Source organism: Terrabacter sp. P2_E3 (assembly GCF_056403915.1).
In genome coordinates this window covers 1-454,857 of the sequence record NZ_JBFUEN010000003.1, presented here as the reverse complement: position 1 = coordinate 454,857, position 454,857 = coordinate 1, and the positions used below count along the sequence as shown (strand labels likewise).

General features: G+C 71.8%; 421 protein-coding genes, 2 rRNA genes, 3 pseudogenes and 3 riboswitches (1 of these 429 only partly in view). Of the genes and pseudogenes, 194 read left to right on the top strand and 232 right to left on the bottom strand.

Annotation, left to right across the window (positions count from 1 at the left end; genetic code table 11):
• A protein-coding gene (locus tag AC1DW8_RS05375; RefSeq protein WP_478092438.1) for a hypothetical protein crosses the window boundary here: on the bottom strand, positions 1–699 show its 5' portion. Its footprint begins 180 nt before the window's first position; 699 of the gene's 879 nt are visible here — the first part of the coding sequence; it begins with the start codon at positions 697–699; its stop codon lies beyond the left edge, outside the window.
• Between the two features lie 56 nt (positions 700–755).
• On the bottom strand, positions 756–2,621 hold the full coding sequence (locus AC1DW8_RS05370; RefSeq protein WP_478092436.1) for an NHL domain-containing thioredoxin family protein: 1,866 nt from the start codon (positions 2,619–2,621) through the stop codon (positions 756–758).
• 153 nt (positions 2,622–2,774) lie between these two features.
• Between AC1DW8_RS05370 and AC1DW8_RS05365 the strand changes: the two genes are divergently transcribed.
• The 4 genes from AC1DW8_RS05365 to AC1DW8_RS05350 all read left to right on the top strand — a co-directional run bounded on the left by AC1DW8_RS05365 (position 2,775) and on the right by AC1DW8_RS05350 (position 4,853).
• Entirely contained in the window at positions 2,775–3,590 is an 816-nt protein-coding gene (locus AC1DW8_RS05365; protein WP_478092434.1) for a hypothetical protein, read from the top strand.
• Between the two features lie 61 nt (positions 3,591–3,651).
• A complete protein-coding gene (locus AC1DW8_RS05360) occupies positions 3,652–4,122 on the top strand; it encodes a type II toxin-antitoxin system VapC family toxin (RefSeq protein WP_478092432.1) in 471 nt (156 codons plus the stop codon).
• Between the two features lie 75 nt (positions 4,123–4,197).
• Complete coding sequence (locus tag AC1DW8_RS05355; protein ID WP_478092430.1) at positions 4,198–4,440, top strand: hypothetical protein; 243 nt, start codon at positions 4,198–4,200, stop codon at positions 4,438–4,440.
• A gap of 41 nt (positions 4,441–4,481) precedes the next feature.
• Positions 4,482–4,853 (top strand): hypothetical protein, encoded by a 372-nt coding sequence (locus AC1DW8_RS05350; protein ID WP_478092428.1) that lies wholly within the window; start codon positions 4,482–4,484, stop codon positions 4,851–4,853.
• A gap of 599 nt (positions 4,854–5,452) precedes the next feature.
• On the opposite strand, the gene AC1DW8_RS05345 is transcribed toward AC1DW8_RS05350, so the two are convergent.
• The 14 genes from AC1DW8_RS05345 to AC1DW8_RS05280 form a co-directional block, all read right to left on the bottom strand.
• Positions 5,453–5,764, bottom strand: a complete 312-nt coding sequence (locus AC1DW8_RS05345; protein WP_478092426.1) for a hypothetical protein — start codon at positions 5,762–5,764, stop codon at positions 5,453–5,455.
• Positions 5,764–6,159, bottom strand: coding sequence for a hypothetical protein (locus tag AC1DW8_RS05340; protein ID WP_478092425.1), 396 nt, complete (start codon positions 6,157–6,159; stop codon positions 5,764–5,766). The genes AC1DW8_RS05345 and AC1DW8_RS05340 overlap by 1 nt, the downstream gene beginning before the upstream one ends.
• A 376-nt stretch (positions 6,160–6,535) precedes the next feature.
• Complete coding sequence (locus tag AC1DW8_RS05335) at positions 6,536–7,360, bottom strand: hypothetical protein (protein ID WP_478092423.1); 825 nt, start codon at positions 7,358–7,360, stop codon at positions 6,536–6,538.
• A 17-nt stretch (positions 7,361–7,377) separates the two neighbouring features.
• Positions 7,378–7,725: a hypothetical protein gene (locus tag AC1DW8_RS05330; protein ID WP_478092422.1), complete on the bottom strand. Its 348-nt coding sequence runs from the start codon at positions 7,723–7,725 to the stop codon at positions 7,378–7,380.
• Positions 7,722–8,051 carry a hypothetical protein gene (locus AC1DW8_RS05325; RefSeq protein WP_478092420.1) on the bottom strand — a complete coding sequence of 110 codons (330 nt, stop codon included), beginning with the start codon at positions 8,049–8,051 and terminating at the stop codon, positions 7,722–7,724. The genes AC1DW8_RS05330 and AC1DW8_RS05325 overlap by 4 nt, the downstream gene beginning before the upstream one ends.
• Before the next feature lie 88 nt (positions 8,052–8,139).
• Positions 8,140–8,316 carry a hypothetical protein gene (locus tag AC1DW8_RS05320; protein ID WP_478092418.1) on the bottom strand — a complete coding sequence of 59 codons (177 nt, stop codon included), beginning with the start codon at positions 8,314–8,316 and terminating at the stop codon, positions 8,140–8,142.
• Positions 8,317–8,638: 322 nt separating this feature from the next.
• Positions 8,639–8,845 carry a hypothetical protein gene (locus AC1DW8_RS05315; protein ID WP_478092416.1) on the bottom strand — a complete coding sequence of 69 codons (207 nt, stop codon included), beginning with the start codon at positions 8,843–8,845 and terminating at the stop codon, positions 8,639–8,641.
• A gap of 87 nt (positions 8,846–8,932) precedes the next feature.
• On the bottom strand, positions 8,933–9,856 hold the full coding sequence (locus AC1DW8_RS05310) for a hypothetical protein (RefSeq protein WP_478092414.1): 924 nt from the start codon (positions 9,854–9,856) through the stop codon (positions 8,933–8,935).
• A 494-nt stretch (positions 9,857–10,350) separates the two neighbouring features.
• Positions 10,351–10,539: a hypothetical protein gene (locus AC1DW8_RS05305; protein WP_478092412.1), complete on the bottom strand. Its 189-nt coding sequence runs from the start codon at positions 10,537–10,539 to the stop codon at positions 10,351–10,353.
• Positions 10,540–11,062: 523 nt separating this feature from the next.
• Positions 11,063–12,673: a recombinase family protein gene (locus tag AC1DW8_RS05300; RefSeq protein ID WP_478092410.1), complete on the bottom strand. Its 1,611-nt coding sequence runs from the start codon at positions 12,671–12,673 to the stop codon at positions 11,063–11,065.
• Positions 12,674–12,699: 26 nt separating this feature from the next.
• Positions 12,700–12,867 (bottom strand): hypothetical protein, encoded by a 168-nt coding sequence (locus AC1DW8_RS05295; RefSeq protein ID WP_478092592.1) that lies wholly within the window; start codon positions 12,865–12,867, stop codon positions 12,700–12,702.
• A complete protein-coding gene (locus AC1DW8_RS05290) occupies positions 12,864–13,670 on the bottom strand; it encodes a carbon-nitrogen family hydrolase (RefSeq protein ID WP_478092408.1) in 807 nt (268 codons plus the stop codon). Before AC1DW8_RS05290 ends, AC1DW8_RS05295 begins: the two co-directional genes overlap by 4 nt.
• A 211-nt stretch (positions 13,671–13,881) precedes the next feature.
• The gene (locus AC1DW8_RS05285) at positions 13,882–14,085 is read right to left on the bottom strand and encodes a DUF6767 domain-containing protein (protein WP_478092407.1); all 204 of its coding nucleotides are present in this window, start codon (positions 14,083–14,085) and stop codon (positions 13,882–13,884) included.
• A 56-nt stretch (positions 14,086–14,141) separates the two neighbouring features.
• On the bottom strand, positions 14,142–16,247 hold the full coding sequence (locus AC1DW8_RS05280) for a cytochrome c oxidase assembly protein (RefSeq protein WP_478092405.1): 2,106 nt from the start codon (positions 16,245–16,247) through the stop codon (positions 14,142–14,144).
• Between the two features lie 26 nt (positions 16,248–16,273).
• On the opposite strand from AC1DW8_RS05280, the gene AC1DW8_RS05275 reads away from it, so the two are divergent.
• Together AC1DW8_RS05275 and AC1DW8_RS05270 are read left to right on the top strand one after the other, a co-directional pair.
• Positions 16,274–17,137, top strand: coding sequence for a maleylpyruvate isomerase family mycothiol-dependent enzyme (locus tag AC1DW8_RS05275; RefSeq protein WP_235508686.1), 864 nt, complete (start codon positions 16,274–16,276; stop codon positions 17,135–17,137).
• 192 nt (positions 17,138–17,329) lie between these two features.
• On the top strand, positions 17,330–18,118 hold the full coding sequence (locus AC1DW8_RS05270) for a sigma-70 family RNA polymerase sigma factor (protein ID WP_200959116.1): 789 nt from the start codon (positions 17,330–17,332) through the stop codon (positions 18,116–18,118).
• A gap of 138 nt (positions 18,119–18,256) precedes the next feature.
• Here AC1DW8_RS05270 and AC1DW8_RS05265 read toward each other — a convergent pair whose 3' ends face one another.
• Complete coding sequence (locus AC1DW8_RS05265; protein WP_056774344.1) at positions 18,257–19,012, bottom strand: GAF and ANTAR domain-containing protein; 756 nt, start codon at positions 19,010–19,012, stop codon at positions 18,257–18,259.
• Positions 19,013–19,244: 232 nt separating this feature from the next.
• On the opposite strand from AC1DW8_RS05265, the gene AC1DW8_RS05260 reads away from it, so the two are divergent.
• Complete coding sequence (locus AC1DW8_RS05260) at positions 19,245–19,757, top strand: MarR family winged helix-turn-helix transcriptional regulator (RefSeq protein ID WP_478092402.1); 513 nt, start codon at positions 19,245–19,247, stop codon at positions 19,755–19,757.
• 1 nt (position 19,758) lies between these two features.
• Positions 19,759–21,504 carry an MDR family MFS transporter gene (locus tag AC1DW8_RS05255; protein WP_056826134.1) on the top strand — a complete coding sequence of 582 codons (1,746 nt, stop codon included), beginning with the start codon at positions 19,759–19,761 and terminating at the stop codon, positions 21,502–21,504.
• A 161-nt stretch (positions 21,505–21,665) separates the two neighbouring features.
• Here the strand turns inward: AC1DW8_RS05255 and AC1DW8_RS05250 are convergent, their stop codons facing one another.
• The 7 genes from AC1DW8_RS05250 to AC1DW8_RS05220 all read right to left on the bottom strand — a co-directional run bounded on the left by AC1DW8_RS05250 (position 21,666) and on the right by AC1DW8_RS05220 (position 29,860).
• The gene (locus AC1DW8_RS05250; protein WP_056774354.1) at positions 21,666–22,865 is read right to left on the bottom strand and encodes an MFS transporter; all 1,200 of its coding nucleotides are present in this window, start codon (positions 22,863–22,865) and stop codon (positions 21,666–21,668) included.
• 94 nt (positions 22,866–22,959) lie between these two features.
• Positions 22,960–23,697 (bottom strand): enoyl-CoA hydratase-related protein, encoded by a 738-nt coding sequence (locus AC1DW8_RS05245; RefSeq protein ID WP_478092399.1) that lies wholly within the window; start codon positions 23,695–23,697, stop codon positions 22,960–22,962.
• An 85-nt stretch (positions 23,698–23,782) separates the two neighbouring features.
• Positions 23,783–24,859 (bottom strand): acyl-CoA dehydrogenase family protein, encoded by a 1,077-nt coding sequence (locus AC1DW8_RS05240; RefSeq protein WP_056774358.1) that lies wholly within the window; start codon positions 24,857–24,859, stop codon positions 23,783–23,785.
• Entirely contained in the window at positions 24,859–26,004 is a 1,146-nt protein-coding gene (locus AC1DW8_RS05235; protein WP_478092397.1) for an acyl-CoA dehydrogenase family protein, read from the bottom strand. The genes AC1DW8_RS05240 and AC1DW8_RS05235 overlap by 1 nt, the downstream gene beginning before the upstream one ends.
• Before the next feature lie 309 nt (positions 26,005–26,313).
• Entirely contained in the window at positions 26,314–27,570 is a 1,257-nt protein-coding gene (locus AC1DW8_RS05230; protein ID WP_235508685.1) for an Nramp family divalent metal transporter, read from the bottom strand.
• Between the two features lie 93 nt (positions 27,571–27,663).
• Complete coding sequence (locus AC1DW8_RS05225; RefSeq protein WP_478092394.1) at positions 27,664–29,127, bottom strand: hypothetical protein; 1,464 nt, start codon at positions 29,125–29,127, stop codon at positions 27,664–27,666.
• 100 nt (positions 29,128–29,227) lie between these two features.
• Positions 29,228–29,860 carry a hypothetical protein gene (locus AC1DW8_RS05220; protein ID WP_478092392.1) on the bottom strand — a complete coding sequence of 211 codons (633 nt, stop codon included), beginning with the start codon at positions 29,858–29,860 and terminating at the stop codon, positions 29,228–29,230.
• Positions 29,861–30,119: 259 nt separating this feature from the next.
• Between AC1DW8_RS05220 and AC1DW8_RS05215 the strand changes: the two genes are divergently transcribed.
• Complete coding sequence (locus tag AC1DW8_RS05215) at positions 30,120–30,479, top strand: TraR/DksA C4-type zinc finger protein (RefSeq protein WP_056774367.1); 360 nt, start codon at positions 30,120–30,122, stop codon at positions 30,477–30,479.
• Between the two features lie 77 nt (positions 30,480–30,556).
• Here the strand turns inward: AC1DW8_RS05215 and AC1DW8_RS05210 are convergent, their stop codons facing one another.
• Complete coding sequence (locus AC1DW8_RS05210; RefSeq protein WP_478092390.1) at positions 30,557–35,224, bottom strand: multicopper oxidase domain-containing protein; 4,668 nt, start codon at positions 35,222–35,224, stop codon at positions 30,557–30,559.
• Between the two features lie 338 nt (positions 35,225–35,562).
• On the opposite strand from AC1DW8_RS05210, the gene AC1DW8_RS05205 reads away from it, so the two are divergent.
• On the top strand, positions 35,563–35,913 hold the full coding sequence (locus tag AC1DW8_RS05205; protein ID WP_478092388.1) for an AsnC family transcriptional regulator: 351 nt from the start codon (positions 35,563–35,565) through the stop codon (positions 35,911–35,913).
• A 24-nt stretch (positions 35,914–35,937) separates the two neighbouring features.
• On the opposite strand, the gene AC1DW8_RS05200 is transcribed toward AC1DW8_RS05205, so the two are convergent.
• Positions 35,938–36,615 (bottom strand): NADPH-dependent F420 reductase, encoded by a 678-nt coding sequence (locus tag AC1DW8_RS05200; RefSeq protein ID WP_478092387.1) that lies wholly within the window; start codon positions 36,613–36,615, stop codon positions 35,938–35,940.
• A gap of 96 nt (positions 36,616–36,711) precedes the next feature.
• On the opposite strand from AC1DW8_RS05200, the gene AC1DW8_RS05195 reads away from it, so the two are divergent.
• Positions 36,712–37,287, top strand: coding sequence for a TetR/AcrR family transcriptional regulator (locus tag AC1DW8_RS05195; protein WP_056774373.1), 576 nt, complete (start codon positions 36,712–36,714; stop codon positions 37,285–37,287).
• Between the two features lie 69 nt (positions 37,288–37,356).
• Here the strand turns inward: AC1DW8_RS05195 and AC1DW8_RS05190 are convergent, their stop codons facing one another.
• Positions 37,357–37,965, bottom strand: coding sequence for a TetR/AcrR family transcriptional regulator (locus AC1DW8_RS05190; protein WP_056774375.1), 609 nt, complete (start codon positions 37,963–37,965; stop codon positions 37,357–37,359).
• 65 nt (positions 37,966–38,030) lie between these two features.
• On the opposite strand from AC1DW8_RS05190, the gene AC1DW8_RS05185 reads away from it, so the two are divergent.
• Entirely contained in the window at positions 38,031–40,172 is a 2,142-nt protein-coding gene (locus tag AC1DW8_RS05185; RefSeq protein ID WP_478092384.1) for an MDR family MFS transporter, read from the top strand.
• Between the two features lie 224 nt (positions 40,173–40,396).
• Positions 40,397–41,218 carry an oxidoreductase gene (locus tag AC1DW8_RS05180; protein WP_478092382.1) on the top strand — a complete coding sequence of 274 codons (822 nt, stop codon included), beginning with the start codon at positions 40,397–40,399 and terminating at the stop codon, positions 41,216–41,218.
• A 71-nt stretch (positions 41,219–41,289) separates the two neighbouring features.
• Here AC1DW8_RS05180 and AC1DW8_RS05175 read toward each other — a convergent pair whose 3' ends face one another.
• From AC1DW8_RS05175 to AC1DW8_RS05165, 3 genes are all read right to left on the bottom strand, one after another.
• Complete coding sequence (locus AC1DW8_RS05175) at positions 41,290–42,276, bottom strand: AfsR/SARP family transcriptional regulator (RefSeq protein WP_478092380.1); 987 nt, start codon at positions 42,274–42,276, stop codon at positions 41,290–41,292.
• Positions 42,277–42,491: 215 nt separating this feature from the next.
• Positions 42,492–43,622: a hypothetical protein gene (locus AC1DW8_RS05170; protein WP_478092378.1), complete on the bottom strand. Its 1,131-nt coding sequence runs from the start codon at positions 43,620–43,622 to the stop codon at positions 42,492–42,494.
• A gap of 87 nt (positions 43,623–43,709) precedes the next feature.
• Positions 43,710–45,932 (bottom strand): multicopper oxidase family protein, encoded by a 2,223-nt coding sequence (locus AC1DW8_RS05165; RefSeq protein WP_478092376.1) that lies wholly within the window; start codon positions 45,930–45,932, stop codon positions 43,710–43,712.
• A gap of 328 nt (positions 45,933–46,260) precedes the next feature.
• Here AC1DW8_RS05165 and AC1DW8_RS05160 point away from each other — a divergent pair, with 328 nt between their 5' ends.
• On the top strand, positions 46,261–46,887 hold the full coding sequence (locus AC1DW8_RS05160) for a response regulator (protein ID WP_478092374.1): 627 nt from the start codon (positions 46,261–46,263) through the stop codon (positions 46,885–46,887).
• Positions 46,880–48,238: a sensor histidine kinase gene (locus AC1DW8_RS05155; protein ID WP_478092372.1), complete on the top strand. Its 1,359-nt coding sequence runs from the start codon at positions 46,880–46,882 to the stop codon at positions 48,236–48,238. The genes AC1DW8_RS05160 and AC1DW8_RS05155 overlap by 8 nt, the downstream gene beginning before the upstream one ends.
• Before the next feature lie 27 nt (positions 48,239–48,265).
• On the opposite strand, the gene AC1DW8_RS05150 is transcribed toward AC1DW8_RS05155, so the two are convergent.
• The 11 genes from AC1DW8_RS05150 to hisC all read right to left on the bottom strand — a co-directional run bounded on the left by AC1DW8_RS05150 (position 48,266) and on the right by hisC (position 58,834).
• Positions 48,266–48,694 (bottom strand): response regulator, encoded by a 429-nt coding sequence (locus AC1DW8_RS05150; RefSeq protein ID WP_056826113.1) that lies wholly within the window; start codon positions 48,692–48,694, stop codon positions 48,266–48,268.
• Positions 48,695–48,980: 286 nt separating this feature from the next.
• Positions 48,981–50,438 (bottom strand): dihydrolipoamide acetyltransferase family protein, encoded by a 1,458-nt coding sequence (locus tag AC1DW8_RS05145; protein WP_478092369.1) that lies wholly within the window; start codon positions 50,436–50,438, stop codon positions 48,981–48,983.
• Positions 50,439–50,453: 15 nt separating this feature from the next.
• Positions 50,454–51,446, bottom strand: a complete 993-nt coding sequence (locus tag AC1DW8_RS05140; RefSeq protein ID WP_056774399.1) for an alpha-ketoacid dehydrogenase subunit beta — start codon at positions 51,444–51,446, stop codon at positions 50,454–50,456.
• Positions 51,446–52,600, bottom strand: a complete 1,155-nt coding sequence (gene pdhA, locus AC1DW8_RS05135; protein WP_056755923.1) for a pyruvate dehydrogenase (acetyl-transferring) E1 component subunit alpha — start codon at positions 52,598–52,600, stop codon at positions 51,446–51,448. The genes AC1DW8_RS05140 and pdhA overlap by 1 nt, the downstream gene beginning before the upstream one ends.
• A 281-nt stretch (positions 52,601–52,881) precedes the next feature.
• Positions 52,882–54,261, bottom strand: a complete 1,380-nt coding sequence (locus AC1DW8_RS05130) for an AAA family ATPase (protein WP_478092366.1) — start codon at positions 54,259–54,261, stop codon at positions 52,882–52,884.
• A 60-nt stretch (positions 54,262–54,321) separates the two neighbouring features.
• Positions 54,322–54,819 (bottom strand): hypothetical protein, encoded by a 498-nt coding sequence (locus AC1DW8_RS05125; protein WP_478092365.1) that lies wholly within the window; start codon positions 54,817–54,819, stop codon positions 54,322–54,324.
• Between the two features lie 27 nt (positions 54,820–54,846).
• On the bottom strand, positions 54,847–55,254 hold the full coding sequence (locus tag AC1DW8_RS05120) for a glyoxalase superfamily protein (protein ID WP_478092363.1): 408 nt from the start codon (positions 55,252–55,254) through the stop codon (positions 54,847–54,849).
• Between the two features lie 77 nt (positions 55,255–55,331).
• Positions 55,332–56,096 carry a hypothetical protein gene (locus AC1DW8_RS05115; RefSeq protein ID WP_056774410.1) on the bottom strand — a complete coding sequence of 255 codons (765 nt, stop codon included), beginning with the start codon at positions 56,094–56,096 and terminating at the stop codon, positions 55,332–55,334.
• The gene (locus tag AC1DW8_RS05110; RefSeq protein WP_056774412.1) at positions 56,093–56,860 is read right to left on the bottom strand and encodes a hypothetical protein; all 768 of its coding nucleotides are present in this window, start codon (positions 56,858–56,860) and stop codon (positions 56,093–56,095) included. Before AC1DW8_RS05110 ends, AC1DW8_RS05115 begins: the two co-directional genes overlap by 4 nt.
• On the bottom strand, positions 56,857–57,594 hold the full coding sequence (locus AC1DW8_RS05105; protein WP_478092360.1) for a hypothetical protein: 738 nt from the start codon (positions 57,592–57,594) through the stop codon (positions 56,857–56,859). The genes AC1DW8_RS05110 and AC1DW8_RS05105 overlap by 4 nt, the downstream gene beginning before the upstream one ends.
• Positions 57,595–57,676: 82 nt before the next feature.
• Positions 57,677–58,834, bottom strand: coding sequence for a histidinol-phosphate transaminase (gene hisC, locus AC1DW8_RS05100; RefSeq protein ID WP_082619622.1), 1,158 nt, complete (start codon positions 58,832–58,834; stop codon positions 57,677–57,679).
• A 146-nt stretch (positions 58,835–58,980) separates the two neighbouring features.
• Here hisC and AC1DW8_RS05095 point away from each other — a divergent pair, with 146 nt between their 5' ends.
• The 4 genes from AC1DW8_RS05095 to AC1DW8_RS05080 all read left to right on the top strand — a co-directional run bounded on the left by AC1DW8_RS05095 (position 58,981) and on the right by AC1DW8_RS05080 (position 62,446).
• The gene (locus AC1DW8_RS05095) at positions 58,981–60,069 is read left to right on the top strand and encodes a 6-phosphofructokinase (RefSeq protein ID WP_056774416.1); all 1,089 of its coding nucleotides are present in this window, start codon (positions 58,981–58,983) and stop codon (positions 60,067–60,069) included.
• Positions 60,070–60,073: 4 nt separating this feature from the next.
• Entirely contained in the window at positions 60,074–60,451 is a 378-nt protein-coding gene (locus tag AC1DW8_RS05090) for a phage holin family protein (protein ID WP_056775276.1), read from the top strand.
• 186 nt (positions 60,452–60,637) lie between these two features.
• Positions 60,638–61,549 carry a mechanosensitive ion channel family protein gene (locus tag AC1DW8_RS05085; RefSeq protein WP_200959113.1) on the top strand — a complete coding sequence of 304 codons (912 nt, stop codon included), beginning with the start codon at positions 60,638–60,640 and terminating at the stop codon, positions 61,547–61,549.
• A gap of 150 nt (positions 61,550–61,699) precedes the next feature.
• Positions 61,700–62,446, top strand: a complete 747-nt coding sequence (locus AC1DW8_RS05080) for a TetR/AcrR family transcriptional regulator (RefSeq protein WP_235509582.1) — start codon at positions 61,700–61,702, stop codon at positions 62,444–62,446.
• Here the strand turns inward: AC1DW8_RS05080 and AC1DW8_RS05075 are convergent.
• On the bottom strand, positions 62,436–63,170 hold the full coding sequence (locus AC1DW8_RS05075; protein WP_478092356.1) for a RibD family protein: 735 nt from the start codon (positions 63,168–63,170) through the stop codon (positions 62,436–62,438). The two genes, AC1DW8_RS05080 and AC1DW8_RS05075, sit on opposite strands and share 11 nt — an antisense overlap.
• Before the next feature lie 124 nt (positions 63,171–63,294).
• Between AC1DW8_RS05075 and AC1DW8_RS05070 the strand changes: the two genes are divergently transcribed.
• The 3 genes from AC1DW8_RS05070 to AC1DW8_RS05060 all read left to right on the top strand — a co-directional run bounded on the left by AC1DW8_RS05070 (position 63,295) and on the right by AC1DW8_RS05060 (position 67,966).
• Positions 63,295–64,491: an exonuclease SbcCD subunit D gene (locus tag AC1DW8_RS05070; protein ID WP_478092354.1), complete on the top strand. Its 1,197-nt coding sequence runs from the start codon at positions 63,295–63,297 to the stop codon at positions 64,489–64,491.
• A 1-nt stretch (position 64,492) separates the two neighbouring features.
• A complete protein-coding gene (locus AC1DW8_RS05065) occupies positions 64,493–67,486 on the top strand; it encodes an AAA family ATPase (protein ID WP_478092352.1) in 2,994 nt (997 codons plus the stop codon).
• 99 nt (positions 67,487–67,585) lie between these two features.
• Positions 67,586–67,966: a DUF1304 domain-containing protein gene (locus AC1DW8_RS05060; protein WP_056826098.1), complete on the top strand. Its 381-nt coding sequence runs from the start codon at positions 67,586–67,588 to the stop codon at positions 67,964–67,966.
• Here the strand turns inward: AC1DW8_RS05060 and AC1DW8_RS05055 are convergent.
• Together AC1DW8_RS05055 and paaN are read right to left on the bottom strand one after the other, a co-directional pair.
• Positions 67,959–69,284, bottom strand: a complete 1,326-nt coding sequence (locus tag AC1DW8_RS05055; protein ID WP_442274309.1) for an MFS transporter — start codon at positions 69,282–69,284, stop codon at positions 67,959–67,961. The two genes, AC1DW8_RS05060 and AC1DW8_RS05055, sit on opposite strands and share 8 nt — an antisense overlap.
• 7 nt (positions 69,285–69,291) lie before the next feature.
• A complete protein-coding gene (paaN, locus tag AC1DW8_RS05050) occupies positions 69,292–71,016 on the bottom strand; it encodes a phenylacetic acid degradation protein PaaN (protein ID WP_478092349.1) in 1,725 nt (574 codons plus the stop codon).
• Between the two features lie 104 nt (positions 71,017–71,120).
• Between paaN and AC1DW8_RS05045 the strand changes: the two genes are divergently transcribed.
• Together AC1DW8_RS05045 and paaI are read left to right on the top strand one after the other, a co-directional pair.
• A complete protein-coding gene (locus tag AC1DW8_RS05045) occupies positions 71,121–72,341 on the top strand; it encodes a 3-hydroxyacyl-CoA dehydrogenase NAD-binding domain-containing protein (protein ID WP_478092348.1) in 1,221 nt (406 codons plus the stop codon).
• Positions 72,338–72,790 (top strand): hydroxyphenylacetyl-CoA thioesterase PaaI, encoded by a 453-nt coding sequence (gene paaI / locus AC1DW8_RS05040; RefSeq protein WP_200959111.1) that lies wholly within the window; start codon positions 72,338–72,340, stop codon positions 72,788–72,790. The genes AC1DW8_RS05045 and paaI overlap by 4 nt, the downstream gene beginning before the upstream one ends.
• A gap of 161 nt (positions 72,791–72,951) precedes the next feature.
• Here paaI and AC1DW8_RS05035 read toward each other — a convergent pair whose 3' ends face one another.
• The gene (locus tag AC1DW8_RS05035) at positions 72,952–74,508 is read right to left on the bottom strand and encodes a DEAD/DEAH box helicase (RefSeq protein ID WP_056774440.1); all 1,557 of its coding nucleotides are present in this window, start codon (positions 74,506–74,508) and stop codon (positions 72,952–72,954) included.
• 366 nt (positions 74,509–74,874) lie between these two features.
• Here AC1DW8_RS05035 and AC1DW8_RS05030 point away from each other — a divergent pair, with 366 nt between their 5' ends.
• The 5 genes from AC1DW8_RS05030 (at position 74,875) to AC1DW8_RS05010 (ending at position 79,828) form a co-directional block, all read left to right on the top strand.
• Positions 74,875–75,777, top strand: coding sequence for an ABC transporter substrate-binding protein (locus tag AC1DW8_RS05030; RefSeq protein ID WP_056774443.1), 903 nt, complete (start codon positions 74,875–74,877; stop codon positions 75,775–75,777).
• Positions 75,778–75,785: 8 nt separating this feature from the next.
• Positions 75,786–76,733 carry an amino acid ABC transporter permease gene (locus tag AC1DW8_RS05025; protein WP_056774447.1) on the top strand — a complete coding sequence of 316 codons (948 nt, stop codon included), beginning with the start codon at positions 75,786–75,788 and terminating at the stop codon, positions 76,731–76,733.
• Positions 76,733–77,635: an amino acid ABC transporter ATP-binding protein gene (locus tag AC1DW8_RS05020; protein ID WP_478092345.1), complete on the top strand. Its 903-nt coding sequence runs from the start codon at positions 76,733–76,735 to the stop codon at positions 77,633–77,635. The genes AC1DW8_RS05025 and AC1DW8_RS05020 overlap by 1 nt, the downstream gene beginning before the upstream one ends.
• 103 nt (positions 77,636–77,738) lie before the next feature.
• Positions 77,739–79,058, top strand: coding sequence for a phenylacetate--CoA ligase PaaK (paaK, locus tag AC1DW8_RS05015; RefSeq protein WP_056774452.1), 1,320 nt, complete (start codon positions 77,739–77,741; stop codon positions 79,056–79,058).
• The gene (locus AC1DW8_RS05010) at positions 79,055–79,828 is read left to right on the top strand and encodes a ribonuclease FAU-1 family protein (protein WP_478092342.1); all 774 of its coding nucleotides are present in this window, start codon (positions 79,055–79,057) and stop codon (positions 79,826–79,828) included. The genes paaK and AC1DW8_RS05010 overlap by 4 nt, the downstream gene beginning before the upstream one ends.
• Positions 79,829–79,855: 27 nt before the next feature.
• Here the strand turns inward: AC1DW8_RS05010 and AC1DW8_RS05005 are convergent, their stop codons facing one another.
• Both AC1DW8_RS05005 and AC1DW8_RS05000 read right to left on the bottom strand, forming a co-directional pair.
• Positions 79,856–81,913 carry a galactose-binding domain-containing protein gene (locus AC1DW8_RS05005; RefSeq protein WP_478092341.1) on the bottom strand — a complete coding sequence of 686 codons (2,058 nt, stop codon included), beginning with the start codon at positions 81,911–81,913 and terminating at the stop codon, positions 79,856–79,858.
• A gap of 142 nt (positions 81,914–82,055) precedes the next feature.
• Positions 82,056–82,214 carry a hypothetical protein gene (locus AC1DW8_RS05000; RefSeq protein ID WP_478092339.1) on the bottom strand — a complete coding sequence of 53 codons (159 nt, stop codon included), beginning with the start codon at positions 82,212–82,214 and terminating at the stop codon, positions 82,056–82,058.
• 570 nt (positions 82,215–82,784) lie between these two features.
• Here AC1DW8_RS05000 and AC1DW8_RS04995 point away from each other — a divergent pair.
• Positions 82,785–83,006, top strand: a complete 222-nt coding sequence (locus AC1DW8_RS04995; protein WP_478092337.1) for a hypothetical protein — start codon at positions 82,785–82,787, stop codon at positions 83,004–83,006.
• Positions 83,007–83,030: 24 nt separating this feature from the next.
• Here AC1DW8_RS04995 and AC1DW8_RS04990 read toward each other — a convergent pair whose 3' ends face one another.
• A complete protein-coding gene (locus AC1DW8_RS04990) occupies positions 83,031–83,408 on the bottom strand; it encodes a GntR family transcriptional regulator (RefSeq protein WP_442274299.1) in 378 nt (125 codons plus the stop codon).
• A complete protein-coding gene (locus AC1DW8_RS04985; RefSeq protein WP_478092335.1) occupies positions 83,405–84,364 on the bottom strand; it encodes a hypothetical protein in 960 nt (319 codons plus the stop codon). Before AC1DW8_RS04985 ends, AC1DW8_RS04990 begins: the two co-directional genes overlap by 4 nt.
• 184 nt (positions 84,365–84,548) lie before the next feature.
• On the opposite strand from AC1DW8_RS04985, the gene AC1DW8_RS04980 reads away from it, so the two are divergent.
• Genes AC1DW8_RS04980 through galE form a run of 7 tightly spaced genes read left to right on the top strand, consistent with a single transcriptional unit; the run spans position 84,549 to position 93,177 of the window.
• Positions 84,549–86,027, top strand: a complete 1,479-nt coding sequence (locus AC1DW8_RS04980) for a cytochrome ubiquinol oxidase subunit I (RefSeq protein WP_056826086.1) — start codon at positions 84,549–84,551, stop codon at positions 86,025–86,027.
• A gap of 16 nt (positions 86,028–86,043) precedes the next feature.
• The gene (gene cydB / locus AC1DW8_RS04975) at positions 86,044–87,093 is read left to right on the top strand and encodes a cytochrome d ubiquinol oxidase subunit II (RefSeq protein ID WP_442274296.1); all 1,050 of its coding nucleotides are present in this window, start codon (positions 86,044–86,046) and stop codon (positions 87,091–87,093) included.
• 54 nt (positions 87,094–87,147) lie between these two features.
• A complete protein-coding gene (gene cydD, locus AC1DW8_RS04970) occupies positions 87,148–88,890 on the top strand; it encodes a thiol reductant ABC exporter subunit CydD (RefSeq protein WP_478092333.1) in 1,743 nt (580 codons plus the stop codon).
• Entirely contained in the window at positions 88,887–90,755 is a 1,869-nt protein-coding gene (gene cydC / locus AC1DW8_RS04965; protein WP_478092330.1) for a thiol reductant ABC exporter subunit CydC, read from the top strand. The genes cydD and cydC overlap by 4 nt, the downstream gene beginning before the upstream one ends.
• Before the next feature lie 11 nt (positions 90,756–90,766).
• Positions 90,767–91,180, top strand: a complete 414-nt coding sequence (locus tag AC1DW8_RS04960; protein ID WP_056774481.1) for a BlaI/MecI/CopY family transcriptional regulator — start codon at positions 90,767–90,769, stop codon at positions 91,178–91,180.
• Between the two features lie 42 nt (positions 91,181–91,222).
• Positions 91,223–92,119 (top strand): M56 family metallopeptidase, encoded by an 897-nt coding sequence (locus tag AC1DW8_RS04955; RefSeq protein WP_478092328.1) that lies wholly within the window; start codon positions 91,223–91,225, stop codon positions 92,117–92,119.
• Between the two features lie 41 nt (positions 92,120–92,160).
• Positions 92,161–93,177 carry a UDP-glucose 4-epimerase GalE gene (gene galE, locus AC1DW8_RS04950; RefSeq protein WP_478092325.1) on the top strand — a complete coding sequence of 339 codons (1,017 nt, stop codon included), beginning with the start codon at positions 92,161–92,163 and terminating at the stop codon, positions 93,175–93,177.
• Between the two features lie 142 nt (positions 93,178–93,319).
• On the opposite strand, the gene AC1DW8_RS04945 is transcribed toward galE, so the two are convergent.
• The gene (locus AC1DW8_RS04945; protein ID WP_478092323.1) at positions 93,320–94,663 is read right to left on the bottom strand and encodes an MFS transporter; all 1,344 of its coding nucleotides are present in this window, start codon (positions 94,661–94,663) and stop codon (positions 93,320–93,322) included.
• Between the two features lie 9 nt (positions 94,664–94,672).
• Positions 94,673–95,101, bottom strand: a complete 429-nt coding sequence (locus tag AC1DW8_RS04940; RefSeq protein ID WP_157623432.1) for a YybH family protein — start codon at positions 95,099–95,101, stop codon at positions 94,673–94,675.
• Positions 95,102–95,260: 159 nt separating this feature from the next.
• Here AC1DW8_RS04940 and AC1DW8_RS04935 point away from each other — a divergent pair, with 159 nt between their 5' ends.
• The 5 genes and pseudogenes from AC1DW8_RS04935 to purB all read left to right on the top strand — a co-directional run bounded on the left by AC1DW8_RS04935 (position 95,261) and on the right by purB (position 98,946).
• Positions 95,261–95,806 (top strand): low molecular weight protein-tyrosine-phosphatase, encoded by a 546-nt coding sequence (locus tag AC1DW8_RS04935; RefSeq protein WP_478092321.1) that lies wholly within the window; start codon positions 95,261–95,263, stop codon positions 95,804–95,806.
• A 25-nt stretch (positions 95,807–95,831) separates the two neighbouring features.
• Positions 95,832–96,602, top strand: a complete 771-nt coding sequence (locus tag AC1DW8_RS04930) for a VOC family protein (RefSeq protein WP_082619625.1) — start codon at positions 95,832–95,834, stop codon at positions 96,600–96,602.
• A gap of 83 nt (positions 96,603–96,685) precedes the next feature.
• Positions 96,686–96,769 (top strand): annotated as a pseudogene (locus tag AC1DW8_RS04925) (VOC family protein); the annotation flags it as partial.
• A gap of 44 nt (positions 96,770–96,813) precedes the next feature.
• Positions 96,814–97,425, top strand: coding sequence for a VOC family protein (locus tag AC1DW8_RS04920; protein ID WP_478092319.1), 612 nt, complete (start codon positions 96,814–96,816; stop codon positions 97,423–97,425).
• A gap of 108 nt (positions 97,426–97,533) precedes the next feature.
• Entirely contained in the window at positions 97,534–98,946 is a 1,413-nt protein-coding gene (gene purB, locus AC1DW8_RS04915) for an adenylosuccinate lyase (RefSeq protein ID WP_478092317.1), read from the top strand.
• Positions 98,947–99,052: 106 nt separating this feature from the next.
• On the opposite strand, the gene AC1DW8_RS04910 is transcribed toward purB, so the two are convergent.
• The 20 genes from AC1DW8_RS04910 to AC1DW8_RS04815 form a co-directional block, all read right to left on the bottom strand.
• Positions 99,053–99,370 (bottom strand): hypothetical protein, encoded by a 318-nt coding sequence (locus AC1DW8_RS04910; protein WP_056826074.1) that lies wholly within the window; start codon positions 99,368–99,370, stop codon positions 99,053–99,055.
• On the bottom strand, positions 99,367–104,481 hold the full coding sequence (locus AC1DW8_RS04905; RefSeq protein WP_478092315.1) for a phage tail protein: 5,115 nt from the start codon (positions 104,479–104,481) through the stop codon (positions 99,367–99,369). Before AC1DW8_RS04905 ends, AC1DW8_RS04910 begins: the two co-directional genes overlap by 4 nt.
• Positions 104,478–105,827: an ATP-binding protein gene (locus tag AC1DW8_RS04900; RefSeq protein WP_478092313.1), complete on the bottom strand. Its 1,350-nt coding sequence runs from the start codon at positions 105,825–105,827 to the stop codon at positions 104,478–104,480. Before AC1DW8_RS04900 ends, AC1DW8_RS04905 begins: the two co-directional genes overlap by 4 nt.
• Positions 105,824–107,035 carry a contractile injection system tape measure protein gene (locus AC1DW8_RS04895; protein WP_478092311.1) on the bottom strand — a complete coding sequence of 404 codons (1,212 nt, stop codon included), beginning with the start codon at positions 107,033–107,035 and terminating at the stop codon, positions 105,824–105,826. Before AC1DW8_RS04895 ends, AC1DW8_RS04900 begins: the two co-directional genes overlap by 4 nt.
• Positions 107,032–109,245, bottom strand: coding sequence for a hypothetical protein (locus tag AC1DW8_RS04890; RefSeq protein ID WP_478092310.1), 2,214 nt, complete (start codon positions 109,243–109,245; stop codon positions 107,032–107,034). Before AC1DW8_RS04890 ends, AC1DW8_RS04895 begins: the two co-directional genes overlap by 4 nt.
• Positions 109,246–109,265: 20 nt before the next feature.
• Positions 109,266–110,192, bottom strand: a complete 927-nt coding sequence (locus AC1DW8_RS04885; RefSeq protein ID WP_478092308.1) for a hypothetical protein — start codon at positions 110,190–110,192, stop codon at positions 109,266–109,268.
• Positions 110,185–111,939 (bottom strand): thioesterase domain-containing protein, encoded by a 1,755-nt coding sequence (locus AC1DW8_RS04880; RefSeq protein WP_478092307.1) that lies wholly within the window; start codon positions 111,937–111,939, stop codon positions 110,185–110,187. Before AC1DW8_RS04880 ends, AC1DW8_RS04885 begins: the two co-directional genes overlap by 8 nt.
• A complete protein-coding gene (locus AC1DW8_RS04875; RefSeq protein WP_478092305.1) occupies positions 111,936–114,653 on the bottom strand; it encodes a hypothetical protein in 2,718 nt (905 codons plus the stop codon). Before AC1DW8_RS04875 ends, AC1DW8_RS04880 begins: the two co-directional genes overlap by 4 nt.
• Entirely contained in the window at positions 114,650–115,084 is a 435-nt protein-coding gene (locus tag AC1DW8_RS04870) for a GPW/gp25 family protein (protein ID WP_056774535.1), read from the bottom strand. Before AC1DW8_RS04870 ends, AC1DW8_RS04875 begins: the two co-directional genes overlap by 4 nt.
• Positions 115,081–115,356 carry a PAAR domain-containing protein gene (locus AC1DW8_RS04865; RefSeq protein WP_056774539.1) on the bottom strand — a complete coding sequence of 92 codons (276 nt, stop codon included), beginning with the start codon at positions 115,354–115,356 and terminating at the stop codon, positions 115,081–115,083. Before AC1DW8_RS04865 ends, AC1DW8_RS04870 begins: the two co-directional genes overlap by 4 nt.
• Before the next feature lie 60 nt (positions 115,357–115,416).
• Positions 115,417–117,168, bottom strand: coding sequence for a phage baseplate assembly protein V (locus tag AC1DW8_RS04860; RefSeq protein ID WP_478092302.1), 1,752 nt, complete (start codon positions 117,166–117,168; stop codon positions 115,417–115,419).
• Positions 117,165–117,839, bottom strand: a complete 675-nt coding sequence (locus AC1DW8_RS04855; RefSeq protein ID WP_478092300.1) for a CIS tube protein — start codon at positions 117,837–117,839, stop codon at positions 117,165–117,167. Before AC1DW8_RS04855 ends, AC1DW8_RS04860 begins: the two co-directional genes overlap by 4 nt.
• On the bottom strand, positions 117,836–118,003 hold the full coding sequence (locus AC1DW8_RS04850; RefSeq protein ID WP_156415510.1) for a DUF5908 family protein: 168 nt from the start codon (positions 118,001–118,003) through the stop codon (positions 117,836–117,838). The genes AC1DW8_RS04855 and AC1DW8_RS04850 overlap by 4 nt, the downstream gene beginning before the upstream one ends.
• A complete protein-coding gene (locus tag AC1DW8_RS04845) occupies positions 118,004–118,465 on the bottom strand; it encodes a phage tail protein (protein WP_056755764.1) in 462 nt (153 codons plus the stop codon).
• A gap of 3 nt (positions 118,466–118,468) precedes the next feature.
• The gene (locus AC1DW8_RS04840) at positions 118,469–118,906 is read right to left on the bottom strand and encodes a phage tail protein (protein WP_056774549.1); all 438 of its coding nucleotides are present in this window, start codon (positions 118,904–118,906) and stop codon (positions 118,469–118,471) included.
• Between the two features lie 73 nt (positions 118,907–118,979).
• Entirely contained in the window at positions 118,980–121,595 is a 2,616-nt protein-coding gene (locus AC1DW8_RS04835; protein ID WP_056774552.1) for a phage tail sheath subtilisin-like domain-containing protein, read from the bottom strand.
• Between the two features lie 117 nt (positions 121,596–121,712).
• On the bottom strand, positions 121,713–122,324 hold the full coding sequence (locus tag AC1DW8_RS04830; protein ID WP_478092296.1) for a hypothetical protein: 612 nt from the start codon (positions 122,322–122,324) through the stop codon (positions 121,713–121,715).
• Positions 122,321–122,863, bottom strand: a complete 543-nt coding sequence (locus AC1DW8_RS04825) for a Pvc16 family protein (RefSeq protein ID WP_478092294.1) — start codon at positions 122,861–122,863, stop codon at positions 122,321–122,323. The genes AC1DW8_RS04830 and AC1DW8_RS04825 overlap by 4 nt, the downstream gene beginning before the upstream one ends.
• Positions 122,860–123,096: a hypothetical protein gene (locus AC1DW8_RS04820; RefSeq protein WP_056774562.1), complete on the bottom strand. Its 237-nt coding sequence runs from the start codon at positions 123,094–123,096 to the stop codon at positions 122,860–122,862. Before AC1DW8_RS04820 ends, AC1DW8_RS04825 begins: the two co-directional genes overlap by 4 nt.
• Positions 123,097–123,285: 189 nt before the next feature.
• Complete coding sequence (locus AC1DW8_RS04815) at positions 123,286–124,092, bottom strand: AfsR/SARP family transcriptional regulator (RefSeq protein WP_478092291.1); 807 nt, start codon at positions 124,090–124,092, stop codon at positions 123,286–123,288.
• Positions 124,093–124,359: 267 nt separating this feature from the next.
• Between AC1DW8_RS04815 and AC1DW8_RS04810 the strand changes: the two genes are divergently transcribed.
• The 5 genes from AC1DW8_RS04810 (at position 124,360) to AC1DW8_RS04790 (ending at position 128,265) form a co-directional block, all read left to right on the top strand.
• Positions 124,360–124,767, top strand: a complete 408-nt coding sequence (locus tag AC1DW8_RS04810) for an MmcQ/YjbR family DNA-binding protein (protein WP_056826051.1) — start codon at positions 124,360–124,362, stop codon at positions 124,765–124,767.
• 52 nt (positions 124,768–124,819) lie between these two features.
• Entirely contained in the window at positions 124,820–125,101 is a 282-nt protein-coding gene (locus AC1DW8_RS04805) for a metal-sensitive transcriptional regulator (protein WP_020143728.1), read from the top strand.
• A gap of 34 nt (positions 125,102–125,135) precedes the next feature.
• Positions 125,136–125,357 carry a heavy-metal-associated domain-containing protein gene (locus tag AC1DW8_RS04800; RefSeq protein ID WP_020143727.1) on the top strand — a complete coding sequence of 74 codons (222 nt, stop codon included), beginning with the start codon at positions 125,136–125,138 and terminating at the stop codon, positions 125,355–125,357.
• Positions 125,354–127,822, top strand: coding sequence for a heavy metal translocating P-type ATPase (locus AC1DW8_RS04795; RefSeq protein WP_478092288.1), 2,469 nt, complete (start codon positions 125,354–125,356; stop codon positions 127,820–127,822). Before AC1DW8_RS04800 ends, AC1DW8_RS04795 begins: the two co-directional genes overlap by 4 nt.
• A gap of 104 nt (positions 127,823–127,926) precedes the next feature.
• A complete protein-coding gene (locus tag AC1DW8_RS04790; RefSeq protein ID WP_478092284.1) occupies positions 127,927–128,265 on the top strand; it encodes a VOC family protein in 339 nt (112 codons plus the stop codon).
• Between the two features lie 66 nt (positions 128,266–128,331).
• On the opposite strand, the gene AC1DW8_RS04785 is transcribed toward AC1DW8_RS04790, so the two are convergent.
• The 3 genes from AC1DW8_RS04785 to AC1DW8_RS04775 form a co-directional block, all read right to left on the bottom strand.
• Entirely contained in the window at positions 128,332–129,024 is a 693-nt protein-coding gene (locus AC1DW8_RS04785; RefSeq protein ID WP_478092281.1) for a response regulator, read from the bottom strand.
• A 122-nt stretch (positions 129,025–129,146) separates the two neighbouring features.
• Positions 129,147–129,782, bottom strand: coding sequence for a VOC family protein (locus tag AC1DW8_RS04780; protein ID WP_020143723.1), 636 nt, complete (start codon positions 129,780–129,782; stop codon positions 129,147–129,149).
• A 139-nt stretch (positions 129,783–129,921) separates the two neighbouring features.
• Entirely contained in the window at positions 129,922–130,779 is an 858-nt protein-coding gene (locus tag AC1DW8_RS04775; protein WP_478092278.1) for a TrmH family RNA methyltransferase, read from the bottom strand.
• 420 nt (positions 130,780–131,199) lie between these two features.
• Here AC1DW8_RS04775 and AC1DW8_RS04770 point away from each other — a divergent pair, with 420 nt between their 5' ends.
• The 7 genes from AC1DW8_RS04770 (at position 131,200) to AC1DW8_RS04740 (ending at position 137,147) form a co-directional block, all read left to right on the top strand.
• On the top strand, positions 131,200–131,628 hold the full coding sequence (locus AC1DW8_RS04770; RefSeq protein ID WP_082619627.1) for a VOC family protein: 429 nt from the start codon (positions 131,200–131,202) through the stop codon (positions 131,626–131,628).
• Positions 131,629–131,705: 77 nt separating this feature from the next.
• Positions 131,706–132,266 (top strand): cysteine hydrolase family protein, encoded by a 561-nt coding sequence (locus AC1DW8_RS04765; protein WP_478092275.1) that lies wholly within the window; start codon positions 131,706–131,708, stop codon positions 132,264–132,266.
• Positions 132,267–132,319: 53 nt separating this feature from the next.
• On the top strand, positions 132,320–132,820 hold the full coding sequence (locus AC1DW8_RS04760; RefSeq protein WP_478092273.1) for a DedA family protein: 501 nt from the start codon (positions 132,320–132,322) through the stop codon (positions 132,818–132,820).
• A 56-nt stretch (positions 132,821–132,876) separates the two neighbouring features.
• Entirely contained in the window at positions 132,877–133,653 is a 777-nt protein-coding gene (locus tag AC1DW8_RS04755) for a response regulator transcription factor (protein ID WP_478092271.1), read from the top strand.
• Entirely contained in the window at positions 133,650–135,038 is a 1,389-nt protein-coding gene (locus tag AC1DW8_RS04750) for a sensor histidine kinase (protein WP_478092269.1), read from the top strand. The genes AC1DW8_RS04755 and AC1DW8_RS04750 overlap by 4 nt, the downstream gene beginning before the upstream one ends.
• A gap of 183 nt (positions 135,039–135,221) precedes the next feature.
• On the top strand, positions 135,222–135,914 hold the full coding sequence (locus tag AC1DW8_RS04745; protein WP_478092267.1) for an NADPH-dependent F420 reductase: 693 nt from the start codon (positions 135,222–135,224) through the stop codon (positions 135,912–135,914).
• A gap of 174 nt (positions 135,915–136,088) precedes the next feature.
• Positions 136,089–137,147 (top strand): TerC/Alx family metal homeostasis membrane protein, encoded by a 1,059-nt coding sequence (locus tag AC1DW8_RS04740; RefSeq protein ID WP_056774593.1) that lies wholly within the window; start codon positions 136,089–136,091, stop codon positions 137,145–137,147.
• Positions 137,148–137,294: 147 nt separating this feature from the next.
• Here the strand turns inward: AC1DW8_RS04740 and AC1DW8_RS04735 are convergent, their stop codons facing one another.
• The 10 genes from AC1DW8_RS04735 to AC1DW8_RS04690 form a co-directional block, all read right to left on the bottom strand.
• The gene (locus AC1DW8_RS04735) at positions 137,295–137,915 is read right to left on the bottom strand and encodes a hypothetical protein (RefSeq protein WP_478092265.1); all 621 of its coding nucleotides are present in this window, start codon (positions 137,913–137,915) and stop codon (positions 137,295–137,297) included.
• Positions 137,916–138,102: 187 nt separating this feature from the next.
• A complete protein-coding gene (locus tag AC1DW8_RS04730) occupies positions 138,103–139,545 on the bottom strand; it encodes an amidohydrolase family protein (protein ID WP_478092263.1) in 1,443 nt (480 codons plus the stop codon).
• Positions 139,530–140,363: a uracil-DNA glycosylase family protein gene (locus tag AC1DW8_RS04725; RefSeq protein WP_478092261.1), complete on the bottom strand. Its 834-nt coding sequence runs from the start codon at positions 140,361–140,363 to the stop codon at positions 139,530–139,532. Before AC1DW8_RS04725 ends, AC1DW8_RS04730 begins: the two co-directional genes overlap by 16 nt.
• A 98-nt stretch (positions 140,364–140,461) precedes the next feature.
• Positions 140,462–141,784 carry an RNA polymerase sigma factor gene (locus AC1DW8_RS04720; protein ID WP_478092259.1) on the bottom strand — a complete coding sequence of 441 codons (1,323 nt, stop codon included), beginning with the start codon at positions 141,782–141,784 and terminating at the stop codon, positions 140,462–140,464.
• A gap of 30 nt (positions 141,785–141,814) precedes the next feature.
• Positions 141,815–142,282, bottom strand: coding sequence for a YciI family protein (locus AC1DW8_RS04715; RefSeq protein ID WP_082619629.1), 468 nt, complete (start codon positions 142,280–142,282; stop codon positions 141,815–141,817).
• A gap of 82 nt (positions 142,283–142,364) precedes the next feature.
• On the bottom strand, positions 142,365–143,291 hold the full coding sequence (locus AC1DW8_RS04710; RefSeq protein ID WP_478092257.1) for a hypothetical protein: 927 nt from the start codon (positions 143,289–143,291) through the stop codon (positions 142,365–142,367).
• A 21-nt stretch (positions 143,292–143,312) separates the two neighbouring features.
• Entirely contained in the window at positions 143,313–144,170 is an 858-nt protein-coding gene (locus AC1DW8_RS04705) for an HAD family hydrolase (protein ID WP_056826032.1), read from the bottom strand.
• A 167-nt stretch (positions 144,171–144,337) separates the two neighbouring features.
• Positions 144,338–145,705 carry a dihydrolipoyl dehydrogenase family protein gene (locus tag AC1DW8_RS04700; protein ID WP_478092254.1) on the bottom strand — a complete coding sequence of 456 codons (1,368 nt, stop codon included), beginning with the start codon at positions 145,703–145,705 and terminating at the stop codon, positions 144,338–144,340.
• 91 nt (positions 145,706–145,796) lie between these two features.
• Positions 145,797–148,031, bottom strand: a complete 2,235-nt coding sequence (locus AC1DW8_RS04695) for a M15 family metallopeptidase (protein WP_478092252.1) — start codon at positions 148,029–148,031, stop codon at positions 145,797–145,799.
• A gap of 74 nt (positions 148,032–148,105) precedes the next feature.
• A complete protein-coding gene (locus AC1DW8_RS04690) occupies positions 148,106–149,161 on the bottom strand; it encodes a DMT family transporter (protein ID WP_478092250.1) in 1,056 nt (351 codons plus the stop codon).
• A 39-nt stretch (positions 149,162–149,200) separates the two neighbouring features.
• Here AC1DW8_RS04690 and AC1DW8_RS04685 point away from each other — a divergent pair, with 39 nt between their 5' ends.
• The 3 genes from AC1DW8_RS04685 (at position 149,201) to AC1DW8_RS04675 (ending at position 151,404) form a co-directional block, all read left to right on the top strand.
• Positions 149,201–149,698 carry a MarR family winged helix-turn-helix transcriptional regulator gene (locus AC1DW8_RS04685; RefSeq protein WP_056826028.1) on the top strand — a complete coding sequence of 166 codons (498 nt, stop codon included), beginning with the start codon at positions 149,201–149,203 and terminating at the stop codon, positions 149,696–149,698.
• Between the two features lie 75 nt (positions 149,699–149,773).
• A complete protein-coding gene (locus tag AC1DW8_RS04680; protein ID WP_056774618.1) occupies positions 149,774–150,508 on the top strand; it encodes a sulfite exporter TauE/SafE family protein in 735 nt (244 codons plus the stop codon).
• Between the two features lie 44 nt (positions 150,509–150,552).
• Positions 150,553–151,404 (top strand): SCO6745 family protein, encoded by an 852-nt coding sequence (locus AC1DW8_RS04675; RefSeq protein WP_478092248.1) that lies wholly within the window; start codon positions 150,553–150,555, stop codon positions 151,402–151,404.
• A 94-nt stretch (positions 151,405–151,498) separates the two neighbouring features.
• On the opposite strand, the gene AC1DW8_RS04670 is transcribed toward AC1DW8_RS04675, so the two are convergent.
• Together AC1DW8_RS04670 and AC1DW8_RS04665 are read right to left on the bottom strand one after the other, a co-directional pair.
• A complete protein-coding gene (locus AC1DW8_RS04670) occupies positions 151,499–152,290 on the bottom strand; it encodes a TIM barrel protein (RefSeq protein WP_478092246.1) in 792 nt (263 codons plus the stop codon).
• Complete coding sequence (locus AC1DW8_RS04665) at positions 152,290–153,330, bottom strand: Gfo/Idh/MocA family oxidoreductase (protein WP_478092244.1); 1,041 nt, start codon at positions 153,328–153,330, stop codon at positions 152,290–152,292. The genes AC1DW8_RS04670 and AC1DW8_RS04665 overlap by 1 nt, the downstream gene beginning before the upstream one ends.
• A 117-nt stretch (positions 153,331–153,447) precedes the next feature.
• On the opposite strand from AC1DW8_RS04665, the gene AC1DW8_RS04660 reads away from it, so the two are divergent.
• From AC1DW8_RS04660 to AC1DW8_RS04650, 3 genes are read left to right on the top strand one after another with little or no spacing between them, the layout of a single operon-like run.
• Complete coding sequence (locus AC1DW8_RS04660; protein ID WP_082619630.1) at positions 153,448–154,488, top strand: LacI family DNA-binding transcriptional regulator; 1,041 nt, start codon at positions 153,448–153,450, stop codon at positions 154,486–154,488.
• On the top strand, positions 154,485–155,297 hold the full coding sequence (locus tag AC1DW8_RS04655; RefSeq protein WP_056774634.1) for an alpha/beta fold hydrolase: 813 nt from the start codon (positions 154,485–154,487) through the stop codon (positions 155,295–155,297). Before AC1DW8_RS04660 ends, AC1DW8_RS04655 begins: the two co-directional genes overlap by 4 nt.
• A 26-nt stretch (positions 155,298–155,323) precedes the next feature.
• On the top strand, positions 155,324–156,160 hold the full coding sequence (locus tag AC1DW8_RS04650) for an alpha/beta fold hydrolase (RefSeq protein ID WP_056774636.1): 837 nt from the start codon (positions 155,324–155,326) through the stop codon (positions 156,158–156,160).
• Between the two features lie 6 nt (positions 156,161–156,166).
• On the opposite strand, the gene AC1DW8_RS04645 is transcribed toward AC1DW8_RS04650, so the two are convergent.
• Complete coding sequence (locus AC1DW8_RS04645; RefSeq protein WP_082619662.1) at positions 156,167–156,823, bottom strand: VOC family protein; 657 nt, start codon at positions 156,821–156,823, stop codon at positions 156,167–156,169.
• A 37-nt stretch (positions 156,824–156,860) separates the two neighbouring features.
• On the bottom strand, positions 156,861–157,964 hold the full coding sequence (locus AC1DW8_RS04640; protein WP_478092239.1) for a LacI family DNA-binding transcriptional regulator: 1,104 nt from the start codon (positions 157,962–157,964) through the stop codon (positions 156,861–156,863).
• Positions 157,965–158,154: 190 nt separating this feature from the next.
• Here AC1DW8_RS04640 and AC1DW8_RS04635 point away from each other — a divergent pair, with 190 nt between their 5' ends.
• Together AC1DW8_RS04635 and AC1DW8_RS04630 are read left to right on the top strand one after the other, a co-directional pair.
• Positions 158,155–159,333 (top strand): Gfo/Idh/MocA family protein, encoded by a 1,179-nt coding sequence (locus AC1DW8_RS04635; RefSeq protein WP_056774644.1) that lies wholly within the window; start codon positions 158,155–158,157, stop codon positions 159,331–159,333.
• 49 nt (positions 159,334–159,382) lie between these two features.
• Positions 159,383–160,369, top strand: a complete 987-nt coding sequence (locus tag AC1DW8_RS04630) for a sugar phosphate isomerase/epimerase family protein (protein WP_056774647.1) — start codon at positions 159,383–159,385, stop codon at positions 160,367–160,369.
• An 84-nt stretch (positions 160,370–160,453) separates the two neighbouring features.
• On the opposite strand, the gene AC1DW8_RS04625 is transcribed toward AC1DW8_RS04630, so the two are convergent.
• On the bottom strand, positions 160,454–162,049 hold the full coding sequence (locus AC1DW8_RS04625; RefSeq protein WP_478092236.1) for an alkaline phosphatase PhoX: 1,596 nt from the start codon (positions 162,047–162,049) through the stop codon (positions 160,454–160,456).
• A 247-nt stretch (positions 162,050–162,296) separates the two neighbouring features.
• Between AC1DW8_RS04625 and AC1DW8_RS04620 the strand changes: the two genes are divergently transcribed.
• From AC1DW8_RS04620 to AC1DW8_RS04610, 3 genes and pseudogenes are all read left to right on the top strand, one after another.
• Complete coding sequence (locus AC1DW8_RS04620; protein ID WP_478092234.1) at positions 162,297–164,195, top strand: ferric reductase-like transmembrane domain-containing protein; 1,899 nt, start codon at positions 162,297–162,299, stop codon at positions 164,193–164,195.
• Positions 164,107–164,790, top strand: a pseudogene (locus tag AC1DW8_RS04615) (aldo/keto reductase); the annotation flags it as partial. The gene AC1DW8_RS04620 and the pseudogene AC1DW8_RS04615, both read left to right, overlap by 89 nt.
• Before the next feature lie 31 nt (positions 164,791–164,821).
• Positions 164,822–165,076: an aldo/keto reductase gene (locus AC1DW8_RS04610; RefSeq protein ID WP_478092232.1), complete on the top strand. Its 255-nt coding sequence runs from the start codon at positions 164,822–164,824 to the stop codon at positions 165,074–165,076.
• Positions 165,077–165,144: 68 nt separating this feature from the next.
• Here AC1DW8_RS04610 and AC1DW8_RS04605 read toward each other — a convergent pair whose 3' ends face one another.
• A complete protein-coding gene (locus tag AC1DW8_RS04605; protein ID WP_478092230.1) occupies positions 165,145–165,561 on the bottom strand; it encodes a nitroreductase/quinone reductase family protein in 417 nt (138 codons plus the stop codon).
• Between the two features lie 106 nt (positions 165,562–165,667).
• The gene (locus AC1DW8_RS04600; protein WP_478092226.1) at positions 165,668–168,391 is read right to left on the bottom strand and encodes a GAF domain-containing protein; all 2,724 of its coding nucleotides are present in this window, start codon (positions 168,389–168,391) and stop codon (positions 165,668–165,670) included.
• 266 nt (positions 168,392–168,657) lie between these two features.
• On the opposite strand from AC1DW8_RS04600, the gene AC1DW8_RS04595 reads away from it, so the two are divergent.
• On the top strand, positions 168,658–169,335 hold the full coding sequence (locus AC1DW8_RS04595; protein ID WP_056774664.1) for a Type 1 glutamine amidotransferase-like domain-containing protein: 678 nt from the start codon (positions 168,658–168,660) through the stop codon (positions 169,333–169,335).
• Positions 169,336–169,375: 40 nt separating this feature from the next.
• Here the strand turns inward: AC1DW8_RS04595 and AC1DW8_RS04590 are convergent, their stop codons facing one another.
• Entirely contained in the window at positions 169,376–169,969 is a 594-nt protein-coding gene (locus tag AC1DW8_RS04590; RefSeq protein WP_478092224.1) for a GNAT family N-acetyltransferase, read from the bottom strand.
• 78 nt (positions 169,970–170,047) lie between these two features.
• Between AC1DW8_RS04590 and AC1DW8_RS04585 the strand changes: the two genes are divergently transcribed.
• On the top strand, positions 170,048–170,458 hold the full coding sequence (locus AC1DW8_RS04585) for an MmcQ/YjbR family DNA-binding protein (RefSeq protein WP_056775310.1): 411 nt from the start codon (positions 170,048–170,050) through the stop codon (positions 170,456–170,458).
• 15 nt (positions 170,459–170,473) lie between these two features.
• Here AC1DW8_RS04585 and AC1DW8_RS04580 read toward each other — a convergent pair whose 3' ends face one another.
• From AC1DW8_RS04580 to AC1DW8_RS04560, 5 genes are all read right to left on the bottom strand, one after another.
• Positions 170,474–171,034, bottom strand: coding sequence for an NYN domain-containing protein (locus AC1DW8_RS04580; RefSeq protein WP_442274231.1), 561 nt, complete (start codon positions 171,032–171,034; stop codon positions 170,474–170,476).
• A gap of 60 nt (positions 171,035–171,094) precedes the next feature.
• Positions 171,095–171,295, bottom strand: coding sequence for a hypothetical protein (locus AC1DW8_RS04575; protein WP_478092222.1), 201 nt, complete (start codon positions 171,293–171,295; stop codon positions 171,095–171,097).
• A 49-nt stretch (positions 171,296–171,344) separates the two neighbouring features.
• Positions 171,345–172,754 carry an alkaline phosphatase family protein gene (locus tag AC1DW8_RS04570; protein WP_478092219.1) on the bottom strand — a complete coding sequence of 470 codons (1,410 nt, stop codon included), beginning with the start codon at positions 172,752–172,754 and terminating at the stop codon, positions 171,345–171,347.
• 290 nt (positions 172,755–173,044) lie between these two features.
• The gene (locus AC1DW8_RS04565; protein ID WP_478092217.1) at positions 173,045–173,734 is read right to left on the bottom strand and encodes a GOLPH3/VPS74 family protein; all 690 of its coding nucleotides are present in this window, start codon (positions 173,732–173,734) and stop codon (positions 173,045–173,047) included.
• Positions 173,735–173,837: 103 nt separating this feature from the next.
• Entirely contained in the window at positions 173,838–174,203 is a 366-nt protein-coding gene (locus AC1DW8_RS04560; protein ID WP_056774680.1) for a nitroreductase/quinone reductase family protein, read from the bottom strand.
• A 227-nt stretch (positions 174,204–174,430) separates the two neighbouring features.
• Between AC1DW8_RS04560 and AC1DW8_RS04555 the strand changes: the two genes are divergently transcribed.
• From AC1DW8_RS04555 to AC1DW8_RS04535, 5 genes are all read left to right on the top strand, one after another.
• On the top strand, positions 174,431–175,405 hold the full coding sequence (locus tag AC1DW8_RS04555; RefSeq protein WP_478092214.1) for a patatin-like phospholipase family protein: 975 nt from the start codon (positions 174,431–174,433) through the stop codon (positions 175,403–175,405).
• Between the two features lie 121 nt (positions 175,406–175,526).
• Positions 175,527–176,132 carry a dihydrofolate reductase family protein gene (locus AC1DW8_RS04550; protein ID WP_056774687.1) on the top strand — a complete coding sequence of 202 codons (606 nt, stop codon included), beginning with the start codon at positions 175,527–175,529 and terminating at the stop codon, positions 176,130–176,132.
• A gap of 162 nt (positions 176,133–176,294) precedes the next feature.
• Positions 176,295–176,699 carry a DUF1294 domain-containing protein gene (locus tag AC1DW8_RS04545; protein ID WP_478092212.1) on the top strand — a complete coding sequence of 135 codons (405 nt, stop codon included), beginning with the start codon at positions 176,295–176,297 and terminating at the stop codon, positions 176,697–176,699.
• Positions 176,700–176,808: 109 nt separating this feature from the next.
• Complete coding sequence (locus tag AC1DW8_RS04540; protein WP_478092210.1) at positions 176,809–177,600, top strand: Ltp family lipoprotein; 792 nt, start codon at positions 176,809–176,811, stop codon at positions 177,598–177,600.
• A gap of 154 nt (positions 177,601–177,754) precedes the next feature.
• On the top strand, positions 177,755–178,342 hold the full coding sequence (locus AC1DW8_RS04535; RefSeq protein ID WP_056774693.1) for a DUF6529 family protein: 588 nt from the start codon (positions 177,755–177,757) through the stop codon (positions 178,340–178,342).
• A 42-nt stretch (positions 178,343–178,384) separates the two neighbouring features.
• Here AC1DW8_RS04535 and AC1DW8_RS04530 read toward each other — a convergent pair whose 3' ends face one another.
• On the bottom strand, positions 178,385–179,503 hold the full coding sequence (locus AC1DW8_RS04530; protein WP_478092207.1) for an ANTAR domain-containing protein: 1,119 nt from the start codon (positions 179,501–179,503) through the stop codon (positions 178,385–178,387).
• A gap of 203 nt (positions 179,504–179,706) precedes the next feature.
• Between AC1DW8_RS04530 and AC1DW8_RS04525 the strand changes: the two genes are divergently transcribed.
• The 3 genes from AC1DW8_RS04525 to uvrA all read left to right on the top strand — a co-directional run bounded on the left by AC1DW8_RS04525 (position 179,707) and on the right by uvrA (position 183,268).
• Entirely contained in the window at positions 179,707–180,150 is a 444-nt protein-coding gene (locus AC1DW8_RS04525) for a ferritin-like domain-containing protein (protein WP_056774699.1), read from the top strand.
• Between the two features lie 110 nt (positions 180,151–180,260).
• Positions 180,261–180,725: a hypothetical protein gene (locus tag AC1DW8_RS04520; protein ID WP_056774702.1), complete on the top strand. Its 465-nt coding sequence runs from the start codon at positions 180,261–180,263 to the stop codon at positions 180,723–180,725.
• Between the two features lie 56 nt (positions 180,726–180,781).
• Positions 180,782–183,268 carry an excinuclease ABC subunit UvrA gene (gene uvrA / locus AC1DW8_RS04515; RefSeq protein ID WP_478092204.1) on the top strand — a complete coding sequence of 829 codons (2,487 nt, stop codon included), beginning with the start codon at positions 180,782–180,784 and terminating at the stop codon, positions 183,266–183,268.
• Between the two features lie 30 nt (positions 183,269–183,298).
• On the opposite strand, the gene AC1DW8_RS04510 is transcribed toward uvrA, so the two are convergent.
• From AC1DW8_RS04510 to AC1DW8_RS04460, 11 genes are all read right to left on the bottom strand, one after another.
• The gene (locus AC1DW8_RS04510) at positions 183,299–184,195 is read right to left on the bottom strand and encodes a universal stress protein (protein ID WP_056825979.1); all 897 of its coding nucleotides are present in this window, start codon (positions 184,193–184,195) and stop codon (positions 183,299–183,301) included.
• A gap of 3 nt (positions 184,196–184,198) precedes the next feature.
• On the bottom strand, positions 184,199–186,016 hold the full coding sequence (locus AC1DW8_RS04505) for an amino acid permease (RefSeq protein ID WP_082622863.1): 1,818 nt from the start codon (positions 186,014–186,016) through the stop codon (positions 184,199–184,201).
• A gap of 264 nt (positions 186,017–186,280) precedes the next feature.
• Positions 186,281–187,285 (bottom strand): Gfo/Idh/MocA family protein, encoded by a 1,005-nt coding sequence (locus AC1DW8_RS04500; RefSeq protein ID WP_478092201.1) that lies wholly within the window; start codon positions 187,283–187,285, stop codon positions 186,281–186,283.
• A 33-nt stretch (positions 187,286–187,318) separates the two neighbouring features.
• Positions 187,319–188,251: a TIM barrel protein gene (locus AC1DW8_RS04495; protein WP_056774709.1), complete on the bottom strand. Its 933-nt coding sequence runs from the start codon at positions 188,249–188,251 to the stop codon at positions 187,319–187,321.
• 32 nt (positions 188,252–188,283) lie between these two features.
• Entirely contained in the window at positions 188,284–189,783 is a 1,500-nt protein-coding gene (locus AC1DW8_RS04490; protein ID WP_056774711.1) for a CoA-acylating methylmalonate-semialdehyde dehydrogenase, read from the bottom strand.
• A gap of 97 nt (positions 189,784–189,880) precedes the next feature.
• On the bottom strand, positions 189,881–190,762 hold the full coding sequence (locus AC1DW8_RS04485) for a sugar phosphate isomerase/epimerase family protein (protein ID WP_478092198.1): 882 nt from the start codon (positions 190,760–190,762) through the stop codon (positions 189,881–189,883).
• A complete protein-coding gene (iolD, locus tag AC1DW8_RS04480; protein ID WP_478092196.1) occupies positions 190,759–192,729 on the bottom strand; it encodes a 3D-(3,5/4)-trihydroxycyclohexane-1,2-dione acylhydrolase (decyclizing) in 1,971 nt (656 codons plus the stop codon). The genes AC1DW8_RS04485 and iolD overlap by 4 nt, the downstream gene beginning before the upstream one ends.
• A complete protein-coding gene (gene iolB, locus AC1DW8_RS04475) occupies positions 192,726–193,646 on the bottom strand; it encodes a 5-deoxy-glucuronate isomerase (protein ID WP_478092194.1) in 921 nt (306 codons plus the stop codon). The genes iolD and iolB overlap by 4 nt, the downstream gene beginning before the upstream one ends.
• Complete coding sequence (locus tag AC1DW8_RS04470; RefSeq protein ID WP_478092192.1) at positions 193,643–194,566, bottom strand: Cgl0159 family (beta/alpha)8-fold protein; 924 nt, start codon at positions 194,564–194,566, stop codon at positions 193,643–193,645. The genes iolB and AC1DW8_RS04470 overlap by 4 nt, the downstream gene beginning before the upstream one ends.
• A complete protein-coding gene (gene iolC, locus AC1DW8_RS04465; RefSeq protein WP_056826260.1) occupies positions 194,563–195,576 on the bottom strand; it encodes a 5-dehydro-2-deoxygluconokinase in 1,014 nt (337 codons plus the stop codon). The genes AC1DW8_RS04470 and iolC overlap by 4 nt, the downstream gene beginning before the upstream one ends.
• A 14-nt stretch (positions 195,577–195,590) precedes the next feature.
• Entirely contained in the window at positions 195,591–196,595 is a 1,005-nt protein-coding gene (locus AC1DW8_RS04460; RefSeq protein WP_056775316.1) for a Gfo/Idh/MocA family protein, read from the bottom strand.
• Between the two features lie 566 nt (positions 196,596–197,161).
• Here AC1DW8_RS04460 and AC1DW8_RS04455 point away from each other — a divergent pair.
• The 6 genes from AC1DW8_RS04455 to AC1DW8_RS04430 all read left to right on the top strand — a co-directional run bounded on the left by AC1DW8_RS04455 (position 197,162) and on the right by AC1DW8_RS04430 (position 202,457).
• A complete protein-coding gene (locus AC1DW8_RS04455; RefSeq protein WP_056825970.1) occupies positions 197,162–198,163 on the top strand; it encodes a substrate-binding domain-containing protein in 1,002 nt (333 codons plus the stop codon).
• Positions 198,164–198,251: 88 nt separating this feature from the next.
• The gene (locus AC1DW8_RS04450; RefSeq protein ID WP_020143648.1) at positions 198,252–199,313 is read left to right on the top strand and encodes an ABC transporter permease; all 1,062 of its coding nucleotides are present in this window, start codon (positions 198,252–198,254) and stop codon (positions 199,311–199,313) included.
• A gap of 1 nt (position 199,314) precedes the next feature.
• Positions 199,315–200,130 carry an ATP-binding cassette domain-containing protein gene (locus AC1DW8_RS04445; RefSeq protein ID WP_020143647.1) on the top strand — a complete coding sequence of 272 codons (816 nt, stop codon included), beginning with the start codon at positions 199,315–199,317 and terminating at the stop codon, positions 200,128–200,130.
• 13 nt (positions 200,131–200,143) lie between these two features.
• Positions 200,144–200,557 carry a universal stress protein gene (locus AC1DW8_RS04440; RefSeq protein ID WP_056774731.1) on the top strand — a complete coding sequence of 138 codons (414 nt, stop codon included), beginning with the start codon at positions 200,144–200,146 and terminating at the stop codon, positions 200,555–200,557.
• A 66-nt stretch (positions 200,558–200,623) separates the two neighbouring features.
• Positions 200,624–201,364, top strand: a complete 741-nt coding sequence (locus tag AC1DW8_RS04435; RefSeq protein WP_056774733.1) for a GntR family transcriptional regulator — start codon at positions 200,624–200,626, stop codon at positions 201,362–201,364.
• A gap of 106 nt (positions 201,365–201,470) precedes the next feature.
• Entirely contained in the window at positions 201,471–202,457 is a 987-nt protein-coding gene (locus AC1DW8_RS04430) for a Gfo/Idh/MocA family protein (RefSeq protein ID WP_082619663.1), read from the top strand.
• Between the two features lie 47 nt (positions 202,458–202,504).
• Here the strand turns inward: AC1DW8_RS04430 and serS are convergent, their stop codons facing one another.
• Together serS and AC1DW8_RS04420 are read right to left on the bottom strand one after the other, a co-directional pair.
• A complete protein-coding gene (gene serS, locus AC1DW8_RS04425) occupies positions 202,505–203,830 on the bottom strand; it encodes a serine--tRNA ligase (protein ID WP_056774736.1) in 1,326 nt (441 codons plus the stop codon).
• A gap of 194 nt (positions 203,831–204,024) precedes the next feature.
• Positions 204,025–204,558, bottom strand: coding sequence for a hypothetical protein (locus AC1DW8_RS04420; RefSeq protein WP_056774739.1), 534 nt, complete (start codon positions 204,556–204,558; stop codon positions 204,025–204,027).
• A gap of 66 nt (positions 204,559–204,624) precedes the next feature.
• On the opposite strand from AC1DW8_RS04420, the gene AC1DW8_RS04415 reads away from it, so the two are divergent.
• Positions 204,625–206,211 (top strand): catalase, encoded by a 1,587-nt coding sequence (locus AC1DW8_RS04415; RefSeq protein WP_056774742.1) that lies wholly within the window; start codon positions 204,625–204,627, stop codon positions 206,209–206,211.
• 85 nt (positions 206,212–206,296) lie between these two features.
• Here the strand turns inward: AC1DW8_RS04415 and AC1DW8_RS04410 are convergent, their stop codons facing one another.
• A complete protein-coding gene (locus tag AC1DW8_RS04410) occupies positions 206,297–207,142 on the bottom strand; it encodes an ABC transporter permease (RefSeq protein ID WP_478092187.1) in 846 nt (281 codons plus the stop codon).
• Positions 207,139–208,038, bottom strand: coding sequence for an ABC transporter ATP-binding protein (locus AC1DW8_RS04405; RefSeq protein WP_056774748.1), 900 nt, complete (start codon positions 208,036–208,038; stop codon positions 207,139–207,141). The genes AC1DW8_RS04410 and AC1DW8_RS04405 overlap by 4 nt, the downstream gene beginning before the upstream one ends.
• Before the next feature lie 185 nt (positions 208,039–208,223).
• Here AC1DW8_RS04405 and AC1DW8_RS04400 point away from each other — a divergent pair, with 185 nt between their 5' ends.
• From AC1DW8_RS04400 to AC1DW8_RS04390, 3 genes are all read left to right on the top strand, one after another.
• Positions 208,224–209,459, top strand: a complete 1,236-nt coding sequence (locus tag AC1DW8_RS04400) for a sensor histidine kinase (RefSeq protein ID WP_478092184.1) — start codon at positions 208,224–208,226, stop codon at positions 209,457–209,459.
• Positions 209,456–210,169 (top strand): response regulator, encoded by a 714-nt coding sequence (locus AC1DW8_RS04395; RefSeq protein ID WP_478092182.1) that lies wholly within the window; start codon positions 209,456–209,458, stop codon positions 210,167–210,169. Before AC1DW8_RS04400 ends, AC1DW8_RS04395 begins: the two co-directional genes overlap by 4 nt.
• Positions 210,170–210,465: 296 nt before the next feature.
• Positions 210,466–212,124, top strand: coding sequence for an ABC-F family ATP-binding cassette domain-containing protein (locus AC1DW8_RS04390; RefSeq protein ID WP_478092179.1), 1,659 nt, complete (start codon positions 210,466–210,468; stop codon positions 212,122–212,124).
• Positions 212,125–212,147: 23 nt separating this feature from the next.
• Here AC1DW8_RS04390 and AC1DW8_RS04385 read toward each other — a convergent pair whose 3' ends face one another.
• A complete protein-coding gene (locus tag AC1DW8_RS04385; protein ID WP_056774754.1) occupies positions 212,148–212,411 on the bottom strand; it encodes a GlsB/YeaQ/YmgE family stress response membrane protein in 264 nt (87 codons plus the stop codon).
• A gap of 27 nt (positions 212,412–212,438) precedes the next feature.
• Entirely contained in the window at positions 212,439–213,371 is a 933-nt protein-coding gene (locus tag AC1DW8_RS04380) for a YhjD/YihY/BrkB family envelope integrity protein (protein WP_478092175.1), read from the bottom strand.
• A gap of 228 nt (positions 213,372–213,599) precedes the next feature.
• On the opposite strand from AC1DW8_RS04380, the gene zwf reads away from it, so the two are divergent.
• Positions 213,600–215,033 (top strand): glucose-6-phosphate dehydrogenase, encoded by a 1,434-nt coding sequence (zwf, locus tag AC1DW8_RS04375; protein ID WP_056774761.1) that lies wholly within the window; start codon positions 213,600–213,602, stop codon positions 215,031–215,033.
• Between the two features lie 83 nt (positions 215,034–215,116).
• Entirely contained in the window at positions 215,117–216,136 is a 1,020-nt protein-coding gene (locus AC1DW8_RS04370; RefSeq protein WP_478092171.1) for a hypothetical protein, read from the top strand.
• 20 nt (positions 216,137–216,156) lie between these two features.
• Here AC1DW8_RS04370 and AC1DW8_RS04365 read toward each other — a convergent pair whose 3' ends face one another.
• The 4 genes from AC1DW8_RS04365 to AC1DW8_RS04350 form a co-directional block, all read right to left on the bottom strand.
• Complete coding sequence (locus AC1DW8_RS04365; RefSeq protein ID WP_478092169.1) at positions 216,157–216,639, bottom strand: DUF2500 domain-containing protein; 483 nt, start codon at positions 216,637–216,639, stop codon at positions 216,157–216,159.
• 51 nt (positions 216,640–216,690) lie between these two features.
• Positions 216,691–217,185, bottom strand: a complete 495-nt coding sequence (locus tag AC1DW8_RS04360) for a hypothetical protein (protein ID WP_478092165.1) — start codon at positions 217,183–217,185, stop codon at positions 216,691–216,693.
• Between the two features lie 66 nt (positions 217,186–217,251).
• Positions 217,252–218,307, bottom strand: coding sequence for a Gfo/Idh/MocA family protein (locus tag AC1DW8_RS04355; protein ID WP_478092161.1), 1,056 nt, complete (start codon positions 218,305–218,307; stop codon positions 217,252–217,254).
• Complete coding sequence (locus AC1DW8_RS04350) at positions 218,304–218,852, bottom strand: DinB family protein (RefSeq protein ID WP_478092159.1); 549 nt, start codon at positions 218,850–218,852, stop codon at positions 218,304–218,306. Before AC1DW8_RS04350 ends, AC1DW8_RS04355 begins: the two co-directional genes overlap by 4 nt.
• An 81-nt stretch (positions 218,853–218,933) precedes the next feature.
• Between AC1DW8_RS04350 and AC1DW8_RS04345 the strand changes: the two genes are divergently transcribed.
• Positions 218,934–220,043: a diacylglycerol/lipid kinase family protein gene (locus AC1DW8_RS04345; RefSeq protein ID WP_478092157.1), complete on the top strand. Its 1,110-nt coding sequence runs from the start codon at positions 218,934–218,936 to the stop codon at positions 220,041–220,043.
• A 122-nt stretch (positions 220,044–220,165) separates the two neighbouring features.
• Here the strand turns inward: AC1DW8_RS04345 and efeB are convergent, their stop codons facing one another.
• The 3 genes from efeB to efeU all read right to left on the bottom strand — a co-directional run bounded on the left by efeB (position 220,166) and on the right by efeU (position 223,661).
• A complete protein-coding gene (efeB, locus tag AC1DW8_RS04340) occupies positions 220,166–221,524 on the bottom strand; it encodes an iron uptake transporter deferrochelatase/peroxidase subunit (RefSeq protein WP_478092155.1) in 1,359 nt (452 codons plus the stop codon).
• Complete coding sequence (gene efeO, locus AC1DW8_RS04335) at positions 221,521–222,702, bottom strand: iron uptake system protein EfeO (RefSeq protein WP_478092153.1); 1,182 nt, start codon at positions 222,700–222,702, stop codon at positions 221,521–221,523. Before efeO ends, efeB begins: the two co-directional genes overlap by 4 nt.
• A gap of 68 nt (positions 222,703–222,770) precedes the next feature.
• Positions 222,771–223,661 carry an iron uptake transporter permease EfeU gene (gene efeU, locus AC1DW8_RS04330; RefSeq protein ID WP_056825952.1) on the bottom strand — a complete coding sequence of 297 codons (891 nt, stop codon included), beginning with the start codon at positions 223,659–223,661 and terminating at the stop codon, positions 222,771–222,773.
• Positions 223,662–223,774: 113 nt separating this feature from the next.
• On the opposite strand from efeU, the gene AC1DW8_RS04325 reads away from it, so the two are divergent.
• Positions 223,775–224,452, top strand: coding sequence for a DUF2461 domain-containing protein (locus AC1DW8_RS04325; RefSeq protein WP_478092150.1), 678 nt, complete (start codon positions 223,775–223,777; stop codon positions 224,450–224,452).
• A 25-nt stretch (positions 224,453–224,477) separates the two neighbouring features.
• On the opposite strand, the gene AC1DW8_RS04320 is transcribed toward AC1DW8_RS04325, so the two are convergent.
• Entirely contained in the window at positions 224,478–225,341 is an 864-nt protein-coding gene (locus AC1DW8_RS04320) for a methyltransferase domain-containing protein (protein WP_478092148.1), read from the bottom strand.
• Positions 225,342–225,421: 80 nt separating this feature from the next.
• On the opposite strand from AC1DW8_RS04320, the gene AC1DW8_RS04315 reads away from it, so the two are divergent.
• A complete protein-coding gene (locus AC1DW8_RS04315) occupies positions 225,422–226,603 on the top strand; it encodes a flavin-containing monooxygenase (RefSeq protein ID WP_442296918.1) in 1,182 nt (393 codons plus the stop codon).
• A 124-nt stretch (positions 226,604–226,727) separates the two neighbouring features.
• Here AC1DW8_RS04315 and AC1DW8_RS04310 read toward each other — a convergent pair whose 3' ends face one another.
• From AC1DW8_RS04310 to AC1DW8_RS04295, 4 genes are all read right to left on the bottom strand, one after another.
• Positions 226,728–229,301, bottom strand: coding sequence for a CHAT domain-containing protein (locus AC1DW8_RS04310; protein ID WP_478092145.1), 2,574 nt, complete (start codon positions 229,299–229,301; stop codon positions 226,728–226,730).
• A 106-nt stretch (positions 229,302–229,407) separates the two neighbouring features.
• Positions 229,408–229,914 (bottom strand): carboxypeptidase-like regulatory domain-containing protein, encoded by a 507-nt coding sequence (locus tag AC1DW8_RS04305; RefSeq protein WP_478092143.1) that lies wholly within the window; start codon positions 229,912–229,914, stop codon positions 229,408–229,410.
• A 1-nt stretch (position 229,915) separates the two neighbouring features.
• A complete protein-coding gene (locus AC1DW8_RS04300; protein WP_056774801.1) occupies positions 229,916–230,497 on the bottom strand; it encodes an RNA polymerase sigma factor in 582 nt (193 codons plus the stop codon).
• Positions 230,494–232,068: a S8/S53 family peptidase gene (locus AC1DW8_RS04295; protein WP_478092141.1), complete on the bottom strand. Its 1,575-nt coding sequence runs from the start codon at positions 232,066–232,068 to the stop codon at positions 230,494–230,496. Before AC1DW8_RS04295 ends, AC1DW8_RS04300 begins: the two co-directional genes overlap by 4 nt.
• 440 nt (positions 232,069–232,508) lie before the next feature.
• Here AC1DW8_RS04295 and AC1DW8_RS04290 point away from each other — a divergent pair, with 440 nt between their 5' ends.
• A complete protein-coding gene (locus AC1DW8_RS04290; RefSeq protein WP_478092139.1) occupies positions 232,509–233,273 on the top strand; it encodes a peptidoglycan-binding domain-containing protein in 765 nt (254 codons plus the stop codon).
• 34 nt (positions 233,274–233,307) lie between these two features.
• Here the strand turns inward: AC1DW8_RS04290 and pheA are convergent, their stop codons facing one another.
• Together pheA and AC1DW8_RS04280 are read right to left on the bottom strand one after the other, a co-directional pair.
• Positions 233,308–234,255: a prephenate dehydratase gene (gene pheA, locus AC1DW8_RS04285; protein WP_478092137.1), complete on the bottom strand. Its 948-nt coding sequence runs from the start codon at positions 234,253–234,255 to the stop codon at positions 233,308–233,310.
• Positions 234,252–234,752, bottom strand: coding sequence for a DUF4446 family protein (locus AC1DW8_RS04280; protein WP_056774809.1), 501 nt, complete (start codon positions 234,750–234,752; stop codon positions 234,252–234,254). Before AC1DW8_RS04280 ends, pheA begins: the two co-directional genes overlap by 4 nt.
• A gap of 97 nt (positions 234,753–234,849) precedes the next feature.
• Here AC1DW8_RS04280 and AC1DW8_RS04275 point away from each other — a divergent pair, with 97 nt between their 5' ends.
• Positions 234,850–237,042 carry a hypothetical protein gene (locus AC1DW8_RS04275; RefSeq protein ID WP_478092134.1) on the top strand — a complete coding sequence of 731 codons (2,193 nt, stop codon included), beginning with the start codon at positions 234,850–234,852 and terminating at the stop codon, positions 237,040–237,042.
• Positions 237,043–237,053: 11 nt separating this feature from the next.
• Positions 237,054–237,626 carry an orotate phosphoribosyltransferase gene (locus AC1DW8_RS04270; RefSeq protein ID WP_056774813.1) on the top strand — a complete coding sequence of 191 codons (573 nt, stop codon included), beginning with the start codon at positions 237,054–237,056 and terminating at the stop codon, positions 237,624–237,626.
• 10 nt (positions 237,627–237,636) lie between these two features.
• On the opposite strand, the gene AC1DW8_RS04265 is transcribed toward AC1DW8_RS04270, so the two are convergent.
• Genes AC1DW8_RS04265 through AC1DW8_RS04250 form a run of 4 tightly spaced genes read right to left on the bottom strand, consistent with a single transcriptional unit; the run spans position 237,637 to position 241,207 of the window.
• On the bottom strand, positions 237,637–238,368 hold the full coding sequence (locus tag AC1DW8_RS04265; protein ID WP_056825933.1) for a glycosyltransferase family 2 protein: 732 nt from the start codon (positions 238,366–238,368) through the stop codon (positions 237,637–237,639).
• Positions 238,369–238,382: 14 nt separating this feature from the next.
• Positions 238,383–239,270 (bottom strand): DUF5926 family protein, encoded by an 888-nt coding sequence (locus AC1DW8_RS04260; RefSeq protein ID WP_056774819.1) that lies wholly within the window; start codon positions 239,268–239,270, stop codon positions 238,383–238,385.
• Between the two features lie 28 nt (positions 239,271–239,298).
• A complete protein-coding gene (locus AC1DW8_RS04255; protein WP_478092131.1) occupies positions 239,299–240,753 on the bottom strand; it encodes an LLM class flavin-dependent oxidoreductase in 1,455 nt (484 codons plus the stop codon).
• Between the two features lie 19 nt (positions 240,754–240,772).
• Positions 240,773–241,207, bottom strand: a complete 435-nt coding sequence (locus AC1DW8_RS04250; RefSeq protein ID WP_478092129.1) for an ATP-binding protein — start codon at positions 241,205–241,207, stop codon at positions 240,773–240,775.
• A gap of 395 nt (positions 241,208–241,602) precedes the next feature.
• On the opposite strand from AC1DW8_RS04250, the gene AC1DW8_RS04245 reads away from it, so the two are divergent.
• Positions 241,603–242,313 (top strand): PadR family transcriptional regulator, encoded by a 711-nt coding sequence (locus AC1DW8_RS04245; RefSeq protein WP_056774827.1) that lies wholly within the window; start codon positions 241,603–241,605, stop codon positions 242,311–242,313.
• Positions 242,314–242,352: 39 nt separating this feature from the next.
• Here the strand turns inward: AC1DW8_RS04245 and AC1DW8_RS04240 are convergent, their stop codons facing one another.
• Positions 242,353–242,859, bottom strand: coding sequence for a nitroreductase family deazaflavin-dependent oxidoreductase (locus AC1DW8_RS04240; RefSeq protein ID WP_056774830.1), 507 nt, complete (start codon positions 242,857–242,859; stop codon positions 242,353–242,355).
• A gap of 56 nt (positions 242,860–242,915) precedes the next feature.
• Here AC1DW8_RS04240 and AC1DW8_RS04235 point away from each other — a divergent pair, with 56 nt between their 5' ends.
• Complete coding sequence (locus AC1DW8_RS04235) at positions 242,916–244,433, top strand: cobyric acid synthase (protein WP_478092125.1); 1,518 nt, start codon at positions 242,916–242,918, stop codon at positions 244,431–244,433.
• Positions 244,430–245,806 (top strand): precorrin-6A synthase (deacetylating), encoded by a 1,377-nt coding sequence (gene cobF, locus AC1DW8_RS04230; RefSeq protein WP_082622862.1) that lies wholly within the window; start codon positions 244,430–244,432, stop codon positions 245,804–245,806. Before AC1DW8_RS04235 ends, cobF begins: the two co-directional genes overlap by 4 nt.
• A gap of 4 nt (positions 245,807–245,810) precedes the next feature.
• On the opposite strand, the gene AC1DW8_RS04225 is transcribed toward cobF, so the two are convergent.
• Positions 245,811–246,386 carry a dienelactone hydrolase family protein gene (locus AC1DW8_RS04225; RefSeq protein WP_056774835.1) on the bottom strand — a complete coding sequence of 192 codons (576 nt, stop codon included), beginning with the start codon at positions 246,384–246,386 and terminating at the stop codon, positions 245,811–245,813.
• A 61-nt stretch (positions 246,387–246,447) separates the two neighbouring features.
• On the opposite strand from AC1DW8_RS04225, the gene AC1DW8_RS04220 reads away from it, so the two are divergent.
• From AC1DW8_RS04220 to AC1DW8_RS04205, 4 genes are all read left to right on the top strand, one after another.
• Positions 246,448–247,041: a helix-turn-helix domain-containing protein gene (locus AC1DW8_RS04220; RefSeq protein ID WP_056825925.1), complete on the top strand. Its 594-nt coding sequence runs from the start codon at positions 246,448–246,450 to the stop codon at positions 247,039–247,041.
• Positions 247,038–247,409, top strand: a complete 372-nt coding sequence (locus AC1DW8_RS04215; protein ID WP_056774842.1) for a VOC family protein — start codon at positions 247,038–247,040, stop codon at positions 247,407–247,409. The genes AC1DW8_RS04220 and AC1DW8_RS04215 overlap by 4 nt, the downstream gene beginning before the upstream one ends.
• 88 nt (positions 247,410–247,497) lie before the next feature.
• Positions 247,498–247,980, top strand: a complete 483-nt coding sequence (locus AC1DW8_RS04210; RefSeq protein ID WP_478092121.1) for a DUF2510 domain-containing protein — start codon at positions 247,498–247,500, stop codon at positions 247,978–247,980.
• 49 nt (positions 247,981–248,029) lie between these two features.
• The gene (locus AC1DW8_RS04205; RefSeq protein ID WP_156415514.1) at positions 248,030–248,170 is read left to right on the top strand and encodes a hypothetical protein; all 141 of its coding nucleotides are present in this window, start codon (positions 248,030–248,032) and stop codon (positions 248,168–248,170) included.
• Between the two features lie 563 nt (positions 248,171–248,733).
• Here AC1DW8_RS04205 and cobN read toward each other — a convergent pair.
• Positions 248,734–252,387 (bottom strand): cobaltochelatase subunit CobN, encoded by a 3,654-nt coding sequence (gene cobN, locus AC1DW8_RS04200; RefSeq protein WP_478092119.1) that lies wholly within the window; start codon positions 252,385–252,387, stop codon positions 248,734–248,736.
• Between the two features lie 43 nt (positions 252,388–252,430).
• Positions 252,431–252,573, bottom strand: a riboswitch (cobalamin riboswitch).
• Positions 252,574–252,609: 36 nt separating this feature from the next.
• Here cobN and AC1DW8_RS04195 point away from each other — a divergent pair.
• From AC1DW8_RS04195 to AC1DW8_RS04180, 4 genes are read left to right on the top strand one after another with little or no spacing between them, the layout of a single operon-like run.
• On the top strand, positions 252,610–253,389 hold the full coding sequence (locus tag AC1DW8_RS04195) for a GNAT family N-acetyltransferase (protein ID WP_478092117.1): 780 nt from the start codon (positions 252,610–252,612) through the stop codon (positions 253,387–253,389).
• Positions 253,390–253,443: 54 nt separating this feature from the next.
• Positions 253,444–254,586 carry a precorrin-3B synthase gene (locus tag AC1DW8_RS04190; RefSeq protein ID WP_478092115.1) on the top strand — a complete coding sequence of 381 codons (1,143 nt, stop codon included), beginning with the start codon at positions 253,444–253,446 and terminating at the stop codon, positions 254,584–254,586.
• Positions 254,577–255,245 carry a precorrin-8X methylmutase gene (locus AC1DW8_RS04185; protein WP_478092113.1) on the top strand — a complete coding sequence of 223 codons (669 nt, stop codon included), beginning with the start codon at positions 254,577–254,579 and terminating at the stop codon, positions 255,243–255,245. Before AC1DW8_RS04190 ends, AC1DW8_RS04185 begins: the two co-directional genes overlap by 10 nt.
• Entirely contained in the window at positions 255,242–256,771 is a 1,530-nt protein-coding gene (locus AC1DW8_RS04180) for a precorrin-2 C(20)-methyltransferase (RefSeq protein ID WP_056825915.1), read from the top strand. Before AC1DW8_RS04185 ends, AC1DW8_RS04180 begins: the two co-directional genes overlap by 4 nt.
• Before the next feature lie 63 nt (positions 256,772–256,834).
• Here the strand turns inward: AC1DW8_RS04180 and AC1DW8_RS04175 are convergent, their stop codons facing one another.
• Complete coding sequence (locus AC1DW8_RS04175) at positions 256,835–257,839, bottom strand: DUF4037 domain-containing protein (protein ID WP_478092587.1); 1,005 nt, start codon at positions 257,837–257,839, stop codon at positions 256,835–256,837.
• 60 nt (positions 257,840–257,899) lie between these two features.
• On the bottom strand, positions 257,900–258,355 hold the full coding sequence (locus AC1DW8_RS04170) for a DUF1801 domain-containing protein (protein ID WP_478092111.1): 456 nt from the start codon (positions 258,353–258,355) through the stop codon (positions 257,900–257,902).
• 76 nt (positions 258,356–258,431) lie between these two features.
• Here AC1DW8_RS04170 and AC1DW8_RS04165 point away from each other — a divergent pair, with 76 nt between their 5' ends.
• A complete protein-coding gene (locus AC1DW8_RS04165) occupies positions 258,432–258,722 on the top strand; it encodes a DUF1905 domain-containing protein (RefSeq protein ID WP_478092109.1) in 291 nt (96 codons plus the stop codon).
• Positions 258,723–258,731: 9 nt separating this feature from the next.
• Here AC1DW8_RS04165 and AC1DW8_RS04160 read toward each other — a convergent pair whose 3' ends face one another.
• The 5 genes from AC1DW8_RS04160 to cbiE all read right to left on the bottom strand — a co-directional run bounded on the left by AC1DW8_RS04160 (position 258,732) and on the right by cbiE (position 262,355).
• Positions 258,732–259,139: a hypothetical protein gene (locus AC1DW8_RS04160; protein WP_235508675.1), complete on the bottom strand. Its 408-nt coding sequence runs from the start codon at positions 259,137–259,139 to the stop codon at positions 258,732–258,734.
• A complete protein-coding gene (locus AC1DW8_RS04155) occupies positions 259,136–259,909 on the bottom strand; it encodes a CbtA family protein (RefSeq protein ID WP_056825913.1) in 774 nt (257 codons plus the stop codon). Before AC1DW8_RS04155 ends, AC1DW8_RS04160 begins: the two co-directional genes overlap by 4 nt.
• Before the next feature lies 1 nt (position 259,910).
• Positions 259,911–260,117 (bottom strand): CbtB domain-containing protein, encoded by a 207-nt coding sequence (locus tag AC1DW8_RS04150; protein WP_020143588.1) that lies wholly within the window; start codon positions 260,115–260,117, stop codon positions 259,911–259,913.
• A 30-nt stretch (positions 260,118–260,147) separates the two neighbouring features.
• Positions 260,148–260,334: riboswitch (cobalamin riboswitch) on the bottom strand.
• Between the two features lie 30 nt (positions 260,335–260,364).
• Positions 260,365–261,129 (bottom strand): precorrin-4 C(11)-methyltransferase, encoded by a 765-nt coding sequence (gene cobM / locus AC1DW8_RS04145; RefSeq protein ID WP_056774868.1) that lies wholly within the window; start codon positions 261,127–261,129, stop codon positions 260,365–260,367.
• Complete coding sequence (cbiE, locus tag AC1DW8_RS04140) at positions 261,126–262,355, bottom strand: precorrin-6y C5,15-methyltransferase (decarboxylating) subunit CbiE (RefSeq protein WP_478092104.1); 1,230 nt, start codon at positions 262,353–262,355, stop codon at positions 261,126–261,128. Before cbiE ends, cobM begins: the two co-directional genes overlap by 4 nt.
• A gap of 144 nt (positions 262,356–262,499) precedes the next feature.
• Between cbiE and AC1DW8_RS04135 the strand changes: the two genes are divergently transcribed.
• From AC1DW8_RS04135 to AC1DW8_RS04100, 8 genes are all read left to right on the top strand, one after another.
• On the top strand, positions 262,500–263,009 hold the full coding sequence (locus AC1DW8_RS04135; protein ID WP_056774872.1) for a hypothetical protein: 510 nt from the start codon (positions 262,500–262,502) through the stop codon (positions 263,007–263,009).
• Complete coding sequence (locus tag AC1DW8_RS04130) at positions 263,006–263,758, top strand: hypothetical protein (RefSeq protein ID WP_156415517.1); 753 nt, start codon at positions 263,006–263,008, stop codon at positions 263,756–263,758. The genes AC1DW8_RS04135 and AC1DW8_RS04130 overlap by 4 nt, the downstream gene beginning before the upstream one ends.
• A gap of 30 nt (positions 263,759–263,788) precedes the next feature.
• Positions 263,789–263,909, top strand: a riboswitch (cobalamin riboswitch).
• A gap of 58 nt (positions 263,910–263,967) precedes the next feature.
• The gene (locus AC1DW8_RS04125; RefSeq protein ID WP_478092101.1) at positions 263,968–266,109 is read left to right on the top strand and encodes a VWA domain-containing protein; all 2,142 of its coding nucleotides are present in this window, start codon (positions 263,968–263,970) and stop codon (positions 266,107–266,109) included.
• Positions 266,109–266,720 carry a cob(I)yrinic acid a,c-diamide adenosyltransferase gene (gene cobO, locus AC1DW8_RS04120; protein WP_235509587.1) on the top strand — a complete coding sequence of 204 codons (612 nt, stop codon included), beginning with the start codon at positions 266,109–266,111 and terminating at the stop codon, positions 266,718–266,720. Before AC1DW8_RS04125 ends, cobO begins: the two co-directional genes overlap by 1 nt.
• Complete coding sequence (locus AC1DW8_RS04115) at positions 266,717–268,243, top strand: cobyrinate a,c-diamide synthase (protein WP_478092099.1); 1,527 nt, start codon at positions 266,717–266,719, stop codon at positions 268,241–268,243. The genes cobO and AC1DW8_RS04115 overlap by 4 nt, the downstream gene beginning before the upstream one ends.
• A complete protein-coding gene (gene cobC / locus AC1DW8_RS04110; RefSeq protein WP_478092097.1) occupies positions 268,240–269,301 on the top strand; it encodes an Rv2231c family pyridoxal phosphate-dependent protein CobC in 1,062 nt (353 codons plus the stop codon). The genes AC1DW8_RS04115 and cobC overlap by 4 nt, the downstream gene beginning before the upstream one ends.
• Complete coding sequence (gene cobA / locus AC1DW8_RS04105; RefSeq protein WP_478092095.1) at positions 269,291–270,301, top strand: uroporphyrinogen-III C-methyltransferase; 1,011 nt, start codon at positions 269,291–269,293, stop codon at positions 270,299–270,301. Before cobC ends, cobA begins: the two co-directional genes overlap by 11 nt.
• Complete coding sequence (locus AC1DW8_RS04100) at positions 270,298–271,254, top strand: cobalamin biosynthesis protein (RefSeq protein ID WP_478092093.1); 957 nt, start codon at positions 270,298–270,300, stop codon at positions 271,252–271,254. The genes cobA and AC1DW8_RS04100 overlap by 4 nt, the downstream gene beginning before the upstream one ends.
• Here the strand turns inward: AC1DW8_RS04100 and AC1DW8_RS04095 are convergent.
• Genes AC1DW8_RS04095 through AC1DW8_RS04075 form a run of 5 tightly spaced genes read right to left on the bottom strand, consistent with a single transcriptional unit; the run spans position 271,220 to position 275,640 of the window.
• The gene (locus AC1DW8_RS04095; protein WP_478092091.1) at positions 271,220–271,678 is read right to left on the bottom strand and encodes an MOSC domain-containing protein; all 459 of its coding nucleotides are present in this window, start codon (positions 271,676–271,678) and stop codon (positions 271,220–271,222) included. The genes AC1DW8_RS04100 and AC1DW8_RS04095 overlap by 35 nt on opposite strands.
• 10 nt (positions 271,679–271,688) lie before the next feature.
• Positions 271,689–273,473: a SulP family inorganic anion transporter gene (locus tag AC1DW8_RS04090; RefSeq protein WP_478092089.1), complete on the bottom strand. Its 1,785-nt coding sequence runs from the start codon at positions 273,471–273,473 to the stop codon at positions 271,689–271,691.
• 29 nt (positions 273,474–273,502) lie between these two features.
• Positions 273,503–274,243, bottom strand: a complete 741-nt coding sequence (locus AC1DW8_RS04085) for a cobalt-precorrin-6A reductase (RefSeq protein WP_056825902.1) — start codon at positions 274,241–274,243, stop codon at positions 273,503–273,505.
• Positions 274,244–274,245: 2 nt separating this feature from the next.
• On the bottom strand, positions 274,246–275,181 hold the full coding sequence (locus tag AC1DW8_RS04080) for a MerR family transcriptional regulator (protein ID WP_056774896.1): 936 nt from the start codon (positions 275,179–275,181) through the stop codon (positions 274,246–274,248).
• 3 nt (positions 275,182–275,184) lie between these two features.
• Positions 275,185–275,640, bottom strand: coding sequence for an SRPBCC family protein (locus tag AC1DW8_RS04075; RefSeq protein ID WP_056774899.1), 456 nt, complete (start codon positions 275,638–275,640; stop codon positions 275,185–275,187).
• Positions 275,641–275,797: 157 nt separating this feature from the next.
• Here AC1DW8_RS04075 and AC1DW8_RS04070 point away from each other — a divergent pair, with 157 nt between their 5' ends.
• From AC1DW8_RS04070 to AC1DW8_RS04045, 6 genes are read left to right on the top strand one after another with little or no spacing between them, the layout of a single operon-like run.
• Positions 275,798–277,081 (top strand): NAD(P)/FAD-dependent oxidoreductase, encoded by a 1,284-nt coding sequence (locus tag AC1DW8_RS04070; protein ID WP_056825901.1) that lies wholly within the window; start codon positions 275,798–275,800, stop codon positions 277,079–277,081.
• Complete coding sequence (locus tag AC1DW8_RS04065) at positions 277,078–277,833, top strand: DUF1365 domain-containing protein (RefSeq protein ID WP_056774906.1); 756 nt, start codon at positions 277,078–277,080, stop codon at positions 277,831–277,833. The genes AC1DW8_RS04070 and AC1DW8_RS04065 overlap by 4 nt, the downstream gene beginning before the upstream one ends.
• Positions 277,830–279,107, top strand: coding sequence for an SAM-dependent methyltransferase (locus AC1DW8_RS04060; protein WP_056825900.1), 1,278 nt, complete (start codon positions 277,830–277,832; stop codon positions 279,105–279,107). The genes AC1DW8_RS04065 and AC1DW8_RS04060 overlap by 4 nt, the downstream gene beginning before the upstream one ends.
• Complete coding sequence (locus tag AC1DW8_RS04055; RefSeq protein ID WP_478092084.1) at positions 279,107–280,474, top strand: cryptochrome/photolyase family protein; 1,368 nt, start codon at positions 279,107–279,109, stop codon at positions 280,472–280,474. Before AC1DW8_RS04060 ends, AC1DW8_RS04055 begins: the two co-directional genes overlap by 1 nt.
• A gap of 8 nt (positions 280,475–280,482) precedes the next feature.
• Entirely contained in the window at positions 280,483–281,202 is a 720-nt protein-coding gene (locus tag AC1DW8_RS04050) for a CPBP family intramembrane glutamic endopeptidase (protein ID WP_056774914.1), read from the top strand.
• Positions 281,203–281,206: 4 nt separating this feature from the next.
• The gene (locus AC1DW8_RS04045) at positions 281,207–282,634 is read left to right on the top strand and encodes a tryptophan-rich sensory protein (protein WP_478092081.1); all 1,428 of its coding nucleotides are present in this window, start codon (positions 281,207–281,209) and stop codon (positions 282,632–282,634) included.
• Positions 282,635–282,654: 20 nt separating this feature from the next.
• On the opposite strand, the gene AC1DW8_RS04040 is transcribed toward AC1DW8_RS04045, so the two are convergent.
• Complete coding sequence (locus tag AC1DW8_RS04040; RefSeq protein ID WP_478092079.1) at positions 282,655–283,896, bottom strand: lipase family protein; 1,242 nt, start codon at positions 283,894–283,896, stop codon at positions 282,655–282,657.
• A gap of 101 nt (positions 283,897–283,997) precedes the next feature.
• Positions 283,998–284,960: a GlxA family transcriptional regulator gene (locus AC1DW8_RS04035; protein ID WP_478092077.1), complete on the bottom strand. Its 963-nt coding sequence runs from the start codon at positions 284,958–284,960 to the stop codon at positions 283,998–284,000.
• 91 nt (positions 284,961–285,051) lie between these two features.
• Between AC1DW8_RS04035 and AC1DW8_RS04030 the strand changes: the two genes are divergently transcribed.
• Positions 285,052–285,213 (top strand): hypothetical protein, encoded by a 162-nt coding sequence (locus AC1DW8_RS04030; RefSeq protein ID WP_156415519.1) that lies wholly within the window; start codon positions 285,052–285,054, stop codon positions 285,211–285,213.
• A 29-nt stretch (positions 285,214–285,242) separates the two neighbouring features.
• Here AC1DW8_RS04030 and AC1DW8_RS04025 read toward each other — a convergent pair whose 3' ends face one another.
• The 3 genes from AC1DW8_RS04025 to AC1DW8_RS04015 all read right to left on the bottom strand — a co-directional run bounded on the left by AC1DW8_RS04025 (position 285,243) and on the right by AC1DW8_RS04015 (position 288,696).
• Positions 285,243–286,088 (bottom strand): PHP domain-containing protein, encoded by an 846-nt coding sequence (locus AC1DW8_RS04025; RefSeq protein ID WP_478092075.1) that lies wholly within the window; start codon positions 286,086–286,088, stop codon positions 285,243–285,245.
• Positions 286,089–286,154: 66 nt separating this feature from the next.
• A complete protein-coding gene (locus AC1DW8_RS04020) occupies positions 286,155–287,639 on the bottom strand; it encodes an HNH endonuclease signature motif containing protein (RefSeq protein ID WP_478092073.1) in 1,485 nt (494 codons plus the stop codon).
• 124 nt (positions 287,640–287,763) lie between these two features.
• Positions 287,764–288,696 (bottom strand): DMT family transporter, encoded by a 933-nt coding sequence (locus AC1DW8_RS04015; protein ID WP_478092071.1) that lies wholly within the window; start codon positions 288,694–288,696, stop codon positions 287,764–287,766.
• Between the two features lie 192 nt (positions 288,697–288,888).
• Between AC1DW8_RS04015 and AC1DW8_RS04010 the strand changes: the two genes are divergently transcribed.
• Positions 288,889–289,269: a rhodanese-like domain-containing protein gene (locus tag AC1DW8_RS04010; protein ID WP_478092069.1), complete on the top strand. Its 381-nt coding sequence runs from the start codon at positions 288,889–288,891 to the stop codon at positions 289,267–289,269.
• Between the two features lie 36 nt (positions 289,270–289,305).
• Here AC1DW8_RS04010 and gad read toward each other — a convergent pair whose 3' ends face one another.
• Genes gad through AC1DW8_RS03995 form a run of 3 tightly spaced genes read right to left on the bottom strand, consistent with a single transcriptional unit; the run spans position 289,306 to position 292,385 of the window.
• A complete protein-coding gene (gene gad, locus AC1DW8_RS04005; protein WP_478092067.1) occupies positions 289,306–290,682 on the bottom strand; it encodes a glutamate decarboxylase in 1,377 nt (458 codons plus the stop codon).
• A gap of 34 nt (positions 290,683–290,716) precedes the next feature.
• Positions 290,717–291,415 (bottom strand): hypothetical protein, encoded by a 699-nt coding sequence (locus AC1DW8_RS04000; protein ID WP_056774940.1) that lies wholly within the window; start codon positions 291,413–291,415, stop codon positions 290,717–290,719.
• A gap of 28 nt (positions 291,416–291,443) precedes the next feature.
• The gene (locus tag AC1DW8_RS03995) at positions 291,444–292,385 is read right to left on the bottom strand and encodes a LysR family transcriptional regulator ArgP (protein ID WP_056774942.1); all 942 of its coding nucleotides are present in this window, start codon (positions 292,383–292,385) and stop codon (positions 291,444–291,446) included.
• A 70-nt stretch (positions 292,386–292,455) separates the two neighbouring features.
• Between AC1DW8_RS03995 and AC1DW8_RS03990 the strand changes: the two genes are divergently transcribed.
• The 4 genes from AC1DW8_RS03990 to mgtA all read left to right on the top strand — a co-directional run bounded on the left by AC1DW8_RS03990 (position 292,456) and on the right by mgtA (position 299,116).
• Entirely contained in the window at positions 292,456–293,052 is a 597-nt protein-coding gene (locus AC1DW8_RS03990) for a LysE/ArgO family amino acid transporter (RefSeq protein ID WP_478092064.1), read from the top strand.
• A 146-nt stretch (positions 293,053–293,198) separates the two neighbouring features.
• Entirely contained in the window at positions 293,199–293,357 is a 159-nt protein-coding gene (locus AC1DW8_RS03985; RefSeq protein ID WP_020143554.1) for a hypothetical protein, read from the top strand.
• Between the two features lie 68 nt (positions 293,358–293,425).
• On the top strand, positions 293,426–296,365 hold the full coding sequence (locus tag AC1DW8_RS03980) for a helix-turn-helix transcriptional regulator (RefSeq protein WP_478092061.1): 2,940 nt from the start codon (positions 293,426–293,428) through the stop codon (positions 296,363–296,365).
• Positions 296,366–296,440: 75 nt separating this feature from the next.
• Complete coding sequence (mgtA, locus tag AC1DW8_RS03975) at positions 296,441–299,116, top strand: magnesium-translocating P-type ATPase (RefSeq protein WP_478092059.1); 2,676 nt, start codon at positions 296,441–296,443, stop codon at positions 299,114–299,116.
• On the opposite strand, the gene AC1DW8_RS03970 is transcribed toward mgtA, so the two are convergent.
• Complete coding sequence (locus AC1DW8_RS03970; protein ID WP_478092057.1) at positions 299,055–300,263, bottom strand: MFS transporter; 1,209 nt, start codon at positions 300,261–300,263, stop codon at positions 299,055–299,057. The two genes, mgtA and AC1DW8_RS03970, sit on opposite strands and share 62 nt — an antisense overlap.
• Positions 300,264–300,321: 58 nt before the next feature.
• Between AC1DW8_RS03970 and AC1DW8_RS03965 the strand changes: the two genes are divergently transcribed.
• From AC1DW8_RS03965 to AC1DW8_RS03935, 7 genes are all read left to right on the top strand, one after another.
• A complete protein-coding gene (locus AC1DW8_RS03965) occupies positions 300,322–301,317 on the top strand; it encodes an ArsR/SmtB family transcription factor (protein WP_478092055.1) in 996 nt (331 codons plus the stop codon).
• A 56-nt stretch (positions 301,318–301,373) separates the two neighbouring features.
• Entirely contained in the window at positions 301,374–302,372 is a 999-nt protein-coding gene (locus tag AC1DW8_RS03960) for a peptidoglycan-binding protein (protein ID WP_478092053.1), read from the top strand.
• Positions 302,373–302,481: 109 nt separating this feature from the next.
• Positions 302,482–302,802: a DUF2853 family protein gene (locus AC1DW8_RS03955; RefSeq protein WP_442274106.1), complete on the top strand. Its 321-nt coding sequence runs from the start codon at positions 302,482–302,484 to the stop codon at positions 302,800–302,802.
• A 172-nt stretch (positions 302,803–302,974) separates the two neighbouring features.
• On the top strand, positions 302,975–303,967 hold the full coding sequence (locus AC1DW8_RS03950; protein WP_478092051.1) for an SMP-30/gluconolactonase/LRE family protein: 993 nt from the start codon (positions 302,975–302,977) through the stop codon (positions 303,965–303,967).
• A gap of 62 nt (positions 303,968–304,029) precedes the next feature.
• Positions 304,030–304,272: a hypothetical protein gene (locus tag AC1DW8_RS03945; protein ID WP_478092049.1), complete on the top strand. Its 243-nt coding sequence runs from the start codon at positions 304,030–304,032 to the stop codon at positions 304,270–304,272.
• A gap of 153 nt (positions 304,273–304,425) precedes the next feature.
• Positions 304,426–305,094 (top strand): cobalamin B12-binding domain-containing protein, encoded by a 669-nt coding sequence (locus tag AC1DW8_RS03940; RefSeq protein ID WP_056774961.1) that lies wholly within the window; start codon positions 304,426–304,428, stop codon positions 305,092–305,094.
• Between the two features lie 102 nt (positions 305,095–305,196).
• A complete protein-coding gene (locus AC1DW8_RS03935) occupies positions 305,197–305,373 on the top strand; it encodes a hypothetical protein (RefSeq protein ID WP_156415520.1) in 177 nt (58 codons plus the stop codon).
• Here AC1DW8_RS03935 and AC1DW8_RS03930 read toward each other — a convergent pair.
• Entirely contained in the window at positions 305,357–306,286 is a 930-nt protein-coding gene (locus AC1DW8_RS03930; protein WP_478092046.1) for a LysR family transcriptional regulator, read from the bottom strand. The genes AC1DW8_RS03935 and AC1DW8_RS03930 overlap by 17 nt on opposite strands.
• A gap of 71 nt (positions 306,287–306,357) precedes the next feature.
• On the opposite strand from AC1DW8_RS03930, the gene AC1DW8_RS03925 reads away from it, so the two are divergent.
• Together AC1DW8_RS03925 and AC1DW8_RS03920 are read left to right on the top strand one after the other, a co-directional pair.
• Positions 306,358–307,635, top strand: a complete 1,278-nt coding sequence (locus AC1DW8_RS03925; RefSeq protein WP_478092044.1) for an MFS transporter — start codon at positions 306,358–306,360, stop codon at positions 307,633–307,635.
• Positions 307,604–309,793, top strand: coding sequence for an acyltransferase family protein (locus AC1DW8_RS03920; protein ID WP_478092042.1), 2,190 nt, complete (start codon positions 307,604–307,606; stop codon positions 309,791–309,793). The genes AC1DW8_RS03925 and AC1DW8_RS03920 overlap by 32 nt, the downstream gene beginning before the upstream one ends.
• Here the strand turns inward: AC1DW8_RS03920 and AC1DW8_RS03915 are convergent.
• The gene (locus AC1DW8_RS03915; protein ID WP_478092039.1) at positions 309,783–310,475 is read right to left on the bottom strand and encodes an SDR family NAD(P)-dependent oxidoreductase; all 693 of its coding nucleotides are present in this window, start codon (positions 310,473–310,475) and stop codon (positions 309,783–309,785) included. The two genes, AC1DW8_RS03920 and AC1DW8_RS03915, sit on opposite strands and share 11 nt — an antisense overlap.
• A gap of 144 nt (positions 310,476–310,619) precedes the next feature.
• On the opposite strand from AC1DW8_RS03915, the gene AC1DW8_RS03910 reads away from it, so the two are divergent.
• From AC1DW8_RS03910 to AC1DW8_RS03885, 6 genes are all read left to right on the top strand, one after another.
• A complete protein-coding gene (locus AC1DW8_RS03910) occupies positions 310,620–310,874 on the top strand; it encodes a MerR family DNA-binding transcriptional regulator (protein ID WP_056774975.1) in 255 nt (84 codons plus the stop codon).
• 71 nt (positions 310,875–310,945) lie between these two features.
• Positions 310,946–312,253, top strand: coding sequence for an SWIM zinc finger family protein (locus AC1DW8_RS03905; RefSeq protein WP_478092035.1), 1,308 nt, complete (start codon positions 310,946–310,948; stop codon positions 312,251–312,253).
• Positions 312,250–313,770: a DUF5691 domain-containing protein gene (locus tag AC1DW8_RS03900; protein ID WP_478092033.1), complete on the top strand. Its 1,521-nt coding sequence runs from the start codon at positions 312,250–312,252 to the stop codon at positions 313,768–313,770. Before AC1DW8_RS03905 ends, AC1DW8_RS03900 begins: the two co-directional genes overlap by 4 nt.
• The gene (locus tag AC1DW8_RS03895; protein WP_478092031.1) at positions 313,767–314,864 is read left to right on the top strand and encodes an ATP-binding protein; all 1,098 of its coding nucleotides are present in this window, start codon (positions 313,767–313,769) and stop codon (positions 314,862–314,864) included. Before AC1DW8_RS03900 ends, AC1DW8_RS03895 begins: the two co-directional genes overlap by 4 nt.
• A gap of 19 nt (positions 314,865–314,883) precedes the next feature.
• Entirely contained in the window at positions 314,884–317,094 is a 2,211-nt protein-coding gene (locus tag AC1DW8_RS03890) for a DUF5682 family protein (RefSeq protein WP_478092028.1), read from the top strand.
• Positions 317,091–318,257, top strand: coding sequence for a VWA domain-containing protein (locus AC1DW8_RS03885; RefSeq protein ID WP_478092026.1), 1,167 nt, complete (start codon positions 317,091–317,093; stop codon positions 318,255–318,257). Before AC1DW8_RS03890 ends, AC1DW8_RS03885 begins: the two co-directional genes overlap by 4 nt.
• Here AC1DW8_RS03885 and AC1DW8_RS03880 read toward each other — a convergent pair.
• Positions 318,250–318,663, bottom strand: a complete 414-nt coding sequence (locus tag AC1DW8_RS03880) for a RidA family protein (RefSeq protein WP_478092024.1) — start codon at positions 318,661–318,663, stop codon at positions 318,250–318,252. The genes AC1DW8_RS03885 and AC1DW8_RS03880 overlap by 8 nt on opposite strands.
• Positions 318,664–318,729: 66 nt before the next feature.
• On the opposite strand from AC1DW8_RS03880, the gene AC1DW8_RS03875 reads away from it, so the two are divergent.
• Positions 318,730–319,362, top strand: a complete 633-nt coding sequence (locus tag AC1DW8_RS03875; RefSeq protein ID WP_478092020.1) for a uridine kinase family protein — start codon at positions 318,730–318,732, stop codon at positions 319,360–319,362.
• Here the strand turns inward: AC1DW8_RS03875 and AC1DW8_RS03870 are convergent.
• The 3 genes from AC1DW8_RS03870 to AC1DW8_RS03860 all read right to left on the bottom strand — a co-directional run bounded on the left by AC1DW8_RS03870 (position 319,357) and on the right by AC1DW8_RS03860 (position 321,495).
• Entirely contained in the window at positions 319,357–320,310 is a 954-nt protein-coding gene (locus AC1DW8_RS03870; RefSeq protein WP_478092018.1) for an alpha/beta fold hydrolase, read from the bottom strand. The genes AC1DW8_RS03875 and AC1DW8_RS03870 overlap by 6 nt on opposite strands.
• A gap of 118 nt (positions 320,311–320,428) precedes the next feature.
• Positions 320,429–321,037, bottom strand: a complete 609-nt coding sequence (locus AC1DW8_RS03865; RefSeq protein ID WP_478092016.1) for a thymidine kinase — start codon at positions 321,035–321,037, stop codon at positions 320,429–320,431.
• Positions 321,038–321,093: 56 nt separating this feature from the next.
• The gene (locus AC1DW8_RS03860; protein WP_478092013.1) at positions 321,094–321,495 is read right to left on the bottom strand and encodes a hypothetical protein; all 402 of its coding nucleotides are present in this window, start codon (positions 321,493–321,495) and stop codon (positions 321,094–321,096) included.
• Between the two features lie 120 nt (positions 321,496–321,615).
• Between AC1DW8_RS03860 and AC1DW8_RS03855 the strand changes: the two genes are divergently transcribed.
• From AC1DW8_RS03855 to AC1DW8_RS03845, 3 genes are all read left to right on the top strand, one after another.
• A complete protein-coding gene (locus tag AC1DW8_RS03855; RefSeq protein WP_478092011.1) occupies positions 321,616–322,518 on the top strand; it encodes an aminoglycoside phosphotransferase family protein in 903 nt (300 codons plus the stop codon).
• Positions 322,519–322,629: 111 nt separating this feature from the next.
• Positions 322,630–328,167, top strand: coding sequence for an ATP-binding protein (locus AC1DW8_RS03850; protein WP_478092009.1), 5,538 nt, complete (start codon positions 322,630–322,632; stop codon positions 328,165–328,167).
• Between the two features lie 53 nt (positions 328,168–328,220).
• The gene (locus AC1DW8_RS03845; protein ID WP_478092007.1) at positions 328,221–328,748 is read left to right on the top strand and encodes a hypothetical protein; all 528 of its coding nucleotides are present in this window, start codon (positions 328,221–328,223) and stop codon (positions 328,746–328,748) included.
• 111 nt (positions 328,749–328,859) lie between these two features.
• Here AC1DW8_RS03845 and AC1DW8_RS03840 read toward each other — a convergent pair whose 3' ends face one another.
• From AC1DW8_RS03840 to AC1DW8_RS03830, 3 genes are read right to left on the bottom strand one after another with little or no spacing between them, the layout of a single operon-like run.
• On the bottom strand, positions 328,860–329,150 hold the full coding sequence (locus tag AC1DW8_RS03840; RefSeq protein WP_056775007.1) for a DUF6510 family protein: 291 nt from the start codon (positions 329,148–329,150) through the stop codon (positions 328,860–328,862).
• 13 nt (positions 329,151–329,163) lie between these two features.
• A complete protein-coding gene (locus AC1DW8_RS03835) occupies positions 329,164–329,919 on the bottom strand; it encodes a ferredoxin reductase (RefSeq protein WP_478092004.1) in 756 nt (251 codons plus the stop codon).
• A complete protein-coding gene (locus AC1DW8_RS03830) occupies positions 329,889–330,488 on the bottom strand; it encodes a sulfite oxidase-like oxidoreductase (RefSeq protein ID WP_478092002.1) in 600 nt (199 codons plus the stop codon). The genes AC1DW8_RS03835 and AC1DW8_RS03830 overlap by 31 nt, the downstream gene beginning before the upstream one ends.
• 107 nt (positions 330,489–330,595) lie before the next feature.
• On the opposite strand from AC1DW8_RS03830, the gene AC1DW8_RS03825 reads away from it, so the two are divergent.
• Both AC1DW8_RS03825 and AC1DW8_RS03820 read left to right on the top strand, forming a co-directional pair.
• A complete protein-coding gene (locus AC1DW8_RS03825) occupies positions 330,596–331,411 on the top strand; it encodes an enoyl-CoA hydratase/isomerase family protein (RefSeq protein WP_478092000.1) in 816 nt (271 codons plus the stop codon).
• Positions 331,408–332,958, top strand: a complete 1,551-nt coding sequence (locus tag AC1DW8_RS03820) for a fatty acyl-CoA synthetase (RefSeq protein WP_478091998.1) — start codon at positions 331,408–331,410, stop codon at positions 332,956–332,958. The genes AC1DW8_RS03825 and AC1DW8_RS03820 overlap by 4 nt, the downstream gene beginning before the upstream one ends.
• A gap of 15 nt (positions 332,959–332,973) precedes the next feature.
• Here the strand turns inward: AC1DW8_RS03820 and AC1DW8_RS03815 are convergent, their stop codons facing one another.
• The 3 genes from AC1DW8_RS03815 to AC1DW8_RS03805 all read right to left on the bottom strand — a co-directional run bounded on the left by AC1DW8_RS03815 (position 332,974) and on the right by AC1DW8_RS03805 (position 337,169).
• Positions 332,974–333,978, bottom strand: coding sequence for a YdcF family protein (locus AC1DW8_RS03815; protein WP_478091996.1), 1,005 nt, complete (start codon positions 333,976–333,978; stop codon positions 332,974–332,976).
• A gap of 66 nt (positions 333,979–334,044) precedes the next feature.
• Positions 334,045–336,057: an acyltransferase family protein gene (locus tag AC1DW8_RS03810; protein WP_478091994.1), complete on the bottom strand. Its 2,013-nt coding sequence runs from the start codon at positions 336,055–336,057 to the stop codon at positions 334,045–334,047.
• Positions 336,058–336,389: 332 nt separating this feature from the next.
• Entirely contained in the window at positions 336,390–337,169 is a 780-nt protein-coding gene (locus tag AC1DW8_RS03805) for an HNH endonuclease family protein (protein WP_478091992.1), read from the bottom strand.
• Between the two features lie 124 nt (positions 337,170–337,293).
• Here AC1DW8_RS03805 and AC1DW8_RS03800 point away from each other — a divergent pair, with 124 nt between their 5' ends.
• Positions 337,294–338,031 (top strand): metal-dependent hydrolase, encoded by a 738-nt coding sequence (locus tag AC1DW8_RS03800; protein ID WP_478091990.1) that lies wholly within the window; start codon positions 337,294–337,296, stop codon positions 338,029–338,031.
• Between the two features lie 60 nt (positions 338,032–338,091).
• Here AC1DW8_RS03800 and AC1DW8_RS03795 read toward each other — a convergent pair whose 3' ends face one another.
• Complete coding sequence (locus AC1DW8_RS03795) at positions 338,092–338,961, bottom strand: peptidase inhibitor family I36 protein (protein WP_478091988.1); 870 nt, start codon at positions 338,959–338,961, stop codon at positions 338,092–338,094.
• A gap of 154 nt (positions 338,962–339,115) precedes the next feature.
• A complete protein-coding gene (locus tag AC1DW8_RS03790) occupies positions 339,116–340,027 on the bottom strand; it encodes a class I SAM-dependent methyltransferase (RefSeq protein ID WP_478091986.1) in 912 nt (303 codons plus the stop codon).
• A 48-nt stretch (positions 340,028–340,075) separates the two neighbouring features.
• On the opposite strand from AC1DW8_RS03790, the gene AC1DW8_RS03785 reads away from it, so the two are divergent.
• On the top strand, positions 340,076–340,660 hold the full coding sequence (locus AC1DW8_RS03785; protein ID WP_056775029.1) for a helix-turn-helix domain-containing protein: 585 nt from the start codon (positions 340,076–340,078) through the stop codon (positions 340,658–340,660).
• A 3-nt stretch (positions 340,661–340,663) separates the two neighbouring features.
• Here the strand turns inward: AC1DW8_RS03785 and AC1DW8_RS03780 are convergent, their stop codons facing one another.
• Both AC1DW8_RS03780 and pdxY read right to left on the bottom strand, forming a co-directional pair.
• The gene (locus AC1DW8_RS03780) at positions 340,664–341,932 is read right to left on the bottom strand and encodes an ATP-binding protein (protein WP_478091983.1); all 1,269 of its coding nucleotides are present in this window, start codon (positions 341,930–341,932) and stop codon (positions 340,664–340,666) included.
• 234 nt (positions 341,933–342,166) lie between these two features.
• Positions 342,167–343,015 (bottom strand): pyridoxal kinase PdxY, encoded by an 849-nt coding sequence (gene pdxY, locus AC1DW8_RS03775; protein ID WP_056775383.1) that lies wholly within the window; start codon positions 343,013–343,015, stop codon positions 342,167–342,169.
• A gap of 54 nt (positions 343,016–343,069) precedes the next feature.
• Here pdxY and AC1DW8_RS03770 point away from each other — a divergent pair, with 54 nt between their 5' ends.
• From AC1DW8_RS03770 to AC1DW8_RS03755, 4 genes are all read left to right on the top strand, one after another.
• Positions 343,070–343,426 carry a GntR family transcriptional regulator gene (locus AC1DW8_RS03770; protein WP_056775036.1) on the top strand — a complete coding sequence of 119 codons (357 nt, stop codon included), beginning with the start codon at positions 343,070–343,072 and terminating at the stop codon, positions 343,424–343,426.
• Complete coding sequence (locus AC1DW8_RS03765; RefSeq protein WP_056775040.1) at positions 343,423–344,382, top strand: DUF1648 domain-containing protein; 960 nt, start codon at positions 343,423–343,425, stop codon at positions 344,380–344,382. Before AC1DW8_RS03770 ends, AC1DW8_RS03765 begins: the two co-directional genes overlap by 4 nt.
• A 17-nt stretch (positions 344,383–344,399) precedes the next feature.
• Entirely contained in the window at positions 344,400–344,729 is a 330-nt protein-coding gene (locus AC1DW8_RS03760; RefSeq protein ID WP_056775043.1) for a rhodanese-like domain-containing protein, read from the top strand.
• Between the two features lie 110 nt (positions 344,730–344,839).
• On the top strand, positions 344,840–345,322 hold the full coding sequence (locus AC1DW8_RS03755) for a CD225/dispanin family protein (RefSeq protein WP_478091979.1): 483 nt from the start codon (positions 344,840–344,842) through the stop codon (positions 345,320–345,322).
• Between the two features lie 4 nt (positions 345,323–345,326).
• On the opposite strand, the gene AC1DW8_RS03750 is transcribed toward AC1DW8_RS03755, so the two are convergent.
• From AC1DW8_RS03750 to AC1DW8_RS03740, 3 genes are all read right to left on the bottom strand, one after another.
• Positions 345,327–346,127 (bottom strand): hypothetical protein, encoded by an 801-nt coding sequence (locus AC1DW8_RS03750; RefSeq protein WP_478091977.1) that lies wholly within the window; start codon positions 346,125–346,127, stop codon positions 345,327–345,329.
• A gap of 63 nt (positions 346,128–346,190) precedes the next feature.
• Positions 346,191–347,051, bottom strand: a complete 861-nt coding sequence (locus AC1DW8_RS03745) for an Fpg/Nei family DNA glycosylase (protein ID WP_056775050.1) — start codon at positions 347,049–347,051, stop codon at positions 346,191–346,193.
• Between the two features lie 12 nt (positions 347,052–347,063).
• Entirely contained in the window at positions 347,064–348,176 is a 1,113-nt protein-coding gene (locus AC1DW8_RS03740; RefSeq protein ID WP_478091975.1) for an App1 family protein, read from the bottom strand.
• A gap of 146 nt (positions 348,177–348,322) precedes the next feature.
• Here AC1DW8_RS03740 and AC1DW8_RS03735 point away from each other — a divergent pair, with 146 nt between their 5' ends.
• The 3 genes from AC1DW8_RS03735 (at position 348,323) to AC1DW8_RS03725 (ending at position 352,028) form a co-directional block, all read left to right on the top strand.
• On the top strand, positions 348,323–348,955 hold the full coding sequence (locus AC1DW8_RS03735; RefSeq protein WP_156415522.1) for an N-acetyltransferase: 633 nt from the start codon (positions 348,323–348,325) through the stop codon (positions 348,953–348,955).
• 77 nt (positions 348,956–349,032) lie between these two features.
• The gene (locus tag AC1DW8_RS03730) at positions 349,033–350,067 is read left to right on the top strand and encodes a hypothetical protein (protein WP_156415523.1); all 1,035 of its coding nucleotides are present in this window, start codon (positions 349,033–349,035) and stop codon (positions 350,065–350,067) included.
• Between the two features lie 35 nt (positions 350,068–350,102).
• Positions 350,103–352,028 (top strand): penicillin-binding transpeptidase domain-containing protein, encoded by a 1,926-nt coding sequence (locus AC1DW8_RS03725; RefSeq protein ID WP_478091972.1) that lies wholly within the window; start codon positions 350,103–350,105, stop codon positions 352,026–352,028.
• 141 nt (positions 352,029–352,169) lie between these two features.
• Here AC1DW8_RS03725 and AC1DW8_RS03720 read toward each other — a convergent pair whose 3' ends face one another.
• A complete protein-coding gene (locus tag AC1DW8_RS03720) occupies positions 352,170–354,134 on the bottom strand; it encodes an N-acetylmuramoyl-L-alanine amidase (protein ID WP_478091970.1) in 1,965 nt (654 codons plus the stop codon).
• A gap of 234 nt (positions 354,135–354,368) precedes the next feature.
• Here AC1DW8_RS03720 and AC1DW8_RS03715 point away from each other — a divergent pair, with 234 nt between their 5' ends.
• Positions 354,369–354,995: a hypothetical protein gene (locus AC1DW8_RS03715; protein ID WP_478091968.1), complete on the top strand. Its 627-nt coding sequence runs from the start codon at positions 354,369–354,371 to the stop codon at positions 354,993–354,995.
• A gap of 130 nt (positions 354,996–355,125) precedes the next feature.
• On the opposite strand, the gene AC1DW8_RS03710 is transcribed toward AC1DW8_RS03715, so the two are convergent.
• Positions 355,126–357,183 (bottom strand): M4 family metallopeptidase, encoded by a 2,058-nt coding sequence (locus AC1DW8_RS03710; RefSeq protein WP_478091966.1) that lies wholly within the window; start codon positions 357,181–357,183, stop codon positions 355,126–355,128.
• Between the two features lie 246 nt (positions 357,184–357,429).
• Complete coding sequence (gene mobA / locus AC1DW8_RS03705) at positions 357,430–358,065, bottom strand: molybdenum cofactor guanylyltransferase (RefSeq protein WP_478091964.1); 636 nt, start codon at positions 358,063–358,065, stop codon at positions 357,430–357,432.
• A 38-nt stretch (positions 358,066–358,103) separates the two neighbouring features.
• Between mobA and fdhD the strand changes: the two genes are divergently transcribed.
• Positions 358,104–358,952 carry a formate dehydrogenase accessory sulfurtransferase FdhD gene (fdhD, locus tag AC1DW8_RS03700; RefSeq protein WP_056775390.1) on the top strand — a complete coding sequence of 283 codons (849 nt, stop codon included), beginning with the start codon at positions 358,104–358,106 and terminating at the stop codon, positions 358,950–358,952.
• 43 nt (positions 358,953–358,995) lie between these two features.
• Complete coding sequence (locus AC1DW8_RS03695; RefSeq protein ID WP_478091962.1) at positions 358,996–359,334, top strand: YciI family protein; 339 nt, start codon at positions 358,996–358,998, stop codon at positions 359,332–359,334.
• Between the two features lie 109 nt (positions 359,335–359,443).
• Here the strand turns inward: AC1DW8_RS03695 and AC1DW8_RS03690 are convergent, their stop codons facing one another.
• The 3 genes from AC1DW8_RS03690 to AC1DW8_RS03680 all read right to left on the bottom strand — a co-directional run bounded on the left by AC1DW8_RS03690 (position 359,444) and on the right by AC1DW8_RS03680 (position 362,761).
• Positions 359,444–359,794: a VOC family protein gene (locus AC1DW8_RS03690; RefSeq protein ID WP_478091960.1), complete on the bottom strand. Its 351-nt coding sequence runs from the start codon at positions 359,792–359,794 to the stop codon at positions 359,444–359,446.
• Positions 359,795–359,893: 99 nt separating this feature from the next.
• On the bottom strand, positions 359,894–361,531 hold the full coding sequence (locus AC1DW8_RS03685) for an ABC-F family ATP-binding cassette domain-containing protein (RefSeq protein WP_478091958.1): 1,638 nt from the start codon (positions 361,529–361,531) through the stop codon (positions 359,894–359,896).
• 36 nt (positions 361,532–361,567) lie between these two features.
• The gene (locus AC1DW8_RS03680; protein ID WP_478091956.1) at positions 361,568–362,761 is read right to left on the bottom strand and encodes a molybdopterin molybdotransferase MoeA; all 1,194 of its coding nucleotides are present in this window, start codon (positions 362,759–362,761) and stop codon (positions 361,568–361,570) included.
• A 42-nt stretch (positions 362,762–362,803) separates the two neighbouring features.
• On the opposite strand from AC1DW8_RS03680, the gene AC1DW8_RS03675 reads away from it, so the two are divergent.
• Both AC1DW8_RS03675 and AC1DW8_RS03670 read left to right on the top strand, forming a co-directional pair.
• The gene (locus tag AC1DW8_RS03675) at positions 362,804–364,123 is read left to right on the top strand and encodes a glycoside hydrolase family 1 protein (protein WP_478091954.1); all 1,320 of its coding nucleotides are present in this window, start codon (positions 362,804–362,806) and stop codon (positions 364,121–364,123) included.
• Positions 364,124–364,203: 80 nt separating this feature from the next.
• Positions 364,204–364,629, top strand: coding sequence for a hypothetical protein (locus tag AC1DW8_RS03670; protein WP_478091952.1), 426 nt, complete (start codon positions 364,204–364,206; stop codon positions 364,627–364,629).
• A gap of 70 nt (positions 364,630–364,699) precedes the next feature.
• Here AC1DW8_RS03670 and AC1DW8_RS03665 read toward each other — a convergent pair whose 3' ends face one another.
• Both AC1DW8_RS03665 and AC1DW8_RS03660 read right to left on the bottom strand, forming a co-directional pair.
• Positions 364,700–365,188 (bottom strand): hypothetical protein, encoded by a 489-nt coding sequence (locus tag AC1DW8_RS03665; protein ID WP_478091950.1) that lies wholly within the window; start codon positions 365,186–365,188, stop codon positions 364,700–364,702.
• Between the two features lie 238 nt (positions 365,189–365,426).
• Positions 365,427–366,800 carry an L-serine ammonia-lyase gene (locus AC1DW8_RS03660; protein ID WP_056775085.1) on the bottom strand — a complete coding sequence of 458 codons (1,374 nt, stop codon included), beginning with the start codon at positions 366,798–366,800 and terminating at the stop codon, positions 365,427–365,429.
• A 161-nt stretch (positions 366,801–366,961) separates the two neighbouring features.
• Between AC1DW8_RS03660 and AC1DW8_RS03655 the strand changes: the two genes are divergently transcribed.
• Complete coding sequence (locus AC1DW8_RS03655) at positions 366,962–367,291, top strand: hypothetical protein (protein ID WP_478091947.1); 330 nt, start codon at positions 366,962–366,964, stop codon at positions 367,289–367,291.
• A 1-nt stretch (position 367,292) separates the two neighbouring features.
• A complete protein-coding gene (locus AC1DW8_RS03650; protein WP_056825814.1) occupies positions 367,293–368,246 on the top strand; it encodes an ornithine cyclodeaminase family protein in 954 nt (317 codons plus the stop codon).
• 140 nt (positions 368,247–368,386) lie between these two features.
• On the opposite strand, the gene AC1DW8_RS03645 is transcribed toward AC1DW8_RS03650, so the two are convergent.
• The 5 genes from AC1DW8_RS03645 to AC1DW8_RS03625 all read right to left on the bottom strand — a co-directional run bounded on the left by AC1DW8_RS03645 (position 368,387) and on the right by AC1DW8_RS03625 (position 373,820).
• Positions 368,387–369,040, bottom strand: coding sequence for an NAD(P)-binding oxidoreductase (locus AC1DW8_RS03645; protein WP_478091945.1), 654 nt, complete (start codon positions 369,038–369,040; stop codon positions 368,387–368,389).
• A 113-nt stretch (positions 369,041–369,153) separates the two neighbouring features.
• The gene (locus AC1DW8_RS03640) at positions 369,154–369,939 is read right to left on the bottom strand and encodes an SRPBCC family protein (RefSeq protein WP_478091942.1); all 786 of its coding nucleotides are present in this window, start codon (positions 369,937–369,939) and stop codon (positions 369,154–369,156) included.
• 7 nt (positions 369,940–369,946) lie between these two features.
• Entirely contained in the window at positions 369,947–370,804 is an 858-nt protein-coding gene (locus tag AC1DW8_RS03635; protein ID WP_478091940.1) for an FAD binding domain-containing protein, read from the bottom strand.
• The gene (locus AC1DW8_RS03630) at positions 370,801–373,287 is read right to left on the bottom strand and encodes a xanthine dehydrogenase family protein molybdopterin-binding subunit (protein WP_478091938.1); all 2,487 of its coding nucleotides are present in this window, start codon (positions 373,285–373,287) and stop codon (positions 370,801–370,803) included. Before AC1DW8_RS03630 ends, AC1DW8_RS03635 begins: the two co-directional genes overlap by 4 nt.
• The gene (locus AC1DW8_RS03625; RefSeq protein WP_478091937.1) at positions 373,284–373,820 is read right to left on the bottom strand and encodes a (2Fe-2S)-binding protein; all 537 of its coding nucleotides are present in this window, start codon (positions 373,818–373,820) and stop codon (positions 373,284–373,286) included. The genes AC1DW8_RS03630 and AC1DW8_RS03625 overlap by 4 nt, the downstream gene beginning before the upstream one ends.
• Before the next feature lie 206 nt (positions 373,821–374,026).
• Between AC1DW8_RS03625 and mgrA the strand changes: the two genes are divergently transcribed.
• Entirely contained in the window at positions 374,027–375,070 is a 1,044-nt protein-coding gene (gene mgrA / locus AC1DW8_RS03620) for an L-glyceraldehyde 3-phosphate reductase (protein ID WP_478091935.1), read from the top strand.
• A gap of 167 nt (positions 375,071–375,237) precedes the next feature.
• Here the strand turns inward: mgrA and AC1DW8_RS03615 are convergent, their stop codons facing one another.
• From AC1DW8_RS03615 to AC1DW8_RS03600, 4 genes are all read right to left on the bottom strand, one after another.
• A complete protein-coding gene (locus tag AC1DW8_RS03615; protein ID WP_056825803.1) occupies positions 375,238–376,032 on the bottom strand; it encodes a trypsin-like serine protease in 795 nt (264 codons plus the stop codon).
• Between the two features lie 136 nt (positions 376,033–376,168).
• On the bottom strand, positions 376,169–376,738 hold the full coding sequence (locus AC1DW8_RS03610; RefSeq protein ID WP_056775113.1) for an NADPH-dependent FMN reductase: 570 nt from the start codon (positions 376,736–376,738) through the stop codon (positions 376,169–376,171).
• Positions 376,739–376,823: 85 nt separating this feature from the next.
• Entirely contained in the window at positions 376,824–377,651 is an 828-nt protein-coding gene (locus tag AC1DW8_RS03605; protein WP_478091932.1) for a sterol desaturase family protein, read from the bottom strand.
• The gene (locus AC1DW8_RS03600) at positions 377,651–378,388 is read right to left on the bottom strand and encodes a FadR/GntR family transcriptional regulator (protein WP_478091930.1); all 738 of its coding nucleotides are present in this window, start codon (positions 378,386–378,388) and stop codon (positions 377,651–377,653) included. The genes AC1DW8_RS03605 and AC1DW8_RS03600 overlap by 1 nt, the downstream gene beginning before the upstream one ends.
• An 84-nt stretch (positions 378,389–378,472) precedes the next feature.
• Here AC1DW8_RS03600 and AC1DW8_RS03595 point away from each other — a divergent pair, with 84 nt between their 5' ends.
• Positions 378,473–378,988 carry a PaaI family thioesterase gene (locus AC1DW8_RS03595; RefSeq protein ID WP_478091928.1) on the top strand — a complete coding sequence of 172 codons (516 nt, stop codon included), beginning with the start codon at positions 378,473–378,475 and terminating at the stop codon, positions 378,986–378,988.
• A 5-nt stretch (positions 378,989–378,993) separates the two neighbouring features.
• Here the strand turns inward: AC1DW8_RS03595 and AC1DW8_RS03590 are convergent, their stop codons facing one another.
• Complete coding sequence (locus tag AC1DW8_RS03590) at positions 378,994–379,605, bottom strand: TetR/AcrR family transcriptional regulator (RefSeq protein WP_056775394.1); 612 nt, start codon at positions 379,603–379,605, stop codon at positions 378,994–378,996.
• 73 nt (positions 379,606–379,678) lie between these two features.
• Between AC1DW8_RS03590 and AC1DW8_RS03585 the strand changes: the two genes are divergently transcribed.
• Entirely contained in the window at positions 379,679–380,179 is a 501-nt protein-coding gene (locus AC1DW8_RS03585) for a cupin domain-containing protein (RefSeq protein WP_056825794.1), read from the top strand.
• 76 nt (positions 380,180–380,255) lie between these two features.
• On the top strand, positions 380,256–380,690 hold the full coding sequence (locus AC1DW8_RS03580; protein ID WP_478091925.1) for a DUF309 domain-containing protein: 435 nt from the start codon (positions 380,256–380,258) through the stop codon (positions 380,688–380,690).
• 34 nt (positions 380,691–380,724) lie between these two features.
• Here the strand turns inward: AC1DW8_RS03580 and AC1DW8_RS03575 are convergent, their stop codons facing one another.
• From AC1DW8_RS03575 to AC1DW8_RS03550, 6 genes are all read right to left on the bottom strand, one after another.
• Positions 380,725–381,894 (bottom strand): XdhC family protein, encoded by a 1,170-nt coding sequence (locus AC1DW8_RS03575; protein ID WP_478091923.1) that lies wholly within the window; start codon positions 381,892–381,894, stop codon positions 380,725–380,727.
• A complete protein-coding gene (locus AC1DW8_RS03570; protein WP_478091921.1) occupies positions 381,887–383,038 on the bottom strand; it encodes a vWA domain-containing protein in 1,152 nt (383 codons plus the stop codon). Before AC1DW8_RS03570 ends, AC1DW8_RS03575 begins: the two co-directional genes overlap by 8 nt.
• Positions 383,035–383,922: an AAA family ATPase gene (locus AC1DW8_RS03565; RefSeq protein WP_056825789.1), complete on the bottom strand. Its 888-nt coding sequence runs from the start codon at positions 383,920–383,922 to the stop codon at positions 383,035–383,037. Before AC1DW8_RS03565 ends, AC1DW8_RS03570 begins: the two co-directional genes overlap by 4 nt.
• Positions 383,923–383,970: 48 nt before the next feature.
• On the bottom strand, positions 383,971–384,714 hold the full coding sequence (locus AC1DW8_RS03560) for a nucleotidyltransferase family protein (RefSeq protein ID WP_478091919.1): 744 nt from the start codon (positions 384,712–384,714) through the stop codon (positions 383,971–383,973).
• 49 nt (positions 384,715–384,763) lie between these two features.
• Positions 384,764–384,961: a hypothetical protein gene (locus tag AC1DW8_RS03555; protein WP_478091917.1), complete on the bottom strand. Its 198-nt coding sequence runs from the start codon at positions 384,959–384,961 to the stop codon at positions 384,764–384,766.
• A gap of 307 nt (positions 384,962–385,268) precedes the next feature.
• Positions 385,269–385,550: an ASCH domain-containing protein gene (locus tag AC1DW8_RS03550; RefSeq protein WP_478091915.1), complete on the bottom strand. Its 282-nt coding sequence runs from the start codon at positions 385,548–385,550 to the stop codon at positions 385,269–385,271.
• Positions 385,551–386,345: 795 nt separating this feature from the next.
• Here AC1DW8_RS03550 and AC1DW8_RS03545 point away from each other — a divergent pair.
• Positions 386,346–389,204, top strand: coding sequence for a helix-turn-helix transcriptional regulator (locus tag AC1DW8_RS03545; RefSeq protein WP_478091913.1), 2,859 nt, complete (start codon positions 386,346–386,348; stop codon positions 389,202–389,204).
• A 458-nt stretch (positions 389,205–389,662) separates the two neighbouring features.
• On the opposite strand, the pseudogene istB reads toward AC1DW8_RS03545, so the two are convergent.
• Positions 389,663–390,458 (bottom strand): annotated as a pseudogene (gene istB / locus AC1DW8_RS03540) (IS21-like element helper ATPase IstB).
• The gene (istA, locus tag AC1DW8_RS03535) at positions 390,458–391,717 is read right to left on the bottom strand and encodes an IS21 family transposase (RefSeq protein ID WP_478091911.1); all 1,260 of its coding nucleotides are present in this window, start codon (positions 391,715–391,717) and stop codon (positions 390,458–390,460) included. Before istA ends, istB begins: the two are co-directional and overlap by 1 nt.
• A 548-nt stretch (positions 391,718–392,265) precedes the next feature.
• On the opposite strand from istA, the gene AC1DW8_RS03530 reads away from it, so the two are divergent.
• Entirely contained in the window at positions 392,266–393,519 is a 1,254-nt protein-coding gene (locus AC1DW8_RS03530; RefSeq protein WP_478091909.1) for a Vps62-related protein, read from the top strand.
• A gap of 376 nt (positions 393,520–393,895) precedes the next feature.
• Here the strand turns inward: AC1DW8_RS03530 and AC1DW8_RS03525 are convergent, their stop codons facing one another.
• Complete coding sequence (locus tag AC1DW8_RS03525) at positions 393,896–394,804, bottom strand: NAD(P)-dependent alcohol dehydrogenase (protein ID WP_478091906.1); 909 nt, start codon at positions 394,802–394,804, stop codon at positions 393,896–393,898.
• A 353-nt stretch (positions 394,805–395,157) separates the two neighbouring features.
• Between AC1DW8_RS03525 and AC1DW8_RS03520 the strand changes: the two genes are divergently transcribed.
• Together AC1DW8_RS03520 and AC1DW8_RS03515 are read left to right on the top strand one after the other, a co-directional pair.
• On the top strand, positions 395,158–395,862 hold the full coding sequence (locus AC1DW8_RS03520) for a class I SAM-dependent methyltransferase (RefSeq protein WP_478091904.1): 705 nt from the start codon (positions 395,158–395,160) through the stop codon (positions 395,860–395,862).
• Positions 395,855–397,018, top strand: a complete 1,164-nt coding sequence (locus AC1DW8_RS03515) for a glycosyltransferase (RefSeq protein WP_478091902.1) — start codon at positions 395,855–395,857, stop codon at positions 397,016–397,018. Before AC1DW8_RS03520 ends, AC1DW8_RS03515 begins: the two co-directional genes overlap by 8 nt.
• A 514-nt stretch (positions 397,019–397,532) precedes the next feature.
• Here AC1DW8_RS03515 and AC1DW8_RS03510 read toward each other — a convergent pair.
• From AC1DW8_RS03510 to AC1DW8_RS03485, 6 genes are all read right to left on the bottom strand, one after another.
• A complete protein-coding gene (locus AC1DW8_RS03510) occupies positions 397,533–398,738 on the bottom strand; it encodes a hypothetical protein (RefSeq protein ID WP_478091900.1) in 1,206 nt (401 codons plus the stop codon).
• A gap of 336 nt (positions 398,739–399,074) precedes the next feature.
• Entirely contained in the window at positions 399,075–400,142 is a 1,068-nt protein-coding gene (locus tag AC1DW8_RS03505) for an IS110 family RNA-guided transposase (protein WP_478091898.1), read from the bottom strand.
• Between the two features lie 319 nt (positions 400,143–400,461).
• Entirely contained in the window at positions 400,462–401,121 is a 660-nt protein-coding gene (locus AC1DW8_RS03500; RefSeq protein ID WP_478091896.1) for a LuxR C-terminal-related transcriptional regulator, read from the bottom strand.
• A complete protein-coding gene (locus AC1DW8_RS03495; RefSeq protein ID WP_478091894.1) occupies positions 401,106–402,761 on the bottom strand; it encodes a histidine kinase in 1,656 nt (551 codons plus the stop codon). Before AC1DW8_RS03495 ends, AC1DW8_RS03500 begins: the two co-directional genes overlap by 16 nt.
• Positions 402,758–404,125 (bottom strand): sensor histidine kinase, encoded by a 1,368-nt coding sequence (locus AC1DW8_RS03490; protein WP_478091893.1) that lies wholly within the window; start codon positions 404,123–404,125, stop codon positions 402,758–402,760. Before AC1DW8_RS03490 ends, AC1DW8_RS03495 begins: the two co-directional genes overlap by 4 nt.
• Positions 404,122–404,493 carry a response regulator gene (locus AC1DW8_RS03485; RefSeq protein ID WP_478091890.1) on the bottom strand — a complete coding sequence of 124 codons (372 nt, stop codon included), beginning with the start codon at positions 404,491–404,493 and terminating at the stop codon, positions 404,122–404,124. The genes AC1DW8_RS03490 and AC1DW8_RS03485 overlap by 4 nt, the downstream gene beginning before the upstream one ends.
• Before the next feature lie 139 nt (positions 404,494–404,632).
• Between AC1DW8_RS03485 and AC1DW8_RS03480 the strand changes: the two genes are divergently transcribed.
• Positions 404,633–405,091, top strand: a complete 459-nt coding sequence (locus AC1DW8_RS03480; protein WP_478091888.1) for a hypothetical protein — start codon at positions 404,633–404,635, stop codon at positions 405,089–405,091.
• Positions 405,073–406,131: a TRAP transporter substrate-binding protein gene (locus AC1DW8_RS03475; RefSeq protein WP_478091886.1), complete on the top strand. Its 1,059-nt coding sequence runs from the start codon at positions 405,073–405,075 to the stop codon at positions 406,129–406,131. The genes AC1DW8_RS03480 and AC1DW8_RS03475 overlap by 19 nt, the downstream gene beginning before the upstream one ends.
• A gap of 658 nt (positions 406,132–406,789) precedes the next feature.
• On the opposite strand, the gene AC1DW8_RS03470 is transcribed toward AC1DW8_RS03475, so the two are convergent.
• The 3 genes from AC1DW8_RS03470 to AC1DW8_RS03460 form a co-directional block, all read right to left on the bottom strand.
• The gene (locus tag AC1DW8_RS03470; RefSeq protein WP_478091884.1) at positions 406,790–407,137 is read right to left on the bottom strand and encodes a hypothetical protein; all 348 of its coding nucleotides are present in this window, start codon (positions 407,135–407,137) and stop codon (positions 406,790–406,792) included.
• A gap of 276 nt (positions 407,138–407,413) precedes the next feature.
• Complete coding sequence (locus AC1DW8_RS03465) at positions 407,414–408,424, bottom strand: DUF4037 domain-containing protein (protein WP_478091882.1); 1,011 nt, start codon at positions 408,422–408,424, stop codon at positions 407,414–407,416.
• A 561-nt stretch (positions 408,425–408,985) separates the two neighbouring features.
• A complete protein-coding gene (locus AC1DW8_RS03460; protein ID WP_478091880.1) occupies positions 408,986–409,957 on the bottom strand; it encodes a TolB family protein in 972 nt (323 codons plus the stop codon).
• Between the two features lie 537 nt (positions 409,958–410,494).
• On the opposite strand from AC1DW8_RS03460, the gene AC1DW8_RS03455 reads away from it, so the two are divergent.
• The 3 genes from AC1DW8_RS03455 (at position 410,495) to AC1DW8_RS03445 (ending at position 412,814) form a co-directional block, all read left to right on the top strand.
• Entirely contained in the window at positions 410,495–411,205 is a 711-nt protein-coding gene (locus tag AC1DW8_RS03455; protein WP_478091878.1) for a uracil-DNA glycosylase, read from the top strand.
• A 285-nt stretch (positions 411,206–411,490) separates the two neighbouring features.
• Complete coding sequence (locus AC1DW8_RS03450) at positions 411,491–411,889, top strand: methyltransferase family protein (protein ID WP_478091876.1); 399 nt, start codon at positions 411,491–411,493, stop codon at positions 411,887–411,889.
• 571 nt (positions 411,890–412,460) lie between these two features.
• The gene (locus AC1DW8_RS03445) at positions 412,461–412,814 is read left to right on the top strand and encodes an N-acetyltransferase family protein (protein ID WP_478092585.1); all 354 of its coding nucleotides are present in this window, start codon (positions 412,461–412,463) and stop codon (positions 412,812–412,814) included.
• Between the two features lie 1,011 nt (positions 412,815–413,825).
• Here AC1DW8_RS03445 and AC1DW8_RS03440 read toward each other — a convergent pair.
• A complete protein-coding gene (locus AC1DW8_RS03440) occupies positions 413,826–414,479 on the bottom strand; it encodes a nucleotidyltransferase domain-containing protein (RefSeq protein ID WP_478091874.1) in 654 nt (217 codons plus the stop codon).
• A 263-nt stretch (positions 414,480–414,742) separates the two neighbouring features.
• Between AC1DW8_RS03440 and AC1DW8_RS03435 the strand changes: the two genes are divergently transcribed.
• The 4 genes from AC1DW8_RS03435 (at position 414,743) to AC1DW8_RS03420 (ending at position 418,907) form a co-directional block, all read left to right on the top strand.
• Positions 414,743–415,045, top strand: a complete 303-nt coding sequence (locus tag AC1DW8_RS03435) for a putative quinol monooxygenase (RefSeq protein WP_478091872.1) — start codon at positions 414,743–414,745, stop codon at positions 415,043–415,045.
• A gap of 41 nt (positions 415,046–415,086) precedes the next feature.
• Positions 415,087–415,839 (top strand): AraC family transcriptional regulator, encoded by a 753-nt coding sequence (locus AC1DW8_RS03430; RefSeq protein ID WP_478091870.1) that lies wholly within the window; start codon positions 415,087–415,089, stop codon positions 415,837–415,839.
• A 147-nt stretch (positions 415,840–415,986) separates the two neighbouring features.
• Positions 415,987–417,357, top strand: coding sequence for a geranylgeranyl reductase family protein (locus AC1DW8_RS03425; RefSeq protein WP_478091868.1), 1,371 nt, complete (start codon positions 415,987–415,989; stop codon positions 417,355–417,357).
• Positions 417,358–417,641: 284 nt separating this feature from the next.
• Positions 417,642–418,907 (top strand): hypothetical protein, encoded by a 1,266-nt coding sequence (locus AC1DW8_RS03420; RefSeq protein ID WP_478091866.1) that lies wholly within the window; start codon positions 417,642–417,644, stop codon positions 418,905–418,907.
• Positions 418,908–419,174: 267 nt separating this feature from the next.
• On the opposite strand, the gene AC1DW8_RS03415 is transcribed toward AC1DW8_RS03420, so the two are convergent.
• A protein-coding gene (locus AC1DW8_RS03415; protein ID WP_478092583.1) for an IS3 family transposase occupies positions 419,175–420,352 on the bottom strand; the annotation gives its coding sequence in 2 pieces (ribosomal slippage) (positions 419,175–420,065 and positions 420,068–420,352; 1,176 coding nt in all).
• A 511-nt stretch (positions 420,353–420,863) separates the two neighbouring features.
• On the opposite strand from AC1DW8_RS03415, the gene AC1DW8_RS03410 reads away from it, so the two are divergent.
• From AC1DW8_RS03410 to AC1DW8_RS03400, 3 genes are all read left to right on the top strand, one after another.
• A complete protein-coding gene (locus tag AC1DW8_RS03410) occupies positions 420,864–421,571 on the top strand; it encodes a lysostaphin resistance A-like protein (RefSeq protein ID WP_478091862.1) in 708 nt (235 codons plus the stop codon).
• 162 nt (positions 421,572–421,733) lie between these two features.
• Positions 421,734–422,432, top strand: a complete 699-nt coding sequence (locus tag AC1DW8_RS03405; RefSeq protein ID WP_056773411.1) for a hypothetical protein — start codon at positions 421,734–421,736, stop codon at positions 422,430–422,432.
• A 526-nt stretch (positions 422,433–422,958) separates the two neighbouring features.
• Entirely contained in the window at positions 422,959–423,351 is a 393-nt protein-coding gene (locus AC1DW8_RS03400; protein WP_478091860.1) for a nuclear transport factor 2 family protein, read from the top strand.
• Positions 423,352–423,480: 129 nt separating this feature from the next.
• On the opposite strand, the gene AC1DW8_RS03395 is transcribed toward AC1DW8_RS03400, so the two are convergent.
• Positions 423,481–424,068 carry a matrixin family metalloprotease gene (locus AC1DW8_RS03395; protein WP_478091858.1) on the bottom strand — a complete coding sequence of 196 codons (588 nt, stop codon included), beginning with the start codon at positions 424,066–424,068 and terminating at the stop codon, positions 423,481–423,483.
• A 970-nt stretch (positions 424,069–425,038) separates the two neighbouring features.
• On the bottom strand, positions 425,039–425,452 hold the full coding sequence (locus AC1DW8_RS03390) for a hypothetical protein (RefSeq protein ID WP_478091855.1): 414 nt from the start codon (positions 425,450–425,452) through the stop codon (positions 425,039–425,041).
• Between the two features lie 420 nt (positions 425,453–425,872).
• Between AC1DW8_RS03390 and AC1DW8_RS03385 the strand changes: the two genes are divergently transcribed.
• The 3 genes from AC1DW8_RS03385 to AC1DW8_RS03375 all read left to right on the top strand — a co-directional run bounded on the left by AC1DW8_RS03385 (position 425,873) and on the right by AC1DW8_RS03375 (position 432,046).
• Positions 425,873–428,749: an ATP-binding protein gene (locus AC1DW8_RS03385; RefSeq protein WP_478091853.1), complete on the top strand. Its 2,877-nt coding sequence runs from the start codon at positions 425,873–425,875 to the stop codon at positions 428,747–428,749.
• 519 nt (positions 428,750–429,268) lie between these two features.
• Positions 429,269–430,993 carry a ribonuclease J gene (locus tag AC1DW8_RS03380; RefSeq protein WP_478091851.1) on the top strand — a complete coding sequence of 575 codons (1,725 nt, stop codon included), beginning with the start codon at positions 429,269–429,271 and terminating at the stop codon, positions 430,991–430,993.
• 726 nt (positions 430,994–431,719) lie between these two features.
• Positions 431,720–432,046 (top strand): hypothetical protein, encoded by a 327-nt coding sequence (locus AC1DW8_RS03375; RefSeq protein ID WP_056773404.1) that lies wholly within the window; start codon positions 431,720–431,722, stop codon positions 432,044–432,046.
• A gap of 274 nt (positions 432,047–432,320) precedes the next feature.
• Here the strand turns inward: AC1DW8_RS03375 and AC1DW8_RS03370 are convergent, their stop codons facing one another.
• Positions 432,321–434,303 (bottom strand): potassium transporter Kup, encoded by a 1,983-nt coding sequence (locus tag AC1DW8_RS03370; RefSeq protein ID WP_478091847.1) that lies wholly within the window; start codon positions 434,301–434,303, stop codon positions 432,321–432,323.
• Between the two features lie 221 nt (positions 434,304–434,524).
• Here AC1DW8_RS03370 and AC1DW8_RS03365 point away from each other — a divergent pair, with 221 nt between their 5' ends.
• Positions 434,525–434,728: a hypothetical protein gene (locus tag AC1DW8_RS03365; RefSeq protein ID WP_478091845.1), complete on the top strand. Its 204-nt coding sequence runs from the start codon at positions 434,525–434,527 to the stop codon at positions 434,726–434,728.
• A gap of 158 nt (positions 434,729–434,886) precedes the next feature.
• Here the strand turns inward: AC1DW8_RS03365 and AC1DW8_RS03360 are convergent, their stop codons facing one another.
• From AC1DW8_RS03360 to AC1DW8_RS03335, 6 genes are all read right to left on the bottom strand, one after another.
• Complete coding sequence (locus AC1DW8_RS03360) at positions 434,887–435,300, bottom strand: VOC family protein (RefSeq protein WP_478091842.1); 414 nt, start codon at positions 435,298–435,300, stop codon at positions 434,887–434,889.
• 335 nt (positions 435,301–435,635) lie between these two features.
• On the bottom strand, positions 435,636–437,216 hold the full coding sequence (locus tag AC1DW8_RS03355) for a CYTH and CHAD domain-containing protein (RefSeq protein ID WP_478091840.1): 1,581 nt from the start codon (positions 437,214–437,216) through the stop codon (positions 435,636–435,638).
• A gap of 200 nt (positions 437,217–437,416) precedes the next feature.
• The gene (locus AC1DW8_RS03350; protein ID WP_478091838.1) at positions 437,417–438,139 is read right to left on the bottom strand and encodes a DUF72 domain-containing protein; all 723 of its coding nucleotides are present in this window, start codon (positions 438,137–438,139) and stop codon (positions 437,417–437,419) included.
• 4 nt (positions 438,140–438,143) lie between these two features.
• On the bottom strand, positions 438,144–439,202 hold the full coding sequence (locus tag AC1DW8_RS03345) for a zinc-dependent alcohol dehydrogenase family protein (RefSeq protein ID WP_478091834.1): 1,059 nt from the start codon (positions 439,200–439,202) through the stop codon (positions 438,144–438,146).
• On the bottom strand, positions 439,199–440,098 hold the full coding sequence (locus tag AC1DW8_RS03340; RefSeq protein ID WP_478091832.1) for an NAD-dependent epimerase/dehydratase family protein: 900 nt from the start codon (positions 440,096–440,098) through the stop codon (positions 439,199–439,201). The genes AC1DW8_RS03345 and AC1DW8_RS03340 overlap by 4 nt, the downstream gene beginning before the upstream one ends.
• Positions 440,099–440,144: 46 nt before the next feature.
• On the bottom strand, positions 440,145–440,750 hold the full coding sequence (locus AC1DW8_RS03335) for a TetR/AcrR family transcriptional regulator (protein ID WP_478091830.1): 606 nt from the start codon (positions 440,748–440,750) through the stop codon (positions 440,145–440,147).
• A 68-nt stretch (positions 440,751–440,818) separates the two neighbouring features.
• Between AC1DW8_RS03335 and AC1DW8_RS03330 the strand changes: the two genes are divergently transcribed.
• Positions 440,819–441,667, top strand: a complete 849-nt coding sequence (locus AC1DW8_RS03330; RefSeq protein WP_478091828.1) for an alpha/beta fold hydrolase — start codon at positions 440,819–440,821, stop codon at positions 441,665–441,667.
• Positions 441,668–441,745: 78 nt separating this feature from the next.
• Here AC1DW8_RS03330 and AC1DW8_RS03325 read toward each other — a convergent pair whose 3' ends face one another.
• A complete protein-coding gene (locus AC1DW8_RS03325; protein ID WP_056773374.1) occupies positions 441,746–441,961 on the bottom strand; it encodes a hypothetical protein in 216 nt (71 codons plus the stop codon).
• A gap of 127 nt (positions 441,962–442,088) precedes the next feature.
• Here AC1DW8_RS03325 and AC1DW8_RS03320 point away from each other — a divergent pair, with 127 nt between their 5' ends.
• Together AC1DW8_RS03320 and AC1DW8_RS03315 are read left to right on the top strand one after the other, a co-directional pair.
• Positions 442,089–443,339 (top strand): threonine/serine exporter family protein, encoded by a 1,251-nt coding sequence (locus tag AC1DW8_RS03320; RefSeq protein WP_478091825.1) that lies wholly within the window; start codon positions 442,089–442,091, stop codon positions 443,337–443,339.
• A 194-nt stretch (positions 443,340–443,533) separates the two neighbouring features.
• Entirely contained in the window at positions 443,534–444,340 is an 807-nt protein-coding gene (locus AC1DW8_RS03315) for a GTPase (protein WP_478091823.1), read from the top strand.
• A 48-nt stretch (positions 444,341–444,388) separates the two neighbouring features.
• Here AC1DW8_RS03315 and AC1DW8_RS03310 read toward each other — a convergent pair whose 3' ends face one another.
• From AC1DW8_RS03310 to AC1DW8_RS03300, 3 genes are all read right to left on the bottom strand, one after another.
• Positions 444,389–445,966, bottom strand: a complete 1,578-nt coding sequence (locus AC1DW8_RS03310; protein ID WP_478091821.1) for a phospholipase D family protein — start codon at positions 445,964–445,966, stop codon at positions 444,389–444,391.
• An 84-nt stretch (positions 445,967–446,050) separates the two neighbouring features.
• Positions 446,051–446,929: an RNA polymerase sigma-70 factor gene (locus AC1DW8_RS03305; RefSeq protein ID WP_478091819.1), complete on the bottom strand. Its 879-nt coding sequence runs from the start codon at positions 446,927–446,929 to the stop codon at positions 446,051–446,053.
• Complete coding sequence (locus AC1DW8_RS03300; protein WP_478091817.1) at positions 446,926–447,510, bottom strand: carboxymuconolactone decarboxylase family protein; 585 nt, start codon at positions 447,508–447,510, stop codon at positions 446,926–446,928. The genes AC1DW8_RS03305 and AC1DW8_RS03300 overlap by 4 nt, the downstream gene beginning before the upstream one ends.
• Before the next feature lie 143 nt (positions 447,511–447,653).
• Here AC1DW8_RS03300 and arr point away from each other — a divergent pair, with 143 nt between their 5' ends.
• Both arr and AC1DW8_RS03290 read left to right on the top strand, forming a co-directional pair.
• Entirely contained in the window at positions 447,654–448,601 is a 948-nt protein-coding gene (gene arr / locus AC1DW8_RS03295; protein ID WP_478091815.1) for an NAD(+)--rifampin ADP-ribosyltransferase, read from the top strand.
• Between the two features lie 21 nt (positions 448,602–448,622).
• On the top strand, positions 448,623–449,186 hold the full coding sequence (locus AC1DW8_RS03290) for a hypothetical protein (protein ID WP_056824050.1): 564 nt from the start codon (positions 448,623–448,625) through the stop codon (positions 449,184–449,186).
• Here AC1DW8_RS03290 and AC1DW8_RS03285 read toward each other — a convergent pair.
• Positions 449,164–450,216, bottom strand: coding sequence for an NAD(P)-dependent alcohol dehydrogenase (locus AC1DW8_RS03285; protein WP_478091812.1), 1,053 nt, complete (start codon positions 450,214–450,216; stop codon positions 449,164–449,166). The genes AC1DW8_RS03290 and AC1DW8_RS03285 overlap by 23 nt on opposite strands.
• 115 nt (positions 450,217–450,331) lie before the next feature.
• Here AC1DW8_RS03285 and AC1DW8_RS03280 point away from each other — a divergent pair, with 115 nt between their 5' ends.
• Positions 450,332–451,021: a TetR/AcrR family transcriptional regulator gene (locus tag AC1DW8_RS03280; protein ID WP_478091810.1), complete on the top strand. Its 690-nt coding sequence runs from the start codon at positions 450,332–450,334 to the stop codon at positions 451,019–451,021.
• Between the two features lie 30 nt (positions 451,022–451,051).
• Here the strand turns inward: AC1DW8_RS03280 and AC1DW8_RS03275 are convergent, their stop codons facing one another.
• Positions 451,052–451,396: a DUF2200 domain-containing protein gene (locus tag AC1DW8_RS03275; RefSeq protein WP_056824053.1), complete on the bottom strand. Its 345-nt coding sequence runs from the start codon at positions 451,394–451,396 to the stop codon at positions 451,052–451,054.
• 107 nt (positions 451,397–451,503) lie between these two features.
• Between AC1DW8_RS03275 and AC1DW8_RS03270 the strand changes: the two genes are divergently transcribed.
• Positions 451,504–451,863 (top strand): VOC family protein, encoded by a 360-nt coding sequence (locus tag AC1DW8_RS03270; RefSeq protein ID WP_056824056.1) that lies wholly within the window; start codon positions 451,504–451,506, stop codon positions 451,861–451,863.
• A gap of 69 nt (positions 451,864–451,932) precedes the next feature.
• On the opposite strand, the gene xylA is transcribed toward AC1DW8_RS03270, so the two are convergent.
• Positions 451,933–453,111, bottom strand: coding sequence for a xylose isomerase (gene xylA / locus AC1DW8_RS03265; RefSeq protein ID WP_056824060.1), 1,179 nt, complete (start codon positions 453,109–453,111; stop codon positions 451,933–451,935).
• A 65-nt stretch (positions 453,112–453,176) separates the two neighbouring features.
• On the opposite strand from xylA, the gene AC1DW8_RS03260 reads away from it, so the two are divergent.
• Entirely contained in the window at positions 453,177–454,367 is a 1,191-nt protein-coding gene (locus tag AC1DW8_RS03260; RefSeq protein ID WP_478091807.1) for an ROK family protein, read from the top strand.
• Positions 454,368–454,468: 101 nt separating this feature from the next.
• Here the strand turns inward: AC1DW8_RS03260 and rrf are convergent.
• Positions 454,469–454,585 (bottom strand): 5S ribosomal RNA (gene rrf / locus AC1DW8_RS03255).
• Between the two features lie 80 nt (positions 454,586–454,665).
• Positions 454,666–454,857, bottom strand: a 23S ribosomal RNA gene (locus AC1DW8_RS03250); the annotation flags it as partial.

The following is a 454,857-nucleotide window of genomic DNA, read 5'->3' as shown; positions in this document are numbered from 1 at the left end:
GACCATGACGGCGAGGGCGAGCGCGAGGGCCGTGACGATCCAGCCAATGGCGACGAGCGTGGTCGCCGTGCGCCAGCGCCGCGCGAGCGCGATCGACAGCAGCGCCAGGGCGCCCACGACGAGCGGTCCCCACGGGCCCCACGCGTCGGCGATGCGGTATGCCGCCTGGGCTTTCTGCAGGTCGGTGGCCTTGACGAGGGGGATCGTCACGACCGGCGCGATCGACCCGGCGTCGGGGACCCCGGCCTGCTCGAGCGTCGACGTCAGGGCCGGGACCGGGATCGTCAGGCGCACCGAGACGCGCCCCTGGTCGTCGAGCTTCGTGTCGGCCCGGCCCTCCATGACGGCGATGAACTGGGTGTGCAGCGCCCAGACGCCGGTGGCCCAGGCCGTCGTGACCTGGGGGCTCGCGACGAGGGCGGCAGCCTGGGTCCGGATCGGCGCCTCGAGCGCCTTCTCGATCGCCGGCTGGAGCTGGACCGCACCGAGGACGCCCTCGACGACGCCGTCGGTGAGGGCCTCCTGGACCAGCGGTTTCGTGACGACCGGCCGCAGCTCCTCCACGAAGACATCGGTGCGCGTCAGCATGACCGACGCCCAGAAGCCGACGAGCGACACGGGCAGCAGGACGATGGCCAGCAGCCCGCACACCGCCGAGAGGACGGAGCGTCCGCTGCCACCAGATGCCTGTCGTGCCACGTGTGCCGCCTTGTCGTCCGCTGGTCTCGTCACGACCTGCTGGGGGGTCGAACCGGCTAGCTTGCGGCCTGGACCCCGCGAAGGTCGAGAGTCAGTGTGGCATCGGCGGTCGGGTCGAGGGTGACCGGGATCCCCCAGTCCTGCTGGAAGAGGTGGCACGCGGCGTGCTCGGGCACCTCCCCCGTCTCGGGGTCGCCGTCGCAGGCGGCAGCCTGCACGGAGATGTGCAGCGTGCCCGACCCGATGCCGTCACGGAGGACGAGCGTCCGGGTCAGGCCCTCGGCCCGCCCGGCCCCGGAGACGAGGAGCGCGTCGGGCGTCGCGGACACGTCGAGGCGTGTCGGGTCGCCCCAGCGCAGGTCGAGCTTCTGCCCGGTCGGCGGCACGAAGGTCACCTCGAGGGCGACCTCACCGGCGGGCAGCGGAGTCGGCGGCCGCTGGGTGCGGTGGGCGGGGCCGTCGACGCGCTGGGCGGCCTCGGGCAGGCTCACGCGGGTGAGGCGGTGGGCAGCGGACTCGACGACGACGAGGCGCACCTCGCCGGTCTCGGGGTCGTGCTCGACGACGGCGTCGCTCGGCTCGGCCAGTCCCTGGGCCAAGGTCGACACCTGGCCCGTCACGGGGTCGAAGCGTCGGACGGCACCGTTGTAGGTGTCGCTGACGGCGACCGAGCCGTCGGGCAGCTCGGTCACGCCGAGCGGGTGCTGGAGCAGCGCGTCGGCGGCGTCGCCGTCACGGTGACCGAAGTCGAACAGGCCGGTGCCGACGTGGGTCTCGACGACGAGGCCGCCGTCCGCACCGGTCGTCACCGACCGCAGGGCGGAGGTCTCGGAGTCGGCGACCCAGACCCGGTCGCCGGAGGCGGAGGCGGCGAGGCCGGACGGCTGGGCGAACCACGCCTCAGGTGCCGGTCCGTCCACGAGCCCCTCGTTGGACGTGCCACCGACGACCTCGACGCGGCCGTCCTCGAAGGTGTTGCCCGGCGTCCACGCCCACAGCTGGTGCGTGCCGGCCATCGCGACGAGGAGCCGGTCGCCGAGCCACGCGAGGTCCCACGGCGTCGACAGCGGCTGCTCGAGGGCGGGACCGCCCCCGGTGCGCTCGCGGAGCTGCGACCCGGTGCCGGCCACGACGTGGACCGAGCCGTCGGAGAAGCGGATTCCCTTGACCTGGTGGTTGACCGAGTCGGCGACGAGCAGGTCGATGCCGAGCCGCTCGGCCACGTCGGGGGTCGCGAGGACGACGCCTTGCGGCTCGTTGAGCAGACCGTCGCCACCCCACCGGGCCCGCTCGGTCTCGAGGTCGTCCTCGAGGTGCACGACCTCGTGGTCGGCCGTGTCACTGACGACGAACGACCCGTCCGGCAGGGCGACCGCCTTGCCGGGGAAGCGAAGGGCGGTGTCGGGGGCCGGCGGCGGGACGTAGGGGTCGTCGCCCGGCTGGAGGGTGCCCTTGGCCCGGTGCTCCTCGACGAGCTCCGTGACGAGGGAGGCGAGACCCGGGCCGTGGCCCTCCCCCGACATCGACGCGACGACGTAGCCCTCCGGATCCAGCACGACGAGCGTGGGCCAGGCGCGGGCGGCATACGCCTTCCACGTCACGAGCTCGGGGTCGTCGAGCACGGGGTGGTGGACGGCATACCGCTCGACGGCGGCGGCCAGCGCGTCGGCGTCGGCCTCGTGCTCGAACTTCGGCGAGTGGACGCCGATGATGGTCAGCGCGTCGGGGAACTGCGCCTCGACTGGCCGCAGCTCGTCGAGCACGTGGAGGCAGTTGACGCAGCAGAAGGTCCAGAAATCCAATACCAAAAGACGACCTCGGAAGTCCGCGATGGAGTAGGACTTGCCGCCGGTGTTGAGCCAGCCGCGCCCCGTGAGTTCCGGGGCGCGGACACGGACGCGGGCGCGGGGTGAAGCAGTCACACAACAACGCTACGTCAGGTGCCTTGAAGCTAGTTGCCGCGCCCGTCCGGTGGGCACCGGCGAGATATCGCCCCCCACCGTGGACGTTAGTCAGTGGCAAGGGCCGTGTCCGTATTCGCCCCATCGTTGGCGCTCGCGTCTACTGTGTTCCGCATGGGGACGACGGGGCTCGAAGTTCGGTTGCGCGAGGGACGCCAGCGCGCCGAGGTGTCTCAGTTCACCAAGACCCTCGACGAGATCGTGCTCTCGCTTCGTGAGATCGACAAGGTGTACCTGCGCCGTGGGACGCGCGCGACATGGGTGCTAGCGGACCTCTCTCACGACGACGAAGACCTTGTGGTGCGCCTAGAAGCCCGCCCGTCGCCGCGCTCCCGCCCCACGGAGGACATGCTCGTCCCGGTGTCAGCGTTCGTCTCCGGTGCAGAGCACTTGGCGGAGGTCGCCGAGGTGCCGCGACTCTTCATGCCGAGCACCGTCGAGCGCGTGTTGCGGATCGCTCGTCCAGACAGCGGCGTCGAGCGGGTGAGCGTTGCGACCTACAACGGCCAGCGCGGCAGGCTCGTGGAACTCGGTGACGACGTGGTGGCACATGCCAAGGAGGCAGTCCGTCCGCACGAGACGTCCTATGGGACGGTCACGGGTGTCCTCGACGCCGTGGCGGTCGCGCATCGCCGGAGCGACGTGAAGGTGACGATCTTTAGCGAGACAGACCACCAAGCCGTAGAGGGCTACGCGCCAGAGGGATTCGCGGAGGAACTGCGCATGCTCTGGCGCCACCGCGTCGTGATCGGGGGACGAGTGAAACGGAACCAGAGGGGCCAGGTGCTCCGCATCGAAGTGAATCGCATCGAGCGCATGCCCGAGGACAACGCCGGAAGGCCGCGCATCGAGCGGCTCATCGGCGCTGCGCCGCGGTGGCTCGGCGGTCAGTCTGTGGACGAGTACCTGCGGGGCGTGCGTGGTGCCTAGGCGTGCCGGGCGCGTCGAGGCGCCCCTCATCTATCTCGACTCGTGCGTCTACCTCGACGTTGTGGTGAAGAACAAGGAGCCAGACAAGGATTCAGGCGAGCCGCGCTGGGAGGTGGCCGCGGAGGTGTTTCGCGCCATCAGCGCGGACCGCGCGAGGCTGGCCGCGTCGGCCCTCATCGAGGCCGAAGTCTGCTGCAACGGGCAGGCCCGACAGGGTGACGAGGATGTACGGAAACTCCTGCGCGGCTGGTTCACGGCCCCGGCGACGCTCTGGACGGATGTGGACCGCTTCCTAGCGCGCGAGGCGGCGAAGCTCTCAGCAGAGCACTCCGACAAGCGGGCGAACCGCAAGCGGACTTTCGGCGGCGCCGACGCGACGCACCTCGCTGCGGCGATTCGCCTCGGCTGCGACTACCTCTTCACACACGACGAGGGCTTCCCGCTCGGGCACACGATCGAAGGTGTGACCGTGATGCGTCCGGCGCCGGTCTGGCCCGCGAACCTCCTCGACCACGTTGAAGAGGCCGGGTAGTCCCGGAGCATCGCGACTGCCACCCCTTGGGCGTGCCGAGTAGCGGTCGCGACCACGGTCGGCGATGGTGAGCGCATGGACTCCAAGGTTGTGATGGCAGTAGCGAACAACGGCGACGACGCCGAGGCGGTGCAGTGCAACCACACGTCGCCGCGTGAGGCTCCCGAACCGAACCGCACAGTGCGCGTCGTCCGGGACCGAAACACGCTCTACGCAGTCATGCACGAGTGGTCTGTGCGTGATGTCGTCTACCCGCTTGGATTCGAGCCTCCGGAGTGGTGGCCGACTTCCGACGAGTTGGCAAGCAACGCGCGGTAGTTCGCGCAAGACAGGGGAGACCGATGCGGTACGAGGTGCCGATGACGCGCATCACGTGGGAGGTGCTCTGCAACTTCGCCGAGACGACGCGGGGCGACCCGCGCACCGACTCGCTCACCCGGTCAGCACTGCGTCAGGTCCAAGCCGGGGCCAAGGTCCACGTCCCCGCCGACAATGACTTCGCGGTCTTCGTGAAACTCGACACGGGCGAGGCGCTCACCCTGAAGGCCGTCGCCTCAACCTTGCTTACCGACTGGATGGCGACGTTGCCCGAAGACCGCGCGCTGTGGACCGAGCAGGATCGCGTGAGCGCGCAGTGTCTGGAGGTGGACATGGCCGAGATGGTCGTGCACGCGACCGGTGTTCAGGCGAAGGCGAAGCCGAGCCGGGGCTGGTTCCGAGGACGGTCGTAGGCAGAACGCGGAAAGGCCCAGCTCGCGAGCAGGCGGGCCTGTCCGTTTCGGCGTGTCGAGCCCCAATTGCCGTCGTAACCGCTCCGTACCATCAAGGCGACCGCGGCACGACGTCGCGGAGAACAGGGAGGCACGACATGGCAGACGAGGAACAGGACGCGCAGACGCGGGTGTGTCCCGCGTGCGGCGCCGTCATTGGCGGTAGCACAAGAGACGTTGAGCACCACAACGGGTTCCACACCCAGATCCACCGACTGGAGGTACTCGTGAAGGCGTTGCCGTCCGCTGCGCAGATCGACCAAGCGATGGGCCGTCGCTAGCGGTGTCGCAACCCATAGAACCCAGGAAGGCCCCGCCTCGCGATGAGGTGGGGCCTTCGTGCCGCGTCAGCCCGCCTCGACGCCCGAACCATTGGCGGGTGTCGCGCGGCAGGGACACGAGGACAGACCGCGAGACATCGCCGCGAGGGAGCGACGGACCGGCGCCGAGAGCGACAGCAGCCGAGACAGCAGGGAGCGTCTCGGCGGACAGCGTGAGCGGCGCGGCGTCGAGGCCGACGAGGTGCGCGACGAGGAGCGTCCGGCGCGACAGGCTCGGCGTCAGTCGTCGTCATCCGGCACGGTCACAAGGTCGTCAGGGTGGACAGACACGACGGCGCCGAGGTCGTCCAGTGTCCGCGAGACAGCCAGCGCCCACGAGAACGCGCGCGGCGAGGTGATGACGGGCTCGCCCGCCTCCAGAGCGGCGAGGCGCTCGTGCGGGAGGCAGGAGCGCTTCTCGGCGTCAGGGTCGAGGGGCGGGAGGTCGCAGACACAGAAGCCCGCCATCTTGCGGGCGTTGGCGAGGAGGACGGCGTACGCGCCCGGGACGAGCACGCCGACGCGGCGCCGGGAAGAGGAGCGGCGTCCCATCAGCGGCCCGTCCCAGCCCAGCGCGCGGCGGCGGCGCGACGGGCCTTGGTCGAGCGGGCCTCGGGGGTCGAGAGCACGGCAGGCGCGTCCTCCTCGGGCTCGGAGAGGTCGAGGCGACGGAGCGTGAGGGCCAGGAGCGCTCGCGTCTGGCGGAGTTCCGGGATGAGCGGGTGGACGACAGTGCCGCCGTGAGAGCCGCGAGCGACGAGCGGCGCCTCGCGGAGAGCAGCCTCCAGGCGTTCGATGTGGTCGGCGAGGCGGGCGGCGTCCTCCAGCCAACGGAGGTCGCGAGCGTCCGGCGTCACGTCGATCTCTTCGAGGTCATCTAGCATCCCGTTCCAGAGGCGCAGCCCCGGGGCGCCGAGGCCCTCGGGAGGAGTGAGGTTGTGAGCCATGAGGCCACCTTTCGAGAGGTCAGGACGAGGGGCCCAGGCGGGCCCTCGGAGGGGCGGGGCGAGGCCCCTTGGAGAGTTCTGGAGGTCGAGCACGCTCGGCGAGGTGCTATAGGAACCGCGCCAGTGGGAGCCCCCGGGGAAGGGGCCCTCCCCCTAGGGGTCGAGCGGTCGAGCCGAGCGCCGCGGTCGCGAGCGCGACGACGAGCGAGAGTCGAAGCGGCGAGCGCGGCGAGCGTTCAGCGCGACGACGACGAGAGCGACGAGCGTCGAGCAGGGCGAGCGAAGCGACGAGCGACGACGCGACGAGGGCCCGCCCATCGCCGGGAAAGGCGAGAGAGGCGAGCCCCCGTCGTCAGAGCGTCAAGCGCTCACGTCGTCAGTCGCTCGCGCTCTTGCGAGGCGAACGCTTGGCAGGGGCAGGGGCAGGGGCAGGGGCAGGGGCAGGGGCAGGGGCGGGGGCCTCCTCCGTCCACTCGGGAACCTCCAGCACGGGCAGGCCCGTCACGGGCGGGAGTCCGTACGTCACGGTCGAGGCAGCCACGTCCCGGAAGTACGCCGGGACCGAGCGCACCCGGGCGACGCGGGCCTCTGCAGAGCGGAGGGCAGCGCGGGCAGCCTCCACCTCGGGCATGAGGGCAGCCTCGGCGTCGGCGGCGGTGCGGGCGATGTCGGCGCCGTGCTCTCCGGCGAGGTGCACGAGGTCGAGGAACAGATCGCGGAGCGGCTTCGCGTACGTCGCGGCACGGGCACGGGCAGCCGCGGCGTAGGTCTCCGCCTCGGCGAGTGCCTCGCGGTGCTCGGAGGCGATGCGCTCGGTCGTGGCACGGGAGAGCGAGCCGAGGCGCGCGTGCTCCGCCGAGAGGCGACCGTCCAGTGAGGGAAGGACGAGCAGCGCGTCGGCGGCGAGTTCGGCGTCCATCGCCGCAGCTCTGTATGCCTCGGCGGTCGTGGCGTACTCCGTCGCGACCTCGGCGAGGTCGTCGTCCGCGGGCACGAGGCCCTCGGCCATCAGGGCGGGCACGTCCACGACGCCGCCCGCGTACGGGAGAGCGAGCGTGTCCGGGATCGGCGAGCGCCGGACGGATTCGCCAGCGAAGGCGGCGTCACGCCTGCGAGCGGTCTCGGTGATCTTGAAGATGTGCGCGGCCATCTCCTCGGCGGTCGCGGTGTCGTAGTCGATGGCGGGGGCGATGTCGGTCATGGTGAGTTCCTTCGGGGTCAGGCGGTCAGGGCGGAGATACGGGAGAGGCGAGCCTCGTGACGGGCGGCGTTGCGACGGTTGTCCGACGGCGAACGGAGGCGCTTGGTGTGGGCGTTCTTCGGGCGGATGGGCGTGTTCGTCATCGCCCACGACGAGGCAGGCAGCCCGCAGAGTGCCCTCGCCTCGGTCAGGTCCATGAGAGTCGCGGCGCCGCCGTTCTCCGCGAGCGAGACCGCGAAGATGCGTCCGGCGCGCTCGCCCGCGACCTCGCCGGAGAGGGACGGGGCGATGTCCTCGCGGGTCAGGTGACCGGAGGCGACGAGGGAGAGCAGGGCGTTCCCGTGGTCCGCGGAGAGGGCGCTCACTTCGCGGCCTTCGCGCGAGCAGCACGCCGAGCGAGGCGAGCAGCTCGGCGCGCTTCGTACTCGTCGGCGCGGGCGTCGGCGAGTGTGGCGAAGGTGAGCGATTCGACGCGGCCCTCGCGGTTCTCGCGGATGAGTGAGAGCACGAGCCCTTCGTGCGGGTTCACGATGGCGCCCTCGGTCTTCGTCAGGTCGAGGAGGAACGAGCGCGGGTCGCCGCCGAAGGGAACGACAGTCACGGTCACGGGCTCGCGCGGCACGTCAGCCGGGAGGAAGTGAACGACCTGCGAGGCGGCCGGCGCCTCGTCGGCGCCGCGGCGAGTGGTCATGGTGAATCGGGACAGGGACATGAGTTCTCCAGAGGTCAGGAGCGGGTGCGGAAGCCGTCCGCGGCGGTCGAGCAGGAGGGGCGGTCGTTTACACGACCGCGGGAGGCGCCGGGGCGGGCACGAGGTCGAGGCCGACGAAGCGGCCCGCCTCGTCCACGAGGCGCACGACGCGCAGGCCCGAGGAGGTCGAGCCGTAGGAGGCCACGGGCGCCGCGAGAGCGACGACGACGCGAGCAGGGGCAGGGGGCAGAGCGGCGGGAGCCATTCGATGTCCGATCGACAGAGACCCGGGCCCGCCGTCACGGATCGGACGACGAGCCGACGGGCCCGGGGAGCCCGCGGGGATCAGCCGCGGGAGCAGGAGGGGCGCCGGGATGGCGCCGAGGCCCGCGCGAGGCGGGCGGGCAGGGCAGCGGCGGGGCGTGTGTACGGAACGCGACCGAAAGCGGCGTTCTACACGCCTCGTCTATTTCCTCTATAGGTGTCGTCGTCTAAAGAGGAAATGACGAAGGGATGTAGAAACGAGGTTTCGGTCGCGTTCCGTACACAAGGGCGTAGGAGCGGCCCGCCCCGGCGCCGCCCCGGCGTCAGGCAGAGCGCCGACGACGCGCCGGGAGGCTCGTCACGTTCGGCGAGCCCTCCGCCGCGCGAGTGCGAGCCTTCGCCGCCTCCTCGCGCTGGAGCATCACGGGCCGAATCTCGGCCCACATGAGCGACGCCACGCGGTCGAGGACGGCGGAGAGCATCTCCTCGGGCACGTCGCCGAGGTTCAGGGTCACGGGCAGGTCAGACATGTTCGGTTCCTCTCTCAGGGTGATTCAGGTCAGGGCGCCAAGGGCCCCGACGCCGCCCGCCGAGGGGCAGCGCCGGAGTCCAGGCGGTCAGGCGGTGCGCCGGAGCGGCATCTCCGCGGCGGCCTCGGCGCCGTGTCGAGCGAGCGCGTCGGCGAGGGTGTCGAGGCCCAGAGCGGCGCGACGCGCGGCCTCGGTCGAGTAGCGCCACGAGCGTCCGCCCGGGGCGCGGTGCTTGGCGCCGAGGACATCCGTCGCGACGGCGTAGAAGCCACGCGAGCCGCCGACACGCGGCAGGCAGGCGGGTCCGCCGTAGTCCTCGTGCTCCCATTCGAGCCACTCGTCCGGCGCCTCCTCGGCGGCCTCCAGCCACTCGGCCACGAGCGGCGATGAGACGTACGCGGATAGAAGCTTCGTCGTCGCGATGGTCGCCGGGGGCGGCGTGTCCTCGTCGGCGACCCAGACGCCGAGCCACGCTCGGGCGGTCTCGGTCTCGCGATGCTTCACGCTCGCCCTAGAGCGGCGCCGGAGTTCGGCAGCGGGCACGGGCTCGCGCTTGGCGCGCGGAGGCTCCCAGCGGCGCACACGAGCCCGAGCGGCGTCGACCACTTCGCAGAGGTAGCCGAGGGCCTCGGGCTCGCGCACACGGGCACCCAGCGTCCACAGAGAGACGTAGGTCTCGGAGTCGCCCGGAGTCGGCGCCGGAAGCGCCCGCAGGCGCGCGAGGAGAGCGCCCGCGAGGGCGGTAGCAGCCACGCGCACGGGCGCGGCGTCGCCGGACCGGAGGAACATCGCTCCGGGCGCTCTGTAGAGGCGCGAGCCTCCGTCGGCGAGTGTCGGCACGAGCCATCGATCGGCGAGGCGGCGCGGGCCCGGGAGGTCGAGCGTCTGGGGGTGCTCGTCGTGGGCGTCGGCGTAGACCTTGCGGGAGGTCGCGCGGTCTCCGGCGTGTGTGGCGCCGGGTGCGTGCAACGGCACGCGCTGGAGGCGTGCGCCCCAGTCTGTTTCTGTCATCAGGGAATCCGTTCGGTTAGGTGGTCGCGGCGTGGCGGTCGCCGCAGGGTGTGTAGGGCTCAGGGTCGATGCGCGGGCTCGTGATGGCGACGCCGCCGCCTCTCCCGTCGGAGAGGCAGCGACGCCGCGAGCCCGCCAAGGCTTCGACCACCGTTCCCGCCGCGGGTCGAGCCCGCGGAGGCTTGTCGTCCGGCGCCCGTCGGCGCCGGGAGTGAGGGCGCCCGCCCGCCCCGGGGCTCAGACCTCGGCGCATGACCAGACCGAGGGAGCCGCGCAGGGCGGGCGAGCATGTGAGCGCACCGTCACCCGACAAGGGCGGCGCGCTCGGTCCTCCTCGGCGACGTTCAGCGCCGAGGAGGAGCAACAGGCCCGGAGAGCGCGTGTGCGGCGTTCTCCCTGCCTCGGTAGGGCCCGGGCCCTACCGAGGCAGGGACGGGGCGAGTTCGCCTCTCGGAGAGGCGTATAGGCGGTGCGAGACCGCGCGAAGCGCCGCCCTACGGGAGCAGGGCGGCGAGGTCTTCGACGGTCACGCCGGGGCGCTCCAGCGCGCGCCGGATGGCACGGACAGCGGCGACGGCGGCGTGCCGCTCGGCGTTGCTCGCGCGCGTGCGGCAGAGCCCCGAGCAGAACCGAGCATCGGCACGGACAGCGGCGAGCGAGGCGCCGCAGTGCGAACAGGTCACGAGGTGGTCCTCCTCTCGGCGACGAGGTGTGTAGGCGGTGCGAGACCGAAGAGAGGCCCCCTCGGCGACGATGCCGGGGCGCGACGGAGAGCGAGGCTCTCGGAGGAGTACAGGGCCGGTTCTGGCCCGTGTGCTCACGGCGCGGCGACGATGCCGGGGCGCGGGGCGCAACTTGCCCCTCTGGATAAAGACTCCGCCGGGAAAGTGGCAGACGCTCACGCGGCAGACATCGCCGCAGGTCAGCCCTGCAACGCACTCGGGCGTATCGAGGCGGTCCGGCGCGAGGGACGCGGGCGGGCGCGAGCCGCGCGCCGGAGGTGTTCCCTGCCTCTGAAGAGGGCCACCAGTACGACGTACGCTCACGCGCCGGACATCGCCGCAGGTCAGCCCTGCAACGCACTCGGGCGTGTCGAGGCGCCCGCAGGCGACTCCAGGGCGGGACGTTTACACGAAGCTCTCACGCCGGGAACGCGAAAGCCCTCGCCCCGTGGAGGAAGGGCGAGGGCCTCGGAGGCGCGACCGGTTAGGCGCGGCTCTTGCCTGCGGGAGACGTGCCTCCGGGAGGGTTGACCCAGTGGATGAGCACGCGCTCGCCCGGGTAGAAACGTACGCCACGACCGGAGGCCCGGCTGACCGTCACGCGCTCGATGGCGAGGGCCAGGAGCGAGCGGCGCTCGTCCAGGGGCAGGGCGTCCCACGCCTCGCGGCTCTGCGTCATGTCGAGGAGCGGAGTCATGTCGCCCTGCGGGTCCGGGAGCGAAGCGAGAGCGGCCCGGGCCTCGGCCACACGAGAGCGGAGCCCCGGGAGCCTCTGCGCCGCCTCGTCCTTCGTCATGAGGCCGGACGCCATGAGGTCGAGGACGCGAGCGAGGTCGGCGTCGAACTTCGCGACCACCTCGGCGAGGCGGTTGCGCTCCGTGACCGCCTCTGGGTCCACACGCGCCGCCCATCGACGGGCCACCTCGGCGAGGAGCTCGACGCGATGCGGGTCTTCGGCCTCGTCCTCCGGGTCGATGGCGAGGCGGCGGAGGAAGGCGTCCACTACCGCCTCGTCGGTCCGAGCCTCGGGAGCCGTGAAGCCCGGGCACGTCGTCCCGGCGTTCGCCGAGGCGCAGTTGTAGGAGCGGTGGCCCGCGCGGTTGCCGGTCACGCGGGCGAGCCGCTCGCAGGACGCGCACCTCACGAGGCCACGGAGGAGCGTCGGGCGCCCGCCGTCCACTGGCCCGCGCGACCCGTGCCCGTGCTCGCCCCGCCGCCCGTCATGGAGGGCCAGGACGAGAGCGCGCTCGGTCTCCGTGATGACGCCCTCGCCGACGGAGACCGGGAGCCCGTCGGCGTTCAGGTAGACATCGGCGACGTTCGCCCATCCGCCCGAGGGCGTCTTGCGTCGGAGCGACTGGAGGCCCGCGAAGCCCGGAGACTTCAGGAGTTCGCGGATGGACGAGGAGCGCCACTCGCCGCCGCGGGTCGCCGGGATGCCCTCGACGTTGAGCCCCTTCGCGATGAGGTACGGCGAGCGACCGGCGAGGGCCTCGTCCGCGATGCGGCGGGCGAGGGCGTACGTCTCCGGGTCATGCTCCAGCGTGCCGTCCTCCGCGCGCCGAAGCCCTAGGGGCGGCTTCCCGCTCTGCCACTGGCCGTTCTCCCGGGCGAAGCGGCGGGCCCGGGAGACGCGCTCCGAGAGTTTCTCGGCCTCCTCCCGGGCGACCTCGGCCCGGACGATGAGCGACAGGCGGGCGCGCTCGTCGCCCGTGTCCGTGCCGTCCACGCCGAGGACTCGCCGCCCCTTGCCCGCGTGCCGCTCGGCGAGCTCGCCCGCGGCCACGGCGCCCTTGCGCGTCGCGCGGTCGAGGCTCCAGACGATGAGCGTGCGGAACTCCTCGCCGCCGTCGAGGTCGCGGAGCGCCTCCTCCCACACGGGGCGGGCCTTCGTGCCGAAGCGGCTCGCGCCCGTGCCCTCGCGCTCCGCGTAGACGCGGACGACCTCCAGCCCGACGCGCGCCGAGAGAGTTCGGCAGTCGGCCTCCTGCTCGCGCATCGAGCGCCCGAGGCGGGCGGTGTCCTTCGAGTTCTTGTGGGAGCGGCGGACGTAGATGGCCGCGGATGCGTTGGGGGTGGAGTGGCGCGTCGTCATGCAGGCACCGTAACGGCGAGTTGCTCCTAGGAGTGGAGTTTCCAGAAGTCGAGGACGACGACCCGACCGCGCAGATCGGCGAGCGACAGCGACCGTCCGCCGGTGTTGAGCCAGCCACGGCCGACGAGCTCGGGGGCCCGGACCTTGACGCGGGAGCGCAGCGAGGCGGTCTCGACCCCGGCACCGGGCGTCACGAGAGCCTCCGGTCGGTCAGCACGGGGAACGTGCGGCGCCACTCCGGCGTCGCCGCGGTGTCGATGTCGATGCTCAGCACCTCCTCGTCAAGGCCGGCGGCGGCCAGAACCTTCCCGGTCGCGTCGACGACCTGCGAGTGGCCACCCATCTCGTGGCGGGCGTGCGTGCCCGCGGTGTTGCACTGGAGCACGACGCACTGGTCCTCGACGGCACGCGCCTGGCCGAGCAGGGTCCAGTGCGCGACCCGCTTGCGCGGCCAGGCCGCCGGGATGACGAAGACCTCGGCGCCGTGCTCGAGAAGGCGCCGGTAGAGCTCGGGGAAGCGCAGGTCGTAACACGTGGAGAGCCCGACCGGCACCGTGCCGCCGTCCGCGACGGGCACATCGACGACGACGAGGTCCTCCCCCGCGTCCATGAGGCTCGGCTCGCCCTCGCCGAAGCCGAAACGGTGGATCTTGCGGTACGTCGCGACGAGCTCGCCGTCGGGCGAGAAGACGAGGCTGGTGTTCCAGAGCCCTCGGCCACCGGGCTCGGGGGGCTCGGCCCGTTCGACGATCGAGCCGCCGTGCAGCGTGACCCGGGCGTCGCGGGCGGCAGCGGCGAGCGCCTGCGCGACGGGCCCGTCGACGGCCTCGGCCCGCTCGTCCCACGCGGTGTAGTCGAAGCCGCCGGCCGACCACAGCTCGGGGAGCACGACGAGGTCGTGACCGGCCTGGGCCCGCACGAGATCGACGACGCGGGCGGTGCGGTCGGCGACCGACTCGTCGTCGCCATAGGCCAGCTGGATGAGCGCAACCTTCATGGTCCAACTCTCACACGGTCGAGCCGGTGCCGGGCCCGCGGTTCCGTCCCGCGGGCGCCCTAGGGACCCGAGGCGGCCGACCGCGGTCGCCTGCAGGCCATCAAGGCGAGACTCGCACTCGCGACGCAGGTCGACGCGACGGAGCTCACGGCATACGGCCCCTGTCGGGAGGTCTACCTCGAGTCGCCGACAGGCGACGCCGACGCGGGGGTCACGGAACTGCGGCAGCCGGTGCGCTGAGCTGCGCCGCGTGGCGCTCGCGGCGTCGTGCCGCGAGCTCCTCGCGGAGCTCCGGGTCGCTCCGGACGAGGTAGACGAGGCCACAGTCCTGCGGTCCGCTCGCCCCCGGGAAGCAGAGGGTGCACGGCTCACCGAGCCGGATGGGGCACCTCGGGTCGGACGGTCGCTGCGGCATGTCGCCTCCTCGACGCCAATACTACATCGAGTAGTAGTGACGCTCCGACCGCCCGGTCAGCGCCGCGAGCCCTCGTCGCGGCGGGCGAGCGCGGCCAGACGCTCGTTGTATGCCGTGAGCTCGGCATCGCCGTCACGGTCGGCCCGGCGGTCCTGCCGCACCGACTCCGCGCTGTCGGTGCGGAACCACTGCAGGGCGACGGTGAGCGAGAGCACGAGGCTCGGCAGCTCACCGATGGCCCACGCCACACCCCCGCCGTAGCGCTGGTCCGCGAGCGGGTCGGTGACCCACGGGATGGCGACCGTCGGGAAGAAGTCTCCGCCGAGGAGCGTCGTGCCGCTGATCATCGCAACACCGAAGAAGGCGTGGAAGGAGATCGTCGCGAAGAGCACGACGAGGCGCAGCGCCGGGCTCCAGCGCTTGGGGCCCGGGTCGACCCCGACGAGCACCCACGCGAAGAGGTAGCCCGTGAGGACGAAGTGCGCGGTCATGAGCAGGTGCCCCGTGTGAGTCTGCAGGGCCAGCTGGAACAGACCGGTCCAGTAGAAGACGACGAGGCTCATGAAGAAGAAGACCGCCGCGAAGACCGGGTTGCCGACGACGGCGAGGAACCGCGAGTGGATGAGCGCGAGAAGCATCTCGCGCGGGCCGAGCGTGCCGTCGCGGCGTGACCGGACGGTGCGCAGCGCGAGCGTCACGGGCGCACCGAGCACGAGGAAGATCGGGACGACCATCGCCTCGAGCATGTGCAGCGTCATGTGCCACGAGAAGGCGACCCGCCCGTAGATGCCGAGCACGCCGTTGGTGGCGTAGACGAAGAGCAGCCAGCCCACGACCCAGCTGACGGTCCGCATCACCGGCCAGGCGTCGCCACGACGGCGCAGGCGCACGACACCGGCCAGGTAGAGCCCGACCGCCAGCAGGCCGGTGGCGAGGAAGAGCCACTCGACCCGCCAGGCCGTGAGCCACGACATCGCCGTGGGGGCGGGTGGCGCGGGGTAGCCGGTCAGCGAGAGCGCGGCGCTCGGGTCTGCCACCGTCTCGGGCACCGGGGGCTCGCTCCGCGCGAGCGCGGTCGCGACGCCGAACGCGAGCGCCATGACGAGGGTCTCAGCGACGGCGAGGCGCACGAAGAGCCGGCTCCGCAGCCTCCGGGCACCCTCAGGGACGCCGGTGCCGGCGGCGCCGGCACCCGAGGTGCCGGTCTCGTCGATGCGATCGAGCGTGACGCGCCGGTGCCAGACGCCCGCGACCCCGAGGACCGCGAAGGCCAGGACCTTGACGAGGACGAGGACGCCGTAGGGCGTCGCGAGGTCGGACCACGAGCCGAGCCGCGTCGTGGCCGACATGACGCCGGAGGCGCCGAGGGTGACATAGCACCAGAGGGCGACGGTCGAGTAGCGGCGGGCGACGACGCCGAGCGCGTCACCCAGGGGACGACGGAGCACGATCAGTGCGAGGAGTCCACCGACCCAGACGGCAGCACTGAGCAGGTGGGCGGCGATCGCGTTGACGGCGGTCTCGTGGTCGGCCGACCCGCCCGCGTGGCCGGCGAGGCCGAGGACGAGCAGGCCGAACGCCGAGACGACGGTGAGCGCGAGCGCGACGGCACGAGAGCGGGCCACGGCGGCGACCGAGGCGACGACGAACGCGGCGACCGCGCTGATGAGCCCGACCCGGAGCGGCTCGATCGACCACACCGACCCGGTGAAGTTGCGTCCGAAGAGAGGGTCGCTGAGCGGCATACCTGCTGCATCGGCGAAGGTGAATACGACGCCGACGGCCCCCGCGAGCGCCCAGACGAACGCCGCGGCGGTCGCGACCCGGAGGGCGGCGGCGCGGCGCGGCTCGTCGAGCGCGGCGCTCTCGGCGCGCGTGCGGCCGGGGATCATCGTGGCGGCGAGGAGCAGCGAGCCGATGGTGAGCGAGGCGGCGACGTCGTGGACGACCCGGACGAGCGGAAGGGCCCAGCGGACGACCGGGCCCGCGTCGGTCAAGCCGCCGGGCAACGGGGCGGCCGCGCCGGTGTAGCGCGCGGCGACCACGCTCGCCAGCAGACCGACCGCCACGACGGCGGCGAGCACGAGCGGGACGAGCCCGGAGGCCGGGGTGGTGGGGCCTGTCCGCGGGCCGGCGAGACCGTCTCGCTGCAGGGTTGGCATGCCTCAAGGGTAAGTAGTCTGATGACATGCCCATGCATCCGGCCGCCCCAGACGACCGCAACGGACTGATCGACGCGTTCGACCACTCCGTGCAGTCGATCATCGACCTCGGGCACTCCTGCCGAGACGAGGACTTCGAGATCCAGACCGAGTGCCCCGGCTGGACCGTCAAGGACCAGATCGCCCACGTCGTCGGGGCCGAGAAGTCCTTCGCCGGCATGCCCCGGCCCCAGGTCGAGGTTCCCGACTACCCGCACGTCCACAGCGACTTCGCCCGCTTCGTCGAGGTCGACGTCGAGGCGCGGCGCGGCCTCTCCGGCCGCGAGGTCGTGGCCGAGCTGGCCGAGTTCCACCCGCAGCGCGTCGCCGACCTGCGCGCGTCGGACGCCGACATCGACACCGTGATCGGCGGTTTCTTCGGGCCCGAGACGACCTTCGGCGACCACCTGCATCGTCGGATCGTCGACGCCTGGGTGCACGAGCAGGACCTCCGCGCCGCCCTCGACCGGCCCGGCAACCTCGACTCCGCGAGCGCCGCGGTCTTCACCGCCGACATCCTCGCCGCCCTCCCGCGCATCGCCTCGAGGGTCGCCGGCATCGGGGCCGGCCACGCCGTGGTGCTCGACGTGAGCGGTCCCGTCGTCGCGCGCGGCGGGGTGCGCATCATCACCGGTGACGACGGGCGCCCTTACGGCGAAGCACTTTTCAGCGGCAACGACCGGCCCGAGGGTGAGGAGCAGCTCGACGTCACGTCGATCCACCTCACGACGGACGCCCTGACGCGTCGAGCCGCCGGACGCCGCGGCGTCGACGAGATCCACTACACCGTCACCGGCGACGAGGACATCGCCCGGCGCGTCCTCGAGGCGCTCGTCGTCGTCACGCACTGAGGCCCCTGAGCCGGCTGGTCCCACGCACCTCGGGAACACCGCCAGGGCCGTCGCTGCTCGCGCCCGCGTATACACCTCGGGACCCCTGGACGGGGCCGAAGTCCACCTTGTGTATATAGGGGCAACGGCCTAGCGTCACTAGTAGTCGGTCAAGCCAGCGCCGCATCGGGGATCCGATCCATCGGAGTTGAAATGACCGACCCATCCGTGGGTCCGCGCAAGGATGCGCGAACCAGAGAGCTCATCAGTACCCTGCGCACCTCGGACTCGTCGTCCGAGCGCGCCACCGCCCTCGAGACCGTGACCGTGCTGCACATGCCGCTGGCCCGCTCTCTCGCCCACCGCTACTCGGGCAAGGGCCTCGACCGAGAGGACCTCGAGCAGGTCGCGTTCCTCGCACTGCTCAAGGCGCTCCAGCGGTTCGACCTGTCCAAGCCCACCGAGTTCGGCGCCTACGCCACACCCACCATCACCGGTGAGCTGCGCCGCCACTTCCGCGACCACGGCTGGCTCGTCCGCCCGCCGCGCGAGCTGCAGGAGCGACGCCAGCTCGTCACCGACACGAGGTCACGGCTCGAGCAGCGGCTCGGCCACGACCCGGACGCCGGCGAGCTCGCCCACGAGCTCGACATCACACTCGATGCCGTCAAGGAGGCCCAGGTCGCGGCGACCAACCTGCGCCCCGCCTCCCTCGACGCGACGACCGCAGACGGTGGCCGTCCGGTCCTCGACCTGCTCGACGCCCGCGGCGACTCGGGGTCCGACCCCGCCCTCGACGAGGGCATCGTCGTGCGCACCGCTCTCGGGCGGCTCCCCGCCCGGGACCAGAAGCTCGTCGAGCTCCGGTTCGGCGGCGACATGACGCAGGCCGAGATCGCCGAGTCCATGGGGCTCAGCGCGATGCAGGTGAGCCGCCTGCTCCGGCGCACGCTCGACGAGCTGCGCCGCCAGCTGTCCGCGGAGGGCATGGCCTCGGCCTGATCCCCCGCCGCTCCGACCGTGGTCCCGACGCCCGTGAGGCGCGTCGGGGCCACTCGTCATCCAACACAGGGTCGTGCCCGCGTGCGCGCCCGCGTCGGGCGCGTCGGGCGCGTCGGGCGCGTCGGGCGCGGCGTCGGGTCAGACCGTCGAGTCCGCCGTGGCACCGCCGGCCGGGCCGGCATGACCGAACTGCGACTCCTGCCCCTCGATGACCTGCGAAGCCACCTGGGCCAGCTTCATGTTGAGCTCCTGCGAGGTGCTGCGCAGCAGCTCGAACGCCTCCTGGCCGCTGATGTGGTGCGCCGCCATGAGCAGACCGACGGCCTTGCCGATCTCGCGGTTGCTCGTCAGCCCCTGTCGGAGGGTCGCCGCCTCCTCGCGCGCCCGGATCGCCATGAGCGCGACCGAGGCGAACGAGGCGATGACCGCGCCGACGTCGGCCGACTTCGAGGTGAGGCCGCCGGGGGTGTCCGAGAAGAGGTTGAGGGCACCGACCTTGTCGCCCTCCAGCAGGAGCCGGTAGCCGATGGCCGACCGGACCGGCGTCTCGGCGACGATGCGCTCGGTGAAGCGCGGCCACGGGGTCTTCGCGTCGGTGAGGTCGGCGTCGTGCTGGTAGGCCTCGGAGACGATGGCGTCGACACAGGGGCCCTCGCCGACCTCGAGCTCGATCTGGTCGATGCGTCGGGCGATGTCGTCGGTGCTCGCCGCCGTGACGTAGCGGTCGCGCGTGCGCACGAGGAGCGACGCCCGGTCACAGCCCTCGACGAGGCGTAGCGCGGAGTCGACGAGCGACTGGTGGATCGAGCCGGCGTCGGCGCCGGCATAGATCAGGGCCGACATCTGTCGGAAGGCGTCGTTGATCGTCGGATCGACGGGAACGTCGCTCGTCATGGCACTCCCTGCACATCTGGCCCGGCTGCTCCGCACACTGCTGGACGGTTCGGGCACGTGAGTCATCCTCGCACCTCCCCGATGGCGCGAGACCACAGACAACCACATGAGCCCCGCACGTGGCGAGACGATCCGATGGCTGGACAAACCTTCGACAGGTGAGTTGACAGCCGAGACGGTTCGGGCAAATACTTGCATGCTGCAAGCAAGTAGTTGACCCAAGGAGCATGTGATGGCCGTGAGCAGGGACGAGGCGAACGACGTCTTCCTCGGGCTCCTCCGCGTCCAGAAGCTGCTCGTCGCGGCCAAGCACACCGCCCCTCGGCTCGAGGACGGCGTGGACGTCACGGCATACCCCGTGCTCTTCGTCGTGGCGGGCCAGGGCACCGTCCGCATCTCCGAGCTCGCGACGACGCTGCACAACGACGTCTCCACCGTGAGCCGCCAGGTCAGCGCACTCGTGGCGAGCGGACTGCTCGAGAAGAGCGCCGACCCCAGCGACGGGCGGGCGTGGGTCGTCTCCCTCACCGAGCACGGCCGCGCGGCCCTCGAGCGCATCCAGTCGAGCCGCGCCAGGTGGTTCCAGGGGCTGCTCTCCGAGTGGGACGGCCCTGCCGCCGAGGAGTTCGTCGACCGGCTCCGCGAGCTCGGCGACGCGCTCGACAGCAACCTCCGGGCCCGGGGTGCAGCGCCGCCCCCCATGCCCTTCGACTCCACCAGAGCCCAGAAGCAGAAAGAGGACTGACATGTCCGACACCACCGCCGAGCCGCCTCGCGTCGACGCGACCGCGGACGCACCAGCCGGTGCAGGCCCCGACGCGCGACCGGTGCTCTCCCACAAGGAGATCCTGACCATCCTCGTCGGGCTCATGATGGGGATGTTCCTCGCCGCGCTCGACCAGACCATCGTCGCGAGCGCCATGCGCGTCATCGCCGACGACCTCAACGACCTTGCCGGCCAGGCATGGGTCACGACGGCATACCTCATCACCGCGACGATCACGACGCCGCTCTACGGCAAGCTCGGCGACATCTACGGGCGCAAGAAGCTCTTCATCTTCGCGATCACGATCTTCACGATCGGCTCGATGCTCTGCACGCTGTCGTGGTCGATCCCGTCGCTCGCGGCCTTCCGAGCCGTCCAGGGCATCGGCGCCGGCGGCCTCTTCTCGCTCGCCCTCGCCATCATCGGCGACATCGTGCCGCCGCGTGAGCGCGCGAAGTACCAGGGCTACTTCCTCGCCGTCTTCGGCACCTCGAGCGTCCTCGGCCCGGTCATCGGCGGCTTCTTCGCCGGCCAGGAGACGCTCCTCGGCGTCACCGGCTGGCGTTGGGTCTTCCTCGTCAACGTGCCGATCGCCGTCGCCGCGCTCATCGTCGTGACACGCACGCTGCACCTCCGGCACACGCGTCTCGACCACCGCATCGACTACTGGGGCGCCCTCAGCCTCTCGGTCGCCCTCGTGCCGCTGCTCATCGTGGCCGAGCAGGGACGTGCGTGGGGCTGGGGTTCACCGACCTCCATCACCTGCTACGCCATCGGCCTCGCCGGTCTCGTCGCCTTCTTCCTCTTCGAGCGGTCCATGGGTGAGGAGGCGCTCATCCCGCTGCGCCTCTTCACGAACCGCACCGTGGCGTCGTCGTCGGTCGCCTCGGTCTTCATCGGCATGGGCATGTTTGGCGGCCTCGCCGCGATCCCGCTCTACCTGCAGATCGTCAAGGGCTCGTCGCCGACCCAGGCCGGCCTCCAGCTGCTCCCGATGACCCTCGGGATCATGGCCGGCTCGATCGTCTCCGGTCAGCTCATCTCCCGGACCGGGCGCTACCGCCACTTCCCGATCATGGGCGCGGCGATCCTCGTCCTGTCGCTCTTCGCCTTCCACTTCGTCGGCGCGGACACCCCGCTCTGGAAGACGATGATCGTGATGTTCTTCTTCGGTATCGGCCTCGGCTTCAACTTCCAGCCGCTGACCCTCGCCGTGCAGAACGCCGTCGACCGCCGCGACATGGGCGTCGCCACGTCGTCCGCGACCTTCACCCGCCAGATCGGCGGCACGCTCGGCACCGCGGTCTTCCTGTCGATCCTCTTCTCGCAGGCCGGCACGAAGATCTCCGAGGCGTTCGCGGCGATCGCCCCGACCCCGGAGTTCCAGGCGGCCCTGCGCAACCCGACCGGTGGCGACCCGGCTGCCAACAAGGCGTTCATCGAGCAGCTCCAGGCCGCGCAGCAGTCCGGCGGCTCGGGGGCGGGCGTCGGCGGCGCGGCCCTGTCGGACAGCTCGTTCATCAACCAGCTCGACCCGGCACTCGCCAAGCCGTTCCTCGTCGGCTTCTCCGACGCGATGTCGGTCGTCTTCGTCGTCGCGGCCGGCGTGCTCGTCCTCGCGTTCATCGCCACGCTCTTCCTGCCGAACATCGACCTGGGCCCCAAGCCCGGTCAGGCCGCGCCGGCGAAGGACGAGGACGTCGTGGTGGCCCCCGCCGGCCACTGACCCTCCGGACACACCCCGCCCCACCGTCGAGAGGCCACGATCTGTGGCCTCGGAGCAGTCGAAAGGCCACTTCTCGTCGGAGAAGTGGCCTTTCGACGTGGTGGCACCCGCGAAACGTGGCCTTTCGACGGTTCAGTCGGGGCGTATGCCGTGGGCTCGGGTCAGCGGAGGTTGTGCAGCTCGCGGCGGGTGAGGAACGCGCGCGTGCCCAGGGCCATGACGAAGGCGAAGGCGCCCGCGATGATCGCGACCCAGTAGCCGTGCTGCGGTCCGACGTGGTCGACGACGATGCCCGACACGGCCGAGCCGGCCGCGATGCCGATGATGAGTCCCGTGAGCACGATCGTCATGCCCTCGTTGAGCTGGGCCTTGGGGACGATCCGCTCGATGAGGTTCATCGTCGTGATGAGGGTCGGAGCGGTGGCCATGCCCGCGACGAGCATGAGACCGGCGAGGACCCAGAGGTTGCCGGCGAAGAGCACCGGGATCTCGAGGACCGCCATCCCGAACGTCCCGGCGATGAGGAGCTTGACGAGGCTGCGGCCGTGCGAGACGTGCCCGAAGACGAGGCCCGCGGAGGCCGACCCCACGGCATACAACGCGAGGATGGCGCCGGCGGCGCTCGGCGCGCCCAGCTCCTGCGAGACGGCGAGCGTCACGACCTCGTTGACGCCGAAGATCGCCCCCGTCATCACCATGATGAAGGCGAGCGGGATGAGGCCCGGCACCGTGTAGGCGTGCTCGGTGGGTCGCTCGTGGTGCGGCACGACCGGCGGCTCCGTGGACCGTGCCGAGATGAAGATCAGCACGCCCACGGTGTAGGCGACGGTGGCGAAGGCGAAGCCCGCCTCGGGGAAGAGCGTCGTCGACAGCCAGATCGCGAGGACCGGTCCGATGACGAAGGTGACCTCCTCCATGACCTGCTCGAACGACATCGCCGCGTGGAGGTTGCGTGGGTCGTCGGCGAAGATGTGCGACCACCGCGCGCGGGCCATCGTGCCGAGGTTGGGGATCGCGCCGCAGAGCGGGAACGTGATGAAGAGCAGCCACGAGGGCAGCCCCCGCATCGAGACGAGGAGGGTCATGACGGCCCAGAACCCCGACCAGAGGAAGAAGGGGATGGCGATGCGGCGCTGGCCGTAGCGGTCGACGAGCCGCCCGAGGAAGGGGGCGAAGAGCGCCAGGGAGACCATCCCGACCGCCACCACGGCCCCGGCGAGCGCGTAGGAGCCGGTGCGTGCCGAGACCATCGCGACCACGGACACGGCGAACATCGAGCCTGCCGAGCGGGCGATCAGCCCGCCGGTGATGAAGACGCGTGCCCCCGGTACCTCGAAGAGAGGTCGGTAGGACGCCAGCACAGGTGCTCCTTCGCGGTGGGGGACGGCCAACTTCCCCATCCTTGCACCACGACCCCCGAGGATCCGAAATGCCGGATTCGTGGTGAGCCGTGCCTCACACCCCGTGCTTGCGGCGCAGCGACCACATCTGCGGCGAGCGCTCGAGCTCGACGGCGACGTCCCACGGCATGCCCCCGGGCGCCGTCTCCCGGCGGAAGCTCGCGACCATCCGTCGGGCGAGGGCGGGGTCCCGGGCGACCCGAACGGCTACCGCCATCGCCGCGTCCTGCACGTCGCCGTCGTCGTAGGCCGCCCAGGCGAGTCCCAGCGCGACGGCGCGCTCGCCGTCGACCTCGTCGCCGAAGAGCCCGAGGGCCGCGGCGGCCTCGCGCCCGGCGACCCGGTTGATGAGCGTGAAGTGGCCGCCGCCGGGGTGGATGCCGATCTGGGCGAAGCCGGGGAGCAGCCGGGCCGTGCGCGAGACGATGCGCAGGTCGGTGGCAAGGGCGAGGTTGAGGCCGGCCCCCACTGCCGCCCCGCGCACGGCCGCGACGGTCGGGACCGCGACCCCGCCGATCGTCGTGAACGCGGCGTAGACGGTCTCGAGGTTGCGGTAGGCCTCGTCCTCGACGGGGTCACGGCCCGTGTCGGCGAGGACGCTGCGGACCGCCCCCGCGCAGAAGTGGGCTCCGCCCGTGACGACGACGGCACCGACCTCGTCGTCGGCCTCGGCCGTGCGGGCGGCGTCGATGAGCTCGCGCGACATCTCGACGGAGAGGGCGTTGCGGCGGTCGGGCGCGTCGAGGGTGATGAGCGCGACGCCGTCGGTCACGTCGTAGCGGATCTCGGTCATGCGGCGAATCTCCTTGGCTACCAGCGAGCTCGGTGGTTCAGGGGGTCCAGAGGGGTCCAGAGCGGTCCCGGTGGTTCAGGGTCGTTCAGGGGGCGTGCTGCGTCTTGGCACGGCCGGTCGTGATGAGGGTCCAGAGTCGGTCGTGACCAGCGGACGAGGCGAGCGCCGTGAGGGTCTCGTCCCAGTCCTGGAGGGAGCCGTACTCGCTGCGCCGGGCGAGGATCGGGCGCGTCAGGGTGTGCAGCTCGTGCTCGAGGGTCGTGCCGATGGCCCCGAGCGCCTGGTGCGACCCGCGGACGACGACCGAGGCGGCGTGCCCGACGCACGACTTGGCGACCCCGACCGCGAAGAGCATGCCGGGGTCGGTCCAGTCGGACGCGGCGGCCCGGGCGACGGCGGCGTCGGTGGCGGCACGGGCCAGGGCCGTCTCGCAGGCGATGTCGGACACGAGGTGCTGCACCGCCTGGAAGCGCCCGATCGGCCGCCCGAACTGCTCGCGCTCGCGCACGTGCGCGAGGACGACGTCGACGACGCGTTCCATGGCGCCGACGACCTGGGCCGAGCGGGCCAGCGCCCCACGCAGGTGGAACTGCTCGCCGATCGCGTGGTCGACGACGATGCCCGCCTCGAGGTCGTCGAGGTCGAACTCGACGGTGTCGCTGGGCTCCCCGGCGAGGTTGCGGCGCTCCTCCACGCCGACGCGGTCGATCGGCACGTCGGCGACCCGCCACTGGTCGCGGTCCTCCCAGAGGGCCACGACGCTGCTCGCGTCGCGCGCCCACGTGACGTTGAGGGCGACCCCGGACGGGTCGGGACGGCATACGGTCCGGAGGCCTCCGTCGTTGGGCAGCCCGGCCGCCTCGAGCAGCCAGCCACCGAGCACGTCGTGCTCTGCGAGCGGCACGGGCGCGGCCGCCGCGGCGGCGAGCCCGAGCAGCGCTGCGGCGTCGACCCAGCCTCCCCCGCTGCCGCCGGCGGACTCCGAGCCGGTGAGCCGCGTCAGTCCGAGGTCCTCGAGGCGCTGCCACAGGCCGCGGTCGAGGTCGACGACGGCGGTGGGCGTGGCGCGGGTGGCGCGGTAGTCGGCGAAGAGGTCGGTGAGGACCGCGACGAGGTCGGGGTCCGGCGTCGTGGGCGCGGCGAGGTCGCGGGGGTCGGCCATCAGCGCATCCCGAGGCCGCGGGCGATGACGCCACGGAGGATCTCGTTGGTGCCGCCACGCAGCGTGAAGCCTGGACGCTGGAGGATCGCGGCGTGCAGGAGGGTGTCGAGCTCCTCGTCGAGGGCCCACCCGGTGGCGGTCAGCGTGTCGACGTAGTCGGCGATGTCGCCCTCGCCCGTCGTCCCGAGCACCTTGACGACCGCCGCGGCCGTGTCGGCGTCCACGGCGTTCTCGAGCGCCGTCGAGACGGCGAACGACATGTGGTGCAGGGCGGCGACCCGGGCGACGTGGCGACCGAGGCCCGGGTCGGTGGGCAGGCGTCCGTCGTCCATGGCCTGCGCGGCGGCGGCGAGGAGCTGGAAGGTGGACAGGACCCGCTCGGGCCCGCTGCGCTCGTGGGCGAGCTCGGACGTCACCTGCGACCAGCCCTCCCCCACCTCGCCGAGCACGCGGTCGTCGGGGATGAGGACGCCGTCGAGGTGCACCTCGTTGAAGTGGTGGTCGCCGCCCATCGAGATGATCGGGCGGATCGTGACACCGGGCGCCCGGAGGTCGACGATGAACTGGCTCAGCCCCTCGTGGCGGTGCGCCGGGTCGAGCGGCGCGGACCGGGCGAGCGCGAAGAAGGCGTCGGCCTCGTGGGCGCCGGAGGTCCACACCTTGGTGCCGGTGAGCCGCCAGCCGCCGTCGACCCGCTCGGCGCGGGTGCGGACACTGGCGAGGTCGGAGCCCGAGTCCGGCTCGCTCATCCCGATGCCGAAGACGACCTCGCCGCGGCTGATCCCGGGCAGGTACGCCTCCTTCTGCTCCTCGGTGCCGTAGCGCAGCAGCGACGGTCCGATCTGCCGCTCGGCGATCCAGTGCGCCGCGACGGGAGCCCCGACGACGAGCAGCTCCTCGGTGACGACGAAGCGCTCGAGAAAGGTGCGGCCCTGCCCGCCGTACTGCTGCGGGATGACCATCCCCAGCCAGCCGCGCCGGCCGAGCTCGCGGGTGAAGTCACGGTCCCAGCGGGTGAGCCACGTGTCGACGTGGGGCACGAACGCGCCGGCCGCGACCTGCTCGGCGAGGAAGGCGCGCACCTCGAGACGCAGCTCGGTCAGGGCGGGCAGCTCCCGCGCACCCGGAGGGACGAGACGGGCCATGCTCACCTTCCTCACGCGACGTCGCAGCGGTTCGTGCGCCACTCTCCCACACGGTCCCTCGCGAGACCCGAGGCCGTATGCCGTCCCGCCGGGTGCCGTCCGCCACACCCGGTCCGCATGGTGCCGAGCGCTCCCTCGACTGAGCGCGCAACCCCACCCCAATGGCCGCCCAACCAAACTCGAGTGAGCGCCCAACCACACTCGAGTGAGCGCTCAACCCACCCTGGCGGCGCAGGGCGTTGACTCGACTGTGACGGGGCGTTCACTCGACTGTGACGGGGCGCTCACTCGACGGGGCGTGGGCGTGGGTCAGAAGGCGGTGGCGACGAGGTAGGCGCAGAGACCGACGATGACGGCGGTGATGACCACGGCGACGGCCGTGGTCAAGCGGTGGTTGACGAGCACGCCCATGATCCTGCGGTCGCGGGTGAAGAGCAGGAGCGGCACGAGGGTGCCGGGCAGGGCGAACGACAGGACGACCTGGCTCCACACGAGCGCGTTGGTCGGCTCGACACCCAGGCCGAGGATGACGAGCGTGGGCACGACGGCGAGCATCCGGCGCAGCAGCGGCGCGATGGGCCGGCGGCCGAAGCCCTGCATGACGACGTCACCCGTCTGGACGCCGACGAGGGTCGAGGCGAGCCCCGACGCGAGGAGGGCGACCGCCAGCATCGTCGCGGCGATCTGCCCCGCGTTGGCGGACAGGGCGGCATACGCCGTCTCGATGCTCGCGCCGGCCGTGGAGGGCAGGGCTGCTGCGAACACGACGAGGCTGATGTTGGCGGCACCGGCGATCGTCATGGCGATGACGACGCTGCGCACCGTGCGACGGCCGCTGCGCAAACGCTCGGCGTGGCTCGCCTCGCTGCCGTCGTCATGACCCCGCGACGCGGCCGAGTGGAAGTGCAGGGCGTGCGGCATCACCGTCGCGCCGACGATGCCGACCGCGAGCAGCGCCGCCGACGAGTCGAGCGGTCCGGGCACGACCGAGCGCAGCAGCGCGACCCGGTCGACGTCGGCGACGAGCACCTGCCACAGCAGCGAGCCGATGATGACGACGAGCAGGACGAGCACGACCGAGTCGAAGTGGCTGCGCCCCCGGACCTTGAGGGCGAGGACGACGAGGCTGAAGAGGGCCACGCAGACGGCCCCGGCCATGAGGGGCATGCCGAAGAGGAGCTTGAGCGCGATGGCCCCGCCGACGACCTCGGCGAGGTCGGTCATGATGACGACGAGCTCGGCCTGGGCCCAGAGGAGCAGCCGGCCGACGCCCGGGAAGCGTTCGGAGCTGTGCTCGGCGAGGCTCTTGCCGGACGCCATGCCGAGCTTGGCCGCGAGGTACTGGATGACCATGGCCGAGCAGCTCGCGAAGACGACGACCCACACGAGCGTGTAGCCGTGCTCGGCCCCGGACGTGATGTTGACGCCGAAGTTGCCGGGGTCGACATAGGCGATGGCGGCCAGCAGCGCCGGGACGAGGGTGCGGGGCGCGCCGATGGTGCCGCCGAGCCCACGCTCGGGCGACCGGTCGTCCACGCGTGGCTGCTGCGCCACTCGCTCACCCATGGGACACAGCATCGAGCCTCCGGGGCGCGTGCGCCAACTCCCCCGGCGTCGGTGCGACGAAGGCCTCACCCCGACCGGCCCCCCTCCAGGAGCTCAGCGGGCCGACGCGACCCCCAGGAGGGCGGCGATCCCGAGGGCGCTGCGCGGGTCGTAGGCGGCCGTCCACAGGCCTCCGTGCGCGGCGGCATACGCCTCGTCCTGCCAGGCCGTCGGCTGCGCGGGCGAGCCGGTGCGCAGGTCGTGGACGAGGAGCGCGGCCATGAGCGTGTTGGCCGTGCCGGGCTCGAACACCTCGATGCCGAAGCGGTGCGCGCCGGCGTAGGCGGCGGCGAGCGCCCGGTTCTTGACGACCGAGCGGGTGCGCGTGGGCGGGGCCACCTTGAACGACACGAGACCGCCGTCGGCGCGGTATGCCGTCGCCCGCCACCGCTGGAGGCGCTTGGCGAGCAGGTAGTTGGGTCCCTGCTGGAGTACGACGCTGTCGTTGATGCCGGGGTCCTGGCCGGGCACGTAGTTGCGGCGCAGGAGCCGGCCGCCACTCACGGTGCGCAGCGGCACCCGCAGGACCTTGGAGGTGCGCCGGTGGGCGTAGCTGTCGACGGAGCGCTCGACCGCGGCCCCGGGGACGGCGAAGACGTCTGTCGGTGTCGCGAGGAAGGCGAGGGCGACGTCGTCGCGGCCCTTGGCCTCGACGACCGCGCGGGTCAGGGCGTCGACGGCCATCGAGACGCGGACGTTGGTCTCGCCGTCGGCATAGACGTAGTTGCCGATGGCGATCGGTCCGTCGATGGCCGCGACCCATCGGGTGACGGCGCCGAGGTCGTGGACGAGATCGCCGCCGGCGCGTGCTGCCAGTGGCTCGCCCCCGGGGCGGACCGGCACGGTGATGGATCCAGCGAGTCGGCGCGTGTCGCCGATCAGCTTGTCCCACAGGTCCTTTCGCGGCAGATCGACGGCGGCGACGTCGGCGCCCCAGCGCAGCAGCGAGCGCAGTGGGCCCATCTCGGCGGCGGCACCGAGCACCACGACCGTGCGGTCGGAGAGGTCGAGCCAGTCGGGGTTGTCGATGACGAGGCCGACGGCCTCGGCGCACGTGGGCTCGACGGTCCCCGCCTTGACCCACAGCTCGAGCCGTCGACGCAGGGCGTCCCCCGAGAGTCGCTCACCGGCATACGGCACCGAGAGCGTGCGGTCGGGCGCGCCCTCGCCACGCACGGTCTCGGAGCCGAGCGCGGGCACGCTCTCGTCGGCGGCGACGGCCACCTCGAGCGGTCGGTCGCCGTCGTCGGTCGCCCAGCGCATGCGGGCGTGCAGGGAGTCGAGCCCGCTCGTGGCGATGGCCTGCGCCGCGCCCGGGACCGCGACCCCGGCCTCGACGAGGCGCCGGAAGTGCGGGAGGTAGCCCTGGCGCCAGTTCGTCTCGCGTTCGGCGGAGGCGGCGCCGACCGGGTCGACCCCCCGCAGGGCGTCGGCGACCACGGCACGTCCGGTGGCAGTCGTGCTGCGGCGTCCGGACGTCGGGTCGAGTGGGAAGACCACTCCTCTGGGGTCGCTCATGGCTCCATCCTGCCGGGTGGGCAGCTCGATCCGTCGCGGCCGGCTGGTCGGCGGGCGCTCGGTCGGCCTGCCCGGCCGCCCGGCCGTCCTCCGCGGTCGCTCAGCCCTGGCGGAGCCGTCGGTCGACGACGAGGTAGGACACGCTGGCCGTGGCCAGGTTGCCGGCGCGGTCCCGCACGAAGCACGTGACGGTGTGGCGTCCGAGCCGACGGGTGTTCGGCGCGCGGCCACCGTTGCAGCTCTGGCGGGCGACGCCCGAGAGTGCGTCGGTCGCCCGTGGCACGGCGACGACGACCCCGTGCCGGGGCACGACCGCTGGGATGGCGACCGGGTCGAGCGTCGGCGGCGTGCCGTCGTAGCGGTAGGAGAAGCCGACGTAGGGCGCCGCCCGGCCCGCACCGTCGACACACGTGCCGTAGACGGTACGAGGCACTCCCGAGTCGACGGCGACGACGGATCCGCCCTGGCACGATGCGATCCCGCCGCCGAGGTCCTGCGTCACCCAGTGGTAGCGAGCCGGGGCGGCATACCAGCCGTCAGCGTTCGGGCCACCCTCGATACGGATCCCGCTCGGCGGCGTCGTGATCACGACCGACGATGCCGCGACGGCGCCGTGGCCGCTGCGCGGCGCGCCCTGCACCCCGGTGAGACCGAGTCCTCCCCACGCGAGAGCCGCCAGCCCGGCGACCCAGGCGATGCCGTGGACCGCGTCGCGCACTCGTCCGTCCGTCACGACCGGCTCCCTCGCCCGGGGTGCCCCGTCGACACCCGTCACAGGTCGGAAGGCCGTGAGCCACCGCTGATACGACGCACAGCAGATCGGTGCCCACGTCGCGGGACGGGTCGCCCACGCCGTGACATCGGGGACACGGGCTCGCGGCGTCGTAGTCGTCCGGGCGAGGCGCCCGGATCGACGGTCGGTCCGGCGCCGGGGATGGTGCCGTGGACCACTCGATCAGGCCGGCTCGGCCGAACGGGAGGACGATGGGGACATGAGCACCAAGACGGCCGCACACGCGGCGGAGCTGACGGCGGACCGGGCCACCGAGGTCGAGCGCATCACCGGGCTGCGCCGGGAGTTCACCGAGGTCGTCGAGGCGTCGGCGGCCAACATCGCCGACGACGAGCACGACCCCGAGGGCTCGACCATCGCCTACGAGCGCACCCAGATCGGCGCCCTCATCGAGCAGGCGGAGCGGCACCTCGTCGAGATCGACGCCGCGCTGCAGCGGATCACCGACGGCGGCTACGGCCGGTGCGAGGTCTGCGGCGAGGCGATCCCCGACGAGCGGCTGCGAGCCCGACCCACGGCCCGGACCTGCATGAGCCACGCGGGGACCGCCCTGCGCTGACCGACCGTGCGGCAGCGGGCAGCAGTGAGGGCCCGTCGCCACGAGCCCCCACTGCTGGTCGAGCGTCTAGAGCCGCGTCACGGTGCTGCTGCCACCGGCCGCACCGCCGAGTCGACGACTCCGACGACGTTCACTGCGCGGACCCGGAAGGACCAGGCCTGCCGGGCGATGTTGCCCGTCGTGAAGGTCGTCGAGCCCGCCGCCAGCGCTCCGGACTGCCCGGAGACCGTCGCGAAGCTGTTCGCGCTCCACTGGACGACGTAGCTCGTCTCGTTGGCGACGTCACCCCACGTCAGCGTCACCCGCTCGTTGTTGCCGGACCGGACCGCGGTCGCCGTGGCGATCGTGGGCTGTCCCGGGAGCAGCACCGCCGCCGTGGCAGTGTTGCTCGGCGTCGACTGCCCGGCGACGTTGACCGCGCTGACCCGGTAGGCGTACGTGCTGCCGACCGAGACGGCGCCGTCGACGTAGGTCGCCGTTCCGGTGTTGGCACGCGCAGGCGGGGTCGCGAGCCGGGCGAACGTGCCGCCGTTGACGGAGCGCTCGACGAGGAAGCCGGACTCGTTCGTGGCGTTGTCACGCCACGAGAGGCTGACCTGCGGACCTGCCGCCAGGGTCGCGGTGAGGATCGTCGGAGCCGCCGGCGCATTGACACCCAGGGTGGCCGAGGTCGAGCTCGCCGTCATCGTCGGGATTCCCTTCCCGTAGCCGACCGTGTTCTGGGCGACCACCCGGTAGAGGTAGGCCGTGCTCGGGTTCGACGTGGAGTCGGTGAGCGTCCGCGACTGGTGGACGTTGGTGTCCGTGAGCGGCACGTTCACCGTTCCCACATCCACCCACGTCGTCCCGTCGGTGGACCGCTGGACCACGAACGCCGTCTCGGTGATCGAGTTGTCGCCCCACGTCAGGGTGATGTGGCGGTTGTTGCCGTTGCCCGTCACCACTGCTCCCCCGGTAGCCGGCCAGGTCGCCGTGTTCGGCGGCAGGGCCAGGGACTCGGGACGCATCATGTCCATCTCCTCGTGACTGAGGATGTGGCAGTGGATGACGTACTCCCAGCCCATGTTGACGAGTGAGTTGACGATGGCACCCGTCGGGTTCCCTTGCGGGTCGATGTTGTTGAACCCGGACTGTGATCCGAGGGGCATCATCGGGTTGAGGGCGCGGATCGCGTTCGGCACCTCGAAGGGCACCTGGGGGACCACAGGCCGCAGGGCGACGATGGTGTCCTCGAGCGGGCTCATCCGCACGGTGTCCTTCCAGCCGAGCTCGTTCGCGTCCGGTGGGATGACGATGTTGTCCCACGTGACCCGGTTGAGCACCTGGACGTCGTAGAGGTGGAAGTGGATCGGGTGCGTGTCCACGCCGTTGTGGGTGAAGCGCCAGATCTGCGTCCCGTCCTTGGCGTCCGTGATCGGGGTGACCGCGACGTCCGCTGCCGGCAGGTTGGTGCCGTCGATGAGCTCGGTCGCCGGGTTGATGTACGGGTACAGCGTGACGTTCTGCGCTCCCGGTGCCGGAGGTTGCGCCTCCACACCGAGGTTGGCCTGCATGCGCCCGTAGTCGTCGAACGTCGAGGAGTTCATCTCGTCGTGGATCGCCTTCGGTTCGAGCCCCATCGTCATCTTCGCGGTGGGAGCCGCAAGGGTGTTGAAGCCGAAGGCGCCGGTGTCGTTGACGCGCACGAGGCCGTCGCACCTGGTGACGTTTCCCGTCTTGACGTTGCAGTTGCTGCTGGCAGCAAAGCTCGTCCCATAGGCCGAGTTGTAGGCGGCTTGGCCGACGATCGCCGGGTGCTGGCCGGACTCGAAGACCCCGGATCCGTTCGGCTGGTGCTTGAAGGCGGCGGCGAGCGCCGTCACGTTGAAGGCCGGCGCCGGGGTGGCGGCCGCGATCTTCACCTGCATCACGGTGCGGGTGTTGGGCCCGTATCCCGGCATGACGGTCGGAGCCCCGGTCGGGCTGAGGTCCGGGCCGCCCGTGTAGTAGTCGTACGACGGCACACGTGCCGGGAAGGCAGCGGGTGCGTCGTTGTAGAGGATCAGCGTCTTGCCCGCGAACTTCGAGAAGTCGACGACGACGTCGGCACGCTCCGCCGGAGCGAGCAGCATCGAGTGCTTGTCGACGTTGCCGAAGTCGAAGCGGGTCGGGTCCGTGATCCAGGTCGTCGGCTGCTGGCCGTCGATCACCGCGGGCGCAGGCAGGAAGCCGCCCTCGCTCGCGATCTGCACCCAGTCTGGGCCGGCAGCGTCGTTGTGGGCGTCGGCCGGTGTCGGTGACACCGTCGGGTCGGTCTGCGCGGCAGCCAGCTCGGTCGGGTTCAGCTTGACCTCGCTCTGGCCGTTGCCGTTCGCCCGGGCGGGGTCGGCCGTGTACCACTGGAAGTTGAAGAACCGGTCGTTCGCGGCGTTGAGCAGCCGCATCCGGTACGTCTTCGGCTGCAGGGTCATGGTCGGGTAGGCGACACCGTTGACGATCGGGGTGTCGTTGAACTGCTCCATGCCGGCCGACACGTTGGGCGTCCCGGGGATCTGCTCCGGCTCGCAGAACGGGTCGGTCTGGTACTGCCACGTCGACGGGTCGTCGAGGTTGCAGCTCGGGTCGTAGTACGGGTTCGCGATCGGTCCGTACGTCGTGCCCGTGGCCGGTGGCCAGAACCACGGTCCGTACATCCACCGTCCGTAGGCGCTCAGCCCACCGGGGTCACCCGGGTTCTGCGCCGGCATGTAGACGTGGTGGTACCAGAAGCTGCCCTTGGTGCCCCATCGCTTCGCGTCCCACGTCGGATCCTGGCCGTATGCCGTGACCTTGCCGTTGGCGTCGACGGTGTCCTTGAGCTGGGCGTCGCCGGGCACGAAGGTCCGGTCCTGGACGATGAGCGGCAAGGTGTCGGCGGCGGTCGGGATCAGGCCCGCGTTCACGAGCGCCTTCTCGGTGTTGTCGGTGATGGTGTAGCCGGCGGCCTCACCGGCATACACGTTGAGACGCGTGATGCCCCACGAGTGGTCGTGGTAGAACATCAGCCGCGCGCTCTGCTGGTTGGTGTAGTAGAACGTCGAGCAGCCATCGTCCTTCGCGGCACAGACTGCGGGAGAGCCGGAGTTGGCCGGGTCCGACAGCATGTCGGGGACGTTCTGCACGCTGACGCCCTGCGGCCACGAGGTGCTCTCCCCGGCGGGCGTGATCCACTGGTGCGGCGTGCCGTCGCTGATCCACGGGGTCGTGCCGCCGTGCAGGTGCAGGGTGGCTCGGTTGTCCTTGAAGCAGTCGACGGCCTTCGGCTCCTGGGTGCACGCGGGGTTGCGCACGGCGTCGGTCACGGCGCCGCTGTCGACGGGTGCGGGCATGGCCATCGGGCCCATGCCGGAGCCCATCATCGTGCTGTCGGTGGGCAGGAAGAGATCACCGTCGGCGCCCTTGGGCAGCAGGTTGCGGAAGACGATGCGCACCGGACGGTCCTTCGTCGCCGCGATGATCGGGCCGAGCCACTGCGGGGCGGTCACCCCGGTGTAGCCGGAGATGGCCTGCTGGTCACCGTTCTGCAGCTCGTTGAAGAGGGTGACGTGCCGGCCCGGGACTGCGGTCGTCGAGAGCTGGACGTAGCCGCGGACGAGGGTTGCCGGAAGGTCGGACGAGAACTTCGTACGGTACTGCACGAGACCGATGACGTACTCGTCGGCGACCTTGCCGTTGTACGTCTTCGCCTCGGGGACCGCCAACGGGATGAACTTGTTGTCGGGCCCCATGGCTGCGTCCGTCCCCTGCACCTGGGCGATGGCGGGACAGCCGGATCCGTCAGCCTTGGGGTCGCACGTGACCGGCAGAGCGTCCTGGAACTTCTTCATGCCCGCCGTGAGGTAGCCGCTGCCGGCATTCGTGACGGTGACCGAGTCGAGCGATCCGACGTCAGTCGTCACGGCGCCGGTGGCACCCGTTCCGCCTCCGGTCGGGTCCGTGACAGCCACCGTGGCCGCGGTGTATCCCGAGCCCGGGACGTCGACAGCGAGTCCGACGAGCTTGAGCGTCGCGGTCGCCGCGGCTGGGGTCGACCCGCTGATGGGGTCGGAGAGCGTCCCGTCGAGGATCCTGACGGCCGGTGCGGTCGTGTAGCCCGAGCCGGGGTCCTCCACCGTGACCTTCTGGACCACGCCGCCCACGAGGTCGGCCTGCTCGACGTGACCGGTGGCACGCGTGCCGTTCGGGTCGTCCGGGAGGTCGATGAGGACGGTGGGCATGGTGTAGCCCGCGCCGCCGTCCGTCAGGGCCACGGCGTCGACGCCACCGGAAGGCGTCACGCTGGCGCCCGTCCCGTCGCCTGCCACGGTGGCGACGAAGCCGGAGTAGCCCGCGCCCGCGGCGGTGACCGACGCGGAGACGACCGCGCCGGTCGCCTTGACCGTCGCGGTCGCTGTCGCCTGCGCCCCGCCGGCGACGGTCGGCGCGTTGATGGTGACGGTGGGCGAGGTGTAGTCGTGCCCCGGAGCTGTCAGGTTGATCGCACCGATGCTGCCGTCGGGTCCCACCTGTGCCACGGCGGTCGCGCCTGCTCCGGTGCCGGCGTCAGTGATGCTGACCGTCGCCGTCGGCAACGTCAGGGGGCTGTTGGCCCAGTTCGGCCAGGGCCCGAAGTAGTGGGGAACCTTCGACGCGTCCGTGGGTCCCGTCGGTGGCGACGCTGCCGCGACCGTGGCCGGCACCACCCCCGCCTGCAGGCCCAACGCGAGCACCGTCGCGGCACTGGCCACGATCGCCGACAACCATCTTCTCGGACTGCTACCTGGCATCTTCCCCACCTGCCCCGTGACCTACTTCGCATGTCCAGCGAATTCACAAAGGTTAGACAGGAATGGGGGTCTGAACGTCCACTTTCTCTTGGATTGAAAATGCGAAACCTTTTGCGCCACAAGCGATTCCGGAAATGGATTTCGCGTGTCCGCATTCATGCACAATCGTGCTCAGGTTCGGCAAAACGGGACACTTGCCAAGCCCAGAGAGGGACGAAGCTCGCATACGACGAGGACGTGTGACGAAGCCCTCTTCGCCTTTTGCCGCGGCCGCCCACACAGCGATCTACCGTCGAGTCATGAGAAGGAAAGGATGGACCTTCCTCTCGAACCACGGACACGTTCTGGTCTGCCTGGCGGACGACCCGGACATGTTGCTCAAGGACGTTGCCTCCAACATCGGGATCACCGAGCGGGCAGTCCAACAGATCGTGGCCGACCTCGAGGGGGGCCGCGTGATCACTCGGCACCGCGAGGGGCGGCGCAACCGCTACGTGGTCCGTCGCGAGGTGCGCTTCCGCCACCCCCTGGAGGCAGGACTGCGCGTCGGCGACTTCATCGACCTCGCCCGGCGCCGCCCCCGACTGCGGATGACGGACGCACCCCCGCACCTCACCCCCGCGCGGGAGCGCGAGCGCGACGTGCAGTGACGCCGTCGTGGGCGTCCACCTCCGTCAGCGGACGATCCGGACGTTGAACATCGGCGTGCCGAGGGCGCCCATCAGACGCAGCCAGACCGGCAGCAGCATCTCCGTGCCGCGGGCCGTCGTGATGTCGCCGAGGTCGATGACGTCCTCGTGACCGAACTCGGTGAGCAGGGCCGTGACGGCGGCCTTGGCCTTGGCGTCGTCGCCGGACACGAAGACGCTGCTGCTCTCGGGCAGGCCGGCCGGGCGCACCATGAGCTCTGCAGTCAGCGTGTTGAGCGCCTTGACGACCCTGGCGTCGGGGAAGGCACGCTGGATCTGCTCGCCGAGCGAGTCGGAGTCCTTGACGAAGAGGGTGGGCGGCATCCCTGCCGAGAAGTCGAGCGGGTTGGCGATGTCGAGCAGCACCTTGCCGGCGAGAGCGTCGGCACCGGCGAGGCCGAGCACCGCGAGCGAGGCGTCGCCGCTCGTCGCGTTGACGACGACCTCGGCCGAGGCTGCGGCCTCCGCGAAGGTCGCGAGCGAGATGCCCGGGTATGCCGTCGCCCACGTCGCGAAGGCGGCGTTGCCCATCTGGTCGGGCTCGGTGCGCGCGAGCGTGCTCGCCGGGTCACGCGTGCCGATGGTGACCGCGTGGCCGAGCTCGTCGAGACGGGACGCGATGGTGCGACCGACGGAGCCGGTGCCGAGAACTGCGTAACGCATGGGAGGTCCTTGGGTGTCGAAACAGAATAGACAGATCTGTCTACTTACCGGGACGCTAGCAGACAGATCTGTCTACTCGCAAGGTATGATGGCCCCATGGCACGGACAGCGAGCGCGGCTCGGCAGCGCATTCTCGACACGGCCTTCGCGCTCTTCTACGCCCACGGCATCCGCGCGGTCGGGGTCGACCGGATCATCGCCGAGTCCGGGGTCGCCAAACAGACCTTCTACAACCACTTCCCGGCCAAGGACGACCTCGTCCTCGCCTACCTCGACGTCGTCGACACGACCTGGTCGGGCCAGCTGCACGCTGCTGCCGAGGCGGCCGGCCCGGCGCCCGCCGACCAGCTCGTCGGGCTCTTCGACGCTCTCGACACGGCCTGCCGTCGCGACGGCTACCGCGGGTGCGCCTTCATCAACGCCGCGGCCGAGAACGAACCGGGCACGGCGATCCACGCCCGGACGCTCGCCCACAAGGACTCGGTGCGCGGCTGGGTGCGTGGGCTCGCGGTCGACGCGGGAGCACCCGATCCCGACGGCCTGGCGCGCACCCTCACCCTGCTCCTCGACGGCGGACTCGCGAGCGGCTCGCTCGATGCCCTGCCGGACGCACCCCGCGCCGCCAAGGCCGCGGCCGAGGCGCTCGTCAGCGGGGCGACCGCCTCGCACTGAGCGACCTCGAACCGGTCCGCCTCAGCGACGCCGGTCCGCCTCAGCGCCCCGGCAGCTCTGCGGCGCTCCTCAGCGCAGGCCGGCCGCGATGCGGTCGAAGGCCTGGTCGATGTTGCGCTCGAGACGACCCGAGCCGCCGTTCTGCTGGTGCTCGATGCAGGCGCGCACGGCCGCGATGGCCACGGCCACCGTCAGGCGCGCCTCGAGCGACGCGCCCGGCTGCACGCCGAGACGACGCTCGAGCGCGGCCGTCAGGGCGTTCTCGATGCGGATGTTGTTGCCCACGAGCGCCGGGGCGAGCGACGGCTCGCCGAGCAGGATGCGACGACGCCGGGCCCGCAGCTCGCGGTCGATCGACGCGGGCGCGAGCATGCCTGCGAGGATCCGACGGAGGGACTCGAGCGGCGTCTCGCCCTCGACGTCCTGCTCCAGCGCGGCGGCATACGACTCGAGCTCCTCGGCCGTCGTGCCGATGACGGCGGCCTCCTTGGACGGGAAGTAGTTGAAGAACGTGCGGGCGCTGACGCCGGCCCGGGCCGCGATCTCCTCGGTCGTGACGGCCGCGAAGCCCTTCTCCTCGACGAGGTCGAGGGCGGCGAGGTTGAGCGCGCGGCGGGTCTCGCGCTTCTTGCGCTCCCGCAGGCCGCACGACTCGTCGGTCAGCAGGTCCGTGCTCATGCCCCCATCGTGACACGTTCACTGCATGGACTGCAATTTTGCAGTGACTGCACTTTCGGCGTACCGTGGCGGACATGCCACAGAAGACCCAGGGGGTAGCCACGGACACCGCGACCACATCAGCCAGCGAGGCGACTGTCACCAAGGCGCCCGGACTCGACCGCCCGACCCGCAACATCTTCATCGCACTCATGCTCGGCATGCTCGTGGCGTCGATCAGCCAGACGATCGTCGGTCCGGCGATGCCACGCATCGTCGCCGAGCTCGGCGGCATCGACCACTACTCGTGGCTCGCCACGGCCGCCATGCTCGTCAGCGCGATCACCGTCCCCATCGTCGGCAAGATGAGCGACCTCTACGGTCGCCGCGGCTTCTACCTCGGCGGGCTCGTCGTCTTCATGGCCGGCTCGATCCTCTCCGGCTTCGCCCAGAACTTCTGGTGGCTCATCGCGGCCCGCGCCATCCAGGGCGCCGGCATGGGCACGCTGATGCCGCTGTCGCAGACGATCATCGGCGACATCATCCCGCCGCGTCAGCGCGGCAAGTACCAGGGCCTCATGGGCGGCGTCTTCGGCCTCGCCTCGATCCTCGGCCCGCTCGTCGGCGGCTTCGTCACCGACAACTGGGGCTGGCGCTACCTCTTCTTCATCACGCTGCCGGTCGGCGTCTTCGCCTTCTTCGGCATCAGCCGCTTCCTCCACCTCGAGCACACGCCGCGCGAGACCGTCGTCGACAAGGCCGGCATCGCCGCGCTCTCGATGACCCTCATCCTGCTGCTCGTGCCCACCTCGCTCGGCGGCACGACGCTCGCGTGGGGCTCCCCCGCCATCATCGGCATGTACGCCGCCGGCATCGTCATGCTCGGCGTCTTCATCGCCATCGAGCGCAGGGCCGTCGAACCGGTGCTGCCGCTGCGCCTCTTCAAGAGCCCGCTCTTCACGCTCTCCAACATCGCGGCCTTCATGGTCTCCGTCATGATGTTCGGCGCGATGATCTACCTCCCGGTCTACGCCCAGGGCGTGCTCGGCGCGTCGGCCACCAACTCGGGTCTCATCCTCATGCCGATGTCGGTCGCCATGATCGGCCTGTCGATCATCTCGGGCCTCGTCATCACCAAGACCGGCCGCTACAAGCTCCAGACCATCGTGGGCATCCTCATCATGGGCGTCGGCTTCTGGCTGCTGACCCAGCTGCACTACGGCTCGAGCCAGACCGAGCTGACGCTCTCGATGATCGTCTTCGGCATCGGCCTCGGCATGGCGCTGCAGGTCTTCACCCTCATCATCCAGAACTCCTCGCAGCGCAAGGACCTCGGCGTCGCGACGGCGTCGACGCAGTTCTTCCGCAACGTCGGCTCGACCGTCGGCACGGCCGTCTTCGGCACGATCATGACGAGCGGCCTGGCCGGCAACATCGCCTCGCACCTGCCCGCCTCCGTGGTGCAGCAGATGCAGGCGTCCGGACAGCAGGTCAGCGCCGGTTCGGTGCTCGACCCGTCGGCCCTCGCCAAGCTGCCGCCGCAGATCGCCACGGGTGTCCAGCAGGGCCTCGCCGACTCCCTGCACACGGTGTTCGTCTGGGGTCTCGTGCCTTTCGCGCTCGCCCTGCTCGCCGCGCTCTTCATCAAGGAGGTGCCGCTGCGCGACACCGTGCACACGCCCGACGAGGCCGGCATCGAGCTGCTCGACACGATGTCGCAGTCTGCCCCTGACGACGAGCTCAAGGTGCCGCTGGGCCGCGAGGCCGGCAACACGCGTACGCACGAGCGGCTGCTCGGGCTGCGCCTCGGCCTGCTCGCCGACTCGGCGCTGCGCGGCGACCGTCCCCTGCTGACCCAGGCCGTCAGCCGACTCGGCGAGGGCGACCTCGACGCCGGCGCGGCGCTGCTGCACCGCACGTCGCGGATGCTGACGACCGAGGACGCCACGCTCGCCGCCGAGACCGAGCGGTTCGCGGTCGAGGTCGCGGCCCGGGCCAAGGTGCCCGGCGGCATCCTCGACGAGGCGCTCAAGCGCGAGCTCGCCACGGCCGTGGCCGAGCGCGACGCCCGCACCGTCATGACGACGGTCGAGCCGACCGTCGCCGAGCGCCACGAGGCCGTCGACATCCGCCTCCTCTCCGCCGTCGGTGACGACCTCACCGCCGCCTACCTCGTCGACCGGCAGAACGCCAGGGTCGCCGAGCAGGCCGAGGCGTTGGTGCGCTGACCGCGCCCCACTCCCCGACCTGACCCGTCGAGAGGCCACCTGTGGGCTCCTCCGACACATCGAGAGGCCAGTTCTCCCCACCGAGAGCTGGCCTCTCGACTGCGTCCAGGCGGCCCGACGTGGCCTCTCGAACGGTGTGAGGGAGGGGCGTATGCCGTCCGGCCGGCCCACGCTGGGAGATGGGCGCGCGCTCGGGTACGAGCGGGGCCGCATACGGTGTCGGGATGAGCAAGGTAGCCCTCGTCACCGGCGCGTCCTCCGGCATCGGCGAGTCCATCGCCATCCACCTCGTCGAGTCCGGATGGACGGTGTATGCCGTCGCCCGCCGCATCGAGCGCATGGCCGCGCTCGAGTCGCGCGGCATCATCCCCTTCGCCATGGACGTCACCGACGACACGTCGATGGTCGCGGGGGTCGACCGCATCATCACCGAGCAGGGGCAGATCGACGCCCTCGTCAACAACGCCGGCTACGGCTCGTACGGACCGGTCGAGCACGTGCCGATCGACGAGGCGCGACGACAGTTCGAGGTCAACGTCTTCGGGCTCGCCCGCCTCACCCAGCTCGTCACGCCGCACATGCGCACGCGGCGTCGCGGCCGGATCGTCAACATCTCCAGCATCGGCGGCAAGATCTACGAGCCCCTCGGCGCGTGGTACCACGCCACGAAGTTCGCGGTCGAGGGCTTCAGCGACAGCCTGCGCATCGAGCTCGCCCCCTTCGGCATCGACGTCGTCATCGTCGAGCCGGGCCCGATCATCTCGGAGTGGAACACCATCGCCCGCGAGAGCATGGTCGAGCAGTCGATCGGCACCGTCTACGAGGACCTCGCCCGCCGGATGGCCGTGATGTTCGAGCGCGTCGACACCCCGCGGATGAGCTCCGGGCCCGAGGCGGTCGCCGAGAAGGTGCTCAAGGCGCTGGAGGCCGCGAACCCCGCGGCGCGCTACCCCGCCGGACGCGGCGCGCGCGCCATCGTCACCGCGCGCCGGCTGCTGCCGGACCGCGCCATGGACGCCGTCATGAGGCGCGCCCTCTCCGGCTGACCCGTCCACCGTCCCGACGTCGAAGGGCCACGAACCGGTACCGGTAAGTGGCCCTTCGACGGTCGGGTGGGTCAGGCGGTGGCCCGAGCCGTGGGGTGCCAACCGCTGCGCGCCATCGACAGCAGACGCTCGAGCAGCCGCCAGTCCTCCTCGACCGGCGGGGGGCCGCCCCGCTGCCCCGCCGGGCCGGGGCGCCCCGGCCCCGTGGTCCCCTCGGGGTCCGCACCGGCCGGCCCGGCCGGGAGCGACACCGCGACGTGGAGGCGGACGACGGCGTCGACCAATGCCGACAGCGGGTCGTCGTCGGCCTGCCTCGCGCCGTCCAGGAGGCGGCCGAAGACCTCGCGGACCCCGGGTCCGGGCGTGCAGCCGAGCTCGTCCGCGAGCAGCCGCCGGCACTCGTCGTAGGCGCGCAGGCCCTCCGCGTAGCGGCCGCGCTGCTCACAGCACTCGAGGACGACGCGCCAGGCGGCCTCGTCGTAGGGGTCGGCGGCGAGCGCCTCTCTCGCCCAGCGGTGGGCACGGTCGAGGTCTCCCGCGTCGAGGGCCACCCCCGCCGCCTCGGCGAGGGCCCGCAGCACCTCGGCGTCGAGCTCCTCACGCGCCTGCTCGATCCAGTCGAGGTGCTCGTCCGGCAGGAGCAGGCCACCGGGGCCGCCGGCTCCCCCGAGGGCATCGAGCACGTCGAGGACGTCGAAGGCAGCGACCCAGCCGCGCACGGCGGCCGGCCCCGAGCAGGCGCGCGCCCGGGCGGCCAGGCGCCGGAAGCGGTGGACGTCGACGTCGACGAACGCCGAGTCGAGCAGGTAGCCGCCCGGCTCCGTGCGCACGGCGCTGCCGAGCCCCGGCGCCAGGGCGTCGAGCCGCTTGCGGACCAGGCTGACGTAGCCCTCGAGGGTGCTCAGGGCGCCCGCCGGTGGGGCGTCGTCCCACAGCAGCCGCACGAGACTTGCCTTGCAGACGGCCTGGTCGGGCCGCAGCAGCAGCGCGACGAGGATCTGGCGCGGTTTCGCCCCGCCGAGCTGGCGCGGTCCGATCGACCGGTCGCCGACCGACACGCGCAGGCTCCGACACAGTGTGAGCTCGGCTCGCACGGGTCCCTCAACCCGTGCTCGCGCCCCCAGGCTCGAGTTCGTCATGTCAACCCCTCCCTTGACTCCTCCATGGTCGGGCGAGGAGGCGGCCTGCGGGCTCCACCACGTGCGGGGAGGTCGGACCCGAAGATTGGGGGTGAGCAGTCGGCTCACTTCACGAACACGGCGCCGTTCATCTGCTAGCCCATGCCCGAGCTCGTGGGGCTCTCCGAACGAACGACGTCGAACCACCCCGCCTGGCTCGACGCCACTCCGACCACGGTGACGGCCAGCACGGCGGCCACCGCGAGTCGGCCCAGGTGCTCGGGCCGGAGGCGGCGGACGGCGCCGACCGGGACGCCGCGCAGCAGGACGACGACGAGGACGAGGGCCACGAGCTCCAGGAGGCCGGCAGCGATGTCGGGGAGCCCGACGGCCTCGGGGACGCCGGGGTCGGGACCGACCGGCAGACCCCAGGTGCGCGACCACGCCCACACGACGAGTGGACCGGCCGAGAGCGCGGCCACGACGAGCAGGAGGCCGCGAGCGGGCGCGGGCCACCGGAGCACGAGGAACGCCGCCACGGCCTGGGCGACCGCCAGCGCGACGAAGAACCAGGCCGCGGCGACCCACTCCTCGAAGTGCTCCGGCACGACCGCCAGGTGGATGAGCGCACCACCGACGAGGGCCAGGGCCAGGAGCCGCCGCCGCTCACCGCAGGCGTCCAGCGACCGACTCCGGGCGCGCGCCGACCGGACGGAGTCCAGTCGGCCGCCGTGGAACATCGTCACCCACGCGACGGCTCCGAGGTTGGTGACGAGCAGGAGCACGGCTCCGAGCCCGGTGGCGCGCAGCTGCAGCCACCACGTGTCCTGCCGCAGCCGCTCGATGCAGTCCGCTCGGCAGTCGCCCCGCATCGAGGCCATCGTCTCGAGCTGGCCCGACTGGAGGTGGAAGTCGTACGCGGCCCCGACCGCCATCTCGACGGCGCCGACGAGCGTGGCAGCCACGACGACGAGCCCCGCGGTCAGCAGCAGCGGCGCCCGTCCCCGGTCGCCGTGTCGTCGGTCCGACACGTGCACGGCGAGCGCCAGCGCGGCGAGGACGGCGCACACGTAGACGGGCACGAGGACGGTGGACTCGTGCCACCAGGTCGTGAACGGGCCCTGCCCGCGACCGACGGCGCCGACCGCACCGCGCATCGAGGTCACCCAGAAGCCGTCCGCGTAGGCCAGCACCACCGCGAGGGGCAGCACCGTCGCCCAGGGGACGGCGCGTCGGCGCCCCGGGACGGTGGGTGGGGCCGCGACGACGGTCGAGGAGGTGGTCATGGCAGTGCCTTTCCTTCCCAGTGGTGGACCACGGCGTAGGCCGTGTCGTGGGCGTCCACGCGGAGGCCACGACACGGCATACGCTCCCTACGGCGTGATCTCCCAGCCGAACATCATCGCGTGGTCCTCGTGCGCGAGGTTGTGGCAGTGCGCGACGTAGGGACCCACGAAGTCCCGGAATCCCCGGTAGACGATGACGGACTCGCCCGGGTCGAGGGCCGTCAGGTCCTCGCGCGAGACGTCGTCGGGGTGACCCGCGCTGCCCTTTGTCGCGTCCTTGCCGTTGCGCATGACGACGCGGTGCTCCTCCATGTGCAGGTGGAACGGGTGCACCCAGCCGCCGCCGCCGTTGCGGATCTCCCAGAGGTTGAAGCTGCCGCGCTTCTGCTGCGCGAGCGGGGTCTTGCCGGCGGGGTTCTTGAGGCTCGTGCCGACGTGCGTCGGGTCGAACGGCTGGCCGTTGATGAGCCACTCGACGTCGGCGGACGAGCTCCCGCGCTCGACCTCGAAGACCAGGCGGTTGTCGAGCATGCTCTGCCAGTTGCCCGGCAGCGGCGGCAGCGACCGCAGCAGCTGACCCGGCTGCGGGATGAGGCTGTCGTCCGGGGCGTCGTCGCCGATGACGAACTTCAGCACCGGCACCTTGTAGTTCGGGTCCGGCGAGAACCGGGACGAGTTGGACCACATGCGACCGTTCGGCATCTTCATGACGTTCGTGAGGTAGACGACGTCGCCCTTCGTCGTCGGCGTCCCGTCCTGGTAGCGGGTGAAGTCGACGATGACCTCGCGGCGCTTGGCCGGCCACAGCTCGAACGAGTCGCGCTTGATCGCGAACGGCAGCAGGCCGCCGTCCGAGGCGATCTGGGTGAACTGCATGCACTGCTGGCCGTCAGGGATGCGGTACTGCCCCTCGAGCTCGTCACCGCCGTAGCCCAGGGACGCGGATGACTTCGGGCCCGTCGTCGACGCCATCAGCTTGAACTCGTAGATGCGGGCGATCGAGGCATCGAGGAAGCGGAAGCGGTACTTCCGGCGTCGCACGACCATCGTCGGGTAGGCGGTGCCGTTGACGGTGAAGATGTCGCCGACGAAGCCGTGGTTGGGGAAGTGCTTGTAGAACGTCTTGCCCCACCACTCCGGGTGCGTCGCAGGGTTCTTCGCTGCCGGGAACTCCCCCATCCCGTCGTGGACGTCCTGGTGCGTGGTCACCCCGTCGTCGAGGCGGCAGTCGTAGAACGCGAGCGGGACGTCGTAGTCGACGTCGAAGGAGCCGTCCGGGTTGTCCCGGCGGACGCCGGGCAGCCTGAGCCCCTGGCGCTCGTCTCCCATGTCCGTGCCGTTCTTGGGGTCGTAGATCGGGTAGAGGCCGACCATGCCCTTGTAGACGTTCGACCCGGTGTGGTCCATGCGGTGGTCGTGGAACCAGAAGAAGCTCTGCTTCTCGCGGTCGTCCCCTCCCGCCGGCCAGTTGAGGTAGAGGTTGTCGCAGAAGGTCTGGGGTCCGTAGCCGGTCGACTTGGGGCCGTAGGTCATGCAGTAGTGCGGGTTGCCGTCGCTCTCGGGCGCCGTGTGGCCGTTGTGCAGGTGGGTGAGGAACGACCAGTCCGGGGACCCGAAGTCCTGCCGGTCGAGGCCGAGCGGGTTCTCGTCGAGGTGGTTCTCGAAGCGGACGAGGACGGGCTTGCCGTACTCCGCGTTGATCCTCGGGCCGGGGAAGGTGCCGTTGAAGCCGTAGATCGTGCTCATCGGCAGCCAGCGCTTCGTGCCGGCGGCATACGTCGCGCCGTAGGCGTCGAACGACGCCGTCGGCCTGCCGTTCGAGTCGATCGGCAGCACCTGGGAGGTCGTGAACGAGTGGGTGCGCAGGAGCAGGTCGATCTTGTAGACGATCGGGTCGGGGTAGCCGAGCGCGGACGGCCAGATCTGGTGCCGCTCGCTCCCGAACGAGTTCTGCTGTCCCACACCGGGACCGGGAGGCTTTGCCCAACCGCTGAAGGTCGACACGGGCACGGGCGCCAGGGCCTTCGGTATCGGGAGCGGGTCGGAGAAGGGCGAGAGGATCAGCGGGCTCGTCGGGAAGGCCTCGACGTAGAAGAGCAGGTCGCCGAGTGTCGTCGACGAGGCTGCGAAGGCGCCGTCGGGCGACAGCAGACCCTGCTGCGCCAGGACGGGACCGCCGAATCCGCGGGCGGCGACGAGGGCGGCTCCGAGTCCTCCGGCGGCCCCGAGCCGGAGGACGGTGCGTCGGTAGACCCCGCCGGGCTCGAGCTCACGCGGGTCTTGGGGTTCCGAAGGTGTGGAGGTGTTCATGCCTGCTCCTCAGGTGGTGGACGGCGAGCCCCGTGGTGCGTGCTGCTCCCGGTGCCCGACGTCCCGGTCGAACTGTGCTGCTGCAGTGGGCCCCCCGACCAGCGGGGGATGTCCACGCCCATGGTGGGCGGACCTGCTCGGGAGAACCTCGGGGTCCGTCGGGAGTACCGGTCGGGACGCAGTCGGCGCTCGCGGGACGAACCGGACCCTTCGGATTCGTGGGACGGCGCCCGCCGACGTGGCCGATACTGAAAGCCGACATGCTCCCGGGGGGGTGCCCATGAAGGCTTCACCGTGCGTTGACAGCACACAGACATCAGTCCTGGTCGTGGACGACCACCGCGTCCTTGCCGACGCCATCGGCTTGGTGATCAACGGCGAGCCCGACCTGCGCTGTGTCGCAACGGCGCTCAACGCTGCCCAGGCTCGCGCGCTGGCGGCGTACTGGCAGCCCGACGTCATCCTCATGGACGTCCGGCTCGGTCAGGACGACGGCATCGACCTCGCCACGGACCTCATCAGTGCCGTCCCGAACGTGCGCATCATCGTGCTCAGCGCCTTCATCGACCAGGCCCTGCTCACGAGGTCGCTCAACGCCGGAGCGTGTGCCCTCCTGCCCAAGGACGGCTCCCTCGACGAGATCCTCGGCGCCGTCCGGTCGTCGACCCGGAAGGCCTTCGCCATCGACCCCGGCCTGCTGCGCACGATCGTGCGGGCCGGCGCCGACCGCCACGGGGCTCCCGTCCCGCGCCTGACGCCGCGCGAGGCCGACGTCCTGCGCCGGCTGGCGGACGGAGCCGATGCCGTCATGATCGCCAGGGAGCTCGGGATCTCGGTGCTGACGTGTCGCGGCTACGTCAAGACCCTGCTGCGCAAGCTGCACGCACACTCCCAGCTCGAGGCCGTCGTGACCGCGAGCCGGCTCGGCCTCATCGCACCGACCAGGCGTGGCTAGCGCACCGGGCTCGCAAGGGTCCGGTGGGACACACGGCCGGCCCCCGTCGATCGTGCGCGAGGCCATCACCCGTTTCGGGCTGTGGACGCTCGTGGCCTTCCTCATCGTCGCGGTCGGGGCGGTCCTGGTGGCACGCGCGCTGGCGGCGGACCTCGCGCTGCGCGAGGCGAGCCTGCGAGGCAGGACCTTCGCGACCAACGTCGCAGCGCCCTTTGTCGACACCGCGGTGCGCTCCCGGCGCCCGAACTCCTCCCAGAGCCTGGTCACGGTCGTCGAGTCGCGGCTGCGGGACGGGTCCCTCGTCCATGTCAAGCTCTGGTCGATGGAGGGCAACGTCATCTGGTCGGACGAGCGAGACCTCATCGGCCGCACGTACGTCATGGACGAGGACGTCGCCGCACTCTTCGGCACCCAGGACGTCGTCGCCGACGTGTCGGACCTCAGCAAGGTGGAGAACGTCGAGGAGCGCACCGCGGGTCAGCTGCTCGAGGTGTACGTCGGTGCGTTCGACGCCGACAGCAAGCCGGTCGTCATCGAGTCCTACTGGTCGACCGAGCGGCTCGAGAGCGACCAGCGGCTGCTGCTCTACGCGCTGACGGCCCTCGCCGTCGGCGCCATGCTCATCCTGACGCTCTTCCTCCTGCCGTTGGCCCTGTCGCTGGCCCGTCGGGTGGACCACGCGCGCACCGAACGCGGGGCGATGCTGCGCCATGCCCTCGCCGCCTCCGACATGGAGCGGCGCCGCATCGCCGAGGAGCTGCACGACGGCCTGATCCAGAACCTCGCGGCCCTCGGCTACGCCCTCCCGATGGTCGCCCGCCAGCTGCCCGACAGCTCGGTCGAGGCGCGCGAGCTGCTCGACTCGGCAGGTCAGAGCCTCCGCGGTGACATCTCGTCCCTGCGGGGCCTGGTCACCGACCTCTACCCGGCCGACCCGTCCCTGCCCGGGCTCACGGCGGCCCTCGACATCCTCGCGGCGCGGGCCCGCGAGTCGGGCGTCGCCGTCGACGTCGAGGTCTCTCCCGGCTACGCCCACCTGTCCAGGGAGGCGATCCAGCTGACCTACCGCATCCTGCGCGAGGGGCTGCGCAACGTCGTCAAGCACGCCAACGCCTCCCGCGCGACCCTCGTCGCCGCCGTCGAGGGCGACGAGGCCACGGTGACGGTGCTCGACGACGGCAGCGGGCCACCTCCGGGCCCGATCGCCACCGGCCACCTCGGCCTGCGCCTGCTCGAGGACACCCTGACCGACGTCGGTGGGTCGCTGCGACTGGCCCGCCGCGCCGAGGGCGGGACCGAGCTCGTGGCGCGTTTCCCGACCTCCTTCGCGAGCGAGCTTCAGCTCCCCTGAGCGTCGCCGGCCGCGGCGTCCGGAGGGTCAGCGCGGCATCCCGGGCTGGCGCCCCCTGCCCACGCCACGGACCGCGTCGAGGACCGTCGACGGCACCGCGTCCTTGACGATGTATGCCGCCGCGCCGGCCTCCAGCGCCGCGCGCCGTCCCTGCACCGACGGCTCTCCCGTCAGCACGACGACCTGGGTCGTCGGCAGGTCCTCCAGGATCCTCCGGGTGGCCTCGACCCCGCCGATGCCGGGCATCCGGATGTCCATGAGCACGACGTCGGGGTGAGTGCGCCGGGCCACCTCGACCGCCTGCTCGCCACTCTCGGCGGCGCCGCAGAGCTCGAGGTCACCCTCGAGGGAGAAGAGCGAGGCGAGCCCGATCCGGAGGATGTGCACGTCGTCGACGACGAGCACGCGGACGACGTCCGGTCCCTGCGGGGTCGGGTCCGAGCGGAGAGCAGTCACCGGCGGGGCCCCCGTCCTGCCCGGGCACACCACGGATCAGGCCCGTGCACGCGCTGCCCACCCATGACGGACCTCCACTGCTCAGGGGCGATCGCCCGATCGGGAACTCCACCATCGTGGCGCGGTGCGCGGCGTGGCGCACGCGCCACGGGTGGGGTCGGCATACCCCCAATCGTGGGGGTGTGTCCCGATCCGATCGCGGTCCTCCTGAGGCGTCGCCGGCAGGACGGAACGTCGAAGGGCCACAAACCGGTACTGGTTGTGGCCCTCCGACGGTTGGAGTGGGTCAGCCCCAGACGAGGGCCTGGGCCGGGTCGGCGAGGATCGCTGCCAGGTCGGACAGGAAGCGGCTGCCGAGCTCACCGTCGATGAGACGGTGGTCGAAGCTCACCGCGAGCTGCGTGACGTGGCGGATGGCGATCTCGTCGTTGCCGTCGGCATCGGTGACGACCCACGGCTGCTTGCGGATCGCACCGAAGCACACGATGGCCGACTCCCCCGGGTTGATGATCGGGGTGCCGCTGTCGACGCCGAACACGCCGACGTTGGTGATCGTCATGGTGCCGCCCGACATCTCGGCCGGCTGGGTGCGGCCCTCGCGTGCCGTGGCGGTGAGCTGCCCGATGGCCTGCGCCAGCTCGAGCATCGTCATGGCGTGGGCGTCCTTGATGTTCGGGACGATGAGGCCACGCGGGGTCGCGGCGGCGATGCCGAGGTTGACGTAGTTCTTCTGGACGATCTCCTGGTTGGCCTCGTCCCACGTCGCGTTCATGCCGGGGTTGCGCTTGACCGCGAGGACGAGCGCCTTGGCGAGCACGAGCAGCGGCGTGACCTTGACGTCCTTGAACTCGCGGCTGCCCTTGAGGCGGTCGACGAGCTCCATCGTCTTCGTGACGTCGATGGTGATCCACTCGGTGACGTGCGGTGCGGTGAAGGCCGATCCGACCATCGCCTGCGCCGTCATCTTGCGGACGCCCTTGATCGGCGTGCGCTCCTCGCGCTCACCCGCGCCGAACGGCATACGCGAGATGGCCGGCGCGGCACCGCCGACGGCGGAGTCGGCTTGTGCTGCAACGTCGTTCACGACGGCGCCGCTCGCATGGTTCGTCACGTCGTCGCGCGTGATGATGCCGTCGGCCCCGGTCGGGGTGACGGACGCGAGGTCGATGCCGAGGTCCTTGGCGAGCTTGCGGACGGGCGGCTTCGCCTTGGGACGGCCACCGGCAGCGGACGCGACCGGGACGGCAGGAGCCGGCGACTCAACACGCGGAGCCGGGGCTGCGTGCTCGGCGACGGGTGCGGCAGCCGCGACCTGCTCGGTCTCGGTCGGTGCGGCGGCGACGGGGTCGGCGGCCATGCCCTTGCGGGCACGACGGGCCGTGGCGCCGGCCTTGGCGCCGTAGCCGACGAGGATCGCCTCGGAGCCGCCACCCGCGCCCTCGGCCGGAGCGGCCTTCTCGCCCGGGATCGACGGTGCGGCGGCGGGAGCGTCGTCGCCGCCCTTGCCGTCGTCGATCGAGATGATCGGCGTGCCGACGTCGATCGTCTGGCCGACCTCGACGAGCAGCTCCTTGACGGTGCCGGCCCACGGGATGGGCAGCTCGACGAGCGACTTGGCGGTCTCGATCTCGAGGACCATGTCGTTGACCTTGACGGTGTCGCCGGGCGACACCTTCCACTCCACGATCTCGGCCTCGACGAGCCCCTCACCGGGGTCGGGCAGGTTGAACGTCTTGATTGCCATGTGTCGCAGCCCTTCTCAGTACGCGAGCGCGCGGTCGACGCCGTCGAGGATGCGGTCGAGGTCGGGGAGGAACTCCTCCTCCATCCGGCTCGGCGGGTAGGGGATGTTCGCGCCGGCGACCCGGATGACGGGTGCCTCGAGCTCGTAGAAGCACTGCTCGGTGACCTGCGCCGAGATCTCCGACGCCATGCCGAGGAAGCTGCTCGCCTCCTGGACGACGACGAGGCGACCCGTCTTGCGCACCGACTCGACGATGGTGTCGATCGGCAGCGGCGAGAGCGAGCGCAGGTCGATGACCTCGATGCTCGTGCCCTCGGCCTCCGCCGCGGCGGCCGACTCGAGCATCGTCTTGACGACAGGGCCGTAGCCGAGCAGCGTCACGTCGGTGCCCTCACGGAGCACGTTGGCCTCGAAGAGGCCGCGCGGCGCGGTGGTCGCGGTCGTGTCGTACTCCGCACGGTCGTGGTAGCGGCGCTTCGGCTCGAAGAAGATCACCGGGTCGTCGCACGCGACGGCCTGCTGGATCATCCAGTGGGCGTCCTCGGGGTTGCTGCACGCGACGACCCGCAGGCCCGCGGTGTGGGCGAAGTAAGCCTCGGGGCTCTCGGAGTGGTGCTCCGGGCTGCCGATGCCGCCCCCGAACGGGATGCGGATGACCATCGGGATCTTGACCGCGCCGAGGGCGCGGGCGTGCATCTTGGCGACCTGGCTGACGATCTGGTCGAAGGCCGGGTAGACGAAGCCGTCGAACTGGATCTCGCAGACGGGACGGTAGCCGCGCAGCGCCATGCCGACCGCGGTGCCGACGATGCCGGACTCGGCGAGCGGGCTGTCGATGACGCGGTCCTCGCCGAAGTCCTTCTGCAGACCCTCGGTGATGCGGAAGACGCCACCGAGCTTGCCGATGTCCTCACCGATGAGCACGACCTTGGGGTCGGCCTCCATGGCCTTGCGCAGGCCGTTGGTGATGCTCTTGCCGAGCGTGACCTTCTCGAGCTGGCCGGCCATCAGTTCGCCTCCTCGAAGCTCGCCTTGTAGGCGAGGTAGGCGGCACGCTCCGCCTCCATGACCGGGTGGTCCTCGGCATAGACGTGGTCCCACATCGTCTCGCCGGCCATCGTCTCCATCGTCACGCAGCCCTCGCGCAGCTCGGCCGCGAACTGGTCGGCCTCCTCGTCGATGCGGACGAAGAAGGCCTCGTCGGCCATCCCCTCGTGCGCGAGGAGCGTCTTGAGGCGCAGGATCGGGTCGCGGAACTTCCACTCCTCGACCTCGGCCGAGACGCGGTACTTCGTCGGGTCGTCGGCCGTCGTGTGCGCACCCATGCGGTACGTGTAGGCCTCGATGAGGAGCGGGCCGTTGCCGTTGCGGGCCTCGTCGAGGCAGTGCTGCGTCACGGCATACGTCGCGAGGATGTCGTTGCCGTCGACGCGGACACCCGGGAAGCCGAAGCCGCGGGCGCGCTGGAAGAGCGGGATCCGGGTCTGCTTCTCGACGGGCTCCGAGATGGCCCACTGGTTGTTCTGGCAGAAGAAGACGACTGGCGCGTCGAAGCTCGCCGCGTAGACGAAGGCCTCGTTGACGTCACCCTGCGAGGAGGCGCCGTCGCCGAAGTAGCAGATGACCGCGGTGTCGCGGTCGGGGTCGCCGGTGCCGACGTTGCCGTCCATCCGCACACCCATCGCGTAGCCCGTGGCGTGCAGTGCCTGGGCCCCGATGACGATCGTGTAGAGGTGGAAGTTGTTCTCCTGCGGGTCCCAGCCGCCCTGGCTGACGCCGCGGAAGAGCTGCAGCGAGCTCTGCGGGTCCATGCCACGCACGAAGCCGACGCCGTGCTCGCGGTAGGTCGGGAAGACGAAGTCGTGGGGCCGCAGCGCACGACCGGAGCCGACCTGGGCCGCCTCCTGGCCGAGCAGGCTGGGCCACAGGCCGAGCTCGCCCTGGCGCTGCAGGGCGTAGCCCTCGGCGTCGAGCCGGCGGATGAGGACGAGGTCGCGGTAGAAGCTCCGCAGGTCCTCGGGCGTCAGGTCCGCGACGTACTTGTCGTAGTCGGGATGGGACACGCGCTGACCTTCGGGGGTCAGCAGCTGGATCATGTCCGGGCCACCGTCGCCGACCGCGGGGGTCGGCTCCTGCAGCTCGGCGACAACCTTGTCGCTCACTGGGGCTCCTTCGCCGGTGAGACCGGCCTACTCGTTCGGCCCGCAAACGGGGGTCACCCGCTCGTCGGCTTCTGGGGGGCGCAGGGCCGCCGTTCGTGACGACGGACACGTGCTTGGTCCTCGACCCGGAACTTACCGGAGAGCCCTGCGAATCTCACAATGCGGGACGACGTCGCGCTCCACCGAGAGGCTGACCTGCGCGGACGCCGCCGGGTCCGAGGAGGGCACCACCCGGGCGGGAGGGCGTATGCCGTGTGCTCGGGGCGCGCTCGCCGGCGCGGTCAGCGCCGGGTGCCCCAGGTCCAGGCCGGGGTGGTGAGCAGGCCCTGACCCTGCACGAAGGTCTCGCCGAGGTCCTTGACGAGGGTGATGCCTCGGGCCGGTGAGCCGAGCCCGACCGGTGCCTCGTCGTCGTCCGGATCGACCACACCGAGCTCGCGGATGAGCGCCACGGAGTGGGAGACGACCATGACCTGGCTGCGTTCGGCCGCGGACCGGACGAGCCGTCCGAGCGGTGGGAGCAGGTCGGGGTGCAGCGACGTCTCGGGCTCGTTGAGGACCATGAGCGACGGCGGGTCGGGCGTCAGCAGCGCGGCGACGAGGAGCAGGTAGCGCAGCGTGCCGTCGGACAGCTCGGCCCCGGCGAGCGGCCGCAGCATCCCGGGCTGGTGCAGCTCCACGTCGAAGCGGCCGCTGTCGACGGTGACCTCGAGGATCGCCCCGTCGAAGGCGTCGGCGACGGCTCGGTCGAGCTCGGACCGGCCGTTCTCGCGGATCGTCTGGAGCGCGGCGGCGAGGTCGCGTCCGTCGTCGGCGAGCACCGGGGTGCGGGTGCCGACCTGGGGCGTCCGGGCCGGGGCCTCGGCGTCGGCGCGGAACCCGTCGTAGAACCGCCAGCCGCGGATCATCCGGCGCACCCGGAGCAGCTCGGGCGCCCGCTCGGGGTCGGCGAGCTCGGTCAGCATGCTCTCCCACGGGCGCAGCGAGCGGGTCAGTTCGACCCACCCGGGGCGTGCACCGCGACTCGGGCCCGACGCCGTGCCGGCGCCCGACTCCCTGTAGGCCGCTCGCGAGCCGGTGCGTGATCCCGGGGCCTCGACGGGGTCGGACTCCCACTCCGCGGCGTCGCCGTCGTCGGGTCCCCAGTCGGAGGCCCAGCCGTCGTCGCTCCCGCCCACGGCGCGGGTCTCGACGACACCCCACCGGCGGCGCACGAGCACCGAGCCGGGCCGCATGACGGGGCCGGCCCAGACCACCTCGCGCTTGATCTCGGGGTCGCGCAGGAACGCCGACGGCGTCCCTGCCTCGCTGCCGGTCGACTGCTGCGGCAGGCCGAGGTCGACGAGGTAGCCGAAGTCGTCGGAGGCGAAGCCGAGCTGGAGACTGATCGGGCCCTTGCGACGGGTGCCCTGCACGGCGTGACCACGGTCGCGGGCGCCGCCGAGGGTCGCCGGGCCGGCCCACAGCGCGGACTGGAGGCCACCCTCGCGGGCGAGGGTGGCGATGACGTCGCCCCGGCCGCAGCCGGCGAGGAGCCGGAGCGACCGGTAGAGGCTCGACTTGCCGCTGCCGTTCGCGCCCGTCACGACGTCGAGCCCGTGCAGGGGCACGACGACGTCGCGCAGCGAGCGGTAGCCGGACACGGCGACGGCGGTGAGCATGCCGTGAACGTACGCCGGAGGACCGACACGGGCCGCCCGGCCGTTCAGGTCGGCAGGTCGTCAGGTCGCCACGCGACGCCGAGCCACCGTCGTCAGCATCGCGACGATCGCCAGCGCCCCGAGCACACCCACGGCCGGGAGGAAGAGCGCCACCGGCGTCATCGCCGTGTCGAGCTGCCCCACCTCCGCACTCCCTACCCACCCGAAGGAGAAGGGTTCGCTGCGGACCAGGACCAGGACGGACACCGCGACAGCGAGAGCAGCGAGCGTCGCAGCCGTCACCGCGACAGCCGGCACGACCGGGGTTCTCCGAGCGGCCGCCACCCAGAGCCCGCCGGCGGCGAGGAGCAGGACGATGGCCGCGACGACGAGCAGGACCGCGGTGAGCGAGCTCTCTCGCTGCACCTCGATCGCTTGGCTCACGGCCCGCACGCGTCCGTCGAACCAGATGTCGACGAGAGTCTCGCTCCCCCCGGCCGTGCGTGAGACGAGGTGGTGAGTGGGCCAGACGAGGACCGCGGCGAGCAGGACGGCCCCCGTCACGAGGAGCAGCGGCACGGCCCTACGGAGCCCGGACACGACGCGTCAGGCCTCGGGGTCGACGCCGTCGCCGCCGGCACCGGCGGACCAGGCTGGCAGCTCCTGCAGCGACCACCGGTTGCCGTCGGGGTCACTGAAGTGGACGAAACGGCCCCACGGCTGCTCGTCGACCTCGGACGCCTCGACGCCGCGACCGACGAGCTCGGCCCGGATGGCGTCGGCGTCGGCGACGACCATCTGGAGGTTGTCGAGGCCGCCGGGGACGATCTCGGTCAGACCCTTGCCGATCGCGATCGAGCAGGCCGACCCGGGTGGGGTCAGCTGCACGAAACGGATCTCGTCACTGACCGTGTGGTCGTGGTCGAGGACGAATCCGACCCTGTCGACGTAGAACTCCTTGGCCCGGTCGACGTCGGTCACGGGCACGGCCACCAGCTCGAGCTTCATGTCCATGCCCCGACGGTAGGGCCGCCCACCCACACTGCGGACGTCCGGCACACGACCAGTTTCCACGAGGCCCCATCCAGCCCTCACCTGTCGGTGTCGGTCGGCGGCACTCCCCCGTCCGCACCCGACGGGAAGGGCGTGTCTCTGAAGCCGACCTCGGGCGCCCGCCCCGTGCCGACCGGACCGGGGTCCATCAGGGTGGCGACGAGCGGTGGGGTGGCCTCCACCAGGGCGCGACGCTGCCGAAGTAGCGCCGCGACGCCGGACACCGTGCCGGTGACCGAGTCCGCCACGCGCGGCAGCAACACCGGGACGACGAGACCGGCGACTGCTGCCGTGAGCAGGACGACCGACACGACCTCGAGCCAGCCGACCGTCGTCGTCACGACGACGAGCCCGGGCTGCAGGCCGATCGTCCGGTCGTCGACCGACAGCCGCTGCACCACGGATGCCGCGACCGTCGCGAGAGCCAGCGCCAGGCCGACCCCCGACGCGAGCTCACCGGGCCGCCCGCCACGGACGAGCCGGGCGACCAGCCCGGCCGCGGCGAGCAGCAGGACGACGACGAGGAGCACCGCTCGCGGCACCGGGTCGGGACCGGAGAACGCGTCGAGGAGCACACCGTCCGAGGTGTAGACGACCTCACGTCCCCACGACCAGATCAGCTGCTCGTAGCCCTTGGTGAAGTCGCCGACCTCCGGGACGCGGACCGCGACGACCTTCGTCGGCCACACCACCGTGGACGCCGCCAGCACCACGCCGACGCCGCCGAGCGCCACCCCCGCCACACGCGTACGCCATCCCGGCCCGGCTTCCGGGTCGGCGTCGTGGACGGGACCGTCGGTCATCTCGGCGGCCGGAACCGGTCGGGGTCGACGGTCGGGTCGTCGGAGAAGCCGACGCCCGTGCCGGCGTGCTCGCGCCGCGCAGGGGACCGATGGTCGGGGCCCGCGGGCACGTCACGGATCGTCGCGATCCCGACGCGCGGCGCTGCCGTCTCCGTGGTGCCTGCCGCATCGGACACCTCGTCGTGCGTGGCCGCACGGCGGGCGAGCGCCCGCGCGCGGACGACGGCCGACCGCGCCAGCGCGGCCACGGGTCGCAGCACGAGGAGACCGAGCGACACGACGAGCAGCGCGGCGGAGGCCACCTCGAGGTAGCCGGTGGGGAAGGTCTCGACGACGAGCTGGTCACCGTCGCCGAAGATGCCCGAGATCGTGTCACCGACCCGTCGTCCCAGCCCACCGACGACCTGGGATGCAGCCCAGGCGAGTCCCGCCACACCGAGGATCCGGCCATCGGTGCCGGCCCGGAACGCGTACGCGAGGACGCCGGCGAGGCCTGCGGCAAGGGCCACGACGAGGATCACCAGGCCGGTCGTGTTGCCGACGTCGATCTGGCCGTCCGTGTTGGCGGTCGTGTCTGCGACGTGCCCCCAGCTCCAGACGGACAGCCGGAACGGGGACGCGTCGGGCTCGGCCGACTCCGGCGGCTTCTGGAAGATGGCGTGGGTCGGGAGCACGAGCGTGGGCAGTGCGAGCAGCACCCCGAGAAGCCCGACGAGCGCGGCTGTCAGCCGGCCGGCGACCATGTGCTTCCGGATGTCCGTCACGGCGTCCTCCCGGGCTTTCCTGCCGTCGCCGGCGTGTCAGCCCCTCCGCCCCCACCGCCCGCACCTGCGTCGCCGAACGACACGGGCGCGGTCGTCAGGTGCTCACCGACAGGGCGCAGCCCGGCCGGCCCCGCCCGACCTGCTGGAGGGCCGGCAGCCGCAGTGCCGGTAGCCGGCGTCCCGGGGAGCACCGCCGGCAGGGTGCTCCGGCCCGTCGACCGGGCCGCGGCCACACCCATGAGCACGAGCGCGACGACGAGCACGCAGGCAGCGACCGTCTCGAGCGACCCCGCCTGCGTCATCTCGGTCCGGACCGTGAGGCCGGCAGCCCCCTGGTCGACCTCGCCGAGCGAGCGGCCGAGCCGCTCGGCCACCGTCGTCAGGACGCGACCGGTCAGCAGCCCTACCGTGACGAGCCCGAGCACGTGACCCCACGTGACCCGGCGGGCCAGCCAGACGCCGACGCCTGCGAGGCCCGAGACGAGGAGCACCACGAGGACGGCGAGGCCGAACGGGTTCCACTGGTCGCGCAGCTCGACCCCCTCGAGACCGGCCACCCGGACGCGCCCCCAGCTCCACTCCCACTGGTGCGACAGGAGCGAGCCGTGCTCGCGGTCGGCGACCGCCATCTCCCGGGTCGGCGAGTACAGCGACGGCACGACGAGCAGGACACCGAGCAGCGCGAGGCTGCCGCTGAGCGCGCGACCGGCGAGCCGCCTCCGCACCGTGCCCATCCGCGACCTCCTGCGCCACGACCTGCAACGACGGCCGCGCGACACCACGCGGCTCAGCCCATTGTCGCCCCGATCGGCTCGGTCAGCGGGCCCCGAAGCGTTCGGCGACCTCGATGAGCCGCGAGTTCGCGTCCACCTCGCCGATCGTGACGCGCACGCCGTCGTCGCCGTACTGCCGCACCGTGAGGCCGGCCTCGGCACACGCCTGCGAGAAGGCCGTCGAGTCGGCGCCGAGCGGGAACCACACGAAGTTCGCATCGGACTGCGGGAGCTTCCAGCCCTGGTCGCCGAGGGCCCGGACGACCCGGTCGCGCTCGGCGACGAGCGACTCGACGCGCGCGTTGAGCTCGTCGAACGCGTCGAGCGAGGCGATGGCGGCCACCTGCGCGACCGAGTTGACGCCGAAGGGCGTGGCCGTCTTGCGGAGGGCGGCGGCGACAGGCGGGTGCGCGACGGCATACCCCACGCGGAGGCCGGCGAGGCCGTACGCCTTGGAGAAGGTCCGCAGGACGACGACGTTGGGGCGGTGCCGCCACGTCTCGAGCCCGCGCACGGCGTCGGGGTCGCGGACGAACTCGACGTACGCCTCGTCGACGACGACGATGACGTCGCTCGGGACCTTGTCGAGGAAGGCCTCGAGCTCCGCCTGGTGGACGCACGGTCCGGTGGGGTTATTGGGGGTGCAGACGAGGACGACGCGGGTGCGGTCGGTGATCGCCGAGAACATCGCGTCGAGGCGGTGGCGGGCCCGCTCGTCGAGGCCGACCATGACGGGCTTCGCGCCGGCCAGCTGCGTGACGATCGGGTAGGCCTCGAACGAGCGCCACGCGAAGACGACCTCGTCACCGGCGTCGCACGCGGCGTTGACGATCTGGGCGAGGACCGCGACCGAGCCGGTGCCCGTCGCAATGCACTCGGCCGGGACGTCGAGCGCCTTCGCGAGCCGCTCGGTCAGCGCCGTGACGGCCATGTCGGGGTAGCGGTTCACCGTCGCCGCCGCGTCGTCGATCGCCGCGAGCACCGACGGGAGCGGACCGTAGGGGTTCTCGTTGGACGACAGCTTGTATGCCGTCACGCCGGCGGGTGCCGACGCGGGCTTCCCGGGCTTGTAGTCGGGCATCTGGGCCAGCACGTCGCGGAGCCGCACGGTGGCGCCCGACGCCTGCGGGGCGGCATACGCCTCGTCCGGGGTGGCGCTCTCGGTCACGCTCTCGCTGACGGTCTCAGGGCTGTCGCTCATACCCGAACTGTAGAGCCAGTGTCCACGCGGGCGACCGGCCCATGGACGCTCTCCTGACGGCGACGCCGGTCTGTGGCTAGGCTCACATCGTCGCGCCACCGCCGCCTCGACATCTTCTTCATGCCCAGCCTCACGAAAGTCAGATCATGCGCATCGGCATCCTCACCGGGGGCGGGGACTGTCCCGGCCTCAACGCCGTCATCCGGGGCGCGACCCGCGCCGCCGAGGTCACGTACGACAGCACCGTCATCGGCTTCCGCAATGCCTGGCGCGGGGTCATGGACAACGACTACGAGATCCTCGACGTCGACCGGTGCCGCGGCATCCTGCCCCTCGGTGGCACGATCCTCGGCACGAGCCGCGACCAGCCGTTCGCCCACGAGGACGGCCTCAAGCGCGTGCGCAAGGCCTACGACCGGCACGGGCTCGACGCCATCATCGGCATCGGTGGCGAGGGCTCGATGGGTGTCGTCAACCGCTTGCACGAGAACGGTTTTCCCGTCATCGGCGTGCCCAAGACGATCGACAACGACATCTCCCTGACGGAGATGACATTCGGCTTCCAGACCGCCGTGCAGATCTGCACCGACGCCATCGACCGGCTGCACACGACGGCCGAGAGCCACCACCGCGTCCTCGTCGTCGAGGTCATGGGCCGCCACGTCGGCCACATCGCGATCTGGTCGGGCCTCGCCGGCGGCGCCGCGATCACCCTCGTGCCCGAGGAGCCCTTCGACGTCGACGAGGTCTGCGAGCGAATCGTCCACCGGCACAAGAAGGGTCGCTTCGCGACGATCGTCGTCGTCGCCGAGGGCGCGCTGCCCAAGGCCGGCACGATGGACATCCCGGCGCCCGAGGTCGACAAGTACGGCCACCAGATCCTCGGCGGCATCGGCTCGATCCTCGCCCGCGAGATCCAGGGCCGGACCGGCATCGAGAGCCGGATGACCGCGCTCGGCCACATCCAGCGCGGCGGCTCGCCCGTCGCCTTCGACCGAGTCCTCGGCACCCGCTTCGGCGTGGCTGCGGTCGAGGCCGCCCTCGACGGGGCGTGGGGCCAGATGGTCGCTCTGCAGAAGGGCCGCATCGAGCGCGTGCCCGTCGCCGAGGCCATCGGCTCGCTCAAGATGGTCGAGCCGGACCTGTTGCGTCTCAACGCGATGTTCCAGCCGCGGATCCCCGGCGACGAGCACCCCGGTCTTCCCGCCGATGCGCCTGCGCCCGTGGAACACTGAGCGCATGCTCCTCAACTTCGCGCTTCGGACGGTGGTCAACGCCGTCGCCCTGGGGGTGGCCGCGTGGGCCATCCCCGGCATCACGTTCGGTGGTGGCTCGACGGGTCAGGTCATCTGGACGGTCGTCCTCGTGGCCCTGATCTTCGGCATCCTCAACGCCTTCATCAAGCCGATCATCAAGCTCATCTCACTGCCGCTCATCATCCTGACGCTGGGCCTGTTCGTCTTCATCGTCAACGCCCTGATGCTCGAGCTCACGTCGTGGCTGGCCGGCAAGCTCGACCTCCCCTTCCACGTCGAGCACTTCTTCTGGGACGCCGTCTTCGGCGGCCTCATCATCACGTTCGTGTCGATGCTGCTCAGCTTCATCAAGACCGACTGAGGTCCCTGCGCCCAGTGCGCGTATGCCCTGAGCCCGCCTTCCATGTGGAGGGCGGGCTCTTGGCATGTCGGGACGCCGGCGTCCCCTACGCCCAGCGGTCGTCGAGGTTTCCCTCCGGGGTAGGCGGGGTAGGTACCACCCCGACTGGCGTTTACAACGTAAACCATCGACTCCCTGGAGACTCTCGTGGACAACATCAGCACAGCACTGACGGACCTGTGGAGGTCCGTGGCGCTCTTCGTACCCAAGTTCTTGGCCTTCCTGGTCATCCTCGTGATCGGCTGGCTCGTCGCCAAGGCCATCGGGAAGGTCGTCGACAAGGTCCTCGAGCGGGTCGGTTTCGACCGCGCAGTCGAGCGCGGAGGCATCAAGCGCGCGCTGGCCAGGAGCGAGTACGACGCGTCGACCATCGTCGGCAAGATCGTCTACTACGCCCTGCTCCTCTTCGTGCTCCAGCTCGCCTTCGGCATCTGGGGCCCCAACCCGATCAGTGACCTGCTCAGCGGTGTCATCGCATTCCTGCCCAAGGCCGTCGTGGCCATCGTCATCGTCGTCGTGGCCGCTGCGATCGCCGCTGCCGTGCGCGAGCTCATCACCAACACCCTGGGCGGCCTGTCCTACGGCAAGCTGCTCGCCAACATCGCCAGCATCTTCATCCTGGGGCTCGGCATCATCGCCGCCCTGGGGCAGGTCGGTATCGCCACCACCGTGACGATGCCGGTGCTCATCGCCGTGCTGGCGACCGTGGCCGGCGTGATCGTCGTCGGCGTCGGAGGCGGCCTCGTCAAGCCGATGCAGGCTCGCTGGGAGGGCTACCTCGACACCCTGGCCGAGGAGACCGGCCGGGTCCGCGAGCAGGTACGACAGGCCCCGGGCGTCGGCGAGCAGGCACGACAGGCGAAGGCGCGTCACGACGGGGGCGACACCACCACCCCGGCCCCCCAGGAGGCCGCTTCGGCTGACGACTTCTACCACGGGCGGCCCGAGACGGGTCAGCCCACGGCGTCCTTCGACCCGACCCGGACCACGGCGTTCGAGGCCGACGACCAGCCCGACAGCCACTACCGTCCGACCAACGGCGGTCAGAGCACGTACTGACGTCCACTCCGGTCGAACCGGCTCTCGAACGGGCGGAATCCCCATGGGGTTCCGCCCGTTCCGCCCGTTCGCGTCCGACCGGGGAGTGGGCGGTGCCAGCCGGGCATGATGGACTCGAGGGAACCACCGCCGAGCGTCCGAGGAGCAGCCATGACGACCCCGGGAGCCCCGCCCGAGATGGAGGAGGCGGCCGGAGCAGGCCGCGCCGACGGAGGGCACCGCCTCACCCGAGACCGCATCGTCGACGAAGCCATCGCGCTCGTCGACGCCGAGGGTGTCAACGCACTGACCATGCGCCGTCTCGGCGCACGTCTCGGCGTCGAGGCCATGGCCCTCTACCGCTACGTCAACGGGCGCGAGGACCTCCTCGAGGGAGTCGTCGACCGCCTCGTGTCCTCGCTCGAGATCGACCCCGGCACGCGCATGGAGCCCTCCGACGGCTGGCAGGCGTTCCTGCAGTGGATGGCGCACAACGTGCGACGGCTCGCCCTCGACCACCCGCTGGCCTTCCCCCTGATCGCCACGCGACACCCGGCGGCGCCGTGGCTGCGGCCTCCCCTGCGCAGCCTCGCGGTGGTCGAGGAGTTCCTCAACGGGTTGATGCAGCGCGGCTTCACCGAGGACCAGGCCGTGTGGGCCTACCGCACCTACACGAGCTTCCTGCTCGGCCACCTGCTGCTCGAGTCGGCCACCCGGGGGGCGCAGTTCTCGGGGCCGGAGACGCCTCTCGACGAGGGCGGGGCCCACCAGCCCAACGACGACGGGACGTTGCCCCTGGACGCCTTCCCCACCGTGCAGCGGCTGGCTCCGAAGCTCGAGGAGGACCGGGTCGAGGTGGACTTCGAGGAGGCCCTCGAGGCCCTCCTCGAACGGATGGATCTCCAGCTCAGCCAGTAGGAGCCCGGTCGGTGGCCGTCGCGTAGCGCAGGAGGAGCGCGCCGTCGTCGAAGCGCTCGACGTCGTCGAGCCGCAGGCGTATGCCGCCGGGTGGCCCCGCGTGGGGCAGCGTGACCAGCCGCTGGCCGTCCGGGTCGCTCGACACCACCGGGTCGAGCAGGACGACGATCTCGTCGACGAGCCCGGCGGCGAGCAGGGCGCCGGTGAGCGCGCCGCCACCGTCGGTGCGGACGTCGCGCACGCCGTGCGAACCCGCGAGGTGCGCGAGCCCTGCGGCGAGGTCGACGCGACCGGACGCCGGTCCGGTCGCGTCGACGTGCTCGATGCCGCGGCGGTCGAGGTAGCGCAGGTAGTCGGTCGGGGTGTGGCGCGTGACGAGGACGACGACGTCGCGGTACCACGGCTGGGACAGGGCGTGGGTCCAGCACCGCACGGCGCCGCGGCTGTCGGGGACGACGAGGAGCGGGCGCGGCTCGGTGACGAGCGACTCGAAGCCGGGCACGACGGGCAGGCGCTCGGGCCGCAGCAGGATGCGCTGCTGGTCGGTATCGGACTCGGGCGGCCCGAAGGCGAGGGCGGTCGTGCTGCCCATGAGGATCGCGTCGCTGCGCCAGCGGAAGCCCAGCCGGTAGTAGCGGGACGGGTCGGTGTCGAAGCCGACGACCCTCCCGTCGATGCTGGCCTCGTTGTAGACGACGACGTGGGGACGGTCGGGGCGCTCCATCCGACCACGGTAGGGGTCCGCACCGACGGTCGCGGGCGCTCTCGCACCACCGCTCGGCGACGGGCGCAGGGGCCGTCGGGGTGTCGGTGTCGAGGGTGTGGGCGCAGGGTCCTACCGTCGTGGCATGCGGTTGCTCCACACCTCCGACTGGCACCTCGGGCGCACGCTCCACGGCGTGAACCTCCACGAGGCGCAGTCGGCCGTGCTCGAGCGCATCTGCGAGCTCGTCGAGGACCCACCCGACGGCATCCCGATCGACGCCGTGCTCGTCGCGGGCGACGTCTACGACCGCGGGGTGCCGCCCGTCGAGTCGGTCCAGCTCTTCGAGTGGACGCTGTCCCGGCTCTCGGCCGTCACGACCGTCGTCGTCACGTCGGGCAACCACGACTCGGCGATCCGGCTCGGCTACGGCGCCGGCCTCTTCCGGGACAGCATCCGGATGGTCACCGACCTCGGCCAGCTCGACCTGCCCCTGCTCCTCGAGGGCAGCGACGGCGTGCGGGCCGCGGTCTACGGCATCCCCTACCTCGACCCCGACCACGCGCGCGTTGCGCTGGCAGGAGGTGGCGAGCCGCTGCCCCGGTCGCACCAGGCCGTCGTGGGTGCGGCGTGCGACCGCATCCGCGCCGACCTCGCCGACCGGCCCGGGGTGCGGTCGGTCGTGCTGGCCCACGCGTTCGTGGCGGGCGCCGAGCCGAGCGACTCCGAGCGCTCGATCATGGTCGGCGGCGTCGACCGGGTGGCCGGCACGGTCTTCCACGGACTCGACTACGCCGCGCTCGGGCACCTCCACGGGCCGCAGGCGCCGGAGGCCGCAGACGGCTCGGTCGTGCGTTACTCGGGGTCGCCGCTGCGCTACTCGTTCTCCGAGCAGGACCACGAGAAGGTCGTGCTCCTCGTCGACCTCGACGCGTCCGGCCCGGCCCGGGTGACCCCGGTCGAGATCGTGCAGCCGCGCGCCATGGCGACGCTGCGCGGTCGCCTCGACGAGCTGCTCGAGTCGCCGTCGTTCGCGAGCACCGAGGCCGCGTGGGTGCGCGTCACGGTCACCGACCGGGTGCGCCCCGACTCGCTCATGGACCGCCTCAAGTCCCGCTTCCCGCACGCCCTGCAGGTCTTCCACGAGCCCGAGGGCGCGATCGACCGCGGGCGAGGCGGCACGACCGTCGTCAGCGAGCGCGACCCCCGCGAGCTCGGCTCCGACTTCATCGCCTACGTCACCAAGACCGAGGCGAGCGGCGGCGAGGTCGACGTCTTCGAGGCCGGCTTCGAGGCCGCCGTCCGGGCCCAGCACCGGGCCGAGGCGCAGGAGGTGGCGTGACGTGCAGCTGCACCACCTGTCCATGACGGCCATCGGGCCGTATGCGGGCACCGAGGTCATCGACTTCACCACCGTCGGGCGCGCCGGCCTCTTCCTGCTCGAGGGGCCCACCGGGTCGGGCAAGTCGACGATCATCGACGCCATCACGTTCGCGCTCTACGGCAAGGTCGCGCAGGCCTCGGCCGACGTCGAGCGCATCCACTCCCACCACGCCGACCCGCGCACCGTGCCGGTCGTCGTGCTCGTCTTCGAGACGCAGTCGGGGCTCTACCGCGTCCAGCGCACGCCTCGCTTCGAGCGCCCCAAGTCGCGCGGCGACGGCACGACGGTGCAGCAGCCGACGATCAAGCTGTGGCGCCTCCAGACGCCCGACGACCTCGAGGGCGGCGAGCTGCTCTCGACCAACATCGGGGACTGCGACGACGAGATCACCCGCGCCGTCGGGCTCACCCGCGACCAGTTCGTGCAGACCGTGATCCTGCCGCAGGGCGAGTTCGCGACGTTCCTGCGCGCCCGGTCCGAGGACAAGGGCAAGCTCCTCGAGAAGGTCTTCGGCACGGCGTTCTTCCGCCGGGTCCAGGACGAGATCGTCGAGGCCGGGCGGGCCGCGCAGGCCCGACGCCAGTCAGCGGTCGACGAGATCCGGCTCGCGGTGCACGCCCTGGCGGTGTCGGCCGGGCTCGAGACCGAGCGGCGCGACGAGCTCGAGGACCTGAGCCGCACGACGCCGGAGTCCCTCGACGCCGAGCTGGCCCAGGTCGTCGACGAGCTGACGACGCGCGAGCGCCACGCGGGCAAGGCGAGCCGCGAGGCCATCGAGACGCACAAGCAGATGGCCGACATGGTCAGCGACGCCCGGCTGCGCATGCAGCGCCGCGAGCGGCTCATCCAGCTCCAGCAGCAGGAGCACGACCTCGGCAAGCAGGCGGTGGCCTTCCAGCAGCTCGGCGAGGAGGTGGCCCGAGCGCGCCAGGCTCGCCCGGTGGCCGGCGCCGTGCGCACCCTCGCCCAGTCCGAGGCGACGCTCAAGCGCGCAGAGGCAGCCCTGACGCAGGCCCGCGCCCGCGTCGACCCGGCGCTGCGCGACCGCGGACCGGCTGCCCTGCGCGAGGCCGCCGCCCAGGCCCGTGAGGTCGTCGGCTCCCTCACCGGTGCCATCGCGCTCGAGGGCGCGCTCGCCGGCCGCATCGCGGACCTGGCGCGGCTGCGCGACGGGCTCGACGGCGCACGTCGGTCGGTGGCGTCGGTGACGAGCGAGCTCGAGGCCCTCCCCGGCACCATCGCCACGCACGAGGCGGCGCTCACCGAGGCGCGCCGTCTGGCGGCACTGCTCGACGGGCGCGCCGCCGAGGGCGATCGGGCGAGGGCCCGGCTCGAGGCGTCGGTGGCCCGCGCGGCTGCGGTAGCTCGGGTGCCGCGGGCCGAGTCGGCCGCGACCGAGGCGCTGGGCACGGTGGCGGCGGCCGAGTCGTTGCTCGCGAGGCTGCGCCGGGCTCGCATCGACGGCATCGCCGGCGAGCTCGGGCTCTCGCTCGTCGGCGGCGACCCGTGCCCGGTGTGCGGGTCCGTCGAGCACCCCTCCCCTGCCCGCCCGACCCTCGACGCCGTCACCCCCGAGCAGATCGACGCCGAGGAGTCCCGCGTCGTCCGGCTGCGCGAGCAGGCCGTCACCACCGCGGAGGCCCTCGGGGCCCTCCGGTCAGAGGTGCGCGAGCTCACGGCCCGGTGCGAGGGGCTCGACGTGACCGAGGCCCGCGCCCGGGCCGAGGCGACGGCGCACGAGTTCGCGGCCTCGGTGCAGGCCCGGGCCGACGTCGAGGCCGGGGCGGCGCGTGTGACCGAGCTGCGCGACCGCGTCGACACGCTCAGCGCCGAGGCCGCCCGGCTCGGTGCCGATCTCGCGCGCGGCGAGCAGTCGGTCGTCGACCTCGACGGCCGCATCGCCGAGGAGACGGTCGTCGTCGAGCAGGCCCGTGACGGCCACCCCAGCGTCACCGCGCGACGCGAGGCCCTCGTCGCCGGCGCCAGCCGCATCGACTCCCTCGTCGACGCTCTCGGCCAGCGTGACGTCGCCGCGTCGTCGGTCGCCGAGGACACCGCGGCGCGCGACGCCGACCTCGCGCAGTTCGGCTTCGCCGACGTCGCCGAGTGGATGGCGGCCGACCGCGGCGCCGAGTGGATCAATGCCAAGACCCAGGAGATCGCGGAGTTCGAGCGGGCCTGCACCCAGGTGCGCGCCGGGCTGACCGGGCCAGAGCTCGCCGACGTCCAGCTCGACGCCCTCTTCGACGACATCGAGCAGCTCGAGGCCCTCGCGGCCGCAGCGAAGAGGGACATGGAGGCCGCGAGCAACGAGCACGGGAGCCTCCGTGACCAGGTGACGCGCACCAAGCGACGGGTCACCGACATCCGCGAGGCCATGGCCCGCAACGCCGCCGTCATCACCTCGACCGCCGACGCCGTGCGGGTCGGCCAGCTCGTCGCGGGCAACGGCGACAACCAGCTGAACCTCGACCTCGCGAAGTACGTCCTCATCCGCCGCTTCACCGAGGTGCTGTCGGCGGCCAACACCGAGCTCGGCCGTTTCTCCGGCGGCCGCTACACGCTCGAGCACACCGACGCCAAGAAGGGCAACGCCAAGTCCGGGCTCGGCGTGCGCGTCCACGACATGCACACCAACCAGGTCCGCGAGGTCGGCACCCTCTCCGGCGGTGAGACCTTCTACGTCTCCCTGTCGCTCGCCCTCGCCCTCGCCGAGGTCGTGCGCGCCGAGTCCGGCGGCGTCGACCTCGGCACGCTCTTCGTCGATGAAGGCTTCGGCACCCTCGACCCCGACGTGCTCGACGACGTCATGCACACCCTCGAGGGGTTGCGCGAGGGGGGCCGCACCGTCGGCATCGTCAGCCACGTCACCGAGCTGAAGTCGCGGGTCGCCGACCGCATCGAGGTGCTCGTCAAGCCCGACCGCACGAGCACCCTGCGCATCACCGCCTGACCGCCCGGGCCTCCTCCACACGCCGAGAGGCCACGATCTGCGGGTCTCCACACGTCAAGAGGCCACATCCTGCGGGTCCCGGACCCCTACGATCCGATCATGAAGATCGCCGCGAGCGTGTTCGTCGGGCTGGCCGCACTGCTGCACTTCTTCATCTTCTGGATGGAGAGCGTCGGCTGGACCCGCCCCGAGGTGTGGAAGCGCTTCGGCGTCGCTGACCAGGCGGCTGCCGACGTGACCCGGCCGATGGCCTACAACCAGGGCTTCTACAACCTCTTCCTCGGCATCGGCGCCGCGCTCGGCCTCGTGCTCTGGTGGACCGGCCACGACACGGCCGGGCGCACCCTCGCCCTCTTCTGCACGGGCTCGATGGTGGCCGCGGCCGCGGTGCTCGTCACGACCGGCCGCAGCTACGTGCGAGCCGCCCTGACCCAGGGCACGCTGCCGCTCATCGGCTTCGTGCTGGCCCTGCTCAGCTGACGTCGGCGGCGGTGCGCCTCACCCGGGCCGCGCCGACGACGAGGATGACGACGCCGACCGCGGCCGACCCCGACGCGAGCGCCGAGTAGCCGAGCGACCCGACGACGATGCCGGCCGCCACGCCTCCCCCGGCACCCGCGAGACCCATGAGCACGTCGGCGAGTCCCTGGGTGGCGGGACGCTCGTCGGTCGTGACGACCGACGTGAGCAGGGTCGAGCCCGACACGAGGGTGCACGACCACCCCACCCCGAGCAGGAAGAGGGCGACGAGCAGCAGGCCGGACCAGCCGGCCTGGGAGCGCGACGCGAGCAGCGATGCGACCGTGAGCACGACGCCGCCCGTCATGGCGACCGGCGGCGCGCCCCACCGGTCGACGGCCGCCCCCACGAGCGGCGACAGGGCGAACATCCCGAGGATGTGCACCGAGATGACGAAGCCGATGACCTCGAGCTCCGCGTGACCGTGCTTCATGTGGATCGGCGTCATGACCATGACGCTGACCATGACGAGGTGGCCGAGCGCCATGACGAGGATCGCCTGGAGCGCCCGCGGGTTCGACCGCACCACGGCGAGGCCGCGGCGCATCGAGCCGTCGTGGTTCGGCACGTCGGCGACGCCGCCGGATGCCGGGTCGGCCACGACGTCAGGCGCCGCAGCCCGGCGACCCTCCTCGCGGTGGGCGGCGTCGAGGGCACGCGCCGTGAGCAGCGGGTCGGGCCGCAGCAGCCGGTCGACGACGAGCCAGGCGGCCACGAAGCCGACGAGGGAGAAGACGAACGTCCCGGCCAGCTCGGGCAACCCGAGACGGTGCGCCAGCGCCTTGCCCGGTCCGACGAGGTTCGGCCCGACCACCGAGCCGATCGTCGTGGCCCACACGACGATCGACAGGTCGCGCCCGCGGCGCGCCGGGTCCGCGAGGTCGGCGGCGGCATACCGCGTCTGGTTGTTGGCGGTCGTGCCGCCACCGAAGAGGAACATGCCGACGACGAAGAGGGGGAACGAGCGCAGCACGGCCGCCACGAGCACGAGCGACGCCCCGACGAAGGCCACGGCCAGACCCCAGCGCAGCCCGACGCGGCGGCCCCGGGCGGCCGTCGCCCGGGCGACGGGGATCGTCAGCAGCGCCGTGCCGAGCACCTGGGCTGTCGTGCCGACACCGGCGAGCGCCTCGGTGCCGCTGAGGTCCTCGGCGATCAGCGCGCCGACGGCGATGCCGCAGGCCATGCCGACCCCGCTGAGGATCTGCGACCCGACGAGAGTGCGGACCACCTTGCGTTGCAAGGTCGCCCGGTCGAGCTGAGCTGGAGCGAGGACCATCAGCAGCTCAGACGTGACGGCGCGACGTGATGACGCGGAAGCGGTTCGCGACGAAGGCGGCGTCGGTGTAGGCGGAGTTCGCGGCCGGGTTGGCCCCGGTGCCGTGGAAGTCGGAGAAGGCAGCCGTCTGGTTGACGAAGATCTGCCCCGTCAGGTTCTCGGACAGGGCGACCCCGCCCTCGGCCGCCGCGTCACGCGCCGCATCGAGCACCGCGTCGCTCGTCGAGTAGACGGCAGCGGTCATGGCACCGTGCTCTCGCACCGTGTCGGCGAGCTGCGCGAGCGACTGCTCCGTCGAGGACGTCCGGATGAGGAAACCGACGGGACCGAAGCACTCCTGGGTGTAGACGTCCTCGCGGGCGACGTCGACGGCGACGAGACCCGGGGCGCGCACGACGGCGTCGCCCCACGTCGGGTGCACGACGCGACGCGAGTCGAGCACGACGCGGCCGTCGGCGTCCTCGGCGATCGAGGCGAGGGAGTCTGCGTTGGAGCGGACCTGGTCGTTGACCGTGGCCCCGAGCAGCTCGACGGCCTTGGCGTCGTCACCGGTGAGCCGGCCGACGGCGCCGGCCAGTCGCTCGCCGAACTCGTCGAAGGTCAGGTGGCCCTCGTCGGTGTCGACGCCCCCCTCGGGCACGTAGAGGTTCTGCGGGGCGGTGCACATCTGGCCGGAGTAGAGCGTGAGGCTGAAGGCGAGGTTGCCGAGCATCCCGCGCAGGTCGTCGGTCGAGTCGACGACGATCGAGTTGAGGCCGGCCTTCTCGGTGTAGACGAGCTTGCCGTGCGCGGCCGCCGGCTCCTCGAGCCAGGCCCCGAAGGCCGGGCCTCCGGTGTAGTCGATGATCGCGACCTCGTCGCGCTCGGCGAGGGTCTTGGCGAGACCCTGCCCGTCGGCCTCGGCCGCGAGCTGCACGAGGGCCGGGTCGAAGCCGGCCTCGGCGAGCACCGACCGCGCGACCTCGACGGAGATCGCGAGCGGCAGCACGGCCCGCGGGTGCGGCTTGACGACGACCGCGTTGCCCGTGACGAGCGAGGCGAAGATGCCGGGGTAGGCGTTCCACGTCGGGAAGGTGTTGCACCCGATGACGAGCGCGACCCCGCGCGGCACGAGGCGGTAGTCCTTCTGCATCCGCGTCGGCGCGGGCTTGCCCTCGCGGTCACGGCCCGGCTTCTCCCAGACGACCGAAGCGGGCACGCGCTCCTGCTCGACGAGCCCCGCCGCGATCGCCTCGATCGCCCGGTCCTGGGCGTGCGGGCCGCCGGCCTGGAACGACATGACGAAGGGCTGCCCAGACGTGTGCATGACGGCGTTGGCGATCTCGAAGCTGCGCTTGTTGATGCGGTCGACGATCTCGACGCACACCGCGGCCCGCACCTGCGGACCCGCGTCTCGCCAGGCCGCCATGGCCGCGCGTGCCGCCGCGAGCCCGGCATCGACGTCGAGCGCCGGGTAGGTCGCGCCGAGCGTCGGTCCGTAGGGGGAGACCTCGCTCCCCACGAGGGTGCCGTCGGTCGGCTGGCTCGACAGGGCGGCATACGCCCCGTCCAGGTGGGCCTCGTGCGCGGCGAGCCCGTCGGCCGCGGCCGTCTCGCCGTAGACGCGGGGGCTGGGCGACTCGGGGTAGCGGGAGTACCAGCTGCGGCTCGCCAGGGCCTGACGGATCTCGTCGAGGACTCCCGCGTGCGCGTCGAGCAGGGGGTGGGTGGGCGTCGTTGCCGGTGCAGTCACGGGTCGATGCTAGCCCCGCTCCAGACCTCAGTCGTATGCCGTCACGGGCGGTCCGCGACCGCCCGCCGCGCACCCGGGGTGGGCCACGCGGCAGGATGGCGGGCATGGACAGGGACACCACCGAGGCCAGCACGGACCACCCCGACCAGTCCGCCTTCGGACCCGTCGGCGTCATCGGGGCGGGGGCCATGGGGGCCGGCATCGCCCAGGTGGCGGCCACCGCGGGCCACGCGGTCACCCTCGTCGACTCGGTGCCGGGCGCCGCGGCAGGTGCCGTCGACACGATCGGCGCCGCCCTCAAGCGGCTCGTGGACAAGGGCCGCCTGTCCGACGAGGACGCGTCGGCGGTGCTGGCACGCATCACCCCGGCCGCGTCGGTCGAGGAGCTGCCCGAGTGCGGGCTCGTCATCGAGGCCGTGCCCGAGGACCTCGACCTCAAGCGCCGGATCTTCGCCGACCTCGCCGACGTCCAGCCGTCGACGACGGTGCTCGCGACGAACACGTCGAGCATCGACATCGACGACATCGCCGCCGAGGTGGCCGACCCGGAGCGGGTGCTCGGACTGCACTTCTTCAACCCGCCGCCCGTCATGCGGCTCGTCGAGGTGGTGCACGGCGACCGCACCGCCCGGGCCTTCGTCGAGCACGCCGTCGCGCTCATGGACGCCTGGGGCAAGACGCCGGTGCGGTGCAGCTCGACCCCGGGCTTCATCGTCAACCGCGTCGCGCGTCCCTTCTACGGCGAGGCGCAGCGCATCGTCGAGAGCGGGGTCGCCGACGCGGCGACGGTGGACTGGGCGCTCCGCGAGAAGGGCGGCTTCCCGATGGGGCCGCTCGAGCTCACCGACTTCATCGGGCAGGACGTCAACCTCGCCGTCGGCACGTCGGTGTGGGAGCAAACGGGACGTGACGAGCGCTACGCGCCGACGGCCTTCCAGCAGGGTCTCGTCGAGGCCGGCCGGCTCGGCCGCAAGACGGGCTCGGGGGTGTACGCGTATGCCGCCGACGGCTCGGTCACCGGTGCCGAGCCGGACGTCGAGCTCGCCGAGCGCCTCGTCGGTGGACCGGTCGCGACCGACCCGCTCGCGCGCACGCTCGCGATGCTCGTCAACGAGGCCGTCGACCTCGTCGCCCGCGGTGAGGCGAGCGTCGACGACGTCGACACGGCGATGCAGCTCGGCACGCGCTACCCGAAGGGGCCCATCGCGTGGGGCCGCGAGATCGGCTTCGACGTCGTCGCCCGGCAGCTCACCGAGCTCGACGAGGCCTTCCCCGGTGGTCGCTACCGGCCGAGCCCGGCCCTGACCGACGGGAGCCTGACGTGAGCGAGACCCAGCTGCCCGCCGGTGGTGGGGACGGCCAGGACGTCGAGGCCGGGGTCGCGTTCGCCCGGCAGATGTGGGACGACGACGTGGCCTCGCGACGCCTCGGCATGGAGGCCGCCGTCGTCGAGCAGGACCACGCCGTCGTGCGGATGGCGATCCGCGACGACATGGTCAATGGTCACGCCATCTGCCACGGCGGCTACATCTTCACCCTGGCCGACTCGTGCTTTGCCCTCGCCTGCAACTCGCGGGGGCGCCTCACGGTGGCGGCCGGGGCCGACATCTCCTTCACCGCGCCGGGCCGGCTCGGTGACGTGCTCGTCGCCGATGGCCACGTGCGCTCGGCGTTCGGGCGCAGCGGCATCACGGACGTGACGGTCAAGCGGGAGTCCGACGGTCAGATCATCGCCGAGTTCCGCGGCCGGAGCCGCAGCCTCAAGCGCCCCTGACCCTGAACCGTCGAAAGGCCAAAGTTCGCGGGTCCTGCTCGTCGAGAGGCCAAGGTTGGCGGGTGCCAGACCGTCGAGAGGCCAAGGTTCGCGGGTGCCAGACCGTCGAGAGGCCAAGGTTCGTGACGAACCTTGGCCTCTCGACGATTGGGTGCGCTGGGTCAGCGGGAGCGCCGGCCACCGGCACGGGTGCCGGCGGAGAACGCCGCGGCGCTGCCGCCGCTGCTCGTCGAGTAGACGGTCGAGGAGCCGCCGCGACGGCCGGAGCCGCCACCGTTGCCGGCGCCGCCCGAGCGGCGACCGCCGCCCTGGCCCTCGCCACTCTGACCGGAGCGACCACGACCCGAGCCGCGACCACCGGCGCCGGGCCCACGAGCACCCTCGCCGGCCCCGCGACCTGCACCGCGGCCACCACCGGTGGCAGCGCCGCTGCCGCCCTGGCCACGCGCACGACCACGGGCGCGGCCGGAGCCGCCGGACGCCGAGTTCGAGCCCGAGCCGGAGCCCGAGCGGGCCGGGGCGTCCTCGCGGACGAGGCCGCCGGCATACGACCGGTCGCCGGGGGCGAGCTCGGTCAGGAGCGGGTGGCCGAGCTGGACGCGCGTCGTCGTCGGCTTGATGCCGGCCTTGCGGGTCAGGTCGCGCACGTCGCGCACCTGCTCGTCGAGCATCATCGTGACGACGATGCCGTCGTTGCCGGCGCGGGCGGTGCGACCCGAGCGGTGCAGGTACGCCTTGTGCTCGACCGGAGGGTCGGCGTGGATGACGAGCGCGACGTCGTCGACGTGGATGCCACGGGCGGCGATGTCGGTCGCGACGAGGGTCTGCGCACGGCCCGAGTGGAAGTCGTCCATGTTGCGCGTGCGGGCACCCTGGCTGAGGTTGCCGTGCAGCTCGACGGCCGGAACTCCCGAGGCGTTGAGCTGCTTGGCGAGCTTCTTGGCCCGGTGCTTGGTGCGGGTGAAGACGACCTTGCGGCCCGGAGCCGCGGTGAGGTCGAGGATGACCGGCAGGTGCGAGCCGTTGTCGACGTGGAGCACGTGGTGGCTCATCGTCGAGACGGGCGACTGCGCCGAGTCGGCCTCGTGCGTCACGGGCTGGTGCAGGAACTTGTTGACGAGCACGTTGATCGCGCCGTCGAGCGTCGCCGAGAAGAGGAGGCGCTGGCCGTTGCGGGGCGTCTTCTCCATGATCCGGCGCACGCCCGGCAGGAAGCCGAGGTCGGCCATGTGGTCAGCCTCGTCGAGGATCGTGACCTCGACGCTGTCGAGGTTGACGTGACCCTGCTGCATGAGGTCCTCGAGACGGCCGGGGCAGGCGACGATGACGTCGACGCCGTTCCGGAGGCCCTGGACCTGCGGGTTCTGGCCGACGCCGCCGAAGATCGTCTGCGAGTTGAGGCCGAGCGCCTTGGCGAGCGGGGCCATCGCGGTGTCGATCTGCGTCACGAGCTCGCGGGTCGGGGCGAGGATGAGCGCGCGCGGACGGCGGGCCAGACGGCTCCGACGCGACTGCGAGAGGCGGGTCAGCAGCGGCAGCAGGAAGGCGTACGTCTTGCCGGAGCCGGTGCGGCCACGGCCGAGGACGTCGCGCCCGGCGAGGGAGTCGGGCAGCGTCGCGGCCTGGATGGGCGTCGGGGTGGTGATGCCGAGACCGTCGAGGATCGTGACGAGGTCGGCGGGCACGCCGAGAACGGCGAAGTTCGTGTCAGTGGACACAGGCGGATACTCCAAAAAGTGGAAGCGGTCGTTCTGCCCGGCGCGAAGGGCCTCAGCTGTGAGGTGTCGCGGCGCAAGAGCGAATCGACGGGGCCGGCGACACTCCGCCAGGCCAAGAAGAAGCGGCCCGAGGCAGAACTGGGCGGACCACTGGGACAAAGACTACCCGAGCGGGCGCCGAGGACGTTAACCGAGCCCTCGACGGGTGCCCGGCGAGGCCGCACCCGGGGCTTTCCTGTGGGCCCGCTAACGGTTCGGCTGCATCCGTGGGCACCCGCACCGAAAGGTGGCAGGATCGGCCAATCAGCCGGCGCACCGTAGCGCCCGCACCTGAATGACCGCGTTCGCCCCGGAAGGACCATCTTGATGCGTCGCATGTCCCTCATCGCCGTCACCGGCTTCGTCGCCGCCGGCCTCACGCTCTCCGCCTGTGGGTCGGACTCGCTGTCCAGCTCGCCGGGCGCGGGCAGCACCCCCGCCGGGACGGCCGCCGGCGGTGGCGTCGACCAGGCCCTCGCGGCCAAGGTTCCCGCCAAGCTGAAGTCGGCGGGCAAGATCGTCATCGGCACCGACCCGACGTACGCCCCGAGCGAGATGCTCGCGGGCGACGGCAAGACGGTCGAGGGCTTCGACGTCGACGTCTTCAACGCCGTGGCCGCCAAGCTCGGCCTCAAGACCGAGTGGGTCCCGGCCAGCTTCGACTCGATCATCCTCGGCGTGACGGGTGGCAAGTACGACGTCGGCGTCTCGAGCTTCACCATCAACCCGGACCGCAAGAAGCAGGTCAACATGGTGAGCTACTACAAGGCCGGCACCCAGTGGGTCGTCGCCAAGGGCAACCCCAAGGGTGTCAACATCGACGACGCCTGCGGCCGCAACATCGGCGTCCAGAAGGGCACCGTGCAGATCGACGACCTCACCGCCCGCAGCAAGAAGTGCACCGACGCCGGCAAGTCGGCCATCAACCAGATCGTCCAGGAGGGCCAGGACCAGGTCACGGCCGACGTCGTCAGCGGCAAGACCGACGCCATGCTCGCCGACTCCCCCGTCGGCCTCTACGCCGTCAAGCAGACCGGCCAGCTCGAGGCCCTCGGCGCCATCTACGACTCGGCTCCCTACGGCTATGTCGTGCCGAAGGACCAGACGGACTTCGCCAACCTCCTCGTCGAGGCGCTCAAGGCCACGCAGAAGGACGGCAGCTACGAGGCGGCCCTCAAGAAGTTCTCCGTCGAGGCCGGCGCGATCAGCGACTTCGCCCTCAACCCGTGAGTGATCCGGTGACCACACCGACCACCGACGACCGGCCGGGCCTCATCGAGGCCCGGCCGGTCCGGCACCCCGGACGATGGGTCGCGCTCGCCGTCATCATCGTCCTCGTCGCGATGCTGATCAGCTCGTTCATCACCAACGAGCGGTGGGGCTTCTCCAAGGCCCTGGAGATCATGAACCAGAAGCCGGTGCTCGAAGGGCTCTGGAAGGGCACCATCGTCGGCACCATCGGGTCGATGGCCATCGGCATCGTCGGCGGCGTGATCATCGCGATCCTGCGCCTGTCGCACAACCCCGTCCTGCGCGGCGTCTCCTTCGTCTACACGTGGTTCTTCCGCGGCATCCCGCGCCTCGTGCTCCTCGCGATGATCGGCAGCGGCGTCGGCTTCCTCTACGCCAACCTCGACTTCGGCATCCCGTTCGGCAAGCAGCTGGCCTCCCTCATGGGGCTCTCGAGCGACTTCACGTTCTTCACGCTCGACGTCAACCAGTTCTCGAGCAGCCTGCTGGCGGGCATCATCGGCCTCGGCCTGTCGGAGGCGGCCTACATGGCCGAGATCGCACGGGCCGGCATCCTGTCGGTCGACAAGGGTCAGAACGAGGCGGCGGCCGCGCTCGGCATGAACCGTGGCCAGTCCATGCGCCGCATCGTGCTCCCCCAGGCGATGCGCGTCATCGTGCCGCCGACGGGCAACGAGACCATCGCCATGGTCAAGGACACCTCGCTGCTCTCGGCCATCCCGATCATCACCGAGCTCTTCTACCAGACCCGCGCCATCGGCACCCGGACGCTGCAGATCATGCCGTCGTTCGTCGCCGTCACCGCCTGGTACCTCCTCGTCGGGTCGGTCCTCATGGTCGGGCAGTACTTCCTCGAGCGGCGCTTCGGCCGAGGCTTCGGCACCGGGGCACCCAACAAGCGCTTCGCGCGTCCGGCCGGGGCAGGAGGCGCCTGATGTCAGACACCACCACCAGCGAGCCCACGAGCGAGCCCACGAGCGGGCCCGACACCGGGACCGACGCTCGCTCGCGCACCGGCGAGGACCAGCCCCTCGTCCGCGCGCTCAACGTGCTCAAGAGCTTCCACGGCAACGAGGTGCTCAAGGGCATCGACCTCGATGTGCACCGCGGCGAGGTCGTCTGCCTGCTCGGCCCCTCGGGATCGGGCAAGACGACGTTCCTGCGCTGCATCAACCAGCTCGAGGAGATCGACGGCGGTCGCATCTGGGTCGACGGCGACCTCGTCGGCTTCCGCGACGACGGCGGGCAGCTGCACCACCTCACGGACAAGCAGGTCGCGACGCAGCGCCGTGAGATCGGCATGGTCTTCCAGCGCTTCAACCTGTTCCCGCACATGACGGCTCTCCAGAACGTCATGGAGGCTCCCGTCCAGGTGCGGCGGGTCGGCAAGAAGCAGGCGCGGGCACGCGCGCTCGAGCTGCTCGAGCAGGTCGGCCTCGGCGACAAGCCGAACGCCTACCCGGCACAGCTCTCCGGTGGCCAGCAGCAGCGGGTCGCCATCGCCCGGGCGCTCGCGATGGACCCCAAGCTCATGCTCTTCGACGAGCCGACGTCCGCGCTCGACCCCGAGCTCGTCGGCGAGGTGCTCCGCGTCATGCGCGAGCTCGCCGACCAGGGCATGACGATGATCGTCGTGACGCACGAGATGGGCTTCGCCCGCGACGTCGCCGACCACGTCGTCTTCATGGACGGTGGCGTCGTCGTCGAGCAGGGCAAGCCGAAGGACGTCATCAGCAACCCGCAGCACGAGCGGACGCAGTCGTTCCTCAAGCGCATGCGCGCCGAGGACGACGAGGCCGCCGCCGACGCGGAGTCCCTGGAGACGCCGGACGCCTGACCGTCCCCGTGCACGTCGAGTGGGCGCTCTCTCCCCGGAGACAGCGCCCACTCGACGTCGTGGGCGAGGAGCCTCGGCCGGACGGTGTGGGCACAATGGGCCCATGACGACGGAGTCACCCGAGAGCCGACCGCGCCTGCCGGACCACGAGATCCCCACGATCGGGGTCGACGAGCTGCGGGGCACCCAGCTCGAGCGGCTCCAGCAGACGGTGCGGACGGCATACGACAACGTCCCGCACTACCGAGCAGCCTTCGACGCCAGGGGATTCCACCCCGACGACCTGCGCTCGCTCGACGACCTGAGCCGGATGCCGTTCACGACGAAGGCGGACCTGCGCGCCAACTACCCCTTCGGGATGTTCGCCGTGCCGCGCGAGCAGGTCGTCCGCGTGCACGCGAGCTCGGGCACCACGGGCCGTCCGACGGTCGTGGGCTACACGAAGGCCGACATCGACACGTGGGCCGACCTCATGGCCCGCTCGATCCGGCTCGCCGGCGGTCACCCGGGCGACGTCATCCACGTCGCCTACGGCTACGGCCTCTTCACCGGGGGCCTCGGCGCGCACTACGGCGTCGAGCGTCTCGGCGCAACGGTCGTGCCGGTGAGCGGCGGCATGACCGAGCGGCAGGTGCAGCTGATCCGCGACTTCCAGCCCCGCGTCATCATGGTGACGCCGAGCTACTTCCTCAGCCTGCTCGACGAGATGGAGCGCGAAGGCGTCGACCCCGCGACGACGAGCCTGCAGGTCGGGATCTTCGGTGCCGAGCCGTGGACCGAGTCGATGCGCCGGGAGATCGAGCGACGCACCGGCATGGACGCCGTCGACATCTACGGCCTCTCGGAGGTCATGGGGCCCGGCGTCGCCCAGGAGGCCGCGACGACGAAGGACGGCCTCCACATCTGGGAGGACCACTTCTACCCCGAGGTCATCGACCCGATCACCGAGGAGGTGCTGCCCGACGGTGAGCTCGGCGAGCTCGTCTTCACGTCGCTGACGAAGCAGGCGATGCCCGTCATCCGCTACCGCACCCGCGACCTGACGCGGCTGCTGCCGGGCACCGCGGTCCCGTCGATGCGGAGGATGGAGAAGGTCACCGGTCGCACCGACGACATGATGATCGTCCGCGGCGTCAACGTCTTCCCGACGCAGATCGAGGAGCACGTGCTCGCCGAGCCGCGGCTGTCGCCGTACTTCCAGTGCGTCCTGACGCAGCCCGGCCGGATGGTCGAGCTGACCGTGCTCGTCGAGCCGCTCTCGCGGCTCGAGCCGGGTGCCGCCGAGCAGATCGCCCGGACGCTCGAGGCGACGATCAAGGCCCGCATCGGCACGACGTGCCGCGTCGAGATGCGCGAACCCGGCTCGATCGAGCGCTCGATCGGCAAGGCCCGCCGGATCGTCGACGAGCGGCCCAAGGCATGAACGCGCACCGCACCGGACCCGTGCTCGAGCCGTATGCCGTGTCGGCGCCCGAGGGTGCCCGCCCGCTCGGCGTCGCGCCCTTCCTCGACCCCGGTGAGGTCGTCATGTGGCGCTACCGCGACCACGCGTGGGAGCCGGGCCGCCCCGAGACGGCGTCCCCGATGCGGGTCGTCCGCGACGACGAGCGGGGTCTCGTGGCCTGGCTCGCGCCCGGCACCGTGCACCTGACGAAGCGGTATGCCGACGGCTCGGACCTGCGCGACGTGCCGATGGGCGAGCGGTTCCTCCGGGACGCTCAGCGGGTGCAGGCGCGCACGCGGTGGCACGGCGCCGGCATCCTGCGGATCGCCCCGGTCGGGGTGCCGTGGTCGGTGTGGCTCTTCTGGGACGTGCCCGACGGCATCGACCCGGCTGACCCCTCAGGACACGACGCCTGGGAGTTCGGCGGCTGGTACGTCAACCTCGAGACGACCCACCAGCGTTGCGGCGCAGAGACCTTCACCGGAGACCACGTGCTCGACCTCTGGATCGAGGCGGACGGCACGGTCAACGTCAAGGACGCCGACGAGCTCGTGGCCGCCGTCGAGCAGGGACGCGGGACGCCCCATCAGGCGGACGCCATCCGGCACAACGCGGAGCACGCCCGTGCCTCGTTCGCTGCCCGCGACTGGCCGTTCGCCGACGAGTGGACGCGGTGGCGGCCGGACACGACGTGGACGACACCGGGACTGCGCGACGACGAACGCTGGGACGTCGACCTCGTCGACTGACGGGCGGTCACCCACTCCGACGGTCGCTCAGGTGGCCTGGACGCCGACCTCCCACAGCGAGTAGCCGTACGTCGTCGCGCGCCTCGTGCCGACGACGCGGACGTAGCGGGCCGTCGTCGGGGTGAACGCGAGCACGTCGACGCCACCGTCCGCGCCAGTGCGGCTCGCGACGGTCGTCCAGGTGGACCCGTCGGTCGAGACCTCGACGCGGTAGTCGCGGGCGTAGGCCGACTCCCAGTCGAGGACGACGCGACCGACCTGTCGGGCCGAGCCGAGGTCGACGCGCCACCACTGGTTGTCGCTCCAGGCGCTCGCCCATCGGGTGTCACGCCGGCCGTCGAGGGCACGGGGCGCCCGGAAGTCGGCGAAGAGGTCCCACTGGTAGCTGCTGGCCGTGGCCGGCCGCCCCGCCGCGAGGTCGGGCGGCGGCGTCCAGGTCTGGGCGGCCTTGGCGGTCCGGAGGTAGGACTCGGCGCCCATCGCCAGCTCGTCGACGACCTGCTGTCCACCGATCCGCCGCATGTCCTCGACCCAGTCGGGGATGAGGCCGTAGTGGGGGACGCCGTCGACGTTGTAGTCCCAGGTGCGCTGGCCGGTGACCTGGCGGTCGGCGGATGCGCCTCCCAGAGTCGTGAAGGGGTAGGTCACGCTCGATCCCGGTCGCGGCGCCGGCGTGCCCCCGAAGCCGTTCATGTCCATGCCGAAGCCGTAGCCGACGTGGTACTTCGCGCGCAGCGCCTCGTCGGTGTGCATCGTGTCGACGAACTCGTCGGCGTCGTGGCCGTACTGCGTGACGAACCCGCCCAAGCGGTAGAGGCGCTCGGTGAAGTGGATGTCCATCCACGAGTGCGACGACACGACGCCGGGGTAGTGCGCAGCCTCGAGCAGGTCGAGCGTGCGCGAGGCCGCCTTGACGCTCATGTGGTCGACCTCGACGACCATGCCGCGCTGCATCATCCCGGCGAGGGCGTACTCCCCCAGCGAGGAGAGTCCGCGCGGGTTGCAGTGCGGACCCTCGGGGTAGATCGGCAGGACGAGTCCGAGCGGCAGGTACGGCGCGAGCTCCTTGGGGATGACGCCGTTGGCGACGGTGTGGTCGTGCAGCTCACTCGTGCACGTCTGCACCTGCCACCACTGGCCGGTGTTGAGGAAGTTGCCGAGGTTGACGATGACGCCCTGCGTGCCCTCGTCGAAGCGCACGCCGCACAGGGCGTTGTCGAACTTGTGGCAGAGGAACATCGAGCGCACCCCGAGCCCGTGCAGCTCGGTCAGTCCGGCGTCGATCTGCGCCTTGGTGCAGCCGGGGACACCGAGGGTGAGCTTGCAGCCGAAGGGGTTGCTCACCTCGACGCCGAGGATGACGGCGAGCTTGCCCTGGGCGACGTAGGTGCGGGCCTCGTCGGCGGAGTACGCGATCCGGAACCAGCCCTTGCCGGTGCCGCCGTACTGCTGGTCGACGAACGCCTCGAGCTTCTTCGTCTCGGCGATCTGTCGGCGCACCGTGTCCATGTCGTCGCACGAGTAGCGGTTGACCTGTGTGGGCAGGCTGCACAGGACGTTGTTGTTGACGGCGTCGGCCACCATGACCCGCTGGCCACCGCGCCAGGCTCGCTCGACCCACGTGTAGTACATCTGCTGGTGGGTGAGGCTGCTCCATTTCGGCCAGTCGGCGAAGGTCGGCCACCCCACCGGGTCGTGGGTGGCGAGCGGGTTGCCGCCGGCCTTGTTCGTGAGGTTCTCGATGAGCGCGGCCTGGCCATTGGGGTAGTGGTTGTCACAGTCCTTGAGGGCGTCGGCGATCCCGTTGGGGCTGAAGGTCGCTCCGCAGACGATGTTGCCGCCGAAGCCGACGTTGGACATGAGGTGGGTGTGCGCGTCGACGTAGCCGCGCACCGTGCCGTCGGGCTGAGTACCGCTGAACGGCGGCCCCGTGACGTCGACCTGCGAGTCGGGACTCTGCGGGTTGACCGGCGTGTACGGGTCTCCCGCGGCAGCAGCCGTGCCCAGCCCTGCCGCCCCGACCACGGCAGCCGCCGCAGCGGCGACCAGGGGTCGTCGGATGGTCCGGAACCAGCGCTTCGTCATCGAAGCCTCCCCGAGGAGTGTGGGTCTCCTGATTCCGGCGAAGTTACCAGCGGTAACGCCGCCGCGCGCGCCGAGAACGTATGCCGTGCCGCCGCCTCGCGCGGCCGGGTCGAGTCGCCGCGTGGCCGGTCTGGGAGGAGGGTCAGGAGCTGCGGGTCAGCACGACCCAGCCCGTCGCGACCTGGCTCGTGGCCTCGGTGACCATGAGCTCGCCCGACCCGGCGGGCAGGCTTCGGAGGTCGAGCCGCACCTGGGTCCCGTCGCACGGGACGGTGAGCGTCGCGACGCGCGGACCCGACATCGGCCGCGAGGGAGCACCCGCAGAGCCCCCCTCACCCGGACCGAGCACGTCGACGACAAGCGTGCCCCCGGTGGTGGCCGGCAGGCACCGACCTGTGAGCCGGTAACGCTGACCTGCCCGCGCGGGTGAGGCCCGGCCCGGCTCCGACGTACCACTCCAGAAGAGGCCGTCCGCATTGCTGACGAGCAGGCGTGTCACATCGGCAGGCGACTGCGCGGGAGGCTCGAGCCGATCCACCGTCACCGTGCCACCGCCATCGGGAATCGTCGTGAACGACGGACCCTCGACCGTGGGCCGCGGGGTCGGCGCATCCGCACCCGTGCACGCCGAGGTCGCCCCGGCCACGAGGGCTGCCGCGGCGGCCACGCCCAGGTGACGGACAGAGCTCCGGGTCACCCTGCGTCGCGATTCACGCATCGACATCCCCGCCCATCTCCCTGCAGATGACGCCTGAACGCTACCTCTTGACCGCCGTCCGCGCGCCGCCTGACGTATCACCGACGCGCGGCGCCTCTCTGACCGTCGAGGCCTCGATGGCCTCGCGCCGCCAGAGGTCACGAGGAGCACGTCATGGGAATCCCTCCGCACGCAGCACGCATGGCCGGAGCCTGGGCCGTGCAGACCAGCCGACCGGCTCCCGTGCCAGCACCGCGATCGGCCCGTCCAGTCCCGCGCGACCGCTCGCACCGGATCACGGCGGCCCGCCTACTGCACCCACTGCGTCGGCCGATCCAGCTCTCGCCCAAGGACGCCCAGAGCCCGCTCGGCACCCAGCCCGCCCGGCACGCCTGACCGGGCGATCCGGCATACGACCGCTCAGCCGGTCTGCGCCTTGAGCGCGGCCCTGACGAGGTCGACCGCTGCCGCGGCGTCGAGCCCCGCGTCGCGGGCTGCTGCCGCGAACTTCGCCGCGAGCGCCATGACGGCGACGTCGGCCGTGTGCTCTCCGGACGCCACGACGGTGCCGGCCCGACGACGCGTCTCGACGAGCCCCGCCGCCTCGAGCTCCTTGAAGGCGCGCGCCACGGTGTTGGCGGCCAGGCCGAGGTCTGCGGCGAGGGCCCGCACGGTCGGAAGTCGGTCGCCCGGCAGCAGGTGGCCCGTCGCGATGAGGCCGGCCAGCTGGGCGCGGACCTGCTCGAAGGGGGGCTCGGCGACCTCGAGGTCGACGACGATGCGCAGGTCGTCGCTCATCGGGAGCCCCCACCCGACGTCGAGACCGCTGACGCTGCAGGATGGTTCGCCGCACGCGAGCTCGGCACGGCAGGCGCGTCCCAGAGCAGGCAGAAGAGCGCGGCGACCAGGGCGACGAAGCCGAGAAGCGTCAGCGAGAAGGCGAGGTTCTGGGTCCAGTCGACGGGCGCGACGGGCGCGGACGGAAGTCCCGTGCCGCTCACGGCGCCGCGCAGCCGCTGGGTCACGTCGTTGAGCTGCGGGCCGATGGTGAGGCAGAGCCCGGCTGCCGTGACCAGGGAACCGGCGGCTGACCACCGCAGCACCCGCACGCGCGCCCCGAGCCGAAGGGCACGATCGAGGTCGGGGTGGTCGACGTGGGCCGGACGGGCGTCGGCGACGCGCAGGGCGAGCCACGTGGCGACGGCCAGCAGCGCGAGGGCGCCGACCGTCCCCAGCGTGTAGTCGCGGCCGGGGTAGGCGCTCGTGGTCGTGACGACGACGCCCTTCCACTCACGCATGCCGAGGCGACCCCCGGGCGCCGACGTCAGCCACCCGACGAGCAGCCCCACGGCGCAGAGCACGAGCCCCGCGACGTAGTAGCCGGTCAGGCGCACCGACTCGGTGCCACGGCGGATGTCCAGGGCGGCCTCGCGGCGAGGTCCGGATGTCGGCCGGCGGGGCGCCCAGCGCTCGGCCACCGCCGCGACGATGATGCCGGCGACGGCCGCGAGCGCCGGTACGCCCGGGTGGGCGGTCGCGCCCTCCCCCGACGACGACGCGACGGACCGGTCGACGCCTGCCTGGGCGACGGCATACGCAAGGAGTGCGCCGACGACGGAGCCCAGCGCGGCCCGGCGTCGGGCCCGCGCGGCGAAGGCGTCGAGCCGGCGTGCGCCGAGCCACCGCGCGAGGTTGACGACCAGCGCCAGCAGCACCACCGGCCCGAGGTACCACGTGATCACGCGAGCATCCATGCCAATCCCCTCAACCCCGACTTTGTCGCAATCATTTAACTCATTGATACAAAGCGAGTCAAGCGGCCACAGTCAGGGTGAGCGGGGTCACGCCCATCCCTCGACAGGCTGGCCGACGTCGGCAATCGCACCCGCTAGCATCTACTACGTCATGTAGTTCTGGTGCGACCCTCGCGGAGCCCCCATGGATGCAACGGACCTGGCACGGTGGCAGTTCGCCATCACCACCGTGTACCACTTCCTCTTCGTGCCGATCACGATCGGCATGTCCCTCATCGTCGCCGTCTTCCACACCGCCTGGGTGCGCACGCACAACCCGCAGTGGATGAGGCTGGCGAAGTTCTTCGGCAAGCTCTTCCTCATCAACTTCGCGCTCGGTCTCGTCACCGGCATCGTGCAGGAGTTCCAGTTCGGGATGAACTGGAGCGACTACTCGCGCTTCGTCGGTGACATCTTCGGCGCGCCGCTCGCCATCGAGGCCCTGCTCGCCTTCTTCCTCGAGTCGACCTTCCTCGGCCTGTGGATCTTCGGCTGGGGGCGCCTGCCCGAGAAGCTGCACGCCACGACGATGTGGCTCGTCCACATCGGCACGGTGCTGTCGGCGTACTTCATCCTCGCCGCCAACTCCTTCATGCAGCACCCGGTCGGCTACACCTACAACGCCGCGAGCGGCCGCGCCGAGCTGACCGACTTCTTCGCGGTGCTGACCAACAAGGTCCAGCTCGTCACCTTCCCGCACGTCATCTTCGCCGCCTACATGGCCGGCGCCGGCGTCGTCATGGGCGTCTCGCTCTGGCTCATGCGCCGCGAGGCCAAGGCGGCCGCCGACGACGCGCAGGACGTCGCCCGCACCGACGCGCCGATGTACCGCACGGCCACGCGCATCGGCGCGGTCCTGACGCTCGTCGCCGCCGTCGGTGTCACCATCACCGGCGACGTGCAGGGCAAGATCATGACCGAGGTGCAGCCGATGAAGATGGCGGCCGCCGAGGCGCTCTACGAGTCCGTTCCCGCGGGCGAGGGGGCGCCCTTCTCGGTGCTGACGGTCGGCTCGCTGGACGGGTCGCACGCCAACGCGATCATCGAGATCCCCGGCCTGCTCAGCTTCCTCGCGACCGGCAACTTCCAGGGCGCGGTCCGCGGGATCAACGACCTCAAGGCCGAGTACGCCAAGACCTACGGCGCGAGCGGCAACCCCCGGGTCGCCGACGTCGCGACCGCCTTCGTCCCCAACATCCCGACCACCTACTGGACGTTCCGTCTCATGATCGGGCTCGGGATCGCCACGGCACTCATCGCGATCGCCGTGCTCTGGCTGACGCGCAAGGGGCGCACCCCGACCGCCAGGTGGCTTGCGTATGCCGCCGTGGCCGCTCCGCTCCTTCCCGTCTTCGCCAACAGCTTCGGCTGGATCTTCACCGAGGTCGGCCGCCAGCCGTGGCTCGTCTTCGGCCTCATGACGACCGCCAACGGCGTCTCCCCGAGCGTCTCGATGGGCGAGGTCATCACGTCGATGGTCGTCTTCACGCTCCTCTACGGCGCCCTCGCCGTCGTCGAGATCAAGCTCTTCCTGCACTACGTCCGCAAGGGGGCCGAGCCCTTCGAGGAGCCGCAGGACCCCGCCGACCGGGACGAGGACGCACCCCTCGTCTTCGCCTACTGAGAAGGGCTGAGCTGCAATGGATCTCGCCACCTTCTGGTTCATCGTCCTCGGCGTGCTCTGGACGGGCTACCTCGTCCTCGAGGGCTTCGACTTCGGCGTCGGCATGCTGCTGCCCGTCCTCGGCGGCAAGCGCTACGCGTCCGACGCCGCCGACGCCGAGAAGCGCCGCCGCGTCCTGCTCAACACCATCGGCCCGGTCTGGGACGGCAACGAGGTGTGGGTCCTCACCGCCGGCGGCGCCACCTTCGCGGCCTTCCCGCACTGGTACGCCACGCTGTTCAGCGGCTTCTACCTGCCGCTGCTCCTCATCCTCGTCGCCCTCATCGTGCGCAACCTCGGCTTCGAGTACCGCCACAAGCGGCCCGAGGCCCGGTGGAAGGCCCGCTGGGACCTGGCGATCTTCTGGGGCTCGCTCGTGCCCGCGCTCCTGTGGGGTGTGGCGCTGACGAACATCGTGCGCGGTGTGCCGATCGACGCGAACAAGGAGTTCACCGGCAACCTCTTCACGCTGCTCAACCCTGCCGGCCTCCTCGGCGGGCTCGTCTTCGTGACGCTCTTCCTCACGCACGGCGCGATCTTCGTCGCCCTCAAGACCGACGGGAAGATCCGTCACGAGGCACGCCAGGTCGCCGAGCGCGTCGGGGTCGTCGCCGCCGTGCTCGCGGTCGCCCTGCTCCTCTGGCTCGGCCTGACCGACGGCAAGCTCGCCTCGTGGGTCACCACGGTGGTCGCTGCGGTGGCGCTCCTCGGCGCCCTCGCGGCCAACCGCGCGGGTCGTGAGGGTTGGGCCTTCATCGGCACGGCCGTCACCATCGCCATGGCGGTCGCGACGTACTTCCTCGTGCTCTTCCCGAACGTCATGCCCAGCTCGACCAACCCGGACTGGAACCTCACCATCGCCAACGCCTCGAGCACCGACTACACGCTCAAGGTCATGACGATCGTCGCGCTGATCTTCACCCCGATCGTGCTGATGTACCAGGGCTGGACGTACTGGGTCTTCCGGAAGCGCTTGACGGTCAAGCACATTCCCGAGGACGCACCGCGCGAGACCGTCTCCCGCTGACCCTCTGAGCCACACGACCCCACCCGTCCGACCCGACGAGAGAGCACGCACTCCGTGAAGCCCTTCGACCCACGACTCCTCCGGACGGTCCCTGCCGCCCGGAGGCCCGTCGGCGTCCTCGCCGCGACCGGCATCGCGAGCGGTGTCACGACGATCGCCACGGCCTTCGCGCTGTCGGCGGTCGTCGTCGCGGTCGTCGAGGGGACCGACCTCGCGTCGCCCCTCACCTGGCTGCTCGGGCTCTTCGTCGTGCGGGCCTTCCTCGCCGCGACGACGGAGCGGGTCGCCGCCTGGGCGGGCGTCTCCGTCTCGTCGGCGCTGCGGGCGGCCCTGCTGCGCCGGTGGGGCACCGTCGACGCCGACGCGCGGCTCGAGCCGGGCGCCGCCATCTCGCTCGCGACCGCGGGCACGGCGGCCGTGGAGCCGTATGCCGCCCGCTTCCTCCCGACGCTCGTGACCGCGGCCGTCGTGCCGGTCCTCGCCATCGCGACGCTCGTCGTCGTCGACTGGCCGAGTGCGCTCGTCGTCGCGCTGACGCTGCCGCTCCTGCCCGTCTTCGCGGCACTCATCGGCAAGGCCACCGCTGAGTCGACGGAACGCCGCTGGGCCGCCCTCGCCTCGCTCTCCGGCCACTTCCTCGACGTCGTCCGCGGCCTGCCGACGCTCGTCACCTACGGCCGGGCCCACCGCCAGGCCACGACCGTGCGCGAGGTCAGCGACCGGCACCGGCGCGCCACCATGGAGACCCTGCGCATCGCGTTCCTGTCGTCCGCGGCCCTCGAGCTGCTCGCGACGATCTCCGTCGCCATCGTCGCCGTCACCGTGGGCCTGCGCCTCTCGCACGGCTCGATGGCGCTCGGCGCGGGACTCGTCGCGATCCTCCTGGCGCCCGAGGCGTACTGGCCGGTGCGCCGGGTCGGGGCGGAGTACCACGCCGCCGCCGACGGAGCCGTCGCCCTCGACGCGATCCTCGGCCAGCTCGACCCCACCCCCGCCGCTCCCGGATCCCCCTCGACCCCCGCACCGAACGCCGCGTTCGGTGCCGAACTCACTGATAGAACAGCGCGTTCGCGACCGAACGCCGCGTTCGGTGGGGCGGCGCCTGGGAGCGGGCGGGTCGGGGAGGTGCGCGTCGCCGGCCTCACGTACGCGTATGCCGGGTCGCCGGCTCCCGTCGTCCGTGACCTCGACCTCGTGGCGGGTCCCGGCCTCACCGTCGTGACCGGTCCGTCCGGCGTCGGCAAGTCGACGCTGCTCGACCTGCTCGCCGGTCTGCGCCGCCCCGGGGCCGGAACCGTCGAGGCTCCCCCGTCGCACTACGTGACGCAGCGGCCCTTCCTCTCGACCGGGTCGGTGCGCCGGGCGCTGACGATCGGCCACCCGGCCACCGACGACCAGCTCTGGGAGGCCCTGCGCGCCGTCGGTGTCGACGGTGTCGTCGCGGCACTCCCCGGTGGGCTGTCCGCCGACCTCGGCGACGACGGCTTCGGCCTGTCCGCCGGCCAGCGCCAGCGGCTGGCCCTGGCCCGCGCCTGGCTCGCCCCCGAGACGCTGCTGCTCCTCGACGAGCCGACCGCGCACCTCGACCCCGAGGGCGCCGAGCACGTCGCCGCCCTCGTCGCCGAGCTCGCCGAGCGCCGTGTCGTCGTCGCTGTCACGCACCGCGACGAGCTGCTCGCGCACGCCGACCACCACCTCGTCCTCGCCGCCGCAGACGCAACCTCCCTCGAGGTGATCCCGGAGGCGACGTCGCCATCGACATCACCTCGAACCGCGGGAGAGGAGGGCGACCGATGAGCACCGCGTCCGCTCCTGACCCCCGCGTCGAGGTGGTCGCGCACCCCACGTCGGTGCCGGCATCACCTCGAACTGCCGGTTCGCGGCGGCGGCGGGTCTGGTGGCCCTCGGCCGGCACCGTGCGCGGCGGGCTGCTCGGCGGCATCGCCACGGCGTCGGGCATGGCCCTGACCGCGACCTCGGGCTGGCTCATCGTCCGGGCGTCACAGCAGCCGGTCATCCTCACTCTCCTCACCGCCATCGTCATGGTGCGCGCCTTCGGCATGGCCCGACCGGTCTTCCGCTACTGGGAGCGCCTGACGAGCCACGACGCCGCGCTCGAGATGCTCGCCGAGCGACGGACCTCCGCCTATGAGGCACTCGTGCCGCTGACACCCGCCCGGCTCGGGCGACGCCGCCGCTCCGACGTGCTGACCGGGGTCGTCGACGACCTCACCGACGTCGTCGACGCGCAGGTACGAGTCACCGTGCCGGTCATCTCGACGGCCGTCGCGGGGGGCATCGCCATCGCGCTCACCCTCGTGCTGTCCCGGCCCGTCGGCCTGGTCATGCTGGGGCTCGGCGTCGCCGTCTGCCTCATCAGCCTGCTCGCGACCCGCCTCGAGTCCCGCTCCCTGCCGAAGCTGCTCGCCGCCCGCGCCGAGGTGACCCGCGTCAGCGAGCTGATGGCGAGCCAGTCGGGCGAGCTGCGTGCCGTCGGCGGCTGGGCGACGGCGCTCGGCTGGCTCGACGAGGCCCACAGCGCCCTCGACCGCGTCACCCGACGCATCAGTGCCGGTCGGGCGGCCGCCGCCTCACTCTTCCTCGTCGCCGTCGGCGCGGCGGTCGCTGCCACGGCGGTCATCGCCCAGGACCTCGCCGTGTCGACCCCGGTCAAGGCCCTCCTCGTGCTCACACCCGTCGCCGTCTCCGAGGCGATCACCCCCCTCGTCGACGCCATGCGCGCCCTGGCCCGGGCCCGCGGCAGCGAGCGCCGCATCGACGCCCTGCTCGACCTCGCCCCGGCCGTCGCCGACGAGCCCCGCCACGCAGCCGCCGAGCCCGGCCACGCGCTCGACGACACGTCGGGCACCCGGCCCGAGCACACGGCATACGCACGCAGTGGCGTCACGACGCGGGCACTCACCGCCTCGTGGATGGGCGAGCGCACCGACCTGGGCCCGACCGACCTCGACGTGCCCGCCGGGAGTCGCATCGCGGTCACGGGACCCAACGGCAGCGGCAAGTCGACCCTGCTGGCCGTGCTCGCTCGCCACCTCGACCCGTCGGGCGGGACCTACCGGCTCGGCGGGACCGACGTGCTCCGCCAGCCCCTCGAGGAGACCCGCGCGCGCATCGCCGTCGTCGACGACGAGACCCACGTCTTCGCCACGAGCCTGCGCAACAACCTGACGCTGGCCCGCCCCGACGCGGGCGACGCCGACGTCGAGCGCGCCCTCCGCGCCGCCGGCCTCACGACCCTCCTCGAGGGTCTGCCCGACGGCCTCGACACGACGCTCGGGTCCACCGGCCGCGGGCTCTCCGGCGGCGAGCGGGCCCGCCTCGGCATCGCCCGGGCGCACGTCAGCGGCCGCCCCGTCGTGCTCCTCGACGAGCCGGTCGCCCACCTCGACCCGCCCACGGCCCGCGCCGTCGTCGAGGACCTGACGCGCCTCGGCCGCGCACCGGGTACGACAGGGGTGGCGGGCACGGATGCGCCTGCGCAGACAATCATCATGGTGACCCACCGCGACGACGGGGCCGACCTGTTCGACCGTGTCCTCGAGGTGCGCCGCCCGCCGTCGGGGACGATGTCCCCGACCACCGCAGACCCGGTCCCCCACTCGGGCGACCGCACGCACGAAGCCGACCCACCCCGTCGGTAGATTGGAACGCCATGCCCAGCACACCCCGCAACCGTCTCGGCGACCTCGAGCGTGTCGTCATGGAAGAGCTCTGGACCACCGCGGACGCCCACCCCGAGGGGCGCACCGTCCGTGAGGTCCACGACGCGATCGGTGTCGAGCGCGGGCTCGCCTACACGACGCTCATGACGGTCCTCGACCGGATGGCGAAGAAGGACCTCGTCCACCGCGAGCGCGACGGCCGCGCCTGGCGCTACACCGCCGCGTCGACCCGCGCCGAGCTGACGTCCGAGTCGCTGCACCACACGCTCGGCGAGCTCGCCGGCAACACGCGACGCACCGCGCTGCTCCACTTCCTCGACGAGTCCACCCCGGAGGAGATCGACGAGCTCAAGGCCGCGCTCGCCGAGCTCGAGGCGCGGCGCCCCGACGACGCGAAGCGCTGACCGACCGATGACTCCCTCTGCGGCCCGCCGCGCCACCTGACCGTGCTCGTCGTCGCGGCCCTCGTCGTCCTCGCGGTCCTGCTCGCGTGGCCGGTGCCGCGCGTCCTGGCCCGCGCGACGTCGCTGCGCCGCGCGCCCCGGGCCGCGCTCGTGCTGTGGCAGTCCACCGCCGTCGCCGCCGTGCTCGCCGCGCTGCTCGCGGCGCCCGCGGCGATCCCGCTGCTCGTCGGCCGGCAGGTGCGGCTCTCGGAGCACTGGGTGACGCTCGCCGTCGCCGCCGCGCTCAGCGGGGTCGTCGCCGTGCGACTGCTCCTCTCGGGCGACCGGGTCGGGCGCAACCTGCGCGTGGCGCGCCGGCGCCACCGCGACCTCGTCGACCTGCTCGGCGTCCCCGGCGAGGGCGCGGACCGGCACATGCGCGTCCTCGAGCACACGACCCCGACGGCCTACTGCGTCCCGGGGGTCCGTCGGCGCGTCGTCCTGACGCAGGGCACCCTCGACCGGCTCGGTCCCGACGAGCTGTCGGCGGTCCTCGCCCATGAGCGCGCCCACCTCGGCGCCCGTCACGACCTCGTCATGGAGTTCTTCACCGTCGTCCACGAGGCGATGCCCGGCTTCCTGCGCTGCGACGACGCCCTGCGAGAGGTGCACCTGCTCATCGAGGTCCTCGCCGACCGCGCCGCCGTCCGTCACGCCGGGGCCGTCAGCACCGGGCGCGCCATCGTCGCCATGGCCGGCGGACCCAAGCCGGCCGGCGCCATGGCGATGGCCGACAGCACGCGCGTGGCCACCGCGCGCATCGGGCTGCTCGATGCCGAGCGGATCGCCGGTCTGCCGATCCCCGCCGTCGCGGTGATGATGTATGCCGTGTCGGCCGTTCTCATCGCGACGCCGCTCGCGCTCTACCTCGGCGCGATCGCCGAGCTCACGCTCGTCTGAGGGCCTGCCGACGCGTGGGGCCGCCTCGATAGGGTGGCGCCATGCGCGTACTCGTCAGCGGCGGAGCCGGCTACATCGGCTCGCACACGGTGGTCCAGCTCGTCGCGGCGGGGCACGAGGTGCTCATCGTCGACAACTTCGGCAACAGCAAGCCGACGGTCGTCAACCGTCTCGAGGCCCTGACCGGCACCCACCTCGACGTGCGGTCGTTCGACCTGCGCGACCACGACAAGACCGAGCACCTCTTCGCCAACGAGAAGATCGACGCGGTCATCCACTTCGCCGGGCTCAAGGCCGTCGGCGAGAGCGTCGAGCTGCCGCTCGAGTACTACGAGAACAACCTCGTCTCGACCTTCTCGCTCGTGCGCGCGATGCGTCGCCACGGCGTGACGAAGCTCGTCTTCAGCAGCTCGGCCACGGTCTACGGCCACAACAGCCCGCCGCTCACCGAGGAGATGTCGACCGCGGCGACCAACCCCTACGGCTGGACCAAGGTGATGATCGAGCAGATCCTGCGCGACGTCGCCGCGGCCGACCCGTCGCTGCGGATCGCCCTGCTGCGCTACTTCAACCCGGTCGGCGCGCACGCGAGCGGCTCCATCGGCGAGGACCCGCAGGGCATCCCCAACAACCTCATGCCGTTCATCGCCCAGGTCGCGGTCGGCCGACGCGAGAAGCTGCTCGTCTTCGGTGACGACTACCCGACCCCCGACGGCACGCCGCTGCGCGACTACATCCACGTCGAGGACCTCGCCGCCGGCCACCTCGCGGCGCTGGCCAAGCTGGGCCAGGTCGACGACCCGGTCTCGACGTGGAACCTCGGCACGGGTCACGGCACGAGCGTCCTCGAGGTGCTGCACGCCTTCGAGCAGGCGGTCGGCCACGAGCTGCCCTACGAGGTCGTCGGCCGCCGTGCCGGTGACCTGCCCGAGTCGTTCGCCGACCCGTCCCGCGCCCACGCCGAGCTCGGCTGGCGCGCGGAGCGCACCATCGAGGACATGTGCGTCGACCAGTGGCGCTGGCAGAGCGCCAACCCCACCGGCTACCCCGACGCCTGACCCCGACGCCGCCCACACTCGAGTGAGCGCCCAACCACACTCGAGTGAGTAGGCCGTCACACCGGTCCCACGATCGTGTGACGGAGCGCTTACTCGAGTGGGACGGGGCGCTCACTCGAGTGCGGGGTGGGGGTGGGGTGGGTCAGGGCTGGGGGTCGAGGGCGTCGTAGTGGCGGAAGGACGACACCCTCGCGACGGAGGCGATGACGAGCACGACGACGAGGGCACCGCCGACGACGGACGGCACCCACGTCGCCGTCAGGGTCGCGAGCGTCCCGGCGAACATCTGCCCGAGCCGCGGTCCGCCCGTGACGACGACCGTGAAGACGCCCTGGGTGCGACCGCGCAGGTGGTCGGGCACGGCAGCCTGGAGGATCGACTGGCGGAAGATCGCGCTGATGTTGTCGGACCCGCCGGCCACGGCGAGGCAGAGGGCCGCGAGCGCGAGCGCCCACCGGTTGGCGTCGCCGAAGTCCATCGACTGCACCGCGTGCCCGCCCAGCTCGGTGACGGCGAGGACGACGCCGAACCCGAGGATGGCGAGGCCGTAGGAGACGATCGCGTTGCGGATCGCGAGGCCCTGCCAGCGCAGGCCCGTCACGCGCCCGGACCCGAGGCTCGAGAGGATCCCGCCGACGGCGAACGACGCGAGCAGGATGCCGGCCGTGACCGACCCGCCCCCGATGACGATCGCGCCGACGGCGGGGAAGAGCACCATCGGCTGGCCGAACGTCATCGCGATGATGTCGACGATGAAGCTCATCCGTACGTTGGGCGCGCGCCGCAGGTGCGCGAGCCCGTCGACGACCGAACGGAAGCCACCGGTGGTCGGCCGTCCCCCCTCGGGCCGGATGCGCGGCAGGGTCCACAGCCCGAAGAAGCCGGCGAAGAAGAGGATGACGTCGACGGTGTAGGTCCACGCGTAGCCGGCCCGCGCGACGAGGACGCCGGCGATGCCCGGCCCGACCGTCACCATGATCCCCGCCGAGATGCCGAGCAGCGCTGCGGCCTTGGGCAGCTGCTCCTTGGGCAGCAGGCGCGGGGTGATCGCCTGGCGCGTGGCCGAGGCGATCGTCGCGGCGACCGCGTTGACCGTGGTGATGACGTAGAACATCCAGACCTGCTCGGCCCCGAGCCAGACGATCGTCGCGAGGACCACCGTCGAGGCCCACGCCACCGTCGAGGCGGACAGGGCCACCGCGCGCCGGTCGAAGCGGTCGGCGATGGCGCCGCCGTAGAGCCCGGCGAGGATCATCGGCAGCAGGGAGAACCACGCGACGAGCGAGACCATGAAGGTCGATCGCGTCAGGTCGTAGATGTGCAGGCCGACCGCGGTGTTGGTGACGAACGTGCCGATGCCGGCGAGCGTGTTGCCGAACCAGAGCCGGGCGAAGGGCGGGCTGACCCGCAGCGGCGTCAGGTCGACGAAGTGCGACCGACGAGCGGCCGGGGCGGGAGCCTCAGGGCCTGGGGGTGCATCGGTCACAGAGTGAAACTACGCCACCGCCAGGTCGCCCGACGGCGCGGGGAGGCAGGCCCCGACGTCGCGCAGTCGCGAGCCGTCGCGCACCCACACCCAGCGTCCGTCGACGGTGCGGCGGGCCACCTGGGTGCGCACCGTGCCGTCGGGCGTGGCCGACGTCGTCATCGCGAGCCCGCCGGTCACGACGGCGCGGGCCGACACCGCCGGCGCCGGCTCACCGACCGGACCGAGGACGCCCGCGGCCAACGCGGCAGCGAACGCCGAGCGGATGGCGGTGGAGCCCGCCGCCTCGCGACCGCGCGGGAGGCTCACGACGGCGTCGGCGGCATACAACCCCACGATGCCGTCGAGGTCGCCGGCGGCGACGCAGGCGGCGAAGCAGGACTCGAGGGCCTCGGGGGCACTGGCCCCCACGGCGGACGGGTGCGCGGTCGTCGTCATGGTCACACCGTCCCACCAGCCACCGACAGCCCCACCGGCCACACGGCCAACCCCAGAACTGGCCACGCGAAGGCCTCCGACACCCGCTCGGCGACACCGTGACGAGGTGAGACCGCGCTTCGGGCCTCGCGGCCCGATCCGCGGTGTTCAATGGGCACCATGTCGTCTCGCCCACTCCACATCACCTTCGTGTGCAGCGGCAACATCTGCAGGTCTCCCATGGGTCACGTGATCCTCCAGCGCCTCGTCGACGACGCCGGCATCGCCGAGGACGTCCGGGTCAGCTCGAGCGGCACCGGCGACTGGCACGTCGGCGAGCACGCCGACCCGCGCACCGTCGAGGTCCTCGCCGAGCACGGCTACGACGGCTCACGGCACCGGGCCCGAGAGTTCGACCCCGACGAGTTCGACGACCTCGACCTCGTCCTCGCCTCGGACGAGGGACACGTGCGCACGTTGCAGCGGCTCGCCCGCACCCCGCACAACCGCAGCAAGATCCGGCTCGTGCGCGAGTTCGACCCCGAGGCCGTCGCCGCCGGCACCCTCGAGACCGGAGACCCGTGGTACGGCGGGGCCGAGCACTTCGCCCGGTGTTTCGCAGAGGTGGAGGCGGCCTGTCATGGCATCCTTCACCACGTCAGGGACCAGCTGGACGGCCGGCTGGCCGGACGCGCACACTCCCAGCACGACACGGAGCAGCCCTGACCCGATGCGAGACCTGAATCTGACTGTGCCCGACTATCCCTATGGTTCCCCGTGCTGGGTCGACCTGCTCGTCAGCGACGTCCCCCGCGCCCAGACGTTCTACAGCGAGCTCTTCGGCTGGCGCTGGCTGGCCGGCGACCCCGCGACCGGCGGCTACACGATGGCGCTCCTCGACGGCCACCCCGTCGCCGGCATCAGCCGCAAGCCCGAGACGGCGGCGATCCCCAGCCAGTGGACGACCTACCTCCGCGTCGGCGACATCGACGTCGCGGCGCGAGCCATCCACGCCTACGGCGGACGCACCCTCGGACGGCCCGTCTCCATCGGCGCCCTGTCCCGCACCCTCATCGCCGTCGACCCCGGCGGCTCGTACTTCGGCGTCTGGGAGCCCGGTGACCTGCCGGGCAGCGGCATCCTCGACGAGCCCGGGTCGCTCACGTGGAACGAGCTGCTCACCCGCGACTACGAGATGGTGCAGAACTTCCAGTTCGGCGTCTTCGGCCACGAGTTCACCGACGAGACCGAAGCCGGCGGCCCACGCTGGGCGACGGCGCACACCGGCGACGGCAACCCGGCCTACGGCCTCGCGGAGATCGACGGCGAGTGGCCGGCCGAGATCCCGCCGCACTGGGTGGCGTCCTTCGCGACGCGCAACGTCGTGCCGGGCCTGGCGCGTGCGCTCGACCTCGGCGCGACGCTGCTCCAGGGCCCGTTCGACGGGCCGTACGGGATGGGTGCGGTGCTGAGCGGCCCTGAGGGAGAAGTGTTCTCGCTCCTCGTCCCCGACCTCGACTGACCACGACACCAACACACCAGGAGCCACCCGTGCCCGTCCACGAGGAGTCCTTCGCACCCGGAACGCCGTGCTGGGCCGACGTCATGGTCGACGACCTCGACCGTGCCCGCGACTTCTACGGCAGCCTCTTCGGCTGGACCTTCGAGGACCTCCCGCCCGAGGCCGGCGGCTACGTCATGGCCCGCAAGGACGGCCACGTCGTCGCCGGCGCATGGCCAAGAACCCGGACGACCCGGGCCAGGTCAGCGCGTGGACCGTCTACCTCTCGACCGACGACGTCGACGCCACGGCGGAGCGCGCCCGGGCGGCGGGCGGCGTCTTCTTCCTCGGGCCGATGGACGTCCTGCAGGTGGGTCGCCTCGCCGTCGGCGCCGACCCGGCAGGGGCCGCCTACGGCCTGTGGCAGGCCAAGGAGCACACGGGCACCGACCTCGTCGACGAGCCCGGGTCCCTCTGCTGGGCCGAGTCGATGAGCCGCAGCTACGAGGCGAGCAAGGCCTTCTACTCCGACGTCTTCGGCTACCGCCTGCAGGAGATCGGCGAGGGCGGCTTCCAGTACTCCGTCGCGACGCTCGACGGCGACAAGCCCGTCGGTGGCATCGGCGCCATCCCCGACGCGGCACCGGCCGACGTGCCGTCGCACTGGATGGCCTACTTCGCGGTCGCCGACGCCGACGCGGCGGCCGACCGGGTCACGGCCCTCGGCGGCACCGTCATGCAGCCGCCCTTCGACACCCCCTACGGCCGGATGGCCCTCGTCGCGGGCCCCCAGGGCGAGACGTTCTCCGTCATGCAGCTCCCCGAGCAGCGCGCCACCGACTGAGGTCCCCGCGGACCGAGGGCGTATGCCGCCGGGCCCGGACCGCGCGGCACCCACCGACCGCGCCGGACGGCATACGAACCACTCCGCGCGCTCTGGGAGGATGTCGGCATGGCTTCGCTCGCTGACGCAACCCCGCCCATCGCGCTCGGGGCGCTCGACGGTCGCTACCGCGGCGCCGTCGCGCCGCTCGTCGACCACCTGTCGGAGGCGGCGCTCAACCGGCAGCGCGTGCACGTCGAGATCGAGTGGCTCATCCACCAGACGAGCCACGGCGTCGTGCCGGGCGTGCGGCAGCTCACCGACGACGAGATCGCTGCGCTGCGAGCCGTCGTCGACGACTTCGGCACCGACGAGGTCGCCGAGCTCGGCGAGATCGAGCGAGTCACCGTCCACGACGTCAAGGCCGTCGAGTACTTCCTCAAGAAGCGCCTCACGGCGATCGCCCCGGCCGACGAGGACAAGGGTCTCGCCGAGCTGATCCACTTCGGCTGCACGAGCGAGGACATCAACAACCTCTCCTACGCCCTCATGGTCAAGGGCGCCGTCGAGCAGGTGTGGCTGCCCCGGGCGCAGGCCCTCGTCGCGCAGGTCTCCGAGATGGCGCGCGAGCTCAAGGACGTGCCGCTGCTCGCGCACACCCACGGCCAGCCCGCGACACCCACGACGATGGGCAAGGAGCTCGCCGTGCTCGCGCACCGCCTCGGCCGGCAGCTGCGCCGCATCGATGGGCAGGAGTACCTCGGCAAGTTCAACGGCGCGACCGGCACGTTCGGTGCGCACGCGCTCGCGCTGCCCGACGTCGACTGGCCCGCGGTGTCGCGCGCCTTCGTCGAGGGACTGGGCCTCACGTGGAACCCGCTGACGACGCAGATCGAGAGCCACGACTGGCAGGCCGAGCTCTATGCCGACGTCGCGCGCTTCAACCGCATCCTGCACAACCTCTGCACCGACGTGTGGACCTACATCTCGATGGGCTACTTCGCGCAGGTGCGCGGCCAGGGCACGGTCGGCTCGTCAACGATGCCGCACAAGGTCAACCCGATCCGCTTCGAGAACGCCGAGGCCAACCTCGAGGTGAGCAACGCCCTGCTCGACGTGCTCGGCGGCACGCTCGTGCAGAGCCGCCTCCAGCGCGACCTCACCGACTCGAGCATGCAGCGCAACATCGGCACGGCCTTCGGTCACTCGATGCTCGCGCTCGACAACGTCGCCCGCGGCCTCGCCGGTCTCGACGCCGTGCCGGAGCGCATGGCAGCCGACCTCGAGGCCAACTGGGAGGTGCTCGGCGAGCCCATCCAGTCGGCGATGAGGGCCCTTGGTGCACAGGGGGTTCCGGGCATGGAGGAGCCCTACGAGCGGCTCAAGGAGCTGACTCGCGGCCGCCGCATCGACGGTGACGACCTCCGCGAGTTCGTCCGAGGGCTGGGGCTGCCCGCCGACGTCGAGGCCCGCTTCGTGGCCCTGACGCCGCAGACCTACACGGCCCTCGCGAGCCGGCTCGTCGACGACTACCTCGCCTGAGGGCATACGCCCGCGGGCCCGCACGACACAGCAGACTCCGCCCCGGCCGGCTGCACACGCGTGCGACGGCGCCGGGGCGCAGCTTGCTGTGTCCTCGTGGCCGGGCTCAGCTGCGTGGCCGGTCGAGCCGCTCGGCGGCGTCGCGGAGCACCTGGGCGACACGCGAGCCGAACCGCTCCCCCGGGGTCGGCTCGGTCTCGACCTGCCGGCGCAGGGCGTCGGCCTCCGCCTGCGCCGCGGCCCTGACCTCGGGGTCCTCGGACTCGAGCCGGGCGGCGAGCGCCGCCACCTCGCGCACGGCGTCGCCGACCGCGGCCACCGCCGCAGCGGGTGACGCCGTCAGCTCCTCGGGTGTGCGCCCGGTGCGCTGGGCGACCCACCGCGTCCCGGGGCCGTATGCCGTGTCGTCGGGTTCGTCGCTCACGGGATCCCTGCCTTCGCTGCGAGGAAAGCCGCTCGGATCTCTTCCCACCGGGCCTGCTGTTCCGCCTGCACCTGCGCCACCGTCAGATCGGGCGCGAACACCCCGGACGGCATCGCATAGAAGACACCGATCGGTCTGGAGCGCAGCTCGCCCGGGATGGCGATGTTCGACCCGGTCCACATGATCGACGGAAGGTGGGCCAGCAGCGCGTCGACCCAGGCAGCCGGTTCCAGCCCGCGGTTCTGGCGGAAGAACGTGCGCAGGGCGCCGTGGAAGTCGCCGGTCCCAGTGGTGAGTCCGTCCTGCACGAGTCTGAACCGCTCGAGTGAGAGTGAGGCAACGTGCCCCTGCGCCCCGATCTGGGTGCCTTCCTCCACCGGACCGCCCTGGACGAGGATCGGGTCCCTCGTGATGCGCCACAGGATCCCGTTGGTTGGGCTGCGCAGGGACTCGAGGAGGGAGATCCATCCGAGCGCCTGCCTCAGATCCTGCCGGCTCGTCTCGACCGCGTGGTGGAGCACCTCGTAGCCGATCGAGACCGGGAGCCACTCGTGCTGGCCGGCCCGGACGTCGCGGATCTGGCCCGCCACCCAGGTCCGAGCCGTCTGGTCGCGCTCGAGCTCGGCGCGGAACTCGTCGTAGGACACGGCTCCCACGGTCAAACCCTGGACGAACGCGCGGAAGGCCTCGAGGGGACCCGCACTCGTCACCACTCCGTGGACGAGGACCGAGACAGGGTTGCTCGGCCACGGCTCGAACGATCCGTACCCCGTTCCACCGCTGGAGCTGTAGCGGATGCTCCGGACCTTGGTGAGCAGGTCGCTGTCACCCGTGCCGGTCAGGCGGCCAGTGCCGAGGGATCGCAGCTGCGAGGCGGTGCGTGACCCGAGCGAGGTGAGGAACCTACGACGGACCGGGTGGGGTGCCGACATGTTCTCGAAGGCGTAGGACCGGAACGCATCCGAGTCTGCGCCTCCGCGCCGGTCGACGCCGGCCTCGAAGAAGCTCAGCAGGGCGGCGTGGTTGGTGCCGGAGCCGAGCACTTCCGAGGGCTGGAGCGCATCCGCCGTGAAGTCGGCCGCACTCCAGACCGGCCCTTCGGCGCCCTCGATCGGCTTGGCCCTGGTCGGCTCGATGAACCGAGCCATCCAGCTCTGGACGACGAGCCCGGTCTGCTCGAGCCCCTTCACCGGGAGCGACGCCCGGATCTGGCCGATCTGCTGGGCTCGGTCGCCCTCGCCGAAGATCGTGAAGAGGCGGTCCAGCGTCGACGCGATGGAGCGCTCACTCGACTCGAGGGCGTTGTCGTCCGGTGCGGCGGTCTGGTGCGTCGTGTCCCGGCTGGCGGCGTCGAACTGGCCGACGAGCCGGCTCGCCTCGGCGTCGGCCGTGGCCGCATCGCCGCGCAGGTTGATGATGAGGTTGCGGGCCTCGGAGCGAAGATCCGGGTCGGAGGGCTCGTCGGCGGCCAGCCTGCGGTTCCACTCGACGATGAGGTCCGGGATCGTCGTCGGGGTGGACGCCACCATCAGGTGCGCGCCCGAGCCGTTGCGTTCGAACCAGAGCCGGTGCGCCTCGTGGGCGGCGCTGAAGCGCACAGTCGTGCCGAGCTCGGTGTCGTCGTTGTGGCCGCCCTCGTCCGGGTTGCCGCCGATCCCCATGCGCGCCAACAGCGCCCGCCCGCGCTCGGCGAGGAAGCCGATGACCCGGTCCATCGCGGCATACACGACCGCCTGCATGCGGGTGATGACGTCGGCGATCTCGCCGGGCAGCCCACCGAGGTGGCAGAGGCCGGCGAGGAAGTCGATGACGGGCGGGATGAGCGAGGCGAGGGAGCGCTCGACGGCGGCGGCCAGGCCGCCGATGTTGCCGGCGATGACGTCGGCCATCCCGTTGACGATCGCCTCGACGAACCGGAAGATCCGCGCCGCGTTGCGGAAGATCCACGAGCACACCTGGTAGATGAGGTCGATGGCCTGGGCGATGGCGCCGACCGGGTTGAGCATCCCGATGACACGGACGACGACCTGCTGGATGAGCGTCTCGACGAGGTACTGCACCGCCGCGTCGAGGATCATGGTGACGATGTTCTCGGGGGTCAGCTGCTCCTTGACGAGCTCGACGAGCCCCTCGGGGCCGCGCTCGATGAGGACCGAGACGAGCTGCCAGGCGGCCTCGATGACGTCGACCGCCGTGGGCCCGATGTGCCGCACGAGGATCTCGCGGACGCGCGGCCACGTGACGCCCATGAGCTGGAGCGCGAAGGAGAAGAGCGAGCGCGCCGAGAAGTCGCGCGGCATCGGGATCGGGGTCTCGAGCCCGGAGAAGAGCCAGTCCCAGAAGCCGTGCAGCACGTGGGTGCCGAAGTGGTCGAAGAACTGCTCGAAGCCCTGCTTGACGCCGGCGACGAGGTTGTTGATGAAGTTCTCGGGGTCGTCGGCAATGTCGGAGATGACCTGCTCGATGCGGGCGATCAACGCCCAGAAGGCTGCCGGCGGGATCCCGACGAGACGCAGCAGACCGTTGATGATGGCGCGGACCGGGTCGTCGATGAACTCCTCGATGGCCGCGACGACCCGACCGATGAGGCCGCCGGCCTCGTCCCGGCGGGCCTGTGCCTCGGCGTGCACCTCGTTGACCGCCTGGACGGCTCGCTGCGACACGTCACGCACGAAGCTCGTCTGGGCGTCGGTGACTCTCTGGCTGAGGCCGTCGAGCATGCCGGAGAACCGCGCCCGCTCCTGCGCCGCCCACTCGGGGAACTCCGCCTCCATGGCCCGGAAGGCCGTGTCGATGTCGTCGCGCGCGTGGTTGATGACGGCCTGCGCTGCGGCGACGACGCCGTTGACGTCGCTCGAGATGTCGGTGAGCAGGGTGCAGACGCCGTCGCCGAACTCGCGCTCGGCGCGGTTGTACTCGTCCGTCACCCAGTCGGGCAGGCCGCCGATGTAGTCGCCGACGGCGAGGATCGCGCCACCGACGCCGGAGTGCCGGTCGTCGATCCAGCGCTTGACCCGGTCGAGCGTGTCGTGGAAGTCCTGCGAGAGCCGGGCGAGGCCGGCGTCCCAGCGGGCGATCGCGGTGCGGCTCAGCGGCTCGAGCAGGGCGTTGACCTGCGTCTGCGCCTGGTCGTAGATGCCTTGGGCGCGGGCCGAGACCGACTCGCGGGTCTGCTCCTCGGAGGTGACCATGCCACCCTGCGCGCCACCGACGGCGCCGACGGTGCCGGACCGCGACGCCCGCATCGCAGCGACCGCCTGCTGCTGCAGCGCCGCCATGTCGCCCTGCGCGGTGTCGATGGCCTGCTGCTGCTCGGCCTGGATCTGCTGCGGCGTCCGCGCCGCAGCCTCCCCGAGCTCGCCCCGCGCCGCGCGCGCCTCGGCAAACGGTCCGTCCGGGATCTCCTGCGTGACCCGGGTGTCGATGCCCGCGTCGGCGATGCGCTGGTCGGTGGCGGCGACATCGGCGTCGAGTGAGGTGTTCTCCGGCGGGATCGGGTCAGGGGCGGCACCCGCGGCGTCGACGCCCATCCCCGGGGACGTCGGCGAGGGGGCGGCGATCGGGGTCGGGGTCAGCGCGGGCGTCCCCGCGGGAGGTGAGCCCATCGCGTCGTAGCTGCTGCCCACCTCCGCGGTCTGCGTCTCCACGGAACCCGTGATCGTGGCACCGGCCGCCTGGGCCTCGTGGGTGGGGTCGGTCTCGAGGAGCTGGTCCTCGTCCTCGGGCCGGTTCTCGCGGATCGCCGTCCGGATGCGCTCGCAGAGGGCGACGATCTCGGGGCTCGGAGCGGGCCGCTCGCCGAGCTCGGCGGCGAGCTCCTCCCGGGCGCGGGCCGCCGTCTCCGCAGCCGGCTCGGTGACGGCCCCGCGGGAGTCGGCGACGTTGGCGTCGGCCGTGGGCAGGTCGCGCGCCGCGCCGGCCGCGCTCCGCGCCCCGCCGGCCACCGACCCTCCGCGAGCCGTGGCCGCGGGGGTCAGGGTCGTGGGCGGCTCGGGCATGATCAGCTCGACCACCGCCGGGGCAGCCTCCCCCTCCGCCGTCGGCTCCCCCGCGCCACCGCCGGGTATGCCGTCCGCCGCGGTCCCTGCGTCGGCGCCCGCCGCGCCCGCCCCGGCCACCGCCGCGGTGGCCTGCTCCGCGGTCTCACCGGTCGCGGGCGCCTCACCCGTGCGCGCGGCCGCCCCTTCGGCGACCGTGCTCGGCGAGGCGGGCTCCGGGACGGTGGCCGGCACCACGGTCGTGTCGGCCGGGGGTGCCGCCGGGGTGGGCGGGGCGGGTGGCACGAGGGGTGCGGACTCTCCGGTGACGGCGCCGAAGAGGCCGCCCAGCGCGGCCCTGATCGCGGCGTCGAGCACGGCGAGCATCTCGGGGCTGTCGACGCCGTAGACGCCGGGCGCGAGGAAGAGGTCGGCGTCGGTGACGAACGCGGGCGCGCCTGCGACGGGGGAGTCCGGGTGGACACGGATGCCGCTGACGTCGACGCCGAGCAGTCCCCGGTAGACCTCGGCCACGCGAGGCGTGAGTGGAAGTCCCGGCGGTGTGGCGTCGCCCGGCAGGTGGATCGTCGCCTGCGCACCGCTCCGGGGCGCGTCGACGCCCTCGGGCGCCGACCAGCCGGCCTCCGCCGGGAGGGGTCGCAGGTCGACGCCGAGCGTCGTCCCGCGGAGCGTCACGGCCGGGCCCGCCAGGGGCTGCTCGGGCGCCCAGCCCTCGACCCGCCAGGTCGCCTCACCGAGGTTCAGGCCCAGCAGCCCCACCCGCGCGCGCATCTCGACGCTGCCGTCGAGCGACCCGTCGGACCGGAAGCCGGCGTGCCCCGTCAGCTCGGTGAAGGGCCCCCGTCCGCTGAGCACCACCGCGCCACCGTCGACGCCCCACTCGGCCTGCACGGCCGACAGGCCGCCGGCGGTCGTGGCCGGGTCGAGCACGACGACGGCTGCCTCGGCGCCACCACCGGCAGGTCGCGGCACGGTCCCGAGCACGGGAGCGCCGTCCCCGGTCGGTGACCGCGGCGCCACGGCATCCCGCGGCGACCGCGTCGAACCGGCCCCGGCCCGCTCGGCGTCCGGGCCGGGACCCGGTCCCGCCCGTGTCATGACCGGCGTGCTCACCGCGGCACCGTCCGCCCCGCCTTCTCGAACTGGCGACGGATGCCGTCGAGCAGGTGCGCGGTCGTGACGACCCGACCGTTCGACGCGGCGAGGTAGGCCGCATCGAGCGTCGCGTCGCGGATCTGCGCGCCGGTCAGGGGGAAGCGGCGCGCGAGGTCGCGCAGGTCGATCGCCGGATCCATCGGCAGCGACGCGGGGGCCACTGCGGCCCAGAGCCGCTCGCGCTCACCCGGCCCGGGCTCGGGGAACTCGACCATGACGTGGATGCGCCGCTGGAAGGCCGTGTCGATGTTGGCGAGCAGGTTGGAGGTGAGGACGACGATGCCGGGGTGCTGCTCGACCCGGGACAGCAGGTAGGACACCTCCTGGTTGGCGTAGCGGTCGTGTGCGTCGCCGACCTCGGTGCGCGCCCCGAAGACGGCGTCCGCCTCGTCGAAGACGAGGACGCACCGCTCGCGCGCCGCCCGCTCGAAGACCTTGGCGAGGGCCTTCTCCGTCTCCCCGATGTACTTCGACACGAGCGCCGAGAGGTCGACGAGGTATGCCGGGAGGCCGGCCGACGCTGCCAGCGCCGCGGCCGTCATCGTCTTCCCGGTGCCCGGCGGCCCGTGGAAGAGGGCGATGAGACCGCTGGCGTTGTCGTGGTGGGCGCCGAAGCCCCAGTCGTCGACGACGGTGTCACGCTGGGCGATCCGGGCCGCGAGGTCGTCGACGCGAGTGCGAGCGGCGGCGGGCAGGACGACGTCGGCCAGCGTGTGGACGGTCGTGAGCGGGCGCGCCGGGAAGTCCGACGACGCGACGGGCACCTCGGCGGGGAGGCCGAGCAGCCAGGCCGCGAGCGACGGGTCGGGACGCAGCGCCCCGGACAGGTCGCCGGGCGGGTCGAGGGACAGCAGCCCCCGCGCGCGCAGCCGGCCCTGCGACGAGAGCAGGACGGTGGCGTCGAGCCGCCCGCGGAACGACCGGGCGACGAGGGTGCGGGCCACCTCGCCGGTCAGGCCGACGACGGACGGGCGATCCGTGAGGGCGCCGTAGCTCACGGCGAAGCGCTCGTCGGCGTGAGGTGCGACCGCGGCCACGAGGATGACCGCCTCGGCGGCTGACAGTCCGGTGAGCGTGACGAGCTCGGCGAGTGGACCCACCCCGCCGAAGCGGTCGAGCGAGGGCAGTCCCTCACCGTCGCCCTCGATGCCGAGCGGTCGCCCCGCGGGGCCACCCCGCCGCTCCTCGATGCGCACGGCCACGAGCGCGTCGAGGATCTCGAAGGCCGCCCGCAGCTCGGCGACCTCCGGCGACCCGCCCGCGGCCCGGGAGGTCCCGGACAGCGGCTCGGGCCCGGCTCTCACCGGAACCTCACGGTGACCGGCGGGGACCACGGCAGCTTGAGCAGGCCGACCGGGAAGGGCAGGCGCGGCAGGAGCACGTCGAGCGGGTGGGTCGCGGCGGTGAGCAGCACCGGGTCGCGGTCGGTGTCGAGCAGTCCGGCGCGCACGATCCAGGACGCCCGCACGAAGGGCTCGCTCGACCGCTCGAAGCCCGGCAGCAGCCCCGCGAAGCCGGCGAGCACGCCGTCCGCGGACTCGGCGATCTCGCGGGCTCCGCTGAGCGGCATACGTGCTCGGGGCTCGACGCCGACGCCGGGTGCCCGCCCGGCGAGGAGGCGGACGAGCGGGTCGTCGGCGAGCGTCGGGTCGTCGGGATCGACGACGGCGGCGAGCGCCAGCTCGCGCACGTCGACCGGGTCGAGCCGGGGATGCAGCGCCTCGGCACGACGGCAGTGGTCGGCGAGCCACGGGTAGAGCAGCACGAGGCCGGCCGCCCGGGTCAGGTCGGCGAGCACGACAGGCGCACCGCCCTCGGGCGCGACCTGGGCGACGGCCGCGAGCCAGGCGAGCACCTCGGCCTCACGGACGGGGCGCGGCGTCGTCGCGGGCGCCACGGCCACCGGCGTCGGTGCGTCGCCGGTCGACGCGTCGTCCGGCGCAGGTGCGTCAGGCGGCTGGGCCGGGTCCGACAGGGACCCTGACGGCGTCGTGTCCGCCGCGGCTGCAGGGCCTGAACGTGCCTGCGGCGCAAGGGCCCTCTCGATCGTGCCGACCAAGGCTCTCCACTCAGCGTCGCCGAGCCGCGGGCGGGCCGACGCCGCCACCTGGGGGTCGGCGAGGGCGAGCACGGCGGAGGGAAGCGCTGCGGGACGCGGACCGGCCGTTGCCGTCCAGAGCCTCGCCGCGGTGGCGACGTCGACCGGCGACGGCCTCGAGCCCGGCCCCCGGGACGTGTCCGCATCGCCATCCCGCGCGACGACGTCGCGACGCCCGCCTCCGTCGGCGAGCAGCTGCGTGCGGATCGCCTCGGCCCACAACACCGCGAGCGTCTCGTCGTCGTAGTCGTCGACGGACAGGTCGAGCGTCACGGCCACGTGCTCGAGACGGACGTCGCCGACGTCGGCCAGGGCCCGGTCCAGGGCCGCAGGCAGCGTCGTGGCCGCGACGCGCGCGAGTCGTGGCGCGCCCGGCCCGCGCAGGCGCAGCACGTCGACGGCCACGTCGGTCACGGCACCAGGCCCCCGAGGTCACGCAGCTGCGCGTCGAGCTGCCGACCGACGTCCTTCGGGACGCCCGCGGCCTTGACGAGGGTCCGGAGCGTGCCGAGGACCTCGAGCGTCGCCGCCGTCAGGGCGGCGGGTTCGAGCGTCTCGACCGCCTCCTCCGGCGTGTCCGGTGGGGCCACCGCCTGCGCGAGTGCGGCGTGGGCGCGGTCGGCCGCGGCGGCATACCTGCTGAAGCTGCGGTTGCGCGGGTTGGGCAGCGACCGCAGCGCGTCCACGGTCGTGCGCGCGAAGTCGGCGACCCCCTGGGCCAGCTCGCGGTCGACCTGCCCGGACGGCTTGACGACGACGCCGCCGATCCCACCGATCCCACCAATCCCACCGACGCCCGGACCGCTGATCACTCCCCCGCCGCCGGGGCCGCCGATGACGCCGCCGCCGACGTGCGTGCCGATGTTCGGGTCGATGGCGATGACGCCGCCGCCACCCACCTTCGGGTCGAGCTTGATGCCGTCGCCGAACTTCGAGATGACCTCGACCTTGCCGGCGAGGACGTCGATCTGGTTCTGCACCGTGTCGATCCGCTTGATGCCGGACTCGAGGTCGCCGAGGCGGTTCGTGATGGTCACCGCGTCGAAGCTGCCGCGGAACGACGTGAAGTCGGTCTGGAGCGTCGAGATCGAGCCGCCGAGCCCGGCGACCGACTGGTCGAGCTGGCCGAGGCGGGTCTCGAAACCGGTCGACAGGCCGCGCAGCTCGGTCGCCGCCGCCATCGCCTCGGTCGCGGCGCCCACGGCCGCCGGCAGCGCCGAGCCCACGGTCCGGACGTTCTGCACCGTCGGGACGCGGCCCGTCGAGACGACGACGCCGTTCGCGTCGGTGCCGAGCACGACGGAGTCCGAGGCCGCGAAGCCACCGGCGGGCGCGTAGCCGTCGAGGGTCATGACGTCCCCGGCCGACATGACGCGGACGTCGGCGATGGCTCCCTGCCCCGTGATGAAGCCGCCGAGCACCGTCCTGACGTCGTTCGCGTCGTGGCCGAGGAAGTCGGTGAGCGGGAACTCCTGCTCGCCGAGCACGTCGATGGGCTGCCGCTCGTAGACGACGTCGGGCCGCTCCCACGTCTTGATCGGCGGGTTCCAGACCGGCTCGCGCGGGTCGAAGACCCACGTGTGCCGCCACTTGTCGGGAATCTCCTTGGGCGGGAAGACGATCTTGACGCACCGGTCGCCGACGCGGATGGAGCCGACGGGGCAGGCGATGGGCGGCTTGGGATCGCCGACCGGCGCTGGGTCGGGCGGTGCGAAGCCGGTGAGGAGCGCCTCGACCTCGTCGCGGAAGGCACCCGCCGGGTCGGTGCACGACCCGCCGAGGAAGGCCTCGGTGAACCCCCGCGGCGGCTCCCACGCGTGCCGGTAGGCGCAGTCGAAGACCCACACGCCCGCCACCTGGTGCACCGAGCCGAGGACGACACCCGGTCGCGTCGTGTCGCGGTCCCACGTGAGGGCCAGCAGGGCGCGGACCCGCAGCAGGTCGAGGGTCGCGAAGAGCACCATGTTGAGCCAGCCGCACTTGTAGCCCCGGATGCCTGCCGCGTCCGTGCTTGCGATCGACGTGGCCTGGAGCCTGGCGATGAGGGTGGGGTCGACGAGGGGCGAGGTGCCGTTCGTCAGCCGGGCGGCGATGGCGTTGCGCAGGGTCGGGTAGGAGTTGATCGGCGACGAGTCGAGCGCGAGCCGGATCGGCTCGACGCTGAGCAGCGGCTCGGCCGCGAAGTCCATCCGCGTGCCGGTCACCCGACCGGCGACGACACGCAGCGCGACCCCACGCGTGTGCAGCTCGGCGTGCCCGGCGCAGCCCGACTCGCCGCAGTCCGGGGTGGGCTCGATCGCGTCGGTGGACTCGAGGACGACGCTGAACCCTTCGGCCGTGGCATCGACGAAGTCATAGGTCACCGACTCGGCGACGGGCGGCAGGGGCAGCGTCTGCTCCACCCCGAGGAGCAGCGGCTCACCGCGCTGGTCGATCGCGAGCCCGGGCCCGACCGCCAAGGTCGTCGGCGTCGAGACCGTGCCCCCGAGCCCGGCGTTGACGCCGAAGCCGACCAGGCGCCCGACGAGGCGGTCGCGCTGGTGGAGGAAGTCCCTGAGGTCGTTGAGCTCGGCCTCGGTGAGGGTCTGGCCGTCCACGAAGACGGGGTACTGGTTGTCTGCCATCGCTGGTTTCCCTTCGGGACTCACGTCGTCGAATCGGTCGGCAGGAGGCCGACGCCGAGGCGGTCGATGCCTCGGCCGGCGTCGATGCACGCGTAGAGGTGGATGCCGCTCGCGTGGCTCACGACCGACACGACGGAGCACAGGAGCGCGTTGAGGTCGGCCTGCTGCTGCTGGACGGCGATGGCGTATGCCGTCACCTCGTCCGCCGTGGGCGTGGCCGGGAGCGTCGGCGGGGACGCGAGCACCGCGAGGTCGGTGAAGACCGCAGGGTCGGTGAAGCAGACACGCAGGTCGACGTGCGCGGGGGCGTAGCGCCGCACGAAGTCGACCGCCTCCTCGCGCCGCTCCCAGTCGACGAAGCCCTTCACCGTCGACGGGTCACCGGTGCTCGGCACGGGCACGCTCGTCGGCACGAAGAGGGTCGCGGTGTAGGGCTCGGCGGTGAGGCCGGCGCCGGGTGCCTTGAAGTGCTCGAGCAGGTAGGGCCGTCCGGCCGCGGGCAGGTCGAACCACAGGCAGAACCAGCTGAGGAAGCCACGCGGCGTGCCGCGGCGGCGCCACAGCCTCGTGCAGCGGGCGAGGAGCTCGCGACGCTGCTGGAGGCCACGCTCCGTGCCCGGCCAGCTCGTCGGGAAGGTGACGCTCGCCCACCGCGCCACCTCGTCGTAGGTCTCGAGGTGGTGCGCGACGAGGGCCGCGGCCCCCGCGTCGAGGGGCAGGTCGGCGGGCCAGCGCAGCGTCGCGTCGGGCCCGAGGGCCGTGAGCAGGTCCTCGAGGTGCTCGACGACCGCGTGGCTCAGCTCGTCGGCGAGGCCGAGGTAGGCGTCGACCTGGGCGAACGAGGCCTCGTCCTGCTGGTAGACGGCGGGCAGCTGAGACGCGAGACGGGTGTGGTCGGGCCCGCGCGCTGGGGCGGTGCTGGGGCCCGCCGGCCACGGGCTACGCATCGCCGCACCGGCTCGTCAGCGAGAAGCGCACCCGGATGCAGCGGGCGTCCGCGAGCCGGGGCACCGCGTTGCGCGGGATCGGCAGGTAGCCGTGACTCGCCGCGAGGAAGTCGGGCTCTCCGTCGACCTTCATGGCGAGCTCCTCGACGCCGCGGACGAGCGGGTTGCCGACGATCGCCTCGACGACCTCGGTGAAGCGCACCGGCTCCCCCGGCACCCAGCCGAGGGTGGGCTGGTCGTGGCGGGGCCAGGGGCCGTCGACGACCGGCGCCGGGGTGGGGGCGAACGTCTCCGGTCGACCGCGCTCGAAGAAGGCGGCGATCCGGGCCCGGGCGTCGTCGACGACGGCCTCGCGGTTGGCGCCGACCTCGGTGACGAGCGTCGCCTGGACGAGGACGGGTGCCCGGTCGAGGAGGCTCGCGCCCACCTCGTCGCAGACGACGCGTCGCGGCTCGAGGGCGTCGACGTCGTCGCGCCAGTCGGGGAAGGGTGCGCCCGCCTCGGGTCCGATGGCCGTCGTGAGGACGTCGCGCAGCAAGGCTTCACGGCGCGCGGGCGTGGTGGGCTCGGTGCGGCTCTCGACGACGAGCGTCAGCGCGGCGGCGTGCTCGTCGACGGCGACGGACGCGATGGCGCCGGTGGGCAGCCCGTTCCACGCGATGCCGGGCAAACGGCCCTTGACCGTCCAGGCACGCACGACGTCCGGGTGGGCCCGCGCCCGCCGGGCGTAGTCGTCGGCGGTCACCGGCTCGCACGTCAGGGCCTGCACCGGGTGCGGTGGCCAGACGAGCGAGCGGCCCTGCTCGTCCTCGAGGTCCTCGGGGAGCAGGCCCGCCGCCTGCGGGGCGGCCGCGACGGCATACGTCACCTCGTCGGCGTCGAGTCCCGCGAGGGTGAGGGCGGAGCGCGTCGCCGCGAGGGTGTCGGCCGTCGTCGCGCGGACGAGGTCGAGGCCGTCGGTGAGGACCTCGCGCGACCGTCTCCGCCGCTCACGGCGCACGAGTGCGACGACCTCCTCGTCCCACAGCGGCAGGGACCAGGCGAGCTCAGCGGACGCCGCGGCATCGATGGCCGGGACGTCGACTGGCGCGTCGGGGTCGGCGCGCCGCGGGGCGGCAGCGACCGCGGCGGCCTGCGCGGCCGTCACGGCGGACGCGACGACGCCGGCCTGCTCCTGCGCGACCTGGCGCACGAGCCGGGCGCGCATCAGCGCCACCATCGCCGGACGGTCGGCGGCCCGGACGGCGCTCGCCCACGGCTCGGCCGACAGCAGGGCGACCGCGTCGGCTCGCGACCGGCACGCACGGACGAGAGGTTCGAGCACCGTCGCGGAGGTCGCCGGTGCGGCGAGGACGTCGGCCAGGGCCGACAGCGGCGCGAGGTCGGCGGCGGCGAGCGCCGGGTCGGAGGGGTCGGCCTCGGGGTCCCATTGTCCGGCGGGGAGCGTTGCGTCCCAGTGCCGCCCGGCGTCGGCGTCCCAGGCGCGCACCTCGAGCGGCCAGTCGTCGAGGCGGTGCGCGGCGGTCCGGTAGTGCAGGTCGGCGAGCCCGTAGGCGAGGACCTCGAGCAGGGTGATGCCGGGGTCGGCCGCGTTGTGGTCGGTCCACTCGGGCGTCGCCGTCGCGGTGAGGTGGTCGACCATCCGGGCCCGCACGGTCTCCCAGTCCGCGTCGGGAGCGACGGGCACGAAGCGCGTGATCGGCGTGGTCTGCCGGGTGGACGGCCCGGTGCCCGCTCTGGGACTCACAGCTGCTCCTCGCACGAGAGGTGGTGGTCGCCGGACGAGCAGTAGAGCCCGCGGCACGGGTCGACGGTGACGACCTCGACAGGTCCGCCCGAGCCGTCGTGCAGGGCGAAGTCGAGGACGACGTCGACGTCGGGCTGTCGTTCGAGGACGGCGATGAGGGTCGAGGCGTAGAGGTCGCGGCCCCAGCGGACGGGCACGGTTCCCGTCGGGTGCAGCACCCGCTCGAGGGCCGCGGTGATCGCCTGGGTGCCCGTGAGCGCCGCCACGCCCGCGCGCAGCCGGATCGACGCGACGACGGTGACGGGACGGTAGTCAGGGCAGAGCACGTGGAGCATGGCGCCGATCGGCGCGCGGGGCTGCACGAGGCCCACGACCCGGCCCGCGAGGCTCACGGACGGCCGGGGCGCGACGTCGAGCGGACGGTCCGGCACGACGACGAGGCCGACGTGGCCGGGCGCGCGCAGCCCGTCGCTGCCGGTGTGCGGCAGGCACAGCACGGCGGCCACCTCGGGGAGCGCGAGCGTGACGTGCTGCTCGAGGTCCCACGGGGTCAGGGCCCGGTCGCGGTGGCGCACCCGCGCCGAGGCACGCGCGAGGTAGTCGGCGTCCGTCTCGGGCGCACGGCCGCGCACGGACGCGAGGTTGGCGACCTTCTTGACGCCGGGGACCGGCGTGAGCGTGCCCTTGATCGTGCCCACCGGGAGGGCCTCCGCCGAGCTGGGGTCGAGGCCGGGATCGATCGCCCGGGAGACGAACTCGGCCACGACGGCGTCGACGACCACGGCGAGCAGCACGCCCAGACGTTCCGGCTGGTCGGTCTCGATCCGCACCCAGCGACCGGTGTCGGCCGACAGGTCGTCGCAGCCGACGGCCCACGTGCGCGGGGCGACGAAGCGGAGCAGACCCGCCTCGCGGAGCTCGTGCGAGCCGTCGGCGACCGCGAGCGGCGCCCACGTCGTGCCGTCCCAGAACTGCCAGGAGGCCACGACCGTGTCGGAGCTGCCGCACGGCGAGGCGGAGTCGACGTCGAGGTAGAGCGAGACGCTCGACCCGAGGGCGGCGTCGGGCAGCTCGAGCCCGATGGCGACCATGGCCGTCGCGCCGAGGTCGGACACGACGAGCCGGAACGGCGTGAAGCGACCGGCTGCCCCGCCGACGCGGCCCTGACGCCGCCAGCCGCTGCTCGACTCGACGAGCGTGGCCTCGACGGGAGTCGTCGTGTAGCGCACCGTCACGGCCGACGCGATCGGCGGCACCGGCACGGGCGGCATCGTGGGCTTCGGACCCGTGCCCGCCACGGCCCGGGTCGCGAAGTCGGCGACCTTGGCCTGGTAGTCGGTCCAGCCGAAGTCGCCCTGCGCGAGGAAGGCCCGGAGGTAGTGCCCGGGCTGGCCGGCGACCGCGAAGGTCTCGGACGCCACGGCCGACCCGCTCACCGTCGCCGACAGCGTGCCGAAGCTCGACGACGCGGAGCCGACCGGCTTCCACGCGCCGTCCTCGCGGCGCTGCCACACGACCGACGGGGTCGTCGCCGTCGAGACGGAGCCGTAGATCGACGTCCACTGCGTCTCGACCGAGGCGTACTGCGACCCGAGCGCGTTCTTGATGCTGATCAGCTGGGTCTTGAGGTTCTCCGCGAGCCACACGGGGATGCCCGTGCCACCCGCCGACGACGAGAGCGGCGCCCCGCCCTCCTGCATGACCTGCACCGCGACCTCGACGGTCGCGAGCGCCTTGCCGAACGCCTCGTCCGAGCGCACGTAGAACGCGTCGCCGCGCTTCGCGACGGCCCCGAACGGCTGGAACTCCTTGGTGACGTCGACCGCGCCGTCGTTGTAGAAGGCCGCCTCGGGGACGTATGCCGTCCGGTCCGTCACGCGGACCGTGACGCCGGTGAACGAGAAGCCCACGGGCACTGCCGCCCCCGACGTGACGACGCCTTCGATCCACGGGGTCTCGCCGTCGGGCGCACCGCAGTCACCGGTCAGCGTGACCGTGACGGTTGACCCGGACACGGTGCCGCCCGTCGTCCCGCTCGTCGTGCCGTCGGCCCGCGACCAGCGCCACACGAGCGCAGACAGGCCCTCGGCGCCGGCCGCTCCCGTGAAGGCCACCTCGGCGGTCAGGTCACCGCCCTCGAAGGACAGCGCCGGCGAGTGGATCCGCAGGGAGTGCGTGGCCTCCGGTCCGGCCGAGGGTCGCAGCGGGAAGTCCGGGGCCGCCGCCGCGACCCCGTGCGCGCGCACGGGGTCGCCGGGCGCGAAGGACCGCACCCCGGTGAGGGCCGCGCCGTGCGCCGTCAGGGCGTCGAGGGTGACGTAGCGGCGCTCGTTGCCGAAGGCATCCTTGCCGCCGCGCAGCGGCGTGCCCGGGGGCAGCACCGCAGGCGCCGCCTTGGGGTCGACGGTCGCGTGCGCGATGACGCGGTCGGGCAGCGCGGGGAGCCGGCCGATGCCGAGCAGGTCCTCGAGCCACGTCCGGCGGGTGCGTTCCGGCAACGTCGCGAGGTGCTCGTCGAGGGCGGCGTACTCGGCGGCGACGGCAGCGAGCAGCTCGCGGTCGGGGGCACCTGCCGGCGCGGGCGCCGTCACGCCGTCGGCGTCGGTCGCGAAGAGCACGTCGGCCCAGGTCCCGGCGGTGTCGTAGGGCGTCAGGCGCGCGGCGGCGGCCATCGCAGCGGCGACCTGCTCGGGGGTGCGCCCTCCAGCGGTCATGACGCACCGGCCAGGTAGAAGGGCACGACGAGACTCGTCGGCCGCCGGTGCCGGTCGATCCGGAACTCGATGGTGACGTCGACCCGGTCATCGGCCTCGCCGGCCGGCACCGCCTCGACGGCGTCCACGATGACCCGCGGCTCGCCGAGGACGAGGGCCCGGCGGACGTCGTCGGCGAGCCGGTGGCAGGCCTCCGACGTGCGCGGCTCGAAGACGTAGCGGTCGACGCCGGCGCCGAGGTCAGGTCGCATGACGCGGCTGCCGATCATCGTCCGAAGCAGCAGGACGAGCGCCTCGGCGACGTGCGCCGCGCCGTCGTTCGTCACGAGCTCGACGGGCCCGGCTGCACCGGTGGCGTCGACGCCGGAGCGCTCCCAGCGCGGTGGGAACGCCCAGCCGCTGCCGACCTGCGGGTAGTCCGTGGTGCTCATCCGATCACCACCGTCGGGCTGCCCACGACGACGGACGCGCCGCAGCCGCAGGCGTCACCGGCGCGCAGCGCGGGTCGGCCCTGCACGAGGACCGTCGCGGAGCCGGCGACGAACGGACTGACCGGGATGTGCGACGGCGGCGGGATGACGCAGGCGTGCATGTCGCCGACGACGGCGGCAGGCATCCCGGCGATGAGCACGGTGGCGACGCCCGGTCCGACGACCGTGCCCCCGTGCGCGGTGGTGTCACCGACGCGTGCTGCCCCCGGCATGTCTCCTCCTCCTTGGCTGGTCGCTGGTGTGACGGTGATGTGACGGTGATGAGTGCTCGTCTAGTTGATGGTCACGAGGGACCCCTTGAGCCCCAGGGATCCCGAGGCCTTGACGTCGAGGGTCGCCGAGCTCTCGATGCTCGACGGGCCCGACGCCTTGGCAGCGAGCTTGAGCGAGTCGAGCGAGATGGTCCCGGACGACGACGAGAGGGTGATGTCGCCCTGCGCCGCGGTCAGCTCGATGCCGTCGGCCGACAGCCGGATCGCGTTGCCGCTGTCCTGGTGGGTGATGACGACCTCGGAGTCCTTGTCGGACAGCACGATCGAGTGCCCCTTGCCGGTCTTGACGGTGACCGCGCTCGCGTCCCCGTCCTCGAGGCGGACGGTGTGCTGGTCCGGCGAGACGAGGGCCCGCACGGCGTTCGTGTCCGGGTCGACGGTGAAGGGTGGCTGCTGGCTGCCGTTGTAGAGGGAGCCGAGGACGACGGGGTGTGCGGGGTCGCCGCCGACGAAGCCGACGAGCACCTCCTGTCCCACCGCCGGCACGATGACCGCTCCGTAGCCGTCGCCCGCGTCGACGTTCGAGAGACGGGCCCAGACGCCGTCGCCGCCGTCGCTGCGCCACGGCAGGCGCACCTTGACGCGGTTGAGGGAGGCCGGGTCGTCGAGCGCCTCGACGACGCCGAGCCCGAGGGCCGGTCCGAGGTCGCCCGACCGGGCCGACCCGACGTCGCCCCCCGCGCGGGGAACGAGTCGTGGCGGCGAGCCCACCTGGAACTCGGTGACGTAGCCCTGGGCCGAGAGCCGGTGCCGTGCAGCCGTGACGTAGTGCGGTCCGGACATCCGTCGTCCGACGCCGGCGATGGAGAGCCAGCCGTCGCAGCGCAGCTCTGGCTCGCCCTGCACGACGCCGGTTCCGTGGATGTGCCCGAGCGCGGAGCGTCGTTGGGCGGCAACGGCTCTCGCGTCGGCCTCGTCGGCGGCCCCGATCGCGTCGGACTCCACGCGCTCGGCGCGCAGCGGCCAGCCGGCGTCGCCTACTGCGGCCGAGTGCGTCTGCCGGTCACCGACGTCGAGGTCGGCCGCGCTCGCGCTCTGCTCGCTCTCGGTCGCCTCGGCGGCGTCGACGTCCCAGCCGACCCCGACCGCGGTGTCGATGGCCAGGGTCAGGTCCTCGGTGAGGTGCAGCTCGACGAGCGACCGGGTCCAGTCGAGCTCGAGCGGGTCCTGCGCGGCCGACGGCGGCCGCAGCACGAGCTTCGTGCCCCGGACGAAGACGACCCAGCCGAGCTCGCCGGCCCGGCGGGTCAGGGCGTCCCAGTCGCTGACCCGGTCACTGGCCCAGAAGGGGTGCGTGACGCCGTCGGCCGCATCGGTCTCGAGCGAGTAGTCGGCGGCGACGGCGGAGGCGATGTCGGCGTCGGTGACGTCGGCGAGCTGGCGCGACCGCGGCGGGTGGTCCATGAGGACGGACCGCGACCGGCCCTCGACCCGGAGCACCGGCGGGCTGCCGCTCGGGAAGTGCGTCGTCAGCGAGGCGATGACGCCGTCGAAGACCTCGGTGAGGTCCGAGTGGTAGCCGACGGAGACCGCGATGCCCGCTCCGGGGGTGAACGGCCCGCGGTCGCTGTGCCGCACGGCGCGCTGGTCGGCGTCCCAGTTCTGGACGAGGAGCGTGAGCCGTCCGTGCCGACCCACCTCCTCGTGCACCTCGAGCTCGACGACGTCGGCCGCGACGATCGGCTCGAGCGCCGTGCCGCCGACCCGCACCTCGAAGGCCGGTCGATCGCGCTGGGTCGTCGGCGCGGTCATCGGGTCGTCCCCAGCGGCGGGAGCAGGAGCAGCTGCCCGGTGGTGAGGCCGCGCGGGTTCGTCAACCGGTTGGCCGCCGCGAGCGGGCGCCAGAAGGCCGGGTCGCCGTAGACCCGGGCCGCGATGGCGTCGAGGGCGTCGCCGTCCTTGACGAGCCACGTCTGGTAGAGGTCGGGCGAGGCCGGCCGGTCCTCGGCAGCGACCTCCTGCGGCGACAGTGCCTCCTTGAGCGAGAGCTTGACCGTCGCGCGCAGCGGTTCACCCGCCCGGTCGAAGAGCTTGTACGTCACGTCGGCCTGGGTGAGGATCCCCCGGAAGCTGAACCGCCCCCAGTAGCAGTGCACGTAGTAGGGCTGGTGCGTGTCGCCCTGGAACTTCGTCAGCGCGAGGAGCGCGTCGAGCAGCTCACCGATGCCCCCGGCCTCGCCGACCACCCCGGTGCCGTCGAGCAGCAGGTCGATCTGCACCTGGTCGGGCTCGCCGCCGCTGAAGGACTGCTGCGGCGCGGACGTGCCCGCCGACTGCGACGCCTGGTAGAGGTTCTTGCGCGAGAAGGACAGCTCGGTCGGGTTGAGCAGCGCCTGCCAGCGCAGCCCGGTGGGCTGCTCGAACGTGAGGTCGGCGTACGCGTCGATGGTCAGCTTCGTCAGCTGGGTGGCGGTGAGGTTCATCGGTCCCACTCCCGCCGCAGCACCTCGAGGACGCGCTCGACGGCGCGGCGCACGAGGGCCTCCATGGCCGCGTCGTCGAGCGACGCATCGGGGGCGGGCCCGGCGGCATCCGTCCTCGGCGCGACGACGACCTCGGTGACGATCTCCCCGATGACGACGGGCACTCAGACCACCTTCTTGAGGACGAGCCCGTGGTGGGCGATCTCGACGGCCTCGACGGCGACGGCCGAGCTCTGGGCATCGAGGTCGGGGCCGGTGAGCTTGACGGGCCACCCGCGCGTGAAGGCCCACACGCGGACCGGGGCGAGGGCGCCCTCGACGGTGCTCATGAGCACGACGGTCCCGTCCCGCGGGGTGACGACGCCCGTGACGTGGAACTCGTAGAACCAGTCCCACAGCTCCTGGAGCGGGCCGGCGCCCTGGTTGAGGACGAGGTTGGGGAAGGACGCCCGCGTCGGGAAGCGATGGGCGAAGCGGTTCTCGCCGCCCTCCTGGTACTCCTCGACGGCGACCTCACCCGCGAGCCCGGTGCACTTGCTGAAGCTGACGGACGCGAGCCCGTCGATGGCCAGCACGAAGTGCGCCGTCGTGAACGGCACGAGCGCGGGTGAGGCGAGCGGGAGCATCGGCTACTTCGCCTCGATCTCGATGCCCTCGCAGGCGAACTCGACCGACTCGATGGCGACGTCGGTGCCGGTCGACTTGAGGCCGGGGCCCTCGATCTTGACCGGCCAGGCCTCCTTGATCTTCCACGTCATGACCGGTTCGCGCTCCTCGTTGAGGAGGCTCACCGTGACGTCGCGCCGCTCGACGGCGCCGATGGTGATGGAGTTGTACCACTCGAAGAGACCGTTGCCGGCCTCCGTCGGGGCGATGCCGCGCTTGAGCGTCACGTTGGAGAACTTGCGCAGCCCGGGCTGCTTGCGCGTCGAGAACTGCGGGTCGGCGCCGCCGCGGTACTCGACGACCTCGGCCTCCATCGTCAGCCCGCTCACCTCCGAAAAGCTCGAGGTCTGCTGGCGGTCGCCCCAGCTGACGGTGAAGTGCAGGGTGGTCATGGGATACATGTCAGGCTCCTTGGCTCACAAGAGGATTCAGGCGGCGTACGCGTGTCGGCTGATCGCGGCTGATCACGGCGGGTCACTCGGACAGCCGCTTGTGGCTGAAGCGGAAGATGACGAACTCAGCGGGCTTGGCCGGCGCGATCGCGACCTCGGTGATGATGAGCCCGAGGTCGATGTCCGTCTCGGTCATCGTCTCGCCGAGCCCGACGCGCACGCGGTAGGCCTGCTCGGGCTTCGTGCCCGCGAGCGCCCCGGCCCGCCACTGCTGGTCGAGGAAGTTCTCGACCGAGACCTTGACGCGGATCCAGGTCTGGGCGGTGTTGGGCTCGAAGACGACCCATTGCGTGGCCCGGTCGACGGACGTCTCGACCATGTTGAAGAGGCGTCGGACGTTGACGTAGCGCCACGTCGTGTCGTCGGTCGCGTTGCGGGCGCCCCACAGCCGGGTGCCTCGGCCCGGGAAGGCCCGGATGAGGTTGACCCCGCCGGGGTTGAGCAGGTCCTGCCGACGCTGGGTGTAGGCCTGTGAGAGCCCGACGATGCCGGTGACCGTCTCGTTGCCGGGTGCCTTGTGCACCCCGCGGAGGCGGTCGGTGCGCGCGAAGACCCCCGCGACGAAGCCCGACGGCGGCACGGTCGTGAAGCGGTCGATCGAGTCGGGATCGATCGTGACGATCTGCAGGTGCGGCGCGTAGAGGGCGGCATACGTGCTCGACAGCGTCGTGTTGCGCCACGACAGCAGGTCGGTGTCGTCGAGGTCGGGTGCGTCGACGATGGCGAAGCGCCGGAAGTTCTCGCAGTGCGTCACGACCTGGCCGACGAGGTCGGCCTGCAGGAGCGGGTCGTCGAGCGTCAGCGCGTCCGGGCAGATGACCATGGCCGGCTCGGCGACCTCCTCGAGCCGGGTCAGCCCGGCGCGGAAGTCGTCGTTGGTCGGCGCCTTGTCGGCGCCGATCCGGTCGACGGCCGTGTAGAACGGTGCCGCCGCGAGCGACACCGCCGGGGCGCCACCGGCGCGTGCGGTCACGGTGACGAGGGACGAGGTGCCGTTGACGACGTCGTCCTTGGCGAAGTACGCCGGGTGGTCGGGACTGAGGGACAGGCCGCCGAACGTCTCGGCGAGGGCACCGCCGACGGAGACCGCCAGGGTGAACCGCGCGGCCACGACGGACGCCGACTCGACGGCATACAGCGGGAAACGCGCCTGGGCGGCGTTGGAGACGGCCGTGCTCGCCGCGAACCGGAGCACGTACGTGTCACCCCCGGCCGCGTCGACCCCCGTGATCGGGGCGTAGGCCGTCCCGAGACCGAGCACGTCGCCGACCCTGGGCGCCACGGCACAGCGGACGGCGATGCCGTCGTCGGCGTCGGCCTGGAGGGTGAACGTCGCGTCGGTGTAGGTGTCGGTCGCGACGGGAGCGGGTGCGAGCGTGAACCCTCCGGCCGTGCGCGTCGCGACGACCGCGGGCGTGGGACCCGCACCCGTGTAGGTCACCTTGGCGCCCGCCGGGAGGAAGCCGTAGGCGTTGCCGACGTCGGCCGCGGACAGCCCGGTGATCCCGAGGCCCGAGTCCGCGAGCAGCACCGCGGTGACCGCCGCGTTGACGGTGACCGGGCCGCTCGGGGCAGCGGTGGCGCCGACGACGACGAAGCGGTTCGTCTGCCAGGAGGCGGTGCGGCCGTCACCGGTCGTGAGGCGGGCGGCCGCGTGCTCGACGCCGCTCGCCGTCAGCTCGGACGCGATCGGTGCCGTCAGCGGGCGGTCGAACGCGAGGGCCGACGCCGAGACGTTGAGCGACGGCGGTGACCCGGCCGGGGTGCCGGCGATCGTCGCGGTGGCCCGGTAGTCGGTGCGCCGCTGGACGAACGCCGCGCCGGGGACCGCCCCGAGGGACGCGTCGAGGGTCAGCGTGACCCCGCTGCCGGCGGTCGTGACGTCGGTGACCACCGCGCTCGTGCGCGTGCCGTTGGGGGCGACGGCGACGACGACGTCGCCCTTCTTGAAGCCCTTGCCGGAGGGGAGGAAGACCGAGGTGGCCGCCGCGGCGGCCGCGCTCGCGACGACCGAGCCGGCCGGGAGGGTGACGGCGGCGCTCGCGCTGCCGACGGTGATCGACGTCGTCGTCAGGGCCGTGACGATCGCGGTGGGCGGTGCCGCGACCGACCCGCTCGTCGGCGCAGCCACGAGGGCGACGGTGTCGCCGGGCTTGAGCCCCGCGGTCGAGGCGACGGCGATCGTGCCGGCGCCACCGCTCGCGATGGCGCCCGTCGCCGACGTCGTCGTCGCGCGGTAGAAGGAGCCCGACGCGGCGGACTCGTCGGCGGAGACGGCGACCGACAGGTCGTTGCCCCACGTGCCCGGCGAGCTCGCCTCGATGTCGAAGCTCTCCGTGCCCGCGACGTCGAAGACGGTCCACGAGGCGCCGGTCGACGGGTCGACCCGGACGATCCAGGCGGCCGGACCGCCGTTCTCGAAGTAGCCGAAGACCGACTCCCCCGTGAAGCCCCGCGACGTCGCTGCCCCGAAGGTCCGCACGAAGTCGGCCCAGCCGGTGACGCGCGTCGGCTCCTTGACGGGACCCCGACGCGTCGTGCCGAGCACGGCGACGACGCTCGTGGGGGCGGCTGCGATCGGTTGCGGCCCCGAGGGGACCTCCTCGACGTAGACGCCGGGTGAAAGGTAGGTCGTCACGGTGCCCTCCTCGGCTCGTGCTCTGTCGTGCGGTTCAGGTGGGGGTGCGGTGCGGATGGGTTCGGTCGTGGTGCGGTTCGGGTGGTGCGGTTCTCCTGGTGGGTGGGGCCCGGTCCGTCAGGTCGTGTCGACGAGGTGGGCCGTGGTGGTCGACGTCGCGACGTCGACGGCGAGGGTGCGCAGCGGCTGGCCGCCGACGAGCAGGTCGAGCGGGGTGAAGGCGGCCGTCCACTCGACGGGCGCGGAGCGGTAGGTGCCCGGGTCGACCTCGGGGAGAGCGACGCTCGGCTTCGGGTCGGGACCCGAGGTCGCGCGTGCCGTGACGGTGACACCGGTGCGTGGCGCTCCGGTCGACGGGGTCGTGAGGACGACGGTGAGGGTCGAGGGGACGGGGCGGACGACGACCTCGACCTCGGGTCCGGTGAGGTCGACGACGAACGTCCGCGGGGGTCGACCCGCGAGCTGCGGCACGACGAGGACGTCGGCGAGCGCCCCGTCCGTCAGGGTGACGACGACCCTCGGCGGCACGGCGGGCACCGGAGCGTCGGCGCGGACGGCGACGACGAGGACGTCCGGGAGCACGCGGAGGGTCCAGCCTGCCGGGGCCGGCTCGAGGTGGGCGTCGAGGCCGCGCAGCCGCGCCCCGGTCGAGGCGTGGACGAGGCGCACGGTGTGGCGCAGCGTCGTCGTGACCGTTGCGAGGTGCGGGGCCGCCGGCTGGACGCTCACGTCGCCCCCACCCAGTCGATGCGGTGCTCGCGCACCCGGCCGCGGCCCTCGCGCTCGAGGACCGGCACCGGAGCGACGTCGACCTCGTAGAAGAGGGCGAGCCGCCCGGACCGACCCAGCGACCCCCACACCTGGTTGCGCTCGTCGGCGTTCGGCGCGAGCAGCCGGACGGCGATGCTCTCGACCTCGTCCGACAGCGGCGGCGTCAGGTCCGGCGGACGCACGATCGGCGTCGTGTGGAAGGCCTGGACGATGCGACCGAGCCGGGTCTGCGCCTCGTCGTGGTCGCCGACGTAGGTGACGAGGTAGGTCAGCTGGAGCGACAGGGGCGCGCGGACGAGCCCGGTGAGGCCGTCGACGAGGGGTCGGTTGCGCAGGTGGGGGTGCTCGGCGACCGCGATGAGCGCGAGGATGCCCTTCGTGTCCGGCAGGGCCGTCTTGTCGCCCTGCGAGAGCGAGTGGAGCACGACCCACGCACCGAGGTCGGGGGTGGCCCGGTGGATGACGTCGCGCAGCGCCTCGCTGACCTCGCGGATCACGGTCGCTCCCAACGCCTCGGGGCCACGCCGTCGTCGTCGAGGCGTGCCTCGACGATCTGCTCGATCTCGGCGAACGATCCCACGTAGGTCTCCTCGTCCGTGGCCATGTCGCGCACCCGGGCCCTGATGACGGCCGGGAGCGAGTCGACGTCGCGGGGCTCGGCCCACACGTCGATGAGGAATCGCCGCCTCCACGCTCGCATCACCAGGCCGTGACCCTTCTGCTCAGGCACGAGCGTCCCGGCCCCCGATCACCGACCGCTCACGAGACCCCCGCCCCCCGATCACCACCCGCTCACCGCCTGCTCACCACCGACCGCCGCCGACCCCCACCGTCGAGAGGCCGAGTCCTGCCCACCCGGCCACGTCGAGAGGTCACCCGTGCTGCTCCCCGGCGACACGGCATACGCCCTCGGTGCCCGTCAGGGCATGCGGTGCAGGCGGTCGAGCGCGCGGTCGACGATCTCGGCGAGGCGCACGACCTCGCGCCGGGCCCGTTCGAGCTCGGCGACGAGCGCGGCCACCGAGGCGGCCTGGCCGGCGTCGCCCCGGGTGATCCGGGCGTAGAGCGCGACCGTCTCGGGCATCGGGTCGGCGCCGAGCTCGGCGAGCAGGGTCAGGCGGCACTGCTCGAACTGGCGCTCGACGAGGTCGTGCCGGCCGGACGCCGCGTAGGCGCCCATGAGGTGGCGGTGGATGTCCTCGCGCAACGGCTCGATGGCGAGCGCGAGCGTCCCGTAGCGGTCGACGGCGGCGACGTCACCGCGGGACCCGTGGTGCTGGACGAGGTAGTCGAGGGCGGTGAGGTAGAGGGTCTCGATCCGGTGGCGCGCCCCGAGCACCCACTCGTCGTCGCAGACCTCGACGAGCCGGCCCCGGTGCAGCGCGACGGCGTCCTCGAGCCGACGGACGTCGTCGTCGGTGAGGTCGACGACGCTGCGGCGCAGGACGGGAGCCAGCAGGTCCTCGAAGTGGACGGCGTCGACGGTCATCGGCACGGCCGGGCTCAACGCGACCGACCGTCCACCGGAGCGGCCGACGAGCTCGACGCCCGTGCTCGCGCGCACCTCGGACTGCAGCCGCCAGACCGCGGTGTTGAGCCGGCGGCGGGCCGAGTCCTCGGGGCAGTCGGAGAAGAGCTGGGCAGCGGCGACCGCGCGCTGGCGCCCCTCCCGCGGTGCGAGCGCGAGATAGGCGACGAGCACCGCGGTACCCGGCGACAGCGCCACGGGATCGTCTCCCGAGACGAGCGTCGGAGCACCGAGAAGATTGAGTCTGAGCCCCGAGACGGCCACGCTAACCCCCACACATCGAGGTGGGCTGCTCACCCCAGAAAATACGCCCGAACCGCGACTTTCGTGACCGGTTTGGCCGGATCCGCCGCACCGTCCGCCGCACCGTCCGCCGGCGTGCCCGCCGGGGTGCCCGACGTCCGCTTCGCCCGTGGCCGCGTGGCCCCTTCAGGTATGCCGTCCGGCGGGCTAACGTGCGAGGGCATGGCCCGCTCGCGTCCCGCCCGGCTCAGCGACATCGACGAGGCAGCCGCCGCGCTGCCCGAGGTGACGCGCGACCCGCCTGCCGGCGGACGGCCGAGCTTCCAGGTCAGGGGCAAGACGTTCGCCTTCGCTCGCGGCCCGCGCAAGGACGCGTTCGACCCGGAGACGGGCGAGCCCTACGACGACGTGCTCGCCTTCTCGTGCACGGCCGAGGACAAGGAGTCGATGGTCTCGGACCCCGACTCGCCGTGGTTCACGACGCCGCACTGGAACGGCTACAACGCCGTGCTCCTGCTCGAGCGGGACCTCGGCAGGCTCACCACGGAGGAGATCCGCGAGGTCGTCACCGACGCCTGGCTGGCCAAAGCCCCGAAGCGGCTGGCGAAGGAGGTGCTCGGCGGTTCGTGACGGAGGGGAATACCCCAGAGGGGTATCCTGTTGACCACCACGAGGAGGTGCCATGGCTGGATACACCGGCAGCAAGGACGACTACCTGAAGCGGCTGCGCCGCATCGAGGGGCAGGTGCGTGGCGTGCAGAAGATGGTCGACACCGACACCTACTGCATCGACATCCTGACCCAGGTCAGCGCCATCACCAAGGCGCTGCAGGCGGTGAGCCTCGGCCTGCTCGAGGACCACGTCGCCCACTGCGTCGTCGATGCCGCCCGCGAGTCCGACGAGGCCGCCGCCGAGAAGGTGCGCGAGGCCTCGGAGGCCATCGCCCGACTCGTGCGCAGCTGAGCACCCCACCGACCACCGCCCGAGGAGGCACCTCATGAGCACCACCACCCAGACCGAGATCACCGTGACCGGCATGACGTGCGGTCACTGCACCGCCGCCGTGAGCGGCGAGCTGTCGGCCCTGCCCGGCGTCGTCGCGGTCGCGGTCGACCTGCACCCCGGCGAGGACTCCCCCGTCACCATCACGAGCGAGGCCCCCCTCGACCCGTCCGCCGTCGCGGACGCCGTCGCCGAGGCCGGTTACAGCCTCCGATGACCGAAGGCCGGGCGCCGGTGACCACGGCCGGGCGGACCCCCGACGAGGTCCGCCTCGCCATCACCGGCATGACCTGCGCCTCCTGCTCGGCCCGCATCGAGCGCAAGCTGTCCAAGGTCGCCGGCGTCGAGTCCGCGACCGTCAACCTCGCCACCGAGAAGGCGCTCGTCTCGTTCACCGCTCCCGTCACGGTCGAGCAGATCGTCGCCGAGGTGAAGAAGACCGGCTACGGCGCCACCGTCATCGACGGATCGCGCCCTGCGCCGCCGGCCCCCACCGCCCCGAGCACGTATGCCGTGTCGCGCGAGAGTGCCCCGGCCGGCTCCGCGGGTGGCGAGGTCGCGAGGCCTGCCGCCGGTGCGCTGCTCGAGAAGCTGCGGGCCCAGGAGCTGGCCCGCCAGAAGGTCCGCGACACCGCCGCGACCACGCAGGTCGACGTCCGTCCCGCGACGACTCCAACGCCCTCGGCGGCACGCGAGGGCCACGCAGGTCACGACGGTCACGACGGTCAGGCCGGCCACGGCGGCTCCGGCGAGAACCACCTCGACCACACGCCCGCGCAGGACGTCCTCAAGCCCCGGCTCGTCGTCGCCATCGCACTGACGATCCCCGTCCTGCTGCTCGCCATGGTGCTCCCGACCTTCGGGGCGAGTCCCTGGCTCGAGCTGCTCCTCGCGACGCCCGTCGTCTTCTGGTGCGCCTGGCCGTTCCACCGCGCCGCCGCGGTCAACGCCCGCCACCTCGCCTCGACGATGGACACCCTCGTGTCGCTCGGCGTGCTCGCGGCGTGGGGCTACTCCGTCGTCGAGCTGCTCCAGGGCGGCATGCACCTCTACTTCGAGGTGGCCTCGGTCGTCACGACGTTCCTGCTCGTCGGCCGCTTCCTCGAGGCGCGCGCCAAGGACTCCGGCAAGGACGCCCTGCGCTCGCTGCTCGACCTCGGCGCCAAGGACGTCTCCGTCCTGCGCATCGACCCGCAGTCGCGGATCACGAGCGAGCAGCGCATCCCCGTCGACCAGCTCGTCGTCGGCGACCAGTTCGTCGTCCGGCCCGGTGAGAAGGTCGCGACCGACGGCACCGTGCGCGACGGCTCGAGCGCCGTCGACGCGAGCCTCGTCACCGGCGAGTCGACCCCCGTCGACGTCTCCCCCGGCGACGACGTCACCGGCGGCTCGATCAACACGACCGGACGCATCGTCGTCGAGGCGCGCAAGGTCGGCGCCGACACGATGCTCGCCGGCATCCAGCGTCTCGTCGAGACCGCCCAGACCGGCAAGGCCGACGTCCAGCGCCTCGCCGACCGCGTCTCCGCGATCTTCGTGCCCGTCGTCCTCGTCATCGCGGTCGTGACGTTCGCCGCCTGGCTCCTGACAGGCCACGACCTCGGCACGTCGCTCGCCGTCGCCGTGACCGTGCTCATCATCGCCTGCCCCTGCGCCCTCGGTCTGGCCACGCCGACCGCCCTGCTCGTCGGCACCGGTCGCGGTGCCCAGCTCGGCACCCTCATCAAGGGCCCGCAGGTGCTCGAGGACACGCGCCGGGTCGACACCGTCGTGCTCGACAAGACGGGCACCGTGACGACCGGCGAGCTGCGGCTGCGGAGCATCGCCGTGCGCGGCAAGCTGTCCAAGAAGGCGGCGCTCACCGCGGCCGCCGCCGTCGAGCAAGGCAGCGAGCACCCCATCGCGCAGGCCGTCGTCGACGGCGCCCGACTGGCCAAGCTCGACCTGCCGCGCATCCGCGACTTCCAGTCGAACCCCGGCGAGGGAGCCACCGCGCGGATCAAGGACACCGAGGTCACCGTCGGCAAGGCCGTCCTCTTCGAGAACGTCGACCCCGAGCTCGTCGCGCACGCCCGCAGCCACGCCGGCACGACGGTCTACGTCGGCTGGGACGGCGTCGCCCAAGGGGCTCTCACCGTCGAGGACACGGTGCGCGACTCGTCCAAGGCCGCCATCGCGCGGCTCCGGGCGCTCGGCCTGACGCCCTACCTGCTGACCGGTGACAGCGCCTCCAACGCGCGCAGCGTCGCCGAGCAGGTCGGCATCGACGCCTCCAACGTGCGCGCCGACGTGCTGCCGGCGCAGAAGCACGCCGTCGTCACCGAGCTGCAGCAGTCCGGCCGGGTCGTCGCCATGGTCGGCGACGGCGTCAACGACGCCGCAGCCCTCGCCCAGGCCGACCTCGGTCTCGCGATGGGCTCGGGCACCGACGTCGCGATGGACTCGGCCGACATCGTCCTCGTGCGCACCGACCTCGACGCAGTCGGCGACGCGATCGGGCTCTCCCGCGAGACCCTGCGCATCATCAAGCAGAACCTCGCCTGGGCCTTCGGCTACAACACCGCCGCGATCCCGCTCGCCGCGTTCGGCCTGCTCAACCCGATGATCGCCGGCGCGACGATGGCCCTCTCGTCCGTGCTCGTCGTCAGCAACTCCCTGCGCCTCAAGCGCTGGCACCGCTGACCGCTGCTGGTCCCGCGCCCCAGTTTGAGGTATCCCGACCGCGAGTCCTGCGGCGCGGATACCTCAAAGGGGTGGTGGCGACCGGGGGCGGCTAGGTTCGGTGCATGGTGGCCTTCGTGAAGTCGGTGACGTTCGACTGCGCCGAGCCGTTGCGGCTCGCGAGCTTCTGGGCCGCGGCCCTCGGCTCGAACGTCGACGAGGACAGCACGGACGAGCGGGCCTGGGTCGAGCCCGCGGGCTGGGGCGGCCCGACCCTGTGGTTCCAGCCCGTCCCGGAGGCCAAGACGGCGAAGAACCGGCAGCACTTCGACCTGCGCACCATGGACACGGTCGAGGCCGAGGTCGAGCGCCTCGTCGCCCTGGGCGCGACGGTGACCGGCAGCGACGGCGACCTGGTGGTCATGGCCGACCCTGAAGGCAACGAGTTCTGTGTCGAGTCCTGAGTGACACCGCGAGCACGCACCTGTCGGTTGAGGTGAGCCCGCGCTGCATGCTGCGGCGCGGACACCTCAACCGGGCGGCGGGGCACCCTCGGGTGAGGAACCCAGCGCTGCGCGCGGCGGCGTCCCCGAGTCACCGGCCGTGAGCTGCGGCGCACCCGAGCCGGTCAGGTACGCGTGGACGTTCGCGGCCACCTCGCGCAGCGGGCGCGGCGGCAGGTAGGCGGACGCCCCGGCGTCCAGCAGCCGGCTCACGGGACCCGGTGCGCTGACGCCGAGCTCGTCGTCCTCGATCTCGGTGACGATGATCCGGGCCTGCGGGAACATCCCGCGCAGCGACCCGAGCAGCTGTGGGCTCACCGGATGCGTCAGCACGACATCGGCGCTGGTCGGGGCCCGCAACAGGTCGAGCACGACGTAGCCGTCGCCGAGCTCGTCGGAGAGACGCTGGCGAGCGGCCTTCGACAGCTTCGTCGCCGTCGCCACGACCATGACGCCCTCGGGCACGCGCTCCGGACCACGACCCTCGTCGTCCTCGCGACCGGCCCGCTCCGGCTCCGGTCCGCCCACGAGGGTGCCCACCAGCACGCTCGGGCGGTGCACGAGCACGCCGATCTCGCGGCCGTCGCGGCGGAGCTTGACCTCGTGCCCGGCGACCATCGCATCCACCGCCGCGCGCACCTCGCGGGGCAACGTCTCCAGGTCGAGGGAAGGCACGGCCCCTCGGCGGTCGCGTCCCGGCACCGGCAGCTCCAGCGGCATTCAGGCACCGTAACCGAACCGCGCGCGACCGGCCGCCCCGCGACACGGCATACGCCCTCGGGACGACGAACGGCGGCCACCCCTCAGGGTGACCGCCGTGCGCGTGCGAGTTGGTGACTCGGTCAGATGGTGACCTTGCCGGCCGGGGTGTCGAAGGTGACCGACAGCAGACCCGGCGTGCCGTGCGGGGCGACGAAGGTGAAGTCGATGCCGCCCTTGTCGAAGGTGTCCTCCGGGCCGAGCCACTCGCGCACGCGCTTGGGGTCACCGGCGATCTGGAGGTTGTCGATGGAGACCGACGTGTCGGCGCCCGCGGAGGGGTGCACCGTCATGTCGTCCCACTCGATGAAGTAGGGGACCTGGGGGTCCGCCATGAGGCCCTTGATGCCGAGCTGGCGCCACTTGAGCTCGGTGCCGTCGGGGCGGTGCCGGTTGCCCGGGACCGACTCGCGGCCGAGGCGCTGCTCGACCACGGCGATGTCGTCGACGGCGACGACCCAGCCGAGCCAGCCACCGCCGGCCTCGGAGGCGGCACGGACGGCCTGCCCGAAGGGCGCCTTGTCGGAGGCCGGGTGGTCCAGCACCTCTACGACCTCGAGGTAGTGGTCCTTGGCCAGGGGGAAGATCACGTTGCGCGTGCCGAACCGGGGATGCACCCCTCCGTCGACCGGCGCGACGCCGATGAGCTCGGACAGTCGGGCGGCTGTGGCCTTGAGGCCACCGGCCTCCGCTGCATAGGAGACGTGGTCAACTCGCATACAGAACATCGTGACACACGCCAAGGGGTGCTCTTGACCACCCCTCCCTGTCTCTTGCGGGGCTCGTCACACGCGTCACATGAATGAAACCTGGGCGTCATCTCGTATGCCGTCCCGCGGGCTCCCACGGCCCGCACGGTCAGCGGGCGTCGCGCTGACGAACCGCCTCGTAGAGCACGATCGCGGCAGACGCGGCGACGTTGAGGCTGTTCGCCTTGCCGTGCATGGGAATCCGGACGCGATGGGTCGCGGCCTCGAGCAGGGTGCGGTCGGCGCCGTGCTTCTCGCTGCCGACGGCGATGGCGACGCGGCCGGTGTAGTCGACGTCGGTGTGCAGCAGGTCGGTCTCGGGCGTCGTGACGACGAGACGGATCTCGTGCGCCGCGATCCAGTCGAGCGCCTCCGCCGTCGTCGCGCTCGCGGCCGGCACGGCGAAGACCGTGCCCTTGCTGGCGCGCACGACGTTGGGGTTGCCCCAGTCGGTGACGGGGTCGGCGGCCACGACGGCGTCGACCCCCGCGGCGTCGGCGGTGCGGAGCATGGCGCCGAGGTTGCCGGGCTTCTCCACGCCCTGGCTGAGCAGGGTCAGGTGGTCGGGCCCGTCGACGCGCAGGTCGCCGAGGGAGACGCCGATGCGGTCGACGACGGCGAGGAGCCCGTCCGGTCCCTCGCGGTAGCTGACCTTCTCGAAGGCGCTGCGGCTGAGGTGCACGACCTCGACCCGGTCGTCGCGCAGTCGCCCGAGCAGGTCGGTCTGGTGGCCGATGTCCTGGCTGCCGGCTCGGCCGGCGGGGCTGAAGAGCTCCTCGCAGACGTAGACGGTGCCGGGCCGCACCCCGGCCGACAGGGCGAGGCCGATCTCCTCGTAGCCCTCGACGAGGGTCTGGCCGGTCTCCTCGCGGGTGCGACGGCGGCGGAGCGCGAGCAGGCCCTTGAGGCGCGGGTTGGACGCGGACGTGATGGTGAGCTCGCGGGAGGCGTGGGTCGGGTTCGTCATCTCGGGCCCAGCATCCCACTCGAGTGAGCGCCCCGTCCCACTCGAGTGAGCGCCCCGTCCCGTCCCACGGCGACTGGAGTGACGACGTGCTCACTCGACTGTGGTCGGGCGCTCACTCGACGAGGGGTGGGTCATGGGTGGAGGCGGGCGCCCTTGAGGATGCGGTCAACGGTGTTCTTCGATGCGTGGAGGGCGAGGCCGACGAGGGTCGCGAACACCTCGAGCATGCAGACGCAACACACCGTGCAGGTCACAACACCCCGCGATCGGACCCCGGTGTGTTGTGACCTTCTCGGTGTGTTGCGGGGTGGGGCGGTCCCGGTCGCCACGACACGGTCCGGTCGATCGGCCCACCCACACGGGCACGCTAACCCGGCGGCCGCTCCTAGGGTGGGTGGCGACCGCGACCGAGGAGGACCCGTGACCGAGCAGCCGGCATACCCGCGTCTCATGCACACCGCCCTCGACACCGAGGACGCCCGCGCCCTCGCCGAGTTCTACCGCGCGCTGCTCGGCCTGCACTACCGGCCCGGCGACGAGCCCCCGGCTGACGGGGCCGAGGACGACGCCGACTGGCTCGTCCTGCTCGACGCCGACGGCGTGCGGCGGCTCGCGGTCCAGCAGGTCGACGGTCCGCTGTCGCGCTCGACGTGGCCGAGCCACGAGGTGCCGATGCAGCTGCACGTCGACTACGCCGTGCCGAGCGTCGCCGAGCTCGAGCGGCATCGGGACCGGGCGCTCTCCCTGGGCGCACAGGTGCTGCTCGACCGCACCGACGACGAGGAGGAGCCGCTCGTCGTGCTCGCCGACCCGGCCGGCCACCCGTTCTGTCTCCTCGTCGCGCCCTGAGAGCCCACGCCGTCGGCGGGCAGGCGTAGCGTCGGCGGAGCGAGGACGCAGACCGAGACCCGGAGGTGCGAGCCACCATGACCACCCTGCACGGACGCCCCAACACCGCACTGCTCGTCATCGACGTCCAGAACGACGTCGTCTCGGGCGCGCACGACCGCGACGGCGTCATCGCCCGCATCAACGCCCTCGTCGACAAGGCGCGCAACGAGCAGGTCCCGGTCATCTGGGTGCAGCACTCCGACGACAACATGCCGATCGACACCGAGGGCTGGCAGTTCGTCCCCGAGCTGGACCCTGCCGAGTCCGAGCCGCTCGTCCACAAGCGCTACGGCGACTCCTTCGAGGACACCGACCTCGAGTCGGTCCTCGCCGAGCGCCAGGTCGGTCGGGTCGTCGTCACCGGCGCCCAGACCGACGCCTGCATCCGCTCGACACTGCACGGCGCTCTCGTCCGTGGCTACGACACCACCCTCGTCGGGGACGCCCACACGACCGAGGACCTCCGCCAGTGGGGTGTCCCCGTCGCGCCCGAGCAGGTCATCGCCCACACCAACACCTACTGGTCCTGGTCGGACGCACCCGGCCGCACGGGCGATGTCGTGGCCGCCGCCGAGGTCGACTTCGGCCCGCTCTGACGAGGGCGTGGCCCTCGGCGGGCCGGGCTCGAGCGCCCGCCTAGGCTGACGCCATGCTCGACACGTTGGCCGCGCTGCCCTTCTGGCAGGCGTTCCTCGCGCTCTTCGCGAGCGCCATGGTGCGGTCCAACGGCACCTACTGGGTCGGGCGCGGCGCCGTGGCCGGCTGGCGTCGCTACCGCGGCACGCACGGCGACCTGACGACCCGCGCCGAGGGTCTGCTGCGACGCTTCGGGCCCTTCGCCGTGACGCTGTCCTACCTCACGGTCGGCATCCAGACGGCGATCCACCTCACCGCCGGGGTGATGCGGATGCCGCTGCGCTGGTACCTGCCGGCCGCCGTCGTCGGGTCGACCCTCTGGGCGGTGCTCTACGCGACGGTCGGGCTCGCCGTGGTCCAGGCCTGGCTCGCCGCCGAGGCCGGGTGGTGGTGGGGCGTGGTGGTCGTCGTGCTCGTCGTGGCCGGGGCCGCCGCGTGGGTCGGGGCCCGCCGCCGTCGCCTGCCCAGTCGAGTGAGCGCCCCGTCCCACTCGCGTGAGCGCCTCGTCCCCTGACACGACCCGAACACGAGCGTGACGTGCGCGCCGCCGGCGCTCACTACGCTGCGATCGTGTCCACCGAGCCCGGCCCCGGCCCCGACCGCCGCGCCGACCCCGGCCGCGGTCTCGTGCTCGTCGTCGAGGACGAGCCGGCCATCGCCGACGTGCTGCGGCTCAACCTCCGGGCCGCCGGCTACGGCGTCGAGGTCGTGGCCGACGGGGCGAGCGCCCTCGACGCGGCGCGCGACCTGCGCCCGAGCGCCATCGTGCTCGACATCGGCCTGCCGGTGCTCGACGGCATCGAGGTGTGTCGCCGCCTCCGGGGGCGCGGCGACTGGACCCCCGTCCTCTTCGTGACGGCCCGCGACGACGAGGTCGACCGCATCGTCGGTCTCGAGCTCGGAGCCGACGACTACGTCACGAAACCCTTCTCCCCGCGGGAGCTCGTGGCACGGCTCGGGGGCGTGCTGCGACGCACCCGCGGGGACTCCCAGGCGCCCGAGGTGCTCCGCGCCGGCGACCTCAGCATCGACCTGACGAGCCACGAGGTTCGGGTCGCCGAGTGCGAGATCGCCCTGACCGCAACGGAGTTCGACCTCCTGACGCACCTCATGCGTCGTCCGGGGGTCGTCTTCACGCGCGAGCAGCTGCTCAGCGACGTCTGGGGGTATGCCGCGACCGCCGGCGGGCGCACCGTCGACGTCCACGTCGCCCAGGTGCGCGCCAAGCTCGGTGACGCCAGCCCGATCCGCACCGTCCGCTCCGTCGGGTATGCCGCCGCGCGGGCTCCGCACGAGGGTGCCGCCCCTGCCGCGGACGACCCACGAGCGCCCCGGCCGCGACCGTGACGGGCTCGCGGGGGACGCTGTCGCGACGGATCGTCCTGCTCGCCGTCGGCATCGCGGTGCTGACCGCTCTCCTGGCCGGCCTGCTCGCCGTCGGCCTGACCCGCACGTCCGCCGACGACTCGGCCCGGCGCACGCTGTCGCGCATCGCCGACGCCGCCGCCGAACGCGCCGACTCGGGCGTCGTCGCGCGGGCGGCCCAGAACAAGGCAGTCCGCACGCTGGGCGCCCTGGGGATCGAGTCCGCGAGCGTCGGACGCGGGGGTGCCGTGACCTCGACGAGCGCCCTCGCCCGGGACGCCCTGACCCCGGCCCGGCAGAAGGCCCTGCTCGCCGGCCGCACCGTCTCGACCCGCGACGACCTCGGTGGCACGCTCGTCCTCGTCGAGGGCCGCCCGACCGACGCCGGGGGCATCGTCCTCGTCCAGCGCCGGTCCGACGCGACGGCCGACTCCGACCGGCTGGTGCGCCGCGTCCTGCTCGCGCTCGCCATCGCCGCGGTCGTCGCCGTCGTCGTCAGCATCGCCGTCGCGAGGCGCCTGTCCCGGCCGCTGCGGAGGACGGCCGACGCGGCACATGCCCTCGCGGCCGGTCAGCGCGACGTCCGGGTGCCGGTCGAGGGTCCCGACGAGGTCGCCGAGGTGGCGAGCGCCCTCAACTCCCTGTCGAGCTCGCTGTCCCGGTCCGAGGGCCGCCAGCGCGACTTCCTCCTCTCGGTGTCCCACGACCTGCGCACGCCGCTCACCGGCATCAGCGGCTACGCCGAGTCGCTCGCGAGCGGCGTCGTCCCTCCCGAGGACACCGCCCGGGTCGGCGGCGTCGTCCTCACCGAGGCGAAGCGTCTCGAGCGGCTCGTCGGCGACCTGCTCGACCTCGCGCGGCTCGGCGCCGACAGCCCGAGCGTCCACCCCGAGCGCACCGACCTCGTCGCCCTCGGCCGCGAGGTCGAGTCGGTCTGGTCCCGGCGCTGCGCCGCCGTGGGCGTGCCCTTCACCTTCGTCCCGGCCGTGGCCGACGCCTGGACGGTCACCGACCCGGCTCGGGTGCGCCAGCTCGTCGACGGCCTGCTCGAGAACGCTCTGCGGGTCACGCCGTCCGGCCGCCCGATCGTCGTCGAGGTGCGCCGCGAGCCCGGCTCCCCCACGGACGTGGCCGTCGTCGAGGTGCGCGACGGCGGTCCCGGCCTGACCGACGACGACCTCACCGTCGCGTTCGAGCCGTCGGTGCTGCACGAGCGCTACCGCGGCATCCGCCCCGTCGGCACGGGCCTCGGTCTGGCCATCGTCGGGCGGCTCGCCCAGCTGCTCGGTGGGACCGTCGAGGCCGGGCACGCCGCCGAGGGAGGCGCCCGCTTCACCCTGCGCCTCTCCCACGCCACCACGCACTGAGGGCGCCGGCCCACCGTCAGGAGCGGACGGCATACGCCCTCGGCGCCGCGGCACGGGAGGCCCGTCGCATCGACCGACGGATCGTCCTGCGTCCGGTGGGGTGATGACCCCACCGGACGCCGCACCACCGGCAGGACCACCTGGCCCTCGGAATGGGCCGGGTACTCCGGCGGTTGACGAGGCATGACCACCTGGGGCTTCATCGGCAGCGGCAACATCGGCAGCACCGTCGCCCGGCTCGCGATCGCGGCCGGACACGACGTCGTGCTGAGCAACAGCAGGGGTCCCGAGACCCTCGCGGACCTCGTGACCGAGCTCGGCCCCCACGCCCGAGCCGCCACGACGCAGGAGGCGGCAGCGGCCGGCGACCTCGTCGTCGTGACGATCCCGCTCAAGGCCTACCGCGACGTGCCGGTCGACGAGCTCGCCGGCACGGTCGTCATCGACACGATGAACTACTACCCCCAGCGCGACGGCCAGATCGAGGCCCTCGACGACGGCTCCACGACGAGCTCCGAGCTGCTCCAGGCGCACCTGCCGCAGTCGCACGTCGTCAAGGGCTTCAACAACATCTACGTCCAGCACCTGCGCGACCTCGCCCAGCCACTGCTGCATGCCGGCGCAGACGCCCGCAGCGCCCTCGCCATCGCCGGCGACGACGCCGCCGCGAAGGACGCCGTGCGCCGCGCCTTCGACGCCATCGGCTACGACACCCTCGACCTCGGCCCGCTCGCCGAGGGCTGGCGCACCCAGCCCGGCCAGCCGGCCTACGGGCTCCAGTACGCCAAGGACGAGGCCGACTGGACCGCCGGGGCCCGCCCGGTCAGCTCCGACGAGCTCGCCGGCCGCGCGGTGCGAGCCACCCGCGAGGCCTGAGGCCGCAACCCTCGACAGGCCGTTTGGGCGGCGACCGCGCCGCCCGTAGAATCATCGACGAGGGGAGTACTTCCTCGCGCGCTCCGGTCAGTACGGTGGTCCGACGACCACCCCGGTTCGTGGCCGACTGCAGTCGGTGAAGGAGACCTCAGACATCACGTTCTGAGGAGACCCATGCTCACTGCCCTGTCCGCCGCCACCCCGGCGCCGCCCGCTGGATCGGCCGAGTCGATCGGCTCGCCGACGCTGTGGATCGCGACGATCGCCGGCATCGTCGCCCTCTTCGTCATCGACTTCCTCATCACCCGCCGCCCCCATGACCCGAGCATGCGCGAGGCGATCGGCTGGTCGGCCTTCTACATCGCGATCCCGGTCGTCTTCGGCGGCTGGCTGTGGTGGCAGTACGGCTCCCAGCAGGGCGTCGAGTACTACACCGGCTACATCGTCGAGAAGTCGCTGTCCGTCGACAACCTCTTCGTCTTCATCATCCTGCTCTCGGCGTTCGCCGTGCCGCGCGAGCTGCGCCAGCGGGTGCTGCTCATCGGCGTCGGCGGCGCCCTCGTGCTCCGTGGCATCTTCATCGCGCTCGGCGCGCAGATGATCGCGAGCTTCGCCTGGACCTTCCTGCTCTTCGGCGCGATCCTGCTCGCAACAGCGGTCAAGGTCGGCCGCGACGCCCTGTCGCACACCGACCACAGCATCGACGTCGACCAGCTGCGCAGCGTCAGGTTGATCCGCCGCTTCTACCCCGTCACCGACACCTACGCGGGCACCAGCCTCACGGTCCGCCAGGGTCGCACGCGGGCCCTCACGCCGCTGGCTCTCGTCGCCGTCGCGATCCTCGGCACCGACATCGTCTTCGCCATCGACTCCGTGCCGGCCGTCTACGGCATCACCGGCGACCCCTACCTCGTCTTCGCGACGAACGCCTTCGCCCTCCTCGGCCTCCGGGCGCTCTACTTCGTCCTCGAGGGCGCCCTGGCCAAGCTCGTGCACCTCGGCCACGGCCTGTCGCTCATCCTCGCCTTCATCGGCGTCAAGCTCGTCCTGCACTGGGCCCACGGCGTGTGGCCGGGCGTCCCGGAGATCCCGACGCTGCTCTCGCTCGGCGTCATCATCGGCATCCTCGCGGTCGTCACCGTGACGAGCGTGGCGGCCAACAAGCGGGCCGACGCCGCCCCGGACCCGGCTGCCGAGCCCGAGGACGAGGCGTCCTCGCTGCCGCACGCCTGACAGGCCGTGGGCCGTCCGGCCGGCCACACGGCATACCCGGGTCGTATGCCGTGCCGACCGTCGATGAGGGAGGCGTCCCGCTGGGTGCGGGGCGCCTCCCTCGTCTGTGCACCCCGTCCGGCCCGTCCCCGGACGGGGTGCCGCGTCTCAGCTCGTCGCGCTCGGGGAGGGAGAGCCGCCGGGCTGGGACGTCGTGACCTTGAAGACGACGAGACGGGCCGTCGGGTTCGTCGCGCCGACGCCGGTGACGAGCGCCTTGGCACCGACCGTGACGGCCCCGATGGTCGAGTCGGCGCCGTTGCCGTTGGAACGGACCCGGACTTTCGTGTCCGTTGCGATGGCGAAGGTCTGCGAGAAGCCGTCCTTGGCCTTGACCGTGATCGAGCCCTTCGAGACCGCGGTGACGTCGCCGCGGATCGCCTGGTGGGTGACCGGACCGGACGTGCCCTCGGTGACCCACGTGCCGTGCAGCGCCCGGAGCATCCGGGCGCGCAGACCCTTGCGGTCACCCTTCACGGCGGCGGCTGCCCCCTGGGTCGAGTCGTCGACGGCCGGGGTGTCGACGGCCGCGGACACGAGGTCGATGGTGTCGCCGTCGCCGGCTGCTGAGTCCTGCCCTGACGCGGCACCGATGGCACTGGCGGCGGTGCCTGTAGAGTCGGTCTTCGAGCAGGCGCCGAGCGCGAGGCTGCCGAGGACGAGGACCGCCGCACCGAGGGCGGTGGAGGAGCGCTTGAGGCCGGTCGTCCGGCGGGTGTCGGTGTTCATGGCCCCTACGTTCGCGCACCCAGGTGAAGCCTCGGTCCGGGTCGTGTTCGGATCGTGTTCGGGCGGCGGCCGCTGGGCCCGAGCGCAGCCGCACCCGTCGGGGTCAGCCACACACAGGAGGCGCTGGGCGGCTGGCTCCACGCTGTGCCGCCGCGAGCGGAGGGCGCGCCGAGGCGGGCGTGTGCCGTCAGGCGAAGATCGGGCCCACGGCGGGGTACGCGGCGGTGAGGGCGGTGCGCACGGCGGTCAGTGACGGGACGTCCGTGCCGCCCTGGTAGCCGGTGTCGAGCCGCATCGGCTTGCCCCACGCGGTGAGGTCCTCGATCGTCGTGCCGGTCGCGGCACCGGACAGCTGCCCGAACCAGTCGGCGCGGCCGTACGTGACGTCGCCCCCGATGCAGACGAGGTCGACCCATGAGGGGTCGGCGAGGCACACGTTCTCGTAGGGGTCCGGGTGGTGCCGCTCGAGCACGACGAGGTCGGCGGGGCGGCCCTCCGCGACGGCGCCGAGATGGTCATCCAGCCCGGCGAGCCGCGCAGCGACGGAGGTCACCATGGCGACGAGGTCGGCTGCGGCGATCGGGTGACCCTGGCGGGCGAGCTCACGGCGGGCGACCTTCATCTCGGCGAGCAGGCTCGTCGAGCCGGAGGGCAGCCAGTCGGCGCCGAGGGCGACAGGCATCCCGGCCGCGACGGCCTCGCCCGCGAGGGTCGTCTCGCCGTAGAGGCGCAGGTTGGACTGCGGCGACCACACGAGCCGGCACCCGAGCTCTGCGACGGTGTGGAGGTCGTCGGCGGTCAGGGCGCTGCCGTGGATGATGTTCGTCGCTGACGTCGCCCCGCCGAGCGTCACGAAACGCTGGAACTCCTTGGCGCTCACGGCATCCCCGCGCTTCCCCTCGCACAGGTGCAGGTAGAAGGCGTTGACGTCGCCGGCCGTGATCCGCGCCATGACGGCCTCGAAGCTCGGCAGCCCGAACGACCCCGAGGGCAGGTCGATCATCGAGCGCGCGCGGTGCGCGCCGAAGGCCCACTGGTCGAGGTTGCGCACGAGCGGCTCGGACGACGCGCTGCTCGCACCCGACGCGCCCTGGATGCCGGTGACGCCGCCCACGAGCGCGCGCACCTCGGCGTAGCGGGTCTGCGTCTTGGGCGGCACCTGCGTGAGCAGGAGGTTCTGCGGGTCGCGGACGAGAGCCTGGTAGGGCTTGGACCGCCGCCACGCGTAGCGGTTGTCGTAGAGCTTCGGCGGCTCCCACGCGGCGAAGACGTTGAACTCCGGGTGGCCGTGGAGGTCGAGCAGCCCGGGCAGGATGACCCCGTCGGTCTCGAGCACGGTGACGTCGGTCGGCTTGCTCTTCGAGACTCGGTCGATGACCCCGCCCGAGACCGTGACGTAGCCGCTCGACCACGCCCCGTCGGGGGTGATGACGGCGCCGTGCAGCGCGAAGGGCGCCGGAGGCAGCGCCCGGGAGCGGCGCGTCGGCTCGGGCAGCTCCTCGGTGATGCCGCGGGCGTACGCCTTGGCGAACGGGCCCGAGCCACCGCCGGACCCGCCCGGATCCCAGTGCTCGCGGGCGGACGTCGTGCCGGCGCTGGGTCGTGCCGGCCGGGTCACAGAGCTGGCCATGTGCGGGCTCCCTTCGGGACGACGACGCTGATCGTCGCGCGCTTCGTCTGCTTGTCGTCACCGGTGCGGGTCGCCCACGCGTCGACGTCGCGCCACCACGCGGGCGCGCCGGGTGGGAGGTCGACCTCCGGGATGGGTGCGAGGTCCGTCGGACCCCACGTGGCGGCATACGGCGTCAGGTCGGTGGGTCCCTCGGGGGTCACGTGCGCGGCGAGGTCACCGAGGTGGTCGTTCCAGTTCGCAAGCTGCGAGGCGGTCGTCTCGGCGAGCGGCTTGCCCGACGCACGAGCGAATCCCTCCGCGTACGTAGGGTGCCGGATCGCTGCCAGGTGCAGCGACCCAGCGGTGGCGGGCTGGGTCCGTGCCCATGCGGCATACGCCGTCGCCGCGAGGTCGCCGAGCGCGACGACGGCGGTGACCTCAGTGCCGACGAGAAGGGCGTCGAGCCAGCGGTGCCGGTAGGCCGCGATGGCGGCATCCTTGGCGTGGCGGCTCCCGGCCGCCTGCCCGAAGACGCTGTAGAGGTAGACGTTGACCATGGCGTATGCCGTGTGGACGCCGATCTTGGCCAACAGCCCCTGGACGCGCTGGCCGGCCTCACCGACGAGGATGCGGCGCGAGATCGCCTCGTGCGTCGCCGGATCCTGGCCGAGGACGAGCACGCGCGCACTGCCGTCGAGCCGGCCGCGGTGGAAGACAGGCCCCCACTCGGTGCGGAAGTCGGCCGACGGGTAGACGTCGTCACCGGGGTAGTCGGCGACGAGCGACGCGAAGGGCTCGGCGCCGTAGCCGAGACAGCTCTGGTGCACCACGGCCATGGCAGACCTCCACCCGATCGACAGCCGTTGTCAGTGCAGGGTCTCTCGACGGTAGTCCTGATACATCGACCCCGTCGGCGCTTTCGTGCCGGTGGAGGTCAGTCCTCGCCGGCCGCGCGGCGCAGCAGGAGCGCCCTCTCGGCGTCGTTCTGCGTCATCCCGGCCGCGCGGGCGAACTCGGCGCGGGCCTCCTCGTCGCGGCCGAGGCGGGCGAGCAGGTCGCCACGGACGCTCGGCAGCAGGTGGTAGTCGGCGAGCGCGCCTGAAGCCACGAGCCCGTCGACGACCTCGAGCGCCGCGGCCGGCCCGTCGGCGTAGGACAGGGCCACCGCACGGTTGAGGTCGATGACGGGCGACGGGCGGTTGGCTCCGAGCTGGGAGTAGAGCGCGACGATGCGCGCCCAGTCGGTGGCGTCGGCCGTGCGGGCGCGGGCGTGGCAGGCGGCGATGGCGGCCTGCAGCACGTACGGGCCGGTCGCCCCGCGGCCGGGGTCGACGAGAGACACGGCGCGCTCGAGGGCGGCGAGCGCGTGGCGGATGAGGGCCCAGTCCCACTTCGTGCGGTCCTGGTCGAGGAGCAGGACGGGCTCGCCGTCGCGACCGATGCGGGCCCGCGTGCGCGAGGCCTGGATCTCCATGAGGGCGAGCAGGCCGTGCACCTCGGGCTCCCCGGGCGCGAGGGCCGAGAGCACCCGACCGAGCCGGATGGCCTCCTCCATGAGGTCGCCACGCACCCAGTCGCGACCTGACGTGGCGGCATACCCCTCGTTGAAGATGAGGTAGACGACCTCGAGGACCGACGCGAGACGTGGTGCCAGCTCGGCGCCCGACGGCACCTCGATGGTGACGCCGTCCTGGCTCAGGGTCTTCTTCGCCCGCGAGATGCGCTGGGCGATGGTCGGCTCGGTGGTGAGGAAGGCACGGGCGATCTCGCGCGTCGTCAGGCCACCGATCATCCTCAGCGTCAAGGAGATTCGCGCCTGGGCGGTCAGGGCGGGATGGCACGCGGCGAAGACGAGGCCGAGGACGTCGTCGTCGATGTCCTCGAGCGCGGCGTCGAAGTCGCCCTCGGCCAGCTCGGCCACGCGCAGCTCCTCCATGTGTCCCACCTGCTGCAGCTTGCTCGCGAGGTTGACGTCGCGCCGGATGCGGTCGATGGCCCGCCGCCTCGCGGTCGCCGTCAGCCAGGCACCCGGCTTCGTCGGGATGCCGTCGCGGGGCCACTGCTCGAGCGCCTGCACGAACGCGTCCTGCGCGAGGTCCTCGGCGAGCCCGACGTCGCCGACGACGCGGGCGACGACGGCCGTCACCTTGGCGGCCTCCATGCGCCACACGGCCTCGAGCGTGCGCTGGACGTCGTCGTGGGATGCCCGGGTGGCCTGTGACGTGGTCTCGTCGGTCTGGTCGGCGGTGGATGACACCCCGACACTGTGGCACGAACCGGTGTCGGTTCAGCCCTGGGCGGCGTTGCGAGCGGCCTCGGCGCGCATCTGCTCGTCGCGCTCGCGCAGCTCGGGTGAGAAGGCGTCGCCGAAGTCCTCGGCGGCGAACACCTGGCGCAGCTCGAGTGCCTGACCGGGGTCGGGTGCGCACGACACCGGCCACTTCCGGAGCCACTCGAGCGCCTCCTCGCGGGAGCTGACATCGATGATCGAGAAGCCGGCGACGAGCTCCTTGGCCTCGGCGAACGGCCCGTCGGTGACGACCCAGTCGCCGTCCTCGTACGTGACGCGCGCACCCTTGGCGGTCGGGTGGAGCCCCTGCCCGTCGACGAAGACGCCGGCCTTGAGCATCTCCTCGTTGTAGGCCTGCATGTCGGCGAACTGCTGCTCGGTGCCGGTCGTGCCCTGCTCGGTCTCGGGGGTGCTGTGGACGATGATCATGAAGCGCATGGCGGTCTCCTCCTGCGGTCGGTGCACGGTCGTCGGACCCTGCTCTCCTCTACGTCGAATGCGTCGGACGCTTCTCGACACGACACCCGAGAAATCCTTCGGCGACGGCTCAGTGGCGGTCCGGTCGTCCGATGCTGGCACGGACGCGGCCGGCGAGGGCGCGGTAGAAGTCGGCGTTCGCGAGATAGCGGTAGTGGTCGGTCGCGAGGCTGCCCGCCGCGAAGAACGCCGAGTCGTCGACGCCCTCGACGATGCCCTCCGCGCGGAAGCTCAGCAGGTCGGCGTGGTCCCACACGTTCCACCAGCCACCGAGGTGCTCGCGAGGGGGGTGTGCCGCCGGGCCGGGTCCGCGGTCGGGCGCGCTCTCGAGGAAGAGCCCGAGCTCCTCGAAGAGGCCGACCTGCGACGCAGCCGCGCACCAGTAGTCGATGCGGATCCCCCGGTGCTCCGGCATCCGGGGCAAGAAGTGGGTGACGAGGTCGTAGACGATCTGCCCGCCCATGCTGTGGGTGAGCACGACGAGCGGCTCGTCCCGGCTCTCGGCAGCGAAGGCCGCCGCGTCGAGGCCGGCGAGGACACGTTCGACGATCGGTCCCGGAGCCTCGGCACTGCCTCGCGTCGAGACGTAGGTCAGGACGTCGCCGAGGAAGACCGGTACGAAGTCCTCGAGCGGCCGGCGCAGCGACGTGGCCGCCCCGCGCAGCCGACGGATGCGTCGCGGCTCGGGGATGACGTCGTCGACGAGCTCGTCGGCTGCCTCCGCCACGGCGCCTGCAGCGTCCTCGGCCGCCTCCGGCAGGTCGAGCGGGCGCGAGACCAGGGACCGGCCGCCGAACGCGAAGTGGGCGCCGAGGTCGCCCCAGTAGATCCGCATGATCGGCACCCCGGTGGGGTCGTCCGAGACGGCAGGCGCGACGTGCTCGCGCAGGTGCGCCTCGATCGCGGGCCACGGGACCTCGCCGAAGGCCCGCGTCGCCCGCGCGAGGGTGGGGTCCTCGTCGCGGACCGCGACGCCGTGGACGAAGACGATCGGCACGCGAGGGCCCGTCGTCCGGGTCTAGAGCTCGAGCCGCGCGGTCGCGGCCGACTCGACGCCGTCGCGGAAGGCGACGCCTGCCCGCGCCGCCTGCGCGACGGCCTCGAGCACCGGGACGAGGCCGTCGTCGTCGACGTGGCCGGTGACCTCGTCGGCGACGGCCTTGACCTGGTCGGGGGCGTTGCCCATGGCGACGCCCCACGCGGCCCAGTGCAACATCTCGAGGTCGTTGCGCTGGTCGCCGCACGCGACGGTGTGGATCGGCTCGACGCGCAGCTGGCGACGGACGAGCTCGAGCGCACTCGCCTTGGACACGCCCTCCGGGTTGATGTCGAGCCACGCGGACCAGCCGACGGCATACGACACCCCGTGCAGACCGGCACGCTCGACCATCTCCATGAACTCCTCGGCCGTGGCCTCGGGCTGGCGCAGGGTGACGCGCGTGACGGGGTGCGCGATGAGCTCGTCCCAGTCGACCTCGCGCGACTCACCCATCAGCTCGCCGTCGGGGAAGTGCTTGCTCACCTTGAAGCCGACGCCGGGCTCCTCGACGGCGATGAGCGCGTCGGGGAGGGCGACGCGCATCTTCTCGAGCACCGCCTGGGGGTCGAAGGTCACCATGTCGATGATCGAGTAGCCCTCTGCCGCAGACGGGTCGAGGCGGAGCGTCAGCGCACCGTTGGAGCAGATGGCGTAGCCCTGGCGGAGACCGAGAGCCTCGAGGATCGGCGTCGTCGCGATGATCGACCGGCCCGTCGCGATGACGACGGCGACGTCGTCGGGCAGGGCCTGGACGGCGTCGCGGACGCGGTCGGAGAGCTCGCCCATGTGGTTGAGAGTCGTGCCGTCGAGGTCGAGGGCGAGCAGTCGCTGTGCCATGCGCTCACCGTATCGCCCGGCTCGAGTCGCCCATGCAGGCCCGGACACCCGTCACCCGCGCGCCGCACAGCCGTCCCCGCCCCGTCGCCCGAATGTCGCCAGGTCACTGCTCCACCACACGACGCACCGACGCAGGCGCGGCCCGCTGCGGTCGGCTCGCCGCGACCTCAGGCGAGGCGACCGAGCGCGTCCTCGATGCCGCGGTGGAGCGTCGGGTAGGCGTAGATCATCGAGCGGAGCCGCTCGATCGGGACCTCGCCGTGCACGGCGACGGCGAGCGCGCCGAGCACCTCTCCCCCGGCCGGACCCATCGTCGTGGCGCCGACGAGGACGCCGCGGTCGGCGTCGGCGACGACCTTGATGAGACCGTCCGCCTTGGCGATCCAGCCGCGGGTCGTCTCGCCGAGCGGGGTCACGCCCACCTGGACGTTCGCGAGCTTCTCGCGAGCCTGGGCTTCCGTCATCCCGACGGCACCGACCTCGGGATCGGTGAACGTCACGCGCGGGAGGGCGGCATACTCCGCGCGTGGGCCGTCGTCGCCGAGGACGTCACGGATGACGACACCCGCCTGGTACATCGAGACGTGCGTGAAGGCGCCCTTGCCGGTGATGTCGCCGACGGCCCAGACGCCGTCGGCGACGCGGCAGCGGTCGTCGACGGGCGCGGTACGCGAGTCCTTGGCGACGCCGACCGTGTCGAGCCCGACGGCGGCGGGGTCGGCGCGGCGGCCGGTGGCGACGAGGAGCTTCTCAGCCGCCAGCGTCGAGCCGTCGGCGAGCGTGACCGTGAACGTCGAGCCGTCGTGGGTCACCTTCTCGGCGCCGACACCCACGCGGACGGTGATGCCGTCCGCCTCGAGCGCACTCTCGAGGTGGTCGGAGGCCTCCGGCTCCTCGAGCGCGAGGATGCGGTCGGCAGCCTCGACGACCGTCACGTCGACGCCGAATCGGGCCATGACCTGGCTCAGCTCGCAGCCGATGGCGCCGCCGCCGAGCACGACGATCGACCCGGGCAGCTCGGTGGCCTCGACGATGTCGTGGTTGGTCCAGTAGGGCGTGTCCGCGAGGCCGTCGACGGGTGGGATCGCAGCCGTCGTGCCGGTGTTGACGACGATGCCCGTCGTCGCCGTGTGGGCGGTGCCGTCGACGTCGACGCGTCCCGGCCCCGCGATGCGGGCCGTGCCGCGGACGAAGGTCGCGCCCTTGCCGGTGAGTCGCTCGACGGCGACCCTGTCGTCCCAGTCGTCGGTGGCCTCCTCGCGGATGCGCGTGGCGACGACCGACCAGTCGGGCACGACGTCGCCGACCGACCCGGCCAGCCCGTCGACACGACGGGCCTCGGCGAGCGCGTCAGCGGCGCGGATCATCATCTTCGACGGGATGCAGCCCCAGTAGGGGCACTCGCCCCCCACGAGTCTGCGGTCGACACCGAGCACGCGCAGGCCGCGCTCGGCAAGGCTCCCGGCGACGTGCTCACCGCCCGGTCCGAGCCCGATGACGATGACGTCGAAGGTGTGGTCGGTGTCGGTGGCCATGCCACAGCCTTACCCGCTCGGGCCCCGCTGGGAAGAGGCGGCCGCCTGCCGTCCGCCCGGCCCGTGGCGAACGCGGCGCGCTGCCGGCCGGTCAGCGGTCGTGACCGACCGCCCCGTCGACGACCCGCAAGCCGCTGCGCGGCGTGGACGGGTAGCCGGTGTCGAAGTGCATGTAGTCGTGCCACGAGTCGTTGCCCGACCAGTACCACCCGAACGAGGTGACGACCGTCCAGGCCACGCCGCCGTAGCGGATCGTCCCCGGGGTCGAGGCCGAGGGCGGCGGGTTGGGGTCCCAGCTGCCGGTGTGTGGGTTGACGTAGGGGTTCTGGACGGGGTTGAAGTCGAGGGCGCGACCCCAGGCGTGGGGCGAGTACGCGTTGCTGGAGTTGGCCTCGGACGGCTTGCGGCAGTTCATGGCGGTCGAGGCGTTGGCCTTCGAGGCGAGCCACTCCCAGCCGCCCCAGTTCTCGATGCCCTCGACCCGGTGCAGGGGGAAGCGCTTGGCGTAGAGGGCGTCGAAGATCTTGGCCGTGCTGCGGGCGACGTCGGCGTTGACGACCACGTAGCCACGGTGGACCTTGCCGTCGAGACCCCAGTAGGGCACGTCGACGCGGCGGAAGGTCGAGCGTCCGCCGGGGCAGTCTCCCGCACGCCACACACCGGCCACGGTGATGGCCGACCACTGCGCATCGGTCAGGGTGCGGATGACCGACGGCGCGTAGGCCGCGGTGGGTGGGGCGGCCGGCGTGCCGGAGCTGGTGAAGCCGTAGGGGGCAGCGAGCACGGTCGCGGTGGCCGCGCTCGTGCGGGTCGTCGTCGTGTAGCCGGACCGGCGCCCCGTCACCGTCACGGTGATGCGCTTGCCGAGGTCGGCGGTGGTCAGCCGGTAGCTCCACCCGGTCGCGCCGGTGATGGCGGCGCCGTTGCGCCGCCACTGGACACTGAGCGTCGCCGCGGGCGACCAGGCGCCGGCCGTGGCTCGCTGCACCCACCCCACGCGGGTGAGCTGGGCCGAGATCTTCGGGGTCGGCGCCGCCGTGAAGGGCTGGGTCACCGTCCGCGCCGTGCTGGTGCGAGAGACGGTGAGGTAGCCCGTCCGGCGCCCCGTGACCGTGACGGAGAGGGACCTGCCGAGGTAGCCCGAGGGGATCACGTAGGACGCGCCGGTCGCTCCCGTGATCGCCACGCCGGCGACCCGCCACTGGTAGCTCAGCACGGCCGACGGTGACCACGTGCCCGGGGCCGCCCGGACGGTCGAGCCGATCTGCACGACGCCGCCGATCGTCGGCGTCGGCGAGGCGGTGAAGAGGCCGTAGTCGACGGCGGCCGTGGCCGCGGAGGTCCGCGTCACCGGCACGTAGCCGGGGCGGCCGCCCCGCACCTGGACCGACATCTGCCTGGTCCGGTCGGCGGCCTGCAGCACGTACGTGCGGGCGGTCGCTCCGGCGATCGCGACCCCACCGGCCCGCCACTGGTAGGTCAGCGTGGCACTCGGCGACCAGGCCCCCGGGTCGGCCGTGAGCACCCGACCCACACGGAGCGTGCCGCTGATCGTCGGAGTGGGTGACGTGGTGAAGGTGGCGGACCCGACAGGGAGCGTGACGGCGCTGGTCGCAGAGCGGGTCGCGTAGCCGTCGCGGACGGCTGTGACCCGCAGGGACAGGACGGCGGTGACCTGCTCGGCGCGCGGCGTGAACGTCAGGGAGGTGGCTCCCGTGACCGGGCTTCCGTCGGCGAGCCAGGCGTAGGTCAGCGTGGCGGCCGGGTCCCACGTCCCGGCGCTCCCCGACAGCACGGCATCGACCCGCGGCGTCCCCGTGATGAGCGGCGTGCCGACCGGTGCGATGACGCCGGGCGTGACGGGACCGACGGTGGCCGTGGCCATCTCGTCCGGCCGGCCGTCCTGCCGGCCGGTCGCCGTCACGGTGAGCATGGCGCCGACGAGGTCGGGCGTCAGCGGGAGTCGGGCAGCGTCGGCGCCCGTGAGCGGCACGCCGTCGGCGGACCACGCGTACGTCATGACGTCGCCGACGGCGAAGTCGGCCGGCTCGGCCGTCAGGTCTCCCCCGACCTGCGCCGCGCCGACCACCGTGACCGTGGGCGGCGACTGCTCGAGGCCGAGCGAATCCGGACGCTCGAGGGCCGTGGCGCCGCCGGACACGGTCAGGACCGCCACGAGGGCACACAGGGCCACGAGGGCAGCCCGGACGACGGGGGCCCGCTGCCCGACACGCCCTCGCATCGACCGACCGGTCCCACGCGGTCGTGTGCGGCGGGCCCGGACCCGGGCGATCTCGTCGTCGCGCTCCGGCTGGGATCCACGCATCGCGCACTCCTCATCCCCTGTCACGCGGCACGGGGGCCGCGGCGCGCTCTCGACGAGACCGACTGAGGCGCACCCTAGGGGCGCACGCTGCCTGCCCGAGCTCGCGTTGCGCTCCTCGTGTCTGCTCGCAACCGTGCGCCTCCGAGGCGGTATGCCGTGCGCCGCGGTCGCCCTCGGCGGCCAGGGTCGGCACGTGGCACAGGGAAACACCGATCCGGTGCTGCTCTGCTGGGCGACCAGGGCCTCGCCTGGCGAGGGGCGAGGCGGGCCCGGACCGGCTCCTGCGCTGCGAGGACGCTGCCGATGACGAGGACCATGGCGACGAGGTGCACCGGACCGAAGCGCTCACCGAGGAGCGCGACGCCGAGCAGGACGCCGACCACCGGGTTGACGAGGCCGATGATCGAGGCGGAGGTCGGGCCGAGGATCGCCAGACCGCGGAACCACAGGACGTAGGCGACGCCGCTGCCGAGAAGACCGAGGAAGACGAGCGCCCCCACGGCCGGCAGGTCGAGGGCCGGCGGCGCGCCCTCGACGACGAGCCCGATCGGCAGGAGCACGAGGCCACCCGCGACGAGCTGCCACGACGTCATGGTGACGACGTCGTCGGTGGGCGGCCACTTCCTCGTGAGGACGAAGCCGCACGACGACAGCACGACGGCGAGGAGCCCGGCCCCGAGGCCGACCGGGTCGAGAGGTCGGTCGAGGCCGTTCTGGAGCACGAGCATCGCGACCCCGACGAGGCCGACCAGCCCGGTCGCCACCGGGACCCGGGCAGGTCGCTGGCCCAGGAGCAACCACGAGACACCCATCGTCACCATGGGGGCGGTCGCGACGAGCGTGGCGCCGAGGCCGCTCGGGAGGCGGTAGGCCGCGAAGAAGAGGAGCGCGTAGAAGAGCCCGATGTTGAGCGAGCCGAGGACGAGCGAGCGCCACCACCAGTCGCCCCGAGGCAGGCGCCGGAGCCACAGGAGCATGAGCAGGCCGATGGGCAGGGCCCGCACGGTGGCGGCGAAGAGCGGACGGCCGGGTGGGAGCCACTGCTGCGTGACGGCATACGTGGATCCCCAGATGGCGGCGGGGAGCGCCGTCAGCGCGACGTTCGTCCAGCTCGCTCGATTGCCTTCCATGGAAGATAAAATACCTTCCGGAGAAGATATATTCCACCCATGGAGCACCACGAGGACCACGCCCAGCACGTCGTCGACCAGTGGGCCGCCGTCCGCCCCGAGCTCGACGTCACCCCGGTGCTCGTCATCGGCCGGCTGCACCGCGTCGCCCTGGCCCTGACGACCGAGCTCGTCAAGGTCTACAACGCGCACGGTCTCGGCGAGGGCGACTTCGACGTGCTCGCCACCCTGCGCCGCACCGGTGAGCCGCACGAGCTGACCCCGACCGAGCTGATGGACCAGACGATGGTGACCTCGGGCGCGGTGACCAAGCGGCTCGACCGGCTCGAGGGCGCCGGGCTCGTCGAGCGCCGTGTCGCAGGCGGCGACCGCCGCAGCCGCATCGTCGTGCTCACCGAGAAGGGGCGCGAGCGCATCGATCGCGCGGCGCCCGAGCACTTCGCCAACGAGGCGCGCCTGCTCGAGCCACTCAGCGCGTCGGAGCGCGCCACCCTCGCTCGCCTGCTCGGCAAGCTCGGCGCCTCGCTCGGGGTCTGACGCGGCGTCTGACCCGAGGCCGGATGCCGTGGACGGACGGACGCGCCCGGCCGCCGCGGCCTACGCTCCGATTCCATGACCGTCACGTCGCTGGTGCTGCTCGGCGTCGCCGCGCTGCTCATCGGCTTCGCCAAGACGGCCATCGGTGGGGTCGCGAGCATCTCCATCGCGATCTTCGCCTTCGTGCTTCCGACGAAGGAGTCGACGGCGGCGATCCTGCTGCTGCTCCTCATCGGTGACGTCGTCGCCGTCTGGCACTACCGCCGCGACGCCGACACCGGCCTGCTCAAGCGGCTCATCCCGGCCGTGCTGCCCGGACTCGCCCTCGGCGCCCTCTTCCTCTCGTGGGTCGACGACACGACGCTGCGTCGCGCCATCGGCGGCCTCCTCCTCGTCCTCGCGGCGCTCCAGCTCGTCCTCACGTGGCGCTCCCCCGACACGGCCCGGGTCGGCTCCTCGCGCGCTGCCGCGCTCGGCACGGGGGCGGCCGCGGGCTTCGCGACGATGACGGCGAACGCTGCCGGCCCGGTCATGACGCTCTACCTCGTCGCGCAGGGCGTCGAGAAGCGCCGCTTCCTCGGCACCGGAGCGCTCTTCTTCTTCGGCGTCAACCTCTGCAAGCTGCCCTTCAGCATCGGACTCGGCCTCTTCAGCGTGGAGACCCTTTGGCGCACAGTCCTGCTCGCTCCGCTCGTGCTCGTCGGCACCTGGCTGGGGCTGCACACGGCACGGCGCCTCAGCCAGACCCGCTTCGACCAGCTCGTGCTCGCCGCGACCATCGTCTCGGCACTCGCGCTCGTCGTCCGCTGAGGCTCATCGACGTTCGCCGCGGTTCGCCGCCTAGGGTGCTCGTCATGAGCCGCGCCGCCGACGACCTCGATCTCATCCGCGCCTCCCGACAGGCCTGGGGAGGTCTCGAGACGCTCCACGTGCTCGGCTACTTCGCCGACGACGTGCGCGACGCCCATGTCGCCCTCGGCCTGCACCCGCGCCTCAGCTACTTCGCCGCACGGTCGGCCGCCTTCGGTGCGGTCGGGCCCGAGGTCCCGACCGCGACGTTCTACGTCTTCGCGCCGTGGCTGCACGCCAAGGCCCTGCCCGCGTCGTGGGCTGCTGCGAGCCCCGAGCAGGTGCAGCAGGCCCGTCGCGACGGCATGACCGTCGTGCTCGACCGCGTCGTCGGCGACACCGACGTCACCGAGCTGCTCGACCTCGCCCGCACCGTCTGCGCGGGCCTCACGGCCCCCGGCCGCCCGTTGTATGCCGCCCACGCCGGGCTCGAATGGCCGGACGAGCCGCGCCTCGCGCTCTGGCACGCCGCGACCCTCATCCGCGAGCACCGCGGGGACGGCCACGTGGCAGCGCTGCTCCACGCCGGGCTCGACCCGGTCGAGTCGATCGTCATCGGCGGCCTCTTCTCCGGCAACACCGGATTCATGCGGTCGAGCCGCGGCTGGTCGGACGACGAGTGGGCGGCCGGCGTCGCGCGGCTCACCGAGCGGGGGCTCGTCGACGGCGACGCGCTCACGGAGGAGGGGCTCGCGTTCCGCAAGGACCTCGAGCGCGAGACGGACCGGATGGCCCTCGAGGGCTGGGCGCACCTGGGGCTCGAGGGCACGCGCCGGGTCGCCGAGCTGGCCGCACCGCTGCGGGCGGCCGCGCTCGGCAGCGGCATCCTCCCCGACTGGATCAGCTCTCGCGGCTGACTTCCCCCACCGCGGTTCGAGGTGATCCTGCGACGCACGTCGGTGTCGGGATCACCTCGAACGAGCCTGTGCCCCCGCGGGTTCGAGCCGACCGTCAGGGGGTGAAGGCGTCGCGGAAGCCTTGCAGCGCTTGCTCGTCGTCGCCCGACGCGAAGCCCTCGAGACCGACCGGACCGGAGTAGCCCATCTCGACGAGGGCCCGCGCGATGGCCGGATAGGCGATCTCGCCGGTGCCGGGCTCCCGACGGCCGGGCACGTCGGCCACCTGGATCTCGCCGATGTGCGGCAGGGCCCGGCGGCAGAGCTCGATGAGGTTCCCCTCGCCGATCTGGGCGTGGTAGAGGTCGAGCATCAGCTTGAGGTGCGGGCTGTCGACGGCCGCGACGAGGGCCAGGCAGTCGGCGGCGGTCGCGAAGGGCACGCCGGGGTGGTCGACCGCGGTGTTGAGGTTCTCGAGCACGAACATGACCCCCTCGCGCTGCCCCAGCTCGGCGAGGCGCCCGAGCGTGCGCTGGGCCGTCAGCCACATCGGGCCGGTCGCGACCGGCTCGGGCCGCACGGGCAGGCCGCGGTCGTCGAGGCCGGTGCCGTGGAGGTTGAGCCGCGGGATGCCGAGCCGCTGCGCCACCGGCACCGACTCGGCGGCGGTCGCGAGCAGCTCGTCCGCCCCCTCCGCGTCGCCGAGCCGGCCGCGGACGTAGCCCGTCATCGACGAGTAGACGACCCCCTCGTCACGCAGGGCGACGAGCTCGTCGACGTCGTGGCGCGTCCAGTCCCAGATCTCGACCTGGAAGCCGAGCGCGTGGATGCGGCGCACGCGCTCGGCGAAGGGCAGGTCGAGGTAGACCATCTCGGCGCTCACCGCGAGCGGGAACGGGCTCGCCATCAGGCACCCGCTCCGGTCGCCACGCGGTCGGCGTCGCGGATCGTCACGGTGCCACCGGTCTCGACGGCCTCGATGCAGGCGAGCGCGATCCGCAGCGCGGCACGGGCGTCCTCACCACCGACCTGCGTGGGCCCACCGGTGCGAACCGCGGCGCAGAAGGCGGCGAGCTCGGCGGCATACGCGTCGGTGAAGAGGTCGGTGTCGGCGCGGGCCGTCGGGCTCGCGACCCCGGCCGCGCTCCAGTGCGCCGTGCTGAGGTGGGCCGGGCTGCCGGCGGTGACCATGCCGGCCGAGCCGAAGACCTCGGCGCGCACGTCGTAGCCGTAGGCGGCCGAGAAGCTCGCCTCGGCGACGGCGATCGCGCCGTTGTCGTAGCGGATGGTCACGACGGCGGTGTCGAGCAGGCCCGCGTCCTTGAAGTCGGGTGCGACGAGGGCGTCGGCCATGACGGAGACCTCGACGGCCGTCGCGCCGGCGTTGAACCAGTTGAGCGCGTCGAAGTCGTGGATCAGCGTCTGGGTGAAGATCGTCCACGGCGGCACGCCGGCCGGGTCGGCGAGGCCGGGGTCGCGGGTGAGCGAGCGGAGCAGCTGGGGCGTCCCGATGCCCCCGGCGGCGACCGTCTCGTGGGCGGCGGCGAAGTCGCGGGCGAAGCGACGGTTGAAGCCCACCTGCAGGGGTGTGCCGGCAGCTCGGGCCGCGGCGACGGCGCGGTCGGCGTCGGCGAGGGTCATCGCCATCGGCTTCTCGACGAAGACGGCCTTGCCGGCCTCCGCAGCCGCGACGACCAGGTCGGCGTGCGCGGTGCTGGCGCACGTGATGGCGACGGCCTCGACCCGTGGGTCGTCGATGAGGGCCTGCGGGTCAGTGAGCCAGTCGACGCCGAGCTCCTCGCCGAGCCGCTCGGCCGCGGCCGCCCGGGGGTCGGCGACGGCGACGAGCTCGGCCTGCCCGAGCCTCCGAGCCAGTGTCGTGGCGTGGTGGGTGCCGATGCGGCCGGCTCCGATGAGACCGATCCGGACCGGGTCGATGCGCGTCATGGGCTGCTCCTTCGCAGATGGTGACTAGAGCGCTCTAGTTCGTGACTCATTGAAGCGCCCCACCGCCACGCCGGTCAAGGGCTGGCCGACATTCATGGAGCGCTCTAGAGTCGCGACGTGGGCAGCGAGAGAGTCACGATGGAGCACGTCGCCGCACGTGCGGGCGTCTCGCGCGCCCTCGTCTCGATCGTCTTCCGCGGTGTCCCGGGCGCGTCCGAGGCGACACGCGAGCGCGTCCTCGCCGCCGCACGCGAGCTCGACTACCGCCCGGACACCCGCGCCAGCCGTCTCGGCAGCAGCCGCACCCGCACGCTCGGCGTGACGTTCGCCGTCGGTCACGCCTTCCACGGCGACCTGCTGGAGAGCCTCTACACGCACGCCGACGCGGCGGCCTACGAGCTCGTCCTGAGCGGCGTCACGCCGTCGCGCTCGGAGGCGGCCGCGGTCGAGACCCTGCTCGCCGAGCGGTGCGAGGGCATCATCCTGCTCGGTAGCAGCCAGGAGACGGCCCAGCTCGAGCGACTCGCCGCACGCCTTCCGGTCGTCAGCGTCCTGCGGCCCGTCCCCGGTGGCGGGGTCGGCGTCGTGCGCACCGACGACGCCGCCGGGCTGCGCCTGTCGGTCGAGCACCTCCGTGGCCTCGGCCACCGCCGGGTCGCCTTGCTCGACGGCGGTCGCACCGCGGGCGCGGCCGAGCGGCGACGCGGCTACCGCACGGCGATGCGCCGCTCGCCGGCCCTGACCGAGATGGTCCTGCCCGGCGGCGTCAGCGAGCTCGAGGGTGCCGAGGCGGCCCGCGCCTTCCTCGGGCTCGGCGCGCGCGAACGACCCACGGCCGTCGCGGCCTTCAACGACCGCTGCGCGATCGGCTTCGTCGACGTGGTGCGGCAGGCCGGGCTCCACGTGCCCGGCGACGTGTCCGTCGTCGGCTTCGACGACATCACCGAGGCCGGCTACCCGCACGTGGCCCTGACGACGGTGCGCCAGGACGCCGAGCGGCTCGGTGCCGAGACCGTGCGCACCCTCGCCGAACGGCTCGACGGCGGGGCCCCGGACGGAGGTTCCGGCACGACACCGCCCGCCCCGGTGGTCATCGAGCCCGAAATGGTCGTGCGTGCCAGCACGGCTCCGGCCACGCGCCGCGGCGTGCGCTCGTGAAGCCGCACCACGTGCTCGGCCGTGACGTCGGGACGGACGTGCGCGTGCAGTTCACGAGCCTCCGGGGCCGGGTCGTGCGGTCGTTGGCCCTCGGGGGCGACGCGCCCCGCACGACGCCGCTCGTCGTCGTCCTCCCCGGGCTCGGTCTGCCGTTCTACACGATCCCGACCGCGCGAGCCCTCGTCGCCCGCGGCCTGGCCTGCACGGTGCTCGACCTGCCCGGCTTCGGCTCCGACCTGCCACGTCCGACGAGCCCCTCGATCCACGCCACGGGCCTCACCGCGGCGCGCTGGATCGAGGCCCAGGCCGCCGGGCATCCCGTCGTCGTGCTCGGCCACTCGACGGGCGGGCAAGCAGCGCTGACCGCCGCCCTCGCCCTCAGTGCCCGCCGCCGGGACTTCTCGCTCGTGCTCGCCGGGACGACCTTCGCCCCCGAGCAACGCCGCCTGCACCGTCTGGCCCGGGCCACCCCCTTCGCCTACCGCGACGACCGCCTCGACCAGGTCGACGCGATGGAGCTCTACCGGGGTCGCACCGGCATCATCACGATGCTCCAGTCGGGGATCCACGACGCCCCCGAGGAGCGGATCGCGCACCTGCCCGCGCCCCTGACGGTGACGGCGGGGGTGCACGACGCCTTCGTGCCGGTCACGTGGCTCGACCAGCTCGCCTCGTCCGCCCACAGCGCTCCGAGCGTGCGCACGTCGCTGCTCGGCGGCTCGCACAACAACCTCTTCACGCACCCGGAGGAGATCGCCGGGCTCGTCGTGCGGGCGGCCGCCGACGCGACGGCCGCGGCCGCCGTCTGAGCCGTCCGGACTGGCAGGGTGGTCCCATGCCGACCTACCTGTCCGATGACGGCACCGAGCTCGCCTACCGCACCGAGGGCACCGGCGACCCGCTCGTCGTCTGGCCCGGCGGCCCCGCCCGTGACGCGGCATACCTCGGGGACCTCGGCGGACTCGCGCGAGTGGCCGGGCGCACGCTCGTCATCCCGGACCCGCGCGGCACCGGCGACTCCCCGGAGCCGGCCGACCCGACGGCATACGGCCCGTCGCGGCTCGCCGACGACCTCGACGCGCTCCGCGCCCACCTCGGGCTCGAGCGCTTCGACCTCCTCGGCCATTCCGCCGGGGCATCCGTGTGCCTGCTGTATGCCGCACGCCACCCTGCACGCGTCGGTCGCCTCGTGCTCGTCACCCCCGGCACCTCGGCGGTGGGCCTCGACATCAGCGACGACGACTGGGAGGAGCGCATCGCGCTGCGCTCCGGCGAGCCGTGGTTCGCGGCGGCCAGGGTCGCTCTCGACTCCGACGACGACTCCGCGGCGACGCGGCAGGCGATGTCACCCTTCCTCTACGGGCCGTGGACCGAGGCCGCACGGCGGCACGCCGCGACGGACGAGGCCCAGCGCAACCGCGGGGGCACCCTGGCCTTCCGCGCCGAGGCCGTCGACACGGCCACGACGCGGGCGGCACTCGGGTCACTGACCGCCCCGGTGCGCGTCATCGTCGGCGAGCTCGACCTCATGCCGGGCCCGGAGCTCGGCGCGGAGCTCGCCGCGCTCTTCGTCGACGGCCGCTCTGTCGTGCAGCCCGGCGCCGGCCACTTCCCCTGGGTCGACGACCCGGGCCGCTTCGCGCGCCTGGTGTCGGCCGCACTGGAGGACTGAGGAGCGTCAGCCCGGGACGGGGTCGCGGCCCTGCCACGTGCAGACGCACGCCTCGTTGCCCTCGGGGTCGGCGAGGATCCAGAAGGCCGGGGCCCTCGCGTCGGACACGAGGTGCCCGCCGGCGGCCAGTGCCCGCTCGATGCGTCCGGGCGCCTCGTCGTGGGCGACGGTGACGTCGAGGTGGATCCGGTTGCGTTGCGGCCGAGGCTCGTCCATCTGCTGGAACCACACGGCCGGGCCGAGGCGGAGCGGATCCTGCACGTCGTCGCGGGCGATGACGTCCCACCCGAGGACGGCGTCCCAGAAGGGCCGGACGGCGTCGATGTCCATGGCGTCGATGGCGATCTCGACGACCGTGAGGGTCCCCGGTTGCGAGGTCAGCCCCATCTCGGCGACCACGGAGTCGACGGCTCGGCCGACCGCGATGTCGGCGTCGCTGACGCCACCCGCCGGCTCGGTCGACACAGCCAGGTGCACGAGGGCGCCGCGGACGTCGAGGTCGGGCTGCCGGCCCAGGGGCGCCGCCACGGCGCCGACCCGCGCGACGAAGTCGAAGGCCGTCGCGACGTCGGGCGCCTGCACCGTGAGGTGCATCCGCTGGAGCAGGAACCGCCACGTGGGGAGGGCGTCGGACGCCGCCTGTCGGGTCAGCTTGTCGGCCATGACCCGACCGTAGTCCGCTGCGCCGACGCCCGGGCCCTCACGGCTCGCGTATGCCGCCGCACCGGGTCGTCGTGTCACCGCGCGGCGCCGTCGTGCCGCGGACCACGAGCTGCGGCTCGAGGACGAGCTCGACGGGCTCGGTGCGCCCCTCGTCGAGGCGCTGCGTCGCTGCCTCGACCGCGGCCGTCGCCATCGCCTCGGGGATCTGGCTGACGCTCGTGAGGTCGACGGTCGCGAGCCGGGCGATGAGGCTGTCGTCGTAGCCGACGACCGAGACGTCCGCGGGCACGTCGACACCGTCGCGCCGGAGTCGGTCGAGGAGACCCAGCGCGGCCCGGTCGTTGAACGCGACGACGGCGGACGGCATACGCACGCGGCCACGTCGGGCCGCCCGATCGTCGGCGGGCTCCGGTTCGCGGCCTTTCGACGGTTCAGGTTGGAGGTGGAGGGCTGCGGCGGCGCGGGCGCCGGACTCCTCGTCTCCCCCGCCGTCGACGACGACGGCCGCGTCCGCGAGACCGAGGCGTTTCATGGCGCTGCGGTAGCCCTGTCGGCGCAGCGTGGCGATCGGCCCGCGCGGCCCGTCGACGAAGGCGATGTCGCGGTGACCCAGCCCGACGAGGTGCTCGACGGCGAGGCCGACGCCGACGTCGTCGGCCGCGCGCACGACGTCGACGCCGGCCGCCTGCGCCCGGCGGCCGATGGCCACGACGTGGTGCTCCTCGGCCAGCGCCGCGAGCTCGGCGTCGGGCAGCCGGGGACCGAGCAGCAGCAAGGCCTCGCAGCGGAAGTCGAGGAGCGACTCGACGGCGCGGCGCTCGTCGCGGGTGCGTGTCAGCGGGCTGACGACGATGTCGTAGCCGCGCTCGTCGGCGGCGGCCTGGAGGTCCTCGAGCAGCTCGGCGTGGAAGGTGCTGCTGACGTCCATCGTCACGCCGAGGAGCTGGGTGCGCCGCCGGGCGAGGAGGCTCGCGGTGCGGTCGGCGCGGTAGCCGAGCTCGCGGGCGGCGTCGAGGACGGCCTCGCGCGTCGCGGCACCCGGCCCCGGGCGTCCACGCAGGACGAGGGACGCCGAGGCGGTGCTGACGCCGGCCCGGGAGGCGACGTCCTCGAGGCGGGGGCGCGCGGGGCGGGACGGCATACGGCTCCTTCGGGTGGCGGCTCGGGTGGCGGCGTCGGTGGCGGCGTCGGGAGGGACTCAGGACAGATTGTCAGAACAAAGTGTTGACAGGCGTGGGCGGCGCTCCGCACACTGGAGCCATCGTAACTTAAAGCGCTTTAAAAGCGCTCGTTGCGCAACCCTGACCGAGATGTCCAGAGAGGTACATCCCATGACGCAGTCACCCATCGGCGTCGCCGTCATCGGCGCCGGCATGGCGGGACGGGCGCACTGCGCCGGCTACCGCACCGCCCCCACGCTCTTCGACCCACCGCTGCCGCCCATCCGGTATGCCGCCGTCGTCGACGCGAATGAGGCCGTCGCCAAGGACGCTGCCGCCCGCTACGGCTACGAACGCCACGGCACCGACTGGCGCGAGCTGCTGACGGCCGACGACGTCCAGGTCGTCAGCGTCGTCGTCGCCAACCACCTGCACCGCGAGATCGTCGAGGCCCTCCTCGACGCCGGCAAGCACGTGCTCTGCGAGAAGCCGATCGCCGCGAGCATCGACGACGCCCGGGCCATGATCGCCGCCGCCGAGAAGCACCCGGACCTCACGACCGGCACGGCGTTCGTCTACCGTCGCCAGCCCGCCGTCGCCGCGATCCGCGAGCTGCTGCACGACGAGCTCGGCGAGGTGAGCCACTTCAACGGCCGCTACTGGTGCGACTACGCCCGCAGCACCGAGACGCCGATGGCGTGGCGCTACAAGGGCGGCCCCGGCACCGGAGCCCTCGCCGACATCGGCAGCCACCTCATCGACCTCGCCGAGTTCCTCTGCGGGCCCATGGACTCCGTGAGCGGCGCGACGTTCACGACGAAGGTCACGGAGCGCGCCGTGCCGCTCGGCACGACCTACGGGCACGCCCGGGCCGAGCTGTCCGACGTGCGCGAGCCGGTCGAGAACGACGACGTCGCGACCTTCACCGCGCACTTCGAGTCCGGCGCCGTCGGCACCTTCTCGATCTCGCGCATCGCGCCGGGCCACGCGAACTCGCTCGCCTTCGACCTCATGGCCGAGCACGGCGCCGCGAAGTGGGACATGGACCGACCCGCCGAGTTCTCCGTCATCCGCAAGCTGCGCGACGACGGCCTCGACGGCTACAACCAGGTGCTCGCCGGCCCGGCCCACCCCTACGTCAAGGGCGGCCTGCCGATGGACTTCCCCGGCGTCTCCTTCGGTGTCGGCGACCTCTTCGGCTACCAGTGCCGCGCCTTCCTCGAGCAGGTCGCCGGCATCGAGGGTCTGCCGCCCGTCGCGACCTTCGAGGACGGCCTGCGCGACCTCACCATCATCGATGCGGTCACCCGCTCAGCCGCGGCCGACGGATCGTCCGTCTCGCTCGCCTGACGCGCGCTCGAATCCATCACCACCCCAGACACTTTCGAAAGGTACGACCATGCAGCTCGGCGCCTACAACGCCTGCCTCGGCGACAAGCCCCTCGGCGAGGCCCTCGACATGATCGCGAGCCTCGGACTCACGAGCGTCGAGATCAACTCCGGCGGCTTCCTGCCGCCCATCCACCTGCCCGTCGACGACCTCCGGGCGAGCGAGCAGGCCCGGCAGGACTACCTCGGCGAGTTCACCTCGCGCGGCCTGACCCTGACCGCCCTCAACTGCAACGGCAACCCGCTGCACCCGGCCGCCGGCTTCCCGCACTCTCAGGACCTCGTCGACTCGATCGAGCTCGCCGCGCTCCTCGGCGTCCCGCGCGTCATCACGATGTCCGGCGCTCCGGGCGGCGAGCCGGGCACCTCTGTCCCCGTGTGGAACCCGCTCCCGTGGTGGAGCCCCTTCCTCGACGTGCAGGACCATCAGTGGAGCGTCGCCGTGCCCTACTGGAAGGACATCCAGGCCCGGGCCGCCGCGGCGGACGTCCGCGTCGCCATCGAGATGCACCCGGGCAACATCGTCTTCAACCCGCGCACCCTGCACCGCCTCGTCGAGGAGACCGGAGCGACCCACGTCGGTGCCGAGATGGACCCGAGCCACCTCTTCTGGCAGGGCATCGACCCCGTCCTCGCCGTGGCCGACCTCGGCGAGCTCGTCTTCGTCGCCGCGGCCAAGGACACGCGCATCAATGACGCCGCGAAGGTCAACGGCGTCATCGACGACTCCTTCTACCGCGTCGCCCAGGGCGAGCCCGGCTACCTGCCGCTGGGTGGCGGCACGACCCTGAGCGGCTGGCCCAAGAGCCCCTCCTGGGACTTCGTCGCCGTCGGCCGCGGGCACGACACGGCCTACTGGACCGAGTTCCTCCGCGCCCTGCACAAGGTCGACCCCGACATGCCCGTCAACATCGAGCACGAGGACCAGGAGCTCGACCAGCTCGAGGGGCTGCGCTTCGCCGCCAACACCCTCATCGAGGCCGCGAAGGGCATCTGACGCCGCGCCGCCACCCGGTTGAGGTAGGCGCGCCGCAGGTTCTGCGGCGGCGATACCTCAACCGGGCGGTCGGTCAGCGGCCCGTCAGTTCTGGCGGTCGCCGTTCCAGCTGATCTCCCAGGTCGTGTTGTCGCCGTGCTGCTGGGTCCAGAACGTCCGCCAGGAGGCCGACGTCGTGGGCTGGGGCAGCTTGGCGCCGAGCAGACCGCCGACCGTCGGGTCGCCGTCGGAGACGTGGATGCCGGTGATCTCGTTGTCGCCGTCGTTGTACGACGGGCCGCTCATCGAGTCGAACGTCGCGGACGCGTCGCGGCCTTCCGCCAGGAAGCGGACCGGCTTCGGAGCGCGACCCCGCCCGGCGGCATACGACCCCTCCTGCTCGCGGCCGTCGGCGAGGTTGAAGACGTAGCCGGAGTCGAGCGCGTTGCGCTGGGTGTGCAGGCCGTCGCCGGCGTCCTCGACGACGAGCAGGTCGTCCTTCGTCGCGAAGGTGATGTTGTCGAAGCCGGTGTGCTCGACGTCGCCGACCGCGGCGATCGAGATGCGACCGGTGTCGGAGGTCGGGCTCGCCTGCGAGATGCGGAAGACGCCGCCGTACGCGCCGGGGAGGGTGCTCGAGGTGCTCGTGTCACCCGTCTCGGTGAAGTAGAACTCCTTGAATCCCGTGCCGGGCCGGAAGACGCCGTTCTCGGGACGCTTGAGCGGCGTTGCGTTCGCTGCCTTGGCGGCGGCGGTGGCGTCGAACGCCTCGGTCGTGCCGGTGTGGATCGTGACCCACGCCGTCGCGAAGGACGAGCCGTACGTGTGCAGCGCACCGATGAACGGGTCCGACGGGTTGGACTGGAGCTGTGACGTCGTGGCCGGCGTGCCGTCGGCGCGCCTGATCTGCAACGCCTGGAGCGTGCCGCCCCGGGTGAGGTCGCTCTTGTCGTTCGGCACGAAGCGGTAGACGAAGCTGTTGGGCACCTTGCCGCCGCTCGCCCCGGCACCGCCGATGTCCTCGAGCATCCAGACGTTGCCGGCAGCGTCGTTCTGGATGCCCTCGAAGCCACCGGAGCCGAGCGCCGCGAGCCGCGTCGCCCTGCCGCCGTCGACCGGGTCACCCTTCGCGTCGAGGCCGACCCCGAACACGCCACCCTTGGGGGCGCTCGACTCCGCCGTGAGGAGGAGCTGGCGGGTGAACGGGTCCCACGTGATGCCGTCGATCGTCGGGTAGGCGTTGCCCGCGACGTCGGTGTCGGAGATCAGCGTGACCCGCTTGAGGGGATCGGTCTCGTCGAGGTTGATGCGCGTGACATAGCCGCGCGGACCGATCTCGTGGCCCTGGTAGAGGTAGTGCCTGCCGCCGAGGACGAGGTAGACGTTCTTGTCGGGCTCGGTCTTGTGGGCCTCGTTCTTCGTCTGCGTCAGAGGCGCACCGTCGAGGGTGTTGAAGCCGTAGTGGGTCACGCCGTTGGCGGTGTCGGGGTTCGTCAGCGGCAGGTTGCCCCAGGCGACGGACGTCTGGCTGGCCGACGGGGTGAGGACGTTGTTCTGCACGCCGAACTTCGCGTTGGCGTGCAGCACGCCCACGACGGGGAGGCCGCCGTGGGCGTCGGCGGAGGAGCCGCCGAGGGCGAAGGCGGCGGCTGCGGCGAGGGTGCCGACGAGCCCCGCCTTGACGATGGTGGGAGTGTGCACGGAGAAGCCTCTCGTGGGCCCCGGTGTGAGTGCCCGGGGTGGGTGAGCTGAGACCGCTCCACACTTTCGGCGGAGTCTGGGAGAACCCTTCGGATCCCGTGAACGGCGTGGAAGATCGCGCCGACGAGCCGGTGAAGTCTCGACGACCGGCCGGACGCGGCCACTGGCGGACGGGGTACGTGTCTGGGGATGGCCTGCTCGGGGAGCGCGACACAGGCCGACGCCATGTCCCCGCACGCATCGCCGCGTGCCGCCGAAAGCCGAGACCCCGATGGCCCTCGAGACCCAGCTGCGCCAGCGACGCCCCTACCACGGCGCGCACCTCGTCACCCGCCTCGTCGGGCCGGCGACGATCGGCGCCCTCGTCGTCGCCTTCGCGCTGCTCTGGCTGCTGGCCCGACCAGTCGGCGACGCGGGCCAGTTCATCGGTCAGCTCATCGGCGCGGAGGGGGTCCTGCTCCTGTCGGTCGGCCTCGTCCTCATCAGCACACTGCGCTGGGTCGAGCAGTTCTTCGACGGCGTCGACAAGGCCGCGGTGTGGCACCGCCGGGTCGCGATGGCGGGCACGGCCCTCATCGGCGTGCACATCGCGTCGACGGGCAACCCCAACCCCACCCAGCTCGGTCCGACCCTGGGCACGATCGGCATCGTCGGGCTCGCGACCCTCACCGTGTGGGCCATCGCCCCGCGTTGGCGCTCCATCACACCGCGACCGGCGCGCCCGCTCGTGGAGCGTTTCATGGCGGCGCCACCGATCCGGTTCGTCGGCAGGTGGATCGGCCGCTACGGGCTCTGGCGCGGCTTCCATCGCCTGACCGGGATCTTTCTGGGACTCGGGTTCGTCCACGGCCTCATGGACGCGACCGTCTTCGGCTCGCAGCTGCTGCGGTGGTCCTACGTCGCGGTCGGTGGCGTCGGTCTCGCCTTCTACCTCTACCGCGAGCTGCTGGCCCGGCGCGTCGCCCGGACCCATGACTACGAGGTGTCGTCGGTGGAGCCCATCGACGACGCGTCGTACGAGATCTGGCTGCGCCCGCTCGGTGACCGCTTCGACTTCCGCCCCGGCCAGTTCGCCCTCGTCAACCTCGAGGCCCGCGACCGCTGGCACCGGCACCCCTTCACGATCGCCAGCGGCCCGCAGGAGAAGGAGGTCCGGATCACGGTCCGCGCCCTCGGCGACTTCACGTCGAGCATCGGCGATCTCGTCGCGCCGGGCATGCCGGCCGTCATCAGCAGCCCACAGGGGCATTTCGACTTCACGCGGGGCACCGAGCACCAGGTGTGGGTCGCGGGCGGGATCGGGGTCTCGCCGATGCTCAGCTGGCTCCGCTCCGTCAGGCCCGGTGAGCTGCCGCACCGCGTCGACTTCTTCTACACAGCGCGAGGTCCGGCGCCCCTCGCCGACGAGGTCGCGCACCTGGTGGGGCACCACGAGGAGCTGCACCTCCACCTCGTCGACACCGAGACCGACCCGCGGCTCACGGTCGAGCAGGTGCTCGCGACGGTGGGCGCCGAGCCTCGCCTCCTCTCGGCCTTCCTCTGTCGGCCCGCAGATCCTGCGCGCCGAGCGCCTCGCCCGGGGTCTACGGCTACTTGGTGGCGCCCTCCGAGGTCACCGGCTGGCCTCCGGCCGACGTCGCCGGCTTGGTCACCGCCTGGTCGAGCCCGACGCGGAAGCCGTGTCGGCAACCGAGGTCGTCGGGTCCGTCGTCGTGGCGGCCGACGTCGATTTGCCGCTGTCTCCACGGTCGGCGATGTTGAAGCCGACGTAGATCTTGCCGTCTCCGGCGTCGGTCATCGAGGAGCCGAGACCGCTGAGCTCCTGGTTGGTGTAGGCGGCCGTGCCACCGCTGCTCGGGTTGGCGCCGGTGTCCCACTTGGCGGCGGTGTCGAAGCCGCTACCGGCCGTGGCGACGTCGTCGACGTAGGCGAACGTGTGCTTGGGTCCGGTTGCAGGGCAGGCGAACAGGCCGTTGCAGCAGATCTGGGGGACGGACCGCAGCCGGGTCTTGCCGAAGAGCGGGTTGGAGAGCGCGATTTCGCAGGTTGTGGTGGCAATGGCGACCGGGATCCGGAGCCGCGTGTCGAGGGTTGGGGCGTCGGTCGGGGCCGGCGGTCTTGCGTTGGAGCGCACTCCAACACCTAGCGTCGATGGGATGACCGACACCTTCCCCCTGGCAGACCGCTCCGTTCGACGCGTGGGCTTCGGCGCCATGCAGCTCCCCGGCCCCGGGGTCATGGGGCCGCCGCGCGACCGCGACGAGGCGCTGCGCGTGCTGCGCCGAGCCGTCGAGCTCGGCGTCGACCACATCGACACCGCCCAGTTCTACGGGCCTGACGTCAGCAACGAGCTGATCCGCGAGGCCCTGCACCCGTATGCCGCCGACCTGGCTCTCGTCTCCAAGGTGGGGGCGCGGCGCGACTCGGCCGGCGCGTGGCTGCCTGCCCAGAAGCCTGCAGAGCTGCGCGCCGACGTGGAGGCGAATCTGCGCGCTCTCGGGGTCGACCGCCTGACGGCAGTGAACCTGCGTCGGATGGACGCCGACGCGCCCGGTGCCGGTGAGGTGCCGCTCGAGGACCAGGTCGCCGAGCTCGCCGCCCTGCGCGACGAGGGCAAGATCGCCGGGGTCGGCCTCTCGACGGTATCGGCTGCGGATCTCGCTGCGGCGCAAGCGATCACGGAGATCGTGTGCGTGCAGAACCCCTTCAGCCTGGTCGACCAGACGGACGCAGACGTCCTCGACGCGTGCACGTCGGCCGGGATCGCGTACGTTGCCGTACTTCCCGCTCGGCTCGGCCTTCCCGCACCTGCCGAAGGTCGTCGACCAGGCTGCGGTGCAGGCGGTCGCCGCTCGTCGCGGCGTACCCGCGGCGCGGGTCGGCCTGGCCTGGCTGCTCGCCCGCGCCGACAACGTGCTGCTCATTCCGGGCACGTCGTCGGTCGCGCACCTCGAGGAGAACATGGCGGTCGCCGACCTCGAGCTGACCGACGGCGACCTGGCCGACCTGGCGGCGGTCGCCGCCTGACCGGGGCTGGGCGTCAGGCGCGCGTCAGCGCCGCGTCAGCGGCGCGTCAGCGGCGCGTCAGCGGCGCGTCAGCGGCGCGTCAGGAGGACGACCGGGATGACGCGGTGGGTCTTCTGCTCGTACTGGGCGAAGCCCGGGTAGCGGCGCTTCTGCTCCTCCCAGACCGGCTCGCGCTCGTCGGGGGTCAGGACCTTCCCGTGCACGTCGATCGTCTCGACCTCACCCTCGGCGCCCACCTCGATCGCCACGTCGGGGTGGGCTTTGAGGTTGTGGAACCACGCCGGGTTCACGTCGAGGCCGGCGTAGGACGCGAAGACGGCCCAGCCTCCGTCGACGGCCTGGTACATCATCGGGTTGACGCGCGTCTCCCCCGACTTGGCGCCGGTGGTGTGGAGCAGGAGGAGCGGCGCGCCCGCGAAGTTGCCGCCGACCTTCCCGCCGTTGTCCCGGAACTCGGCAATGACCTTGTCATTCCAGTCGCTCATGCCCGTCAGGCTACGCGGGGTGGCCCGACCACACCCGTAGCGCAGCCCGGCCTTTCGTCGCCGATCGACGAGGCGGTCCTCCGCGAGAGGACCAGCGGCCGGTCGCTCATGACGCCCCTCCGTCGCCCGTCTCGTGGCTGGTCCCGCTCCCGGTCTCGGCCTCGTCCGCAGCGGCGATCTGGGCCAGCCGCCGTGCCAGGCTCGCCAGGTCGAGCCCTGCCTTCTCCGCGACGAAGGCGATCCGACCCTCGAGTCGCCGCAGGTCCTCTGACGTCAGCGACTTCGCCGTGAGGACGACGATGGGTGGGCCGCTGTCTGTGCCGTCGGCCCGCAGCTCGTCGATGACGGCGAACCCGTCCACCTCCGGCATGAGCAGGTCCATGATGACGACCGACGGGTTCACCGTGCGGACCACATCCGCAGCGTTGAGGCCGCCCGAGCATGTGTGGACCGTCCAGCGGAGCGGCTCCAGAGTGCTTCGCACGAGCTTGAGTGCGAGCGGGTCGTCGTCGACGACGACGACGCTACGACCTTCGGGAAGGGTCCCCACCGGGACGGGATTCCGAGTCTGTTGCAGAGCTCGGCTGACGGCTGCGAGGAGGTGCTCCCCGGCGACCGGCTTGACGAGGTACTCCGTTGCACCCAGAGCGAATCCGCGGCCGCGCTCGGGTTCGACACTGACGATCACGACGGGCACGGACGCCGTGGAGGGGTCCGCCTTCAGGGTCTCCAGCACGTCCCATCCCGTCATTCCCGGCAGGTGGATGTCGAGGACGACCGCAGCCGGCGACAGGTGGCGGACGGCCTCGAGGCCCGCCTCACCGGTGCCGACGGTCACAGGGTTCAGGCCGGCGGCGCGAAGGTGCAGCGCGACGAGCTCGGCCGATCTCGTGTCGTCCTCGATGACCACCACGGTCGGTTCGCCGCTCGAGAGGTCGTCGGCCGGCCACTGCTCGTCTCGCACCTTCGCGGGCACCGCCACCTGCGGGATCCTGAGGCCGAACGTGCTGCCTTCACCGAGAGCGCTCCGCACCCACATCTCACCCCCGTGCAGCTCGACGATCTGTTTGCTCAGCGTGAGCCCGAGGCCCGTGCCCTCCGTCGTCGACGCAGACCTGCTGCCCTGCTGGAACGAGTCGAAGATGCGGGCCTGGTCCTCTCGCGAGATGCCGATGCCCGTGTCGGTGACCGTCACGACGAGGTCGCCTGCGTCGCGACGCGCGTGAACCCCGACCGAGCCCCCGTCCGGCGTGAACTTGACGGCGTTGCTGAGCAGGTTGAGCAGCACCTGCTTGAGGCGCAGCTCGTCGGCGGTGACGAGCCCGAGGCCCTGCTGGGCTTCGAGCGTGAGCTCGATGCCGTGCAGTGCCGCCCGCTCGCGCACCAGCGAGAGGGCCTGGCCGATGACGTCGTCGACCAGGAACGTGGTGAGGTCGAGCTCCATCCGCCCCGCCTCGATCTTCGACAGGTCGAGGATGTCGCCGAGCAGCGCGAGCAGGTGGCGGCCGGCATCATGGATGTCCTTGAGGTAGTCCTCCTGCCGCTCGTTGAGGTCACCGAACATCCGCTCGAGGAGCACCTCGGAGAACCCGATCACCGCGTTGAGCGGGGTGCGCAGCTCGTGCGACATGCTCGCGAGGAACTCCGACTTGTGCCTGCTCGCCTCGGCCAGGTCGGCGCTCTGCAGCTCGAGCTGCTGGTAGAGGCGGGCGTTCGTCAGTGCCACCGCGGACTGGCTGGCGAACGTGTCGAGCAGGTCGCACGTCTCACCACTGAAGGAACCAGTCCTCTTTCGCCGGACGACCAGGACGCCGACGACCCGGTCAGGGCTGGCGAGCGGGACGGCGACGAGCGACTTCCAGCCGTCCGCGTGCAGGACGGCCAGGTGCTCGTCGAGCTGCGCCTCGTCCAGGTCGGGGATCTGCAGGACGCGGCGGGTCCGAGCCGCCTTGCCGACCCACGTCCGGTCGATGTGGATCTCGGCGGCCCGAAGGGCAGAGACCGTGTCGTCGCTCGTGCCGTACACGGTTCGCACCCGGAAGAGCCCGGTCGCCTCGTCGTACTCCATCAGCGAACCACCGTCGGTGCCGGACAGCTCGACTGCGTGCGACACGATCGTGGCGAGCATCTCGTCCGGGACGAGCGTCGAGCTGATCGCGGCGCCGACGTCGGCGAGGCCCTCCAGCTGCTCGACCTTTCGTGCCAGCTCGGCGGACCTGTTCTCGAGGGCGGCTGACCTGCTCTCGAGCGCGGCGAACAGGTCGACGTGGCGTAGCGCGAGCGCCGCCTGCTCGGCGAACGTCGCGAGCACGCGCTCGTCGACGTCGTCGAAGGGGGCGACGCGGTTCCGCATCACGTTGAGCGCCCCGACCACCTCGTCTCCCACGATGAGCGGCGCGCCGATCATCGACCGGAAGCCGGCCATCCGTTGGAGGTCGGACCGGCTGTAGTCCGGGTCGGCGACGGCGTCGGTGATGTGGTGGATCCGGCGGTCGATGGTCACGCGGCCGACGAGGGTGCCGCGGTCGCGCTTGATCGGGTGTTGCTCGAGGAGTCGGCGGTGTTCCTCCGTCATGCCGCTCTGGCGCGCGATGACGTACGTCGCGCCCTTGACGAGGTAGATCTGCGCGACGGCCGCGTTGAGCAGCGTCCGGGCGTTCTCGACGACGGCGTCGAAGACCTTGTCGGGGTCTCCCGACGAGCTCGTCAACACCTTGAGGATGTCGCTCGTGGCCCGGAACTGCTCCTTGACCTGCGCAAGACGCCCCACGAGCGCCTGCCGCGACATCACGGCAATGCTGTCCTCCGGCGCCTCTCCGGACCTGACCATGCGCGGCTCCCCATCCTTGGTGCCTCGATGCGCTCCACCCTGCAGTTTCCTCCCCTCGGACGGCGCGCGGTCGAGAAAGGCGCAACCTCGGCCTTCCGAGCACAGGCGTCACCGGATCTGCCGACAGGACCTCCGAGATGGGTCCGACAGCCAAGAACCCTGCCCAGGCGTCCAGGTGTGTACGGTGTGCACACGCCTCGGGCCTTCCCGCTTCGAGGTTGACCACGCTCGTCCTCTGGGACGGCACGACTGACGGAGCCAAGGCAATGCGTCTTCTCCTCACCTCTGGCGGAGTCACGAACTCGAGCATCCGCGACGCGTTGGTCGATCTGCTGGGCAAGCCGATCGCAGACTCGAGCGCTCTGTGCATCCCGACCGCCCAGTACGGACATCCCCATGTCGGTCCTGGCGTCAAGGCGTGGCAGTTCATCAGTGGAAACTCCCAGAATCCCATGGTCGACCTGGGCTGGAAGTCCGTCGGCGTGCTGGAGCTGACCGCGCTGCCCAGCATCGGTGAGGAGCGCTGGGTGCCGCTGGTCCGGGAAACCGACGTGCTCTTGGTGGCCGGGGGCGACGTTCTCTATCTCTGCTACTGGATGCGGGAGTCTGGGCTGGCGGACCTGCTTCCATCCCTGACCGAGACGGTCTGGGTGGGGCTGAGCGCCGGGAGCATGGTGATGACCCCCGAGGTCGGGGAAGACTTCATCCAGTGGAGACCGCCGACCGGTGACGACAGCACGCTGGGCATCGTTGACTTCTCGATCTGTCCCCATCTGGCTCCGGACGGCATGCCGGGCAACTCCATGGCCGAGGCGGAGCAGTGGGTGGCCGGCATCTCCCATCCTGCGTATGCCATGGACGACCAGACGGCGATCAAGGTGGCCGATGGCACCGTCGAGGTTGTGACAGAAGGGAACTGGAAGCACTTCCCTCGTGACCGCTGACGCCACCTCGAGCCAGAGATGGCCCTGACGGAGCCGACCGTCAGGACGATGCGCCGAGCCGGTGTCGCACGACCCTCCGACGCAGAGTGGGCGACGCCTCGACCTCGTAGCCGGCGTCGAGGAAGACCTGGAGCAGCCCGACCGACGCCTCGTCCCAGATCACCGTCTTCCCGGGCGGCGGCTCGGTGGGGTAGCCCTCGAGGACGCGAGCGCCGACCTTCCTGCCGTACTCGACGGTGGCGGCGGCGAGCTCGTACATCAGGCCCTGTCGCCGGAAGCCCTTGCGCACGACGAAGCAGGTGACCGACCAGACGCCCTCGAGCTCGGGGTCCATCCGCATCCACGCCTTCTGCCGGGCCCAGATCCTCGGATAGTTCTCCCGAGGCTCGACCGCGACCCAGCCGGCCGGCTCGCCGTCGACGTAGCCGACGAGGCCAGATGTCGGGCCGCTCGTGCCGCAGCCAGCCTGCTCCAGGAGCGCAGCGTCACGCTCGTCCTGAGACGTGTCGCGCCAGATCCAGCCCGGGACCTTGAGCGCCTGGCAGCGGCACTTGGCGGCGCCACCGGCATCGAACACGGCCTCGACGTCCGCGATCATCGCGTCGTTGGCCGGTCGCCAGCTGAACTCGGGCACACCTCGAGACTAGTGGTGGCGGTGGGGACGCGCCCGGACGAGCGACCACCTGTCGGCGTGCGCTGGCAGACTCGGCGCGTGTCCAGGCCGCCGCGCATCGAGCCCTCCGGCGATGTCGTCGCGCGCCTCGGGTCCACGGCGCTGGCCCTGCCCGACGCCTACGAGGAGGACGCCTGGACCGGCATACGGTGGCGGGTGCGGAGCAAGACCTTCGCCCACGTCCTCGTGGCCCAGGAGGGGTACACCTCGGCATACCGCGACGTGACGGGCGTGACCGAGCCGACCACGGTGCTGACCTTCCGCTCATCCGGAGACGAGCTGTCGGCGCTGGTCAACGCAGGACCGCCGTTCTACCGGCCGCCGTGGTCGCCGACCGTCGTCGGCATGGTGCTCGACGACGACACCGACTGGGACGAGGTCGCCGAGCTGGTGACCGAGAGCTACCGGTTCTGCGCGCCCCACACGCTGAGGCGCCGACTGGACCCGTGACGGCGCGAGGCGGGTCTAGAGGAAGTCGGCCGGGTCGAAGTCCTCGATCGCGATGACACGGATCCGCGGCAGCGACTCCCGGAAGGCTTGCACGTCGTACTCGAGGTCGAAGGTGGCCAGACCCTGGGCCGTCAGCTCGAGAAACGCGTTGCTGCGGAACTCCTGGAAGCCGACGACCCCCACCCGCCGGCCGTCCAGCAGGTCGCCCACCTGGTCGACGAAGTCCCCGTCGTTGCTGACGAGGAGCACGTCGGCCCGGCGTTGACGGATCTCGACGAGCGTCCGCTGGATGGCGATGTCGACGACCTTCTCGCCCGGCGCGCCGGAGAGCGGGACGGGCCGGTAGCCGATGGCCATCAGCGCCTGGACGAACGGCATCGGCAGCTCGTTGTTGGCCGCGAGGAAGAAGAGCCCGGCGGCCGGCTGGTTCCACAGCTCCTGCGCGAACTGGAGCAGCCGTTCCCACCTCGGGCGCTCCTCGGGGCGCGGACGCCGTCCCAGGATCGAGGTCCCGAGGGTGGCGTCGATGTTCTCCCCGTCGATGAGGACGTACGTGATGCGGGGAGTCTCAGCCATGGGATGGAGCCTACGTCCCCCACCGCTCTCGCAACTCCGCCCAGCGAAGCGGGCAGCGGCCTAGGGCCAGGCGGCCGTGAGATAGGCGACCACGAGGACGCCGAGCGAGACCGCCACCAGGAGGGCACCGATCTGCGTCTGCCTGCTCCGCCGGGCCGAGACGTCACGCCCGGACGGGTCCGGCCCCGACTGGGAGGCCCACACGATCATGCCGAGGCCGACCACGAGCAGCACGCCGACGCCGACCCAGAAGTACGTCATCGCTCACCGGACGCCCTCGGCCGGGCCGGACAGCCCACGGCAGACCAACTCAACACTCGTCCCCGTTCGTCAGCCGCTGCGTGCCTTCCAGTCGGACCGCGTCGAGCGTGTCTTCCCTGAGCCCGAGGGCGCGGAGGACGGTCGGCGCGATCTGTCGCAGCGAGACAGGACAGACGAGGGTGCGACCGCCCTTGCGACCGGGTTCGATGATGACCAAGGGGACGTGAGTGTCTTCGGCGCTACCGCTTCCGTGGTCGACCAGCTTCGCATTCGGCGCCGCATAGACGACCCCGGTCGCCGGCTGCACGACGACGTCGGGGATCCGGCTCGCGTTGCCGCCGAGCTGTCCGGCGAAGAGCTCCGCGACTGCGGCACCGCTGGTGACGGTGCTGGCCCCGACCGTCGCGGCGTTCGCCTCGAGCACGGCCGCCACGTCGGCTGCACGGGTGCGATCCGTGAGCCAGACGAGCGCCATCGTGTCCGCCGTCACCTGCGCGGTCAGCCCGGGCTGGACGCTGTTGATGAGCGGAGCGAAGCCGGCTGGGTCTATCCACCGCAGGGTGGAGCGGTCGACCGGGCTGTTGGCGTGCTTGGCGGTCAGGATGATCATCGTGTCGCCGTTCAGACCGTTGGCCTCGACCCGGCTCAGCATCCGGCCCACCGCGCCGTCCACGTAGTCGAGCGCCTGCGCGAGCCCGGGGGCGCTCCCGGCGAGGGGGCCGATGGTGGTGACGCTCTGGGGGATCGCGCCGGCACCGTCGACGTAGCCGGAGAACTTCTGCCCGATGTTCGGTGCCTGGAAGTTCATGCCGAAGATGGCGGGGACGCCGACGACCGCGGTGCCGTCGTGGTCGAGCCCGTCGATCTCGTTCAGCACTGCCCTGACCTTGAGCTCGTCGTTGGCCATGATCTTCGTGATGTCGGCCTTGGCCGCGTTGAACTCGGGGCCGTAGAAGTCGTCGATGCCTGTCCCGGAGGGACCGGACAGGATCTCGTAGCTCGGGTGCTTGTCGGCGACGGCCGTGCGCAGCCCTGCCGCGTGCGCCACCTCGTAGATCGTGTTCACCTTGAGGAACTGATGCGGGTAGACGACGCTGCACCCGTGGTCCGGGTCACGCGGCAGCTTGGCCGGGTTGATGTCGGCCACGCTGTCGCCCGTGTTGGCGTTGACGTTGATCGTCTGGTTGAACGGAACGAGCGCGCCCCGCGTACTGCAGTCCGAGCCGGCCGGCGAGAGGCTGTTGTCCCAGGACACGTCGTAGTAGACCCCGGTCGACCGCGGTGACCCGCCTGTCGCCATGGCGAGCGTGCCGGGAAACGAGTCCGACGGTGTCTGGGCTGACGCGTTCGAGTAGCGACGTCCCCGTGCCACGACCTCCGCCAGCGCGGATGTGGGATGCGCCGCGACATAGTTCGTCAGATCGACGTCGTGAAACCCGTCGAGGCTGAGCAGCAGCACGTGCTCCACCTTCGGATTCAGCTGCGTCGACGCCGAACCGATTGGGGCAAAGGACAACGCTCCGACGATCGGCGCCGTCACCAATGCAACAGCTCGCCACCCGGTAGCACGCACGGCTCCCCCTCAGGGCCGAAGACTTTTCCGACCTCAAGACGTTAGCGCCGGAATGGCCCGGTCTGACACCGTTTCGCACATCCGTCAGCGATCAACAGGTCGCCCACGACGGTCATCCCGACCCAGGGAGCCGTCTTCGCAGCGGCAGCGGCAGCGGCGACGACTGGCGCTGCAGCTCAGGAGCCGCCACTTCCGGCAACGACGACGGCGGACGCGATCGCTGCAGTGACGGCCGCCATCATGCTCCCGATGGCCGATCGAACAGCGGCGGCTGCCCAGTCGCCTTCGGCGATCCTGCGAGCGCTCGCGTTCAGCTCCCGCTTCGAGAGGCCGACTGCCCTCGGATCCACGACGTCCGCGACGGCGTTGAGCGCGGACAGCAGGGAGATGAGTGCGCCGGTCCGGAAGTCGGTGGCCGCGCCGTGCCGCAGGGCGGACTCGAGCGCGGCCCGGACCGCCGCCTCGTGACTGGCGTCCTGGGCGGGCCAGCGGTGAGTCGGGAAGACGCCAAGGACCCGGCCCTCCTTCTCCCGGAGCACACCGCCCTCAGCGAGGCGCTCGTAGAGTCGGAGGCGGGTGCCCCTGCCCAGGGCAGTCACCACGGTCTGGGGCTTCTTGCCTTCCTTGCTCGTGACCGTTGCGAGTGCCTCATCGAGGATCTCGTCACCGGTGGGCCCTGGGTCATGGACGACGAGGCGTCCCGGCGCCACCTCCTGCGCGGGACCCGCGACGTCGACACGTTCGGTGAGTGCGAGCTCGACCAGCAGGGCACCCCCCAGTGCGATGTCCACCGTGGTGCTGGAAGCAGCCAGCTTTCCGGTGTCGTCATCGGTGAGCAACAGCAACAGATCCTCGGCGATCAGCATGCTTCGATCGTGGCTGACGTGGTCGTGAACGGGTAGGGCCGTTGGACCCTGCCCGAACGATGAGCGGCCCAGGGGCGATGGTCGCGCGTTCCGGGCGGACACCTCACTCGTCACGGGCTGTCAGCCTGACCATGGGCGAGCCGCTCACCCATTCGTCCATCGAGTACGGCTGGGCTGCGTACCACGGTTGGAGACGCCAGGCCTCTTCGGTGACATGTCGCCGCACGGCCGGATCCGTCACCTCGTCTGCCACGACTGCACGATCGTCGGGCGGCTCACGCAGGTGCAGCACCGCCTCGCGGTGTGCGCGCAGGTTGGCCAGCCAGTGCCTCGAGCCGGGAGTGCCGGTCAGGACAATCTGTCCGTCGACCACGACGTACCAGATCTCGATCCTGGTGACGCGGCCACTCCTGCGCCCGACGGTGCTGATCTCGCAGGTGCCGGTCGGCGGCATCTCCACCACGTCCATCCATGAAGGCTATGGAACATCGCGGTGACGTGCCGCCTGCCCGTGGTCGCCTGACGATGCGCACTGGGCCGTCGGGCTGCTAGCGTCCGACTGATCGTGATCCGTCCGCAGGAGGTGAGACCCGTGAACGCAGCAACCGCACTGGGTGCTCCCCCGCAGTCCACGATCGCGCGACCGACGTAGTCGCCACGGGGAGGCCCTCCACGCAACCCGCGAAAGGCACTCCCATGAACACCACTCCCGCCTCGACGCCTCGAGACCCACAACCAGGTAACTGGCCGATCGCCCAGCAAGCCCACCCCACAAGCCAATCGGCCTCCACCGACCAACGCGCCCTCGTGCTGGCCGGCGCGGGAGCCGCAGGCAACGCGTGGGAGCTCGGCCTCATCGCCGGGCTCTCGGATGCCGGCGTCGACCTCACGGAGGCCGACCTCGTCGTCGGGACCTCGGCCGGGTCGACCGTGGCAGCCCAGATCACCGGCAGGACACGCCCGACGGAGCTGTATGCCGCCATCCTCGCTGAGGTGCCCCCGCCTCCGTCCCGGGGTGGCGGAGCCCACCGACGAGGCGGATCGAACGTCTCGGGCGCGAACTACCTGGAGTGGTCGGACACGATCATCGCGACGTCGGAGAACGCATACGACATGCGTCGCCGGATGGGCGCGGCCGCGCTGGAGCGGGAGGCGGCCAACCCGTCCGACCCGACACGGTGGCGCAGCATCGTCGCGTCCCGTCTCCCCCACCACGACTGGCCGCGTCAGCGCATCCTCATCACCGCCGTCGATGCGGACACCGGGGAGCCCGTCGTCTTCGACCGGGACAACGGGGTCGACCTCGTGGACGCCGTTGCCGCCAGCACCTCGGCGATGACGCCCTATCGGATCGGCGAGCACCGCTACCTCAACGGCGGCTACCGGCGCAGCGAGAACGCCGATCTGGCAGCCGGCTACGGGCGGGTCCTCGTGCTGTCCCCCTTCAGCGGCCGGACGCGCATGCCGCTCGAGTGGGGCATGGACCTCTCCAGCCAGGTCGCGGAGCTGCGGGCGGGTGGCAGCAGGGTCGAGACCGTCTTCCCGGACGGCCGAGCGGGTGACGTCTTCGGCACCAACGCGCTCGACCCGTCGACGCGTCTGCCGGCCGCGCGAGGAGGCTACGACCAGGGCCTCGGCCTCGCGGAGCATCTGGTCGAGCTCTGGGCCTGACCGGGCTCCCACCCGGGGCACCGCGAGAACGTTCGGTGACCGCTGTCCGACCGAGGCGGTGCTGTTCGTTGCCAGAGTGAGAGCAGTTCACATGCACCCACTGTGGAGAGGAACCACCACCATGTCTGACGTCGTCGCCATCATGTCCATGTCGCTCGACGGCTTCGTCGCCGGTCCCGACGACGACGTGATGCAGGTCTTCGACTGGTACTTCGCCTCCGGTGACGTCGAGTTCGCCACCGGAGGCTCGGACCCCATGACGTTCAGGGTGTCCGAGCCGAGCGCCCGGTACCTCCGCGAGCTCACGCCCCAGCTCGGGGCCGTCCTCACCGGACGCCGCACCTTCGAGGTCGCCCAGGGCTGGGGCGGCAACCACGCGTGGGGCCCCGCCTTCGTCGTCACTCACGACGTCCCGGACGGGTGGCCCCGGCCCGGGTCGACCGTCCACTTCGTGACGGACGGCATCGAGAGCGCGGTGCGCCAGGCCAAGGACGCCGCCGGCGAGAAGTCCGTGGGCGTCCACGGCGCCGACACGATCCAGCAGCTGCTCAACGCCGGACTGGTCGACCACCTCCAGATCGACGTCGCCGCAGTGCTGCTCGGCTCCGGGGTGCGACTCTTCGACCACCTCGCGACGACGCCGGCCGTCCTCGGCGACCCGACCGTCATCGCCGGCGTCGGGGTGACGCACCTGCGCTACCCGGTGCGCCCGGCCCAGTCCTCCTGACGCGAGCTCGCCCCCGGCTCGGCCGCGCCGCCGACCCGACCGTCGTTCGCGAATCCTCGCCACGGGCAGCAGGGCGGGCCGCATAATGTCCGGTCAGGACGACCCGCTCCCCCTCGAGCCAGGCTGTCCCGCCTGACGATCCCGAGCCGAGGAGCCGAAGAGATGCCTGCAGACAACCGCGTCGGACACCGGCGTGGACGCCGCCGAGCGCGCGGCAGCCTGCTGGCGGTCGCCGTCGCGATCCTCTTCTTCGGCCTCTTGGGGGTCCTCCTGGTGCGGGACATCCTCCCGGTCTGGCTACCGGTCGCCTACCTCCTGCTCAGCGGCGTCGCCTTCGCGATGTACCGGGCGGACAAGTCGGCGGCATCGGTCAGTGGCAAACGGCGTACGCCGGAGTCCACGCTCCACACGATCGACCTCCTGGGTGGCTGGCCGGGGGCGCTCGTCGCGCGACACGTCTTCCGGCACAAGACGATCAAGCAGCCCTTCCGCACGGTCTTCTGGTTCACCGTCCTCGCCAACGGCGCGGCCCTCGCCTGGCTCGTGCACGAGCTGTCGTCCGTCTAGATCCAGACCGGGCCACGTCCCCACCGATATCTCCGAAACCGGGACACGACCGCCAATGGGCCCGGACACTTCCCTAGCAGTTCCAGGGAATCCACAGGGAGAGCCATTCATGAGCGACAACAACTACCACTACCCCGCGCCCGAAGGAGTGCCGACCGCGCCGTTGACGTGGGCACCTCCGCAGGGCGCTCCGCTCACGGAGTCGGGCGCGAGGACGAAGCCGAAGATGGGCAAGGGCAAGAAGGCCGGCCTGTGGGCTGGTGGCCTCGTCGTCGCTCTCATCGCCATCGGCACGACCGGCAACAACCCCAAGACCACTCCGACCGCCGCCACCGCCGCGAGCGTGACCACGACGGGCGTCGCCACGACTCCGGCTGCCTCACCGGCCGCCACGGTCGACACGGCAGCGGCGGACAAGGCCGCCGCCGACAAGGCCGCGGAGGACAAGGCGGCGGCGGACAAGGCGGCCGCCGCCAAGGCTGCAGCGGCCAAGGCTGCCGCTGCGAAGGTTGCTGCGGCCAAGGCTGCCGCGGCGAAGGTTGCTGCCGCCAAGGCCGCCGCCGCCAAGGCCGCTGCAGCGAAGGCGGCGGCTGAGGAAGCCGCCAACGCCATGACCGTGTCGCAGGAGCAGGCCGTCGCCAAGGCCGAGTCCTACCTCGAGCTCACGGCGTTCTCGCGCAAGGGTCTGATCGAGCAGCTGCGGTTCGAGCAGTTCTCCAAGGCCGACGCGACGTTCGCCGTCGACCACATCACGGTGAACTGGAAGGAGCAGGCCGCCAAGAAGGCCCAGTCCTACCTCGACCTGACGCCGTTCTCCCGCGGGGGGCTCATCTCACAGCTGAAGTTCGAGGGCTTCACCACCGCGCAGGCCACCTACGGCGTCACGGCCGTCGGCCTCTGAGCGATTCGCCGGCGCAGCCCATCTCGGCGTGGAGCCGGTCAGCCCGCACGGACTGACCGGCCCCGCGCACCCCGGGACCCTTCCGTCTCAGGCGACGGGCTCGGTCTTGAGCCGTTCCTCTCCCGTACGGGCCGGGCAGGAGGATCCTGAGACCATGGCTGACAGCAGGCCTGCGAAGAGCCTGGCGATCCCCCTGACGGCGTTCGCCGCGGGCGCGGTCGTCGCTCTGCTCGTCGGGGTCTTCGGCAAGGTCCACGACCCGACGCTCGCCGGCACGACGACGTTCGGCTTCCGCACGGTGATCGACATGAAGGTCGTGCTGTCCGTGGTGATCGGGGTGCTCGCGCTGCTCCAGCTCGTCGGTGCCCTCTGGCTCTACGGCAGGCTCGGCATCGGCGCGCCGTCCTGGCTCGGCACCGCCCACCGCATCTGCGGCGCGGTCGCCGTCGTGCTCATCGTCCTCGTCGCCTACCACTGCCTCTGGGCCCTCGGCCTCGAGTCCGGGACGCTCCGTGACGGCGAGCCCGTCTCCACGCGCACCGTCGTGCACGGCATCCTCGGGTGCGCCGTCATCGGTGCCGTCGTCGTCAAGGTCGTCGCGGTCCGGTCCAGGCGCGCACCCGGCTGGTTCCTGCCCGTGGCCGGCGGTCTGCTCTTCGCGCTGCTCATCGGCGCCGTGCTGACGTCGGCGATCTGGTACATCGCGGCCCGGGGCTGGCCGGGCTCGGGTGGCTACGGCTGACCCCTCAGCACCCGTGATCGTCACCCGTTGTATGCCGGGTGCTCACGCCCCGCCCGCGTCGCGGGCTCGCGCAGGCGGCCGGGTCGCACCCGAGTCCGCCCGCGGGGCGTCGCTGCTGTCGAACTCGCCCGTCTGCGCCACCGTGACAGCCACCGACCGGAGCTTCTCGTTGAGCCGCTGGGACGCCCGTCGCAGGGCGTCGAACGCATCCTCCGGGGTGAGCTTCAGCCGCTCCATGAGGATCCCCTTGGCCTGGCCGATGACGTCCCTGGACACGAGTGCCTGGTTCAGCCCCTCGGCCAGGTCCTCGAGGTCGCGACGTTCGTGGGCTGCTCCCGCGGCCAGCCCCGCGTGCGCAGCCAGGATGAGCCCGATGTCCCGCGCGTCGTCGCTGAACGCATCCGGCTCGGCCCCGTAGGTGTTGAGCGAGCCCCCGGCGCCGTCGGTCCACAGTCTCGGCGCGGCCAGGCGGTAGGAGGCAGCGGACTCGGCGCCGTGGTCGACCGGGCGTGACGCCAGCGTCGGCCAGCGGGTGTCGGGGAAGGCCCGCGCATACACGATGGCTTCGTCCACCGCGTCCAGGCAGGGTCCCTCGTGTGCCGCGTACTGCGCGTCGTCGACGGCCGTGGCGGCCGAGGCCGTGGTCGCTGCGGTCTGGAAGGCCCCGCTCTCCCGGAGCGTGACGCTGGCCATCTGGCACCCCGCGATGGTGCTCACCGCGGCCTGGGCGATCCGCGACATGACCTCGTCGAAGGAGTCGGCGGCGTAGAGGTGCTCGGCGACCTCGGCGAACGCCGCGGCCAGCTTGGTCGTCGGAGTGGCCGCGTGCCGTCGCTCAGCAGCCTCGTCCCGGTCGACCTCGGCGGCATCGCGTGAGGTGGCCATCTCCTCACGGTCCTCGAGCGCCCGTGCCCGGCCGGCCCGGTCGGCAACTCGTGAAGCAGCCGATTCGACACTGTCACCTGTGGATCCGAGCTCGACCGCGCGGGCGCCCAGCTGCCGTTCCCGCTCGTCCAGCCGAGCCTGTCGCGCGTCCGCGATCGCGTCCCTCGCGTCCGCGACGGCGTCGCGCTCGGCCGCCAGCTCGTCACGTCGGTCGGCGACGAAGTCGCGCTTCTCGGCAGCCCACTGGCGCTCGTCCTCGACCGATTCCGATGCCATCGCCGTGGCCTCCTCCCAGACGCCCGGATCCTTCCTCGACTCTATCGTCGGGCGGTGCTCATCAGATCGCTACGCGTGAAGCGCCGACCGCGAGCGCCAGCTCGTGGCACACCCGGCGCGGGGGGACCCTGGCTGCCCGCGGTTGGGTCGTGACGCCGTCGGGTAGGACCCGAGGGACCAGCAACCCGATCGAAGGAGTGCACATGTCGGATGACGAGAAGGTCGCCAAGGACCTCGTGGAGACGCTGAAGGACGGCGAGCGCGGCTTCGCCTCAGCTGCGGAGAAGCTGCGTGACAGCGACCGCGCCGAGTGGGCCACCACCCTGCAGCGGCTGTCTGAGCAGCGCGCCGGCTTCCACCGCGAGATCGTCGAGATGGGCCATGAGTACGGCGACGACGTCGACGAGAGCGGCTCGGTCGCGGCGACCGTGCACCGCGGCTGGATCTCGCTCAAGGACGCCCTGACGGGCGACGACGCGGGCAGCGTCCTCGGCGCGGCCGTGACCGGCGAGGACCACGCGGTCTCCGAGTACGAGAAGGCCGAGAAGGCCGACCTCAGCGCCGGCTTCCGCGCCGTCGTGACCCGCCAGCACGCCGCGATCGTGGCTGCCCGCGACGAGGTCAAGGCCCTCCACGTCGCCGACTGACGGCGCCCGGGCTCGGCCTGGCCCCTCCACCGGCCCCGGTCCGGTGGAGGGGTCATCGCGTGGGCGCGGCGCTACTGTGGCGACGAAGCCCCGAGACCAGGAGGTATGCCGTGTCGTACGTCGTCGACTTCGTGGACGTGTCCACCGAGGGGCTCGAGAGCTCCCCCGTCGCGGAGGCGCTGGCCGGCCTCCGGGCCAACGAGGCGCGCTACTACAAGAACAAGTACGACCACGTCCTCACCGTCGAGCCCGCGGCAGACGCGAGCGAGATCGTCGAGTACGTCCACCGCATCCTCGCGGAGGAGCGTGACCTCACGATCGAGTCGCGGCCCCTCGAGGCCACGGCGTTCGAGGTCGACGGGCTCAGGATGGCCTACGTCTTCTACGAGTCCGGCCTGTCGATCAACGTCATGTACGCGATCGACCCGGCGGGCAAGCGCGCCGTCGGCTTCAAGCTCTCCGACGGCATGGAGGTCCCCGAGGAGCTCGCGTCCCGGTTCAAGTTCGCCCGTCAGAGGTCGAAGCTGGCCGGCACGATCCGGGGCTCCTACTTCGTCATCAAGGGCGAGTACTGACCCGACCGGCCACGACCGATGGTGCCCGCCCGGGCCCGAGCGACTAGACAGGTCACGTGCACCTCGACCCGACCGACCACTTCGTCCACGTCCGCGGAGCCAGCGAGCACAACCTCAAGACCGTCGACGTCGACCTGCCGCGTGACGCGATGGTGGCCTTCACCGGCGTCTCCGGCTCGGGCAAGTCCTCCCTCGCCTTCGGCACCCTCTATGCCGAGGCGCAGCGGCGCTACTTCGAGTCGGTGGCGCCCTACGCCCGCCGGCTGCTCCAGCAGGTCGGCGCCCCGCACGTGCAGGAGATCACCGGCCTGCCGCCGGCCGTCGCCCTCCAGCAGCGCCGCGGCGCCCCGAGCTCGCGCTCGACCGTCGGCACGCTGACGACCCTCTCCAACCTCGTGCGGATGCTCTACTCCCGCGCCGGCACCTACCCCGTCGGCGCGACCCGCCTCGAAGCAGAGGCCTTCTCCCCCAACACCGCCGCCGGGGCATGCCCCGAGTGCCACGGGCTGGGCGAGGCGCACGACGTCGCCGAGGACCTGCTCGTCCCCGACCCGTCCCTGAGCATCCGCGGCGGCGCCATCGCGGCCTGGCCGGGCGCCTGGCAGGGCAAGAACCTCGTGCGCGTCACGAGGACCCTCGGGATCGACGTCGAGGCACCTTGGCGTGACCTCTCCCGCGCGGACCGCGACTGGCTGCTCTACACCGACGAGCAGCCGCGGGTGCTCATCGACCGGCGCGGTGAGGCCGACGACACGACAGGCCGCGACTACCACGGCACCTTCTGGAGCGCCCGCAAGCACATCCGCCACACCCTGGCCGACACGAAGAGCCAGATGATGCGCGACAAGGCCCTGCGCTTCGTCCGCAGCGTCCGGTGCCCGGCGTGCCACGGCACGGGACTGCGGGAGGACGCCCTCGCCGTCACCTTCCGCGGGCTGAGCATCGCGCATACCAACGCGTTGTCCTTCACCGACCTCGCGGCCCTGGTGCGCCCCGTCGCCGAGCTGACCGAGGCCGGCGCGGCGACGTCGTCCGCCACGTCGGGCGAGGCCACCGAAGTCGCCGTGCGTCTCTGCACCGACCTCCTCGCGCGCGTCCAGGTGCTGCTCGACCTCGGCCTCGGCTACCTCTCGCTGGGACGCAGCTCGACGACGCTCTCCCCCGGTGAGGCCCAGCGCCTGCGCATCGCGTCCCAGCTGCGGTCCGGCCTCTTCGGGGTCGTCTACGTCCTCGACGAGCCGTCCGCGGGGCTGCACCCGGCCGATGCCGCGCCGCTGCTCGAGGTGCTCGACGCGCTCAAGCGCTCGGGCAACTCGCTCTTCGTCGTCGAGCACGACCTCGACATCGTCCGCCGCGCCGACTGGGTCGTCGACATCGGTCCGGGCGCGGGCGAGCAGGGCGGCCACGTGCTCTACTCGGGTCCGGTCGACGGGCTCGAGCACGTCGAGGCCTCGGTCACCGGGCACCACCTCTTCGGCCGCGCCGAGCGTCCCCCGCGGCCGCAGCGCGAGCCCCAGGGCTGGCTGCACCTGCGCGGGATCAGCCGGCACAACCTCGACGACGTCTCCGTCGACGTCCCGCTCTGCGTCCTGACGGCCGTCACCGGAGTCTCGGGGTCGGGCAAGTCGACGCTCGTCACCCAGGTGCTCTCCGAGCTCGTCCGCCGCCACCTCGGCCAGAGCCCCGACGACCCCGAGGAGACCGAGCTCGAGATCGACGTCGACGACGCCACCGGCCTCGAGTCGTTCGACCGGCTCGTCCGTGTCGACCAGCGGCCCATCGGGCGCACCCCGCGCTCGAACCTCGCCACGTACACCGGCCTCTTCGACGCCGTGCGCAAGCTGTATGCCGCCACCCCCGAGGCGCGCGCCCGCGGCTACGGCGCGGGCCGCTTCTCCTTCAACGTCGCCGAGGGACGCTGTGAGACGTGTCAGGGCGAGGGCTTCGTCTCCGTCGAGCTGCTCTTCCTGCCCGGGACGTATGCGCCGTGCCCGACCTGCCACGGCGCGCGCTACAACGCCGCGACGCTCGAGATCACCCACCGCGGCAAGAACGTCGCCGACGTGCTGGCCCTCTCCGTCGACGAGGCCGCCGACTTCCTCGCCGACGTGCCGGCCGCCGCGCGCAGCCTCACGACGCTGCGCGAGGTGGGGCTCGGCTACCTGCGTCTCGGTCAGCCCGCCACCGAGCTGAGCGGTGGGGAGGCCCAGCGGATCAAGCTGGCGACCGAGCTGCAGCGGACCCGGCGCGGGCACGCCCTCTACCTCCTCGACGAGCCCACGGCCGGGCTGCACCCGGCCGACATCGCCCTGCTGCTGCGCCAGCTCCACACGCTGGTCGACGCCGGGAACACCGTCGTGCTCGTCGAGCACGACCTCGGCACCATCGTCAGCGCGGACTGGGTCATCGACCTCGGCCCGGGCGGTGGGGACGCGGGGGGCCGTGTCGTGGCGACGGGCACCCCGGAGCAGGTCGCGGGCGTCGAGGGGAGCGCGACAGCGCCCTATCTCGCCGCCCAGCTCTCCTCTCACGCGGACCGGTAGCGGCCGGATCTGCTTGGTGCAGAAGGAGGCTCAGCCTGCTCGGGGGGCCGGCACGAGGTAGACGGGCACCGGTGCCGACCGGATGATCTTCGAGGCGCGCGAGCCGAGGAAGAGCCGGGCGGCCGGGGCCGACGAGCTCGGACCGACGACGAGCAGGTCGCCGTCGCTCCACTCGACGTCCCAGATCGCCGTGCTCCACGAGACTCCCTCGCCGACGACGAGCGACCGGGCGAGACGCTCGGCCAGTGCGGCGTCGTGGGCTCCCACCTGGGCCCGGAGAGCGCTCGTCGTGCGCGCCACCCACCGGTCGACGACGAGGTCGTCGGCCGACTCCTCGACGCTGCCGTAGATCCGCTTGGGCGGCCGGACGGCGAACGACACCGCCCGCAGGCTCGCACCGAGGGCTTCGGCGACCGCGGCCCCCACGGCCGCCACGTGCGACGCGCCCGCAGACCCGCCGAAGCCGATGCTGACCCGGCGGATGCGAGAGCCCGGCGTGGGTCGGTATCCGAGGGGGGCCAGGAGCACCGGGAGGGGCGCCGAGTGCACGAGCCGGTCGGTCACGCTGCCGAAGGAGATGCGACCCAGCGCGCCCTTGCTCGACGAGCCGAGCACGAGGGCGGACGCGTCGACCTCGGCCGCCAGCTCGAGCAGGCCGGCGGGGATCGACGATGCCGCACGCACCACGAAGCTCGCCTCGACGTCAGGAGGCAGCGCCGTCCGGGCCTGCTCGAGGACCGACTCGCCCCAGTCGCGGAGCGGCCCGAGGTAGTCCCCGTCGACGAACTCCGCGGCCCCCGCTGCGTGCGGGGTCGTCACGACGACGGCCACGGTGAGGGGCTCGCCCGTCGACCGTGACAGCACGGCGGCCAGCTCGAGCGCCGACGCGCCGCTGTCCTGCGCCGTGTAGGCGACGACGATGGCCACGGCTCAGGCCTGCATGACGAGCGAGGCGGCCTCGACGTGGGTCACCGGCAGACCGAGCTCGCCGGCCCGGTCGACGACCTCGAAGCGCTGCCAGATCGAGTCCGTGGCAGGCAGCGTCACGATGACGATCTGGTCGGGGTCGAAGTGGCTCACCGCCGCCCGGAGGGCACGCAGGGGCCGGTAGTCGCCGAGCCCGCCGGTCGCGTCGAGGTGGTGCGCCGTGAGGGCCTCGAGGGTCCGGTCCAGCCGGGCCTGCGCCGCCTCGGTCGTCGCCTCGGCGACGGACACGGCGCCGTGCGTCGAGGCGGTGCCCGTCTCGACGGCACTGGCGGGGACGCAGACGTAGTAGGTCGCCTTGCCCATGGCGTCGATGCGCTGGAGCTCGCGCATCAGCTCGTCGGCCTCGAGGGTCTGGTTGGCGAGCACGAGCACGCGCCGTGCCTCACCGGTGTGGTCGGGCGCGACACGCTCGGGCAGGCGGGCGATGCGGGCCCGGTTGATGAAGAAGAGGACGAGGACGATGCCGAACGACACGAGGCTCAGCACGAGCTGGATGCGCACGTCCTCGGTGAGTCCCATCTGGACGAGCACCAGGACGATGCCGAGCGCCGTGATGACCGACAGGGCGGGGAACCACCACATCTTCACCTTGAGCGTCGACGCGTCAGCCCGGTAGCGCAGGATGATCTGCGAGACGGCGATGAGCAGGTAGACGAAGAGGATGACGGCGCCGGACGAGTTGAGCAGGAACGAGAAGACGGTGTCGGGCGAGACGGCGGCCATGATGACGGCGAGGAAGCCGACGACCGACGAGGCCAGGATGGCGACCATCGGCACGCCACGGGAGTTGACCGAGACCATCGAGGCGGGTGCCTCCCGGCGGGCGGCCAGCACGAAGAGCATCCGGGACGCGGTGTAGAGGCCGGAGTTGAGGCAGCTGAGCACGGCGGTCAGCACGACCGCGTTCATCACGTGGTCGGCATACGGGATGCCCATCTCCTGGAAGGCCGCGACGTAGGGCGACGCCTCCAGGGTGGCCGAGTTCCACGGCAGGATCACCGCGAGCAGGAAGATCGAGCCGACGAAGAAGATGGCGATGCGGGTGATGACGGAGTTCGCGGCCTTGGACACGGCCCGCTCCGGGTTGTCGGACTCGGCTGCGGCGATGGTCGCGATCTCGGCGCCCACCATCGAGAAGATCACCGTCACGACACCCGCCGTGACCGCCAGTCCGCCGTTGGGGAAGAAGCCGCCGTGCGCGGTGAGGTTGCTGAAGTCGAGGTCGGCGTTCGGCCAGATGCCGAAGACGAAGAGGGCACCGCAGGCGAGGAAGACGATGATCGCCGCGACCTTGATCCCGGCGAACCAGAACTCGAACTCCCCGAACGACGAGACCGAGATGAGGTTGGTGCCCGTCATGAGGAGCATGAGCAGGAGGCTCAGCACCCACGTCGGCACCCCCGGCAGCCAGAAGTTGATGACCTTGGCGCCGGCGACGGCCTCGAAGCCCACGACGATGACCCAGAAGTACCAGTAGAGCCAGCCGACGGAGAAGCCCGCCCAGTCACCGAGCGCCTTGCGGGAGTAGTCGGCGAACGAGCCGGTCGACGGGTTGGCCACGGCCATCTCGGCCAGCATCCGCATCACCATGATGATGAGGACGCCGCACAGGGCGTAGGTGATGAACGCCCCGGGGCCCGTGTCGTGGATGACGGTGCCCGAGCCGACGAACAGGCCCGCCCCGATGACGCCGCCCATGGCGATCATCGTCAGCTGCCGCTGGTTGAGCGACCGCTTGAGCTCCGGCCCCGCGCCGGCCACGTCAGGCCGTCCGATCCATGGTGGTGGAGCAGTGACAGGGGTTCACGTGACGAGACATGGGACAGCCCTCTCGATCGGACCGAGGAGGCTGACCGCCCCCGCGACGATCTGCCCAAAGTAGCCACGAGCGGACCATCTGTCCACGCGAGTCCAACCTTGCCGATCAGGGCGATCCGAGCGTTCACCGCGGTGGATCGCCGGTACCTGGTGCCGGCGATCCACCGCGTTCCATCGGTGTGGCCGTGAGCCGGCCGGCGCCCGACGTCAGGCGTAGAAGTCGGGCTTCGCGATCATCTCGACCTTGACGACGCCCTCGTCGGTGAGCGCTCGGACACCGGCGTCACAGACGCACGCGGCGGCATACCCGTCCCACGACGTCGACCCGGTGTGCTCGCCCCGCGCCACTGCGGAGATCCACTCCTGCACCTCGGTGACGAAGGCGCCCCAGAAGCGGTCGTTGTGGTCGCGGGCGATGGCGTTGCGCACCCCGACGCCGTCGCGCACGACGATCGCGTTCTGGTCGCCCAACGACACCGTCCCCGTCTCGGCAACGGCTTCGCAGCGGATGTCGTAGCCGAACTGGCAGTTGACGAAGATCTCGTCGTCGACGCGCACCCCCGACTCCGTCTCGAGGATGAGCACGAGTGGGTCCTGGAGGTGCTCGAAGCGCAGCGACGTCTTCTTCGGCTTGTCGACCCGCGCCGAGACGAACTCCTCGCCGAGCAGCCAGCGCATCGTGTCGACCTCGTGGATCGCGGTGTCGTTGATGGCCATGTCCCACGTGTAGTGCTCGGGCACGGTCGGGTTGCGGTGCGCGCAGTGGACCATGAGCGTCTCGCCGAGCTCGCCCGAGTCGAGCAGCGTCTTCATCTCGCGGTAGCTCCGATCGAAGCGACGCATGAATCCGACTGTCACCAGGCGCCGCCCGCCGGCCTGCTCGGCCTCCATGATCCGCAGCGCGGCCTCCGCCGTCGGCGTCAGCGGCTTCTCGCAGAAGACGGGCTTGCCCGCCGCGATGGCCGCGAGCACGTCCACCTCGTGCGCCGGCCCGTAGCTGCAGATCATGACGGCGTCGACCTCGTCGGCGGCGATGAGCTCGGCCGAGGACGCGTATGCCGTCCCGTCGACCCGCGACGCCACCTCGGCCGCTCGGGCCGGGTCGACGTCGGAGACGGCGACGACCCGCCCGCCCGCGATGACGGTGTGGATCCGGTCGATGTGAGCCTGGCCCATGCCGCCCGGGCCAATCATGCCGATGCGTACGGTCATTGGTGTGACTCCTTCGTCAGCGAGAGCAGGGGCTCAGCGGAGGCCGAGGCCGATGGACGCGAGGTACTCGCGGGTCTGGATGGCGTTGGGCAGCGGGTAGGACGGCTCGCACGGGTACATGTCCTGCTCGCACACGACGTAGAGCTCCTTGTCGAGGTCGGCCAGGGCCTCGATGAGCGACGGCATGTCCGGCGCGCCGGCCGGCGGTGCGACGGAGCAGCCCTTGGCGACAGCGAGACCGAAGGGCCAGTCCTCGTCGTGGGCCTGCTTGACGAGGCCTTCGTCCATCGCCTTGATGTGGACGTAGGAGATGCGCTCGGGGTACTTGCGGCACAGCTCCATCGGGTCCCCACCGCCGTAGACGATGTGGCCGGTGTCGAGGCAGAAGCCGACGTAGTCGGGGTCGGTCGCCTGGAAGACGCGGTCGATGTCCTCGGGCGTCTCGATGTGGCTGTCGCCGTGCGGGTGGAGGACCATCTTGAGGCCGTAGTCCTCCTTCATGATGCGACCGAGCTTGTCGGCATTGGAGATGTAGGCGTTCCACGCCTCCGTCGACAGCACGCGGTCGTCGGTGAACTCCCACGTCTTGTCGTCGCGGAAGAGGGGCGGTAGGTGCACGATGTACTCCGCCCCGACGGCGGCGTGCGTCTCGGCGATCTCGCGGAAGGTCTTCTCCGTGTCGGCCCAGGCCTCCGGCTTGTGCAGGATGCCCCAGCCCGTGCCGGCGACGACCTGGAAGCCTCGCTTGTCCATCTCCTCCTGCAGGCGCTTCGGGTCCTTGGGGAAGTAGCCGAACGGCCCCGTCTCCATGACCGAGAAGCCGGCCTCGGCCATCTCGTCGAGCGCGGTCTCCCAGTGGATCTGCTTCTCGTCCTCGGGGAACCAGACGCCCCACTGGTCAGGACAGACACCGATCGTCAGCTTGCTGTAGCGGTCGTCGGTGTTGCGGGCCTTGGACTCGGCCATGGTCGTTCGTTCCTCTCGAAAAGTGTTGCGGGTCAGTCGTTCTGGGGGAAGCCAAGGTTGAGGCCGCCGTGGCTCGGGTCGAGCCAGCGCGACGTGACGACCTTGCCGCGGGTGAAGAAGTGGACGCCCTCCATGCCGTGGGCGTGGGTGTCGCCGAAGAGCGAGTTCTTCCACCCGCCGAAGGAGTAGTACGACACCGGCACGGGGATCGGCACGTTGACGCCGACCATGCCGACCTCGACGTTGCGCTGGAACTTGCGGGCCGCGCCACCGTCGTTGGTGAAGATCGCCGTGCCGTTGCCGTAGGGGTTGCTGTTGATGAGCGTGAGGCCCTCGTCGTAGGAGCCGACGCGAACGACCGACAGCACCGGACCGAAGATCTCGTCGTCGTAGAGCGACATGCCGGGCTTGACGTGGTCGAAGAGGGTCGGCGCGAGGAAGTAGCCCTCCCCGTCGGACTCGTAGGAGTCCTGACGACCGTCGACGACGAGCGTCGCACCTTCGGACACCCCGGCGTCGAGGTAGGACGTCACCTTGTCGCGGTGCTGCGAGGTGACGAGCGGGCCCATGTCGCAGCCGCGCGTGCCGTCACCGGTGACGAGCTTGCCCATGCGGTCCTTGATCTTCGAGATCAGCTCGTCCGCGATGGGTTCGACGGCGACGAGTGCCGAGATCGCCATGCACCGCTCCCCCGCCGAGCCGAAGCCGGCGTTGACCGCCGCGTCCGCGGCGAGGTCGAGGTCGGCGTCCGGCAGGACGAGCATGTGGTTCTTGGCGCCGCCGAGGGCCTGGACCCGCTTGCCGTGCGCGGTGCCCGTCTCGTAGACGTACTTCGCGATCGGCGTCGAGCCGACGAACGACACCGACTTCACGTCGGGGTGCCTCAGCAGCGCGTCGACCGCCTCCTTGTCGCCGTTGACGACCTGCATGACACCGTCGGGCAGGCCGGCCTCCTTCCAGAGCGCCGCGACCGCGATCGCGGCCGAGGGGTCCTTCTCGGACGGCTTGAGGATCACCGCGTTGCCGCACGCGATGGCGATGGGGATGAACCACATCGGCACCATCGCCGGGAAGTTGAACGGCGAGATGACGGCGACGACCCCGAGCGGCTGGCGGATCGAGTAGACGTCGACGTTCGTCGAGGCGTTCTCCGAGAAGCCGCCGCGCATGAGGTGCGGGATGCCACAGGCGAACTCGGCGACCTCGAGGCCGCGCGTCACCTCGCCGAGCGCGTCGGAGAGCACCTTGCCGTGCTCGGCCGTGATGAGCGCCGCGACGTCCTCCTTGCGCTCGTTGAGCAGCTCGCGGAAGGCGAAGAGCACGCCCGAGCGCTTGGCGAGCGAGGCGTCGGCCCACTCCTCCCACGCGGAGGCGGCGGACGTGACGGCCTCGTCGACGAGCGAGGCCGAGGCGAGGTCGAGCACGCCGGACTGCTCCCCCGTCGCGGGGTTGAAGACGGGCGACGTGCGCTCGGCGGTGCCGGCCCACGGCTGGCCGTCAATGAGGTGGGTGATGCGGGTGGGCGTGCTCATGGCAGTGTCCTTCGGGTTCAGATCAAGGCGGAGGGGGCGTGTGCCGGGTGGCCGGCTCGAGGAGGGAACACGTGGGTTCGGCTCGGATGCTGGTGGCTCAGGGCGAGACGAGCGTGGGCGGCGTCGACCACTTGTCGAGGTAGGAGCGGATCGTGTCGCGCATGTAGGTGCTCGACTCACGCGCGCGGTCCTCCCAGGCGAAGACGCAGGAGGTGACGATGCCGTCGAAGCCGATGCGCTCGAGGCCGGCGAAGAACTGGCCGAAGTCGACCTCGCCCTGCCCGATGTCGAGGTGCTGGTGCACCGTGACCTGCGACCCGGGCGGGTTGACGATGTAGCGCAGCCCGGACGACGCGGTGTGGTCGTAGGCGTCGGCGACGTGGACCATCCTCAGCAGGTCGCCGGCCTTGTCCATGATCCCGTCGGGATCGTTGCCCTGGTGGAAGGTGTGCGGCGCGCAGTAGAGGAACGACACGTTGGGGCTGTTGATCCCCTTGATGATGTCGACCGCACGCTTGCCGTCCTCCTCCCAGTCGTCGGGGTGCGGCTCGAGCACGAGCCGGATCCCCTCCTTCTCGAAGACGGGCAGCAGCTCCTCCATCGACTGCCAGAACATCCGCTCGCACACGGCCGCCTCGCGGGGGTTGCCGTTGAGCTCGGAGTTCATCGTGTCGACACCGAGGTCGCTGGCGATCTGGATGGCGCGCTTCCAGTAGCGCACGGCCGCCTTGCGGTCGTCCTCGTCGGGACCCGACCACCGGAAGAGTGGCAGGAGCGACGACACCCCGACCCCCGCAGACGCCAGCGCCGACCGGAACGCGGCCACGCCGGCGTCGTCGACGCGCGGGTGGTTGAAGAAGGGGATGAAGTCGTCGCGCGGCGACAGCTCGATCCACTCGTAGCCGAGGTCGGCCACGAGGGAGGGCAGCTCGAGCAGCGGCGTCTCACGGAACATGTACGGGTCGAGGGCGAGCTTCATGACGAGGACTCCGGGTGAGAGGTGGTGCCGACGGGAGTGATGAGCGGACGCTGGGTGGCCTTGTGGTCGACGTACTCCGCGTATGCCGTCCGCGTCGTGTCGAGGTCGCTGACCTCCGAGACCGGCACGTCCCACCAGGACGCGCTGTCGGGCGCGTGGACGAGCGGGTCGGTCTCGACGTGGATGACGACGGGCCCGCCGTCGGCCGGAGCGGCCTTGGCCTCCTTGATCGCCTGGTGCAGCTCGTCGAGCGAGTGCACCTCGATGACGTGCGCGCCGAGCGAGCGCGCGTTGGCGGCGAGGTCGACGGGCAGGACGGCGCCGTCGAGGCGTCCGGACGACTCACCACGGAAGCGGTAGCTCGTGCCGAAGCGCTGCGAGCCGAGCGACTCCGACAGCGATCCGATCGAGTGGAAGCCGTGGTTCTGCACGAGGACGACGATGACCTTGATGCGCTCCTGCACCGCCGTGACGAGCTCGGTCGGCATCATGAGGTAGCCGCCGTCGCCGACCATGGCGAAGACGTCGCGCGACTCGTCGGCGAGACGGATGCCGAGCGAGGCCGGCACCTCGTAACCCATGCAGGAGTAGCCGTACTCGACGTGGTACGCCTTGCGGTCGCGCACCCGCCACAGCTTGTGGATGTCGCCGGGCATCGAGCCCGCCGCACAGAGCACGACGTCGCGGGGGTCGGTCAGCTCGTTGACCGCGCCGAGCACCTGGCCCTGGGTGAGCAGGCCATCGGCCAGCCGGTCGGTGACCTCCGGAGCGGGGTGGAAGGCCGCCTCGACCGAGGCGTCCCACTCGGCCCACAGCGCGGCCTGGCGTGACCGGTGGGCGTCGTCGACGGCATACCCGTCGAGCGCCGCAGTGAGCGCGACGAGCGCCTCCCGGGCGTCGGCGACGACCGAGAGCCCCGAGTGCTTGCCGGCGTCGAAGCGCGCGACGTTGACGTTGACGAAGCGGACCCCGTTGTCCTGGAAGGCTGTCCGCGAGGCAGTGGTGAAGTCGCTCCACCGCGTGCCGATGCCGATGACGACGTCGGCCTCTGCGGCGAGCGCGTTGGCGGCCGTCGTGCCGGTCGAGCCGACCGCACCCATCTCCTGCGGGTGCCCGTGCGGCAGGGACCCCTTGCCGGCCTGCGACTCACCGACGGGGATGCCGGTGGCCTCGCAGAACGCGCGGAGCGCCTCCTCGGCGCCGCTGTAGTGCACGCCGCCACCGGCGACGACGAGCGGCCGCTTCGCCGAGCGGATGACCGCTGCGGCGTCGGCGACGTCGACGGCCTCGGGCAGCGGACGCGCCACCCGCCACGTGCGCGGCGCGAAGAGCTCGAGCGGCCAGTCGTGCGCCTCGGCCTGCACGTCCTGCGGCAGCGAGATCGTCACGGCGCCCGTCTCGACGGGGTCGGTGAGCACCCGCATCGCACCGAGCAGCGCCGACGGCAGCTGCTCGGGACGGCTGACCCGGTCGAAGAACTTCGACAGCGGGCGGAAGGCGTCGTTGACCGTCACGTCGGCGGCATACGGCAGCTCGAGCTCCTGGAGCACCGGGGAGGACACTCGCGTCGCGAAGGTGCCCGACGGGAGCAGCAGCACGGGCAGACGGTTGATCGTCGCCAGGGCGGCGCCGGTCAGCATGTTCGTCGAGCCGGGACCGACGGACGCGGTGCACGCCCACGTCTGCAGGCGGTCCTTCTGGCGGGCGTAGGCGACGGACGTGTGAACCATCGCCTGCTCGTTGCGGGCGAGCACGTACGGGAGGTGCTCCTCGCCGTCGGCGAGCTCGTTCTGCAGCAGCGCCTGGCCGATCCCGGCGACGTTGCCGTGGCCGAAGATCCCGAAGCAGCCGGCGAAGAGCTTCTGCCGCTCGCCGTCGCGCTCGCTCCACTGGTTGGCGAGGAAGCGCACCACGGCCTGGGCCACGGTCAGACGCACCGTCGCGGCCGCGTGGGTGTCGCTCGTCATCGAGCACCTCCAAGGGGAAGTCGGGGGTCGACCGGCTGGTCGGACCACGTGTCGCGGACCCAGCCGTGTGCGGGGTCGTCGCAGATGAGCCAGGCCCGCTCGGCACCCGGGCCGGCCATGACGTTGAGGTAGTAGAGGTCGTAGCCGGGGGCGGCCATCGCCGGGCCGTGCCAGCCGTGCGGCACGAGGACGACGTCGCCCGAGCGCACCTCGGCGAGCACGTCGATCGGCCGGTCGTCGGTGCCGTAGACCCGCTGGTAGCCGACCGGGCTCGTACCCGCGGCCTCCGGAGCACCGGCCGACGGGGCGACCTCGAAGTAGTAGATCTCCTCGAGCTCCGTCTCGACCCCCGGCCGCTCCTCGTCGTGCTTGTGCGGCGGGTAGGAGCTCCAGTTGCCGCCGGGGGTGATGACCTCGCAGGCGATGATCGAGTCGGCGTCGAGGACGCCGGGGATGCCGAAGTTGCGGACCTCGCGGGACGCGACGCCGGCGCCGCGCAGCTCGACGGGCACGTCTGCGACGCCCACGTGACGGAACGGCGGCGTGTGCCGTCGCGTCGCGCGGGCGCCGCAGACGGCGATCGTGGCGGGACCGCCTTCGGCGGTCACCGTGACGTCGCAGTCGCGCGTGGCGTAGGCGACGTCGGTGGGCCCGGCGAAGACCGAGGCCCGACCCGCGAGGACGGCCTCGTGCTCGAGGCCCTCGGGGTCGACGGCCGTGACGGCGACGGAGCCCGAGAGCGGCACGACGACGTGCTCCCACTCCCCGGCCGCGACGGTGCGGCTCTCCCCGGCAGCCAGCTCGGCGGCATACAACCGGGTGTGCGACCACCCGTCGAGGGCGTCGTCGATGGCGACCGACCACTCCGTCGTGCCGGCGCTCCCCAGGGGGCGCACCCAGCGCTCGTTGTCGCTCACGCGCGGACCCCGCTCCCGTGCACCAGCCCGGCGGCGATGTCGACGGCCGCGGCGACGTCCCCGTCGGGCGGGAAGAGCAGGGCGCGGCCGACGACGAGACCGCGCACGGCGGGCAGGTCGAGCGCGCGGCCCCACGAGGCGTACGTGTCCTGCGGGTCGCCCTGGGGGTCCCCGCCGAGGAGGAGCGTCGGCAGGGTCGTCGCGTCCATGACGCGGTCGAGCTCGTCGACGACGGGAAGCTTGAGCCACGTGTAGGCGCTCGAGGCACCGAGGCCGGCAGCGATGTGGACCGACTTGATCGTCGAGTCGGGGTCGAGCTGGTTGACGACCCGACCGCCCTCGCGCGTCGAGAGGAACGGCTCGACCATCGCCATGACCTGGTGCTCGGCGAGCTCGGTGACGGCGTTGGCGCTCGCCTCGAGGGTGGCCACCGTGCCCGGGTCGTCGAGGCAGATGCGGGTCAGCATCTTGCCGCCGTCGATGCCGCGCGCCGCGATCTCGGCCGCGGTGTAGGCGGTGAAGCGGTCGTCGAGCTCGAAGGTCGCTCCCTGGAGGCCGCCGCGGTTCATCGAACCGATGGCGACCTTGCCGTCGAGGGCGCCGAGCAGGAGGAGGTCGTCGAGGACGTCGGGCGTGCCGAGCACCCCGTCGACGCCGGGACGCTGGAGGGCGGTGACGAGGCGCTCGAGCAGGTCGCTGCGGCTCGCCATGGCGGCGCCGGCGCCGCGGACGCCGAGGGCACCGCGCGCGGGGTGGTCGGCGGCGACGAGGAGCATCCGGCCGTCCTCACGGACGAGGGGACGGCGGCGGCGCGCGGCCCACGCGGCGGCGATGCGCCCGGGTTCGCGCACGCGGATCTCGGTCAGGTCGGCGACCCGGACGCTGGGGCTGACGGTCGGCTCGTGCTGCGTGGTGGTCATCGCGCCTCCTCGGCGGTGGTGGCGAACGGTGAGGCCTGCCGGCCGGCGGTGGCCAGGCGCTCGTCGACCTCGGCGGAGGTCGGCATCGCGGTGGAGCACTCGAGCTTGCTGGCGACGATCGCACCTGCGACGTTCGCGAACTCGAGGACGCGCCGCAGGTCCCAGCCCTCGAGCAGGCCGTGGCAGAGGGCGCCCCCGAACGCGTCGCCGGCACCGAGGCCGTTGACGACGTCGACGGGGAAGGGCGGGACCTCGAGCCGCTCGTCGCGGGTCGCGGCGAGCACCCCCTTGGGGCCCTGCTTGACGACGGCGAGCTCGACGCCGCGCTCGAGCAGCGCGTCGGCCGCTCGCTGGGGGTCGGTCTCGCCGACGGCGACCTCGCACTCCTCGCGGTTGCCGACGGCGACGGTCACGTGGTCGAGCGCGCGCCCGACCTGCACGCTCGCCTCGGCCGGGTCGGACCAGAACATCGGCCGGTAGTCGAGGTCGAGCACCGTGTGGGTGCGGCGGGCCCGGACGTCCCAGGCGCGGAAGTGCGCGGCCCGGCTCGGCTCCTGCGACAGCCCCGTGACGGTCGCCCAGTAGACGCCGGCGTCGCGGATCGCGTCGAGCGGCAGCTCGTCGGCCTCGATCATGAGGTCCGGAGCGGTCGGGTAGCGGTAGAAGTACAGCGGGAAGTCGTCGGGCGGGAAGACCTCGCAGAAGGTGACGGGGGTCGGCGGGCCGGCGACGGCGGAGACGAAGGAGTCGTCGACCCCGAAATCGCGCAGCGCCTCGTGGATGTAGCGTCCGAACGCGTCCTGCCCGGTCCGCGTGACGAGCGCGGTCCGGTGCCCGTGGCGGGCTGCCGCCACCGCGACGTTCGTCGCGCTGCCGCCGAGGAACTTCTCGAACGTGCGGACCTTCTCGAGCCCCACGCCGTGCTGGAGCGGGTAGATGTCGACGCCGGTGCGTCCGATCGCAACGACGTCGTATGCCGTGTCGCCGGCGGCGGGGGTGGTGGTGTCCATGGCGTCCACGTCGCTCACAGGCTCGGGATCTCGTCGAGCGAGACGACGCGACGCTCGCGCCGCGAGAGCTCGCAGGCATCGGCGACGCGGAACGCCTGGAGCGCGTCGTCGACGGTGCACGGCGAGGCCAGCGCCCCGCGGGCGACGGCCGCGAAGGCCGTCAGCTCGGCGCGGTAGGCCGGCAGGAAGCGCTCCATGAACGACCAGTGTCGGGGGCCGACCGGGTAGGTGGCACCGGGCTCGGCCGAGGTGACGGCGAGCGAGTCGTCGTAGCCGACGCCGATCGTGCCGTCGCTGCCGAGGACCTCCATGCGCACGTCGTGGCCCCCGCCGTTGTAGCGCGTGGCCGAGAGGTTGACGAGCGTGCCGTCGTCGAGCGTCAGCACGGCTGCCGCGGTGTCGACGTCGCCGGCCTCGGAGAAGAACGCCGCGCCCTTGTTGGCGCCGGTGGCGTAGACCGAGGCGACCTCGCGACCGGTGACGAAGCGGATGATGTCGAAGTCGTGGATCGAGCAGTCGCGGAAGAGGCCGCCGCTCGTCGGGATGTAGGCGGCATGGGGCGGCGCCTGGTCGTGCGTCTGGGCGCGGATGCTGTGGACGAAGCCGAGCTCGCCGCCGGCCACGGCCTGCTGGGCGCGCTGGTAGCCGCGGTCGAAGCGGCGCTGGAAGCCGACGTGGACGGGCGTGCTCGTCGTGCGGACGAGCCGTGCGAGGTCCAGCGTCTCGTCGAGCGTGGCGGCCACGGGCTTCTCGCAGAAGGTGGGGACGCCGGCCTCGAGACCGAGGCGGATGAGGGGTGCGTGTCCCGGCGTCGCCGTGGCGATGACGAAGCCGTCGACGCCCTGGGCGAGCAGTTCGGCCGGCGAGGCGGCGAAGCCGACCTCGAGCTTGTCCGCGACGGCGCGGGCGGCGTCGGCGTCCAGGTCGGAGACGACGACCTCGTCGACGTCGGACAGGTCGCGGAGGGTCTCGGCGTGGAACGCCCCGATGCGGCCGACTCCGGCCAGTCCGATGCGCATGTGCACACTCCCTTGGGTGATCGCGGTGGGTGGCGACCCGGTGGGGGTGGTCGCCGTGAGGTCCGGACGGCGAGCGCCTCGACGTCGTCGTCCCTTCGAGAACGATGGTCCTGCCGTGGCCGTCGCCATGTCAAGCAAATGTTAGGACATTCTGATGTTTGATCAATCTCTTGACATGCATGCAGGAAGAGGAGCATCCTCCAATCGCTGGCACCGACGCCGGGACCGGCAGACATCGACACCGATGTCCGCCCGCGACGGAGGAGCCAGTGCGAGCACGGAGGCGCACCACGTCGCCGGAGCTCGCCGAGATCCCCGCACACCTTCCGGGCGACGACCTCGCCCCACACCGTCCGCACCGGACGCGACGCAGCCAGACCGCTCAGCCCACGCGCACCACAGGCGCACCGGCCGGGTCGACACGACCCGACACCCCTCCAGCCCGCACCTCACGTGCCAGGCGGCACACGGCATTCGGGCTCCACCCTGATCGACGGATCGACCGTCACAGAACGTCGCGCCACTCCGGCGACCGGGCCACCGCGACGCAACGAAAGGAATCAACGATGACTCCGACTCGGACTCGCAAGAGCCTGACCGTCGCAGCCGGCATGGCCACGGCCGCCGCCCTCGCCCTCGCGGCGTGCAGCAGCGGCGGCGCCCCCGCCAGCACCGCCGACGCCGGGAGCGGCAGCGGCGCCGGCGACAACTCCGGCTACACGTTCGCCATGGTCACCCACGAGACCCCCGGCGACACCTTCTGGGACAAGATCAAGGCCGGCGCCACCCAGGCCGCGAAGAACAGCGGCATCACGCTCAAGTACTCCAACGACCCCGACCCGGCCAAGCAGGCGACCCTGATCCAGAATGCCGTCGACTCGAAGGTCGACGGCATCGCCACGACACTCGCCACGCCCGACGCCCTCGCCGGTGCGGTCAAGTCGGCCAACGACGCCGGCATCCCCGTCGTCGCCTTCAACTCCGGCATCGACCAGTACCAGCAGGTCGGCGCCAAGATGTACTTCGGCTCCGACGAGAACCTCGCCGGTGAGGCGACCGGCAAGCGCATCGCCGCCGCCGGTGGCAAGAAGGTCCTCTGCGTCATCCAGGCCGCCGGCTCGGTGGCCCTCGAGGCGCGGTGCGCCGGCGTCAAGAAGGGCATCCCGGCGACGGAGAACATCCAGGTCAACGGCGCCGACGACCCGTCGGTCGTCTCGGCCCTTCAGGCCAAGCTCGCGCAGGACAGCTCGATCGACTGGATCGTCACGCTCGGCGCCCCGATCGCCCTCGACGCCCTCAAGGCGATGGACGCGGCCAGCAGCAAGGCCAAGCTCGCCACCTTCGACCTCAACGTCGACGCCGCGCAGGCGATCCAGGACGGCAAGATCCAGTTCTCGGTCGACCAGCAGCCCTACGTGCAGGGCTACCTCGCCATCCAGTCGCTCTACCTCAACAAGAAGAACGGCAACGACATCGGTGGCGGCCTCGCCGTCCTGACCGGACCGTCGTTCGTGGACTCGAAGAACATCGCCGTGATCCTCCCGTTCGCCAAGAACAACACGCGCTGACCCACCGGGGCGGCCGGCCCGGGCAACCAGGGCCGGCCGCCCTTCCCGCACTCCACTGCTCGCTCGTCAAACCGGATCGGAGAGGTCCATGAGTCAAACCACCAAGACTCCACCCTCGGCACCAGCCGAGGCATCGAACAGGGTCACGCTCGGCTGGTCGAACCGCCTGCTCGCCCGCCCCGAGGTCGGGGCGCTCGTCGCGGCGATCGTCATCTTCGTCTTCTTCCTCATCGTCGCGCCGGCCTTCCGGTCGCCCGCGTCGTTCTTCACCGTGCTCTACCAGTCCTCCACCATCGGCATCGTCGCGGTGGCCGTGGGAATGCTCATGATCGGCGGCGAGTTCGACCTCTCCGCCGGCGTCATCGTCACCACGGCCGGCCTCGTCAACGCGATGTTCTGCTACCAGCTCGGCATCAACCTCATCGTCGGCGCCGTGCTCTCGCTCGTCTTCTGCCTCGCCATCGGCTTCCTCAACGGCTACCTGGTGGTGAGGACCGGCATACCGAGCTTCCTCATCACCCTGGGCACGTTCTTCGTGCTGCAGGGCGCGAACCTCGGGGTCACGAAGCTCGTCACCGGCTCGGTCTCGACGCCCAACATCAACCAGATGGACGGCTACAAGACCCTCGACGCGATCTTCGCCTCGAGCTTCAAGATCGGCAGTGTCACCGTCGAGATCACCGTCCTCTGGTGGTTCCTCTTCGTCGCCCTGTCGGCGTTCATCCTCCAGCGCACCAAGATCGGCAACTGGATCTACGCCGTCGGCGGCAACGCCGACTCGGCCCGTGCCGTCGGCGTCCCGGTCAAGGCCGTCAAGATCGGCCTCTTCATGTCGGTCTCGTTCCTCGGCTGGTTCGTCGGCATGCACACGCTCTACAAGTTCGACACCCTCCAGGCCGGCAACGGCATCGGCAACGAGTTCCTCTACATCATCGCCGCGGTCGTGGGTGGCACGCTGCTCACCGGCGGCTACGGCAACGCCATCGGCGTCGCGATCGGCGCGTTCATCTTCGGCATGACGAGCCTCTGCATCGTCTACGCCGGCTGGGACCCCAACTGGTTCCGGGCCTTCCTCGGCGTCATGCTCCTGCTCGCCGTCATGGTCAACCTCTACGTCAAGAAGCTCTCGACCGCCCGAAAGGTGGGCTGACATGACTGACACCCTGTCCGAGCACGCGGACCCGGAGCTCCACTCGGGCGAGCCGCTCATCGAGATGAAGGACGTCGGCAAGACGTACGGCGCCATCCGCGCCCTCAAGGGCATCAACCTCACGGTGCGCGCCGGCGAGGTGACCTGCGTCCTCGGCGACAACGGCGCCGGCAAGTCGACCCTGATCAAGATCATGGCCGGCCTCCACCCGCACAACGAGGGCACGATGAAGGTCGACGGCAAGGAGGTCAGCTTCTCCTCGCCGCGCGAGTCCCTCGACCACGGCATCGCGACCGTCTACCAGGACCTCGCCGTCGTCTCGCTCATGGAGGTGTGGCGCAACTTCTTCCTCGGCTCCGAGCTGACGAGCGGCAGGGGCCCGTTCGCCACCCTCCGGATCGCCGACATGAAGCGCATCGCCGACGAGGAGCTGCGCAAGATGGGCGTCGTCGTCAAGGACATCAACCAGCCGATCGGAACCCTCTCGGGTGGCCAGCGCCAGTGCGTCGCGATCGCCCGGGCCGTCTACTTCGGCGCCCGCGTGCTCATCCTCGACGAGCCGACCGCGGCCCTCGGCGTCAAGCAGTCCGGCGTCGTGCTCAAGTACACGGCTGCGGCCCGCGACGCCGGCCTCGGCGTCGTCTTCATCACCCACAACCCGCACCACGCCTACCTCGTCGGCAACCACTTCGTCATCCTCAAGCTCGGCCAGGCCGTGCTCGACAAGAAGCGCGCCGACGTCGGTCTCGACGAGCTCACCCGCCAGATGGCCGGCGGCGACGAGCTCACCGAGCTCTCGCACGAGCTGCAGAAGTGAGCGGGGTGGCGTCATGAGCGTCGCCGTCGCCCACCACACCCGCAGCTCGAGCGCGCTCGCGCTCCAGGAGGGAGCCCGCCAGGCGGCATACCGCGGGACCCACCTGCTCGTCGTCCACGTCGTCGAGTCGCTCGACAACGACATCGCGGAGGCCAACAAGGCCGGTATCTCCGATGCCGTCGAGAGCGCGCTCGAGGCCGCATGCCTGCCCGACCTCCAGTGGGACGTGCGCCTCGTCCCCGGGGGCCGGGACATCGCGGACGTCTCCGAGGCGATCCTCGCGACCGTGCACGAGCTCGGTCCGGACCTGCTCGTCATCGGGGCCCGGCGCCGCTCGCCGATGGGCAAGGCCTTCCTCGGCAGCGTCGCGCAGAACATCATCCTCGACGCGGACGTGCCCGTTCTCGTCGTCAAGAGCCCGAGGTGATGACACGAGGGTGTGCTGACATGAACACGTGCGCGCATGGCCGAATCGTCTCGTTAGTCTGCGGCCATGCCCAAGCCCGTTGACGTCCGCATCGACCGCGAGACGCCGGTCCCGCTCTACCACCAGCTGGCCGAGCAGCTGAGCGCGGCGATCGCGGACGGCGTGCTCCAGCCGGGGGACCCGTTCGAGAACGAGGTCGCGATGGCCGACCGGCTCGGCCTGTCGCGACCGACGGTGCGGCGGGCCATCCAGGAGCTCGTCGGGCAGGGCCTCCTGCTCCGGCGGCGAGGTCTCGGCACGACGGTCGCGGGCCGCCAGATCCACCGGCGGGCCGAGCTGACGAGCCTCTACGACGACCTGCGGCGCGAGGGCTCGGGGGACCCTCGCACCCAGGTGCTGACGCACGAGGTGACGACCGACGAGGTCGCGGCGACGGCGATGGGCCTCCCGGCCGACACGCCGTTGCTGCGCCTCGTCCGGCTCCGTCTCGACGGCGACCGGCCGCTCGCGATCCTGCGCAACTGGCTGCCGCCGGCCTACTCCGACATCAGCCGCGAGGACCTCGAGCACGACGGCCTCTACGCCCTGCTCCGCGCTCGCGGCGGCAAGCCCGTCGTGGCCCACCAGCGCATCGGTGCGCGGCAGCCGTCGGCCTCCGAGCGCAAGCACCTGAACCTCACGCCGTCCCAGCCGGTCCTGACGATGTCGCGCACCGCGTTCGACGCCGTCGGCGGCCCCGTCGAGTACGGCGACCACTGCTACCGCGCCCAGGACTACTCCATCGAGGTCATGCTCGACGAGCGCTGACCGCGCCGGGGTCGGTCGCGGCGCCCGACCACCGAGAAGGTATGCCGTGTCGACCCTTTCGCTGCCCACCACCCTCCCCGCCCCACGCCGTCCGTCGCCCGACAGCGTGCCCAGCCTTCGCTGGGGCATCCTCGGCACGGGGTGGATCGCGTCACGCTTCGTCTCGTCGCTCCGGGCCTCGACGACGCAGCAGGTCGTGGCCGTGGGGTCGCGGTCGCAGGCCTCGGCCGACGCCTTCGCCCGGGGTGCGGGTGGGCTGCGGGCGCACGCGAGCCACGAGGCGCTGGTGAGCGACCCGGACGTCGACGTCGTGTACGTCGCGACGCCGCACCACGCGCACCTGGCCGGCGCACTCCTGGCCGTCGGGGCCGGCAAGCACGTCCTCGTCGAGAAGCCGCTGGGTCTCGATGCGTCTGAGGCACAGTCGATCTCGGCTGCTGCAGGGGCCGCCGGCGTCTTCTGCATGGAGGCCCTGTGGTCGCTCTTCCTGCCGCGCTTCGACGTCGTCCGGCAGGTGCTCGACGCCGGCCTCCTCGGCGACGTGCGCACCGTCATCGCCGACCACGGCGAGCACTTCGACCCGCCGCACCGCATCCTCGACCCGGCCATGGCCGGCGGCTCGCTCCTCGACCTCGGCACCTACGTCACGACGCTGGCGACATGGGCGCTCGGCCCGGCCACGCGCGTCCTGGCGTCCGGCGAGTCGACGGCGTCCGGGGTCAACGGCCAGGCCGCGATGCTGTTGACCCATGCCGGCGACGCGACGAGCGTGCTGCACTCGACGCTGCTCACGCGTACGCCCACGGCGGCCACCATCGCCGGGACGGAGGCCACGCTGACCCTGCCCGGACCGTTCTTCATGCCCGGCGACGTCGTCGTCACCTCCGCCGACGGGTCAGGCTCGGTGACGTGGACCGACCCCGAGCCGATCGGCCACGGCGCGCTCTACCACTCGGCCCTCGAGGTGGCCCGCTGCATCGGCGAGGGCCTGCTCGAGTCTCCTCTGCACGACTCAGCGTCGGTCCACGCCAACATGCGTGCCCTCGACGAGGTCACGAGACAGCTCGGCGTCACCTACTCCCCTGCGGTTTGAGGTCATCGCGCGCGCGTCTCGGCGGCGCGCCCACCTCAACCGGGTGGTCAGGACCGCGGCGTCAGGACGTCCATGCCGAGGAAGGGGCGCAGGGCCTCGGGCACGCGGACCGAGCCGTCGGCCTGCTGGTGGTTCTCGAGGATCGCGACGAGCCAGCGCGTCGTGCCCAGCGTGCCGTTGAGCGTCGCGACGGCGCGGGTGCCCGAGCCGTTCGGATCACGCTCGCGGGTGCCCAGCCGGCGCGCCTGGTAGGTCGTGCAGTTCGACGTCGACGACAGCTCGCGGAACTTGCCCTGCGTCGGCACCCAGGCCTCGCAGTCGAACTTGCGAGCCGCCGGACCACCGAGGTCGCCGGCCGCCGTGTCGATGATCCGGTAGGGCACCTCGATCTTGGCGAGCATCTCCTGCTCCCACGCCAGCAGGCGCTGGTGCTCGGCCTCGGCGTCCTCGGGACGGCAGTAGCTGAACATCTCGACCTTGTGGAACTGGTGCACGCGGATGATGCCGCGGGTGTCCTTGCCGTGCGACCCCGCCTCGCGGCGGTAGCAGGCCGACCACCCGGCATACCTCTTCGGGCCGTTCGTCAGGTCGATGATCTCGTCGGAGTGGTAGCCGGCGAGGGCGACCTCCGAGGTGCCGGTGAGATAGAGGTCGTCGGCCTCGAGGTGGTAGACCTCGTCGGCGTGCGCGTCCATGAAGCCGGCGCCGACCATGACCTCCGGGCGCGCGAGCGTCGGCGTGATCATCGGCGTGAAGCCGGACGCGGTCGCCTGGGCCATCGCCATGTTGAGCAGCGCCAGCTCGAGGAGGGCCCCGACGCCGGTGAGGTAGTAGAAGCGCGCGCCACCGACCTTGGCGCCGCGCTCCATGTCGATGGCGCCGAGCTTCTCACCGAGCGCGAGGTGGTCGAGCGGCTCGAAGCCCTCGGCCTCGAAATCCCTTGGCGTTCCAACGGTCTCGAGCACGACGTAGTCGTCCTCACCGCCGACGGGCACACCGTCGATGATGACGTTGCCGACTCGGCGGAGCAGGCGCTCGAGCTCGGCCCCGGCCTCGTCGGCGTCGCTCTCGAGCGACTTGACCTGCTCGCTCAGCGTGCCGGCGCGCGCCCGCGCCTCGTGCGCCACCTTCTCCAGGTGGTCGGCGTCGTCGGCGCCCGACTTCTTCGCCTTCTGGAAGGCACCCATGGCCGCGCCGACCGACTTGCTGACGGTCTTCTGCTCGGCGCGCAGCTTCTCGAAGTCGCCGAGGGACGATCGACGGCGCTCGTCGGCAGCGAGGATCGCGTCCACGATCCCCGGGTCCTCACCACGGGCCTGTTGCGAGGCGCGGACCCGGTCGGGTTCGTCGCGCACGAGCTTGATGTCGATCACGCGGGTCAGCCTATCCGCGCGCCCCGCGGACCCACGACCGAGATCCCGCCGGACCCCCACCCTCCCCACCTCGAGTGAGCGCTTGACCACACACGACTGAGCACTCCGTCCCATCCGTCGCGTGACGCGTGGGGCGGCGCGCTCGCTCGACTGTTACGGAGCGCTCACTCGAGTGGGGCGGGGCGCTCACTCGACTATTCGGGGCGGATGAGGGCGTATGCCGTCACGGCGTCGGCCGGGAGGCCGCGGACGTCGATCTGGACGCGCCCGGACGGCAGCCCGAGGTGCACGGTCCGCTGCACGGCGCCGTCGCACGCGAAGGGGCGGGAGTAGAGCGGCTCGCCGTGGCCCCACGTGCCGGGCGCGGCATCGTAGACGGCGTAGCTCGAGCCCTCCGTGGCCCGACCGGCGGCGCACGCGACCTCGACCGTGTAGGTGCGCCCCTCGGCGACCGGCACGCCGGGGACGTTGCGGAACGCCTTGCCCGAGCCCTGCTTGCTCACGACCACCCGCGCCACCTCACCGGCCACCGGCGGAGGCACCGTCACGACGGGTGGTGGCCCGGGGTCGATGGGCGTCAGGGAGACCTCGGGCGTCGCGGTCCCCGCGGGCACGCCAACCGTGGGCGACACGCGCACGCCTCCGTCGGTCGTGCACCCGGCAGCCAGCAGGGCCGTGGCCAGCGCGGCCACCACCGGTACGGCCTCGACGACACGGCGCAGCCTCATGACCCGACTCTAGGACCGGCGGAGCCGACTGGGTATGGCCCCTGTACAGACGTCGAAGGAGCAGACATGAGTGAGAGCACGAAGTCCCGCGAGTCCATCGAGACGGCCCCGAGCGAGGAGGCGCGACTCGGGTCGCACACCGAGACCGGAGCACCGGCGCCGAGTGACCGCAACTCGCTCACGGTCGGCCCGGACGGCCCGATCCTGCTGCACGACCACCACTTCCTCAACCAGATGGCGCACTTCAACCGCGAGCGCATCCCGGAGCGCAACGTCCACGCCAAGGGCTCCGGCGCGTTCGGCACCTTCGAGACCACCGAGGACGTGTCGGCCTACACCAAGGCCGCGCTCTTCCAGAAGGGCGCCAGCACCGAGATGCTCGCGCGCTTCTCGACGGTCGCCGGCGAGCAGGGCAGCCCCGACACGTGGCGCGACCCGCGCGGCTTCGCGCTGAAGTTCTACACGACCGAGGGCAACTACGACCTCGTCGGCAACAACACCCCGGTCTTCTTCATCCGCGACACGATGAAGTTCCCGCACTTCATCCGCAGCCAGAAGCGCCGCGGCGGCTCGGGGCTGCGCGACAACCACATGCAGTGGGACTTCTGGAGCCTCAACCCGGAGTCGGCGCACCAGGTCACCTACCTCATGGGCGACCGCGGCATCCCGAAGACGTTCCGCCACATGAACGGCTACGGCAGCCACACCTTCCTCTGGGTCAACGGGGCCGGCGACAAGCACTGGGTCAAGTACCACTTCCACAGCAACCAGGGCGTCGAGGGCCTGACCGGCGCCGAGGCCGAGCGCATCGCCGGTCAGGACGCCGACCACCACCGCCGCGACCTCCACGACGCCATCGAGGCGGGCGACTTCCCGAGCTGGACGCTGTCGATCCAGGCCATGCCCTACGAGGACGCGAAGACCTACCACCTCAACCCGTTCGACCTGACGAAGGTGTGGCCGCACCGCGACTACCCGCTCATCAAGGTCGGCACGATGACGCTGAACCGCAACCCCGACAACTTCTTCGCCCAGATCGAGCAGGCGGCCTTCGAGCCGTCGGCCGTCGTGCCGGGCATCGGCTTCTCGCCCGACAAGATGCTGCTCGGCCGCGTCTTCGCCTACAGCGACACGCACCGCTACCGGATCGGCCCGAACTATCTCCAGCTGCCGGTCAACCGTCCGCGCGTCGAGGGCCTCAACACCTACACGCAGGACGGCCCGATGGCCTACGACCACCACGGCGACCTGCCCGTCTACGCCCCCAACAGCGAGGGCCGCGGCTACGCCGACGAGGTCGGTGAGGTCGAGGAGGGCTGGGAGACCGACGGCGCCATGGTGCGCCAGGCCTACACGCTGCGCGAGGACGACGACGACTTCAGCCAGGCGGGCCTGCTCGTCCGCGAGGTCTGGGACGACGCACAGCGAGAGGCGTTCACCGAGACGGTGGCCGGCCACCTTCTCGGCGGCGTGAAGTCCCCGGTCCTCGAGCGCGCCTTCGACTACTGGAAGAGCGTCGACGCCGAGACGGGCAAGCAGATCGAGGAGCTCGTCCGCGCCGGCCTCGGCGGCGCCAACCCGGGCGGAGACGCCGACGACGCCAAGGTCGTCAACGACCCGATCGTCGAGACGAAGACGAACGCGGCCAACTGACAAGGCCTTTCGCCCCAGCAACACGCAGAGGTATGCCGTGTGCCCCCGTCAGGCACACGGCATACCTCTTGTTCGTGGTCAGGTGCTACTTCACCTCGGCGCGGGTCAGGCGCCAGATGCCGACAGCCAGGGGCGCGACGACCCAGACGGCGACCGAGGTGGCGAGGTGGGCCCACTGGGCACCCGTCAGCGATCCCTCGAAGAGCGGCTGCATCGTCTGGTTCATGTCGAGCCAGGTCGCGGCGTCGCCCAGCCACGAGACCATCGAGCCGAGGATCGACCACGCGGTCGGCAGGACGAAGAAGACGACGACCGCGGCGGGCGTGTTCTTGAAGAGCATGCCGAAACCGACACCCTGGGCGATGCCGAGCAGCACGTAGCCGCCGGCGCCGAGGAGCACGAGCGCGTCCGTGGACCAGTCGCCGGTGATGCCGCGGAAGGTGATCGCGGCCTGGTGCGCGAGGGCGGCCAGCACGAGCGACAGCGCGAAGGCGCAGACGCCGACGAGGAGCGCCGAGAGGAGCTTGGCCCACGCGATGCGCATGCGGCGCGGTTCGAGACCGAAGGTGACGAGGCCGGTGCGCTGGCTCCACTCGGACGTCACGGCGAGGATGCCGACGACCGGGAGGATGAGCGCCATCGGCATCGTCGTGGCCTGGAGGTACTCGCCGAAGGCGTGCTGGCCGCCCTCGTTGAAGAACATGATCGTCAGCGCGACCGCGATGATGGCGCCGATGCCGATGAGGAGCCAGCGGCCCGCGCGGGTGTCGAGCATCTTGCGCAGCTCGACGTGGACGAGACGGCCGAAGGGCACCCCGGTCGTGGGGCGCGGGCCGGCGATGCGGCTCGGCACCTTGGCGTGGGTCGGCAGGGCCGACTCGGCGTTCTTGGAGACGGGGGCCGCGGTGGGCGTCGTGGTCGTGGCGGTCATGCCGCCACCTCCTCTCGGGCGGCGTCGGCCGTGAGGTCGAGGAACATCTCCTCGAGGCCCCGGCTGTCGGCGCCGCGCAGCTCGGTCAGGACGATCTGGTGGGCGACGGCGACGCGGCCGACGGCGATCGGCTCGGCCTCGACCTGCAGGCCGCCCGTCGGGGTGCGCTGGGCGACGATCGAGGCCTCGGCGAGCGCGGCCAGGAGGGCGTCGTCGTCGGTGGAGCGGGTGTAGGTGCCGGCCCCGGCGAGCAGCTCGTCCTTGGTGCCGTGGGCGACGATCTTGCCGTGGCCGATGACGATGATCTCGTCGGCGACGCGCTCGATCTCGTTGAGCAGGTGCGAGCTGAGCAGCACCGTGCCGCCCTCGTTGGCGTAGCCGCGCAGGAGGTCACGCATCCAGCGGATCCCGGCGGGGTCGAGCCCGTTGGCCGGCTCGTCGAGGATGAGCACCTCGGGGTCACCGAGCAGCGCGTGGGCGATGCCGAGCCGCTGGCGCATGCCGAGGGAGTAGTTGCGCACCCGGCGGTTCGCCTCCTTCTCGGTGAGGCCGACGAGCTCGACCATCTCGTCGACGCGGTGCTTGCCGACACCCATGAGGATGGCGCCGAGTGTCAGCACCTCGCGGCCGGTGCGGCCGGCGTGCTGCGCGGAGGCGTCGAGCAGGAGGCCGACGTGGCGGCCGGGGTTCGGCAGGGCGGCATACGGCTTGCCGAGCACCGTGGCCCGTCCTGACGTGGCGGGCGTCAGGCCGGCCATGACGCGCATCGCGGTCGTCTTGCCGGCGCCGTTGGGGCCGAGGAAGCCGGTGACGAGGCCCGGCTTGACGTCGAAGGAGACGTCGTCGACGGCCGTGAACGGGCCGTAGCGCTTGGTGAGTCGTTCCACTGTGATCATGGGCTCCACCCTCCCGGGAGAGGCAGTGGTCGCACATCCGTCACAAGCCTGATTCTGACCCTACCTAGGTCGCACCCGACCCTGACCGGAGTCAGGGTCCGTGCTCAGGGTCGGACCCCGTCGGCGGTCGCGGACGAGACCTTGGTCGGATGCCGTCGCGCCCGGTCGGCGCCTACGCTGGCCGGGTGCCGCTGCCCCGCATCGCCCGCACCCGACGGGGCCACGTGTGGGGTGAGACGTGGCGGCTCGGGGTCGCCTTCCTCTTCGGGCTCGCTCTCTGGGGCGCCGTGCAGGCGCAGCTCGACCAACGCCACGTGGAGCCGACGTTCGGCAAGGACTGGCTCCTCGTCGACCTCGCGATCGGGCTCGGCTCGACGACGCTGCTGCTGTGGCGCCGCCGCTGGCCGCTCGCCGTCGCCGTCGTCACGGCGGCCCTCTCCGGGATCTCCTCCGTCGCGATCGGTGCGTCCGTCGTGGCGCTCGTGTCCCTGTCGACGCGCCGCCACTGGCGCGAGATCGCGGTCGTCCTCGTGCCGTGGATGGTGGCGGGCTGGTCTCACTCGATGGTCTACCCGACCGAGGACCAGGTCGTCACCCTGCCGAACGTCATCATCGGCCTGCTCAGCTATGCCGTCAGCGTCGCGATCGGCTGGGCCATCGGCGAGCGCCGCGCCTTCGTCGCCTCGCTCCACGAACGGGCCCTGACCGCCGAGCGCGAGCAGGCGATGCGCGTCGTCCAGGCACAGGTGGCCGAGCGGGCCCGGATCGCGCGCGAGATGCACGACGTGCTCGCACACCGGATCTCCCTGGTGGCCATGCACTCCGGCGCCCTCGCCTACCGCACCGACCTGACGCCCGAGCAGGTCTCCGAGACGGCCGAGGTGGTCCGCGAGAGCGCCAACGAGGCCCTGACCGAGCTGCGGGCCGTGCTCGGGGTGCTCCGCGACGTGCCCGGCTCGGGGGCTCCCGCCGACGGCACGCCCCAGCCGCCGCAGCCGACGCTCGCCGACCTCGACGCGCTCGTCGCCGAGGCACGCTCGGGCGGCACGACGGTCCGGCTCGACCGGTCGGGTGACCTCGAGCTCGTGCCCGAGCAGGTGTCGCGCGGCGCCTACCGGATCGTGCAGGAGGGCCTGACGAACGCCCGCAAGCACGCCCCGGGCGCGACTGTCCGAGTCACCGTGGGCACCGCCCCGGAGGGCGGCCTCGACGACGAGGCAGTGCGGGTCACGGTGCGCAACCCGGTCCCGCGCGGAGGCGGGGACGCAGCGGACGGCATACGCCAGGACGTCACGGTGGGAGCCGGGCTGGGACTGCTCGGGCTCACGGAGCGGGCCGTCCTCGCCGGGGGCGAGCTGACCTACGGTCCTGACCGGGCGGGCGACTTCGTCCTCACGTCCCGACTACCGTGGTCGCGATGACCGGGGACCCAGGGCGTACGCGCGTCGTGATCGTCGACGACGACGCGCTCGTGCGTGCCGGGCTGAGGATGATCCTCGGTGGGGCACCCGACCTCGACGTCGTCGCGGAGGCGGGTGACGGCATCGAGGGTGAGCGCGTCGTCGACGAGCACCGGCCCGACGTCGTCCTCATGGACATCCGGATGCCGCGCCGGGACGGCCTCGAGACGACGAGAGCGCTGCTGTCCGAAGGCGCCCGGGCCGTCCGCGGTGCGCGCGGCGACGACCTCAAGGTCATCGTCCTGACGACCTTCGACGCCGACGACATGGTCGTGCAGGCGCTGCGGGCCGGCGCGCACGGCTTCCTGCTCAAGGACACCGAGCCGCGACGGCTCGTCGAGGCGGTGCGCCTCGTCGCCACCGGCGAGCCGATCCTGTCGCCGAGCGTCACCGCGACCCTCATGGCCCACGTCGCGACCGGCGGAGGAGCCGTGGCGGATGCGGGCGACCGCCGCCGCGCCGACGCCGAGGCCCGCCTGGCGACCCTCACCGACCGCGAGCGCGAGGTGGCCCTCGCCATCGGCCGCGGACTGTCCAACGCCGACATCTCGCGCGAGCTCTACCTCTCCGTGCCGACCGTCAAGGCCCACGTGTCGCGCGTCCTCGACAAGCTCGGCGCCGACAACCGCGTCCAGATCGCCATCGTCGTCCACGACGCCGCCCTCCCCTGAGCCCGGCACGACAACTCCGCCCGGGCGGACCTGGCGCGCCCCGGAAGCCCGCCAGACCACCACAACTCCGCCGAGGCGGACCTGGCGCGGCCCCGGAAGCCCGCCTGACCACCACAACTCCGCCCGGGCGGGGTCGAGTTGCCCGAGCGCGACGGAAAAGGGCTGGACGAGAGCCCTGGGCGCCGCATACCTTCTCTCCCGTGTGGATCTCCTGATGCCTCGAGCCCGCCCGCCGCTGACCTGACGACGACCGTCTGACGTCACCCGCGGGGCCCTGCCGACCATCAAGGACCCCCATGTCTTCCACCCTCACCATCTCCGGACTGGACGTCGCCTTCGGGGCACGCACCCTCTTCTCCGGTCTCGACCTGACCCTCGCCGACGGCGACGTGCTCGCCGTCGTCGGCCCCAACGGGTCGGGCAAGTCGACGCTCATGCGCACCATCGTCGGCGAGCTGCCGATCGAGGCCGGCTCGATCCGTCTCGCCCCGCGCGACGCGACGGTCGGCTGGCTCCCGCAGGTCGTGCCCGACCCGTCGGAGACCCTCCTGACGTATGCCCGTCGACGCACCGGCGTCACGGCGGCCGACACCGAGCTCGAGGCCGCGTCCGCCGCGATCGCTGCCGGCGACGAGGGCAGCGAGGACCGCTACGCCACCGCCCTCGAGCGCTGGCTCGCGCTCGGGGCCGCCGACCTCGACGAGCGGCTGCCCGAGGTGGCCGCCCGCGTCGGGCTCGACGTCGCGTCCAACCGTCCCCTCGGCACCCTGTCCGGCGGGCAGGCCGCGCGGGCCTGCCTCGTCGCCGTGCTGCTCAGCCAGTACGACGTGCTGCTCCTCGACGAGCCGACGAACGACCTCGACGCCCGCGGGCTCACCCTCGTGGCCGACTTCGTCGCCGCGCACGAGGGCCCGATCCTCGTCGCCAGCCATGACCGCACCTTCCTCGACGCGGTCGCCACCGGCGTCGTCGAGCTCGACGTCAAGCAGCAGCGCATCGGCCACTACACCGGCGGCTGGAGCAGCTTCGTCGCGCAGCGCGAGCTCGCCCGCGCCCACGCGTGGGAGGCGTACGAGGGGTATGCCGCCGAGCGGGACTCGCTGCTCGCGCAGTCCCGGCAGCGGCACGACTGGGCCGACCGGGGGCGGCGCAACGTCGCGCTCGGCAAGGAGCCCGACAAGCACATCCGCGAGAAGCACAAGGCCAGGGCCGACCGTCAGGCCGCGAAGGGCGGCCGCCTCGAGCGGGCCGCTGATCGACTCGACGCGGTGGAGCAACCACGCAAGGAGTGGCAGCTGCGCTACGCCATCACCGAGGGCCGGCCCTCCGCCGATGTCGTGGCCACGCTGTCCGACGCGGTCGTCGAGCGGCACGGCTTCCGGCTCGGCCCGGTCAGCCTCGTCGTCGGCCGCGGCGACCGCATCGCGCTCGTCGGCGACAACGGCTCGGGCAAGACGACGCTGCTCGGCGCCCTGCTCGGTGACCTGCCCCTCACGTCCGGCCGCCAGAGCCTGGGCACGCGTGTGGCCGTCGGCGTCATCGACCAGCGCCGGCACCTGCTCGACGACGACGCCTCGGTGCTCGAGGTCGTGCGGCGCGAGCTCGGGACCCACCCGAGGTCGGGGAGCGAGTGGCCGGTCGCGGAGGTGCGCACCCTCCTCGCGAAGTTCGGGCTCGGGTCCGAGCACGTCTCACGTCCGGCCCGGAGCCTGTCGATGGGAGAGCGGACGCGAGCGCTCATGGCCCTCTTCCAGGGTCGTGAGGTCAACGTCCTCGTGCTCGACGAGCCGACGAACCACCTCGACGTCGACGCCATCGAGCAGCTCGAGGCCGCCGTGGCGGCCTTCGGAGGGACCGTGCTCGTCGTGAGCCACGACGAGAGCCTGCTCGACGGCATACGCCTGACCCACCGGTGGGTCGTCACGCGCGGACGCGTCCGCGTCGAGAGCCTCTGACCGGACCTGCGGCAGAGGCTCGGTCAGCGGGTGACGCTGCGGGTGCGGCTCCAGCGCCACACGGCCGTCACGACGACGGCGCCGACGATCGAGCCGATGATGCCGCTCGGTCGCAGCGCGAGGCCGTCGCCCGCGATGAGGCTCGCGAGGAGACCACCGACGAACGAGCCCACGAGGCCCGCGACGATGGCCATCGTCCAGTCGATGCTCTTGCCCTCGCGACCCAGGATGAGCTGGGCGGCGGCGCCGACGAGCATGCCGAAGAGGATCATGCCGATGATGAGCATGGGCCGAGCATAGAGGCACCAGACGCCTCAGACCGTGGTGTCGCCCGAATCATCTGGCTTCTCGGTGGTCCGTTCGGTGGTCCGTTCGGTGGCACGTTCGGCGGCCCTCTCGATGGCCGGCTCGATCGAGAAGTCCAACGACGCGTCGAAGTCCAGGTCGAACGTCGGGTCCTGGTGGCGCAGCCACACCCGGTTGAGGATGGCGCAGCCCACGATGAGCTGACCGGCGACGAGGAGCCAGACGAGCACGGCACCGGCGACGCCGAGCGAGCCGTAGAGCGCCGACGAGTGCTCGATCCGGGCCGGGAGGTAGACGCGGCTGATGACGTGGAGGATCGCGAGCCCCACCCCGAAGAGCAGGCCGCCGGGCACGAGGTCCAGCCAGGACCGACGCCGGTCGGGCAGGTGGAGGGTGATGAGCACCCACCCGGCGCCTGAGATCCCCGCCTGGCAGACGAAGGACAGCAGGATGCCGCCGGGCAGGAGGTTGTCGAGACTCGTGACGAGCGCGGCACCGAGGAAGATGCCCAGCCAGGCCGCCCCGAAGACGAGCGTCGCCCCCAGCACCTCGCGCTGCGTGCGTCGGGGCACCCGGGCGTCCCACACGTGCGCGTTGACGATGACGAGGTTGCGCATCAGGGTTCGCGTCGTCCACAGCGAGAGGAAGAGACCGACGAGCACGGCCACCCACCACGAGCGGGTGGACTCCTCGAGGGCGACGGTGATCTGTTGCCGCAGGGTGCTCGTCACCCCCGTGACGGCGACGGCGTCCTCGGCCGCACCGGGGATCGCGCGGCTGAGTCCCGCCACCAGGCCGGACACGAGCAGGGCGAGCGGGAGCAGCCACAGGAAGGTGCGGAACGCGACCGCGCTGGCGAGCAGCATGCCCTGGCGGGCGACGTAGAGAGCCGCCATCTCCAGCGGCACCTTCGCCGCGGGAATGCGGCGGGAGAGGTCCATGTACTTCCGGGCATACCGGGACGCGGTGTCCTCGCCTCGCGACCGCAGACGCGCCAGACGACCTGACGCGGGCTCCACCGCGCCCCCGTCGGCCTCCAGGTCTGCGTCGTGCCCGGCCCCGTGTGCCATGGCTGAGGTTCCCACGGCGAGCGCCCCAGTGGTGGGTCTTCGCCCGACCGGTCCGGACCGCACCTCCCGCTGGCGCCCGATCTGCGCCACGCTGGACCCATGCCAGCCACCACGGTCGTCCTCTTCGGCGCCACCGGAGACCTCGCCAGGCGCAAGCTGCTCCCGGGCATGCTGCACCTGCACGAGTCCCAGCTCCTCGAGGGCCTGCGCATCGTCGCGACCTCGCTCGACGAGCTGAGCCGCGAGGAGTTCCTCGACCTCGTCCTCGCGTCGGTGCGCGAGCACAGCAGCCACAACGTGAGCGACGACGACCTGCGCGAGTTCGCCGAGCGGATCCACTGGGTGCCGGGCAGCTCCGGGCCGCAAGGGATCCGGGCCGCCGTCGACGAGTCGGAGGCGATCCTCGGACCCGACGCACGACGGCTGCACTACCTCTCGGTGCCGCCCAAGGCCGCCCTCGCCGTCGTGCACCAGCTCGCCGAAGCCGGTCTCGTCGAACGCAGCCGGATCATCATGGAGAAGCCCTTCGGCACCGACCTCGAGAGCGCCCGCAAGCTCAACGCCGAGCTCCACGAGGTCTTCGACGAGGAGCAGATCTTCCGCATCGACCACTTCCTCGGCAAGGAGGCGGCCCAGAACATCCTCGCCTTCCGCTTCGCCAACGGCCTCTTCGAGCCGATCTGGCACCGCAACCACATCGACCACATCCAGATCGACGTCCCGGAGACGCTCGGCCTCGCGCAGCGCGCGGACTTCTACGAGAGCACTGGCGCCTACCGCGACATGGTCGTCACGCACCTCTTCCAGGTGCTCGCCTTCACCGCGATGGAGCCGCCGACGGCGCTCGAGCCGCACGCCATCAGCGAGGAGAAGAACAAGGTCTTCCGGTCGATGTCGCCGATCGAGCCGCACGACGTCGTGCGCGGGCAGTACGTCGGCTATCGCGACGTCCCTGGCGTCAGGCACGACAGCCAGACCGAGACCTTCGTCGCGCTCAAGTGCTTCGTCGACAACTGGCGCTGGGCGGGGGTGCCCTTCTACCTGCGCACCGGCAAGCGGCTGGCTGAGGGCGCGCGCATCATCTCGATCGCCTTCAAGGAGCCGCCGCGCTCGATGTTCCCGGCAGGATCGGGCGTCGGCGACAACGGCCCCGACCACCTGACCTTCGACCTCGCCGACCGGTCACGCATGTCGCTCTCCTTCTACGGCAAGCGACCCGGGCCCGGGATGAAGCTCGACAAGCTCTCGATGCAGTTCTCCATGGGCGAGACCGACTGGGCCGGAGCGGTGCTCGAGGCGTACGAGCGGCTCATCTACGACGCCGCCCGCGGCGACCGCACCCTCTTCACGTCGGCCGACGGCATCGAACGCCTCTGGGAGATCAGCCAGCCGCTCCTCGACAACCCGCCGATCGTGCGCCCCTACGACCCGGGCACGTGGGGCCCCAACCAGATCCACCAGCTCGTCGCACCCTTCACGTGGCGCCTGCCCTTCGAGCGGCGCTGGCGCGACCCCAACACGACCGGCGCCTGAGCCCAACCAGGAGGTCGTAATTCGGCTGCGCGGGCCGGGAGCCCGCGAGCACACTGGGGTGGCCCGCTAACGATGGAGCCGCCATGGTGCCCACACGTCTGGTCAGGGCCGCGACCGCCGCGACCACTGCTGCTGTCGCGACCGCTGCCGCAGGCCTCCTCGCGGCCTGCGGGAGCTCGGTCGGCACGCCGAACCCGGGCCCCGCGCCGGGACCGGGCACGGCTGCCGTCGGCTCGGCGACGTCGGCCGCCGCTGACGGGCTGACCTCCACCGCTCCGTCGACGGCCTCCGGGTCAGGCTCTCCGACCGAGGTGGCCTTCCTGCCGGGCGCTCCGGTCTGGTGGTCCGGCTTCGAGATCGAGCTCGTCTCCGCCCGCCTCGACGAGCAGACCCGGCTGCTCGAGGTGCAGGCGAAACTGACGAACACGTCGTCCGTCGACACCAACCTCGGCGCCACGAGAGCCGAGATCTCGGTCGGCTCCCCCGACCACGTGACGGCGTGGGACACGGCCTCCGACACCATCCCGCACGGCACGACGCTGCCCAGCACCCTGCGCTTCCCCTCGGTGCCGGACGACTTCGACCTGACCGCGGCCCAGCTCGTCCTCGGCGGCGAGGGCGACCACCAGGCCGTCTTCGCCCTCGGCGACCCGAAGGCCAACGCGACGGCCGTCGCGACCCGCCCGCGCGACGTCCCGGCGACCGTCGTCATCAGCAACGCCCACACGGGCGCCAGGTTCGAGTCGCGCGACGTCAGGCTCCTGGCGGCGGCGTGCTCGGGTCCGAACCCGGTCGACGTGACCTATGTGCCCCTGGCCTCCGACCAGCTCGTCCTCGAGCTCGTCGGGACGATCCAGTCGCCGTCGCGATCGGTGGGCGGCGTTGCGGCACAGCGCGCGATGGCCAGCCCAGCCGGAAGCACCGCGGCGGTCGCCGAGCCCGGGATGAGCCTCGTCCTTGGCGTCGACGCCCCACCCGTGCGCCGACTGCACCTGTGCTTCCCCATCTCGGCCGACACGCACCGGCGGGTGGACCTGACCTTCGACACCCGGCTCGTCGGCGAGGACTTCGTCACCGCGACAGGCTCCGTCCAGCTGCCCTGACCCGCCCGGCCGGTGATGCCTCAGCGTGGGCCGTCGACGACCGTCTGGCGGGTGAATCCCTTGTAGCGAGTGCCTTGGTGCATGAGGTGGCCTCGGTCGCCCTCAGCCAGCTGGCCGAAGTCCCGACCGGACACCATCAGCTCACGGCGCTCGCCGGACGGCTCCTCGAACGTCACGAAGTACGTCGTGCTCGCGCTCGAGGGAGTGTCGGCGCTCATCGGCGCGCCGGCCTCGGCGCCGGGGAGGCCCGGCGACCCGGAACGCCGGCGCACGTCGGTGCGACGCGACACCACGAGGGCCTCGACGCTGCGCAGCGGGCTGGCCTCGTTGGCCCGCCACTGCGAGACGCCCTTGATGATCACGAACGCGAACCCCGCGACGACCACCATGGCGACGAGGCCGAAGAACGCCATGAACAGCGGCGGCGGACCGGACATCGCCTGGTCGAACGGGACGAACTCCTCGGTGAGCATGGCAACCCTGTCGTCGGTCGGGTGAGTCATCCTCTATGACTGCGTCCCCGGCCCGAATGGTTGCACGCCGTCGGGCTCGGTCTAGCGAGCATCCTTCTTGGCCTGTCGGCGGGCGCCCTGTGACTGCGACGACGCGTCCCGCTTCTGGCCGCCCGTCGTCTTCGTCGCGCGCCGCTTGCCCGACGGCACCGAGGCGGCACCGGCGGTCGAGGCCACCGATCCCGGACCCGTCCCGGCCTTGACCTCACGCGCCGCCGCGAGGCGCTCGGCCTTGAGGTCGGCGGCCGCGGCTCGGGCGACGACGCCGAGCCTCGCACTGACCCGTGCCAGAGCCAGCTCGAAGACCTCGGCCCGGTCGGCGTTGAGCCGGTTTGCCGGTCGAGCAGCGCCGCGAGACCCCTTGGCCGCGACCCGCGCGCTGGCCTGACGCCGGTAGAGGCCGACGTGCTTGGTGCGGGCCCGACGCACCCTCTGGTGCAGCTCGATGAGCTCGTCCTCGGACAGCTCGGCGAGGCGGGCCGGCTCGGTTTCGCGGACGAGGTCGGCCTGGTCCGCCGTGAGCGATGTCGTCGTCATGGCACTCGATCCTCGTCGCGCCGACGTCGGCGGGCATCACCTGTTGGGGGTGATGCCCGCCCCACCTCACTCGCCGGGGTAGACGACCCCGACCTGACGACGTACGGCATCCATCGTCTCCATGACGCGCAGCGTCGTGGCGTGCGGCATGAGCGGTGACTCGGTGTCACCGGCGACGAGGCAGCGGGCGAACTCGGCCGCCTCGTAGGAGAAGCCGCGCACGTCCTCGGTGAGGCCGCCGGGCCGTTCGTCGATGACCTCGTTGTCGGGGCCGACGAGCCGGATCGTCGAGCCCGGACCGTAGAAGGCGCCGGACAGCTCGAGGCGGGCCAGGGTCCCGGCGACGACCGCGGTGACCGGCGTGACCGCGGCCATCGTGCACGAGAGCACGCCGTGGGCTCCCCCGGCGCCGGTGACGGTGATCGTCGTCGTCGCGTCGACGCCGAGGTCGGTGAGCGTGCCGGTGGCCGTGACGGCCGACGGTGCGCCGAGCACGAGGTCGGCGAACGACACGGGGTAGACGCCGAGGTCGAGCAGGGCGCCACCCGCGAGCTCGGGCTGCGAGAGGCGGGCCGGGCCGCCGGGGTAGAGGCGCTGCCCGTGGTCGGCGAACACGGCGACGAGCTCGCCGATGAGGCCGGTCTCGACGACGTGTCGCACGACGTCGTAGTGCGGCAGGAAGCGGCTCCACATCGCCTCGACGACGAGCAGGTTCTGGGCGTCGGCGGCGGCGAGCACCTCGCGGGCCTCGGCGGCGCTGCGGGCGAAGGCCTTCTCGACGAGCACCGGCTTGCCGGCCTCGAGCGCCAGCAGGGCGTGGTCGCGGTGCTCGGAGTGCGGCGACGCGACGTAGATCGCGTCCACGTCCGGGTCGGCGACGAGCTCCTCGTAGGAGCCGTACGCCCGCGGGACCGCGAACTCGTCGGCGAAGTCCTGCGCCCGCTCGCGGCTGCGCGAGCCGACGGCGACGACGGACGACGACGTCCCGACCGCCACGGCGTCGGCGAAGGCGTGCGCGATGCCACCGGGCGCGAGGACGCCCCATCGGATGGCGGGGGCGTCGTGCGGGTCGGGCGTGCGCGGCTCGGGCAGCTGGAGGGGCACGTCGATGGGCAGGGTCATGCGTTCACATCCCAGAGGTGGTGGCGTATGTCGTGGGTGAAGTAGAGCGCGAGGGTACGGGCCGTGAACTCCGAGCCGTTGCTGCGCAGGGCCGGCCACTCCCACTGCGTACCCGCCGGGAAGGCGTATGCCGTCGCCGCCGCCTCGAACGCCGCCGTGACCTCGCGTGCCACGACGTCGGGGTCGGAGCGCCAGTACTGCTGCTCGACGGCGGTCTCGTCCTGGTCCCAGTTGGCGAAGCGGACGACCTCGCCGCCTCCGGCGAGGATCTGCTCGAGCCGGCCCCGCATGACGTCGCAGACGTCGCGGACGTGGCAGGTGTACTCGAGCGGCGACCAGACGCCCTCGGCCGGGCGGGCCCGCACGTCCTCGCGACCCAGTGCGGCGGCATACCGCTGCCCCGCGTCGCGGAGCAGCGCCGGCACGTCGGCGGGCTCGACGGCCGCGGGGCCGAAGCCGCAGTCGGGGCACGGTCGCGTCAGGACCCACGTCCAGTCCGCGTCGTCCGGCATCGACGGCCCGGGGTCGGTGAGGGGCTCGCTCATGGCGCCCAGCCTAGGGCCGGGGCGCCCACCGGCGAGCGGCAGTTCGGGGAGTCCACCCTGCGGGGGATACCGTATGTCTTCGTGCTCAAGGACTACCTGCCGTGGATCGTCGCCGGCGTCGTCGTGCTGGCGCTGGTCATCGGAGGAGTCGTCCTGACCCGCGTCGCTCCTGAGGCGACCGCGACCTTGCGCCGCCGTCCCCGCCCGCCGCGCGACCACTTCCGCAGCGGTGACGAGAGCCCCGCCCCGCTCAAGCGGGCCGGGATCGTCATCAACCCGACGAAGTTCACCGACCTGCCCGCGGTGCGCGAGCGGATCACCGCCACGTGCCTCGCGAACGGCTGGGGCGAGCCGCACTTCTACGAGACGACCGTCGAGGACCCCGGTCAGGGGCAGGCCGCGCAGGCCGTCCGCGACGGCGTCGACATCGTGTGCACGCTCGGTGGCGACGGCACCGTGCGCAACGTCGCGACCGCCCTCGTCGGCACCGAGACGGCGCTCGGCATCCTCCCCGCCGGCACCGGCAACCTGCTCGCGCGCAACCTCGACCTGCCTGTCGCCCTCGAGGCGGCCGTGGCGGTCGCGCTGACGGGGCGCAACCGGCGCATCGACGTCGGCGAGCTCGTCCTGGGCATGACCGCGAGCGGCGAGACGGGCGAGGACGCCGACGAGCCGGTCGACCCCGAGACGCACTACTTCCTCGTCATGAGCGGTGTCGGCATGGACGCGCAGATCATGGCCGGCACCAACGAGAACCTCAAGGCCAAGGTCGGCTGGCCCGCCTACATGGTCTCGGGGCTCAAGCACCTCGTCTCGCCGGAGTTCCGGATCGCCGTCAAGGTCGACGACGAGCTCGAGTTCCGCCGTCGCGCAAGGATGGTCGTCATCGGCAACTGCGGACGCCTCCTCGGCGGCCTCGTGCTCATGCCGAACGCCCGCGTCGACGACGGCCAGCTCGACGCCGTCATCGCGTCCCCGCGCGGGGTCGTCGGCTGGGTGCCCGTGGCGACGCGGGTCGCCACCCGGCAGCGCAAGGGTCACCCGACCCTGGACCACAAGGCGTGCAAGGAGATCCGCGTGCGCACCGACCGGCCCGTGCCCGTCCAGATCGACGGTGACGTCATCGGCGAGGCCACCGAGGTCAGTGCGACCGTGCGTCCCGGCTGCCTCACGGTGCGCGTCAGCCAGTAGGCCGCCCCCTCACCCCCCGCATCGAACGCAGCGTTCGGTGGCGAACGCGCTGTTAGAACACTGAGTTCGCGACCGAACGCAGCGTTCGGGCGGGAGGAGGGGATGGGTCCGGGCAGGGCCGCTCAGGCGAAGAGCGCCTGACCCCAAGTCTGCCCGTCCTTCAGCCCGGGTGGGCACGCGAAGACCGCCGAGCCGTTGTGCTCGATGTACTCGTTGAGCACGTCCGCCTTGGCAAGCGCCCGCTGCATCGGGACGAACTGCCGGCCCGGGTCGCGCATGTAGGCGAGGAAGAAGAGCCCCGCGTCGAGGTGGCCGACGCCGTCGGAGCCGTCGGTGAAGTTGTAGCCGCGCCGCAGGATGCGTATGCCGCCGAGCTGGCTCTCGTGGGCGAGGCGCACGTGCGCGTGGACGGGGATCGCCGGCTGGCCGCCAGGGCCCTTCTTCGCGAAGTCGAGCGTGTCGAACTCCTTCGCCCGGCCGAGTGGCGCCCCCTCCTTCTTGTCGCGACCGATGACGTCCTCCTGCTCCTGCAGGCTCGTCCGGTCCCAGACCTCGATGTGCATCCGGATGCGGCGCGCGACGAGGTAGGAGCCGCCGGCCATCCAGGCACCGCCGCCGGTCTCGTCGTCAGGTGCGACCCACACGTGCTGCGCGAGGCCCTCCGGCTCCTCCGCCTTGAGGTTGTTGGTGCCGTCCTTGAAGCCGAACATGTTGCGCGGCGTGGCCTGAGCGGTCGACGTCGACGACGTGCGGCCGAAGCCGAGCTGGGACCAGCGGACCGCGACGACACCGAAGCCGAGCCGCACGAGGTTGCGCACCGCATGGACCGCGACCTGCGGGTCGTTCGCGCACGCCTGGATGCAGAGGTCCCCGCCCGTACGGCGCGGGTCGAGCTGGTCGCCGGTGAAGGCCGGGAGGTCCCGCAGCGCGGCCGGGCGCTTCGACGCGAGGCCGAACCGGTCGTCGAAGAGGGAGGGGCCGTAGCCGATCGTGATCGTCAGCCCGGACGCCGGCAGGCCGTAGGCCTCACCCGTGTCCTCGGGAGCCCGGTTGGGGCCGCCACCGACGAGCCCGCCGGGCGCTGCCTCGGCGCCGGCCGTCATCCGCTCGGCCGCACGGGTCCAGTCCTCGAGGAGCAGGCGCAGCTGCGTGCGGTCCTTCGTTACGACGTCGAGCGCGACGAAGTGGAGGCGGTCCTGCGCGGGAGTGACGATGCCGGCCTGGTGCTCACCGCGGAACGGGATGGCCGCGTCGAGCGCGAGCGCGGGCGCTGCGGTGGCCGTCGGGGCACCTGCCGCAGAGGCGTCGGTACCGCGCGACACGGCATAGGCACTCGTCGCGCCCGCGACCACGCCGGCGACCGCGGCGGTCCCGGAGGCGCCCAGGAGACGGCGGCGGCTCACGCCGCCACCGACCTCGGTCCCGGGGACCGTCGCGTCTGCGCGCTCGGGGACGCCGGGCTCGTCAGGGAAGGGGCTCACTTGGCCTCCACGACTCCGGGGACCTTGGACACCTGCTCGGAGAGCGCGTCGAGCGAGACGGTCAGGTCCTTGATGTCGGCCTCGGTGAGCGCGGTGTAGCTCGCGTAGTCGGCGCCGGTCTTGTGCTTGGCGAGCAGGCTCGACAGCTCGGTGAAGTCGGCGTCGAGGGCCTTCTGCAGGGCCGGGTCGCGCTCGGCGATGACGGGGCGCAGCACGGCGAGCGCCTGACGCGAGCCCTCGAGGTTGCCGTCGAAGTCCCAGAGGTCGGTGTGCGAGTAGCGCTCCTCCTCGCCCGTGATCTTGCCCGTCGCGACCTCGTCGAGCAGGGCCTTGGCGCCCCCCGCGATCGACAGGGCGGTCGGCTCGACGGTCTTGCTCTTCGCGGCGATCTCGGTGACGTCGGCGAGCAGCTGGTCGGCGATCGCACCCGAGTCCTTCTGGAGGCCGTCCTTCCAGAGGTCCTTCTCGAGGCGGTGGTAGCCGGTGAAGGCCATGCCGTCGGCGATGACGTCCTCACGGCCGTCGATCTTCGGGTCGAGGTCGCCGAAGCTCTCGGCGACCGGCTCGATGGCCTCCCACGGGTGGCGCGCCTGGGCGTAGAGCGACTTGGCCTTCGCGACGTCACCGGCCTTGACCGCGGCGACGAACTCCTTGGTGCCGTCGACGAACTCGTCGGCCTCGGAGGCGACGAAGGCCTTGTAGTCGGTGATCGCCTTGGCGACCTTCGAGTCGGCGCTGCCCTTCGCCGCGGTGCCCGTCACGGTGAACGCGCCGCGGATGCCGTCGCCGACCATGCCGGGCTTGCACGAGGTCGTGAACGTGCCGGGATCGGTGATCTCGACCTTGAGCTCGCGGCTCAGGCCGGGCGTGATGTTCTCGACCTCGGCGACGATGCGGTCACCCTCGGCGTAGAGGTAGAACTCGTTGACCTTGCTGCCCGAGTTCGTGACCTGGAAGGTCACGGTGCCGGCCTTGGCCGTCGTGGCGCTCAGCTCGCACGCGGTGTCGGTGGCGTTGACCGTGATCGGTCCGCCGCCGCCACCGGCCGCGGTCGAGCCGGCAGTCGCGGTCGGCTTGTCGGCGCAGCCGGTCAGGGCGAGGGCCGCTGCGAGTGACAGGGCGACGGGCACGGCGGTGCGCACGGCGCGGGCAGCGGGGCGCAAGGCAGGGCGGGGCATGGTGGTTCTCCTGGAGGGCGTCGGTGTGAGTGCGGAGGGGACCGGCCGGGCCGGTCGGCGCGAGACGGTCAGGCGGCGACGGTGGGACGCGCGTCGCTCGTCGGGGTCGCGCTGGGGGCCTGCTGCGCCGGGGCAGCCGGGGCGACCGGGGCGGCCGGCCGGGCCGGGCGCAGGAAGAGGGTCAGGACGATGCCGACGTAGAGCACCCACGCGATGGCCTGGAGCACGGTGGTCGCGGGCGTGAAGTTGAAGATGCCCTTGAGCAGGGTGGCGTACCAGCTGCCCGGGTCGACGGTCGCGCTGACGTCGAAGGCGAGCGTCGTCAGGCCGGGCAGGAAGCCGGCCTCCTGGAGGTCGTGGATGCCGTAGGCGAGGATGCCGGCCGCGACGAGGACGAGGAGGATGCCGGTGTAGCGGAAGAAGGTGCCGAGGTTGATCTTGACCGCGCCTCGGTAGATGAGCCAGCCGAGGACGACGGCGCCGCCGAGACCGATGACCCAGCCGATGAGCGGCTGGTTGTTGCCCTGGCCGGCGGCCTCGGTCGTGGCGTAGAAGAAGATCGCCGTCTCGAGTCCCTCGCGCCCGACGCCGAGGAAGGCGACGAGGGCGATCGCGAGCGGGCCCATGTCGAGCGCCTTGTCGAGCTTGCCCTTGAGCTCGCCCGAGATCGTCCGCGAGGCGGACTTCATCCAGAAGACCATGAAGGTGACGAAGACGACCGCGATGATCGAGGCGCTGCCACCGATGAGCTCCTGGGCCTCGAAGGTCAGCTGCTTCGTGCCGTAGGTGAGCAGGGCCCCGAGGGCGACCGACAGGGCGACGGCGACACCGACCCCGGTCCAGACGTGGCGCAGGGCCCAGCGGCGATCGGTCTTGACGAGGAAGGCCACGAGGATGACGACCACGAGGGCCGCCTCGAGTCCTTCTCGGAGTCCGATGAGCGCGTTGCTCGCGAGCACGGGTGCCTTCTCTCAGGTTGTTCTCAGCAATTACGCCACGGCGACGTGACGGAATTCAGGAAAGCACAGGTAAGCCTTGCCTAACAACCCGGTCCCGGTGTCAGAGTCGCCACATGAGCACGCCTGAGTCCTCCTCCCCGACCTTTTCCGGCTTTCCTCCCGGTGCCCTGTCCTTCTACGCCGAGCTCGAGGACGTGAACTCCCGGGACTGGTGGCTCGCCCACAAGGACGTCTACGAGCGCGACGTGCGCGAGCCGATGCTCGCCCTGCTCGACGGTCTCGAGGACGAGTTCGGCCCCGCCAAGCTCTTCCGGCCCAACCGCGACGTGCGCTTCAGCGCCGACAAGTCGCCCTACAAGACCCACCAGGGCGCGCTCGTGGGCTCCGGCACGGTGCTCGGCCACTACGTGCAGGTGAGCGCCGACGGCCTGCGCGCTGGCGGCGGCTTCCGGGCGGTGAGCCCGGCGCAGACCGCCCGCTTCCGGGCAGCCGTCGACGCGCCGTCCAGTGGACTCGCACTCGAGACCATCCTCGAGGCGTTGCGCGGCAAGGACTTCGAGCTGATGGGCGAGCAGGTCAAGACCACCCCGAGGGGATACGCCGCCGACCACCCCCGCATCGCGACGCTGCGTCACAAGGAGCTGATGGTCTCCCGCGACTTCGGCGCGCCCGCCTGGCTGTCGACGACCCGGACGCTGACGGAGGTCCGGGACACGTGGCGGGCCGTGCGACCGCTGACGGCCTGGCTCGAGGAGCACGTCGGCGCCGAGGAGCCTGCGACCCGGCGGTGACGTGCCCGGTCTCCCGGCTGCACCGTCAGCCGGCCTTGCGACCGATGACCCCGAACATCGTCACGGAGAAGAAGGCCGTGCCCGCCCGCGCCGCGGCCATGACGTCCGCCAGGAGCCGGTCGGCCTCCTCGCGGGTCAGCGCGCCCTCCTGCACCGCGGCATCGGCGTTCCGGTGGACCACACCGCTGCCGAGCAGCGCGCGCGGCGGCATGACCAGCGCGGCCGAGCCGATGTCGTGGTCGACGAGCAGCCCGGCGGCCCGGAGCTGGTTCGGCAGGTGTCGCGCCGCGAACGGGTTCGGCATCCGTCGCCAGTTGGCCTCGGCGTAGCGACGCACGAGGTCTGGGTCTCCGGGGTGGCTGATGACGGTGCCCCAGTCGCTGTCGAGGACGGCGGCGCGTCCACCGGGCGCGAGCACCCGCGCGAGCTCGTGGGCCGCAGCCTGCGGGTCGGCGAGGTGCTGGAAGACGCGCTCGCAGCGCAGCACGTGCACGGCACCGTCGGCGAAGGGCAGGTCGGCGGCGTCGCCGTCGATGAACGTCGCGGCGGACCCGAGCAGGGCCGCACGCCGCGACGCCTCCTCCCGCAGGCCGGGGTTGGGCTCGACACCGACCGCACGTCCGTTCGGTGCGACGGCCTCGGCGAGGCGACGCAGCTCCGTGCCGAGCCCGGCCCCGACGTCGACGACCGACTCCCCCGGCTCCGGCGCCAGGGCCTCGAACGCCCAGGCCCGCAGGCGCCGGACCGCCGGCTGCTGCTCCTGCGCGTCGAGGAGCGCGACGAGGGTGGCGACGCGGGCAGCGCCGCCCTCGCCGATCCGCTCCCGCGTGAACATGTTCGGGGCGGCGCCCGGCTCCTCGGGAGGAGTCGGACCCGACTGAGGGGTCACCGCTCCAGCATGCTGCCCACCGTTCGGATCGGGGCGGGGTTTGCCGAGAACTGTCGAGGGTGGGCGACTACGTTGGGCCGGTGACCCAGCGCAGCGTCCCGGTCGACGCATACATCATCGGTGCCGGCCCGGGCGGCCTGGCCGTCGCCGCCGCCCTCGAGGCCCGTGGCCTGCACGGCGTGGTCCTCGAGCGGAGCAACGGCGTCGGCACGTCGTGGCGCAGCCACTACGACCGGCTGCACCTGCACACACCGCGTGAGCTCTCCGGCCTTCCGGGCTTCCCGATCCCGAAGGAGATGGGCCGCTGGGTCGCACGCGACGACGTCGTGCGCTACCTCGAGCTGTATGCCGCCCACCACCGGCTCGACGTGCGCCTCGGCACCGCGGTGCGCCGGGTCGACCGCTCCGCGGACGGTGAGTCGTGGACGCTCACGCTCGCGGACGGGACGACCCTCACGGCGCCGTACGCCGTCGTGGCCACGGGCTTCAACCACACGGCTCGCGAGCCGGACGTGCCTGGCCTGCAAGGATATTCCGGTGAGGTCGTGCTGGCTCGGGACTACCGCAACGGGTCGGCCCACGCCGGCAAGGACGTCCTCGTCGTGGGCACGGGCAACACCGGCACCGAGCTGGCCGTCGACCTCGTCGAGCACGGCGCCGCGCGCGTGCGCCTGGCCGTGCGCACGGTGCCGCACATCCTGCGACGCAACACGGGGCCGTATGCCGCTCAGTACACCGGCATCGCCGTGCGGCGGCTGCCCACGGCCTTCGTCGACACGGTGGCACCGATCGTCGGCCGGCTGCAGACCCCTGACCTGTCGGCGCAGGGACTGCCGCGTCCCGACACCGGCCTGCTGACCAGGGTCGAGCGCGACAACGCGATCCCGGTGCAGGACGTCGGCATCATCGACGCGATCCGGACCGGCGCCGTCGAGCCGGTGGCCGCGCTGCGGGAGTTTGACGGGGATGCCGTCGTGCTCGCGGACGGCACACGCCTGACGCCCGACCTCGTCGTGCTCGCGACCGGCTACAGCCAGGGGCTCGAGCCCCTCATCGGGCACCTCGGGGTGCTCGACGAGAAGGGGCGCCCGGTCGAACGCGGCGGGCGCACGGCGCGCGGCGCCAGAGGCCTGTGGTTCACCGGCTACACGAACCCGATCTCCGGCATGCTCCGCGAGCTGTCCATCGACGCCCGCAAGATCGCCCTGGCCATGGCCCTGCGCAAGCGCCGCGAGATCAAGGCCCGCCGCAAGGCCGCCTGACCCACCACTGACCCGCCACAGACCCGCCACAAACCCGACCGAACGCCGCGTTCGCTCTCGAACTCACTGTTAGAGCCCTGAGTTCGAGATCGAACGCTGCGTTCGGTTCGGGATGGGGGCGCGCTCAGGGGCGGTGCTGGCCGCCGAGGTTGAGGAAGGCGGCGGCGACGTCGTCGGTCTCCGCGACCGAGCGGGCCAGGGCCTCGTCGCTCGGGAGGCCGGCGGCCAGCAGCTCGTGGTGGCGCGTCATCGTCGTCGCGGCGACGTCGTCGGGCACGGGCGAGACCGCCGCGACGACCGAGCGCGCGCCGAGCGAGAGCAGTGAGAGCGCCAGACCGAGGGACTCGTGCCCGGGGCGGGGCGAGGTGAGCCCGACCTCGCACGCCGAGAGCACGACGTGGTCGGCACGCACGCCGGTGGGCTGCAGCTCGTGAGCGAAGACGGGCCCGTCGTGGAGCACGAGCGAGGAGAAGAGCGGCGACTCCACCTGGTGGGTGCCGTGCGCGGCGACGTGGACGACACCCGGGCGGGCGAGTGCCCCGACGAGGTCGGCCCGGCGGGACGGCTCGGCGAGGTGGGCGACCTCGCCCCACGTGCCGACGATCGTGCGGCCCTCGCCCGACGCGCGAGGCACGGACGGGCCGACGCTGACGTGGACGGGCCCCCGACGAGGAGCGTCCCCCGCTGGTGCGGCGCGGCGGGTGAACGACGTCAGCGACAGCGCCACCGTGAACGGCCGTCCGGTCATCGACGGCAGGAGCGCCCACGGGAGGGCCGACAGCTCGGGGCACGTCACGACGACGAGCCCACGGTCGGTGCGCCACGGCCGCAGCAGGCCGTCGTCGAGCTCGGTCGCGCTCGAACGCAGCGACGACCAGACGGCGCCGGCGAGCGGGCCCAGGTGGTGCGTTGCCGCGGCCCGCAGGTCGACGCGGATGCGTTGGGCGAGCTCTGCGGCCCGGTCGGCCGGCATGAGGTCACGCATCGTCGCGCGACCACCGACGACCCCGACCGCACCGATGCGGCCGCGGTGCCGGAAGAACCACACGAGGTCGCGGTCGACCCGGCCGAGGTGCTCGCGCGCCTCACGGACCCGCACCGGCACCGCGCGCGAGGCCCCACCGCTGCGGCTCAGGGCCCAGTCGCGGTCTCGGATCTGCCGCTCGAGGCGCGAGGCGTGGTCGTGCAGCTCGCGCGCCTGCTCCGGGTCGCCCTCGCCGCGCAGGTGCCCACGGACCGCGCGCAGCTGCTCGGTGAGCTGGGCGAGCTGCTCGTCGTCGGGCCGTCCGAGCGAGGGCAGCCGGTCGGTCGCGCTGCGCCACCGCTCGAGGGCCTCGAGCACCGCGCCGCTGCCCCGGGGTACGGCGAGCTCGAGGTCGAGCTCGGAGAGCCGGGCGCCGTGGACCGCGCGGGCGGTGCGCAGGTCGAGGCTGGCGCTCCCCTCCTGGCCGGCTGCGAGGCGACGGGAGGCCCGAGCGAGGATGCGTCGGGCCGGCGCGAGGTCACCGGTGGCGACGAGCGTCATCGCGGTGACGACGGCGGCATCGAGCTCGTCGGAGAGCGACCCGGTGGAGACCCGCTCGAGACCGAGCAGCCTCGTGTTGGCTCCGGCCGGGTCACCGGCGAGCAGCAGGGCCTGCGCGGCGACGACCCTGGCACTGTCGGCGAGCTCGGAGTCGCCCAGCTCGGTCGCCGTCTCCGCGAGATCGTCGGCGGTCGCCGCCGCCGCGAGCGCCACGGTGGCGTCCCCGACACCGACGACCTGCCGGACGAGCTCGGCGTCGGGATGGGCGTCCCCGACCCCATGACGGCCGTCGCGCTCCCGACCACGGCGGGTGCGCCGCTGGCGGTCCAGCTCGACGAGGAGGCCGACGAGCATCGCCTTGGCAGCCCACGCGGTCGCCCCGATGCGGGCGTACGTCTCGCGAGCCGACGCCGCGGCCGAGGCTGCCAGGTCGAGGTGGCCGAGCAGCCGGTGGGCGCGCGCGAGTGCCAGCTCGAACTCGGCCCGCATCTGGTCGTGGCCGTCGCCCTCGAGGGTCTCGAGGCCACCGTGCAGCGCCTCGACGGCCTCCTTGACGAGGCCCGCCTCGAGCAGCACCTGGGCGCGGTCGAGGCGCGCCGGTCCCGTGAAGACGTCGGACTCCAGCTCCTCCGCGAGCGCCATGCCGGCGAGGGAGCGCGGGATGTCACCGAGGAGGTAGGCGGCATACCCCTCGTTGTGGCGGGCCATGAACTCCTGGGCCACCCCACCGAGGTCGTGCGCGAGGCGCGCCGCCTCGGCGAAGGACTCGAGCGCCTCCTGCGGCCGCAGCAGCTCGAAGGCGAGCATCCCGCGACTCAGGTGCACCGAGCACTGCTCGCGCTCGGTGAAGGCGTCGAGGCGGCGCACCGCCCCCTCGAGCCCGTCCCATGCCGAGGCGAGGTCACCGACGCGGCCGTGGATGTTGGCGCGCTGGTAGTCGAGCCGGGCTCGGAGCGCCTCGTCGCCGAGCTCGTCGACGAGCACCTCGGCCTCGGAGAGCCGGGCCAGGGCGGCCTCCACCCCGGACAGCATGAACTCCGTCAGGGCGAGCGTGATGAGCGTCTTGCAGCGCAGCTCGAGCCGGTCCCGGGAGGGCGCGGCGCCCGCCACGCGCTCGATCTCGTCGAGGGCCGCCGTCAGCGAGCGCGCTGCGTCAACCGGCCTGCCGGCCATGTTGTCCGCGGCACCCTGCTCGCGCAGCGTGCGTGCACTCTCGAGCAGATCGATGGCTCCCGCCCGGCCTCTCCCTAGGGGCCGGTCACCACGTCAGGCCGGATCGTCAGATCTGGATGGTGGGGGTGATGACCGGTCGCATGTCCTCGTTGCCCGGGTCGGTGACGACGAAGTGCACCGGCCCATGGGGTAGATCATCCAGAACAAAGCGCCCGTTCGCATCCGAAATCACCGTTGAGCTGCCGTCGGTCGTCACGGCCTCGATCTGCGCGCCCGGTGTCGTGACCCAGCCGTCGACGCGCACGCGGTCGTCGGCGTCGTCCGCGTCGTCGGAGTCCGCGGGACCGGACGAGACCATGAGGCTCACCGAGGCGGCCGTGAACGTCACCGAGTCGGTGGGCGTCGGCTCGACCTTCGTCTCCGCGCCGCGCGTCGTCAGCAGGGCAGAGTCCATGAGCTCGGCGACCTCGGCGTGCAGCGCGTGGACGGTGATCGCGAACTTGACCCGCTCGGCGAGGTCGCTCGGGACGGGGTCGGCGTGGCCGAAGAGGTCACGCACGTGGTGGAGGTTGGCGATGTCGCGGGCATCGATGGCGTCAGTGTGAGATGTCATGTCAGACCGCCCATCCGGGGTCGGTGCCGAGGGTCGTCCTCAGCTTCTGGAGGCAGCGGCCACGGGTCGGGCCGATGCTGCCGACCGGCATCCCCAGCGACTCCGCGATGGCGGCGTAGTCGGGGCGGTCGGCGAACGCGATGACCCGGAGCAGCTCCTGGCACCGCGGGGAGAGGGTCGAGACGTGCTTCCACAGCACGCGCTGGCGCTCCGAGAGGATGGTCTGCGCCTCGGGGTCGAGCTGCTGCGCCGGGGCCTCCGGCACCTCCTCGACACCGAACTCGCGCCTGGCCCCGCGGGCGAGCCGCCAGACCTCGCGCTTGACGACGACGACGAGCCAGCCGAGCACCGCAGCCGGCTCGTTGATCGAGTCGGCCCGGTCGACGAGCTGGAGGAACGCCGTCTGGATGGCGTCCTCGCACGTCGCCGGCGCACCGCCCTGGGACCGTGCGGCGTTCCACAGCACGGGGGTCACGAGGTCGACGAGCTCGGAGAGCCGCTCGCGCTCGCCCGCGCGGTAGGCGGCGAACGCCTTGCCCGCGAGGGTCCCGAGGCCGTCGGGGGCGGTGGGGGTCGGCGTCATGATCGCGCCCTTCCGATGCAGGTGCGCAGCGCACGGATGGCGCGCTTGCGCATGACGGGGGACGAGACGTCGGCCAGGCCGCCCTCGTCGATGAGGGCCGCCGCGAGCTCTGCCGCGAAGACCGGGGTGGAGAAGGACGTGCCGCTCCAGACACCGAAACCACCGGTGTAGTCGTCGGGGTCGACGGTGCAGCGCACCGTGCCGTCGGCCGAGACCTCCGACGACGGCTGGCCCATGCCGTTGGTGAGCGGCAGGGTGCTGACGACGGAGACGCCGGACCGCACGGCGCTGACCACGGTGAGGTTGTTGGAGAAGAGCGCGACGGTCACCCCGTCGGGGTTGCTCGCTCCGACGCTCGCGAGCGGTGGGACCGACTTCGCGGTGACGCGCTGCGGTGGCGCCGCCGCGAGCGCCGCCGGGACGAAGGGCGCGTTCGTGCCGTCGTTGCCGACACCGGCCACGACGAGGACGCCGTGCTCGCCGAAGCGGTCGAGCAGGTCGGCGACGGGGCCGGACGTGTAGCTGCGGTCCTCGGCGTAGTAGCCGAGGGAGAGCGAGACGACGTCGACCACCTCGGACGCGTCGTCGTGCTCCTGCCCGTGGACGTGCCGGTCGAGCAACGCCTGGAGGACGTCGAGCATGACGCTCTCGTCGACGACGCCGTCGTCACCCATGACAGGGATGGAGAGGATCGTCGCCTCCGGGCAGCCCTGGCGCACGAGGCCGGCGATGAACGTCGCGTGCCCCTGGAGCAGCCCGACGGGCTCGCTCGGGGCCGGCACGGAGATCGGTGGGTCGACCGGCTTCGGCGTCTTCACCGGCACGAGCCGGCCGTCCTTGAGCTCGAGCCGCACGACCCCCTCGCCGTCCTTGAACCAGGGGTGCGCCGCGACCGCCGTGTCGGGCACGACGACGACGGGGCTGCGGTCGACGGGACGTGCCCGCAGCCGCGGGTCGGGCAGGGCCAGGGCCACCGGCATACGGCCGCCCCGCCCGGGCACGGAGTACTCCTGCAGCGCGGATCCGCCGACGCCACCCCAGTAGCCCCCGACGCCACCCCAGTAGCCGCCCACGCCACCCCAGTAGCCCCCGACGCCGCCCCAGTAGCCGCCCACGCCGCCCCAGTAGCCGTCTGCCGGGCGCAGGACGTGCTCGAGGCTCAGCTGCTCGGCGATCGGCTCGCCGGACTGGCGCAGCCGCTGGAGCACGCTCCACGCGTCGACAGGGTCGATCGAGCGGGTCGGCCGGAGCGTGATGCTCGTGCCCCAGGAGGGCTGGTCGAGGTCGCGCGGCCCACCGTCGGGCCGAGGCGTCACGGTGAAGTCGAGCTCGAGCTTGCCCAGCGCCGTGCGCAGGTCCTCGAGTCCTCGCGGCCTGCCCCCACCCGACGGAGTGCGCACGAGGAGGCGGTCGGAGAGGTAGAGGGCGGGAAGCGGCGGGCGACCGTCGGTCAGGCGCATCGCCGTGGCCGGGTCGAGGGCGCGGACGGGCGGACGTTCGGGGCGGCGGGAGCCGCCGGCCGCGTTCTCGCCGGTCGCTCCCTGTGGGGCGTCGGGACCCGACTCTGACATCGACAACCTCCTGAGGGGCGGATGGTGTTGGAAAGACCCTTACACCCGACTGAGTGTGCGTGCGCGTTTTCCTGATACATCGGGCCTTCCGAACTTTTTCGTCCGGAGACGTATCAAGCCCGGACGGGACGACTCTGGGTGGTCAGGGGGAACGGTCACCGGGCTGCAACGGGGCGCTGCGGAGGGGCAGCAGGCCCGGTGACCTGCACAGGGGTTCGGGACTTCCAGGGGGCGGTCCCGTCCGTGGGGCGCCGGGCCTGGCAGCACCGGCGCCCCCTCCCCTGCCCTCGCGCGCAGGGCGTACCTCGGACGGGCAGGGCCCGCGTATGCCGTCGCCGCGCGTCGCGCTCGCGCGCTCACTCCCGGCGGCGCATACTTCTCGAACGTGCGCGGACGTCGGGACCGCGCGACGTGAGCTCAGGGGAGTCAGGGTGCAGGGCATGGCAGGCGTTCGGAACAGTCACGATCGACGGGGCGGGATCGCCTCTGCTGCAGCGGTGGTCGTGCTCGGCCTGACGTTGGCGGCGTGCAGCGGCACGACACCGCAGACGACGTCAGCCGTCGAGTCGCCCACGGTCACGGCCACGGCGACGGGCACCGTCCAGCCCGGCCCCACCGAGCCGATCCCGACGGTGACGGCCGACCCGCTCACCCCGACGAAGCCCACCCCGCGCCCGTCGGCCACGCCCAGCGCGACGCCGACGACACCGGCTCCGACGCCGACCGACCCGGGGAGCGTCGCGGGGGCGTGCGAGCGCACGCTGCCGGCATACCCCGTGCTCGAGCCGGGCGCGACGGCACCGGCGGTGCGGTCGCTCCAGTGCTTCCTCAACGACGCCGACTACGGCCCGGTCGCGGTCGACGGCGTCTACGGCGCCCAGACCCGCGCGGCCGTGACGAAGGTCGAGTCGACCTTCGAGGGGCCGGCGCCCAAGCCGGGCCGCATCGACGCCGGCATGTGGGTGCTGCTCATCTCGCGCTCCCTCGGTGACGGCACGCTCAAGGTCGGCTCGAAAGGCGCCGACGTCGTGACGCTCCAGCGGGCGCTGCGGGCCGCGGGCGGCACGATCACCGTCGACGGGGACTTCGGCTCCGAGACGAAGAAGGTCGTCAAGCGCTTCCAGCAGGCCAACCGCATCGGGGACGACGGCGTCGTCGGCGACGAGACGCTCTTCCTGCTCAAGATGGGTGCGACGATCGGCTGAGGCCGAGGCGGCCGGACCGCCCGAGGAGGGCCGGTCAGGCGCGCAGGTCGTCGAGCCAGGTCCTCGCGCGATCGAAGTCGTCGTCGGACGTGCCGGGCCGTGCGTCGGGGCGACCCCCGTCGGCCCGCGGGTAGGACCCGAGGAACCGCACCTCGGCACACACCCGCCGCAGGCCCATGAGGGTCTCGCCGACGCGCGCGTCGAGGACGTGGCCCTCGAAGTCGATGGAGAAGCAGTACGAGCCCATGGCCACGCCCGTGGGCCGTGACTCGAGGCGGGTCATGTTGACGCCGCGGACGGCGAACTGCTCGAGCAGCTCGAGCAGGCCACCCGCGTGGTCGTCGCGCTGGAAGAGCACGACCGTCGTCTTGTCGGCGCCGGTCGGCTCGGGCAGCGTGCCGGGTCGCGCGACGAGGACGAAGCGCGTGACGGCCGACGTGTTGTCGCCGATGTCCTCGGCGAGGATCTCGAGCCCCTCGTTGCGGGCCGCGGCGGGCGCGCAGACGCTGGCGTCGAACATGACGTCGCCCGGCTGCCCGAGCGCGGCGGCGCTCGCGGCCGTCGACAGGGTCGGGACGTACTCCGCCTCGGGAAGGTGCTGCCCCATCCAGCCGCGCACCTGGGCCCAGGCGTGCGAGTGGGTGCCGACCGTGCGGACCGTGTCGAGCGGCACACCCGGCCGGGCGCAGAGGACGAACGTGATCGGGACGAGCACCTCGCCGATGACGACGAGCGGCTCCCCCGTCGCCAGCGAGTCGAGGGTCGCGGACACGCCTCCCTCGACGGAGTTCTCGATCGGGACCATGGCGGCGTCGATGTCACCGGTCCGGAGCGCCGAGAGCGCCGCGTCGACCGAGCCGAACGGCAGGTGGTCGCGGCCCTCGGCGGCGTCCCAGGCGTCGAGCGCCATCTGGGTGAAGGTGCCACGCGGCCCGAGGTAGCCGAAGCGGTGCAGCTGGTCTGGCGTGCGGGGCGGCGTCACGACGCGTCCTTCGTCCGGTCGGGCAGGCGGGTCGCCGAGGCGAGCGCCTGCTGCTCCTCGGGGGTCAGGGTGATGCTCGACTTCCCGCCGACGATGCCCTTGGCATACGTGCGGGACTCGCCGCGGGCGTGGATCGAGCTGATCACGATGCCGTCCCCGAGGTCGTCCACGATGGCGGCCGAGAAGGACAGTCGCCCGCCCATGTCACCGAAGGCGTCGTAGCGCACGACGGCGACGTTGCGCAGGCTCTGGCGCACGTCGTCCTCGGCGCTCGCCACGTGCTCGCGCAGGCGGGTCAGCTCGGCTGTGAGCCGGTCGATGCGGTGGTTCTGGGTGGCGGCCACGCGCGCGATGTCGGTCTGGCCGCCGTCGTCCAGGGCGGCGAAGTCGCGCCGGACCCGGGAGAGCTGCAGCTGGGCCCGGACGGCGAGCGCGAGGGCGAGCAGCGCGACGACGACGGCGGCGATGGCCAGGGTCGTCAGCGTCGAGGCGTCCACGATCGGAAAGGGTAGCCGCGCCGGTCGCCCGTGGCCTTCCGATTCCAGCCCGTGACCTCGCCCTCCACGGACAGGCTCGGTTTGTAGTCTGTCCCCCGTGATCCGCCGCCACCCCGTCAAGACGCTCGTCGTCCTGCTCCTGGTGATGGTGGCTGCGCTCACGCTCGCGTACGTCAAGCGCACCACCGTCCCCGTGCCGCCCACCTCGCAGCCGAAACCGGGCGAGTCGCTCGTCGTCGTGGGGCTCGGAGGCCTCTCGTGGGACGACGTCTCGGCCGAGGACACGCCCATCCTCTGGGGCCTGCTCCGTGACGGCTCGGCCGCGTCGGTGTCGGTCAAGAGCCTGCGGCTGACGACGTGCCCGACCGACGGCTGGGCCACGGTCTCGGCCGGTGAGGCGGCCGGCCCGGACACGACCGAGTCCCGCCCGCAGTGCACGCCACTGCCGCCCGTCGCGGGTGACGCGACGACCGGCTACCGCGTCATCGGCTTCGACGCGCTCGCGGCGGCGTCGCGCGAGGCGGAGTTCCGGGCACGGCTCGGCCTGCTCGGCGACAGCTTCGCGGCGGCCAAGACGTGCATCCAGGCCGTCGGCCCGGGCGCCGGCCTCGCCGCCGCAACGGGGGACGGCAAGGTCGCGAAGTACTCCCCCTTCCAGGCGACGACCCTCGTGTCCGACCTGGCGCAGTGCCCGGTCAGCATCGTCGACGTCGGCGGCATCAGCTCGACCGACCCCAACCCGACGCGGCACCTCGAGCAGATCAACGGCATCGAGCGCCGGATCGAGCTCGTCATGGACGCCATGCCCAACGGCGCCGACCTCGTCGTCGCCGGGCTGGCCGACCGTGACCAGCAGGAGCGTCTGCGGCTGCTGACGGCGAGCGGACCGCACTACGCCCCGGGCCTGCTCGCATCGGCCTCGACGCGCATGGTCGGGATCGCGCAGCTCTCGGACATCACGGCCACGATCCTCCAGCGCGGCGGCGTGGAGCCGCAGGCCGCCATCGGCGGCCGGGCGCTCAGCGTCGTGCCGTCGGCCAACAACAGCGAGTCGACGGCCGCGGCCAAGCTGACGGTGCTCACCGACATCGACACCAAGGCCGACGCGATGCACGACGTCGTCGCGCCGTTCCTGCTCATCTGGCTCGTGGGCACGGCCCTGGCGATGCTCGTGCTGTGGCTCGTGATGCGCCGGGCCCGACCGTGGAACCGCCGCTTCACGCGGGCGCGCGTCCTGCGCCTCGTGCGCCTCGTCGGGCTCGTCTCGGCCGCGATGCCCGCCGCGACCTTCCTGGCCAACCTCGTCCCGTGGTGGCGCTGGTCGACGAACACCGTCGTGCTCGTGGCGGTGCTCCTCGTCCTCGTCCTCGCGATCAGCTCCGTGCTGACCCTCGCGTGCCTCCAGGGCCCGTGGAGCAGCTCGGCCCTCGGCCCGCTGGCTGCGATGTCGGCCATCACGGCGGGCGTCATCGGCATCGACCTGCTGACGGGCTCACACCTGCAGATCTCGTCGATCTTCGGACTCCAGCCGCTCGTCGGAGGCCGCTTCTACGGCATGGGCAACGTCGCCTTCGCGTTGTATGCCGCCGCCGTCCTGCTGCTGTGCGCCGCCATCGCGCACGCGCTCGTCAGGCGGGACTCCCCGCGGCTCGCCGTCTTCGCGGTCGTCGTCATCGGGGGCGTGGCGCTGGCCGTCGACGTGCTCCCCGCCTGGGGTGCCGACTTCGGTGGGCCGATCGCGCTCGTGCCGGCCCTCGGCTTCCTCCTCATGGGCGTCATGGGCTGGCGCACGTCGGTGCGCAACGTGTCGATCGTCCTGCTCGTCGCGGGCCTCGTCGTCGGGCTCGTCTGCTACCTCGACTGGCGCCGGCCTGAGTCCGAGCGCTCGCACCCGGGGCGCTTCCTCCAGACCGTCATCGACGGCGGTGCCTGGGACGTCATGTCGCGCAAGCTGTGGGCCAACGTCTCCCTCGCCGTGCACCTGCCGGTGCTGCTCCTCGTCGTCGTCGCCCTCATGGTGGTCGTCGTCATGATCGTGCTGCGCCCCGGCATCCTCGGGACCGAGCCGCTCCGCCGCCTGCTCGAGGAGGCCCCGCTCATGCGACGCGGCCTGCTCTCGGTCATCGTCATGGCCGTCATCGGCTTCCTCACCAACGACTCGGGCGCGGCGATCCCACCCGTCGCGGCGATCTTCACCGTGCCGCTCGTCGTGTCGGCGGTCATGCACTTCCTGTCCATCGAGGCGCGCAACGCCCCCGTGCGCCGGCGCCGCGACCGCCACCACATCTGAGGAGCGACCCCATGGGCGAGCAGCCCGACGTGCACGCCGAGCCGGCCGAGCTGGCCGCGCTGGCCCGTGACATCGACCGGGTCTGCCGCCTCGAGGGCGAGTTCGTCGTCCGGTCCGGCGCCGTCGTGTCGGAGTACTTCGACAAGTACCTCTTCGAGTCCGACCCGCTGCTGCTGCGTCGGGTGGCCGCGGCCATGGTGCCCCTCGTGCCGGCCGACACCGACCTGCTGGGCGGTCTCGAGCTCGGCGGCGTGCCGATCGCGACGATGATGAGCAGCCTCACCGGCCTGCCGGCGCTCTTCGTCCGCAAGGCACCCAAGGCGTACGGCACGCGCCGGCTCGCCGAGGGCGCCGACGTGGACGGTCGACGGATCACCCTCGTCGAGGACATCGTCACGACGGGCGGCGCCGCCCGGGACGCGACGGTCGCGCTCCGTGGGCAGGGCGCCACCGTCGAGGTCGTCGTGTGCACCATCGACCGCAGCGAGCCGGGGGCCAACCGCCTCCACGAGCTGGGGCTCGAGACCCGGTCCGTGCTGACCCGCGCCGACCTCGACGCCGCGCGAGCGACCGCGCGCCCCTGAACGGGCCGGGTCAGCCGGGGCCGAGGCGGCGACGCAGCCGGCGGACGCCGAGGGCGAGCGCGACGTCGCGGTACTGACCGGCCCGGTGCACCTGCGCGCGCCAGTCGGTGCCGGTGACCCGGTGCTGGAGGTCGCACGGCACCTCGAGGATGGTCAGGCCGGCGTCGAGCACGTCGACGGTCATGCCCACCTCGACGCCCCACCCGCGGGCGAAGGGCGTGGCCGCGGCGATCGCCGCCGGCGAGAGGCAGCGCATGCCCGACAGCGGCTGCTTCGGGGACCAGCCGGTGAGCTCCTCGATGCCGCGCCGGGCCAGGCCGACGACGAGGCCGTGTCCGCCGGCGCTGCCCTTCTGCTCGGGCAGGGTGGCGATCGTGAGGTCGGCCTCGCCGCGGGCGACGGGTCCGACGAGGGCACCGACGGCCTGGGCCGACGCCTCGAGGTCGGCGTCGACGAAGAGGACCGACGTGCCGGCGTCGAGGCGCCCGACTCGGCGCAGCCCGGACACGCGGCCGAGGCCGCTCATCATCGCGTCGGCCTTGCCGTGGTTGCGCACGTGGCGCACGACCTCGGCCCCCTCGCGGGCGGCGATCACGGCGGTGCCGTCGGTCGACCCGTCGTCGACGACGACCACCGCGGACACGCCGGGAATCGTGCGCACGCCCCGGATGGTCTCGGCGATCCGGGCCGACTCGTCCTTGGCCGGGATGACGACGGCGACGGACAGCGGTGGGGTCGTCATCGTCGCGCGTCTCCTCAGCGCAGGGTGACCTGGCGGTTGGTCAGCCCGGCCTTCGCGCCGCGCTCGGCCGCATTGAGCGGCTCGGTCGAGGCGGCCGCGGCGTCGATCTTCGTCTTCATGGCCGCGACGGCGTCCTCGAAGTCGGCGGCGGCTGAACCGGGGTCGACCTCCCACACCGGGATGAGCAGCCCGCTCGAGCGGAAGCAGCCGAGCAGGCGGCCGTCCTCGCCGAGGTGGCTCTCGCCGGCGGCGTGGAGGCGGGCCAGGGCGCCGGTCGCGGTGTCCTCGTCGAACGGCAGCACCCAACGCACGTAGGTGCGCTCGCCGATGCGGCACCAGAAGGCGGACGGCGCGGCGTCGAGCTTGACCGTCGGGATGGCCGACTCGTTGGCGCGGTCGAGCGACTCCTTGCCGTCGGCGTCGAGATCGGCGTCGGCAACCCAGAAGTCGAAGCCCTCGTGCAGCTCCATCTCGAAGGCCGCCTCGGTGTCGAGGATGTCCTGCAGGCGCGGGGTGTCGGCCATCGAGACCGGCAGCGTCGTCACGGGCGAGCCGGCCTCGGCGACGGACGCGAGCGCGATCGCCTGGGCGATGTCGCGGCTCGTGTCGCCGCTCGCGTTGCCGGACTGGATGCCGACGAGCACCTCGCCGTTCTCGCGGTGCAGGCCCGGCCAGGCGAGGGGGAGCACGGTCGCGATCGTCACCTCGTCGGGCGCGTCCTCGGGCGCCTGACCCTTCGCGAAGCGCACCGTGGCGGTCGCGGCCGGGACGATCTCGCGCATCGCGACCCAGTCGGTCTCGTTGGGAAGGCCCTCGAAGGGGCGCGCCACGAACGGGGCCGGAAGCGGACGTGCGGAACGGTCTGCGCGCTCGCTGCGCGGTCGACGTGATGCCTTACCCATGCGCGCCACCCTAGTGGCCGGGGCGGGGTCAGCCGAACGCGGTCGCGAGCGGGGCGAGGGCCAGCACGTCGTCGGGCCCGTCGAGCCCGACCGGAGCGACGAACGCGGTGGTGACCCCGAGGTCGGCGAGGCCCGCGAGGCGGGGCGCGTGCTCCGCCGCCGTGCCGGCGTGGTGTCGCGCAGCGAAGGTCGCGGCGGCCGTGCGACCCCGGTGTCGCTCGACACGGGCCCAGACGTCGTCGCGGTCCCGGCCGACGAGCGGCAGGTCGAGCACCGTCGCGTGGACCGATGCCGGGTCCCGACCAGCCTGCCCCACGAGCGCGAGGTAGCGCACCACCTTGGCGAGACCGACCTCGTCGGAGGGCACGTTGCAGCCGTCGCCGAGCCGGGCCGCGATGCGCAGCGTCCGGTCGCCGCCGCCGCCCACGATGACCGGGATCTCGCCGACCGGCCTGGGGTACGACGTCGTCTCGGGCAGCGAGACCCGCTGTCCGGCATACGGTTTGGTGCCGGGTGCCCAGAGGGCCTTCATCGTCTCGATGCCCAGTTCCAGCGCGTCGAGTCGTGTTCGCGCAGAAGGGAACCCGAGGCCGTATGCCGCGTGCTCGCGCTCCCACCAGCCCGCGCCGACACCGACGAACGCCCTCCCACCCGTCAGCGCCGACAGTGTCGCCACGGCCTTGGCCGTGATGCCCGGGGCCCTGAAGGTGACGGGCGTGACCAGGGTGCCGAGCTGGAGTCGGGTCGTAAAGGCGGCGAGGGCGCCGAGGGTCACCCACGGCTCCGGGATCGGGTCCCACGCGCGGCCGACCTGAGGGATCTGGATGAGGTGGTCCATGAGGGCGAGGCCGGCGAGCCCGGCCTCCTCGGCCGCTGCGGCCATGTCGCGAAGCCAGACGAGCAGGTCACCCTCGGCCGGGAAGCGCGAGAGCTGGAGCACGACGCCGCGCAGGCCCGACGGTGCCCCGGCCGATGCTGGAGGACGGGCAGGCTCGAGCGCGGGCCCGTCGGTGGACGACTGGTCCACGGCGACCCGCACGACCTGCCAGCCCTCGGCATCGAGCACGTCGACCGTGGCCGCGACCGACGCGAGCTGGCTCGTGAGGGCGCGGGCCGGGACCGGGCGGTCGCGGGCAGCGTTGCGCGCACGGCATACGCCCGCAGGGGTGTCGAGGACGACCGCGACGGCCGGGAGTCCCACGGCCCGAGCGGCGTCCCGCCACGCGCGGCGCCGGATGGCGTCGGTGCCGAGCGTGTCGACGACGGTCGTGAGTCGGCGACCGAGGCGGGCGGCGACGACCTGCTCGAGCAGCGCGAAGGCATCGGCCGAGGCGTCGAGGTCGTGCTCACCACTGCCGACGACGGCGCGCAGCGCGTCGGACGAGACGACCTCGGCGTCGCGGTAGCGCGAGGCCGCCCACGTCGACTTGCCCGAGCCGGAGGCGCCGACGAGGACGACGAGCGCCGGGTCGGGAAGGGACACGACGCGGGTTGCCAGAGGCTCAGTGCGAGCGGCGGCGCGAGGGACCGCCGAGCGAGGCCCAGACGGTGCGGCCGTGGGGCTCCTCGATGACGCCCCACTCGTGGGCGAGGGAGCGGACGATGCGCAGACCGCGGCCGCCCGGGGCCCACATCGTCGGGGGCGCGGGGCGTGGTGCGGTCGGACCGCCGCCGTCGGAGACCTCGACCTCGACGACGTTGTTCTTGACCTTCCAGTGGATGCGGATCGCACCGTCGGAGAGGGGTTTTGCGTGGCGGATGGCGTTGGCGACGAGCTCGCTGACGACGATCTTGGCCTCGTCGATGACCTGCGGCGAGACCTCACGGGCCAGGAGGTCCTCGACGAGCTCCTTGCGGATCCGAGGAGCCGCGGACGGCGCCCACTGGATGCGGACGGTGCGCTTCTCGCCCAGCGGAACGGCCGGGACGTTGCTCATGGATCTCCTCGCGATCGCGTTGGCTCGTCGGGCGTCCACATCGGTGTGGGACGCCGAGCCGCTCCCCTGTGTGCTCGCCACGTCAAGTCCTCCTCACGGGCGATTCGCATGCCCCCGTCGTTGAACGCTAACGAAACCTGCGCCGTACCTCAATGAAGTGCGAGTTTTTCCCGTGCCGCTGACCTGCCGATTCGTCCGTATCCAGACATCTAGCGAATGTCGTAGAGGGCTGGATACGGCGGAAGCCGCGGGCTCGCACTGCGGGGCCCTCGCACCCGCCCCGCCCTTACCCACCCGCGGACGTCTTGGACAGCTGCTTGCATCACGAACAGTCGCGATATATCGTCGACCTATCGCGACTGTTCGTGAGCCGCGTTCGTAGAAGGAGAACCACCATGCACGGACACCACCACCACCGACGCGAGTCCGGCTGGGACGGCAACTGGGGCGGCGGCTGGGGAGGCCAGGGCAACGGCCCCGGCTTCGGACCCGGCCGTGGCCCCTGGGGCGGTCCCGGAGGTCCCGGCCCCGGCGGCCGTGGCCGCCCCGGCCCGCCCCCGTGGGTCGCCGACCTCGTCCGCCACTTCGGCGGACCCGGCTTCGGCCCCGAGTTCGGCGGACGCCGCGGACCCCGCGCCCGACGCGGCGACGTCCGCGCCGCCATCCTCGACGTCCTCGCGGGCGACGAGATGAACGGCTACCAGCTCATCCAGCAGATCTCCGAGCGCACGAACGGTGCGTGGAAGCCGAGCCCCGGCTCGGTCTACCCGACCGTCCAGCAGCTCGAGGACGAAGGCCTCGTCGAGGGCCGCGACGTCGAGGGCCGGCGACTGCTGCGCCTCACCGACGCGGGTCGCGCCTACGTCGAGGAGAACGCCGAGGAGATGGCCGCCACCTGGCGGCCCTTCGAGGAGTCGACCGAGGAGGACGCGCCCCGCCCCTCCGGCGGTGCCAACGACCTCATGCCGCTCGTCGGCCAGGTCATGGGCGGGATGTGGCAGGTCGTCACGACCGGCACCTCCCAACAGCGCGCGGAGGCGGCGGAGATCCTCACGGAGACCCGACGCAAGCTCTACCGCCTGCTCGCCGACGGCGACCCGGAGTAGGCCTGACAACCACCGGTCCCACCTGCACCCCGAGCGCGCTCAGTCGCGCTCGGGGTGCAGCACGAAGAAGCCGAGGTCGCGCCCACCGGCACGTTCCTCGTAGGCCGTGTAGCCGCGGTAGTACTCGAGCGCCGCCTCGCGCACGCGCTCCTTGTCGGGCCCCTGGACCTGCTCGGCCCTGACCCGGTGCACGACGCCGTCGACCTCGAGCGAGGCCTGCGGGTGCGCACGGAGGTTGAAGTACCACGCCGGCGGCCTCGCCGAGCCGTAGCGGGAGGCGATGACGCCCCACCCGTCCTCGAGCGGCGCGAGCATGAGCGGCACGGTGCGGGGCTGCCCGGACCGTGCACCCGTCGTCGTCAGCATCCCGACGGGGACGGCGGCGAGCCACTGGCTCGGCAACGTCCGGCCGGGCGCGAGCCGGTGGGCCAGCAGGTCGAGCCGGTGGAGCACGCGCTTCGAGACCCACGCACCCGGCCGGGAGGCGACGGCGGACCGCAGGGCGCGTTGGACCGGGTTGGCGTCGTCGACCGGGCGCAGCTGCATGGGTGCAGCGTAGGACCGTCGGGTGGCGTTGCGGGGTCGTCCGGCAGGATGGTCGGGTGCCCACGCCCGCCGCCCCCTCCGGCCTCCTCGTCGCCGGCACGTCGTCCGACGCCGGCAAGTCCGTCATCGTCGCGGGACTGTGCCGGGCCCTCGTGCGCCGTGGCGTGCGGGTCGCCCCGTTCAAGGCGCAGAACATGTCGAACAACTCGATGGTCTGCCTCGACGGCGGCGAGATCGGCCGGGCGCAGTGGCTCCAGGCCGTCGCCGCCCGCGTCGAGCCGACCACGGCGATGAACCCCGTGCTGCTCAAGCCGGGCACCGACCGCCGGTCGTTCATCGTCGTGCGGGGCGAACCGGCCGGGACGCTCGAGGCGGGGCAGTATGCCGCCGGGCGCGCCCACCTGGCCGACGCCGCGTTCGCGGCCTACCGCGAGCTCGCCGACGCGTACGAGCTCGTCGTGTGCGAGGGCGCCGGCTCCCCCGCCGAGATCAACCTCCGCTCGGGCGACTACGTCAACATGGGACTGGCCCGCGAGTTCGGCCTGCCGGTCGTCGTCGTCGGTGACATCGACCGGGGCGGCATCCTCGCCTCGCTCTACGGCACGTGGGCGCTCCTCGACGAGGACGACCGGGCGCTGCTCAAGTCCTTCGTCATCAACAAGTTCCGCGGCGACGTGTCGGTGCTCGAGCCGGGACTGGACGCCATCACGGACCGCACCGGCGTGCCGTTCCACGGCGTCATCCCGTGGCTGCTCGACGTGTGGCTCGACAGCGAGGACACCCTCGAGGTCGGTCACTGGCGGGCCTCGACCGCGCTGTCCGCGACGTCTCGCGACCGGCTCAAGGTGGCGGTCCTCCGGCTCCCCCGCATCTCGAACGCCACCGACGTCGACGCCCTCGCCGCCGAGCCCGGCGTCGACGTCCTCGTGACGATCGACCCGGCCGTCGCCGAGGCCGCGGACCTGCTCGTCCTGCCCGGATCCCGTTCGACGGCAAGCGATCTCGAGTGGCTGCGCGAACGGGGACTCGCCGAGGTCGTCGACCGCCGCGTCGCGGCCGGACGTCCGGTTCTCGGCGTGTGCGGCGGCTACCAGATGCTCGGGCACGAGATCGAGGACGACGTCGAGGGCCGCGTCGGAGTCGTGCCCGGACTCGGGCACCTGCCCGTGCGGGTCGAGTTCGGCGAGTCGAAGGTGCTCGCGCGGCCCGAGGGGTCGTGGGGCCAGCACGCCGTGGACACCGCCTACGAGATCCACCACGGCATCGCGCGACGGCTGCCCGACGGTCACCCTGCGACCGTGGAATCGCCTGCAGCGCAGGGCTTCCTCGACGGCTGGACCGTCGGCCGGGTGTGGGGCACGATGTGGCACGGCGCCTTCGAGAGCGACGACTTCCGTCAAGCCTGGCTCACGCAGGTCGCCCGCGCGGCAGGATCGGAGTGGCAGCCCCACGCCGACGCCCCGGGCTTCGCGGTGCGGCGCGAGCGGATGCTCGACACCCTCGGCGACGCCCTCGAGGAGCACGTCGACATCGACGCCCTCCTCTCCTTCACCCGGATGGGAGCCACGCCATGATCGAGCACATCCGTGTCATCGGGATCGGCATGGGCGACCCGGGGCACGTGACCGGCGAGGCGGCCCGCGCCCTGGCCACCGTCGACGTCTACCTCGTCGCCGACAAGGGCGACGCGAAGTCCGACCTCGTCGCCGCCCGGCAGGCCGTGTGCGACGCGCTCATCCCCGCCGAGCACGCCTACCGCGTCGTGGAGGTCACCGACCCGCGACGGGGGCCGGACGCCGAACGCGACGCGACGGCATACGACCGCGGGGTGCGCGACTGGCACGCGGCCCGCGTGGACGCGTACGCCGACGTCATCGACGGGCTCGACGACGGCGAGACGACGGTCGGCTTCCTCGTGTGGGGCGACCCGGCCTTCTACGACTCCACGATCCGGGTCGTCGACGCGCTCGTCGAGCGCTACGCCGCAACGGGGTTCACCGTCGAGCACGACGTCATCGCCGGGATCAGCGCGCCGCAGCTGCTCGCCGCGCGGCACCGCATCCCGCTCAACCGGATCGGCGCGCCGATCCACATCACGACCGGCCGACGGCTGCTCGACGAGTACGACCCCTCGCTCGGTGATGTCGTCGTCATGCTCGACGGGCACCTCGCGTGCGGCGAGCTCGCCGGCGCCTTCCCCGACCTCGAGCTCTGGTGGGGTGCCTACCTCGGCACGCCCGACGAGCTGCTCGTGCACGGACGTCTCGCCGACGTCGTCGGCGAGGTGCGGCGCCTGCGCGCCGAGGCCCGCGAGCGCCACGGCTGGGTCATGGACACCTACCTGCTCCGGCCGCCGGCGGACGCGCCCACCGGCCCCCGCCCGAGCCCCTTCCCGCAGACGGAGCCGCTGACCGACGGAGTCGTCACGCTGCGGCCGATGACCGCTGCCGACTGGGAGACGGTGCGGGACGAGCACAACAACGAGGAGTCGCTGCGCTGGGACTTCGCGGGCCAGCCGCTGACCGACGACGAGGCGCGCCGCCGGGCGGCCTCGGCCACGCTCGAGTGGCGCCGCGGGCGGGCGGCGCGATTCGTCGTCGTCGACGCCGCCTCCGGTGAGGGTGCGGGCGTCATCGGCGTCCTGCGGATGGGACCGCCCGGCACCGGGCTCATCGGCTACGGCGTGCTCCCGGCCTTCCGGGGGCGCGGGTTCACGACCCGGGCCCTGCGACTCGTGTCGCGGTGGGCGCTCGAGGAGACAGGGCTCGCCCGGCTCGAGCTCGGCCACAAGGTGGGCAACGAGGCCTCGGGCCGGGTGGCCGCCAAGGCCGGCTTCCGGGCCGAGGGCCGGCTCAGCGGCCGTCTGCCCAACCCGGACGGCACCCGCTCCGACGAGATCTACTACTCCCTGACCCGCGAGGCCTTGAGGCCAGAGGCCCCGGCCTGAACCTTCAGACCCGGGCGAGGAAGTCGAGGACGCGCTGCTGCACGAGCGCGGCGGCCTCGGGGTCGTAGGCCGTCGTGCTCGCGTCGGCGAAGAGGTGCCCGCACCCGGCATACGTGAAGAGCTCCCCGTCCTCGGCGGCGGCGACGACGGCGCGGGCCGCGTCGACGTCACCCTCGTCCATGAAGAACTCGTCGGCCTCGCCGCCGTGGATCTGCACGGGGACGCCTGCGGGCCAGTCGGGGGCGAACTCGCCGAGCGGGATGGCCGAGTCGAGCAGGACGGCGCCGCGCGCGCCCGGCCGGGTCTGGGCGAGCCGCTGCGCCGCCATGACGCCGAGCGAGAAGCCGGCACAGACGAGGTCGTCGGGGAGACCGTCGGCCGCAGCGACCCCCTGCTCCTGAAGGGTGCCGAAGCCGATCGAGCGGGCCTTGGCCATCCCTTCGTCGAGGGTCGCGAAGCTCTCGCCGCCATAGAGGTCGGGCGTGTGGACCGTGTGGCCCGCGGCGCGGAGGGCGTCGGCGAAGGCGAGGAAGCCCGGTGTCTGGCCCTGGGCGTGGTGGAGGAGGAGGACGTCGGCCATGCTTGCTCCTGTGCTCGATGTTTTCCCTGCTGTTGATCCAACAATCTAGACTGATCCAACAATGTCGATCAATAGCCCGCAGCTTCCCGACTACGAGCTCCCCGACGCGGTGGAGCTGACGACGCCTGCCCAGCTGCGCGCCATCGCCGATCCGCTCCGCTCGTCCCTCCTCGACCTCGTGCTCGAGCGGGCGGCCACCGTGGCCGAGCTGGCCGCCGCCGTCGGCCGGCCCAGGAGCACCGTCGCGCACCACGTCGGCGTGCTCGTCGACGCCGGCATGCTGCGGGTCGTCCGGACCCGACGGGTGCGCGCCATCGACGAGCGCTTCTACGGTCGCACCGGCCGCACCATCACCATCGGCGTGTCCCGCCACCCCGGCGACCCGACGGTCCCCGTGTGCGTCAACGGGCTCTCGGTCGCCGCGGCCGAGTCGGTCCCGGCCCACGAGGACGACACGCTCTACTCGACGCTCCGGCACGTCCGGATCCCGAGGGAGAGCGCGTCGGAGTTCTGGCGCCGCGTCGAGGGGCTCGTGCGCGAGTTCACCGCACTGCCGCGCTCCGGCGACACCGTCTACGGGCTCGCCGTCGGCCTCTACCCCACCGACCAGCCCGTCCTGCCCGAGGCCGAGCCTGCCGACGAGGAGGCACCATGACCGCCGACCCAGCCCCTCTTCGCGTCAGCGCCGTCTCGCTCGACTGCGCCGACCATGCCGCGCTCGCGACCTTCTACGCGGAGCTCTTCGACGGCACGGTGCTCTGGTCGCACGACCACGCGTCGGCTGTCGACGTGGGCGGCCTGGTCCTCGTGGCGCAGGGGGTCGAGGACCATCGCGAGCCGACGTGGCCAGACCACTCGATCGTGCACCTCGACGTCACGGTCGACGCCGACGACCTCCACGCCCAGACCGAGCGCGCCCGCGGACTGGGCGCGCGCCTCGTGGACCCGCAGCCCGACGCCCGCTGGCGCGTGCTGCTCGACCCTGCCGGCCATCCCTTCTGCCTGACGCCCTTCGCTCCCTGACAAAACGTCCAGACGTGGCCGCGTCCCGACATACGCTCTGGAGGTCAGGACATTGACGAGGCCGACGAGGCGGAGGAGGAGCTCGATCATGAACGAAGGACCTTCGGCTCCTCCCGGCTGGTACCCGGCCGGTGAGGGCGAGCGCTACTGGGACGGGCGCGCGTGGACAGCGCACACCCGGCCCCCGATGGCCCCACCGGTGGCCGCGACGGACGCCCACGGGCTGCCGCACCGTGTGGCGGACGCGCCCTGGGGACAGGCCGGCTGGCCGCCTCCGACGCCCTCCCCCGGCCCTCCCGGGATGGTCGGCACCCCGGTCTACTACGCCCAGGTGGCACCGAAGAGCCCGGCGCTCTCCGTGCTCGCGTCGTTCTTCCTGCCGGGCCTCGGCAGCATGATCAACGGCGACGTGGCCAAGGGCGTCGGGATCCTCATCGGCTACCTCATCAGCTGTGTGCTCGTCATCGTCCTCATCGGGATCGTCGGCGTCTTCGGCTTCTGGGTGTGGGGCATGGTCGACGCGGCCGCGGGCGCGAGGCGCTGGAACGCGCGCCACGGGATCCTCAGCTAGTTCCGGTCGATCCGGTCCCGGGGCGAAGGGATCGGAGGAGACTCGGGGGATGGCGCGACGAAATCTCAAGTGCCTCATCCTCGGCCACCGCTACACGCGCATGAAGCTGAGGGGCCGCACGATCCTGACCTGCAAGCGGTGCGGCGACGTCGACGTCGTCGAGCACGACATGCGCGGCCTGCAGTTCTGAGACCTGACGGGCCGGGGCGAACCACGACCCGAGGGCAGTGCGTCAGAGCGGGTCGATCCGCCCGAGGACGCAGGAGTCGTAGAGCCAGGTCGTCCCGAACGTCGCCGCACACCGCGACGCCCTGACGTCCGCGCCACCCGGCCTACCGATGACCGGCTCGAACACCTCTGGGGCGACACGTCGAGCGGTTCGACCGACCCGTTGGGGCGCAGCAGGTCGAACGTCGCCGAGCGACCGGAAGCGAGGTTGGCGATCGCGTTGCGGCACGGGACCGAGGCGGGTTTGGCGATGACGGAGAGGAACTCGCCGACGGCGCGGGTGCGCGAGTACTCCTGCAGCCCCGAGGCGAGGGCACTCATGGTCAACTCGCAGGCCTGGTCGGTCGCGGCGTCCCCGCCGCCACCGCCACTGTCGTCGTCCCCACAGCCGGCCAGCCCGGCCATCATGACGACGGTTGCGGCTGCCGCGAGGCCACGCACCGCCCGACCTCCCGATCGACCGACCATGCCCCACGGTAGGACCCGGGGCGCCGCCGCGTCCCCGCAACGAGACGAGCGCGCGGCTCAGTCCTCGAGGTTGCCCTCGACGTCGAGGTAGACCTGCTGGAGGTCCGCCATCAGCTGGGGGTCCGGCTCCTCCCAGAGGCCGCGGTCGACGGCCTCGTGGAGCCGCTCGATCATGCCGTGCAGCGCCCACGGGTTGGCGTGCTGGAGGAAGTCGCGGTTCTCCTTGTCGAGCACGTAGGTCTGGGCGAGCTGCTCGTACATCCAGTCCGTCACGACACCGGCCGTCGCGTCGAAGCCGTAGAGGTAGTCGACGGTCGCCGCGAGCTCGAAGGCGCCCTTGTAGCCGTGCCGCCGCATCGCCGCGATCCAGCGCGGGTTGACGACGCGTGCCCGGAAGACGCGCGCCGTCTCCTCCGTGAGGCTGCGCGTGCGCACCGCGTCCGGCGTCGTGGAGTCGCCGACGTACGCCTTGGGCTCGCGACCGGTGAGCGCGCGGACCGTCGCGACCATGCCGCCGTGGTACTGGAAGTAGTCGTCGCTGTCGGCGATGTCGTGCTCGCGCGTGTCGATGTTCTTCGCGGCGACGTCCATCCGCGCGTAGGTGCGCTCCATGTCGGCCCGAGCAGGTATGCCGTCCAGCTCACGCCCGTACGCGAAGCCGCCCCACGTCGCGTAGACCTCCGCGAGGTCGGCGTCCGAGCGCCAGTTGCCCGACTCGATGAGCGGGAGGATGCCGGCGCCGTAGGAGCCGGGCTTGCTGCCGAAGATCCGGGTCGTGGCGCGGCGGGCATCACCGTGCTCGGCGAGGTCGCCGGCGACGTGGGCCCGGAGGTAGTTGTCGTCGGGGGACTCGGCGAGGTCGGCCACGAGCTGCACGGCGTCGTCGAGCATGGCGATGACGTGCGGGAAGGCGTCGCGGAAGAAGCCGGAGATGCGGACCGTGACGTCGATGCGCGGCCGGCCGAGCTCGGCGAGCGGGACGGCGTCGAGCCCGACGACCCGGCGCGACATCTCGTCCCAGCGGGGGCGCACGCCGAGGAGCGCCAGCACCTCGGCGATGTCGTCGCCCGACGTGCGCATCGCCGACGTGCCCCACACCGAGAGCCCGACCGACCGTGGCCACTCGCCGGTGTCGGCTCGGTGCCGGGCGAGCAGGTCGTCGGCGAGGCGCTGTCCGGTCTCCCAGGCGAGTCGGCTCGGGATCGCCTTCGGGTCGACGGAGTAGAAGTTGCGGCCGGTCGGCAGCACGTTGACGAGGCCGCGCAGAGGCGACCCCGACGGCCCGGCCGGGACGTAGCCGCCGTCGAGCGCATGGAGCACCGCGTCGATCTCGCCCGTCGTCGCCCGCAAGCGCGGGACGACCTCGCGGCACGCGAAGGCCAGCGAACGGCATACGCCATCGGTGTCGACTTGCTGGTCGGCGCCCAGCCGATCGCGCACGATGCCTGGCACCGCGGCTTCGTCCCAGTCGGCCTCGGCGAGAGCGGCGACGAGTGCGCTCGCCTGCTCCTCGGCGTCGTCGACGGACGAGCGCTCGGAGTGCCCCTCACTCACCCCGAGCGCCGTCCGAAGTCCCGGCACGGCGCCCACGGCACCGGCGAAGACCTGGTTGGCCCGCAGGATCGCGAGCACGAGGTTGGCGAGGCCCTCCCCCGTGGGGGCCTCGCCAAGAACATGGAGTCCGTCCCTGATCTGGACGTCCTTGACCTCGCAGAGCCAGCCGTCGACGTGCATGACGAACTCGTCGAAGGCATCGTCGTCGGGTCGGTCCGTCAGGCCCAGGTCGTGGTGCATCTGAGCGGACTGGATGAGCGTCCAGATCTCGGCGCGCAGGGCCGGCGCCTTGGCCGGGTCCATGACGGAGACGTTGCCGTACTCGTCGAGCAGCTGCTCGAGTCGGGCGATGTCGCCGTAGGACTCGGCGCGGGCCATCGGGGGCACGAGGTGGTCGACGATCGTCGCGTGGGCGCGGCGCTTGGCCTGGCTGCCCTCTCCGGGGTCGTTGACGAGGAAGGGGTAGACGAGCGGGATCGACCCGATCGTCGCGTCGGGCCCGCACGCCGCGGAGAGCGCGAGGTTCTTGCCGGGCAGCCACTCGAGGTTGCCGTGCTTGCCCATGTGGACGACGGCGTGAGCGCCGAACTCCCTTGCGAGCCAGTCGTAGACGGCGAGGTAGTGGTGCGTCGGCGGCAGGTCGGGGTCGTGGTAGATCGCGATGGGGTTCTCGCCGAAGCCGCGCGGCGGCTGGACGAGGACGACGACGTTGCCGGCTCGGATGCTCGCCGCGACGAGCTCGCCCTCGGGGTCCGCGTGGCGGTCGACAAAGACCTCGCCGGGCGCGTCGCCCCAGTGCTTCGTGACGGCGTCGCGCAGCCCCGCCCGGAGGGCGTCGAAGTGCTCGCGGTAGCGGGCAGCCGGGATGCGCACCGGCTGGCCGCTCAGCTGCTCCTGCGTCAGCCAGTCCTCGTCCTGGCCACCAGCCTCGATGAGGGCGTGGATGAGCGCGTTGCCCGCGGTCGTGTCGGGCGACTCGCCGTCGACCGGCTCGAGCGGCCCGGTGCCGGGGATCTCGCCCGGCTCGCCGAGGTCGTAGCCGGCGTCGCGCATCGCCCGCAGCAGCCGGATGATCGAGACCGGCGTGTCGAGACCGACGGCGTTGCCGATGCGCGAGTGCTTGGACGGGTAGGCCGACAGGACGATCGCGATCCTGCGCTCGGCCGGCGGGGTGTGGCGCAGGCGGGCGTGGTTGACGGCGAGCGTGGCGAGACGCGCGCAGCGCTCGGGGTCGGGCACGTAGTGCGGCAGGCCGTCGGCGTCGGTCTCCTTGAAGGAGAAGACCCCTCCGATGATGCGGCCGTCGAACTCGGGCACGGCGACCTGCGTCGCGACGTCGAGCGGGCTCATCCCGTCGTCGCTCGCGTCCCACTGGTCGCGGCTCCACGTCAGGCAGAGGCCCTGGATGATCGGGACGTCGAGGGCGGCCAGCGCCTGCACGTCCCACGCCTCGTCGTCCTCGCCGGCGCTCGCCGTGCCCGGCTTGGTGCCGCCCGCTGCGAGCACCGTCGTCACGAGGACGTCGTATGCCGTGAGGTGCTCGAGCAGGTCGGCGGGGGCGTCGCGCAACGACGAGACGTGGACCGGCACGCCGACACCGCCGGCCGCGTCGACGGCGTCGGCGAGGGCGTGGACGTAGGCGGTGTTCTCGGCGGCGAACTGGGCCCGGTAGAAGAGGATCCCGACTCGAGGACGGGGGTGGCCGTCGACCGCAGGCCCGGGCTCCGGGCGGTCGAGCACGCCCCATGTCGGCAGGGCCACGGGCGGCTCGAAACCCTCCCCCGTCATGAGGAGCGTGTCGCCGAGGAAGGCGTGCAGCTCCCGGAGGTTGGCGGCACCGCCCTCGGCGAGGTAGCGGTGCGCCTCGGCGACGACGCCGGGCGCGACCGTCGAGAGCTCCATGAGGGCGGCGTGCGGGGTCTGCTCGCCGCCGAGCACGACCATCGGCGTGCCCGTGCTCCGGATCCGGCGGAAGCCCGCGCAGAGGTCCGGGGGACCGCCGAGGATGCGGGCCACGACGATGTCGGCAGCCTCGATGGCCTCGGCCATGGACGTGTGACCGGGACGGGAGGGGTTGGCGACCAGGTAGTCGGCACCGCTCCCGCGGGCACACAGCAGGTCGGTGTCAGACGTCGAGAGCAGCGCGATGCGCGTCACTGGAACTCCTCGGCGGGGTGTCCACGCCCCGCGGTCGAAAGGAAAGAGAAGCGCTGCCGGCAGTTCCTGACTCACCGCCTCCCTCACGGGTGGCGACTCACAGTGGCGGGACCGTCCCGGATTCTCACCGGGTTCCTGGATCGACGACGCTGGCCCCACCATAGCCCGTGGGCGACGCGCATTTCCCTGCGGACCGCATCGCGCCCCGGCTACGGTGCGACCGTGAGCGCTCACGGCGATCCACGAGTCACCGCAGTGGAGGAGAACCTCATCGCCCAGTTCCGGCTCCTGGCCGGCACCGAGCACGTCGAGGCCCTCCCCGACGACGATGTCGTCGCGTTCACCCGCGATCTCGCGTTCCCGCTCTTCAACGCGATCTGCGGAGCACGGTTCGCTGCGGGTTCGGAGGCGCGGCGCACCGCCGAGCTCGTCGACGGTTACGTGGCCCGAGGGCTGCCCTTCCTGTGGTGGGCGACCCCGTCGACGATGACGCCCGAGATGGACGCCGTGCTGCGCGACCGGGGCATCGACCCGCGCCCCGAGCCCGGCATGCACGTCCGGCTCGCCGGACCGGTCGACGCACGCCTGCGGGCGGGTGTCGACATCTCGCTCAGCCCGGTGACCGAGGAGCTCGTGGCCGTGATGGCCTCCGGTTTCGGCTTCCCCGACTTCGTCGTCGAACCGCTGCGACTGGCACTGGCCGACTTCGGCCCCGACGTGCTCTTCCACGTCGTCGCACGGGTCGGTGGGGAGGCCGTGAGCACCGGGTCGGTCTTCGTCACCGGGCGGACGGCAGGGGTCTACAACATCGCCACCGTCGAGCCGGCCAGGCGACAAGGCCTGGGGTATGCCGTCACAGCCACCCTGATGAACCTCGCGCAACGCCGCGGATGCACCGAAGCGGTCCTCATGGCGTCCGAGATGGGTCGGCCCACGTACGAGCGACTCGGTTTCGTCGAGGTGTGCCAGACCCCCCAGTACATGTGGGTGCCGAGCCCCTGACACCGGGCCGGTGCCCGAGACGGCCGTCTTGACCTCGCCGGGCTCGGGCCTAGCATGTGCCGCGTGACCGCCCCGTCGAGCCGAGAGCGCCGGGCAGGCGATGCCTGTCCCGGTGTCAGCCGACCCTTCGTCGCGGTCGACGGCTCGATCGTGCGGCTCCGTCCTGCCGGCCAGCCGGTGCGCATCGAGGTCCTGTCCGATCTCATGGATGTCATTGCCGGACAGCGGGATCCGGCGATCCAACTGACGTCTCGGGGCGCCCTGCAGCTGCGGGGGCTCCCCGACCCGCTGACGCCGCGGATCCGCGACGCGATCCGGGCGACGGGACTCGTCCCCTCGGCGACCCACGAGCTCGTCCGCAACATCGTCGCCTCGCCGCTCTCCGGTCTCGACGGCGCAGGGCACTGCGACCTGCGTCCCGTGACCCGCGCCCTCGACGCCGCGCTCCGCACCGATCCCGACCTCTCCCGCCTCGGCGGCCGCTTCCTCCTCGTCCTCGACGACGGGCGTGGCGACGTCGTGGGCGAGTCCTTCGACCTCGGCCTGTTCGCGACCGGTCCCGGTCGCTGCGTCGTGCTGGCTGGCGGCATCGACCGCGGCTGGGAGGTGCCGCTGGCGGCCGCAGTTCCGCGGCTGGTCGCCCTCGCCCGTCAGTTCGTGCAAGCGGCCAGCGGCGACGAATCCGTCTGGCACGTCAGCGAGCTCGCGGTGCCGCTCGGACCCGAGCCGACGGCCGAGCTCGACCTGCCACGTCAGCCGGAGCGCCCGCTCGGCGCCGTCGGCGACCACGCCGTCGTGGCGGTGCCGCTCGGCCTGCTCCGACCCGACCACGTTGCCGCGCTCGCCGGGGTCACGGACCGCGTGCTCGTGACTCCGTGGCGCTCGCTCGTCATCGAGAAGGCCGCCGCAGCACTGCCCGAGCTCGAGGCAGCGGGCCTGGTGACCCACGCCGGCTCACCCTGGACCCGGCTGCACGCCTGCACCGGCCTCCCGGGCTGCGCCCGGTCCGCTCTCGACACCCGAGCCCTGGCCCGCGACCTCGCCCCGGTCCTGCCGGGCGGCCACCTCCCCGTGCACGTCAGCGGGTGCGAGCGTCGGTGCGGAACGCCCGCGACGGCATACGTCGACGTGGTGGCCCCACGGTCCGCCGAGCAAGCCTTGTCCACCATCGCCGAGCAGGAGTCCTCATGGACGTGACCACCGAGACACGGCAGGCGCCGACGCGCCGCTACGACTACGTCACGGACGGGGCGGAGATCTATCGCCGGTCGTTCGCGACGATCCGGACGGAGGCCCGGCTCGACCACCTTCCCGAGGACGCCCGAGTCGTGGCCGTCCGCATGGTGCACGCCAGCGGCGACGCCGACCTCACCGAGCACATCGCCGTGCACCCCCGGCTCGTCGCGGCCGCGCGGACCGCGTTGCGGTCCGGTGCGCCCATCCTCACCGATGCGCACATGATCGCCTCCGGCATCACCCGGGCCCGGCTCCCCCGCGACAACGAGGTCGTCTGCACGCTGCGCGACGAGCGGGTTCCGGCTCTCGCACGGGCCTGGGGCACGACGCGATCCGCGGCGGCCGTCTCGCTCTGGGGCGACCGGGTCGACGGCGCCGTGGTCGCGATCGGCAACGCGCCCACGGCGCTCTTCCACCTCCTCGAGACGATCGCCGACGGGGGCCCGCGCCCGGCCGCCATCATCGGCATCCCCGTCGGCTTCATCGGCTCCGCGGAGTCGAAGCTCGCCCTGGCCGACAACCCCTTCGACATCCCGTGGCTCGTGGTGCACGGTCGGCGCGGTGGCTCAGCCCTCGCGGCCTCTGCCGTCAACGCCCTGGCCCGCGAGGAGGAGCTGTGACCGGCTGGCTGCGCGGCGTCGGCGTCGGGCCGGGTGACCCCGAGCTCGTCACGGTCAAGGCCGCGCGGCTCATCGGTGAGGCCGACGTCGTCGCCTTCCACAGCGGGCCGCGGGGCGACTCGATCGCCCGACGCATCGCCGCCTCGTACTTCCGTGACGGAGTCGTCGAGGAGCTGCTCGTCTACCCCGTCACCACCGGCGCGACGGACCACCCGCTCGGCTACCACGGCCTCATGGCCGACTTCTACGACGAGTCGGCCGATCGCCTTGCCGCACATCTGGACTCGGGCCGCAACGTCGTCGTCCTCGCCGAGGGGGACCCGCTCTTCTACGGCACCTACATGTACCTCCACGACCGTCTCGCCGACCGCTACGACACCGCGGTCGTCCCGGGTGTCACGTCGGTCAGCGGGTCGGCGGCCGCCGTCGCCACCGGCCTCTGCCGACACGAGGACGTGCTGACGATCCTGCCCGGGACGCTGCCGGTGCCGGAGCTCGCGCGCCGGCTCGCCGACACCGAGGCTGCCGTCGTGATGAAGCTCGGCCGCACCTTCGAGAACGTCCGCGAGGCCCTGCGACAGGCCGGACGGCTCGACGAGGCGCGCTACGTCGAGCGGGCCAGCTCGGATGCCGAGCGGGTGCTCCCCGTCGCCGAGGTCGACGCCTCGACCGTGCCGTACATGTCGATGGTCGTCGTTCCCGGTCGCGACCTGCGGGCTGACGCGGCCGGGCGTGCGGCATCCTCAGGCACGAGCGATCCGGCTGTCCCGCAACAAGGTCCGGAGGACGACGTCCAGGGCGAGGTCGTCGTCATCGGCCTCGGCCCCGGACCCGACCGCTGGCTCACCCCGGAGGCGTCGGCCGCGCTCGCCGACGTCGGTCACGTCGTCGGCTACGCGCCCTACGTCAACCGGGTCCCGCAGCGCGAGGGCCTCACCCGTCACGCCTCCGGCAACACGGTCGAGGTGGACCGCGCCCGGGACGCCCTCGAGCTGGCCCGCAAGGGCGAGCGGGTCGCGGTCGTCTCCGGTGGCGACGCCGGAGTCTTCGGCATGGCATCGGCGGTCTTCGAGGCGGCCGAGATGCACGGCTACACCGACGTGCCGGTGCGAGTGCTGCCCGGAGTCACTGCGGCCCAGGCCGTGGCGGCTCGCGCCGGCGCACCGCTGGGCGGCGACTTCGCCATCATGTCGCTCTCCGACCGGCTCAAGCCGTGGCACGTCATCGAGAGGCGCCTGCGGGCCGCCGCGTCGGCCGACCTCGTCGTCGCTCTCTACAACCCCGCCTCACGCAGCCGGACCGAGCAGGTGGCCCGCGCCCGCGAGGTCTTCCTCGAGGAACGCGACCCAGCCACCGTCGTCGTCGTGGGTCGCGACGTCGGCCGAGCCGAGGAGTCCCTCACGGTGACGACCCTCGCCGACCTCGACCCGGCGACGATCGACATGAAGTGCCTCGTCATCGTCTGCGCGTCCGGCACCCGCGTCACCGGCGTCGGCCAGGTGTGGACGCCCCGCTACGTCCACTGACGCTCGCGGGCGACCGCTCTGACCACGGCCCGGAGACGCGTGCGAACACTCCGTGGGCTCCCCCTAGTCGAAGAGTCGCAGGAGCAGGTGTCGATTCTGCGGTGCCCAGATCAGCTCGCGGAACTGGTCCACGGGTCCGACCGGCCATCTCTGCGCAATGCTCACGACCGCTGGGTCCTGGATCAGAGGCAGGAGCAGGTCCGGGATGCCCGCCCACGCGACCTTGAAGGGTCGGTCCCACAACTGCACGACCTCCGTCGTGACCGGAGCCGTCAGACCGAGCGCGTTGTGCATCGCGGTCAGACGCTCGTACGCCGTCATGAGAGCCGCTTCGCGGTCCGGCCACGTTGCCGCGCGGCCTACGTTCCACAGGACCGGAGCCAGCTCCGAGCCACACTCCAGACGTGAGAAGGCCGTCCCGAACCATTTCGAGTACGGCGCGTACTGCCGTTCCATCAGGAACGCGAGCCGCATCAGGTCGCCGACGAGGCGCGACCCGATCAGCGAGGAGCCCAGCTCGTCGTCCGCAGCTCCCGCTCTGCCCACCAGGTTCATCTCCGGGTGGACGCGCCACCACCCGGCGATCAGCAGGTAGAGCCAGACGTCATGGGGGTAGTGGGCCAGACGGTCGCGGGCCGTCTGCAGGTCCACCTCGTCGTGGAAGACGACGCCCGAGGTGAACGCACGTAACCCGTGCTCCGGCAGGGTCAGCCAGTCGCGCGGCTCGATGTCGTGGTCGATGTCCAGCTCCAGCTGTTGCCGGAGATAGCCGCGCACGGTGTGGACCGCATGGCCGGTCGGACGACCGGCGAAGGTCGCCGGCAGGTCGCGCTGCAGCGCCGCTCGCACCTCGGCACCGAGGCGCCGCTCGTCCTCCTCGGCAAGGAAGATCAGAGCACGCGGCTTCCAGTCGTGGTCCGTCGACATCTCATCATCGAAGCCGAGCACCTCCGACCCACGGCCGAGCAGCGCAGCAGAGTGCGGCACGCCGGGAAAGGTGGCGCTCAAGACGGGCTGCACGACCTCGTCGTAGAACCGCCGGCTCAGCTCCGCCCCGGGAACGAACATCGACACGCCCCCACCTCCTCCGTGGCCAGTGTTGACCCGACGGCTTGGTCGACCACGCCGCTACCTGTGCTCCGTGGACAACGGTCCGCAGCTCTGGTCGCCGGTCATGCCGTCGCGGATCGCCGCCTGGAGCGCATCGGCGTCGACGGCCGAGAGGCGCCTGAACTTGATGCAGTAGCCCGTGACGCTGGCCTTGCCGATCGAGTCTGCGTAGGTGCGCGCGAGGTAGGTCTTGTCCGCCAGGCCGAGCACGTACACGGAGATGCCCGTCGTGTTCGCGCTGAGGCCGATGCGGTAGAACTCGCGTGACGACCCGTCGGCATAGGTGATGGTGCGGACGCCATAGCCGATGTTGGGGTTGGCCACGACCCTGCCGTGCTCGTCCGAGCCGTCGATGAACCACAGCCGGCACGCGGGAAACTCCGCGAGCATCCGCGCGTGCAGCTCTCGGAGCTCGGTCTGCTTGGGCTCGGGTTGACCGGCGAGGTAGGCGTCGACCTGCTGAGGAGTGTCCATCTCGGTCACGATGCTAGCCACGTCGGGCCGTCGCAGACCACGTCGAGCGGAGCGACATCGGTGCCATCCTGTGGGCATGGAGCTGGAGTTCAGCGCCGAGGTCTGGGAGTGGCGGGGTCCGTCGCCCTACTACTTCGTCAGCGTGCCCGAGGACGAGTCGCAGGCGCTCCAGGACGTCGCGCACGTCAGCTACGGCTGGGGCATGATCCCGGTCACCGCACGCATCGGGCGCACCCGGTGGACGACGTCGTTGTGGCCCAAGGACGGCGGCTACGTCGTCCCCCTCAAGGTCGCCGTCCGTCGCGCCGAGGACGTCGAGGAGGGTGACACCGTCGAGGTGGGGCTGGACGTCCGCGCCGACTCCTGATGCGGCGCCTCAGACCGCCGTCCACGTCAGCGACAGCCCGCTCGGGGCGAACACCTGCTGCGCGAGCGGCGCCGGCACGTCCGCGACACCCGGGCCGCCGAGCGCGACCCACCCGGTGACCGCGTCGACCGTCTCGTCGTCGAGCACGGCGCGCACCCACACGGGCCGACCGCCGGCGCGGCGACCGACCACCGACGGCGTCACGACGACGACGTTCGACTCGTCGCAGGCGAGCAGGCACGCGCTCCGCAGCACGCGGGCGCTCCCCCGGGTGCCGACCTCGAGGCGGGCCAGGAGCCCGTCGTGGTCGACCCCGGGGTGCTTGCGTTCCGTGCCGCAGCAGCAGTCACGGCACACGCGGACGATGCACGTGCGCGCGGAATCGCTGTCGGCAGAGGCGTTCTCGTGTGCCGTCACGCCGCCACGGGCTCAAGAGCCCGCTTGGGCGCGGCGACCCGTTCGAGGAGCAGCCCGAAGACGAGACCCAGCGTGAGCCACATCGTGGCGAGCTGTGCCAGGGAGGCGAGCCGGAAGTCCCAGAGCAGCGCCGCCGGCACGTCGGCCGGCACAGCATCGGGCGAGCCCGGCACGAGCACCAGCACGAGCACGACGAGCACCACGGTCGCGACGACGTCGATGGCCCACCGCGTGGCCGGCACCGTCCCTCGCGCCACGAGGCGCTGGTCGAGCACCGGCACGAGCAGGGCGATCGCGACCCCGAGGAGAAGGACGACGGCATAGACCAGCGTGCGCTGCCCGACTGTCCCCGGATCGCCGACTGCCGGCGGGTTCGACGGGATCTTCAGTGCCGGAAGGAGACTCACGGCTGCGAAGCCGATGGTGGCGAGCACCATCGAGCGGCCGAAGTCGCCCCGACCGGGGAGCCGCTCACGCATCCTGGCGAAGACGACGGCGAAGACGACCCCGACGGCGACCCCGACGAGGACCGCCGTCACGGCGCCACCGACGACCTGGGCGGCCCGCGACACGAGCGGCTCGTCGCCACCGTGGGTGGGCAGACCGGCGGGCGCCGACTGGCCGCCGTGCATCGAGCGCATGTCCTCGATGGCGAGGGCCCGACGGATGACCGGCTCGACGACGAGCCAGATGACGACGGCGGCCGCGAGACCTGCGGACACGCCGGCAAGGACCCCGCGCCGCAGCACGGAGCCGAAGCTCAGGCCCACCTCAGTGGCAGGGGACGCCGAGAGCGTGACGCGCGTCGTGCGTCAGCTCGTGGAGCATCTGCGCAGCGGGAGCGCTGAGCAGGGCGCCGTTCTCCTGCGAGACGAAGTAGAGCGCGAAGACGGCGAACGCCAGCAGGGCCCACGCCCAGACGGGGACGCGGACGCTCGTGGACGGGGAGACGGCAGACGCCGATGCAGCAGTGGTCATGGCAGATTGACCCTTTCGTTCCATGCCTCGTGGACAGATCGCGCCGCAGCCGGTCTCCTGGCTTCCAGATCGTCACGCCTCCCCAGCCTTCCCAGCGACCCGGCGTCAACCTGAGGTCACCAGTGGCGAACGGTGGGGACTTGCTCCCTGGTCACAGTGGCGAGGACCACGTCGGAATCACACCGACTTCCCGTGCACTGCGGCACTCGCATCCTGACACAGCCCGTCCGGACACGCCACGGGGACCCTAGGCGCCCGGCGTGTTTCGGGTGATCCGCGTGCCGTAGAGGTGCGACTCGACGAAGTCGTCGGCGTCGCGCGCGGCGAGCGCGCGTCCGACGAGGATGACCGCGGCCTGACGCAGACCGGCGGCCTCGACCTGGTCGGCGATGTCGGCCAGGGTCCCGCGCAGCACGAGCTGGTCGGGCTGCTCGGCGTTGGCGACGACGACCACGGGGCAGTCGTCGCCGTAGTCGCCGACGAGCGACGCCATGAGCTCGCGGGTGCGGCGGATCGCGAGGTGCAGCACGAGCGTGGCCCGGGACCGCGCGAAGTGGGCGAGCGACTCCGTCTCGGGCATCTGCGTCGAGTCGCGGTGGGCCCGGGTCAGCACCACGGACTGCGCGACCTCGGGGACCGTCAGCTCGCGACCGATGAGGGCAGCAGCAGCGGCATACGCGGGAACGCCGGGCGTCACGTCCCACGGCACCCCCGCGCGGTCGAGCCGCCGGGTCTGCTCGGCGACGGCGGAGTAGAGCGACGGGTCCCCGGAGCACAGCCGCGCCACGTCGTGACCGGCCGCGTGGGCGCGGACGCAGTGCTCGGTGATGGCGTCGAGGTCGAGGTGCTGGGTGTCGACGAGCTCGGCTCCCTCGGGGCAGTGCGCGAGCACCTCCGACCCGATGTAGGTGCCGGCATAGAGACACACCTGCGCCTCCCCGACGAGCCGTACCGCGCGGAGCGTCAGCAGGTCGGCGGCACCCGGGCCGGCACCGATGAAGTGGACCGTCATGCGTCAGTCTCCGAATCCGTCTGTGTCACAGGTCTTTCGACCGACCACTGCACGATCGACCGCGCAGGCTTCCAGCCGTGGAGCGACCCGATGGTGTCGAGGTCCTCGACGGCGATCCGGCTCATCGACCCACCGAGCCTGGCCCGGACCTCGTGGAGCAGCACCTCGGTCTCGACCGTGACGCCGTGGACGACGAGCCGTCCCCCCGGCACGAGTGCGGACCAGCACGCGTCGAGCAGCAGGCCGGTGGCTCCGCCCCCCACGAAGATGGCGTCCGGACGGGGCAGCCCCGCGACCGCGTCGATCGACGCCGCCTCGACGACCCGCACCCCGGGCACCCCGAGCGCACGGGCGTTGCGCCGCACCCGCTCGGCCCGCTCCGGGTCACGCTCGACCGAGTGGACCTCGTTGCGCGGGTGCTGCCGCGCGAACTCGATGCCGACCGACCCGGCGCCGGCGCCGAGGTCCCACATGACGTCGCCGGGCTGCGGGGCGAGGTGGGCCAGCGCGGCCGCGCGCACGACGCGCTTCGTCAGCTGCCCGTCGTGGTCGTATGCCGTCTCGTCGAGTCCCGGCACGAGCGACCTCGCGCTCCGGGCGGGACGGGGCTCGCACTCGACGCAGACCAGGTGCAGTCGAGGGGCGGGACGGCCGTCCCACGATGCGGCCAGCCCGTCGATGCGGGACTCCGCCGGTGAGCCGAGGTCACCGAGCACCGTGAGCCGGCTGCCGGCATACCCCTCCTCGACGAGCAGGGAGGCGATGCGCGCGGGGGCGTCGTCGCCCGACGTCAGCACGACGAGCCGGGCCCGCGGCGCCAGGTCACGGCGCAGCCGGTCGACATCTCGGCCCACGAGGGTGACGACGTCGGAATCCTCTGCGGCCCAATGCATCCGGGCTCGGGCGAGCGCAACCGACGAGACACCCGGGTGGATGCGTACGGCGGCGGCACCGAGCTCGCGCACGAGGGTCGACCCGATGCCCGAGACGAGCGGGTCCCCGCTCGCGAGCACGACGACCCGACCCGCACCGGCGTCGTCGAGCACGCGCCGCAGGCCCGGGAGCAAGGGCGACGGCCACGGCACGAGGCGCCGGCCGGGACGGACCCCGAGCATCGCGAGATGCCGCTCACCGCCGACGACGACCTCGGCCTCGTCGACGAGCCGGCGGCCGTCGGGGCCGAGGGACTCCAGCCCGGATGCACCCACGCCGACCACCTCGATCACAGCGGCGACCCTAGCGCGACGATCCGGTGGCATTCGTTATGACCGTTCCGGTGCGATACGCCCCATCTCGGCCCCATGATGTCTATCGCACGTCGTCGGGGGACGGCTGGCACCCAGATGGCGACACAGGGGAGGAACACCGAGATGACCGACGTCCACCCGGGCTCGGGGCAGGTCCCGACGCCCCGACTGACCACGATGAGCACGCGCGGGGGCCGCGTGTCGTTCGCCGTGCCCGAGCACTGGGACGCGATCGAGCTCTCGCCGGACGGGGACGTCGTCGCCGCCGTCGAGCCGGACGACTCCGACCGTTTCCGGACCAACGTCGTCCTCACGTTCGCCGACGTGCAGGGCTCGCTCGCCGAGTGGCAGCGCACGACGCAGCACCTGGAGTCGCAGGAGCTCGACGGCTACCTCCTCCTCGACCACGAGGAGATCACCGTGGGCGGCCACGTCGGGCTGCGCCGGCTCACGACCCACTCGACCCCTGCCCATGAGTCCGTGACCACCGAGTCGTGGACGACCCTCGTCGACGGCACGGGCATCACGCTGACCGCCCGGGTCGGCACCCTGCGACTCACGCACCTGGCACCCGTCCTCGACGCCGTCGCGGCGAGCCTCGTCATGCGGACCGACGGTCTGGTGCCTGCATGAGCGTGACGTTCGACGCCTCGACCACCCGTCTGCGGCTCGACGCCGACGCGTTCATCACCCTCGTGGAGTACGCCACCGACCCCGAGGGTGCCTGCGAGGACGTCGTGGAGCGCCTCAGCGACGCCGGCGCGGTTGCCGACGGAGCCCCGCACCCCGTCCTGCGCAACGCCTTGGCCGCCGTCACCAGCTCGCTCGGCTCGCTCCAGGTGCTCGTCACCGGACCCGACGGAGTGCGCCTCCACCAGGCCTGGGTGGCCTTCGTCAGCGCCATGCTCACCGACCTCGCCGACGGCACCTACGACTTCGCGGCCCTGAGCACCGAGTTCGTGCCGACGACCATCGCGCAGCTGACCGGGCTGCGGGCCCGGCCCCGTCTCGACGCGGCGTCGGCCGTCGTCGACGAGTCGCTGCTCGACGACCTCGCCTCCAACTCCGTGGCCGCCCGCACCGCCGGCAGCGAGGCCCTCGCCGACCTGCTCGCCCCGTGGCCCCGCGCGGGCGCGGCCGTGCGTGCCGGACTGTGGCAGCTGTCGGTCGTCGACATCGCCTTCCAGGCCCGGGACCGCACCGTCGTGCGCCGACTCGCGTGGGTCGACGTCGACGCCGGACTGCTCCGGGTCGAGGCCGACGAGCACGGTCCTGCCCTGGTGCCGACGACGTCGACCGCCGTGTGGCGGGCCATCGTGTCGATCCTGCCGACCGACGCCGAGACGGGCACCGAGACCGGCACCGTGGCGCAGTCGGCCTGAGCCGCCGGGCGCCGCACCCCGGCGACGTGGCAGACTGCCGCTGGCGACTGGGAGAGGAATCCGGTGCGAATCCGGAGCGGTCCCGCCACTGTGAACCTCCGACCACGCGGTCGGCGGAAGCCAGGGCATCTCCCGTCGCTGGTCGCGCCCGCCCGGGCGCGTCCGGTCCACCGACGCGGGCGCGGCACCCGCAGGAGGCTCGCAGTCACATGCGCGACGGCTCGAACGACGTCCCGAACGACGTCCCGAACGATGTCCTGAACGACCCTGACCAGTACGGGTCACCACCCGGCACCTTCCCCTTCTCGGCGGTCGTCGGCTCCGACGACCTGGCCCTGGCGCTCGTCCTGACGGCGGTCTCGCCGGAGGTGGGCGGCGTGCTCGTGCGCGGCGAGAAGGGCACGGCGAAGTCGACGATGGTGCGCGGCCTCGCCGCCGTGCTCCCCCGCCAGCAGGTCGTCGCCGGCTGCCGCTTCGGCTGCGCACCGGGTGACGGCGCCGGATGCCCGGACGGACCGCACGACCCGGACGCCGCGGCCGGCACCCGAGCGGCCCGCCTCGTCGAGCTGCCGATCGGCGCCACCGAGGACCGTGTCGTCGGGTCCCTCGACCTCGAGCGGGCGCTGGGACGCGGCGAGACGGCATACCAGCCCGGCCTGCTCGCGGCCGCGAACCGCGGCATCCTCTACGTCGACGAGGTCAACCTCCTCCACGACCACCTCGTCGACCTGCTGCTCGACGCGGCGGCCATGGGCCGCAGCACCGTCGAGCGCGACGGCGTCTCGGTCTCGCACGCCGCCCGCATCGTCCTCGTCGGGACGATGAACCCCGAGGAGGGCGAGCTGCGCCCGCAGCTGCTCGACCGCTTCGGGCTGACCGTCGAGGTCGCCGCGCCCCGGGAGCCCGCGCTGCGCGCCGAGGTCGTACGCCGCCGGCTGGCCTTCGACGCGTCGCCGGCTGCGTTCGCGGCCCGGTTCGACGACGACCAGGAGGCGCTGCGCGGGCGGATCGCCGACGCGCGGTCGCGGGTCGGAGCCGTGACCCTGACGGACGAGATGCTGGCCCGGATCGCGGTCGTCTGTGCCGGCTTCGAGGTGGACGGTCTGCGCGCCGACATCGTCACGGCACGCGCCGCCGTCGCCCACGCGGCCTGGTCGGGACGCACGGTGGTCACCGTCGCCGACGTCCGGGCGGCTGCCCGGCTGGCGTTGCCGCACCGCCGGCGCCGCAACCCGTTCGACTCCCCCGGGATCGACGAGGACCTCCTCGACGAGCTCCTCGGCGACGACGAGCCGGACCCCGAGCCGGATCCGGGACCGGGTGACGGCGGGGAGCCGGAGCCTGCCGACCACGACCAGGACCACGACCGCGACGACGAGGCGCGGCCGGGCTCGTCGTCGGAGACGGCACGGACCGACGGGCAGGAGTCGCCACGACAGCCCGAGTCCCAGCACGCCGAGCTCGAGCCGGGGCCCGGCGAGGGCAGCGAGGGCGGCGACGGCGGTGAGAGCGAGGTGCCCGCTGCCTCGGCGGTGAGCGCGGCCGATGAGCCCTACCGGGCGAAGCTGCTGCGCGCCAAGGGGATCGGGCAGGGCGACCCGGGACGCCGCTCGGCCGCCCTCACGAGCACGGGACGCCGCGTCGGCTCGACGACCGCCCGCACCGGGCCGGTCCACGTGCCCGCGACGATCCGCGCGGCCGCGGGACGCGGCGCCACGGGCGACCGGTCGGGACGCCTGCGCGTGCTCCCCGGCGACCTGCGCCGCTCGGTCCTGCAGGGTCGGGAGTCCAACCTCGTGCTGCTCTGCGTCGACGCGTCCGGGTCGATGGCCGCCCGCAAGCGCATGGAGGCCGTGAAGTCGGCGGTGCTCTCGCTGCTCCTCGACGCCTACCAGCGGCGCGACAAGGTCGGCCTCGTGACCTTCCGCGGGTCCGACGCCGAGCTCACCCTGCCGCCGACCGGCTCGGTCGACATCGCGGCCCGGCGGCTTCGCGACCTGCCCCACGGCGGACGGACGCCGCTCGCGGAAGGGCTCGGGACGGCATACGACACGTTGCGCGTCGAGCGCCTGCGCGACCCGAACCGGCGCGCGCTCCTCGTCGTCGTCACGGACGGCCGGGCCACGAGCGGCGCCGACGCGCTGGGCCGCGCCGCGCGCGTCGCCACCCGGCTGCGCGGCGAAGGGGTCGAGAGCGTCGTGCTCGACTGCGAGTCGGGGCGCTTCCGGATGCGGCTGGCGGCCCGGCTCGCCGAGCACCTCGGCGCCGAGCACCTGCCCGTCGGCGAGCTCGCCGCGTCGGCCATCGTCGGCGCGGCACGCATGCCGCGCCCGACGGGACGGGCCGCCTGATGCGCGGCCGGCCGACGACCGTCCCCGAGGACGGCCTCACGACGCGCCAGCGTCGCAACCGGCCCCTGCTCATCGTCAACACCGGCGACGGCAAGGGGAAGTCGACGGCCGCCTTCGGCCTCGCCCTCCGCGGCTGGAACCAGGGCTGGTCGGTCGGCGTGTTCCAGTTCGTCAAGAGCGCGAAGTGGCGCATCGGCGAGCAGACCGCCGTCGAGACCCTCGCCGAGCTGCACCGCGAGACCGGCAAGGGCGGTCCGATGGAGTGGCACAAGATGGGCGCCGGCTGGTCCTGGACCCGCAAGGAGGGCACCGAGGACGACCACGCCGAGGCGGCTCGCGAGGGGTGGGCGGAGATCAAGCGCCGGCTCGCTGCCGAGACGCACGCCGTCTACGTCCTCGACGAGTTCACCTACCCGATGGCGTGGGGCTGGATCGACGTCGACGACGTCGTCGCGACCCTGCGCGAGCGCCCGGGCCACCAGCACGTCGTCATCACCGGACGTCGCTGCCCGCAGGCCGTCCTCGACCTCGCCGACCTCGTGACCGAGATGACCAAGGTCAAGCACCCGTTCGACGAGGGCCAGAAGGGCCAGCGAGGGATCGAGTGGTGAGCGCCTTCAGCAGCGCGGTCGACGCCGCCGTCGGCTCGGCGATCGGCACCGCCCTCGGCCGGCTCTCCGCCGGGCCCGACGGGCCCGACGGGCCCGGCGCCACCGCTCTCCCTCGACTCGTCGTCGCGGCCCCCGGCTCGGGCCACGGCAAGACGACCGTCGCGACGGGGCTCATGGCCGCGCTGCGCGCCCGTGGTCTCGGGGTCTCGGGGTTCAAGGTGGGCCCGGACTTCATCGACCCCGGCTACCACGCGCTCGCCACGGGCCGACCCGGTCGCAACCTCGACCCCTTCCTCTGCGGCCAGGACCAGGTGGCGCCGCTCCTCGTGCACGGCGCGACCGCCGGCGGACCGACCGACGTCGCCGTCGTCGAGGGCGTCATGGGGCTCTTCGACGGGCGCATCGGCGGCGACGGCTACGCGTCGACCGCGCACGTCGCGACCCTGACCCGCACGCCGGTCGTGCTCGCCCTCGACGTCAGCCACATGACGCGCACCGCGGCCGCGATCGTCCACGGCCTCGCGACCTTCGAGCCCGGGGTCCGCGTCGCCGGGGTCGTCCTCAACAAGGCTGCGTCGGGCCGGCACACCCGCGAGGTCTGGTCAGCGCTCGAGGCGACCGGGGTCCCGGTCCTCGGAGTGCTGCCGCGCGACGCCGGCATCGAGGCGCCGTCGCGTCACCTCGGCCTCGTGCCCGCCGCCGAGCGCGAGGAGGCCGCCCGGTCGGTGCGGCTGCTCGCCGAGCGCGTGGCCGAGCATGTCGACCTCGACGCGGTGCTGTCGATCGCCCGGTCGGCCCCCGACCTCGACGTCCCGGCGTGGGACGCTGCCACCGTCCTCGGCGAGGCCGCCCGGCCCGCCCCGACCGGGCGGCGTCCCGTCGTGGCCGTCGCGGGCGGCCGTGCCTTCACCTTCCGCTACGCGGAGACCGACGAGCTGCTCCGGGCCGCGGGCCTCGAGCCGGTCGTCTTCGACCCGCTCCACGCGCGGTCGCTGCCCGCGGGCACGGCCGGGCTCTACCTCGGCGGCGGCTTCCCCGAGGTCCACGCCGAGGACCTGTCCGCGAACTCCGCCCTGCGCGAGGACATCCTGGACGCCGTCCGCGGCGGCCTGCCGACCGTGGCCGAGTGCGCGGGCATGCTCTACCTCTCCGAGTCCGTCGACGGCCACGAGATGGTCGGCGCGATCCCGACGGTGGGCGCGATGGGCCCACGCCTCACCTTGGGCTACCGCACCGCGATCGCCCCGGGCGACTCGGTGCTCTCGGTGGCCGGCACCCGCGTGACGGGCCATGAGTTCCACCGGACGACCGTGGGCGGCGAGCAGCGGCCCAGCTCGGCGGCCTGGCTGCTCGACGGGACGCCCGACGGCTTCGCCCTCGACCCCGCCGGCACCGGCCGCGCCACCCTGCACGCGTCCTACCTCCACACCCACTGGGCGGGTCACCCCCGGCTCGCTGCCCGCTTCGCCGAGGCCGTCCACGCGTATGCCGTCACGACCGCCTCGCGCCGGAGGGCGTCGTGAGCGGGCACGTCGACCTGCACCACCACGGCGACCGTGACGTCGTCCCCGGTCTCGTCGACCTCGCCGTCAACGTCCGGCTGCCGGCGCCGCCGCCATGGCTCGCCGACGTCATCGCGGTCTCGCTGCACGACCTCGGGAGATACCCGGACCCGTCAGCGGCGGTCGCTGCCATCGCACGACGGCACCGCGTCGACCCTGAGTGCGTGCTGCCGACCGCGGGAGGGGCCGAGGCGTTCACGCTCGTCGCCCGCGCGGTCGCCGGCAGCCGCCCCGTCGTCGTGCACCCGCAGTTCACCGAGCCCGAGGCAGCCCTCGTCGCAGCCGGTCGACCGGTCGACCGGTGCGTGCTGCCGCACGAGAACGGCTTCCGCCTCGACCCGTCGTCCTTCGGCCCGTCCGGCGAGCACGCCGCCGCCGACCTCGTCGTCGTCGGCAACCCGACGAACCCCACGGGGGTGCTGCACCCCGCCGGCGACGTGCGGTCGCTGCGCCGGAGCGGGCGCGTCGTCGTCATCGACGAGGCCTTCATGGACGCCGTGCCGGGCGAGCCCGAGTCGGTCGTCGGTCGCGACCTCGAAGGGCTGATCGTCCTCCGGTCGCTGACGAAGACGTGGGGCCTGGCCGGCCTGCGTGCCGGCTACGTCGTCGGCGACCCCGCGCTCGTCGCCGGCCTCCGTGGCGTGCAGCCGCCGTGGGCCGTCTCGAGCCCTGCCCTCGCCGCCACGGTCGCCTGCCTGTCCGAGCGCGCCGTCGCCGAGGCGGAGGCAGCGGCCGTGTCCTTTGCCGCCGACCGTGCAGTGCTCGTGGGCGAGCTCGCCGCCGTCGGGCTGCGCACCGCGGCCCCGTCGGCGGCGCCCTTCGTCCTCGTGGACACGAGCCCTGTCGGCGCAGAGTCCGTCCGCGAGGACCTCGCCCGCCTCGGGTTCGCCGTGCGCCGGGGCGAGACGTTCCCCGGCCTCGGCCCGACGTGGATCCGGCTCGCCGTGCGTGACCCCGCGACCTCACGCGGCGTCGCCGCGGCGCTCGACGACCTGAGGAGACTCCGCCATGTCGCCTGAGCTGAGCTTCTCCGGCCTGTCCGTCCTCGTCGCGCGCATCGCTCCGCACTCGGTCGCGACGGTCCATGCGCTCCTGCGCGACGGGGCCCGCGTGACCGTCGCCGCGGCGCTCGACGACCTGCCCACCTCCCTGCGCGACCTCGCCGAACGCGGGCTCGTCACGCTCGCCCCGCAGGCCGACCCGACGGCCTACGACGTCGTCCTGCGCGGCGACCCGTCGACGTCTCCCGCGCCGCCCCCCGAAGCCGCTGTCGCGGAAGGCCACCCCGTGGTCGGGACGGTGACGCTGCTCGGGGGTGGCCTCGGCGACCCCGGCCTGCTGACGGTCGCCGGCATCGAGGCCGTTCGGCAGGCCGACGTCATCGTCCATGACCGGCTCGCGCCGCTCAGCGCGCTGCGGCACGCCCGCGACGACGTGCACGTCGTCGACGTCGGCAAGATCCCGCGCGGCGACTTCACACCCCAGGAGCGGATCAACGACCTTCTCGTCGAGCACGCCCTGGCCGGTCGGAACGTCCTGCGCTTCAAGGGCGGCGACAACTTCGTCTTCGGTCGCGGTGGTGAGGAGGCCGAGGCCTGCGCGGCGCGTGGCATCCCCGTCGTCGTCATCCCGGGCATCTCGTCGAGCATCGCCGCACCGGCCCTCGCCGGCATCCCCGTCACGCACCGCAGCCTCGTGCAGGGCTTCACCGTCGTGAGCGCCCACGTGCCGCCGGGCGACCCGCGCAGCACTCTCGACTGGGGGGCCATCGCCCGGAGCCGCACGACGATCGTCGTGCTCATGGGTGTCGCCACGCTGGGAGCGGTCGCCGAGACCCTCGTCGCCGAGGGTCTGTCGCCGCAGACCCCTGCGGCGGTCGTCGCCGACGCAGGGCTGCCGAGCATGCGAACGGTCCGGGCACCCCTGCGCGACATCGACGCCCGCGCCCGCCGTGACGGCCTCGGCGCCCCTGCCGTCGTCGTCATCGGTGACGTCGCGGCCCTCGACGTCCTCCGATGAGCCGGTCCGCCGGGCTGGTCCTGGGCTGGGCGCTCGACCGGGCCTTCGGTGACCCGCGCCGCTGGCACCCCGTGGCCGGGTTCGGCTCGGCCGCAACGGCCCTCGAGCAGCGGACGTATGCCGTCCGGCGAGCTCGCGGCGTCTCGCACGTCGCGCTGCTCGTGGGCGCCACCGCCGGCCTCGGCGTCGTGGCCGAGCGGTCGACGCGGCGCAGCGACGTCGCCCACACCCTCGTGACCGCCGCGGCGACCTGGGCCGTGCTCGGCGGTCGCTCACTGACGCGCGAGGCGTCCACGATCGACGGCCAGCTGCGGCGGGGTGACCTCGAGGCCGCCCGGGTGCAGGTGCGCCACCTCGTCGGGCGGGACACGACGCGGCTCGACGCCGACGAGGTCGCCCGCGCCTGCATCGAGTCGCTCGCCGAGAACACGTCCGACGCGGTCGTCGCGCCGCTCCTCTGGGGCGCTCTGCTCGGCGTCCCAGGGCTGCTCGGCTATCGCGCCGTCAACACGCTCGACGCGATGGTCGGCCACCGCAACGACCGCTACCGCGAGTTCGGCTGGGCCGCAGCGAGGCTCGACGACGTCGTCAACTGGGTCCCGGCCCGGGTCGCGGCCGCACTGGCCCTGGCGAGCGCCGGGTCCAGGGAGCGAGCCGTCGCCGGCTGGGCGGCCGTCCGGCGTGACGCCCCGGCCCACCCGAGCCCGAACGGCGGCGTCGTCGAGGCCGCCTTCGCCGGCGTGCTCGGGGTGCGGCTCGGGGGATCGAACGTCTACGACGGCGAGAGCGAGGACCGCGGCACCCTCGGCGCCGGCCCGGCGGCGAGGGCCCACGACATCGGCCCGGCCGCCCGCCTCGCGCGACGCGTGAGCGTCGGCTCCCTCGCCGTCGCCGTCGCTGTCGCGGCCGCGACAGCGCTCAGGGGGCGAGGTCGACCTCGTCGCCGACGCTGATCGTCCCGGACGTCAGCAACCGGAAGACCGTCCCCGCCCGTGCGTGCAGCGCCCGCGCCGCGCCCGGTCCGAGGTTGTCGTCGAGGAGGCGGCAGGGCGCCGCGATGCGGACGACCTCGAGCTCGACGTCGCCGATGGTGATGCGGGTGCCCGGCTTCGTCGGGATCACGCCGCCGGAGATCGTCAGGTTGCGACGCGTCAGGCCCGGGTCGACCGGACGCCCGAGGTCGGCAGCGGCGGCCTCGAGGTCGGGGAGCGACTGGATCGTCACGTGCCGGTGCTTGCTGCCGTGGTAGCGGTCACCGACGAGCCCGGCGCCCGCCTCCGCCTCGACGCTCGGCACCGAGCGCGTCGGCAGCCGGCGCCCCTTGGCGACGTGGATCCCGACGACGGTCGCCGGTGCGGCGGGTGAGTCGAGGTGCATGCCGGCAAGGCTAGGCGTCGGGCTCGGGCTGGACCGGCACGGGTGGGATCCGGAGCCCGGGCGGACCCGAGCCGTGCTCGCGCTCGTACCACGCGGCATAGGCGGCCACGGCGGTCGGCAGCGTCGGGAAGATGAGGTCCGTCCCGACCTTCTCGATGAAGCCACCCGCCTCGAGCGAGAGCCGCATGTCCTCCTTGACCCGGGCCATGGCGAAGCGGATCTCCCGGTCCGAGAGCGTGGAGCGCAGCGTCTCGAGCGCGTCGACCGCCGTGAGGTCGACCTCGGTGTTGGCCTCGGCGTTGAGCAGGAACCACTCGACCCGTGCGTGGCGGGTCGCCTCGTCGACGACCTTGAGGGCACGGCTGACGAAGTCGTCGGAGTTGGCGAAGAAGAGGGGCGAGTCGTAGCGGTAGACGACGAGTCCGGGCACCTGCACGGCGTCCGGGTGGTCGTCGACGTCGTGCATGCCCGCGACGTCGGGCACGTAGCCGAGGACCCCGTCGTGCGGGTGGACGATGCGGCGCAGCAGGTCGAGCACCGAGAGCGCGATCGCCGCCCCGATGCCGGGCAGGACCCCGAAGAGGAGCACGGCGGCGGTCGTCGCGAGCGCCAGCACGAGCTCGCTGCGCCGGAACGCGCCGATGCGCCGCATCTCGGCGATGTCGACGAGGCGGATCGCGGCGTAGACGACGACGGCGCCGAGCGCCGCGGTGGGGAAGGCCGCGATGACCGGCCCGAGCCAGAGCAGGGTCGCGATGACGAGGACGAGCGAGACGAGGGAGTGCAGCTGGGTGCGTGCCCCCATCGAGTCGGCGATGACGGTGCGGCTGCCGCTCGAGCTGATCGGGAAGCCCTGCAGCAGGCCGGTCGCGACGTTGGCGCCGCCGAGGGCCAGGAACTCCTGGTCGCTGTCGATGGTCTCGCGGTGGCGACCGGCAAAGGCCCGCCCGGTCAGCACGTTGTCCGAGTAGGCGACGACCGCGACGCCCAGGGCCGCAGGCAGCAGGGCCCACACGTCGACGTCGGACACGTTTGGCAGCGAGAAGGACGGGAGCCCCTCCGGCACGGGGCCGACGAGCGTGATCGCGAAACGGTCGGCGAGGTCGAGGACGGCGGCGACCACCGTCGCCCCGAGCATCGCGATGAGCGGCCCCGGCCAGAGCGGCGCGAAGCGCTGGAAGGCGAAGAGCACGACGAGCACGCCCAGCGACAGCAGCACCGTCGGCACCTGGACGTCGCCGAGGTGCGTGACGGCATACCTCACCTCCTGGAGGAAGGAGTCGCCCTCGACGTGAAGCCCGGTCACCTTGCCGATCTGGCTGACGATCATGAGTGCCGCGATGCCGGCCATGTAGCCGACGAGCACCGGCTTCGACAGCAGGTCGGAGAGGAAGCCGAGCCGCGTCACGAAGCCGACGAGGCAGATGAGCCCGACGGCGATCGCGAGGAGCGCTGCCATCTCCTGGCGCATCGCCATGCCCCCGCCGGCCGTCACGAGCGCACCCACGCCGGCAGCCGTCATGAGCGCGGTCGTCGACTCGGGCCCGACGGACAGCTGTCGCGACGACCCGAGCACCGCGTAGACGAGCAGTCCCGGCCCGACGGCCCAGAGCCCGCTGACCGCGGGAAGCCCGGCCACCTCGGCGTAGGCGAGCACCTGGGGCACGAGGTAGGCGGCGACCGTGATGCCGCCGAGCACGTCGCCGCGCAACCACACCTTGTCGTAGCGGCGCAGCACCGCCACACCCGGGAGCAGCCGCTCCCACCGCGCCCGCTGCTGCAGGTCCGCCGTCACCTCTCGAACGTACGCGAGGTCGTATGCCGTCAGGCCCGTTTCGCGTCGATCGCGCCGAGGGCCTCCCCCACCGACTCGACGACGGCCACGCCGCCGGGCACCGGCGGTCGTCGCACGACGACGACGGGCACGCCGAGGTCGTGGGCGGCACCGAGCTTGGCCTCTGTCAGGGCGCCGCCGGAGTCCTTGGTGAGGAGCACGTCGACGGCCCGGCTCTCGAGGAGCTCGCGCTCGGCGGCGTAGGGGTAGGGCCCGCGCGCCCGCAGCACCTCCCAGGAGGAGGGCACGTCCCAGTCGGGCGGGTCGACGACACGCGCCAGGACGTAGCGGTCGTCCCACGCGGCGAAGGTCTCGAGCTGCTGGCGCCCGGTCGTGAGGAACGGCCGGACCCCGAGGGCCTCGGCCGCGACCCGCGCGGCCTCGACGTCGTCGACCCAGGTGAACGCCCCGGCGAGCGGGTGGCGCGACCACCCCGGTCGCTGGAGTCGGACGAGCGGCACGCCGACCCGGCCGCAGGCGGCGACGGCGTTGCCCGTGATCTGCGCGGCGAACGGGTGGGTCGCGTCGACGACGACGTCGTAGCCGTGCGCCACGAGGTGGTCGGCGAGGCCGTCGACACCGCCGAAGCCGCCGGTGCGCACCTCGCCGACCGGCAGGGCCGGCGCGCTGACCCGGCCCGCGAGGCTCGACACGACGGCGTCGCCGCGCTCGACGAGGCGACCTGCGAGGTCCCGCGCCTCCCCCGTGCCCCCGAGGACGAGGACGCGCACGGTCAGGCGGGGATGCGCAGGCGGCGCGTCATCTCGCCCACCGCGACGGTGATCGAGTGGCCGAGGTGCACGCAGGGTCCGTTGATCTCGTTCTGCTGGCTGCCGCCGAGCCCGATGACGACCTCCGGGTGGACGCGGGCCACGGTGTCGACGATCTCCTGCGCCGCGGTGATGTCGATGTCGCGCGGCACAGCCATGACCATGCCGGTGGCCCCCCGCGCCTCGATGGCGCGCAGCCAGTCCTCGACGGGCAGGTCGGCGCCGACGTAGACCGTCGCGAAGCCGGCCCGACGCGCGGCCACGGCGAAGGCCAGCAGGCCGAGCTCGTGACGGGCACCGGGCGGCAGGCCGATGAGGAGGGTCGGGCCGTCGACCCGGCCAGACGCGGCTTCATAGGCGGCCGCGAGACGGCGCTGGACGGCATACGACACGAGGTGCTCACCGGCGACGGTGAGCCGGCCGTGCGCCCACTCCTCACCGACGAGCTGGAGGGTCGGCATGAGCCAGTCGTCGACGACGTGCTCGAAGGTGCCGAGCGCGAAGCGCGCATCGAGCACCGCCGACGCGGACGCGGAGTCGAGCCGCTCGGCCGCACGGACGAACGCCTCGGCGTCCTCGGACTGGTAGCGCCCACCTGGGCGCAGCGGTGCGACGCGGCCGCCGCGGCCCTCGCGGTCGGCGCGACCGAAGGGTGCCTCTCGACCGGCGGGGTCGCGGCTCGAGAGCCGCCGGGTCGTCTCGGCGGCGGCCTCACGGGCCGACCAGCCCTCGTTGACGAGGGAGTTCATGATCGCGAGGGCGCGGACGTCCTCGGGGCCGTAGAGGCGGTAGCCGCCGTCGGAGCGCTGCGGGCTGACGACGCCGTAGCGGCGCTCCCAGGCGCGCAGGGTGGCGACGCTGATCCCGGTCAGCTCCGCGGCACGCTTGATGGTGTACATCCGCTACCCCAGCCTGCTCAACGCGTCTCGCATGCCCTGCTCGGCCTCGTCGCCGAGCTTCTTGAAGGCCGGCGCGAGCAACGGTGCGGCGAGCTTGGCGATGCCCTTGAACTCGAAGTCCGCCCGGTAGGTCACCGTCGTCCCCTCGCTCGAGGCTGCTCCCGAGCCCGTCACGGTGCGCACGAAGGTCATCGTGTCCTTGGCGACGACCGTCGCGTTCTCGCCCCGCAGCGCGAACCGCTCGTCGGGGACGTGCTCGATGACCATGTAGTCGAGCTCGGTCTCACGGCCGAGGAACTTCGACACGTTGTGGTAGCGGGTGCCGAGGCCGCCGTCGCCCGAGACGCGCTCGGTGCGGACGGTCCCGGGGTCCCATTCCGTGGTGTTCGTGAAGTCGCTGAGGTAGGCGAAGACGCGGTCGACCGGGTGTGCCACCGTGACGCTGCGCTCGATCTCCATGCCTTCTCCAACCTTTGACAGACCTTGAACAGCCACTCTACGGTGTGGACGAAGGATGGACAACGCACGACGCGACCGCCATCACTCAAAACCGTCGAACCATCCGGTCGGGGCTCCGCGCCGAACCACACGGGACCACATCAGCCAGGAGGCCTCGGTGACTCGACCGAACCGACCCACACCGTCGACCAGACCGACCGCAGCCGTCATCGGCGCGGGCGTGTCCGGCCTGACCGCCGCCCACGTCCTCAGCGCGACGCACGACGTGACCCTCTACGAGAGCGACACCCGCCTCGGCGGGCACGCGCACACCCATGACGTCCCCGGGCGCGACGGCAGCCTGCGCATCGACAGCGGCTTCATCGTGCACAACGAGAAGACCTACCCGCACCTGCTCCGCCTCTTCAGCGAGCTCGACGTGCCGACCCAGCCGACCGAGATGAGCATGAGCATCACGTGCGAGGGGTGCGGCCTGTCGTATGCCGGTGGACGCGGTCCCAAGGGGATGTTCGCCCAGAAGCGCCGCCTCGCCGACCCCCGCTTCATCCGCATGCTCCGCGACGTCCCGCGCTTCCACGCGGCAGCGCGCGCCCTGCTCGCCGATGACTCGCAGGACCCGACGTGGGGCGAGTTCCTCGCCGTCGAGGGCTTCTCCGACTACTTCGTGCGCCACTTCGCGATCCCGCTCGTGGCCTGCGTCTGGTCGTGCGGCGACCTCGACGCGTCGTCCTACCCGGCGCGTCATCTCTTCCGGTTCCTCGACCACCACGGGATGCTGACGGTGACGGGGTCGCCCACGTGGCGCACCGTCACCGGCGGGTCGGCGACCTACGTCGACCGGCTCGTCGAGCGCCTGCCCGACGTGCGCAAGGAGAGCCCGGTGACCGCCGTGACGAGGCACGACGACGGCGTGGACGTGCTCGTGCGCGACGGCCGGACGGCGACGTTCGACCGCGCCGTCATCGCCACGCACGCAGACCAGGCCCTCGACCTGCTCGCCGACGCGACGCCCGACGAGAAGCGTGACCTCTCGGCGATCCGCTACTCCCGCAACGAGACCTGGCTGCACCGCGACTCCTCGGTCCTGCCGAAGCCGCGCCAGGCCAAGGCCTCCTGGAACTACCGCATGCACGCGTGTGACGCCCCGGCCCCCGACGTCACCGTCAGCTACTGGATGAACCGCCTCCAGGGCATCACCGACGCCGACGACCACGTCGTGACGCTCAACCCGGCCGGCAGCATCGACGAGTCGCTCGTGACGGCGCGGATGTCCTACGACCACCCGATCTTCACGCGTGAGGCCGTCGAGGCCGCGTCGCACCTGCGCGAGGGCGGCGGCGACCGCCTGGCCTTCGCCGGCGCACACCTCGGCTGGGGTTTCCACGAGGACGGGTGCCGCTCCGGCGTGGAAGCCGCCGAGTCCTTCGGGGTGCGCTGGTGACGGCCGTCCTGACACCGCCCGAGGTGCCCGCGCTCGTCGACGGCACCGTGGCCCACTCGCGCCGCACCCCGCTGCACCACAGTTTCACCTACGGCCACTACCAGTGGCTCGTCGACGTCGACCATCTTCCCCGGCTCCCCTGGCCCGCAAGGCTGCTCGCGCGCTTCGACGTGCGCGACCACCTCGACGGGGGTCGGCTCGGCGGCGGCATCCGCGGCGACGTCGAGCGCTTCCTCGCGGCGCGCGATGTGTCGCTGGCCGCCGAGGACCGTGTCCTCATGCTCGCCAACGCGCGGGTGCTCGGCCACACCTTCGACCCCCTGTCGGTCTTCTGGTGCCTGCGGCCCGACGGCTCGCTCCTCGCCGTCGTCTTCGAGGTGCACAACACGTACGGCGAGCGCCACGCCTACCTCCTCGACGTCCACGACGACGGCACGGCGACCGTCGGCAAGGCCTTCTACGTCTCCCCCTTCAACGACACCCGCGGGGAGTATGCCGTCCGCCTCGTCCTCGAGCCCGGCGCCGTCAGCGTGACAGTGGCCCTCGACCGCGACGGCGAGCGGATCATGACCGCCGTCACCCGCGGCACCCCGGAGCCGGCCACGACCCGTGCGCTGCTCCGCCTCGTCCGACGTCACGGCCTCATCACGCAGAGAGTGACGACCCTCATCCGGGTACACGGCATCCGTCTGTGGTTGCGCCGTCTGCCCGTCATGCCCCGCCCCCGACACCCCAAGGAGGCCGTCCGATGACCGCCCAGTCCCCGACCATGGCCCAGCCGCTGTGCCTGCGCCGCCCCACCCTGCGCGTCCTGTGCGTGCGCGCCCGCCTGGCCCGCAGCATCCTCGCCCAGGTCGCCAAGCGCGTGCCGGTCGACGTCGTCATGCCGGACGGCTCGCTGCTCGGTGGCGGCACGCGTCGGACCGACCGGCCGGGGCTCGAGATCGTGCGTCCGACCGCGGTCTTCGAACGGCTCGCGCACCACCCCAAGATCGGGATCGGCGAGGCCTACATGGCCGGGGACTGGAAGGCCGCCGAGGGCACCGACCTCGCCGAGCTGCTCATGCCCTTCGCCGAGCGCATGACGACGGCCGTCCCCGGGGGGTGGCTGCGGCTGCGCGGCTTCGTCGACCGCCGCATCCCGAGCATCCAGAACAACTCGCTGCTCGGCTCGCGCCGCAACATCGAGGCGCACTACGACCTGTCCAACGACCTCTTCGCGACCTTCCTCGACGAGACGATGAGCTACAGCTCGGCGATCTTCGACGAGGACGAGCCGCTGCGCACGCAGTCCTTCGAGGAGGCCCAGCTGCGCAAGGTCCACGCGATCCTCGACATGGCCAAGGTCGGCCAAGACAGCCGTGTGCTCGAGATCGGCACCGGCTGGGGCACGCTCGCCCTCGAGGCGGCGCGGCGCGGCGCCACGGTCACGAGCGTCACCCTGTCCAAGGAGCAGGCGGCGCTCGCCCGGCAGCGCGTCGCCGATGCCGGGTTCACCGACACCGTCGACATCCGCATCCAGGACTACCGCGAGGTCGAGGGTGTCTACGACGCCGTCGTCAGCGTCGAGATGATCGAGGCCGTCGGCGAGGAGTACTGGGAGACCTACTTCCGCACCATCGACGAGCGCCTCGCCCCGGGCGGCATCGCGGCCGTCCAGGCGATCCTCATGTCGCACGAGCGGCTCATGGCGACGAAGCACTCCTACGGCTGGATCCAGAAGCACATCTTCCCCGGCGGGCTCATCCCGAGCCTCCAGGCGATGAGCGAGACGACCGACGCCGCGACGACGCTGCGCATGTCGGCCGTCGAGGCGTTCGGCGCCGACTACGCCGAGACCCTGCGGCGCTGGCGCGAGACCTTCCTCGCCCGCTGGCCCGAGGTGCACGCCCTCGGCTTCGACGAGACCTTCCGCCGCAAGTGGGAGTTCTACCTCGCCTACTGCGAGGCGGGATTCGCGACCGGCTACCTCGACGTGGCCCAGGTGCGCTTCGAGCGGGAGGGCGCCGCGGCCGCGGCCTCGTGATGGCTCCGTCGACGACGTCGATCCTGTGGTTCCGCCGCGACCTGCGGCTGAACGACCACCCGGCGCTGCTCGCGGCGGTCGACGCGGCCTCGCACGTGCTGCCGGTCTTCGTGCTCGACCCGCGCCTGCTCGAGACCGACACGCCCCGCACCCGGCGACTGCTCGCCTCCCTCGCATCGCTGTCGAAGGACACCCGGGGGGCGCTCGTCGTCCGGCGCGGTGACCCCGTCGACGTCATCCCCGCGCTCGCCGCCGAGGTCGGGGCGACGCAGGTGCACGTCTCGCGGGAGACGACGCCCTACGGCCGCCGACGCGACGAGGCAGTCGACAAGGCCCTCGCCGAGGACGGGCGCGAGCTCGTCGCCACAGGGACGCCATATGCCGTCGGGCCGGGTCGCATCGTCAACCAGGCGGGCTCGCCGTACAAGGTCTTCACGCCCTTCTCCAGGGCATGGCACGAGCACGGGCGGCCGGCTCCGGCAGCCCGCCCCAAGCGCATCCCGTGGCTGCGCGAGGACGTCCACAGCGACCCGCTGCCCGAGGTGCCCGATCTGTCCCGGCTCGAGGCCGGCGAGGCCGCCGCGCTCAAGCGGTGGGAGAGCTTCCTCCACGACGGGCTCACGGCATACGACAAGGAACGCGACCGTCCCGACCTCGACACGACGAGTCGGCTCTCGGCGCCGCTCAAGTACGGCGAGATCCACCCCCGCACGATGCTCGCCGACATCGCGGCGCACTCGGCCGGGCGGTCGCAGGCGGCGAGCACCTACGTCACCGAGCTGATCTGGCGCGAGTTCTACGCCGACGTGCTGTGGCACCACCCGGACTCGGCGTGGCACGACCTGCGGCCCGAGCTCGCGAAGCTGCCCTACGACTCGGGCGCCGAGACCGACCGGCTCGTCGACGTGTGGCGCGAGGGGCGCACCGGCTACCCCGTCGTCGACGCCGGCATGCGCCAGCTGCTCGCGGAGGGCTGGATGCACAACCGCGTCAGGATGATCACGGCGAGCTTCCTCACCAAGGACCTCCACGTCTGGTGGCCGGTCGGGGCACAGCACTTCCTCGACCACCTCGTCGACGGCGACATCGCCTCCAACAACCACGGGTGGCAGTGGGTCGCCGGGACGGGCACCGACGCGTCGCCGTACTTCCGCGTCTTCAACCCCGTGACGCAGGGGAAGAAGTTCGACCCCGACGGGGAGTACGTCCGGCGCTGGGTTCCGGAGCTCGCCCACCTGCCGGGTGGCGCGGCTCACGAGCCGTGGAAGCACGACAACGGGTACGACCATGAGTATCCCCAGCGCGTCGTCGACCATGATGAGGAGCGCAAGGAGACCCTGGCCCGCTACGAGCGCGCCCGAGGCTAGGAGACGAGATGCGGGGCCCCGTGACCGAGCTGCGTGCGTTCGTCAACGCCGCGCTCATCGAGAAGGTGGACCGCGACCACCGCGACCCCGACGACGTCTTCCGGCGCCGCCAGGTCGTCGTCGCGCTCACCTTCGTCGTGGGCACCGCGGTGCTGGCGTGGGCGCTGCGGATCACCCCGGGCGACCCGCTCTTCTACGTCGCGACGCTGGCCCTGGCGGCGGTGTGGCTCGTCGGCGCGCTGCTGTCGGGCCCGCTGCACGCGGGCATGGGGCACACGCGTCGCGGCGAGAAGGCCCGGCCGATCGTGCAGTCCCTCGTGCTCGGCGTGCTGCTCCTCGTCCTCTTCCTCGTCGGTGCGCTCGTGGTCGCCCGCATCCCCGTGCTGCGCGAGCCGGTCGACCAGCTGCTCGACCACGCTCGGTTCGGGGCCTTCACGGCGGTGCTCGCCATCACCTTCGTCAACGGCGTCGTCGAGGAGCTCTACTTCCGCGGTGCCCTCTACGCCGCCCTCCCCCGCCACCAGGTGACCCTGACGACCCTGCTCTACGCCCTGACCACCGTCGGCAGCGGCATCCCGCTGCTCGTCCTGGCGGCTGCCGTCATCGGTCTCGTGACCGCCCTGCAGCGCCGCGTCACCGGCGGCTTCCTCGGGCCGATCATCACGCACGTCGTGTGGTCGACCGGGATGCTCCTGCTCCTCCCACCCGCCCTCGAGCTGACCAGGTGACCGCATGAACCCTGCCCCGAACCCCACCACGACCGACAGCACTCGGCGCCGCGCCCTCGTCACGGGCGCCTCCGGATACGTCGGCGGGCAGGTCGTGCCGCGGCTGCTCGACGAGGGCTGGGCGGTGCGGGTGCTGACCCGCCGCCGCGCCTCGATGGACGACAAGCCGTGGGTCGACCGGGTCGAGGTCGCCGAGGGTGACGTCGCGTCGGCCGACGACATGCGCCGCGCGCTCGAGGACGTTGACGCCGCGTGGTACCTCGTGCACTCGATGGACGACCAGCCCGACTTCCAGGAACGCGACCGCGAGGCGGCGACGATCTTCTCGGAGGCGGCGAAGGAGGCCGGGGTCTCGCGCATCGTCTACCTCGGCGGCCTGCACCCCGATGACGAGGTGCTCTCGCCGCACCTCGCCTCGCGCGTCGAGGTCGGGCGGATCCTGCTCGACTCGGGCGTGCCGACGGCGGTGCTCCAGGCCGCCGTCGTGCTCGGTGACGGGTCGGCGTCCTTCGACATGCTGCGCTACCTCACGACCCGCCTGCCGGCGATGGTCGCTCCGAAGTGGCTCGACAACAAGATCCAGCCGATCGCCATCGACGACGTCGTGACGCTCCTCGTGGGCGCCGGCAGCCTGCCCCCCGAGGTCAACCGCCCCTTCGACATCGGGGGTCCCGAGGTGCTGACCTACCGCGAGATGATCGCCCGTTTCTCCGACGCGACGGACCGGCGCCGCCCGGTCGTCGTGACCGTGCCGGTGCTGACGCCGCGCCTGGCGAGCCACTGGGTCGGGCTCGTCACCCCGATCTCGGCGGGCCTGGCCAAGCCGCTCGTCGGCAGCCTCGTCCACGAGGTCGTCGCCAAGGAGGACGACATCCGGGAGCACGTCGACGTGCCCGGGGGCTTCATCGACTTCGACACGGCCGTCCGGTCGGCGATGCGCACGGCCAAGCCCGACACGGCGATGCGCAACCTCGCCCTGACGAGCGCCGCGACGGTGGCGAGTGCCGTTGCGGGTTCGCTTGCGACGCAGCCCGACTCACGCTGGTACCGCGCTCTCGACCTGCCGGACTGGCAGCCCCCGACGCTCGCCTTCCCCCTGGTGTGGACCGCGCTCTACGCCGACATCGCGGCGACGTCCGCGACGGCGCTCAACGCGTACGACAAGGCCGGTGACACCGAGGGTCGCAACGCCTACCTCAAGGCCTTCGGGACCAACCTCGCCCTCAACACGGCCTGGAGCGTGCTCTTCTGGCGCGTGCGCAAGCCGTGGGTGGCGGCCGCAGAGGCGGCGCTGCTCACGGCGAGCGCGGCGGACCTCGCCCGCCGCGCCGGCACCGTGAGCAAGGGCGCGGGCATCGCCCTGTCGCCGTATGCCGTGTGGTGCGGCTTCGCGACCGCGCTCTCGACGGCGATCGCGCGCCGCAACCGCTGAGCCCGGTCGGTCGGACCGGCTCAGAGCCACCAGCAGTCGGAGACCTGGGGGAGCCCGGCGACGCGCGCCTCGAGGAAGGCGTACTGCTTGGCGAACGACGGCACCGCCCCGCCGACGTGCGTCGGTGTGATGTTGGGCGAGAAGGCCACGTTGGCGCCGCGGGTGCACCAGTCGTGCGCGAGACCGCGCCCGACGGCATACGGGATGACGTCGTCGAGGACGGAGTGCGTCACGAGCACCGGGACGGCGGGCTTCAGCCGACCGATGCGCTGCTCGGCGATGATCGATCGGAAGGGCTCGGCCGCGGCGAGCTCGGTCAGCGTGCGGCCGTCCTTCGTCAGGTCGCTCGAGCGGGTGAACGCGTGCAGCGCGATCGACTCGCCGACGCACTCGCCCTTGACGGCGGCGACGACCGAGGCGCCCCGGGCGTTGAGGAAGCCGTCGAGGTCGAGGCCGTAGGCGGCGGACTGGCCGGCGACGGCGTAGAGCGCGAACGCGGAGTAGAGGCTGCCGTCGAGGTGGTCGGCGACGGCACCGAGCTCGGCGGGGACGGCGCCGGCGACCGCACCCTCGAGCCTCAGCTCTGGGGCATACGTGGGCGCGAGCTCCACGGCTGCGGCACTCGCACCGCCGCCCTGGCTGTAACCGGCCAGCATGACCGGGCCGCCGCTCGGCAGTCCCGTGCCGGGGAGGCGCTGGGCGGCGCGCACCATGTCGAGGACGGCGTGCGCCTGGGCCTCGCGGACCATGTAGGTGTGGGTGCCGGGCGTGCCGAGGCCCTGGTAGTCGGTCATCGCCACGGCGTAGCCGCGGGTCAGCAGGCCGGAGATGAAGGCGCCTTCGTACTCCGACCCGGCCGCGAGCTGACGGCTCGGGGCGCACTGGTCACCCATGCCCTGGGTGCCCGCGGCGTAGCCGATGAGGGGGCGCTGGCCCGGACCGAACCACGGGACCGGCGGCACGAGGACGGTGCCCGTCACGGCGATCGGGGCGCCGCTGCGGTCGCGCGTGGCGTACATGACCCGAGTGGCGCGCGCGGTCGAGGGGACGGCCTTGAGCGGGTCGAGATAGAAGGTCATCGGCTCGGTCTTGAGCACCGTGCCGGGTGCTCCGGTGACGGGCGCGGGAGGGTCGTAGAAGCCGGAGGCCCGGGCTGTCGTGACTGGCGACATGACGGCCGCGGCGATCGCGAGCACCACGACGCCGACGACGCGACGGGTGCGGGTGCGGGTGCGGGACGAGCGGTGGGTCGAACGAGGCACGGCGGCTTCCCCTCAGGCGGCAGGACGACGTCGGTGGCGTCCACTGGCCAGCAACTTACTGACGGTAACCATGCCTGTCGCGCTGAAGCTGCGGCGCAGGGTCAGGCCGAGGCGGGCTGCTTCGTGAAGGCGCGTCGGTAGGCGACGGGCGGGATGCCGATCTCCCGTTGGAAGTGGTGGCGCAGCACCGCCGCAGTGGCGAAGCCGCTCTCGCGCGCGATCCGCTCGACGTCGAGGTCCGTCGACTCGAGCAGGTGGCGGGCCCGGAGCACCCGCTGGCTCGTCAGCCACTTGTGCGGGGTCGTGCCGACCTCGGCGGTGAAGCGGCGCGCGAAGGTGCGTTCCGACATGGCCGCCCGCCTGGCGAGCGAGGGGATCGAGTGCTCCTCGTCGAGGCGCTCGGCGACCCACTCCATGACGTCCTGGAGACCCTCGCACGGCTCGGACGGGACGGGCGTCTCGACGAACTGGCGCTGCCCACCGGAGCGGTGCGGCGGGACGACCATGCGGCGCGCGATGCGGGTCGCCACCTCCGAGCCGAGCTCGGTGCGCACGATGTGCAGGCACGCGTCGATGCCGGCAGCCGTGCCGGCGCTCGTCAGGACCGGGCCGTCCTCGACGTAGAGGACGTCGAGGTCAACGCAGGCGCGGGGGTGCTCGTCGGCCAGCCGGGCGGCATACCTCCAGTGGGTCGTGCACTCACGACCGTCGAGCAGGCCGGCGGCGGCGAGCTGGAAGGCGCCCGAGCAGACGGAGAGCACGCGACCGCCGTTCGCCGCTGTGTGGCGGAGGATGTCGAGGACGTCCGGGTCGTAGGGACCGTCGACCGCTCCACCGGGGATGGCGACGAGGTCGGCACCGCGGGCGGCCTCGAGGGGGAAGGGCGCGACGATGCTGAGGCCGCTCGTCGTGCGCAGCACCTCGCCCGGGCGTGCCGAGCAGACGCGGAAGTCGAAGGCCGGGACACCGTCGTCGGTGCGGTCGATGCCGAAGACCTCACAGAGGACGCCGAGCTCGAACATGGCCACGGGCTCCTGGGCGATGACGGCGATGATGCGCAGCATCCGGCCAGCATGGCACGTTTGGCAGAATCTTGTCGATCATCGACGGTTCTGCCACTCGTGGCGGGATCATGATGAGCGCAGACTTTCTGCCATGGACATCATCTTCTTCTTCGTCATGATCATCGCCATCGTCGCGGCCCTCGAGCCGCACCACCGCCGGACGTTCTCGCTGCCGCGCGCTCCCTTCGGCGCCGACGCCGAGGTCGACCGCGACATCGAGCGCGTCCTGCACGACGTGCCCGTCACCCGCTGACGCACCTGGACCGCCCCTCCTGGCGGCCGTCAGTCGATGCGCGGCCAGAGGTCGTGCGGATCGCGACCCGGTCGGAAGCCACAGGCCTCGGCGAGGTGCCTGGCGTCGCGGAACCGACGGGCGAGCGACACGGGCTCGTGCGCGTCACTGCCGAAGCTCACCGCGCCACCGCCGACGTCGTGCCACCAGCGGACGACCGTCGGGTGCAGCGGCAGCACGGTGTTGATCTCGAGCACCTTGCCAGCCTCCGCGACGGCCTCGAGCGTCTGGCGGAATTCGACGTCGAACTCCGCCGGGTCGAAGGGGCCGTCCGCGGCCTCGTCCCAGGAGCGGACGGGGTAGTCGATGTGGGCGAGGACCTCGAACGTGTCGTCGGCCGCGACCATGGCTGCGACGTCGCGCAGGTAGCTGCGGACGATGTCCACGGCGGGCCTGCGGCCGAAGAGCTCGCCGGGCTCGGTCCAGCCGTCGCCGTCCGGCAGACAGTGCAGGGAGCCGAGCACCCGGTCGAACGGGCCGGCCGCGAGCACCCGCGCGACGGCCTCGGGGTGCAGGTGCGGCTCGCCGAGCTCGAGCCCGCTGAGGATGCGCAGGCCGGGGTGGCGCTCCCGGCACTCCGCGATCGCCTCGAGGTAGCCGGCGGCGTCGAACGGGCCTGGGGTCACCAGGCCATCGGGCGACGTGAAGGTCAGCAGGTGCGCATCCTCGTCGAGGTGCGAGCGGTCGAGCGACCAGACGGTGTGGTCGACGTGCTCGGTGAACGCGACGGCCGGCAGTCCCAGCTCGAGCGCCCGCGCGCACGTGCGGTCCATCGACCCGTGCGCGGCGTCCCACGACCACTCGCTGTGCACATGACTGTCCGTCGGGAGCGTCATCCGACCACGCTAGGCCCACCCGCCGCCATTGGCGCCGCCGAAGCCGCACACCAGCCGGCCCAGCGGTCAGAAGGGTGGTGGATCGTCGGCAGTCTCGGCTCCTGCTGAAGGGGATCGAGGCGGTGGACCCGAGCCCGGGTCGCGGAGGGCTTCTCGCCAGTCCTTGGGGTAGGTGATGTAGTCGCGACCGGCGAGCGAGGACCAGGAGATACCGTCGTCGTCGACCCGCTCGACCTGCCAGACTCCGGCGGTCTTGCCGTTGTGGCAGCCCCGGCTCAGGGACTCGAAGTTGGAGACGTGGGTGGGGCCGGCCGGCCACGGGACGACGTGGTCGAGGTCGCACCGGTCGGCCGGCACCTGGCACCCGGGTGCCCGGCAGACGCCGTCGACGGCCCGCACGTGCTCGACCATCGCGGCGGTCGGGCGGTAGCAGTCGGTGGAGAGCTCGAGGGCGCGGCCGGTGTCGACGTCGACGGCGAGGCGCTGCCACACCGATCCCGGTGCGGTCATGATCTGGCGAGCGTGGGCGGCGGTGACCCAGCCGTGGCCGGGCAGCTCGCACGCAGCGTCGGACATCCCGACGGCGACCTCGAACGGGACGACGATGCGGACGGCCGCAGGCGCCGCGTCGGACAGCAGGCCCGCACACGAGAGCTCTTCATCGAGACCGCCACCGAGACCGCCACCGGCACCGGCGCCGGCGGGTCCGCCGATGCCGGACGGGACGACGCCGAAGAGGGCGAGGTCGCAGAGCAGGTCGCTGCGCAGCTGGTCGAGGCTGCGGTCGTCGCCACCCGCGCGGGCGGCCCGAGCCAGGGCATCGACCCGGTCGAGCACACCGACGACCCGCTCGGCCGGCGCGACGACCGTGAACGTCCCCATACCGTCCTCGACGAGGCGGCCGTACGCCGTGCGACGCAGACGAGAGGACCGGCGGCGCTCCTCGGCGGCACGGGAGTCGGCCGAGCGGACGCACCGCTGCAACCGCGTGGTGAAGAGGCGTTGAGAGGCGACCGCGCCGTCCGGAGCCGGCGCGAGCACCGTGGCCTCGAGGTCGGGGAGGACGTCGTCGGCGAGCGCCCGCGTCTCGACGACGACGCGCAGGGCTCGCTGGAGACTGACAGCACCGGCCCGCAGCCGCTCACGCAGCACCCGATGACGCCGGGGTGCTGTCGCGAGCTCGAGCCGACGGGCGACCTCGGTCGCGCCCACCCCGGTCGCCCAGGCGATCTCCTGCGCGGCGACCTGGTCGGCCGTGATCGGCACGGGCGAGCTCGTCGTCCACCGGGCGAGCTGCTGCTCCTCGACGGAGTGCAGCGCGGCATACGCGTCGACGAGACGACCCTCGAGGCGAGCCTTCTGGACCTCGAGGCGCTCGATCTGCGTGAGCACCTCGTCGGCCTCGTCGGCCAACGTGAGGGACGAGCTGCGCTCCTGCGCCCGATCGGCGCGGGCCTTCGCCTGACCGACCAGCCAGACCACGCGGGGGTCGAGGCTGCTGCCACCGTCAGTCGCGTCGGGCGCCGGACGCCCGGTGTCGAGGAATGGCACGAACTCACTCCTCCCACCCGGGTCGCCGACCCCTCTATTGGAACACATGTTCGATAGATTGTGAAGGTCTGTCCACACTGTGAGTCCACCGATCCCGTTGCGTCGCAAAGGGATCGGAGCGCACTCACTCCTCCGCGGTCGGAGCCACTCGTGGCTTGCGCCGCGTGAGCAGGACACCGGCGATGCACAACGCCCCGCCGACGAAGGTCAGGGGCGGCGGCACCTCGGAGAGCAGCGCCCAGGCGATGAGTGTCGCGATGAACGGCACGAGGAACGTCGTGAGGGTCAGCGTGCCGGCATCGCTGCGCGCCAGCACGTAGGCCCACGTCGAGAAGGCGATGGCGGTCGGGAAGATGCCGAGGTAGGCGATCCACCACAAGGTGCTCGGGTCGCTGTCACGCACCACGGTGACGAGCTCGCCGCTCCACGGCAGGCACACGACGGCGCCGATGATGCAGGCGAGCCAGGTGACCTCGGGACCCGGCAACCGCCCGAGGAGCGGCTTCTGCGCGAGGACGCCCACGGCATACGTCACCGCAGCCAGGACGGCGAGCCACACGCCCACCATGTCGCCGGAGTCACCGGAGGAGAAGCCGCGCGCGATGACGACGACACCCGCGAAGCCGACGGCCATGCCGATGAGCAGCCAACGCGTCATCTTCTCGCCGAGGAAGACCGTGGCGAGGAGCGCGACGATGATCGGCCCGATCTGCACGATGAGCGCGGAGGTGCCGGCGTCGATGCGCCGCTCGGCCTCGTTGAGGGCGAGGTTGTAGATGCCGAACCAGCCGACGCCGCAGAGCAGCAGCAGGGGCCAGTCGCGGCGGGCCGGCCAGGTCCGCGGCCGTCGGAAGACGAGGACCCCGAGGGCGACCGACGCGACGAGCAGCCGCCCGAGCGACAGTGCGCCCGGCGGCACGTCTCGGCCGAGGTGGCGGATCGCGACGAACGCGGACGCCCAGAGGAGGAGCGTCACGGCCACGGCAGCCAGGACGAGCCACCTCGCACGGCGAGCGCTGGGCGGGGCCTGGGATGCAGTGCGGGAGTCCACGGTCACTCGACGACCGTAGGCGTCGACACCGACAGAGCGCCGCCGGTTTTCCGGTCAGATGTCCCCCACATCCCGCCACCACGGACGGGTGTCAGGCGTCAGGTCGCACACGCGTCGACGCCCGCCGTGTGGCACGGTGGACGTGCCCCCAGCGCAAGGCTGGCCGACCTGCCACTGCCCGTCCCGAGAGGCCTGACCATGTCCCGACCCCGCACCATCGACGAGGTCCTCGCCGAGGCTCGCGGTCGCCTCCACCGGCTCACGCCCGAACAGGCGGAGACGGCACGTGCGGACGGCGCGCTCGTCGTCGACATCCGCCCTGCCGCCCAGCGTGCGGCCGAGGGTGAGCTGCCCTTCGTGACGGTGATCGAGCGCAACGTCCTCGAGTGGCGTCTCGACCCATCGAGCGACGCGTCGCTGCCGGTCGCGAGCCACGACCTCGAGGTGATCGTCCTCTGCCAGGAGGGCTACACCTCCAGCCTGGCGGCCGCCGCGCTCCAGGACCTCGGCATCCACCGCGCCACCGACGTCATCGGGGGGTATGCCGCGTGGCGGGCGTGGCTCGCCTCTGCCGAGTAGGCCAGAACCGAGGACGGTCGAGGGCGCAGCAGTCGTTCAGTGGCCCGGGCCGCTGACCATCTTGGCTCGCTCCGACTCGTGTGCCGCACCCTTCGCCGCCAGCGTCGTGCAGGCATCCTCGATGTCGCGGGCCAGGGTGTCGACGTGCTCGCGGCTCATCGTCTCCTTGACCAGCGCGCGCATGATGGTGACGTCCTGGGCGTCGGGCGGCAGCGTGTAGGCGGGCACCATCCAACCGCGCTCGGCAGACAGCTGCCAGGCGATGTCGAACTCGTCGTACCCGTGGTCACCGGACAGCATGAAGGCGACGAGCGGGAGCTGCTCCTCCTCCCGGCCGATCAGCTCGAAGCGGCCCATCGCCTCGAGCTTGTCGCCGAGCATCCGAGCATTCGCCTGCATGTTGCGCATGATGTAGGTGTAGCCCTCACGTCCGTAGCGCACGAGGTTGTAGTACTGCGCCAGGACCATCGCCGACCCCGTCGAGAAGTTCAGGGTGAAGGTCGAGTCGGTCTTGCCGAGGTAGTTCTCCTTGAAGACCAGGTCGGGCGCCAGGTCGGCGACCTCCCGGAAGATCAACCAGCCGATGCCCGGATAGACCAAGCCGAACTTGTGCCCCGAGACGTTGATCGAGCGCACCTGCTCGAGCCGGAAGTCCCACGGCGAGTCCGGGTAGAGGAACGGCCACACGAAGCCACCACTGGCCCCGTCGATGTGTAACGGCACGTCGAGGTCACGCTCCTGCTTCATCTGCACAAGCAGGTCGTTGATGCCGACGATGTCGTCCTTGTGGCCGGTGAAGGTCGTGCCGAGGACGGCCGCGACTCCGATGGTGTTCTCGTCCACGTGCGGGGCGACGTCCTCCGGGCCGATGGTGTACTTCCCGCGCTGAAGCGGGACGATCCGCGCCTCGACGTCGAAATAGCGACAGAACTTCTCCCACACGACGTGCACGTCGCCGCCGAAGACCAGGTTCGGACGCTCCGTGGAGCTGCCCGCGGCCTGGCGACGGGTGCGCCAGTTCCACTTCAGCGACAGACCGCCGAGCATGATCGCCTCGGATGAGCCCTGCGTCCGCGCTCCCGTGGTCTCGCCCGGGGCGTGGAACAGGTCGGCGAGCATCCGGATGCAGCGCTGCTCGATCTCGGCCGTGCGCGGGTACTCCGCGTGGTCGATGAAGTTGCGGTGCAGGTTCTCCGCGATGATCTGCTGCGCCTCCGGCTCCATCCACGTGGTGACGAAGGTCGCGAGGTTGCGCCCCGGATCCCCTTCGAGGGCGAGGTCTTCGGCCACCAGGCGCCTGGCGTCCACCGCGCTCATCCCCGTGACCGGGAACTCGCGGCTGGGCACCTCCTCGGTGACGAAGCGGTTGCCGTAGAGCGCTGCTATGGCGTTGATCTCGGACGGTGTGGACATGCGCTTCTCCTTGAGTCGGACGGAGGGGTGGTGTCTAGGGACTCGCGGGCGTGGCGGTCGCGACGGCACGCCGCCAGGCCGGGAGCAGGAGTGCGGCGCCGACGAGGAAGCACACGGCGCCCCAGAAGGTCCCGGCGACGGCGATCCGCGTGCTCAGCACCTGGTCCGTGCTCGGAACGACGAAGCTGGCGATCGCGGAGGCCATGAAGAACACCGAGCCGAGCATGTTGAGCCATGCGATCCGCCACGGGAACGACCGGGGCTGGACGCTGAGGAAGCGGCTCGAGACCGCGAGCACGGCGCAGGCGCTCGCCACGAGGAAGAGCACCGACCCGTAGAGGTCCGGCCGCCACACGTAGCGATCGGACTCGGCGGCCGTCGCGTTGTGGGTCACGGCGGCGACGGTGCTGACGTTGAAGAACAGCGTGCCGGGGAGCTGCACGGCCGCGGCCAGCCAGTTGAGGTCGTGCGGCAGCCAGCACCACAGACGCGCCTGGACCGGCTGGTGCTGGGTGACCTCGTCGACGGCGGTCGTCGAGGGGTTCTGCGCCTGCACGAGCTGGCAGGACGAAGCGCTGGTGAAGAAGACCGAGCCGACGACGTAGGTGACGCCATCGACCCATCCCCCGACGGCATTCAGGTAGGCAGGCACCGAGCCCAGCACGAAGCACGCCGAGCCGGCCATGAAGAGCCAGGCGATCGCCGCGTTCAGGCGTTCTGGTCGTACCCTCATCCTCGGCTCGCTCCCGTCGACGGGTCGATCACTCCACTATCGAGCGGCCCTGGTCGCCGCGGCTCACCCCTTGCGGGTGACTGCCGCCATCCGGATGGATCCCGCCACGCGCCGACTCGCGTCGGACCGTGTCGCTCAGCCGGTCGAGGTGCGCCGAGGGCAGCCGCCACCGCTGCCAGTAGAGCTGGACGTCGACGTGGTCGCGCGACCCGAGTCGCACGAGCTCACCAGCGTCGAGCAACGGCCCGAGCTGCGTTGTCAGGAGCGCACCCCAGCCGAGCCCGGAGCGGACCGCCGTCACGAAGCCACCACCGTCGGGCACCTCGTGCGTCGGCGGCGCGACGTCCACGCCGCGCCGGTCGAGGATGCGCTGCTGGATGTCGTCCTTGTCGTTGAAACGCACGAGCGGCATTGCGGCCCAGTCGATCCCACGGCCGACCCGATGACGGTCCACGAGCTGTGGCGCTGCCGCTGGCAGGTAGCGCATCGTGACGAGAGGCTCGGTCGAGCAGCCCTGGACCGGCGTCGGGTCGGACGTCACGGCGCCGAGCACCTCACCCGACCGGAGCAGCCGAGCCGAGTGGTCCTGGTCCTCGACCCTCAGGCGCAGCACGACGTCGTCCCAGGCGGCAGCCTCGGTCAGCACCGCACCAAACCACGTCGACATCGAGTCCGCGTTGACGACGATCGGCAGGTCGACCCTGGACCGGCCGTCGGCGACAAGCCCCGCAAGCGCCTCCGACTCGAGCAGTCCCTGCTGCCGGGCGAGCCGGACGAGCGCCTCGCCCGCGCTCGTGGCGCGACACGGGGTGCTGCGCACGACCACGACCTGGCCGACCTCGGCCTCGAGCGCCTTGACCCGCTGGCTCACGGCCGACGGTGTCACGTGGAGCCGTCGGGCCGCCGCGTCGAAGGTGCCGGTGTCGATGATGGCGAGCAGGGTCGCGAGGTGCTCGGGCTGGAGCCGCATGAAGCCATGCTAATGATGCTGAAGAAACCTTCGCTTCACTGAAGGTCGCGATCCCTCTACGGTCGAGGGCGTGACCTCCCTCGTGCCCGGCTTCCTCACCATGGCCTCGCTCATCGTGGCCATCGGCGCGCAGAACGCCTACGTGCTCCGCACCGGCCTCGCGCGTCACCACGTCGGGCTCGTCGTCGCCGTCTGCGCCTTGAGCGACGCCGTCCTCGTCCTCGCCGGCGTGCTCGGCGTGGGCGGTCTGGTCACGGCCCACCCGGGACTGCTGACGGTCGTGCGGTGGGTCGGGGCGGCATACCTCGTCGGCTACGGCCTGCTGTGCCTGCGCAACGCGCGCCACCCCAAGGGCCTCGAGGCCGGCGGCACCCAGCGGTCGCGCAGCGGCGTGCTCGCGACGGTCCTCGCGCTCACCTGGCTCAACCCGCACGTCTACCTCGACACCGTGCTGCTCGTCGGGTCGCTCGCCAACCAGCACGGTCCGGACGGACGGTGGTGGTTCGCCGGTGGGGCCGCGCTCGCCAGCGTCGCGTGGTTCACCTCGCTCGGCTACGGCGCGCGCCTGCTCGCGCCGCTCTTCGCGCGGCCGGCCACGTGGCGCGTTCTCGACGTCGCGATCGCCGTCGTCATGTTCACCATCGCCGCCACCCTCCTCCTCGGCTGAACGACTACCTCAGACGGGTCCACCCGGCATACGCCATGGGATCTGAGGTAGTCGGCGGGCAGGGATAGGGCGGTCGTCCGATGTGGGGGTCTACCTCAGCAACCGAGTCTGGAGAAGTCCAGAACGGCACGAGCAGAGGAAAGACCATGACCACCCAGTACATCGACTTCCGCACCGTCCAGGTCGAGATCGAGTCCCGCTACCCGCAGCGTCGCCGCGTCCGCCGCGACTCGTCGCTCGAGATCATGCGCCGCACCATGGCGCGGGTCTCCCGAGAGGAGAACAACCCGGGCCGCGCGCGGTGACGACGGCGACGCGACCCGTGTCGCCGACCGTCCCGCTCCTGTCGGCGGAGTACGCGATGATTCCGCGTATGCCGCTCAGCACGGGCCCCCTCATCGGGCGGGACACCGACCTGTCCCGTCTCGCCGACGCCATCGGACTGCGCCCCACCCCGGGTGCCCGGCCCGGTGGCGTCGTCGTGCTGTCCGGCGACGCTGGCATCGGCAAGTCCCGCATCGTGGGGCACCTCGTCGCCGAGGCCACCGCGTCCGACTGGTTCACCGCCGTCGGTCACTGCGTCGGCCAGGCCGGCAGCAGCCTCGCCTACCTGCCCTTCGTCGAGCTCGTCGGCACCATCGACGCAGGCCATCCCGACGTCGTCGAGCGTGTGCTCGAGACCCACCCGAGCCTCGGCCACCTGCTGCCGGGGCGCACCGACGCACCCGACCGGGACCGTTCCGGACGCAGCACCGACCCCGGCCAGGTCGCCGAGGCCGTGCACGCGCTGCTGTCCGCGCTCGGCGACGCCCAGCCGTCCCTCCTCGTCGTCGAGGACGTCCACTGGGCCGACCACTCCTCGCGCGACCTCATCACCCTCCTGCTGACCCGTGGCTTCACGCACGCGGTCGGCCTCGTCGTGACCTACCGCTCCGACGACCTCTACCGCCGCCACCCCCTGCACGAGACGCTCGCCGTGTGGGCGCGCATCGCGGGGCTCGAGCACGTCGAGCTCGCCCCGCTCCCCGACGACGCCGTGCGAGAGCTCGTCTCCGGCATCGAGGGCGCCCCGACCGACGCCGCGACGAACGCCGAGATCGCCCGCCGCTCCGAGGGCAACCCGTTCTTCGCCGAGGAGCTCGTCGCGAGCGCCGCGGCCGGCCAGGGCCTGACCGGCGGCCTGAGCCGCGTGCTCCGCGCCCGCGTCGAGCAGCTCGACGACACCGCCCAGCGCGTGCTCCGGGCCATCGCCCTCAAGGGCGGGCAGTTCATCGGCCACGACCTCCTCTCCCGCGTCGTCGACCTCCCCGACGAGACGCTCGAGGCCGCGCTGGCCGCCGCGGTGGAGCACCACGTCCTCGAGGCCCGCTGGCCGCCGGCCTACACCTTCCGCCACGCCCTCCTCGGTGAGGCCGTGGCCGACAGCCTCCTGCCCGGCGAGCGCCTACGGCTCCACCGGGCGTATGCCGCCGTGCTGGCCGAGCGTCCCGAGCTCGCCCCCGCGTCCGAGCTGGCCCGCCACGCCGCCGCCGTGGGCGACCTGCCGACGGCGGTCCGCGCGAGTCGAGCCGCGGCCGAGGCCGCCATGGCCGTCGGCGGTCCGCAGGAGGCGCTGCTGCTCCTCGAGCGCGCGCTCTCGTGGCTCGACGAGGACGACCCCGAACGCGACGAGGTGACCCTCCGGGCCTCGCGCGCGGCGATGGTCGCCGGTGAGCCGATCCGAGCCATGGACCTGCTGCGCGACCGGCTGGACCATCCCGGCACCGCGCAGGACCCGGGCGCGCGCGCCGACCTGCTCTCGACGCTCGTCATCCGCTCGCGCATCCTCGACCTGCCGATCGACTCCATCGCCCTGACCGACGAGGCCCTGTCGCTCATCGGCGAGGAGGCCGACGAGCGCCGGGTCCGGGTGCTCGTCGCCCGAGTGCAGGCTCTCGTCGACAACGGCTCGTTCGTCGAAGCCGCCGTCGTCGGCAACGAGGTGTCCCTGCTCGCCGAGCGTCTCGGACTCGGCGGCGCGCTCGCCGAGGTGCGCACCATCATGGCTCGCATCCTCGAGGCGCAGGAGGACCTCGACTCGGTCGAGACGCACCTTCGCTCGATCGTCGCCGACATCGATCCAGACGACCCCCTCCTCCTTCGCGCCCTGCACCAGCTCGCGTCCCTCGCGCACCGCCGCGGCGACCTTCCCGGGTCGCTCGAGCTCTACGACCGCGGGGCCGCCGTCGCCCGGCGGATGCACCGAGAGTGGGCACCCTGGGGGCAGGAGTGCCGCCTGCTCGGCGGACTCACGGCCTACGAGCTCGGCGACTGGGACGGCGCGGCTCGACGCCTCGACCTCGCGGGGCGACCGGCCCCGCAGCCGGGGCGCACGATCTTCACCGGCGCCGCCCTGCTCGTGCACGCCGGTCGCGGAGACCCCGTCGACCCCGACCTCATCGGGGCGATGCGGGAGTGGTGGCCCGTCGACGGCCTGTGCGTCGTGCTGACGACCATGCCCGCCGTCGACGTGCTCGGCCAGACGGGCGACCTCGGAGGGATGCTCGACCTCACCGAGGAGGCCGTCCGCGTCCTCGACGCCACCTGGGGCGAGTACCACGCCGTCGTGCGGCTCGCCGCGCTCGTGGCCGGGCAGGCTGCAGCGCTCGTGCCGCGGGCCGACCCGGCGCTCCGGGCCCGCGCCGTCGCCGTCGTCGACGAGCTCGCCGATCGCGGCCGCCGCATCAGCGAGCTGCGGCCCGCCGTCGAGAAGGCGAGCCGTCCGAAGTTCGAGCGCGCGGCCGCCGAGTCGCTCGAGGACACGAGCCGCGAGACGTGGGCGTGGACCGCACGGCTCGAGGCCGAGGTGCTGCGGCTTCAGCGGGTCGCCGGGGTCGAGGAGCCGCCGCCGGTGACCGAGCTCGTCGACGCCTGGCGCGAGAGCGTCGCAGCGTTCGAGCGCTACGGCCACGTCTTCGAGACCGCCCGCTCGCGGGCGCGGCTCGCCGAGGCCCTGCGGGCCGCGGGCGAGGACGTCGAGTCCCGCACGGTCGCCGAGCTGGCCCGCGAGGAGGCCGTCAGGCTCGAGGCCAAGCCGCTCCTCGCCGAGCTCGACGCGGTGCGCCCCGGCGGCGTGACGGTCGACCTCACCCCGCGTGAGCTCGAGGTGCTCGCGCTGCTGGCGCAGGGCCTGACCAACGGTCAGATCGGCAAGCAGCTCTACATCAGCACCAAGACCGTGAGCGTCCACGTCTCCAACCTCCTGGCCAAGCTCGGCGCCTCCGGACGCACCGAGGCGGCCGCCATCGCGCGGCGACGTGGGCTCGTCTCCTGACCCCCACGAGGTGACCTGGGCCTCGGTCTGCAGCGAAGGGGCCCAGGGCACCGGGCCGAGGAGCACGATGAAGGGGTGACCTCCGGGCTGCTGGCACCCAGCAGCGCGACGGCGTCGATCCGCGCCGCCGCGGGACGAGCCGCCCCCGAGGTGCTCGAGTCGCTCGGCGTGGACCCGTCCCGCGGGCTGGCGGCCTCCGAGGTCGAACGGCGACGGATCGCCTTCGGTCCGAACGCGATCGCGACCCACCACGCCCGCGTCCTCACCGTGCTGTGGCACCAGCTCAACTCGCCCCTGCTCGGCCTGCTGCTCGTCGCCGCGACGGCGTCGTTCTTCGTCGGCGAGAAGGCGGACGCCGTCATCATCGGGATCATCGTCGTCGCGTCCGTCGGGCTCGGCTTCGTCAACGAGTACCGCGCGGAGAAGGCGGCGGCCTCGCTCCACTCACAGGTCACCCACGAGGCCGTCGTGCTGCGCGACGGGGTCTTCGGGCGCGTCGACGTGACCTCGCTCGTGCCGGGCGACGTCGTCGAGCTCAGCCTCGGGGAGGTCGTGCCCGCGGACCTCCGCCTCGTCTCCGTCGTCCACCTCGAGTGCGACGAGTCGGTCCTGACCGGAGAGTCCCAGCCCGTCGAGAAGTCCACCGCACCAGTGGAGGTCGACGCCACCCTGGCCGAGCTCTCCGGGTGCGCGCTCATGGGCACCGTCGTCCACGCCGGCAGCGGTCGCGGGGTCGTCGTCGCCACCGGGTCGCACACCGAGTTCGGGGCCATCGCCACCGGCCTCAGCACCCACCAGCTCGACACGGAGTTCCAGGTCGGCCTGCGACGCTTCTCGATGCTGCTCGTCAAGGTCGCGGGCGCCCTGACGACCTCGATCTTCGTCATCAACGTCCTGCTCCACAAGCCGTTCCTCGACGCCCTCCTCTTCTCGCTCGCCATCGCCGTCGGCATCACGCCCCAGCTGCTGCCGGCCGTCGTCTCCACGAGCCTGGCCGCGGGCTCGCGCCGGATGAGCCGCCGCAAGGTGCTCGTCAAGCGGCTCGTCTGCATCGAGGACCTCGGCGACATCGACCTGCTCTTCACCGACAAGACCGGCACCCTGACCGCCGGACGCATCGACTACGCCCGCGCCGTCCCGGTGGCCGGGCAGCGCTCGGAAGACGTGCTGCGGTGGGGGCTGCTCTGCACCGAGAGCGAGACGGCCGGAGAAGCCGGCGTCGGCACGAACCCCCTCGACCGGGCCCTCTGGGAGTCGCCGGCGACCGCAGCCGTGCGCGCGACGCTGTCCACTCTCGTCCCCGACGTTCTCGGCGTGCTGCCCTTCGACCACGAACGCCGGATGCTCTCCGTCGTCCTCCGTGACGGCAGCGCGGGGTTGCACCTCGTCACCAAGGGGGCCCCCGAGACCGTGCTCGAACGGTGCGTCGACGTGCCACCGGAGACCCGCGCCGCCCTCGACGCGGAGTTCGCGGCCGGCAACCGCGTCGTCGCCGTCGCGAGCCGACCGGTGACGCGCGCCGGCCCACCCGAGCCCGACGACGAGCACGACCTGCACCTGCACGGCCTGCTCGTCTTCCTCGACCCCCCGAAGCCGGACGCCGCGACGGCCCTGGGCCGGCTGGCGGCCCTGGGCATCCGGGTCAAGGTCGTCACCGGCGACAACGCCGTCGTGGCGGCCAAGGTGTGCAGCGACCTCGGCCTGCCGGGCGACGCGGTCCTCACCGGGACCGACCTCGACGCCCTCGACGACGAGTACCTCATCGACGCCGTCACCGCCACGACGGTCTTCGCCCGGGTGAGCCCGGAGCACAAGGCCCGCATCGTGCGGGCCCACCGGCACGGTGGCGGCGGAGTGGCCTTCCTCGGCGACGGCGTCAACGACGCGCTCGCCCTGCACGCCGCCGACGTCGGGATCTCGGTCGACTCCGGCACCGACGTGGCCAAGGACGCCGCCGACGTCATCCTCCTCGAGAAGAGCCTCGACGTGCTCGCCGACGGGGTCGTCGAGGGGCGGCGCATCTTCGCCAACACGCTCAAGTACGTCCTCATGGGGACGTCGAGCAACTTCGGCAACATGGCCTCGGCGGCCGCCGCGTCGCTCTTCCTGCCCTTCCTGCCGATGCTGCCGTCACAGATCCTGCTCAACAACCTGCTCTACGACACGGGCCAGCTCGCGATCCCCACCGACAACGTCGACCCCGAGCAGCTGAGACGGCCGTCGCACTGGGACATCGGCTTCATCCGGCGCTTCATGCTGCTCTTCGGTCCGCTCAGCTCCGTCTTCGACCTGCTCACCTTCGGCCTCATGCTCTGGGCCTTCCATGCCGGCCCCGAGCTCTTCCGGACGGGATGGTTCGTCGAGTCCCTGGCCACCCAGAGTCTCGTCATTTTCGCCATCCGCACCCGGACCGTCCCCTTCTTCCGGAGCCACCCGAGCCTGCCGCTGACACTGGCGGCCCTCGGCGTCGTGCTCGTCGGCGCGGTGCTGCCGGCCACGCCCCTGGCCGCGCCGCTCGGCTTCGCCCCGCTGCCGGGAGGCTTCTTCGCCGCACTGGTCGTCATGGTCATCGGCTACCTCGCGCTCGTCGAGCTCGGCAAGCGGTGGTTCTACCGGGCTGCGGCGACGCCGCCCACCGGTGCCCCCAGCGACCTCGACACCCGGTTCGTGCGGCGGCGTGCGGCGCGGTTCAGCGTGGCAGCGCCACGAGCACCTCGGCTCCGGGGCGCGACCGACGCAGACCGGGGGTGAGGGCGACCGAGACGACCACCGAGGCGACGGCCATGACGCCCATCGCCTGCGCGGCCGCGGCCGGCCCCATCCCCAGGGAGCTCGCGACGACGCCGCCGAGCAGCGCCCCGAGGGCCTGGCCCACCATGAGGCCCGTGCCCTGCAGCCCGAAGACCTGGCCTCGCGCCTGCGCGTCGGTGTGCGTCACCAGCCGCTCCTGCAGGGGCAGGCTCGCCGAGTAGCCCACGGACGCGACGAAGGCCAGCGCGGCGGCATACGGAAGCGACGGGACGGCGAAGAAGGCGAGGTAGGGGATCGCGAGCAGGAGCCGCAGCGGGCCGATGAGCCGGTCGCGCACGGCCACGGCGAGGAAGCGCCCGACGACGACGTCGCCGAGCAGCATGCCGGCGGCGGTGACGGCGAAGAGGTAGCCCGCGCGCTCGCCCGCGAACGGCACGAAGAGTGCCTCGCACCCGACGATGAGCCCGTTGGGCACCCACAACGTCAGGTAGATCGGACGGATGACGCGCGACCCGAGCAGGGCTCGGTTGACCTCGCGGGTGCGGCGCACGAGGGAGGTGGCCGCGTGCCGCGGCGGGTGGTCCGAGAGCCCGAGGCGGAGCACCACGACCGCGACGAGGAGGGCGACACCCGAACCGAGGAAGAGCTCGGTCGTCGTGAAGGTGATGAGGAGCAGGCCCCCGATGCCGTAGCCGACGATCTGCATGCCGCCGACCGCGATGTTCATCGTCGCCCGGCCGAGGATGAAGCCGTCGGGCGGGAGGATGTCGGAGACGAGCGCCATCATGCTGCCGCCGAGCGCCGAGGTGATGAGCGGGCCGACCGCGAGCAGGGCGAAACGCCAGCCCCAGGCCAGGCCCGGGATCGCCTGCAGCAGGTCGGTGACCATCGTCGTCGTGAAGACGAGCAGCAGCGCGGTGCGCGGGCGGACCAGGTCGGAGCCGGAGCCGAAGAGGGTCTGGCCGACGATGCGCATGAGCGGCGCGCCGAACATCGCGAGGGCCGTCAGGACCGGCGACCCCGTGGCGGCGAAGGTGATGGTGCCGAGCGCGAGGGACGCGACGGCATACGACCCGATGTTGATGCACTGGACGAGGAAGAGGACCCGGAACTCACGGATGGCGAACAGCTGGCGGTAGGTCTTCACTCGCTCCACCCTGACGAGTCGCGACCCGGGCCGCTAATCTTTCGGACGGAGGCGAAACATGGGGACGTGGCGGATCTCGGCCGACCTGCTGGCGCGGAGCCGCTTCGTGGTGTCACCGCGCATCGAGACGGTGGCCGCCCTCAACGACCTCGTGCGGCCCAGCGACGCCGCGGGGCGGGCCTTCGCCGCCGCGCACCGCGAGTCGTTCGAGGCGATGCTCGCCGAGCACCCCGTGCGGCGTGCCGTCCTCGACCACAGCTGGCGCACGGGATGGATCTCCGACTGGCTCGCACTCCCGCCAGACGGTCCGGGTCGCAGCTTCGCCGACGAGGTCGATGACGTGCGAACCTTGGGGGACAAGCGAATTCGCGCCTACCTGCGCGAAAGCACCCCCGAGGCGTCGCTGCCGCGCATCCTCAGCCGACCGGGCACGGCCGAGCAGGCGGCCCAGCTGCTCGAGTGGGTGTGGACGCACGCCCTCGCCAGCGACTGGGGCCGCCGCGAGCGCATCCTGCGTGCCGACATCGTGTCGCGGACGGCGCGCCTCGCGACCCACGGCTGGGCCGCCGTGCTGCGCGACCTCGGCCGCGACCGCGAGTGGCTCGGCGACGGCCAGCTCCGGATCAACCGCTACGAGCTGCCCTCCCGCGTCCTCGACGACGACGCCGACCTCTACTTCGTGCCCGCCCACGGGACCGCCACGTGGGTCGGCTGGGACCTCCCCCGTCGCTACGCCATCTACTACCCCGTGACCGGAGCCCTCGCCGAGATCGACGGCCACGCAGACGACGGGCTCGAGCGCCTCGTCGGCAGCGCTCGGGCACGGCTGCTGCGCGCCCTCGACGGACCGTCGAGCACGAGCGCGCTCGTCGCCCGCACGGGTATGCCGCTGGGCTCGGTCGGCGACCACCTCAAGGTGCTGCTCGCCTCGGGCACCGTGCTGCGCCGACGGTCGGGACGCGAGGTGCTCTACTGGCGCACCGCCCTGGGCGACGCCCTCGTGGCCTCTGGTCGGGGAGTTCTCCCCATGTACCGCAACGCCGCTCGCCCCTAGCGTCGGCGCTGCGGACGCGCCCGCGTCCAGCCACCGACACACGCTCAGGGGTAGTCATGTGTGAGCTCCACGAAACCACCAGTCCCGCCGTCGGGCGCCGCACACTGATCCGCGGCGCGGGCGGCCTCCTCATCGGCGGCGGACTCGTCGCCGCCACGGCCACCGCCGCCCAGGCCGCCACGTCGCAGAACGGCTGGCCGGCCGGCTCAACGTCGACCGTCCCGCTCGCCACCCTGGCCGTCGGCGCCGCGACCCTCCCGGCAGGCGTCCGCCGTGGTGACGTCCACATCGTCCTCGGCTACGTCGCCCGCCGCTTCAACAGCGAGGTCGAGGCGCTCGTCAAGGGCTGGTGCTGGGGCCACAGCTACCGTCCGATCTCGGGGAGCACCACCCTGTCGAACCACTCGAGCGGCACGGCCATCGACCTCAACGCCCCGCGCCACCCGCTCGGCACGTCGGGCACCTTCACGGCGACGCAGCGCTCGCACATCCGCTCGATCCTGAACTCCTGCAACGGAGTCGTGCGCTGGGGCGGGGACTACTCGGGCCGCAAGGACGAGATGCACTTCGAGATCAACGTCCGCCCCGGGGATGCTCGCCTCGCGGCCCTCGCCCAGCGGATCGGCGGCGGTGGCGGCACCCCGACGCCCGCCCCGATCGCCTGGACCACGGTCAAGCGCGGGGCGAGCGGCTTCCGCGTCACGCCCATCCAGCACCTGCTGCGCCAGCGCGGGTTCAGCCTCACCGTCGACGGCTCGTTCGGACCGACGACCCAGAGCCGCGTCATCTCGTTCCAGCGCTCCAAGGGCCTCGCGGTCGACGGTGTCGTCGGACCGAAGACCTGGTCGGCGCTCGTCGTCTCCGTCAAGCGCGGCTCGAGCGGCCAGGCCGTCGTCGCCGCGCAGAAGCTGCTGACCCACCGGGGCTACATCCTCACGGCCGACGGCGTCTTCGGCGCGATGACCGCGACGAAGACGCAGGCCTTCCAGCAGTCCCGGGGGCTCGCGGCCGACGGCGTCGTGGGCGCCCGAACCTGGGCGATGCTCACCGTCTGACGAGCGAACGGTTCTCCCCGGAACTTCCCAGCGAGGACCCCTCTCCGGCGGGGGTTTCAGGTCTAGCGTCTGTGGTGTTCACGCCATTCAACGAAGAGGGGCACGGCACATGGCAGAAGACTGGGCAGCAGACGTCAAGAAGTACTCCCCCGACGCCGACGACGCCGCGATCAAGGGCGTCGTCCGGCACTGCGGCATCGCGCTGCAGAAGCGCGACTCGGCACTGGTGTCGTTCAGCGACAAGAGCGAGACCGACCGCGTGCGTGACGGATTCATGAAGAAGAAGCTCGGCCTCACCGACTCCGACGCCGATCTCGACGCCTCCCTGGCTGAGGTCGGGCAGACGCTCAAGGGCGACCGCACGAAGAACCGCGTCACCGTCTACTACCTGCTGGCCGAGAAGCACGGGAAGCTCGACCTCTTCCGCTGACCTCCGCTGCTGACCGCGTCCCTCCGGACGCGGACGAACGTATGCCGCCTGGCCGGGCCAGGCGGCACACGGTCTGTTTCCGGGGCGGTGGCCCGGGTGCAACGACACACCCGGGTCAAAGGTTCACCGGCCGCCCCTCGATTTCCGGTCGGCCGTCCGCTCACCATGGAGGATGGACAACCACAACGCCGTGCACCATGGCACTCCCTCGCGTCGCCTCGTCCTCGGCTCGGCTGCTGCCGTCGCCGTCACCGCCCTGACCGCCCCCGTCGCCTCCGCCGAGCAGGGCCGTAGCCGCGGCCGCCTCCCGTCGCGCATCGACCTCCCGGTCGGGACCCGCCCCGAGGGCATCACGTCCGGGCCGGGGCCGACCTTCTACGTCGGCTCCGTCGCCGACGGCCGCATCGTGACGGGCGACCTCCGCACCGGAGCCGTCCGCACCCTTCTCGCCCCCGAGGCCGGACGGTCGCTGCGCGGCCTCTACTTCGACGCCCGCACCGGGCTCGTCTGGGCCGTGGGCTCGCTCGGCACCGTCGGACACGTCTGGGCCGTGGACGCCCGGTCGGGAGCCGTCGTCGGCGACACCGTGGTCCCCGGGGCGGGTTTCCTCAACGACCTCGTCGTCACCCGTCGCGCCGTGTGGGCCACCGACTCGAACGTCGACCGCCTCACGATCGTGCGACTCACCCGCCACGGCCGCCCGTCCCGGGCCCCGGCCGAGTTCGTGAACCTCATCGGCGACTGGCCGACGAGTCCCCCGAACACCTTCAACGCCAACGGGATCCGCACCCTCCCACACGGACCGATCGTCCTCAACCACAGCCGCGTGGGCGGTCTCTGGCAGGTCGACCCGGCATCCGGCGTCGCCCGCCGGATCGCCGTCACCGGTGGACCGCCGATCACGAGCGGCGACGGGCTGGAGCTCGTGGGCCGGACCCTCTACAACGTGCGCGGGAGCGGCCCCCAGGACGTCAGCGTCGTGCGGCTCCGGACTCACGCCGGCGAGCTGCGCGGCCGGTGGGTCGCCACGCTCACCGACGCCGGACTCGACGTGCCGTCGACCGCCACGGCCGCGCTCGGGTCGCTCTGGGTCGTCAACGCCCGCTTCGGGATCCCCTCACCCGACACGGCACCCTTCTGGGTCACCCGCCTCCCGGCCGGATGACGAGGACGTATGCCGTCGGGTCCCCCATGGACCCGGCGGCCGGACGGGCGCACACTGGACAGATGGACACGCGCCGCAGCAGGTTGACCCGTCGCAGCGCCCTGACCGCCGTCGCGGGCTCGGCACTCGTCGCCCTCACGGCCCTGGCCGGATCGTCGGCCGTCGCCGCACCCCGGACGGTGGCTCCGGTCGCCCCGCTCGTCACGACCTCGCTCGCCGACGTGCGCCTGCCGTCGGCGCCGACGCCGCACCACGTGCCCACACGGGCCGGGTCGTGCTCCGTCTCGATGATGAGCGACCTCTAGCGCCACCCGTCGAGCCTGCTCGCAGGGGTGGTCCGGCGCCCCGGGCCACGATTCGGTCACGGCCGGTGGGGACAACGGCCCGACTGGGTACGTCGCGTCAGTTCGGACCCGGGTGACGTCCCGGGTCCCCGTCCCACCCGCGAGGATCCCGCCATGCCGACGCCGCGCCGCACCACGCCCCGCGAGTGGATGGACCACCTCGAGCAGACGCTCGAGGCGTTCGACGAGACCGGCGGGCACCGTATCCTCACCCAGGTCTTCGACGGGCTCGGCGTCGAGGACGCCCTCTCGCTCGTCGTGCTCCCCTACCTCCACGGACTCGGTGAACGGTGGTCGGCCGGGTCGATCGGCGTGGCCCAGGAGCACTTCGCGAGCAACGTCCTGCGCTCGCGGCTCTCGGTGCTCATGGGGGCCGACGAACGACCCGAGGGCCCCCTCGCCGTGCTCGCCTGCATGCCCGGCGAGCAGCACGAGTTCGGGCTCATGGCCACCTCGATCGTGCTCTCGCGCCTCGGCTGGCGCACCTGCTACCTCGGTGCCGACACGCCCGCCGCCGAGCTCGCCCTCACCTGCCGGACGCTCCAGCCCGCGGTCGTCGTCGTCGCGGCACGCCGGGCCACGGCCTTCGCCGCCCACGCGCCGGCGCTGCGCCGCGTCGCCAAGTCCACGCCGGTACACCTCGCCGCGGCTGGCGCCACCGACGAGGTCGCCCAGCTGTGCCACGCGACCCGCCTCGACGGCGATCCCGTCCGCGGCGCCCGCACCCTCCACGAGGCCCTCGGCGAGTCCGCCACGCAGATCGACGAGTCCACGGCTGTCTGACGACAGGCCGGCCTGCCCACCGCGCGCGTGACCTGTTCGGCGATAGGCTCGTTTGCCGTGCCCAGGCACCGTGACCCGCAGGACCCGACCGATGGAGCTCCCATGAACGCAGGACCGAACGGCCCGCAGCACCTCGTCGACCAGGTCGGGTCGGAGCCCGTGGAGGGACCCGGTCGCACGGGGCGCGACCAGCGGATCGGGCTCGTCTTCGCGGGCATCGCCGCCGCCGCCCTCCTCGTCGCCGGGCTCATCACCGTCGTGGTCAGGATGGCCGGCTGAGCGCGGCGAGCGCCACCGGCCGCCCTGACCGGCCCACGAACTCCTCGAAGGCGGCGATCGTCGGGTCGTGCGCGGGGTTGCGCACCATCGCGCCGATGGTCCGTTGCGCCTGCGGGTGGTCGAGCCGGACGGGCACCACGTCGCCCTCCGGGGCGAAGTCCGGGAGGATCGCGACGCCGAGGCCTGCACCGACGAGTCCCCTTGCGGTGTGGACGTCCTCGGCCTCGAAGGCCACGCGCAGCGGCACCCCGGCGTCGGCGTAGATCTCCTCGACGCGGCCACGCAGGCCGAAGCCGGTCTTGAGGACGATGAGCTCGTCGCCCCCGTCGGCGGCCAGACGCTCGACGGAGACCGAGCCCGCCCCGGCGGCCGGGTGCGACCGGTGCACGGCGACGACGAGGGGCTCGTCGTAGAGCACCGTGGTCGACGCACCGGGCATTGACGGTGGCGACGCGACGAGCGCGACGGAGCAGCGGCCGGCCGCGAAGTCGTCGAGGGCCTTCTGCCGTGAGCCCTGGGCCAGCTCGAACCGCACGCCCGGGAAGCGGTCGCGGAATCGGCGGATGAGGGCCGGCACGACCGCCTCCCCGAGCAGGGTCTGGAACGACAGACCGACCGTGCCGTGCCCGACGACGCTCGACCCGGTCACGACGTCGACACCGCGCTCGAGCGCACCCACCCCCTCCTGCGCGAAGGGCAGCAGCGCCCGGCCGGCCGCGGTCAGGGCGATCCCGCGCCCGTCCCGCTCGACGACGGGGGTGCCGAGCAGCTCCCCGAGGCGGGCCAGGGCCCGACTGACGGTCGGCTGCGGCATGCCGAGGACGGCGGCCGCGGTCGTCACCTGGCCGACCTCCGCGACGACGACGAAGACGGGCAGCAACCGCACGACGGCCCGGAAATCGGCAGGTCTCATGCTCTGATCGTATGGGTCGGGCCTCTGGCATGCATTGGTGCGCACGACCTGACCGACCTAGCGTCGAACGCATGACCTGGGCCGGACACCTCCCCGCGAGCCGCGAGTACCGCCGCATCCTCGTCGGGCTCGGTGCCGCCGGCATCGCGACGTTCGCGCAGCTCTACTCACCGCAGGGGCTGCTGCCCACCCTCGCGCGCGGCCTCGAGGTCAGCCCCGCCGACGCGGCCCTGTCGGTCTCGCTCGCGACCCTCGGCGTCGCCGTCGCGGTGCTGCCGTGGTCGTGGATCGCCGACCGCGTCGGTCGGCTGCGCGCCATGCAGGTGGCCATCATCGCCTCGACCGTGCTCGGCGTCGCCGTCGCGCTCGCGCCCGGGATCGAGGCCCTGCTCGCCCTGCGCCTCGTCGAGGGGATGGCCCTCGGTGGGCTGCCCGCGCTCGCCGTCACCTACCTCCACGACGAGGTGCACGCCCGCCACACGGCAGCGGCTGCGGCTGCCTACATCTCCGGCACGACGATCGGTGGTGCAGCCGGGCGGCTCATCGCCGGACCGCTCGCGGGCGTCGTCGGCTGGCGCCCGGCCCTGCTCACGGTGGCCGCCGTGTGTGCCGTCGCGTCGGTCGTCTTCCTGCGGCTCATGCCGCGGGCGCGTGGCTACCGACCGACGACCGCAGCCACCGCGCGGACCGTCGTGGACGGCATACGCACGAGCCTGCGGGACCCGGCGCTGCTGGCGCTCTACGGCCAGGGGGCCCTCCTCATGGGCGGCTTCGTCGCGGTCTACAACTACCTCGCCTTCCGGCTCGAGGGCCCGGAGTTCGCGCTGCCTGCGACGGTCGGGTCGCTGATCTTCGCCGCGTATGCCGCCGGGACCGTCAGCTCGCGCCTCACCGGCCGCTGGGTGCCGCGTCTCGGGCGGCGGCGCGTGCTCGCCTCGGGCACCGTGACCATGGCCGTCGGCGCCCTGTTCACGCTGTCGGGCGCGCTGCCCGTCGTCGTCGTCGGCCTCCTCGTCCTCACGGCCGGCTTCTTCGCCGCCCACGCGACGGCCTCCGCCTGGGTCGGCGCCCGGGCGACGACCGGGCGCGCCCAGGCGACCGCGCTCTACAACGTCGCCTACTACAGCGGGTCCGCCCTCGTCGGCTGGCTGCTCGGCTACGCGTGGTCGGGACCCGGCTGGCGCGCCGTCGTGGGCGCCGTGGTCGTGCTCGCCGCGGTCGCCCTGGCGCTCGCCCTGACCGCGCTGCCCGGCCGCGATCGGATCGGCACCGGCGTTACGGTCTCCCCGGAGGCTCGCGCGGTGCATGCTGTCCCGCATGAGCGACGGTCCGGTGGGGGGACCGCGTAGGGCGGACATCCAGGGCCTCCGGGCCGTGGCCGTGACCGCCGTCATCGCCTTCCACCTCTTCGGCTGGCCGAGCGGCGGCTACCTCGGGGTCGACGCCTTCTTCGTCGTGTCCGGCTTCGTCATCACCGGGGTGCTCGTCCGCGAGCGCGACCGCACGGGACGGATCTCGTTGCGCGCCTTCTGGATCCGCCGGGCCCGACGGATCCTGCCGCTCGCGCTGCTCGTCATCGCCGCCGTCGTCGCCATCACGCCGTGGGCGTGGGCGGGCGCCAAGGTCGCCTCGATCCACACGGACGCCCTGTGGGCGATGCTCTTCGCCGCGAACTGGCACTACGCCGCCCGCGCCGACACGTACTTCGATACCGGCTCGGCGCCCTCGCCGCTCCTGCACTACTGGTCGCTGGGGGTCGAGGAGCAGTTCTACCTCGTGTGGCCGCTGCTCGTCGTGCTCGTCGTCGCCGTCGCGGGAGGTGTGCGCCGACACCGGGTGGCGATCGGCAGCCTCGCGGCGGCCGTCGGCGTCGCGTCCCTCGTCTGGGCAGCCGCCTCGACCTCCTCCGACCCGACGACCGCCTACTTCTCGACGCTGACCCGCGCGTGGGAGCTCGCGCTCGGCGCCGCGCTCGCCACCGTGCCCCGGTATGCCGTCCGGCTGGCTCCCGCAGCCCGCACCGCGCTGTCCTGGGCGGGGCTCGCGACGGTCGTGACGGCATACGTCCTCGTCACGCCGGGCACGGGCATCCCCTGGCCGGCGGCGCTCGGGGTCGCCGTCGGCACCGTGCTCGTGCTCGTCGCCGGGATCGGTGCGCCGGCACCGGGAGCGGTGCTGCTGACGAACCCGGTGAGCGGCTACGTCGGCGACATCTCCTACGGGCTCTACCTCTGGCACTTCCCGCTCGTCGTGCTCGCCCCGGTCGTGCTCACGACCACGGGCGCGACGAGCGCGGCGATCGTCCTCACGGCGACGCTCGCGCTGGCCGTCATCTCGCACCACCTCGTCGAGCGACCGGTTCTCGACGCGCCACGGGTGCGGCGTCGCAGCATGGTGGCCGCCGCCCTGGCGCTCGTGCTCCTCGTCGTCGGGGTCGGCGGGGCGGCGTCGGCCCGACCCGACCTCTTCGCGGGTGGCACCGTCGTCGCGGCCGACGACCCCGATGGCGCCGTCCCACCTCCGGAGGGCGAGGTGCCCGCGCCGACGGCGCCGACCCCCGAGCCGACGCCCACCGCGACGACCAGCCCACCGACCCGGACGACGCCCCCCGTGCCGACCCCCACGCCGACGCCCACGTCCAAGAGCTGGACGCCGATCCCACTGGGCGCCAGCGGAACCCGCATCCAGGACGGACTCCGGGGCGCCCTCGCGTCGGGGTCGTGGCCGACCGACCTCAACCCCTCACCCGACCAGTGGCAGACGACCGCCGACCAGCGCGCCGCGATGAGCGCCTGCACGGCGACCGACGCCGAGGACCCCGAGTCGTGCACCTTCGGCAACCGCGCCGGGCCCGAGATCATCGTCTACGGCGACTCCATCGGCTTCCCGCTCCTCGCGACGGTCGAGAAGGCCTACGGCAGGACCTACAAGGTGCGCGGCATGACGAAGATCGCCTGTGCCGTCAACGGCGTCGACGCAAACTACGGCAAGGACGAGTGGGCGCTCCCCTGCGTCGACCACCGGAAGATGGTGCTCGACTACGTGCGGAAGGTGAAGCCGAAGGTCCTCATCATGACCGAGACGTACTCGTGGGCCGTCCGCCTCACGTCCCACGCGAAGGGCGCGGCCTCGGCGAAGGAGTGGCTGGCCGCCGACCAGGCGTTCGTCGACGCGGTGCGCGGGAGCGTCGGCACCGTCGTCATCGTCGCGCCGTCGATGCCGGGCGTCGCGTTCCTCGACTGCTACCGGCCGGGTGGGTCGCCGGGACGGTGCGTCACCGGCATCCCGACGTGGTGGGCGCGCACGCGCGACGTCGAGAAGAAGGTGCAGCACGCCGTCTTCGTCGACACGACCCACTGGTACTGCGTCGACGGACGGTGCCCCATCTTCACGACGACGACCGGGACGGTGCTCAAGGGCGACTACCTCCACACGTCGGTGCAGTACGCCCGCCAGCTCGCCCCCGACCTCGCCCATCTGCTCAGGGCCTCCGGCGTCAGGCTGTGAAGGCCGTCGACGGGAGGTCGCGCTCCTCGTCGGCGAGGGCCCGCACGACGCGCTCGGCGACGGCGTCGGGGTCGAGCCCCTGCGGCAGCCTCGGCGCCTCGCCGGCGACCGGTCGGGTCGCCAGACCCGTCTCGGTGTGCGGCGGACGGACGTCGAGGACCCGGATGCGTCGCCGCCGCAGCTCGGTCGCGAGAGCCGCGTCGAAGGCGGTGAGGCCCGCCTTCGCGGCACTGTAGGCCGCCATCCCGGGCATCGCCTTCTCGGCGACGACGGCGCTCACCTGCGCGAGGAAGCCACCCTCCGGGATGACCGCGAGGGCGGCACGGGCGAGGCGGATCGGCGCGACGAGGTCGAGCAGGAGCACCTCGTCGAGCGTGTCGTCGTCGAGGTCCTCGACCGTGCCGAAAGCGACGACACCGGCCGCGTTGACGACCCCCGTGAGGGCTGCGTCCCCACTCGCGGCACGCACGACCGAGGCCGGTCCGTCGGGCATCGTCAGGTCGGCGGCGACGACTGTCACGACGGCGGTGCCGAGCTCGTCGGCGAGCGCCTCCAGACGGGCTCCGTCCCGACCGGACACGCTGACCCGGGCGCCGGACGCCACGAGACGCCTCGCGATCGCGCTGCCGAGGCCGCCGGTGGCGCCGAGGACGAGGACGTGCGCAGAGGCGAGGTCGGTCACCCGGCCATCATCACCCGGCGAACGGCCGGCCGGAAGGTGCGCCCCGGGTCGCTCGGTTCGCCGACGGACGGCTGCGAAGGTGGGTATGTTGTGGTCGATCGCGCGTCGGGGGACGCAGCGCACAGGGGACACGGGGGCAGCACCATGGCGACAGCACACTCATCCGGCCGCGGGCACGACGGTGACGACCGGGAGCTCATGGCTCCGCACGAGGTCGCCCGGATCTTCCGGGTCTCTCCGGCCACCATCACCCGCTGGGCCCGGGTCGGCCTGCTGACCTCGACCCGGACGCCCGGCGGCCACCGGCGGTTCGAGCGCGCCAGCGTCATGGCCCACCTGGAGCGGCTCGTGCGCGAGGGTGACGCGGACCGCAGCCGAAGCTCGACCGGCGACGCCTGACCGCACGCGGCGACACGGCATACGGCGCTCCGCCCACGGGTGTGGGGGGTGTCGGTCATGATGTGCGAGTCATGACGCGATGGACTTCCCAGCAGGTGGCCGGTCTGGCTCCCGACGCCTCGTCGCTGGCCGCTGCCCGGAGGCTCGCGCGCCCCGGGCCGTGGTCCGACACCGGCTCCACCGAGACGTTGCTCTGGGGCAAGTGCCAGGGCTCCGGCAAGACGCCCTACCAGGTGAGCATCGACCTCACCGGGCCCGCGTTCCGGTGCTCGTGCCCGAGCCGCAAGTTCCCGTGCAAGCACGGGCTCGCGCTCCTGCTCCTCTGGGTGGACGGGTCGGGGTCCGTCGCCGAGGCGACCGAGGTGGCCGGGTTCGCCCAGGAGTGGGCCGCCGAGCGCTCGGCCCGGGCCGAGGCGAAGGCCGCCGGGGACGCCGCCCGCCCGGCGAGGACCCCCGACCCCACAGCCGCGGCAAAGCGCCTCGAGGAGCGGCTCGCCCTCATGGACGACGGCATGGACGACTTCGCGCGGTGGCTCACCGACCTCGCGCGCAGCGGCACGGCAGCCGCACGGCACCAGTCCTACGCGTGGTGGGACGGCACGGCCGCGCGCCTCGTCGACGCCCAGCTGCCCGGACTCGCCGACGACGTGCGCTCGGTCGGAGGCGCCGTGAGCGGTCGCCCCGACTGGGCCGAGCGCCTGCTCGTCGCGCTCGGTCGCTGGTGGACCGCCACCCGGGCCTGGTCCGGACGCGAGTCCCTCGACGAGGCCCGGCTCGGCGACCTGCGCGCCTACCTCGGCTGGTCGACGAGCACCGAGTCGGTGCGCGGGGCCGACGCCGTGACCGACCGCTGGCTCGTCCTCGGCGCGCACCGCAGCGACGACGGCCGCCTCCAGCAGCAGCGCACGTGGCTGCGCGGGAGCGCCACCGGCGAGACGGTGCAGGTGCTCGACTTCGCGGCCGGGGGCCAGGTGCTGCCGGTCGCGCGCGTCGTCGGATCCGGGCTCGACGCGACGCTGGCCCGCTACCCGGGTGCCGCCGTGCGGCGGGCCCTCTTCGTCGACGAGCCCACCGTCTCCGACGGCGACGTGCGTATGCCGTCCGGCGCGTCCCTCGAGGACGCGCGGTCGGCGGCGGCCGAGGCCTGGGGCCGCAACCCGTGGGCGCGCCGCATCCCCGTCGTCCTGTCCGACGTGCGCGTCGGAGTCGACCGGGTCGTCGACGCGGACGGTGCGAGCGTCTCCCTGACCGACGACGCCGACGTGTGGTCGCTGCTCGCCCTGACCGGCGGCGGACCGGCGCGCGTCTTCGGCGAGCTCGAGGAGACCCGCCTGCGGCCGCTCACCGTCGTGCTCGACGGCGAGGTGGTCGGGCTGTGAGCGACCTCGACACGTGGTGGCGCGACGTCGGCAACGCCGCGCTGCTGGGCACGGCGCGCCGGCCGGCGCCCCCGCTGCCCGACCTCGGGCGGGCCGGTGTCCTGGGACGTTCCGGCGAGTCCTCCCGCGAGGAGGCCCTCCTCGACGCCGCCGCGCTGGGCGGCGCGGCCCTGCGCGCGGGGCGCCGGCTCGACCACGCCGACCCACCGGAAGCCGCCCCCGACGACCGTCGTCCCGTGGCCCCGCGCCGGGCCGTCCAGCTGCTCGAGCTCGTCATGACCCAGCCTCCGGCCGGGGCCCAACAGCGTAGCGCCCTGCTCGCGCACTGGCTGGGTGCCGCCGACGACGCCGGCTGCCGGGTGCCGCACGCCCTGCTGCCGACGCTGCTCGCGCTCGCCACCGGGGCGCGCGAGCTGCGGCGCCCGACGGCCGCGGTGCTCGACGAACGGGGCCGATGGCTCGCCGGGCTGCGCGACGAGTGGTCGTGGGTCGCCGACGCCTCCGCGGGCGCCGAGGCCCGCACCGCCTCGCGCCGGACCGGCGCCGCGCCGCGGGCCGACGACTGGGCCCGCCTGCCCTCGACCGACCGGGTCACCGTGCTCACCGGTGTCCGGGCTCACGACCCGGCTGCGGCGCGCGAGCTCGTCCGCTCCACCTGGGCCACCGACGCGGCGCGCGACCGACGCGCACACCTCGACACCCTGCGCATCGCCCTCGGCCCCGACGACGAGCCGCTCCTCGAGGACGCTCTCGACGACCGGGCCGCCAGTGTGCGTGAGCTGGCGGCCGAGCTGCTCGACGCCCTCCCGGACTCGGCACGCGCCGCTCGCATGGCCGCGCGCCTGCGACCGCTCGTCCAGCGCACCGGCCTGCTCGGTCGCGGCGTCGAGGTGCGGCTGCCCGACGAGCCGGACGACGCAGCCGTGCGCGACGGCCTCGGCAAGCCCCCGCTGCGCCGCTCCGCCCGCGGCTGGTGGCTCGAGCAGCTCTGCGCCGGCGCCCCGCTCGAGCTCTGGGCCGAGCTGACCGGCGCGGGTCCGGTGGCGACGGTCAAGCGCCTCACCGACGCGCAGGCGACGGACGCCCTGGCCGGCATACGCCGTGCCGTGCGAGTCCGACGCGACCCCGAGTGGGCGGCGGCGCTCCTCGACGGCGGCTGGGACCCGACGCTCGTGCCCGCCCTTCCGCGTGAGTTGCGTGAGCGAGCCGTGCTGAGGCGCGTCGACGCGACGCGCACCAAGCCGCACCACGCGGCCGCCGTCATCGCGGCCGTCGAGCCCCCGTGGTCGGCCGACTACAGCGTCGCCCTCGTGTCCCGGCTCCGCGCCGCACCCCAGGGCTCGGCGATCGTCGTCGCGACGATGCCCTACCTCGTCGCCGGGCTGCACCCCGCCGCGCTCGACGCCGTCGAGCGCTGGCTCGAGTCCAGCGGCGCCGACCAGACCCTGACGACCAACCTGCGCCACCTGCTCCAGTTCCACTCCGTCAAGCGATCGATCACCGAGGCCTTCAGATGAGCGAATCACCCTCTCCCACCACGGTCCTGCGCGCCCACGCCGAAGACGCGTATGCCGCCGAGCTGACCGCCCTCGCTGCCTCCGACGACCGCCCCCGCCCTCCGCGATGGAGGCTGTCGCCGTGGGCCGTCACGACCTACCTCCTCGGCGGCACGCTCGACGACGGCACCGAGATCACCCCGAAGTACCTCGGGTCACGGCGGCTCATGGAGGTCGCCGTCGCCTCGCTCGCCACCGACCGGGCCCTGCTGCTCCTCGGCGTGCCGGGCACGGCCAAGACATGGGTCAGCGAGCACCTCGCGGCCGCCGTCAGCGGCTCGTCGACGCTCGTCGTCCAGGGCACGGCCGGCACGCCCGAGGAGTCGCTGCGCTACGGCTGGAACTACGCGCGCCTGCTCGCCGAGGGGCCGACGCGCGGCGCGCTCGTGCCGAGCCCGGTCATGCGGGCCATGGAGACCGGGACCCTCGTGCGCATCGAGGAGCTGACGCGCATCCCGGCTGACGTCCAGGACGCCCTCATCACGATCCTGTCCGAGAAGCACCTGCCGATCCCCGAGCTCGACTCCGAGGTGCAGGCGCAGCAGGGCTTCAACGTCATCGCCACCGCCAACAACCGCGACAAGGGTGTCAACGACCTCTCGTCGGCCCTCAAGCGCCGCTTCAACACCCTCGTGCTGCCCCTGCCCGACACCCTCGCGCAGGAGGTCGAGATCGTCCGCACCCGCGTCGACTCGCTGGGCCGCTCGCTCGAATTGCCGCCCGGGCTCGAGTCCCTCGCCGAGATCGAGCGCGTCGTCACGATCTTCCGCGAGCTGCGCTCGGGGGTCACCGCCGACCACCGGACCACCGTCAAGTCGCCGTCGGCGACGCTGTCGACCGCCGAGGCCATCTCGGTCATGACCAACGGGCTGTCGCTCGCCGCCCACTTCGGCGACGGCATCGTCCGGGCCGACGACGTCGCGGCCGGCCTCGTCGGCGCCGTCGTCAAGGACCCGGTCCAGGACCGCATCGTCTGGCAGGAGTACCTCGAGACCGTCGTCAAGGACCGCACCGAGTGGACCGACCTCTACCGCGCGTGCCGCGAGCTCGGCTGAGCCCGTGAGCGTTCCTAGGGTGGACGTTCGTGTCGAGGTGCTCGGCGTCCGGCACCACGGTCCGGGCTCCGCACGCTCCGTCGGGCGCGCCCTCGACGAGCTGCTGCCCGACGTCGTCGTCATCGAGGGGCCGCCCGAGCTCGACGCGCTGATCCCGCTCGCCGCCGACCCCGACCTCGTGCCGCCGGTGGCCGGGCTCGTCTACGCCGTCGACGAGCCGAGGCGGGCGGCGTTCTACCCGTTCGCCGTCTTCTCCCCCGAGTGGGTCGCGCTGCGGTGGGCCCTCGAGCACGGGGTCGACGTCCGCTTCGCCGACCTGCCCGCGACGCACCACCTCGCCGACAGCGACGCCGAGGACGCTCCGCGTCGTCCGGGCCGGCGCCTCGACCCCATCTCGGCCCTCGCGTCGGCTGCCGGCTACGACGACCCCGAGCGTTGGTGGGAGGACGCCGTCGAGCACCGGCGCACGTCGTCTCTCGCCCACTTCGCCCACCTGCGCGAGGCGATGGAGGGGGTCCGGGGCGACCTCGAGGTCGACGACGACGCGCGGCGAGAGGCGTTCATGCGCAAGGTGATCCGTGCCGAGATGCGGGGCGGTCGCGAGCGCATCGCCGTCGTCTGCGGCGCCTACCACGCCCCGGCTCTCGACCCGGCATCCTTCCCGCCGGCCAGCCGTGACAACGCGCTCATGAGCAAGCTGCCGAAGATCAAGGTCGCCGCCACGTGGGCGCCGTGGAGCTCCGAGCGCCTGTCGTATGCCAGTGGCTACGGCGCGGGGGTCCGCTCGCCCGGGTGGTACCACCACCTCTTCGTCACCCCGGACGACGAGGTCGTGCCGTCGTGGTTCGTCCGCGTCGCCCGGGCCCTGCGCGGCCAGGACCTCGACGCGTCGACCGCCTCGGTCGTCGAGGCGACCCGCCTCGCGGGCGCGCTCGCCGTCGTGCGGGGCAGGCCGTCGGTCGGGCTCGCCGAGCTGACCGATGCGGCCCGGGCGGTCCTCACGGAGGGCTCCGACCTGCCCCTGCGGCTCGTCGACCGCACCCTCGTCATCGGTGAGCTGCTCGGGAGGGTGCCCGAGTCGACGCCGATGGTGCCACTGGCCGGCGACCTCGCCAAGCAGCAGAAGACCTTGCGGCTCAAGGCGTCCGCGACCTCGACGGTCGTGCAGCTCGACCTCCGCCGCGAGTCCCAGCTCGCCCGGTCGGTGCTGCTGCACCGACTCGCCGTCCTCGACGTCCCGTGGGGCACACAGGTCGACGCCGGCCGCACGACGGGCACCTTCAAGGAGGCCTGGGAGCTCGAGTGGACACCCGAGCTCGCCGTCGCCGTCATCGAGGCGAGCCTCCACGGCACGACGGTCCGCAGCGCCGCCGAGTCCCGCATCGCCGAGGAGGCGGGGGAGGCGGCCGACCTCCGCGTCCTCGGGCGGCTCATCGAGGAGTGCCTGCTCGCCGACCTGCCGGAGGGACTGCGCGCCGTCGTGGCCGCGCTGGCCGAGCGCACGGCCCGACAGCACGACACCCAAGCCCTGCTCGAGACCGTCGAGCCGCTCGCGCGGACGTGCCGCTACGGCGACGTGCGCGGCGTCGACGTCGCCGACGTGGCGCACGTGCTCCAGACCGTCGTCGTGCGTGCGTCCGTCGGGCTCCGCGCCGCGTGCTCGAGCCTCGACGACGACAGCGCGGCCGCCATGCGCACCGCTGTCGAGGCGGCGCACCGCGGTGTGGCGCTCGTCGACCGCGACGACCTGCGCGACCCGTGGACCGAGGCGCTCGTGAGCGTCGGTCGCGACGAGGTCATCCACGGCGCCGTCGCCGGACGCGTCAACCGGCTGCTGCTCGACGGCTCGCACCTCACGCACGACGAGGCGGCCGCGCGCCTGAGCCGCCGGCTCTCCCCCGGCACCCCGGCCCCGGCCGCCGCGGCCTGGCTCGACGGTTTCCTCACCGGCGAGGCGCTGCTCCTCATCCACGGCGACGACCTGCTCTCGATCATCGACGAGTGGCTCGTGGGTGCGTCCGAGGAGGCCTTCGAGGACCTCCTGCCCCTCGTGCGTCGCACGTTCTCGCGCTACCAACCCGCCGAACGCCGCCTCATCGGGACGCACCTGCGCGACCTCGCGAGCGGCACGCGTACGACCCCGTCGTCGACGGACTCGCTCGACCTCGACCGGGCGGCACCGGCGATCGCCGCGGTCGCCCGCCTGCTCGGGATGGAGGTGGCGTCATGACCGACCGCGACCAGCTCACCCGTTGGCGCCTCGTCCTCGGCGGCGAGCAGTCCGACGGCATCGGCGAGGGCGCGAGCCTCGACCCCGACGACCTCAAGCGCGACGAGGCCCTGCGCGAGCTCTACGACGGCGAGCGCCGTAGCGGTCTGGGGGCGTCGGCGCCGCGCGTCGCGCGCTGGCTCGGCGACATCCGTGGCTACTTCCCGTCGTCGGTCGTGCAGGTCATGCAGCACGACGCGATGGACCGCCTCGGCCTGACCCAGCTGCTCCTCGAGCCCGAGCTCATGGAGGCCGTGCAGCCCGACGTCAACCTCGTCACGACGCTCGTCGGGCTGGGCCGCGTCATCCCCGAGCGGTCGCGCGCCACGGCGCGGGCGGTCGTCCGCGTCGTCACCGACGAGCTCGAGGAGCGGCTCCGCTCCGAGACGGTCCAGGCCGTCTCCGGCGCGCTCAACCGGGCGTCACGCACCCGGCGCCCCAAGGCGTCCGACATCGACTGGAACCGCACCATCGCGGCCAACCTCAAGCACTACCAGCCCGAGCACGGCACCGTCGTGCCCGAACGGCTCGTCGGTCACGCCCGGCGGGCGCACCGGGTCGAGCGGCGGATCATCCTCTGCATCGACCAGTCCGGCTCGATGGCCGAGTCCGTCGTCTACTCCAGCGTCTTCGGCGCGGTGCTCGCCTCGCTCCGGTCGGTCGAGACCCGCCTCGTCGTCTTCGACACCGCCGTCGTCGACCTCACCGACGAGCTCGACGACCCCGTCGACGTGCTCTTCGGCGTGCAGCTCGGCGGAGGCACCGACATCAACCAGGCGCTCGCCTACTGCGAGGGCCTCATCGAGCAGCCGGGCGAGACGATCCTCGTGCTCATCAGCGACCTCTACGAAGGCGGCATCGCCGAGGAGATGGTCCGACGTGCATCCTCGATCGTCGCGTCCGGCGCGACGATGGTCGCCCTGCTCGCGCTCAGCGACTCGGGCCGGCCGAGCTTCGACGCCGACCACGCCTCGGCCCTCGCGGCCGTCGGGGTGCCGGCCTTCGCCTGCACGCCCGATCAGTTCCCCGACCTCATGGCGACGGCCATCGAGAAGCGCGACATCACGGCTTGGGCCGCGGCCAACGACATCGTCACGACCCACGAGGCCGAGCCGGCTACCTGAGCGCGGCGACGGCCTCGATCTCCACGAGCTGGTCCGGGTAGCCGAGGACGGTGACGCCGTGCAGGGTGCTCGGCACCTCGTGCTCGCCGAAGGCGTCGTGGACGACGGTCCACGCCGCCACGAGGTCCTCGCGGACGGCCGTCGCCACGAGGACGCGCGTGTAGGCGACGTCCCCCAGCGTCGCGCCGGCGGCCTCGAGAGCGGTCACGAGGTTGGCCACGCACTGCCGGGCCTGGGCTGCGACGTCGCCGGGCGCCACGGTCGCACCGGACTCGTCGAGGGGGCAGGCTCCCGCCGTGAAGAGGAGCCTGGCGCCGGCGTCGGTCGTCGCGGCATACGCGTAGGGCGCGGTGTCGGTGAGCGCGGCGGCCCTGATGAGGCGCACGGCGCTGGTGGGTCGGCTCATGGTCAGGACGCTAGTGCGCGAGCCGACCTGACCGTGACCGACGCGACCGGACGGCATACTCACGCCATGCGACTGCACCCCGAGGAGACCGAGGCGGGGCCGTGGCGTCCCGTCGACGATGCCGCGATCGAGACGCTCCTCGGGACCCTGCTCCCGGACGGACGGGGCGTCCTGCTCGTCGACGGCCGGTCCGGGTCGGGCAAGACGACGTTCGCCGAGCGGGCGGCGACGCTGCTCGGCGGTGCTGTCGTCCACACCGACGACCTCGCCTGGCACCACGACGCGATCGCGTGGGACGACGTCGCCCTCGAGCACGTCATCGGGCCCTGGCGGCGCGGCGAGCTCGTCGACCACCGACCGCCGGGCTGGGCCGCGCAGGGGCGCGACGGTTCCGTGACCGTCCCCGAGGGCGTACGCGTGCTCGTCCTCGAGGGCGTCGGCGCGGGCCGCGCGTCGCTGGCCCTCCACGCCGACGTGGTCGTCTGGGTGCAGGCCGACCGTGACGAGGCGCGCGAGCGCGGGCTGCGGCGCGACGTCGAGCTCGGTCGCACGCGTGCGGAGGCCGAGCGATTCTGGGACGAGTGGATGACGGCCGAGGAGCCCTTCCTCGCCGGCGACCGTCCTTGGCAGCGAGCCGACCTCGTGGTCAGCGGCGACGCTGGCGGCTGGGTGGTGGCGCCGGGCGGTCCTCGGTCATGACTGCAGCGCGCGCTCGAGCGTGCTCCTGATCGTCGCGGGCCAGTCGTCGGGCTTCGGCACGATCCGGAGCTCGGCCTGCGACGACAGCGCGAGCACCCGGCGCTGGTACTGCCTCCAGACACCGTCGATCTTGCTGCCGTCGACCGCCGCCGGCCACGGCTGCACCTGCGCCCCGACGAGGTCGTAGAGCGGCGTGGACGTCACGGGCAGCCGTTCGTAGGCCGTCCACGAGGTCGGGTCGAGGCTCTCCTTGTTCGTCGCGACCGCGTTGAAGCGGCCGAGGTCGGCCCACACGCTGCCCAGCTCAGGGTCGCTCGGGTCCTTCGGCGGCAGGAGCCTGAGCAGGGCGCCGGCGGGTCCGAAGTAGCCCGGGGGGACGGGGTCGAGCAGGACGACGGCCTTGGCGTCGGACTCGTGCCGGCTCATCCACGTCAGCACGATCGGAGCCCCCATGGCGAGTCCCAGGACGACGACGGGCCGTGTCAGCCCGAGCCCCGAGATGACTCCGTCGAGGTCGTCGGCGAGGCTGGCGAAGGTCTGGCGGTCGGGCACCGAGTCGCTCCGTCCGATCCCGAGTCGGTCATAGACACAGACCCGGCCGCGCGTCGCGAGGGTCTGCGGGATCGTGCCCCACGCGTCGTCCATGGCCAGTCCGTAGTCGGCCACGAGGACGACCGACGGGCCGCTGCCGGCGCACCGGGCCTTGAGGTGCCGGCCGGCAACGACGACGTCACGCTCGGGCTCGAGGGTCGGGGTCGCTCGCACGGTCGGGGTTGCTCGTACGGTGGGGGTTGCTCGTGCGGTCGGGGTCGTCACGGCGCCGGCACCGGCGGAGCCGGACGTGCAGGCCGCGAGGGCCGGTGCCAGCGCCATCACGAGCACGACGGTCAGCCACCTCAGGCCGTGCGTGGTTCCGGTCCGGTGCCTGCGTCCGGTCGTGGTTCCCATCTCGGTCTCCCTCTGCGAGAGCGAGGGCGTTGCGTCCTCGACCCGAGGATGACCGTTCAGGGGACGCGTGTCTGTGCGCGCGGCGACAGAGCCGGACAGGAGCCCGGGTGCCGCCGGCTCAGGACGACGCGGGCCGCACGAAGCAGGAGCGGCAGCGTGCCTCGTAGGTGAAGGTGCCGTCGTCCGGAAGGGCCTCGGAGCCGCCGAGGCTGTCGAGGAAGGGCTCGCCCGAGCGGAGGACCTGCGTGTGCGTGGCGCTGAAGTCGCGGCACTGGTCGCACACGGCGCGGCGGTAGGTCACGGTGTCGGGCCCGAGCTCGAGCAGCGCCCGGACGGGGGCGAAGAGCTCGCCGCGGTGGTCGAGGTCGATGCCGGCGACGACGACACGGGTGCCGCGACGCAGGAGCTGGCCGACGACCGCGACGTCGTCGAGGTCGAACATGTGCACCTCGTCGACGGCCACGACGTCGAGCTGCTCGTCGAGGGCCTCGTGCAGGCTGCGCACCTTCGTCGTCGCGAGCACACCACCGCTGCGGGAGGTGACGCCGCTGTCGCGGACGTGCCGCTCCGACTGGTACACGCGGTGTCGCACCCGCGTGAACTGCAGCGGTGACAGCAGCGAGATGAGCGCGAGGCTCTTGCCCGACTTCATCGGCCCGAGGACGACGTCGAGCGACACCTCGGACGCGGTGCGGACGGCCTGCCTGACGTCGTCGATCGTGGTCACGGGCGAGAACGCTATCGGCCCCCGGTGTCAGTCGGTGGCATCGCCTCGCACCCGGGTCAGCGGCCGTAGCCGTTGGCGCCTCGGATCACGTTCTCGATGCACGCGTCGACGGTGCCCGACGTGGTCACCTGACCCACGAGCTCCTTGGCGTGACCGGCGGCCCGGGCCTGCGCTCCGAAGAGCCAGCACAGCGTCGGGTCGGTCTGGGTGGACGGCACGGACACGTCGACCGCCCCCACCTGCGACTGGAGCATCTGGAACTGCTCGTCCTGGTGGCCCACGAACCACAGCCAGCCGATGGTGTTGGCGATGACGAGCAGGAGCACGAGGCCCACGCTCACGGGGCGACCCACTGAGCGCTCCACGCCGCTGAGAGGCGAGTCCGGACCGCGCTGCCCCGGCTGCCCGAGCCCGTCCGGCGCCTCCGCCCGCGTCGTGCTCGTCACCGTCTCGTCCATGCGACTGCCCCTGTCGTCCGTGGCGCTCCCCTGTGCCGGTGAGGCGAAGGTACTCCCAAGGTCGACGCCTCGCCCGGAAAGCAGTCGCCAGGGACGCTGCTCGCCGCCTAGCGTGCCGGGATGCCCATGCACGAGGACGAGGTCCGCGCGACTCCCGAGCTGGTCCGACGGTTGCTCGCCGACCAGTGCCCGCAGCTTGCGGAGCGGCCCGTGACGGCCCTCCCCGACGACGTCGAGGGCACCGACAACGTCCTCTTCCGGCTCGGCGACGCGCTCGTCGTGCGGATGCCCAAGGTCGAGTGGGCCGCGCAGCAGGCCGACTCCGACGCCCGGTGGCTCCCTCGTCTCGCACCGCACCTGCCCGTCGGCGTGCCGGTCCCCGTCCACCTCGGACGCCCGTCCGACGACTACCCGTGGGCGTGGTCGGTCGTCCCCTGGGTCGACGGCACGACCCCGCCGCGCCTCGGCTCCGACGACGTCCCTCTCGCCCGCGACGTCGCGGACTTCGCCCTGCGACTGCGCGAGGTCGACGCCACGGGCGGCCCCACCAAGCCACCGGGCTCGCGCGGCACCCCGCTCTCCCACGTCGACGCGGCGGCGCGCGCCGGCCTCGAGCGGCTGCGCGGCCACGGCGACGCCCTCGACCTCGACGCCGCCGAGCGCGCCTGGGACATCTGCGTCTCCGCCCCGGACTGGGAGGGCGACCCCATGTGGATCCACGGCGACCTCCAGCCCGGCAACCTCGTCGTCGACACCGGCCGCCTAGTCGCCGTCATCGACTGGGGCGCCCTCGGTGTCGGCGACCCGGCTCCCGACGTCGCCGCCGCCCTGTGGACCTTCACGGGAGACGCACGAGACCTCTACCGCGAGACCGTCTGCCCCGACGACGCCACGTGGCTCCGGGCGTGCGGGTGGGCTCTCGCGCCGTCGCTCACCGGCATCGACTACTACCGGCACACCTTCCCGCGAATGGCCGAGCACGGCCGTCAGATGGTGCGCGCCGTCGTCGCCGAGCTCGCATGACCGACCGGCCGAACCACGCACCCCACGACTCCGCGCCTGTCTACTCGCCGGTCACCGGGCAGGCGTGGAAGGCTGCAGGGTGCGACACCACCCCCGTCTGAAGGAGCACCGATGATCTCGCGCATCGCCATCGTGAACCGCGGCGAGGCCGCCATGCGGCTCATCCACGCGGTGCGGGACCTCAACGCCGCCGCGGGTCGCGACGGCCACCGCATCGAGACGGTCGCCCTGCACACCGAGGGCGAGCGGCGGGCCATGTTCGTGCGCGAGAGCGATGACGCCTACGACCTCGGACCGGCCTCGGCCCGCCCCTACCTCGACCACGCCGTCCTCGAGCGCGCCCTGCGCGAGACGAAGGTCGACGCGGCGTGGGTCGGCTGGGGCTTCGTCGCCGAGGACCCCGCCTTCGCCGAGCTGTGCGAGCGCGTCGGCGTCACCTTCATCGGCCCGAGCCCCGATGCCATGCGCAAGCTCGGTGACAAGATCGGCAGCAAGCTCATCGCCGAGGAGGTCGGCGTCCCCGTCGCGCCGTGGAGCCGCGGCGGCGTCGACACCCTCGAGGACGCGAAGGCAGCAGCCGCACGCATCGGCTATCCCCTCATGCTCAAGGCGACCGCCGGCGGTGGTGGCCGCGGCATCCGCCGCGTCGACTCCGACGCCGACCTCACCGATGCCTACGAGCGCACCCGCGACGAGGCCCAGCGCGCGTTCGGCTCGGGCGTCGTCTTCCTCGAGAAGCTCGTCACCGGCGCCCGCCACATCGAGGTCCAGGTCATCGCCGACGGCCAGGGCTCCGCGTGGGCCGTGGGCGTGCGCGACTGCTCGGTGCAGCGCCGCAACCAGAAGGTCATCGAGGAGTCCGCCTCTCCCGTCCTGCGCCCCGAGCAGGAGGACGAGGTCCGCGCCAGCGCCGAGCGGCTCGCCATCGCGGTCGGCTACGCCGGCGCCGGGACCGTCGAGTTCCTCTACCACCCGGGCGAGCGCTTCTTCGCCTTCCTCGAGGTCAACACCCGCCTCCAGGTCGAGCACCCGATCACCGAGGTCGTCACCGACACCGACCTCGTCAAGCTCCAGATCCACGTCGCGAACGGCGGGCGTCTCGACGACCTGCCCGGCGGCCGCCCCACGCAGCGCGGCCACGCCGTCGAGGCCCGCCTCAACGCCGAGGACCCCGACCGCGACTTCGCCCCGAGCCCCGGCCGCATCAGCCTGCTCCAGTTCCCGGCCGGTCCCGGCATCCGCGTCGACACCGGTGTGGGAGAAGGCGACTCGATCCCCGCCGACTTCGACTCGATGATCGCCAAGATCATCGCCCACGGCCGCGACCGCGACGAGGCCCTCGCCCGCCTGCGGCGCGCCATGGCCGAGACGACCGTCGTCATCGACGGCGGCTCGACGAACAAGAGCTTCATCCTCGACCTGCTCGACCAGCCCGAGATCATCGACGGCTCCGCCGACACCGGCTGGATCGACCGCGTCCGCGCCGAGGGCCGCCTCGTGTCGCACCGCCACTCCGGCGTCGCGCTCGTCGCCGCCGGCATCGAGGCCTACGAGGACGCGGAGGCCATCGAGCGGGCCCGCCTGCTCGAGTCGGCCCGCGGGGGCCGTCCGCAGGTGCAGCACACGGTCGGCCGCGCCATCGACCTCAAGCTGCGCGGCACGGCATACAAGGTCATGGTGCTGCGCACCGCGTCGCACCGCTACCGCGTCTCCATCGCCAACGGCGGCGACGAGCACGTCGTCGACGCGACGCTCGACCGCATCGACGAGTATGCCGGCCGCATCGTCGTCGAGGGACGCGCGCACCGCCTCGTGACCGCCACCCACGGCCCCGTCCACCTCGTCGAGGTCGACGGCGTGACCCACCGCGTGTCCCGCGACGAGGGCGGCGTCGTGCGCTCGCCCGCGCCCGCGCTCGTCGTCGCCACCCCCGCGGCCGTGGGCGACGAGGTCGCCGCCGGTGCCCCGGTGCTCGTCCTCGAGTCGATGAAGATGGAGACGGTCCTCCCGGCGCCCTTCGCCGCCCGCGTGCGCGAGCTGCTCGTCTCCGTCGGCAGCCAGGTCGAGACCGGCGCACCGCTCGTGCGGCTCGAACCCACCGGCGACGAGGCCGAGGTCGCCGAGGCCGTGGCCACCGAGACCGTCGACCTCGACCTGCCCGACTCGAACGCTGGGCAGGCGAGCGTGCGCGAGCGCGTCGGCCGCGGCATCGAGGACCTCTCCGCGAGCGTCCTCGGCTTCGACGGCGACCCGATCGGCGACCGCAGGGTGCTCACCGGCTACCTCTCGGCGCGCGACGAGCTCGCGGCGGAGGGCACGATCCCACTGGCCGAGGAGATCGACGTCCTCGAGCTGCTCACCGACTTCGCCGAGCTGAGCCGCAACCGCCCGGCCGCCGAGGAGCGCCACACCGAGCTGCTCGTCCACAGCCCGCGCGAGCACTTCCACTCCTACCTCCAGAGCCTCGACGTCGACCGCGCCGGTCTCTCGGCGGACTTCCGCGACAAGCTCGCCCGCGTCCTGCGCCACTACGGCGTCACCGACTTCGAGCGCACGCCCGACCTGGAGGAGGCGGTCTTCCGCGTCTTCCTCGCGCAGCAGCGTTCGGCGCCCGAGGTGCAGCTCGCGACATCGATCCTCCAGCGGTGGCTCGCCGAGCCGATCCCGGCGCCGCCGCTCGACGCGGCAGCCCGTGACGCGCTCGACCGGCTCGTCGTCGCGACCCAGCTGCGCTTCCCCGTCATCGGCGACCTCGCCCGCAGCGTCCGCTTCCGCTGGTTCGACCAGCCGCTCGTCGACGAGGAGCGCCAGAGCGTCCTCGCCGGGGTCCGCGACAAGCTCGCGGCGCTCGCGGCCGAGCCCGACGCACCCGACCACACGGCGCGCATCGACGAGCTCGCTGCGATCCCCGAGCAGATCGTCCGGTTCCTCACCGAGCGCCTCCACGAGGAGGCGCCGGAGCGGCTACCCGAGCACGAGCCGATGCTCGAGGTGCTCATCAAGCGGCACTACCGCGAGCACGAGCTGCACGGCCTGCGCACCTTCTCCGAGGGCGACCGGCCCTTCGCCGTCGCCGACTACACGCTCGACGAGCGTCCGACGCACCTGACGTCGACGATCGGCGGGGTCGACGAGCTCGTGCCGGGCAGCCCGCTCGACGCGGCCGTCTCCAACGACGTGTGGTCGCGACCCACGGGGCTCCAGTCCGTCGTCGACCTCTACCTGCGCTGGGCGCAGGAGCCCGAGTCGCCGGACGCCGCGAGCGATCAGCTCGCCGCGCTGCTCCAGCAGCTGCCCTTCGCCCAGGACGTACGCCGGGTCGCCGTCGCCGTGAGCGCCGGCCAGGGGCGCCCGGTCGGCTACTTCACCTTCCGCCCCGTCGACGGCACCCTCGTCGAGGACCGCCTCGTCCGCGGCGTGCACCCCATGGTCGGGCGCCGCCTCAACCTGTGGCGCCTCACGTCCTTCGACGTGACGCGGCTCGAGGCCCCCGAGGACGTCCTGCTCTACGAGTGCGTCGCCAAGGACAACCCCGACGACCACCGCCTCGTCGCCCTCGCGCAGGTGCGTCAGGTCGTCGTCGTGCGCGACGAGTCCGGTCAGGTGTCGGGCCTGCCGCACGTCGAGCGCGCCATCGCCAACTGCCTCGAGGCGATCCGTCGGGTCCGGGCGAGCCGCGGCGCCAAGGGTTCCCGGCTCGACATGAACCACGTGTGGGTCCAGATCTGGCCGACCATCGAGGCCGACCTCGGCCAGCTGACGGCGCTCCAGAGCAAGATCGCCCCCGTCACCGCCGGCGCCGGCATCGAGGAGGTCCTCGTGCAGGCGCAGGTCGCCGGGGCACCCGGCGAGGCGCCCGCCCCGATCGCGGGCCGCTTCTTCTACCAGCCCGGCTCGGGCGTCACCGGCTCGCTGGGCGCCCCGCCCACCGAGCCGCTCAAGCCGCTCGACGACTACGCCTCCAAGGTCGTCCGGGCCCGACGCCGTGGTCTCGTCTACCCCTACGAGCTCCAGTCGATGATCGCCGGCGACGGCGGCACGGTGCTCGAGCACGACCTCGACGACTCGGGCACGCTCGTGCCCGTCGACCGTCCGCAGGGCCTCAACAAGGCCGGCATCATCGTCGCCGTCGTCAGCTCGCCGACGGTCCGCCACCCCGAGGGCGTGACGCGCGTCGTCCTCTCGGGCGACCCGCTCCGGTCGCTCGGCTCCGTGGCCGAGGCCGAGTGCGCCCGGGTCATCGCGGCCTTGGACCTCGCCGAGCGGATGCAGGTGCCGCTCGAGTGGTACTCCCTGTCCGCCGGTGCCCGCATCTCGATGGACTCCGGCACCGAGAACATGGACTGGGTCGCCCGTGCCCTCAAGCGGATCATCGAGTTCACCCAGGCGGGTGGCGAGATCAACATCGTCGTCGCCGGCATCAACGTCGGCGCCCAGCCCTACTGGAACGCCGAGGCGACGATGCTCATGCACACCAAGGGCATCCTCGTCATGACCCCAGACAGCGCCATGGTCCTCACCGGCAAGCAGTCGCTCGACTTCTCCGGCGGCGTCTCGGCCGAGGACAACTTCGGCATCGGTGGCTACGACCGCGTCATGGGCCCGAACGGGCAGGCGCAGTACTGGGCCAAGGACCTCGCGGGTGCCCGGGCCATCCTCATGGCGCACTACGAGCACGCCTACGTCAGCCCGGGCGAGTCCGGCCCGCGCCGCGTCACGACGAGCGACCCGTCGCACCGTGACGTGACGCTCTACCCGCACGAGCTGGCCGACTCCGGCTTCAAGACGGTCGGCGACATCTTCAGCTCGCTCACCAACCCGGACCGCAAGAAGCCGTTCGACATCCGCACTCTCATGCGGGCCGTCAGCGACCAGGACCGCGAGCCGCTCGAGCGCTGGGCCGGCATGGCCGACGCCGAGACCGCGGTCGTGCAGGACGCCCACCTCGGTGGCATCCCCGTGTGCCTCATCGGCATCGAGTCCAAGTCGGTGCCGCGCCGCGGCTTCCCGCCCACCGACGGCCCCGACACGTACACGGCCGGCACTCTCTTCCCGCGGTCGAGCAAGAAGGTGGCGCGCGCCATCAACGCGGCGAGCGGCAACCGCCCCGTCGTCGTCCTGGCGAACCTGTCGGGCTTCGACGGCTCACCCGAGTCGATGCGCAGCCTCCAGCTCGAGTACGGCGCCGAGATCGGCCGGGCCATCGTCAACTTCGACGGCCCGATCGTCTTCACCGTCGTCTCCCGCTACCACGGCGGCGCGTTCGTCGTCTTCTCCAAGACGCTCAACCCGCGCATGACGGTGCTGGCCATCGAAGGGTCGTTCGCGTCGGTGCTCGGCGGTGCGCCGGCGGCGGCCGTCGTCTTCTCGCGCGACGTCGACGCCCGCACGGCGTCCGACCCGCGCGTCACCGAGCTCGAGGGTCAGGTCGCGTCGGCCAGCGGCGTCGAGCGCGCCCGGCTGGCCACGGAGCTCGCCGAGCTGCGCAGCTCGGTGCGCGCCGAGAAGCTCGGCCAGGTCGCGTCCGAGTTCGACACGGTGCACAGCATCCACCGCGCCGTCTCGGTCGGGTCGGTCGACGCCGTCATCGACGCCCACGACATGCGTCCGCGCATCATCGCCGCGATCGAGGCCGGCCTGCAGGGCTGACCGGGTGGGCGCGCGGCGTCCCGCGCGCCCACCACCGACACACAGGGGAGCACATGAGCAGCAGCACGCAGGAGTTCGTCGAGCGTGCCCGCGCGGCAGCCGAGGGCACGCCGTATGCCGTCGCGGAGCGCCCGTACGGCTTCGACCTGACGATCGACCTCGCCGACGCCCGGTGGCTCACCATCACGCGGGCGCACGGGCTCAAGCGCGTCTTCACCCACGAGGTGCACCTGAGGGACGATGGCCGCTACGGCATCACCGACGTCGACAACACCGTCAGCTACAGCGGCGGGACCGCGTCGCTCTCGGCCGAGAGGTCGTTCAAGCGTGGCCGGGTGATGAGCTACTCGCGGCGCGTCGAGTTCGGCGTCGACGCCGGGACGGGTCGGGTCGGCAAGGTCGTCGACTACTCGTTCCGGGCCGGCGAGGGACGCGACCTCATCCGGGGTGTGGCGAAGGAGCTCGGCTGGACGGAGCGGATGAACACCGAGCAGCGTGGCGCTCTCGTCGTCGGCATCGCCACGATCGTCCTCACCGTGGGCGCCTTCGCCGCCATCGGCATCCACGCCCTGCTCAGCTGACCAGGGTCACCGGCAGCGGTGCGCGGTGGCGCGGGAGATGGTCACCGACGGCAGGAGTGCGCGTTGCAACGCGCACCTGTGGCACGACGCCGCACCGTTGAGCTGACCCGGCTAGCGCTTCGGGGCCGGCACCCGCAGTGACGTGACGCCGCCGAGGTCGAGCCACACCGCGTCGGGAGTGCGGACGACCCGGACGAGCACGTCGTCGCAGCCCGGGCACCGACCGACGAGGCCCGGCTCGGGCCCGTAGACGCGCAGCGTCGCGACCTCCGCGTCCGCGCCACAGCCGCGACAGTGGACGACGGCCACCGTGACGTCGAGCGCGAAGAGCTCCGAGAGCGGGCCGGCCATGAGGTTGCCGTCGTATGCCGCCGTGGGCCCTGGACCGTCGGGGATCGTCATGGGAGGTCCTCCTTCACGGGCCGCTCGGCCCGAATCGCTCTGTCCGGATGCGGTCGGCCGCGTGGCCGAGCGCGACGAGCAGGTCGGCAGCGCCCTCGACGAAGCCGGTCGGCCCGCACACGTAGCACGTGGGTGCGTCCTCCCCCGTCCAGCCGGGCGCGGCGAGGTCCGACTCGCGCAGCCGGCCGACCGGGCGGTCGTCACCGTCGGGGGCCCGGCGCGTGTGGACGAGCCGGACGTCGACGCCGTCCGTGGCGGCCAGCACCGCGAGCTCGTCGCGGTAGATGACGTCGTCGGGCCCGCGGACCGAGTAGACGAGACGGAAGGGCGGTGCGCCGGGCCCGCGGGCCCGCAGGATCGCCATGAGGGGGACGACGCCGGAGCCGCCGGCTACGAGCAGCACGGGCCCGGGCTGCCCGGTGCGCCAGACGAACCAGCCACCGACGGGCCCACGCACGCGCACGGCGTCACCGACCGCGAGACCGTCGGCGAGGAAGGTCGAGACCTCCCCGTCCGGCACCCGCTGGACGGTCAGCTCGACCCGGTCACCGCGCTCGGGCGCCGAGACGGAGTAGCTCCGGGTCGCCGTGTAGCCGTCGAGCGCGGTGAGCCGCACGTCGACGTGCTGACCCGGCAGGTGACCGGGCCACCCGTCGACGTCGAGGACGAGCGTCACTGCGCTGTCGGTCTCGGGACGTCGCTCGACGAGCGTGGCCTCCCGCCACGCGCGCCGGGCACTCAGTCCCCCTGGTACCGCTGCTCGCGCCATGGGTCGCCGTAGTCGTGGTAGCCGAGCTGCTCCCAGAAGCCGGGTGAGTCCTCGAGCATCAGCTCGATGCCGCGCACCCACTTGGCCGACTTCCAGAAGTAGAGGTGCGGGACGAGCAGCCTTGCGGGACCGCCGTGCTCGGGTCGGAGGTCGTCGCCGTCGTAGCCGTACGCGACCCAGGCCTGTCCGTCGAGGAGGTCCTCGAGCGGCAGGTTCGTCGTGTAGCCGCCGTAGCTGTGCACCATCGCGAAGTCGGCGGCCGTCTCGACGTCGGCGAGGAGGGTGTCGAGCGAGACGCCGCGCCACTCGGTGTCGAGCTTGGACCAGCTCGTGACGCAGTGGATGTCGACGGTCACGTTCTCGGCCGGGAGGGCCATGAGCTCGGCCCACGACCACGTGTGGCGGGTGCCGTCCTCCGTCGCGACCCACAGCTCGAACTCGTCGTGGTCGACGTTCGAGGTGGGGCCCGCCGAGAGCACCGGGAAGTCACCGGTGAGGTACTGGCCCGGGGGCAGCCGGTCGTCGCGGCCGCGTGGCCGACCCTGGAACCCTCGTGTCACGAAGTCCATGCCCAGTCACTGTACGGGGCTGCCGACCACGCCGGACGGCATACGCGACCGGTCGTTCCGTGCGCCACCCCTCCCCAGGACGGCTCCGGCGGGGCAGGATGAGCCCCGTGACGACGACGGTGCCGATGCTGTCGGTGTCGGACGGCGTGGCCACGATCCGGCTCGCGCGACCCGACGCCGGCAACGCCGTGGACCTGCCGACCGCCATCGCGCTGCGCGACGCGGTCGGCGCGGTCGCGAGCGCCGCCGGGCCGGTGCACGTCGTCGTCCTCCGGGCCGACGGCCGGCTCTTCTGCGCCGGCGGCGACGTGCGCGCCATGGCCGCGGCACCCGAGCGCCGGGCCTTCGTCGCCGAGCTGGCGGGGATCCTGCACGAGACGCTCACGGCCCTGCGCGCGCTGCCGGTCCCGGTCGTCGCGGTCGTCCAGGGCGCCGCCGCGGGCGCCGGTGTGGGCCTCGTCCTCGCCTCCGACGTGGTCCTCGCGGCCGACCACGCGACGTTCGTCGCGGCCTACCCCAGCGTCGGCCTGTCGCCCGACTGCGGCGTCAGCGCACTGCTGCCCGCCGCCGTCGGCGCGCGCCGGGCCGCCCTCTTCCTGCTGACCGGCACCCCCATCGACGCGGCGACCGCGCTCGACTGGGGACTCGTCACCGAGGTGTGCCCCGCCCCGGACCTCGACGCCCGCGCCGGCGAGGTCGTCGCCGCGATCGCCGCCCTCCCCCGCGAGGCCGTCGGCGAGGCAGCCCGCCTGCTGCGCCTCGCGGGTGAGCGCCCGTATGACGTCCAGCTCGCCGACGAGGCCGCGACCATCGCGCGGCTCGCCGGGGGCGCCGAGGCGGGAGCCCTCCTCGAGTCCTTCGCCGCGCCCGCCCACCGACCCGACCGACCTCGCGAACGCCCCGACCCCGGAGACACCCCATGAGCGTCAGCACCGCGCAGATCACCTCGAGCACCGTCGACGGCGTCGTCCGCCGCAGCGCCGCGCGCCATCCGGACCGGGTCGCGCTCGTCTTCGACGACCGCACGTGGACGTATGCCGCCCTCGACGCCGCCGTGTCCCGCGCGGCCGCGCACCTGCTCGGTCTCGGACTCGCCGGCGGCGACCGCGTCGCGACGGTCGGGGTCAACTCCGACGCCTACCTGCTCGCCTACCTCGGCTGTGCCCGCGCGGGCCTCGTCCACGTCCCCGTCAACTACGCGCTGACCGGCCCCGAGCTGACCTACCTGCTGCGCGACTCGGGCGCGCGCGTCGCGCTCGTCGACGTGGCGCTGCGCGACGGCGTCGAGGCCGTGCGCGCCGACACCGACCTCGAGCAGGTGCTGCTGCTCCACGGCGGGGACGACGCCGTGCTGCCGCGGTGGAGCGAGGGCGATGTGCCCACGCTCGACGTCGGGACGCGCGACACCGACCTCGTCCAGCTGCTCTACACCTCGGGCACGACGTCCCAGCCCAAGGGCGCGATGATGACGCACCGGGCCCTCGTCCACGAGTACGTCTCGTGCATCGTCGGCCTCGACCTGCGCGAGGACGACGCCCCACTCCACTCGATGCCGCTCTACCACTCGGCCCAGATGCACGTCTTCCTCCTGCCCTACCTCGCCGTGGGGGCGACGAACCACCTGCTGCCCCGCCCCGACGTCGCGACGATCCTCGAGCGGGTCGCCACCCACGGCATCGGCTCGCTCTTCCTCGCCCCCACCGTCTGGGTACCGCTCTCCAACCACCCGGCGCTCGAGACCGCCGACCTCGGCTCGCTCCGCAAGGCGTACTACGGCGCGTCGATCATGCCGGTCCCGGTGCGCGACCGGCTCCAGCAGCGCCTGCCCGGGCTCGGCTTCTGGAACTGCTTCGGTCAGTCCGAGATCGGCCCGCTCGCCACGGTGCTGCGGCCCGAGGAGCACGCCGAGCGACCCGAGGCGTGTGGCCGCACCGTGCTCTTCGTCGAGGCACGCGTCGTCGACCCCGAGGGCACCGACGTCCCCGCCGGGGAGTCGGGCGAGCTGCTCTACCGATCGCCGCAGCTGTGCACCGGCTACTGGAACAAGCAGGACGCGACGGCCGAGGCCTTCCGTGACGGGTGGTTCCACTCCGGCGACCTCGTCACCCGCGACGACGCCGGCTACCTCACCGTCGTCGACCGCATCAAGGACGTCATCAACACCGGCGGCGTCATGGTCGCCTCCCGCGAGGTCGAGGACGCGCTCTACACCCACCCTGCCGTGGCCGAGGTCGCCGTCATCGCAACGCCGCACGAACGCTGGGTCGAGGCCGTCACCGCCGTCGTCGTCCTACGCGACGGACAGACGGTGACCGAGACCGAGCTCGTCGACCATGCCCGCGCCAGCCTCGCGCCCTTCAAGCTGCCCAAGGCGATCCACTTCGTCGACGAGCTGCCCCGCAACCAGAGCGGCAAGCTGCTCAAGCGAGTGCTGCGTGACGACCTGGCTCAGGGGCCAGCCACGTCGTGACCGCGCGCGGCGCCCTCAGACGGGCAGGACGGCATACGCGAGCCAGGCCGTCCAGGCCGCCCACACGCCGAGGCCCGCGAGGTTGGTGCGCGGGTGGAGCGTCAGCGCGGCGAGGAACTCGCGCACGAAGGCGCTCGGCACGAAGTACCAGGCTGTCGGGCCGCCGGTGACGTCGGCGTCGATGCCGAGGCGCCGGGCCAGCAGCGCCGCGCGGCCGACGTGGTAGTTGCTCGTCACGACGCGCAGGGGCCCGGCGTCGCCGATCCCGCGCGACCGCAGGATCTCGCGTGAGAGCAGCAGGTTCTCCTCGGTCGTCGTCGCGCGGTCCTCGGTCGCGACCGACGCCTGGGGTATGCCGTGGGCCATGAGGTACGCGGTCATGGCCATCCCCTCGGACATCGGCTCGTCGTCGCCCTGCCCGCCGCTCGGCACGAGGAGGCACTCGTGGCCGCGGTCGCGCTCTGCGCGCCACGCGTCGGCGGCCGCGTCGAGCCGGTGGGCGAGCAGCTGCGGCACCGTGCCGCCCACGAGTCCCGAGCCGAGGACGACGACCGCCGCCGGCTCGGCGCGGGCGCGGTGGCGCCGGTAGGTCAGGCAGTAGAGCGCGAAGCTGCCGAAGGCGAGCGCCGGGTAGCCGGGCAGGAGCAGGACGACGATCCCGAGGACCTCCGGCCCCGTCGGGACGGCGGCGATCGCGCCGGCGGCACCGGAGCCGACGACACCCGTCCCGACGGCCGTCGCCGTCAGGATCGCGATGCCGAGGAGCAGCGCGAGGACGTTGGTCGGACCCCGGCCCTGCGGGCGCAGCAGGCGCAGGCCGTTGCCGACGAAGAGGAGTCCCAGCACGACCGAGAGGACCTGCGGGAGCACGAGCACGTCCACCCCGACCGCCGACAGCACGGCCCAGAGGGCGCCGAGGAGCAGGACCCCGATCCGCCATCGGCGCGGGTCGGCACGCGCGAGGTGGACCGCGAGGCCCAGGAGCGCCACGACGAGGAGGAGGTCGAGGGCCGGGCGCATGCGACGAGCATGCCCTCCCGGAGGCCTCGTCGCGAAACCGGCTGGTGGCCGGGGCGTCCCGGCCGGTCAGTCTCCCGACTGCACGAGACAGCCGGGGGCCGGCGCCCCTGCGGCCGGGAAGGCCCGGGCCAGCGCGTCGGCGATGCGCTTGCCGCGCTCGGTGTAGCCCCGCGTCGTGAAGTGGATCCCGTCGTCGACGAACCACGACCGGTGCACCTCGGTGCGCCAGTCGTAGACGCGCATGGTCGGGTAGCGGCTGCACGCGTCGAGCAGGGCCGCGTTCCACTTCTCCATCTCACGGTCGGCGTAGGGCCCCGAGGTGTCGGTGGTGCGCACCGTCAGCCACAGCACCGGGTGGTTGCCGATCGGCCGCATCAGCAGGTCGATCCGGTCGGCGAGCGGCACGACACCCCCGACGTACTGGTTCGCGACCTCGTTGGTGCCCATCGCGAGGACCCAGCACCCGGCATACCCCTGCGTGGTCCGTGACGTCACGGCGCTCTCGGCGTTCGGCTGCCCCCGGAACGTCTCGACGATCGAGCGCGCGCCGAGGATGTCCGGCACGAAGCTCGTGACCCCGACGCGGGCGTACTGGGCGGGCAGCCGCGTCGACGCACGGGGTTGGTATGCCGGGTCGACGAGACCGACGGACGTCGAGTCCCCGATGTGCACGAGGGACGTGCACGACGTCCGCGCCGGAGGGTGCGAGGGCGGCGCGGTCGGTGACGTCGTGGACGTCGGTGAGGTCGGGGACGGCGGCGACGTTGACGCCGCGGGTGGGGACGTCGAGGTCGCGGCGGTCGTCGGCGGCACGGGCGGGTCGCCCGGGTCGAGCGCCCGGTCGTCCGCCCGTCCCCCGCCGACGAGCGCGGCCGCGCTGAGCGAGGTGACGGAGACGAGGGCAAGGGCGATCGTGCCAGCGGCGACGGCCGGCATCGACGGCACGGCGCGCGGCAGGTCGCCGGGTCGCGGCCGTCGCGGGCGGAGGGCGCGCCGGAAGCCGCGCCGTCGGATCGGGTCCTCGACGAGGTTCCACGACAGCGTCGCGAGCAGCAGCGTCAGCCCGAGCTGGAGCGCGCCCCTGAGCCCGTGATGCCCCCGCAGCACGTCCGGGCCGGTCAGGGCGACGACGGGCAGGTGCCAGAGGTAGATCCCGTACGACCGCTCGCCGACCCAGCGCAGGGGCCGGACCCCGAGCAGGCGGCCGAGTCGTGACCGCGGGTGCGACACGACCGCGACGAGGCCGGCCGTGGCGAGGGACAGCAGGAGCAGTCCGCCGCGGTAGAGCGACAGCGAGTACTCGTCCGTGAGCGTCATGAGGGCGAGGACGACGACGAGACAGCCGAGGCCGACGCCGTCGAGAGCCCGACGGTCCTTCCGCTCGGGCAGTGGTGGCAGTGAGCCGCGACGCCAGACGAGGGCCACGGCGGCGCCGACGAGGAGTCCTCCGGCGCGGGCGTCGGTGCCCTCGTAGGCCCGCGTGTTGTCGAAGCCCGGCACGGCGAGGAGCCAGAGGAGCACGAACGACGCGAGGGCGAGTGCGGTCGTCAGCGTCGCCACGCCACGCAGCCGACCCCGCACGACGACGAGGAGTCCGAGCATGAGCACGGGCCAGACGACGTAGAACTGCTCCTCGACCGCGAGGGACCAGAGGTGGTCGAAGGGTCCCGGCCCGCCGAACCGCTGGAAGTAGGACTCGCCGTCCGAGATCGTCTTCCAGTTGCTCACGTAGAGCAGGGCGGCCACGGACTCGGCCAGGCGCTCACCCGCGGCGTCGGGGTGGGTGACGACGGACACGAACGACACGACGACGAGCAGCACGACGACGGCCGGAAGCAGCCGACGGGCCCGGTGCACGTAGAAGCGGCTGAGTCCGACGGTCCGCGTACGTTCCCACCCGGCGACGAGGACGCCCGTGATGAGGAAGCCGCTGAGCGTGAAGAAGACCCCGACCCCGAGCAGCCCTCCGCCAAGGGCCGGCACACCGAGGTGGTAGCCGACGACAGCCGCCACCGCGAGGGCACGCACTCCGTCGAGCCCCGGCACGTAGGCGGTCGGGCGTTCTGTCGGTCTGGGCATCGGGTCCGCCAGAGGTCGCCGGGATGCCGAGGACCCCGGATGCCAGCAGGCTAGGTCGCACCGCCTCGCGGGTGGTCGACGTGCGCGGCGAACGCGGTTCGGGCGATTCCGGGAGAACGGTGCACCGAGGATGTGACGCCTACGAGCCCGACGAAAGGCGCATTTCCGGTCGAATCGACAGGATTCACGGGGATCTTCACCCCCACAGGGCACCCCGCGTCCCGTAGCGTGTCCTACTGGAAGGGCCGGGATTGACTGCCACTCCACCCCTCCCTCACGGCTTGGCAGTCAGGTGGGGTCCGGCCCTTCCACCTCCCAGGCGTCAGCCGGAGTCAGCGCGCTCGCGAGCACCCGGCGAGGACCCGAGCGATCTGCGCCTTCTCCGCCGCGGTGACCCAGAGGCGGTAGCGCGACTTCACGGCGACCTGACGCGCGACGTAGGTGCAGCGGTAGGCCTTGTTCGGAGGCAGCCACGACGCGGCGTCCGCGTCACGCTTGGCGCTGTTCGTCGGGCCGTCGACGGCGAGCAGGTTGAGCGGGTCGTTGGCGAGCGTCCTGCGCTCGGTCGCCGTCAGCTGCTGCGCACCCGTGACCCAGGCATCGCCGAGGGCAACGACGTGGTCGATCTGCACCTTCGCCGACGTGGCGCGTCCCCGGACGAAGGTGATGCTGCGCCCGGTGTAGGGATCCGCGAGCGTGCCTGAGACGACGACACATCCGTGTGTGCCGGGCTTCAACCGTTCGGCGACGAGGTCGCGGCGCAGCACGTCGTTGCGGGTGTCGCAGCCGTTGTGTCCGAGGCTCACGTCGACGTCGTCGCTCCAGGCGGGGCCGTACGCGTCCCGGTCGTAGCCGGTCTTGGGGGCCCGGCCCTTGACCGGGAGGCCGTCGAGCGTCGAGAGCGCCGCGCGCGCTAGCGCGGGTGTCAGGGGCGGGACGGGGGACGGCCCGGAGCTCGCGGTGGCTCCGCCTGCCGCACTGCCGGGCACGACGCGGGTCGGGGCGTGCGGAAAGCCGGCGCCGGGCGACGGCAGCGGAAGGCCGCAGCCGGCCAGCGCCACGCCCGCCGCGACGAGAACAGCCAGGAGCGGGGGCAAGGAGCGAGCAGGCACGATCGGCAACCTTGCCACACAATGGAATTGGGAGGCATACGGCTCGCCGAGACGGCTGGCCCCCGGTGTCGGCGTCACCGCGCCGGCTGGCTAGAGTCTGCCGTCGTGCGATCGGTGACCCGCGGTGCTCGGTAGGACTCATGCCCTGTCCGGGGCGGTGGCCGTGCTCGCCCTGACGCCGTTGCTGCGTGACCACGGCGTCCCCGTCGAGGCCTGGGCGGTCCCGGTCGCAGCCGTGACCGCGGCGGGCGCCGCAGTGCTCCCGGACATCGACCACGCGCACGCGACACCGGCACGCTCCCTCGGGCCGCTGACGGCCGGAATCGCCTGGTGCGTGGGACTGGTCAGTGGCGGGCACCGCAACGGCACCCACTCGCTCGTCGGCCTGGCGGCCTTCACCGCACTCGGGGCCTACCTGACGAACGTCGGCGGCCTGCCCCTCGGTCTGTTCCTGTCGTTCCTCTTCGCCCTCGCGGCGGCGGCCCTGCGCGTCACGATGGTCCGGGCGACGGTGGGCCACACCCTGCTCTGCCTGCTCATGGGCGCGATGCTGACTCGTGGCGCCGTGCTCGACTCCTTCCCCGTCGACGTCGTGCCGTGGGCGGTCGCGGTCGGGGTGGTGGTCCACCTCCTCGGCGACATGGCCACGGTGCAGGGCTGCCCGCTCTTCTGGCCGGTGCACGGACACCGCTACAACTACCTGGCCCTGAGCACCGACCACGCCGTCGAGCGCTACGTCGTCGGGCCGGCTCTCACCGTGGCGGCGGCCTGGCTCGTCGTGACGATGGCCGGCGGTGTGGACGTCATCGGTCCTGCACTCCGGACGACCTGGCGCACCGTCCAGCTCGCCGTCCCCCGCTGAGGCGCCCAGCTGACGCGCCGGCCTCGGGTGTGGCCGAGCGCGTCGGCCACACCCGACGCGTCACTGGCAGCAGGCGTTGTAGCCGCGGTCCATCCAGAACTGGGTGGGCACCGGATTCACGAGCGTCGTGTCGCTGCTGAAGGTCGCCGCGGTCTGGCGCCCGGGGCGCATCTCGACGTGGGTGTGCGTGGCAGGGGCGCCGCGAGCCGCCTCGTCGCCGATCTTCTGGCCCTTCGAGATCGACTGTCCCACCGCGAAGCCCAACGGGTTGAGGTGGAGGTAGACGACGGTCTTGTCGTAGGTGGCGTTGTAGACCGCGAGCGTGGACAGCGCATCCGTCGCGTCGCTGCCCTCGGTCACCCGGGTCACGGTGCCGCCGAGGACGGCGAAGACGTCAGCGCCGGACTGGTAGGCGACGTCGATGCCCTCGTGTCGCCCCGGGGTGTTGAGGTAGCCGTCGAACCACGCCGTCACGCGAGCACCCGCCGAGTGGTAGACGCCGTACTCGAAGGCGTCGTTGGTGGCGACGCCGACGATGTGGCCGGCATTCTCGTTCTTCAGCTCCGGACGCAGGTCCGCCATGACGCCCGGGTCGACCGAGTCGATGGCCCCGGAGTAGCCGCTCCGGTAGAAGACCGTCGCCACGGCGGCCTCCCGGTTCCAGACCGACGCGGCGTTGTTCTTGACGCACTGCCCCTGGCCGTTGCCCGCCGAGACGAAGGTGACGCACCCGGACCCGGTGCCGTAGTCGGACTGGCTGTTCGCGAGGTCGACGAGCGACCCGCCGTTGCCGGAGTTGTAGTAGAGGCAGAACTCGCCCGTCTCGCAGACGCCGTTGCGCGCCGTGGCGGCCTGCGCGGTGGGTGCCGCAGCCACGACGGCCCCGGCGAGCGCGGCCGCGACGGCGGCCGACGCGATCGTCTTCTTCATGGTGTCCCCTGTCGTCGTGGGCCATGGCCCCCGGGCCGTCGGGCGGTCGCCCGACGTTCGTCCCGGATCCGACGCTAGGACAGCCGCTCCCGGCCGGCGCGCCGGAAAGCGGGGAGCACTCCCCATCGGCGTGCCGCCGGCAGACCGGGACCGGTCAGCGGCGCGCGATCGTCACCGTGCGGACGCCGTGCAGGTGCAGGTCGGTGCGGTGGAGCAGACCGTGGAGGCCGTCGTCGTCGAGCAGGGCCTCGAGCGTGCGGTGGTCCTCGGCGTCCAGCCGGTCGGTGAGGCCGTGCGCGAGCCGGTCGAACCAGGCTCGGGCGTAGCGGCCGGCGAGCGGATGGTCCGGCGAGCGCTCGTCGATGACGACGTCGTGCTCGTCGACCACCGTCCAGCCGGCCTCGCGGAGCACCTCGTCCCAGGACGCGCCGATGGAGGGCAGCACCTCGGCGTGCACGGCGGAGAGCACGCCGAGCGCCCGGCCCTCGAAACCGGGACGGCCGAGACCGAGGTCGTCGGGCAGGAAGCGCAGCGGCTCGTCGAACTCGGCCACGGCGACCAGACCCCCGTCGCGGGTGATCCGACGAAGGTCGGAGAGAGCGCGGTTCGGGTCGGCGAGGTGGTGAAGCGACATCGAGGCCCAGGTGAGGTCGATCGGGTCCAGGTCGGGCCATCCGGCATCGAGGTCGGCCACCACGGTGCGGACGCGGTCGCCCACGCCGGCGGCCCGCGCCTTGGCGTCGACGCGAGCCAGGGCGAGCTCGGAGACGTCCAGGGCGACGACCTCGGCGTCGGGCAGCCGTCGGGCCAGTCCGAGCGTGCCGGTGCCGGTGCCGGCACCGAGGTCGACGACCCGGGCGGGCGCGCCCTGCTCGTCGGCCGGCGACGACACCAGGGCCGCGGTGACGCGGTCGAGCGCCGCGTCCCAGTAGGTCCGGAGCACGTCGCCGTCGAGGTCGAGCAGGTCGGCGCCCTCGGCCTCGGACGCCAGGTCGTCGTGGCTGTGGCCGTCATGGTCACCGTGTCCGTGGTGGGCGGGGGCGTCTCCGTGCTGTGCGTGCGACATACGTGTCACGGTAGGACACCGTTGCGCACACGGCATACGATCTTGCCGATGACGCAAGAACTCGACCTCGACGCAGTGATCCGCGCCCGCATCCGCGGCCTCCGCGTCGCCCGCGGGTGGTCCCTCGACGCCCTCGCCGGCCGGTGCGGCCTCAGCCCGTCGACGCTGAGCCGGATCGAGACGGGCCACCGCCGGATCGCCATCGACCAGCTCGGTCCGATCGCCCGCGCGCTCGGCACGACCATCGACGAGCTCGTCGACCTCGCGAGCGACGACGACGTCGTCATCCACCCGCGCCGGGACACGACCCAGGGGCGCACGACGTGGTTGCTGACGCGTGAGGACGAGCCGCACGGTCTGGTCGTGGCCAAGATGCGGATCACGGCCACGCGCCACAGCGGCCGGCTCGGCGTGCACCCGGGTCACGAGTGGTTCACCGTGCTGTCGGGGACGGCTCGGCTGCACCTCGGCGAGCGCGTCGTGCTCGTCGAGGAGGGCCAGTCGGCGCAGTTCTCGACGATGGTCCCGCACGCCATCACCGCCGACGACGAGCCGGTCGAGGTCATCCTCGTGCTCGACCGGGACGGACGGCGCGCGCACCTCGACGTCGCTGCGGGCGAGGCGCCCGCGTAGCCCTCAGGACTGGGTGCGCAGGTACCGCCCGAAGTGGGGCACCGTGAAGGCGATGAGGCCGCGCTCGCCGGAGTAGATGAGGCCCTTCTTGATGAGGGCGTCGCGCGCCGGCGACAGCGACTGCGGCTTGCGCCCCAGCACCTCCGCCACGGCGGACGTCGGCACGGCCTCGCGCTCGGTCACCCCGTCGCGGACGTATGCCGTCTCGTCCGCGATCGCTGCGTCGCTCCCCTCCGCGTCCCCCTCCCCTGCGGGCGGGTTGACGAGGGCCGCGTCGGCCATGGCCCGGAGGTACTCGCGCTCGGCCGGCGTCGCCCGCTCGAAGCGTGAGCCGAAGAAGCCGACGGCGAGCTCGGACTCGGCCTCGGGCACCGCGACCCGGATGTCCTGGGCGGTCACGGGTGAGGAGGGCGCGACATCCCACACGACCTTGCCGTAGGCCTGGATGAAGTACGGGTAGCCGGCCGTCACGGCATACATCTCGTCGAGCGCCTCGGGCGTGAACTCGCACCCTTCCTCGGTGGCCGGGCCGACGAGGGCGCGGTCGGCGGAGTCGCGAGGCAGCCGGTCGATGCGCGAGTAGCGGAAGAGCCTCTCGGAGTAGGACTTCGAGGCCGAGAGCACCGCGGGCAGGTGGGGCAGGCCGGCACCGACGACGATGACGGGCAGGCCCGACTGCGAGATCTCGTGGCACGCCGCGCAGAGCGCCGACACGTCGTCCGGGTCGAGGTCCTGCATCTCGTCGATGAAGACGGCGACGCCCTTGCCGACGTCGGCGGCGAGGCCACCGATGTCGGTGAAGAGCTCGACGAGGTCGATCTCGATGTCGCCCGAGTCGGCGCGGCCGGTGACGGCCGGGACATCGATGCCCGGCTGCCACTTGTCACGCAGCTTCGCGCCCGTCGGGGCGTCACGCAGCGCGAAGGCCTTGATGATGCCGAGCACGTGGTCGACGTCCTCGCTGCGCGGGTGACCGAGCTCGCGCACGGCCTGGTGCGCGGCCGCGGCAAGCGGTCGCCGCAGCCGCTGGTCGGGGCGGGCCTCGAACTTGCCCGTGCCCCAGTCGGCCCGCACGGCCGAGCTGCGCAGGGCGTTGAGCAGGACGGTCTTGCCGACGCCGCGCAGGCCGGTGAGGACGATCGAGCGCTCGGAGCGTCCGCGGGCGATGCGCTCGAGCACGACGTCGAAGGTGCGCAGCTGCTCGTCACGGCCGGCGAGCTCGGGCGGGCGCTGGCCCGCCCCCGGGGCGTACGGGTTCGTGATCGGGTCCACGATCGGAGGCTATACGCATCTCTACCGAAAACCTGAGACATCCCGATCGACCCTGATCGGCGCGTCGTCCGAACGCCGGGGCGGAGCGCGAGGCCGACACCGACTCCATGGATACCGAAGTCATTTGATTCGGATTCCACTGAATTCAGGCATGAAAAAGCGCCGTTCCGCACGGTCAGGGGTGGTCATGCGGAACGGCGCGTTGCGACTATAACGCGCTCTGGGGCGAAACGGTCAACTGATCGAAGAGATTTCAAAAACTTCGTCGGGGTGCGCGATCGCGTCCTGCTCGGCGACGAGGAGCATCTCGTCCGAGCCGCTCGCGTGGGTGCGCTCGAGCACGGCATACATCGTCGCCGCGGTGCGGCGCAGGGCCACTTCCGGGCCGTCCGTCAGGTAGTGCGCGAGGAAGACCGCAGCGGTCACGTCACCACCGCCGCGCACCGTCATCGGCAGCATCGGGGTCGTCACGACCCAGGCGTCGTCGGCGGTGACGCACGCCATCTGGATCGAGCCCTCAGGCGTGTCGGAGGTCAGCGCGCTCGTCACGAGGACGACGCTCGGCCCCTGCGCGACGAGCTCGCGCGCCGCGGCGACGAGGTCGGCCTGCGTCGACACCGGGCGACCGACGAGGAACTCGAGCTCGAACAGGTTGGGCGTGACGATGTCGGCCTTCGGCACGACGTGGTCGCGCATGTACTCGGGGATGCCCTCGCGCACGAAGAAGCCGCGGCCGACGTCGCCCATGACCGGGTCGCAGCAGTAGACCGCGGCGGGGTTGGCCGCCTTGACCCGCGCGACGGCGTCGAGGACGACCTCGCCGACCGCCTCGGCGCCCTGGTAGCCGGAGAGCACCGCGTCGATGGCCGGGAAGGCCCCCCGCTCCTCGACGCCGTCGATGACGGCCGCGACGTCGGCGGGCGCGATGAGCGGGCCTCGCGTCGAGCCGTAGCCGGTGTGGTTGGAGAAGGTGACCGTGAGCACGGGATAGACCTCGTGCCCGAGCCGCTGGAGCGGGAAGACCGCGGCCGAGTTGCCGGCGTGACCGTAGGCGACGTGGGACTGGATCGACAGGATCTTCACGGCCTCCACCCTAGCCGCTTGTCTTGACGATCTATTTCTAGTGATACTAGAACTATGTTGTGGCAGGTGGACCCCACGTCGAGCACGGCGTTGCACGTGCAGGTGGCCGCCTGCGTCCGACGCGAGATGGCCTCCGGACGCCTCGCGAAGGGCGACCGCCTGCCCTCGGCCAAGGAGGTCGCCGGCGTGCTCGACGTCAACCTCCACACGGTGCTCCGCGCCTACCAGTCCCTCCGGGACGAGGGGCTCATCGACCTGCGCCGCGGCCGCGGGGCCGTCGTCAGCACCTCCGACCCCGGAGGTGACGCGCGGCTGCGCACCCTCGTCGCCGAGCTCGTCGCCGAGGCTCGGCTCGTCGGCGCCACCCCGGCCGACCTCACCCGACTCATCGAGAGCGAGTTCCAGCGATGACCACCGACCGCCGCCCGACCCACGCCCTGGTCGCGAGCGCCGTGCTGGCTCCCGTCGTGGCCGCGGTCGGCACCGGGCTGGCGTATGCCGTCCGCGACCTGGTGCCGGACCCCGTGGCCGTCCACTGGGGCCTGGACGGCGAGCCGGACCGCTGGCAGCCCTTCGGGGCGGCCGTCGTCACCGCGGCCGTCATCACGACGGTGATGCCACTGGCCCTCGTCGGCCTCGGCGCGCTCATGCACCGCTCCGCCCGGGGTCCGCTCGCCGCCGTCGCCGGTGGCCTCGCCGTGTTCCTCGGCGGCGTGCTCTTCGGTGGCCTCCTCGCGCAGCGGCCGGGACAGGTCCCGCAGGCGTTCCCGCCGCAGTGGGCCGTCCCGACACTCGTGCTGACCGCCCTCGTCGCCGTCGGGCTCTGGCGCTGGGGACGCACGACGCCACCCGAGGTCACCGGTGCCCGCGCGCCCCTGCCCGCCGACGCGCCTCGGCTCGACGTCACACCGACGACCCGGCTCGCGTGGACGGGGCGGGCGAGCCTGCGCGTGGGCCCGACGGCGGCGCTCGCGGTCGTCGTCGCGCTACCGCTCGTCTGGGTGGCGCTCGCCGGGTTCGCCTGGGTCTGGCTGCTGGCGCTCGCCCTCGGGGCTCTCCTCGCTCTCACTCTCTCGGCGCGCGTCACGGTCGACGCCTCCGGCCTGCGGGTCTCGAGCGCCGGGCTCTCGTGGTCCCGCGTGCCGCTCGAGCGGGTGGCGTCGGCCGGGACGACGACCGTCTCCCCGTTGCGCGAGTTCGGCGGCTGGGGCTGGCGGATCGGCGTCGACGGCCGGCGTGGCTACGTCACCCGCGCCGGCGAGGCCCTCGTCGTGCACCGCGTCGGCGAGCCCGACGTCGTCGTCACGGTCGACGACGCCGACGAGGCCGCCGCCGTGCTCAACACCCTCGCCGCACGCGTGGGATGACGAGGTCCCGTGTCAGGATGGACGGCATGAGCATCCCCACGACGACCGTGTCCGAGCTGCCCGACGACGCCGTCCTCGTCGACGTCCGCGAGGCCGACGAGTGGGCCGCCGGCCACGCCCCCAACGCCATCCACATCCCCCTCGCGGAGCTGCCGGCACGTATCGACGAGCTGCCCGAGACCGACGACACCGTCGCCATCGTCTGCCGGATGGGCGGCCGGTCGGCCCGCGCTGTCCAGTGGCTCGTGCACCAGGGCTACGACGTCGCCAACGTCGAGGGCGGGATGCTCGAGTGGGAGCGGGCCGGCAAGCAGCTCAGCGCGGACGGCGACCCCACCATCATCTGACTCGGGGCGATTCGTCCGGTTCACACCCGCACGCGCCTTCTCCGTGTAACGCTGTCGCTCCTGACGGGTCTCACCAGTGACCGACCCGCCGAGCCAGGAGCACCCGGACCATGGACGACCGTCGACCCGATCCCACGCAGGACACCTGGTCGCAGTGGCTGCCCGACCTCGAGTCGCCGGACGCCACGGCCTCGAGCGCGCCAAGCGCGCCGAGCGAGCCGAGCTCACCGGTGATGCCGCCGCCCGTCCCGCTGCCGCCGCCCGCAGGCCGGGTCGACCCGCTGCCGTATGCCACCACCCCCATCGCCGAGTGGGTGGGCCCCCGCAGCGGCCAGGCCCCGCCACCGCCGACCCGCCTCGGCTGGGCGATCCTGTGCACGATCTGCTGCTTCACGCCCTTCGGGATCGTCGCGATCATCAAGTCCACCCAGGTCAACGCGAAGTGGGCCCTCGGCGACTGGGACGGGGCGCGGGCCGCCTCACGGTCGGTCAAGACGTGGTGCCTGGCCGCCGCCGCGACCTGGCCCGGATCCTTCATGCTCTTCAGCTGCCTGGGCATCGCGAACGGCGGCCACGTCTCGATCCACCTCTGACCCGTCAGGCGACCGGGATCGTCGACGGTGGGGTGCAGACGAGCTCGTCGCCCTGCGGCGCCGCGGAGGCCGCCTCGACGACGCCGCCGCCGACCGCGGACGGTCGGGCCTGCCCGGCACGATCGGAGACCTGGACGCAGAACTGCCACTGCTTGACGGCCGGGTCGACCGGGGTCCGCGGGGCCTCGAAGGAGTCACCCGGCACGTCGAGCGTCGGCGGCGACACGGCATACGCCTTCCCGGTGATGCTGGCACCGGGCGCGATCGTGTGGCCGCCCATGACGGGCGCCGCCGCGAAGCGGACGTTCGGGCCGGGAGCGAAACCCTGCTTGCTGAGGCGGAGGACGCCGGACTCCTCGTAGACCCACGCGTGCTTGGCATCGACGTCCATGGGCAGCGTCGCGCTGCCGAGGTCGGCGGGCACGACGTCGTAGGCGAGGATGGGCTTCGTGCCCGTGTTGGTCAGCGTGTAGTCGACGACGAGGCCGGGACTCGCCGCGATGCCGGCACCCGTCGCGCCCACCTCGGGCCCTCCCGGCGCCATCGTCGCCTCGAGGCGCACGCCGCCGGACGTCGCCGTCTCGGCGCCCGCGCCGGCGTCGACCGTCGAGCCGGCCGTGGCCGACGGACCGTCGCCACCGGCGGGCGTGGCGGCCCCGGGTGACGGCGTCGCCTGCCCGCAGGCACTCGTGACGAGCACGGATCCGAGGGCGAGCGCGACGAACGCTCGACCGGGACGAACCGGGTGGAGGGGACCGCGCAGGACGTGGTGGGTCAACGGCTTCATGACGATGAAGACAACCACGAGACCGGAAGCGTTGCATTCCGGACGAATCCGCGCCGGGCCGTCATGCCTGACGGGACGTGCTCACTTGAGCAGCTTGGACATCCGTCGGTCGGCGAGCGGCTTGCCGCCGGTCTGGCAGGTGGCGCAGTACTGCAGCGACGTGTCGGCGAACGACACCTCGCGGACGACGTCGCCGCACTCCGGGCACAGCTGGCCGGTGCGCGCGTGGACCCGCATGCCCGCGCGCTTGGCGTCCTTGAGCTCCTTCGCCGGCTTGCCCGACGCCGTCGTGACCGCGCTCTTCAGCGTGTCGCGCAGGGCGGCATACAACCGGTCGACCACCTCGGGGGCGAGCGTGCCCGCGATGGCGAACGGGCTGATCTTGGCGACGTGGAGGATCTCGTCGGAGTAGGCGTTGCCGACGCCGGCGATGAACTCCTGGTCGCGCAGCAGTCCCTTGATCTGCGTGCGCCGGCCCTCGAGCATCGAGCGGAACTGCTCGAGCGTGAAGTCGTCGGCCATCGGGTCGGGACCGAGGCGCGCGATGCCGGGCACCTGGGCCGGGTCGGTGACGATGTAGGCCGCGAGCGACTTCTTCGTGCCGGCCTCGGTCAGGTCGAAACCGGAGCCGTCGGACAACCGCACCCGGAGCGCGATCGGTGACTTGCCCGGTCGCAGGACGGTCATCGGCAGCTGGTCGGACCAGCGCAGCCAGCCGGCCCGCGCGAGGTGGAAGACGAGGTGGGTGCCGTCGGCGTCGATGTCGAGGAACTTGCCGTGGCGGTGGACGCCGTCGATGGGTGCGCCCTCGAGCGCCTGCGGTGGCGGGTTGAACGTCTTGAGCACGCTGAACGAGGCGAGCTCGACCTTCGTGACGGCAAGGCCGTCCGTCCGCTCGGCGAGGAAGTCGACGAGCGCCTGCACCTCCGGCAGCTCAGGCATGGCCCCAGTCTGTCACCCGGAGCCGACGGAACGGCCCGGACGCGAGGGCTGCTCGTCGGCAGCGACGACCTCGCCGACCTTGCCGGCGCCCTCGAGGACGCGGAGCATCCCGTGCCCGTCCGCAGCCGAGAAGGTCGGCACGGACCGCGACGCCCAGGGACGGATGGGCGAGTCGATCTTCATCGGGTTGGAGAGCACCTGCTCGGTCGGCGACAGGTGCCGGATGCAGATGGCGTCGACGCGGTCGGGGCGCGCCTCGGCGAAGTCGGCGTAGATCTGGGGGTCGTGCTGGCCGTCGTCGCCGACGAGCAGCCACGTGATCTCGGGGAAGTCGCGGGCGAGGCGGTCGAGGCAGGTGCGCTTGTGCGCCTGTCCGCTGCGGAACCACCCGGTGTTGGTGGGCCCCCAGTCGGTGAGCATGAGCGGACCGAGCGGGAAGCCGTTCTCGACGAGGAAGCGGTTGAGGGTGGCGGCCGCGTTCCAGGCGCCGGTCGACACGTAGACGATGGGCGCGCCCGGGTGCGCCGCGAGGATGCGGCGGTACATCGGCGCCATGCCCGACACCGCGTGACGCGCCTTGCCCCTGCGGACGAAGGTGTTGAACGCCGCGATCATCGGGCGGGGCAGCATCGTCGTGATGACGGTGTCGTCGATGTCGCTGACGATGCCGTGCGTCACGCCGTCGGCGACGATGAAGACGTCGGCCGCGACGGGGTCGGCGCCCTGCACCTCGACGACCACCTGCTGCCAGCCCGGGGCGAGGCCGTGGTCGCGGGCGACGATGTCGACGTGTCCGCCGCGGTCGGACCGGCCGTAGACCTCACGGTCACCGGCGGTGACCTTGACCGGGACGCCCGTCGCGGGCGAGGTGATGAAGGCGCGCCAACCCCGGTCGTAGTGGGCCGGGCTGAGGGCACCGGTCGCGTCCTGCCTGGCCTCCGGACCCTCGACGTCCTCACGGCCCTTGCGCCCGAGGAGGATCCGCGCATAGACACGGACGAAGGAGGACGAGCCGTAGCCCACGTGGGTGATGACCCGGTTGCCCCAGCCGCGGCTGCGGAGCACGCGCTCGACCTGCTCGTGGACGGCGTCCTCCACGATGGCGGCCGCGTGCGGTCGGGACATGGCCACAACCTACCCGGCGGGGGTGTCGGGCGAGCAGAGGGAGCGTGGCGGGCGCGCGGCGGGCGCGCGGCGGGCGCGCGGCGGCCGGGTGCCAACAGGTGGACCCCGGCGGGCGCCGGGTCGACGCGGCGGGTTTGATGGACGCCGTGCACCCCATTGCCGAAGTCCTCAGCAAGGCCGCAGGCGGCGACTTCCCGACCGTCGACGGCGCGTGGCAGCGCGTCGAGCCGTGGCGGCCCGGCGTCGAGGGCGTCGTCGCCTTCACCGGGCACGCCTACCTCGCCGTCGACGACGACGTCTCGGACGGCACCCTGGACTCCTTGAGCCCGGACGGCTTCGGCGGCGCGAGCAACCCGCGCCTCGTCTCGCGCCTGGCCGGCACCGGCTGGATCGACGCCCTCGACCTCATCCTCGTGGCCCGCGGAGCCGGCGGCGAGCCCGCGCTCGTGCCGCGCAGCGACCTGCGCAACCACCCCCGCGCCCAGCACGCGACCTCCGTGCGCAGCGACGTCACGACCTTCGGGTATGCCGCCCCCGACGACCACACGCTCGTGACCCTCTCGACGGGGCTGGGCGGACTGCCCGAGGTGGGCCTCGAGACCGATCCGTCCAAGGACCACGTCGGGACCGACGTCGTCCGCGACGCCCTGACCCTCATCGACGAGGGCGACGTCGTCGTCGCGGCCTGCGCGCCCGGCAACGCCCGCGCCCTGCGCGCGTTCCTCGCGGCCGGCTTCGAGCCGGTGGCGTCCGTGCAGCTCTGGCGCCCCGAGCGCTGACCCCGACCGCTGACCTTTGTGGCACTCGAGCACGCCGACGATTGGCGGATGTCGGTCAGTCATGATCGGATCTGCGCGTGGACACCGGCGTTGGCGTGGGCAGTGAGGCACACCGTCGGCCTGCGCGTGCCCACCTGTGGCCGGTCCTCCCTCTCGCGGCGGCGGCCTGGTGGGTCGGCGGCGCGCTGCCCTGGATCCTCGACGGGCTCGGCGCGCGCTCACCACGAAACTGGCCCTACGACGTCGCCACGGGCTCGGCGACCGACGGCTACATCAGCCTCCTGCCGTTCATCACGGCGCGCCTCGGGCTGCTCCTGACGATCACGCTCGTCGGCGGCGGCCTCGCGGCCCTCGCGACGCTCTGGGTGCGTCCCCGCGCCGGGCGACGGCTCCGGGTGGCCGTGCTCGCCACCCTGGGGGCCCTCACGTCCGGCGCCTACACGATCGCCCAGTCGGCGGGGGCCACCCGCCAGCTCGGCAGCGACTTCGACCGCGACGACCGCGTCATCGTCGGCGTCCTCGCCGTCGCGGTCCTCGGCACCGTCCTCGGTCTCGTGCTCGGGCTTCTCGTCGCCCTCGGCGGCCCGGTGCTGCGAGCCCTGGCCGCCGCCCCGCTCGCCGTGGCTCTCGGCAGCTGGGTCAGCGCCGTCGTCGTCGCCCTGCTCGGCCTCCAGCGGTCGCTGGGCCTGCTGCAGTGGAGCTCCGTCGTCGTGGGCGTGGCCGCGGGTCTCGCCCTGGCCGGCCTGGGTCTGCGCCCGGCCCGACGCCTCGTCGCGTGGCTCGCGGCGCTCGTCCTGCTCTCCGTCTGCGCCGCCGGCCAGACCGCCTTCTCCTACCTCGCGTCCTACCTGCGGCCGCGCTCGGGACTGCCCAACGGGCTGCGCGACCACGTCGAGGCGAGCCGCGACGTCTTCCTCGCCGCTCTGTCGCCCGCCAACCAGGCCTGGGGCGTTCACCTCGTCGCGCTCGTCGTCGGCCTGCTCGGGTCGCTCGTGCTGTGGCGCCGGCCGCGCACGCCGCCCCGCGGCGGCGCACGCCAGGCACCCGGCCAGGCCGCCCGGCACACGCCCGCTCCTGCAGACGATCGTCACGCCGGCGCCACGACCTCATGACACGGCGGCCGCGGCCCGGCACGTACCGTGGAGCCATGCTCAGGGGATCTCGTGCCAGGACTCTCGTCGCCGTGTCGCTCTCGGGGGTGCTCGTCGGCACGCTCGGCGCCGGCTGCTCCCTCTTCGACTCGCCGCCGAAGCCCGACGACACCGCTCGTGCCCTCGCCTCGGGGCTGGCGAGCGGTGACCTCGGCGCGGTCACCTTCAAGAACACGACGCCCGCCAAGGCGACCGCCTTCGTCAAGGCCGCCTACAAGGACCTAGGCACGCTGCGTCCGCAGGTGGCCCTCAGCGAGATGAGCCACACCGAGGGCTCCGACCACGCCACGGCCACGCTCTTCAGCCGCTGGGACGTCTCGACGTCCCCGACCGACTGGACCTACGAGACGCAGGTCGACCTGAGTCTCGTCGACGACCAGTGGCGGGTGTCCTGGACGCCCGGCGTCGTCGCGCCCCAGCTCACCTCCGACGAGACCCTCGACCTCGCCCGCAAGTGGCCTCGGCGGGCCGACATCGTCGACTCCTCGGGCGGCAAGATCATGACCGAGCGCGAGGTCGCCGCCGTCGGCATCGACAAGACGAAGGTGTCGGGCGCCGAGGCGACGGCCGCGGCGAAGAAGCTCGCCGCACTCATCGAGATCGATCCCGCCCGCTTCGCGGCGAAGGTCGAGGCAGCCGGCTCCAAGGCCTTCGTCGAGGGCGTCACCCTGCGAGCCACCGACCCGATCATCGAGGAGCGGGGCGCTGCGATCGAGAAGGTCACGGGTGCGCTCACCGTCCCCGCCCTGCAGGTGCTCGGCCCGAGCCGCACGTGGGCCGCCCCGATCCTCGGCACGGTCGGCGAGGCCACGGCCGAGCAGATCAAGGCCTCGAAGGACGCCCTCGAGGCCGGCGACACCGTCGGCAAGAACGGCCTCGAGTACCGCTACGACGCCCGGCTGCGGGGCACGCCCGGCCTGGCGGTCCACGCCGTCAAGCGCGGCGCCGACGGCAGCACCCTCGACAAGCGCGAGCTCTTCGCCGAGCAGTCGACCGAGGGCGAGCCGTTGACGATCACCCTCGACCCCAAGGCCCAGTCCGCGGCCGAGTCGGCGCTCGCCAAGCAGACGAAGCACCCGACCGCGCTCGTCGCCGTCCGCGTGTCGACCGGTGAGGTGCTCGCCGCGGCCGTCGGGCCTGCCGCTGCCGGCACGACCCTCGCCCTGGCCGGCAAGGAGGCGCCGGGCTCGACGTTCAAGATCGTCAGCTCGCTCGCCAACGTGCGCAAGGGCGCCACGGCCGACGCGTTGCTGCCGTGCACCGAGACGCTCACCGTCAACGGCCGCCGGTTCAGCAACTACACGACCTACCCCAAGGACAAGCTCGGCGACATCCCGATGCGGACCGCCCTCGCCTACTCGTGCAACACGGCCTTCATCAGCCAGCACGAGAAGGTGAGCCAGGACGACCTCGTGTCCGCCGCGCAGTCGCTCGGCATGGGCGAGAAGCTCGACCTGCCCTTCACCGGCTTCCTCGGCTCGGTGCCGACGACCGACGACGTCGTCGAGCACGCGGCGTCGTTCATCGGGCAGGGGCGCGTCGAGGCGTCACCGCTGACGATGGCGATCGTCGTCGCGTCGGTCATGAAGGGCCAGACGGTGCGCCCGCAGCTCGTGGCCGGCGCCCCCGCCCTGCCCAAGCCCACGACGCCCCTCGACCCCACCGAGGCGGGTGTGCTGCGTCAGGAGATGCGTGACGTCGTCACCGAGGGGTCAGGCAAGGTCCTGGGTCCGCTCGGCGTCGAGTACGCCAAGACCGGCACCGCCGAGTTCGGCACGAAGAGCCCGCCCGACACCCACGTGTGGATGGTCGCCGGCCGCGGGGACATCGCGATCGCGGCCTACAACGAGGTCGGGGACAACGGCGTGACGGGCGCCGCGCCCTTCATCGTCAGCTTCCTCAAGGCGTACGACCTCCGCTGAGCCCCCGCCCCCTGACCGTCGAGAGGCCACTTCGTGCCGGTCACGGGCAGTCGAAAGGCCACTTCTCGTGACGAGAAGCGGCCTTTCGACGTCGATGAGGCGACAGATTCTGGCCCCTCGACGGTAGGGTGGTGCCGCTGGCTACTGGGCCGTGACGACGTCCACGTCGGCCGCGCGCACGTAGGCGAAGCGGTGGCCGAGGGAGATCTGGTAGTAGCGGTCCTGACCGACGACGTCGACGTGGTCGTTCGGGGTCCCCAGCGAGAACGTCGAGGCACGGTAGTAGTTCGTCGGCACCGTGAGGTCACCGACGGCATACCGCTGGCCCGCCGCGAAGGAGTACTGCAGCGGCGCGAGCGCCTGGACCGGGATGCCCGCCGGGTAGGCCGACGCCTCGGGGTAGGCCCGCCCGTAGACCGGGGCCTTGGCCAGACCGGCCTTGGGCACGACGTAGGAGCCCTTGACCGGGACGGCCGTCGGGTCGGACGCCGGGTTGAGGAACCAGCCCTTGACGCCGTTGAACCAGATGGCCGTCCAGTCACCGCTGCGCTCGGCCACGGCGAAGGTCAGACCGGTCTGGGCCCGGGCCCCGATGTCGGACACGTTCGTCGTCGACGCCGCGCCGTTGGACTTGCGGCCGATGTCGTTGACGAGCGGCGCCGTCTCGGACGGCTGGGTGTGCAGGTAGACGAAGTTGGTGCCCTGCGCGCGGCAGGCGACGCCCGCCGTCGTGCAGCCGGTCACCGGCTGGATGTTGTCCTCGAAGCCGGGGAGGATCCGCACGAGGTCCTGGGCCGCACCGGACTGGTGGGCCGAGAGCGGCGCCCCGAGGAGCTGGAAGTAGTGCTCCCAGTTCCAGTAGGGGCCCGGGTCCCAGTGCATGCCGGCGACGCCGCCCGGGGTCACACCCGGGATCTGGTCGTGGCCGAAGACGTGCTGCATGTCGAGCGGGATGTCGTACGTCGTGGCGAGGTAGCGCACGAGCCGCGCGGACGAGCGGTACATCGGCTCGCTGAACCACTCGGCGCCCTGGGGCGCGAAGCCCTCGTGCTCGAGGCCGATCGAGTGGCTGTTGACGTACCAGTTGCCCGCGTGCCAACCGACGTCCTGCGGCGTGAGGTGCTGGGCGATGTGGCCGTCGGAGCTGCGCAGGCTGTACTGCCACGACACGTAGGTCGGGTCGCTCACGAGCTTGAGGGTCGTGTCGTAGGTCGCCTCGGTGTCGTGGATGACGATGTTGGTGATCTTCGGCGAGCGCGGACGCTGGGCGAGGTCGTGGTTGCCGTAGTCACCGGCGCCCGGGCCGTACTGCTCGTACGGTGCGGGGACCCACTCGCAGTCGAGCCCGGGCGGGCAGTCGACGGGGCCGCCGTTGGGCTTCTTGAGCAGCCCGAGGCGGTCGACCTGCGCCGTGTCGGCCCTGACGGCCGACGGCAGCAGCGAGACCTCCTTGCCGTCGACGGTGCGGCGCGAGGCGCCGGACGCGATGACGGAGTAGGTGTCGTCGGCGAAGGCCGCCGCGACGTCCTCCTGGGCCGAGCCCGAGGCGTCGGCGACGGCGGCGTACCACTGGCCCGCGTCGGTGGACTGTCCCATGGGCAGCCCGAGGCGCTTCTGCGTGGCGGCGAGCAGGGCCGCACCGCCGCGGATGTTGGCGACCTCGTCGGTGCGCAGTGCGTCCTCGGCGAGGCCGGTCAGCTCCGCGGCGCGGCCGAGCATGTCGGCCACGGGTGCGGCCTCCGGAGCGGACGGCTCCCCGAGGCCCTTCGCGTCGGCGCGGGTGCCGAGGTCCGCGTCGACGAGGTGCATCGGGCCGTAGCCGCCGGACGTGCTGTGCCCGGGGTTGAAGTCCCAGCGGGTCTGGGCGTACGACACCGCCTCGAGGACCGTGCGCGGCACGCCGTACTCCGCCGAGGCCGCGGCGAAGGCCCGCTCCCGGCTGGCGGGGTCGCTGCCCGAGGCCGAGGCCGACGGGTCCGCAGCCTGCGCGGCCGGGCTCGTCAGAGCCAGGCCGGCGGCGACGGCCGCGACGGCGCCGAGCGCTGCGACCGACCGCCGCGCCCTGCGGCTTCCCGGAGTTCGGTGTGGTGTGGAGATGGGTATCACTCGATGTCCCTTTCATGTCCCTGGTGACCGCAGGACGCCGACCGCCGACGTGGGTCCGTCGGTGCCCGCCTCCGTGCGAATGGGTGCGTCCGGCCCCGAGCCCGACACACACCTCTGACACCGAGCATTCCCGCGCACCCCGAGGCCCGCCACTTGAAACCGTCACCCAAGCGTTGTCCCGATTCCACCGCGTCGGGCGTGCATCGTCCGCCGCGAGGGGCCACCATGGACGTCATGGGGCGCGCAGGCCTGTGCGTGGGGATGGCCGTCGCAGCACTCTTCGTCGGGGGCTGCGGGTCAGCCACGCCTGAGGACGGGTCGACGGGTGAGGTGACCTCGTCGGCCTCGGCGCCCACGTCGTCGACGACCTCGGCGCTGCGCTTCGGCGCCGCCGGTGAGGACGCGCTCGGATCGTCGTACGGCCCCACGTTCCCGCTGACGTTGCGGCGCACCGGTGGCATCGCCGGCTTCGACGACCAGATCGTGCTCGAGGCCAACGGTCGGGTCCGCGTCGAGACCCGCTCGGTCCACGGTCGCGTGTGCACGCTCAGCGCCCCGCAGCAGCGCCTGCTCGTCACCCTCCTCGCGACGCTCCGCCTCGGCCCCTCGACGGCCCCGCCGCCGACCGACGGGTCCACCGTGCTCGACCCCGACGCCGTCCCCGAGAGCGACCCGATCACGATCTCGGTCACCGACCACCAGGCCCGCGCCATCGACCTCAGCGACCCGTCGCTCGGCGAGATCTCCGGCCTCGTCGGCATCCTCGTCAGCGACGTCACCCTCACGGCGCCCTCGACGACCCGCTGCACGACGCCGACCACCGCTGCGCCGGGGACGCCGACCACCGCGCCCGCCTCCTGAGCGTCCGCGCGGGCAGGAGCCCCCGCCGCACGCAGGAGGTCGGTATGCCGCGGGGCTGACCCGGCGGCATACCGACCTCTGTGGTGCGTGTCCATCTGGGCAGCTCACGCGGCCCGGAGTGCTCGGTCCGTCAGAAGTTCGTCGCGACGTCGTCGACGACGAAGCTCGTCTGGAGCGAGGAGTCCTCGGTGTCAGCGAACTTCAGCGTGACGTTCGTGCCCTTGTAGGCCGTGAGGTCGATCGTCTTCTGGACGTAGGACGCCTTCGGCGTGGACAGGTTGGAGTAGCTCTGCTTCGTCACGCCGTTGATCTGGACGGTGGCCGTGTCGTAGGCGCTCGTCGTCGTGGTCTCGGCCGTGTCGATGCGGATCCAGTAGGTCAGCGCCGGAGCGGTGGCCGTGGCCGGGATGGCGAAGGTCTGCGACTCGTTCTCCGAGCCGGCCGTGCCGTTGCCGCCGAGCCACAGCTTGTACGAGCCACCGTGGGCCGGACGGCCCGTGTTGTTCGTGATCGGGCCCGTCGTGCCGGTCCATCCGGTCTGGCCGGACTCGAAGCCGCCGTTCGTCAGGGCAGCGCCGCCGCCGCCGCCACCACCGGTGCCGCAGGTCTCGGTGCTGGCCGGAGCCGAGATGGCGCCCATGGCCTTGTCGACCGCGGTGCACTCGGCCGAGCCGACGCCGTAGAGGTCCTTGGCCGCCTTGATGACGCCGGTGCGGGCCGCCGCGTAGTTGCTGCTCGAGGTGAGGTACGTCGACAGCGTGCGGTACCAGATCTTCTCGACCTTGAGGTGGCCGATGCCGGTCACCGTCGAGGCGTTGCAGGTGGGGCTGTTGTAGCTGACACCGTTGATCGTCTTGGCACCCGAACCCTCGGAGGCCAGGTAGTACCAGTGGTTCAGCGGGCCGGACGAGTAGTGCGGGTCGAGGCCGCCGAGGGAGCTGCTCCAGCAGTCCTTCGAGCCGCCGTCCTTGCTCGGCTTGTCCATGTAGCGCAGCGGCGTGCCGTTGCCGTTGATGTTGATCTCTTCGCCGATGAGGTAGTCGGGGGTGTCGCTCGGGTTGTTGGTGTACCACTCGACACCCGTGCCGAAGATGTCCGACGTCGCCTCGTTGAGGCCGCCCGCGTCGCCGGTGTAGGCGAGGCCCGCGGTGTTCTCGGTGACGCCGTGGCTCATCTCGTGGCCGGCGACGTCGAGCTCGACGAGCGGGGCCGCGTTGCCCGCGCCGTCGCCGTAGGTCATCTGCGTGCCGTCCCAGAAGGCGTTGACGTAGTTCTGGCCGTAATGGACGCGGCTGCGGGCGCCGGTGCCGTTGTTCCAGATACCGGCGCGGCCGAGCTGGGTGTTGTAGTAGTCGTACGTCTTGCCGGCGCCGTAGTGCGCGTCGACGGCCGCCGACTGGCGGTTGCTCTGGGCGCCGTTGCCCCAGACGTCGTCGGCGTCGGTGAACGTCGTGCCGTTGCCGCTCGTGGCCTGGTTGAGGTCGGTCGTGTAGTTCCCGTGCGTGTCCTTCATCGTGTACGTCGTGCCGGCGGTCGTGGCCAGCGTGACGGAGCCGACGAAGATGCCGTTGCCGGTGCCCTGCTTGACGTCGTCCCAGCTCGTCAGGGTCTTGCCCGTCGTGGCGTCGACGATCGTGTGCAGGCGGGTCGGGGTCTGGTCGGCCTTGATGCCCTCGGTGATGACCTCGTAGGCGAGCTTGGGGCCGGTGGCCGACTGGAAGACGACGAGCTCACCGGGGGTGGCGGTCTCCTTGTTGGCCTTCGACGCGGCGAGACCAGCCTGGTGCGCCTCGCTCTTGGAGACGCTCGGGGTCATCGTCGCGGGGGTGACGTTCTTGCGGTAGTTCCACGTGACGCTCTTGACGGCACCCGAGGAGTCCTTGTGGCTGACGAAGTCGCCGCCGATGACGCGGAGGCCGTCGAGGGTCCGCTCGTAACGGACGTGCGTCGCGCCGTTGGCGTCCTGGATGACGGACTTGACGGTGAGCTTCTCGCCCGACGCGAGGCCGAGGGCGCTCGCGGACGATGCTGCTCGGGACTGCTCGGTCGCCTTGAGGCTCTGCGACTCGGGGGCGGGCGCCTTGTCGCGTCCTGCACCGGCCGCTGCGCCCGCCGGGATCGCCGGCGAGATGGCGAGGGCGAGGGCGAGCAGCCCTCCGGTCGCCAGCCCAGACTTCAGTCGATTCACTGGTTGCTCCTTGTCGAGATGCGGCTCGAGGGCCGCCTGGAGGGAGTTCCGCTCATCTCACGACATGAGATCGGGCCGGAACGAGCGTGACGTTGGCAGCCGCCCGGAACACGGGTCAACGGGGCTTACCAAGTCTTTGCCAAATGCCTCCGAAGTCCGGAGTAGCACTTGGCCGCAGGGGGATTCGCCGCAGGGTCCGACTTGGGCGATCTCCCAGAGTCGCCCGTCGAGGGCCTCGGCCGGCCTTCAGTCGACGCTCGGACGGTGCTCCGCGCGGCCGCGCGCACGGTCGCGCGCACGCGTCAGGTCGGCCGGTGTGTCGACGTCCAGCGCGACCCCGGAGGGGTCGTCCACCGACTGCGTGCGTATGCCGTCGGCGAGGTCGCGCATGCTCCTGCCGTAGGGGTCCCCGAGCTCGTCGAGACGCCCGTGCAGGGCGGCGACGCGCCAGGCCGAGCAGAGCCAGTTGGTGCGTCCGTCACGGTCGACCGTCACGGCGAGGTCGGCCGACCCGAGCGCCTCGAGGAGCCGGTCGACGTGGGCGGAGGTGACGAAGGGCAGGTCCGCGGCCAGCAGCACGACGGCATACGGCAGCGGGGTGGCACTCGCGGCGGCATCGGCGACGAGGGCCTCGACGGCGGTGGACACGCCGGACACGGGACCGCCGCCGGGGACGTGCTCCCACACGACGCGTACGCCGTCGGGGACGCCCTGGCCCGGGCCGACGACGAGCGCCGGGCGGTCGCCGGCCGCGTCGAGCACGCGCGCGACGAGGGGGCGGCCGCCGACGTCGAGGACGGGTTTGTGCGAGCCCATCCGCCGGGAGGCCCCGCCCGTCAGGACGACGACGACCGGGGGCGCTTCAGGTGGGCGGGGCGGCACCCATCGGAGTCTGGCACGGAGTCTGGCAGGCTGAGGTCATGGGACGGGTCACGGTACGGCGCAAGGTCACGACGATCGACCTCGCGACCCCGTCGTCGACGACGCGCCCCGACACCCTCACGGTCGAGGAGCCGCTCGAGCTGCGGGTCAACGGCTCGCCGCTCACGGTGACGATGCGCACGCCGGGGCACGACATCGAGCTCATCCACGGCTTCCTCATGTCGGAGGGGCTGATCAGGTCCGCCGACGACATCGCCCTGGCGCGCTACTGCGAGGGCGCGGTCGTCTCGGGTGAGAGCGGCTTCGACGAGAACACGTACAACGTCATCGACGTGACGCTGGCGCCGGGCGTGGCAGCGCCGGCCGCCTCGGCCACGCGCGCCTTCTTCACGAACTCGTCGTGCGGCGTCTGCGGCAAGGCCAGCATCGAGCAGCTGCGGGCGCAGTCGGCCTTCGACGTGCGCGCCGACACGACGGAGTTCGCGGCCAAGATCATCGCCGAGCTGCCCGACGCCCTGCGCGTCGAGCAGCGGTCGTTCGACAAGACGGGCGGGCTGCACGCCGCCGGCCTCTTCACCGCCGACGGCGAGCTGCTCGTCGTGCGCGAGGACGTGGGCCGGCACAACGCCGTCGACAAGGTCGTCGGATGGGCCCTGCAGAGCGGACGCGTGCCCGGCGTCGGGTGCGTGCTCGTCGTGTCGGGGCGCGCGTCGTTCGAGCTGACCCAGAAGGCGATCATGGCCGGGATCCCTTGCCTCGCAGCGGTCTCGGCGCCGTCGTCACTGGCGGTGGAGTGCGCCGAGGACGCCGGGATGAGCCTGCTCGGCTTCGTGCGCGGCACCCGCCTCAACGTGTATGCGGGCGCGCACCGGATCACGACCACCTGACCACCCGAGCACCCTGACCACCCGAGCGACTGGAGGCCCACCCGTGGCGATCTTCGCGATCCACTACACCTACCCCGACGACGCGACCGAGATGCTGACGATCCGCCCCGAGCACCGCGAGTGGCTGAGCGGGCTCTCGGGGCTGCTCGTCGCCGGGATGTACCAGGACGGCATCGACGAGGTGAGCGAGGGCGAGCCGACCGATCAGGAGGCCGTCAACGCGGCGCTCATCGTGTGCTCGGGCGAGTCGCTCGAGGCGGTCACCGAGGCGTTCGACGAGGACCCCTACTGGCTCGGCGGCCACATCCTGCGCCGCGTCGTGCGCCGGTGGGACCCGCCGCTCGGCCCGTGGGTCGCCGACCCGACCAACTCACCGGGCTGACACCCCGCACCACTCCCCCGGCAACACACCGTGCAGGTCGCGACACACCGGGATCGGACCCGGGTGTGTTGTGACCTGCTCGGTGTGTTGCGGGGGTGGGGGAGGGGGGTCAGAGCTGTTGGGCCAGGCCGACGACGTGACCCTGCGGGTCGGCGATGAGGGCGAACGCGACGCCCGGGACCGTGACCGGATCCTGCACGACCCGGCCGCCGAGGCGGGTCGCGTCGGCGATGGAGGCGGTCATGTCGTCGACGCCGACGAAGAACGTGACGAGGTCGGCATCGCCCTGCAGCGGGCTGATCGCCGTGTAGAGCGCGCCCGGGACGCCCGTCTCGACGAAGGTGTAGCCGGGGAAGGCGCCCTCGGTGGGATAGGTCCAGCCGAACAGGTCGCCGAAGAAGGAGCGGGTGGCGTCGGGGTCGCTGGAGCGGATCTCGGCGTGGACGATGGGGTGACTCATGATGACCTCCGTGGGCTCACGGTCACCGGCCGGTGACCGCTCACCTCGATGACGAACGAGCGGCCCGGAAATCGACACGCGCCCCGCTCGACCGGCCGGTCAGGTCGCCGTGACCTTGCCGGCCTCGACGTGCCAGCGCTCGTCGAGACGGACGTTCTCGAGCAGTCGGCGGTCGTGCGAGACGAGCAGGAGCGCCCCGTCGTAGGAGTCGAGCGCCTCCTCGAGCTGCTCGATGGCGGGCAGGTCGAGGTGGTTCGTCGGCTCGTCGAGGACGAGGAGGTTGACGCCCCGCGCCTGGAGGAGCGCCATCGCGGCCCGGGTGCGCTCGCCGGGTGAGAGCCGACCGACGGCGCTGCCGACCTGGTCGGCCTTGAGCCCGAACTTCGCGAGCAGAGTGCGGCGGTCAGCCGGATTGAGATCGGGCACGGCCTCGCCGAACGCGTCCCCGAGCGGGAGGTCGTCGCGCAGACCCGTGCGCGACTGGTCGATCTCGCCGACGGCGACGCTGGCCCCGAGCGAGGCGCTCCCCTCGTCGGGGTCGACCCGCCCGAGCAGGAGCGAGAGCAGGGTCGTCTTGCCGGCGCCGTTGGGCCCGGTGATGCCGATGCGCCGTCGCGCCTCGACCTGCAGCGACGCCGGTCCGAAGGTCCAGTCACCCCGGCGCACGACGGCCTCGTTGAGCGTCGCGACCACGGAGCTCGACCGGGGCGCCGCGGCGATGCTGAACTGGAGCACCCACTCCTTGCGCGGCTCGGCGACCTCGTCGAGCCGGGCGATCCGCGACTCCATCTGGCGCACCTTGCGGGCCTGCTTCTCGGCCGAGTCCTGCTGCGCCGAGCGCCGGATCTTGTCGTTGTCCGGGCTCTTCTTCATCGCGTTGCGCACGCCCTTGGACGACCACTCGCGCTGCGTGCGGGCCCGCGCCTCGAGGTCGGACTTCGTGCCGGCATACGCCTCGTACGCCTCGCGCGCGTGCCGACGGGCGACCTCGCGCTCCTCGAGGTAGGACTCGTAGCCGCCGTCGTGGACGGCGACGGAGTTCTGCGCGAGGTCGAGCTCGACGATGCGGGTGACGCAGCGGGCGAGGAACTCGCGGTCGTGCGAGACGAGGACGACTCCCCCGCGCTGGCCGTCGACGAAGGCCTCGAGCCGGTCGAGCCCGGCGAGGTCGAGGTCGTTGGTCGGTTCGTCGAGGAGCACGAGGTCGAAGCGGCTCAGCAGCAGCGCGGCGAGCCCCGCCCGGGCCGCCTGGCCTCCGGAGAGGGACGTCATGAGCGCGTCAGGTCCGACGTCGAGGCCCAGCTCGGCGAGCATCGGCGGGATCCGGTCGTCGAGGTCCGGCGCACCGCTGACGAGCCAGTGGTCGAGCGCGACGGCATACCTCTCGTCGGCGGTGGGGTCGTCACCGCCGAGGGCGGCAGCCGCCTCCTCCATGGCGAGGGTCGCGGCGGTGGCGCTCGTGCGGCGACCGATGTGGTCGGCGACGGTCTCGCCGGGGACCCGCTCGTGCTCCTGCGGCAGCCAGCCGACGAACGCGTCGGAGGGCGCGGTCGTCACGGTGCCGCCGAGTGGCTCGTCCTCGCCGGCGAGCAGGCGCAGCAGGGTCGACTTGCCTGCCCCGTTGGCGCCGACGACCCCGACGACGTCGCCGGGCGCGACCGTGAGGTCGAGGTGCTCGAAGAGGGTCCGGTGGGCGTGGCCCCCGGCGAGGTCCTTGGCCACAAGGGTCGCGCTCACGCCCACCAGCCTAGGGGCGCTCGGCCGGTGCCCCGTTCACACCGGGTGGACGGCGACGAGGTCGCCCTCGATGAGCTGGTCGACACCCTCGGGCACCTCGATGAGGCAGGTCGCAGCGGCGAGCGCCGTCAGGTGCCGGGCGTCGGGCGCGCTGACGGTGCCGTCGTCGTGGAGCACGCTCGTGACGAACTGGACGCGCCCCGTGCGGGTGCGTCGGGTCCTGCCGACGTATGCCGCCCGGCCGGGTCGCGTGGGCGGCACCCCGTGGCGTCGGTCGAGCGCCGGACGGACGAGCACGTGGAAGGCGACAAACGCGCCGACCGGCGTCCCCGGCAGGCAGACGACCGGCGTGGACCCGTAGCGGCCGAGCCCCTGCGGGCCACCGGGCTGCATCGCGAGGTGGACGAAGTCGAACGTCGGGAGCGGCTCGCAGACCTGTCGCACGACCTCGTAGGCGCCGGCGCTGACGCCCCCGGTCGTGACGACGAGGTCGACGGCGGGGTCGGCGTCGAGCGCGTCGAGCCTGGCCCGCAGGTCGTCGGGCTCGTCGGAGCACACCTCGACACGGCGCACGTCGCAGCCCGCGGCCTCGGCGAGCGCGGCGACCATGTCGGAGTTCGACTCGTGGATGCCGCCGGCGCCGGGGTCGGCCTCGGGCGGCGCGAGCTCGGCGCCGGTCGCGATGACCGCCACCCTCGTCGGCACGTGGACCTCGACCTTCGTGCACCCGGCCGAACGGCCCAGCGCGATGAGCGCCGCCGTCACGGCCGTTCCGGCGGTCGCGATGACCGACCCAGCCGCCACGTCCTCGCCGCGGGGACGGATGTGCCGGCCCGGTGCGGGATCGAGGTCGACGGTGACGTGCTCGGGCGCGGGGCCGGTGGGGCTAGCGTCGGTGCGCTCGACGGGGACGACGGCGACCGTGCCCTGCGGCACCCGCGCGCCCGTCATGACCCGGGCCGCCTCACCGGGGGCCAGCACGAAGTCGGGTGCCGACCCGGCGGGCACGTCCCCGACGACGGGATAGGCGCGCTGGTCCGGCGAACCCGGGCACACGGCATACCCGTCCATGGCCGAGGCGTCGAAGCGCGGCAGGTCGTCGGCCGCGACGAGGTCGGCGGCGAGGCGGCGTCCGGCGGCGTGGCGGTCGAGCGTCACCTGCTCGAGGGACCCGTCGCCGAGCAGCCGCTCGACGGCGGACCGGTGATCTGCGACGGAGACGTGACCCACGCGCGCCAGTCTGACGCATCGGGCGCCGGTACGTTGAGCCGCATGGCGACCGCTGACGGCTTCAGGCTCGACGGGCTGCTGCTCGGCGTCGCGACCGCGGCCACGCAGATCGAGGGCGGGGACGTCGAGAGCAGCTGGACCGACTGGGCCGACCGCCCGGGCACCATCGCCGACGGCTCGACGCCACGGCGCGCCACCGACTACTGGCGGCGCTGGCGCGAGGACACCCGGCTGATGGCCTCGCTCGGGGTGCAGGTCTACCGGATGAGCATCGAGTGGGCGCGCCTCGAGCCGCTCCCGGGCGTGTGGGACGACGCGGCGTTCGCCCGCTACCGAGAGGAGCTGGAGCTCTTGCGCGACAAGGGGATCCGCCCCCTCGTGACGCTGCACCACTTCAGCCACCCGCTGTGGTTCGAGCGCGACGGGGGATGGCTCGCGCCCGGCGCCCTGTGGGTGTGGGAGCGCTTCGTCGCCGAGGTCGTGACGCGGCTGGGCGACCTCGTCGCGGAGTGGGTGACGATCAACGAGCCGAACGTCTACGTCACCGGCGCGCACGTCTTCGGCGACTTCCCGCCGGGCCACCGGAGCCTGCGCGAGGGGATGCGGGTCTACGGCGTGCTCGCGGCCGCGCACATCCGGGCGTACGCCCTCATCCACGCGCTGCGGCCCGGCTCCGACACGATGGTCGGGGTCGCCCACCACCTGCGGCCCTTCCGGCCGGGCAACCCCCGCAACCCCTGGCACCGCGCGCTGACACCCGTCATGCGCCACCTCTTCCAGGACGCGATCGTGCGGGCGATGACGACCGGGGAGTTCGCGCCGCCGCTGCGCCGACCGGACGGGATCACGCCCGGGCGCTACGCCGACTTCTTCGGGCTCAACTACTACTCCCGCACCACGGTGACGCGCTTCGACGACGGCACGCCGCCGGGCGTCCCGGTCAACGACCTCGGCTGGGAGGTGTATGCCGCCGGGCTCGGCGAGACGGCCCGGTGGGCGTGGGAGACCTACCGCCTTCCCGTCTGGGTCACCGAGAACGGCACGTGTGACGCCGCCGACGCCTTCCGGTCGCGCTACCTCTGGGAGCACCTGTCGGTCCTGAGCGACCTTCGGGCCCAAGGGGTTCCGGTCGACCGCTACTACCACTGGTGCTTCGTCGACAACTGGGAGTGGAACGAGGGCGAGGGCCCGCGGTTCGGCCTCGTGGCCCTCGACTACGACACGCAGGCGCGCACGGTGCGCGACTCGGGGCGCTTCTTCGCCGAGGTCGCCCGTGAGGGCGGAGCGACGGCCGACATGCACGCGAGATACGTTGCGGGACAGACCTATCCGGTGAGCAGCACCGAGGCCCATCACCGTTGAGGTGATCTCGCGCAGACGTCGGCGCGGGCGCGACGACGGGAGTACCGTCGAAGGGGTCGGACCTTCCCGAGGAGGCTGCCATGCGTCTCATCCCTCTCTGTGACGCAAGCTGGGTCTATGACCTCATCCACGAGGTCGAGCCCTCGGCCGGGCGTGACGGACGCGTCTACGGCCAGGGCACCGGCACCCTGACGGGCCGGCTTTCGGGCACGGCGTCGTGGTCGAACTTCCCGCGCATCCGGGAGGGCTGGGCCTCACCGGAGGCCAGGGGCGTCATCCACGTCGACGACGGGGTCGTGCTCTTCACCCTGACCGGCCTGTCGTCGCTGACGGACGGTCGCGGCGTCCACGTCCTCACCTTCCAGGCCGAGGCACCGTCGCACCGGTGGCTCGACGACGTCATCGCCGTGGGCGAGGGCACCATCGACGTCGAGCACTCCCGGCTCCAGATGCGCTACTACGAGTGCCAGGTCGAGCTGCCGCTGCGCGACGCGACGCAGCCCTGAGCAGCCCGGACACGGGAACGCCGCCACGCCCCTCGGTGGGACGGGGCGGCGCCCGGGCAGGCCTTTCCGCTCACCCCTCCGGAGCGGAGCAGGCGCCCTTGTCCCACGTGAAGCTCGAACCGGGTGACCAGTGGCTGACGATCTGCACCTTGACGTTCCCGCCGGAGGTGACGTCGTGCAGGACCCAGTGCTCGGTGTCGGTGAAGACGAGCGGCGCGCCCCCGGCAGACACCTTTCCGCCGAACCACGAGGCGCCCGAGACCGTGTAGAGGTCACCGTTCGACCCCTGCAGCGTGACGCCGCTCGTGTGGACGGTCCCGGTCTCGTGGAAGACCCCACGAGCGTCGACGTTCCAGTGGTCGACCATGTCGACGGTGCCGCTCGTCGCGGTGATGTCGCCCGTCGGGGCGCTGCACTCGAAGACGGCACCCGCCGCAGGGAACGACGAGTGCTCGGTCCCCCCGCTCGCCGGTGCCGCGAAGGCGGCTCCTGATGCCAGTCCGATCGTGCCCAGTGCGGTGATGCCGGCCACGACGGCACGGCTGCGCAGTGAACGCATGACTTCCCCTTTTCCCTGTTGAAGCCGGCGCAGGGCCCCCGAGGTCGCCGGGCGACGCCGTTTCGGCGCCACTCTCCACGGTGCTCCGAAGCACGTCTCCAGAGACGAAAAGGCCGCAACTGTCAGGAAACTCGGAGGATCACGTCCCAGCCTGAGACCGTCCTGCACGCATACCGGGACATTCCCGGTGCTGCGTGGCCGGGCCGCGTACGGCGGTCGTGAGCGCCCGTCCCGGGTGTCAGCACTCGATGACGTTGACGGCGAGACCGCCGCGCGCGGTCTCCTTGTACTTCACCTTCATGTCGCGACCGGTCTCACGCATCGTCTTGACGACCTTGTCGAGCGAGACGACGTGCGAGCCGTCGCCGCGCAACGCGGTGCGGGCCGCGGTGATGGCCTTGACCGAGGCGATGGCGTTGCGCTCGATGCACGGGATCTGCACGAGGCCGCCGACGGGGTCGCAGGTCAGGCCGAGGTTGTGCTCCATACCGATCTCGGCGGCGTTCTCGACCTGCTCGGGCGTGCCGCCCATGACGGCGGCCATCGCGGCGGCCGCCATCGAGCAGGCCGAGCCGACCTCGCCCTGGCAGCCGACCTCGGCACCGGAGATCGAGGCGGTCTCCTTGTAGATGACGCCGATCGCGCCGGCGGTGAGCAGGAAGCGGACGATGCCGTCGCGGTCGGCGCCGTTGACGAAGTTCGCGTAGTAGTGGAGCACCGCGGGGATGATGCCGGCCGCCCCGTTGGTCGGGGCGGTGACGACGCGGCCACCCGAGGCGTTCTCCTCGTTGACGGCGAGCGCGTAGAGGGTGATCCAGTCCATGCCGCGCAGCGGGTCGTCGCTGTTGGCCTCGAGCGAGAGGCGGCGGGCCAGCTCCGGAGCGCGGCGACGCACGCGCAGACCGCCGGGCAGCACGCCCTCGGTGGCGATGCCGTTGCGCACGCACTCCTTCATGACGCGCCAGATCTCGAGGAGGCCGTCGCGGACCTCCTGCTCCGTGCGCCACGACAGCTCGTTCTCGAGCATGATGCGGGCGATCGACTTGCCCGTCTCCTTGCAGTGGGCGAGCAGCTCGTCACCGGTGCGGAAGGGGTGCGCGACCGGCGTCGAGTCCTCGACGATCTTCGTCGACCCGTCGGCGTCCTCGCCGACGACGAAGCCGCCGCCGACCGAGTAGTACGTGTGCTCGGCGACGGTCGCGCCGTCCGCGTCGAGCGCCGTGAACGTCATGCCGTTGGGGTGCAGCGGGAGGGTCTTGCGGCGGTGCAGCGTGAGGTCCTCGAGCTCGATGAAGTCGATCTCGTGCTCGCCGAGCAGGCGGAGGCGCTTGGTCGCGCGGATCTCGGCGAGGCGGCCCTCGACGGCCCGCGGGTCGCACAGCTCGGGCCGCTCGCCCGTCAGGCCGAGGAGGACGGCCTTGTCGCTGCCGTGCCCGTGCCCGGTGGCCCCGAGCGAGCCGAAGAGCTGCGAGCGCACGCGGGCGACCCGGTCGATGACTCCTTCGTCGCGCAGCCGCTCCGCGAAGAGGGCGGCGGCCCGCATCGGACCGACGGTGTGCGAGCTCGACGGCCCGATGCCGACCGAGAAGAGATCGAAAACGCTGAGCGCCATGGAGTCCTGACTTCGTGTCGTCGTTGACGGCTGCCGCCCGGGGGTGGTGGGCGATCCGCTCGAGCCTACGTCCCGGGGGCACCCCCACGCACATGCGTGGATCCGCTCCCCCGGCGCAGGGCGGACGGGCGGCTCCCAGCGCTGACACCTACAGTCGAGGAGTGCCCCAGGTCAGTGCCGATGTCCACGTCCCGCTCCCGCCGTCCGTCGCCCGGGCGCTGGCCGCGACCGTGGGTGAGCCGGCCCTCCGACTGCCCCCGCACGTGACCCCCGAGCCCCTCACCTGGCGCTTCGACGCCGAGGGAGACGGCACGCTCGTCGTGCTGACGCTGGCGTATGCCGTCGACCCGGGTTGGGTGCGCTCGATCACCCACGAGGTCACCCAGTGGTCGCTCGCCAAGCAGCTGCGCACCCACCTCGCGACCCTCACGGATGCCGGTGGCGACCCGGTGCGGGTCGAGCGCGCCCGCTCGAGCGCGGGCGAGGACTGAGGTGCAGCAGCCGCGCTGGGTCGACGCCGCCGCCGTGCGCCGGAGCCTCTCCCCCGACCGCGCCCGCAGGCTCATCCGTCGCGAGCTCGCTGACGGCCTCGACCCGGCGTCGGACCCGGCAAGGCTCGTCGCCGACGTCGGTGACGGCCGCGGGCAGCTGCTCGTCATGCCGTCGACGAACGGCCGCGTGGCCGGGGTCAAGGTGCTCACCGTCGCACCGGGCAACCCGGCGCGCGGGCTCGACCGCATCCAGGCGGTCTACGTCCTCATGGACGCCGACACCCTGGCCCCGTCGGTGCTCGTCGACGGCACGGCCGTCACGTCGCTGCGCACCCCGGCGGTGTCCGCCGTCGCGATCGACGCGCTCGCCCCGGAGGAGGTCGAGTCGGCCGTCATCTTCGGCAGCGGGCCTCAGGCACTCGGTCACGCGGAGGCGCTGCTCGCCATCCGGCACACGACCTCGGTGACCGTCGTCGGTCGCCGGGAGGACGCGGCCCGTGCGACCGCGCAACGGATCTCGGGGCTGGCCTCGACGCACCCGCTCACGACGCGTGGGCTCACCGTCGACGACCCGCAGGTCGAGGCAGCCGTGCGCGAGGCGCAGGTCGTCGTGACGGCGACGTCGGCGGCGACCCCGGTGCTCGGCGACGACTGGGTCGCGGACGGCGCGTGCGTCGTGGCCATCGGGTCGCACGAGCCGCACCGGCGCGAGCTCGGGTCGGCGCTGCTCGGGCGCTCGCTCGTCGTCGTCGAGGACATCGGCACGGCGCACCGCGAGGCGGGCGACGTCATCCTCGCCGCCGCGCAGGGCGCCCTCGACTGGGCCGACGTGCACACGCTCGCCGACCTCGTGCACGGCCGGGTCGAGCGGACGACCGACCGGCCCAACGTCTTCAAGAGCGTCGGCATGGCGTGGCAGGACCTCGTCATCGCCGAGCACCTCGCCCGCGCCTGACACCAGTGAGCCGGCAGTCACAGTCGAGTGAGCCCCCAGTCACAGTCGAGTGAGTAGGCAGTCACATGCGACACAGACACGTGGGATGGGGCGCTCACTCGAGTGGGACGGGGCGCTCACTCGAGTGGGATGGGGGTGGGTCAGGCGGTTGCGACGACGTCGTCGATGGGCTGGAAGCCGTCGTTGAAGGGCAGGATGCGGCGGGCCGTCGTGTCGGGGTGCTCGACGACCGCGCGGATGACGTGGGCCACGTTATCGCGCGAGACCTTGCCGGCCTCGACGCCCGCACCGGTCTCGATGTGGCCCGTGGCGGCGTCGGTCGTCAGGCCGCTCGGGCGCAGGATCGTCCACGCGAGGTCGGTGCCCTGGAGGTGCTCGTCGGCCGCGGCCTTGGCCTCGGCGTACGCGTAGAAGCCGTTGTCCTCGGGGACGCCGTGGTCGGGGCCGGCACCGAAGTAGGACACCATGACGTAGCGCCCGACGCCGGCCTGCGCCGCGGCGTCCATCGAGCGGATCGCGGCGTCGCGGTCGACGGCATACGTCCGCTCGGGGCTGCCACCGCCGGCGCCCGCCGACCACACGACGACGTCGCTGCCGCGCACGAGGTCGGCGATCTGCTCGGTCGTGGCGTGCTCGACGTCGAGCAGGGCTGCCGAGGCGCCGGTCGCCTCGACGTCGGCCACGTGGTCGGGGTTGCGCACGACGGAGGTGACGTCGTGGCCGTCGGAGACGAGCAGCGGGGCGGCGAGCAGCGCGACCTTGCCGTGGCCGCCGATGAGGATGACGCGGGACATGACTCTCCTGGGGGTCGGGGACGGGGGTCTCGTCAGGTCCAACGCCACCGGACCCCTTAGGTATGCCGCAGGCCCGGTCGGGAGCGCGACCGGGCCTGCTGCACGTGCTGGGGTCAGTCGCCCCGGTGGCCGATGAGCCAACCGATGACGACCCCGATGGCGGCAGCCGCTGCGTAACCGGCATACCGCTGGACCAGCACGGGCATCACTGCCGAACCGAGGTCGAGGGGCGCGTCCTCCTCGACGGAGGCCGGGACCCGGCGCGGGGCCGGCGGACGGTGCGCCGCTGCGGGCGCCGTCGTGACCGGCGCGGCCGTCGTGGAGCCGAGGCCGGCACCAACCCCGGCACCGACCCGGGCCCCCGTGTCGGCCGCGAGTGCGTCCGACGCCGTCTCGACGAAGCCGCCGGAGGACGGTGCGCCGGCAGCAGCAGGCGCCGCCTCCGGTGCCGCCTCGGGACCGGTCAGCTGCTTCTCGATGCACGCGACGAAAGCGTTGAGCAGCTTGTCGGACACGTCCTGCATGACGCCGCGGCCGAACTGCGCCGGCTTGCCCGTGACCGCGAGGTCGGTGACGACGTCGGCGCGGGTGCCGTCGCCGTCGGGGCTCAGGGTGATCGTCACGGTGGCGCCGGCCGTGCCGTTGCCCCGCTTGTCCTTGCCCTTGGCCTCGATGACGGCGTGGTGCGCCGCGTCGTCGCGCTCGACGAACGAGCCCGACCCGGAGTAGACGAGCGCGATCGGCCCGAGCTTGACCTTGACCGTGCCGGAGAAGCCGTCGTCGGTCACCTCCGTCACGGTCGCCCCGGGGAAACAGCTGCCGACGCGCTCGAGGTCCATGAAGAGGGCCCAGGCGTCGTCGACCGAGGTCGGCACGGTGAAGGAGTGCGTCAGGTCCATCCGGGCATCACGCTCCTGCCGCGGCGAGGACCGCACGCCGCGTCAGCACCGTGGCGAGGTGCTTGCGGTAGTCGGCGTCGCCGTTGAGGTCCGACGGCGGGTTGGTGCCGTCGGTGACGGAGGCGACGGCCGCGCGAACGGCCTCGTCGGTCGCCGGCTGCCCGACGAGGGCCTCCTCGACGGAGCGCGCCCGCAGCGGGGTCGAGCCCATGTTGGTCAGGCCGACGCGGGCCTCGGCGATCGAGCCGCCCTCGCCGCGCACCGTGGCCGCGACGCCGACGATCGACCACTGGTGGCTGACGCGGACGAACTTCTCGTAGTGCGCGCCCCAGCCCGTGTGCTTCGGGATGCGGATCTGCGTCAGCAGCTCGCCCTCGCCGACCGCCGTCGCGAAGAGGTCCTCGAAGAAGTCCTCCGCCGCGACCGTGCGGGTCGAGCCGTCCGCGCCCGCGATGACGAGCTCGGCGCCCAGCGCGAGCGCCGGCGCACCGACGTCACCGGCCGGGTCGGCGTGCACGAGCGCGCCGCCGATGGTGCCGCGGTGGCGGATCTGCGGGTCGGCGACGGTCGCGATCGCCTTGGACAGCAGGGCCGCGTGGGTCGTGACGGCCTCGGAGGCGAGCACGGCGGCATACGTCGTCATGGCTCCGATGACGAGGTGGTCACCGTCCTCAGAGACGCCCTGGAGCTCGGGGATGCGGCCGAGGTCGATGACGACCCCGGGTGCGTTGAGCCGCATGCGCAGGATCGGCAGCAGGGACTGACCGCCGGCCAGCACCTTGGCGTCGTCACCGTGCTCGGCGAGCGCTGCGACGGCGTCCGCCACCGACGTCGGTGCGAGGTAGTCGAACTGTGCGGGGATCATGCCTGGCTCCCTTCGGCCGCGGCGCCGGGATCCTGGTTGGGCACGCCCTCGTCGAAGTGCGGCTGCGCGTCGCGCTCGCCCTCGCCGGGCACCGAACGGCCCTTCTGGATCGCCTTCCACACCCGCTCGGGCGTGCACGGCATGAGGATGTCGTTGACACCGAACGAGCGCACGGCGTCGACGATGGCGTTGACGACGGCCGGGGTCGAGGCGATGCAGCCCGCCTCGCCGACACCCTTGGTGCCGAGCGAGTTGTACGTCGACGGCGAGTAGGTGTGGTCGGTGACGAAGCTGATCGTGTCGGCCGACGTCGGCAGGGTGTAGTCGACGAACGAGCCGGTGACGAGGGTGCCCTGGTCGTCGTACTCCGCCCCCTCCCAGAGGGCCTGGGCGATGCCCTGGACGAGGCCACCGTGGACCTGCCCCTCGACGATGAGCGGGTTGATGATGTTGCCGATGTCGTCGACGCAGACGTACTTGCGCATCGTCGAGGCCCCGGTCTCGGTGTCGACCTCCATCGCGCACAGGTGGGTGCCGTGCGGGAAGGAGAAGTTGTCGGGGTCGAAGGTGGCGTCGGCGTCGATCGACGGCTCCATCCCGTCGGGCAGGTTGTGGCCGGTCCACGTCGCGAGCGCCACCTCGGGCATCGAGATGCCCTTGTCGGTGCCCTTGACGCCGAACGTCCCGGCCGAGAACTCGATGTCGTCGACGCTCGCCTCGAGGAGGTGGGCCGCGACGACCTTGGCCTTCTCGATGACCTTGTCGGCGGCCCGGACGACGGCCTCGGCTCCGACGACGAGCGAGCGCGAGCCGTAGGTGTCCATGCCCTTGGGTGCGATCTGCGTGTCGCCGTGGAGCACCTCGACGTTCTCGAAGGGCACGCCGAGCTTGTCGGCGACGATCTGGCTCCACGCCGTCTCGTGGCCCTGGCCGTGCGGCGAGACGCCGGTGATGACCTCGACCGTGCCGGTGGCGAGCATCCGGATGCTGGCGCTCTCCCAGCCGCCGGCGCCGTAGTTGAGCGCGCCGAGGATGCGGGACGGCGCGAGGCCGCACATCTCGGTGAACGTCGAGATGCCGATGCCGAGCTGGACCGGGTCGTTGCTCTCGCGGCGCTGCTTCTGCTCCGCGCGCAGCTCGTCGTAGCCGAAGAGCTCCTTGGCCTTGGCCGTGGCCGCCTCGTAGTTGCCCGAGTCGTACGTCATGCCCGCCACCGTGGTGAACGGGAACTCGTCGTGGGTGATCCAGTTCTTCTCGCGGATCTCGAGCGGGTCGACCCCGACCTCGGCCGCGAGCTCGTCCATGAGCCGCTCGATGGCATACGTCGCCTCGGGCCGGCCGGCGCCGCGGTAGGCGTCGACCCACGTCTTGTTCGTGTAGTAGTTCGTCAGGTTGAACTGGTACGACGCGAACTTGTAGATCGAGTTGAACATCCACGCGCCGAGGACCGGCACGCCGCCACCGACGAGCGCGGCATACGCCCCGAGGTCGGCCATGAGCTCGACCTTGAGGCCGGTGACCCGGCCGTCCTTCTCGGCGGCGAGCGTCAGCTTCTGCCACTGGTCACGGCCGTGGTGGCCCGAGACCATCGTCTCGGAGCGGGTCTCGGTGTACTTGACGGCCTTGCCGAGCTTGCGCGCGACGGCGAGCGTCGCGAACTCCTCCGGGGTCGTCTGCAGCTTGCCGCCGAAACCGCCGCCGACGTCGGGGGCGATGACGCGGATCTTCGACTCGGGCAGGCCCGTCGTGGCGGCGATGCAGAAACGCAGCACGTGCGGCACCTGCGTGGACGACCACATCGTCACCTGCTCGCCGGTCGGGTCGACGACGGTCGAGCGCGGCTCCATGAAGGCGGGGATGAGCCGCTGCTGGCGGTACTCGCGCTCGATGAGGATGCCGCCCTCGCGGGCCGTGGCGATGGCCTCCTCGATGTCGCCGCCGGAGCCCTGTCCGGCCGAGTCGAGCTGCCACGTGGCGCTCGTGTTGGTGCCGAGGCTGGGGTGGGCGAGCACCTCGTCCTTCGCGGCCTCCTTGAGGTCGAGGACCGCGGGCAGCTCGTCGTAGTCGACGTCGACGAGCTCGGCGGCGTCGCGGGCCTCGGCCGCCGTGCGGGCGGCGACGACGGCGACGATCTCACCGGCGTGCGCGACGTGCGAGACGGCGACGGGCAGGTGGTCGGGGCTCTTCTGCTCGGCGGAGACGGGCCAGGCGGTGATGTTGACGCCCTGGATGTCCTTGAGGTCCTCGCCGGTGAAGACGGCGACGACGCCGGACGATCCCTTGGCCTCGGAGGTGTCGATCGCGCTGATCGTGGCGTGGGCGAAGGGGCTGCGCACCATGGCGAGGTGCAGCATGCCGGGGAGCTGGATGTTGTCGGTCCACCGGGTGCGTCCGGTGATGAGGCGCTGGTCCTCCTTGCGGGTGCGCGACTTGCCGATCTCGGGTGTCGGCGCGTCGGCCGCGCGGTCCTCGGTGATCGTCATGACGACACCGCCTGCGAGCTCGCCGGGCTTGCCGCGCTGGCTGAGCTGGCTGAGCTGGCTGAGCTGGCTGAGCTCATGGTGCCGGCCGCCTGCTGCACGGCCTTGACGATGTTGTGGTAGCCGGTGCAGCGACAGAGGTTGCCCTCGAGACCCTCGCGGATCTCCTGCTCGCTGGGGTCGGGGTTGTTCTTGAGGACGTCACACGCCTGCATGATCATGCCGGGGGTGCAGTAGCCGCACTGGAGGGCGTGGCACTCGTGGAAGGCCTGCTGGACCGGGTGCAGCTCGCCGTTCTGGGCGAGCCCCTCGATCGTCGTCACCTCGTGGCCGTCGGCCTGGACGGCGAGGACGTTGCACGACTTCACGCTGGTTCCGTCGAGGTGCACGGTGCAGGCACCGCAGTTGCTCGTGTCGCATCCGATGACGGTTCCGGTCTTCCCCAGGCTCTCGCGAAGGTACTGGACCAGAAGAGTCCTGGGCTCGACCTCATCGGAGTAGCTCACCCCGTCGACGGTCATGTTGATTCGGGTCATGCTGTCGGTCCTCCTGCCACACTGCAGTTGACATCGTTGACTTCCCCACGCGCAGTCTGACTCGCGTTCAACTACTGCACAAGGGCAACGGGGAGAACCCTCCACATCCGCAGAGCATCCGCAGCGGATCCCCAGCCGGGCGATGCCGCGGCCACAGCGTGACCCGGCTTTTGGCGGCATACGCCAGGGGGACGAGACTGGGTCGCATGACTCTTCACGCCGACGACTACCAGGCCTCGCGCAGCCGCTACGACTCGATGACCTACCGCCCCACGGGCCGTTCGGGGCTCGACCTGCCGGCCGTCTCGCTCGGGATGTGGCACAACTTCGGCGACGACGTCCCGCTGGACCGCCAGCGCGCGACGCTGCGCCGCGCCTTCGACCTCGGCGTCACGCACTTCGACCTCGCCAACAACTACGGACCGCCCTACGGCAGCGCCGAGCGCAACTTCGGCACGATCTACGCGCAGGACTTCAAGCGCTACCGCGACGAGCTGATCCTGTCGACGAAGGCCGGCTACGACATGTGGCCGGGCCCGTACGGTCAGGGCGGCGGCAGCCGCAAGTACGTCCTGTCCTCGCTCGACCAGTCCCTCACCCGGATGGGCGTCGACTACGTCGACATCTTCTACTCCCACCGCTTCGACGAGACGACGCCGCTCGAGGAGACGATGGGCGCGCTCGACACGGCCGTCCGCCAGGGCAAGGCGCTGTATGCCGGCATCTCCTCCTACTCGGGTCCGCGCACTCGCGAGGCCGTCGAGATCCTGCGGTCGATGGGCACGCCGCTGCTCATCCACCAGCCGAGCTACTCGATGCTCAACCGCTGGGTCGAGGAGGACCTGCTCGACGTGCTCGGCGACGAGGGCGTCGGCTGCATCGCCTTCAGCCCGCTCGCGCAGGGCATGCTCACGAGCAAGTACCTCAACGGGGTGCCGGAGGGCTCGCGCGCGTCGCAGGGCAAGTCGCTCTCGACCGACCTGCTGACCGAGCAGAACCTCACGCACATCCGTGCCCTCAACGACATGGCGCAGTCGCGCGGCCAGTCGCTCGCGCAGATGGCGCTCGCGTGGATCCTGCGCGACCAGCGCATCACGTCGGTGCTCATCGGCGCCTCCTCGGTCGCCCAGCTCGAGGACAGCCTCGGCTCGCTCGACAACCTCGACTTCTCGCAGGACGAGCTCGACACGATCGACCAGCACGCGGTCGAGGGCGGCATCAACCTCTGGAAGACCTCCAGCGCCCACTGATGGCGTATGCCGTGTGGCTGGGACTGCGCCTGCGCGCGGTCCCAGCCGCCGGCCCGAAGTCACGGACGTGGGTCGAGGTGTGGGCCGGTTGTCCTGACCCCGCCGTGCAGCTCGGCGACACGGCATACCCAGGTGGTGCCTGTTGGCTGCGGGCCCGCGTGCGGTCGTCAGTCCGCGAGGAAGCCGTTGACGAACGCGAGGACGTCGGGCCGGTCGACCCGGAACACCCCGCCGGTGCCGGCGCACGTCGGGTTGATCCCGAAGGACGTGACGCCCGCGACGACGTTGCTCGTGCCGAGGAAGTTCGGGCCTCCGGAGTCACCGAAGCACGTCCCGCCGGTGTTGGCGTTGTTGGACAGCAGCAGCGACTGGGGGCCGGTGAAGCCGGTGTTGATCTGCAGCAGGTGCGGGTGCGCGACCATGCGGATGCGCAGCGCCGACTCCTTCCACGCGGCGGCGTCGGGGAAGGCCTTCTGGAGGCCGTAGCCGACCGAGGTGAACGTCGTCGCGCGGCTCGGCTTGAGGGCGTCGAGCTGGTTGGTCGAGGGCAGGGCGCCGTAGGTCGACATGGGCATCGGCGTGTCGAGCACGACCACGCCGACGTCGTGGAGGAAGAACGCGTCCGTGTCGAACGAGGGGATCGTGTGCGGCGTGCCGCCGACGTCGCCGTTGCGCGGGTAGCCGTTGCCGGGGATGCCGTGCTCGACGTCAGCGGCGAACCAGATCTCGACGTGGGCAGCGGGAGCCTCGGTGCAGTGACCGGCGGTGAGGTAGACGGTGGGGCTGAGGAGCGTACCGGAGCAGCGCCACAGGGGGTTGCCGGCGGCGTCCTGGGCGACCATGAGCCCGACGTAGGGGTGGCCGTTGCCGTCGAGCGTGCCGTTGGTGACGGCACCCGCGGGCGCGGACGCCCCGAGCAGCAGGGCGAGGGTCGCGACGAGCGCGAACCAGATCTTCTTCATGTGAGTTGACCTTTCGAGGGCGGGCGCGCCGAAGCGCGTGGCTCGTTCCCCCGAGGTCCCGCCACGGTAACCCGGCACACGGCCCGCAGGTGCCTCTTCGTCCAACCGATCCGAGGCATCGGGCCCGGTGTGGCACTCAGTGGCGGGGCAGCACCGTGAGGACGCGTTCGATGTGGTCGCGGAACTCCTGCATGAAGTCGGTGAGGAAGGTCTTCATCGACTCGTCGGTGACGTCGCCGTCGTCGGTGATCGTCCCGGGCGCGAGTCGGACGTAGGCCTCGGGCGAGGTCATCTGGCGGGCGTTGCAGAAGCTGAGGACGCCGCGCAGGCTCTGCTGGGCGAGCGCGGTGCCGATCTGTCCGGGCGAGGCGCCGATGACGGCGGCGGGCACGTGGTTGAAGGAGTTCTGGCCCCACGGGCGCGACGCCCAGTCGATGGCGTTCTTCAGGGCGCCGGGGATGGACCGGTTGTACTCCGGCGTGACGAACAGGACGGCCGACGACGCGGCGAGGGCCTCCTTGAGCGCGCGCGGCTCGGCCGGGTAGTCGGCGTCGAAGTCGGGGCTGTAGAGCGGGAGGTTGCCGATGGGGATCTCGGCGAACTCGAGGTCCTTCGGTGCGAGGCGGATCAGGGCCTTGCTCAGCGTCCGGTTGATCGACGCCGATGACAGGCTGCCGACGAAGTAGCCGACCTTGTACGTGCTCACGATGGGTCCTCCTGGTCGGGGAGCGGGGGCCGCGCCCATCCCTCCATCGTGGCCCTGGGGGCGGGCCTCGGCCAGCCGTGCGGATTCAGGTGCGGGGCTGCCAGCCCGGGCCGCGGGCGACGAAGCCCCACCGGTCGCGCCACGAGCGGGCGCCGCGGACGTCGGCCCAGATCGAGGCGTACTCGTGGGTGGCGACGACGAGCGGGTTGTAGGTGCGCAGCTGCTTCGTCAGGCCGTAGACGACGCGCTCACCCTCGGGCTCGAACGAGCGGAAGAGCCGGTCCCAGATGACGAGGATGCCGCCGTAGTTGCGGTCGAGGTAGGCGTTGTTCATGCCGTGGTGAACGCGGTGGTGCGAGGGCGTGTTCAGGACGAACTCCACTGGGCGCCAGAGCTTCCCGACGCGCTCGGTGTGCAGGAAGAACTGGTAGAGCAGCGAGATCGACTGCTGGAGGAAGATCGCCCAGACCGGCACGCCGAGGAGCGCGAGCGGCGCCCAGAACGGGATGCCGCCGAAGGGGGTCCACGTCTGGCGCAGCGCCGTGGAGAAGTTGTAGCGCTGGCTCGAGTGGTGCACCACGTGGCTGGCCCAGAGGATGCGCACCTCGTGGTGGGCGCGGTGGTACCAGTAGTAGGCGAGGTCCTCGGCGAAGAAGATGACGACCCACACCCACCACAGCGAGGTGTCGAGGCGCAGGGGCGTCACGGCATACAACGCGGCGTAGACGACGAGCTGGGATGCTTTGTAGAGGATCCCGACGCCGACGCTCCCGATGCCCATCGTGAGGCTCGTGACGGTGTCGCGGACCTCGTAGCCGACCTCGTCGTCGTCGGGCGCGAGCCACAGCGACAGCACCTCGATGACGATGAAGACGATGAAGAAGGGGATCGCCGTGACGATGATGTCGACCATCACGCCCCCTTGGTCATCGGGTCGAGCGTGCGACCGTCGTCGGTGAGCGAGGCCCACACGTCGATGGCCTGGGTGAGGATCGCGTCGGCGAGACGCGCGGCCTCGGCGGCGTCACCGGTGGCGATGGCCTCGGCGAGCGGCGCGTGCGGGAGCAGGTCGGCGCGGTCGCCGGCGAGCAGCGCATCCATGACGTCGGGGCTGCCGTCGATGGCGTGGACGAGCGAGTTGAGCGCGAGCCGGAAGGTGAGGTTGCCGCTCGCCTCGACGACGGCGAGCCAGAAGTCGCGGTCGGCGTCGTCGATGTCGGGGCAGCCGTATGCCGCCGCTGCCGCCACGACGCTCGCGCGTGCCGGCTCGGTCGCCCGGGTCGCGGCGAGCCGGGAGGCCTCGATGCCGATGCAGCGGCGCATCTCGAGGCCGTCGCGCAGGATCATCGGGTCGAGCCCGTCGCCCGACCGGGCGAGGTGGGCGAGCAGGTCGAGGCCGGCGGTGCTGCGCACGTCGAGGACCGTCGTGCCGCCGCCGTGGACGACGCGGACGAAACCGGCGAGCTGGAGGCGCTGGAGGGCCTCGCGAACGGCGTGCCGGTTGACGGCGAAGGAGGCGGCAAGCTCGCGCTCGGGCGGCAGCGAGTCGCCGGGGGCGAAGCGGCCGGTGAGCACGGCGTCGCGCAGCTCGGCGAAGACCTCGTCGGAGACCGACCGTCGCGGGACGGGGCTGAATCCACTCTGACTCATGTCGTCGAGGATGACACCGGGTGCGTCAACTCATCAAGAGGTTGGACCAATTCGTGACCGGGCGCACGCTTGTAGGTTGGGCGCATGCCGGACACCGACGTCGACATCGCCCGCGCTGACGATGCGCTCAGCATCCAGGAGCGGCTCTACCCGAGCCTCCCGTGCTTCGGCTGCGGGCAGGGCAATCCGAAGGGGCTCCAGCTCAAGAGCTATCCCCTCGGGGACGACCGTGACGGTGACAGAGGCGCGGGCGGCGTGACGGCGGCGTTCACGCCGTGGCCCGAGCACGACAACGGCCTCGGCTACCTCAACGGCGGCATCATCGGCACGGTCCTCGACTGCCACAGCGCGGCCGCCGTCATGCTCGAGGCCGAGCGCCGGGGCTGGCCGCCGCTGCCGGGCGCCGACCTCTCCTACGTCACGGCCGGGCTCGACGTGCGCTACCTCCGACCGGCTCCCCTGCACGACGAGGTCGAGCTCTTCGCGACCGTCACCGAGTCGGACGAGCCGCAGATGACGGTCTCGGTCGAGCTGCACTTCGACGGCAAGGTGCGCGCGCAGGCGACCGCCGTCTGGAAGCGCTGGCGCCCTCGCACCTGAGCCTCTCAGGCCAGCGGGCCGCCGTCCGCGAGCGCTGCCGAGAGCATGGCCGCCGCGGACCAGCGCATCGTCCGGGCTGCGGCTTCGCGGGAGAGACCCGCGACGTCGGTGAGCCAGACGAGGGACTCGATGCCGATGGCGCTGCGGACGGCCAGCGTGAGGCGGTGGATGGCGTCCTCGCCGAGCTCGGCCCGGAGCGGCTCCAGGGCCGTCTCGATCCAGCCGATGGCCCGCCCCTGCCGGAGCGGGAGGTCGGCTCGACGCTGGGGATCGGGGTCGAGGGACAGGCGCAGCATCGTGCGCTGCTGCGCCTCGGTCGACAAGATGAGCTCGACGAAACGGACGACCACCGCGTCGAGCCGGACGGCCACGTCCTCGGGGGCGTCGGCGTCGAGCAGCGTGGGCGCTGCGACCTCCGGGTGTGCTGCTGCGAGCAGGGCTGCCTGGTTGGGGAAGTAGCGGTAGGCCGTCGTGCGCGAGACCCCTGCAACGGCGGCGGCCTCCTCGACCTTGGGCGCGCGGCCGTTGGCGACGATGTCCTGCGCGGCAGTCACGAGGGCCTGCCTCGTGCGGCGCTTGGGGTTGACGTAGCCGCCCTGCTCGTAGGGGGTTGACATGCTGAACATGGTACGTCAGTCTCAATTTGGTACGGCAGTACCAAATGCTGCCGCCGACGAGAGAAGGCGCGACATGAGCGCTACCGAGATGGTCCCGTCCCTGGTCCGCAACGCGGACGACGCCGAGCGGCGGTGGTTCTACGGCGGCGGGGTCCACACCTGGCTGGCGCGCGCTGCGGACACGGGCGGCACCTTCCTGCTGTGTGAGATGTCGATGGAGTCCGGCAAGGCCACGCCGCTCCACACCCATCCCGCCGACGAGACCCTCGTCGTCCTCGAGGGAGAGCTGCTCGTCCACCTCGACGGCACGGACCACCGCGTCACGGCAGGCGGGGTCGCGCTCGCACCGGCCGGAGTGCCGCACGCGTTCCTCGTCGGCTCGGAGGGCGCGCGGATGCTGTGCCTGCACACACCAGGGACGTGCGAGGCGTTCTACCTCGGGGCCAGCGAGCCCATCGACGCCGCGACGAGCACGGGGGTGGTCGACTTCGACCGCATCGCGGCCTCGGCCCGCGAGCACGGCGGCATCGAGCTGCTCGGCCCGCCGCCGTTCTCGTCGCGGGTCGACGGGTAGGACCGGACCGCGAGGGCACGGCCTACGGTGGGCGTATGAGGCTGCCCATCCGACGTCACGTCCAGCGGAACCTGCGGTGACCGGCGCGAGCGACCGCGACCGCGACGGGGCCGGGCGACCCCGCCAGGAGCGACCCCGGGATGCTCTCGGTCGGCCGCTGCCGTATGGCGCCGAAGGTGTCGAGCCGGTCTCCGAGGAGCCACTCCCGCCGCACGAGAGCCTGGCTGCGGCCAAGGCCCTCGTCGAGGAGGGGCGGCCCTTCTCGGCGCACGAGGTCCTCGAGGCCCGCTGGAAGGCCGGGCCCGATGGCGAGCGTGACCTCTGGCAAGGCCTCGCCCAGCTCTGCGTCGCTCTGACGCACGCCGCTCGGGGCAACGGGGTCGGGGCTCACCGGCTGCTCGACCGTGGCGTCGACAGGCTCCAGCAGTATGCCGCGAGCGGGGGTCCCACCTACGGGCTCGACCTCACGGCCGTCGTCTCCTGCGCGCGTGACCGGGTCGCTTCGCAGTAGCCGACCGACGGCGGCACCGCCGACAGCGGAGTGCTCAGTGGCCGAGCGGGTTGTCGTGCGCGGGATGATGGTGGTGGATCGGGCCCTCGGTCGCGGCGAGCCGCTCGCCGGCGCCGCCCCACCGCAGCGCGATGATCTCGGCCGCGATCGAGACCGCGGTCTCCTCGGGGGTGCGGGCACCGAGGTCGAGGCCGATCGGTGAGCTCATCCGGGCCAGCTCGTCGTCGGTGAGGCCGGCCTCTCGCAGCCGCTCGAGCCGGTCCTCGTGGGTGCGCCGCGAGCCCATGGCGCCGATGTAGGCGACCTCGGGCAGCCGGAGCGCGACCTCGAGCAGCGGCACGTCGAACTTCGGGTCGTGGGTGAGCACGGCGATGACGGTGCGGCTGTCGATGCGGCCCTCGTCGACCTCGTTCTGGAGGTAGTCGTGCGGCCACTTGACGACGACCTCGTCGGCGCCGGGGAAGCGCGTCTTCGTCGCGAAGACGGGCCGGGCGTCGCACACGGTGACGTAGTAGCCGAGGAAGCCGCCGACCCGCGCGACGGCCGCGGCGAAGTCGATGGCGCCGAAGACGAGCATCCGCGGCTTCGGGGCGTGCGCGGCGACGAAGACCCGCATGCCCTCGCCGCGACGCTCCCCGTCGGGGCCGTAGGTGAGGATGGCCGAGCGGCCCTGTGCCAGAAGGCCTCGGGCGTCGTCGCGTACGGCGTCGTCCGCGCGCCCGCTGCCGAGCGAGCCGAGCACGGAGGTGTCGTCGTCGCCTTCGTCCTCGGCGTGCACGACGACGCGGCGGCCGACCCACGTCGGCTCGGGGTGCTCGATGACGGTGACGACGGCGACGGGCCGGCCGGCCGCGATGTCGGCGGCGACGTCGCCGAGCTCGGGGAACGTCTCGCGGGAGACCTTCTCGACGAAGACGTCGAGGATGCCCCCGCAGGTCAGCCCGACGGCATACGCGTCGTCGTCGCTGACGCCGTAGCGCTGGAGCACCGGCCGGCCGGTCTCGACGACCTCTTGGCTCAGCTCGTAGACGGCGCCCTCGACGCAGCCGCCGGAGACCGAGCCGACGGCCTCGCCGCCCGGGCCGACGAGCATCGAGGCGCCGGCCTGGCGTGGCGCCGAGCGCCACGTGCCGACGACGGTGCCGACGCCGACGGTCTCGCCGGCCGACCACCACCGCATCAGCTCGTCCATCACCTCACGCACGGGCCACCACCTCGATCAGCTCCTCGAACGCCGCGAGCGAGTGCCCCGCGACGAAGTCGTCGATGTGCGGCAGGGCCGCGACGATCCCCTGCTGCACCGGCTCGTAGCCGACCTTCCCGCGGTGCGGGTTGGCCCACACGACCCGGTGCGAGAGGGCGGCCAGCCTTCGCATCTGCTCACCGAGCACCTCCGGACCCTCGCGTTCCCAGCCGTCGGAGATGACAACGACGACGGAGCCCCGGGCCATACCCCGCCGGCCCCATCGGTCGAGGAAGGCGCCGATGGCCTCGCCGAGGCGGGTGCCGCCCGACCAGTCGGGGACGACGCGTCCGGCGGCGGCGAGCGCGCGGTCCGGATCGCGCTCGGTGAGCGCCCGGGTCACGTGGGTCAGGCGGGTGCCCATGGTGAAGACCTCGACGTGGGGCACCGTGCGCACGAAGACGTGGGCGAGGCGGAGGAGGCTGTCGGCATACGGGCTCATGGAGCCGGAGACGTCGATGAGCAGGACGATGCGGCGCGGGCGGGTGCCGCGGCGGCGGTGGTGGATGCGGCCGGGCTCGCCCATCCGACGCAGCTGCTCGCGGAGCGTGGCGGGGCCGTCGACGGTGCCGCTGCTCGCGCGGACGTGGCGGCGGGCGCGGCGCAGCGGCGAGCGGGGGTCGAGGCTCGCGAAGAGGCGCGCGGCGGCCGCGCGGTCGGCGGCGCTGAGGCTCGCGACGTCGCGGTGGCGCAGCACCTCCTGCGCGCTCGCCTTGGCCTGGATCGTGTCGGCGTCGCCGTCGCCGGCCTCCCCCTCGCTGTCGCCGAGGGGCGCCTGGCGCACGGGTGGACGCTGGATGTCGACGCGGCGGCCCTGCGGGATGGACTCGCCGCCGAACCACCGCTCGAAGAGCTCGTCGTATGCCGGGAAGTCCGCGGGCGTGGACGTGAGGGTCGAGCGGCCGGCCCAGTAGACCCCGTTGCGCTCGCCCATGCCGACGGTGGCCGCAGCGACGAGGAAGGTGCGCTCGCGGTCGGCGGTGACGTTGATGCCGGCGGCGCGCAGGGCGCGGGCAAAGCCGAGGAGCAGCTCGTCGACGTCGGGCTCGGTCTGGGGCCGGGTGGTTGCGGCGGGGCGCGCGGCGGGCGTGAGGTCTCGGGTCATGCGGTGAGCAGCTTGTCGAGCGAGGCGCGGATCCGCTCGGAGTCCTCGCGATACTTCAGGGCGGCGCCGAGGGTGGCGGCGGCGACCTCGGCGTCGAGGCGGGTGGCGCCGACGGTCTCGAGGGCGCGCGCCCAGTCAAGCGTCTCGGCGACGCCCGGGGGCTTGATGAGCTCGCCACCCGTGCGGAGGCGCTGGACGAGGGTGACGACCTGCTCGGCGAGCGCGGCGCTCACCTCGGGCAGGCGCGTGCGCACGATCTCGAGCTCGCGGGCCAGGCCGGGGTGGTCGATCCAGTGGTAGAGGCAGCGGCGCTTGAGCGCGTCGTGCAGCTCGCGGGTGCGGTTGGAGGTGAGGACGACGATCGGCGGGGTTTTGGCTGCGATGGTGCCGAGCTCGGGGATCGTCACCTGCCACGTGCTCAGGACCTCGAGGAGGAAGGCCTCGAACTCGTCGTCAGCGCGGTCGATCTCGTCGATGAGCAGCACGCAGGGGGCTTCGCGCAGGGCCTGGAGCACGGGGCGGGCGAGGAGGAAGCGCTCGTCGAAGAGCTCGGCCTCGAGGGCCTTGGCGTCGTGGTGCTCCTCGCGGCTGAGGGCCTCGACGGTGCGGAGGTGGAGGATCTGGCGCGGGAAGTCCCAGTCGTAGAGGGCCTGCGTCGCATCGATGCCCTCGTAGCACTGGAGGCGGATCAGCTTGAGGTCCAGCGCCTGGGCGAGGCCCTCCGCGAGAGCGGTCTTGCCGGTGCCGGGCTCGCCCTCGAGCAGGATCGGGCGGTTCAGCCGGGTCGCGAGGAAGGTGATCGTCGCGAGCGCCTCGTCGGCGAGATAGCCCGTGCCGCCCAGGGCGGTCGTGACGTCGTCGGCACTGTTGAACAGGTGATCCATCCCCTGAGCATCACTCATGAACGGGGGTTGCGGAAGCGGAGGGCCTCTTCAGCGAGACGTGTCGAGCTCCTCGCGGGTGTCGACGTCGCGGCCCGTCGCGAGGTCGCCGCACTCGATGAGCTCGTGAGGGGTGGTGCGGAAGTAGTGGCGGGCTCCGTGGTCGCCGGTCGCCGAGGCGATGACCTGCTCCCAGTGGTCGCGCCCGATGAGCGCGGGGTGTCCGGGGACTCCGTCGTATGCCGCGCGGCGGAGTGTTGCTCGGAGCTCCTGGTTGGTGGGGGCGGCTGTCTTGTGGAGCTCGACGGCGTGCTCGTCGGGGTCGGGGTGCGGTGAGTGGGCGTTGTCGACATGGCCGGGGGCGTCGAGGACTCTTGCGACGACCTCGGGTGTCAGGTCCGGGAGGTCGACGAGGGTGACGAGCACGGCGTCGACGCAGCCCTCGCCCTCATGGGTGGAGCGAGTGAGCGCGGTCAGTCCGGCGCGGAGGGAGGCGCCCATGCCCTCGTCCCAGTCGGGGCAAGTCACGACGTCGACATCTCGGCCAAGGGCGGTGACGATCGCCGTCACTTCGTCGGCGGCGGCACCGACGACGACGGTGATTCCGGAGCAGCCGCCGGCGTGGAGCAGGGAGACGGCGCGCTCGACAAGAGTCGGCTCGTCAGGGTGTCGGCGAACCAGAGCCTTGGGGCCGCCCATCCGCCTGCCGGCACCTGCGGCCAGGACGAGCCCGCGGACGTGGGCGGCTCGACCGTGGGTCGCAGCTGGGTGAGGTGCGGTGTCGCTCTCGGTCACACCCGGAACCTACCCGTCGAGGTGCACCTGATCGCTGCTGCGCAGTGGCTCAGATCGGCACGTGGCCCGTGTTGATCAGCAGCACCATCTCGTTGTGGAGTCTGCGCTTGTCGGTGAGCGGCGCCTGCGAGTACTGCGCGGCAATCGTCAGGACGGTGTGCCCGACGTCCGCGATCGGGAACCTCACCGGCGCGGGTGGGATGGGCACGAGCGCGGCCGCCGCGTGCGGCACTGCCAGAGCCGCCACGGCGAGGAACAGTGCGATCGATGCACGGCGTCGGATTCGCCTCGGACGGTGCTGCTGCACCGCTGGGCTGCGGTCGGACGCGGTGAGGGCCTCTGCGCCACAAGGTGTTTGGGTTCGGTTCCTGGCAGCCATCGGAGTCCACCTCCAGTCCTACGAGAACTTCCGATCCCCCACTGTGGGCCGCCCACGGCGCGCTGTCTGTGCGCTCGGCGACACACCGACCAGAACGGGGTGAGAAGCGAGAAAGAGCGGCGCTGACTGCCGCGGAGACATCGCGGTCGCACGGTGCAGCGGCGTCGCGTCGCGGTCACACGACGTGAAACTGGATCCGGTAGACCAAGGTGTCGTCGTGGATCGGCCCGGAGTGCGCGGCTCGATCGCGAAGCGCCTCGAGGTCGGTCTCGCCCGATGCGCGCACGTCCTCGTAAGTCACGCCAGAGAACGGCATGACCTCCATGACGTCGACCCTTATGACGACCCCCGCGGTCCGGTATCGGCCCCCGACCTTGACCTGCGGGCGGTCCCACCGGCGGATCGTGACGGTGATCTCCCCGCAGGCGATCGCGGCTCGCAGTTCGCGACTGAACATCACCTCGACACGCTACGTCGCGCAGACCCGGCCCCGGCTCATCCGAGGGGCGGTAGTGAATGTCGCCCCAACAGCGCCTTGCCATCCGCGCGCGCCAGACGACGGCCTCACGCAGCCCTGATGACGGCGCAGACATGCCCCGAATAGGCGCTACCGGACCCTTGGAGCCTGAATCAACGTCGTCGCTGACGGGGCGAACGCCATGCGCAACCCCTCGCGCCGGCGGTGAGCAGAAAGGCTGCCGGGCGGCCCAGTCATTGCCTCAGAACATCTACGCCCCTTCCGCCGCGAAGCGCTCATCACAACCTGCGTCGAGCCGCGTGTCCACCGATTGGTGACGAGCATAGGTAGTCGCGGGCGCAACACTGGTGGAACGTCCGATGTGGTGAACGGGGGTGTCCACCGATCGTGGAAGACGTCGGCAGGGTGTCGACAGAACACGATTCAGGAGCACGCCATGAACCTTCGCACCACGGCGATCACGGTGATCGCCTTGAGCACGTTTGCTGTCCCAACGGGCCTGGCAGCAGCCGGCCCACTGCCCGATCCGCCGCCTCCCCCGCCCCGGACGGCCGTCCTCGGTGGCACAGACCTCGGCGCCATCCGCGCGGAGCTGAGCGGGGCCTACCGGGCCGCGCCCTGGGCCGGCAAGCGCCGCCTACACAACGAGATCACCCTTCTGCTAAACCTCGGGAATTCAGCGCTCTGAGGCGGTTTGCCCGAACCGGTCCGTCGCCCCCGCCCGCAACCTAGGCTGGGAAAGCGGTAGGGGCGGCGGTCGACGGAGGTCCGAGGATGAGCGTGACCGGAATCGAGCCGCTGATCGGACGGGAACCGGAACTGGCGTTGGTCGACCGGCTCCTCGATTCGCTGGCGGACGACGCTGAACCAGATGTCTTGCCACGGGCGCGGGCGCTGCTTTTGGTGGGAGACGCGGGCGTGGGCAAGACGACGTTGGCCCGGGCCATCTTGGCGCGCGCTGCCCAGCGGCGGCTTGCCGGCGGGGAGGGCCACTGCCTGGACCTCTCGACCGGCACCCCGTTCGGGCCGGTCGTTGAGGCTCTGCGCCAAGTGCTGACTTCGCGTTCGGCCGATTCAACATCGATCCCAGCGGCTGCCCGGTGGCTTGCCGGGGACACCATGGTCAGCGGTGACGTCCTGGAGCGACTTGTCGCAGCGGCCGCCGCGCTGGCCGTGGAGCAAGCGCTGGTCCTTGTTGTCGAGGACCTGCACTGGTCCGATCGCTCCACGAGGGACTTCGCTCTGGCGCTCGTTCGTACTTGCCGGGCACGGGTGCTGCTGGTGGGTACGGTCCGCTCCGACGACCTGAGCGCTGAGCACCCGGACCGGTCTGCGATTTCCGAGCTGGCGCTCTCACCCGGAGCGGTGCGGTTGGAACTGGGGCCCCTCAACGCGGACGAGCTCGCCGAGCTCGCGAGGCGCCTCCTGGGACACGCACTCTCCGCGGCCGAGTTGGCCTCGGTCCTGACCCGGTCGGGAGGCAACCCGCTCCATGCGGAGGAGATCATGAAGACCCCGACCGAGCCGGTACCGGCGTCCCTTCATGACCTGCTGCTGCGGCACGTCACGCAACTGTCGGCGCCCGCGGCTGCGTTGGTGCGCTTGGCCTCCGTGGGCGGTGCGGCCATCGACCTCGACGTGTTGCAAGAGGCGTCGGGCTTGGACTCCCCGACCTTTGAGGCTCTGGCCCACGAAGCGCTTGACGCGAGCGTGTTCACCAGCCACGGTGACCAGGTGCTGTTCCGGCACGCGCTGCTGCGTGATGCGGTCGAGGTGGGCCTTCTGCCGACCGAACGGATCGCCTTTCACCAGGCGTACGCCGATGTCCTGAGCCGGCTTGGCCAGGTCGGGACTGCGGCCGTCCGGTGGCGCGTCCAAGCGGCCCTGGCCCTCCACGCCTCCGCTGCCGGCGACGCGGGGACCGCTTTTGGCGCGCACATCAAGGCGGGGCTTGCAGCCAAGCAGCACGGCGCGCCCGAGGCCGCCGACCACCTAGAAGCCGCGCTCGTCCTGTGGCCCCGGGTGCCGGACGCAGCCGAGATCGCGGGCCTCACCGATGCTGAGGTCGCGGCCCTGGCCGCCGAGTCGCTCGTGAGGTCTGCTCATGACCAGCGCCCCCAGCGACTGCTGGCGGATGCCATGCGCCTGCTCGATCATGTGAGAGATCCACTTGCGGCGAGTCGGGTGCTCACCATCTTCTCCTATTACTGGGGCGTCGATGGTGACAGTCTCGTGGACAACTGGGCGGCCGCCGAGCGCGCCATCACCCTCGCCTCCGATGCGCCGTCCGCGGAGCTGGCCCAAGCGCTGGCGACGAAGGCCCGCCTGCACCTACAAGTCTTCGAGTACACACAAGCGCTGGACGCAGCGGAAGCTGCCGGAAACGTCGCGCGAGCCGTGGGGGCAGGAACTGCAGAATACGTGTGCCAGATGGCTGTCGCCCGAGCCCAGCACGAGCTCGGACGTCTGCCCGACGCGCTGGCCGCCAGCCGGGCAGCCGTCGAGCTGGCCGAGCAAGAGCAAACGCCAGGGAACGCACTCGCACAGCGGGCGGACCTCGCGTGGGAGTACATCTGTGCCGGCCGGCTCGACGAGGGCTGCGACCTTGCCAAACAAGGCGAAGATGCCGCTCTCGAGCAAGGACTCATCCGCATCGCGAACTCCAACGCCGAGCAGGAGCTGGACGTTCTGATCTGGCGCGGTCGGCTCGCCGACGCAAGGAGACGCCTCGACGGTCTCACCGCCCGGGGATATGTCGAGCACAGACGTCGATGGGCCGAGGTGGAACTGCTCATGGCCGCCGGTGACCACGATGCAGCACTGGCCATCGAAGAACGGACCATCGCGGCGAACCACGGACCACACCTCTACGCTCCGGGCGACACGCTACGGCGGGTCGAGCTGTTCGAACAGCTGGGCCACACGGCACGCCAGCTGCTAGCTGCTTCCCAATTGTTGGCGAACCCCAAGACGGAGTCACCCGTGCAGGCCGCCATCCGCGCCCGGTGCGCGATGCAGGCACTCTGCGCCGCCGGCAGGACCGGGCACCAAGTACCCGACGGACTGCCCCAAGCAGCAGAAGGCGCCTTGGCCGCCGCCGAGGCCGGCCTCAGCCCGGACTGGGCCGCGTCGATCTACGGCGCACACCTAGCCACAGCCCAGGCCTTCGCCGCACGGCTGAACCGGCAGCCCGCCATCGACGAATGGGCCCGCGCCGCCGCCGCCGCAGAGCACTTCGGTGCGTACTTGGCACTGCGCCCCCAGCTCGAGCACGCCCGCGAACAGCTGATCCACGGACAACGCGAGGACGGCAAGGAGAGCCTGATCGCACTCTGGCGCTCCGCTGAGTCCATGGGTGCAGCTTGGTACGCGGACCAGGCAGTCTCAGAGGCGCGACGGCATCGGGTCCCGCTACCCGCCAGCGCAGCCGACGCCCCACACCGCCAAGATCGCCTCACCCCGCGCGAGCGCGACGTCCTCGAAAAGCTCACACAGGGGGCCACGAACCGCGCCATCGCCCGGTCCCTCTTCATCAGCGAGAAGACCGTCGCGCTGCACGTCAGCCGAATCCTCGCCAAGCTCGGCGTCGCGAACCGCGGGGAGGCGGCAGCGTTGGCCCGACGATCGAACTGAACAGACCCGGGACCCCAGGCCTCCACTCAACCCGAGTCGGTTCTCACACCCGCTCGACCCTCGCTCCTCGCCGAACTCAACCAAGACCCCGCGTACCAGGTCGTGCGCGAGCCGGGGAGCGCGATGGGGCTATGCGAGTCACAATCCACATCCGGACATGCGGCGAGGCGCGTAGACGACCCGCGTCACTCCGCCGCTTGTCGGTTGCGTGAGCCCGTCAAGGATCGCCGCTCGGCAATGCGCGCTCAGCATGGTCGAGCGCATATATATTCTGCCAAGTCGACCGTGACCCGACGTGAACGATGCGATGGGCATGCGGCCAAAGCCGCCGACTCAGCTTGCGGGAGCGCCAGATCACGCGGTCTTGGGAGATGTCAGGCAGATATTGTCAACGGCGGCTGAAAATGGACCCCTTCGCGACGGGTGAAAACGGACCCCTCTCCTTGGGTTGGTCATGGTCAGTCCTCGGCGCCCACCGCTGTCGGGACGCGGCCTAGGTCGCGGTTCTTGAGCCGGTAGGAGTCGCCTTTGAGGTTGACGACGTCGGCGTGGTGGACGAGCCGGTCGATCATGGCGGCGGCCACGACGTCGTCGCCGAACACCTCGCCCCACCGCCCGAAGGGCTTGTTGCTGGTGACGATGAGCGAGGCCCGTTCGTAGCGGGAGGACACGAGCTGGAAGAAGGTTCGCGGCCTCGGGCTCGAACGGGATGTAGCCGACCTCGTCGATGACCAGCAGCGGGTACCGCCCGAGGCGTCGCAGCTCGTCCTGCAGGCGGCCGTCGTGGTGGGCGCCGGCGAGGCGGTCGACCCACTCGGAGGCGGTCGCGAACAGGACCCGGTGCCCGGCTTGGCAGGCGCGGATCGCGATCCCGGTCGCGAGGTGGGTCTTGCCGGTGCCGGGCGGGCCGAGGAAGACGACGTTGTCCTTCGCGGCGACGAAGTCGAGGGTGCCCAGGTGCGCGATGACCTCACGGGACAGACCGCGGGCGTGGTCGAAGTCAAACTCCTCCAACGCTTTTCGGGCGGGGAACCGGGCTGCGCGGATGCGGCCTTCACCACCGTGGGACTCGCGGGCGGCGACCTCACGTTGCAGGCACGCGGCGAGGAACTCCTCGAAGGTCCACGCGTCAGCACGGGCCCGTTCGGCCAGCCGCGGGACGGCCTCGCGTAGCGATGGCGCCTTCAACGCGCGGGTCAAGAACGCCAGCTCGGCTCCCACGTCCCGGGTCGTGGCGGAGATTTTGGCGGGCATCACGCGACCCGCCCGTCGGTGATCTCGTCGGTTTCGGTGATGCCGAAGGCGGTGTCGTACACGGAGAGGTCCCGCTCTTCGACCTGTTGGATGCCGTCGTCACCGGACCTCGTGGGTCGGTGAGCGGCGGTGTGGGCCAGCGCCAAGGCGGCGGCATGGTGGACCGGGTCGGTGATGCTCTGGTGTTTGGCCCAGCACCGTTCATGGGTGGCGACCGGCCGCCCGGCCAGGGTGACAGTCACGGTGTCCAGATCGGCGAAGACCTGCACCGTGCGACCGACCGCGACCGGGTCCACCGAGTAGTCGTTGCCGGCCACGCGCACGTAGTGGTCCCGCCCGAGGCGGAGCTGGTGGCGCCAGCCCGGGACCGGGGCCACCGGCGGCAGCGGCAGCATCGCGGCCCGGTCGGCGTCCCACCGCGCCGTCGGAGCGCACCCGATCCGGCGCACGATCCGGGTGTTCGCCACCGGCAGACACGCCTTCAGCTGAGCGTTGAAGTCACGCGGGCCGGTGAACGTGCGCCCGGGCAGGAACGAGGTTTCCAGGTACTGGTTGGCCCGCTCCACGATGCCCTTGGCCTCCGGGTCCCGCGGGCGGCACTGGTGCACACCGCAGCCCAGAATGCCGCGGAAGGCCTCGAACTCCTCGGTCAGCCGGGGCCTGCCAGCCCGCCAGGACCCGACCGCCGACTCGTTGTCCCACACCAGCTGCCGCGGCACCGCGCGCAGGTGCTCGCTCAACAACAGCCAGTGCCCCGCGATCAAGTCCGGCGCCGCACGGGAGGCGATCATCACCGCGAACAGCATCCGCGAGTGCCCCGCGGCCATCACCAGCACCGGCGGCCGCGCCACCTGCCCGAACCCGAGCGGGATGTCGACCGGCGGGAACCACAAGTCGCACTGCACCCGGTCCCCAGCGACATACGCGGTGCGGGTGGCCGGGTCCGGCGGCAGGAACAACGGCCGCAGCTCACGCACCCGATCCTTCAGCACCGTCAACGACCGCTGCCAGCCGACCCGCTGCGCGATCACCGTGGCCGGCATCGTCGGACACGAGCGCAGCAGCTCGATGATCGCCGGCTCGACCGCATCCACGCACGAGCCCTTCCCCGGCCGCTCGTACCGGGGCGGGCTGTCCTTGGCCAACGCCCGCCGCACCGCGTTCCGGGAGATCCGCAACCGACGCGCGATCGCCTTGACCGGCATCTGCTCGGCCCGATGCAACCGGCGAATCTCTGCCCAGTCCTCCACGCTGATCACCCTCCACAGGCTCACGGAGAGGGGTCCGTTTTCACCCGTCGATCAGGGGTCAGTTTTCACCCGACGCCGACAGATATGAGAGCGCCACGGCCGGCACGGTCTTGGCTGGTTACAGAGAGGGACCGCCCGGAGGTCGAGAGCCTCTGCCCGGATTGAGGGGGACCTTGACGTTGCAGCGTCGGTAATCCCTGAGGACTACTCGCGCTGCCCGACGTCCGGGCTTGTCCAGGTGTGGGAGCAGTTGCGCGACAGTGCTGCAACTGCGCTCGAAGCCTTCATGGGGCGCGGGGACGGCCCGAGGACCTTGAGGTTTCGTGATGCGGAGCAAGACACCTTCTCCGTATGAACGCGCGACGTGACCGCTCCTCGGCACTCCGCTCTGCGCAAGACCGGACGTTCCGTGGACCGAGCTTGGGGACAGGAACCGACCCAGGCGGCACCGGCCACTTTGCCCATTTCGCTGCGGCACATATCGGACAAATGTAACGTTTCGGCCACACCCGGTGCCGAGTCACGGCAGCTGAGTGTCTCCAGGGAAGAGAGCAACGATGACCGCTATCGCACCGGACACTGAAGCAACAACATGGCTGGTCGGGGGTGCTCTCGAGATCGGCTTCACGACGACCTTCGACTGGGTCTACGACGACAAGGGCACCGGCGCCGCCGCGTGCGGCTCGTTCTGGCATCCCAACGTCTCGGGCATGCTTGGCTACTGGTCGTTGGGCAGCCTCGGGGTCAACAACGGCGGCAACTACAACTACAACCCGTCAGGTGACCGGGCCATCGTCGTCGTCAAGGACTTGACCGGCACGGCGCTGGCCGCCCCCACCGGCTACACCCAGATCTGGGCCGACCACGGCTCCGGCGGTAACAACGACGGCTCCGTCTGGCGACCGATCGCTCCCGACGGCTACATCGCGATGGGACTGGTCGTGGTCGGCGGCTACAACCAGCCGTCTCTGGACGCCGTCCGTTGCGTCTCCCAGTCGCTGGTCCACCGGGCCACCCCAGGCGCATCGGTGTGGTGCGACGCGGGCAGTGGCGCCCACGGCGACTTCGGCTCGTGGGAGGTCCTCCCGCCCGCCGCCGCGCCGGGCACGCTGTCGCTGGCCCCCGGCACGTTCTGTGGGTCAGGGTCCTATGACGAGAACACCGTGCGGGCCGAGCCGACGACCCTCTACTCCTTCGCGGTGGCCCTTCCCGAGCAGCCTGAACCGGCGCCGCCCGCCTACCCGGCGCTGACGAGCAACGTGAACCCCGGACCGTTCGGCGCGGGAGCAGCCACCGTCACCAGCAGCCTGCCGTGGTTCGCCGTCAATGACCCTGACTACCCGGCGCTACAGAGCATGGTCAAGTCGCCGACCTACCGGCTCGAGCGCACCGACAAATGGGCCTTGGACGACGCTTTCTGGTTCAACGACGAGTCGGAATCCATCACCCGGGAACTGCAGGTCACCGTGGGAGTGAACGGCAGTAGCGCCACCTCGTTCGCATCCGAGACGGGTATCGAGCTGGGCTTCGAATACGGGTTCAGCAAGCTCGTCAAGGGCAGCGTCAAGCTGAGTCAGAAGTTCACGTATACGACCTCCAGCTCCAACGGGTGGAGTAGCGAGACCTCGAAGAAGACGACATACGTCGTGCCTCCGATGACGGCCATCGCCATGTACGTGCTGAACAGCACGTACTCCCTCTATCGCCAAGACGGCTCGCAGGTGAACACGGACAGCGCCGGGTACAACGTGCCCGCCACGATCTACGTGACCCAGTTCCCGCCGGCGAAGCCCAAGGTGGCCAACGAGTAGTTTTCCCCTTCGACGTAGGGCTCCCCGGACCCGCAGAGTCCGGGGAGACCTACGTCCCCGCTTAGGGCACCGGCCCCCGACCTCGAGAGCGTGCGGGAGGGGCGCCTATTTGACGCCTGTCACAACGTGACCTTGACGTAGTTGAGTACTGTCGCCCGCCCACCTCTCACGTTCCGGTGCTGTCATATACAGCTCGCGACGCGTCGTACCAGGGGCTCCAACAGCAACTTGTGTCTTTCCGTCGCTAAGCCACCCGGATCTGCGGATGAACTCCAAGTCATCCGCCCCGCGCGGTTGCGATGACTCTTCAGGGTGACTCTTTATGTGGCCGTCCGCGGCGAGGCGTCCCCGTTCAGACGGCCCGAGCGCGCCGTGTTCAGGTTGGGGTGATGACGACCTTGCCGAGGGCGCGGCCCTGCCCGACGTGGGCCAGCGCTTCCGGTACCTCATCGAGTGGGTAGGTGCGGTCGATGTGGATGCCCACCTGACCGGCGAGGCACAGATTGGTCAACGGCTGGAAGTGGGCCGGACCCGGCTTCACGGCTAGCACCCCGAGGTGGCGGCCCGTGATCATGCCTACCGTCGCACCGATCGTGAGCACCCGAAGCAGTGATCGGACGGACCCGCCGACGCATCGGTACCAGCCGCCGGGAGCGAGCGCGCGACGGTAAGCGAAGACCGACCGGTGGGCCACGAGGTCCAGGATGAGGTCGTACGGCTCGTGGCCCCGGGTGAAGTCATCGCGGCGGTAGTCGATCACCTCATCGGCACCGAGGGTCCGCATGAACTCCAGCTTGTGTGCGTTGTCGACGCCGGTGACGTGAGCACCTGAGCGCTTGGCTAGCTGGATCGCGAAGGAACCAGAGCCGCCGCCCGCACCGTTGATGAGCACTCGGCTCCCGGTCGAGGCGCGGGCAGTGCCCTGAAGCGCGATCGCGCCGGCCTGCGGGATCGTCGACGCCTCGGCGAAGGTCAGCTCCGCTGGCTTGAAAGCCAGGGCCGACTCGCGGGCAACCGAGTACTCGGCGAAGCCGCCCATGAGCTGCAGGTTGTCGCCGTAGACCTCGTCATCCGGATGGAATCGAGTGACGCCCTGGCCGACTGCCTTGACAAGCCCGGCGATATCCGAGCCAAGCGTCGGACGTCGCGGCGCGCGCAGCCCACCCATGCGCGCGTACAAGGGCGAGCCACGAAGGCCCTCCCAGTCGCTGAGGTTGATCGACGTTGCCGCGATCTTCACCAGGACCTGCCCGGCAGCGGGGGACGGAGTCGGGACGTCCTCCATACGCAACACGTCGGGGCCCCCGTAGCGCTCGTATACGACAGCCCTCATGTCCCCTCCAACGCGGTCATGCCTCGATCCTGTCAGGCCTGCGCCAAGGGCCTGCGTCCTTTCGCCGCCAAGCGGTCACGTCCTACCGCCGCGTGAGGGGGCGCCTGCCGTGTTCCGGACGTGCCGAGTCGCCACCGTTGCAAGGGCCAGTTGACTGCGCTCGCTCGGGCCGTCGCGTTACGAGCGCGCCCTCCCGGGCGGCCATTGGACGTCATCGGTTACCTCTCTGACCAGCACTCGGCGGACACGATGCAGATCGATGACACACCTCCGCTTGTGGGTCCGTCACGCGCTACGGTCGGCCTGTGGCCGTGCCCAGTTTCTCGACGCCGGCAGGTCGTGGCTTCTCTGACGGGGCCGCCCTGCACGGGCTTACTGCACTGTCCGGCCCGTACTTGCCGTGGAGTTCGGGCGCGATGCGACCCGCCGGGCTCGTGACCGTGTGCAACGACATCGTCCTGAACGAGCGGCGTCGCATCGTCGAGCTGGGCAGCGGTGTGAGCACCGTTCTGCTGGCCCGCCTGCTGCACCAGCGACCACCGCCCGGTGGCTTCCTCATGGCGAGCGTCGAGCACGACCCGGTCTGGGCCCGGTGGGTGCGCGACCAGCTCGATCGCGAAGGCATTGGGACCGATGTCACGATCGTTCCAGCGCCGTTGGTGCCGCACGCCCGCGCCGACCCCGGCCTCGCTTGGTACGACGAGGCGGCCCTGGCCCAGGGACTTCGCGAAGCGCTACGAGGAGACTCGATCGACCTGCTGTTGGTGGACGGCCCGCCCGCTCATGCCACCGGCCACGGCTTGGCCCGCTACCCCGCCCTGCCGGTTCTCGCAGACCTCCTTGCCCCGGGCGCCACCGTCGTTCTCGACGACACCGATCGTCCCGGGGAGCAGGAGGTCCTGCGCCGGTGGGAGCACGAGACCGGCCTCACCTTCGACCGCAGCCCCGAGCGTGGGGGCGTAGCCGTGGCCCGGCTGGCCGCCGAGGGCTCGGGCCCCAGCCATGGCTGACCCGACCTCGACGGGCCGGCGGCCGCTCACCATCGCGCGAATCATCGGAGTGCTGGAGCGTGGGGGGGCCCAGCTCTCCGCGCTGCGGCTGTCCGCCGCCCTGCGCTCCGAGGGTTTCGACACCCGCCTGTACGCCGGGGACGCCACCGACGAAGGGATCGCCCTCGCGGCCGCCTTCGACGTGCCCGTCGAGACCTTCGCTCGGGAGGCACACCTGCAATGGGTGCCGTCGACCGATTTCGCAGCATGGCTGCGCCCCCGCCTGGCCGACGCCGACCTCGTCCACGCCCACATGTTCGGGGCCTGGTGGGCGGCAGCCGCCGCCGTGCCCGACGGGGTTCCGCTCGTGGCCTCCGAGCACAACGCCATGACCTGGCCGTACGGCGACCATGTCGCCCAGGCCCGCGCCGCCGCCGGACGCCTTGCGGCCTTCTTCGCCCACGGCCCCGCCGCACGCGGCTTCGCCGAATCACTCGGCGTCCCGGAAAGCCGGATGCTCGAGGGACGCTCCATCGTCGACGGCTTCGATGCGCGACCGCTGCCCGGCCTGCCCAGCCTCAGGGTGACCTTCGCCGGGCGCCTGCACCCCGAGAAGGGTGTCGACGTCCTGCTCGAGGCACTGGCCCTGCTCCCCGATCCGCCGACGACGCTCCTCCTCGGAGACGGCCCGCTGCGCGAGTCCCTCACTGCCCGGTCGCACGCCCTCGGCCTGTCCGACCGGGTTCTCCTGCCGGGATGGGTGCGTTCGCCCGGCTCCTACATCTCAGGAGCCAACCTGCACGTCGTCCCGTCCCGCGAGGAAGCCTGGTCCCAGAGTGCCGTCCTCGCCCTGGGCCTGGGGGTGCCCGTCCTTGCCAGCGCCGTCGAAGGGCTGCCCGTCACGTTGGGACAGGGCCGCGGTGTGCTCGTCCCGCCCGAGGACCCCGAAGAGCTCGCCTGCGCCATCGACGAGCTCCTGCACGGGCGGGGGGTACCCGACCCCACACCGGGGCGCGTCTACGCCGCACGCTTCACCCCTGAGCAGATCGCGCCGTACTACGCCGACACCTACCGGCAGCTCATGCTGAGCAACCGGCCACCCCACATAAGTCCCTCGCCTCACCGCAGCGAGCCGCCGACGCACCCGCGTGACACGAACCGGTCGATCGAGCCGTGACCGGCTCACCGCTGCGTCATCCCGCCGCCTGCCGACCCGCCCCAGCGGACCTTAGCGGAGCGACTGCACTCGGGATCCGTCAGTAACATCTTGGCCATGTCGGGGCTCCGCCGGAGGCACGCCCTCGCTGCTGCCATCTGGGTCCTCGCGACAGCGCCGATAGTGGTCTTCGCCGTCACCGACTGGTTCCTCGATCTCCTGCCGACACCGGGCATCCGTGGGTGTTTCCGTGCTCGGGGTCGGGTCCGCGGTTTGCTGGGCAAACCGACTGGACAGCACCGAGGGACGCTCTAGTCGCCGTGGCACACGCGGCTACCGCGGTCGGCACGCGCTTGGACGTGGCGGCGAATCACCTGATGATCCACCTCAGTTCACAATCTCAGCGTGACGACGGGGATGGATCTCGGTTCGACAGGATGCGCCCGGCCATGGCGCGAATCGCTCGTGTCGAGCCTGCGTCACATCCGCAGTCGACCGCGGCTGTTGGAGACGGCAGAATCGCTGCCCCCTGTACTCACACCTTTCCGGTCGAACCGTTCCTTGCGCCCACCGCTCTGAGGCCGATCCCCACAACGGCGCCCGCGACCAAAGCCGCCTTTCCTGCCTCAGCGCCGGCGCGTTTCAACTGCTGCGGGTCGCGGATCGCCTCACTCCATGGGACGACGTCGAGCTCTTCCCGACTGGGTTCGATGCCCAACGGTTCGTGGAAGTCCTCGATCGCAGCTGCGGTGGTGTTGAGGTTGTCGACGACCGCGCGTGCGGCCCTCACATGGAGGAGGATGCTCTCGTTGACGATTCCTCCAGCGGCATCCAAGTGCTTCATCAAGTTCGTCGTCCGCTCGAGTACCGCCTCCCGGCGCTGACGGCGGGTATCCGCCAGCCCCAGACGGTGGCCATCCAGGTGCTGCGGGGCCGTCGCGAGCACGTAGTCGAGCTCAATGATCGCGAACTGGTCCTGGAGTTCGAAGCAGCGGCCGAGGATCGCGAGCTGGACCGCGACCTGCTGCTCGATCTCCTGCGTCGTCTTCCTCAACTCCCCGGTCTTGCGCTTGCCCTCGACCTTCTCGGCGAGAGCGCCGAGCGCGAGGAGCGCCGCGCGTTGCACCTCGTGCACCGTCTCGCTCGTCGCGCTGACCTTCGACCACAGGGTCTCCGGATCGCCGCCTCGCTCGCGCAGGATCATCGCTTCCTCGATCGTCGCAGCAGCGCCGTGCAGCTTGGCGAGCACCGCGTCGCGCTGGGCCCGACGGACGTCGTCGAGCTTCTCGTCCATCCGGACCAGGAGCGCTCTGAGGTCGTTGGCTTCGGCCTGCTGGGCGAGCTGGGTCATGAGACCGCCGAGACCCGATAGCACCGCGGGGTTCGTCAGCAGTGCGACGGGGCCGTCCTCGGTCTGCAGCCACCCGCCGATCCTTCCGGGTACACCGAGCATGATGTGGCTGATGCCCTCGGTATCAGTCTTCATCAGCCCGCCGGCTTCTTTGATGCGCTCGACCGACTCAGGCGTGAGCTTCAGGTAGAAGGCTGACCTCTCGGCAATCTGTGACGCGATCTCGGCGAGTTCGCCTCCGGTCCGCATCACCCTTCTGAGCCTCGCCAAGGAGATGCGGCTGGCGTCAGGCAGCAGCCCCGTCTGGATCAGGAAACGCTCAACAGCTGACTGGTCGCCGACGACCACCAGCCCGTCTCCATCGCTGACCAGCTCGATTTCATCACCCAATGTCAGTCCCTTTCACGGCTCGGCGCTCAAGGTACCCGGAGCCCACGACAGCTCGTTCCAGAAGTCCCTGACTGTCGCTGTCAGGACCGGGCTCCCCGCGAAGGTCGCTCAGGCACTACGAGGGGGTTCCTTTGGGTCGCGTGGAGGGCGCATACGGCTTCCGCGCAGGAAAGGCGGTCCTGTGGCGAACTCGCGCCCCTGATCGTCGCGGTACACCGCCTCCGGCTCCCGTGAACTCGCCGCCCGGTGGGTCCGGTTGCCGAGACCCCGCCACAAATTGGCCGCGGGTGCGCAGACCGCTGACCTGTTCTGCCGGTGCGACGCTCCTATGGTTCGTCAAGCAGCTGCGGCGCCGTTTTCAAGTAGGCGGTAGAGGTCGCGGGCGATGTAGCGGGCAAGGCAGCGTTTGATCTCTCGGCTGGTCTTTCCTTCCGCACTGCGGCGGGCGACGTAGTCGCGGGTGGCTGGCTGGTACTGGATCCGGATCCGGATCCGGACCACGGTGTGCAGGGCTCGGTTGAGCTGGCGATCGCCGTAACGGTTGAGCCGATACCGGGTGGTGACCTGTCCACTGTTCGCCGGGATCGGTGCCACGCCGGCGAGCATCGCGAACGCCGCCTCAGAGTGCACGCGACCGGGGTGGGACCACGCGCACAACACCGTCGCAGCCACGATCGGACCGACCCCAAACTGCTCGAGCAGGTCGGGTCGCCAGCTGCGGATGATGCTCCCGATGGCCTTCTGGTGTTCACGTGCCTCTTTGAGCATCGCGTGCGCGCGACGCGCCAACGCCCGCAACGCCACCACGGTGCTGGTCGTCTCGATGTCCCAGCAGGAGTGCACGCGCAGGTTCGCGGCCGTGTTGAGCATCGCGGCACCCTTCTGGCCGCGGAACCGGGCTCGGATCGGCTCGGGCGCGGCGATGACCAGGCTGAAGACCTGCAGCTGAGCCTCGGTGGAGGCATTGATCGCGGAGCGGCGAGCAGTCAGAAGCACTGACAGTGCTCGGCGTTCGGCGCCACTGCGGGGAGTCCCCAGCTGGGGTCGAGCCAGTGCTTCACGCGCGGCCCGGATCGCATCGAGCGGATCTGACTTCGCCCCGTTGCGGCGCGCAGCCCGCTTCGGGCGGTCCAACTCGATGACGATCTCGCAGGCCTGCAGCAGGTGACGACTCAGACCGGCGCCGTGGCCGCCGGTACCCTCGACCGCCCAGGCCCGCAACGTCGCGTGGTTGTTGGCGAACTCCACCAGCTCGGCATAGCCCTCGGTTGTCGCCTCGACCGTGATCTCGTCGAGGAGACCACCGGTCGCGGTGTCGACCACGGCCGCGGAGTGAGTGTGGACGTGGGTGTCGACGCCGATGACGACATCGACCACCTCACGCAGATCGGTCAGACTGGCCATGCGTTCTCTCCTTCGCCGGATGGGACGTGGTTCCGGTCCGGGACGGAGGCTCGGCAGGACTGTGATGAGACACGCCAGGCGCTGCTAACGCCACGCGGTCAAGCTCCTGATCAGGCCAGCTCCTCCCAACCGGGCCGGGGCCGGCGACCACGAACGGACAAGTCGCAGCAGGGCACGAGGCCAGTCACTCCGTGGGTCACACTCGTGGTCACCAACCACAGCCAGCACCATCAGGCTGCGAACGCGATCCTCACAGTCACTGCGCCGGGTAGCGCCCTCGTGGACGCAGCGTCGCTCCGCCGAGATAGGGGGTGTCCGGCTAGGCGGGGTCCCCGGGCGAGCGTAGGAATGTCAGCGTCGCCAGCACTCGGCGGTTGCCGTGAGCCTCGGCCGTGATGTTCAGCTTGGCGAAGATGCTGGTCAGGTGCGCCTCGACGGTCCGCGGCGTGATGAACAGCCGTTCCGCGATGGCACTATTGGAAAACCCCTCGGCTGCCAGAGCGAGAACATCCCGCTCGCGGTCGCTGAGGCTTTCCAGCGGGTCGGCGGGGCGTCGACGGCCGAGCAACCGGTGAACGATAGTAGGGTCGACGACGGTCTCGCCGTCCTGCAGCCGTCGCAGCGCGTCGAGTAGGACCGCCGCGTCGTAGACCCGCTCCTTGAGCAGATAGCCGACCCGTTCGGGGCGCTCCTGGAGCAGCCGCATTGCGTAGGCCGGCTCGATGTACTGCGACAACACCAGCACGCCGACCTGTGGATGCTCCTGAAGGATCCGCTCGGCGGCGACGAGGCCCTCGTCGGTGTGTGTCGGTGGCATCCGGATGTCCACGACCACAAGGTCGGGATCCGACAGCGCGATCTCACGGTGGAGCGAGGCGGCGTCGTCTGCCTCCCCTACGACGTCAACGTGGACTGTGCGTAACATGGCGATGATGCCGGCCCGGGTGAGGGCGGTGTCGTCGGCTACGACGACGCGCACGGGATCACCGCCTCGATCTCTCCGGGTCGCAACTGCAGGTCACCGCCGAGGGCGCCGACCCGGTCCGCCACCTGAATGTAGTCGCCGGCGGCCGCTCCCGTTACAAGAACCCGCAGTCCCGCCCCGTTGCTGATCGACACAGCCAGCCCGCCCTGGGCTTGGCTGACGGCGCCGGCCACGACGGCATACGCCGCGGCCCGGACCGCCGGGTCATCGATCGGCGGGACCGGCGCCAGCAGGACGGGCACCGCGGCGGTGTCGATGAGGCCCTCGAGCGCGTCGCCGAGGCCGGCCTCGTCGAGGATCGCCGGGAAGATCCCGTGCGCCAGCTCCCGCAGCTCCGACAGGGCCGCGACCGCCTCGTCGAGCGCCGCGGCGACTCGAATGTCCCCCGGCGCCGCCGCAAAAGCCAGGCGCAGCTCGAACGTCAGCGCGAGCAGCAGCTGCTGGGCTCCGTCATGCAGGTCCCGCTCGAGGCTTCGGCGGGTGGCGTCAGCGGCGGTGACGACGCGAGCCCGGGACGCCCGGAGGTCCCGGAGCCGGGCGAGCACCTCGGCCTGGAGCCGCTCGTTGTCGATCGCGAGCCGGGCCGCGGGGCCCACCACCGCGTCCAGTGGCTCTTCGGTGGAGTGGTGTGTGATGACGGCGACCGTCTCACCCCCGCGCACGACGGTGGTCCGGATGGGGCCAGCAGGCTCAGGCACTTCGCGACCGCGCTCGTCGACGAACCGGCCGGTCCCGGGGAGCCAGTACGCGACCTGCACGGTGGGGTCGTCGAGCCGGCGCATCAGAGACTCGCGCAGGGAGCCGCCGCTGGCGAGCAGGTCGCTCAGGAGCTGCCGGGAGCGTCCGCGTTGTACCTCTCCGACCGCGACGTCGGTCGCGAGCGCCACTGCCACCAGGGTGAGGGCGGCGGCCCGAGCCACGAAGGCGGCCCACCAGGCCCCCGTCGGCTCCTCGGGCGTGCCGGTGCGCAGCAACAGTCCGTACCACGTCTGCCCGGCCAGCGCTGCGCAGCAGGCGATCCCCACCGCGAGCGCGGGACCACGGGTGCGCCAGCCTAGGAACACTGCGGCGACGACGGCCATGACGGCGGGCGCCAGCTGGTGCACCTGATCGGATATGGCGACCAGGCCCGGCAGGTGCCGTACCAGGAACACGTTGGTGCCTTGTCCGCAGTTCTCCCAGCAGTCGCGCATGAGGAAGGGGTCCCGGAACAGGGCCCGGCCAATGCTGACGCCGATCCCTGTCGCCCATCCGGCAATGATCACGGCGCGGCCGATCCGCCCCGGCTCGCGCACGCCGATCGCCACGTGCAGCAGCGCAGCGGGCAGCAGCGGGGGCAGCAACCGGGCCGAGGACACGAGCAGGTCGTCGTGGCCGGGTGTCAGCCACACGGGGGCGAGCCAAGCGAGGCCGGCCAGCGCGGCTAGCGGACCGACCGGGCCCGGCCGCAGCAGCCAGTAGGCCAGCCCTGCGGCGACGGGTAGCAGCCCCGCGGTGTACCCCAGGGCACCCCATTGCGACGCCTGGACGTAGGTGGTCTGAGGACTGAACCGGCCGGGAATCGACAGCACCGCCACGACTGCGGCCAGGGCCGTCAGGCCGAGCAGCGCCGCCACGACGATGCGGGTCCTCATCGCGCCGCTCCGGTCGGCAGCCTGAGCTCCAGACACGTGCCATTGACTGGATCCGAGCTGATCGCGAGCCGGCCGTCGAGAGCCTCGACCCGGTCGCGTAGCCCCAGTAGGCCGCTGCCGGCTGGGTCGGCGCCACCTCGCCCATCGTCGCTCACAACCATGACAAGGTCGGGCCCGTCGATCCGTGCGGAGACGGCGACGCTGTGCGCGGCGGCGTGCTTCACCGCGTTGCTGAGCGCCTCGGAGCAGATGAAGTATGCCGCCACCTCGACCTCGGGAGCAGCCCGCGCGTCCGGTACGTCGACCGTGACCGGCACCGGACTGGTCGCTGCGAGAGCTTGCAGCGCGGGGGCCAAGCCATCGGCTAGCTGGCGCGGGTGCAGGCCGCCGGCGAGCGTCCGTAGCTCGGCGACGCTCGCTCGGGCATGCGAGCGCGCGACCGCGACGTGCCCACCGTCCAGGCCGTCGAGCAACCCGGTGATGCGCTGCAGCCGACGCTCCGGCCCCCGTTCGAGGCGATGCTCCAGCGCTGCGCGTTCCTCGTCCGCGGCGACCACCAGCCGGCGCCGCGACGCAGCCACCTCGGCGACCCGGTCGGCCACCACACGCTGAAGCTCTGCATGGTGGGCGTGCAGCCGGTCCGCCACGGCGAGCGCCTCCTTCAGCACCTCGTCGTCAGGGTCGCCCAAGAGATCCGCGACCACCTGCCGGGCAGGGGCCGGACCCAGTTCCACCACCAGATCAGTGACCTGCTGCGTGTATCGGGCCAGAGCCAGCCACACCAGTCCGGACGCAACTACGAGCGCGCCTTCGTAGGCGAGCATCGCAGGCAGCACCCCCGCCAAGCCGGGCACCACGCTGCGCACTAAGGCCCCGCCCGTCACTGACACCGCCACCACCGCGGCCGCGGCGACCATCGGACGGCGCAGGCGCCCGGCGGAGCGGCGCTCGATCGCGACGCCGGCAACGACCACGACGGCCGCCAGGACATTGACCCGTTCGTCGCCCCAGGGCGCCGGTACCAGCACTGACGCGCAGCCGATCACGAGCAGGATCCGGCCCATTCGGCTTCGCGGAAGCCAGCCCGGGGCAGCGAGCAGCAGGCCCAGAAGCACGGCACGGTGCCAGACCGCGGCGCCCGGTACGAGCCCGCCGATGAACCATGCCACCGCGACGCCCAGGCTCAGCACCCCAGCGGCCCGGGTCCGGCTCCAGAGCCCCACTCCGACGGCCAGCCAGGCGAGCCCGACGACGAGGTCTGGCAGCCACTCCTCTGCCTGGTTGACGCGAAAGACGGCGAGCTCGGCGGCCACCGCGAGCCCCACGGCCCCGGCGACCAGAAGGACACTGGCGAGGCGCCTCATCGACGCTGCCCAAGTAGGTCCCGGAGACTCGGCCCCGTCAGCTCACCCTTGGCCAGGAAGCCGACCGCGGCCGAGCTGGCCACGCGGTCGCCGTAGGTCCGCGCGCGGCGGCTGGAGACCAGCACGACAGTTGACACCGGGGCCAACAGCGCCAGGTCCTCGGCCACGGCGAAGCCATCGGAGTCGGGCAGCTGCACGTCGAGGAGCACCACGTCGGGGCGCAGCCGGATGGCCTCCGCCACCGCGTCGGCGCCGGTCGCTGCCTCGCCGACGACTGCGAACCCCTCGGCCTCCAGCAGCGCGCGCGCGGCCGCACGAAAGGCCGCGTGGTCGTCGACCACCAGGACACACGGCGCGACCTCGGGCACGCCCTGATCGTCGCACCGGACGCCCATGCCGTGATGGTGGAAAACCACAATCCCCGTCGGCCGGAGTCGCGGGTCGGCCACGATGGCGGCAGGCCTCGAGATTCCTAGCGTTGCGAGCATCCCGAAAGGAGCAGGAACGATGAAGAGACTGACAACCGCGGCCGGCTTCCTCCTGGTCGCAACCGTGCTGCTGGGAGGTTGCGGCAGCAGCGATATGGAGCCGGCCGCTGCCACAAGGGCGGCTGGCACGATCGAGGGCACGTACCGCTACGAAAGCACCCGTACCGAACTGGAGAAGTCACCGCTTCTAATGGACCAGGGTGAGGTCAACGACGGGAACTGGGGGACCATGACACTGGTGCTCAACGACGGCAAAGCGCGCTGGGACCAGGTCAACAGGATCGCAAACTCGACCAGCAGCGGCACCTACACCACGAAGGACGGCCGGCTCGCCCTGGCCTTCACCGCCGGCGACCTCGCAGGCAACACGTTCACGACGGCTTACCAGCTCGTCGGGGACACCCTCACCCTGACCCGCCTTGACGGCGCGATCGGCCCGACTCCGTTGGTGATGAAGCCATGGACACGGCTCCCGTGAGGCGGGCCCGATGCCGGGCCAGTGCAGCCGCCCTGCTCGCGCTGATCTGCACCGCTATTGCCGGCTGTAATGGCGAACCCGGCAAGGCGGGTGGGCCGCCCGCGCCGGTCGTGCTCACCCTGGCCAGCGGCGATGCCAGCCTCCAGTACCACCCGACCATTGAGCGCTTCCTCGCACTCGTCCCGGAGCTTTCCCACGGCCAGCTGCGAGTTGAGGGCCGGTTCGAGGTGGGCCACTTCGCACCGGACCGCGACCAGGTCGTGATGCGACAGGTGGCTGCCGGGGACGCAGACCTGGGCTACGTGCCCACCGCCAGCAGCGGGGCGCCCGGCCTCGAGGCGCTCAACACCCCGATGCTGATCGACAGCTACACCGTGCTGAAGGCGATCGTCGCCGCCGACGCCACCAAGCAGCAGCTGCAGCAGCTCGAGGACGTCTCGGGTATCGCCGTCATGGCGAACCTCTTCCAACGGCCGGTCGGGGTCAGGCGGGCATTCCGCGGCCCAGCCGACTACCGGGGGGCCACATTTGGAGCGGTAGTGGGCCATGAGGTAGGGACCGCTCTCGGCTTCACACCGGTGACGGCCTTCGGCCCAAACCGAGACGAGCTCATCGCAGCCGGTCGACTCGACGGATTCCCGTTCACCCTGACCGGCTACCCGATCAACGACTTCGCCGGCCGTGCGAATCATGTGACTCTCAACGTGCCCTTCGGTGCGGCCACCACCGTCCTCATCGGCAACCCAGGCGCCGTGAGCAAGCTGACCAAGCAACAGCGCCAGTGGATCCAAGAGGCCGCGGGCAAGGCTGTCGCGGAGTTCGACCCCGTCACCATCGAGTCCGAGGCGATCCAGGTCCTGTGCAACCAGGGCGTCGAGCTCGCGCTCGCGACACCCGAGCAGCTGACCGCCCTGCGCAGGGCCTTGCAGCCGGTTTTTGCGGATCTGGCGAAAGACCCGAACACCGGCCCGCTCGTGCGGACGGTGGAGGAGCTGCGGGCCACACTGCCGGCCGATCCGGCACCAGCGACCTGCAACTGATATGTAGTAGTTCCTGCCAAGAGCCAGGGTGAGGCGCCGTCCGGACGAATGAGTCCTGACGGCGCCTCTGCTTCGTCATGTCCGTGCCTGGTGAACGTGTCGTTGGCAACCGGCGGGTCACAGTGACACAGGCTGCGGATCAACAAGCCGCCCGAGGATGCGTCAGCCTTCTGCTTCGAGAAGTGCCCGGACATGTCGACTGGCTGCTACGGGATCTTCCGTGTCGAGGCATTCCCCGGCTTGTGAGCCTTCGATGGTAAACGGCGCGGAACCGCGCGGGCCGGTGTCGATTCGAACGTCTGCCCGCCCGACCTGGATCCAGTAGACGTTTTCATCATCGGCCGGGTGAGTCCCCTCTAGCCGGGTCACGTCAGCGAATGGGAACTGGGTCCTGATGGTTGCGAGTATCAGGTCGAGTGGCCACCCGTTTGATCGTGGGGCTCACATAGCCTTGCGCCGGCCACCTTCTCAAGCCAACGATCATGGCGGGCAGTGGCTTCCTCAGCTGCCGCGATCCGGGCGTTTCCGGAGGTGCGTCTATCCGCCGCGATCCGGGCCCCCGCCGAGCCCGCGTCTAAGCAGTTTCGACCACCAGATTGCCTCGCCTCGACACGGAAGGGGGCGAACAGCCAGTCGACGGACCAGCCAGAGTTCCTAACTAATTCGACTTGGGTGAGAGCACCGCCTCAGGATTCTCGCGCAGGTGCTGACGGTACTGAGTTCGCACCCATAGGGCGTAGGCGCTATCCGCCTTCGCCGCAAGTCTCGTGACCCCAACGGCGACACAGATCCAGCCTGCCAAGGCAGCAATGGCGGCCAGCACGGACACCGCCGCAGCGTGCGCAGCGATCGAGACTCCGGCCACGAGCGCCCCGAGAAAGCCCATAAACATGCCCCAACCGAGCATCCGCGAGCTCGATAGACCGACTTGCACGAGCAGGCCAGGCCAGTGTGCGGTCATCGAGCTGGGATGTTTCACGGCGTTCCCGCCTCCGATGTCAGACATATGTCTCCTCCGTGATCGACTGCGGGTTAGGTGCGAAGGATCATTCAACTGGAAAGCCGCCCATATGCGTCCTAAACGGTGAAACCAGGCGCGCCATCGTCCGAGCGCATCATCTCGGCTCCTTCGCGTAAGACTGATGCGTCCTTTCGCCGCCTGTCGCTCTGACCCGATCTCCCGCACCTGCCGATGAACCGGAACATCGAGTGCGCCCGGGAAGTCTCGGCGCTGACCCTGGCGCCGGTCCTTGTGGGGGAGCTGATATCAGTGGGCGCCGCTTCAGTCGAAGAGGCGCAACAGTATGAGCCGGTTCTTCGGTGTCCAGATCAGCTCGCGGAACTGGTCCACGGGTCCGACGGGCCATCTCTGCGCAATGCTCACGACCGCCGGGTCCTCGATCAAAGGGAGGAGCAGGTCCGGGATGTCGGCCCAGGCGACCTTGAAGGGTCGGTCCCACAGCTGCACGACCTTGGTCGTCACCGGAGCGGTCAGGCCGAGCGCGTCGTGCATCGCGGCCAGCCTCTCGTATGCCGTCATCAGCGCCGCTTCGCGGTCCTGCCAAGCCTCGGCGCGCGCGACGTTCCACAGGATGGGCCTCATCTCCGAGCCACACCCAAGGCGGGAGAAGGCCGTTCCGAACCATTTCGAATACGGCGCGTACTGTCGTTCCATCAGGAAGCCGAGCCGCATGAGATCCGAGACAAGACGCGACCCGATCACCCAGGAGCCCAGCTCGTCGCCCGCGGCGCCTGATCTGCCGACCAGATTCATCTCGGGGTGGACGCGCCACCAGCCGGCGAGCAGCATATACAGCCAGACGTCGCGGGGATAGTAGGCCAGGCGGTCCCGCGCCGCCTGCAGGCCGACCTCGTCGTGAAAGACAACCCCCGAGGTGAACATCCGCAGCCCGTGCTCGGGCAGTGTCAGCCAGTCGCGCGGCTCAATGTCGCGGGCGATGTCCAGCTCCAGCTGCTGCCGGACATAACCGCGGACGGTGTGGACCTCGTAGCCGATCGGGCGGCCGGCGAAGGTCTTCGCCAGATCCCGCTGCAGCGCCTCCCGGACCGCGGCGCCATGGCGCGGCTCGTCCTCCTCGGCGAGGAAGACCAGGGCACGCGGCTTCCAGTCGTGGTCGGTCGACATCTGGTCGTCGAAGCCGAGCACCTCCGACCCGCGGCCGAGCAGCGCCGCAGAGTGCGGCAGGTCAGGGAACCTGGCGCTCAGAAGGGGCCGCACGACCTCGTGGTACAACCGCCGACTCAGCTCGGCCCCCGTAACAAACGTCGACATGCGACCAACCCCCTACTCGAGACCTCAGTGTGGACCCATTCACCAGTCGGTGTTGCTCCGAGGCGGCGGAGAGTGCCGCGGGGCGCTGATAAGCGGCTGGTACGCGAAAGCCGCTGGTCACGCGGATCGGATTTGCTTCACATCGCGGCGCGGCAGCCGCCGGATCTCGCCACAGGGTTCGCCGAGTCGCGTGCATTGACCGAGGAGACAGTCGGGTGAGCCACCGCCAATGGCTGTCAAGGGTCGCGGAAACGGGCTGCACCGAACTCGAATGGCTCATCGAAGGCGATGCCTCGTCGGCCTGGAAGATCGCCTCTCCTGTGTCCTCGTTGAACCCAGAGGGGACCCAGGTTGAAGGCGACGAACGGTTCCCACACCGGTGGCAAGCGCCCCTTCCACTCCGCTCCGTCGCTGGCGCCGAGGCGAGGAGAGGTAGCCACATTTGGGGTCTTTCCGCCGGCATGCCAGCGTGGCGGCGTCTTCTCGAAGCCGCGCGGGCCCACACCACGCAGTCGGCGTCCGCCGCTGCTCCTAATCCCGCATGCATGCGCGCCTTGGCGCCTATCTCGTGATTCTCGCCCGAACCCAGTCCGGCTGGTGACTTTCGATCGGATTGTCCTCGATGAAGTGGCGATTGGAACCGTCGGGACTCATGACGGCCAGCCCCAGAACACGGTTCTGCTGCTGAAGGTGACGGCCTTGCAGGAACATGATTTTGCTACCGTCTGGTGACCAGACTGGGTCCGCCGAACCGTCTCCGGGAATGTTTTGGGTGAGATTGCGCAGACGCTTTCCGTTCGAGTTGACGACGTATACATCGCCACGACTCGTCGGGTCGGGGTACGCCTCGAAAACGATCCGTCCTCCCTCGGGTGACCAGACGGCGTCACCTGCGCCGATGGCGAATGAGGTGATCTGCGCGGTGTGTCCCTTCAAATCGGTCGTGAAGAGTGCCGACCCGTCCGCGTCTCGCGTGAACACCAGTCGGCTACCGTCGGGGGAGAACCGTGGAGCGTGGTCGTAGGAGGCATCGGCCGGCAACGACGTGACCCGACGGATATCACTGCCATCTGGTCGCATGACATAGATTCCCTGCCCATGCGGGTAGCCGTCGCCGTCCGACTCGAAGGCGATGAGCGAGCCATCCCGAGACCACCCCGGGTCCCCGCTCACCCCGCCCTGTGATTTGGTCAGGTTGGTCACTGAAGTCCCATCAGCGTTCATCGTGAAGACGTCGTTGATGAACGACTCGTCTGCCGGGTTCGGATCGCTGCGGTCGCTGTCAAACGCGATCTTCTGGCCGTTCGGAGACCAGACCGGCCATCCGCTGTTGGCATTCTCAAACGTTAGCTGCCTGGCGGCGCTGAGGTCTGAGTCTGCAACCCAAATCTGCCAGTGCCCATCCGCATCCGGCCGCATAAATGCCACCATGTCGGTTTTCTGCGGATTGGCATCTGTTGGTAGTCCGAAAAGCAGCGAACCAACTGCGACGAGGGCTAATGCGAGCGCCAAGCGAATGACACGACGAGCCATGACGTCTCTCCTGAGGATTCCCGAACGGTCATCCGAACTGAAGAAAGTCTGAGCTCCGGACGCTTGGGACCGATACTCCTCGCGCACGACTGGTGTGTCCAGCCTCCAGCGCGGCCAGTTCTTGACGGCAGCCAAGAATGGCGCCCGCCATTTAACCCAGACGGAACCCAGCTCTGGGGACACCTCAGTTGCACGCGTCGTTGAGAGCCTCCGAACGCCGCGGAGGTCAACCGACTTAGCAGGCGACGTCACCTCGCTCTCTTTCGTGGCCGGATCCGCAAAGGGGTGGAGAACGATGGCCCGCAGAACTGCTCAGCCTGGACAAGACCCCGGCGACCGGACCACAAGCGTGCGAGCTCCATGGAATCGACGCAGGCATGAGCCGTCTGCACGCGAGAGGAGGTAGCCCTTTCCGCCACCTGTCGCCCTGCCGTCGGGGTGACATCATGCACCCGCGCGCTCATCGCCAGCTCACGCGGAGGAGCATGGGGAGAGACCGCCATTCCGCCAAGGCGGGTTCAGCCCAAGGAGGAACTCATGACCACCCGGTCGGACGCGTCCAAGCTCCCCAAGGACTGGGCCGCCGCGCTGGCCAAACGCGGGCTCGACCAAGAGGTTCTCGACGCGCTCGTGGCTGACACCTATGACCAGAGTCCCGTGGCGGTCTACCCAGCGCGCTCCGACGTGTTCCGAGCGTTCCACCTGACCAGATTGAAGGACGTTCGAGTAGCGATCCTGGGGCAGGACCCCTACCCGCGCCCCGGACAGGCCAACGGACTCGCCTTCTCCGTCCCGGAGGAGGAGGCGATCCCCCGATCGCTCAGGACCATCTATACGAATCTTCAGGACGACCCAGCGATTCAGATCGAGCGACCACTTCACGGAGACCTGTCCGCGTGGGCAAAGAACGGCGTGCTCCTCCTCAACACGGCGCTCACAGTCGAGGACGGCCACCCCGGGTCACACGCTCGGCGATGGGAGCATTTCACCGATCTCGTTCTGCAGGTCCTTAACGAAGATTGCGACCATGTCGCGTTCCTCTTGTGGGGATCAAAAGCCATCCGCAAGGCAACGTCGATCCCGATCAACGAGCCACCACACACGGTGATTCGATCCGCCCATCCAGCTGTCTGGGGCAAGACGAGAGAGCGGCGGTTCATCGATTGTTTCCCGTTCACCGAGGCAAATGACTTCCTACGACGACACAAACTCGAGCCCGTCGCCTGGGACCTACCAACCGCGAATTGACAGGGGCAAGCAAGCCGCCGGCCCCGTCTCCGCAGTCGCGTCTATTCGCCGCCAGACGGACGACGAGTTCTAGACGCTCGCTCAGGATCAGCCCAGGTCGAGCAGGGTGCCTAGCTCCGCTGTCTGGCCGATCCACGTCTCGTGTTTGGCTTCTCGACAAAGTCGGCCGGGAGGCGCAGGGTAGATAAGGTGCCACGCATCCCTCCCCCAGCAGCGGCCCTGGGCGCAGCCTTGGTCCAGCGTGCGCTCTCGGACGGAACCTGCCCGCCGACCAAGGCGCGCACTGTGGCCTCGCTGACCATCTCGCTGGTGTCCTTCTCTATGGCCGGCGCAGCCGCGAGCCGCTTCCGTCGAAGCGGCACTACCCTCGAGCCGTTTCAACCGGATCGGGCATCGGTGCTGATCACCGGCGGTGCCAACTCAGTCAGCCGCAACCCCATGTACGTCGGCATGGCGGGACTGCTGCTGGCGCACGCCGTGTGGCGAGGCTCATGGACGGCGCTCCTTCCATTGGTCGGCTTCGTCGTCTTCATCGACCGCGGCCAGATCCAAGCGGAGGAAACGGCACTCCTGGAAAGGTTCGGGGAAGCATACGAGGCCTACCAGTCGACGACGCCCCGATGGATCGACCGGAGATCTTTCACCTGGCCACCCACTCCACAGAGGGCGACAACTGTCATGTAACGGCTCGCGACGCTCCTATGGTCGTCAACCAGCAGCTGCGCCGTTCAAGCAGGCGGTACAGGTAGCGGGCAAGGCATGGTTTGATCTCTCGGGTGGTCGTTCCATCTGCACTGCGGCGGGCGAGTCAGTCGCGGGTGGCTGGCTGGTAATGGATCCGGATCCTGACACGGCGTGTAGGGCTCGGTAGAGCTGGCGATCTTCTAATGTCTGTAAGGTCGCCAAACAACTGCGCCCCCAGATGCGCTGCCTGCAACTGCTCGGACCGCCGCCAACTGCGTCGCGCCGCCGATCCACCAGCGCGGGGCAGCCATCAAGGCGCCGCGATACGGTCTTTTCGGCATCGATGCGGTGCGGAACTGGGGATAGTGTTCTGCGCTGTCGGAGGCACGCATGTCGTGGGTCTCCGATGAGGATGTGAGTGGCCGTGTCGACAGACTTTGAGGTGGTGGTGCCGCACCTCGCTGACGCTGTGGAACTGGCCTCAGTCCACGTTCAGGCGTGGCGGGAAGCCTAGGGAGAGCTGCTCCCAGAGAATTTCTACGATGACGCCGCGCGCGGGAGTCGGCAGGTGATGTGGTCGGGTCTGCTCTCAGAGGAGGATGCCGGGGAGCCGGTCCGTGTCGCCCGGCGCGAAGGCCGAATCGTGGGGTTCGCCTTAAACGGTCCGGCCTCCGACCACCAAGGGCACCCGCCGGAGCGCGATGAGCAGCTGTATGCGCTCTACGTGCTGTCCAGCTGCTATGGCCACGGTGTCGGTCAAGCTCTCCTTGACCAGGCTCTCAGCGAGCGGCCTGCACAACTGTGGGTGGCCAAGGACAACGCGCGGGCTCGACGGTTCTACGAGAAGAACGGATTCACAGCAGACGGGACCGAGCAGGTCGATCCAGATCTCGACGGGCTGGTCGAGATACGCATGGTGCGATAGGCCGACGTCGCCGCCCTCACGACAGCGATGTCCGACATCCCGCACCACCGCCAAGTGGTTGCGTCCTTTCGCCGCTAGGGCCCAAAGCGCGGCACATGTTCGAGCCGGTGCCGCCCGGCCTCTTCTGCATCCGATCTCGAGCTCACCTGGCCCGCGCCTAATCGATGGGCCCCGTGCCGCCGATATCCCGCAACGCGCCGTTCGCAGGCACGACTACGGCGAATTTCGCGCAGGAGCTCTTCGTGGCGCTGCCGCGCCAAGCGCTGCTGTTCGTCACGGTCCTTGGCGGCATCGCGGAGTCGCCACTGCTCCAGTTGCCATATGCCAGCCGACGCCGCACAGCGCTCCGAGGATTCCGACGACCCGGTCCTGGTAGGCGGCCCACAGACTCAATCCCGCCGCGCCTATGAATGCACCGGCGGCAAGTGCACGACGGATAGCGGGAGACCACTCTCGTCTAACCCAGCCCACGCTAAGCACCATGACCAGCACAGGCCCGATCGAGAGCCCAGCGGGTGCCAGCCACAACCACGTGCCGGGGGCTTGGTCGACCAAGTTCATGGTCATTACGGCCAGCATCATCAAGAGCCAGAGCAATAGGCCAACGATGGTGATCGCCCTGACCACGCGTCCGGTGGTCAGCGCCCAGAATGGTTTGAGAAATCGTCGCACGCCCCAATGGTTCACCACAGCTGTGACATTCGACCCTATGAGGAGCTCACCAGGACGAGCTGCTGCCTGGCGCTATGACCGAGAACGGTGCCATCCAAGGGCCTCCGCTCAGCGCCAGCATCTGGATGGGTCCGCAGAGGTGCCCTATCCCCCCAGTCAGGGGCTACGCCAAGGACCAATGACGTTTGCCAGGGCGGGCCGACGCAGGCCAAGACACACTGCCCTGTTGTCTTGCGAGACGTGCGTCCTTCCGCCGCCTGCCGGGCGTGTCCCGCTCACCCACATGCTTGATAGGTGGGTGAACTTCACCCACTTTGGCAGCGTCATCCCCGGACGTGATCACAGCCGGCCCAGCCAATGGTGGTGCGGCACAACGGCTGCGAGAGCTTCTCGCATCCAGGCTCGCTGCTGCCGGGTGAGGGTAGGGAGGGTGGCCTCGAAGTCGGGCTCATCCTTCGCGCGACCCAGTCGGGCCTTGAAGACAAGAACGATCTCTGGGAGCAGATACCGAATGCCGTCACTGCCAAGCCACGTGACCTCCTCGACGGGGGCGACATGCCCGGGAAGGAACTTGTTCGTCCAAAGCCCGTCGGCGTCCGGAGTCAGGGGAATGTCGACGATCCACGGCGAGGCGGCATCCGAACGCAGCCAGAGCTGGCTTGCCGGCTCATCGACGGTGGCCCAACGGTCGCCCAGAGGGTGCAGGACCCCACCGACGTTGTTCCAAACGTGCCACCGCCCCTTCATAAACTCGACGAACGCGGGCACGTCGCACACCAGCATCGAGACATCGGTGTCTTCGTGCTCGCGTCGGTATCCGGTGGCGGCTTCGATGGCCCAGCCGCCGACGACCCACCACGGCCGGTCGAATCCGCTCATCTCCTCGGCGAACTCGCTGGGCTCCATCGGACGCCAAGCACCGTAGAGATCCAGAAAGGCGGCCTCCCGCGCTTCCTCCTCCTCAGACCGCTCAACCGGCGCTCGTTCGCACACCTCAAGCACCCTTCCATACCTAAAGCGCGGACCTACCGCAGAGATGACTTAGCGTCCCTGCCCATGCCGCGATCCGCTCGTTCAGGGAGAAGGCCGCGGGGCGTCTAACCGCCGCCTGTCGACCCTCTTGGCGTCGGCATTCCCGGCACGGCTGTGGCGGCGTCCGCTGGACGCGTGAACGCGTCCGGTGGACGGAGGCGCCACGCGAGGACTCCGGGGAGGCTGGAGAAGTCATCCACCACCTTCCAGATTCAGGAGACATTGTGTTCATCGCCATTCTCGATTTCGAGACCGTAGCCGACGACCGCGCCCGCGCTCTGGCCCAGCTTGAGGGCGAGCGGGCGCGCGTCCGCTCGATGCCGGGCAACCTCGCTTTTCGCGTGTACGCCTCACGTGAGGACGAACGCACCGTGACGGTCGTGCACGAGTGGACCGATCAGAGCTCGTTCGCCGCCTACCTCGCCTCCGACGCGTTCGCCCGGTCCAACGCCGTGCTGCGACCCATGGTGACCGGCGGGCCGGTGAGCCGCCGATTCCGCGCGGAACTCGTCGAGGCCGTCGCCTGACCGGAGCGGCGTCCCTACGATCGGTGCGTGGGAGTCCACTCGTGACCCGCGAGGCCTTCGCGTTCACCCGGTCCTTCGGGCCGACCGGGCCGACCGAGCTGGTCGTCGACCGTCATTACCTGCTCTGCGCCTCCATGGGAGCGCTGCGCCTCGAGGCCGAGGGCCAGCGCTGGCTGCTCCCCCCGGCCCGGGCTGCGCTCCTACGAGCCGGGCGGCCGGCCACGATCGCGATCCCGCAGCCGGCTAAGACCGCGTCGGTGCTCTTCCACGTCGACTTTGTGCCGCCGCCGCAGCAGCACCTGACGGTCTTCGACCTCGACCCACTTGCTCGCGCGCTCGTCAGCGAGTGCGGCGCGTGGCAGGAGGCGGAGGAGCCACTGCCCTCGTACGCCCGAGCTATCTTTGCCGCGCTGGCCGCGGTCGCTTGGCGGCTAGCCGAGCGCCCCAGCCCCGTGGTCATGCCAGCGGGACGCTCCGCCGAGGTACGGACCGCGTTGCAGCTCACCGAGGAACGGCTCGGCGACGACATCCGGTTCGAGGAGGTCGCGGCCGCGGTCGGGCTGGTCCCGCGCTCGCTGGCCCGTCGGTTCGAGGCCGAGGTCGGGATGACCTGGCGCGCCACCCTGCGCCGGATGCGGGTGCTGCGGGCCGTGGAGCTGCTCGCGGCCGACGACGCGCCGATCACGAGGATCGCCCACGAGGTGGGCTACGGCTCGCTGTCGGCGTTCAATGCCGCCTTCCGCGAGCTGACCACAGTGACGCCATCGGGCTATCGCGCCACCTTCACCCGCTGAACACGGTCCCGGCGCATCCGGCTCAGACCCACCCCAGGCACCAAGACTCCGTTCCACACCCATGCCGAGGACAACGTTCCGCAACCTCACCGTCGGCCGGGTCGCACCCTCCGGCGCGTCGCACGACGACATCCCCATCCACGGACCATGCCGCGAGCCGCGGCGCGGCAGACCTGTGTCTATCCGCCGCGTCAGGTGGGAGATGGCGCTAGTGGTTCACTCGACAGATGCCGTCCGTCCCCGCGACCCTGCGTCCGGCCCTGCGTGCTGTCCTCGACAGTCTCCTCGTCGCCGACCTTCCAGAGCGGCTCACGAGAATTTGGGACTACGACGGGAGGGGGCGCTCGGACTATGACCTCCGATGACATCTGGGACGTGGTCGTCGTCGGAGCGGGACCGGCCGGAAGCTCAGCAGCGCTGAGTGCACTGCACGAAAGGCCGGACGCTCGGGTGTTGCTGCTTGACCGCTCCGACTTTCCGAGGGACAAGTCGTGCGGCGATGGGATAGCACCCCACGTTTTCGACGTACTGCGCTCCCTGGGAGCCAACGAGACCGTGCGGGAACTTCAGCACCATCACCGTGCGGTTGAAACGCTGGAACTGTCGATGGGCGCCCAAGGCGTGACCCGTCGGATGCGTCGACCTGCACTGGTGGTTCCCCGCGCCCAATTCGACGCCCGCCTCGTCGACGCCGCAGTCGGTGCCGGTGGGATCCTACGCCGGCACCGCGTGCGCACCGTGGAAACGAGTCCAGAAGGGGTACTGCTCGACGGGACGATCCGCGCTCGAGTCGTCGTGGCCGCCGACGGTGCCCGCTCAGGGGTCCGCCTGAGCATCGGACTGGGACTGCCCCCACGAATGGCATTGGGACTCCGGGCCTATGCGCCAACTCCTCGCTCGCGTACGGGTCGTCAGGTAATTCGCTTCGGGCAGGACCGCCAACCCTCGTATGCATGGGCCTTCGACCGGGGCGACGGATGGTCGAACATCGGCTACGGCGAGGTACTGTCCGACCGGTTGTCCACACCGTCGCATGCGCTCATGGTGCAGCGGGTAGAGGACCTTCTTCCAGGGTCGACCTCTGCAGCGCACTCCTGGCTCGGGCACCACCTGCCCCTGTCGACGGCGCGGTGGCACCAACCTGCCGGTCGAATACTCCTTGCGGGTGATGCTGCCGGGCTGATCAACCCGCTGAGCGGAGAGGGCATCTACTACGCAGTCGCCACCGGTGCCTGCGCCGGTCGGGTGGCCGCCCTCCGGGCGACTTCACCCGCAGAAGGGCAGCCCGCTGATCCTGGCACCGCTCACCGTGAAGGAGTGCGTCGCCTCCTGCGAGCCAACCTCGTCAGCACGGCTATCGCCGGCCGCATGGTCTCAAAGCCCTTGGTCCTTTCAGCCGGGCTCCGCGCGTCCGCGGCCGACCAAAAGGTCTTCGATGACCTCGTAGAGCTGGCACTGGGTCCCGGCCGGCTCACGCCTCGAATCCTTCGAGGCCTGGTTCGGCACGGACGTGAGTAACGTCGACCGACAGAGCCCTGGCGTCCGACGTTTGTCAAGGATTGAGCGCGTCAAACCGCCGCGAAGCGGCAGTGTCCTTCCGCCGCGGGTCGCGCATCCTGAAGGTGCCGATCCGAGCCGTGGCTCGTCGGGTCTAAGTCCGGCTGTCCGAGCCTGTTGAGCGTCCGACATGCGCCTCGCTCGCTCGTCGGAAGAAGATGGAACGTACTGAACGTCCTGTTGAACTCTGGCGCGACGCTCATTGTGCACGGCGTGGCGGTCATTGTGCTTCGAGAACGCTGCTCATGGTGTTCACCTCTGGCGTCGCGCTTCCTGGGCATCACGGGCTCCTGGAAGAGGCTCCGAAGGAAGGGTGGGGATTCATGAACCGGAGAGTCGTGTGGGTCCTTCTGGCCTCACTCGGGTGGCTCGGCCTTGTTCTAGTAGCGGTGTGGATGAAGGCACAGCCAGCCTCGCTATGGCGTGTGCTCGAAGCACCTGTGACGGTGGTTGCCGGGGGGTTCGCTGCCGTCGTGGTGGCAGCGTTGTTGTTTGATCCGATCAAGTTTTGGGTCGCAAGAGCGGCCGCCGACGAAGTGGAACGTCGCGAGGACCAGCGGTGGCTGCGAGACAAGTATCCGCACGCGCGAGCGACTCAGGACGCCCTGCGCCATGAGGCTGCCATCGGAGCGGCTCTGCTCTACGAGGCCGTGGCGTCGACAGGGGCACTAACTGCCGTAATCCCCTCTGAGACGCTGCGCTGGGATGTACGACGTCTGCCACCCACCCACCCTGCCCTCGGCGCCGACAGTGGGCCCGAGGAGCTGGCGGCAATGTTCCAAGCGCTGGCGCAGTCGCTGAAGGACGATGAGCGAAGCCAGTGGACTGGCCCGATGGCCTTGGCCAACATCCAACTCAAGATGGTGTTGACCGTGCTACGAGTGCATCAGGAAGAGGAGCAGATCGCGCATGTAGTTCGGATCATGGGGGCGGACTACTCGAGGAATGCAGATGATCGTGTGTGGCTTGTGCCGGAGCGCCATGAATCGGTTCCGGGCGAGGTGCGGGAGCGCCTCACCGACACCGCGGTCGAGGCATTGGCCTCATTCCCCGACGCTTCGGTGGCCGACCGGCTTGCGATAGTTGCCAGCCGTCTCCTGAATATGGGCAATGCGGTAGCCGGCGCCCGGGACTTCGATCCCGCCCCCCTCACGAGGGCGCTGCTAGTGCTCACGGTTCAATCGGAGCGGCTGCGGTACGTGGTGTCGTCCCCGACTGCGCATGCGGTCGTGATGGGGGATGGAACTGTGCGGGAGGCGACCACCGGCGATCCGTGGCCCAATGCGTTGGATCGAATGCGCACCGTAGTACGTGTGTGGCGGGCCATGATGGATGTCCGGAGTCAACTGCTTCAAGCCACGGCCCAGACCCTAGAGGCGGCCAGCAGGCTCGGTGCCGACACGCGCAACGCCTGGCTTGACGACCCGACGGAAAAGGACGACATCCTCGGCAGCGATGGCTCCTGGGATCTGTGGCGCCTCCGCAACCACGTGAAGTTCGAGTCCGACTGAAGGCCGTACCGTTAAGCGCATCGCCGGTTGGTCACTTACCCAATGCAACGACAACGCACGGCAACTCACGGGGGCCTCCCAGGGGCCCCCAGGCACAATCGGTAGACGTGGTTAATTCCGGGCGTACCCGATGAGTGCAGCCGCGTCTCTTCGCCGCCAGCCGACCAGCGAACGTCGTACGGCAGCGCTATGGACTCAACTGGCGCGCCGGTGTCAACGGCGGCTGAAAATGGACGGGTCTGCTGCACGAACAGGTGACAGTTTCGGTTAGGCCACCTGGGTGGTGGTTGTCGTCATGATCAACTCGTATTCGATCGGGGTCAACCGGCCGAGACGAGGCTGTCTCCGACGGCGGTGGTAGGTGCGTTCGATCCACGTCACGATCGCGATCCGCAACTGCTCGCGGGTCGCCCAGGCCCGACGGTTCAGGACGTTCTTCTGCAGCAGCGCGAAGAACGACTCCATCGCCGCGTTGTCACCAGCCGCGCCGACCCGACCCATCGAGCCGACCATGCCGTGACGGTGCAGCTGGTGGACCAGTTTCCTGGACCGGAACTGCGACCCGCGATCGGTGTGCAGGACACACCCGGCCACATCGGCGCCGTCAGCTTGACGCCGGGCGACGGCGTTGTCCAGCGCCGCGACAGCGAGGGAGGACTTCATCCGTGAGTCGATGCTGTAGCCCACGATCCGATTGGAGTACACGTCCTTGACCGCGCACAGGTAGAGCTTGCCCTCGCCGGTCCAGTGCTCGGTGATGTCGGACAGCCACAGGCGATTCGGGGCGGGCGCGGTGAAGTCCCGCTCGACCAGGTCGTCGTGCACCGGCGGCCCCGGCGTCTTGCCGTGGCGCCCGCGCTTCTTGCCGAACGCGGACCACCAGCCCAGCTGCGAGCACAGCTTCCACGCGGTCCGCTCAGCCATCGCCTCGCCGGCCTCGCGGGCCTCATCGACGGGGAACCGGTAGCCGAACTCCGGGTCGTCATGGTGGGCGTCGAACAACGCGTTCGCCCGGTAGGCCGCGGTCAGCTCGGCGGCGGTGACCGGGTTGGCCAGCCACCGGTAGTAGGGCTGGCGGCCGATCTTCAGCGCCCGACACGTCACCGTGACGGGGATCCCGTCGCCGGCCAGCTCGCGGACGAGCGGGTACATCATTTTCCCGGCAGGTGAGCCTGTGAAAGATAGGCCGCCGCGCGGCGCAGGACCTCGTTCTCCTGCTCGAGCAGCTTGATCCGCTTGTTCGCCTCCCGCAGCGCCTCGGACTCACTCGCAGTCCTTGCCGGGACCGACCCGCTGGCAGAGCGTCGCTCATCGATCGTCAGCCACCGCTTGAGACACGACGGCGAGATGCCGAAGTCCTTCGCGACCTGGGCTACGGAGGCATCCGACTCCTTGAAGACCCGGATCACGTCCTCGCGGAACTCGTTGGGAAACGCCTTGGGCATGGTGCACATCCTTTCAGCGCCGACACACATCGACGCAGATCAGATGTCACCTATCCGTGCAGCAGACCCAGGCGCATTAGGCGCGGCTGTGGTGCTCCTGGCCCTCCCGAGCCGACTTCCGCCCGGTGTGTTCACGGCCACGCGGGCGGCGACAGGTGCGTCACACCGCCGCCAGTCGACCGCCGCGGTGGGCTTAAGGGATAGCGCTGGCTGCAGCGAAGTCGGTCAAGGTGGCGGGACCGGGTCCGCATCTGGGTGGTGTGCGCCCCTCGCGCGAAGGCCGGATGAACCCCAAGTCCCGGGAGTTCGGGTTTACAGGCGACTGGGTGGCAGCTCAGGGCTGGTTCGGGATCGACGTCAGGGTCATTCCGGATGTGGAGCGGTGGCCGCGGGGCGCATTCTGCGGAACATGCACGATGTCGACCGAACGTTGAAGCGAATGGCCGTCCCGCCTGACGGCAGGTCCCCGTCAGCAGCGAGGGCCGCGCCACCTCAGTACAGCCTGCGCCAGGTGCTGGGCCTGTGGGCGTTGGCGGCACTGCCGATGGCGGTGCTGGCTTGGCTGGTCACCCCGGCGTTGGCGGATCGGCTGAGTGGTCCTGCCGCTTGGCCGAAAGCACTGCTGGCATGTCTGACGGTGGGCCTGATGTGGCAAGGCGTCGTGGTCCTGGTGCTGCTGCGACGTGAGATCGGCCCCCTTCACTGGGGCGCCATCAAGGACGCGCTGTGGTTGCGCCCGCCCCGTAGCCCGGGCACCGGCCGCATCGGTGGACGGCTGTGGTGGGTGCTGGTCCCGGCGATTCTCGTCGTCGGCATCGAGCAGCTCCTGCCCTCGCTGCCGGTCCCGGCCGGTCGAGACCTCGGGGTTCTCCTCCGGTCCTCAGAGGGGCACGACTTCCTGTCGGGGAACTGGCCGTGGTTCGCGGCGATCGTTGTGATGGCCGTCTTCAACACGATTCTCGGAGAGGAGCTGCTCTTCCGCGGGCTCCTGCTGCCAAGGATGCACGGCGTCTTCGGCCGCGCCGACTGGCTGGCCAACGGGGTCCTGTTCGCGTCGTATCACCTGCACATGCCGTGGGCCATCCCCAAGATCCTGCTGGACAGTCTGGCGCTGGCCTATCCCGCCCGCCGGTACACCAGTGCCTGGCTGGCCATCATCGTGCACAGTCTGCAGTCGGTGCTCATCGTGGCGGCGTCACTCGCGCTCGTTCTTCATTGACCGCATGATTCACCTCATGGCCGACCAAGCGGCTAGACAACCGTGCCCTTCCGCCGCGAAGCGGCCGTGTCCTTCCGCCGCGTGTCGTCTGGGCAGTAGGCATCCGTGTCGTCCAGGCCCTATAGGTTCAGCCGGACATGAGCGGAGATCTGGAGGTACGCCATGGCAGCACTGGTGTCGTTCTACGGCGAGAAGCCCATCGACATGCCGGACAGTTCGGAGCGTCTCTACATCGAGCAGCAGCCTCTCAGCGAGGCGTCCGAGTTCGAGGTGGGCTACCCGGAGCCTGACGTCGTCTACGTCCGCCATCCCGTAAGCAGGAAGCGACTCATCCCTTTGGCGAGCTACCACTCGCAGATCCTCGTCGAAAAGACAAACGACGCGATCGCCATGCTCACTGCGCTCGGAGCGAGCAGGATCGATCTGTCCTACTCGGGCAAGATCTCTGACCAGGCGAAGGCCGACGTCGAGATCCTCTTCGGAGTGTTGAGCTTCGGTGGCAACAAGAGCGACTCGGAACACCTACGGGGCATCTACCAGGCCAGCGGTGACGGATCGCATCCCCGAGCCCTCCCGCCACTTCTATGGATCGACCAGCCGGGTTGGCGAGGGATCATCGACGGCAGACTCCACGGCGGCATGCGTGAGTTCGCGCTGACCTTCACCTACGAGCACGACAGTGGAGTCGACGCCGACCTGGTCTCGAACGCCCGACAAGCGGGCCTGCGCATCGGCGGGGAGTTCAGGAAGGCGCACCGCGTCTCGTTCAACCTGCGGGGAGAGTTTCCGCCCCTCGGCGACGCAGCGCCTGAGTCGTTAGCCGGTGGCCAGGACAACGACGCATTCATGGCCAATTCTTGATCCCTGAGGCTCTGCTGCCTCGACTCTGCCATTGACCGTCGCGCGACGTCCGCTCCGCCCTCGCGTCTCCGTCCTGTCCACCGCTGCATGTCCCGACCCGCGTCTATCCGCCGCGGGCGGGGCGTGACCGGATCCGGTCGCGAGCGCCCCCTCGACGAGGTCGCTGTGCGCGTGGCCGGGGCCTCGCAGTCTCGCGAATGGGCCGATGAGAGCCGAGGGCCACCAATCACCGCTGCTTGTTGCACGCACTCCCGTCGGCATCCCCGGCACGCTCGCCCCGTGCGCGGCGGGCCTCCGCGTTCCACCCCTGTACCGGGGTCGTGCTCGGACTGGCCTCGACGGCCGCCTTCCCCGGACGCAGCCGCGATCGGCGGCCCGGAAGACTCACGGCCGCTCAGGAAGGTTGTGCTTGCCACTTGGGTGCAGCAGCGGCTCGGTTGTTCGCGGGACACGGTTAGAACGCCGGGGATAACGTTGTTTGGTTCACGAAACGGTCGTTGCAGTCGGGCACGGAAGGAGATCGGAAATGGGCAAAACGGACGATGTCGAGGTCATCCGACGTGGATACGCGGCCTTCAGCGCCGGTGACATGGCCACGCTCACTGAGCTCTTCACTGACGATGCTGTCTGGCACGTGCCCGGCAGTGGGTCCCTGTCGGGAACGAAAGAAGGTCGGGACGAGATCCTGTCCCTATTCGGCGAGCTGATGACGCGGTCGGGTGGAACCTTGGTCGTCACCCTCGACGATGTCATCGCTGGCGACAACCACACCGTGGCGTTGAACAGGAACCAGGCCACCCGCGACGCGCACACGCTGGAGCAGAACGCGGTCATCGTCTTCCAGCTCCGCGATGGGCGGGTTGCTGACGCCCGTCAGTTCTTCGAAGACACGGCCAAGAACGACGAGTTCTGGAAGTAGTCGGAGCGCTTGCTTGTCGGCGTCCCGAGCCGGTCTGCGGCACGTCCTCAACTTCCGCGACCGGCCCCTTCCCCTCAGTGGACACACTCCCTCCAGGACCACAATCGGCTTACGTCTTCGCTGCTGCGCCTAGCTCGTGAAGCACGAACCCCGGCCGAGCTGCCTGAGGCCTTCTCGGTCACCAGGACCGAGGTCGCTTTGGCCAATGTTGTCCTCGTACATGAGTTGGTCTCGCGCGGGCACGTGACTCAGGCCGGCCAGGTGGCCGAACTCGTGCATGACGATCGCGCGGGCGGCAGTCCAACCGTCAGGTCGCTTCAGAACTTCACGGAACTGGGGTCCGTCGAGATTGACGGTGCCACTGACCCAGTGCTGCTGCGAAGGTGTGTAGTACGGCGCCCCGGCGGGTCCGGCAAGCCCGGCCACACGGCCTTGCAACCCGGGAACCACTGAGGGATCGGTCCACGCCACGAGGACGGGCGACCACCGGTCCCCGTAGCGCGACTTCTCAACCGGCGCCCGTCGGGCGGTCGGCGTCTCCGTCGTCGCACCCTCGATCACGAACTGCAGTCCCGTCGCCGCGCTAGCGGAGCCGGCCGCTTCGCGAATCAGCTCGTCGGCCCCAGGAGGCGCCGCGGCATGGTTGAAAACCAGATGGATTGGACGGCACGGGTCCCACGAGACAGGCCGGCCCCCGAGCTCGGGGATGGTCTTCATGAAGACGTAGTCGGCGGACGACGACAGGCGCGGACCAGGCGTACTGAGCGGCTGAGTCCGTGCGTCCGCCGGCGCCGGGGGCCACAGGTCCCGGGTATCCGAAGGACTCCGACCGGTCAGGGACGCGCCGTTGACCCAGCTGGGCACGTCGCCTTTGGGGTTGGGCACCCCACCCGCAACTGCCCTGCTTCCCAGCTTCCCGACAAGGGCCGGGTGAAAATACAGGGCGGCCGCTACAACGAGCAGAGCGATCACCAGGGGTACGGCGGTAGAGCCGCGGAGTCGACTTTTGGACGCACGACGGCGTCTTCCGCGACGGGTCGGTGGGTGCGGGACAGCCGGCGCGGGCCACGGTGTCTCGATGCGTCGTGTGCGAGGTCGCTGGCGTCCCGCTTGTAGGTCGGCGAGGCACCACAGACACAGCAGCTCAGATCGACCTCCGAGCTGCCCGGCGCGTTCGCCGGGGCGCAGATCTTCCCCACACGCGCACCGAACCGCGCGACCTACGTAGACCATCTCCACGCGTTCCTGCATGACGCCCCCCGAAACCCGCCACTGATTGCCCGAGTGATGAGTATCAGCGGCCTCGGCAACGACCGCTGCGAAACGGTCATAAGTGACGAATACCAAATGAGCGCGCGTCCTACTCACCGACCGAGCAACAAGCACTCGTCCGTAGCCGCGCACCTCATAGACCCGACCCACTCCGCCGCCCAGCGATTGCCAGCGGGCACCAGATCCCGTGCCCTAGAAGGCAGAGACACGAGCTTCGTCTGTCACGCCCATACCGTCGCATTAGCGCGCGAGGACCGTTCTGTCCTGGCTCCCTATCATTGAGCCGACGCACGTGTTTGTCTCAGTCCGTCGGCCTATCGAGGAGCTCATCGCGACGAGCTGTGGTCGGCCTACATGCCGGACCTGGCGCCGCACGTAGTGCGTGTGCCGCCAGCGCCGGCACGAGTCGGCGCTTTCAAGCGGTGCGCCGGCGGCTTACCGATGCCATCAAGAGACCACCCGCGACGACGACCGCCGCGGCCATGCCGATCCCGATCGCTGGGACGTTCGTCGGTTGGCCAGAGTTGACAACGAACTTCGGCACGTCGGCCGGAGCCGGGATCTTCAGTTCGGCCGAGTTGCTCGAGGCGGCACCGGCGCCACGGACAGTGGAGGACTCGGTGCAGGACCCGAGCGTGCCCGCGCCCAGGTAGTTCTCGCACCGGGCGGACCCGGGCGATGGCGGGGGGTCGTGCGGCTGCGACGAGAAGGCCGGGCCGATGAGGGTAAGAGACAGTGCTGCTGACGCACCGAACGTGGCGGCGACGCGGCGAGCCGGACGGTTGCGGAGGCAGGACCGACTGGCGATAGCGGTGGTGTGAAGGTTCATGACATCTCCTGGACTTGTGCTGCCGACGATGTGCCGACGACCTCCACGATCCGGCCGTGCAATCGCCTCCACATCGGGCGTGCTACCAGTCCTCGAGTCCGCGACTACCTAGCCTCAATGCCCACCTGCCCACCCAACGTTGGGGCAACACCCCGACATGTGGTGATGTCACGCGCTGCCCGCTCAGGGTCGACGCCAGCGGCTACCGGATGGAATGCCACGTACGGGATGGCTCTTCCGCGGCCGCAGAGCGACAGACCCAGGACCTGAGCGAGGGCGGACACCTGACTCCTAAGTGAGATCACGTGATCCTGATGTGCAGCATGGATTGCTGGACTCAGTGCTTTATCGGGGGCCGGGCGCCGTCGTGCGCCCTACGCTGGAGACCACGCAGCAGCGCGGTCGCCCGGAGGGATGCGAATGATCGCAACTGGGACCGAGTCGCCGGTCGGACGTGAGTCGGAACTCGCCGCGGCCGAGGCGCTCCTCCATCACCTCGCGGTCAGCGCCCTTTCGGCGGGGCTGCCGCAGGCACGCGCCCTGCTCATCGTCGGGGACGCGGGTGTCGGCAAGACGACGATGGTGCGGGCCATCTTGGCCGCGGCGGCGGGTCTGGGTCTGTCGACCGGCGAGGGGCACTGCCTTGATCTGGGGAGCGGTGCGCCCTTCGCCCCGGTGGCTGAGGCGCTTCGCCAAGTGGTCGCCGCGCGGGCCACGGAGACCGGCTCGGCTCCGAAGGCAGCAAGATGGATTCCCGACGATGTCGTGATTCGCGGACAGACGCTCGAACGTCTCCTGGGTAGCACCTCGGCGCTCGCCGCAGATCGGGGGCTGGTCATGGCCATCGAGGACCTGCACTGGTCCGACCCCTCAACCCGCGACTACGCACTGGCGCTGGTCCGCACCAGCCGGTCAGCCGTGCTCCTCGTGGTCACCGCGCGAGCCGACGACCTTGTCGAGGATCACCCCGGCCGGTCAGCGCTTTATGAGCTTGGGCGCTCGCCTGGTGCGGTACGCCTCGACCTGGCCCCTCTCGATGAGTCCGGGGTGGCCCTGTTGGCCGAGCGGCGACTCGGTCGGCCTCTCGGCCAGGTCGGGTTGGCGGACCTCTTCAAGCGGTCGGGGGGTGTTCCCCTTTATGCGGAAGAGATCATGAAGGCGGTCCGCGAGGCGGTTCCGGCTTCGCTGCACGACCTGCTGGTTCGGCACGTCATGAGGCTCTCGCCTTCGTGTGCGGCGCTGGTGCGTCTGGCGTCCGTGGGCCCGGCCGTGATCGACATCGATCTGCTGAACGACGGGTCGGGCCTGGACTCGGCGGTCTTCGAGGCGCTCGTCCACGAAGCCCTCGCGGCTGGGGTGTTCACGCGGCACGGTGAGCGGTTCGAGTTCCGGCACGCGCTGCTGCGCGATGCGGTGGAGGAAGACCTGCTGCCCAGCGAACGCGTCGCGCTGCACCGTGCCTACGTCGGCATCCTGCGGGAACGTGCCGAGGCGGGCTCGGCGGCCGCGCGGTGGCAGGCAAACGCGGCTCTGGCCGTGCACGCGACTGCCGCCGACGAGGAAGCGACCGCCTTGGTGGCACACGTGAGGGCGGGCCATGCCGCCCAGCAGCACGGGGCCCCGGAGGCGGCAGACCACTTCGAGTCGGCGCTTGAGCTGTGGTCTCGAGTGCCGAACGCCGACGCGCTCGTAGGTTTCTCCGATGCGGAGGCAGCCGCGTGGGCAGCGGAGTCGCTCTTCGACTCCAATCAGTACGAGCGTGTCGAGCGGTTGCTGCGGCATGCTGTGATGTGTCTCGGTCAAGGGACCGACCCGATGGTGGAAGGCCGGGTCCTTCGTATTCTGGCGGCGCATGGGCCCGGCGTCGCCGGGCTGGTCGACCCGGTGACGGCGAGCGACCGGGCCATCGCCCTGCTATCGGCCCGACCAAGCCACGAGCTGGCCGAGGCGTGGCGGGCGAAGGCGTACAACCACAGGCGTCGCCACGAGTACGAGTTCGCCCTTGCCGCGGCAGCCACGGCGGCGGACGTAGCTCAGCGTGTGAAATCGCCGACGGCAGAGTACAAAGCTCGTCGGGAGGCGGCCGACGCTCTCCACCAGTTGGGAAGGCTCCCGGAAGCGCTGAACGCTCATCAGGCTGTGGTTTTGCTTGCCGGCCGGGCAGGCGCGCCCGGTGACGCCCTCGATGCAACAGCGGAGGTGGCGTGGGACCTGATGTGCAGTGGCCAGCTCGTGCGGGCCGCGATCGTGGCCAAGCAAGGCGAGGCAGGCGCCCAAGCAGAGGGTCTCACGCGGATCGCCACGTTTAACGGAGAGCAAGACCTGAAAGCGCTCATTTGGCGGGGACGCCTCGCCAAGGCAGAACGACGCCTCAGCGACCTCAGCCGAATGGGCTACCCCGAACACCGACGTCGCTGGGCACAGGTGGACCTGCTGATCGCCCAAGGAGACCTGCACTCGGCACTGGAGATCGAGCAGCGCACGATCGAAGCGGACTACGCACCGCAAACGTACGCCTGCTGGGACACCCTGCGACGAGTCGAGCTCTATGATCAGTTGGAAGACGTGGGGCGTGGGATCGAAAGCGCCCAGATCCTCCTGGCCCGGGCAGAGACGGAGTCTCCCGTCGAGGCTGCGATGCGAGCCCGGTGTGCCATACAGGCGCTTGGGACTGCGGCCCTGGTCGGGCACGCACCGCCTGAAGGGCTGCAGGAAGCCGCACAGGAGGCGGTTGCTGCGGCCCGGCGCGGGCTCACCGAAGACTGGGCCCGATCGCTTTACGGTGTGCACCTCGCCGTGGCTGAAGCATATGCGTGCCGTCTAGACGGGCGCCCAGCTGTCGATGCGTGGTCACGGGCAGTGGACCTCGCTTCCGTCTTCGGCGCCTTCTTCGCCCTTCGCCCGCAGCTCGAGCGGGCCCGCGAGGAGCTGGCCCACGGCGAACGTGACGCCGGTAAGGCGCACCTCATCGCGCTCTGGCGCTCGGCGAACTCGATGGGTGCCCGCTGGTTCGCTGCCACAGCCGCTGCGAAGGCGCGACGACATCGAGTGCCCCTTCCTGGCGCGGACGAAGCCCCCGGCCCGAGAGACCGTCTCACCCCGCGTGAACAGGACGTTCTGGGCCTGCTCACGAAGGGAGCGACGAACCGCGCCATAGCCCGAACCTTGTTCATCAGCGAGAAGACGGCGGCGCTGCACGTCAGCCACATCCTGGCCAAGCTCGGGGTGGCCAACCGCGGAGAAGCAGCGGCGATCGCCCGCTCCGCAAATCATCGTCTGCCTGCGGCAGAGGACTGAGAACCAAAGGTTCGGAGAGAATCAAGCAGCACTGTCACCGGTACTTCCGCAGGTTCGTAGACGAGTTCGGCGTCGACGCACTGGGTCCCTCGACAGCCAGCAGTGGTAGCGCGGGGCACTCGGTACTTGACCCAACTGCCCTCGTCCGTTTGCAGGACGATCTGCTGGTGCGCAACCGCCGAAGATCAATTTGAACGGCTTCGCCGCCTGCAGGACGCGTCGAGTTACCGGATGCGTCCATGGGGGGCGTTCGCACCGAGGTGTTTCAGGCACGGCCACCCGGCGACGCGGCTACTCTCCAGCCGACGACCCGGCGGGAGAAACAACGTCAAATGACCAACGCCGCGTACGCCCAGGCGGCGACGGTGGGGCAGGTGCTGAGAGACTCAGTCCCATGCTCAGCACGACAAGGATCACCATGGCAGCGCAGCGGAGTCCCAGAACCGACCGGACAAGCCCGAACCCGGCCCCGTCCAGTTCGGCTGACTCGCCGGTTTTCGACCGTTCGAGGCGTGGGCTATGAGCGCCGGCGGCGGTCGCAGACCTCAGACCCGCGGGCGGGGACGCGCCTCTCGGCGGTCCCAGGATCTTCCCGGGCTGCCGCGCGACGGCCTTCGGATCGTTCCCCTGGGGGGCTTGGGTGAGATCGGCCGTAACATGACGGTCTTCGAGCACGCCGGGCGGCTGCTCATCGTCGACTGCGGCGTCCTGTTCCCTGAGGAGCACCAGCCAGGTGTCGACGTGATCCTGCCGGACTTCTCCTGGCTCCGGGACCGTCTCGACAAGGTGGACGCGATCGTGCTCACGCACGGCCATGAGGACCACATCGGCGGCGTGCCCTACCTGCTGCGCGAGCGGGCGGACATTCCGGTCGTGGGCTCGCGTCTCACGCTCGCCTTCCTCGAGGCGAAGCTCAAGGAGCACGGCATCACCCCCGTCACCGTCAAGGTCAGCGAGGATGACCGGCGCACCTTCGGTCCCTTCGACTGCGAGTTCATCGCCGTCAACCATTCGATCCCCGACGGGCTGGCCGTCGCGATCCGCACCGCGGCGGGTCTCGTCCTGCACACGGGCGACTTCAAGATGGACCAGTTCCCGCTCGACGGTCGGGTCACCGACCTGCGTGCGTTCGCTCGCCTCGGTCAGGAAGGCGTCGACCTCTTTCTCGTCGACTCGACGAACGCGGAGGTCCCCGGCTTCACGGTGTCAGAGGGCGAGCTCTCCCCCGCGATCGAGACCGTGTTTCGGACGACGCCAGGTCGGGTCATCGTGTCGAGTTTCGCCAGCCACGTGCACCGCATCCAGCAGGTGCTCGATGCGGCCCGCGACCACGGACGGAAGGTGGCCTTTGTCGGCCGGTCGATGGTGCGCAACATGGGCATCGCCGCGGACCTCGGCTACCTGGACATCCCGCAGGGCTTGGTCGTCGACCTCAAGCAGCTCGAGCGCCGCCCGGCGAACCAAATCGCGCTGATCTGCACGGGATCGCAGGGTGAGCCGCTCGCCGCCCTGTCCCGGATGGCCAACCGCGACCACCCCATCCGCGTCACCGAGGGCGACACCGTGCTGCTCGCCAGCTCCCTCATCCCCGGCAACGAGAACGCCATCTACCGCGTCATCAACGAACTGATCCGCTGGGGCGCGAACGTCGTGCACAAGGGCAACGCCAAGGTGCACGTCTCCGGCCACGCCAGCGCCGGCGAGCTCGCCTACTGCTACAACATCGTCCAACCCTCCAGCGTGCTGCCCGTGCACGGTGAGTGGCGTCACCTGCGGGCCAACGCCGACATCGCCATCCGGACAGGCGTCGACCCCAAACGCGCCCTCATCGCCCACGACGGTGCCGTCATCGACCTCGTCGATGGCCAGGCGAGGATCACCGGCACCGTCGTTGCCGGGCTCGTCTACGTCGACGCCATGACCGTCGGTGGAGCAACCGAGGAGTCGCTCCACGTGCGCCGCACCTTGGCCGAGGAAGGAGTCATCACAGTCGTCTGCATCGTCGATCCCGACACCGGCAAACTCACCGAGGAGCCCGACTACCTCGCGCACGGATTCGAACACGCCCCAGGCGACTTCGCCAAGGCCACACCCGCCATCCAGAAGGCACTCACCACCGCCACCAAGGAAAACATCGAGGACATCGAGCAGATCGAGGAACTCGTCCGCCAGGCAATGTCCAACTGGGCCTACCGACAAACCCGCCGCAGCCCCCTGATCATCCCAGTCATCGTCGACGCCTGAGCCTCGGCCGGCCCGCCGCGAGCAACACCCTCCCGAGGGTTGGATGACGATCTTGGCTGCGGACCCGCCCTCACGAGACCTAGCATGTCCGACGTCACCCACTGCCCCAACCAGCCATCCGCGCTAGAGACGCTGCACTGGTCACCCGATCCTGAACCCAGGGGCCACCGGACAGACACAGTGGGCGGTGCGCCGGAGGCCGGCGTCATACCGACGCGATCGTCCACACGTCGGGCTCCATAGGCACCGAGGACCGTATCGATCCTGGGCTGACGCCGTGAGCGAGTTCGTGCGGCGGCTTAGTAGCCGCTCTCCCCACCACCACCGCCACCGGCACCGCCGTAGACGATCACGAGAACGACCAGCACGACAGCGACTGCCACAAGTCCTGCGATCATCCATCGCTTGGTCAGCACCCGGACCACCCCTCCCCATCGGGCGCCAACCTTTTCGGGGTCGGCCCCACACATCACGACGCGCAGCGCCAAGCCATGGTTCAACCGGGGGACGCGACATCGCCCGCTCGACCCGGGGGCGGGTCCCGTCTAGAAGGTCCGTGAATGCCGAGGCGGCTGCGTCCCATCGCCGCGTGCCGGGCCGCACCTCATTCTGCAGGTCGAACAAGACGCGACGGACTTCCCAGACGGACATGTAGCGGACTCTCAGCATCTAGCCCTAATCTCTGCTCGCTGCGGCCGCGCAGCCCTTGCGAAGTGGAGGCATTCGGTGACGGTCATCAAGTCCCTCTGGGCCAGCGTTCAGGGCGACCCGGTCTTCATGCGCCGGGTCAACGGCTGGTTCACCATCTTCTGGCTCGTGATGATCCCGGTGTCGCTGGTGACGCACTGGGTCAACTCCGTGGTGTACGTGTCAGCGCTGTCGTTGTGGGCTCTCGTCTCGGGCCACTGGTCCGCGTGGCAGGCCGCTCGTGTCGAGGTGAAGCAGCACGAGGAAGCCCAAGCGGCCCGCCACGAGAACCTGGCTGAGGAAGTCGTCGAACAGCTCGTAGAAAAGACAGACGTACAACCCCAGCCCACGACTCAGACTGTCTGAGAGGCGCCGCTGCTGGCGCGGTCGCCCCTCACCGGGTAAACCGCGACCTTCGCGAGGGGGCGGTCGCTAGGACTACCCGTCTGCGTCAGTTCGCCGCTAGCGGGGCACACACTGATACGCGTGTTCGGCCTGCTGGCTGGTGTGTCGGCACGTTGGAAAGGTGCTGCAGCCCCAGAAGGCGCGATACGGCCCCTGCCGCGGGACCAGAACCCCGGCGCGGATGCGGGGACAACGCGGGGTCATCCACCTCGCCGTGTCCCGAACCACCTTCTGGTTAGAGCTCGATGTGGGCGCCCATGACGATGGTGCGCTCGGGTGGCAGGTGGAAGACCTCCGTCCGGTTCGCGGCGTTGTGGTACATCCAGGCGTAGAGGCGCTTGCGCCACGTCCGTAGCCCACGGTGGCCCGTCGCCTGGACGGTCAGCACCGAGAGGAAGTAGTGGGCCTGATCGAGGTCGACGTCGAGCGCACGCGATGTTCCGACGGCCAGTGCCAGTCCCTTGGGGATGTCTTGGCTGTCGGTGAAGCCCACGTGAACCTTGACGTGCACGAACCCGTCGGTGGCGTCGCCCAGGTCGTCGACCTCGACGCGGTCTACGTGGCGGATGTGGGGCACGTTCTCGTTGACGATCTGTACGAGGATGACCTGTTCGTGGACGACGTGGTTGAAGTCGGCGTTGGCCCGCAGAGCGAGCGGCGTCGTCGTCGCATTGGGGTGCGGGAAGACGGCCACCCCGGGAACGCGCCGGACGAGCTCGGGGTGGTCGCGAACTACCTTGAGGAAGAGCTGGAGCGGGCCCTCGAGGTCTCGTTCCTCGGCATGCAGCGCATCGGTCCCGCGCCTGAACGTCGTCATGATCGCGACCACCAGGGCCGCGATGACGAGCGGTAGCCAGCCGCCGTTGACGATCTTCGTGAGGTTGGCGCCGAGGAAGGTCAGCTCGACGGCGACGACGAGCACGATGTACACGACGAGTTTCCACGTCTGGACCTGCCACACGTACCTCGCGAGCAGCAGGAAGAGTGCGCTCGTCAGGAGCAGGGTGCCCGTGACCGCGAGCCCGTAGGCCGCCGCGAGCCGGCTCGAGCTCCGGAACGCCGCGGTCAGCACGAGCACGCCGACGAAGAGGATCCAATTGATGACGGGCACGTAGATCTGGCCGCCCTCCTCACGGGAGGTGTGCCGCACGGCGAGCCGGGGCAGCATCCCCAGTCGCACGGCCTGCCGGGACACCGAGAAGGCGCCCGAGATGACTGCCTGCGAGGCGATGACGGTGGCCACCGTGGCGAGCAGCACGAGGGGCAGGGCGGCCCACGACGGGGCCAACAGGAAGAAGGGGTTCGACACGACGGACGGGTCGGCGAGGATCATCGCACCCTGCCCCAGGTAGTTGACGGCGAGCGCGGGGAAGACGACGACGTACCAGGAGAGGCGGATCGAGCGGGCGCCGAAGTGACCCATGTCGGCATAGAGCGCCTCGGCGCCGGTGATGGTCAGCACCACCCCGCCCATCGCGACGAACGCGATGAACGGGTGCTGAGCGACGAACATGAACGCGTACGTCGGCGAGATGGCCTGGAGGATCAGGGGGTTCGCGACGATGTGAGGCAGGCCGAGCATGGCAAGCACCGTGAACCAGAGGACCATCACCGGACCGAAGGCCTTGCCCACGACGCCCGTGCCCCAACGCTGGATGACGAACAGCCCGGAGAGCACGACGAGGGCAATCGGCAGCACGAGGTCTACCAGGGTGGGGTTGGCGACCTCGAGTCCCTCGATCGCCGACAGGACCGAGATGGCGGGCGTGATCACCGCGTCCCCGTAGAACAGGGCGGCGCCGAGCAGGCCCATCGCCATGACCGCTGCGAGCCGACGAGTGCCTTGCAGGTGGCGGCGCAGGAGCGCGACGAGCGCGAGGATGCCGCCCTCCCCGTCGTTGTCGGCCCGCATGGCGAGTGACACGTACTTCATCGACACGACGAGGGTGATCGACCACAGGACCATGGAGATCACGCCGAGAACATCACCCCGGGTGGCCCGCACCGTGTTGTGCTCGATGCTGAAGACTGTCTGCATCGCATAGAGCGGGCTCGTGCCGATGTCACCGAAGACGATGCCCAGGGCGCCAAGCGCCAGCGGAAACGTCCTGCCGCTGCTGTGATGGTGGCCGTGGATGCCGCTGGGGCGCGCCGCATCCGGTCCCGCGGATTCTGGTTGCCGCGCGGCCGGCGGTGTCGCTTCGCCCGCGGACGTCACACCGTCATCGTGGCACGGGTGCCGACGGCCCGTCCGACGAGTCCGGCAGATCCGCTAGATCACGGACCTCACCAGATGTCTGCACTCGTCGGCACGGGCACGGAGCAGCGTGCGTCTTTTCGCCGCCTGTCAGGCGCATCTCCCATGGCACGAGTCCGGGATTAGCCCTGTATGTCGCGCAGCGCACAGACATCCCCGAGCCCCCGGCGCACTCTCAACTCATGAACACGAAGAAGAGCTTGAGATGCACTATCGGCCGCCACCGCTGGCAGCCCACCACCGTCGCGGGCATGCGCGAACGGGTCTGCGTTCTCTGCGGTCGCAACCACTTCGACGCCTCGGTACATCCAGACCGAAGCTCGGGCGAGAACACATCCTTCCACTTCATTCCCTGGGGCGCCGGAGGAGGCGGGGGCATCTTCTGAATCGCCACCGACAACAGGGGCGACCTCAGTACAGATGACCTTCGCGAGGCATTGTTCGCCGCCGAGCACCGAGTGCACTCGACGCAAAGCGGCTGCACCATCTGCGTCACTCCGCCGCGAGGCGACCTCCCGTGAGCGGCAGCTCCGCTCAGCTTCGATCACTCGTGTTTCTGGGCGACGAAGGCCGCGATTACCTCTTGCGAGGGGTGACCCCATCCGATGCAGAACGGGTGACCCGCGGGGTCGGCGTAGACCTGGTGTCCCTCTTCGCTCGTGAGGTCAGGAGCCTTCATGAGCAGGCTTGCTCCGAGCGCCATGGCTCGCTCATGAGCCTGAATTGGCTCCTCCACGTGCAGGTCGAGGTGCATCTGCTGGGGGGATCCGTCGGGCCATTGCGGTGGGACGTGGTTCGGGGCGTGCTGAATGCCGATTCGCCAGTTGCCGGCCTCGTCGATGACGCAGTGGAACTGCTTGTCTCCGAAGACGTGCCCGCCCACGAGGCCAGCCCAGAATGCGCTTTCGGCGTCAATGTCGGCCGCATCAAAGACCGTGACCTGCCTGATGATCTTCATCCTTCTGGTCCTCTCATGAGCTTTGCCTTCAAGGTACCCAGCAAAGAGGACGGTCTACTTCCGGAACGGTCGAAGCTGAATGGTCGCACCGTCGGGTTACTACACGCGCCGCGTGGCCCCCTGAGCCGATCCGTCACCCCGGGAGCCGTCGTGACGTAGACGTCTCCCCCAGATCCCTGACGCCGACACTCGGGTGGTCAACGAGACGAGCACGAGCATCGCCGGCGTCCCGCGGGATACAGATCACCGAGCATCTGGGCCAGGAGAGGCACGCCAGTCCGGCCGCTGGAGGCGGGCAGCACTCCCCAGCCTGGAACTCGAACCGGCCGATGTCCTTAGCCCACCCAGCGGGGTATCTGCCTCTTGTGGAACGTCGACCAGGCGGTGGCGAAGTCAGCGGTGGCTCGGTCGGCGCGGGCCTGCTCCAGGGCATGCAGGCGGCCGAAGGTGAAGGCGTTGTCGCCGTCGAGGTGGGCCTGCATCCCGTACTCACGTAGCCGTTGACGGGCGACGACCGAGTCCTGACGGACCCCGAGGGCCTCCTGGACCTTCTTGGCGGAGGCTGCCAGGGAGCGGGCTCGCTTGCCGACGACAGGTGTGGCGGCCTCAGCGGCGTAGCGCAGCCGCTTGGCCTTCTTCCGCGCCTCGTGAAAGGCGACGTCGCGGGCCTCGGGATCCGGCGCAGACGTGATCGCACGAACCTCCCGATCCAGCCGTTTGACGTCGCGGCGCAGCAGCCGGCGTACGCCCTCCTCCGCGGCCGCGTCGGCGTCCGGGCTCAGCGGCGCAGCCCCGACCAGGTCGTCGAGGGCGTCGAGCATCCGAAGGTACCGTTCGCTCTCGAGGGCCTCTAGGGCACGTTCGCGTCCGGCCTTGTATGCCGCGCTCAACTCGTCGTCGATCCGCGCGGCGACGGAGCCGACGACCAGCTCTGGGGGCTCCTGTCCGAGCACCCCCGTCAGGTGCTCACGCAGGACCTGCGCGTCGCGGGCTTGCCCGAGGGACTCACCGAGCCAGCGCAGCTCCGCTCGGACCGGATCGGTCGCGGCACGCTCGAGCATCGGGGCGAAGCTGGTCAGCGCGGACCGGAGCCGGCGCGCGGCAATCCGCATGCGATGGATCGACCCGGCCTGCCCGGCCCGCACGCCAGCGTCCCGCAGTTGCAGCTTGGCCGTCTGTTCCGTCAGAAGCGCGACGAAAAGCTGCCCTACCGTGCCTCCGGCCAGGTCGTCCTTCGAGGGCGGAGCCGGGAGAGCCGATGCGAGCTCACCGACGGTGCGGGCGAACTTCGAGGACACCCGCGCCGGTGAGGCTCCCGCAGCCACGAGGTGCGCCTCCACGGCGTCCAGCAATGTCGGGGACGCACCGTCGAGCTCGACCTCCCATTCCCGCCACGACTGCTCCGGGCTCCGGTCGTCCAATCTCTGCGCCCGCACATGGTCGTCGCAGACCCGGGCAAGGACGGCGCCGTCAGAGCCACACAACACATACTCACGACGGTTCGTGCTCACCGATGCGACGGCACCAAGCAGACGGTCCCGCACGATGGCCCGCACGTGCGTGAGCAACGAGGCGGGCACCGTCTCCTCTCCCTGCCCGAGTGGAACCTGCAGCTCGGTGCGGGTGTCCCCGCTGACGGGCAGCTTGAGGTGCCAGCCGGCGTCGGCGCCGCCGCTGCGTCGTCGTCGCAGGGTCACTCCTCGACGGGCCAGATCCAGACCCGCCGTGTCGAAGTACACCGCGTCCAACCGGAACTCCTCCGGCGGACGGACCGAGCCCACGCCCTCGGCATCGGCCAGGTTCGGCAACACCATCGTCGGGTCGACGTCATATTTGCGCTCAACCTCGTCATGCCGAGTAGGGCTCATGTCCATCATCTTCGCGCAGCCAGCGGCGGCCGGGAGCCGGGATGCCACGGTTGACCTCTCACGGTGGGTGCCGGGCTCGGCCAACCCTCCGTGCGCACTGCACTCGACTGGGCAGATCCCAGCGTCGAGCCGCCCCCCGACGGCTATTTCGGGTGGCATCCGCAAGCGTCCGGTAACCGGGCACTTCGACCGCACAAAGCGTTGCGTCCTTCGCCGCGAATCGGCGTCAGCATCTCTAGATCGCGCTTTCACGCACCTTCGCCAGAGAGCAGGTCGAGGAAACGTTCTGCGTCGCCGGTGCGGGGCAGGTTGTTGAACATGACGTATGGCCGTGGGCGGCCGTCGACCAGGTCTAGCAAGCGACACAGCTCGTCATCCGTGTGTACGTGCCGCGATCCCGTCGTGCCGTGCAGGCGGTAGTAGGTCTGCTCCGGTGTCACCGTCTCGGTCTGCATCGGGTCGACTACATGCACCAAGTCCAGCTCGGCACACAGCTCCCTGAGCAGCGACGTGGGCCACTCGCCGCGGGGCTCCCACAGCAGCCGACCGGCCGGCCGCTCCACCTTCGAGAGGAAGCCACGCAGGCGCTGGACGTTCTCCGCCGTCGGGCGGAAGCTCTTCGGGCACTGGAGCAAGACAGCGGTGGCCCGCAGCAGGCGGGCGCACTCGAGAGTCCGCTCCCAACCCGCAAGGACCTCAGGCGTGGTCCGGAACCCTCCCACCTGGCCGTGGGAGCTGTCCGGCAGAGGCTGTTTCAATCGGCGGTAGGTCGGGCTGTTGGACTCGTGGGTGACGATCTGCCACGCCTTCATCGTGAACTCGAAGTCGTCCGGTACTTGGGTCCGCCAGCGCGTGAGCACGGCGTCCGCCGGCGGGTCGTAGAACGTGTTCTGCACCTCGACGACGGGGAAGCGCCGCACGTACGACGCCTGCGAGACCGTCCAACCGCACAGGCCGACCCGGACGTCCACGCGCCTACGTCTTCCCGGGCGAGGACGACTCAAGGCTCACGACTGTCATCCCCACCCTCGAGGGGCGGTCCATGGCGGCGAGAGCTGTGCCGGCTTCCTCGAGTCCGATGACGTGGCCCACGAGGTCGGCGGGGCGCAGCGTGCCGGCCTCGATCAGGGCGAGCATCGCGGGGTAGTCGCGGGCAGGCATGCCATGGGAGCCGTAGATCTCCAGCTCCTGGGGGATGACGAGGTCCATCGGGAGCGGCGGGGTCGAGTTCGGGCCGAGCAGCAGTCCGGCCTGCACGTGTCGTCCACGCCGACGCAGGCTACGCACCGAGGCGACCGCCAGTTCGGGCGAGCCAAAGGCGTCGATGGAGACATGCGCGCCGCCTCCCGTTACCGCCCGGATCGCCGAAGCCCCGTCCTCAACAGCCTCGCCGTCGACAACCGCAGCAGCGCCCAACGACGAGGCGCGTTCCAGCGCAGCAGGATTCACGTCGACAGCGACGACCTGGGCACCAAGAGCCACCGCGATCATCACCGCCGACAGACCGACTCCGCCACACCCGTGCACCGCCAGCCACTGACCAGACTCAAGACGACCGTGCGTCGTCAGAGCCCGGAACGCCGTCGCGAAACGACACCCCAGCGACGCGGCCGTCACGAAGTCGACCGAGTCCGGCAACCGCACGAGGTTGGTGTCGGCCCCATGGATCGCCACGAGCTCAGCAAAGGACCCAGGCCCCGTGAAACCCGGCTGCGTCTGGTCCGGACACACATGCGCCTCACCAGCGAGGCACCACGAGCACACACCACACCCACACACGAAGGGCACCGTCACCCGGTCGCCGACCACCCAGTCGCGCACACCAACCCCGACCGACGCCACGACACCGGCCAGCTCGTGGCCGGGGATGTGCGGCAACGACACGGGGTCGTGCCCCATCCACGCGTGCCAGTCCGAACGGCATACGCCCGTTGCCTTGACCGCGATGACGACCCCGCCATCCGGGCACTTGGGCGGCGGCACGTCCCGCAGCTCCGGCATACGCCCGCAGTCGTCGTAGACGACGGCCTTCACGACGCGTGCGGGTCCGTCAGGACGTCGCGCCACGAGTGCTGCGGCGAGTAGCCGAGCAGGTCGCGCGCCTTGTCGATGGAGTAGAAGGTCTCGTTGCGCCCCATCGGCCGCCGCAGCTCCACTCCGTCGTAGAAGCGCTCGCGCACCTCGTCGGTCGTCGCGGCGACGGACATGTCGGCGTTGGCGACGTTGAAGACCTCATAGCCCAGCCCATCGACCTCGAGGCATCGCTGCACCATCTGGCCGAGGTCGCGGGTGTCGATGTAGGCGAAGATGTTGCGCCGCCGCAGCGCCGGGTCCTCGAGGAACGGCGGGAACATCTCGGCGTACTCGTGCGGCTCGATGACGTTGTTGATGCGCAGGCCGTAGATGTCGAAGCCGGTGCGGGCCTGGAAGGAGCGCGCCGTCACCTCGTTGGCGACCTTCGACATCGCGTAGGAGTCCTCCGGCACCGTCGGGTGCTCCTCGTCGACCGGCACGTAGAGCGGCCGCCGCTCGCCCTGCGCGAAGCAGACGCCGTACGTCGTCTCCGACGACGCGAAGATCACCTTGCGCACGCCGAGCCGCGTCGCGGCCTCGAGCACGTTGTACGTGCTGAGCACGTTCGTCGCGTACGTCTTCGCCTCCGACGTGAGCAGGATCGCCGGCACTGCGGCGAAGTGCACGACGGCGTCGTAGGCCGGCTTGGCCGGCAGGTCCAGCTCGTCGAAGCGCGCCAGTCCCGCGAGCGCCGAGTAGACCTCGCCGGCGTCGGTCAGGTCGACGCGGAGGTCATCGACGGCCGTATGCCGCAGCGGCACGAGGTCGGCGTTCGTGACCTGGTGCCCCTGCTCGGCGAGGAACGTCGAGACGTGCTTGCCGGCCTTGCCGCTGCCGCCGGTGAAGAAGATGCGCATGCCCCGATCCAATCACCGATGCCGGAACACCGTTTGGGAGCGCCGGTCACGCAGCACGTGACAGCAGCAAGGGGAGCAGCATCTCGCGGAGCGCTTCCTCGGTCTGCCTGGCCGAGAGTCCACCGTCGAACCGGAGGATCCGCCACGTCGTCGCGTCACAGATGGCGATGATCTGGGCCAGTCGTCGGGTGCGAGTCGCCTTGTCGTGGACGCCTTCGAGGTGCTCGGCGAAGGCCTCGCGGCACCAGCTCACGTGGTAGCCGCGGCTGCGGGCGGCGAGCTCCGGCACACCGGGCGCCTGCCCCGCCTCGGCGTAGAGCTTGAGGATGAGGGCGCCGTGGTTCTCGTAGTAGCGGACCAGCGAGTGCAGCGTGCCGTCGGGGCTCTCCTCCACTGCGGCCGCGCGGTCGGCCGCGAGCCGCGAGAGCTCACGCTCGACCGTGGCGGCCAAGAGCCCGTGCTTCGTGCCGAAGCGCCGGATCACCGTCTGCACCGTGACCTCGGCCGCGGCGGCGACGTCCTCGAGCCGGATGCGGTCGTACGGGACGTCGGCGTAGAGGCCGAGCATCGCGTCGATGATCCGCTGGCCGGTCCGCTCGGCCGCCTCCGCCCGGGCCGTCATCCGGTACGCACGAGCCGCCCCATCTTTCATGCGAGCAATGCTAACCTCAATATATTCATGTCAGTCTCACTAAGATCAACTCACCCAAGGAGCACTCGATGGACCACTACACCCCCGCCTCCGGCAGCGAAGGCACGCTCGCCGGGAGCACCGCCCTCGTGCCCACCCGGCTCGGCCGGCTTCACGTGCGTCTCGTCGGCGACGGACCCACGACCGTGCTGTGGTCGTCGATGTTCGTCGACAGCCACACCTGGGACCCGGTGCTGCCGCTGCTGCCTCAGGGGCGCCGGTACGCGCTCGTCGACCCGCCCGGATTGGGCCTGAGCGAGCCCCTGCGCGAGGCCAGCGACATCGCCGGCGCCGCAGACGCGGCCACCGACCTGCTCGCCGGACTCGGCGTGGACGGCCCGGTCGACTGGGTCGGCAACGCCTTCGGCGGGCACGTCGGCTTCAAGCTCGCCGCGCGAGCCGGGCTGCTCCGCAGTCTCGTGGCCGTCAGCTCACCGGCCCAGCCGGTCGACGCCCCGCTGCGTCGGCAGATCACGCTCCTGCTCCCGATCCTTCGCACGGCAGGTCCCGTGGGGCCGGTGCGCACGGCGATCCTCACGGCCATGCTCACCGATGCCTCCCGAGACCGTGCGCCTCTGCGTCAGGTGGTGGAGGAGTCCTTGGCGCGGCCCACCCGCCGCAGCATGGCCTTGGCCGTCCGCTCCTTCATCCTCAACCGGGTCGATGTCACCGCTGAGCTCGCAGACCTCACGGTCCCGAGCCTCTTCGTGGCGTCCGACGACCGCGGCGACTGGAGTCCGCAGAATGCCGAGGATGCCGCCGCTGTGGCACCCGACGCCACAGCGGTGACGGTCGAGCGAGCTCGCACCCTGGTCCCGCTGGAGCAGCCTGAGGCCCTGGCCTCCCACCTCCGCCGGTTCTGGGACCGCCTCGCGTGAGCATGCGAAGCGGCGGCTCGGGTCCGAGGGTCAGGATTCGAGCCGCCGCTGTCGATCACGTGGTGAGGAGCCGGCCTCTCAGCAGAGAGACTTCGCGACTGCGTTCTTGGCCTGGCCCCCGCCGACGGCCTGAACGAGCTGCCCCACGTTCTCGAATCCCGGGACGCCGCCGCTGTTCACCGTCTTGTGCACCTGGCCGAAGCACGCCGAAGTGGACGGTGCTGCGTTGGCGCTGCCGGCGAAGCCGACCATGGCGAGAACGGCGATGGACCCCGTGGCGAGAATGCGCTTCATGAGACATCCCTTTCTGTTGGTGGGTGCGAGTCACCCATCAACACCTATTCCGCACGGGGGATGCGTCCGGATGCAGTCCGCCCGGACTTTTCTTCCGGGCGGCTCAACCGCTGACATGATGACGACCATGCAGGACGACGCGGACCGGCAGACCGAGACCCGCGCCCTGGTGGCCGAGCTCGGCACCGCCATGATCGCCACCGGACAGCCGGTGCAGGAGATCGAGGAGGAGCTCGCCGAGGTGAGCGTCCGCCTCGGATTCCCCGAGGTCCAGGCCGCCGTCGGACCGACCGGCCTCATGGTCAGCCTCACCCCGGGTGGCCCGTCGACCTTCCGCTCGGCCCCTCCCGGCCTGCGCCTGCACCAGTCGGCGAGCGTCCGTCTCATCCGCCACCAGCTCGTCACCGGCGTGCTGACCATCGCCGCCGCCCGCGCCGAGCTCGCCGCCACGGCCAAGCGCCCCGTCCAGCAGCCGGCCTGGCTCGTCGCCCTCGCCTGGCCCGTCCTCGCCGTCGGCATCGCCCTCATCCTGCAACCCGGCTGGGCCAACATCGCCGCGGCCGCGGCCTGCGCCCTCATCGTCCTCGCCCTCGTTCAGCTCGCCGAGCGCTACGAGGTCGTCAAGGCGCTGCTCCCGACCCTCGCCGCCTTCGCCGTGTCCCTCGCCGTCTTCGGCGCCGCCAACGCCGGGCTCCTCGAGGGCCCGCTGCGCACCGTCCTGCCACCGCTCGCCGTCCTGCTCCCCGGCGCGCTCGTCGTCAACGGCATGTCCGAGCTCGCCTCCGGGCACATGCAGGCCGGCTCGGCACGGCTGACCTACGGCCTCGCCCAGCTCGGCCTCTTCGCGCTCGGCCTGCTCATGGCCACCGCCCTGCTCCGCGTGCCGACGACGACACTCGTCAACCTCCGTGTCGACGAGATCGGCTGGGCCGGCGCCGTGGTCGGCCTCCTCCTCATCGGCGCGAGCATCTGCCTCATGGAGGGTGTCCCACTCCGCATGCAGGGTTGGGTCCTGCTCGTGCTCAGCCTCGCCTTCGGCGCCCAGGTCGCCGGGCAGGAGCTGGGCGGGGTCGCCCTCGGCGGCTTCCTCGGCGCCATCGCGGCCAGCCTCGGCGCGAGCGTCGTCGAGCTGCGCCGCCCGCAGCTGCCGCGCCTCGTCCTCTTCCTCCCCGCCTTCTGGCTGCTCGTCCCGGGCAGCCTCGGCCTCGTCGGCGTCACCGAGCTCGCCGCCGGACGCGAGTCGGCCACCGACGTCGCCCTCGGTCTGCTCGGCGTCGCCATCGCCATCTCGCTCGGCCTGCTCGTCGGCTCCTCCGTCGGCCGCGCCCTCCGCGGCCGGCTCGCGGCCCCCGTCGCACTCGTCGACCCCACCACGTGAACCGCGGCCACGGCATACGACGCCCACGGCATACGAGCCCCAGGGCGTACGGCTAGAGTCGGAGACGCAACACCCTGTCCTCTCGCCAGGACGGGGTGTTGCGCGTTGCCCGCCGGTGCGGACAGCGCCACCGGGGGTACGGAACGTAGGCTCTAGGGTCAACTGGCCCCAGACCAGCACGCCGAGGAGGCACCGTGTCTCAGACTTCATCCCGGATCAGGACCATCCTGCCGACGTCGAGTCGCACCGCGTTGGGCGCGACCGTCGCCACCGGTCTGCTGACCGCTCTTGCCCAGGCCCCCGAGCGCCTGAGCCGGCTGCTGCGCGACCGCTACCCCATGGTCGCCGTGACCGGCATGACCGGCGTGGGCAAGAGCCAGCTCGTCGACCGCCTCTCACGCCGCTCGACCGACGCCGCCGCCGCCGAGGTCGGCTCGGCCACGATGGAGCGCCGCACCCGCAAGGGCGCCAAGCTGCACGGCTTCCGCTTCCTCGTCGTCCCCGGCGACAACGCCGCCACCCGCCTCGCCGCCCTCGACGAGGTCTTCCACGACGAGCCGGTCGACGGCCTCATCCACGTCGTCGCGAACGGCTACGCCACCCCGCGCCGCGCCGGCGGCACGAGCGGCGTCGCCACCGCGAGCCGCGAGGAGCAGCTCGCCGCCGAGCTCGAGGACTGGACCATCACCTCGCACCGCATCGCCTCGCTGGCCGTCCGCCGCAGCAAGCCGATCTGGCTCATCATCGCCGTGACGAAGACCGACCTCTACCCCGACGACGTCGACGAGGCCGTTCACTACTACTCGCCCGGCAGCGGCACGCCGTTCGGCGACAAGGTCGACGCCCTGCGCGCCCTCGCCGGCGGCGCCAAGCTCTCCATCGACGTGCTCCCCGTCTCCAGCCAGGGCGGCGACCGCAAGTCGGCCCTCCCGGAGAAGCGAGCCGGCGCCATGGTGGACGCTCTCGCCACCCGCCTCGGCCAGCTCAGCGGCCACGCCTGACCCGGGGCGTCCCCGCCCGGGGCGTCGCCGCGGCGGCACCGACCCACGTCAGTAGCGGTCGGCCTCTCGCAGCGCCTTCGGCCGGCCGTCGGGGTCGTGGATCAGGTCGAGCGGCAGCGGCGCCCACGCCCGCTGACGGGCCGTGAGCTGCGGCATCGGCAGCAGGCGCAACCGCCCGGGCGGTCGCGCGCCGTACCTGCCGCCCGCGTGCCAGGCCTCGAGCTCTGCGGCACGGCTCGCATAGGCCTCGAACATCCCTGCCGGATCGAGGCAGTCGCCCATCGCCGCCTCGAGACCATGGTCGCCCACCGCCTTCAGCCGGTCGAGGTGCTCGGCGGCCAGCGTGAGCCGCAGGTCGCGGGCATACGCCTCGTCGAGCACGACGGCCGACAGCTCAGAGTCGTGCGTCCACGAGCGTCGGCTGAAGTTGTCCGAGCCGATGCCGGCCCACGTGTCGTCGATGACGCAGACCTTGGCGTGCACGTAGACGGGCACGCCGGCACGGTTCTCGAGGCCGTATGCCGCCACCCGGCCGGGAGCGACCGCCTTGAGCCGGGCGATCGCGCGGTCACGACCGAGCAGCTGCGGCACGCGGTTGACCCCGTCGAGGTCGGGGACGAGCGGGATGACGACGACGAGGTGCAGGCCCGGCTGCGTCCGCAGCTGCTCCTCGAAGACGCGAGCCACGTCGTGGCCCCAGAAGTACTGGTCCTCGACGTAGACGAGACGCTCCGCCCGCCGCACGGCCTTGGCGTAGCCGCGCGCCACGCTGCGCTCCCCGCCCCGGGCGAAGGGATAGTCGCGGCCGTGCCTGAGGTCGGGATAGGTCCGGAGGAGCTGCACCGTGTGGTCCCCGGCGGGCGGCGGAGGCGGCCACTGCTCGGGGAGCGGCGCCGACGAGCTGGCCAGGCCTCGGGCCTGGTCGGCCGCGCGTCGCCACGGAGCCCGCGTCAACGGCGTCGGGTCCTCCCACCGCTCCCGGAAGACCGTCTCGACGTCGTGGACCGCTGGCCCCTGGATCGCCGTCTGGACGTCGTGCCACGGCGGGTGCGCGCCGTACTCGTCGGCGAGGCGCTGGGGCTGCGGGTCACCCTCGTGCGTCGCGTCGTCCCGCCGGTTGTGCGCGAGGTCGATCCCGCCGACGAACGCCACGTCGCGGGTCGGGTCGTCACCGTGGCGGATGACGACGAACTTCTGGTGGTGCGATCCACCGGTGCGCACCCGCATGTCGAGCAGCACCCGGGCGCCCCGCTTCGCCAGCTGCTCCCCGAGGTGACGGTTCTCCGTGGCGAAGAAGCCGGTCTGGTCGAGGTGCGAGCGCCACACCAGCCCGTAGACGACGACGCCGCGCCGGTCCGCGCGGGAGAGCACCTCGACCACCTCGCTGCCGGGCTCGCCGGTCAGCCGTTCGTCGCCATCGCCCTGCCAGTCGGTGAAGAGCACGAGATCGCCCGGCCCCGTCGCCTCGAGTGCGTCGTGCAGCGCACGGAAGTACGTCGTGCCGTGGATGAGCGGACGCACGTGGTTGCCCTCGGACCACGCCCGGTCACCGTGCAGCGCGTCGACCCGGGTCGTCGGGTTGCCGCGCTCGGCCCGGGTCAGCAACCAGTCAGCAGGCTCGACCATGCGTCGAGCATGCCCCATCCGCGACGGCAGCGAGCGCTCCCGACGGCACACGCGTCCGTCGATCGCGTATGCCGTGAGCCGGGGTCAGCGGGTCAGCTCGGCCTCCTGCCCCAGCCGCTCGAGCTTCATCGGGTTGCGCATCGCGTAGACGTGCGTGATCCGGCCGTCCTCGACGTCCACGCTGACGACCGTCGTCCCGAAGGCCGGCAGGTCGATCCGCACCGCGCGCCCGCCGTTGAGCGACAGGGTCGCGATCTGCGCACCGTCGCTGACGCGGGGGAAGGCCGACAGGAAGTTCGCCACCTTCTTGGCTCCGATGACCGGATGCCGGGCGGCCTGCGCCAGCCCGCCGCCGTCGGCGACGAGGACGACGTCCGGGGCGAGCACGTCCATGAGCGCCTGCACGTCACCGGTCGTCACCGCGGCCATGAAGCGCTCGAGCACCTGCTCCTGCTCCGACCGGTCGACGGCCACCCGGGGACGACGGGCCGCCACGTGCTCGCGGGCGCGGTGGGCCACCTGGCGCACCGCCGCCGTCCCCTTGCCCACGGCCTCGGCGATCTCGTCGTAAGGCACGTCGAAGACCTCGCGCAGCACGAAGACCGCCCGCTCGGTCGGGGTCAGCGTCTCGAGCACCGTGAGCATCGCGATCGACACGCTCTCGGCGAGCTCGACGTCCTCGGCGACGTCCGGACTCGTGAGCAGCGGCTCGGGCAGCCACTCGCCGACGTAGTCCTCGCGCCGGCGGGCGAGCGTCCGCAGCCGGTTGAGCGCCTGCCGGGTGACGATGCGCACGAGGTAGGCCCGCGGGTCGCGCACGACGGCGCGCGCGTCGTCACCGAGGTCGGCCCACCGCAGCCACGTCTCCTGCACGACGTCCTCGGCGTCAGCTGCCGACCCGAGCATCTCGTAGGCCACCGTGAAGAGCAGGCTGCGGTGGTCGAGGAACGAGTCCCGGCTCATGCCGTCGAGCGTACGGCGGTGCGCTCGGCCATCGGCCCCAGACCGCACGCCGACGCGAAGCCCTCCGACTCGATCCCGAGGGCGACGTTCGAGCGCGTCGTGAGGTTGGCGTAGCCGATGACCGTCGTCAGCTCGACGACCCCGGCGTTGCCGAGCTGCCCCTCGAGGCTCTCGACCATCTCGTCGGTGACGGTGGGTGGCGTCTGGCTCATCGCCTCGGCGTACGCCATGACCTCCCGCTCGAGCGGCGTGAAGACGTCGGACTCGCGCCAGCGCGGGATCTCCCGCGCCCGCTCGACGTCGAGGCCGTGGTTCTTGGCCATGAAGTAGTTGAAGTCGAGGCACCACGTGCAGCCGACAAGCGACGCCACGGCCATGTGAGCGAAGGACTTGAGGCCCTCGTCGCACGCGTCCCACTTCTGCAGCTGCTGCCCGAAGCGCATGCCGGCCTTGAGCGCCGGGACGTGGTGCCATATGACACCGAGCGACTCGGGCACCTGGCCGAACATCCTGCGGCTGAAGACCTTCACGACAGCGCCGTACGCGCCGGTGATCGGCTTCGGCTGGATCCTGGTGGTCATGGTTCCTCCTCGGGGGAACGTCGGGGTTGCGTCGACATGAAGACACCGGCCGCGCCCCGGATGTGACATCCCGCCGCCACGCGATCGAGAACGCCGGGCCGCAGCGCCCGCTCCCGGGCCGCCTCCGTGGAAAACTCGGAGGGATGCAGACCGGTGACTTCGAGCTGACGACGGACGAGCTCCGCGCCGTGGTGGCGTATGCCGTGTCGTGCGCCGAGCCCTCCCTCCTCCTCTTCGAGCGGGCTGAGCCCGACGACCCGCGCCCGGCGGCCGCGCTCGACGCAGCGCGCGCGTTCGTCGACGGCGCTCCGCGCTCGCGCCTCCAGAGGACGGCCGCCACCGACGCCCACCGTGCCGCGAAGGAGGCGTCGACCGAGCCCGCCCGGCACGCGGCAACCGCTGCGGGCGACGCCTCCGCGGCGGCATACCTCCACCCGCTGGCCAAGGCGACGCAGGTGCGCCACATCCTCGGGGCGGCGGCCCACGCCGCCCGGGCGGCCGAGCTCGCCCGGGGCGATGACCCCGTCGTCGCGGAGTACGTCGTGACGGCTGCCGCGAAGCGGGCCACGCCCGGGCTGCTCGACGTGCTCGGTCGCTACCCGCGAGCGCCGCACGGGCGCACCCGGGTCGCCGCCCTCATGACCCGGCTCGACAGCCTGCTCCGCGACCCGCCGCCCACGCCCCGCGTCGTCGACGACCCGGGCCCCTTCTTCCACGGGACGCGAGCCGACGTCGCCGTCGGCGAGCTGCTCACCCCGGGGTGGCGCTCCAACTACGGCTCGGGCCGGCAGTCGAAGCACATCTACCTCACGGCCAGCCGCGAGGGCGCACCGCTCGCCGCCGAGCTGGCCAGCGGCGACGGGCCGCCGCGCGTCTACCGGGTCGAGCCCGTCGGCACGATCGAGGACGACCCGAACGTCACCGACAAGCGCTTCCCCGGCAATCCGACCCGCTCCTATCGCACGACGGAGCCGCTGCGCGTCGTCGAGGAGATCCTCGGCTGGGAGCCTCCGCCGGCGGCGATGGTCGAGCACATCCGCTCCCGGATGGGCGAGCTCGCCGAGCTCGGCATCGAGGCCATGGACGACTAGGGACCGACCGAGGAGGGGACGATGACGGACTACGAGGTCAAGGCGCTGACACCCGAGACGTGGGACGCGTACGCCGCGATGATCGAGCGGCACGGTGGCGTCTTCGGTGGTTGCTGGTGCACGTGGTTCCACACGATGAGCTGGGAGAAGGAGCGCGAGTACGAGGCGAACCGGGACCTCAAGAAGCGCCTCGTCGAGGAGGGCCGGGCGCACGCCGCCCTCGCCTTCGACCGAGACGAGACCGTGGCCTGGGCTCAGTTCGGCTCTCCCGCAGAGCTGCCCAACATCTACCACCGCAAGCAGTACGAGGAGGAGCTCGACCTCCTGCCCGACTACCGGATCACGTGCATCTTCGTCGACAAGCGCCACCGCCGGAAGCACCTGTCGGACCTCGTGCTGCGAGGCGTCCTCGACCTCGTGGCCGCGTCCGGTGGCGGGGTCGTCGAGGGCTATCCGCACGACAACGACGGCAAGAAGAAGTCGGTCCTCTACGACGGGACCCGGGCCCTCTACGAGCGGGCCGGCTTCGACTACGTCCGGGCCAAGGGCCAGGGCAACTGCGTCATGCGCCGGATCGTGCCGTGACGGCGATCTTGCCGCGGACCCGGCCGGCCTCGAGGTGCCTCATCGCGTCGACCGTCTCGGCCAGGGGGTAGGCCCGCTCGAGGCTCGGCACGACCTGGCCCGACTCGAGGAGCGCGGCCAACCGCACGTAGTCGGCGCCCCGCTCCTGCGCGATGACGCTCGTCAGGCGCTGACCGCTGAAGGCCGACGACAGCCGCGCCCGGAGCTGTCGGCCCATCGTGCCGCCCGTCCAGTCGCCGCCGCCCTCGCCACCGACGAGCACGAGGGTGCCCCTCGGGGTGAGCGCGCGCCGCAGCCGGGAGAGCTCGGACAGGCCGGCGATGTCGATGATGAGGTCGTAGTGGCGCGTCCCGTCCGCGACGTCGTCGACGGCGTAGTCGAGCACGTGGTCGGCACCCAGGGCACGGACGAGGTCGGCCTTGGCCGCGCTGGCCACCCCGGTGACCTCGGCGCCGGCCGCCTTCGCGAGCTGAACGGCATACGACCCGACGCCGCCGGAGGCGCCGATGACGAGCACCTTCTGCCCCGCGGCCACCCGGCCCGCGTCGACGACGGCCTGCAGGGCGGTGCCCCCGGAGATGGGGACCACCGCGGCCTGCTCCCACGTCACGGTGGCCGGGCGGTGAGCGAGCTTGTCCTCGCGGGCGACCGCGTACTCGGCGACCGAGCCGGGGGCGACGCCGAAGACCCGGTCCCCGACGGCGAACGTCGTCACCTCGGAGCCGACCTCGACGACGACGCCGGCGACGTCGCGGCCGATGACGGGCTGCTTCGGCGACCGGAGGCCGAAGACGAGGCGCAGCAGCCGCGGCTTGCCCTGCATGAGGTGCCACGTGCCGCGGTCGAGACCGGCGGCGCGGACCTCGACGAGCACCTCGCGCGGCCCGATGACGGGACGGGCGACCTCGGCGACGCGCAGGACGTCGGACGTGCCGTAGCCGTCCTGGACGACGGCCTGCATCGTGCCCGCGACCCGGTGCGACTGACCTGACCCGCTCCCACCGATGACGGTGGCCGGTTGGTCCTTCATGACTGCTTCTCCCTCGTCTGCGGCGCGTCGGTCGCGTCGTACTTAGTACGAACACGGTAGCGTACTTAGTACGACGCTGGCTAGGGCCAGCGCCACGAGCGACGAGAGGCACGACGTGACGACGAGCAGAGGCGGCAGCCCCGCGCCCGCGACCCGCGCGCCGCTCAGCCGGGACCGGGTGCTCGACGGGGCCATGCGCGTCGCCGACGACGGCGGGCTCGGCTCGCTGACGATCCGTGCCGTCGCCGAGCAGCTCGGCACGAAGCCGATGTCGATCTACCACTACGTCGGCGGCAAGGACGAGATCATCGACGGCATCGTCGACCGCGTCTTCGGCGAGATGGATCTGCCTGCCACTGAAGGGGACTGGCGCGCGGAGATGCACCGCCGCTGCGCGTCCGCGCGCGCGGTCCTGCGCCGCCACCCGTGGGCCATCCCGCTGCTCCAGTCACGCACGAGACCGGGGCCGGCGACCCTGCGTCACCTCGACGCCGTCATCGGCTGCCTCCGCGGCGCCGGTTTCTCGCTCGCGCTGACGGCACACGCGTACGCCCTCATCGACTCCTACGTCTACGGCTTCGCCATGTCCGAGGCCTCGTTGCCGATCAACGGCCCGGAGACCGTGGGCGAGGTGGCCGAGTCGATGATGCTGGAGTACCTCGCCGCCGACTACCCCAACCTGCTCGAGTTCACGACCGGCCACGTCCTGCTGCCGGGCTACGACTTCGGCCTCGAGTTCGACTACGGCCTCGACCTCGTCCTCGACGCGCTCGAGGCGCGAGTGAGCCGCGGCGCGCCGTCGTAGACGGTCACACCGCCACGCTGCCCCAGTGCCTCAGGCTCGGAGGACCCTCTCCATCGCCTTGCCCTTGGCGAGCTCGTCGACGAGCTTGTCGAGGTAGCGGATCTTCTGCATGAGCGGGTCCTCGACCTCCTCGACGCGGATGCCGCAGACCGTGCCGGTGATCGCGGACGCCTTCGGGTTGAGGTGCGCCTGGTCGAAGAAGCCCTCGAAGGTCGTCTCGGCGGCCAGGTGCTGGTCGAGCTCCTCGTCGTCGAAGCCGGTGAGCCACTCGATGACCTCGTCGAGCTCGGCCTTGGTGCGGCCCTTGCGCTCGAGCTTCTTCACGTAGAGGGGGTAGACGGACCCGACGGACGTCGTGAAGATGCGGTGCTCCATGCGTCGAGCGTAGCGATGCCCGCTGACGCCGGACCACGCGTGGGACGGGGAAGAAGCACGCGGCATACGGACGCCTTTCGTCCGGGAGACGTCATAGCGTTCTCGCCATGGCCATCGCTCGCTATCCCAGCTTCGTCATCGACTGCCCCGACGCGGAGGCACTCGCCACCTTCTACGGCACCCTGCTCGGCTGGACGGTCAAGGCGTCCGACGGGTGGGGCGAGATCCGCGACACGGAGACGGGCCAGTGCATCTGCTTCCAGCAGGTCGAGGACTTCAGCTCGCCCCAGTGGCCCGGCCAGGTCGTGCCGCAGCAGATGCACCTCGACGTCATGGTCGAGGACCTCGACGCGGCCGAGCCGGAGGTGTTCGCGCTTGGTGCGACCAAGCACGACAACCAGCCGGGCACGTCGTTCCGCGTCTTCCTCGACCCCGCCGGCCACCCCTTCTGCCTCTGCGTCGACTGACCCGTCGGCTGACCCGTCGACCGCCGCGTCGACGGACGCCTCAGCTGCCAGCGACGGCGCTCGGGCAGCTCAGCCGACGAGGTGCTCGAGGGCGAGCTGGTTGAGCCGGACGAAGCCGTAGTCGCGCTCGGCGGCCTTCTCGGCGTCGAAGCCGTCGTCGGTCGCGAGGAAGTCCTCGAGCGACTCGCCGGCACCCAGGGTGGGCTCGGCGAGGTCGAGCACGCCGGCATACGCCCACGCCTCGGCGGTGCGCGGGTCGGCGCGGAAGGCGGCGGCCTTGTCGGCGAACAGGAGGTACATCGCCATGCACGCCTTGGCCGACTCCCACACCCCGTCCATGTACTCGGTGCGCGACGGCTTGTAGTCGAAGTGCCGCGGGCCGGTGTAGCGCGGCACGTCGGGCACGCCCGGGAAACCGTTCTCGAGGAGGTCGACGGTGAAGAAGGCCGAGACGAGGTCGCCGTGGCCGAAGACGAGGTCCTGGTCGTACTTGATGCCGCGCTGGCCGTTGAGATCGATGTGGAAGAGCTTGTCGCTCCACAGCGCCTGACCGAGCGCGTGCGTGTAGTTGAGACCCGCCATCTGCTCGTGTCCCGTCTCGGGGTTGAGGCCGACGATGTCACCGTGGTCGAGCTCGGCGATGAGGGCCAGAGCGTGCCCGACGGTCGGCAGGAAGATGTCGCCGCGCGGCTCGTTCGGCTTGGGCTCCAAGGCGATCCGCAGGTCGTAGCCCTGGGACTTGATGTAGCCGGCGACGGTGTCGAGGCCCTCCTTGTAGCGGTCGAAGGCGGCGTGGAGGTCCTTCGACCCGTCGTACTCACTGCCCTCGCGACCGCCCCACATCACGAACGTCGAGGCCCCCATCTCCGCAGCGAGGTCGACGGCCCGGAGCACCTTGCGCAGACCGAAGCGGCGGACGCCGCGGTCGTTCGCCGTCAGGCCGCCGTCCTTGAAGACGGGGTGGCTGAACGTGTTCGTCGTGACCATCTCGATGGTGAGGCCGGCGCGGTCGGTCGCGTCCTTGAGCTGGCCGGTGATGCGGGCGCGGGTCGCGTCGTCGGCGTCGAAGGGGAAGACGTCGTTGTCGTGGAAGGTGATGCCCCACGCGCCGAGCTCGGCGAGCTTGTCGGAGTACTCCCACGGGTCGAGGACGGGTCGCGTCGGACCGCCGAAGGGGTCGGTGCCGGTCCAGCCGACGGTCCACAGGCCGAAAGAGAACTTGTCGTCGGGGGTGGGCTGGCGCGTCATTGCGACTCCTCGAGGGGATTAGTTTTGTCACGCAACTTACGTCGTGGACCGGCTAGGGTCAAGGCATGGCCAACCTGCGCCAGGCGAGCCTGCGCCACGCGAACCTCGCCCTCGTCGCGCGCACCGTCCTCGCCGCCGACTCCCCACCGTCGCGCGCCGACGTCGCGGCCGCGACCTCGCTCACCCGCTCGACGGTCTCGCGCCTCGTCGACGAGCTCGTCGCCGGCGGCATCCTCGAGGAGGTCGAGTCGGTCGTCGGCGGGCCGGGACGCCCGGGTCGTCCGGCCACCCCCCTGCGGGCGTCGACCGGTCGCTTCGCCGCGCTCGGCCTCCAGGTCGGCGTCGGCCACCTCGCGGTACGCCTCGTCGACCTGACGGGGGCGGTGCTCGCCGAGCGGCTCCTGACCGCAGACCTCGCAGGCTCACGCCCCGGGAGCACATTGCGTCGTCTGAGGACGATGGCCGGCCGGGTCCTCGAGAGCGCTCCCCTCGGCTGCCACGTCGTCGGCGCCGGCCTGGCGCTGCCCGGCATCGTCGACGTCGAGGCCGGTCGTCTGCTCAGCGCCCCCAACCTCGGCTGGGAGGGCATCGCCCCCGGTGCCGCGCTCGAGGCCGCCCTCGGAGGCCTGCCCGTGCGCATCGGCAACGAGGCCGACCTCGCCGCGCACGCGTACGCCCATCCGGCGCCCGGGCACGACAGCCAGCCCCAGGACTTCGTCTACCTCAGCGGTGAGGTGGGCATCGGCGGAGCGGTCGTCGTCGACGGCGAGGTCATGACCGGCCGCCACGGCTGGGCCGGGGAGATCGGCCACGTCTGCGTCGACCCCGACGGACCCCCCTGCCGCTGTGGCTCCACCGGCTGCCTCGAGCAGTATGCCGGCCGGCTCGCCATGCTCGACGCCGCGGGACTCGACGCGTCCACCACGCCGTCCGAGCTGGCGGCCCGGGCCCGAGACGGCGACGAGAAGGCGCAGTTGGCCACCCGATCGGCAGCCCGGGCTCTCGGCGTCGCCCTCGCGGGCGTCGTCAACGTCCTCGACATCCCCACCGTCGTCCTCGGCGGACACCTCGCGCAGGTGGGTGACCTGCTCACCCCGGAAGTCGAGGAGATCCTCGGCAGGCGGGTGCTGTCAGGGCGCTGGGTCAGCCCTCGGGTCGTCATCGCGTCGGACGACCCGGCGCCCGGAGCCACGGGGGCCGCCCTGCTCGCCCTGGACGAGCTCGTCCGAGATCCCGCCGGGGTGCTCGGACACTGAGAAGAGCGCCTTTCCGTCGGGAAAGGCGCTCTGGTGGCGTGAATGGACGCAGAAATGCGACAACCCCGCCAACAGTGTTGGCGGGGTTGTCGTGAATGGTTGTCCGGCTGCGTCCTACTCTCCCACACCGTCACCAGTGCAGTACCATCGGCGCTGAAGGGCTTAGCTTCCGGGTTCGGAATGGAGCCGGGCGTTTCCCCTTCGCTATGACAGCCGAAACTCTATGGAGATATCAATTCAGTGGGTGGTGTTCCCGTTTGTATCTCGGGAACCGCACAGTGGACGCGTAGCATCTTTGTAAGTCAAGTTATCGGCTTATTAGTACCGGTCAGCTCCACACATTGCTGTGCTTCCACATCCGGCCTATCAACCCAGTAGTCTAGCTGGGAGCCTCTCGCCCTCGCGGGCCTGGAAACCTCATCTTGAAACGTGCTTCCCGCTTAGATGCTTTCAGCGGTTATCACTTCCGAACGTAGCTAATCAGCGAGCG

Coding starts and splice junctions, on each gene's coding strand:
- AC1DW8_RS05190 (WP_056774375.1), bottom strand. CDS start 37,965: ATGAGCACGGACCTGCTGACCGACGAGTCGTGCGGCCTGCGGGAGCGC.
- AC1DW8_RS04030 (WP_156415519.1), top strand. CDS start 285,052: ATGGACATCATCTTCTTCTTCGTCATGATCATCGCCATCGTCGCGGCC.
- AC1DW8_RS03285 (WP_478091812.1), bottom strand. CDS start 450,216: ATGAAGGACCAACCGGCCACCGTCATCGGTGGGAGCGGGTCAGGTCAG.
- AC1DW8_RS03330 (WP_478091828.1), top strand. CDS start 440,819: ATGGACCACTACACCCCCGCCTCCGGCAGCGAAGGCACGCTCGCCGGG.
- AC1DW8_RS03325 (WP_056773374.1), bottom strand. CDS start 441,961: ATGAAGCGCATTCTCGCCACGGGGTCCATCGCCGTTCTCGCCATGGTC.
- AC1DW8_RS03570 (WP_478091921.1), bottom strand. CDS start 383,038: ATGACCCGAGACCTCACGCCCGCCGCGCGCCCCGCCGCAACCACCCGG.
- AC1DW8_RS04775 (WP_478092278.1), bottom strand. CDS start 130,779: ATGACGAACCCGACCCACGCCTCCCGCGAGCTCACCATCACGTCCGCG.
- AC1DW8_RS03760 (WP_056775043.1), top strand. CDS start 344,400: ATGGACGGCATGAGCATCCCCACGACGACCGTGTCCGAGCTGCCCGAC.
- AC1DW8_RS03400 (WP_478091860.1), top strand. CDS start 422,959: ATGGGCAAAACGGACGATGTCGAGGTCATCCGACGTGGATACGCGGCC.
- AC1DW8_RS04270 (WP_056774813.1), top strand. CDS start 237,054: ATGGGCGAGCAGCCCGACGTGCACGCCGAGCCGGCCGAGCTGGCCGCG.
- AC1DW8_RS04355 (WP_478092161.1), bottom strand. CDS start 218,307: ATGACCCTGCCCATCGACGTGCCCCTCCAGCTGCCCGAGCCGCGCACG.
- AC1DW8_RS03585 (WP_056825794.1), top strand. CDS start 379,679: ATGAGCGCTACCGAGATGGTCCCGTCCCTGGTCCGCAACGCGGACGAC.
- AC1DW8_RS04370 (WP_478092171.1), top strand. CDS start 215,117: ATGGTGCCCACACGTCTGGTCAGGGCCGCGACCGCCGCGACCACTGCT.
- AC1DW8_RS05320 (WP_478092418.1), bottom strand. CDS start 8,316: ATGGCTCCCGCCGCTCTGCCCCCTGCCCCTGCTCGCGTCGTCGTCGCT.
- AC1DW8_RS04995 (WP_478092337.1), top strand. CDS start 82,785: ATGGGAATCCCTCCGCACGCAGCACGCATGGCCGGAGCCTGGGCCGTG.
- AC1DW8_RS04575 (WP_478092222.1), bottom strand. CDS start 171,295: ATGACGTACTTCTGGGTCGGCGTCGGCGTGCTGCTCGTGGTCGGCCTC.
- AC1DW8_RS03505 (WP_478091898.1), bottom strand. CDS start 400,142: ATGGCCAGTCTGACCGATCTGCGTGAGGTGGTCGATGTCGTCATCGGC.
- AC1DW8_RS03895 (WP_478092031.1), top strand. CDS start 313,767: ATGAGCGAATCACCCTCTCCCACCACGGTCCTGCGCGCCCACGCCGAA.
- AC1DW8_RS03715 (WP_478091968.1), top strand. CDS start 354,369: ATGGGGCGCGCAGGCCTGTGCGTGGGGATGGCCGTCGCAGCACTCTTC.
- AC1DW8_RS05355 (WP_478092430.1), top strand. CDS start 4,198: ATGGACTCCAAGGTTGTGATGGCAGTAGCGAACAACGGCGACGACGCC.
- AC1DW8_RS03290 (WP_056824050.1), top strand. CDS start 448,623: ATGACGGACTACGAGGTCAAGGCGCTGACACCCGAGACGTGGGACGCG.
- AC1DW8_RS03795 (WP_478091988.1), bottom strand. CDS start 338,961: ATGAAGAAGACGATCGCGTCGGCCGCCGTCGCGGCCGCGCTCGCCGGG.
- AC1DW8_RS04670 (WP_478092246.1), bottom strand. CDS start 152,290: ATGGCGAGCCCGTTCCCGCTCGCGGTGAGCGCCGAGATGGTCTACCTC.
- AC1DW8_RS04865 (WP_056774539.1), bottom strand. CDS start 115,356: ATGCCGGGGGCAGCACGCGTCGGTGACACCACCGCGCACGGGGGCACG.
- AC1DW8_RS04790 (WP_478092284.1), top strand. CDS start 127,927: ATGGTGGCCTTCGTGAAGTCGGTGACGTTCGACTGCGCCGAGCCGTTG.
- AC1DW8_RS05265 (WP_056774344.1), bottom strand. CDS start 19,012: ATGACGAGCGACGTTCCCGTCGATCCGACGATCAACGACGCCTTCCGA.
- AC1DW8_RS03530 (WP_478091909.1), top strand. CDS start 392,266: ATGACCGCTATCGCACCGGACACTGAAGCAACAACATGGCTGGTCGGG.
- AC1DW8_RS05005 (WP_478092341.1), bottom strand. CDS start 81,913: ATGACGAAGCGCTGGTTCCGGACCATCCGACGACCCCTGGTCGCCGCT.
- AC1DW8_RS04730 (WP_478092263.1), bottom strand. CDS start 139,545: ATGGCCAGCTCTGTGACCCGGCCGGCACGACCCAGCGCCGGCACGACG.
- AC1DW8_RS04555 (WP_478092214.1), top strand. CDS start 174,431: ATGAACACCACTCCCGCCTCGACGCCTCGAGACCCACAACCAGGTAAC.
- AC1DW8_RS04290 (WP_478092139.1), top strand. CDS start 232,509: ATGGCAGGCGTTCGGAACAGTCACGATCGACGGGGCGGGATCGCCTCT.
- AC1DW8_RS03860 (WP_478092013.1), bottom strand. CDS start 321,495: ATGGACGAGACGGTGACGAGCACGACGCGGGCGGAGGCGCCGGACGGG.
- AC1DW8_RS04130 (WP_156415517.1), top strand. CDS start 263,006: ATGAGCGTGACGTTCGACGCCTCGACCACCCGTCTGCGGCTCGACGCC.
- AC1DW8_RS03965 (WP_478092055.1), top strand. CDS start 300,322: ATGGGGACGTGGCGGATCTCGGCCGACCTGCTGGCGCGGAGCCGCTTC.
- AC1DW8_RS04890 (WP_478092310.1), bottom strand. CDS start 109,245: ATGGCAGACAACCAGTACCCCGTCTTCGTGGACGGCCAGACCCTCACC.
- AC1DW8_RS03300 (WP_478091817.1), bottom strand. CDS start 447,510: ATGACCACCAGGATCCAGCCGAAGCCGATCACCGGCGCGTACGGCGCT.
- AC1DW8_RS05335 (WP_478092423.1), bottom strand. CDS start 7,360: ATGACCGACATCGCCCCCGCCATCGACTACGACACCGCGACCGCCGAG.
- AC1DW8_RS03595 (WP_478091928.1), top strand. CDS start 378,473: ATGCCGGACACCGACGTCGACATCGCCCGCGCTGACGATGCGCTCAGC.
- AC1DW8_RS05010 (WP_478092342.1), top strand. CDS start 79,055: ATGAACGCGCACCGCACCGGACCCGTGCTCGAGCCGTATGCCGTGTCG.
- AC1DW8_RS04485 (WP_478092198.1), bottom strand. CDS start 190,762: ATGAAGCTCGCCCTCGACCCGTACATGTTCCGTGAGACGCCGCTGCTC.
- AC1DW8_RS05255 (WP_056826134.1), top strand. CDS start 19,759: ATGTCCGACACCACCGCCGAGCCGCCTCGCGTCGACGCGACCGCGGAC.
- AC1DW8_RS05115 (WP_056774410.1), bottom strand. CDS start 56,096: ATGACCGACGGTCCCGTCCACGACGCCGACCCGGAAGCCGGGCCGGGA.
- AC1DW8_RS03390 (WP_478091855.1), bottom strand. CDS start 425,452: ATGAACCTTCACACCACCGCTATCGCCAGTCGGTCCTGCCTCCGCAAC.
- AC1DW8_RS03820 (WP_478091998.1), top strand. CDS start 331,408: ATGAGCGTCAGCACCGCGCAGATCACCTCGAGCACCGTCGACGGCGTC.
- AC1DW8_RS04035 (WP_478092077.1), bottom strand. CDS start 284,960: ATGCTGCGCATCATCGCCGTCATCGCCCAGGAGCCCGTGGCCATGTTC.
- AC1DW8_RS04980 (WP_056826086.1), top strand. CDS start 84,549: ATGGATGCAACGGACCTGGCACGGTGGCAGTTCGCCATCACCACCGTG.
- AC1DW8_RS05215 (WP_056774367.1), top strand. CDS start 30,120: ATGAGCACCAAGACGGCCGCACACGCGGCGGAGCTGACGGCGGACCGG.
- AC1DW8_RS05120 (WP_478092363.1), bottom strand. CDS start 55,254: ATGGACATGAAGCTCGAGCTGGTGGCCGTGCCCGTGACCGACGTCGAC.
- AC1DW8_RS04250 (WP_478092129.1), bottom strand. CDS start 241,207: ATGAGCAACGTCCCGGCCGTTCCGCTGGGCGAGAAGCGCACCGTCCGC.
- AC1DW8_RS04495 (WP_056774709.1), bottom strand. CDS start 188,251: ATGGCCGAGTCCAAGGCCCGCAACACCGACGACCGCTACAGCAAGCTG.
- AC1DW8_RS04780 (WP_020143723.1), bottom strand. CDS start 129,782: ATGCGAGTTGACCACGTCTCCTATGCAGCGGAGGCCGGTGGCCTCAAG.
- AC1DW8_RS03470 (WP_478091884.1), bottom strand. CDS start 407,137: ATGTCTGACATCGGAGGCGGGAACGCCGTGAAACATCCCAGCTCGATG.
- AC1DW8_RS03845 (WP_478092007.1), top strand. CDS start 328,221: ATGAGCAGCAGCACGCAGGAGTTCGTCGAGCGTGCCCGCGCGGCAGCC.
- zwf (WP_056774761.1), top strand. CDS start 213,600: ATGCCAGCCACCACGGTCGTCCTCTTCGGCGCCACCGGAGACCTCGCC.
- AC1DW8_RS03910 (WP_056774975.1), top strand. CDS start 310,620: ATGGCGACAGCACACTCATCCGGCCGCGGGCACGACGGTGACGACCGG.
- AC1DW8_RS04360 (WP_478092165.1), bottom strand. CDS start 217,185: ATGACGACGACATCGCTCACGGCGGACCAGGCCGACCTCGTCCGCGAA.
- AC1DW8_RS04390 (WP_478092179.1), top strand. CDS start 210,466: ATGTCTTCCACCCTCACCATCTCCGGACTGGACGTCGCCTTCGGGGCA.
- AC1DW8_RS03340 (WP_478091832.1), bottom strand. CDS start 440,098: ATGCGCATCTTCTTCACCGGCGGCAGCGGCAAGGCCGGCAAGCACGTC.
- AC1DW8_RS04885 (WP_478092308.1), bottom strand. CDS start 110,192: ATGCGTAGCCCGTGGCCGGCGGGCCCCAGCACCGCCCCAGCGCGCGGG.
- AC1DW8_RS05200 (WP_478092387.1), bottom strand. CDS start 36,615: ATGCGTTACGCAGTTCTCGGCACCGGCTCCGTCGGTCGCACCATCGCG.
- AC1DW8_RS03790 (WP_478091986.1), bottom strand. CDS start 340,027: ATGTCGCACGCACAGCACGGAGACGCCCCCGCCCACCACGGACACGGT.
- AC1DW8_RS05095 (WP_056774416.1), top strand. CDS start 58,981: ATGCGCATCGGCATCCTCACCGGGGGCGGGGACTGTCCCGGCCTCAAC.
- AC1DW8_RS04500 (WP_478092201.1), bottom strand. CDS start 187,285: ATGACCGTACGCATCGGCATGATTGGCCCGGGCGGCATGGGCCAGGCT.
- AC1DW8_RS04380 (WP_478092175.1), bottom strand. CDS start 213,371: ATGGACCTCTCCCGCCGCATTCCCGCGGCGAAGGTGCCGCTGGAGATG.
- AC1DW8_RS04080 (WP_056774896.1), bottom strand. CDS start 275,181: ATGTACACCATCAAGCGTGCCGCGGAGCTGACCGGGATCAGCGTCGCC.
- AC1DW8_RS05060 (WP_056826098.1), top strand. CDS start 67,586: ATGAAGATCGCCGCGAGCGTGTTCGTCGGGCTGGCCGCACTGCTGCAC.
- AC1DW8_RS05275 (WP_235508686.1), top strand. CDS start 16,274: ATGCCCATGCATCCGGCCGCCCCAGACGACCGCAACGGACTGATCGAC.
- AC1DW8_RS05315 (WP_478092416.1), bottom strand. CDS start 8,845: ATGTCTGACCTGCCCGTGACCCTGAACCTCGGCGACGTGCCCGAGGAG.
- AC1DW8_RS03925 (WP_478092044.1), top strand. CDS start 306,358: ATGACCTGGGCCGGACACCTCCCCGCGAGCCGCGAGTACCGCCGCATC.
- AC1DW8_RS04350 (WP_478092159.1), bottom strand. CDS start 218,852: ATGAGCGAGCCCCTCACCGACCCCGGGCCGTCGATGCCGGACGACGCG.
- AC1DW8_RS03770 (WP_056775036.1), top strand. CDS start 343,070: ATGTTGTGGCAGGTGGACCCCACGTCGAGCACGGCGTTGCACGTGCAG.
- AC1DW8_RS04760 (WP_478092273.1), top strand. CDS start 132,320: ATGCTCGACACGTTGGCCGCGCTGCCCTTCTGGCAGGCGTTCCTCGCG.
- AC1DW8_RS05290 (WP_478092408.1), bottom strand. CDS start 13,670: ATGAAGGTTGCGCTCATCCAGCTGGCCTATGGCGACGACGAGTCGGTC.
- AC1DW8_RS03980 (WP_478092061.1), top strand. CDS start 293,426: ATGCCGCTCAGCACGGGCCCCCTCATCGGGCGGGACACCGACCTGTCC.
- AC1DW8_RS03275 (WP_056824053.1), bottom strand. CDS start 451,396: ATGGAGCACCGCATCTTCACGACGTCCGTCGGGTCCGTCTACCCCCTC.
- AC1DW8_RS03600 (WP_478091930.1), bottom strand. CDS start 378,388: ATGAGTCAGAGTGGATTCAGCCCCGTCCCGCGACGGTCGGTCTCCGAC.
- AC1DW8_RS04325 (WP_478092150.1), top strand. CDS start 223,775: ATGAGCACGCCTGAGTCCTCCTCCCCGACCTTTTCCGGCTTTCCTCCC.
- AC1DW8_RS04265 (WP_056825933.1), bottom strand. CDS start 238,368: ATGACGACCCCACCGCTGTCCGTCGCCGTCGTCATCCCGGCCAAGGAC.
- AC1DW8_RS04210 (WP_478092121.1), top strand. CDS start 247,498: ATGAACGAAGGACCTTCGGCTCCTCCCGGCTGGTACCCGGCCGGTGAG.
- AC1DW8_RS05070 (WP_478092354.1), top strand. CDS start 63,295: ATGCGGTTGCTCCACACCTCCGACTGGCACCTCGGGCGCACGCTCCAC.
- AC1DW8_RS05235 (WP_478092397.1), bottom strand. CDS start 26,004: ATGGCCCGTCTCGTCCCTCCGGGTGCGCGGGAGCTGCCCGCCCTGACC.
- arr (WP_478091815.1), top strand. CDS start 447,654: ATGCAGACCGGTGACTTCGAGCTGACGACGGACGAGCTCCGCGCCGTG.
- AC1DW8_RS04640 (WP_478092239.1), bottom strand. CDS start 157,964: ATGCCGTCCCGCCCCGCGCGCCCCCGCCTCGAGGACGTCGCCTCCCGG.
- AC1DW8_RS05270 (WP_200959116.1), top strand. CDS start 17,330: ATGACCGACCCATCCGTGGGTCCGCGCAAGGATGCGCGAACCAGAGAG.
- AC1DW8_RS04215 (WP_056774842.1), top strand. CDS start 247,038: ATGACCGCCGACCCAGCCCCTCTTCGCGTCAGCGCCGTCTCGCTCGAC.
- AC1DW8_RS04010 (WP_478092069.1), top strand. CDS start 288,889: ATGTCCCGACCCCGCACCATCGACGAGGTCCTCGCCGAGGCTCGCGGT.
- AC1DW8_RS04940 (WP_157623432.1), bottom strand. CDS start 95,101: ATGACGACGACCGCGCACCCGTCCGCCGTGGGGGCCAGTGCCCCCGAG.
- AC1DW8_RS04450 (WP_020143648.1), top strand. CDS start 198,252: ATGAGTCAAACCACCAAGACTCCACCCTCGGCACCAGCCGAGGCATCG.
- AC1DW8_RS04455 (WP_056825970.1), top strand. CDS start 197,162: ATGACTCCGACTCGGACTCGCAAGAGCCTGACCGTCGCAGCCGGCATG.
- AC1DW8_RS05020 (WP_478092345.1), top strand. CDS start 76,733: ATGTCAGACACCACCACCAGCGAGCCCACGAGCGAGCCCACGAGCGGG.
- AC1DW8_RS03950 (WP_478092051.1), top strand. CDS start 302,975: ATGGACAACCACAACGCCGTGCACCATGGCACTCCCTCGCGTCGCCTC.
- AC1DW8_RS03625 (WP_478091937.1), bottom strand. CDS start 373,820: ATGACCCGAATCAACATGACCGTCGACGGGGTGAGCTACTCCGATGAG.
- AC1DW8_RS03835 (WP_478092004.1), bottom strand. CDS start 329,919: ATGGCGCGAGCAGCGGTACCAGGGGGACTGAGTGCCCGGCGCGCGTGG.
- AC1DW8_RS05310 (WP_478092414.1), bottom strand. CDS start 9,856: ATGACAGAAACAGACTGGGGCGCACGCCTCCAGCGCGTGCCGTTGCAC.
- AC1DW8_RS04175 (WP_478092587.1), bottom strand. CDS start 257,839: ATGTTCGTTCCCGGGGCGGAGCTGAGCCGGCGGTTCTACGACGAGGTC.
- AC1DW8_RS03630 (WP_478091938.1), bottom strand. CDS start 373,287: ATGACGATCACCGAGGACCGCGCGGCCGACGCGCCGACACCCGAGATC.
- AC1DW8_RS04845 (WP_056755764.1), bottom strand. CDS start 118,465: ATGCTCCCGCTCGCCTCACCCGCGCTCGTGCCGTTCACGACGGCGCAC.
- AC1DW8_RS05365 (WP_478092434.1), top strand. CDS start 2,775: ATGGGGACGACGGGGCTCGAAGTTCGGTTGCGCGAGGGACGCCAGCGC.
- AC1DW8_RS04445 (WP_020143647.1), top strand. CDS start 199,315: ATGACTGACACCCTGTCCGAGCACGCGGACCCGGAGCTCCACTCGGGC.
- AC1DW8_RS04665 (WP_478092244.1), bottom strand. CDS start 153,330: ATGACGCGCATCGACCCGGTCCGGATCGGTCTCATCGGAGCCGGCCGC.
- AC1DW8_RS05075 (WP_478092356.1), bottom strand. CDS start 63,170: ATGGAGCGCCCCGACCGTCCCCACGTCGTCGTCTACAACGAGGCCAGC.
- AC1DW8_RS03310 (WP_478091821.1), bottom strand. CDS start 445,966: ATGGTCGAGCCTGCTGACTGGTTGCTGACCCGGGCCGAGCGCGGCAAC.
- AC1DW8_RS03645 (WP_478091945.1), bottom strand. CDS start 369,040: ATGTCCCGCGTCATCCTCATCGGCGGCCACGGCAAGGTCGCGCTGCTC.
- AC1DW8_RS04490 (WP_056774711.1), bottom strand. CDS start 189,783: ATGAGCACGCCCACCCGCATCACCCACCTCATTGACGGCCAGCCGTGG.
- AC1DW8_RS03690 (WP_478091960.1), bottom strand. CDS start 359,794: ATGAGTCACCCCATCGTCCACGCCGAGATCCGCTCCAGCGACCCCGAC.
- AC1DW8_RS03665 (WP_478091950.1), bottom strand. CDS start 365,188: ATGCGTTCACTGCGCAGCCGTGCCGTCGTGGCCGGCATCACCGCACTG.
- AC1DW8_RS04075 (WP_056774899.1), bottom strand. CDS start 275,640: ATGGAGATCGAGCGCAGCGTCACGGTGGCACACCCGGTCGACCGCGTC.
- AC1DW8_RS04435 (WP_056774733.1), top strand. CDS start 200,624: ATGCCCAAGCCCGTTGACGTCCGCATCGACCGCGAGACGCCGGTCCCG.
- AC1DW8_RS05240 (WP_056774358.1), bottom strand. CDS start 24,859: ATGGCCGACCCCCGCGACCTCGCCGCGCCCACGACGCCGGACCCCGAC.
- AC1DW8_RS04645 (WP_082619662.1), bottom strand. CDS start 156,823: ATGGCCGACAAGCTGACCCGACAGGCGGCGTCCGACGCCCTCCCCACG.
- AC1DW8_RS04745 (WP_478092267.1), top strand. CDS start 135,222: ATGACCACCTGGGGCTTCATCGGCAGCGGCAACATCGGCAGCACCGTC.
- AC1DW8_RS04420 (WP_056774739.1), bottom strand. CDS start 204,558: ATGAGGCTGCGCCGTGTCGTCGAGGCCGTACCGGTGGTGGCCGCGCTG.
- AC1DW8_RS04600 (WP_478092226.1), bottom strand. CDS start 168,391: ATGGTCAGGTCCGGAGAGGCGCCGGAGGACAGCATTGCCGTGATGTCG.
- AC1DW8_RS03590 (WP_056775394.1), bottom strand. CDS start 379,605: ATGTCAACCCCCTACGAGCAGGGCGGCTACGTCAACCCCAAGCGCCGC.
- AC1DW8_RS05090 (WP_056775276.1), top strand. CDS start 60,074: ATGCTCCTCAACTTCGCGCTTCGGACGGTGGTCAACGCCGTCGCCCTG.
- AC1DW8_RS04525 (WP_056774699.1), top strand. CDS start 179,707: ATGTCGGATGACGAGAAGGTCGCCAAGGACCTCGTGGAGACGCTGAAG.
- fdhD (WP_056775390.1), top strand. CDS start 358,104: ATGGGACGGGTCACGGTACGGCGCAAGGTCACGACGATCGACCTCGCG.
- AC1DW8_RS04630 (WP_056774647.1), top strand. CDS start 159,383: ATGCAGCTCGGCGCCTACAACGCCTGCCTCGGCGACAAGCCCCTCGGC.
- AC1DW8_RS03305 (WP_478091819.1), bottom strand. CDS start 446,929: ATGAGCCGGGACTCGTTCCTCGACCACCGCAGCCTGCTCTTCACGGTG.
- AC1DW8_RS05180 (WP_478092382.1), top strand. CDS start 40,397: ATGAGCAAGGTAGCCCTCGTCACCGGCGCGTCCTCCGGCATCGGCGAG.
- AC1DW8_RS04240 (WP_056774830.1), bottom strand. CDS start 242,859: ATGCAGCTGCGCCCGGTCGACGACGCCAACCCGGTCCAACGCGCCCTG.
- AC1DW8_RS03455 (WP_478091878.1), top strand. CDS start 410,495: ATGACCACCCGGTCGGACGCGTCCAAGCTCCCCAAGGACTGGGCCGCC.
- AC1DW8_RS04055 (WP_478092084.1), top strand. CDS start 279,107: ATGGCTCCGTCGACGACGTCGATCCTGTGGTTCCGCCGCGACCTGCGG.
- AC1DW8_RS03465 (WP_478091882.1), bottom strand. CDS start 408,424: ATGTCGACGTTTGTTACGGGGGCCGAGCTGAGTCGGCGGTTGTACCAC.
- AC1DW8_RS03515 (WP_478091902.1), top strand. CDS start 395,855: ATGGCTGACCCGACCTCGACGGGCCGGCGGCCGCTCACCATCGCGCGA.
- AC1DW8_RS04185 (WP_478092113.1), top strand. CDS start 254,577: ATGGACGTGACCACCGAGACACGGCAGGCGCCGACGCGCCGCTACGAC.
- AC1DW8_RS04260 (WP_056774819.1), bottom strand. CDS start 239,270: ATGGGTAAGGCATCACGTCGACCGCGCAGCGAGCGCGCAGACCGTTCC.
- AC1DW8_RS05205 (WP_478092388.1), top strand. CDS start 35,563: ATGAGAAGGAAAGGATGGACCTTCCTCTCGAACCACGGACACGTTCTG.
- AC1DW8_RS04580 (WP_442274231.1), bottom strand. CDS start 171,034: ATGGCTGAGACTCCCCGCATCACGTACGTCCTCATCGACGGGGAGAAC.
- AC1DW8_RS03565 (WP_056825789.1), bottom strand. CDS start 383,922: ATGGATCACCTGTTCAACAGTGCCGACGACGTCACGACCGCCCTGGGC.
- paaK (WP_056774452.1), top strand. CDS start 77,739: ATGACGACGGAGTCACCCGAGAGCCGACCGCGCCTGCCGGACCACGAG.
- AC1DW8_RS04635 (WP_056774644.1), top strand. CDS start 158,155: ATGACGCAGTCACCCATCGGCGTCGCCGTCATCGGCGCCGGCATGGCG.
- efeO (WP_478092153.1), bottom strand. CDS start 222,702: ATGCCCCGCCCTGCCTTGCGCCCCGCTGCCCGCGCCGTGCGCACCGCC.
- AC1DW8_RS03725 (WP_478091972.1), top strand. CDS start 350,103: ATGCTCAGGGGATCTCGTGCCAGGACTCTCGTCGCCGTGTCGCTCTCG.
- AC1DW8_RS04385 (WP_056774754.1), bottom strand. CDS start 212,411: ATGCTCATCATCGGCATGATCCTCTTCGGCATGCTCGTCGGCGCCGCC.
- AC1DW8_RS04765 (WP_478092275.1), top strand. CDS start 131,706: ATGACCACCCTGCACGGACGCCCCAACACCGCACTGCTCGTCATCGAC.
- AC1DW8_RS04295 (WP_478092141.1), bottom strand. CDS start 232,068: ATGTCAGAGTCGGGTCCCGACGCCCCACAGGGAGCGACCGGCGAGAAC.
- AC1DW8_RS03335 (WP_478091830.1), bottom strand. CDS start 440,750: ATGAAAGATGGGGCGGCTCGTGCGTACCGGATGACGGCCCGGGCGGAG.
- AC1DW8_RS04220 (WP_056825925.1), top strand. CDS start 246,448: ATGTCGATCAATAGCCCGCAGCTTCCCGACTACGAGCTCCCCGACGCG.
- AC1DW8_RS03460 (WP_478091880.1), bottom strand. CDS start 409,957: ATGGCTCGTCGTGTCATTCGCTTGGCGCTCGCATTAGCCCTCGTCGCA.
- AC1DW8_RS03480 (WP_478091888.1), top strand. CDS start 404,633: ATGAAGAGACTGACAACCGCGGCCGGCTTCCTCCTGGTCGCAACCGTG.
- AC1DW8_RS03365 (WP_478091845.1), top strand. CDS start 434,525: ATGAACACGAAGAAGAGCTTGAGATGCACTATCGGCCGCCACCGCTGG.
- AC1DW8_RS03545 (WP_478091913.1), top strand. CDS start 386,346: ATGAGCGTGACCGGAATCGAGCCGCTGATCGGACGGGAACCGGAACTG.
- AC1DW8_RS03745 (WP_056775050.1), bottom strand. CDS start 347,051: ATGCCTGAGCTGCCGGAGGTGCAGGCGCTCGTCGACTTCCTCGCCGAG.
- AC1DW8_RS04300 (WP_056774801.1), bottom strand. CDS start 230,497: ATGACGCCGACCCCCACCGCCCCCGACGGCCTCGGGACCCTCGCGGGC.
- AC1DW8_RS04025 (WP_478092075.1), bottom strand. CDS start 286,088: ATGACGCTCCCGACGGACAGTCATGTGCACAGCGAGTGGTCGTGGGAC.
- cydB (WP_442274296.1), top strand. CDS start 86,044: ATGGATCTCGCCACCTTCTGGTTCATCGTCCTCGGCGTGCTCTGGACG.
- AC1DW8_RS03985 (WP_020143554.1), top strand. CDS start 293,199: ATGACCACCCAGTACATCGACTTCCGCACCGTCCAGGTCGAGATCGAG.
- AC1DW8_RS04405 (WP_056774748.1), bottom strand. CDS start 208,038: ATGATCACAGTGGAACGACTCACCAAGCGCTACGGCCCGTTCACGGCC.
- AC1DW8_RS04960 (WP_056774481.1), top strand. CDS start 90,767: ATGCCCAGCACACCCCGCAACCGTCTCGGCGACCTCGAGCGTGTCGTC.
- xylA (WP_056824060.1), bottom strand. CDS start 453,111: ATGACGCGCCAGCCCACCCCCGACGACAAGTTCTCTTTCGGCCTGTGG.
- AC1DW8_RS04795 (WP_478092288.1), top strand. CDS start 125,354: ATGACCGAAGGCCGGGCGCCGGTGACCACGGCCGGGCGGACCCCCGAC.
- AC1DW8_RS03870 (WP_478092018.1), bottom strand. CDS start 320,310: ATGGGAACCACGACCGGACGCAGGCACCGGACCGGAACCACGCACGGC.
- AC1DW8_RS04170 (WP_478092111.1), bottom strand. CDS start 258,355: ATGGACACTCCTCAGCAGGTCGACGCCTACCTCGCCGGTCAACCCGAG.
- hisC (WP_082619622.1), bottom strand. CDS start 58,834: ATGAGCGACAGCCCTGAGACCGTCAGCGAGAGCGTGACCGAGAGCGCC.
- AC1DW8_RS03880 (WP_478092024.1), bottom strand. CDS start 318,663: ATGAGCCGACCCACCAGCGCCGTGCGCCTCATCAGGGCCGCCGCGCTC.
- AC1DW8_RS03955 (WP_442274106.1), top strand. CDS start 302,482: ATGGCAGAAGACTGGGCAGCAGACGTCAAGAAGTACTCCCCCGACGCC.
- AC1DW8_RS03940 (WP_056774961.1), top strand. CDS start 304,426: ATGCCGACGCCGCGCCGCACCACGCCCCGCGAGTGGATGGACCACCTC.
- AC1DW8_RS05325 (WP_478092420.1), bottom strand. CDS start 8,051: ATGACCACTCGCCGCGGCGCCGACGAGGCGCCGGCCGCCTCGCAGGTC.
- AC1DW8_RS04800 (WP_020143727.1), top strand. CDS start 125,136: ATGAGCACCACCACCCAGACCGAGATCACCGTGACCGGCATGACGTGC.
- AC1DW8_RS04310 (WP_478092145.1), bottom strand. CDS start 229,301: ATGGCCGGCAGGCCGGTTGACGCAGCGCGCTCGCTGACGGCGGCCCTC.
- AC1DW8_RS05030 (WP_056774443.1), top strand. CDS start 74,875: ATGCGTCGCATGTCCCTCATCGCCGTCACCGGCTTCGTCGCCGCCGGC.
- AC1DW8_RS04135 (WP_056774872.1), top strand. CDS start 262,500: ATGACCGACGTCCACCCGGGCTCGGGGCAGGTCCCGACGCCCCGACTG.
- AC1DW8_RS04785 (WP_478092281.1), bottom strand. CDS start 129,024: ATGCCGCTGGAGCTGCCGGTGCCGGGACGCGACCGCCGAGGGGCCGTG.
- AC1DW8_RS04470 (WP_478092192.1), bottom strand. CDS start 194,566: ATGACCACCACGCAGCACGAGCCGACCGTCAGCCCCAGCGTCCGGGTC.
- AC1DW8_RS03425 (WP_478091868.1), top strand. CDS start 415,987: ATGCCGCGAGCCGCGGCGCGGCAGACCTGTGTCTATCCGCCGCGTCAG.
- AC1DW8_RS04990 (WP_442274299.1), bottom strand. CDS start 83,408: ATGAGCGACGACCTGCGCATCGTCGTCGACCTCGAGGTCGCCGAGCCC.
- AC1DW8_RS05140 (WP_056774399.1), bottom strand. CDS start 51,446: ATGGCCGGCCAGCTCGAGAAGGTCACGCTCGGCAAGAGCATCACCAAC.
- cobO (WP_235509587.1), top strand. CDS start 266,109: ATGCGCGGCCGGCCGACGACCGTCCCCGAGGACGGCCTCACGACGCGC.
- AC1DW8_RS05225 (WP_478092394.1), bottom strand. CDS start 29,127: ATGAGCGACCCCAGAGGAGTGGTCTTCCCACTCGACCCGACGTCCGGA.
- AC1DW8_RS04100 (WP_478092093.1), top strand. CDS start 270,298: ATGAGCCGGTCCGCCGGGCTGGTCCTGGGCTGGGCGCTCGACCGGGCC.
- galE (WP_478092325.1), top strand. CDS start 92,161: ATGCGCGTACTCGTCAGCGGCGGAGCCGGCTACATCGGCTCGCACACG.
- AC1DW8_RS05145 (WP_478092369.1), bottom strand. CDS start 50,438: ATGGCAATCAAGACGTTCAACCTGCCCGACCCCGGTGAGGGGCTCGTC.
- AC1DW8_RS04535 (WP_056774693.1), top strand. CDS start 177,755: ATGGCTGACAGCAGGCCTGCGAAGAGCCTGGCGATCCCCCTGACGGCG.
- AC1DW8_RS03875 (WP_478092020.1), top strand. CDS start 318,730: ATGCGACTGCACCCCGAGGAGACCGAGGCGGGGCCGTGGCGTCCCGTC.
- AC1DW8_RS03385 (WP_478091853.1), top strand. CDS start 425,873: ATGATCGCAACTGGGACCGAGTCGCCGGTCGGACGTGAGTCGGAACTC.
- AC1DW8_RS05105 (WP_478092360.1), bottom strand. CDS start 57,594: ATGGGCACGGTGCGGAGGCGGCTCGCCGGTCGCGCGCTCAGCGGCAGC.
- AC1DW8_RS03445 (WP_478092585.1), top strand. CDS start 412,461: ATGTGGTCGGGTCTGCTCTCAGAGGAGGATGCCGGGGAGCCGGTCCGT.
- cobF (WP_082622862.1), top strand. CDS start 244,430: ATGATCGAGCACATCCGTGTCATCGGGATCGGCATGGGCGACCCGGGG.
- AC1DW8_RS03550 (WP_478091915.1), bottom strand. CDS start 385,550: ATGTTCAGTCGCGAACTGCGAGCCGCGATCGCCTGCGGGGAGATCACC.
- AC1DW8_RS04805 (WP_020143728.1), top strand. CDS start 124,820: ATGGCTGGATACACCGGCAGCAAGGACGACTACCTGAAGCGGCTGCGC.
- AC1DW8_RS05260 (WP_478092402.1), top strand. CDS start 19,245: ATGGCCGTGAGCAGGGACGAGGCGAACGACGTCTTCCTCGGGCTCCTC.
- AC1DW8_RS05195 (WP_056774373.1), top strand. CDS start 36,712: ATGGCACGGACAGCGAGCGCGGCTCGGCAGCGCATTCTCGACACGGCC.
- AC1DW8_RS04060 (WP_056825900.1), top strand. CDS start 277,830: ATGACCGCCCAGTCCCCGACCATGGCCCAGCCGCTGTGCCTGCGCCGC.
- AC1DW8_RS04740 (WP_056774593.1), top strand. CDS start 136,089: ATGCTCACTGCCCTGTCCGCCGCCACCCCGGCGCCGCCCGCTGGATCG.
- AC1DW8_RS04985 (WP_478092335.1), bottom strand. CDS start 84,364: ATGGATGCTCGCGTGATCACGTGGTACCTCGGGCCGGTGGTGCTGCTG.
- AC1DW8_RS05230 (WP_235508685.1), bottom strand. CDS start 27,570: ATGGGTGAGCGAGTGGCGCAGCAGCCACGCGTGGACGACCGGTCGCCC.
- cydC (WP_478092330.1), top strand. CDS start 88,887: ATGAGCACCGCGTCCGCTCCTGACCCCCGCGTCGAGGTGGTCGCGCAC.
- AC1DW8_RS04725 (WP_478092261.1), bottom strand. CDS start 140,363: ATGGCCGTGGTGCACCAGAGCTGTCTCGGCTACGGCGCCGAGCCCTTC.
- AC1DW8_RS04205 (WP_156415514.1), top strand. CDS start 248,030: ATGGCGCGACGAAATCTCAAGTGCCTCATCCTCGGCCACCGCTACACG.
- AC1DW8_RS04735 (WP_478092265.1), bottom strand. CDS start 137,915: ATGAACACCGACACCCGCCGGACGACCGGCCTCAAGCGCTCCTCCACC.
- AC1DW8_RS05165 (WP_478092376.1), bottom strand. CDS start 45,932: ATGAACACCTCCACACCTTCGGAACCCCAAGACCCGCGTGAGCTCGAG.
- AC1DW8_RS04415 (WP_056774742.1), top strand. CDS start 204,625: ATGAGTGAGAGCACGAAGTCCCGCGAGTCCATCGAGACGGCCCCGAGC.
- AC1DW8_RS03930 (WP_478092046.1), bottom strand. CDS start 306,286: ATGAGACCTGCCGATTTCCGGGCCGTCGTGCGGTTGCTGCCCGTCTTC.
- AC1DW8_RS03320 (WP_478091825.1), top strand. CDS start 442,089: ATGCAGGACGACGCGGACCGGCAGACCGAGACCCGCGCCCTGGTGGCC.
- AC1DW8_RS03675 (WP_478091954.1), top strand. CDS start 362,804: ATGGCGACCGCTGACGGCTTCAGGCTCGACGGGCTGCTGCTCGGCGTC.
- AC1DW8_RS04650 (WP_056774636.1), top strand. CDS start 155,324: ATGCCGACCTACCTGTCCGATGACGGCACCGAGCTCGCCTACCGCACC.
- iolD (WP_478092196.1), bottom strand. CDS start 192,729: ATGACGAGCGACACCCACGCGGCCGCGACGGTGCGTCTGACCGTGGCC.
- gad (WP_478092067.1), bottom strand. CDS start 290,682: ATGTCCACACCGTCCGAGATCAACGCCATAGCAGCGCTCTACGGCAAC.
- AC1DW8_RS03810 (WP_478091994.1), bottom strand. CDS start 336,057: ATGCCCAGACCGACAGAACGCCCGACCGCCTACGTGCCGGGGCTCGAC.
- AC1DW8_RS05000 (WP_478092339.1), bottom strand. CDS start 82,214: ATGTCGGGTCCGCGCGTCGCGACGCTCACCGTCCCGTGCGACGGGACC.
- AC1DW8_RS04705 (WP_056826032.1), bottom strand. CDS start 144,170: ATGGCACAGCGACTGCTCGCCCTCGACCTCGACGGCACGACTCTCAAC.
- cobM (WP_056774868.1), bottom strand. CDS start 261,129: ATGACGGTCCACTTCATCGGTGCCGGCCCGGGTGCCGCCGACCTGCTG.
- AC1DW8_RS04245 (WP_056774827.1), top strand. CDS start 241,603: ATGCACGGACACCACCACCACCGACGCGAGTCCGGCTGGGACGGCAAC.
- AC1DW8_RS05300 (WP_478092410.1), bottom strand. CDS start 12,673: ATGACGACGCGCCACTCCACCCCCAACGCATCCGCGGCCATCTACGTC.
- AC1DW8_RS03475 (WP_478091886.1), top strand. CDS start 405,073: ATGGACACGGCTCCCGTGAGGCGGGCCCGATGCCGGGCCAGTGCAGCC.
- AC1DW8_RS03740 (WP_478091975.1), bottom strand. CDS start 348,176: ATGTCCCGACCGCACGCGGCCGCCATCGTGGAGGACGCCGTCCACGAG.
- AC1DW8_RS03405 (WP_056773411.1), top strand. CDS start 421,734: ATGGCAGCACTGGTGTCGTTCTACGGCGAGAAGCCCATCGACATGCCG.
- AC1DW8_RS03815 (WP_478091996.1), bottom strand. CDS start 333,978: ATGCGCCCGGCCCTCGACCTCCTCCTCGTCGTGGCGCTCCTGGGCCTC.
- AC1DW8_RS04095 (WP_478092091.1), bottom strand. CDS start 271,678: ATGCACCTCGACTCACCCGCCGCACCGGCGACCGTCGTCGGGATCCAC.
- AC1DW8_RS03635 (WP_478091940.1), bottom strand. CDS start 370,804: ATGATCCCCGCACAGTTCGACTACCTCGCACCGACGTCGGTGGCGGAC.
- AC1DW8_RS04045 (WP_478092081.1), top strand. CDS start 281,207: ATGAACCCTGCCCCGAACCCCACCACGACCGACAGCACTCGGCGCCGC.
- AC1DW8_RS03855 (WP_478092011.1), top strand. CDS start 321,616: ATGCCCATGCACGAGGACGAGGTCCGCGCGACTCCCGAGCTGGTCCGA.
- AC1DW8_RS04545 (WP_478092212.1), top strand. CDS start 176,295: ATGCCTGCAGACAACCGCGTCGGACACCGGCGTGGACGCCGCCGAGCG.
- AC1DW8_RS05345 (WP_478092426.1), bottom strand. CDS start 5,764: ATGGGACGCCGCTCCTCTTCCCGGCGCCGCGTCGGCGTGCTCGTCCCG.
- AC1DW8_RS05080 (WP_235509582.1), top strand. CDS start 61,700: ATGACGACCCCGGGAGCCCCGCCCGAGATGGAGGAGGCGGCCGGAGCA.
- AC1DW8_RS05055 (WP_442274309.1), bottom strand. CDS start 69,284: ATGGTCCTCGCTCCAGCTCAGCTCGACCGGGCGACCTTGCAACGCAAG.
- AC1DW8_RS04125 (WP_478092101.1), top strand. CDS start 263,968: ATGCGCGACGGCTCGAACGACGTCCCGAACGACGTCCCGAACGATGTC.
- AC1DW8_RS03935 (WP_156415520.1), top strand. CDS start 305,197: ATGAACGCAGGACCGAACGGCCCGCAGCACCTCGTCGACCAGGTCGGG.
- AC1DW8_RS04690 (WP_478092250.1), bottom strand. CDS start 149,161: ATGGAAGGCAATCGAGCGAGCTGGACGAACGTCGCGCTGACGGCGCTC.
- AC1DW8_RS04530 (WP_478092207.1), bottom strand. CDS start 179,503: ATGGCATCGGAATCGGTCGAGGACGAGCGCCAGTGGGCTGCCGAGAAG.
- AC1DW8_RS05285 (WP_478092407.1), bottom strand. CDS start 14,085: ATGCCGCAGCGACCGTCCGACCCGAGGTGCCCCATCCGGCTCGGTGAG.
- AC1DW8_RS04165 (WP_478092109.1), top strand. CDS start 258,432: ATGGAGCTGGAGTTCAGCGCCGAGGTCTGGGAGTGGCGGGGTCCGTCG.
- AC1DW8_RS05130 (WP_478092366.1), bottom strand. CDS start 54,261: ATGCTCACCGCCGTCGCCGTGTCCGGCTACCGCTCGCTGCGCGACGTC.
- AC1DW8_RS03785 (WP_056775029.1), top strand. CDS start 340,076: ATGACGCAAGAACTCGACCTCGACGCAGTGATCCGCGCCCGCATCCGC.
- purB (WP_478092317.1), top strand. CDS start 97,534: ATGGCTTCGCTCGCTGACGCAACCCCGCCCATCGCGCTCGGGGCGCTC.
- AC1DW8_RS04440 (WP_056774731.1), top strand. CDS start 200,144: ATGAGCGTCGCCGTCGCCCACCACACCCGCAGCTCGAGCGCGCTCGCG.
- AC1DW8_RS03670 (WP_478091952.1), top strand. CDS start 364,204: ATGCGTCTCATCCCTCTCTGTGACGCAAGCTGGGTCTATGACCTCATC.
- AC1DW8_RS03660 (WP_056775085.1), bottom strand. CDS start 366,800: ATGGCGCTCAGCGTTTTCGATCTCTTCTCGGTCGGCATCGGGCCGTCG.
- mgrA (WP_478091935.1), top strand. CDS start 374,027: ATGACTCTTCACGCCGACGACTACCAGGCCTCGCGCAGCCGCTACGAC.
- AC1DW8_RS05340 (WP_478092425.1), bottom strand. CDS start 6,159: ATGGCTCACAACCTCACTCCTCCCGAGGGCCTCGGCGCCCCGGGGCTG.
- AC1DW8_RS04860 (WP_478092302.1), bottom strand. CDS start 117,168: ATGACCGCGCCGACGACCCAGCGCGATCGACCGGCCTTCGAGGTGCGG.
- AC1DW8_RS03360 (WP_478091842.1), bottom strand. CDS start 435,300: ATGAAGATCATCAGGCAGGTCACGGTCTTTGATGCGGCCGACATTGAC.
- AC1DW8_RS03495 (WP_478091894.1), bottom strand. CDS start 402,761: ATGAGGACCCGCATCGTCGTGGCGGCGCTGCTCGGCCTGACGGCCCTG.
- AC1DW8_RS04410 (WP_478092187.1), bottom strand. CDS start 207,142: ATGACCGCCACGACCACGACGCCCACCGCGGCCCCCGTCTCCAAGAAC.
- AC1DW8_RS04150 (WP_020143588.1), bottom strand. CDS start 260,117: ATGACCACTGCTGCATCGGCGTCTGCCGTCTCCCCGTCCACGAGCGTC.
- AC1DW8_RS03905 (WP_478092035.1), top strand. CDS start 310,946: ATGACGCGATGGACTTCCCAGCAGGTGGCCGGTCTGGCTCCCGACGCC.
- AC1DW8_RS03525 (WP_478091906.1), bottom strand. CDS start 394,804: ATGGAGGACGTCCCGACTCCGTCCCCCGCTGCCGGGCAGGTCCTGGTG.
- AC1DW8_RS03270 (WP_056824056.1), top strand. CDS start 451,504: ATGGCCATCGCTCGCTATCCCAGCTTCGTCATCGACTGCCCCGACGCG.
- AC1DW8_RS03885 (WP_478092026.1), top strand. CDS start 317,091: ATGACCGACCGCGACCAGCTCACCCGTTGGCGCCTCGTCCTCGGCGGC.
- AC1DW8_RS04695 (WP_478092252.1), bottom strand. CDS start 148,031: ATGCGTGGATCCCAGCCGGAGCGCGACGACGAGATCGCCCGGGTCCGG.
- AC1DW8_RS04685 (WP_056826028.1), top strand. CDS start 149,201: ATGGAGCACCACGAGGACCACGCCCAGCACGTCGTCGACCAGTGGGCC.
- AC1DW8_RS03380 (WP_478091851.1), top strand. CDS start 429,269: ATGAGCGCCGGCGGCGGTCGCAGACCTCAGACCCGCGGGCGGGGACGC.
- AC1DW8_RS03765 (WP_056775040.1), top strand. CDS start 343,423: ATGACCACCGACCGCCGCCCGACCCACGCCCTGGTCGCGAGCGCCGTG.
- AC1DW8_RS05350 (WP_478092428.1), top strand. CDS start 4,482: ATGACGCGCATCACGTGGGAGGTGCTCTGCAACTTCGCCGAGACGACG.
- AC1DW8_RS03755 (WP_478091979.1), top strand. CDS start 344,840: ATGGACGACCGTCGACCCGATCCCACGCAGGACACCTGGTCGCAGTGG.
- AC1DW8_RS03830 (WP_478092002.1), bottom strand. CDS start 330,488: ATGGACTTCGTGACACGAGGGTTCCAGGGTCGGCCACGCGGCCGCGAC.
- AC1DW8_RS04050 (WP_056774914.1), top strand. CDS start 280,483: ATGCGGGGCCCCGTGACCGAGCTGCGTGCGTTCGTCAACGCCGCGCTC.
- AC1DW8_RS03960 (WP_478092053.1), top strand. CDS start 301,374: ATGTGTGAGCTCCACGAAACCACCAGTCCCGCCGTCGGGCGCCGCACA.
- AC1DW8_RS03640 (WP_478091942.1), bottom strand. CDS start 369,939: ATGGACCTGACGCACTCCTTCACCGTGCCGACCTCGGTCGACGACGCC.
- AC1DW8_RS04810 (WP_056826051.1), top strand. CDS start 124,360: ATGGCCCGCTCGCGTCCCGCCCGGCTCAGCGACATCGACGAGGCAGCC.
- AC1DW8_RS04595 (WP_056774664.1), top strand. CDS start 168,658: ATGCGTCTTCTCCTCACCTCTGGCGGAGTCACGAACTCGAGCATCCGC.
- AC1DW8_RS04875 (WP_478092305.1), bottom strand. CDS start 114,653: ATGACCGCTGGAGGGCGCACCCCCGAGCAGGTCGCCGCTGCGATGGCC.
- AC1DW8_RS04565 (WP_478092217.1), bottom strand. CDS start 173,734: ATGCTGATCGCCGAGGATCTGTTGCTGTTGCTCACCGATGACGACACC.
- AC1DW8_RS04700 (WP_478092254.1), bottom strand. CDS start 145,705: ATGGCCACCGACACCGACCACACCTTCGACGTCATCGTCATCGGGCTC.
- iolC (WP_056826260.1), bottom strand. CDS start 195,576: ATGGACACCACCACCCCCGCCGCCGGCGACACGGCATACGACGTCGTT.
- AC1DW8_RS04190 (WP_478092115.1), top strand. CDS start 253,444: ATGTGCCGCGTGACCGCCCCGTCGAGCCGAGAGCGCCGGGCAGGCGAT.
- AC1DW8_RS04855 (WP_478092300.1), bottom strand. CDS start 117,839: ATGAACCTCACCGCCACCCAGCTGACGAAGCTGACCATCGACGCGTAC.
- AC1DW8_RS03260 (WP_478091807.1), top strand. CDS start 453,177: ATGGCCAACCTGCGCCAGGCGAGCCTGCGCCACGCGAACCTCGCCCTC.
- AC1DW8_RS04550 (WP_056774687.1), top strand. CDS start 175,527: ATGTCTGACGTCGTCGCCATCATGTCCATGTCGCTCGACGGCTTCGTC.
- AC1DW8_RS04605 (WP_478092230.1), bottom strand. CDS start 165,561: ATGAGCGACTGGAATGACAAGGTCATTGCCGAGTTCCGGGACAACGGC.
- AC1DW8_RS04675 (WP_478092248.1), top strand. CDS start 150,553: ATGAGCCGCGCCGCCGACGACCTCGATCTCATCCGCGCCTCCCGACAG.
- AC1DW8_RS04395 (WP_478092182.1), top strand. CDS start 209,456: ATGACCGGGGACCCAGGGCGTACGCGCGTCGTGATCGTCGACGACGAC.
- AC1DW8_RS05170 (WP_478092378.1), bottom strand. CDS start 43,622: ATGACCACCTCCTCGACCGTCGTCGCGGCCCCACCCACCGTCCCGGGG.
- AC1DW8_RS04460 (WP_056775316.1), bottom strand. CDS start 196,595: ATGCGCATCGGACTGGCCGGAGTCGGCCGCATCGGGGCGTTCCACGCC.
- AC1DW8_RS03395 (WP_478091858.1), bottom strand. CDS start 424,068: ATGAAGACCATCCCCGAGCTCGGGGGCCGGCCTGTCTCGTGGGACCCG.
- AC1DW8_RS04840 (WP_056774549.1), bottom strand. CDS start 118,906: ATGTATCCCATGACCACCCTGCACTTCACCGTCAGCTGGGGCGACCGC.
- AC1DW8_RS04000 (WP_056774940.1), bottom strand. CDS start 291,415: ATGAGGGTACGACCAGAACGCCTGAACGCGGCGATCGCCTGGCTCTTC.
- AC1DW8_RS03920 (WP_478092042.1), top strand. CDS start 307,604: ATGAGCGACGGTCCGGTGGGGGGACCGCGTAGGGCGGACATCCAGGGC.
- AC1DW8_RS05245 (WP_478092399.1), bottom strand. CDS start 23,697: ATGACCGAGATCCGCTACGACGTGACCGACGGCGTCGCGCTCATCACC.
- AC1DW8_RS04540 (WP_478092210.1), top strand. CDS start 176,809: ATGAGCGACAACAACTACCACTACCCCGCGCCCGAAGGAGTGCCGACC.
- AC1DW8_RS04305 (WP_478092143.1), bottom strand. CDS start 229,914: ATGACATCTCACACTGACGCCATCGATGCCCGCGACATCGCCAACCTC.
- AC1DW8_RS04870 (WP_056774535.1), bottom strand. CDS start 115,084: ATGAGCACCACGGACTACCCGCAGGTCGGCAGCGGCTGGGCGTTCCCA.
- AC1DW8_RS03490 (WP_478091893.1), bottom strand. CDS start 404,125: ATGAGGCGCCTCGCCAGTGTCCTTCTGGTCGCCGGGGCCGTGGGGCTC.
- AC1DW8_RS03995 (WP_056774942.1), bottom strand. CDS start 292,385: ATGCGGCTCCAGCCCGAGCACCTCGCGACCCTGCTCGCCATCATCGAC.
- AC1DW8_RS04560 (WP_056774680.1), bottom strand. CDS start 174,203: ATGGACGTGGTGGAGATGCCGCCGACCGGCACCTGCGAGATCAGCACC.
- cobA (WP_478092095.1), top strand. CDS start 269,291: ATGTCGCCTGAGCTGAGCTTCTCCGGCCTGTCCGTCCTCGTCGCGCGC.
- AC1DW8_RS03840 (WP_056775007.1), bottom strand. CDS start 329,150: ATGACGATCCCCGACGGTCCAGGGCCCACGGCGGCATACGACGGCAAC.
- AC1DW8_RS03605 (WP_478091932.1), bottom strand. CDS start 377,651: ATGGTCGACATCATCGTCACGGCGATCCCCTTCTTCATCGTCTTCATC.
- AC1DW8_RS04365 (WP_478092169.1), bottom strand. CDS start 216,639: ATGACTCACCCGACCGACGACAGGGTTGCCATGCTCACCGAGGAGTTC.
- AC1DW8_RS03420 (WP_478091866.1), top strand. CDS start 417,642: ATGGTGTTCACCTCTGGCGTCGCGCTTCCTGGGCATCACGGGCTCCTG.
- AC1DW8_RS04935 (WP_478092321.1), top strand. CDS start 95,261: ATGTCGTCTCGCCCACTCCACATCACCTTCGTGTGCAGCGGCAACATC.
- AC1DW8_RS03615 (WP_056825803.1), bottom strand. CDS start 376,032: ATGAAGAAGATCTGGTTCGCGCTCGTCGCGACCCTCGCCCTGCTGCTC.
- AC1DW8_RS05280 (WP_478092405.1), bottom strand. CDS start 16,247: ATGCCAACCCTGCAGCGAGACGGTCTCGCCGGCCCGCGGACAGGCCCC.
- AC1DW8_RS04680 (WP_056774618.1), top strand. CDS start 149,774: ATGACCGTCACGTCGCTGGTGCTGCTCGGCGTCGCCGCGCTGCTCATC.
- AC1DW8_RS05045 (WP_478092348.1), top strand. CDS start 71,121: ATGGACAGGGACACCACCGAGGCCAGCACGGACCACCCCGACCAGTCC.
- AC1DW8_RS03945 (WP_478092049.1), top strand. CDS start 304,030: ATGGACACGCGCCGCAGCAGGTTGACCCGTCGCAGCGCCCTGACCGCC.
- AC1DW8_RS03850 (WP_478092009.1), top strand. CDS start 322,630: ATGATCTCGCGCATCGCCATCGTGAACCGCGGCGAGGCCGCCATGCGG.
- AC1DW8_RS04225 (WP_056774835.1), bottom strand. CDS start 246,386: ATGGCCGACGTCCTCCTCCTCCACCACGCCCAGGGCCAGACACCGGGC.
- AC1DW8_RS04920 (WP_478092319.1), top strand. CDS start 96,814: ATGGCCAAGAACCCGGACGACCCGGGCCAGGTCAGCGCGTGGACCGTC.